This window comes from uncultured Sunxiuqinia sp. (genome assembly GCF_947495665.1).
Taxonomy (GTDB): domain Bacteria; phylum Bacteroidota; class Bacteroidia; order Bacteroidales; family Prolixibacteraceae; genus Sunxiuqinia; species Sunxiuqinia rutila.
Window position 1 is genome coordinate 288,358 of the sequence record NZ_CANLZV010000001.1, and the last position, 375,595, is coordinate 663,952.

Consider the following 375,595-nt stretch of genomic DNA (forward strand, 5'->3'; position numbering starts at 1 on the left):
TTGAATTGAGTCCCTCGGCTTCTTCGGTAAGCAGTCCAAATCCTAGGCTGAACGTTTTGCCGGGAATTGAGCTTCTTCCGGCTCCTTTTTTATTCAGGTCCAATAATTGGTCGGAAGTCATGACCTCAACTGTTTTGGGGCCTAGAATTCGTTGACCATTCAGTTCTCCGCCGTTAAGCAACGCCTGCATAAATCGGGCATAATCCAAGGCGGTTGACGAGAGTCCGCCACCTCCGGCATAGTGTCCCCGGTCTTTGTTTTTCGGATAATTGATTCCGAGCGAATGGCCAACTTCCTGTTTCATGATGGTGCCCTGATCTGTTTGAGCATATACAGGGACCAGGCGTTCGTGTTTTTCCTGAGGTAGGTAAAAATGGGTATCGACCATTTCCAGAGGTTCAAAAATATGCTGTTGAAAATAGTCTCGCAACGAAAGGCCGGAGACCACTTCAATTACCCGCCCAAGTACGTCCATATTTAAGCCATAACAATATCGTTCGCCCGGATGAAATGCCAAAGGGGCGCGTGCCAGTTGATCGATGAACTGTTTGGTTGTCCATGACTGGTGCGACAGACCTACGTTTTGTAACCCCAGTTTCTGGTAAGCCGCACGGATGTCTCCTTGCTCAAAATCCCCATAGACCAAGCCAGATGTGTGTGTTAGCAAGTGTCGGATGGTGATGGGCCGTTGAGGCGGGGTGGTGGTAAAGCTTGAGTCGGCCGGATTCAGTTGCTGCAGCACGCCTGTTTCAGCAAAGGCCGGCAGGTAGTTTTTGAGGGGATCATCCAGCCCCAGTTTTCCTTGCTCATAAAGTTGCATGACGGCAACACTTGTTACGGCTTTGGTCATGGATGCAATCCGGAAAATATCGTCATTTTGATAAGGGGTCCAGAAGTTTAACGAATGATAACCAAAACTTTTGTAGTAGGCAATGGTTCCGCGGCGGGCAACCAGAAAAACGCCACCGGGTAGCCATTGGTTGGATTTGTATCGTTCAATTAAGCTGTCAGCTAAAGCCAGTCTTTCTTCGGAGAACCCGGCTTCCTTTGGATTAATCACCTTCGTGTCAAGGTCGATTTGGGCAGGTTGGGTGCAGGAAAAAAGAACCAGAATGCTGAACAGGAAAGTTATGAGCTTAAGCATAAAAATGTGTTTACTGTTTATTAGGCAGCACAATTTACACAATATTGATAAATTGAGCAGAACATTCTGAAAATAAAAACCACTTCTGAAAAATGAAGTGGTTTTTGCTTGCTTCAAAACCGTTCTCGTGGTATGTACTTGGTATGTAGCAAATGATGTGACTTTGGCCCCAACGGCTCACCCAGAAAGTCCTGATAGATTTTCAGCACTTCCGGGTTTTCATGCGATTTGCGTAGTGGCATAGCTCCGTCTTCGGCATAAATGGCTTCCATACGTTTTTGACGAATCTCCGGGCTTGTTGGAATCGGTTGACCTCCACCTCCCAGGCAGCCTCCGGGACAAGCCATAATTTCGATAAAATGGTAACTGCTTGTTCCATTTTTTACGGCATCCATTACGGTTTTGGCATTGACCAGCCCGTGAGCTACGGCACATTTCAGTTCAACGCCATCTAAAAAAGCCCATTCTTTTAGTGGTTTTTCAATTTTGATGGACGCTTCCCGTATGCCATCTACCCCGCGAACGGGAGTGATGTTGAGGTTGTCGAAAGGTACTTCGCGTCCGGTTACCAATTCGTAAGCCGTGCGCAGGGCAGCTTCCATAACGCCGCCTGTTGCACCAAAGATGACGCCTGCACCGGTTGATTCGCCCATCAGTCGGTCGAACTTATTATCCGGCAGCTTTTGAAATTCGATACCGGCTTGTCTTATCATGATGGCCAGCTCGCGGGTCGTCAACACATAGTCAACATCGCGGTAGCCGCTGTCGTGCATCTCCGGACGGTTGGCTTCAAACTTTTTAGCCGTGCACGGCATGATTGACACTGAAACGATTTTATCGGGATCAATTTTTCGGGCTTTGGCATAGTACGTTTTAGCCAGGGCTCCAAACATTTGTTGGGGAGACTTGCAGGTGGAAAGATTATCCAGCAGCTCCGGGTATTGGTGTTCGATGTATTTGATCCAGGCGGGCGAACATGACGTAGCCAGAGGAAGCCTCACATTGGTGTCCTTGTCCTGAAGCGTTTTCCGTAGCCGGTTGAGCAGTTCGGTCCCTTCCTCAATAATGGTCAGGTCGGCGGTAAAATCCGTGTCCAGAACCGAGCTAAATCCCAGTCGTTTCAGGGCCGTAACCATTTTTCCGGTTACACGGCTTCCTATGTCCATGCCCAAGGCTTCGCCCAGGCCTACACGCACGGCTGGAGCTGTTTGAACCACCACGTGTTTGTTCGGATCAGCAATGGCATCCCACACTTCTTCAATGTAGTTCCGTTCTACAAGGGCACCGGTAGGACAGTGGTTGATGCATTGTCCGCAGTTGGTACACACCACGTCATTCATGGCTTTTTCAAAGAAGGTGGCAATTTTCATTTCATCGCCTTTGTAGGCAACGGTCAGGGCGTTTACACCTTGCAGTTCGGCGCAGGTGCGCACACAGCGTTGGCAGCGGATGCATTTGCTGTCATCTTTAATGATGGATGGCGAGAACTGGTCGATGGTATAGTTTTTCATGGGGGCCAGGCGCAGAAAATCCTGGGTCATAATTTTATATTCGGAAGCTAGTTCCTGTAGCTCGCAATTGCCGTTTTTATAACATTTGGTGCAGTCAGCATTGTGTTCCGAAAGTAATAATTCGATGATGTGTTTGCGTGAATTCCGGACCTTCAGGCTGTTTGTTTGGATCTCCATTTCTTCTTCGCAGGGGGTGGCACAGGCAGCGGCCAGACGTTTTTGGCCCGACACTTCGACCATACAAACCCGGCAATTACCCGCAATGCATAAATCTTTGTGGTAGCATAAAGTTGGAATGTTGATACCGGCTTCGTTGGCGGCTTCGAGAATGGTTTTTCCATTTTCTACTTCAAGTTGAAATCCGTTGATCGTGACATTTATTTTCGTGTTCATCTTCCTGTTCTTTTGGAATTAGTAAATCATTTCTTCCCGGAAATTCTCAACAATGGAGCTAAATGAGTTGGCTACTGACTGTCCCAGTCCGCACTTGGCCGTTAGTTGCATTGTTTCGGTCAGCTTCAGAAGCTTGTCGAGGTATTGGGCCGGTTTTTCACCACGCTTAACAGCTTTTATTCCGCTATGCAACTGTTGGCAGCCAACCCGGCAAGGAGTGCATTGCCCACAACTCTCTTCGCGGAAGAATTCCAGGTAATTGTCCAGCACATTGTACATCGAACGGGAACTGTTGTAAAGCATCATAGAGCCCCCTGTGGGAAGCGATATTCCGGTTAGTTTTCCGCGGTAGCCAATGGTTGTTTTATCGAACCGCTTGCGGGGAACCAAAAAGCCGGAAGCTCCGCCAACCTGAACGGCCTTGGTGTCGCCATCGCCAAATTCATGCACAAAATCCTGCAGGCTCATTCCCAGTTCCAGCTCATAGATGCCGGGCTTGGGAGTATCTCCGGAAACCGAAAACAGTTTGGAGCCCCGGGAATACTGAACGCCGAGATCATAAAACTTTTTTGCTCCATACTTAAAAATGGTAAAGGTGTGCGCCAGGGTTTCCACATTGTTAACCACTGTTGCTTTTCCAAGGTACCCATTGGAAGTCGGGTAGGGAGGCTTGTTGCGGGGTTCGCCTCGCTTGCCTTCCATCGACTCAAAAAGAGCGGTTTCTTCGCCGCAGATGTAAGCGCCGCTTCCCAGAAAGATTTGGATTGAAAAGTCGTGCCCAACTTCTTTGCAGTAGTACTCAAATTCCTGAATGGCCTTGTTTAACTCGGGGACCAGAAATTTATATTCGCCGCGCAAGTAAATATAGCCTTTGGATGAACCAATGACGTAGCCACAAACAGCCATGGCCATCAGTACTTTGTAAGGAACTTTAGACAGAATCTCCCGGTCTTTAAAAGTGCCGGGCTCTCCTTCATCAGCATTGCAAATTACAAACTTTTCGTCCGATGGGTCTTCGGCGGTCAGCTTCCATTTTAATCCCGTTGGAAAACCGGCCCCGCCACGACCTTTTAACTCCGAACTCATCAATTCGTTAATCAGTTCCTGAGGCGGTCGCTTAAGTGTTTTATCCAGAATTCGTTCCCAGTCGTTATCATTTTTGAAGATAAAATCAGCACGTTTAAGTTGATAGGATGATGCAACCATGGTTCTTATTTTTTGAGGTATTGACTTAAAATCTCTCTTACCGACTCAGGCGTTAGCTCCGTATAAACTTCGTTATTGATCAGCATGGCCGGTGCTTTGTGGCACCATCCCAGGCAGTTGGTTTGCAATAAAGAGAACTTCCCATCGGAGGTCGTTTCACCCAGGCCAACTTTAAGCATGTCCTGAATGGTAAGCAGAATCTGGTTTTTCCCTTTCATGGAGCAGGTAATGGTTTTGCAAACCCGAATAATGTAGGTGCCCATTTTTTGGTGTTCCAGGAAAGAGTAAAAGGTAGCTGTGCCATAAACGTCGGCGGCAGAAAGATTGAGCTCCCGGGCAATTTCAATCATGGAATGCTCGGACAGATACTTTTCCTGCTCAACAACGCCCTGAAGAATAGGGAGCAGGTTGCGGCGGTTTCGGCCATGTTCATTGGCTAGTTTTTTTATTAAATCGTGTATTGGAGTCATACCGTGTAAAATTAGAAGTGATTTGTTTTGGCTGATGGTAACTTGTTGTTTCAGAACGCCTGATTGAAGGCCGGGTCTTGGGTTGATCAAATGAAAAAAGCTTACGTTAGAGAGATCATTTGTTCAATTCAGTATAAATTTACGGAAGCTGAATAAGATAATCAGAAGACTTTTATCAGGATGTTTGGTGCAAAAGGTGTTTTTCAGCATAATTTTACGTTTGCGATTAGAACGATTCTAAATAGGCAATAAGTTTACATTCAATTAAGAGTGGAGGTGGTTTTGCAAATCTTTTGTTTTCTATTCTTTTAATCTCGTCAGGTCTTTTACTTTTGTTTAAAAATTGAATGATTATGGCCCTGGAAATTGAACGGAAGTTTTTGGTGAATGAGCAGCTGCTTCCGCAAGCAAGTCAGAAGATTAATATGATGCAGGCCTATTTGCAAACCGATCCGGAGCGAACCATTCGGGTGCGTATTGCTGATGATCGGGCCTACCTGACTATCAAAGGCAAGATGGTTGGAATTGCCCGGAAGGAATTTGAGTACCCGATTCCGGTGAAAGATGCTCGCGAACTGGCCAAATTGGCGGTACATTCCCCAATTGAAAAGGTCAGGCATTATATTGTTGTTGATGGTCGTACATGGGAAGTGGATTTTTTTGAAGGGATTAACGGAGGATTAGTACTGGCTGAGATTGAGCTTTCAAGTGAAGATGAAGAGATTAGCTTGCCGGAATGGATCCGGGAAGAAGTGACCGGACAAGTTCAGTACCACAATTCGTACCTGGCCCAGCACCCCTATACTAAGTGGAAATAGTTATTCTGGCTCAGTTTTTGATGGCCCAGCACAAGATTTTGTATCAAGTTTCGTTTGATTGTAAAGCCAAATAAACCTTTTTATTCATGAAGAGCAGATTATTACTTCCAGTTATTTTTTTCCTGATAATTGGTTGTTTAAATGTTAGCGCCAATAATTGGCCTAGAAAAGCAAATAATTCGCAAGTCGATTCTGTTGAACTTAGCGTTGAATACCTCAATTATTTTCTGGAAAAACAAAATAACTGGCATCCGCGGAATGAAGAACTTTTTAGAAGCTTGAAGGGCTTGGTTCATTTTGCGGAAGATGAGAAAATAGACACAATTTTAAACCGGATACAAACTTACCGGGAGTGGCACGAAGGGGCCTTTTTCTATCGATCGCCAGCGCAGGTTTCAGACAGTTTGAATGTGGAGGGTTATGTGGCGCAGCCGGAACTGAACGAGAAGTTGCAACGGCTGGAGCGTTCCATCGAAAGCACCATTGTAAAAGATCAAATTGCTGTTCCGGAGGAGTTGATGGTGAACATGAATGAAAAAGTGAAGCTGCTCGAACCTGGAGATGTTCAGGTTTTGCTGCGGGATTCGCTCGTGGTCATTCCGGATAGCTTGAAAGGCTATGATGTGATTCCGGATTCGTTGATAAGCAGTCCGGCTGATTTTAAACGTTTGCAACGCCTGGACAGCGCTAAAAACAGTTTGCTGGAAACTGCCCGGATACAATACAACAGCAGGGCCTTGCAGCATTACGTTGACTCAATTTCCACGGCCTATCGCAATCAGTACGTTGAGGAATATACTCAGCGGGCTAAAGCGCAGTTGGTTGATTCAATTCAAATTCATAATTACCGGGTGTTGGAGCAGTACAACAACCAAGTGATGCAGACGGTGAACGATTCCATTGGGCATATGATTGATGTGCTTGTTCATTATGCCGAGAATGCGCCGATTGATGTGTGGGTGAAAAACAGCGAGGGAGACTCAACTCACGTGGTTTTGCGCAATGATGGATCGCGATACGCTCGGATGTTTTTGAAGAATGAGCAGAAAGACTCGCTGGGCATTCGGATTCATAACACCAGCAAGCACTCGATGCAGATTTTTATTGATGATGCGGTTACCTTGAAACGGTTTTCCGCCCAGCAAACCAAAGACTTTAATTTTGACCAGTTTGAGCCGGAAAGCAACCTGCGAAAAATCGATAAGCGCTATCAGATTACCACCCCTTGGGTGCTGGGAGGCGATGGAACCATTGGTTTTACGCAAACTGCGGTCAACAAATACTGGAAAAAAGGAGCGGGTTCCTTGTCCAGTTTGATGATTTTAAAAGGTTACGCCAACTATTCGCGAGGCAAGGTGAAGTGGGCTAACTCCATCGAGATTCGTAACGGGTGGCTGAAACCTTCCGAAGATAAAATCCAGAAGAATGATGATAAGTTTGAGTTCACCTCACGATTCGGTTTAAGTGCCTTCAAAAAATGGTACTACAGTTCGGAGCTCGATTTCCAGACTCAGCTTTTCAACGGGTATAAGTACCCGGACCGGGACAATAAAATATCGGGCTTCTTATCCCCTGCAAAAACCTTGATTAAGGTTGGTTTGGATTATAAGCCCAACAACAATTTCTCCTTGTTCCTTTCGCCTTTCACCTCTAAAACGGTTTATGTGCGCGATACGGCCAATATTGATGAAACGAAGTACGGCATTGAAGAAGGCAAAAGGCGCTATTGGGAGCCTGGTTTGAACGCTGATGTATTCTTCAAGGCGGATATTGCTCCTGACATTACTTACCAGATGAAGTATAAAATGTTCATCAATTACAATGCACCATTTTCCAATTTCGATGTGGATTGGGAAAACAACTTGCTCATGAAATTGAATGACTTTATGAACCTTCGGATGCAGATTCATTTTATCTTTGACGATAATGTCAAGTTTAATGTAGGAGAAGATGCTTCCGGCAATCCGATTTTAGAGCCAAGGTGGCAGATAAAAGAGTTTGTTACGATCGGGTTTACCTATAAATTGAATAAGCGGATTTTCCGCAGAGAAAAAGTAAATTAACGAATGAAGAATTATAAAAAATACTTTCGATTGACAGCTGATCCGGCTGATGTATACAATGCATTGACGAATCCGATCATGCTTGAAATCTGGACTGGTGAAGATGTGGTCATGGAAGAAAAAGCAGGAACTGAGTTTTCGCTTTGGGATGGCAGTATCTGCGGCAAAAATCTGGAGTTTGTCAAAGACCACAAGTTGGTACAGGAGTGGTATTTTGGAGAACAAGATGAACCTTCCATTGTCACCATCAAACTGCATAAAGACGGAGAAGGAACAAGCATGGAGGTTGTGCACACCAACATTCCGGATGATGCTTACGACAATATTGTGGAAGGCTGGAAAGAGGATTACTTTGATGCCTTGAATCAGCTTTTTGAAGAGTAGTCGTTTCAGAAGGCTGGACTAAAAAGGCAGGTTGTTTCAATAGTGAAACAACCTGCCTTTTTTATGTCCGGAGAATCATTGTTTTCCCGAATTGCTTACAAACGAGAGGTGTTTGCTGTCGGGCGACCACGATGGCACATTAATGGTTCCCTGTCCGCCATACAGATAGGCTATCACCCGTGGAGCGCCTCCCGAGGTGGGCATCAAGCGGAGCATTACCCGTTTGTACGAAGGGTGCGAATTAAATTCAATGTCGGGCGGAAAGGAGATGAATGCGATCCATTTTCCATCCGGTGAAATATGAGGGAACCAATCGTTGTATTCATCAAAGGTAATTTGTTCTTTATCGCTGCCATCCGGTTTCATTCGCCAAATTTGCATGGTGCCCGATTGACTGCCGTTGTAATAGATGTATTTCCCATCGGGTGAGTACTCGCAGCCATCCACATGCTCGCCTGGTTTATTGTCGGTAAGCGCAACTTCCTGCCCTCCGCTGATGGAGTTTTTGTAGATGTTGTAGGTGCTGCTTCCGTTGCGCTGAGCAACATACACAACTTCTTCATTGTTTGGGGCCCAGCCATGCCAGTAGGAGGGCGTTTCTTCAGTAATCAATTGCGGGGCTCCACCTTCAAGAGGCAATACATAAACAGTGGATCCACCTCCGGGCATTCCTTCGCGGTGGTGGCTGATGGCCAATAGTTTTCCGTCAAACGAAATCCCATGATCATTGTTGTTGCGGTTAGCAAAGCCGGTGTTCAGTTGTTGAGGGGTTCCTCCTTTCACCGGAATGGTATAGAGTAAGCCTTTGCTATTGAAAAGTAGCTTTTGGCCGTCGGGCATCCAGTTGGGGGCTTCAAAGCGATCACCGGATTCATAAACGATTTTGCGTTTGCCGCTGAAAACATCCAGCGTTTCAAGCCGGCAGCCAAGCCAGCCAGCTTCTCCCGGATTGTAATTATTGTCCACCGGATGGTCTATACGGACATTCCATATCCGGGCTTTCTCAATCACCTCCGGCTGGTGCGAGCAGATGAACAGGCCGCCCAAAACCTTATCGGGCAAATTTTCCAGGGATTGGCTGCCAATGTGCTGAAGTGGTTCTCCCGGATGGGCTGCCCGAAAAATCAAGGTTTTTCCTTTACGCTCCAGTTGCAGAATTTGGTAGTGGGGTTTGGGGGCATGAAGTTCGCTTGCTGTGTTTTGCATCGATGCTCCCTGCTGTTGGCGCCATTGCATGGCGGTTAAGCCATCGCCGTGTAAAGCGGCTGAGCAATGAACGTCGTCTTCTGCCTCGGAAGCACGCACCATCCAGCCCACTTTTCGGTGGGGATCAACGCCTTCTCCCTCAAAGTCAAAATTGGCTGTTAAAATGAAATCACCTTCCAGCTTGTTGTAAAGAAAGTGAAATTCATCGCGCTCGAACCAAATGTTATAGCCCGACCCGCTTAGCCTGTATTCTTGCTCCTCACTGTCGTAAATGGCATCCCCGGCAAGTTGCGGATTCCCAATGTCCTGATGAGAAGAGAAAATGCCGATGGCGTTTTGCGCCAAAGAGCTGCTTAGCGTTAAGCTGAAAAGAAAGATCAAGGTAAGTTTCATTGTGCTTAGGATTGAATGGTTTAGTTCTTTAAAGATAGAAAAGTATTCTCCTTTTTCCAGATGAATTTTTGATTACCAGTTAGTTTACGTCAATTGGTTGCTGAAACGATTTTATTTGGCGAGTTGGGGGAAGAAAAAGCCCTGTGAGGATTGACTCACAGGGCTTGCTATCAGGTAATGTTTGACTTCAATTACAATAAACTAAGCGTAACGGTTAATCCGGCCATGACAACTGAAACCATGGTCATCAGTTTGATCAGGATATTCAGAGAGGGACCGGAAGTATCCTTAAACGGATCGCCAACAGTGTCGCCAACGACGCCGGCTTTATGGGCTTCGCTTCCTTTTCCTCCGTAATTTCCTTTTTCAATGAATTTCTTGGCATTGTCCCATGCGCCACCGGCATTATTCATGAAAACGGCCAGCGTAAATCCGGAGGTTAATCCACCAGCCAGCAGGCCAATAACACCGGCCACACCCATTGTTGCACCAACAACCACAGGAACGATGATGGCAACCAGAGAGGGAAGCAGCATTTCTTTTTGAGCGCCAATGGTGGAAATTTCAACACACTTGGCGTATTCCGGAGTCGCTTTTCCTTCCAGAATTCCTTTGATCTCGCGGAACTGACGTCTGACTTCTTCTACCATCGCGCCAGCAGCACGTCCTACGGCTTTCATGGTCATGGCACTGAAAACAAAAGCCATCATGGAACCAAGGAATAAGCCACCTAGAAACAAGGGATTGAACAGGGTAATGTCGTAAGCCGAAGAGAAGTCTTTAACTGTAGCGCTGGAAATTTTAATGGCTTGAACACCTTCTTCTACGGCAGGAGCTACATCATTGTAAAAAACATATTGTCCTTTGGTGACAAATCCTTCACCGGCTTTGGCTATTTTATCAAACCACAAACGTACTTCTTCCATGTAGGCCGATATCAAAGCCATGGCAGTAAGCGCTGCGGAGCCAATGGCAAAACCTTTTCCGGTTGCTGCTGTGGTATTACCCAGCATATCGAGCGCATCGGTCCGTTCGCGAACCTGAGGGTCGAGTTCGGCCATTTCAGCGTTTCCACCCGCATTGTCAGCAATTGGGCCAAAGGCATCGGTTGCCAGGGTAATCCCCAGGGTTGAAAGCATTCCTACGGCAGCAAAGCCGATTCCGTAAACACCCATGGCAAAGTGGCTGGCACCGCCGGCAGCCCAAAAGGCACCCATGATACCAAGCACGATGGTAACCACCGGAATCCAGGTTGAATACATGCCCACGGCCAGGCCGTCAATAATGGTAGTGGCTGGACCTTGTTGTGCTTGTTTGGCAATTCCTTTGGTTGGTCCGTATTCGTCCGATGTGAAATACTCCGTAGCTTGTCCAATAATGACACCGGCAGCCAGACCAATGACCACGGCCCAGAAAACTCCCCAGGTGACCCAACCAAGCATGGTAAGCCCAACCATCGCCAGAAGAATCAGTACCGAGCTGCCACCTGTTCCCAGGAGCAGGGCATTCAACAGGTTCTTTTGGGTGGCCGATTCTTTGGTGCGTACCATGTAAATGCCGAGAATGGAGAGAATAATTCCGATGGCAGCAACAATCATTGGAGCCAGCACAGCCTGAAAAGGATCAAGCCCGGCATCGCGCAGAACCAAGGCCGGGAGTGAAGCTCCCAAGGCAGCTGTTGCCAGAATCGATCCGGCATACGACTCATAAAGGTCGGCTCCCATACCGGCAACATCGCCTACATTGTCACCCACATTGTCGGCAATGGTAGCTGGGTTACGTGGGTCATCCTCCGGAATTCCTGCCTCAACTTTACCAACCAAGTCAGCGCCAACATCGGCTGCTTTGGTGTAAATTCCACCACCCACACGGGCAAAAAGGGCTTGTGTGGAAGCTCCCATTCCGAAGGTAAGCATGGTAACGGTAATTTCAATCAGTTTGGTGCGTGTTCCGGCTTCGGTTAAAACGCCGTTCACCACGTATTCCGGGTGAGCATGAACAAAGTTCAGCCCCAGAAAATGGAGCCCGTTACTCATGTGTTCGGGAGTGTAAACCCATTCATTTAAGATCAGAAACCAGGCCGCAATGTCGAGCAGGGCAAAGCCAACAACCACCAGCCCCATAACGGCGCCACTGCGGAAAGCTACCTGAAGCCCTTTGTTGAGTGATTGTGAAGCCCCATGAGCGGTACGTGCGGATGCAAAAGTCGCTGTTTTCATTCCCAGGAAACCACATAAACCGGAGAAAAAACCACCAGTTAAAAAGGCCACTGGAACAAAGGGGTTTTGAACGTTAAAGTAGGCCATGATAGTAAGCAGAATAAACAGAATACCAAAAACAATAGCCACTACTTTGTACTGTCTTTTTAAATAGGCCATTGCACCCTCTCGCACATACTGTGCGATTTCTTTCATACGGTCGGTACCTTCCGAGTTTTTCATCATTGACTTGAAAAATATCCAGGCAAAGACCAAGGCAAGTATGGATGCAAGTGGAACAATAAAGAAAATATTACTCATAAGTTATCAATTTATTGCAACGGTGTTGCGGTTAGTATGCGTTAGTATACAAATGACAGCTTTGAAAGTAATAAATATTGATGTTCCTAAAGGATTTCAATAAATGTTTTAGGACAGGCTGTCTGTTCTTTTTCGTATGATTAAAGATAAGCTGATAAATTGAAATTTAAAGGAGTGGAGGTTGATTGCCTGTAATTTGAAAGCATTCTAAGGAAAATGCTGTTAATTTGATTGTGTCGTGCGGTGGCTTTAGACTGGATCATCGTCATGTGGCTTTTGCACCACGGCTTTGCCGCGCCATTTGCCACTCAGGTAATAAATGATCAGAATGACGGTCCCTGCTGTCCATCCGGCTGGTTCGGCCCACCAAATGCCATTGACCCCCAGGTGCTCGGAGAGGAAATAGGCCAGGGGAATCCGGAACACATACAAGGAGGTGAGCGTGGTTAGCATGGGAATAAAGGTTGCGCCTGCTCCGCGTAAAAAACCGGTAAAGGTGAACATCACCGCCAGTAAAAGGTAAAATGATGAGATAATGACCAGGTAGTCCTGTCCAATGGCAATAACGCCTTCGTCGGCTGTGAAAAGCTGGATGAGGTACTGGCCTGAAAAGATAATGACCAGCGAAATGAATATGGAATAGATCAGCGAAAAGACCAGCGTTATTTTCAAGCCCTTTTTAGCCCGGTCTTCGCGGAAGGCGCCCAGGTTTTGCCCCGTGAAACTCGACAATGCCGAAGAAAATGTAATGGCAGGCATCTTGGCAAAAGAGTCAATACGAATGGCTGCGGAATAGGCAGCTACCGCGTTCACGCCAAAGCCATTCACAATGCCCATGATGGCCATCATTCCAAAAGCGACAAAAGATTGTTGAAAGCCCGTTGGAAGTCCAATGCGTACACAGCTTTTAAAAATATCGCGATCGAAAAGATATTTGCGAAACCTCAATTTTATTACCGGATGCTTTTTGTTCAGGTACCAGGTGGCAGAAAAAAAGGCCATGGCCTGGGCAATAACTGTTGCGAAAGCGCCCCCCGCAATTCCCCATTTGAAAACGATAACAAACAGAAGATCCAGCGCAATATTCAGAAAAGTGGAAAGGATCATGAAGTTGAGGGGAGTTTTTGAATCGCCCATGCCCCGGAGAATGGAGGTAATTCCATTAAACCCGAAAAAGAAAAACATACCCAGCAGGTAAATACTCATGTAGGTTACAGCTTCGGGCATCAAGCTGGCGGGTAGTTGCAGCAATTTGAAAATGGCCTCGCTGAAATAAATGCCAAGGCTTGAAACAACGAGTGAAGACGCCAAAAAGAAGATGAATATGGTATCAATGGTTTTACGTACCTGGTCCATCTGTTTGGCGCCAAAGTATTGCGAAACCACTGTAGATGCGCCTGAGCCCACACCAATGACCAATGAAATTAAGGTGAATATTATTGGGAATGAAGCGCCAACCGCTCCAAGTGCTTCTTTGCCCAGATAGTTCCCCACAATAATACTATCGATGATGTTGTAGAGGTTTTGAAATAAATTTCCAATAACCAGGGGAACTGAAAAATTCAGGATAATTTTGGCTTCGCTGCCAACAGTAAAATCTCTCATGGGCTCAAAAACAGAATGCAAATCTCTGGATTTTAATTTTGAAATCAAAATGTCTAAATTTGGGAAAGTCGTTAATCTTATTGTTTTTCAGCTCTTTGTTTTCTTAAAGCGTGGCAATTGGTTTAACGGTTTAGCGAAAAGGCTTAGGCCGTTTGTTTTTGATGACTGCTTTTGTTTTTTTTGTTAAAATAAATTAGTCAAGCACATGCATCGTTCCTGCGCTTTGTGGCTAACAAACCGGACGATGTTACTCTAAAAATTGGTTGTATGGAGAAGAAGAAGAGGGTACTTTTTGTTTGTTTAGGAAATATCTGCCGGTCGCCCAGTGCGGAGGCTGTTTTTAATTACCTTCTGGAAGAAAATGGCCTGGAGCAGGAGATTGAATGCGATTCGGCAGGAACCACGGCTTATCATGAGGGAGAGCCTGCCGACAAACGGATGCAAGGACATGCCATTCGGAGAGGATACCGCCTGACTTCAATTTCAAGACCGGTCAATCCGAAAGCGGATTTCGATGCCTTTGATTATATCATCGGGATGGATGACAACAATGTGTGGGACTTGAAAAAAATGGCACGTAACCTCGATGATCTTCGAAAAATTCATAAGATGACTGATTTTGCGACGCTTAATGGCCATCATTCTGTTCCCGATCCTTATTACGGAGGTGCTGACGGCTTTGAGCTGGTGCTTGACATTTTGGAAGATACTTGTCGGGGGTTGCTAAACGAACTTCAGAAATGAGCTTTGTTTTAGCCTGTTGTTTTTCGCGATGCTGATATGTTGAAGCGTTTTGTGTTGATCCTCACCGGATTGTCTCAGATGTTGCTTTGAAATGAAACTTTTGTTCAAATCACTTGTTCTGTGAAGTGTATGCCAAAATGATGTTGGGCTGGCAGTTTCTAATTCATAAACGATCAAAATAAACCACATATATTATGAAAATTGACCAAGGAATTTTTTACTCTTCTATCGCTAACTATTACAACCAGATATTTCCCATAAACGAAAAACAGGTTGATTTTGTGCAAGCTGGGCTAAATAAGCTTGATGGAAAGAAGATTCTGGATATTGGCTGTTCGACCGGGCAATTGGCCAATCGCCTGGCAACTTTTGGTGCGCAGGTTACCGCTATTGATTTGAATGAAGAAATGATCGCCATTGCACAAAAGGAAAACCATTTTCCGACGCTGGATTTCAAAACGGCAAACATGTTGGAAGTGGATTCGTTTGCTGAAGAATCGACCCTGGATGCAGCCTTGTGTTTTGGGAATACCCTTGTTCATCTGGACTCCATTGAGGAAGTCAGCCAATTTTTGAAAGGAATGGCTAAAGTGTTGAAACCGGGCGCTAAATTAATGATTCAAATCCTCAATTACGATTATATTCTCGAACATGAGGTTGATGAACTTCCTTTGATTGACGGGCCAAAGATCAGCTTCATCCGTAAATATGATCTTCCGGAAACGGCCGGCGAAAAGATCATTTTCAATACGGAACTGGTTATCAAAAGTAGCCGCGAATCGCTGTTTCATGCCTCGCGCTTGTTGCCCTTGCGCAAGCACGACCTGCATACACTGCTTGAATACAATGGCTTTGAGCGAATGAAGTACTACGCTGATTTCAGTAAAAAGCCTTACGGAGGAAATCATCTGCCATTGGTTGTTTCTGCTGAACGATCGGCTTCTTAGCGATTCGTTTTTCGGTAGGCTTTCCACCAAATCAGGAAACCACTTAGCAGAACCATGAGCAGGCACAGACCCGATAGCGGGACGTAGAGAATGTAGAAGGGCCCAAGCAGGTGTTCAAAAATTCGTCCGGTATGAATTTCCAAGGCGGTATTCCAAAGCGACATGGGCGTTTGTTCAAGGACTTGGTCAGGCATGGTCGGTGGTTGGTGCCCTTCAAAACTTTGCATGCCACGATTGTAGTCAAACCAATAATGTTCCTGAGCATTTCGTTCAAAATACCCGGCAACCATATGGTTTGAAATGGGGCGTCCCGTACTTGCCCGCGGCTGCTTGAGGCTGAAGGCGTCCAATACCAGCTGATTTTTTAAATCCCAGATAAAGAGCCCGCTGAATGAACCTACCAGGTATTGAGTAGCGCTGATGGGTTCAAGAACATTGCAGCCCATGACACTAACCGGTGGTTGCACCGGAGCTTTTTGTAACGGTTGTTGCAGGCTTTCATCAGCCAGGTAAAACCCGTCTGAAGTAGAAAGCACATAGCTTTTTAATGATTCGTTCCATTGTGCCCGGCGTAGTTTATCGAACCAAGGGTTGGGGTTGTCCAGGTGGGTGCCCGGAATAAGCCCAACTTTGGTGCTGGCAATAGGGATTAAAAGCGGAGGTCGCAAAAACATGCCGGCTGTGGTGTTTAACAGCAAAAAGAAGATAAACAGATATCCTGCTACATTGTGCCAGCGCAGGTTTAGCCGCCGGGCAGCTGTTAGCCGGGTGTTGTCTTTTTGTTTGGCACGGCGTCGTTTGGCCAGTTTGGGAAAGAAAAAGTGGAGCAGTCCGCTAATGGCCAGCAGGATGGTAACTATGCCCAATAGGTCCACGAAAAGTTTGCCTCCAAAACCAAAAAGTTCACCGCTGTGCAGGTTCCAGAGCGTTTTGAACAGCCCCGTTTCCCGTTTGTAGCCTTCGGGCTTTGGCAGTTGAACAACTTCAAACGCCTGTCCATTAGCCGACTTGAGCAGGTGGTGTCGGCTTAAAACCATCAGACTGTCATCTTTGATAAATACATCGGTGAGCCGTTCTTCCTGGATGGGGAGCGGAATTTTTTGCCAATGCTCCTCTTTGAGGCTACGCTGATAAAGGCCAAAATGGGTGGCTGCAAAGAGCTGTTGATTCTGAAACGAAACCACTTGATAGGTTTTTCGCTGGTCAATTCCTCGGGGAAAACCTTGGTTAAAACTGCTGAAGATGGTGTCTTCCTGCAGCCAGATGCCCACATTCCCAAAGATCAGAAAACGGCTTGAATCAAGCGGCAAGCCACCTCGCACGGCAGCCTGGTTCCAGTTTTGGTAGTGGTAGCTTTCCGGCAGCCAACTGCGTTTAACATCTACCGAAGAGAACAGGGGGCGGTGATTCATGACAATGCCGGATGAAGCGAATAAAATGGCCAGAAGTGCTATAATGATCCCCGGCCATTTGTGGAGCTTTCGGAACAGTTTGAGTGACTTGTTTTTGTGTTTCATAAAAGGCCGTTTTGGAGGAGTTGGGGTGTTTGTTTTTTTATTAGTGGTGAAGATAAAAAATACTGCCCAGCCGTTCTGTAACGAATGTTACAAACCAGTTGGGCAGCATCTTTTTTTAACCCTTCGGCTTACTTGATAAAATTGGGCGTGACACTCAGCATTAGCCAGCCCCAGTAGTTTGAGGTGGAATGATCGCCACCTTTGATCAGCTCCATGCTTTTTCCGGCAAATAGCCACGACAGTCCGCCACTGATTTGTGCTTCCGGACTGATTTTCCACCCTGCGCCCAAATCAAGTTCAGTGCCCAGGTAGTTGGAGGCATCTGCAGAAATTTTGGCTGCCGCCGAAAAGTAGTGCAGGTGCGCGTTCAGGCTTAGCTTATCCTTGGCATAATTGTACTTGGCGTACACGTCGTTGAACCCGACACTGTTGGCATGGTTGCCCACGTAGAAATAATCCATAAAACCATTAAACTTGTGATTGGTCCCGTAAAGGGGAGTGAACGACTTGTTTTTGGTATCATCGTAAGCAGTGCCCGACAGTCGCTCGTAACCCCAGGTAATGCCGCGCGGACAGGTAGCTTCAAAAAGCAGGTTGTAAGCGCTAAGATCGTCCCCTGTGCCCGTTTTACCCGTTTGCAGGTAAGCATTGGCTGCCAGGTTGAAGTTGCCAAGTTGGTAAGTGGCGTGCCCTCCCAGGGTTTGGCTGTAGTTCACTTCTTGTCCGTCCTCGGTGTTTTCAGGAATGCCATTGTTCAGGCAAAGCAGGCTGAGGCTGGCTTCGTTCCATTTTTTGTTGAACCACACAAACTGAAGGTCTTTGTAGGCATCATTTCCGTCGAAAAGGTTGTTGGCCGGGTTCGAGTTTTCCTGATGTGCCAGCCCTAGATGCAGACGGATGTCACTTTCGTATTTGAAGATGACTAGGTCGTGTGAGCGGGCCTGGTGTGCCCAGCCCACGTTTCCAAAAATCCGGTGATCGTCATAAATCAGCTCCTGGCGTCCGGCTTTCATGGAGAATTCCGGGGTGAAAAAGACTTCAGCCCAGGCCTGATGAACCGATGTGGCATAATCTTCATTGCCCACCAGTTGGGCCTGGCTACCCCAGGTGCGTACATCCTGTAAAACCAGCGAGGTTACCAGCTTATCTGATTGGTAGCGTGCATTCAGACGGGTACGCTGGGCAGTAAAGAGGGAAGCATCCTGGTCGCTGTTGGCCAGGCTTTTGTAGCCGTGACTCAGCTCGGTTCGAGGGCGAAATTCACCACTTAACGAAAATTGGGCAAATGCAGGTGTTGACAAGCCAATGAAGCCAAGCAGAAGCCAGCTGGTCCAATATTTTTTCATTTTTCGGTGTTTTTAGTTTCTAACCACATCCCATGAATCTTCGCGCTGCTGAGCTGCTTCAAGCCAAACAGGAATAACGTTTTCCAGGAAATCAGCCTTTTCGGCATTCTCCTTCTCCATATCCAGGCCAATAAAAGCCTGCGCTTTGGCTTTGGTTGAAATATCAGGATAGGGGAGCTCTTCATCAAAACCTTTGGCGGCTAACAAGCGTGCCAGTTTGATCCGGGTTTCCTGGACAATAGTGATTCCGGTAGAAATAATCCGGCTGGTTTCCAGCGGGGCGTGAAACGATCCGCCATGTGAGGCCGCAGCATAATCCCAACGCCACTGGGCATGACGAATGCCCATTAAGATGGCCTCCATTTCTGCTTCGTTGGCTCCCAGTTCCCAGGCTTTCTGGGCTTCCAGGTGTGCCCTAACCAGCAGTTCCTCCAGCTTGTCTCGGTTTTTAATGGTTTTATCCTGACGGTCAAATACGTTTTTGATCAGGGTCGCGGTTTCTTCCCGGTGACATACCTGGCAGGAATTGGCGACATTGTTGAGGGGAGACTGAATGTGGTGGTCGGTAAACTTTTGGCCTCCTTCAGACTTATACGGCATGTGACAATCGGCACAGGAAACGCCGCGTTCGGCATGAATACCCTGTTGAAACAGTTCGTAGCCCGGATGTTGCGCCTTCAGCATGGGAGCTTTGCTAAGGGCATGTGTCCAGTCGCTAAAGCCCATTTCGTCGTAGTAGGCTTCGGCATCTTCAACGGTTAAGCCCTTTGCCCATGGGAAAGTAAGGTACTGGGCGCCTTCAACAGTCTCTTTGTTGAAATAATATTCCACATGGCACTGGGCGCAAACCAGCGTTCGCATTTCCTGGTGCGATGCTTTGTTGACGTCTTTGCCCATTTTTTCGAAGGCTTCAACCAGTGCCGGACGGGTAATGCGCAGGTTCATGGTTTTCGGATCGTGGCAATCGGCACAACCAATGGTGTTAACCACTTCGGCTCCCAGCCTGGCCCATTTCCCTTTGTAAAATTCGGCTACGCCATGTTCTTCCATCAAACGCGGAACATCCGGACTTTTACAGGTCCAGCAAGTGGATGGCATGGGGCCTTCATTGGCGTTTTTAGGAGCACCGGTACGCAGTGTTTTCTGAATGTCTTCTATGGCATAGTAATGTCCGCGCCCCTGGTTATAGTCTTTGGAGAAACCATAACCGGCCCACAAGACCACCAGTCGCGGGTCTTCTTCCAGCATATCGATCATGGTATTGCCGTTGTATTTGCTCCGGAAATTGGTGTCAGCCGTTTGATAGTAGGACTGATATTCGCGTGGGAAATTCTCGCCCCACAGCTCATTGCGCGGTTCAAATTCGGATAGTGTGACTTGAGGAACATTGACAAAGCTGGCTTCGGCGCGGCGTTCCATGATGGAGGAGGCCAGTAAGCCCAGCAGAAATACAACAAGTATGGTAATCAGGAAAAGTAGCCAACCAATAATTGGCTTTTGCTCGATCGTTGATTTTAATGATTTCATATGATTGGTTTTTTAGTTGAGATCTAATTTTTTTATCCATTCCGGCACCGGGCTTTCGGGTAGCGGCACCCGCGCATAAGGCGTACTCGACAGGCTGTTGACACGGCCGTGCGGCACTTCGCGGTGACATTCCCAGCATTTGCGATCGGTTCGGTGCGATTCATAGTTGGCTACAAGGCTGTTGTGCCGGGCATCCAACAGCTGATTTTCGTGGCAACGCACACAGTTTTGATGAACCACTTCGGCACCTTCTTCTTTAATGAAAATGACTTGGGGCTCTTTGCGAAGCGTGAAGATTGTGGCGTGACGCAGTCCGTCTTTGGCCTTAAAATAGTAGGTGTTAAAAACATTGTCGTGCGGCACGTGGCAGTCGTTGCAGTTGGTTACTTCGCGATGCGAACTGTGGTTCCAGGTGGCATACTGTGGGGCCATAAGGTGACAGTTGACACAGGTTTTCGGGTCGTTGGACAAATAGGAGTGGGCCTTGGAAAAGTAAAGGGAAAGAAAAAAAAGGCCCGTAAAAACGCCCAATGCAAGGATGACCGGAATTTTCCACTTGGCAGGAGGCTGTAGGTTTCGGATCATAGTTGATAGTGTTTTTTATATGATTAAAACTACGTAACCACATCCGCTAAGGTTGTAACCAATGTTACAAATAGCTAAAAAACAGTAAAAAAAGTTTTGGTTTTTAGCCGGAGCATCCGACAGCTGGCAGACCACTCGGTCTGCCAGCTGTCGGATCAAAAGTATGGTGGACTATATTTTTGATCAGTAACTTGGGCTGACAAGAGTTGTTGTTTCTGGGAAAAGCCAATCGATCACTGCCGTTCCTGTAGTTTTTTCCAGGCGTGCATTTCCAGAAAACTATCCTCCACATTGGCCTCCATTTCCTGAAACAATCGGAATGGAACCGTGAAGGTTAAGGTTTCCCGATCAACAATAGAGCGTTGCGAAATATCAAAAAAGCCAATTACCCCGCCGGGATTTTCCTTTTTGGCTTCGGCGTAGCCATAGAGTATGGATTGACAGGCTGCTCCAAAGGGCGCCGTTACGTGCTGATTGGTTCCACGATTATAATCAGCCATAACCACCAGGGCCGATAGCTGGTCGGCGTTGGCAAAGAAGATGAGCAGCTCAGGCTTGTCCTGCTCGGTGAGTTGTTCCCAGGGTTTAAACACCACATATTGGGTTGGAATATCGGTCATGGGGAGTGAATCAACCCATTTTCTGGCCAGTTCCGGATTTTTGTAAAAGCGTTCACCTTCCAGCATCAACGACCCAGCAGGGCCCATTTGGCTGGCCATTTCCTTGCTGCCGGTAGAAAGCAGACAGTCGATGGGGAAGTGCCCGTAGCAATTGCCAAAGCCCAGCCCGGTGCCTCCACCCGGACAACCATAGGATTTTCGGTCAAAATAGGCCAGGCGGTTTTTCTTGCTTGATGACACCAGCATGGCAGCCACACAGCCGCGTACGCTTCCTTCTTTAAAATGAAGTCCATCTTCCGGTTTATCGTCGGTATGGATTACTGCCACCGGTTGCATTTTTAGTCTCAAGGCTTCAATCAGTTTGCTATTCATCGTATACCTCCATGTTTTTAGGTTGTTCAACGGTAATTTGTCTCTTCCGGTTATTGATGGGGCGTTTGGCCTTTTCGTCTGGTATGTCGTAATCGATCAATTGTTTCCATGAACACATCTTTTGCTTTTACTTTTGTGGCTACCTCTAATTGCTTCTTGTTCTTGAAGGCGTAAATTAAAAATGCGGCAAGACCAAAATCAATGTATACATCTTTTAAATCGAAAACGAATAAGGGCTTTAGGTAGATATAATCAAGAGTTCCTCTTGCCCATGCTAAGTTTCCAAGTAAGGCACAAACTACGGCAGCCATTATAAATATAGTTGCCAGATCTACGAGTTTTTTGTCAGAAGAGATCTTGCTTCTGAAAAAGGAGAAATAGATCGGAATTGAAATTCCGATTGCCACGAATAAAATGATGTGTGGCACTAATCCAATATTTATCCCGATTTGGTTTAGTAGGGTATTGACCCAACTGTGCTTGACATTAAACGTTGGTTTAAATTCGAGCATGAAAGGGATAATCTCAAAATGAGTATCTCCGTAAAAGTTGAAGATTACAATTTTAATCGATTGGTCAATAACTATTAGTACCAGAATCCAGATTAGAATAGCTTGTGTTTTCATTTTAACTCATTGTTTGGATTCAACGGGTTGAGCAAGTTAGTAAAACAAAACGATGAAAGAAGTTATGTTTTTATGCTGTAAAACTTTTTGGCTTAGCCGGAGCGTAAAGCAGTACTTGGGGTTTCCTGGAAAACAGGGGGCAACCGGTTTTGATTTCTTCTATCCAGAATTAGCTTCGACCTCCCGGAATTGCAAGCAGACCAATCCGGATTGAGCTCCGACCGTCTGGAAATGAGAAAAACCAGCTGGAAAAGCCACAATACTGCACGGAAATGCAACCAAACCGTCCGGAAAAGTGATCAAACCGAACGGAATTGCCAAAAACCAGACAGAAATGGGACACAACCCGAATTTTTCCATTTCCGGCTGGTTTTTTGGTCATCCGCCACCGTTTGTTGCCTTTCTGCTTGGTATGCTTCAATTTTTTGCGCGGGACGAAAAAAAATGTTTGCGGCTGAGCCTCAGCTGACCTGTTTTTATTTGTTTTCTACTTAGCTGAGCCTCAGCCGGGCTGTTCTTATTTACTTTCTGCTCAGCTGAGGGTCAGCCAGCTTGTTTTTTTTTGTTTTCCGATTAGCAGAGCCTCAGCTAGCCTGTTTCTGTTTGTTTTCTACTTGGCTGAGGGGTAGCCGGGAGGTCATCTAATTACTGGCAGTAAAATGACTACCAATGACTTTTTCTGTTTCGGGTTTTATGTCCTGTTTCGGCCATTTGTTTACTTTTCTTAATTTTAATTGACTTAATGGCGCTGATTCTAGCAATAATTTAAATAATTTCCATTTAATGTCACAAAATTGCCTTGTATCCAGACTAACTAATAAACGAGTCGCTTGAAAGCATTTGATCAATTATACCAGAAGCATTATCCAACAGTTTTTCGCGTTGCCGTTAAAATGTTGGGGGATTCGGATGAAGCGGCTGATGTTGTTCAGGAAGTGTTTCTGACGCTTTTTCAAACAATGGAAAAAGGAATGGTGGTCGAATATCCCCTTAGTTGGTTGTATCGCACCACTTTGAATAAATGTATTGACAAGCAGAAATACAATGGCCGGTTTCAGAAATTGGAAACGGCACCAGAGGGGCAGGTCGAATTTCAGAGCATTGAAAAACAGGAAACCCGCATACGCGTGCAGCGGGCTTTGGGTAAATTGAAACCCGTAGAACGGGCTTTGGCGGTGATGTATAGTGAAAGTTTATCTTACAAAGAAATGGCAGAGGCAACGGGCATTCGCTTTTCTTCGGTGGGGAAAACACTTTCGCGAACGTTGAAGAAGCTGGAAGCAGAACTTAAAAATAAAAAGTATGAGCTGTATTGACGAAGATCTTATCCAACAATATATTGATGAGGAAGTTCAAGCAGAGGAAAGCGAAAGGATAACGCGCCACCTGGCTGTATGTCCGGGGTGTGCTAAGTTGGTAGCCGAAAGAAGACAATGGGCTTTGAGCATGAAAAGAATGATTCGGGAGGTGGCTGACGAGCCGGTTGTGGTGCCTCCTTTTGTTGCTCCGGCAAAGAGCGTGCCGCTAGGTAGCCTTCGAAAAAGACTGGTTTTGGCGTTGTCTGCTGCTTGTCTGCTGGCTTTCTTTGTTTTGCATTGGAATCATCCTTCTGCTGAAAAGTCTGCCATTGAAGATGAGTTGACAATACTTCAACATTCCGATTGGCCGGTGGATGCCAATCAGCCCTTCAGTCAACAGGGCTTGCAGATTAACCTGATTGATCCGGAAGGAAATGTTACCGGGTACGTGCTGGAATAATTAGAGACTGATTTACATTCATTTCTTAAAACGAAATACGATGAAACAATTTGCATTGACTTTACTTTTAGTGGTTTTCGCATGCTCGCTGTCTGGTCAAAACTTAAAAGACCTCTATCAAAAAACGAGCATTAAGCTGGTTCCCGACAAGCAGTATGCTGCGGAAAATAATTGGGATCAGGTTTTTGAAACCTATTACGACACATTGTATGGTAAGCCGATGGGAAACCGGAAATCCTTGTTGGTATTACCTGATGGTTCGGTTGTTGTCAACCATGCTTATCGTAATTATTACAGTAAATTTTCACCCGATGGGAAGTTTATCAAAGAATTTAAGGTGACCAAATCCGATGGAACTTCCTTCAAAAAGACCAATCATATTGACGGAATTATCGATGGGAATACTTTTTTTACCGGGCTCGATAACATGGGGAATATGCTTTGTTTCGATTTCGACGGGAACTATAAGAAAACCCTGAAGCTGGATTACATGACCAAGCAAATGATTGGTTTGCCTAACAACAAAATTGCGGTGGTTGGTTGGGTGATTTGGGCTGATAAATTTCGTGATTTTATTGCTTTAGTTGATTGTGAAACCAATGAGCAGAAGATCATTTGGGATCATTTTACTGATCGTTGTGCGCTTGACGAACACTGTAAGCTTTTTAATTATTCCTATGCATTTAAGGAGCGCGGTGCCATCGGATTTCAAACAATGCCTTATTCCAGTTCTCTTGGAGTGGCTGCTCCACCTAAAATAGCTTGTACGGGAAACAAACTGGTCATAGCCTATCCAACAACTGGTGAAATCCGTGTGCATGATTTAGATGGGAAGTTGGTAGCCAAAGACCAAATCACCTGGGCCGAAAATTATATCTCGGTAGAAGAGCAAAAGGAAATTCAGAAAAAAGCCATTGATAAATATAAAAGTTTGCAAAATCCGAGGTTTGCCTCTTGGGTTTCAGAAGAAGAAAACAAAAAGGCTATGGCAACCATCCTTTCAGAGATGGAAGCAGATTTGGCAAAAATTACCGATCCCATTCCTATTCCTTTGTTTTCTACAATGATGAAGGATTCAGACGATAACCTGTTGATTTTTGAATTCCCGAAAGAACAAAATACGAATCAGTTTCACGTTTGGATTTACGATAACCAAGGAACGTTCGTAGGTCAAAGTAGTTTTGTATGCGATAACTATGAGTTGGAAATTAACCCATCGAAAATGGTGTTTCATGATGGCTACATTTATGCGCTTCAGCGTTTGAAAAATGCCAATGGAGTGCCATTGCGCTTGGTTCGCTTTAAGCTGGAATAGCTGTTTTAAGCAGAATGTTTTTCTAATTTATAGGCATCAGGTCATTTGGAAATCAGGATTCTTTAGGGAAGAATTCTGATTTTTCATTTAAGAAGGGAATAGTTAGCTCCAAGAATCCGGTTATCCAGGTCTGTCAATGACACTTAAATGACAACCGATGACAATCAAATGACGAATAATGGCCACCAAATGACTTTTGCTGTTTCAAGTTCTAGGTTTCAAATTCTACAGCCAGTCAAGGGGTATCTATGAATGATTCTCATTGTTTCAATAGTCAAGGATCCGGCCTTTCTGATCTATCAATGACAACAAAAATGACCATCCAGCACCCGGTATTCAGTTCCCATCATTTGTGCTACCTTTGCATTTTCAATAAAAACCGGTAGCGGCTACTGGTTGAAAACACGAAAGAAAGACAAGCATGCAAAATAGAATTACCCAGTTATTTGGGATAAAATACCCTGTTATTCAGGGCGGAATGGTTTGGTGTAGTGGTTGGCGGTTGGTTTCAGCCGTTAGCAATCAGGGCGGATTGGGCCTGCTGGGCGCCGGTTCCATGCACCCCGAAACATTGCAGGAACACATCCGGAAAACCCGGCAAGCCACCGATAAACCTTTCGGGGTAAATGTCCCCATGCTGTATCCGCAGCTGGAGGATATTATGGAGGTGATTGTGGCCGAAAAGGTACCCATCGTGTTTACCTCGGCTGGTAGTCCGAAAAAGTGGACGAAGTGGTTGCAGGAACGGGGTATCATTGTGGCTCATGTGATTGCCAGCTCGTATTTTGCCCAAAAATGTGAAGAAGCCGGCGTTGATGCCATTGTTGCCGAAGGCTTTGAAGCCGGGGGACACAACGGACGCGAAGAAACCACGACCCTAAGCCTGATTCCTTCGGTTAGGAAAGCGACGAAGCTTCCGCTGCTGGCAGCCGGTGGCATTGGTAGCGGAAAAGCCATGTTGGCAGCCATGGCTCTGGGGGCCGATGGTGTACAGATTGGGTCGCGCTTTGCACTGACCCAGGAGTCGTCGGCACACGAAAACTTCAAGCAACTGGTGGCTGGGCTGGGAGAGGGTGGCACTAAGCTCGCACTCAAAAAGCTGGCACCGGTACGTCTGGTGAAAAATGAATTTTTCAAGCAGGTGAATGAGGCTGAGCTCCGTGGGGCTGATGCCGAAGAACTCAATCGTTTATTGGGAAAAGGACGTGCTAAACTGGGCATGTTTGAAGGAAACCTGGATGAAGGTGAGTTGGAAATCGGGCAGGTGGCTGCTCAGCTAAACGATATTCCTACGGTGGAGGAAGTGATGACGCGCTTAATTTCGGAGTATGAACAAGTGCGCCGCGATCTTGTTGATGGTGCTAATTTCTCATTTTAATTTATGATCAAATTTGAACGATATAAGCTCGACAACGGGCTTCAGCTGATAGTTTATCCCGACTATTCAACGCCCATGGTGGCTTTGGATGTGTGTTACCATGTTGGGGCAAAGAATGAAAGTCCGGAACGAACTGGCTTTGCCCACTTATTTGAACACCTCATGTTTGGCGGAACCAAAAACATCCCGGATTACGATGATGCACTTCAGCACGCCGGCGGTGAAAACAATGCTTATACCACCAATGATCTGACCAATTATTACCTGACCCTTCCGAAGGAAAACCTGGAAACAGGCTTTTGGTTGGAGTCGGACCGCATGTTGGAGCTGGATTTCTCGGAAGAAAAGTTGAATGTGCAAAAAAATGTGGTGATTGAAGAGTTTAAGCAGCGTAACCTGAATCAGCCCTATGGTGATGTATGGCCTTTGCTGCGAGAGTTGGCCTATAAGGTACACCCTTACCAGTGGCAAACCATTGGGAAGGAAATCAGTCACATTGCCGATGCCAGCCTGGAAGAGGTCAAAGCTTTCTTCTATCGGTTTTATGCGCCCGACAATGCGGTGCTGATTCTGAGTGGGCACGTTGATCCGGAGGAATGTCTGAAGCTGGCCAATAAGTGGTTTGGCGATATTCCGAACCGAAACGTGAACAAGGCACCTATTCCGCAGGAACCCAGGCAGCAGGAGTTTCGGGAGATGACGGTTGAACGCGATGTACCGGATACAGCGTTGTACCTGGCTTTTCATATGCCTGACCGCCGGCAGCGTGGCTACTATGTTTGCGATTTGATTTCGGATGTGTTGTCGAATGGAAATAGTTCGCGTTTGTATCAGCGCTTGGTGAAGGAAGAAAAGCTGTTTGTTGAGCTTGATGCTTACGTTTCGGGCGATCACGATCCGGGCTTGTTCATTGTTTCCGGCAAGTTGGCCGAGGGCGTTACAATACCCCGGGCCAAAGCTGCCATCTGGAAGGAGCTGCAGCACATGCAGCAGGAGTTGGTATCGGCTGTTGAACTGGAAAAGGTGAAGAATAAGCTGGAGGCCAACCTGGTCTATTCGCAAATGAACTACCTGAATATGACCCAGGAGCTGGCCAACTTTGAAAATATTGACCGGGCTGAACGAATCAACGAGCAGATGGTGATTTACCGTTCAATAAGCAGCGCTGATTTGATGTTGCAGGCGCAGGAGTTATTTCAGGAAACCAATTGTTCTCAATTAAATTATTTAGCAAAGAAATGATCGATCGCACCATACAACCTCCGGTGAGTGAAACCGGAAAACCGGATATGTTGGTTCCGGACACCAACCGGCTGAGCAACGGACTTCCGGTTCATATTTTAAATGCCGGCACGCAGGAAGTTACCCGGCTTGATTTTTGTTTCGACGCCGGCTTGTGGTATGAAAACAAGCCTCTGCAGGCGGCGCTGAGCAATGCGATGCTGCAGGAGGGCAGCCTGAATTATTCAGGGGCACAGTTGGCTGAAATTATGGATTTTCATGGGGCCTACATTCAGTTTGCAGTTGATCATCATCAAGGAGTGATCAGCCTGATTAGCTTGAACAAGCATTTGCCCAAGTTGCTGCCGGTTGTCGAAGATCTGGTCAAGCACTCGCTAATGGAAGCGCATGAAGTGGAAACTATGATCCGTCGTCGGAAGCAGCGCTTTTTGCTGGAAAATGAAAAAGTGAAAGTGCTGTGTCAAAAGAAGTTTTCCTCGGTTTTGTTCGGCGATGAGCACCCGTATGCACAAACCGTGCAGCTGAAGGATTTTGAAGCCATTACCCGTGGCGATTTGCTGGGCTTTTATGCTTGTCATTACCGATCGGAAAATTGCCGGATTCTGGCTTCCGGAAAAACAGACCCGAACCTGATCGACTTGTTGGATAAGCATTTTGGAGATAACGACTGGCAAGGGCTGGCGCTTGACTCTCGTCGGTTCTTTGTTCAGCCTTCAAGCCAAAAAGAGCAGCGGGTGGTGAAGCAGGAAGCCATTCAGTCTGCCATTCGCATCGGTCGTTTACTGGTGAAAAAGGATCATCCGGATTACCTGGGCTTGCAGGTGTTGAATACGCTTTTGGGAGGCTACTTTAGTTCGCGACTGATGGCCAATATTCGGGAAGAGAAAGGATACACTTACGGCATTGGCTCCTCAGTGGTGGGGCTGAAAGAAGCTGGTTACTGGGTGATTGCTACCGAAACAGATCAATCCTACGAAGAAGCTACCATTCGCGAGGTGTTTTTGGAAATGAAGAAACTGCGCGAAGAACTGGTTTCGGAGGCAGAGTTGTACCGCGTGCGTCAGTACTTGCTGGGTGAATTTGTACGTGACTTTGACGGGCCTTTTGCTCAGGCGCAGTCGTTTCAGGCGGTGGCCGATTTTGGGCTCGATCATCGTTTTTATGAGCAATACTATCAAACCTTGCTAACGATTCAGCCGGCCGATTTGCAGGCACTGGCTCAAAAATATCTTCAGCAAGAAGATTTTTATACGGTTGTTGCCGGTGCATAAGCGCTGCCAGCCTTTTTATGGATTAATTGAATTTACGTGAGAAACCTTTTTTCGAATACGATTTTTTTGGCGATCATAGCTTGCTTGCTATGGTCGTCTGCTTTTGTGGGGGTCAAAATCGGCTTGCAATACCACAGCCCGTTTCAGTTTGCCGGAGTGCGGTTTACACTTTCGGGGTTGATGCTTTTTCTGTATTTCAACAATTTCAAGGAATACCGCAGACAACTTTTTGAAAACAGCCGATTTATTTTACTCATTGCCTTGTTGCAAACGGTTGTGCAGTACATGTTCTTTTATGCGGGGATAAACCTGCTACCGGCTTCCATTTCTGCCTTAATTATTGGTGCCTCGCCTTTGTTTATTTCGGTGGTGTCGCATTTTAGCTTTCACAATGATAAAATGGACCTGGTGAAAACGCTGAGCATCTTAGTTGGGGTGATTGGAGTTGGGGTGATTACGTTTGGTCGCAGCGAACTGCCTTCAGGCGTTAAAATAAGCCTGTGGGGAATTGCTTTGCTGTTGATGAATAATTTTGTTTCCGGATTCTCAAATGTGATGGTGGCTAAAAAGCCGAAAGGATTGTCGCCGGTGGTACTTAGCTCCTCATCGCTTTTTATTGGTGGGATTGGACTCCTACTGATTTCTGTTCCGTTGGAAGGCTTTGGCCTGAGAGCTGTGGCTCCGGAATATTTTTATGCACTTGGTTGGCTGAGCTTTTTGTCGGCAGCTGCTTTTAGTATTTGGTTTACTCTTTTGGAACGCCCGGGCGTCAAAGTGTCGGAGCTAAATACCTGGAAGTTTTTGGTTCCGGTGGCCGGAGCTGTGTTGGGCTGGGTGTTTATGCCGGATGAATCGCCCGATTGGGTTTCCATTTCAGGGATGCTGATTATTGCCTGCTCTTTGTTGGTTTTGAACTATTCGAACCGCAGAGCGGCCCGTCAGATCAAAAGAAATGCGGCCCTTGTAAAACCGGAAGCCTCCCTTTAGTCGGGTTTTTCGGCTTCCAGTTTCAATTCATAAAGGTTTTGTGCCATCCCGTTGGTCAGGTTTTTTTGCATAAAGCGGGCCAGCCAGCCTTCCAGACTTTCTTGTACAATAACTTGGGTGGATTTTCCTTGCGGAATCAGAATCCAGTTGTGAATAGCCTTGAGCCAGAGCATCTGGCCCGTCCATCCGAACTCGTGGGGTGGATTGGCTGTGTGAATCCGTGACTTTATTTTAAATCCCCCGGCTTTCCATGCGAAAGATGTTTCCTCGGTGGCCCGTCCATGCAACATGGTCTCCGTTACCTCCGTCTGCCATTTGGGCCAGTTGTTGATGCCTGAAAGTACTTTGTAAACTTTTTCGGCCGGAGCATGGATTAAAATTGTTGTTTCATGAAAGGCTGGTGCCTTTTTATTGACTTCAATTTTCATAACGCAATTTTGTCTTAAAACATTCAAGATCTTCAGAAACTTGATTGTTGTGAATCGCGAAGAAGCAGGCCGCTGTCATTGAGTTTGCAAGCCCGGCAGCCAGTCCCAATGTCTGCCGGGTTTGTATGTAAAATCGGTGTGAAACTCAATGTTCAGTAACCACTTCTGCTATTCGTTAGCTTATTAGTGTTTTCATCGATTAAGCTTTGGATTAGTGGCAACAATCATCCCCTAAATTGAGCAGCTCCACCTTCCGGAAATCAACCGGGTGGCTTTCGGCCTGCAGGGAAATAGACCCTCCTTTTAGCAGTTTGTTGCCATCGGGGGGCAGCAATTTTTGGTAGCTGGGGTCACGCTCGTCCAGCTGTGGCTGTGTGTATTGCATAACCACTTCCCCGTCAACCAGGTGTTTGATGAGCGAGTCGCCGTAAACTTCAATTTCAGCAGTTACCCATTGGTCGCCATGGTAGGTTTTGGAGCTGGAGTTGATGCAGTGATCCAACACCAGCTTACCATCCATAACCACGTTGGTTCCGGGAGTACATAAATTCATGGTTGAGCGCTCATCAGTTCCGTTGCCTCCTAAAAGCTGCACTTCAATTGATGTTGGGAAATCCTGGTCCTTTTCCATGGTTTCTGCAGGCTGTCCGTGAATCATGATTCCGCTGTTGCGGAACGCCCATCCCGGCCCGTTTGGTGCCTGTTCGCCTACAAAGCGGTACTCAATACGCATTTTGTAGTGCGAGTAATTGTGTTTGTAAAAAAGATGGCCAAATTCTCCGTTGAAGGAGTCATAGGCATCATATCGTACTTTTAGCAAGCCGTCTTCAACTCGAAAGGTATTGTTGTAGTTTACACCCAATTCCTGGCCGGTAATTTTAATTTGCCAGTCACTCAGATCTTTCCCGTTGAACAATTGAATCCACCCCTTTTCTTTTTGAGGTTGACACGAACAAAACAGAAAGATGGCCAGCGTTGCTGATAGTAAAAATGAAGGTTTGAATTTGATGCTTTTCATTAGATTTTATTTAGTTCAAGCGTGAAAATAACAATTTTTTAATTAGTAAACATCTTGAATTTGCTGTTGTCTCAAATTCAGCTCAAAACTAGCTTTAACCAAATAGTTAAATATTTTGGTTAAAAAGCTTGGATCTTAATTTTTAAGCCTTTACTTTTGACTGCATGATTTAACCAATTGGTTAAATTTGCTGATTAATTAAGTCAACTTCAAAAACAGAATAGCGATGAATGCTGCAAAAGACACTACCGAAGACAAAATTTTAGAGGCGGCGACCCAGGTTTTCGTTCAAAAGGGAATGGAGGGAGCACGCATGCAGGAAATTGCCGATGCTGCCGGAATCAATAAGGCCTTGTTGCATTATTATTTTCGGAGTAAGGATAAATTATTTGATGCCATTTTTTCGAAGATTGTAAGCTTTGCTTTTCCAAAAATTGGGCAGATTTTACAGGCTGAACTTCCCTTTGTCGATAAAGTGGAACAAGCCATTGACACTTACCTGGATTTGCTGCTTAAGCATCCGTATTTACCGGGCTTTATCCTGAAGGAAGTCAATCGCGATCCGTCTGTATTTTTCAAACTTGTCATGAAACACGGCTTTAAGCTGGAGCCAATTTTTCAAGTGATGCAGGAGGCCATGGACCGGGGAGAACTGATTCGCATGAAACCGGAGCACTTGGTTGTGAATGTCGTTGGTTTGTGTGTGTTTCCCTTTGCTGCCAAGCCCGTGATCAGCTTTGTGGCATTTAACGAAGACCCAGAAGCTACTCAGGCCTTTTTTGAGGAGCGTAGAGAGGAAGTGAAGCAATTTGTAATTCGAGCCATTCAACCCATCAATTAAAAGAGCAGAAAAATGAAACGAGTGATTGAACTGATATTCATTGGGATGCTGACAGTGCAGGTGGCGTGGGGGCAGCAGCCTGTTTCGCTGGAAGATTGTCAGCAATGGGCCCGCGAATACCATCCGCTGCTGCAACAAAAGGAACTGTACGAACAAATGGGTACGCTGAAGCTGGAAAACAACGAAACCAATAAGTTGCCCCAAGTGGATTTAAACGCGCAGGCGACTTACCAGACAGATGTAACCGAAGTGGGTATTGCACTTCCCAATGTGGCGATTCCCGGGCAGGCGAAAGATCAGTACAAAATGTACCTGGATGTGAAGCAAAGTATTTGGGATGGTGGACTGACCAAGGCCAATGCCATATTGGAACAGGCCAGAACTGCAACGAACCTGCAGGCGGTGGAAGTTGAGCTATACCAGTTAAGAGAGCAGGTGAACAGCTTGTTTTTTTCCAGTTTTCTGATTCAGCAGAACCTGGCTCTTCTGGAGCGGAAACTGGAAACCCTGACAGCGCGTGAAACCCAGATGTTCTCTGCGGTTGAGAATGGCATGCGCCTGGAGTCGGATTTGGATCAAATTCGGGCTGAACAGGTAAAGGTAAAGCAACAACAGCTGGAACTGCAATCGCAGCGAGAAACGGTTGTGGCAGCCTTGGCCATTTTAACCGGAAAGCACCCGGATGACCTGCAGCAACTGGAAATAGAATCGCAGCAACCAGACTTAAATCAGTTGCCTGGCCGACCAGAACTGGCTTTGTTCGAAACACAAACCAGCCTGCTGGCAGCTTCTTCTGATTTGCTTCAGAAAAAGCGTAATCCTAAACTGTTTGGGTTTGGACAGGCAGGCTATGGGCGTCCCGGACTGAACATGCTTAGCAGCGATTTCGATACTTATGCTTTAGTCGGACTCGGAGTGAGCTGGTCGGCATTTGACTGGAAGAATACCCGCCGGGAAAAGGAGATTATTCAAATTCAGCAGGATCTGGTGACAACCCGTGAGCGGCAGTTTGAGCGAAACATCCGGATTGCGCTGGATGGCGAGTACCGGAAAATGGAGCAACTGAAAGCCTTGCTGCTCAGCGATCAGGAGCTCATTGACCTGCAGGCCCGCATTACAGCCAGTGCTGCATCGAAGCTTGAAAACGGAACCATTACCACTTCGGATTACCTGCAGGATTTGAATGCGGAGCTGGCAGCGCGGATTGCCTTGGAAACCCACAAGGCGCAACTGGAAGCGGCCAAAGTAAATTATCAGACAATCAAAGGAAATAACCCTTAAAACAAAGAGTAATGAAACGACAATACCTATGGATTTTGGCTTTGCTTAGCCTGGTGGCATGCACAGGAAACGATGATCGCTCGGATGCTTATGGCAACTTCGAGACGGAGGAGGTGATTGTTTCTTCGGAAATTGCCGGAAAACTGATTCGTTTCGATATCGAATTGGGGGATCAGGTCACTCGGGGGCAGGTGCTGGGCCTGGTTGATACCACCCAGTTGAGTTTGCAGATTAAACAGTTGAATGCTCAGAAAAAGGCGGTTGCCAGCCAGAAGGTGAATTTACGCGCACAGGTTGAGGTACAGCAGGAGCAGATCAAAAACCTGAAGATTCAGCAAGATCGTGTTCACAAACTGTTTGCCGACCGGGCCGCCACCCAGCAGCAGGTTGATGATGTGGATGGACAGATGCAGGTTCTGGAAAAGCAACTGCAAAGTACCAACACGCGTTTTATTTCCATCAACAGCGAGCTGGATGTGCTGGAGGCTCAGCTGGCCATTGCCGAAGATAAGTTGGCGAAGTGTGCGATTACCAGTTTGATGGACGGTGTGGTGCTTGAAAAGTATATGGAACTGGGCGAGTTGGCTGCTCCCGGCAAGGCGGTGGTTAAACTTGGCGACCTGACAGAGCTGGACTTGCGCGTGTATGTGAGCGGGGCCCAATTGGCTGCGATACAGCTAGAGCAGCAGGTAGAGGTGCTGATCGATAAAAACAAAACTGAAAATGAGTCGCTATCCGGCAAGGTGAGTTGGATTTCGTCGGAAGCGGAGTTTACGCCTAAAATCATTCAAACCAAGGAAGAACGGGTGAAGCTGGTTTATGCCGTAAAGATCCGGGTGAAAAATGATGGCCGCCTGAAAATTGGCATGCCCGGAGAAGTTAAATTTTAGGGACAGGCTGAAAAAAAACAATCAATACGAACCACTGAAAAGGGAACAGCGATGATTCGAGTAAATAACATTTCAAAGTCCTACAAAGATGTTCAGGCACTTCAGCGCATTTCGTTTGAGGTTCAGGAAGGCGAGCTTTTTGGTTTGATTGGACCGGATGGAGCGGGCAAAACGACCTTGATGCGAATCCTGATGACTTTGCTTTTGCCTGATGAAGGACAGGCTGCGATGCATGGACTGGATGTCGTTCGTGATTACAAGGAAATCCGGCAGCTGGTAGGTTATATGCCGGGGCGTTTCTCGCTTTACCAGGATTTGTCGGTGGAGGAAAATCTGGCATTTTTTGCTACGGTTTTCGGAACAAGCATTGAAGAAAATTACGCACTCATCAAAGATATTTATCAGCAGATTGAACCTTTCAAAAAACGACTGGCCGGGAAGCTTTCCGGAGGAATGAAGCAAAAGTTGGCTTTGTCATGCGCGTTGATTCATAAACCTAAGATTCTGGTGCTGGACGAACCAACGACGGGGGTGGATGCCGTGTCGCGTAAAGAGTTTTGGGATATGTTGAAAAAGCTGCAAACGCAAGGAATCACAATCCTGGTGTCAACACCATACATGGACGAAGCGGGCTTGTGCGATCGGGTGGCACTGATGCAGAAAGGGGAGATTTTGCGTATTGATCCACCGGAGCAAATTGTGGCAAACTATACACGTACTTTGTTGGCCGCACGTTCGACAGAAATGCACCGCCTGATTCTTGATTTGCGCGAATGGGATTCAATTGACACGGCTTATGCCTTTGGTCAGTTTGCGCATGTTACTCCTAAAAAGGAAGGGCTGACAGCCTATGAGTTGGAACGTTACCTAAAGACTAAAAATCATCAGCAGTTGCAGGTGCACCAGATTGCGCCTGGCATTGAGGATGTGTTCATGGCCCTGATAGTTGGGAATGAAGAGTAGTGAGTTTGCTTGAATGGTTTATTAAACAGAGCATTGATGAAAATTGAGTCTATAAATACAAAGGTAGGGGATGCAGTAACCAGCGCCAGGGAGAAGGTGATTGAGGTTCGGAACCTGGTCAAAAAGTTCGGCAGTTTTGTGGCAAATGACCATTTGAACTTCGAGGTTTACCGAGGCGAGATCTTTGGTTTTTTGGGAGCCAACGGAGCTGGAAAAACAACAGCCATGCGCATTTTATGCGGCTTGTCCAGTCCAACCTCCGGCGAGTTGTCGGTGGGTGGTTTTGACGTGTACAGGCAAGCCGAGCAAATCAAGCGTAACATTGGCTACATGAGCCAGAAGTTTTCTTTGTACGAGGACATGACTGTTGCCGAAAACATTCGGTTTTATGCGGGGATCTATGGAATTTCGGTCAAGCAGCGAAAAGAGAAAGAACGGGTATTGTTGCAAAAGCTACAGTTGGAGGATGCCCGGGATAAGCTTATTGCTTCGTTGCCATTGGGATGGAAGCAAAAGTTGGCCTTTTCGGTAGCTTTGCTTCACGATCCGAAGATTATTTTTCTGGATGAACCAACCGGAGGTGTCGACCCGATTACCCGACGCCAGTTTTGGGATTTTATTTACGAAGCGGCAGCTGAAGGGAAAACCATTTTTGTAACCACCCATTACATGGACGAAGCTGAATATTGCGACCGGGTTTCCATTATGGTGGATGGTCGGATTGCTGCGCTGGATACGCCTGAAAAATTGAAACAGCAATTCCTGTCGGAAGATATGAACGGTGTTTTCCTGAAGTTGGCGCGTGGCGCACAAAATGGGGAGTAAGGAAGAAATGAGCTATGAGTAGCGATTTGTGAGGCATTGATAACTCACGACTCAATACTCACAACTCGATACACTAGATTTGAAACAATAGTATGAAACGTTTTTGGGGATTTGTTAAAAAGGAGTTTTTCCACATTTTTCGGGATGTGCGAACCATGATTATTCTGTTTGGAATACCGATAGCCCAGCTGATGCTGTTTGGAACGGTCATCACCAACGAAATTAAGGATGCGCATCTGGCCATTTACGACCAGTCGAAAGATGAGGTTACGCAGGAAATTACCGCCAAGCTGCTTTCTTCGGGCTATTTCATTCTGGATCAATACCTGGAAAGTACCGAAGATGTGGAAGCTATTTTCAGAAAAGGTAAAGTGAAGGAAGTGCTGGTGTTTGAACCCAATTTCGCACAAACTCTGGAGAAGGAAGGAAAGGCCAATGTGCAGGTGATTGCCGACGCGTCCGACCCCAATATGGGGAAACTGTTGGCCAGTTATACTTCCGGAATCATCAATGATTATATCCTGAAGGAAATGGGGGAGTTGGCGCTTCCAATGCAATTGGAGCCGGAAGTACGCATGTTTTACAACGAAGGGTTGCGGTCGGTGTATATGTTTGTGCCGGGCATTATGGCCATGATTCTGATGCTGATTTCAGCCATGATGACTTCCATTTCCATCACCCGCGAAAAGGAGCTGGGAACCATGGAGATTTTGCTGGTTTCGCCTTTGCGTCCGGTGCAGATTATTTTGGGTAAAGTGGCGCCTTACCTGGCCTTATCCATCATCAATGCCCTGGTTATATTACTGATTGGTCACTGGGTGTTTGGGGTGCCCATTGCAGGTAGCTGGGTGTTGCTTATGGCCGAAAGCATTTTGTTTATTCTGATGGCGCTATGCCTGGGAATCCTTATTTCCACCGTTTCTAAAAACCAGATGGTAGCCATGTTTATTTCCATGATTGCACTGATGTTACCCACGATTTTGTTGTCGGGATTTATTTTTCCCATTGAGAATATGCCTGTGCCCCTGCAAATCATTTCGCACCTGATGCCTCCGCGCTGGTTTATTGTTATTTTGAAAAATGTGATGTTAAAAGGAACCGGCTTTCTGTATGTGTGGAAGGAGACCCTGATTTTACTGGGGATGGCCGTTGTATTTACCGCTATTGCGGTGAGGAAATTTAAAATGAGGTTGGAATAAGTGATGAAAATATGGAAAGAAAAGCAGTGCAATACCATGAAAAGCGCGGCGAGGCGATTGGCTTCAAGAACATTCAAATTTTTTCAACAGACTTCAAGAATTAAGTTATGAGAACTTTACGCTATATTCTTCAGAAAGAGTTCATTCAGGTTTTTCGCAATAAAACCATGCTGCCTATGATTTTTGTACTGCCGTTGGTGCAAATGCTGGTGCTTGTTTTTGCAGCTACGTACGACCTGGAAAATGTGGATTTGTACCTGGTTAATCAAGATCAGTCGGAAGCTTCGCGTGAGTTGGTGGCAAAGTTTGAAGCGTCGCCATTTTTTCGGATTTACGATGCTTCCTTTGATGTGACGGATGCTGAAAACAGCTTCAAGAAAGAAGCTGCCGATTTTGTGCTGATCATCCCGCAGGATTTTGAGCGGGCACTGGTTCGGGAGGATGAAGCCAAGGTTGAATTGCTGATCAATGCCATTGATGGCAACAAAGCGTCGCTGATTTATTCTTACGCTCGGGGGATTTTGACAGGTTTTAACCGCGAAATTATTGCTGAATGGAAAAGCCTGCCGGAGTTTAATCCGCCCATGCAAGTCCGGGTGAAAGATACGTATTGGTTCAATCCGGAGCTGGATTACAAATGGTATATGGCGCCCGGTATTTTGGCGATTCTGGTCACCATTATCGGCATGTTTTTGTCGGGCATGAATCTGGTGCGTGAAAAGGAAATGGGAACCATTGAGCAGTTGAATGTGACGCCAATCAAAAAGTATCAGTTTATTTTGGGTAAGCTGCTGCCTTTTCTGGTAATTGCTTTGTTCGACCTGGCTTTTGGTTTGTTGATTGCCCGGCTGGTTTTTAACCTGCCTATAGTCGGAAGTCTTCCCTTGTTGTTTGGTTTTGCTGCCCTTTACCTGGTAGGCGTGTTGGGGCTGGGGCTGTTTATTTCCACCGTAACGGAAACACAGCAGCAGGTCATGTTTGTGACTTTCTTTTTTATGATGATTTTTATTTTGATGGGCGGCATTTTTACGCCAGTTGAGAGCATGCCGGAGTGGGCGCAGTGGCTCGATCGCATTAACCCGATTTATTACTTCATGCGCATTATGCGAATGGTGGTTTTAAAGGGCTCCGGCTTTTTTGATTTGTGGCAGGAATTTGTTTCGCTGCTGATTATTGGAACTTCCTTTTTGGGCTTGTCCATCTGGCGTTATCGAAAAACAAGCTAAAGCGGGGTGAAGTTTTACGGTTCAGATTAAATCGCACACTTCAGCCTGGGCGGCAGTGATCAGATCGTTGGGATTCAGCTTCAGCTGAAGTCCGCGTTTCCCAGCGCTTACGAAAATAAAATCGTGTTGCTGGCAGCTTTCATGAATGAAGATGGGGTAGGGCTTTTTTAAGCCCAAAGGGGAGCAGCCTCCACGAATGTAGCCGGTGAGCGGAAGCAGCTCTTTTAACGCAATCATCTCTGTTTTTTTGTTGCCCGAAACCTGTGCGGCCTTTTTCAGGTTGACTTCGGCCTGCCCGGGAATAACAGCGATGAAGATGCCTGTCGCATTTCCGCGAAGGACCAGTGTTTTGAAAACCTGCTCGATGTTTTGTCCTAATTTTTGGGCTAGGGTTACCGCACTCAAATCATTTTCATCAACGGAGTAAGGCACCAGCTCATAGTCAATTTTATGGGAGTCGAGTATGCGGGCGGCATTTGTTTTCTTCATGGTATTGCGAGTCGGGATTGCCGAAGACAGTCTGTTCAATGGAAAAGAACGGAGGCTGACTTAGCTAAAAACTTTAGGGGTAATCAGGTTGACAAAGCGTTCCAATTTTTCCTCGTTGTAAAAGCCATCTTTCTCTAGACCGTACTGCACAATGCCGCAAAATGAAGCCAGAAACATTTCACTAATCCAGGGAATATCTTCCCGATGGGGAGTCAGGTATTCACCGGAGTCATACCCATCTTCCAAAATCCGCGTGATGTAGGCCTGTTCGTACTCCATCATGCTTAAAAAGTATTTTTTGGAAACTCCCAGCGACGAAAAATCCTGTTTCATCAACCGATACAGGTTGGCTCGTTTACATACCTCTTTGTGGAATTCGATGACGTAGGTTTGTATTTTATTAACCATACCTTTTTGCTCTTCAACTTTGCTTTTTACCAGCTGGCGAAGGTTCATACGTTCCATCTTAATGACAGCCTCAAATACTTCGTCTTTGCTTTTAAAGTAGTGGTAGAGAGTGCTTTTTGCTTTTCCGCAGGAAGCAGCAATTTCATCCATCGTTGTTTTTTTCATTCCAAACTGTTGAAACAACTTTTGAGCTTCAAGTAAGATTTCCTGTTTTACTATTTCGTCTTTTTCTGTCATCTAATTCGACTATTTTAGTTTTTCGGTAGCAAAAATACGAGAAAATCTAAAAAAACAGGCACTGTTTGGACGAATAAAAAACTTTTTGCACCAAAAATGTTTCCTCTCCAGGGAATAGCTGTACCAGGCGATTCATTGAACCGCCTGGCCAATCAGCTTAGTTTTTTACGCGGTTAAAGCGAAGTGTTTTTAGCATCCAGTCCGGCAGCGATTTTTTAGGGTCGCGACCTTTTAGGTTGATGAACAAACCCAATTTTTCGATAACAGGAAGTTTGTGGGTTTCTACAAATTCGATGGGCGTGCCATCCGGATCGGAAATGTAGGAGAAGTGTCCGGCAGCGGTTCCCATGTCAAAACTGTTGGCACTGTTGACTGTAAAGGGAAAGCCTTTTTGCTCGCATTCTTTTTGCAGAAGATCCATGCCCATGATATCGAAACAAAGGTGGATGTAGCCAAGCTCGCCCCAAATTCGATCCTGAAAGATTTTCCGGGGTGTTCGCTCCAGGGGCTGGATCAGTTCGATTTGAGTTGGTCCCAGCAGGCGGCTGAAAGGGCCGGTTCGGGGCTGGTGTTTTAGCAGGACACGACGATACTTTTCGGCTCCTCCGGGGAGCGATGCCAAGTCTTCAAACTGGCCGGTTTTATCGTAAACGAGCTGATCGTACTGAAGGATGTCGGAGTATACCTTTCGGGCTTCATCAATGTCGGAAACACCGATAACCACGCCGGCAACACCGCCTGTTACTGATTTCTGCTTCATGAAACAGTGCTGATCTTCCACCACTTCAAAAAGGTTATTGTACGGATCGCGCAGGTAATAGTGCTTGTTTCCCTGGGGATCATGGCTTAGGGAACCGACAAGGTCGAACCCTTCTTCCTGATGACGGGCATAAGCCTTTTGAATGTCGCGGCATTTCATTTTGCAAATAAATATTCCGCAATCACCCAGTTGCGCGTCAAACATGGGGGCTTTGGGCTCCATGCCGGTGTGTTGCCAGATTTCAAATCCACCACCACCTTCCATATTCATGGCCAGTGCTGCATAGCGGTCGCACTGTTTTCCATTGGTGTAATGGAGCATTAACTTAGCCGTGGCAGTATCTTCAAAAACGTTAATATCCATTCCAAACGCTCTACGATACCATTTCCAGGCTGCCCCGGCATCTTTAACTCCAATTCCAACTTGTTGAATACCGCAAATATTTTTCTTCATAATTCTATCTTTTTTAGCACGTTTGGTTGCTGCTAATTCTTAATTCTTGTTACTATTTTGTGGTATAGCGCAGGAGCAAAACGCCGGATGTAAACCATTAGAAGCTCCTTTTTTCCCACCAATACATCTTTCTTGTTCTTTTGGATGGCCTTCACAATTTGCGCTGCGCATTTTTCGGGCGGCATGCCGTTGGCCTGCCCGTCATCCATTTTGTTATAGGCCTGTCCATTTTGGGTTAAGGCATTTTTTGAGATATTGGTTTTTATCCGGCCTGGCGAAACGATGGTGACCTGAATATTGTCCTGGCTTAGTTCAGCGCGCAGCGATTCGAAATAGCCTTGTACGGCATGCTTGGAGGCTGCGTAGGCTGTTCGCCAAGGAAAACCAAATTTACCGGAGATGCTGCTGATGACCACTAGGTGCCCCGACTGATTTTTTAGCATGTGTGGCAACACTTTTTTGGTCAGGGCAACAACGCTGAAAAAGTTGAGTTCCATGATGTCCCGATCAATCTTTAGCGGGGTTTCTTTGGCCAGCGAGCGTTGGCTGCGGCCGGCGTTATTGATCAGCAAATCCACCCGGCCAACCTGGGACAAAACAGCGTCAGCTGCTTCTTCTGTTTGCTGGACGTTGGAGAGATCGACCGGAAAGACAAGGCAGGTGTCTGTGTCCTGCAGACAGTTGGTTCTTACCAGCTCCAGTTTTTCTTTATTTCGCGCCGATAGAACCAGTTTAGCTCCTTCGCGTGCCAGCGCATAAGCCAATGCTTCTCCAATGCCGGAGGAGGCTCCGGTTATCCAAACAACTTTTTCTTTCAGATTTTTCATTTGATCAGACTTGCTTCTAGCAAATGTATTAAATTTTACGTAAGCTCCCTGTTTCTGCTTGTCGGGCTTTGGTTTTCGGGTTTAAAAGCTCATTTCGGCCCGGAACCGGATGCCATTTTTATAAGTGAAATCACTGTCGGCATAGTTTGAACCAAGATGACGAATGTATTCAACACGTAAAACCTTGAATATATTGGTTAAGCCAAATCCAATTTCAGCATAGGGCTTGCTGGCATCACTGGCATAATAGGCAGGCAAATCGAAGACGCCTTTGTAAGAGTCGGTTAAGGTTCCGTGGTGTCCTTTTAGCGACACTACTTCACGTAACTTTAGTCTTCGGAAAAGCGGAATTCGGTTAAGAATAATGCCACCGCCATTGAAATGCAAGTGGGTATTGGTATACAGGTTGTGGGCAAAGGAGGCGTGGTGCAATAAGTTGAACCGGTATTTGGCATAGCCCAGCGACATGGAGCCAACGGGTTGGTCCAGTAAATCATAAGGAGCGTCGCCAATCAGGTAGCCTCCGTTGAACATGTAGCTCATAAAAACCTGGCCCATGTTGATCCGGCCCTGAATAGAGCCATGAAACTGGGTGTATAGTCCCAGGTTTTTGTCGGCTTGTCCGGGCAGCGAAGCCTGCCCAATGTCCAGGCTGAGATTGACCACCGGTGTGGTGGTGGAATAGTAAATCCGGTCAAAGTAAAACTTATCGTAATGCTGTCCAAAGGGAATGCGCATGTTTAGCAGAACGCCATAGTTATTGTAGTCCGTGTACTCAACCGAATTGCGGATGAAACGAACGTTGGGAGTGCTGGTGCTTTTCAGAAAATACGGGGCAGCTTCCAGATGAATGTCATTGGAGGCATTGTACTCCAGCCGCAGCTCAAAACTTTGCTCTTCTTTCAGGAAGGGGTTGGGTTCTTTGGAAGTTACTGCCGCAATGAAGTTCCCGTTTCCTTTGTTGTTGGGATTCTTTTTGATGAAGCGAAGGTATTTATCCTGCGTTATCAGCGAGTAATCGTTGAAATAAGCGAAGCGGAAAAGAAATTTGTCCGTTTCCTGTGGTTGGTAGATCAGGTTGGCTCCATACTTGAATGCCTTGTTTTTTGTGCCGTAACCCAAAAAGCCTCCAATGGAAAAACGCTCAAACATTTTTTCACTGGTTCGAAAGGGGAGGGTCAGTCTTTTCCCTTCGATGGTGTTGGTGCTGTAAATATCGAAAACCGGTCCTAAATCAAATTTACCCATATTCAGAAATCCTGTTAATGCCAGACCTCCAACCGCATCAATTCCTTTCACAATTTTCTGCCCTTTCAGTTGGTTGACCCGGGAGTAGGAATCATCTTTGAGCTGGTGAGCTTCAAATTCGGGTTGCTTGGTCCACTCGCTCGGAGCAATGTTATTCAGGCGCTGGGATGTGGAGTAGTGCATGGATTTGTTGATTAGCCAGTTTCCGCTTGAAATATTGTCGGCACGCTTGGAACTGTAAGTCGACAGCGAGTCTTTGTTTAACGAAAGAGCCAGGTTGATGCGAATATCCTGCAGGTCGTAGAACCAGCCTTCGCCGGGAGTGTATTTGTAACTGACATTGCTTTTAAAGCCATTTACAAAGTTCAGGTTGGCCTCGCGGGCAATGTAGGCATTGATTTCAGTTAAGGCAAAACTTTCATCTTCAATTACAAATTGCCCTGAAAAAAGCGGGTTGTACTTATTTTTTGGCGCGAATGAAAAATGAAAATATTTTTTGTCATCAACCATTGTGCTGTCATTCAGGTACAGGTTGTAATAAGACAAGGCCGAATTGCTGAGCGGAGAAATAAATCCACGCTCGAGGATGTTTACCTGGTCGTTGTAAAAATCTAAATCAACGGCAATGTTGAGCAGGATTAAGCTTTCGATGGCCTGGTTCAGGCGTGGAAAAATACCGTCCTTTTTTTTATACACGGTCTGAATGCTGTCCTCGGCAATGCTTAAGGCTTCTTCAGACAGGTAAATGGGCGAGAAGCGGATGTTCTCTTTCTCCGATTTGAAAGTAACTTCTTCCAGGTTCTCAATAAAACGTGTCATGTTGGAGCTGGTGTCAATGGCCACGTATACGGTGGTGTTCGACAAGGTTTTGTAGTTGGTAACTCCCCTGACTTGCTTTTGGTTTTCCTTTTTGTGCTTCTGAATCTGGTTAAAAATCACTCTGGCACGAGGAATCTCCGGACGCACATTCACCTCATTTAACTTCTGTACATTCTCCTCCATGTACACAATGAGGTGGTTATTCTTAATTTGTTTGATTGGAATTTCCTGTGGGAAATAACCAACTGATGAGATATAAAGTGTATCGTTGGCCGATACCGACAGTTTAAAAAAACCATTGCTATCTGCCATCGTGCCATTGGTGGTTCCTTTTACCAGCACATTGGTAAAAGGGATAGGCTCTTTATTTTTCTGATCTTGTATATAGCCCGAAATTTCAATTCCGTGGGTATACAAGCTGCTAATGATCATCAGGATGACCACTATTGTTTTCTGAAACATGGCTCTTGCTTATTGCTATTTTTCTTCTTTCAACAACCAGTAAAGTCCTTTTACACCAATTTTGATGTCGTCGAGCTTTAGTAAAACAAAAATCTTCTCAATATAGGCTACCACTCCCCAGCCTACAGCCAGGTAGTACATCCAGGGATAAAAGCCAAAGACAAACAGAATGAAAAAGAAAATGCTCTGAACGTATCCTGCAGATACGGCAGAGTAGAGGTGGAGTCCAGGTATTTTTTGAAACCGGAAAAAGGCCACGATGTAACTTAAAACAAATACGGCCAGGAACAGGTAAAGGATCCACGCATGTGGTTCAATTTCGGTCCATTTAAAAAGGAACAGGCCCAATAAGGCCATGGCGTACGTGCAAATATCGGCCAGGTTGTCCAGAGCTGCTCCAAAGTTGGTTTGTAAGTTGAAGTAGCGGGCAATGTTGCCATCAAGTACATCGCTGACCAGGCTTATGCACAGCAGAATGACAAACCAGTGCTCGACTCCGGCCAGTGCCATATAGAGGATAACTGGAAATGCCAGGAGGCGGTAAAGGCTGATGAAATTGGGAACATTTAGTACATTTTCCCCTTTAATTATAAGTTGTTTCATTTTCTGTTTTTTTAAATTGTGTTTGTATTCGCAGGTTTGGTTTAGGATTGGGCTTCATAGGTGCAGCCGTTTAGTTGCTGCGAAATCGTGTTTGTTGCTCCTTTTTTGCTGGACAGTTTTTGAATGAAATTCTCCAGCATTTTAAAGATGCTTTCTTCGGTTGCCTCGTTATCTACTGATAACCCCAATTGATCCAAATTTGTTGTATCAAATAAGATGTTGATGCCGGTGTAACTTCCTGTAAAAGACATGCCGATGGATATGATACGTTCCAGTGCATTCAGGTCCTGGGGATCCAAATCTTTTGCAGGAATGAGTTGGATGGGCAATAGCTTGTTGAGGCTGTTTATGATATGACTGTTTTTGGTCGATTGTTTGGCAATGAAATTCATGATGACTGGAGCATCGTAAACTTCAACGGTACGGATCAGGTAATCAACGACGGTATCGATCGGAATCAGGTTTTGGGTGGATTCCGGATCAACCCGAACCCGGACTTTTTGATTGGGATGACGGGCGGATAAGCTGTGTATGCGCTTGGCAAAGTCAAAAATTCCATAGTCGGTGTTGGTTGCTCCTGTTTCGTTGTGTCCAACCACCTGAGATAACCGAATGATGCGAGCGTTTAATCCCTGGTTCTCAATTCTGTCTTTCAGGATATTTTCAGCTAGTCGTTTCGATTGTTCGTAGTAGTTTCTGAAACTGGAGATCTCTTCATTGTCGTAAAACTTCTCCTTGAATAAACCGTCAAACTTTCCGCAGGAGTAGGCCGTGCTTATAAAGATGAAGCGTGACTTGGGAGAGGCATAGCCCGAGAAAATGTTGATGGAATTTGTAAGCCCGTCCAGGTTTGTTTTAAAGATTTCTTCTTTGGACTTGGTGTCGTATTTCAAGCTGGCTGCAAAATGAAAGTAATCAACTTCACCGCTGAAAATTTCTTTTACCTTTTCAGCGGGAAGTGCAAAGTTTTCTTGGTCTAAGGCGTAATCGTATACTTCCAGGTTTGGCGTATCGATTCTTTCGCCGTTATTGATTTCTGCAAGGGCAGCTTGCATGCGCTCCTGGGCCGAGTATTTTTTATTCGCCCTTACCAAGGCGATGATTTTATAGTTCTGTAAAAGTAACTTGTTAATAAAATTCGCGGCTACGTAGCCGTTTGCTCCATTGATTATTATTTTCTTCATGTGTTTGTTTTTAATGCTTCGTGCTCCTCTGTTTTATCTTATAAGTTGCAATAATTTCTTGGTTTTCTACATAAAAAGCACCAGTACCAGTAAAACGCTTAAAGGAATGGTCAGGTTATCTGAGCCTCTCCAGCTCACCAGCTCGGCCAGGGTACTGACAATGGCAATGGTCAGAGCCAGCCAAAATGTTTTCAAACTGAATAATTCCCAGTGAAAATACAGGGCAATTAAGCTAATGACAAGGCTGGTGACAAAGAATGCTCCTGAGCCCAACCAGGTTTTATCTAATTTATGGCCAAATAGTTTGATTCGGCCATTGTATGCTTTCAGGTTAATTCCGAGGATGGCAGCCATGGGGTCGCAAACGGCCAGAATCAGCATGGGGAGAATGTAGATGAACTTATTTTCCATTAGGCTGGCAATCAGAAATGTGGTGTATATGGAAAGAGGTAGCAGGTAGCTGCCTATCGACTTTCGCTGGATGTCATGAATGGATTTTAGCTGCTTGCTGTATTGAGTAATAAACAAAGCGGCAAAAAACAACAGGGCCAGCACCAGAATGTACCAGTGCGACGGGAAAATATAGGGAAATGGTACGGTGGCCAGCGTGGCCGTAAAATGGGCAAACTTTCGGGTAACTTCGCCTTTCAGTTTGAACCTTCGGTAATTTATTTCATTGAATGCCAGCAGTAAGATGATGCCGACTAAATAAATGAATGAGAGTACAATTATATTTCCCATAGGATTTCAGAATAGTTTAAAATTCAAGAAATAGATACACACAGCAATCCAGGCTCCTCCGGCAATAAGGCTGTCAAAGCGATCGAGAAAACCGCCATGCCCGGGAATCAGGTTGCTAAAATCTTTTTGTTGGTATTTTCTTTTGTACAGCGAAGCCGCCAGGTCGCCGGTAAATGCAAAAAAGATAATGCCAGCTGCCAGTAGCAGCGACTTGCCGATGTTGTTGGCATAGAGTGGATCGAGCCAGAAGCTGCTTGCCAGAGCAACAAGGGTTCCGCCAATCAATCCTCCGTAGGTCTTTTTCGGACTGATGTTAGGGGCTATTTTTTTTCGTCCCCACAGTTGCCCGGTTATCTGGCTAAAGCTGTCGAAGATGGAGAGCACCAAGAATGAGAAAAGAATTAAGCCTTGTGCAAACCCACTGAAAAAATAAAATCCGAATGAAAGGGAGGCAAAAACAGCTATGGACAACACAAAGAACCCTTTATGTTGAAACCCGTTTTTTTGAAACAGCTTCAGCAGCTCAAGAAGACCGGCTGCTATGATGACAACCGTTAAAACCCGAAAGATGGCCGTGTTGATGATTATGCTGAAAAATAAGGTGTTGATGATGAAAAAGTAGGTGATGAATTTGATGTAACTTTTTCGGGCAACCTGCGGATCTTTCTTCCGGTTGATGAAATAGAAGCCAATTCCTCCTAAGAGGAAATAGGTTAGAATTATAATATAGATTGTTTGAATCATGTTTTTGTTGTTTGATTTTCAGCTTAATATCATTAAAACTCCAATGGCAACCATTACAAGGGCATATAAATAGCGGACTTTATTTTCCGATTGGTCCGTTTTGGTTTTGGATAGAATCCTGGGGCCCAGTGCCGCGCCGATGCTTGACCCGGCAGTAAGAAAATAGACCAGCATCAGATCAATCTGTCCGACCAGCAAGTGGGCGCTAATGGCAAAAAGGGTGTTGGTGAGCACCACAACCAACGAGGTGCCAATGACCAGTTTTAGTGGAATGTGCATGGAGAAAAGTCCGGCTAAAACCGGAGCTGTTCCGCTCGTTCCAAAAGTGCCGGTAATCATTCCTGCCAGGAATCCGAAAAATGACCCCTTTGCTTTCCGGCTCAAACCTGTTTGTTCTTGAGTTGCCTCTTCGGTTTTTGGGCTTTTTGTTTTCTTCAGTGTTCCCCAGGCCATGTTGCCGGCAATCAGAATGGCATAAATACCAAAGCTGGCTTTCAGCGCTTCCGGACTGATCAACCCGGTTATGCCTGCGCCAAGGAAGGCTCCTAAAATACCGGTGAGCGAGAATAAAGCTCCAATCCGAAAGTTGATGTTTGTTTTTCGGTGATGCCCCAGTGTGCCCACCAGGCAAATGGGAAGTGTGGCTACCAGCGAGGTGATAACCGCCGTTTGGGCCGGAACCCCAACCAGCAGTGTGAGAATTGGCAGGAAGAAAAAACCTCCGCCACCTCCCAGCATGGTTCCAAACAGGCCGATAACAAAGCCGATGAAAGGAAGTAGTAAATAAACGGGTTCTATGGTTGAATGGAAAATCATAGTTTGTTCTTATCGGATAAAAGAGCGTTGAAAGCGCTTGTTTTTAGGGGTTTGTGTCTGTTGGGATTAGCCATTGATTTAGGATTGGGTTGGGGTGAGTATGAAGTCGTCACTGTTTACCTGGCTGAGGTGATTGACCTGCCGAACTTTCAAGTCTGAACTTTTACCGGATTTCAAATTTTTAACAAGAATCATTTGCGGGAAAAATTTAGCGTTTGAATTAGCAACCTCAATATAATTCGAAAATTCGGTTACTCCAACCAATTTGCCTTTTATATCGTATTGCTCAATGCTCATTAGCTGTTCTTTATCGATCGAAACGAAGGCGATTCGATAACCTTTTTCCTCCGGACTCTGGATTTTTATCTTTTGACAGTGGGTGTCGTTTAAGTCGGTTTTTTCAAGAAAAGTGAACTCAAAATCCTTGTCAATGGCCGATTTGAACTGCTCTATCGGAATTTCCGTTCCGATTATTTTGAGGTTGCGCTGGTTGGCTCTGATTTTTTGAACCCGCCCTGTTGCCGGCATGTAAATTTCAATGATGCCTTTTTTATCCGGATAGTCAGTGGTAACGATTTTTGTTCCCATAACATTTTCAGGTGCAAGTAATTCAATCAGCACTTTTCGTTCGTCGTCAAACTGAGCGTAAGAAACCGTCAGTTCTTTGGTTTTGCAGTTGCCTTTTCCGTCGAATGTTTCTAGGTCAAGAACCAGGCGAATGTTTTGCAAGGACAACTTTTGCGTTGAATGCTCAAACAATTTTTTGGCTTCCATGGTGTCGGTAGCTGAAGCGCTGAACAGGCTGAAGGTTAAGCAAAGCAGGATGATTATCTTTTTCATAACACATTAATTTACATTGGATTCTAAAAACTTAGGTTTTGTGATTGTGGTCAGAGCCGGAATCAGCAACAAAGCGCTGATCAGGCACGAAAAAATAGAAATAACAACCAGCAGCCCGAAAAAACGAAGGGGTGCAAAGCTGGAAAAAATTAAAGCTGAAAAGCCGACAAAAACAGAGAATGCGTTAAATACAATTCCTTTACCGGTGGTTTTTAAGGTTTGTGTTATGGCTATTTTGCTATTGTGTGAAACAGCGTATTCTGTCTTGTAGCGCCATAAAAAGTGAATGGTATAATCAATGCCAACGCCAATCATAATTGAAGATAACAGGGCCGTTACAATGTCGAGGTGGATGTTTACGAAGCCCATCATCCCAAATAGGTAAAGCGTGGAAACAACCAACGGAAGCGAGCCTTTTGCTCCGGCTGCAAATGACTTGAATATGATGGATAGCAAAACAAAAATGATGGCAAGTGCTAGCAATAGCGAGGCTACTTGCCCTTCGATAACCATGTCGGCTATTTGAATTTTCGACAGTCCGGGGCCCGCTATACAAACCAATTGTGGATCATTTTGAGTGATTTGGTGCAGCGATTTTAAGAGCGATTTTCCGGCTTGGTTACTGCCGTCATTTAGGCTGACCAGGATTCGCGTATGTTCATAGTTGTAATCAATAAATTGAGCGATTTGGTCTTCGTAGCCTCCCATGGTGAAAATCTCCAGGCTCTGTTCGGCTTCGGCTTTGGATGCAGGCAAGGCCAGGTAGCCAACTTCTTCAGGCGTGTACATGCCTTTGCTCAGCTCTTTGAAAAACGTACTTGGAGAAATTACATGCCCTGCTTCAGGCAGTTGTTCTATTTGCTTTGTATAGTTCTCCAATCGGGTTAGTGTTTCAGGGGACAGTACATCGCCCTCAAACAACAGGGAAATGTATTGCGAACCCCCAAATTTTTCATTCACCAGTTCAATGCCTTGCCTGATGTCAGATTTGCCAATGAAATAGCTTTCAACATTGGTGTCCACTTTTAGTAAGAACAGTCCGGCAATGCTGATGAGCGCAATTCCCAGAAATGAAGCGATGACGCTTTTGGGATAACTGGCGACCCAAAAAGCAAACCGATTGAGTATTTTATCGATAAGCAATGGTTTTTTGTTTTCTGCCGGTATTGTGTTTGGTTTCTGGTAGAATGTTAAAAGTACCGGAACTAAAAGCAGGCTCATTAAAAGCGCCAGCCCGATGCCTACCGATGCAAGTACTCCTAGTTGGGCTGCTGGTTTCATTTGGTGCGAAAGCAATCCCAGCATGCCGCCAATCGTAGTTAGTGCCGTAATGACAATGGGTTTGCGCAATTCCCTAGATATTTCTACGGCAATGGCTTTCATGCTTAGTTGGGGTGAAACAGCCAGTTTTTCCTGGTAGGCGTTGATGAGGTGAATGCTGTAGTCGTTGGCAATGGCAATCAACATAATGGGAAGCAGCACGGATATCAGCGAAATTCCCCAACCCATAAGTGCCATGAATCCAAATGAAAACAGGATGGATAAAATGACAATAGCAAAAGGGAGTAAAACGCCTTTCCATTCACGAAATGAAAAATAGAGCATGAAAACCATTAAAATTAGGGCGGCCGGGAGTAAGGTGAACAGGTCTTTTTTGATGTAGGACTTGATGGCGTGCCGAATATAGGATAAGCCACCAATATAGATTTTTTCTTGTCCGGGTGTCTGTTCAATGACTTCCTGGATGGCTGGAATAAGGACGCCATCCTCGCTTTCATTGGATTTGGTGATGATGATGGCTGTTGCTGAAAAGTCAGAGGCGACAAAGCGCTGGCCTATTTTGTTGGAGCGAATCTTTTGTTTCAGCTCTTTCAGTGCTTTCGGTTCTGTTGGAATTTTATCAATTATTGGGGCGAGCTCGGTAATACCATCTTCCAGTTTTATGTCGATCACGTCAATTAGTGACAGGCAGTTTTCAACGCCATCCAGTTTTTGCAGTTCTTCGGAAAGGCGAACCATGCGGTCGTACGTCTGCTGATTGATAATGTTGCTGTCTTTGGTCAGTATCAGCATAATCTTTTCGCTTCCCCCAAAAATACTGTCCAGTTGGTTGAGGTAAGCCCGGTTCCCGACGTTGGTTGGAATGTAGTCGTCAAAGCTTGGATTGATGGTAAGCTTGCTGAATTGTGAAACCGAAAGTAATGCAAGGGCGATAATGCCGATGATTAATGAAAATCTGTATTTTTTGACTAGCGTATTCACGGCTTTCTGATTCTTATTTTTTGTTACCCGGTATATTTATAAAGGCAGTCTCATGTCGCTTCAAAAACGATAATCGTTTAATGGTCTGTTTTTGTGCAAAAAATAACTTGCCTGTCAATCAAAGCATGGCATGGTGTGTCCGGCAGTACTTTGAGATACATCTACAGTGTGTTTACTTTTAGTAATTAACTGGTTTTAGTAAGCTGTATTTTTTGTATGTGTTTGGCAGTGGCTTGTTTGTCTCGGTTTGTCATTGGTATTGCTTATGGCGACACAAACAGTATTGGCTTGCCGGTCAGGAGCCAGGATGGATATGTTATGAATTGAATCTGTTTTCATGGTTTTCTGCTTATTCGACTAAATCCGTTTTTGAGTAGCAAATGTAGCTTTTTTTACCAATCCAAAAGAATATTTCAAAGGAAATTGAAATTGGGTAATAAAAGATTTGCATGGGACAGGGCCCTTTACAGCCCAACCAGACAGTTTCTTTTTGTAGGGAATGAAGCTAGAGACAGAGCAATGCCTGCAAAATGTGAATAGAAAAAGCAGCGGCTTTTCTCTCTGTTTTAACTTCTGAATTTTTAGTGGATTGTTTTTTGAAGAAAAAAGTCGGGATGACTGGATTCTCTACGCATCCCGAACAGTTTGATTTTGTTGTTCTTTTTCAGTGTCTACCTTGTCTACTTCAATGCAGGGAGACAGAGGTATTGTCTACTTTCTGGGTTGTTTTTCATTTTACTAGGCGAATGTCAATCTCTATAGGATTATCGACTTTTACTCCTGCCTCATTTAGCATCTCAATAACTTCGACTTCAGTTATTATTTTCGCATCACAACCGGCTTCAATATTTGCCTGCATCTTTTTTATTTTAGCAGGGCCAACACCATTGCCAGCACAAAGAATATTCGTTTTCTTCCCGATTGAAGAATCGATGTCTGCGCCCAAATCCTTAATTATTTTTGCAAGAACTTTGCGATCTGGCCAGTTTGAATAGGTGCCTGAAATCACGACCTTTTTATCGAAGAATGGATTATTGCAGTCTATGTTGTCGGAGATTTCTTGCTTTAGTAACTCTCCTGATATCCGTTGTGGCGATGGCCCTTTTCGTGGTGCCTTTATCCTTTTCTTCTCAACTTCATTAGCCCAGTCTTCAATTGATCTTTCGGTTAAGCTACAAGCCTCAGTAAAAACCAAGCCTGCAGCAATGGCATCCTCGCAGGCATCATGATGCTTAAACTCAATTCCTAAAAAGCTTGCAACATTTTTAAGTCCATAGCCTTTTTGTCGAAACTGTTCCCATGTCCTTCTAACAACAGCGGCATTGTCGAGCCAGTAAGAGTTTGGAAACTCCAGTGCATGCTTTTCGCAGGCCTGGCAAAAGGCAGTCCAGTCGAAAGGCTGATGATGAATTAATACCTGGTTATTTATTTGCTCAAAGAGTACAGGGTAGTATTCTTTAAAAGTAGGCGCATCGACAACATCTTCAGGGTGTATTTCATGAATGCCGATATTATATCCATCAAAATGAGTTTCAGGATTTATCAATTGGCTCACCTTGTTTGCTAATTCTCCATTTTTGAAAAAAGCCAGACCGATCTGACAGATGCTTGAGTAGTCAGAGTTGGCGGTTTCAAAGTCAATAGCGATAAAGTTCAGGTCTTTATTCATGATGATTAGTTTAGTTTCTCCACACTACCCGCATTTTCCCTGGTCTTTTTTCAAAGACCGGTACAGGTCTAGTAATTCCTCCTTAGCGGCAAGCGTTTCACGCAGCGCATCAATCTCGCGCTGCTTGGCAATGCAGTCCGGACAGTTGTAGATTTTTGCTTGCGTATCCGGTTTTTTCAGAGAATTAAGGGGCTCTACGGCGGTATTGTGTGGTTGTGATTTCTTATTTATATACTGATCTATGAATCTGTCGAGACTGATTTTAGCATTAAAGGAAAAGTTGAGTAGATAATCTGCTCTCAGATATTGGGTTTTCCCTTTCTTATAATTATTATAGACCGAAGGGCTTGACATGCCGCATAGTTCGGCAATCTTGTAGTCTTTTAGCCTGTGCTCATCTTTGTAGTTTTCTAGTGCCCTTCTAATGTCGTCTTCGTTTAGATTCATTCTAAATAATGCTGAAATCAGAATATTTGCATTCTGATCATTGGATTTAATATTCTGAATTAATAATATTGTACTAGAAAATTAAGTATAATATATGAATGCAACAACAGCCAATAGAATGAATTTTCTGCTCAAACGAAACACCGAGCGCATCAACTTAGTGGTTCCTTCGGAGCTAAAAAAGGAAATGGTAAAGGCCGAGAAAGAACTTGACATGAATGAATCGCAGTTTATTAAACTATGCATCATCGAGAAGCTCGACCGCCTGGAAGCCGAAAACCAATAATTAGACAGATATGAAAAACTTAATTTATTGCCTTAAGTTTTATTTATTCTTTAAGGTGACATGGAAAGACCTTGACTTCAGCGCAAGACGAAGCTTGATTCGTAAATACAGAAATGAACAGCGCGACCCGAAAACAGCAATTTTCTACCGCACATTTAATAATGCTGTGAATTTTGAAGGGTATAAGTATCGTTTCAGTTTTGCTGGATTCTTGCCTCTCTTCTTCTCTAAGGAAACACACTATTGTTTTTTCACCGATGGTAACGAAATTGATTAACAAGGAGGAGCTATGAAAAAGGAAGTCAAAAAATTTCTGGAGTTCAATGGCAAGGTCATTTACTTCGTAGCCGCCGACGGGCAGTACTGGATCGCATTAAAGCCAATTTGCGAAGCCTTGGGAGTAGATTTTGAAGCTCAAAGGAAGAATCTAAAAGAGGATGAAATATTGGCTCAACTACCGTCTGAGCAGACGGTGGTTGCCGCTGATGGAAAGCTGCGAAAAATGCTCTGCTTGCCTGAATTTTATATCTACGGGTGGATATTTCAAATTCAATCTCAATCCGAAGATTTATTGAAATACAAATGGGAGTGTTACCGCGTATTGTACGAGCATTTTCACGGGGCTATTGGTGGCCGCAAGGACTTGCTGAAAGAAAAAGCAAAGGCCCAGCTTCAGATTGACCAGATATACAACGGGCTGACTCCTGACGAGGCAATCACAATTAACAAGGCTCGCAAAAAGATTAATCAAATAAATTCGAAGTTGCGTCAGCTAGACACCCAAACACTGCAAGAAGAGCGCGACCTTTTTTCAACCTAAAAAAAACAAATCCCGGATCAATGGTGCACCAACACCTCCCCGGGATAAAATCAAAAAGATTATGACAAAAGTACATCAATTTTCGGTTGGGGCAAAGCTGCCGGCCGGTATTATTGAAGGCACCGAAGCCTTCTGGTTCGATAACGAGAAGTGGTTAATCCACAACGGGCAAACGCTCAGGTACAACGAAGCACCCACGGGGGTTAAGCAAATGATTCAGGAGGCATTTATGGCCGACAAGGTATCGCACAAAATTATGAAGCAAGCGGGCATTACCAGCCTGAACGAGACTTTCGATACCTGGTACCGCTGTGTAATTGGTGCGTTGGACGATGCGCCCGATTTTGTGAACGGCAACCTGAACGCCGATGCTTACAACCACTCGTGTACCAACCACGATTGCGAACTACGCGGCAAGCTGTGTAGCCTGGCCACCGGCCTGAAAAACTACGAGTGTCGCACCATTGAAGAGCTGAAAAAAGGCGAAACCATCGAGCAGGCCGCCAGTGAACTGTGCCTGTCGGTTGCTGGAATGAAATCGCGCATTGAGAAGCTCAAGGAAAAACTGGATGCAAAAAACATGGCCGAGCTGATAGCCAAGGCCACTGAAATAGGAATTTAATCAAACTGTCGAAACCAGCGGACGCCACGCCGCACAAACGAACAAGAAATGAAACCTACCATTTACATTACCGGCAACGACTCGCTTCCGGAGGAACAATACCGGGCACAACTGCAAAAGGCCGAAACCCAAATTCGCAAGGAATTACCACACGCGGCCATTATCAATCCTCTAAAGCTGGGAATACCATCGAGCTGGAGCCAGGAAGAACGCCTGCAGCTGCGGCTGAAAACCCTGAAAACAGCAACTGCTGTAGTTTTCCTCACCGGATGGATTAAAGGCCCATTGGCCAAGCAGGAGTACTGGCATGCACACGAAGCCAACAAGGATGTATTTCTGGATAACCAGATACCACAATTGCAACGAGAATACCGGGCAGCAGCTCACTAAACAAAAACCCCGGAAAGGTCAGCCACAACCGCCCCGGGGAAAAATAACCGAATCATGTGTACAACAAGTCTAACGAAAACCTACGAGAAAAGATGCGTCAACTGTGGTCAACTATTTGAAGCCAGTCAGCCACAAACACGCATTTGTTTCAGCTGTAAGAATCCTTTGAACAAGGTTTGTCCGGTGTGCAAAACCGAATTTCAGGCCAAACGGATAGATACGGTTTACTGTTCCACCAAGTGCCGAAACCGGGCACCTATTCCATCGCGGCAAGATCCGGGGCCGGTACCGCCGAAGTCGTGCGCAATATGCCAGACTGATTTTACACCCAACCATAGCTCAGAAAAGTATTGCAGCCAGGAGTGTAGGCGCGAGGCAAGCCGCCGGGCGAATGCGGTGTATCAGGAGAAACTGAAAACACGTAGCGGTTCAATCCGGCGAAGCTCAACCAACGACCGCCGTAAGGAAACCGTAAATGCGGAGGATATGCCCGTGCTGAACCGGGTGAACAACCGGAATGACCGCGACAAGCTGCGGAGAGCCAAGGTGAAAAGCCCCGATCACACCAAGATGCCTTTTAAGCACTACGATGAAAAACTGCGCATTATGCGCTACTTCCGGACGGAAGAAAAATACCACAACTTTTTAGAAACCAAGCAAAAGCAAAACGCATGAAAGTAACTCTAACATCAACTTCAAAGATTGTCATCCTCAAGCCAGGCTTGCTAAGCGATGGCCTTCCTGCCCGGATTTGGGTAGGCGAAACCGAATCTGGCGTAAAAGTACACGCCTTTATTACCCGCATAGCGGTTGCCAAAGACCAGGACACCGAACAGTTTGAACGCGAACTGCAGCAGTGCGAAACACCCAGCGTTGAAATACAAGCAATTCCAAGACGATTAATAATAGACTAGCCATGGTAGAAAAGTATGAATGCAACTACGGTTTTCACGATGCAGCTGCAGTGTTTTTGATTGACAGGGACAAATTCACTCCTGAGGTTGCCAAAGAAGTCCTGGAGTTTTGGAGCTGGGAATACGATGAAGAAGCCGACCCTATTGAAGAGGCAATCAAAAAAACAGCCATTGAAGTTATTCATGTTGCTTCACTTGAAGGCCTTAATACAGCTGGCGTTAAAAGTCAATTCGATTCAAAAGAAGGATGGTACAGGCTTGACGGCTCTGTAGGAATAACGCTACTTAAAGTTGAAAACTATGAGTTTGACGAAGATCATTTAACTATCAATAAACTACAATCATGAGCAATAAATCACCTCAAAAAGCAAATACCCGCATTTATTTCGAAGATCATGGCCAGGACTTTTTATGGTGGGATCTGAACGAGAACAAGGAGGTTGTTGACTGTGGTCCGTTTCAAGCCAGCGTATGGGTTGGCAGCAAGGTAACCTGCGAACTGGAGCCTGGAAAGCAAGTTGACTTCATCAGCAAGTTTGATGACATTCTGAAGCTTAATTATCCAATTCAAACCATTGAAAATACCAGTCATGCCTAAGATTCAGCAAGTATTTGAGATCGACATTACCCCGGAAAAGTTCCTGCGCAATTGCAGCAGGGTAGAGCTGATTGAACTTCAACTCCTCTTAAGCAGCCCGCACTACCAACACCAAATGGAGGAACCCGAAGCGGGCGATGTATCAATGATTTATTTACCCACTAAACAATAGTTCTTATGAAAGTTGAGCATATCAAAATTGGAACGCCAGTTACCTACTATACGGTAGTTAAAGCCAATGGCGAGAAATGGGATCCTAAGCCCACGTTTATAACCTCCAACCCCTGGACATTAGGTGATGGAGCAATTGTTTGCAAGGTTGATGGAGTAGCAGGCGGTGTGGCCATCAGCCACCTTGAAAAACGTGAGATTGTTGTCAACAAAAAGCCAAAATCATGAAGGAGTTAATTGATGATCTAAAAAAGGCACTTAGCGAAAAGGAAGTGGCCCTAAGAAAATACAATGAAACTGTTGAAGAGGTCGAATCCTGTAAGCAGTCAATAAAAAACACTCTGTATGGACTTGAAGATGCAAGTCCGGATAAATACATGCTTCCGGAGGGGCAGCACACCTATGACTTTGGCGGCGAGTTAATTTCAATTACTGTTGATGAAGGAGAAATAACGCACCTGGAGCCTTTTCGGGCAATAAAGATCAACATGTCAATCAAAAAGGAGAAATCATGAACTATCCAAAACTCTTTATTACTGCATTCATGCAGGTCTTTCTGGTTAGCGCAAACACCTATTTTATCAGCCGTACCGAATGGGCAGGAATAGCCATTTGTGGGTTTGGAATTTCGTACCTCTGGACGATTAACGTCCGGAAGGTTGTTGTCGGATCCTGGCCTTCAAAAGTAATCTATGCTGTTGGGGCCATGTCGGGAGGGCTGCTGGGCGTGGTCATCGCAAGACTAATAAAGCCATGAGCAATAAAGGTACTTACCAACGCAAGTATTACCTGCACCGGCGGGTAAAGAAAGCCGGCTTTAGCTTGCAGCTGGAGCAAACACACAAAACCATATCGGTGTATCCCGATGAAATGGATTCGGCCCGCGAAAATAAGTACGTAGCCGAATTGCAGGCCAAACACAACTACGGAGTTCAAATTTTAAACCCAATGATGAAATGATGGACAAACTCAAATACTCAACCAACTGGAACAACAAGCTGAATTGTAAGATCCACACCACCTTCAGGATGCACAACCCCAAGCGGTTTTATCCGGGCAAACAGTTTATTGAAGAATTGAACGGCAAACCTGTTAACCGGGTAAAGGTGCTGGCAGTATATCCCCGGCAGCTCGATCAGGTTACCAACCTCGAAGCCTACCACGACACCGGCTACAGCTTGCCGCAGTTCAAGAAAATTGTGACCACCATGTACAAAAACAAAGCGCATGTCCCCAGTCAGCTTTTCGACCTGGTGCTGCTCGAAGTTCAGGACAGCCAACAAACCTTAATGCAACAGTAAAAATTGAAGTAATGGCAAAAATTAAAAGCGAAAAATACCAAATAGGAGAGAAGGAGATTAATGTAAACTTCAATTGTAACTCACGTGGAGTTTTCAGCTGCAATCTTCATACTACCTTGCAAGAGGAGCTTGGCCTTAAGGGGCGATTAGAGTTTCCTTCATTGAAAGAGTTGGAAGAAACAATTGACAAGGCGGTTTTGGAATATAAAAACTCTAAGACTTCACATGAATTAATTATTGGCATTAAGTACGGTGCGTCAGGACAATTCTCGAGGAACGAAAAGGGCGAGACTTTTCCTGAATTCTTAGGTGCCTGGAGTAAATATTCAATTTCAGCGTCGTTTAGAGAAATCAATTCAATTATTGGATTTGACTTTCGTGTTTTGATCAAAGAAAATCGAGATGGAAGAATCAAATACTTTGAAGCAAACAGAGTGAGTGACTCACCCCAACGAGTAAGGATGAATCGAGTTGTTGGAGATTTTGTGTCAAATGCAGCCGCTTACCTTCAGGATAATGAAAAGCTGATTAAATATACTGAAGCGGCCTTCAATAACTTAATAGCAATCAACAAGCAGCTACAAAGAGCCAGTGAGTTTTTACTAAAGCTTGCTGCTTCAGAACAGCTGGAGCTAATTCTTAATTCAGAAAATCAAAATTTACTTCAGGCTCATGAAACTCCGGCCACGCACCCGTGAGGAAGCCTTTCGGGCCATACAAGCCTTGAAGGATCCGGGACAGGAAGCTTACCTGGTTGACTCATTTGGTGAACCGATAATCCGGATTACCAACACCCAGGGAGTAAGATGGCAGCCTGGAAACGTAATTACCTGCCCGGAGCAACTGGAAGTAAAACAATATCAAATAATCGCATAAGACATGATTAAAGAATGGAATAACATCTGTGGCCAAATCAACACCGCAGAAGGAAAGCTACAAGACTTTATCGAAAAGGCTGGTCTGTCGCAACTGCAGGCCAACAAGCTGCAAAAGTTTACGAAGGAGTGGAACCAAACGAAGAAAATGGCTGAGCAGTTCGACCAATTTATCTCTCCGGTAGATCCAATTAAGGTCGAGTCGCCATTTGATCAGGAAGACTTCCGCTACATCTGGAAAATGTGGAAGGAGTATTTGCAGGAGCAGCACGGGATCCTGATGCGCTCACGCATGGAGCAAGCCAGCCTCGACTACCTGGAAGAAATATCCGGTGGGGATGTTGATAAGGCCATTGCTTACATCCGGTTCGCCATGAAAGGTCCTTACCGTTCCTTTTTTAAAGTAGAAGAAAACGACAAATTAAAACCTCCAAAATCAAACAACGATGCAGGTGATTTCTAACAACATTCGCCAAATGCGAACAGCCAACGACCAGGAAAAATTGCAGCAGCAAATTAAAGAAAAGGCATACCAGCTGCGCACCTATAAAGCAAGCATCCCGATGAACTACGAGGTATTCAAACAGCTGATTACCTATTATGCGCAGGAGATCCTGGTTCAGCGATCAGTCAATGCCCAGTACACGATTGACCGGCACAACGGGCCAATCATTAAGCAGCTGTACCTGTATTTTACCAACAATCCGGAGTGTGCCTGGAACCTGAACGCCGGCTTAGTTTTTGGCGGGAAAATCGGCTGCGGCAAGTCGGTACTGATGATGGCTTACCTGAACCTATCGAACGAATACAGCCGCCGCCGGACAACCATGGTGCATAGTAAAACGCTGGCCGGGCTGATTAAGCAAAAAGGAATGGAGTTTTACGAAAAGCGACCTCTGTTTATCGACGAGCTGGGACGCGAGGAGTCGGAAGTGAAGGACTTCGGCAACGTCATTAAGCCGGTGATCGACCTGTTTGCACTTCGCTACGAAGCCGGATCGAGAACCTACGCCACGACCAATTTCAACTTCGACGGACTGGAGAAGTTCTATACCGCATTCATCCGAAGCCGCATGGAAGAAATGATGACGCTTGTTCACATGCCTGGCGAAAGCAGAAGACTGAAGAATCAAGTAAAAACCAAATAAGAATATAACAATGAGAAAAGTTGAAGATTTACAAGTTACAGTAACCTACCGGGTAGGTCTAGGCGACGTCAGCATGCCTGAGAAAGTTTATAAGCAGCTTTTTGATGCAGCAAAAAACGGCGATGAAATTGACGGCAGTAGCATGACGTATAGCGATGCCGCAGAGTGGCTAAGCGACAATATCCGTGAGCGGGATTGCATGGACTGGGAGTGTGAAATAGATGAACTTTCTTAAACAATACGACCAAATAAAAATCAGACGATTATGCAATATTTTGTGATAACAACCAACAAAGAAACAGCTCAGGCCATTGAGCAAGTCTTTCAGAGCCCGGTATTGTCAACAGGGAGAACAGTCGCTCTTGGCAAGATAAAACACGAACCCAACTATTCGACAGTCCAAATCATTGCTGATCCAGCAGAAGAGAAGATAAATCCAGAAGATATTTTTTGGATGGGATTTCATTCAGGTACATGTGCCCAAATGCCTAAATAATCAGCTATGACAAAGAAAACAACAGTAACCGCCATTTTTCCGGGCATTGGGAAAGTCGAGATCTCGAAAGAGCGTGCTGACCAAATCAGGAACTTGCAGCGGATCATCCGGGAACAGAAGGAAAAAGAATCAAAAACCAAATAAAATCAAACGGTTATGGAAAATATACCAATCAATAAAGTAAAACAGATCCGCGAAGAATTTGGCCTGACTCACATCGTCATTTTCGGAATGATTGAAGGTGAGAACAACTTTGTTGCAACTCATGGGAAGACAGCAATACAGGCTAAGGAAGCGGCTCAATACGGTAATAATTTGAAAGGGATACTTGGTTGGCCGCTGCAGTTATGCCGTGCGGAACCTTTAAAAAGAGTATGTAAAAATTGCTCATTCTGGCAACGAGAATACTGCATGTTTAAACCTGAACCAATAAGAAGAGGCGGGCTGTCAAGGGCTTGTGGAGAACATTTTGAACCCAATAAATAAAAACGATTATGGCACTAAGTTTTGAAAGCGTAAAGAAAGCATATGAAGTACTTAATGAGATCAAAAAAACAGTTCTTCCGGAACTAACAATAAATTCATGGCCCGAAGACCTATTAGAATGGTCGGAAGATAAACGTGAAAACCCAGAACCAAACACAGTCTATGGATTCGATAAAAAATCAGACGACGGCTGGGAGAACCTGATATTCTTTGTTGAAACTCCATCCAAAGAGCTTAAAGCCAAATTTGATGAACTTAAGGACCGAGTTCCAAACTCATCAATGCTCAAACGATATAGTCAAAATACCGATCTGTACGTTATCGGATGGTTTTAAACCCAATCAAAACAAACCTCTAAAACACCGGCTTTCAGGCCGGTTAAATTATTTATACCGCTATGGCCAAAAAATTCACCGAAACTAAAATCCCTTCCAACGGTTCGAACCGCGTCAGTCTGGTTAAGGAATTCCTTAACACCAACTACGACATCAAAATCAACATATTCGACAATACCAAGGTGATGATCGCTTCAAAGTCGCGTGAGTACGATCAGGAGATTAGCATTGAAGACATTTCGCTGCACATGCTGGAGGAGGGAATTACCGGAGCCGACTCGATCCTGAAGAAGATCCTGACCAGCCCGAACCAAACCGTTCCTTACAATCCGATCAAAGAGTACTTTCAATCGCTTGAAGGTACCTATGGCGGCGAATCGCACATCGACCTGTTATGCACCTTTTTGAAAGCCCGCGACTTTGGCGACAAAGAAGAAGAAAACTACTACCAGAAACGCCTGGTGTACACCTTTCGAAAGTGGTTGGTGGCTACCGTTGCCTGCGCCATGGGCGAAAAGGCTAACGATGCCATGTTTGTGGTGGTAAACTCCGATACCGGCATCGGTAAATCAGGGCTGTTGGAATACCTGGTTCCGGATCTGCTGAAGTCGTATTACACCAAGTCGGTTAAAGACATGAGCTACCCCGATATGTTTACAACCAACCTGTTGATTCAGTTCGACGAAATGGTTGGCCTCACCCGAAGCACAGCGGAGGAGTTTAAGAACATTTTATCCTCACTGTACATCAACGTATCCAAACGCTTCACTTCGACCAAACAGCGCTATGCCAGCGCCTGTGGAACCACCAATAAGGATGCCGAGCATGGTGGCTTCATTCATCCGGACATGAGCTTACGACGGTTTGCCGTGAATCACATTGACGAAATTGACTGGGAAGGCTATACCAAGGTCATTGATGTGGATCAGATTTGGGCCGAAGCTTATATGTTGCTTTCTCAGAATTTCGAATATACCTGGAATAAGAAGGATTTTACCGAATTTGAAGATTATAACAGCCGGTTCCTGATTCAAACCTCCAGCTTCCGCATCCTGAAAGAATGGTACCGCGCTCCGGAACCAGGCGAAGAAGACATGGCCGAGTTTAAACAACCAGTCGAGATCTTACGCGATTTGAAGAAAGCCCGCAAAGTAAATGCTTCCATGACCTCCATTACCGATGTGAATATTGGTATTGCCTTGCGGCAGCTTATGTTTGTTCGTTATGCAAAGAAAGTAAAAGGTCAAAGCCGGTATGGTTATGATGTGATCCCGTTATTCTGATCTTGACTTAGTATTATAAACTTAATAAAGTAGAATTCTTATTCTACTTATTAAAAACTTAAAAAGAAAATATAAAAATGGTTTTCGCTTACAACCTTACAACCGCCATTGTAACCCTAAAGATAATCAGACGCTTTGAGGTTGTAACCGACACCCAAAAAAGCACTTACAACCCACTTACAACCGCTTACAACCCCAAAAAGGTTACAACCGCTTTTTGTGAGTCAATGCGCTGTATTACTGAGCTGTATGAGATGGTTGTAGGTTGTAAGTGGGTTCCGAAATTTTTATTTAAAAGTTGAATTTTAAACCAAAAAACGATGAGCAAACAAATTGAAATCAAAATCGACCGGTCCACACTCCCAGCGGATGGGCAGGAAGTGGAGTGGCAAACCCAAAACGACATCGATGAACAGCAGTGGAAGCGGGGAGTGTTCCGCGAAGGCGATGACCTGTTCACCGTTGGCTTCGGCGAAACATCACGCCACTTCGACTGCATGTGGCAAGTGCATCACTGGCGCCCGTATGAGAAGAAACTAACAAGTTTGTGTTTATAGATTTAAGAAACACGATTGCCTTTTTTGTGGTAAATTGCATGAACTAAATTTTTAAGCACTAAAACATGACAGATTTTTTTAGAATCAACATGCCTTACGGGCTGCACCGAAATGACAACGGAGAGTGGATGGCTTTTAATAGGGAGAACATGCCAATTGGGATAAACAAAAAAACGATTGAGTATGATCAGCATTCGAACTATGGAGACCTTCCAGTCTTTACATCTTATCCCAGATTGTCTGAAGAAATCTTATTGAGGTTATCTGCCGATAAGGGATCGATTCAAAGAGATAAAGATGGAGAAATCAATAAGATCTTTTTATACAACGATTTTTCCAATCCCGTTAATAATCTTAAAGAAGTATCGGACCATTTCGAAAAATATTGGTGCAAACTTCGATTGTTGTCAACTGTTTGCTTTAGATATCCGGAACAGACCGAACATTTAGTAAAGTAAAAACAACAGATTAAGGCAAAAGAGAATGGCAACGAAATCAACTTCGTTGCCATTTTTTATTTTGGATGACTTGTTTAAGTCAGGTTTAATTATCAAAGAATAATAATTTTCCTAAAATCGGGCGGAATAAATGGAACAAGAATTGCATTTTAAGATCTGGAATAATTGAGATCAGTGCGTAGTGATTGAAAAGGTAGACAAAAAGGACCAAGTAGACTTGGCAAATCTCAGTTTGTAAATTATATTTATAAAAATAACCGAGATAGAGTTTGCTATGAAGTTGGACCTTTCAACCAAACCACAAGTCACCGTATCGTTAAATCCACTGCTGGAGGCCTATTGCCGCTTCATCTTCAATACGCCGGCCAAGCAAAAGGAAATTATCGTCAGCCGCACTCACGACATCGGTAAGCTGATCCACTCCAATGTCGTTACCAGCGACCTCCCCGTAAGGCGGCCTTTCATGGATCATCCGGTTACCTTTATTTTACCAGTGAATCCAATCAACCGGCATTCGGTTTACTCCCACTTTTTGAAAGTCAGCAACTGGGGGGAGCAGAAGATCCAGGACGGAATAGAGTATGAGTACCGCAAGTGGGTGGAGCGCCGGTTTGAGATTGGATACGAAGTAAAGTGGAGTCAGAAGGAAATTATCAACGCCGTTTTGCGTGGTCTGAACATCCGAAATAATGCAGCAAATTACGATGCGGTGAAGAAAATCGACTACCGCAACCGGCGAAAAACAGAAGAAAAACGATTTGAAATGCTGCTAAATTCTGATTATTAGGCAGATAGAAAATAATTTCATAGTTTTTGCAAGAAAAAGGTCGTTTTACTATAAATCAGTTTATTATGAACAGCGCAGTTATCACGAAAATAGAATACCAGCTGGATGGTCAGCAGGATTTTTCAGAAATAGAGATTATTCCTCATTCAGCGAAAATGAGCGAAGACCATGCCCGGACCCGTGCCGGTGATCTGCATAAAACCAATGCGCAGTTTAATATAGCAAAAGTCTGCCCGGAAACGGATTCAATCCTTTTGGCTGTAAAAAGCCGAAGAGCGCAGTTCCGGATTACGGACGCAAACGGAGTGATTCACCTGGTTGGCAGCACGAGCTACCCCGCGCGTCTTAGTTATGAAAAAGGACTGGATGGATCTCCTGGTTCTTTTAATGGCTATCGATGCCTGATTACCTGTAGTTCGCCTGTTGGCAGTTCTGCTTCTTAAAACTTACAGTCCTTTATTTCGCCTCATTTCTGTAGTAAAGTTGTAATGTACTTAAATGTATCATTACAATGCCAAAGCAATATTACAGTGTAGAGAATAAGAAATCCGATTCAGTTGACATTCTGATTTATGGTGTAATTGGCGATTCCTGGTTCGAAGAATCAGTTACTGCCCGCCAGTTTGTAGCAGACCTGAAAGCGCTTGAAAAAGACTACTCACGCATCAATATTAGAATTAATTCCCCCGGAGGTTCTGTCTTTGACGGCCTGCCAATTTTCAACGCGATAAGCAATTCTACAGCCGACATCCATACCTATAATGATGGGCTATGCGCATCGATGGCCGCAGTAATCTTGTTGGCAGGGAAGGTTGTGCATTCGGCTGACAATGCTCTCATGATGTTACATTCTCCTATTTCGGGGGTTTACGGAAATGCAGGAGATTTCGAGCAAGTACTGGAAATGCTTGGCAAGGTTCAAGACAGCCTGATTACTTGCATCACCAGCAGGAACACATCAAAAACAGCCGAAGAAATTGAAGCAGCTTATTTTGACCACAAGGACCACTGGCTGACAGCCGATGAGGCATTGGAGGAATTGTTTATTGACGAAATAGTTAAAGGCAGTAAGAAAATTTCAAATAGAGTGAAGAACATGAGCCACGAGCAGGTAATTGATCAGTTTGATAAGCTGGTCAAGGGTCGTTCGTTGTTTGACAGGTTCTTTTCTCAGGCACACGATTTTTTTAACCCTAATCAGGAAGTAGATATGAATTTAAAAACACTTACAAAAGCCTGCGGGTTGCCAGATGATGCAACTGAACAGGATGTTCTTGACTGGATCAATGAACATGGGGCTCCTGGAGCGGATGACTTATCCGAAGAAGAAGCCGAGGAGGAAGAAGCTGAGGAAGCAGAAGAGTCCGAAGAGGAAGCCGAGCAAGAAGAAACTGAGGAAGATGACTCCAAGGATCAGGAAATTGCTGATCTGAAAGCGCAACTGGAAGCTTTGAAGAAAGGTCCAGGAGCGAAAAATAAAAAGGTGCCTAAGAAAACCGATTCGGGTGCTAAGACCGAGGACACATTTAAAACCTACTCCAGTGCCAAAAGCACCTGGGATGCGGTAAACGATCTTTTTGAGTAATTCTTAAAAAAATAAAGATATGCCAACAATATCAAGTAATTCACTGAACACTGCAGCTCAGAAATACCGTAAAGAGTTGCTTATTATGGCCGTGTTAGGCTTAGCCAACACGCTGCAACACATGACACTCCGCACGGGAGTGCGTTACAAGGAAACCGTTGGGGAGTTAACCGGCCCTGTTGAATTGATGCCTTACACCGGCTTACTGGAAAACGAGGGGTACGAAGAGGACGGTATGACCGTCGATGGTCGTGACCTGGAGACGTTCCTTGGTCAGGCTGTCAAGCTTTTTGATCCGAACACGCTTGTTTCTTCCCTTTATGGGGCTGCTGTTACCAAGGGGTCAGGGCTTGAGAATATCGAGTTCAATAAAGCAGTGTTAACCCTGATGATGCGAAAAATTTCAGGTGGACTGAATAAGTCTATCTTCAACGCTACGCGTAATGCGGCTGGGAAAACCACAGGAACCTTATTTAATGGGTTGGACACCATCACTACTGCAGACATTACCGCTGCCAAAATTGCTGTTGCTAAAAACAACCTGTATGAATTTACAGAAGCAATTACGGCCAACAATGCGGTAGATAATCTGAAAGCGGTTTACCGCGCATGCTCTGATGAGCTGAAGAGTGAGATGACAAAAATGGTGCTCCCGCAAGCACTCTACGATGCTTACACCGACGACTACCAACAGACCGTTGGCGCAACTCCTTATAATCGCGAGTTCAAAAAAACCTTTCTTGAAGGATCGGACCGGCGATGTGAATTGGTGCCCCTTGTTGGAAAGAAGGCCGCACCTTACCTTCAGATTACCACGAAGGAGAATATGCTGGTTGGTGTAAACCAGGTTGGTGAAGAAGAGAAAATTGAAGTTCGCAGGGGTGACAACCCGTTCAAGCTTCAGTTTGTAACTACGATGTTCTTCGGAACTCAGTTTGAATCAATCAGTGCCGAGCGTCTGATGGTCGGTAAATTCTTTGCAGGATAGGAGGAGTAATTATGGCTGATAACTTTGGAAATTTAGACTGGGTAGACGGACAAGTGTCCGTCCCCGGCATTTACCCGGAATTATACTTTACAACCAAGAATTCAATTGTAGCATGGCCTCAATTGCCGGATGCGCCGGCAGATGCAGCCGCAGAGGTAACGCTTGCGGGCAATTTCACCTTAGGGCTGGAAGCAGATGAGGTGACTTCGAAGGTTTGGAAGCGTGTTAACTGCATCGATATTAAATCGCAGCCTACTTCAGAACAGCAAGGAGAAGTGCGTTGCAAAACGTATTTGAACAAGCTGAAGGTTGTAGTATCGCTAACTAATGAGGAGGCAACAGCGCTGGCTAAGTTAGCTGCGAACACTGACTTGGTGTGGGCTTTCAGGGAGCGGGATTCCGGTAAGTTTCGCGTATGTGGATCAGAGAAGTTCATGACCGTGACGAAAGTCACGCTTGATATTGGAGGAGCGCCAACTTCGGAAAAGGGCACAACGATAGAGATTGAGGCGGTGGATGTGTGCCCCTTCCCGTTTTACGACGGCTTAATTACCGATGATGCAGGGGAAGTTAACCCGGCAGCGGTATAGCCACGTTCAAAACTACTTTAAAGGCAGCTTAACGGCTGCCTTTTTTATTTGTCCTTCGCAGGTAATTACCACTCTTGTAATTTGTAAACAAAAAAAGGTTATGGCACTATCAATTAAAGATTGGCTGAACGCTGAAACAAAAGATTACGGAATTGGCTTAGCAATTCTGGGGATGCACAGTAAAAATCGTATTCTCCTGCAAAACCTGGGACGAAAGAAAAACCCGGGAAAACTGGAGTATGAAATCAGAAAGATTGCCAAGCATCAAGGTATAGACTTAGATGCTAAGGATCCGGATCGAGAAAAAGACTTAGGGCTTGATCAAGGGCAGGATGAAGCTGGAGCTGACCAGGGGCAAAAAGAGAATAATGCCGATGGCGAAAAAGAGAAGAATGAATCTCATAACGACCAGGTTGTTGAGCAGACGAATGCAACCGAGGGTGCTGAATCGGAGTCTGATAACAACGATGTGATCTCGGGTAAATTAAAGGTGGTTCGGGGAAACAAAGAGGTGAACTTCGAGGATCTTCCAGAGGAGCTGCAAGCCCGATGGAATCAAAACCGCGATGCCTACAAAGAGATCAGGGCTACTCATGAAAAGCTGAAGCTCATGGAGCAGGCTGCTCCTGAAGATCGGGCGCCACTAACTGGACGAATTGCAGAATTGGATAAACAAATCCGATTAAACTGGGAGGCTATTGATGCTTGGCAGCCTGAACAGAAAGCAGAGATGGAATCGGATGCGCAGGCGATAGATCACAAGCGCATCAACGCGAACCGGAAGTACATTTCAACCAATATCAAAAAGCTTCAGGCGGAGGGATTGGACGAAGTGAAAGCTGCTAAAATTCGGGATGGGATTCGAGAAAGGTATGCCGAATTAAAAGCAGCTGGAGAGAGTATTAGCCAGCAAAAGGAAGAAGAGCTTGCCAGGCTTGGTCTGAAATTCTAATTCCATTTAAAAACTAAAGGCCTGGCAACTATTGTCAGGCCTATTTTCTATTGATTTATGCCACGCCCAACCACATTAGAAGTATGTCGCAAGCATCTGTATTCCGATATTGACCAGGTGCCGGTAGCTTACCAGGAGCGAATTAAGCGTCTCCGGGTAGCCTATACCTTTTGGTATGAGTTCCCAACCAAAACGGAGACAGATATACGGAATCATCTGATGAGTGAGTTCGGAGTTGTGAAAAGCACGGCATATGAAGACATTCAGATTACCAAGGTGTTGCTGGGAGACATTAAGAATCCTGCTAAAGAGTGGGTTCGATTCCAGGTAAACGCCATGCTGGATGAAGCCTATAAAAAAGCAAAAGATCAGGATGATGCCAAGGCAATGGTAATGGCAGCCGATAAAAAGGGTAAGTATAACATGCTTGATAAACCGGATGCAGAGCCTTTGCCGTTTGGCGAAATTGTACCACAGCCCTTTGAGCCTACTGATGATCCGTCGCCGCTTGGCATTAAGAAAGATCCAAACATTCGGGCGAGAAAGAAGAAGATGCTGGAAAAATACATGAATGAGATTGAGATCATTGATGTGCCTTATGAAGAAATGATAAACGATGGAAACTCAGCAGAGGAAGAAAATATACTTTAATGATCCGCAGCTGGAGTTCATGTACACCGGTGCTCACACAACCGTTATTGCCGGAGGAAGACGCTTGGGTAAAAGCCATGGTTTCGCAGCTCCGTTTAGTCTGCGTAACACCCAGCAAATGCCTCGGTCCACTGGAGGGATCGTCGGCAGCACTTACCAGCAACTGTTATCCAGAACCTTACCAGGAACACTTCAGGCACTTGAAGAATTTGGCTACAAGCGTGATGTCCATTTCTACATTGGGCACAAACCGCCCAAAAACAGCAATTTTGCCAGACCTATCATTGATCCGCCCAGCTACGAGAATGCAATCATTTGGTACAATGGCACTATCTGGCGCCTGATCTCTCAGGATCGGGCGGGAACATCCAACTCATTAACGCTTGACTGGTTGCTGTTGGATGAGGCGAAGTTTTTGAAGTTTCAAAAGCTGAAAGAAGAAACCTTCCCTGCCAACGGTGGATTTAAGGGCAACTTTGGTAACTGCCCGTGGCATCATGGGATGTTGATTATTTCAGACATGCCAACGACCAAGGCCGGAAGTTGGTTTTTGACCTATAAAGACAAACAGGATCCAGAGCTAATTGAAATAATCCATAGTTTGATCTATGAAAGATGGGAAGTTAAACAGCGAATGCTAACCGACCCAAAGCCATACCATGCAGCTTACCTGCGCGAGCTGGATATTTCCCTGGCTAAGCTCCGGTCGGTTGCCGTGTATTATCGCGAATGGTCAAGTATTGAAAACTTGCTTCTTCTCGGTGATCGATACATCAAGCAGATGAAACGGGATCTACCTCCCTTGGTGTTTCAAACATCAATACTTTCCAGAAAAATAAATAACCAGCGGGATAATTTCTATTCAGCCATGCAGGAAGCCATTCATTACTATGATGCTTTCGACAACAGCTATCTGGATGGACTTGATTTTCGTTTTACGCAGAAGGATGACAATTGCCTCCAGGATGGAGATCTTGATCGAGATAAACCGATCTGCATTGCATTCGACTACAACGCCAATATCAACTGGTTGGTTTGCGGACAGCGCTCAGGCGTGAAGATGAAAACCCTGAAAAGCTTCTATGTGAAGTATGATCGTAAAGTCAGAGAATTGGTTCAGGATTTCTGCAGCTATTACCGCCACCACAATAAGAAGGAAGTTATCTACTACTATGACAATACAGCCCTTGGCACCAATTACGCCGTAGGGGATGATGACTTTGCATCCGTGATTTGCTCTGAATTCGAGCGACTGGGGTGGTCTGTTAATCGTGTGCACGTTGGAAATCCAATGCCACACAAGGATAAGCACATGATGATATTCCAGGCCATGAAGGGGCAGCGTTGGTTGTTTCCACTGTTCAATAAGCCCAACAATGAAGCACTGCTCTTAGCCATGGAGAATACCGGTGTTCGCATTGGTGCTGATGGATTCAAGAAGGACAAGTCTGGAGAGAAACTTTCCGAATCAGAAGAGGATTTATTAGAACACCGCACTGATGGAACTGATGCCTGGGATACCTTGTTCGTTGGCATGAATAAGTTCCCAATCAATGATGAACACGACGAATCAATCATTAGCATCTTCCGGTAATTACCTTTCTTTCTTAATTATACACATCTTACAAGCACGTCAGAATTTTGCCATACGGCATGGCATATAAGGGGTGCGAGGAGTCGGTAATTACCTATTTTGGCTCAGGGCGGTGCGGGATCTGTAGCGAGGTAGATCAAACTTTTTGCAATTTACTCTATGTTTAGGGGTTGGGAATCAGAAGGTTATTTTTTCAAACCCCGGACAAAGACCAAACTCGTGAGATTACCTCCTTGATTTGCTAGAAAATAACCGTAAATTGCTTGATATTGTTAAACCCAAAAAAACGAATAATGAAATCTATCCTTCTAGCTGTAATGGTGGTTTTGCCTTTTTTGGTCAAGGCTCAATCACCGATTGATAATATTCCATTCGTAGATGGTGAAGTAAAGTTTGAAACAATATTGAATGTAGAAGGCAGTTCTGCTGAGAGCTTATATGCCGATACTAAATTAATCATATCTGATATTTACAAGTCTGGGAAGGCAGCTATTGATGTGAGTGATGATGATGCGTTGTTTATCGTTGTCAAGGGAATTACATACTATCCTTTTAAAGATTGGCTTGGAACTGTCGCTCAAAAGCTAGACCACACCCTGAAATTTCAATTTAAAGATGGACGCATGAAAGTTACATTGTTCGACTTAGAGATTAATACAATCCCGATCGAGTGTGTTATTAGAGAATGCAAAGGGTATCGATTTAACAAGAGAATGAGAGAAACGCATGCCAGAGAAATATTGAAAACCTGGGAGAATATGCAATCTCAGTTAATATCTGGATTGGAGAAAGACCAAGACGATTGGTAGTCCGTGCTATCTGTTGAAAACTTTTGTTAGAATAGTTTTAAATAGTATTGACTTTTACGAAAAAAGTTACATGAAACTTTGAAATGATAAGTAAATAGTATAATCTTGTCAGAAATTTTCGCATCCTAACAATGCCTGAACTTCTAAAAAAATCTGAAGAAAACATTTATTCTGCCAATTTGTTAATTGACAATGAGAGGTATTCATCAAGTGTGCATTGCTCATATTATGCTTGTTATCAAAGATTAATGAATTTAATTTCGGTAGAGTATGGGTATGATTATGAGGATATTAACAAGGAAATGCGTGAGTATAACAAGGCATTACACCCAACAAAAAAGATCGGGTCTCATGATTTTTTAATAAAAAATAAACTGAACGATCTTGTTCGCAGGGAGAAAATTGATGATCATAGGCTTGTCAATGACTTAATGATATTAAAAACATTTAGACATAAATCTGATTATAAGAATGTCGAAATTTCACAGGAAGAATCCAGAAAAGCATTAGAATTATCAAAAGAGGTCATAGAAAGACTGATAAAAATATCATGAAAGAAAAAGAATTTATTATTAAGCGATTAACTGAAATCAATAATCAGGTTAAGGGCATCAATATCCGATATGAATATAGCGAAGCGGAGGATGCTCATTTGATTGAGATTACACCGCTGTCTGAGTATAATTCTAATGAATTATATATCAACCTTGAAAGACAGCTGATGTTTGATTTTAATGAAATGTTCTTTCCTGCTACAATTTTATTTTTGACGGAGGATTCATTAATCAAGATAAATCAAGCTCAGCTTGAATTGTCTTCACAGGGATTTAAACAATCAGAAGTAGAACCATTCAAGTCTTCAAGATCGAATTTTAGTTTTAATTGGAGCTCTACAGGATTGTTTGATGTAGAGCATGCTGGAGATGATAATAATTACGCACTAGCTGCTTAGCACTTATAAAATGGAAAAAGCAAAAAGTTCAAAACTGTCGTTTGATGGTTTTAAAATCAATCGCTCTTTGATTAACCTAAAAGGTGAAATTGGAACTGACATGAATATGGAGTTTGATGCTTCTGGAGAAATAAATAGATCAAACCAGTCGTTTAGATTAGATTTAAATATTCACATTAAGGACAATTCTGAAGCACTCAATATCGAAATCGACACCTCTGCTAATTACAAATTAGATGAAGGAGATATTGATGATCCTGCATTTAGTAATTATTTATACTTAAATGCCCCCGCGATATTGTTTCCATACATTAGAGCTTACATTACATCATTGACAGCTCTTTCGGGGATTGAGCCAATAACTATCCCAATTGTAAATCTTGCAGGGCTGAGAAAAAGCCTGGAAGAGCACACTCAGATAATATAAAGCCGGCTTTAAGCTGGCTTTTTTTGTGATATAACCTGTCCTTTCCCTCATCCAAAGCCGCCACTATCTTTCCTCAAAAAAAAGATAGTTATGCTGCACCTGGCACAAGCGAGAAAAATTATTGAGAGCAAAGAGCCGTTTAATATTTCATATTGGGAAAAGAACGGTGAAATTGTGCATGCCGAAAATGTGGTGTGCACCAGCTCCTATTTTCGTGGCAACACCTTCAACTTGAAGTTTCTCACCTCTGAGGAATTTAGAACGGTTAAAGCGCACCTGATCTGGAATATCAACGGAGAGGAGGTATTTGTATGAAAAACAGCACTCCGACAATGAAAAATCCGCCAGCTCCTCCAGCTTCGGTTGCTGATGATTTCATCTCTTTTGGGGTTCACGTGGTTCATGGAGGCAATGAAGCCTTTGCAGCTCTTATTACGGAAGACTCCAGAAGGATATTTGACTATGAGGATGTAAAGCCTAAGGACATAAAGAATGGCTATCGTGGGTACGTTCCATGGGGCGAAGACAATGAGCTACCGTACCAAATACTGGAAAAGGTTCGCAATGACGAAGTGATGTCGTCAAACATGTCTTTTAACATTACTACGGCCTATGGTCGGGGCTTTCATTCTACGATGGCTGATGGATCTCCAATTACCGATAAGGATATCAAGAAGTTTTTCCGGCGGAATAACATGGTCAAATTTTGGGCAGAACAGTTTACTGACATCAAGCATTTCCTTTTTTCAGTAATGGTTGTCATCCTCGATAATGAGGGGTCTAGAATTGTTCAGATTCGCCATAAGGAGGCCATTAATTGCCGCTTTGAGACTTGCGATCCGGAAACCGGAGACATTGAACATGTTTTTTACGCCAACTGGAAAGACAATCCGAGCGACGATCAGGTTGATGCCATTCCGCTCCTGGACATAGATGATCCGATAGGAGACCTGATGGTTCGATTGGGCAGGGAACCAAACCCGGACACCGGTAAAAATGAGGAAAAAACCAGTGACCGCATGTTTGCGATTGTGAACCGGATTCCTACAGCCGGCGAGAAGTATTATCCGTTTCCCTATTACTGCAGTACCTTCAATTCGAAATGGTACGATCTGAAAGCAGCCATCCCGATTGCCAAGCATGCTAAAATGAAGAATGGCATGGCCATTCGCTATATTGTGGAACTGCACAAAGATTACTTTGTAAAGCTGTTTGAAAGTGAAAAGATTACTGACCCGGCCAAGAAAAAGGAGCGGCGAACGCTAGAGATTAATAATATTAAGAACTTCCTGTCGAGCGAGGAAAATGCGGGTAAATCATGGACTTCGAGCTACTATTACGATCCGAACGGCAACGAGGTGAAGATGGTAAAGATTACCCGGGTGGATAAAGACAAAGAAGGTGGCGACTATATTGAAGATTCAGAGGAAGCCGCGAATATTGTTTCTTACGCCATGGGTGTGCATCCTAGCCTGATCGGTAGTTCGCCTGGTAAAAATAAGTCGATCAACGGAACTGAAGCCAGGGAGTTATTCACCATGAAGCAGGCCCTTGAACGAATGCCGCGTGACATTATGATTCAGCCGTTTTATCTGCTAAATGATGTCAATGATTGGGATCTCGAGTATGATATTCCGGACATGATGCTTACCACGCTTGACCAGAAAACAGACGCCAAAGAAGTTTCAACCAAAAAACCGACTCCAGATGATAGTCAAAACGATTGATCAGTTCCAGAAGGCCGTTCCAACGACGGTTAGCATTGAAAACTTTTCCGATGTAGAACCTTACATTGCCAGCGCCGAGCTGTGGACACGAAGCCAGGTGCTTGGGAATGATCTTTATGCTTATGTGGATGCACTTGTGGATCCGGCTGGTGATGACTTGACGCTGCAGAAGCTTTGTATCAATATCATCAGCAATCATGCCTATTGGGACGCAATACCATTTCTCGATCTGGTGCACACTGAAAGTGGCTTTGCGGTTATTTCGGCCAACAACAAGGTGCCGGCCAGTAAAGAACGGGTGGAGCGATTACGGGAACAATGCCTGATTCGTCGCGACAATGAGACAGAGTTGCTGATTACATTCCTGGAAGGGCGTATTATTTACCACGACGACTGGAAGGGATCGCCAGCCTATTCGGTAATGACCGACTGTTTGATTCGTACCGCTACCGAGCTGCAGCAGTATGGCAGCTGGGAGGGCAGCCGGCGCGATTTCTTGAAGCTTCGACCGAAACTGATTCAGGAGACGATGATGCGGCTGGAACCAGTGTTCTCGAAAGATTACATCGAAGAGTTAATCGAGAAGCAACGCGACAATGAAATTGTTGGCGATGATGTGAAGGTGATTGAATTGCTGAAATATGCCATTGGCAGCCTGGTGAACGGAAACCCCGAAGCGGCTGAAAAGATTGCTGCAGATGCCTTGCGTTATATGGATTCGCACCTGATTAGCTTCCCCACCTATACCGCTAGCAGTGAATACCTGGCCCGAACGATGGCTAATTACGAAAACGACGCTGACTCACCGATATTCTCAAGTTTGCACTAATGGAATTAAGACTAGACCTTCCAACAAAAACAACCGATCTGAGTGGGAAACAGCTTCAGCTTGTTTCATGGCTCTTTCTGCAGGGATATTCCGAGACTGAATTTCTGCTGAAAGCATTCATGCACTTATCCGGACTTCGGCTGATTACCGATCGAGATCCGGAGGCTGACGGAGCGCGCTGGTATAAACACCGATCGCTGAAAAGGCCATTTGTTTTGGATAGTGAATTGCTTGCTGAAATGTCGAAGCGATGCGGGTTCTTGTTGAAGCCCGATGAGTTTCATCCCTTGCCTTGGATCCGGAAGGCCCGGGCGCGTCATTTTCGTTTATACAATGCCTCGTTTGAGGAGTACCTGATGGCAGAGAATTTTTACCTTGCTTATGTAGAAACCAAGGCAGACGAACACCTGGATAACCTGATCGCATGTCTTTACAGGCCGATATGGCAACGCTGGAACGCATCGAAGATCCAGCAGCGGGCAAAACGTTTCCGGAGTGCAGACCCGGCTATTAAAAATACCGTATTTATGTGGTATGTCGGCTTTCGCACCTATGTGCCCAAGCGCTGCAAAACACTATTTACTCCAGGCAAAAAATCCAAACGCCCGTTTCATCCACGGGAGTATATCAACGGAATGATTCATCAGCTCAATAATGGAGATATCACAATTAAGGATAAGCTTATGAAGCAGCCCGCCTGGGATGCGCTGGACGAATTGGAACAGCGAGCCATTGATCACGAATTGGCAATGGAGAATAAGTAGTCATCCTGAACTTGGTTCAGGATCTTCATGGAGTTGAAACAGATCCCGCATCAAGTCCGGGATGATAAAATAAAGCAGCTATGTTTGATCCTATTAATTACATGCAAACGATTCATTCAAAGATGAAGCTCACGAAGGATAAGTACCGTTTTTGCAAAGTGAGTGGTGTTGGTTCCCTTGAAGAGGTGCTGGAAAACAGCAGGCGCGAAAAGCACTTCTTTGCGATTGACGATAGCCAGGATGGACAAACCTTCCGCAAAGGTGGTGGTTACTTTGAGCGCCGTCCCTACACGGTATTTATTCTGGGCAGGGCTGAATATGGCAAAATGGATCAGCGCGAGGCGGTACTAACAGAGGCCAAAAGCGTGTATCGGCATATCTTGTCAAAACTCATCCGGGATAAGCTCACCATTCCGGTTCTGAACATGGAGAATATTAACTTTTACGAGGTTCCGCCAGCTTTCGCCACTGGCTGCAGTGGTTTGTATTTTGTATTTTTTGTTGAAAACCCGGTAAACCTGGTCTACGATGCCGCAGCCTGGAACGATTGATATTAACGCCACCATTAGCGCCTGGGCTGATATTGTAATTAAGATCTGGCATGAAAAAATGGTCGAACTGAAGGTTTACGACACCGGAGAGTTGTACAATTCGCTCTTGAATGAATTGGTTAAAAATGCAGGGAATGATATTGACAGAATTGAATTCTCCTTCAAACTGTACGGCATTTTTGTGGATATGGGTGCTGGAAAATATGGGCCAGGGCGATTGTCCCAGCGCAATACAAACTGGTTTTCGCGCATATTCTTTGGGCAAGTACGCAAGTTGAAAGAAATATTAACCGAAAGGTACAGCTCGGTTGTTACCGAAACGGTGATTAATAGCCTGACCATTGGCTTTTATGCCGGGTATAACTCAGAAATAAGCAAGTTTACAGCGACTGAGCGGCAGCGGATCAGAAATAAAAAGAACTACGACAGGCGCCGGGCCCAGCCAGGCCGATGGGTGAACAACTCTAAAACCTGGAAGCCCTATTGATTTTATTTTGTACATTAGGGCAAACCAATAAAATTGACAGCACGAAAAAGTTTATCGATGCATGTCTAAATACTCGGAATTCCGAGTTTATTGGGGTTGAAAATCGTGATGATTTAGTATTTGGAAAACAAAAAAACCGGATTAATCATCCGGGTTTTCTTTTTTAAAACTACGCTATATGGATACTCAACTATTGAGACTCTTTAATGCTTCAATCTGTTTTTCAAGCTTTTCAATGTAATCTTTTACCGCTACTTCAAAGCATTCTAGTTTCTTTGGTTTAATTCCTGTCACCTCTTTGTATTTATCCAAAGCATTGTCAAATCGCTCAACTACATCACTGTCAAGCTTAAAACTTACCTGTTGTTTTTCTCCCATATCTTTAAAATTTACTTCAAAATTAAGTGATTTTTTTGAACTCCAAATAAGTTTATAAACTATTTTTTACTTTTGTTTGGATGTTTATGGAAGTTTTATTTAAATTTGTATCAAACAAAAATTGATAAACTATGAAAAACGAAATTGTAAAAATCCATGATGCTGAGTTTTTATGCCCGCGAGATGGCGACAATATTTTTGTTGCTATAAAACCAGCTTGTGAGTTATTGGGAATTGACCACTCTTCCCAAATGAGAAACTTGAAAAATGACCCTGAGTTTTTAGGTTCAGTTGTGGTCAATATGACCACAACTGGAGCTGATGGCAAACAGTATGAAATGACATGCTTGCCCCTTCAGTTTTTCTTTGGATGGTTAGCGCAAATTGATCACACAAAAGTGAAGGAAGAAGTCCGAGAAAGCGTAATTCGATACAAGGTTGAAGTCTGCAATGTATTGTACAATCATTTTATGGGCGCCCGTAAATTTCTTGAAGAAAAAGAAAAGATGATAGGGAAGTTAAATGATCATCTGAAATTGGTAAAAAAGAATTTCAGCAATGCAAAAACTGTTTTAAGCAATACAGAGGATGCAATGGACAAGGTAGCCCGTATGAGTTACGATGATTACAAAAAGACTGGTTTTCAAATGGATCTTGACTTTGATGTTTAAAACCGCAATTTTGCGGTTTATTCAGTTCAGTTGCCGTGCTCAACACGGCAACTGGAAAGGATGGAAATATGTAAAAACAACAATCCCCGGATCATAGGTGCTGGTAACACCTCCCCGGGGATTTAATTCAAAAATGAATCATGACAAAAGTAACCATTAATTACGTACCCTTTACAGAAATTGGCTACGAAAAAGAACTGGTCATAGCCCAGCAGGAAAAAGCCCTGGCAAAAGAACAGTTTGTTTATGCCGTAAAACTAAAGTTCCCCGACCTTGAGCTGCGCCGCAAAGCACTCATGCAAATTAGCCGCAAGGTGCAGGACATTAAAGCAATGATTTATTTTGGCCAGCGGTACCCCGGCAAGGATATGAATCAAATTGTGCAGTGTATAATGGCCGAGCAGAAAGGAGGGCGCCATGTGCGATAAAAGAGAGTCGAAAAAAGCCATTATTATTGATGGTGTGGTGCTTACCGACGAGGCAATTGATCAGCTAAAGTCGTTTCAGGAAAGCGATAACTACGCGATAACCTATTTTCGCGAATACCTGGCGGATGCCATTTGTTGCATAACCACCAATGTAGGCGTGAAAGATGAGCTAAAGGAGTTGATTGAAGAATTATCATACCTCCGTGGATTTTTAAAAAACTTACGTAAGCCATAAGCAGCCTTCGGGCTGCTTTTTTCGTATATTTGATTAAAACCGAGGGAAATGACATTTATACTTGCCTTTTTTATTGTACTTCTCATCGTATCCTTCCTGGGCGCTATCTTCCAGCGCCGATAACTTTATTGTCCTTTCCGGGGCCTGTTACTGATTGTACTTTTCGTGAAAAGAAAGCACAATGGCAAATCTGAATGAAGAAGCCCGGATTCCGGTTTACATTAACGACGAACAAGCGAAATCTGCTTTAAGAAACCTCCAGGGGGAGGCCGAGAAGTGGAAGAAGAAAATGTACGAGGCCATGGAGGGCGGCGATCCAAAGGGTGTGAAGGAAGCTGAACGCGAGCTAAAGAAGGTGAACAAGCAAGTTTCAGAACTGAAGCGCGAAGCTTTTGATGTGAATAAGGTTTTGAATAATCTTTCTTCGGCATCGGCAAAAGACATGCGTCGGGCGCTCCAGTCTCTCACACGCGAAATGGATGGACTGAACCGCAATTCCAAAGAATATCAGGACTTGTTTAATAAGAAAATGCTGATCAAGGACGAGTTTAAAAAAATAAACGGATCCTTGAGAACACAGACCGGACTACTTGGAGGACTTGAAAGCAAACTTGCTTTAATGCCCGGTGCTTTTGGCGGAATGGCTGCTGGAATTGTTTCCGTTGGAAGGGCAACATTAGCCTTCTTCCTTACTCCAATTGGGCTTATTGTTGGCTTAATTGGCGGCATCGTCCTTGGAACAAAGGCGCTTATTACCAATTCAATTGAATTCAGCAAAGCGGCAAGCTCCCTGTCAGCGATTACCGGAGCAGTTGGAAAAGACCTCGACTTTCTGAAAAAGCAAGCCCGTGAAATATCGAAAGAAAGCACCCAGAGCGCCACCGACATGCTGAACGCTTTCAAAACCATCGGTGGCGCCATGCCCGAGCTGCTTAAAAACGGCCCGCTATTGGCTGAAGTTACTAAGAATGCAGTCGCATTATCTGAATCGTCGGGAGGAGAGCTTTCGGTTACCGCCGCAGCCAAAGCAGCTGCTGCTGCACTTAATCAGTTCAATATTCCTTTAACCGAATCAGCAAGGGCAGTAAATGTACTGGCCGCAGGTTCTGAGGCAGGCGCGGCGGAAGTTGACAACATCACCGAATCACTAAAAAATCTGGGCCCAGTTGCCAGCAACGCAAACATGAGCCTCGAAAATACTGTTGCAGCCATTGAAGTTGTGGCAGAAAAAGGAATTGTAGGAGCCGAAGCCGGTACCAAATTGCGCGGTGTCATCCTGAAACTTCAGGCTGAATCATTGGGATATGCAAGCGGCCAGTTCAATCTGAGAGATGCGATGGACGAAGCGAACAAAGCTATTGAAGCCCAATCCACCGCCATTGAAAAAGATGCTTACCTCGCCAAGTTGTTTGGCATCGAGAATGTGACGGCTGGTAAGATCATGCTTGATAATGTTGAGAAGTACGAGTCGCTTACCAATGCGGTGACTGGCACCAGTACAGCATACGATCAGGCAAAAATTCAACAAAACAATTTATCGGCTTCCAATAAGAAATTCAGCGAAGCATGGAAAAACATGATGCTGTCAATAGAGGATGGCAACGGAATTTTAGCGGTTAGCTGGAAGGCGATTGTTGATACCGGAACCTGGTTGATTAATGGAATGACAACGCAGTTTGAAAACCTGGGGGCAAGCGTCCGTGCCGTTGGCATCGTGTTCAAGAACTTCTATGAACAGATGAAAACACCGGTTGCGGCACTTGGGCGGTTGCTAAAAGCCGTATTTACGATGGATTATTCGGACATGGGGCCTGCCCTGGCCGCATTCAAATCGTCGTTTTCAGAAATTGGGAAAGATGGATCGCTAAACCTTGGGAAAATTGCTTTGGAACAGTTGAAATTAGGGGCTGCTTCAAAGGCCGCTACTGCCGAAATAAAAAAGCAAAAAAAGGAGCTGGAAGAATTAAATGTAGACCCAAATACTGGCGGTGGATCAAGTGATGGAGGTAAAACCAAATATGAAACAGCCCTCGCCGCGCTTGACGCTGCCAACCAGGAGCGCATGGATCGGTTGGTTATTCAGTATGAAAAAGAAGCCTGGACAGATCAGGAATACAAAGCCCAGCTAATTGTTGCTGAACTGGCTTACCTGGAAACAAAAAAGGCGCTACAGATCCAGTTTGGTGAAAATACACTCAGTACCGAAGCTGCGATATCGAAAAAGCGCGTTGAAGCACAGAAAGAAATTAATGATCTGTTGGCCGAGGGTGAAAAAGAATTGTTTGACGAAATTGCTGCCGACAGCAAGGAGGTAGATGAAGCCGCAAAGGCAACAATGCAGACTGCAGATGCTGCACTTAAGTCACTCGAAGATTCCGCAACGAAGGAAAAGCAGATCATGGAACAGCGCCAGCAAACCTATCTCCAGTTTGCACAGATGATCGGTCAAAGCTTTGGCGACCTGATGGCCGATTCGGAAGCTACTTTTGGCGACTACTTAAAAAACACCTTGGTAATGGCGCTTGATGCCCTACACCAGTTTTATTTAATCGAACAGGCAAAGGTATGGATCAGGGCAGCTACCGAAGGTGCACCGCTCAACCCGCTCGCTATTGCTAAAGCAATTGCGAAGATTGCCTTCATGGAAATGGCCTTCCAGGGAGTAAAAGGGTTGCTTTCGGGCAAGGCCGAAGGAGGTTATACCGAACCTGGCGGCAAATACGAACCGGCCGGTATTGTCCACAAAGGCGAATATGTAATTCCGCAAGAAGGCGTTAACAACACAGCCCTGAGGCCGATGATCGACATCATGGAAATGGCCCGCCGTAACGGATCACTGGCGCGGCTCGACCTACGCCCTGTATTTGCCTCTGTTTCCGCAGCGTCAGGCAAGGGATACGCATCCGGTGGGTATGCCGGCGTGAATGACTTGTCCAACCCTCCCCAACCTTACACACCAGATCCCGCATTCAGCCGCCTGTTATCCGACAACCTGAAGGCCACCAAGCAGATGGCTGATGCTGCTGAAAAGTTGTGGAAGGATGGCACCTACACTCGTTTGTTGGGGCGTGATGGTTTGATTAACCAAGAAGCCGAGTATCAGAAAATGAAGTCGAATGTAACCTTATAAGCTATGCTGAGCGAAGTAATTGTAAATGATATCCATGTCGATTTGAGTGCTGATTTCAGCATCACAATCGAAAAAAATAGCCGGTTGTTGCAGTTCGAAGAAATTGTAGATGCCTGGGCGTACAACATCAGTTTTCCGCGCACCGAAACCAACGAGGCGGCTTTTGAGCATGCCGAACGCTTTCAGAAGCGCTGGGAGGGATGGCAGGAATACCCCTTTCAGTTTTATTACAATGGCCGGTTGATTTTGAATGGCCGAATAAAAGCCAAGTACACCGGTGGCAAGTACGAGGGCTACGCCTACGGAACCTTTGGCGCCATTGCCGCTGGCTATGCCGGTAAGATGGTGAAGGATGTACTGAACACCGGCAACCTCACCTACACCAACAAGGCCGAATACCAGCCCGGCGAACCCTATTGTTTATTCCCGGTTTACAATTTTGATTTCTACAAGGGTCGTGGCTTACCAGCAGAAGGGCAAGACAACAATGGCGATCCGGTACAGATTGAAACCCGAGCCAAGCAATTTGCTCTGAAGCAAATCGGAACACAGAACCGGTTCGACAGCAACACCAACCTGTTTATTGAGCAGTTTGGCGAAACAACTAACAAGCTGGCTGTAATCACCCCTTTTTTATTTTGCAACTGGTTCTATGTGCAGCTCATGGCTTCGCTTGACGTGAGAGTTGTTGAGAATGCATTGAACACCGACAGCCTGTTACAGCGAGCCTGTTTCTATACTTCTTATGATATTACCGAGGTGAATCTGACTGTGAAAACAACGATTGAAATCGACCAGATTGATTTTGGAGATATAACCTACAATGGAGGCAGCGTTAAGCTTGAAAACCAATATGAGCGCTCGGTTCCTTCCAGTTTTTCACCCAACCATCTGCTTCCGGATGAGTGGACGGTGAAAGATTACATCCTGGGTATTCAAAACCTGCTGAATGTCATATTTGATTTTTCGCCCTATAAAAACGAAGTACGGATCCGCGACCGCGAAGCCTTGCTTGTTGCCAAGGCGAATGATTTGAATGATAAGCTGGCCGAGCAGCCCAAGCTGGAACCGGTCGATGGCCGGAAAGTAACAATCGAGTACGCCAAGGATAGCAACGACGGTTTTTGGAATGACTACTACCAGGACATTTCAGCCGAGAAATGGAGCCGCTACCTGGGAGAAGTGGCCAGCAAGTCGGCGTTGGATGCCAAAACCGGCATGAAGGTGGGCGACTTTTATTATGTGTTGGGCGAAAACCAGTATCGGGAATACCGGATGGAAGAGATTGAGACTGGCCCCGACACTTTCGAGGAAGAACTGGAGTGGTATCCGCTCAGCATTTACGGGCATGCCTACAGCCTGGGCAGTGGCGGCGATGAGGTGAAAATTGAATCGAAGTTTGGCGTAGTTTCTGGGTGGCCCGACAAGAAAGGCCGGTTGATGCTTACCGGTAACTCGGACCTGTTTGCTGATGAGGTCAAGCCCTTCGTTCCGCGCATCATGTTTTACCAGGGCTTAGTGAATTCTGTTCCGCGTGGCGATGCCATGGGTGGCTTGGTTGACAACCGCTGGGAAGGCGACAATGGCCTCATTGCAAAACGATGGGGAAATACCCTGAACGCGATCAAGAACGGCGTGCCTGGCGTGGCTTATTTCAATTTTGACGAAGTGGATGTACAAACCTTGGATTTAAACGAAAAGCATCGCATTGATGAGGGTGAATTCATTATTGAAAAATGCACCACCACCTTCTTCGCGAACCACGTGGGCACCACCGAGGCGGATATTGTGAAGCTGGCCTAGTTGTCCTTTCACAGGCAGAGCGCGCAGGCCATATTTACATCAAAATAAAACAGCAATGGCAATTACAATCATCGATCAGCCCGATACCGTTAGCTTAACCGGATGCCCCATTCGGTTTGTCTTTCAATCCGACCTTACATACCCGCAGGTGTGGATTCGCGCCTACATTATGGTGTGGATCAATGGCGCCTATGTCAACCAGCTGGAAGATAAGATTGTGGTTGATGCCGATGGGGTGGCTGTGTTTCAGTTTCAAGCCCTGCTGAATAAGCACCTCGAGTCGAAATTCTCGTTTCCCGAACACGAAGCCAGCTTAATGATTGCGCACCCACAGATGAGTGTTAAGTACCAAATTGTTTATGGTGAAATATACAAGCCTGCCGATGGTCCGGAGCAACCCCTTGGCCTTACTTTTGGGGATACCTACTACGCCATTCGCGGAGGATTGCCCAACCATGTGATGGCGCGGATGAATGTGCAGCAGATTACCTGGTGGGAAGATGTGGTGGAGAACAAACGCTTTTTGACGAATCAGCCGCTCGAAAAAACCACCTACCCGGTCAGTGTGGAAAAGCTGTACTGGATCATGCGATCAACGGGTACCATTACCCTGAAATTTGACTGGACAGCCACCGACGACAGCACCGGAACTTATACCACCACGCACACCGCCGATGCGTACCAGGTAGTTGAGATCTGCCTGTCGCCGGGTTTGATTGAAGCACTGACCGGTAAGGAGCTGGCCGCTTATACCGTTTCCATTTCAGGATTGAGCGAAGAGCGCACGTTTACGGTCGACCGCCAGCACAAGGAACGCTACGACCGCTTGCTGTTCGATAACTCACTGGGCACCTTCGACACGCTAACGGCTACCGGCATGCGTACCCAAACGGGCGAAAACAGCCGCGAGTCGTACCGCAGGCAACTGCCAACTTACCCGGAATTGAACGACCGCACGATGGCCTACAACCGGGCCGAACGGGTAAACAAAAACGAATCGAGCCTGGGATTCCTGAACACGCAGGAATGGCTGGAATACACCGAAGAGCTCGACTTGTCGTGCAACGCCTACTGGCTGGACGGTAGCGTGGCGAAACCAATTAATATCGTGACTACTGAAAGCGTGACATTGGAAGATGAACGCGACTACTTTACCCAAAATATTGAGTGGGAACTGGCGCACAAAAGCAAGTGGTATGCCCGCCAGCGCGGAACCTTGCAGTTTGTTATTCCGCCCTACATCAATAAGCTCAGCGCCTTCTTTAACCGGGCACGGGGCATTAAGCTGCTCGACCTCCGGTTTAACCATATGGCCATCATTTCCGGCACCAATATCACCTTTCCCAACATCACCGGCAACGACCTGTTTGATTTTTCGGACGCTACCTATTGGGACCAAACACTGATAGCGGCAACAGGCTGGTACAATGCCGGAACGCCGCGCACCTGCCCGCTAAGCTGGTTGCAGGGTTGGGCATGGGCCGAAGCGGCTACCGATGCCACCCACGCCCGCCTGTTCCACCGCGACTACAACACCAAACTGCGCGATGTGCTGCCCGTGCTGGTGTACAGCAGCAACCTAAGCACCGCCGAACAGCAAACAGTTGTGGATTGGTTGGATTGGTATTACGCGATATTTGAGAGCACAAGTTTATTAGTTGAGAATAACGACATTATAATAGAATAATCATGGCAAAGAAAGAATTGGCATTGACGGATAAGATTGTCGAAATTGAAGGGTACAACAGGATTAATGCATTAAAGTATACTCAGATTATATCTGACAAATGCATCAGAAATTCAGACGGTGCAACTTTCGTAGAAGCAGGATCTGAGGTTACTGATTTTATCTATATTGAAGGTGAATCCGAATTTTACTACCGAGGGGCTTCGAATGGTTCAGTAGCTGTGTGTGTGTACGACGAAAACAAAGCGTTTATTGCCGTAATTGAAGGAACTGTCAATTCATTTTTCACGGAATTTACACGATTTGAAATCCCAGAAGGAGCTGTCTACATGCGGGTGCCAAACCGAAAGAATTATTACCAAATTGATTTGGGAATTCAGTTCGTTCATCGAAATGAAAAACAATCAGAGGAAATATGGGGTCTATCTACGAGTTCAAGTTACAATATCACACTCAACAAACCTCTTCCTTCTGGGCAGTTCTATAATTCGGAAACTGCAAAAGCGAATACTCCTCCCTATTTGAGGACCAAGGGAAAGGTAATCGAATACCAAATTGAAACGTACCAATGGAAGCGTGAACAGTTTGTGGGTGAAGGGGATTCACAATGGACAAATCCACAATATTGGATCTTGCAAAATATCGACCCGATAACGAAAACAGCATTAAGTGTTTTTAATGATTGGGCCGCGAGATTTGATGGAGTATCATCAGAATGTATTGTGGATGAAATAATGATTGACAGTGTTGGTGATTATATCGAATTTGAATTGAAATGCGAATCTCCTGACCCCATTAACGGCGGCTATTCATTTTGCGGACGCACACCAGGCGCAAGTACTTCAATACAGGTGAGCCTAAGTGAAATTACAGTTCGAGGGTCTGATTTGACGTGGTTAATCACCAATAATATTATTAAAAATATTCCAACAGGCAAATTCAGACTAAAAATTGAAAAGGTATCAGGCGGCATCGCTGTGTACATCGATGACACACTAAAGCACACCGGAACTGTTGCTGGAAACATTAGCATAAAATCTTTTGGGCATTCATACTATAATTATGGATATTGGAAGGGAGTAATTTACAGTGTCAAAACCTGCATTGATTCTGTCATCACGGAGCAGTCTTTGTTTAATTTTCCCGGCTTCCTGCCTCAGGGCATAAAAGCTGAAAGAGAGTCTAAGTTTCTCGACCAACTACAAGCGCAGTCTCTGCTAAACGGAGAAACCGCGCTGGCTGTCAGTAATGCCAACAAGAGCATATTAATTTCAGAATATGATTTCATCAGCAAATTTAATGGGGTAAGTTCCTACACAAGCCTTGATAAGACGTATAAAATTGATGATGAAGGCGATTTTGTGGAGATCGAAGTAAACATCACAGGATCACTTCATGACGGGGTTTACAAAGCACTAGGCATAATTGGAACAGAATTGGCTGGATACAACTTGTTCGGATATCACTACTCTAATGGCTGGTGTGTACGAGACAATGCCGGGAATTTCATTTATTTCAACTACTTTGATTATGGACGTGCAAAATATAGGCTTGAGGTTGTGGGTGGACAATGGCAATTCTCCATAAACGGACAAGTTTTGAGTACCAAATCAAAAGCAAGTTACCTTCTTATTAATAATATAGCTAATGCTTATTTTACTGCAAATTATGCAGGCATTGACGTTTATAAACTATCTATTAATTCTCAATCTGATGGCAGTCTGGAAAATATCGAACCGTACACCCTTGCCGGTTCAGTTGATGTTGATTTGGATTATGCAAAGAAAACTGTACCAGCCGATTTTAATCAACTAGCGAACATTTATATCTCCTATCAAAAAGCGGGTTCTGCATCCGGGAAAAAGCTTTTTTACGTTTATTGTAAATACCCAGGCTCTGAATTCTATGTGAGGTTTAAGTTGGCTCACACCACTGACCTTTCAGAAATTTACTACCGAGACATAATTGAAATTGAAGATGGGTTGCTTTATCAACGCTCCGGTGAATCATGGATTTCAACCGGTATTACAGTACTAGCACCCGGGGAAAGTGAGTCTGTATTTTTACCCCAAGGTGATTATGTCGATCATTGCGGAGGCGTCCACGGTGATGAACTAATGGAGTGGGTAAAATTCTACGTAAATGGGGTGGAACTAACAGCAGCTGAACTTAGTGCAGACTTTGAAATCGAATGCGACGAATTTAGCTATCTCCAAAAATCAACTCTTCACGAGACCGCCAAATTTACAGCTGTAGACACCGGGCTTGATGCCACAGGGGGGGCTGGAGTCCTGACAATATCCGGTGGAACCTATTGGATCGACGGAATTGATACGACTTTGCCTGCATGGGGACAAAATACACTCACTACTGTTGTCGACAGAACGCTTTCTGTTACCGGTGGAAATACGTGGCAAATAGACGACTACCGGCTCCCCAATCCAGCACATCCGGTTTGGGCTATTCATTACAAAAACACAACATTCGGAGAGGCAGGGTATGCGACCAAAAATAAACTGGAATGGCAGGCGGCTGTTGAAAATTACTGGTATGTTGGCATAGTCTGCATTGCAACAGCAAATGCTGATACTGTAAGAAACGAGGAGTATGAAATAGCAGAAGTCGATAGACTAGGTGGGCATAAATTGGACGCAACTTCATTGCGGGAGGTATATTTTTCGCACCCAACAAATGGGCTTTCCGCTTTTGTGACTTCCAAGTTTGTGGGCGACGATACGCAAGACAATAATTGCGCTGTTTTTATATGGGATACAGCTCAATATAATAAGTACTATCGGAAAACAGCAACGCAAACACCTCAAATAGGTGACAAGTGGAGAGGAGAATGTCAGGTGAAGTTTTCTAAGAAATAAAGGATTCATCCTTTCGACCGTTGCTCATTAATTATGAAAATTCTAACTTGCTAAACAAAAACCTATGAATAGCCTACGACTAATCATGACCTGCCTTGCCTTGTTCGTGAGTATTACTACTCACGCCCAGCTCAAACCCCTTGCCGGGGTGGAGTTGTTTGGCTCAAACGAGTTGGTTATGCGGCCCAATGGGAGGGAGTTTAAATACCAACCGGGCGATATGGCTTTGATTTACGGGCTGGCCTACGAAATTAAGAAAGTGGAATTCCGGGCACTAGCCCAAACCCTCATGTTTATGGATTCGCCAACCAGCTATCGCCCTACGCACTCAGAGTACACCGTGTCCGCAGCTTACCAGCTCAATAAGTTCCGCCTAAAAGTGGAGCACATGTGCCTCCACCCGATTGAAAATTACCAGGCATCGCGTGTGAAAATCTTTGCCGGGCACACCAAACTGGGGGTTTACTACAACCTGTAAAAAGGTTCAACAACGTACCCTGGCTGGTGCGGATTTGTAATCCGCACCCACTAACCGTAGGATTTTCAATACGGAACAACCAACCCACACCCAAGGCAGCCTAACCGCTGCCTTTTTTCTTTTGTCCACCTTGCAAAAAGGGGGACGAGGTTGATGGGGTAGTCCATCAACCGGAGGGGGTTATCTGTCCTTTCAAACGCATGCTCAGGGGCATAGCTTTGAAATAAAAAACGAGCATGAATTCAGAAACCTATCAATTTATACTTGCTGTTGTAGGGCCAATCATGGTTATTTTGCTCGGTATAATCGGGTTTTTCTTACGTCAGCAGGTTTCAGTCACTAAAACACTTACCGATACGGTTAACGTGTTGAACACTTCGGTTGAAGTACTACGAACAAACCACAACCACTTCTCAACTTCGGATATTGAACGGCACAAGATCATTGACCGGACACTTGAGGCGCATAGCGACAAGATTAGTGATCATGAGAAACGAATTATAAAACTGGAAAAATGAATGCCAACCAACTTAATCTGTTGATCATTGACACGCTTTCAAAATTCGAAAAGCTCTACCTTACCGAAGCTGTCAATTTACTAATGGGCACAGCGGCGCAAGAATCGCACTTGGGGCAGTACATTCAGCAACTTGGATCGGGGCCGGCACTTGGGATCTTCCAGATGGAACCGGCAACATTCCGGGATATTATTGAGAATTATCTGTATTATAAGCCAGCACTGCTGAGCCAAGTGCTTAAGGTTTGCAATGTGCAGCATTTGGAACCCGAGTGCCTCAAGTACAACCTTCGTGTTGCAATTGTTTTTTGTCGGTTGCACTACCTGCGAAATCCTGAAAAAATCCCCAACACCATTGAAGGGATGGCGAAATACTGGAAAAAGTATTACAACACTCACTTAGGGAAAGGTACCGAGCAGGAATTTATTTTGAATTATCGAAGATTGGTGGTATGAAAAACCTGTGGAAATACCTGACGATCCTGTTTGCCGGAATGATTGCCGGCATCGTAGCTGCGATTCGATTGCTCGATCCGCGAACGATCAACACCAGCTCCTATGTTGAGAAGCAAAGCCAGGAAACCAAGATTGGCAAGGTGAAGCAAAAAAACGGCACCGACAACCTGCAGAAAGTCACTCAGGATCCTGCACTCGACAATTCCGGATTAACCCGTGCTGACGTTCGCCGCCAACGCCGGGAAAAACGGAAAGCCAAACGCAAAAGAAACAGGTCCTAATCTGTCCTTTCCTACACGCCTAAAAAGCCGGAAGTTTGAACTATACATTCAAATCAAAAACTTAAATTTTCAACATCATGAAAAACTTGTTCTTTCTTTTATTCGGGTTTGCCTTGCTGCTGGCAGTGGCCTGCACTCCCGAACAACCGGCAACCGATCCGCCTTCGGATCAGGTGAGCTACATACAAACAACCGACCTGCAGCAAGCAGCTGCCACCATCGAGCTCGATGCTCCGGTTATCCTTGTTCAGGATTCGGGCGAAGATCCACCCACCGTGTCGGAAAAATCCTTTGTCGACCTACTGAAGGAAAACTGGCTAGGTGTGTTGCTCGGATTATTAGGATTTATTGAAATAATCGTGAGGCTCACTCCCACTAAGAAGGATGACTCACTTTTAAATAAGCTATACAAAATATTAGACTTCCTGATACCCAACTTTCGCCAAGGTGGTGGAAGATTTACACCCCCTCAGGAAGAGTGACGATAGTTCTTTTTTTTCATAGGTTTAGTTTTATTGGTTTAGTTAGTTTGATCCCCCGCTAAGGTTCTCCCAGGCGGGGGATTTCAAAAAAAGGCTCAAATCCCAAATCACAATACGAGCACTTAATTCACAACAAATCCCGGTACAGAGGTTCCGGGATTTTTTTGTGGTTGTAGGTTGTAACTACAATTCCGGGAAGTTGTCACGGATCTCTTCACTCACCCGCCCAATTTTATGCCTCATATAAATTTCAGTCGTCTGGATGGAAGTGTGCCCGTTCTGATCCTGCAATGCTTTCATCGATATACCGGCATCGGCAGCACGGCCATTGCCGGTGTGTTTCCAGGAGTAATACTTATAACCGTCTGGCATTTTCAGTTTTTTTCGGATATTCCGGAACCGGGTACGCATATTGTTTTTCCCGAGGAACTCAGGCCCAGGCTTTCCATGCTTGCCAAACACATAGTAATCGCGTGGATAGTCCTGCAGCTGATAAACTTCTCTGAGTTCCTTTAAAAAGACCAGTGGAATAGTAGGGAAGCGTTCCAGGTTGGTTTTTGCCCGGAGTTGCTCCACGTCAATCACGCCACGCACAAAGTCAATTTCACCGACCCTGAGCAACCGCAACTCTTTACCCGGCCTCAGAAAACAATAGTATTCAAACGAAATGGCCAGCCACAGCTGAGGATCTTCTTTCTTAATTGCATCTTTCAGATCCTGGATGTCGAATTCGGCGATAGGGCGGGGGGATTGGTCGTTTATTCGCTTGCAAACAGGAATGTCATAAACAGGATTTATCATGATGCTCCCTGCTTTACGCGCAAACTCAAACATGTCCTGAAGCAGTTGTCGGTACTTTTTAATTGAGTTGCCGGCCAGCTTCCGGTCGTTAATCAGGTAATCGAAAAACTGAAGCACGATGTCATTCCCAATGACTGTAATGTCGTAGTCGCCCATGCCATTCTTATCAAGCCACAAACTAAAAATCCGCAGCTTGCTGGTATAAGTGCTGATTGTTTCAGGCTCCAGGTCTGCATCCGCCTTCTTTTGCGCAATAAACTTACTGCAGTAAAAGCTGACAGTCTTGTTGGCCATCTTCAACTTACCGTAGATCCGGGCAACGTTTTGATACTGCAGCTGGTCTTCATAGATCGCCGATTCATCGGCAAGGAATGGACTCCAGCCGTTTTTCAATTTTGCAGCATACTCGGCCTTTAGCTTTTCCGCTGCTTCCGTTCTTCCCGCAAAGTCTTTGATTTTGTGCAAACCTTGATACGCCTTGAAACGCTTCATTTTTCCGTTTCGAGGATCCCGGTAAGAGTAGTATACAAACCACTTCTTCGAAAGATCGCCGCCGCAATTATTAACCTCCGGCAGGATTGCTATTTTATTTCTTCTCATTTCGTTTGACTTTGATGATTAACTCAAAATCAAACTGTCTACCATGTGTCTACCACTTTCAGTTTTTGTCTACTTTCGCCACAAAAGTAGCTGATTATCAGCGATAGATTGTTTTTTGTCGGGATGACTGGATTTGAACCAGCGACCCCCACGTCCCGAACGTGGTACGCTACCAGACTGCGCTACATCCCGTTTTTGAAGTGGGACAAATGTACAATTTTCGAATAAATGATGGAATTATTTTTCGAATTTTATTGGTGTCGGTACTTGATTTTTTTTCATGGTTGATTTCGGACAATTGACTCCTTTATTTTTATTTTGTAAATTGAATGGCAATAACTAAACGCTATTCTTATGCAAATCAAGAATCTAATCACCGAACTGCCTTGGCATGCCGAGCGAGTTTGGCGAAAGAGAGAGCAATGCTGCTGATGGCTTTGGGCGCCTCGGCTCAAAGCAGTAAACTCATTCCCGGGGCAAGTTTTACCAACCAAACAGCGGATACACTATATGTCATTCCGATGCAGCAGGTCAGGTCGCTATTAACGAGCGCGGTCAGCCACGAAATCAACACCCAGAAGCTGGAGTTGTACAAAAAACAAATCAGCTTATTTGAAGTGCGCTCGGCCATGGCTGATAGTGCGATAGCTGTTAAAAAACTAGAGGCTGAATTTTGGCACGGACAATTATTGCAGAACGATCAAGTATTGGAAAATCAGCGCATCGAAAACATCAAACTGATTGATGATAAAAACCGAATCCGACAATCTCGGGTCTATTACTTGGTTGCCGGCCTGGTTGCCGGAGCTGTATTGGTTTCTTTGTAATTATTCTTCCAGAAAGTTTTTGAGATAGCTGAATTTTGGGGTTAGCTTGCCATTTTTAAGAATGGTGGCTCGTTCAATAATTCCATCATCCTCGTTCCCGAATAAGGACGGAAAAACTTCGTAGTATAAATCTCGGGCAAAGGTTCGGGAAGCATCCATGGGCAATGCGGCAGGCAGGTTATCTACGGCAACCACTGTAATGTGTGATGAGGAGCTGAATGGTGCTTTTTCTTTACCGCTTAGAGGCTCCACGTCGTAAAAAGGGGCTTCAATCTCACTTGTTCGAAGCGTTGTTGGGATAGGGCCGGGAACGTCGCATGAAATATCTGAAATCAATGAAATGGAAAAATCAGGTGCTTTCAAATCTTCAGCACTGAAAAAGTGAGGAGATTCGTGATTCCAGTAGTGGCAGGCAATAAATGCATCAGCCACCTTGGTGTAGGGGAGAAAGGCCGACTCAAACGCTTCCGGATGATCATAGAAGTGCTGATCCTCTGGGGCTCCTTCTTTGCGTTTTACATAGTCTTCCGGGTCAAGGCGGGTGTATACCGGATGATCATAGTCGCGCTCTAAAAAGTCTTTGGGAAGCACTTCCGGAATTCCCAGGTGATTGATAATTTCCAGTGCTCCGGAAGCAACACGCCCTCCACCGGTAACCAAAATCTTTAACGCCGGAATTGGCAAAGCTTTTAGCTGGTGGTGTAAATCCTGTAAATCCCGGCAAGCCTCAGGGGCAGGAAGCTGGTAATTGCAAAAGCGCTGTCCAATGCCTACAAACGCATAGTAGGCACCCACTACGCCAGCCCAAAATCCAAAGGCTACCAGTCTGGCCCGGTGCTTGTCTACAAAATATTCATAGTCAATCAGGGTAATTTTCTTTTGTGCCATTAGTTTGAAGAAGTCGCGATTGTACGCTTGTTCCTTGGCTACATGGCTAAACATGATGTAGGTTTTTCCTTCCAGAAGAGCTTCATTGGCTACTTCTTTTACGCCAATCAGAACGTCGCAATGCGAAACGTCCTGCACAACCGGGAATCCTAGCTGGCGGTATTCTTCGTCTGGGTGCACCCGCAAATCGCTGGACTGCACATAGAGCTCCACCTCCGGATAGTTTTGTTGAATTAAAAGGGCTGTTTCAGGCGTAATTGCAACGCGGCGGTCTTTCCAGCGGCGCGTTTCTCTCAAAATACCAATCTTCATGTTTGTCTTTCTTTTCTGGAATTTTTAAAGATAAGAATTATCTTCTTAATCAGAAGTGAACCGGCCGTATTGCTTCCAGGAGCCAGTTCTTATTTGAATAGTCGAACATTTTTTAAGAAAGAGAAAGCTGAAGACAACTATGAATATGCCAAAAATTATTGTAATTTTGCATTTCCTCAATGACCGGGGCTGACTGGTTTTGACAGCGGGTAGAAGAGGTATGTAAGCATGTCGAGCTTGGGTTGTTGGCTCGTTAATCCTAATGATCAAACTTTTAATTGGCGAAAACAATTACGCTCTTGCTGCGTAACCGAATCACAGTAGGTTAACCGCTTAATCCCGGCACTAGGTGCTGGGACAAGACATCGCTCGGATGCTATTGCTTTGAGGCTATCCGATTCGGCGGTGCAAAAAATCGAGGCTAGTGGAATGTTTGCTTCGGACATGCCGCGAAACTTTAGAAGCTAAGGTAGTGGTCGGTGGCCTTGATCCTGCTACTACTCGAAAACCAAGTCGAGGCTAAACATGTAGAAAGCATATGGCTTCCTCGTTTGGACCCGGGTTCGATTCCCGGCAGCTCCACCTGCACTCATCAATGCACAGCGCATTGGTGAGTTTTTTTTGCCTGTTTTTCTAATGATAAGCATTGCCAAAAGCCCGAACAATCGCGGGAAACACTTGTTTATTAAATCGGATTTACAAACAAAGTAAGGGGCCCAAATAAACCGCTATTATGAAAACATTAACAATGGTAAATCCCAAGAAGTGGGTATGTTTTATAGCATAAACTTATCCTATTTTTGCGGCCCGAAGCAAACGGCTTGTTAATTTGAAAATTAGTAGGGACTCTCGTCCTCTGGTAATAATTGAGAAAAAGTAAAAAAATCAGCTATGAAATTTAAAGAAGGAATATGGACCAGTTCCATAGAGGTAAAGGATTTTGTTGCACGTAATATCACCCCTTATGCAGGCAATCATGACTTTTTGGTAGGCCCAACAGAGCGCACTTCCCATTTGTGGAACATCTGTAAAGCCGCCCTGAAAGAAGAGCGCGAAAGAAAAGGACTTCGCAGCGTTGATACAGAAAACGTATCAACCATGAATGCGTTTAAAGCCGGGTATATTGACAAGGAAAGTGAAGTCATTGTAGGTTTGCAGACTGATGAGTTGCTAAAACGTGCCATGAAACCTTATGGAGGATTCAAAGTGGTGCAAAAAGCTCTTTCTGAACATGGCTTTTCGCCAAGCGAGGTTATTACCGAAAGCTTCAGCAAATACACCAAAACGCATAACGATGGCGTATTTGATGCCTACACCGATGAAATCCGCAAGTTTCGTTCGCTGGGTTTCCTGACTGGTCTGCCTGACAACTATGCGCGTGGCCGGATTATTGGTGACTACCGACGCTTAGCACTATACGGGATCAACCGGCTGATTGAAGCCAAAAAAGCTGATTTGGATGCGATTCATGGGCCAATGACCGATGCTACCATTCGTTTGCGCGAAGAGGTGTCGGAGCAAATCAAAGCATTGTACGCTATGATTGAGATGGGGAAAATCTACGATCTTGATCTTAGCCGTCCGGCTGAAAATGCCCGAGAAGCTGTTCAGTGGACTTACATGGGCTACTTGGCTGCTGTGAAAGAGCAAGATGGTGCTGCCATGTCACTGGGAAGTGTATCCTCATTCCTGGATGTTTTTATTGAGAAAGACTTAACAGACGGTGTAATCACCGAAGAAGAAGCGCAAGAATACATTGACCAGTTTGTGATGAAACTGCGCATGGTGCGTCACCTGCGTATGGAAGCCTACGAACAGATTTTTGCCGGCGACCCCACTTGGGTAACAGAATCAATTGGCGGACTTTTAATTGACGGACGCAGCAAGGTTACTAAAACCTCTTTCCGCTTCCTGAATACGCTATACAACCTGGGACCATCACCAGAACCCAATATCACTATTTTGTGGTCTAAAAACCTGCCTCAGGGGTTCAAGGACTACTGTGCGAAAGTATCGATTGAAACGTCATCCATTCAGTATGAAAATGACGACTTGATGCGTACTAGCGCCAATTGTGACGATTACGGGATTGCTTGCTGCGTATCGATGCAGGAGCTTGGAAAGCACATCCAGTTTTTTGGGGCAAGAACCAACTTGGCCAAAACCCTGTTGCTGGCCATTAACCGTGGACAGTGTGAAAACACCGGAACTCAAATTGTGGATGGCATTCCAGCGCTGGAAAACGAATACCTGGATTACGACGAAGTGGTTGCCAACTTTAAAGTGGCGATGAAAGAAGTGGCCCGCGTGTACAACGAATCCATGAACATCATTCACTACATGCACGATAAGTACTACTACGAAAAGGCGCAGATGGCCCTGATCGATACTAATCCGAAAATTAACATCGCATATGGTATTGCAGGTCTTTCAATTGTTGCCGATTCATTGTCAGCCATTAAACATGCCAAGGTAAAACCCATTCGCGATGAAAACGGATTGACTGTTGATTTCGAGATTGAAGGCGATTTTCCAAAATACGGAAACGATGACGACCGGGTGGACCATATTGCCCGCGACGTGGTGAGTCACTTCAACAAAGAATTGTCGCAACACAAAGTGTACAAAGATGCCAATCCAACTTTGTCAGTTCTGACCATTACTTCAAACGTTGTTTATGGTTTGAAAACCGGAGCTACACCTGATGGACGTGGTAAAGGAGTGGCTTTTGCACCAGGTGCAAACCCAATGCACGGACGCGACACACACGGGGTAATTGCTTCGTTGAACTCGGTAGCCAAAATTGACTACAAAGATTCAAAAGATGGTATTTCGAATACCTTGTCAGTCGTGCCTAAATCACTGGGATCAACTCCGGAAGACCGGATTGCCAACTTGGTACGCACGCTGGATGGTTACTTCGGATCGAATGCACAGCACCTGAACGTGAACGTTCTTGACCGTGAAACGTTGATCCACGCCATGGAGCACCCTGAGGAGCATCCTCAGCTGACCATCCGTGTGTCGGGATACGCCGTTAACTTTGTTCGCCTTACCCGCGAGCAGCAGCAAGAGGTGTTGACTCGTTCATTCCATGAGTCGCTATAGAAACGATTATTTGCATATAATTTACATTGAAGACATTCTGCCCCTGAAAAACGGGGGAGGGTGTCTTCTATTTTAATAGGACTATGACCCAAGCTGAAAAAACACTCACTGTTCACTCCATCGAATCGTTTGGGACGCATGACGGCCCGGGCATCCGGCTCGTTGTTTTTTTACAGGGCTGCAACCTGCAGTGTTTGTATTGTCAAAATCCCGATACCATGGCCATGAAGGGCGGCACAACCACCGAGATTGAAGCCTTGGTGAAGCGGGCCCGCAACATGAAAACCTATTTTGGAGATGATGGTGGAGTCACTGTTTCGGGCGGCGAGCCCATGCTGCAGAGCAAAGCGCTCATTCCTTTTTTCGAGGCATTGAAAGCAGAAGGAATTCACACCAATATTGATACGAATGGTGTTGTTCGCACGCCGGAAGCGCTTCAGCTGATCTCCGGTCTTTCTGATCTGGTGATGTTCGATGTAAAATCGACCACCGACAAAGGGTTTAAAACACTTACAGGCGTTTCGCGCTTACAAGCCATGCTCAGTAACGTTAAGCTGCGTGAAGCGAGTCAGCTCCCGTTTTGGTTGCGCTATGTGCTGGTTCCGGGTTTTACCGATAAGGAACGAGATTTGGAATGGCTGATTGAGCAATTTTCCGGCATGAACTTCCTGGAGCGGTTCGAAATTTTACCCTATCACAAGCTGGGGCAATACAAATGGGAAGCCTTGGGCATGGATTACCAGTTAATGGATGTGGCTGAAAATACGCCCGAACAATTGGAGATTGTAGAACAAAAACTCACCCCTTATTTCAAAAAAGTAATTATAAAATAAAAACCGATGAGTTTATATTCACCCAAAGAAATCATCAAGGTTGCCGGGAAACTGGCTATAGATAAAGACGCTTATTCTGCAAAAAAAATACTGGTGCTTGCCTTTATGGCCGGTGCTTACATTTCCTTTGGCGGGCTGCTGGCTATTCTGATTGGCGGCGGTGTGCCCGGATTGGCTGCCGAAAACCCGGGAATTTCCAAATTTCTGATGGGGGCAGCTTTCCCCGTTGGGCTGATGATGGTGGTTATGGCCGGCGCCGAACTGTTTACCGGTAACAATGCTTACTTTATGCCCAATGTGCTCAGTAAAAAACAACAATGGACGGCTCCTTTGCGCAATTGGGCTTTGGTTTATCTGGGCAACCTGATCGGATCGCTGTTTGTTGCTTACTTTCTGGTTCACTTGACCGATTTAGTGAGTGCTGCTCCTTGGAGCGAGGCCGTGCAAAACATTGCTATGGGAAAGACGGGTAACCCTTTTTACAAAACCTTTCTGAAAGGTATTGGCGCCAACTGGCTGGTGTGTTTGTCCTTGTGGATGGGCATGTCGGCTCAGCACACTTCCGGAAAGATTCTGGGGATTTGGTGGCCGGTGATGGCTTTTGTAACTATGGGGTTTGAGCACTCCATTGCCAACATGTTTTTTATTCCGCTGGCCATTTTTGAAGGTGCCGACATCAGCTGGACGGCTTTTGTGGTTGAAAACCTGATTCCTGCAACCTTAGGGAATATTGTTGGGGGAGCCTTTTTCGTCGGAACCCTTTATTGGTACACCTACGCCCGCGACTGAGCGAAAAATGGATGGTGATGAACTGAAAAACGGTCGAAAACAAATGACACATCTGTTTTCGACCGTTTTTCTTTGCGTTCTACTTTGCAGCATGGGGGGGCTGAACGATTTTGTGTTGATTTTTCCTTGCCCTTGTTGGATGTGCTCTGCCACGTTGGGAATCGCGGATCGCCTACAGCTCGGTGTATTTCTTGGAAGTTCCCCGGGCTTTTTCTACCGGGTATTTGGCTGCATTTTTCCGGATTTTGTCTAATACGATTTCAAAGACATCCAGCTCATGTTTTTCGGCTAATAAAAAGGCATAAGCCAAAACATCGGCAAGCTCTTCCTTCAGCTTTTCCTGGTTTACATCGGTGAGCTCATGCTCTTTCTTCCACAGAAATAATTCATTCAACTCTGCAGCTTCAATGGATAGGGCCAAAGCTAAATTCTTTGAATCGTGAAACTGTTGCCAGTTTCGTTCATCCCTGAATTCAATCAGTTTTTCGATCACTTTTTGATAATCACTCATAATTTCAGTCAAAATTCTCTCGAAAATAAACATATCGGCTGAATTTTGGTTGATTTTTTTCTTTTTCCAATGCTTCCTGCTACTTTTTCATCCATCCTGCGCGATTGGCAGTCGTCCTGTATGCTTGCAACTCGTCCTGTTACCCCTGAGGCCTTCCAGTTAAAGAATTTTAACTTCCTGTTCAACAGGAAGCCTGTAAGACCATGCTGGGAGTTAATATTCCGTTACTGGGCGCCTTAAAAGCTTACAGGGGCCACAAAAAAGCAACTGGGACGCTAGATTCTTAACAGGGAGCCATCGAAAAGTGACAGGGCCAGTAAAAAGGGCCTGTGTCCAACTAATAATCTAAATGGCTTTTGGAGTGGGGGCTACTTTTAAACACTCATAAACCAGGTTCATCGATTCGCGGTCGTCGGCCAGTACAACCAGCCGGTCTCCGGACTCAATAATGGTTGATCCGTTAGGCGTGAGGTATTCCTTTCCGCGGTTAATCATGGCGATCAGTGCAGTGCGGGGAAAGTGCAGATCAACAATTTTTTCTCCAGCAACTGAGCCGTCTTCGGGAATAATAATTTCGGTGCGTACCTTTTTGATCTCTTCAGAAAGGAAAGTTTCCTGGGCCATTTGTGGAATGGCCAGCTCAGGAGCCGATACGCGCAGCCAGCGGGCAATGGTATTTAGTGTGGTACCTTGCACCAGCACCGAGGTGAGTGAAATAAAGAACACAATGTTGAAAATCATATTGGCCTTTTCAATGCCTGCCAGCAGCGGGTAGGTGGCAAACACGATGGGGACAGCGCCTCGCAGCCCAACCCACGAAATGTACAGGCGCTGCTTCATTTTCATTTTGAAAGGTGTGAGGGCTACCATCACGCTTAAAGGTCGGGCGATAAAGATTAAGAAAAGCGAGATGAGCAGTCCGATTCCAATGACGGGCAAAATGTGCGACGGAAAAACAAGCAAGCCCAGCGTGAGGAACAACACGATTTGCATGAGCCAGGCCAAGCTGTCGAACATTTTAACAATGGTTGCTTTGTGAATAAAGTCCTGGTTGGCCAGAAACACGGCACAAATATAGATGGCAAGGAACCCGTTTCCGCCAATAAAATCGGTGGCCGAGAAGGTGATAAACATCAGGGCAATGACCAGAACCGGGTAGAGGCCTTCGTAAGTCAGCTGAATTTTGTTGACGATGTATTTGGTGAGCTTGCCAAACAGCAGGCCGGCCAGTGCGCCAAGCAGCATTTGCTGCAGAAACAGCGGGATGATGGATAAAAGGCTTTGTTCGGGGGTAACGACCAGACTTAAAAAAGCAATGGTTAGCACATAAGCCATCGGGTCGTTACTTCCGCTCTCCAGCTCAAGAGTGGGTTTTAGCTGGCTTTTAAGGCCAATGTTTTTGGCCCTCAAAATGGAAAACACAGCCGCCGCATCGGTTGATGAAACAATGGCGCCCAATAGCAAGCCTTCGTAAAGGCTGAAATCCGTGAGCCACCACACAAAAAGGCCCAGGCTAACTGCCGTAAGCAAAACGCCCAGGGTTGAGAGCGATATTCCTTGCCAAAGCACAGGTTTAATCGACCGCCAGTTGGTGTCGAGTCCACCGGAAAACAAAATGAAGTTGAGGGAAACTACTCCTATAAACTGCGCGAGCTGCGGATTGTCGAAATGAATGCGGCCAATGCCTTCGGATCCGGCAAGCATTCCCACAAAAAGGAATAAAACCAAGGTCGGAATTCCAAAGCGGTGCGAGGTTTTACCAATAAGGATACTAATAAATAGCAGTAGTGAACCAACAAGTAAAATGTTTTCAATGGTTAGACTCATAAATTATAGGAAATGAAGTGTTTGATTTTTAAACACGAAAATGCTGTTTTGGTTGGACAAAATAGGATAAATGCGGGAATTAGCAAGTGCTTTGCCGCTTTTCACTGACAGAAGGGAGGTGTACTTGAGAAATTCGTGATGGAAGGCCAGGCCGGATGGAACTCAATTTTTTAATGGCTTACCGAATTTTCAGTTGTGGCAGATTGAGTATCTGCCGATAGAAGTTTAGACCAAAGTGGTGGGAAAAGGGTAAAAAATAGTCGGAAATCAGATTTCCGACTCAATATAATAATGCAGGTTTTCTTTGGTAATGATGTCCAGCGGCAGGTATTTGATCGGATTGATCTTTTTCTTGAAAACAAGATGCTCGATGAGCAGCTGAATGCCATAGTAGCCTTGGCCTTTCGGATTTTGATTGATCAGGAAGTTGATGGTTCCCTTGTTGAGGTGCGTTAGGTTTTTATCCAGCAAATCATAACCAATCAGTCGAAGCTTGTGTTGCGGGTTATTTTCCAGGTAGTCGGCCACGGCATAGGCGCGCGAAGTACTTACAAAAATTCCGCGTGCATCGGGGTTTTTAGCCAGCAGTTCATCCAGCTGTTGGGCAAAAATACGCTGATCCGAGCTTTTGTGCAGCTCCGTGCGAACGACTTTAACAAATGGGGTATCGGCAGTATCAAAATAATCCATGAAACCCTGTTCTTTTTTGATCAGGTGCGAGGAGTTGGCCACATCTTCGTCAATGTGCGCAATGATGAAGCTAATTGGCTCGCTTGACAGGTAGCCATAGTGAAGCAATTTGGCAGCCACTACGCCGCTCTGGTAAGAATCCTGACCAATGTACGACAGCGGTTCGTAATCCGGAATGTGCGTATTGAACAGGTTGAAGGGGATTTGGTCTCTTTTCCAGCGATTTAAAAATGTAAGTGATTCGCGGTAAAAAACAGGTGCCAGCAGGATACCATCGTAATTCAGTCCGGAGAGTTTTTCGGCTTCCTCTTTAAACGAGTTGACATCAAACTGGTTGAATATATGGTAGTAAACCACCAGCCCGTATTGACGCAATTCCGCCTCTGCTTTGCGAATTCCCTTGGCTGGTTCTGCCCAGTAGTCATCCAGCGACGCATCCGGAATTAAGGCTGCAATCCGGAATTCGCGTTTGGAAACCAAGGCGCGGGCCAGCATATTGGGCTCGTAGTTGAGTTCCCGGGCAATAGACAGTACGCGCTGCTTCACCTCTTCAGAAACCCGGCCGCGATTGTGGAGCACGCGGTCAACAGTTCCTGTGGAAACATTGGCCAGCTCGGCAATGTCTTTTATTCTAACTACATTTTTTGTGGGTTCTTTATTCTCCATAACTTCCAAATCAACGCCTCGGGCGCAAAGATACTGATAAAATTTTTTTAATTAGCTTATTGAGAACAGGCTGTAGGCTTGCCCGTCTCGGGGGATGTTGCTGTCCACTTTACTTTGCGAAAACACCTTGGTGTTGGACAGGGCTTAGGCACTGGCAGAACGGTTGTTCTTCTCAAGGCCTGATTTTAAAAGCAAGATAAAAGAGGAATCCTTCGATCCTCTTTTATCTTGGTCACCGACTTGTGCCGGCTTATAGGAATTCAATTTCTCCAAAGTATGGAGGTTGATGAAAATCAGGATTGCTGGTTCCAATATTGTTCCAACTGATGTAATGAGGTGTTGTAAGATCATCGCCACATTTGTAAAAGTTGGCCCGTGCTTTCAGTCCGGACAAGCTGCTGATTTTAGAGTTTGTCAAAACGGAAATGGGAAGTTGAATAACCAACTGCCAGTCGAAACGATGTGACTGACCTTGCACCCTGTTCAGGCTCGTTTGAGTCTGGATCAGCCCCAGTGTTTCCGGAGCAATGGATTGCCGTTGGTGGCGATCTGGTCCGTAAGCGGCCAGGCAGGTACCCAGGCTGTTAAACTCGAAGTTGTAGTAATTCTTGTCGCCTTCAAACGACACGAAAAACTCAACACAGCTGTCGGTATAAACCGGACTGTTGTGTTTGCTGAAACGAGCCAGCACTTCGTCTTCCTGTACCCGGTAGCTCAGAAAAATTGACTCATTGTTGTGAGCAACTTTAAAGTTAACTGCCGGTTTGTTGGCTGGTGTCTCCCAGGGGAAACAAGCCAGGGCATTTTCGTTCAGCCCGTCAAAGGCGGCATTTAAGTCGGCCAATGAATTGACAGGCCTACTGAGTTTGGGAATTTCTAATGTCATTTGCTTTTAGCTTTTGCGCTTGTTTGCTCAATGATATTTTTGATTTCCTCAAAGTTCTCCTCCAGTTTCCGCACAAGCTGAAACTGAGCACGCGCCCGTTGCAGGTTGTGGTGTGGAGAATGAATGCGGTAGTAGTTATCGCCGTCAATGTAGTCGGTCAGGAAGCGCACACCCATAATGAAAGGCAGCATCAAACAACCTTCTGAAAGTGATTTTACTTCATTGTCAGTCAATGTTGCACCTGTTTCTCCGATAAAACCTTCAGAAAAAGCCTTGAAGACATTCATGTTAAGCTGGATTTTTTCCAGGTCTTTTTCATCTTCATCAGCAGTGTTGATGGTTGTGCGAACGGCATCGCCAAAGTCATAGGCAATGTAGCCCGGCATGATGGTGTCCAGGTCAATTACGCAATGCGCTTCATCGTTTTCATTCAACAAAACATTGTTGAATTTAGTATCGTTGTGCGTAATGCGCAAAGGCAGTTCACCAGCATCGCCCATTCGTTTGATGGTAGTCATGCGCTCGGCTCTTTCTTTCACGAAGTTCACCTCTTCGGCTACTGTTTTTAACCGGTCTACCGGGTCTTTGGTAATCGCTGTATCCAGTTGGTTTAAGCGGTGCTGCATGTTGTGGAAATCAGGCAACACTTCAAAAATCTTGTTTGGATCAAGGTCAGCCAGCGCCGAGATGAAACGGCCATAGCCTTTACCACCTTCGCGGGCCTGCTTGTCGTTTTCAATCAGGTCGTAGCTGCGGGTGCCTTCCAGGAATACGTACACACGCCAGAAGCTGCCATCGGTGTGCTGATAGTATGCTTTTCCATCCAAGGCCGGAACCAGTTGTAAAACTTCACCTTTAACCGATCCGGTCGTGTCGTTTTGCTTTTGTTCCTGCAGGTGATTGATCACCGTTTGGATGTTGTTCATCAACTCCTCTACATTGGTAAAGATGCTGTTGTTGATTTTCTGAAGGATGTAGTCAGGTTTTTGCGCATCGGCATTTTTTAGCCGGTACGTCTCATGAATGTGACCTGAACCATAGGCTTTCAACTCGCCTACGGTTCCTTCAATTGCAAATTGCTCTGCAATTTTTTTGATTTCATTTTCAGTCATAAGATGATTTGTTTAGAATTTATAACGTTTGAAAGCCTCGATGGCTTCGTATTCCGTTAGTCCAAGTTTATCGTATATTTTAGCAGTACCTCTGTTTCGGTCTTCGGCACGTTGCCAGAATTCGCGTTTGTCTTTTCCAGGGAATACCGGAGAGTCTTTTTGAGACTGGTGTTTGAAGATGGCTTTCCGTTTTTTCATCAACTCTTCGGGGCTGATTGGAATGGCCATTTCGATGTCTTCAATTGCCCACTCGTGCCAAGCCCCGCGGTATAACCAAACATAGCAGTTCTGCATCCATGGCTGGTCTTTTAAGCGATCAATGGCTCTGAAAATAGCGTTCAGACATACAGCGTGTGTTCCGTGTGGATCGTGTAGGTCGCCTGCTGCAAAAATTTGCTCGGGTTTTACTTTTTCCAACAGTTCAACAATAATGTCAACGTCGGCTTCCGACAAGTCGTTTTTGGTAACGCTACCTGTTTCGTAGAATGGCAATTCCAGGAAGTGCGCATTTTCGGCTTTTACACCGCAGAAACGACATGCTGATGTGGCTTCTCCTTGTCTGATCAGGCCTTTGATTTTCAGTACGTCCGGATTGTTGTTCGGATCTTGGTTTGGATCGTAAATGGCATCCAGCAGTTGTTTGTGCACGGCTGCAATCTGATCTTCAGCAACATTGAATTTTTTGGCAAAACCTAAGGCGAAATCAGCGAAGCGGTGTGCATCATCGTTGAAAACAGCAATGTTTCCTGAAGTCTGATAAGCCACATGTACGTCATGTCCTTGTTCAACCAAGCGAAGCAAAGTTCCTCCCATTGAGATTACATCATCATCCGGGTGCGGGCTGAAAACAATTGATTTTTTAGGGAACGGGTTCGAACGCTCCGGACGGTTCGTGTCATCGGTGTCGGGTTTACCACCTGGCCATCCGGTAATGGTTTGTTGCAGTTGGTTGTGGATTTCAAGGTTTACAGCGTAAGCAGAGCCGGCTGTTTTTAACAACTCAGCTAATCCCCATTGTTTGTAGTCGTTGTCAGTTAATTTAAGAATGGGCTTGTCGGTTTGTTGTGACAACCAAACGACGGCTTTTTTCTTTAGGTGGCTGTCCCAGGTGCAGAAACCAGTTAACCAAGGCGTACGGAATTTGCTCAATCCGGAAGCTGCAGGCTGGTCGGCAATACAAAGTGTATTGGCGTGCTTTTGCAGGAAGGAAGCGGGCACTTCAGGAGTAACAGGTCCTTCGATGGCTTTGGCCAGGATGTCGGCTTTGCCTTCGCCCCAAGCGGCCATGAAAATTTTCTTCGCATTCAGAATCGGACGGATTCCCATGCTGATGGCACGAAGAGGCACGTGCTCTTCACCACCGAAAGCTTCAGCAGCATCTTCAATGGTTACTTTGTGCAACTTCACCAAGCGTGTACCGGTTGTGTCTGTTGATCCGGGCTCGTTAAATCCGATGTGTCCGGTGCGTCCTATACCTAACAACTGGACATCAAGGTTACCCAATTCCGCAATTTTGCGATCGTATTCAGCGCAAAAATCATCAATTTCAGAAGGGGCTAACATACCATTGGGAATGTGTACGTTTTCGGGTTTGATGTCAATATGATTGAAAAAGTTTTCGTACATGAAGTAGTGATAGCTCTCTTTATTGTCTGGTTCCAGCTGGTAGTACTCATCCAGGTTGAATGTGATAACATTGCTGAAACTCAATCCTTCTTCCTGGTGAAGACGAATCAATTCGCGGTAAATACGCAGCGGACTGCTTCCGGTTGCTAAACCCAGAACGGTTGGTTCTCCAAGTTCATCTTTGGCTTTAATTACGTTGGCAATTTCTCGTGCAATAAATGCAGAACCTTCTTCTTTGTCATTGAAAATCCGCAGAGGAACTTTTTCTGTGGTTGTAGGTAAGTCTTTCGTACTCATTTGATTATTTATTTTGTAGATGTTTTTTGGATTGACAGAGATGTCTAATTTTCGGGCTAAAATAGCATCTATTTTTTGATGGGAAAAGTTTTTTGCCATAAATGTGTGTACGTGCACACATCTTTTAATATATTTGTGCACGTTACCATTGTTTATGGAGATCAATTATCAATTAAATCATACTAAAATGAGAATTTTTCGAACATTCATTTTTTGTACATTAATCACTGCGTTTTTTAGCGCCTGTACCAATCAGGCTGGTAAAGAGCGGGAAATAGCGTTAGTGCCACAGCCCAATGGCTTGGTAAAAGGAGAGGGGAGTTTTACGGTTAATGCTAAAACGGCCTTTGTTGTGCCTGACAATGATAAGCTGCAATCGGCTGCTGGCCTGATCAACCAACGATTTAAGCAGGCGGCTGGTTTTGAGTTGGCCGTTGTGAACGAGTTGCCGGCTAAAAACTTTATTCATGTTGAATTGACGGGAGAGGCTGGTTCAAGCGACGAGTCTTACCAGTTGAGCGTAACTGCTGTGGGAGCTACGATCAAGGCAGCATCAGAGCGTGGAGCTTTCTATGGTTTGATGAGTATGTTGCAGTTGTTGCCGGCTGAGATTGAAAGCACGCAGGCGGTGGCTGACGTTAGCTGGACCATGCCTTGTGTAGAGATTGACGATGCACCTCGCTTTGTGTGGCGCGGAATGCACCTGGACGTTTGTCGTCACTTTGTTTCGGTTGATTTCATCAAGAAGCAATTGGACGTGATGGCCTTGTTTAAAATGAACACGTTTCACTGGCACCTGACAGAAGACCAAGGCTGGCGGATTGAAATTAAAAAGTACCCAAAGCTGACAGAGCTGGGGTCTAAACGTACTGAAGGTGACGGAAGCGTTTATGGCGGTTACTACACACAGGAAGAAATTAAAGAAGTGGTGGCTTATGCTGCTGAGCGTTTCATCAATGTGGTTCCTGAAATTGAATTGCCGGGACACTCACTGGCTGCTTTGGTTGGATATCCTGAACTTTCATGTACAGGTGGACCATTTGAGGTTCGTACGGTATGGGGTGTTGAACCCGATGTATATTGTGCGGGTAAAGAGGAAACCTTCCACTTTTTGGAAGACATCATTGACGAAGTGGTGCCATTGTTCCCTTACGAGTACTTTCACATTGGAGGTGATGAGTCGCCGAAAGATCGTTGGGAAGTTTGCCCCGATTGTCAACGTCGTATCCGCAAAGAGGGTCTGAAAGACGAGCACGAACTGCAAAGTTATTTTGTGCAACGTATTGAAAAAGTATTGTTGGCCCACGACCGGAAAATGATCGGATGGGATGAAATCCTGGAAGGTGGATTGGCTCCTTCAGCAACAGTAATGTCGTGGAGAGGTGAAGCCGGAGGTATTGAAGCGGCTAACCAGGGACACGATGTGGTGATGACTCCTGGAAACTGGGTTTACCTGGATCACTACCAGGGAGACAGTAAAGTGGAGCCGGTTGCTATTGGTGGTTACACAACCATGGAAGAATCGTATAGCTACGATCCGGTGCCTGCCGAGTTGAAAGGTGAGAAAGCAAAACATGTTTTGGGAACACAAGGAAATGTGTGGTCAGAGTATATGTACACTCCGGAACTGTTTGAGTACCGTATCTATCCTCGTATTATTGCCTTGGCAGAAGTGGGCTGGACACAAAAGGAAAATAAGGATTACGCGGATTTCGTTAAACGCATGGATCCTCAGTTTGTAAGACTTGATCTGCACAACATCAATTACCATATTCCTCTGCCCGAAGGACCAGTTAACCATGTTGCTTTTACCGATACAGCTTCGCTTGAGTTTACAACGACTCGCCCGATCAAAATGGTATACACATTGGATGGAAGCGAGCCTGATCAAAATGCTGCAGTTTATGAATCACCGTTGACCTTTACCGAGAACGCAACTGTGAAAATTCGTTCGGTACTCAATAGCGGTACCATGAGTAAGGTGCGGACCATTACGGTTGAAAAACAAGACCTGTTGCCAGCCGTTTCTGTAGAAACAAGCAAGACAGGATTGACCGTACAATATGCTGAAGGAATCTTCATTGAAGTGAAAGACCTGGAATCAGCAAAAAGCTGGAAGTCGATTGATGTTAATGCAAAGACTTTGCCGACGATCAACAACTACAAAAAACCAACAGGAGCAAAGCTTCAGGGGTATATTGAAGTTCCGGAAGATGGTATTTACGAATTCCAAACAAATTTTGACCAGTTCTTTATTGGAGACAAACTTTTGGTAAACAACGATGGCGAAGTGAAACGCTTTTCGCGTAGCAATGCGCAAATTGCGTTGGCAAAAGGAAAACATCCGGTTCAAATTATTTATTTGAATAATAATATCGGTGGATTCCCTCAATCATGGAATCACTTTATTGTTGACTATAAGAAAGTTGGTGATGAGAAGTTCTCTCAGCTGAAATTGGATAATTTTAGCTATTAACAAAATATAACTGCCTTCAGAGTAAAACACAAGATTTGTGTGTTATTTTTGAAGGCAGTTTTTTTTTACTGCTAGTACTATAAAATTACTCAAAAAGAAAAGTTCTAAATTCATGAGAAAATCTTTGCTACTACTCACAGCTTTTGCCCTGTCCGGATGGACGGCCCGGGGACAAGCAGCAGATTCTGGACTTAATGTCTGGAATTATGTGGAAAACATTGAAGTGATTCAGGAAAACAAAGAGCCGGCCCATGCCTCTTTTGTTTCGGTGCCTACGGTTGAAGAAGCCTTAACTCAAAAGGCCACCGAGGTGAATACCCGCCAATACCTGGATGGTATCTGGAAGTTTAAATGGGTTCGCAATCCTCAGGATCGTCCGGTGACCTTTATGGATCCTCAGGAAAATGTGGATGACTGGGATAATATTAAAGTACCTTCAAACTGGGAAGTGGAAGGTTACGGGGTTCCAATTTATGTGAACCATCAATACGAATTTGCTGATCACAAAGCTCCGGTTGCCGATGATATGGAACTGGATGGCATTTATCCGAAGTATCCGGGTAAGGTGCCTCATACCTACAACCCGGTGGGATCTTACCGCCGCAGTTTTGTCGTAGCTGATGATTGGGATGGCAAGGAAATTTTTCTGCACATTGGTGCCATGAAGTCAGGTGGTTTTGTGTGGATTAATGGAAAATATGTGGGCTACTCGCAAGGAAGTAAGTTGCCTGCCGAATTCAATATTACACCGCATGTTCAGAAAGGCGAAAACACGATTGCACTGCAAATTTTCCGATGGACCGATGGTTCCTACTTGGAGTGCCAGGATTTCTGGCGTATCAGTGGGATTGAGCGAAGTGTGTATTTGTATACTCAGCCAAAACTACGTATTCGTGACTTTGAGGCCGCAGCCACATTGGACGCTGCTTACCAAAACGGAGAGCTGGAACTAACCGTTGAATTGAAAAACCATCAGCCGAAAGCTCAAAAATTCAAACTGGCATATCAGTTGCTGGATGATCAAGGGCAATTGGTAACCAGCGAATCTAAAAAACTGGAAGTTGGCGCAAGTGCCGAGCTGACGGAAGCGATGGCTGCTACTGTTGAAAATGTGAAGCCATGGAGCGATGAACATCCTAATTTGTATACCTTATTGCTGGAAGTTCAGGATAAAAAAGGAAAAACACTGGAGGCTACTGCAATTAAAGTTGGTTTCCGTACGGTTGAAATCAAGCAAGGATTGTTGCTGGTTAACGGACAGCGCATTACCCTGAAAGGAGTGAATGCCCAGGAAACTGATCCGGAAACAGGTCATGTGATGAGTGAAGAGATGATCATGACTGACATCCGCCTTTGGAAAGAAAATAACATCAATGCTGTGCGCTTGAGTCACTATCCACGCGGAGCCCGTTTTTACGAGCTGTGCGATGAGCACGGAATTTACGTGGTTGACGAAGCCAATATCGAGTCGCATGGAATGTATTACGGCGATCATTCGCTGGCTAAAAAAGAAATTTGGGAAAACCAGCATGTCGACCGCATGGTCCGCCTGGTTGAACGCGATAAAAATCATCCTTCGGTTATTATCTGGAGTATGGGTAATGAGGCAGGAAATGGAATCAACTTTTATGCAGGTTACAAAGCCATGAAAGCCGCCGATTCGCAAAAACGTCCGGTGCAGTACGAGCGTTCGTATAAAGATTACGACGGCAATATTTTGGATATGGAATGGAACACCGACATTGTGGTGCCACAGTATCCATCGCCTGGTTTCTTCGAGTACGTCGGAAAGCACAAAACCAACCGTCCGTTTATTCCGAGTGAATACGCGCACGCAATGGGTAACAGTACGGGTAACTTCCAGGATTATTGGGATATTATTGAATTGTACGATAACCTGCAAGGTGGTTTTATCTGGGATTGGGTTGATCAATCGATCTGGAGAACCAATGAAAAAGGAGAGCGTTTTTATGCCTACGGTGGTGACTACGGTAAGGACATGCCTACCGACAATACTTTCCTGAACAACGGAATTGTATTCCCGGACCGCTCACCTCAGCCGGGCTTGTTTGAAGTGAAGAAAGCGCACGAATTTATCAATTTCAAAAATGCGGGACTTAATCGTCACAATGAGTTGCGTGTGTTTATTGAGAACCTGTATGATTTCACTAATTTAAATGTCTTTAACTTTACAGCTCAGGTGAAAGCTGACGGTAATGTGTTAAAGACGCTTAACTTTAACGATCTTGATGTGGAAACACATACCGGGCAGATGATTCGGGTGTCGTTGGATGGTGTTGAGCCGAAAAGCAATACACGCTACTTTGTGCATCTTTCTGCTACCTTGAAAGAGGCCTGGGGATTACTTCCCGCCGGATTTGAAGTGGCTCATGAGCAAATCGAATTGGCTAAATTTTCTAAAACAGAGCCGGTGGCTGTTGCCGATGGTGCTGACTTGACTGTTCAGGAAGATGCCAAGCAAGTGACGGTGTCAAATGCCAACTTTAAATTTGTTTTCAGTCAGGAAGAAGGACGTCCTGTTTCGTTTGAATACAAAGGCAAGGAATTGCTGAAAGATGGAAAAGGACCAAAGCCAAACTTCTGGCGTGCACCTACCGATAACGACTTTGGAAACCGCATGCAGTTTAACAATGGTGAGTGGAAAAAAGCCTCTTTGTTTTCTGAAGTTACGGCTATGAAAACTGAAAAGCTGGCTGATAACCGCGTAAAACTGGAAGTAACTTACCAACTGCCAGGAGTGAACACCACTTTTGTAAGTGTGTATGAAATTGCAGGAACTGGTGTGGTCAAAGTGTCAAACACCTTGGCTGAAACAGACTATCGTGCAGATATCCCACGTGTGGGTATGCGTATGCAGTTGCCCGCTAATTATGAGCAGTTGACTTATTTTGGTCGTGGTCCTTGGGAGAACTATGTTGACCGCAAAGCGTCTACTTTTGTTGACTTGTACCAAACCAACGTAAGCGAAATGTATGTGCCTTATGTGCGTCCGCAGGAAAATGGCTACCGTACGGATGTGAACTGGTTCGCGCTTCAGGATAAAGCAGGCAATGGTTTGTTGGTTGTGGCCAATACTCCGAAGGCTGGCTTGGGTATGAGCGCATTGCACATGCTGAATGAAGACTTTGATACTACAGAAGGTATTGACTACGAAGGAAACAGCGAGGTAGAGCCTGCTTTCCGCATCGATGGTATTCCGGAAGTGAATGGAAGCAAGCACATCAACGACATTAAAGAGCGTGATTTGGTGCAGTTGAACATTGATCTGGGACAACGTGGCGTAGCTGGTGATAACAGCTGGGGAGCCCGTCCACAGAAAGAATACATGATGAGTGGACAGCAAGTTCACCGGTATAGTTTCTTCCTGGTGCCTGTTAAAAATGGTTCCACTGAAAAATACCTGGAAATGAGTAAATCGCTTGCCAATAAAAAATAGCGGTTAACAGCGTTTCTTATTTAGAATAATTATTTGATCCGGTTTGGTTTTCATCTGTTGAGAGCCAAACCGGATTTCTTGGCTTATGTATGACCTAATTTTTATATATTTGCCTGCGAACTGCTTAAGGGATGACTACGCAAAATAAGAATTGGGATAATTCATTGTGGAATAAATTTCAGCAAGGGGACAATGATGCCCTTGGTGAATTGTTTCAGGAACGGTTTCGGGAATTGTATTTTTACGGTTTGAAGCTGGTTCCGGTGGCTGAATTGGTGAAAGACACCATTCAGGACTTATTTACTGATCTTTGGTCGCGTAAAGAAAAAGTCAAGGAAATAGCCAATATCAATGCCTATTTAATGGTCTCTCTGCGGCGAGAGCTACTTCGACGGGCTTCTAAAATTCGTACTCAGACAGATTTAGACGAAGCCTCCTCTCAATATTTTACCTTTTCAAGCGAAGATTTTATTATTGGAAGCGAAACCGAGTTGGAAACCAGAAATAAGCTGGTTGCCGGACTCCGTCATTTAACTTCCAGGCAGCGAGAGGTAATCGTATTAAGATTCAAGCACGAAATGGAATTTAAGGAAATTGCACAGGTTATGGATTTGAATGTGCAGTCCGTCCGCAACTTATTATTTCGGGCTCTTGAAAAATTAAGAGAAGAAATGAATGTTGGTGATTCTGTTGATAAACAGGATGTTGGTCTGGTGTTGTTTGCTTTTTTTAAAGAAAAGATAAAGTTTTCTTAAAATTAGTGAGTATAAAATCCAGGTTTCGACTCTTTATAGGCAAAGGCACACAATGAGACAGTTTAGTGAAAATACATTCGAAAGCCTGGTTGCCGACACACAGTTTATACGATGGGCAAAAGGTGAACAGGTCGCAGATTCTCAGAAATGGGAGGAATGGAAAAAGAACCATTCCGATAAAACCCGGGAATTTGATGAAGCCTGTAAGGCCGTTCGTATGTTTTCCTTTGCTACTCCTGCCATTAGTGATTTGGAAGTCGATTATCTGAAACAGAAAGCTTTTGATCGTTCCAAAAAACAAAGAAATACTTTAGGAACGGTTGTGTGGATGCGTCGCTTGACGCGTGTTGCGGCCGTATTGTTTATTCCCTTGTTACTTTTTACAACCTGGACATTGCTGGATAAAAAGCAACTGGAAACAACGTATTCCAGCTTGGTTGAAAATAGAATGGATGAGGAGATTTCTGTGGTGGCTCCCATTGGTACCCGCACAATTGTTGATTTGCCTGACGGCTCAAAAGTGTGGTTAAATGCCGGTTCGCAACTGACTTATCCTCCAATTTTTGCCAATAACGGGAGGACTGTCCACCTGGAAGGAGAAGCTTTTTTTGAGGTTAGCAAAGATGAAACTCCTTTTAATGTAGAAAACTTTGGGCCAACCATCAAAGTGTACGGTACAGAATTTAACGTAAATGCCTACGAAGAAGAAGAAGTGGTAACAGTCGCCTTGGTAGAAGGCAGTGTTTCTCTGGCTAAAAGTGGTGGCGAATTGTTTTTGGAGCCCGGCGAGGTTTCTTTTTTCGACAAGTCAAGCGAAACCATTCATGTAGAACGAAAGAATCTGGAGCACTTTCTCTGCTGGCGTGAGGGTAAGTTCATCTTCAGGGATGCCTCTTTAAATTCTATTCTTCGGGTTTTACAACGTCAGTACAATGTTGAATTTGAGCTATCCAATCCCCAATTGGGCAGCTATCCTTATAATGCCACTTTTCAAAATGAAAGTTTAGAACAAATCTTTCAACTTCTGGAACTGTCGGCACCCATTCAATTTGATTACACCAAAGGGTATTTGAATAAAGACGGAGCGTATGTGAAAGGAAAGGTGCGAATTAAATAAAAAACGAAAATTAAGTTTGCTTATGGAATAAAAAAGAAATGCAGATAATGCCCCAACATTATCCGCATCCCAATCTATAATTCAATTAATTGTAAGAATTAATCACTACAAAATTATGAAAAAAATTGATTGTTATGGCTTACCCGATAGGGTAGGTCTGAAGAAAGTATTGCGAATTATGAAATTAACAACTTTTTTAATGTTGTTCTGCCTGATGCAATCCTATGCGCTTTCAGGGTACTCCCAGCAAACTCAATTGACTCTTGATGTGAAAAACAGGTCGATTGAAGATGCTTTGTACGAAATTGAACAACAAAGTGAATACGTTTTTCTCTACAATAGAGGTATTGTTGATGTTGAACGTAAAACCAACATGCAAATCAAAAATGCATCGATCGACAAAGTGCTGGAGTTAATGTTTGAAAACAGCAATGTGGGCTATCAAGTTATTGATCGTCAGATTGTGCTTTCTGTTAAAAGCCAGACTGCACAACAGGAGCGTACCATTGCCGGAACCGTTTCAGACCAGGGTGGCGAGCCTCTTCCTGGGGTAACTGTAATGGTGAAAGGAACTTCGGATGGAACGATTACTGACTTTGATGGAAAATACACCTTGAAAAATGTTGCTCCGGGCGCTACCTTGGTTTACTCGTTTGTTGGGATGCGAAGCCAGGAAGTCGTTGTGGGTAATCAGTCCAGCTTTGATGTTGTATTGGAAGAAGAAACAATCGGTATCGAAGAAGTTGTGGCCATTGGTTATGGTTCACAGAAAAAAGTAAACCTGACAGGTTCTGTATCGAATGTGACTTCAGAAGTTCTGGAATCTCGTCCGGTGCAAAACGTAGGGCAGGCACTTCAGGGAATTATTCCCGGCTTAAACTTTCAAACTTCCGGATTGGGGGGGGGAGTTGAACCAAGGTTTAAGTTTTAACATTCGTGGTGCCGGAACCATCGGTTCGGGCTCTAACGCTTCTCCATTGGTATTGATTGATGGTATGGAAGGAGACATGAATGCCATTAACCCTCAGGATATCGAAAATATTTCGGTATTGAAAGATGCTGCTGCCGCTTCCATCTATGGATCGCGTGCTGCATTTGGTGTTATCCTTATTACAACAAAAACTGGGAAAGAAGGAAAAACAACCATTAACTACAACAACAACTTCCGTTTGACGGCTCCTCTGGGATTGCCTGAAATGTTGGATTCGTACACTTTTGCTTTGTACTGGAACGAAGCTGCTGCCAATGATGGTCAAGGAGCTAAATTCTCGGACGAAGTGATTGAGCGTATTTTACAATACCAGGCTGGAGAAATTGATTACGGTACTGTGCCTAATAATAATGGTGACCGCTGGCAATTTTATACTGGTTCAAATGCTAACACTGACTGGTTTAAAGAACATTACCGTAGTGCAGCTTTTGCGCAGGATCATGCGATCAGCATCAATGGAGGAAATGAAGATGTTCGTTACTATGTGTCAGGTAACTTCCTCGATCAGGAAGGTTTAGCGCGTCACTCTAATGACCAGTTTAGCCGCTATACCATTACGGCAAAAATTAACGCCAAGTTGTCGAAACATGTATCGTTCAACTACAACTCCAAGTTGGTTCGCGAAGATTACGAAAGAGCCACTCAGCAATCAGGCCTGTTCTTCCACAACATTGCTCGCCGCTGGCCCACTATACCCGTAAAAGATCCAAACGGACACTATACGGATTCAAGTGGCGAAATTGTTCAGCTTCGCGATGGTGGACGTACGAGTGATCGTTCAGACTGGGTGTATCAGCAAGCTCAGTTGGTAATTAATCCATTGGAAGGTTGGAACATTTATGTAGATGGTAACTACCGCGTAAAATATTCCACTTACCACCAGGATGTGCTTCCTGCTTATGCCTATGATGTAAATGAAAACCCATACCCTGTTGCTGTGCTTTGGAATGCAGCAGGTCACAGCTCTGTGTATGAATATGACCGGGCTGACAACTTCTTTACTTCGAACATTTATTCGGACTACGAGTTCAGAATCAACGAGGATCACTATTTCAAAGTGATGGGAGGTTTTAACTCAGAGCTGATGAAATACCGCACTCTGGCTGCATCACGCACAGGTTTGATTTCACCGTCATTGCCAACGATTAATACAGCCACTGACAACAGTAAAGCTGAGCAAGGTCAATACCAACACTGGGCTACAGCCGGTTTCTTTGGTCGTTTGAACTACAACTACAAAGAGCGTTACTTGGTAGAAGTGAATGCCCGTTACGATGGTACTTCACGTTATTTGGATGACAAGCGCTGGAACGTTTTCCCTTCTGTTTCACTGGGATGGAATATGGCAAAAGAAAACTTCTGGGGATTGGATCATATTTTCCAAACATTCAAGGTTAGAGGTTCTTATGGTGAGTTGGGTAACCAAAACACCTCAAACTGGTACCCGTTCTACTCGCAAATGCCTGTTAGCATCAACAATGGTGGCTGGTTACTGGGTGGTGAAAGACCAAATACTGCAAGTGCTCCTGGCTTGATCAGTTCGTTATTGACTTGGGAGCGTGTGACTAGCTACAACGTTGGTTTGGACTTGTCCATGTTTAACAACCGTTTGTTTGTAAACGCTGACTACTTCAACCGGAAAACTTTTGATATGGTTGGACCGGCTCCTGAACTTCCTGTTATTTTGGGAACCAGCGTTCCTCAGATTAACAACGCCGATATGAAATCGTATGGTTTCGAATTGGAAATGAGCTGGAAAGATAAAATCCGTGACTTTAACTACGGTGTAAGAGCTGTTGTGTCTGATGACCAGCAGGAAATTACCAACTACCCGAACCCAACCAACAATACCAATACTTGGTTCAATGGTCGAAAAATGGGTGAAATTTGGGGATATACTACAATCGGAATTGCTAAAACGCAAGAGGAAATGGATGCGCACTTAGCAAATGTTAGCCAAAGCAGCCTGTCAAGCAAATGGGGAGCTGGTGACATTATGTACGCCGATTTGAACAACGACGGTAAAATTGATGGTGGTTCAGGACTACTGGGAGATACTGGTGACCGTACGGTAATTGGTAACTCAACACCTCGTTACCGCTTCAGTCTTGACCTGACTGGTTCTTGGAAAGGATTTGATTTCAGAGCCTTATTCCAGGGAGTTGGTAAAAGAGATTGGATGCCAGGCGGACCTTATTTCTGGGGTGCCAGCGGTGGTATGTGGCAATCTGCCGGATTTACGACACACATGGACTATTTCCGTGATGAAAACTCGGTGATGGTACAAGCCGGTCATGCTGATGTGAATCTGGATTCATACTTTCCAAAACCTTATTTCAGCACAGGTAAAAACCAACAAACACAAACTCGTTATTTACAAAGTGGCGCTTACCTGCGTTTGAAAAACCTTCAGGTGGGGTATACACTACCTAAAGTGCTAACAAGCCGCGTAGGAATTAACAAAGCCCGTTTTTATATCTCAGGAGACAATCTGTTAACAATTACGAATATGATTGACACATTTGATCCGGAAACAGTTGGATTGAGTGGCTGGAGCGATGGAAAAACTTATCCATTGTCAAAAGTATTCTCTTGTGGTTTAAGTGTTAACTTTTAATGGATTGAAAAAATGAATAGAAAAATAACATATACAATTTATTCGGTCATTTTACTACTTGCAGTATCACTAACTTCCTGCAATGAATTTCTGGACCGGGAGCCATTGTCAAATGTGACTCCAAACGAATACTTGTGGAACGAAGCTGATTTAGCGGCTTATTCGATTGGGCAATACAATTTCCCAACTCACGGTGGATGGGGCGTTGGAACCTTTGCTAACGACAACCACACCGATAACCAGGTAACTTCGGGTTATTCCAACCGTTGGGTTCCGGGCGAATACCGCGTGCCACAATCAGGTGGTGCCTGGAACTTTGGTAGCATTCGTCAGTGCAACTATTTCTTCGAAACAGTTTTACCTCGCTGGGAAGCTGGAGAAATCAGTGGTAACGCGACCAATGTGGATCATTACATCGGTGAAATGTACTTCTTGAGAGCTTATGAGTATTTCAACAAAGTACAGGCCTTTGGTGATTTCCCAATCGTGAAGAAAACACTGAATGACCAAATGGAAGAATTGGTGCTGGCTTCAGAACGTCGTCCACGTAACGAAGTGGCTCACTTCATCATTTCTGATCTGGATTCAGCCATCATGCTGCTGAGCGAGAGTGCTCCTTATGGTAAAAACCGGATTTCGAAAGACGTGGCTAAATTATTCAAGTCGCGGGTAGCTTTACACGAAGCTACTTGGTTAAAGTATCATAAAGGGACTGCTCAGGTTCCTGGAGGACAAGGATGGCCAGGTGATCCTGCTACAGTTTCAGGATTCGATATCGACGTTGAAATCGATTATTTCCTGACTCAGGCGATGGAAGCTGCAGAGGAAGTTGCTGACGCTGTGGCGTTGGTTCCTAATACCAAAGATGATGGTTACGATTCTTCACAAAATCCCTATGCCCAAATGTATACCGATGTGGATATGAATGGCTACAGCGAAGTGTTGTTGTGGCGTGCTTATGATCCAAGCAAAGGAATCAACCACAACGTGAACCACTACTTGAATAAAAACGGTGGAAACACGGGTTATACAAGAGGTTTTGTTGATAATTTCCTGATGGCAAACGGATTGCCAATCTATGATGCCGCTTCTGGATATGCTGGCGATGATTCAACGCAACTGGTAAAAGTTGACCGTGATAACCGTCTGCAATTATTCCTGAAAACTCCTGGCGACTTACGTTTAATCGATAAAACAAATGTTGATGGAACACCTATCGTAGAAGCTTATCCTGACATTATCGGAATTAATGAAGTACGCTATGTTACGGGTTATGCCCTTAAAAAGGGAATGTCTTATATTGATGCACAAACAGAAGGAAGTAACGGATCAACCGGAAGTATTGTATTCCGTGCAACCGAGGCTTACCTGAACTACATCGAAGCATCTTACCTGAAAGAAGGATCGGTTAATGCGAAAGCGGACCAATACTGGCGTGCCATCCGTGAGCGTGCAGGTGTTAATCCTGATTACACGGTTACGGTAAATGCTACTGTGATGAGCGAAGAAGCGAAGAATGACTTTGCAGCTTACTCTGCCGGACAATTGTTGGCCGATAAAACCTTGTACAACATTCGTCGCGAGCGTCGCTGTGAGTTGATGTCTGAAGGTATGCGTTATTTTGACCTTAAGCGTTGGAGAGCATTGGATCAGTTGAAAACTAATCCATACATTGTGGAAGGTTTCAAACTGTGGGGACCGATGCAAAACTGGTTCGTTGATGAGGATGGTGAATCACGTTTGATTGAAGCCGGAACTCCTGATCAAACGCCAAACGTTTCAAGCTCATCAGAAAGTGAGTACTTGCGTCCGTACCGCATCAACCTGAGTAATACCAACCTGGTACGCGACGGTTACCGCTGGACGTCAGCACACTACCTGGATCCGATCGCTATTCAGCACTTTATCATTACTGCTGAAAATACGTCTGACCTGACCACTTCTGTGATTTATCAGAATCCGGGATGGCCACTGGAAGCAAATAGCGGTGCTATTGACTAAATTGGAAATTCCATACATAAAATAATTTAGTGCAACATTGAGGCCACATAAAGAATGATTCATCATGCTTTTGTGGCCTCTTTTTACGATGGTAGAAGAGCAGAAGGAGTGGGGGAATACTAACTCCTCTCGATGCATGTAGAACCAAACAACTATAAAAAAAGATGAATAAAATCGTGTTGTTATTTTGTGTCACTTTGCTGGTTACTGCTTGTTCGCAAAGCGATACAAAGGATTGGAAATTGATCTGGAGCGATGACTTTTCGGTGGATGGAGTTCCGGATGAAACAAAATGGAGTTTTAGCGGACGCCGGTCACCCAACTGGGCATGCTATTGTACAGATCAGCCGCAAAATGCCGAAGTGATTGATGGTGTTCTGCATTTGCGAGGTATCCGGACTGAGAATGATGCGGACACGGTTGAATACCAAACCGGCTGCATTCAAACCAAAGGAAAATTCTCTTTTCAGTACGGTAAGCTTGAGGTGCGTGCCAAGTTGGATCAAGGGCAGGGCTCATGGCCGGCTATTTGGCTAATGCCCGAGAAAAGCGTTTATGGTGGATGGCCTAAAAGTGGCGAAATTGATGTGATGGAGCAGCTCAACTTTGACACTATCTTTTATCAGACCATTCACACCGATTATGTGGACATTCAACAACAAAAAAATAATCCCAAACATCATGCAACTGCTTCGTTAAAAAAAGGAGAGTTTAATATCTTTGGGCTGGAATGGTATCCTGATCGGCTGGACTTCCTGATAAATGGGGTAAAGACGTTTACTTATCCCAAAGTGGAAGGGCTCGGATCAAGTCAATGGCCGTTTGATCAGGAATTCTATCTTATCCTAAACCAAGCTCTGGGCGGAAGCTGGCCCGGCCCCGTCAATCCGGAAGATTTGCCTGTGGAAATGCAGGTAGACTGGGTGAAAGTCTATCAACTCAACTAACCAACTGCTGAAAAAAAAAACGTGAATCTACACCATAGATTGCTGGTATTGAGTTTGAATATAGAAACACCATAATTTAAGAGAGAGAGAGAACAATCATGAAGAAACAATTATTGATTTTATTGATTTTGCTTTGCCCCTTTTTGCTAGTGGCCCGGCAAAATGTATCCATTATTCCGCAGCCCGTATCTTTGGAAGTGCATAGCGGAAGTTTTATCATCGATGAAAATACCTCTATTCAGTTCAATGCCACACAAGATGAATTGAAAGAAGCTGCCGATTTTTTTGCCGCAGCCGTAAGAACAATCTCAGCCTACGATCTGCCTTACCAGCTTAAAAAAGCCAAAACGATTGAGTTGAAATTGGAGGAGATTGAATCCATCGGTAAAGAAGGTTATTTGCTGGATGTGACTCCCCAAAACATTCGCTTGCGTGCCAATGATAAAGCTGGTATTATCTACGGAATGCAGTCGCTGCTGCAGTTGCTGCCCGCTATCCGCACCAATGCGGTACTCGAAATCCCATGCCTTTCGGTTACCGACTATCCGCGCTTCCAATGGCGCGGTATGCACCTCGATGTTAGCCGTCACTTTTTCGGCCCCGAGGTGGTGAAAGAATACATCGACCTGATGGCTTCTTACAAATTGAATACTTTTCACTGGCACTTGGTTGATGATCAGGGATGGCGCATTGAAATTAAAAAGTACCCCAAGCTAACTGATGTTGGTGCCTGGCGCGTGGATCAAAATCACCTGGAGTGGAGCGACCGCCCACAAGCTAAGCCCGGCGAAGAACCGACTTATGGTGGTTATTACACCCAGGAGCAAATCAAAGAAATTATTGACTATGCCGCCGAAAGGAATATCACCATTGTTCCGGAAATTGAAATGCCCGGCCACGTGGCGTCAGCTATTGCATCTTACCCCGAATTGAGCTGTACGCAAAAAACGCAGCTACCACTAACCGGAGGAGATTACTCGAACATGTCTTCCAACTACTGTGCAGGAAACGAAGAGGTTTACCATTTTCTGGAAGATGTTTTATCTGAAGTGATTGATTTATTCCCTTCTACCTACATTCATATCGGAGGTGATGAAGTGAATAAAGGGCCCTGGAAAGAATGCGAGCGCTGTCAGGCGCGCATGAAAGAAGAAAAGCTGAAGGATGAAAATGAGCTGCAAAGCTATTTCATCACCCGCATGGAGAAATTCATCATCAGCAAAGGCCGAAAAATGATTGGTTGGGATGAAATCCTGGAAGGTGGATTGGCACCAGAGGCCACAGTGATGAGTTGGCGTGGGGAAGCCGGTGGAATTGAAGCTGCAAAAATGAAGCATGATGTGGTGATGACTCCGGGTAATCCTTGCTATTTCGACCACTATCAGGCAGGCCCCGAAGGCGAGCCTGTAGCCATTGGCGGCTTCAATACCTTGAAGAAAGTTTATGCCTACGAACCGATTCCCGAAGAATTAACGGCCGAAGAAGCCCACTTCGTGTTGGGAGCACAGGCCAACGTTTGGACAGAATACATTACCACTGCCGAACACCTGGAGTACATGGTATTGCCGCGTATGGTGGCTTTGGCTGAAGTGGTTTGGACCCCGAAAGAAAATAAAGACTGGGATAGCTTCAATGTACGTTTGCAATCCCAGTTCCGGGCCTATGAGCAAAAAGGCTTGCACTACTGCCCCGGAAACTACACGGTGAACATTAAGCCCAAGTCAGAAAATGGAAAACTGAAGGTTGAACTTTCTACTGAAATATTGAATGGCGAAGTGTATTACACCTTGGATGGCAGCGAGCCAACGCTTCAAAGTGAAAAATATAACTCCCCAATCGAGATCAATTCCAGCGTTGTGTTAAAAGCATCAACGGTGCTATACGGAAAGGTGAAAGGCTATAAACCTGCCGAGCAAAATTTCGTGATGCATCAAGCCATCGGACGGGCTGTTGAATATACCAATCCGGTGAGTCCGTATTACCAGGCCGATGGCCCCAATACCCTGACTGACGGGGTACGTGGAACCGAGGCAGTGGGCAAGTTCTGGCATGGATTCAGCGATAAAAGTTTGATTGCAACCATTGATTTGGGCGAAACCAAAACCATTCAGTCAATTGCTTTGGGATGTTTGCAAAAATACCGCGACTGGATTTTCCTTCCCGAATCGGTCACTTTTGAAGTGTCGACAGATGGAAAGTCATTTACTGAAATTGAAAGCTTGAAAAATCCGGTTGACATTAATGCACCAGTGGCACTGCACGACTTCAAAGCCGAATTTGCAGCTCAAAAAGTACGCTATATCAGGGTAACAGCAAAAAACAACGTGTGTCCTCCGGGACATAATGGTGCTGGCAAAACAGCCTGGATCTTTGCCGATGAAATTGTTGTTAACTAAATCGAAAAGAAGACAGGTTCTGCTGGCAGAATACTGAAAACCATAACAGGAGTTGGCAATAATCAGCCTTGAAAAGCAAGCCGGGATTATTGCCAACTTTACGAAATCAAAATTCATGAAAAAAAATGTAAGATTATTTCTGGGACTGGCTTTATTGCTATTCGTCTCACTAGGGTGTAGCAAAGACAGCGAGTCTGCAGTAGTTCCGGAAGAAGAGAATAAGGATGCGGAATTGGAGTGGGAGTTAGTCTTTGAGGATAACTTTGAAGGTACGGCCTACAATGCTCAAAACTGGGCCAGTTACCAAACCCAGCCTTGGGCATCAGCCTGGAATAAATACGTTGTTCCCAATGATGCTTCGCTGGCTGAAGTAAAAGATGGTGCTTTGCACATGCGGGCCCGATGGAATGAGGAGACTGATCTTCCCGAAACCGGTGCCATCCAGTCGAAAGGAAAGTACAGCATGAAAAACGGAAAGCTTGAAGTAAGGGCTAAATTCACGCGCTCGGGCAAAGGAGCCTGGCCGGCTATTTGGCTGATGCCTGAAAATCCTGTCTACAATGGTTGGCCCGATTGTGGCGAGATTGATGTGATGGAGCATTTGAATACCGATGCTTTCGTTTACCAGGTTATTCATCAATCAGAAACTGAAGGAAAAGAGTTGAAACCAGCTCCAAGTGTCACCGCAAAAATCGACTTAAACGACTACAATACTTATGGAATCATTAAGTCGGAGAACTTAATTGAATTTCAGGTGAATGGCGAAACGACCCTGACTTATAAAAAAGATAACCGAAATGGAAATCGTTGGCCGTTTGAAACCGATTTTTATATCATCCTGAATTATGCTTGTGCCGATAAAGGAACTTCCGGCGTGTATTTCTGGCCCGGAAATGTTACCGATACCAGTGGTTTCCCTTACGAAATGGCCATTGACTATGTGAAAGTTTGGGAGGTAAAAGATGATGCCGGCGAAAACTAATTCAATCGGATGAAATCATTTAACAGAGCCATTGGAGCTTATGCCTGATATTTATTAGGTTTGTTGACCAAGGATGACAGTTGCAAATTATAAGAACTGAAAGAACCAATGGCCCTGGCCCGGTGAGAAAATTCAATAACAAAAACTAATATAAAATCCTATGAATCGTAATTTACTACTAGCATGTGGCTTAGCTTCTTTGGCTGCCGGATGTACTTCTTCGGCTCCTAAGGAGGAAAAGCCTGAAAAGCCGAATATTATCTTTATCATGACCGATGATCATTCGTTTCAAACGTTGAGCGCCTATGATAATCGTTTCATTCAAACACCTGGTCTGGATCGGATTGCCAACGAAGGGGTGACTTTCACCAACAGTTTCGTTGCCAACTCCATTTGTGCCCCCAGCCGGGCGGTCATGTTAACCGGAAAACATAGCCATGCCAATGGTCAGCGTGATAACTCGGACACTTTCGACGGGAATCAGCAAACATTTCCTAAGCTATTGCAGCAGGCCGGTTATGAAACGGCTTTGATTGGGAAATGGCACCTGAGAAGTCAGCCTACCGGCTTTGATCACTGGAATATTTTACCCGGACAGGGAAGCTATTACAATCCGGATTTCATTGATGAAAATGGCACTACCCGTTATGATGGTTATGTGACGGACGTGATTACCGACTTTAGCACCGACTGGTTGGATCAACGGGATAAAGACAAACCATTTTGTTTGCTGGTTCATCATAAAGCGGTGCACCGGGTGTGGATGCCACCAACAAAATACCTGAATGAATTCAAAGATCAGAAATTCCCGCTGCCTGCCAATTTTTACGATGATTACGAAGGAAGAACAGCAGCTGCCGGACAAGAAATGAGCATCATCAACGACATGGATGTGGTGTATGATTTAAAAATGCTGGATGAGGAAGGCGATATTAAATCACCCTACCGTTCCTACTACGAAAAAGGGGCTTATTCGCGCATGACCGATGAGCAGCGTGCAGCCTGGGATGCTGTGTACGATCCGATTATTGAAGATTTCAAAGCCCGTAACTTAAGCGGGAAAGAGCTGGCAGAGTGGAAATACAACCGCTACATGCAGGATTACCTGGCTTGTGTGAAGTCTCTGGATGATAATGTAGGTCGTTTGTTGAAATATTTGGATGATAACGGATTGGCAGAAAATACCTTGGTGGTTTATACCTCCGATCAAGGTTTCTACATGGGAGAGCATGGCTGGTTTGACAAGCGTTTCATGTACGAAGAATCCTTCCGTACACCTTTGCTAATGCGTTTCCCAAAAGGGTATGAAGCCAAGATTAAAGTTGATGAGCTGGTACAAAATATCGATTATGCGCCTACCTTCCTTGATCTGGCAGGGGTTGCCATTCCTGAAGATATCCAAGGCGAATCTTTGGTGTCTTTGGTTGACGGCGGGCAAACAGCCGAGTGGCGCGATGGCTTGTACTACCATTACTACGAATATCCGGGAGAGCATGCGGTAAAACGTCACTATGGTATCCGCACAGATCGGTATAAATTGATTCATTTTTACAACGACATTGATGAGTGGGAGTTGTACGATTTGGAAAATGACCCAAGCGAAATGAATAACCTCTACGGAAAAGCAGAATACCAGGAATTGGCTGATAAACTGAAAGTGGAACTTCAGAAATTGCAGGAGCAATACGAGGATCCCATTCTAACTCAGCAATAATATTGATACTCGACTACTCATGAAACTAAGATTAATACTACTAATGGCCCTGCTTGTTAACTGGCAGGCAGGTGCCATTGCTCAAAATAAATTGCCAAAGCCTACTGAACAACAGATGGAATGGCAAAAGTTTGAAACCATTGCTTTCATTCACTTTAGCATAAATACCTTCACCGATATGGAGTGGGGGTATGGTAACGAATCTCCGGAACTGTTTAATCCCAGCGATCTGGATTGCCGCCAGTGGGTGAAAATCTGTAAAGATGCCGGAATGGAAGGAGTCATTTTAACGGCCAAACACCATGATGGTTTTTGTTTGTGGCCTTCGGCATACACCGAGTACAGCGTGAAAAATTCGCCTTGGAAAAACGGGCAAGGTGATGTGGTCCGCGAATTTGCCGATGCTTGTCAGGAGTATGGATTGAAAATGGGGCTCTACCTTTCGCCCTGGGATTGTAACCATCCCGATTATGGAAAGCCCGGATACAACGAATACTTCAAAAATCAGCTGACAGAACTGCTGACCAACTACGGTGATATCTTTGAAATTTGGTTTGATGGGGCCAATGGTGGACGTGGCTATTACGGAACCGACTCACTGCATAACCGGAGCATCAGCAAAGATTATTACGACTGGCAAGGATTTATTGGCTTGGTGCGCGAATTGCAACCCAATTGCATTGTGCATGGTGGTGGTTTGCCCGACATCCGCTGGGTAGGCAATGAAGAGGGACACGCTGCAAAAACACACTGGAGCACCTTGCGTCCGAACGATCAGTTTAGTAAAGACAAGAGCTTTCCGGCTCAGTTGAATGAGGGACACGAAGACGGCTTACGTTGGCTGCCTTCAGAAACCGATGTCTCGGTGCGTCCGGGCTGGTACTACCATGCTGCGGAAGATCATCAGGTGAAGTCGCTGCCTAGTTTGATGGATATTTACTACGAAAGTGTTGGCCGCAATAGCCTGTTGTTACTCAATTTAAGCCCCGATAAGCGTGGATTGATCCATCCGATTGACTCCTTGCGTTTGTTGCAATGGAAGCGTCAACTGGATCTGGATTTTAAAGAAGATCTGGTTAACTCCAAATGTCAGTTTTCTTCAAACAACAAGAAGAAACTGAAAAAGGCGTTTGACAACAATTACGATTCTTACTGGCAGGCTGCCGGAGAGGAGAGTTATTTGGAAATTGATTTCAGAAAATCCCTAACTCTGAATCGCTTGTTGCTGCAGGAGTACATTCCTGAAGGACAGCGGGTGAAAGCTTTCCGTGTTGACTATTTGGAGGATGGAAGCTGGAAAGAACTGGCGCGCGAAACAACTATTGGCTACAAACGGATTTTGCGCTTCCTGCCCATTACCACGCAAAAGCTACGGATAACCTTTGAAGAATCGCTGGCTCCGGCAATGATTACCAAAGTATCGGCGTACAATGCACCCATACTCTTGGCCGAACCTACGATTCGTCGCGATCAGCAGGGGATGGTGAGTATTCACTCTCCCGAGAAATTTGGTGAAGTTTTTTATACCACAGACGGCTCCACACCTTCCCGTCAATCAGAGCCCTATACTGAACCGTTTTTGAATGACGGAAAAGTAACCGTAAAAGCCATTGTTTACAGTGGCGACAATCATGGTGAGGTGGGCGAACAAATGTTTGGCTTATCGAAAAAGCAATGGACTGTTGTTGGTACCGATGCGGCTAAACTGCCTTTGTTTGATGGTAAACCCTATACCAGCTGGGTTAGCGCGAACAATGTGAAGGAAGTGGTGGTTGATTTTGGCGAAGCAATTGCTTTTTCCGGCTTGACTTACTTGCCGGATCAGGCACGTTGGTCACGCGGAATCGCTCTAAACTACCAAATTTCGATCAGCGAGGATGGCGAGAACTGGACCGAATTAGCAAGCGGTGATTTTTCTAATATCCGGAATAATCCGATTACTCAAACTATTGATTTGGGCAAAAAGGTTACCAGCCGATTCTTGAAGTTTGCAACCACAGCTGCTGCCGATGGGCAACGTGTGCTGGGTATTGCCGAGCTGGATGTGATTTCCAAATAACAAAAATACAACATAAGCAATGCTGAAAAAGATTAGCATTTTCTCAGTTGGGGTGATGGCGTTAAGCTGCACCCCAACGCCGGAGAAAAGCACCCCCGAACGCCCCAATGTTTTGCTCATTATGGCAGATGACATGGGTTATTCTGATCTTGGTTTTATGGGCTCAGGTATCCAAACGCCCAACATTGATAAGCTGGCTAGTGATGGTGTCGTGTTTGCTCAGGCCTATAATACAGGTCGTTGCTGTCCAACGCGGGCTTCACTGATGACTGGTTTGTATGCGCACCAAACAGGCATGGGCTGGATGACTGCCTCAAACCTGGGAAGTCCGGGATATACCGGTGACTTAAATAAGCAATGCGTGACAATGGCTCAGGTGCTTAAGCAAGCGGATTACGCTTGTTACATGACTGGGAAATGGCACCTGACCTACGATCCTTTTATGGAAGCAGACGGGCCGAAGCATAACTGGCCGCTTCAGCGCGGATTTGACCGTTTTTACGGACATTTGACTGGCGGTGGAAGCTATTTCACCACCGAAACCATGACTTATGGAAATGATCGGGTAGCACTACCGGATGATTTCTACCTGACTCAGGCAGTGACCGACTCAACGGTGTCTTTTCTAAAACATCATTTCAATACCCAAAAGGAGAAACCCTTTTTCACCTATGTGGCATACTATGCGCCGCATCGCCCCTTGCACGCCTTGCAGGAGGATATTGCCAAATACCGGGGGCAGTTTATAAATGGTTGGGATAAAAACCGGGAGCAACGTTTTGAACGTTTGAAAGCTCTGGGAATTGTGGATGAAAACTGGACACTCACGGAGCGCGATGCGCATGTGCGGGAATGGGAAAGCTTGACAGAAGAGGAAAAGCAGATTTGGGACGCCCGCATGGCAGTATATGCTGCTCAGATAGATCGGATGGACCAGGGAATCGGACAGATCATTCAGACCTTGAAAGAGAATGGCGAACTGGACAATACGCTGATTATATTTTTGAGTGACAACGGTGGTTGTGCCGAATACCAGGGCGGCAAACTGACACTGGATGATCTGCCTCAGCTGGGGAATGAAGAACCGGCGCAGAGTTACCGGACTAACTGGGCTAATGTAAGCAATACGCCTTTCCGCGAATATAAAAGTTTTGTGCATCAGGGTGGCATTTCAACCCCTTTGGTGATGCACTGGCCCGAACAAATCAAAGCCAAAGGTACAGTTACCAAGCAAGTGGCTCATGTGATTGATTTGATGCCAACCCTGGCAGAATTGGCAGGAGCCGATTATCCAAAATCGTTTGAAGGAACAGCTATCCACCCGCTTCCGGGCAAAAGTTTAGTGCCAGCTATGAACGGCGATGTCTTTTCGCGCGAGCCACTTTTCTTTGAGCACGAAGCAAATTGCGCGGTCATTGAGGACAACTGGAAGCTGGTGCGCAAAAGAAACCCACAGCCTCCCTATGAGGGAAACTGGGAATTGTATGATTTGACCGTTGATCCGACAGAGATGCATGACCTGATTGAAGAACAAGCTGAAAAAGCCAATGAGTTGCAACAATTATGGGAGCAATGGGCCAGAGAAAATCAGGTTTATCCGTTGGATGGACGGGGCTGGGGAGTCCGGGTGAAAAGTGACCTGGGACCGCCGGCTATTAATTAAGTAGAACAAGCAAAATAGTTTTTGTTTAAACTAAGAGAAAAGATATGAGATTAATTCACTTGAACCGGATGGCAAAGCTGTGTGGTTTCGCTATTGTTTTGCAGTTTTTTGCCTGCAGTAGTGATAAACCGGCAACGGAAGAAACGGCAATTATACCCGCTCCGGTTTCACTGGAAAAGCAAGAAGGACATTTTCAGTTTTCAGCTAAAACCAGCTGCAGTGTTGAAAATGAAGACCAACAAAAGGTGGCCGGACAATTTTTTGATTTGGTGGAAGCAGCCGCCGGGTTCAAACCGGAAATTGAGCAAAATAATCCGGAAGCCGCTATTGTGTTTGCAACGGATTCAAGCCTGGAAGGCGAAGCTTATCGGTTGGAGGTAAATCCCCGGCAAATTCGGCTTGAAGCCAGCAGCAAGGAAGGCTTCTTTTATGGCACACAAACGCTTCGTTTGTTGCTGCCTGCCACTATTGAGGGCGCAAGTAGCAGCCAGTCGGGATGGACCATTCCGGCGGTCACCATTACCGATACGCCGCGTTTTGGCTATCGCGGGTTGATGCTGGATGTTTCCCGCTATTTCATTCCCAAGGAAACCGTTTTGAAGATGATTGATGGCATGGCCATGTTGAAGATGAATAAGCTGCATTTTCATTTGGTTGATGATAATGGGTGGCGGATTGAAATTAAAAAATACCCCAAGCTGACTGACGTTGGAGCTTGGCGGGTAGCCCGCAACGAGCCTTTTCCAGCGCGTCCCAATGCTAAGCCGGGAGAAGAAGCAACGGTGGGTGGTTTTTATACCCAGGATGATATCCGGGAAATTATTGCTTATGCGCAGGATCGTCAGGTGGAAGTGATTCCGGAAATTGAAATGCCGGCTCATACTAATTCCTCACTGGCAGCTTATCCCGAGTTGGCTTGTTCTGTAGTTGACCAAAATATTCATGTACTGCCGGGTGGAGGTGGAAAGAACACGCAAATTATTTATTGTGCCGGAAAAGAATCGGTTTTTCACTTTCTGGAAGACGTCATTGATGAGGTTGCTGAGTTGTTTCCTTCGCAATACATTCACCTTGGAGGAGATGAAGCAGTCAAAACATATTGGGAAAAGTGCCCCGATTGTCAGGCTCGCATGAAGGCTGAAAAAATTCCGAATGAAGAAGAACTGCAAAGTTACTTCATGAAACGGATGAGCCGTTACGTGCAAAGTAAAGGCAAAGAAGTAATGGGCTGGGATGAGTTGACGAATAGTGAAATTCCGGAAGATGCCATTATTTTTGGCTGGCGTGGGTATGGCTATGCCGCTTTGAAAGCTGCCCGGAAAGGACATCGTTTTGTGATGACCCCTGCCCGGAAACTTTACCTGATTCGTTATCAGGGACCGCAGTGGTTTGAACCATTAACCTATTTTGGTAACAACACCCTGAAAGATGTTTATGACTACGAACCGGTTCAGCCCGATTGGGAGGAAGGTATTGATAGCTTGCTAATGGGCGTTCAGGGTTCGCTGTGGACCGAGTTCTGCAGTACCCCCGAAGATGTTGAATATTTAGTTTTTCCACGTTTGGCTGCGCTGGCTGAAGTGGCTTGGTCGGCGAAAGGAACAAAAGACTGGGCAGGATTTTTGCCCGGCCTGGACAACTACCTGACTCACATGGATCAGAAAGGAATAACTTATGCCAGATCCATGTACAACCTCGATCATTTGGTACAGCCGGTTGACGGAAACTTGCAGGTTGCTTTAAGCTGCATTCGTCCTGATGTGGAGATTCGTTATACCACTGACGGTTCAGTACCAAATGCTACATCCATGCTGTATGCCGACACCATTCAGGTGGAAACGGCTACGATGATTCAGTCGGCTACCTTTTGTGCCGGCGAGCAAATGGGAAAAACCTTGACCTTGGATCTGCTGAAGAATAAAGCAACCGCTTGTCCGGTAATTACTGAAAATGCACGTGCTTATGTGCTGACTAACGGAGTTCGTGGCAGCGATCGGCACAGCGATTTTGAATGGGCTGGCTGGTACAATCAGGATGCCAGCTTTGTGGTTGACCTGCAAGAAAAACAAGCGATTTCAGCTGTTCAGCTGGGTACGGTATCCAACTTTGGAATGGGAGTGCACCGTCCGGCAGTTGTACGCTTGTCGGTTTCGGATGATCAGACAAATTTCCGGCAGGTAGCAGAAATTACCGAGTCGGAAACAAGCATTTTTGAGCGCGGAACCCAAATTAAAGACCTTGACTTTGGAGCGCTGAATGTGAGTGGTCGTTACCTGAAAGTGGAGGCTGAAAACCCGGGTCGCTGTCCTGTTGGGCATACACGGGAAGGGCAAGCGACCTGGATGTATTTTGATGAGTTGATCGTGAACTAAGCGGCTTCATCAAAACCATTGAATTTGTAATTATTAACCAGAGAATAAAGAATGAAGAAACTAAGCTTTTTATTATTGGGATGTTTGCTGGGAATGGCTTTGTTCCCGCTAGCAGCGCAGGAATTGCCGGAGTGGCAAAGTCAGTATGCTGTTGGACTCAACAAATTGGCACCACACAGTTACGTGTGGCCTTATCAAAACAAAGAGTCTGCTTTGTCGGGCGAGTATGAAACATCGCCTTACTACCAAAGCTTGAACGGAACCTGGAAATTCCATTGGGTGAAAAGTCCGGATAACCGGCCAAAAGATTTTTACCAACCTGATTTTTATACCGGAGGATGGGCTGACATTCAGGTGCCCGGAAACTGGGAGCGCCAGGGATATGGTACAGCCATTTATGTGAACGAGCGTTATGAATTTGATCACGAGCTGTTCAATTTTAAGAAGAATCCTCCCTTGGTGCCTTACGCGGAGAACGAAGTTGGTTCATACCGTCGGACGTTTACCGTGCCCGAAAACTGGGATGGACGCCGCGTGGTGCTGTGTTTGGAAGGGGTAATTTCCTTTTACTATGTATGGGTGAATGGCGAGCTGGTTGGCTACAACCAAGGTTCAAAAACGCCTTCAGAATGGGACATTACTGACTACCTGACGGAAGGTGACAATATTTTGGCTGTTGAAGTTTACCGCTGGAGTGCCGGATCGTACCTGGAGTGTCAGGACTTCTGGCGCCTGAGTGGCATTGAGCGGGATGTGTATTTGTACAGCACGCCGAAAGCACATATTGCAGACTATACCGTAACGGCTTCGTTGGAGAAGGAGAACTATCAGGATGGTATTTTCGGTCTGGATGTGTTGGTTGTAGGCGTTTCAGAAGACAAGCCGGTTCTGAAATATCAGTTGTTGGATCAGCAAAACAAAACGGTATTCTCCGGAAAAGTTGCCGGCGAGTTTTCCGAAGGAAAAGGAAATTACCAGTTGAAAGATCAAGTGATTTCGAAGGTGAATGCCTGGAGTGCCGAAAATCCTTACTTGTACCAATTGGTGTTGGAACTGGAAACTGCGAAAGGGGACGAGCACCTGACAGGACGCCAGATTGGTTTCCGTACATCGGAAATTAAGAACGGACAATTTTGTGTGAACGGGAAACCGATTTTGGTGAAAGGGGTGAACCGTCATGAGCACTCACAAAAAGGACGCACGGTGAGCAAGGAACTGATGTTGCAGGATGTGCTGTTGATGAAACAGCACAACATTAACACGGTACGTAACTCGCACTATCCAACGCATCCGTACTGGTACGAACTGTGTAACCAATACGGTCTTTACATGATTGATGAAGCCAATATTGAGTCGCACGGAATGGGCTACGGACCAGCTTCTTTGGCGAAGGATTCTACCTGGTTGCCTGCTCACATGGATCGTGTTCAGCGTATGTTTCATCGGTCTAAAAACCATCCGGCCATTGTCATTTGGTCGTTGGGTAATGAAGCTGGTAATGGAATCAATTTTGAGCGCACTTACGACTGGCTAAAAGCTGCTGATTCTTCGCGTTTGGTTCAATACGAACGTGCCGAGGAAAACTACAATACCGACATTTATTGCCGCATGTACCGCAGCGTGGATGACATTAAGAAATACGTTTCGCGTGATGATATCTACCGCCCGTTTATTTTATGCGAGTATGTACATGCCATGGGAAACAGCGTTGGTGGTTTGCAGGACTACTGGGATGTGTTCGAAAGCGAGCCAATGGCGCAAGGAGGTTGCATCTGGGATTGGGTGGATCAAACCTTCCGCGAAGTGGATGAAAACGGCAAATGGTACTGGTCTTATGGTGGCGACTATGGTCCCGAAAATGTTCCAAGTTTCGGAAGCTTCTGTGCCAATGGTTTGATCAATGCAGCCCGTGAGCCACATCCGCATTTGTATGAGGTAAAGAAGGTGTATCAGAATATCAAAAGTTCGTTGGTTGATCCGGATAACCTGACCATCTCGGTTAAAAACTGGTTTGATTTTACGAACCTGAATGCCTACACGCTGAACTGGAAAGTTACGGGTGATAATGGACAACTTATTGAAACGGGAAGCCAGGTGATTGAGGCTGCTCCTCAGGAACTGGTTACAGTTACTTTGGGAAAAGTGAAGCTTCCAAAACAGATTGGTGAGGCTTACCTGGACTTAAGCTGGACACCCAATGAGCAACCAAGCTGGAGCGACGAATTGCCAGAGGTGGCTTACGATCAATTTGTAATCGCTGAACAGTCATTCAAAAAGAAGAGCACTGTGAAAAGCGGAGCAAAAGTGGCTATTCAAATTGATGAGGAAACCGGTGCCTTAAAATCATACACGGTGAATGGCGACGAAATGCTGGCATCGCCCGTTGTTTTAAGCCTGTATCGTCCGATTACGGAGAATGACAACCGGGATTGGAAAAGTGCACGCTTATGGAAAGCGGCTGGCTTAAATCAGTTGAAGCAAACAGCCCGTTCGGTAAAAACGAACTCGAAAGGAGGAACAGCCGTTGTTGAATTGACCAATGCCAAAGAGCAAAAAGTGGGTGATGTAACGTTTGTTTATTCCTTGGATAAAGCTGGGAAACTGAGCATCGAAACACAACTGACTCCGGTGGATACCCTGGTGAAAACCTTTGCCCGCGTTGGACTGACTTTTGAAATGCAGGACAGCTACAACCAGGTGAATTACCTGGGGCGTGGCGACCATGAAACACAAGCTGACCGAAAGCAGTCGGGACGCATTGGTATTTACCAAACAACTGCCGAGCGTATGTTCCACTATTATGTGGTTCCGCAGGCTACTGGTAACCGGACCGATACGCGTTGGATGAACCTGACAAACAAAGCCGGAAAAGGTTTGGCTTTTGACTCGGAGAAACTGTTCCAGTTTAGTGTTCGTCCTTATGCCGATGAGGTCATTGAAAAGGCCAAACATGTAAACGAATTGTACCGCACCGGGAAGGTGACCATTCACTTGGATGCCGAACAAACCGGTGTTGGAACCGCAACCTGTGGCCCGGGTGTATTGCCCCAGTACGAGGTGGAGGTAAAAGATTATTCATTTAAATTTACGGTTCAGCCCGCTCTTTAAATGTAAATAACTAAAGATAGAAACAGGAGCTCATTTTTTGAATAGCTCCTGTTTCCGTTTTATATTAGCTGATTCAAAAAAAAGAAATATGAAACTGATAAATCATTTGATCCTTGGACTCGCCTGCTGGCTTGTGTTTTGTGCGGCTGACGATCCCGTCCGGCAAGTTAATTTGCTGGAGGATGACTGGCAATTTATTCGGGAAGATGTTTCCGGAGCTGAACGTCCGGGCTTGTCAACCGAGGGATGGCAAACCGTATCGGTTCCGCATGACTGGGCGATTTACGGCCCGTTTGATCCGGAGGTGGATAAGCAAACTGTTTTGATTACCCAAAACAATGAAAAGGTGGCTACCGAAAAGACCGGAAGAACTGGTGCGTTGCCACATATTGGTGTGGGCTGGTACCGAAAAACATTTACTGTGCCTGATTTAACTTCGGATAAAAAGGCTTTGTTGGTTTTTGATGGTGCCATGAGCGAAGCTCAGGTGTATGTCAATGGTCAGAAAGTAGGTGAGCGCCCATACGGGTACAGCTACTTCTATTTTGATATCACGAAATATTTGAAGAAGGAAGGAGAGAACCTGGTAGCTGTTCGGTTGGAAAACCGTCCGTTTGCTTCGCGCTGGTATCCCGGAGCCGGCTTATATCGGAAGGTCCAGTTGATTGTTAAGGATCAGGTGAGCTTTAAGCACTGGGGAACTTTTATTACTACTCCGTTTATTTCTGACGATCAGGCTAAGGTACGGATTCAATCGCGGGTGAATGGAAAGGACGTTCGGGTTGAAGCGCAGATTAAAGATGCAGCAGGTAAGGTAATTGCCTCCAATTCATCTTCGCAGCAGTTTGGCGATGAAATTGAATTGAACCTGGGGATTTCGTCTCCGCAATTATGGGGGCCGGAGCACCCGAATTTGTACCATGCCGAACTCAAGCTTTATAAAGGTGATGAACTAAAAGATGTAGAAACGATTCGCTTCGGCGTGCGTGAAATCAGCTATACGGCTGAACATGGCTTTTTGCTGAATGGAGAGTCAACCAAGTTTAAAGGCGTGTGTCTGCATCACGATCTGGGGCCATTGGGAGCTGCCGTGAATACGGCTGCCTTGCGTCGCCAGTTAACGATTTTGAAAGATATGGGCTGCAATGCCATCCGTTCTTCGCACAACATGCCATCAATGGAACAACTGGAGCTTTGTGATGAGATGGGCTTTTTGTTTTTGGCCGAGAGCTTTGACGAATGGGCTAAGCCCAAGGTACAGAATGGCTACAACCGCTTTTTTGACGAGTGGGCTGAAAAGGATGTGATCAATCTGGTACATGCGACCCGCAATCACCCAAGTATTGTGATGTGGAGTTCGGGTAACGAAGTGCCGGATCAACATGGCAGCGTGGGCGTGAAAAGAGCCCGGTGGTTGCAGGATATTTTTCACCGCGAAGACCCGACCCGACCGGTTACTGTGGGTATGGATCAGGTAAATGCCACGATGAAAAGTGGCTTTGGAGCGGTGATGGATATTCCGGGACTGAACTACCGGGTACACCTGTATGAAGAAGCTTATGAGCGTTTTCCGCAAGGATTAATTCTTGGATCGGAAACGGCATCAACCGTTAGCTCGCGGGGCATTTACAAATTTCCGGTAGTACAAGCCAAAAATAAAACCTACGATGATCTTCAGTGTTCTTCGTATGATTTGGAAGCCTGTAGCTGGTCCAATGTTCCGGATGATGATTTTGTACTGCAGGACGACAAGCCTTGGGTGATTGGCGAGTTTGTCTGGACCGGATTTGATTACCTGGGCGAGCCAACTCCTTATGACGAAATGTGGCCTTCACGCAGTTCCTATTTTGGAATTTGTGATTTGGCCGGACTTCCTAAAGATCGCTATTATTTATACCGTAGTCGGTGGAACACAAAGGATGAAACCCTGCATATTCTTCCTCATTGGAACTGGGAAGGCCGCGAAGGCGAAGTAACACCTGTGTTTGTTTACACCAACTACGACAGTGCAGAACTGTTTGTCAACGGGGTGAGCCAGGGCATTCAGCACAAAAGCCGGGAAAGTAACCAGCACCGTTACCGGCTGATGTGGATGGATGTTCGTTATGAACCCGGAACCGTGAAGGTAGTTGCTTTTGACAAGGCTGGTAATCCGGTTGCTGAAAAGGAGATTCATACGGCTGGAAAACCGCATCACCTGGAGCTGGAAGCTGACCGGACGGTGATTGACGCCGATGGAAAAGACCTGAGCTATGTGACGGTAACCGTTGTTGACCGAAACGGCAATCCTTGTCCGAATGCCACGAATCAGCTGAACTTTAGTGTGAGTGGAGCAGGGGAGTTCCGGGCAGTTTGCAACGGCGATGCCACTTCGCTGGAGCTATTTAATCTGCCAACCATGAAAACTTTTAGCGGAAAGCTGGTGGTAACGCTGCAGTCGTTGAAAGATCAAACCGGCGAAATTTCACTGAAAGTGAAAGGTAAAGGATTGAAACCTGCAACCTTCATGATCAAGGCTGAATAAAAACTTAATTCTTGCTGAACGGGAAAAGTAATGAGCCTGTTAAACTTGTTCGTTATTTTTTCCGTAGGAAGAATCTGATCGAATAAATTAAACGAGGGAGCAATTGATTGATAATAAGGAGGGATTAATGAGGTTGAGTTTGAGTAAGGGAGTTTGGATGCTGTTCGCACTTTTGTTTTTGAGTACGGGAGTGTTGAAGGCACAGTCCAATAAATTCAGAACCATAGAAATTAGAGGGCATAGTGGATCGCATTTGTATGGTGGTGAAACCTTGGATCAGTTCCTTGAAAACGGTTACGGTTCCGGCGAACTGCGTTTGGGATGGCAGTCGGAAAATGACACAATTTGGTCAGCTAAATATGGGCAGCCAAGTTATGGTGTTGGGTTTTACAGCGGAAATATTGGGAATGCAGATATTTTTGGAAACCCAAATGCCGTGTTTGGTTGGATGACCTTTCAAACCGGTAAACCGCATCGGCGTAATGTATTCGAAATAAGCCCTTCACTTGGATTAACCTATAACCTGAATCCTTACAACGAAGCAACCAACCCGCTCAACGACGCCATTGGATCGCGCATTGCGGTGTATTTCAATTTGCATGCTGGTTTTTCTTATCAACTTACCCGCGAACTTGATTTAACCTATGGGCTCGACCTCAGTCACTTTTCCAATGGAAGAACCTTTGTTCCGAATTGGGGGCTGAACATGCTGGGTCTGAATCTTGGGCTGCGTTATCATTACAATCGGTTGCAAAAGCAAGTTGATCCCGGGCTTTATCCGACAACGGTGGTTGATGCGCGCCGGAAAAGAACCAGCAAACAACCCAATGAGCGGATTGATGCGAATAACCTTTCATTTTATGCAGCCATGGGGACGGTACAAAACTATGCCGAAGATGGTATTGTGGGGGTTAATCGCTACCCGGCTTATTCTTTGGTGTTGGATTATGAATATCGGTACAACACCATGATTTCATTTTTAGCTGGGCTGGATTATTTTAGAGATGAAAGCCTGAAACCGAAATACCCGGAGTCAAAAGATCAGAATTTATGGGGAATTCATGCTGGTGCTGCTTTTCACTTCTGGCGGTTGGCTATTTTGCTGGAAGCAGGAACGTACCTTTCGGATGATAAAGGAAAAGATCCTTTGTTTTTGCGGCCTGCTTTGCGTTTTGACTGGACAAAGCATGTGAAACTTCAGTTGGGACTAAAAACCCGGCGGGGTGCCAGTGCCGACTGGATTGAAACCGGTGTTGTATTTACACCATTTAGTTGGTAAACGGAAGTATTTTTAGCGAAGTTGAGAATCGGAAGAAGTTGATTACGAATCCTTAAGCAATAAAAAAGTCCCGAAGGCAATAAGTCTTCGGGACTTTTTTTGTTAATTCTTAAAATACCTTGTTTGAAGTAGTAATTACTCCTTTTCAGCTCTGTGTTGTTCTTCCAGTTCCTGCTCGACTTTGAGAATGCGTTGAAAGTGGTTTTCCAGGTGTTCGCGCATGGCACTGCGAAATTCATCTGCAGTACCCTCTTTAAGAACTTTCACCAAGCCTTTGTGAGAAACATACTGAACATTATCAGTTGGTTTATCAATCAAGCCACTGTCATAGACATACCGAAAGACCGGATAAAGAATGGATTGAAAGGTGATTAGTGATTCGTTCCGGGTCATTTCATAAAGTTTACCATGAAAACGGATCTCATGGTCGACATCGAACATAATATCTCTACTTTGTTCGGGTTCCTGGTCTACAATCTCTTCTAACTCCTTAATATCATTCTCTGTTTTGCGTTGAAACACAAAGTCGGCAATGCCAACCTCCATAATCAAACGCATTTCAAAGGCGTTTTTAAGCGTACTGATATCCAGAATGTGTGGAATCATTGATTTTTGCAGAATCGTTGTAATGCTGGGGCTTTTAATAATCGTTCCTTTATGCTTTTTGGATTCGATCATGCCCATGGTCTTCAGTCGGTTAAGCGACTCCCGGATTACAGTTCGGCTGACTCCCATCGTTGAGGCCAACTCCATTTCTTTAGGGATGATATCGCCCGGTTGCAACTTCTTCTTGATGAAGAATTCAATCAAATTCATCTCCACTTTATCCACCAGACTTCGTGTATCTACAGTGCCTAGTAAGGTTTTATCATCAGTGCTCATAGCTAGCGTTTTAGTCAATGTATAACATAAGTCAACAAATTTCCAAAAATATTTGGAATAAAAAAAGTAATCTTTATATTTGTTTCGCATTATGTCCTACATAATGCGAAATATTCAAAACGAAAAACTAAAACTAATGGGAAAGATGAAAGAAAAAATGCTCTCAATTTGCTTGTTGATGGCATTGGTGCTGGCAAGTAGCTTTACTTTTGCCCAGCGTAGCATTTCCGGTACGATTACGGAGGAAGCCACAGGTGAACCATTACCTGGCGCAACTATCCTGGTTCCGGGAACGACAATTGGTACAGTGAGTGATTTTGATGGAAATTACTTGTTGGAAGTACCAGAGGAATCTGACAAACTTCAGTTTTCAATGATTGGTTTCGAAAGACAGATCATTAGCATTACTGGGTTAGACGTAATTAATGTGGTGATGGCAACAGAAACCACCGCCTTGAACGAAGTTGTTGTGACAGGGTATTCTACTCAGTCTCGTGCGGAAATGACAACTTCAATTGCAAAACTTGATACGAAAGTACTGGAAAGTGCACCTCGCTCAAATGCGGCAACAGCCCTGCAAGGTACCATTGCCGGTTTGAAGGTAACACAAACGACCGGTCAGCCGGGATCAACACCAAGCTTGGTGGTTCGTGGTGGAACCAGCTTTTCGGGATCTGGGACTCCCTTAGTGCTTGTCGATGGTGTACCGGGATCTTTTTATGCACTGAACTCGGATGATATTGAATCCATGGAGGTGTTGAAAGATGCGGCTTCTACTGCTATTTATGGGGCTCGTGCAGCCAATGGAGTAATTTTAATTACCACCAAAAAAGGAAAAGCCGGTAAATCAAGTATTAATTTCCGGGCAAAATTCACCAGCAACGAGCGTCGTGAAGATCCGATGAAATATTTGGGTGCTGCCGACTATGTGAAATTTAACCGTTTGGCTGTTCGTGCAGCTCAAGATGTAATGGGGTATAATTGGTTGGATGTATTCTTAACCGGCGCACATGCTGCCGCAACTGGAAACAACACCACCAATTCGATTTATACCACCATGGTATTGTCGGATGACAATCGTTATTTGCTGGATTATGAAGGATGGCAAACTATTGAAGATCCTGTGAATCCGGGAACGACTTTGATTTTCCAGGAAAACAAAATGAATGAGCTGTTTTACCAAAACAGCCATGCGCAGGATTACAGTTTGTCGTTTGACGGAGGTAATGATAAAGGAACTTATTACCTGGGACTTGGTTTCATGGATGACAAAGGATTGGTATTCGGATCAGCCTTTAAGCGTTATTCAGGTACCTTCAATGCGTCTTACAAGTTGAGCGAGGCCCTTAAAGTTTCTTCGAACTTTATTTATGCACACTCCAACCAGAACCTGCCGTTTGACAGCGAGTATAACCTCTTTCAACGGACAGCTGGTTTAGCGCCTACTTCACGTATTTACAACAACAATCCGGATGGAAGCTTGTCGGATGATTACCAGCCCGGAACGTATTTAGGTTTTGGTAACCCACTTTATTATCAGGACAAATTTATTCGTTACAACCTGGAGCAGCGTTTGACCGGTTCTGTTCAGTTGGATTACAAGTTTTTGAATGACTTTACTTTGACGGCACGCGGTAGCCACTTTGCCATCAACAATTCCAATGAGTCATTCAATAAGGCTTATTTAAGCTCAGGTAGTTTGAATACTGAGCGCGCGGCCTCTGCTTCTCATCGTAGAACATTGCGGAATCAGTTAACAGCTTTGCTAAATTATAAGAAAACCATTCAGGATAACCATAACATTAGTGCGTTGGTTGGAGCGGAATATTTCGAAGAGAAATATTTTGAGTTTAGTGCAGGAACTCGCCTTTCTCCTACTGATTTAATTTACACGATGAACGTAGGAGCTGAAGCCAATGGTATTCCCTCCTCGCGTCATACAGGGTATAAAATCGCTTCTTTGTTTGGACAGGTAAATTACGATTTTGATTACAAATACCTGTTCGGGTTCACCTTCCGTTACGATGGAACCTCTCGTTTGGGAAATAACAAATATGGTTTCTTCCCGGGGGTTTCTGTCGGATGGAACATTCATAATGAAGATTTCTTCAGTCGTTCTGAAGTAAAGCGTTTTGTCTCAAAAGTAAAGCCTCGCTTAAGTTATGGTGTAAACGGAAACATTGAAATCCTCAGTAACTTTGGCGTATTTGGAATTTATGATTTATCCTCGGTTTATGATACGCAAGCGGGTTATCGGAATACCCAGTTGCCATTACTTGATCTAAAATGGGAACGTTCAACAACCTTTAACATTGGTTTGGATTTAGGCTTGTTTGAAAATCGCGTAACCATCATTGGAGACTACTTTATTCGCGACGTGGAAGACAAATTGGCCAACCTGACTTTACCCTTGTGGACTGGTTTCTCGGGTATTACTACTAATAATGGAACACTTCGAAATAAAGGGCTTGAATTGCAGGTAAATGCAGATGTTGTTAAAACCAATGATTTCAACTGGAACCTAGGATTAACATACTATCGAGTACGTAATTTTGCACATCAGTTACCTGAAAACGGGGTGGATAAAAACCGTCAGGACGGAACTGAGATTTATGACCCGAAAACAGGGGAGTCAAAATACGTTGGTGGTTTGCAGGAAGGCGAACGTGTGGGCTATGATTTGATTACAGCTTTTGTTTTTGATGGTGTATACCAAACACAGGCAGATATTGACGAGCATGCCGGTCGAGTTGTTGAGTTTGCAACTCAAAAAGATACGCGTTTTCTGGGGGATACCCGTTGGAAAGACTTGAATGGTGACAACGTAATCAACAACCTGGACCGTGTTGTTATCGGTCGGAGAACGCCGAAGTTTACAGGTGGTTTAACCTCTGATTTTAGTTATAAAAACTTCAGCTTGTTTGTGAAAACTGACTTTGCTGTTGGACACTACATCATCAACGGACGTCGGGTAAAAGGGATTGCTCAAACACAGGGTAACCAAAACGGGCCACTGGAAATCCGTGATTCATGGACGACAGAAAATCCAACTTCCAACATTCCAATCTTTACTTTGGTTGACCGTCAGCGGAACCACTTGGCTGCTGGTGGAGACCAAGGATCAATGAGCAGCAGTAGCTCCAGAATGTGGGAAAAGGGAGATTACCTGGCTTTACGCGAAGTTACTCTAAGTTACGATTTCAACCAGGAGTTGCTGAGAAACGTTTTTCAAAACCTTCGCCTTTATGTAACCGGGTCTAACCTGGCTTATTTCAATGGATTCTCAGGAAGTTCTCCGGAAGAATCAGGAGATGGAATTGACTATGGTCGTTTCCCTTTACCACGGACAATAACTTTTGGATTAAACGCAACCTTTTAACCCGATTCTACAATGAAAATAAAATTATATACCATACTATTTCTAGTCACAGCGCTGTTTAGCGCCTGTGATCTGGAACTGAAGCCTGAGAGTGAATTAACCTACAATGGCTTCTGGGAGTCAGAAGAAGCCGTAAGGGCTGCACACACTGGTATTTATGCCAGTTACCGAAACTATACGTTTACACAATGGCAAATGGGCGAAGTTCGTTCTGATGTTTGGGGCGGAAATACCTTTGCCAACTCTCCGAATGATATTGACTTAATTGCCAATAATATCAGCTCTACGCTTGTGTTTTTCTCGAACTGGTCCAATTTTTATGGATTGTTGCACTATGTCAATGATTTTATTAAAAATGCACCCAGTGTTGAATTTGATGATGAAGCGGAGAAAAATCACATGTTGGGGCAGGTTTACGGTATTCGTGCGCAGATTTATTACACGATGCTGAAAGCCTGGGGTGATGTGCCAATCAACACTGAGCCGCTGTTGGAAGTGAACTTGGAAGAGCTTAAAAAGCCGCGTTCACCCAAAGAAGAAGTGATGCAACAAGTTAAAGCAGACATTGCCAAATCGTTGGAATATTTTGGCAACGACAACAGTCTTTGGAACGAACGCAGCGTCTACTGGTCAAAAGCAGCGACCTTGGCACTGAAAGGTGACGCTTACTTGTGGTCAGGAAATGTTTTAGGAGGCGGAACTGCTGACTTTACCGAAGCCAAGGAAGCGCTTTCTCAAATCGCTGGTTTCAATCTTGTAAAATATAGTGAGTTGTGGGGGCAAAATAATGAAGAGAATAATGAGTTTATTTTCAGTATTGATTATCAACAGGATCAGGCAGGTAACTTCTATGGAAACCTGTTTACTACTAGACAGAATGATGTAGCTGGTTTGTATGATGATAAGGCAAACCCAATGAGCGAATTTGTCGTGAACGGGTTGAGTCGTTATGGTGCGTCAGATAAAACTCTTCTCTTACTGGATGATACCTTGGATCAGCGACGCAATACGTTTATTCGATTCTACAGCGATAGTGCGCTGCACATTCCTTATCAGGCTAATGACCCCAATTACCAGGGAGCTGTATTGAACAAATTTCTGGGAATTATTGGTGAAGACGGATCTCGCTTGAGTTTCAACAATGTGCCTTTGTATCGCTATGCCGATGTGTTGCTTCTGCTTGCTGAAGCTAAAAACAACCTGAACGAGGATCCTTCTGCAGAAATTAATGCCGTGCGCGCAAGAGCTTACGGTGAAAATTTTGCTGGAAACGAGTTTACAAATGGTTCCAAAGAGCAAAATACAAAAGCCATTTTGGATGAGCGTTATAAAGAGTTTGTTGGTGAAGGTAAACGTTGGTGGGATTTGGTTCGCGCTGGTGGTAGCTATGTCTTTGATGAGGTAGAATCACTAGATGCATCAGAGGCCTATAAAATTTACTATTCGATTTCAGAAAGTATGTTAGCCAACGATTCTGAATTAACTCAAACGGAGGGCTATTAATCGAAACTTTTCATAGATGGTTTATTAGAGTTTTATAGTTTTACAAGTAGACAGGAGGGGGCAGTTTTGTCTTCTCCTGTTTCTACTCTTAATCCATCAGGAATACTTAAAATTTACGAAATGAAACAATTGATTTTTTTACTGGTTGCAGGCCTTTTTTTTACTTATTGTAAAACTTCAGCTTACGAAGTATCTGCTGAGGAATCCAATTCAATATCGGTTGAATTGATTCAAAAATCGGTTCCTCTGTTTGTCGGTCAGGATAATGCTCAGGCAGTTCAAGTGGTTGTCAAAAACAAACAGCAAGAGGCCTCGCTGGAGTTGACAGGACTTACGGTTTACTTTGATTCAAAAAAACAAGTTAAATCCTTGGCCGCTGTTGCTGTTGCGACTAAAACCGGCGAAGATAATCGTGTATTTGCCCGTACTGAAAAACCAGGCAAAAAGACGGAGTTAAAAGGATCAATTGTACTTAACCAGGAAGAACAAACATTCAACCTCAATTTAGAAGTGAAAGAAGAGGCTGATTTATTGGCCGAAATAGAAATTCAACGGGTTGAACTTCAGTTTGGCAATGGCCAAACAGTGGAAGTACAACCAACTGCATCACACACCTATCGTCTGGCAAAAGAACTGCGTGCAGCAGGACAAGACCAGGCAGATACTTACCGAATTCCGGGATTGGTGACCACCAACGAAGGAACATTAATTGCTGTTTATGACATCCGTTACAACAACAGCAAAGACTTACAGGAAAATATTGATGTTGGCATGAGCCGCAGCACGGATGGTGGCCAAAGCTGGGAACCCATGCGTGTAATCATGGACATGGGTGAGTGGGGCGGACGTTCAGAACGACTCAACGGAATTGGTGACCCCAGTGTTTTATATGATCATACTACCGGAACGCTTTGGGTTGCCGGACTATGGATGAGCGGAGCAACAGAGAAAGATATGCTTTGGTGGGCTTCAAAACCGGGCATGAGTCCGGAAGTGACCGGCCAGTTTGTTTTGACCAAAAGTACGGATGATGGTCTGACCTGGTCAGAGCCGATCAATGTTACCGAACAAATTAAAGACCCGGCTTGGCAATTGTTGTTGCAAGGACCCGGAAGAGGAATCACGCTGGAAGATGGTACGCTGGTATTCCCGGCTCAATTCAAGGCCGACATTGGCGAAAAAGCCCTTGATGGCGGTCAGTATTCCTGCCACTCGACCATTGTATACAGCCAGGATGGCGGCCAAAGCTGGCATATTGGAACCGGTGCCAAATCAAACACCACCGAGGCGCAGGTAGTGCAGCTAACGGATGGAAGCCTGATGCTGAACATGCGTGATGACCGTAACCGAAAAGACAAAAGCGATACCAACGGACGCGCAGTTGCGACAACGTCGGACTTGGGAAAAACATGGACAGCTCATGCCACTTCTAATTCTGCCTTGCCGGAATCGAATTGTATGGCCAGCATCATTTCAGCTGATCTGAACGTGAATGGGAAGAAACAACGGGTATTGTTCTTTTCAAACCCCAATAACAAGAATCAACGGACCAATATGACCATCAAAACCAGTTTGGATGAGGGCATGACCTGGCCTGAAAAATACCAGTTGGAACTGAACGAAGCGGGCGGTTATGGCTATTCGTGCATGACCATGATTGATGACAAAACCATTGGCATTTTATACGAAGGCGTAAAAAACCTTTATTTCCAGAAAATTCCGGTAGCTGAGTTACTGGGAGACCTGACCAAATAATAGCACGACAATGGCTTATCGAAATTGTCTGTTGAAAAGAATTAGAATGATTGGCCTGCTACTGTTGGTAGCAGGCCTGTGGAATTGCACCCGGCAGGGAGCAGATTCTGCTCGCCCTGCCTTAATTCCACAACCACAGGAGCTGAGTTGGAACGACGAGGTTTTCCAGGTAGAAAATGACGAGCCGCTGATTCAGCGCTTGGTGAATGAGTTGCCGGGCGTACCTCGAAATATCGAAGAAGCTTACCGTTTAAAAATTACAGCTGACTCAGCTGTTTTGGAAGCTGTAACCGAACAAGGACTTTACCGGGGGCTTCAAACAGTGCGTCAACTGACTTACTCCAACAAGGGCAAACAGCTTATTGCAGGTTGCAATATTGTTGATTGGCCGGCTTTTCGTATTCGTGGCTTCATGCAGGATGTGGGCCGAAACTTCCAGAGCATGGAAATGCTCAAAGAGCAAATTGATGTGCTGGCGGCGTATAAGTTTAACGTTTTTCATTTTCATGTTACCGAAAATCCGGGTTGGCGATTGGAAAGCAAAATTTATCCGCAATTGAACGCGGCAGAAAGCATGACCCGCCAAAAAGGCAACTACTATACCCAGGACGACTTTAAAGAATTGGAGGCTTACTGTCAGGAACGGCATATTACACTGATTCCTGAATTTGACATACCCGGGCACAGTGCCGCATTCCGCAAAGCCATGGGATTTGAAGCCATGAACGATCCGCGGGTGCAGCCGGTATTAATCGACCTGGTTGACGAATTGTGCAGCCTGGCTCCGGCAGAGGTGATGCCCTACATTCACCTGGGAACCGATGAGGTTTGGCACAGTTATGAAGAACCTTCGCCAACGTTGCTACCAGCGCTTCTTGAGCGGGTGACCCAACACCACGGGCGCGAATTGATTGTTTGGCGACCAGGACAAAAAATTGAGGGCGATTCCGTTTCCATCACCCAACTTTGGTCGTCAGGCGGCCATCCCAAACCGGGACATCGCTACATTGACTGCCGGTTAAATTACGTGAACCATCTGGATCCGTTGGCGGGTATTTCGCAACTCTATTTCGAGCGCATTAACGGAGCAGCCCATGGCGATTCGCTGCGAATGGGGGGTATTTTGTGTTGCTGGAACGACAACAATGTGAACGACGAATACGACATTTTAATACAAAATCCGGTTTATCCTTCAATACTGACTTACAGTGAAACGTCGTGGACCGGACAGAAAAAAGAAATTGGCGAAAAGTACCTGGCTAAGCTGCCGGAAAAAGGGAGCGAGCTGTTTAAGGAATTCAGTGCTTTTGAGGACCGGATGATTCAGCACCGCGATCAATATTTTGCCGGAAAACCGTTTCCTTATGTAAAACAAGCGAATATTGAATGGAAGGTTTTAGGACCGATAGCCAATCAAGGCGATGTGGATGCGAAGTTTCTGGTTGAAGAAAAACTGCAGGATACTTACCGGATTGATACGGTCAATTATTCCTGGCAAGGGCCCTTTATTGGTGGAACGATTCACCTGAGTCACTTCTTCGGTTACCCGTCTTATCTTCCCAAAGAAGAAGGAACCTATTATGCCTACACTCAAATTTGGTCACCCAAAGAGCAAACGGTTGGTGCCTGGATTGGTTTTCACGACTGGTCGCGCTCCGGTGGTCGCAGAGGAGGACCATTTCCAGAAGACGGGGAATGGCACAATACCCATCCGAAAGCATGGCTGAATGGAGAACTGATTGCCGCACCCAAATGGAATAAACCCGGACTGGCAAGCAACACGGAAGAAATTCCTTTCACCGATGAAAATTATTTTTTCAGAGACCCGCAATCCATCAATCTGAAAAAAGGATGGAATGAAGTGCTGCTGAAAATACCGGTGAAAAAGGATACCTGGAAAAGGATGTTCACTTTTGTTCCGGTACACCGGGATGCAGAAGGTGTTTGTGAAGTGGAAGGACTGAAATTTTCAACGGATACGAAGCTTCAGTAGCTTATAGAAGCAGTTATTTATGAAACTACAGAATAGCATAATGGCTTTGTTGGTGCTGATTATAGCACCTTTCTGGCTTGCAGCGCAACCAGCCAAAGTAGCTTGCATTGGCGACTCAGTTACTGAAGGGTATAAGTTGGAGAATCCGAAAGAAGAGTCTTATCCGGCTCAGTTACAAGGCTTGCTTGGCGATGATTATCAGGTTGGAAATTTTGGAGTGAGCGGTTCTACCTTATTAAGCAAAGGTCATCGGCCTTACGTTCAAACGGATGCTTATCAGAATGCCTTGGCCTATCAACCCGATGTTGTTATTATTCATTTGGGATTGAATGACACGGACCCGCGAAACTGGCCCAACTACCGCGATGAGTTTTTGAACGATTACCGGCAGCTGATTCAGGATTTTCGTGAATCGGGTTCGCCCAACGTACAAATTTGGATTTGCCGGATGACACCGATTTTTCATCCGCATCCACGATTTAAATCCGGAACCCACGAATGGTTTTGGCAAATTCAAGCTCAAATAGAACAGCTTGCCGAAACCATGGAGGTGGGGCTGATTGACTTGCACCAAGCGCTTTATCCGCATCCCGATTTGTTTCCTGATGCGCTTCATCCAAACGCCAAGGGGGCTGCAATTTTGGCCAAAACCGTTTATCAGCATCTAACCGGTGATTTTGGAGGCTTAAGGCTGGCTCCGGTTTTGATGGATCAAATGGTGTTTCAGCAGAAGCGGGAAATAGCGGTATGGGGAAAAGCCAATCGCCATGAAAAGGTTATGGCCCGGTTGGCCGGACAAGTGCGCGAAGCGGTGGTTGACAATGCCGGCAACTGGCAACTGGTTTTCGATCCGGTTCCAGCGGGTGGTCCTTACCGTTTGGCTGTTTATACAGAACGTGTTGATTCGATCGTGCTGGAGGATATTCTGGTTGGAGAGCTTTGGTTGTGTGCCGGACAATCGAATATGGAATTCAAACTGCAGGATTCGAAAAACGGAAAAGCAGCTCTTCAGCAGGCCGACCACGATCGTATCCGACTCTTTAATTTGGAGGGCATCGCGCGCCCCAATAATTCGGAATGGGATTTAGAAACACTGGAAAGAGTGAACGACCTTGATTACTTTGAGGGAAATTGGCAAACCTGCTCTGCCTCGACTGCTGCCGGATTTTCGGCCATCGCTTATTACTTTGGAAGACAGTTGCAGGAAGCGCTTGATGTTCCTGTTGGGCTTATCCAACTGAGTGTTGGAGGAGCACCTGTTGAATCTTTTATCGATCGGTTCACGCTGGAGTCCGATCCCTATTTGGTAGATGTTCTTTATAACTGGAAAAAGAATGACTTTTTGATGGACTGGTGCCGGATGCGGGGAGCAAAAAACCTGGCACTGGCGACGAATAATTTGCAACGGCACCCGTATGAACCCGCTTATATTTATGAAGCCGGCTTGCAACAACTCACCGGCTTGCCATTGGCAGGTACCTTGTGGTATCAGGGCGAATCGAATGCACATAATGTGGAGCATTATCAGCGTGCTTTTCCGGCCTTGGTTGAATCCTGGCGAACGAGTTTTCAACAAGCAAACATGCCTTTTTATTTTGCCCAGCTGTCCAGCCTTAGCCGTCCTTCATGGCCGCACTTCCGGGAGGCACAACGCCAGTTGGCCGATGAGATTCCTCATGCCGGAATGGTTGTAACCAGCGATCTTGGTGATTCGTTGGATGTACATCCTGTGCGAAAGCAGGAAGTGGGTGAGCGTTTTGCCCGGTTGGCGCTAAACCGGAATTACGGACAGGAAATGGTTTGCAACGGACCCAAACCAATCGGTTTTCAGCAAAAAGGCGATTGGCTGACCATACAGTTTGAATCAGCTACAACGCTTACAACAGCAGATGAAAAGCCTGTCCGTGAGCTTGAAGTTGCCGGAGCTGATGGAATCTTCATTTCAACCGAGGGCAAACTAAAGGGAAATACGATTCTTATTCGGGTAGATCATTTAAAGGTGCATCAGGTGCGTTATGCCTGGAAACCTTACTCCCGAGGAAACTTAATTAATGAAGAAGGCTTGCCTGCTTCAACATTTCAACTCGAATGTTCGGATTGGGATATTTAAAAGGAAGTAATATGGTAAACTTAAAGTTGATAGTTACTGCGCTGATACTCGTTTGCTGTTTGCCTGTGGTAAGGGCACAGGAGGGAAAAAAATCGTTTCAATCGACTTACTATGAACAGCGGAGAACCCTTTTTGAGAAACTACCCAATACGAAAAATGAAATTATATTTCTGGGGAACAGCATTACTGATGGGGGTGAGTGGAGCGAAATTTTTCAAAATAAGAGAATTAAAAACCGAGGCATTAGTGGCGATGTCACCGAAGGCGTTTTGTTCCGTTTATCGGAAGTGACAGAATCGAAGCCGGCAAAGGTGTTTGTTTTAATTGGTATAAATGATCTTGCCCGTGGACTATCGAAAGAAGCTGTTTTTAGCAATATTTGCAAAATTGCTGAGCAAATTCAATCCGATTCGCCTAAAACCCGGGTTTATATCCAAAGCCTTTTGCCTGTAAACCCTGAATTTGAAAAATTTTCAGGCCATTGTTCCAAAACAAACGAGATTCTCTGGATCAACCAGCAGCTTAAAGGTTGGTGTACGAAAACTTCATGCAGCTTTATCGATTTATTTTCAGAATTTAAGAGTGACAGCAATGACTATATGAATCCAATTTATACGAATGATGGTCTTCACCTGAAAGGGGAAGGATACCAACTTTGGTCTGAAATAATACGAGAATTTATTTAAATACAATCACCATTAATGGAATGAGGAATAATACTATGAATACAATGATTAATAAAATTGAAGGATTGATTGCGGCACCATTTACACCAATGCATGCCAATGGAGAGATTAAGCTGGAGCAGCTGCCTGCATATTACAATTTTTTGCAGAAAAATGGTGTGGTAGGAGCTTTTATCAATGGCTCAACAGGCGAAGGTGTTTCGCTTTCTCAAGACGAGAAGCTGAAGCTTACAGCTGCCTGGACCGCTTTAAATAAGGAACACAAAGCCTTGAAGGTGATTAACCTGGTAGGTGGAACTTCTTATAAGGAATGTATTGAAAGCGCAAAAGCTTCAGCCGAACTGGGTGTTGACGCCATTGCTATTTTGGCACCTTTCTACTTTAAACCAGCCACCGGAAAGCAATTGGCTGAGTTCTGTGCTAAAATTGCTGAGGCTGTACCTCAATTGCCGGTTTACTTCTATCACATTCCGGTGTTAACGGGATGCAACGTGTCGATGTATGAGTTTTTGCAGGAAGCCAGTACAATGATTCCTAATCTGGCTGGTATCAAATACACGCACGAAGATTTCATGGATTTCCTAAGCTGTTTGAGTTTCCAGGATGGAAAATACGACATGCTATGGGGACGCGATGAAAACCTGTTGTCGGCACTGGTATTGGGAGCACGTGGAGGCGTTGGAAGTACGTTTAACTATGCAGCACCGCTTTACCATCAACTGATTAAAGCTTACGATGAAGGCAATTTTGTGGAAGCACGTAAGCTGCAGCAGCAATCCATCGACATGATTCGCTTACTCGGTAAATACGGAGGTATTGCTACCGGAAAAGCCTACATGCGCTATGTTGGCGTGGAGTGTGGTGAATTCCGTTTACCGGTGAAAAACATGACAGCGGAAGCTTACCAAGCCTTCCAGGCAGATGTTCGTGCGCTGGATATGGAGGCATTATTTTCAAAAATTTAAGGTGTAAGCTTTTCGAGCATCCTTAAATCAACTGGTTACAGTTTCAAACTATAAAAGCAGGATTAAGCGATATGCAACTAGAGTGGGAAAAACTGGAAGAAATTCCGGTAACCAATAAAAATGCTTTTCAGCATGGATTGGCAGGGCTTGTCGCCGGTGTGCACCACAATCGATTGGTGCTGGCGGGAGGTTCAAATTTTGAAGGAGCGATGCCTTGGGAAGGAGGCCGAAAACTTTATCACGATACTGTTTTCATGATGAAGCAAAAGGCAAACGCTGCATTTAGTTGGGAGCAGGCCGACTGGCAATTGCCGGAGCCAATGGCTTACAGCGCTTGTGTTTCAACTGAAAAAGGAATTGTTAGTTTAGGAGGAGAAACTGGCGATGGCCCTACCGCTCGTGCTTTTTGCCTTTCATTTGAAGAGGATGAGCTGAAAATGACAGATTATCCGAAGTTGCCGGAGGCTTTGGCCAGCTCGGCAGCCGCGGCGCACGGAAAAACGCTTTACCTGGCTGGAGGTATGGGCGTAACAGGCGAAACGAGTCATTTCTTTTCGCTGAATTTGCAAGCTCCGGAGGCTGGTTGGCAGAAGTTGCCTGACTTACCGTTACGGTTGTCGCATGCGGTAGCTGCCTGTCAGCACGACGGGACAGAAACCTGCTTTTATATTTTGGGTGGCCGCCGAAGAGCGGGAGCAACCTCTAAGTTTTTGAGCGCTATCTGGAAATACGTACCTTCAAAAAATGAATGGCAAAAAGCCGGTGAACTTCAGTTAGAAGGCGAAGCGCTGTTTGGACTTTCAGCAGGTACGGGCCTGGCTTATGGTCGCGACTCCATCCTGTTGTTTGGTGGCGATACGGGAGAAGCCTTTAACCAAACCGAGCGTTTGATAAACGCAGTGGCTCTGGCTGATACTCCCGAAGAAAAGGACCATTTTCTGAAGCTGAAAGAAAACCATTTGACCAGCCATAAGGGCTTTTGCACAGCTGTTTTCTGTTTCAACACCCGAAGCGGGAAGTTGAGCCGGGCCGGAAATATGGCCGGAATGACGCCGGTAACAACCACTGCCTTTTGGTGGAACGAGTCGGTTATTATTCCCGGAGGCGAAATTCGTCCGGGCATGCGTTCAGCCGAGGTGATTCGTGGAATCATCCGTCAGGAATAAGCTTTAATTCGGATAAAAACAAAAAATCATGAGTTTGGATTTTAAACAATTAGCATTACAATATCAGAAGGAATTACTGGAAAAGGTGGTTCCTTTTTGGGAGAAAAATTCGAAAGACGAGGAGTTTGGTGGTTATTTTACTTGCCTGGATCGGACCGGGAAAGTTTTTGATACCGATAAATTTGTCTGGCTTCAGGCACGTGAGGTGTGGATGTTTTCGTCTTTGTACAACCGGGTTGAGAAAAAAGCGGAATGGCTGGAAATGGCCGAACATGGCGCTCGTTTCCTGTTGGAGCACGGACATGATGGAGAGCTGAACTGGTATTTTTCGCTGACACGCGAAGGAAAGCCGCTGGTGCAGCCTTACAATATTTTCTCCGACTGTTTTGCAACCATGGCTTTTGGCCAGTTGTACCAGGCTACCGGCAACGAGAAGTACGCCGAGGTTGCCAAACAAACCTTCGACAATATTCTGGCGCGCCAGAACAACCCCAAAGGACAATACAACAAGCTGGTTGATGGCACGCGTCCGCTGAAAGGCTTTTCATTGCCTATGATTTTGTGTAACCTGTCGCTGGAAATTGAGCATCTTCTTCCTGAAGAACTGGTGAATCAAACCATTGATGAGGCGATTCACGAGGTGATGGATGTTTTCTATCAGCCTGATTCCGGACTGATTCTGGAAAATGTGAAACCCGATGGCAGCTTTTCCGATTCGTTTGAAGGCCGGCTGTTAAACCCCGGACACACCATTGAAGCGATGTGGTTTATCATGGATTTGGCAGAACGCCGCAACGATGAGGCCCTGATGCAAAAGGCCGTGAAAATTATGCTTGACACCCTGAAGTTTGGCTGGGATAAGGAGTTTGGCGGCATTTTCTATTTCCTCGATTTTAAAGGCAATCCACCTCAGCAACTGGAGTGGGATCAGAAATTGTGGTGGGTGCATATTGAAACGCTCATCAGCCTGATTAAAGCCTATAAACACACAGGCAACGAAGAATGCCTGCAGTGGTTTGAAAAAGTACACGATTATACCTGGTCGCATTTTGCCGATCCGGAGCATGATGAATGGTTTGGGTACCTGAACCGTCGTGGCGAAGTATTGCTGCCGCTGAAAGGTGGCAAGTGGAAGGGATGCTTCCATGTACCGCGCGGACTTTATCAGGTATGGCAAACATTGGAAAAATTAAACTAATGAGACAAAATCAAAAACGAAATCAACAAATGGCCAGGTCAGCATTCAGCTTAACAAGAAAGGTGACGATGGCCTTTCTTGTTCTGTTGGGGCTGTGGAGCGGAGAGCTGCTGGCCGAAGAAGAAATTAATCACATTGAGCAAAGCACCCAAAACATATTGGGTGATGTCAAACAAATTGCCGGTCAGGAAGGGGTGGCAGGTGCTTTTGCAGGCGTGCATAACAACGCGCTGCTTGTGGCCGGCGGCTCTGCTTTTCCGGATGGCAAACCCTGGGAAGGCGGACAAAAGCATTTTTCTGATGCCGTTCTTGTGTTTGAGCGCGGGACGGATGGTGCCGTTGAGCTGGTGCAGAATGGGCAACTTCCGGAAGGCATTGCCGAAGGAGCTTCGGTTTCGCTGTCCGAGGGGCTTTTGTGCCTGGGCGGTCAAACGCCTGCAGGCTTAAGCAAACAAGTGGTTTTAATCAGCTGGGTAAATAATCAGCTTGAATTAAAGCAATTTCCAGAACTGCCGGTTGCTGTTAAAAATCCGGCGGCAACAGTTATCGGAAATGCAGTTTATGTTGTTGGAGGGCAAAGTGCGACAGGTGCTACCGACCAGTTTTTGAAACTGGATATCGCGAACTTGTCTGCCGGTTGGCAAACTTTAGCCGCTTTCCCAATGCCGGTGGCGGGCGCATCAGCTGTTGCCCAGATGGATGGGGAAGAGGTGAGCGTTTTTGTTTTTGGTGGCCGTGCCAAAGCAGCCGGGGCCAGCACAACAACTTTTTACTCCGGCGTATTCCGTTTCCGTCCTTCTGCAGGAGTTTGGAAACAACAAAGAGATATCCGGCTTTCCGATGGACAGGCGATGTCCTTGGCCGTAGCTGCAGCAAGCCCGGTTGGTGCTTCGCATGTGGTTGTGGTTGGAGGCGACTCCGGCGCTACATTCAACCAGGTAGAAGCAGCAATTAACCGGATGCAGAACGGCGATGCTCAGGCTCAGGCTGAACGGGATTCACTATGGATCAATCATCCCGGATTCAATACAAAAATATTGATTTATAATACGGTGACCGATGTGTGGTTTGACGCAGGAAGCTGGGAAGGAACGCCTGTGGCAGTTAGCGCTTCGGTTTGGTGGAACGGCTCGCTGGTTGTTCCCGGTGGCGAAATTAAACCCGCCACCCGCACGCCCATGTTGCAGGAATTCCGGATAACGGTGAAGCCGGTTTTTGGCTGGCTCAACTATTTGGTGTTGGGGGTATATTTTATTGGCATGCTGCTTTTGGGCTTCTTCTTCATGAAACGCGAAAGCAGTACCGATGATTTTTTCAAAGCCGGAGGACGTATTCCCTGGTGGGCTGCCGGTATCAGTATTTTCGCCACAACGCTAAGCGCGATTACCTTTATTGCCATTCCGGCTAAATCGTATGCTACCGACTGGCGGATGTTCATGTTTAACATGGCCATCATTGTTATTGCACCGGTTGTTATCCGTTACTTTTTGCCTTTTTTCCGAAGGTTTAATTTTGATACCGCTTACCAATACCTGGAAGCTCGGTTTAACCGGTCAGTGCGCTGGCTGGCTTCGGCTTTGTTTGTCTTTTTCATGGTGAGCCGGATTGCCATTGTGCTGTTTCTGCCTTCATTGGCCCTGAATGCTGTAACCGGATTTAATATCTACCTGGCCATCATTGTTATGGGCGTGGTAACCATCATTTACTGTACCAGTGGTGGTATCGAAGCCGTTGTTTGGGGCGATGTTATTCAAGGATTCATTTTGGTTGGTGGTGCCTTTATCGCGCTGTCCTTTATGTTGGCCGGGGTTGAAGGCGGTTTGGGCGGATTTTTAGACATTTCTGCCGCGCATCATAAGTTTCACACCTTCGATTTTCGGTTCGATTTTACACAGCCAGTGTTCTGGGTGGTGCTGATTGGCGGGTTGGCAAACACCTTAATTTCCTACACCAGCGACCAGAGTGTTGTGCAGCGATACATGACAACCAAAGATGAAAAAGCGACCGGACGAAGCATTTGGCTGAATGGTTTTTTGAGCATACCGGTAAGCATCATTTTCTTCCTTTTAGGAACCGGGTTGTATGCCTATTATACTTCAAATCCTGAACGGATGGCCGTGGTTAATCCCAACATCGATTCGGTGTTTCCGCAGTTCATTGTGGCCCAAATGCCGGCTGGTGTTGCCGGACTGCTGATTGCGGCCATCTTTGCCGCGGCAATGTCAACCTTGTCGTCCAACATCAACTCGGTGTCAGCGGTAATCACGTCAGATTTTTACAAGGTGCTTGCTAAAAAGGTTACCCTGGGGCGTAGTATGTCTGTTGCCCGCTGGTCCGGCATTATTGTGGGCGTGCTTGGAATAATGATGGCCTTGATGCTGGCCACCTGGAACATTGCTTCGCTTTGGGATCAGTTTAACACGTTCCTGGGCTTGCTGACCGGAGGCCTTGGCGCCTTGTTTGTGATGGGTGTTTTCTTTCCACGAATTTCGGGCCATGCCGCACTGGGAGGTGTTGTTGGTGGCCTGATTGTACTGACGCTGGTGAAAAATCACTCGGATCTTTCGTTTTTGCTTTACGGTCTGGTAGGCATGGCAGCCAGTGTATTATTGGCCTTGTTGCTGAGCTTGGCTCTACCCAACCGAAAAACGATAACCGGTTATACCTGGCAAAGCCGCGAACGAAACGCATAGCCTTCAATTTAGTATACTATTCAAAAAGTGTCTTCCATTAGTTGGGAGGCACTTTTTTGTTTCAAGGAATTGGCGACAAGATTCCGGATTGCATTGGTCAAGTAAACAAAACCGATTCTTTGGATGTTTTAACTCACTTTAATGGACATAACGCCCCGGAACTTTTGCTTGCTAGTTCAAAAGGCCTGAACTTTTAGGGGAACGTTAATAGTCGTTAATAGGAAGCTGAAACTAGTTAATAAATTGTTAAACAGTAGCGACTCTTGCTGGTCTTTTCTATTTTTGGCAGAATTAAAACAACGAATGATTTTAAATAGTTATTGAAGCGTGTTTTTTTGACAGATGGGTACAATTTCCAAATACAATATTTTTAGCAACAAGCTATGGGCGGTGGTGTTCATGGGGTTGTTTTTGGCATTGGCTCCTTGTTCGGTTCGCAATACGCTTCAACGTGCCATAGGGCAACAAACGACGGAAAACCTGGTGAAGTTTAAGGCTTCGGTGCAGTACGGATCCAGCTGTAGTTATGATTATTATGCAGCAGATGCCGTTCCGCATAAGGTGGTAAAAACAAGTGCCTCGTTTGGACCTTCGGTCGTTCTATCCAATAATACTTCAGATTTTGACCAGCCGGCAGCCACACTTGAATGCGCCCCGGGATCCCCTGTTCTAAGGGGCTCTGAAGTGCCTCTTTACCTCTTGTATAAAAGATTGAAGTATGCTGCCTGATTGCATGTGAGCGCAGTAAGTAAAATCATCTTTTAACAACTAATTCCTCGTCGTTAGCGAATGCTGTGTATGTGCAGCGTCTGCAGAATGGTTTGACGATGGGGAACTCAAAACAAAATAACATGCAACATAAAAATTTAGTCCAGTCTTATCAGTTGGCTGGTTTATTCACCTTATCTATTCGTCTGGTTGTAGGCTGGACTTATTTCTCTGCTTTTTGGCGCCGCTTGTTTTTAGCCAATAAACTTGATCCGGAAGCGGCCGGTTACATTGGCGAAAAATTCAACCATTTCCTGCCCAATGCGCTGGGTATTGGGCCCGTAATTGAGTACCTGGTTTCCAATCCGGAGGTGTTATGGTGGGCTATGGCAGCCTTTACCATTATTGAAGGAATTGTTGGGCTTTTCATTATGCTTGGACTTTTTACCAGGCTTATGAGTGCCGGAGTTTTTGGTTTGGCCATGGGAATTTTATTGGGCTCAGGCTGGATTGGTACAACCTGCCTGGACGAATGGCAAATTGGGATTCTTGGAATAGCTTCGGGTTTCACCTTGTTTTTGTCTGGCAGCGGACGCTATTCGCTCGACTATTATTTGCAGAAGAAAGATCATGCGATAACGAAACACAATTGGTTTAGCTGGCTTGGTTCGGGCGTTTTACCCATTCAGCTCACAAAACTGCACCGGCTTGTTTTTGCCGGGTCTTTCCTCATTTTATTCATCACCTTATTTACCAACCAGCATTTTCACGGTGGGGTGTGGGGAAACCTGCACAACAAATCAGTCAAGCCTAAAATTGAAATTGCTGAAGCAAAAATTGCTGTGGATGAGCTTTCATTTCAGGTGTTTCGCGTGGAAGGAGCCGATGTATATGGCTCATTCCTGATTGGGATTGAATTGATGGATGAAAAGGGAAAGGTGGTTATTGCGTTGAATGGTGATGATCTGGCTGCTTTCCCGGAGGAAAATATTAGTAATAACTATGTTGCCCGGGTAAAGCCCGGAAAGCACAGTCTGGTGATTCCATTGGGAGCAAAAGCGACTTTGAGCATTGAAAATGACCAGTTGCAACAGCTAACGGCCGGAAAATACGAGTTAAAGCTGCTCGACATTAGTGGGGCTAGCTGGAGTGCATTTGTGGAAGTAGAAAACTAGTCAAGGACTTGATCGTTCTGCTTGCCGAAGGCCTTTGTTTCACGACAAAGGCTTTCGGTTTGCCTGCTTTTTAAAGCAGCGCTTTGATAAATAAGTTTCATGTACTCATTCGTTTTAGTCATAAGAAAAGGGGAGCTGTACTTCTGAAAATTATAGCCACAAATAGAATATCACTAGTAATAGGGATTGTTAAGGTTTCGGCAGAAAACTATTTTTGTTTATTTGGAAAAGGATAGTAATGTCTGATTTATTAAAATGCTTGGAATTCAAGCTAACGAAAGAAAAAATTAAAGCATGATTGATTTAACAATTTCAACAATACAAGAGACCATTAACAGTCTGCGACCAGGTGAAAAGGGAATTATCGGAAATTTTGCAGTGGAAAAAATTCCGCTTAAGCTTCAGGAAATGGGATGCTTGCCGGGCAATGAGGTACAGTTAATTCAACTAGCGCCGTTTCGCGACCCTTTGTTTCTGAATATCAATGGGAATAATCTGGCAATCAGACGTGAAACAGCTGACTTGATTGAAATTACCAAAGTGCTTTAGAGTAAAATGGGCAAACAATTGAAGGTCTCACTTATTGGGAATCCGAATACGGGCAAGACGTCCTTGTTCAATTTATTGACTGGTTTGAACCAGCAAGTTGGGAACTACCCGGGAATTACGGTGGAGAAAAAGGAAGGAACCTGCCGCTTGCCGGGAGGAGGAAAGGCGCATATTCTTGATCTTCCCGGAACCTACAGCCTGAATGCATCTTCGGCGGACGAACAGCTGGTGGTTGAATCGCTGCTGAGAAAGGAGCAACCCGATTTTCCGGATCTGGCCGTGGTAGTAGCTGATGTGGAAAACCTCAAGCGCAACCTCATTCTTTTTACCCAAATTAAAGATTTGAAGATTCCGGCTATTTTGGTGATCAATATGGCCGACCAAATGGAACGGCGGGGCATAAGCCTGGATGTTGAGTTACTGGAGAAAAAACTGAACACCCGGGTTGTCTTGATGAGTGCTCGGAAGAAGACAGGAATTGATGAGCTAAAGAAACAGATTGAAGATTACCAGCAGTTGCCGGTTTCGCCCTGTCTATCTGTTTCGGAGTTGGATGCAACTTATTTCGAGCGATTGCAAAAGGCCTTTCCCGAAGAAGATTTATACCGCCTGTGGTTGTGTGTTTCACAGGATGTTGCGCTAAAAAAGATTGATGAGAGCTTGCTAAAAGCGAATGAGTACTCGGAACGAAACACGCCCGAAATTAAACGTTTGCAACAGAAAGAAACCATTGCCCGCTACCTGTATATCAATCGTTTTTTGAACAATGCCTACCAGGTTGATCGCACGAAAGCGACCGATTGGCGCAGTGTTTTAGATCGTATTTTGACGCATCGTATCGGGGGGTATGCCATTTTCTTTTTGATCATGTTACTGATGTTTCAGGCTATTTACAACTGGAGCAGCATCCCGATGGATTTCATCGATCAGTCTTTTGCGCACCTGAGCGAATGGACCAACAACCACTTGCCTGAAGGGCCTTTTACCAGCTTATTGGCCGAAGGAATTCTGCCCGGCATTGGAGGTGTCGTGATTTTTGTACCTCAAATCGCTTTCTTGTTTTTATTCATTTCCTTGCTGGAAGAAAGTGGCTATATGAGCCGGATTGTCTTTTTGATGGATCGTTTGATGCGTCGTTTCGGGCTCAGTGGAAAAAGCGTTGTGCCACTCATTTCAGGGACTGCCTGCGCCATTCCGGCGGTTATGGCTACCCGTAACATTGAAAACTGGAAAGAACGGATGATTACCATTTTGGTGACTCCTTTTATCACCTGTTCGGCCCGTTTACCGGTTTACCTGATCATTATAGCCTTAGTTATTCCCGATCAAACGTTTGTGGGCTTCAACCTGCAGGGGCTGACTTTGATGGGTTTGTATGTTTTGGGTTTTGGAATGGCTGTTCTGTCGGCCTTTGTGCTGGATAAGATCATCAAAAATAAGGCACATACTACTTTTGTTGTTGAAATGCCGGCCTATAAAGTTCCGATGGCAAAAAATGTGCTTTATACCGTGCTTGAGAAAACCAAAAGCTTTGTGCTGGTTGCCGGTAAAATTATTTTAGCCATTTCGATTGTCTTGTGGTTTCTGGCTTCGAATGGGTATTCCGATGATTTTTACCAGGCTGAAGAAATTGTTCGGGCACAACCTGAAAATACGATGCTGAGCGAGCAGGAAATGCAGACCGCTGTGGCTTCATACCAGTTGCAACACTCTTATATCGGTATCATTGGTCATGCGATTGAGCCGGTGATTCGGCCCTTGGGCTACGACTGGAAAATTGGGATTGCCCTGGTGACCTCGTTTGCGGCTCGCGAAGTCTTTGTGGGAACCTTAGCTACCATCTACAGTGTGGGTAGTGAAGAGGAAGAGACGATTAAGGAACGCATGTCGTCGGATGTGAATATTCGAACCGGGAAGAAGCTTTTTGATTTCCCGACAGGTATTTCGCTGCTGTTGTTTTATGCTTTTGCCTTGCAGTGTATGAGTACGCTGGCCATTGTCAAAAAGGAAACGAATAGTTGGAAGTGGCCATTCATTCAGCTGGTGCTTATGAGTGGATTTGCTTACCTGGTTGCTTTGGGAGCTTACCAGGTGCTTACTTAATTTTTAAACGATAAAGAAATTGACGATGTGGAGTTTGCAACATATTTTGGTTTATCTGGCTGTGGCCGCTGCGGTAGCTTATTTGGTGAAGAAATATTTTCTGAAACCTAAAAGTAAAAAAGAGCGGACTTGCGGCATGGACGACTGCGGATGTCACTGATTGGCTTACTTCGTTGCTCTAAAAGAAGAAGCCCCGACAAAACGTCAATGCGTTTTGCCGGGGCTTCTTTGTACGTTTACTTTATCCGGTTTTTCCGCTATTTTTTGAGCACGTTTACAATTTTCCGGTTGATGTCATGGACACGGTCTTCTTCAATTTTAATGACTTTTCGGTCGTAAGTCATCAAGCCGTTTACTTCACCTTCCACATCGGTGGTTTGCGTGTACACAGCGGCTGAGAATCCGGCTTTAGCAAGTTTTAGAAGCTGCTCGCCATACTTCACATATTCGTCAGTCACTTCCTTCGAATTCTTAAACTGAACATAGCCCCAGTTGCGATCGGTCGCCCAAAGGTGACCTTCCAAAGCCAATCCAATTCCGCCGTATTCACCTAATACCGTCGCCCGGTTCGCATCATACAAGTACAATTCCGGATGGGGGTAGTTGTGTAGGTCAAGCATGTCGCCTACAGGATAGTGGTTACCACCACTTGCGGGGTTCACCAATCGGCTGGGATCGTAAGCTTTGGTCCACTCCACAATTTCCTGTGTTTTGAACTGTCCCCAAGCTTCGTTGAAAGGAACCCAGCATACAATGGATGGATTGGAATACAGAAAATCCATGATGTCTTTCCATTCAGCGTGGTAGTTGGCTTCCGATTCAGCGCTTCGTTTCAACTCCGTTCCGTCAAAATATTTGCGGTTTTGCCAACGTGGCGAACGATCTCCGTTAGGCATATCCTGCCAAACCAGAATTCCAAGTTTGTCACAGTGAGTGTACCAGCGGGCAGGTTCTACTTTCACGTGTTTGCGGATCATGTTGAAGCCAAAATCCTTGGTTTTCACAATGTCGTATTTCAACGCTTCGTCGCTCGGGGCGGTGTATAAGCCATCCGGCCACCAGCCCTGATCCAGCGGGCCAAACTGAAACACATCCTTGTTATTGAGTTGCAGGCGTACAATCCCATGCTCGTCGCGCTTGGTGGAAACTTTGCGCATGGCAAAATAGCTGTCCACCTGGTCAACCACCTTGCCATTGCTTAGCAAGCTTACTTTCAGGTCGTATAAAAAGGGAGATTCAGTATCCCACAATTTGGCATTGGGGATTGCAATGTCGACAGCCTGTTTGGCCGATGCTTTGGCTGTGGCAATTTTTGTGCTGCCATCAAACACCTCAACTTGGTATAAATCGCTGTAGTTGGTTCCGTTTGAAATTAGCTCAACGGAAAGACGATTGTTGTCGATATCGGGAGTTGTGCGCACATAGGCAATGTGTTTCTGGGCTACGGGTTCCAGCCAAACCGTTTGCCAGATTCCGGTAACCGGGGTATACCAGATTCCTTCAGGACGGCTGGTTTGTTTGCCTCGCGGTTGGTAGCCTTTTTCCGAAGGGTCCCACACTTTGACCACCAGTTTTTGGTCACCCGATTTGTTCAGAAAAGGAGTTACATCGAATGAAAACGGCGCATAGCCCCCTTCGTGCGTACCTACCTTGATGTCATTGATCCAGATTTCAGACCGCCAGTCTACTGCCCCGAAATGAAGCAAAATCTGCTTGTTTTTCCAGTTTGATGGCACTGTGAAGTTGCGTTTATACCACAGCTCGTTTTTGTCGCCCACGCGTTTCTTAACGCCCGATAAGCTGGACTCAACCGCAAAAGGAACCAGGATGTTACCATCAAAGTTTGCTGGTTCTGGGGCTCCCACTTCCTGGATGGCATATTCCCAAAGTCCGTTGAGGTTTTTCCAGTCGGTCCGTTCCATCGATGGACGAGGGTATTCCGGCAAAACATGATTGACATCGATATTTTCTGCCCAAGATGTTTTGATTTTATCACCTGCAGGGCTCCACTGCGCATAGGCACTCGCTAACAAGAAATGAAGAAGAATTACTAAAATTGGTTTTCTCATGTTTAGAATGTTGGTTATGGTTTAAGTGTGTTTCTAATATTTAATACTGTTTAACGGTTGTTTTTACTCAACGAAAATTAAAAATAAGTTTTTTGGAGCTAATTGCTTGATGAGAGACGCTATTTCACTTGTCGTTTACGGGATAGTACTGATGTGTTTAAGAACAGGGACAGTCTCATGAGCTTGTTGGGTATTACCTGAAGGAGGATTGGAATGGGCTTAAACGCTTATTTTATGCGGAGTTCTAAACGCGGCCTTTTTTGCCTGTATTTGACGTTTTATTGAATAATGGCTCTGAAAGACAGGATGGTACCGGATAGTGGTTAATGAAAAACAGGCTAACTTTTGTACCTTGTGAAATGACTAGCTCGGAAGAAAGTTATTCGCAATACCTAAAATAACCTAATTCTAAACCATCATGAAAAGACGAATTCTTCTGTTATTTATTCTTTCAATCAGTGTTGTTCCTTTAGTGGCTCAAGTGCAGATTACCAATTTGTTGGTTGAAAACAGACAAGAACCTTTGGGCATTGATGATCCCATGCCCCGTTTGAGTTGGCAGCTACTTGCCGACAAACGAAATGTGATGCAAACAGCTTATGAAATTAGGGTCAGTCCGGATCTGAAAGCATTGAAGCAAGGGAGAAAATTGAGCTGGCACTCCGGGCTTGTTCAGTCCGACCAGTCCGTATTGGTTCCTTACAAAGGAAGTGAATTGGCGCCGGGCACTCCATATTACTGGCAGGTAAGGGTTCGTGACAACAAGGGAAAACTATCGAAATGGAGTGATCCTTCTTTTTTTGTTACTGGTCTTCAGCAAGCTGCTAATTGGCAGGCTCAGTGGATTCAGGTTGGTTTTAAAGAGCAAAAGAGTCGGCCTTCACCTTTGTTTCGCAAGGAATTTACCAGCGACAAAAAGCTTGTGCAGGCCTTGGCTTTTATCACCGCCAAAGGTGTTTACGAGGCAGAGATTAATGGGCAAAAGGTGGGAGACCTTTGTTTGGCACCGGGCTGGACTTCATACAATAAACGCTTGCAGTATCAAACGTATGATGTAACTGACTTGATAAACGAAGGCAATAATGCCGTGGGCGTAACCTTAGGCAATGGTTGGTATCGCGGAAATATTGGGTTTGAGGGGAAGGTGGATGCTTATGGCAACCAGCTGGCTTTGCTTTTTCAGCTGGAACTGACGTATGATGATGGCTCAACAGCAGTGGTTTTGTCCGATGGAAGCTGGAAATCATCGACTGGGCCTATCGTTTATTCCGAAATTTATCATGGCGAAACCTACGATGCGCGTCTGGAGCAGAAAGGCTGGTCTGAAGCCGGATTTAACGACAGTGGCTGGAGCGATGTAGAGGTGAAAAATTACTCCAAGACAATTTTGGTTACAACAGAGAATGAACCCATTCGAAAGCAGGAAATATTCCATCCGGTAGAAATACTAGAAACACCGGTGGGAGACCAGGTGATTGATTTTGGACAGAATGTTGTGGGCTGGGTACAAATGAAAGTGGCCGGAAAAGCAGGCGATAAAATTACCATTACCCACACCGAAGTACTGGATAAGGACGGTAATTTTTACACCGAAAGCCTGCGGTCGGCCAGGCAGCAAAATACCTTCATTTTAAAAGGGGAGGGCTTGGAAGAATTTGAACCGCACTTTACCTGGCAAGGTTTCCGGTACATTAAGGTTGAAGGTTATCCGGGAGAATTGAAGCCTGAAAATTTTACGGCAACAGCCCTTTATTCGGATATGGAGCTAACGGGTTCCTTTGAATGTTCGGATGACTTGGTTAACCAGCTGCAGCATAACATTCAGTGGGGGCAGCGAGGTAATTTTCTGGATGTGCCGACCGACTGTCCGCAACGCGACGAGCGTTTGGGATGGACAGGTGATGCGCAGGCCTTTGCCCGTACCGCAAGTTTCAATTTTAGGGTGCACAGTTTCTTTGATAAATGGCTGAAAGACGTTGCGGCCGACCAGTATGCAAATGGCGGAGTGCCTTATGTTGTTCCTGATGTTTTGAACAATAAGCAGGTTAGCCCGGGGTGGGCCGATGTAGCCACCATTGCTCCCTGGACCATGTATTTGGCCTATGGTGACAAGGATTTGCTGGAAACTCAGTATGCAAGTATGAAAGCTTGGGTGGACTATATTCAGCATGTGAGTCATAAGAATTTGTGGCGGCCGAAACATTCTTTTGGTGACTGGTTGTTTTACCGTCCGTTTGATGATAACTCGGGCATGTCGGCCGTTACCGACAAGAGTTTAATTGCTCAGGCTTTTTATGCTCATTCCACCCAGTTGCTTATTCAGGCAGCGCAAGTGCTGGGCAAGCAGGACGATGTAAAAGTGTATCAGGATTTGCTGGCGCAGATTAAGCATGCTTTTACTGAGGAATACATGACACCCAAAGGAAAATTGGTTTCCGGTACGCAAACAGCTTATGTGCTGGCACTTCATTTCGATTTATTGCCCGAAGAACTTCGGGATCAGGCGGCAAAACGCCTGGTGGATAACATTCGGCTTTACAACACTCACCTGACCACCGGTTTTTTAGGAACGCCTTACCTGTGTCATGTGCTTTCTCGTTTTGGTTATACCGATGTGGCTTACGAACTGTTGATGCAAAAGACCTATCCATCGTGGCTCTACCCGGTAACCATGGGCGCCACCACCATCTGGGAGCGTTGGGACGGCATTAAGCCGGATGGCACTTTTCAAACGCCGGGCATGAATTCGTTTAACCATTATGCGTATGGAGCTATTGGCGACTGGTTGTACCGCGTGGTTGCCGGTATCGATACAGAGGTTGATCAGCCGGGGTATAAAGCAATCCGGATTCAGCCGCAGCTTGGAGAACCATTAACCCATGCCAAAGCAGAACTGAAGACCTACTACGGTACCGTTGTGTCGGGATGGGAAAAAGGGGTTGATAAAGTGACCTTGCAGGTTTCGGTGCCGGTGAATACCAAGGCGATTGTTGCCATCCCGGCTTCTGATGCGGCCGCCATCACTGAAGGAGGTAAGCAACTCTCCGAATTCAAGGAAATAACACTATTGGGCCAGGAAAACGGTCGGGTTTTGGTTCAAATCGGTTCGGGGGATTACTTGTTTGAATGGGGCAACTAGCATAAATTCCAGCTTGGGAAAACTAAAAGCCGGCCTTGTTGCGATGGTGCCATTCAAGGCCTGCTCAAAAATGACCGGACTTTTCTGAAAAAAGTCCGGAGAGAAATTAAAAAAGTCCAGACTTTATTTAAAAATGTCTGGACTTTTTTCTGGAAATCTCCTGACCTTTTTTGAAAAACAACAGGACTTTTTCTGAAAAAGTCAGGATGTTTTTTTTCCAGATCAGGATATTTTTGGGCTTAACTTAATACTGGCTTAAAAATGGCGTTAGTTGGAGCCCCCTGAATCACGCTGAAAAGTCAGCTTGCCGGAAGCATTGGACAGGGTCAGGCTTTGCTTGGCTTGTTTTACCTTCCAGCTTTGTTCATTCAAGGTTTTCAGAAACTCCGTTTCGTACTGATCATCAAAGCAGGCCATTTTTGTCGCCATAATCATTCCAAATTGAATGGAATCTCCGCTTAGTTCGAAGTTGCCGCCAATCCGGTTGCAGCCACCAAAACCACTAAACCGGTTTGCGTCAAGCTGAAACTCGATATAAGGCGCATTCTCGCCTTCAACGGTGGTCGTATTCATTTGTGTCAGTATCCACTTTCCGCTCAGGTCAATCTGTTGGGCTGCCTTCTCCGATTTATTCAGAATATACCAGTCGGCATAGCCCGATTCAATGGGATTGCCATAAATATCAAGAATGACCAGTTGATTGTTTTTAATGACAAATTGTTTCAGTCCTTCGTGTTGGTCCTTGTCTTTCAGGTGAACGATGGTGTCGTTCACAATTTCAAAGGTCCCTGAATTACGAAAAGTTCCATCTTCCCGGTCCAGGTAAGTGGAGCTTTCCGAATAGGTACGGTCTTTATTCAACGAAAGCGAGTACATAATGCCCGGGCAATCGGCACAAGGTAACTCACCGGTATAATTGCCAACAGGCACAACCAGTTTTTTGCTGGCACAAGATTGCATGAGTGCGAAAACGAAGATTAACCAACTTAATTTTTTCATTATATTCTGTTCTTATATGTTATAGGCGTTTCGGACGGCCAAGTAGATCGAACGGCTGAAAGCCTAAAGCGTTTAACGGATAACGTAGATGCTAAATTAGTAAAGAGGTTGCGTTGGGGCTTCAATTTCGGAAAAATTAACGATTATTAACAGTGGGGTAACAGTAATGTCATTTAACAATCGCTAACTAATTGACTATATTTGGCGAACTTTTATAGAATTTATTTGATATTTACTTATGAATAATTTAAAGAAGCACTTGTTGCTGGCATTAACGGCCTTGTTAATTGTTGGCGGAGTGAGTGCACAGGAAGAGGAGACGAAAGGCTACCAGTTTACAACGATCAAAGACATACCGATTACTTCGGTTAAAGATCAGCACCGCTCCGGAACTTGTTGGTCTTTTTCAGGTTTAAGCTTTTTAGAGGCTGAAATGTTGCGCATCGGAAAACCCGAGGTGGACTTGTCTGAAATGTTTATAGTATGGCATACTTACGACGAAAAGAGCATGAAATATGTGCGCTTGCACGGAAACCTGAACTTTTCGGCAGGAGGTGCTTTTCATGATGTAACAAAGATCATTAAACGATATGGGATTGTTCCGGAAGAAGCATATACCGGCTTAAACTATGGCGAAAATCAGCACGTACATGGTGAAATGGATCGTATCCTGAAAAATCAGGTGGAAGCCGTTATTCAAAATCCGAATAAGAAACTGAGCCCGGCTTGGCGCGAGTCTGTTCGGGGAACCTTGAATTCTTACCTGGGCGAAATTCCGGCTAAGTTTGACTACCAAGGCGCAAGCTATACACCTATGAGCTTTGCTTCGGAATATACCGGTTTGGATATGGACGACTATGTGGAGGTAAGTTCGTATACGCACCATCCGTTTTACTCGAAATTTATTATTGAAGTTCCGGATAACTGGATGTGGGATGAAGTGTACAACGTGCCTTTGGATGAGTTGGAAGCAATCATTGACAACTCCATCGAAAACGGGTACACGGTTGCCTGGGCTGCCGATGTAAGTGAAAAAGGATTCAGCACCTCGAAAAAAGGAGTGGCTGTTGTTCCGGCAGTAGACAAGCAGGAAATGAACGATGCGGAAATTGCCCGTTGGGAAGAAATGTCGGAATCAGAAAGAAACAACCAACTGTATAGCCTCGAAAAACCGGGTTCGGAAAAGATAATTACACAGGAAATCCGCCAGGAAGCTTTTGATAATTATCAAACCACCGACGATCATGGAATGTTGATTGTGGGTACAGCAAAAGATCAGAATGGAACGGTTTATTACAAAGTAAAAAACTCTTGGGGTGAATACAATGTTTACGATGGATTCTTCTATGCCTCGAAACCTTATGTACGCTACAAAACAATGAGTATTATGGTACACAAAGATGCCATTCCGAAGAGTATCCGAAAGAAATTAAATCTGTAAAGAGAAAAAGCTCCCAACACCATGGGAGTTTTTTTTATGTCTTTTGTTCGGCGATTCTTATCTTTGGCTTTTCATTGGTACCGGTAATGCACAAGCTGTCCTAAATTAGATTTTAGGCATAGTCCGTGCAAACATAAACGTAACTAAAAACAAATCAGGGCCGTCAATTCATGAAGCGTTGCTTACTTTTTATATTAACTTGTTTTTTCGTGGGAAGTATTCATGCGCAGGAAGATTGGTCGTGGTGGAACGAAACGCACGGATGGGAGCCAGGGATGCCGGGCTGGCGAAGTTTTTTGATTATTAGTCCGGGCTATTTGGGACCCAATGCTTTGCCAGTGCCATCGTTGACCAAAGGTGTGCTGGAAACCGGCAAAAGCTTTACCCTGAGTGCTGATTTTCATTTTCGAAGTGGCGATCCGACTCAAAACATGGCCGGACGTTTTTATTATTCGTTTTCTGATCGGATTGCCATTGAGTTGTATGGCGTGCTTGTGGAGCACTATTCCATGTCGGACGAAGTGCGTGATGAGCGTGCTGCACGCGACCGTGATGGCAGAGGCCTGGCTACCGGCGATCTGTATTTCTCCACCTTGGTTCAGCTGGTGAAAGGAGAAGCTTTTCCAAACACGGTTTTGCGGATGACCGGTAAAACAGCATCAGGACGCCGCTACGATGCTGCACGCTATACCGATAGTCCAGGGTATTATTTTGACTTGAGCTTTTCAAAGGAAATCCCGTTTCAGGGCAATCAATGGCAAGGACTCCCGTTTGCGTCGGTGGGCTTTTACTCCTGGCAAACAAACGATATGGACAACTTGCAAAATGACGCCTTCCTGTATGGCGGGGGAATGGAGTTGAGCAATGAAAAGTGGACATTTACAAATTCGTTAAGCGGCTATTCCGGCTACAAGAATGAACGGGACAAACCCATGGTTTATACCCTAACGGTGAAGCGGGAATTGAAAAAAAACGCCATCCAGTTTCAGTACATGTATGGAATACGCGACTGGCAATATCAAACATTTAAATTGGCTTATTCATGGCAATGGGAATAAAACAGACTGTTACTAATTTATATCGCAGCAAAGGGTTTACGGGTTTTTTGTATGCCTATGGCGTATTTCTGGTTCTTGGGATCATCGTTTTTTTAACCACCCAACATGGAGATGTTGTTTTATTTCTGAATCGCTATTCCCGAATTGAATGGGATGGTTTTGTTGAGTTTCTGACTGACCTGGGGCTGGGAACTTATGTGGCCGGAGCCATGGTGCTTCTGCTGTTCTGGAAAATTCGCTATGGCCTAACCGGCCTGGTAACACTTGGGCTGGTGGGTATCTTTACCAACTTGCTGAAAAAGGGTGTGTTTGACGAGCGGATGCGCCCGTTCAATTATTTTTACTACGATGATTTTCACCGGTTTATTTATACGGCGGAGCTTAATTATCATTACAGCTTTCCTTCGGGGCACACCATGACTATTTTTGCAGCCATGAGTTTGATGGCTTATTTTGCCGGGAAAAGATGGATTGGCCTGCTGTTTTTTGTGCTTGCTTTAAGCATTGGATTTTCGCGTATTTATCTGTTGCAGCACTTCTTTCTGGATGTGTATGTTGGATCGTTTGTTGGCGTTATTTGCACCGTTTTGGCCCTAATGCTATTGAATGGTCTGCTTCGACTTGACCGTTACGCCTGGTTCGAAAAGCCGATCCACCGTATTCGATTTAAAAAATAAGATTGGAGCACGATATGGAGAGGTTTAGCAGAACTATTCGATTGTTCTGCTAAGCTGCTCAACTACCCGTTTCCCCAAGGCTGTTTTTCGGTCAATATGGTTGAGTGTTTCTTTCACAAAATCATTGCTCTCGAATTTGCCGCGTACATTTTCAAAATCCAGCTGTTTGGTTTTTTGATCTCCGTCTGTGCCAAATCCAGTCATCGATTCGAGCCGGAATTCTTTTTTGGCATCCAAGTAAAGCATCTTGTCAATCTCCACAACACTTTGCAGCCATTCGTTAATTAGCTGAATGATATCTTCAACCGAGAAATCAGCCAAAGGCTTGTCAAAGTAATGGGCGATAAACTCTACCGTCCAGTTCCATTCGTAATTGTAATAGTTGTCGTGTAAGGAATAGAAAATAGCTTCAATATCCCGCAGCTGGTTGATGCTTCCATCTTCTACGCCATTGAGCAACGCAGTTATTGAGTGTTTGGGGGCAATCAATCCGGCCAGGTCAATCCAACTTCCGGTGCCGGTTTTAGAATCCGGCTCTAAACATACTTTTACATCCTGACGTGTTTCCAATGTGCAGGAATTTAACCGGGTAATGATTGAGTTTCCGATGAACTTCAAAATAGCCATATGGTAGAGCTCCATTCCCCGGATAAGTGCATGACGCCTGATTTTGGTGTTATTGTAGGAATAGAAATCGCTTGTTTCTCCTGAAATACGTTGAATTTCCTTCAGCTTTCTTATGCCTTTGGCCATTTTATGAATGGTAAACGGACTTAATAAGTTGAAGTTGACATGATCCATTTTTACCGGGTCTGTTCGCTTGTCCCGTTTGGGCCATTTCAATACGTCGCGGATGGTGCCAACACTTTTCAGGTTTACTCCGGGAATCAGCCAGCTTTCATCTTCATGTTCGATGAGGTAGGAGAAAGGCATGTCGGAAGTGTCTGAGTTTTTATAGTGACGGCCCATAACCAAGGTGAAAGCCCCGATTTTTGCCGGCCAAAGCAGGTACGAGTCGCTGGTTGTTTTTGAGCCACGCTCCATTATTCCATGATGGATGGGGCCTAACTTGTACATGTGGTTGCTTTGGTTTGATCCACTGCCTGCATTACTGAATGAAAACATGCCGGCAATCAGCAGGGTCGACTTATGGTGGGTAACCGTATAGGGGCCGGCAAACAAAGAACAGGCTTCGCCATGAAAGCCCTGAGAATTGGCAAAAAACAGCGAATTCTCGGCCGAATACTGCGTGCCCAGCCGGCAGCCCTGACCAATAAAGCATTTGTTGACAACAGCACCATCGGTCACTTGCGAGCCCGAAGAAATGATAAAGTCCTTCATAAGCACTTCATGCCCAATTTCCACCGGAGCCTCAGGCGTACTGTTTATCGAACCGTTTTCCAGCTTGCTGGCGCCATCAATCAGCGTGTGCGGACCAATTTTTACATTTTTGATTTCGCGGCAGTTGCAAATACTGGAATGACGACCAATAAAACCGCGGTCTGATTGAATCGTACTGGTATATTCTTCAATCAGCTTTTCCAGTTGCTCATTAAAAATACGACGGTGTTTATAAAAAGCCAGCATATAAGCCAGGTGAGCCGAAAGCTGATCGTAAATCATAACTTTTCGCCCGCCGGTTTCGTCTAAAACCGATACCTGCAGTCCATTGCCAAAAGTTGAAACTCCGTCTACTGCCAGCAAATCAGTATTGTCAATCACAACATGGTCTTCAATGTTGTAGTTGGCAATGTAGTTTTTAATTTGATTGACAAACACATTATCGCCCAAGGTGCAGTTATGAAAGTGTGCGTGGTAAAGTCCACAGGGTTTTTCAACTTGTCCGAAAAAAGTCATGGATTCGTTGAAAATACCGAGTTGGTTTTTACCGGAAAAATGGCAGTTCCTGACTCGCATGGGGTCGAAGCCGTCCTTAACGGTAATGTTAGTCCACATGTCGGCACTGGTGTTGTTTTTTTCCAGTTGATGAATTTCTTCTGCGGTTAATGGGCGGTAGGTTATGTTTGTCATGCTGTGGTCGTTTAAAATGTGATTTGCGCCAGGTAATCAAAGTGGTCTCCTTTGAAAATCTGTTTTACCCGAAGATTATTCTGTCTCGCTTTTTCTTTCAGCAAATCGGGATCTACATAAAGCCATGGGAATTTATGGCCTTTTTGGTTTTTATATTCTGTTTGAAACGTTAATTCTCCGTAATATTTTTCTGCAGCCAAGTCAATCAGGGCTGAACCGTCTTCATCGGTATACAAAAAAATGAGGTCGGAAGAATCGATTAAAATCTGTCCTTGCGGGTGCAGCAAGCTTGCCAGTTTCTGGAAGAGTTCATCCAGGCGGCTTAAAGTTCCGGCAATACCGGTTCCATTCATTAGCAGAAGAATGGTGTCGAATTGTTGCTGTGGCAACTGAAAAAAGTCCTGGTGGATAACGTTCTTAATTCCCCGGTCATTCATAACCTTACAGCACAAAGCGGATTGCTCCAGGGCGGTTACTTCATGCCCTTTGTCTTGCAAATACAAGGCATGGCTTCCGCTGCAGGCACCCACATCTAAAATACGGCCATTGGCCAGTTGAAGGGCTTTTTGTTCCAAAGGCGGCATTTGCTTGAAACCACGAAAAAAGTAAGAGGGGAGCACCTCGTCGGGATCAAAATCTTCCGAATGAATAAGGATCGGTGAATTGTCACGATGGTAGTGATAATTGAAAACACCCAGTGATATGGGGTCTTCATCAGAATAATTTAATGGAGCCATTGCTTATTTTAAAAGAGATAATTCGGGCTCAAATTTAAAACAAGTTTCCTGTTTCTGCGAATAAATGTAGAAACCTTCAAATTGGCCTTCTCCAATAATAAAGATTTTTAAGTCGGGATAGGCTTTGGAAACTTCCTTGACTTCGTCGAGGTTGATGTTTTCTTTCTGGAGCCATTGCGACGTGCTGAATTCTCCTAGTCGAAGCCGGATGCCCAATGCATCAGCCTCTTTGAGACGTTCAAGCGATTCTTGATAGTTTATTTCTTTGAAATTGACCATCTTTTAGTTTTGGATGAGTTAATCAATTTACGACATTTTCCTTTTTCGGGGGTAACATGTCGTAAACTTTTTATAAACAGAATGGAAAAGCATACGAATAAACATGAAAAACGCCGGAGATTCCGGCGCTTTTCATATGCTGGTATATTAATTCTTTTTTAGAATCGGAAACCTACGGTCATAATTACCTGATCGTTGGTGATTTTAAATCGGCCTAAATCAGAGCCGCTGTAAATTTCCGCGTAATTTTTATCTAAGCCATGTTTGTAAGCCACATCCAGGAAGAAACCACCCTGACGGAAACCTAGACCTCCTGAAATTGTTGATGAGTTTGCATCAGAGGTATCCATGGTTGTCGACTGGTAATTGCTGCGGATTGGACTCGGATAGTACTCGTAACCTCCCCGTAAGCTAAATTCTTTGGATAAGCGGTATTCTGCACCAACGTGCAGGTTGCCCACTGCTTTGTAGGCTGCTTTGATTTCCTCATTCTCATCAAAGAAGTTGTAGCCATCACCACCATCGTCTAACTTGATGGTGGAAAAATCAACATATTCGTAGTCTACGCTGATGATAGCCGATTTTCCGATAACGTAAGCTGCACTGAAAATGGCTTTCATTGGGGTAGTTAAATCGTAGTCGTAATCACCCAAGGGGGAGAGGGCCGAATACTCGCCATCACCGAAGTTGACCGATGAATACATCGAATTATCGAAGCTGTCATGCATGCGGTAGAAGGTTGGCGTGTGGAAGGCCAGCCCTAAGCGCAAGGCATCAATCGGCTTGTAAATCGCACCAAGCTTAACATTGAATCCTGTTCCTGTAGTTCTCAGGAAGGTATTGAATGTATAGTCATTGAAGTCGATTCCGTTGTCCATAGATTCAAAAAGACTTGTATTTTCTTTGAATTCAACATTATGAATTCCGACAGTGGCTCCCAGGTAAAAACGGTGGTTGAAATTGGCTGCCATCGAAAGCAGGAATTCATCGATATGTCCTTTTTGGGAATAGGATTTACGCTGGTTTTGTCCGTAGCCTTCATTTTCAATAACATTGAAATACCCCAAATCATCTTCATGTAATAAATAGGTTTCCCAGGCCAGGTCTTCATAATAATCACTCCAGACATTGTTGTTGGCATTGGCCGTGAAATCATCAAGTAAGGACGAGTTGGCATTGCTGGCTTCCACCATGCGCTTCATATCGAAGTTATTCAGCCGGTTATAACCTACGCCAAAGCTAAATCCAACCACGGAGCCTCCCGCACTCTGATCATTTCCCCAATTGCTGATGTAGCCAACATTGGGCAGACCAATCGTGTATTTGGAGTCAGTCGTTGCTTGATTCAGGTAATTGGCTTCGACAGAAGTTTTTCCAAACGAAGGTGTGAAAACAAATTCGCTACTGCGGTAAACTCCCAAGCCCGCCGGGTTGATGCTGGCTGATGTAAAATCGCCCCCCAAGGCTCCAAAAGCATTTCCCATGGCAACTGAGCGAGCTGTTCCTTGAATGCGATAATCAGAATAACGTAAGCCATCAACCAGGTTTTGTCCTATTGCTGTTGTGCCGAATAAGAGCAATCCAGCAAGTATATATTGAATTTTTTTCATAACTGAATAAAATTAGATAAACACTTCTAGTTATAATTTAATAAGTTCTTACTGTTAGCGTCTTCCACTACCACTTGAGCGTGATGATGAGCTGGAAGAACTGCTTCGGCTGCTGCCACTGCTACTTGAGCGTGAAGGGCTGCTGTAACTACTGCTACTGCGCGAAGGGCTGCTGTAGCTGCTATTGCTTCTGCTGCTACTTCTGCTCGGACTTGTTGCCCGGTAGCTTGACGTACTTGTACGGCTCGATCCTTTGCTGTAGGATGAACTCGAGCGATACGATTTTTGGGTATTGCTTGAGCTACTCTTAGGAGCCGTGTACGTCCTTCTCGAACTACTACTTGTGCTTGGCTTGCTGTAAGTCGAAGTCCGGGGTTTTACGTAATTGGTGCTGTTGTAGCTCGAGCGGGTAACCGTACGCTGCTTACTGTAGCTCGGCGTGTATGTTCGCTGTTGCGTTGTTGTCGATCTTCTGACAGCATTGTTTGAAGAGCCTGTTGTTGAGACTCCTCTTCTACCAGAGGAACTTACCTCTCCTGATGTCGTTCTCCGTCTTTCAAGAACGGTTGCATTTTTTGTGCTACCTCCATCGGTGGTTCGTCTGCTAATGCTGTTTGCAGAAGATGAGGTTGATCTGCGAGTGACACCTACATCCTGTGTTGAGCTTCTTTTTAGACGCGAACTTCCATCGGATGAAAGCCGGGTTCCTGAAGAAGATCTGTCCGAACGGGCAACATTGCTGTAGGATGACCGACGATGACCGTACTGATAATTGCTTGAATCGTAGCTGGGGTAATACGGGTAGTGCGGGTCTCCCCAGTAGCCTCCATGACCGTGATGGTAGTGAGGCCATCCCCAGGAGTAATAAGGATCATACCAGCCGAATCCCCAAGAGAAATGAGGACCGTACCAGCCGCCACCCCATGGACTGTAGTAGCCATAGTATCCACCGTAATAAAACGGATCGTAGTACCAAGGATCATAGAAAAATGGATCATAGTACCAGCTGTGGGCATAATAAGAACCATAGAAAAATGGACGATGGAAACGGTAGATCCGGGATGTGAAATTCAGATCATCCGCATCGTAATAATTGTTGATGACATAGTCGATGTCTCCATCATTTTCATACCTAGTGGTATCGGAGCCCATCAATTCCATGTTTTCCATGTCGTAAACCAGTCCGTCTTCGTATTGTGCATCATCCTCGAAAATGTAATTTTTCAGGACTTTGGATCCGTCTTCATTTTCTTCCAGCTCGCTAACGATCTGTTGTCTTGAAACCACTTGGGCGTTGCGCTCATTGGTGGCCGGAGCTTCAACAATAGCGGGAGGCGGAACATCACCTGGTGTAAAGTAGATGTCATCGTACCTGTCGGTTACGTATGTCCCGGTGGTACATGCACCCAGTAAAAGTGCGAATGCCGAGAGAAGTGTAACTTTTGCTTTCATAACTTGACCTCCTGTATCTTTAAAAATAAATTATTTACTTTGTAGCTTCAAAATTCAATACAAAAGAAGCAAATACCATACCAAAACAAAAGATATGGCTAAAGAATTAACTTCAAGAAGTGAAAATTATTCTCAATGGTACAACGAATTGGTTGTAAAGGCCGATTTGGCTGAGAATTCTGCGGTTCGCGGATGTATGGTTATTAAGCCTTATGGCTATGCCATCTGGGAGAAAATGCAAGCTGAATTGGACCGGATGTTTAAAGAAACGGGCCATGTCAATGCGTATTTTCCGCTGTTCATTCCTAAATCGTTTTTTAGTAAGGAGGCTGATCATGTGGAAGGCTTCGCCAAAGAGTGTGCCGTAGTTACGCATTACCGCTTAAAAAATGACCCCAATGGCAAGGGTGTGGTGGTGGACCCGGATGCGAAGCTGGAAGAAGAATTGATTGTTCGACCTACTTCAGAAACCATTATTTGGAACACCTACAAAAACTGGATCCAGTCGTACCGCGATCTTCCAATTTTGTGTAACCAGTGGGCCAACGTGGTACGCTGGGAAATGCGCACCCGCTTGTTTTTGCGCACCGCTGAGTTTTTGTGGCAGGAAGGGCATACGGCTCATGCCACCAAAGAGGAAGCGTTGAAAGAAACAGAAACCATGGTGAATGTTTATGCTGACTTTGCCGAGAAATTCATGGCTGTTCCGGTCATCAAGGGAGCTAAGTCGGAGAATGAACGTTTTGCCGGAGCCCTGGAAACATACACCATCGAAGCATTGATGCAGGATGGAAAAGCGCTGCAGTCGGGAACTTCACACTTTTTAGGTCAGAATTTCGCGAAAGCATTCGATGTGAAATTTGCCAATCGCGATGGGAAAGAAGATTATGTGTGGGCAACAAGCTGGGGAGTATCCACTCGTTTGATGGGTGCTCTGGTGATGGCTCACTCCGATGATAACGGCTTGGTGTTGCCTCCGAAGCTGGCTCCTTTCCAGGTAGTTATTGTTCCTATTTACCGCAAGGAAGAGCAATTGGCCGAAATTAACGATAAAGTGGATGAGGTTATTGCCAAACTGAAAGCCAAAGGTATTTCGGTGAAGTATGACAACCTGGATACGAAAAAGCCCGGCTGGAAATTTGCCGAATATGAGTTGAAAGGGGTGCCTGTTCGCTTGGCTCTTGGGCCGCGCGACCTGGAAAATGGAACCGTTGAAGTAGCACGCCGCGATACGCTGACCAAAGAGGTTGTAAGCCTGGAAAACATCGATGAGTATGTAGCCAGTTTGTTAGAGGATATTCAACAAAATATTTTCCAGAAAGCCCTGGATTATCGGGCTGCTCATACAACTCCGGTTGACACCTATGATGAGTTTAAAGAAGTGTTGACCACCAAAGGAGGATTTGTGCTGGCACACTGGGACGGAACTCCGGAAACAGAGCAAAAAATCAAGGAAGAAACCAAGGCGACGATTCGTTGCATTCCGTTTGATGGCGAAAAAGAAGAAGGAAAATGTATTTATACCGGAAAACCTTCTTCGCAACGGGTGTTGTTTGCCTTAGCGTATTAGATTTTTCGTAAATCATGATAAAAGAAAGCAGTCAGTTTTGGCTGCTTTTCTTATTTTTAGAGAAAATCTAAAGCCATGGCAAAATCGGAAGCAAGACCCAAACCCAAGGAAAATGACCAGAACTACGAACTGATTGTAGCCAAGTCGAATATTAAACAACTGGCGTATACAAACACGTTTAGTTCGTTCAATCTGTTGAAGGAAGCTTTGAAAGAGCTGGTTGAAGAGTTTCGCAAAGGGCTTGAGGGTAAAGTGCCGGCTGAAGTGTTGCCTGTTTTTATTGAAAAAGGACCTTTTGAGGCCGAGTTTCAGTTGGCTGGCGACTTGCTGGTGTTTAGCATGCACTCCAATGTTTTTGTGTTTAACCGCGAGCACCCGATCTGGAAGATTGATTACGTGAAGGACAATCCGCTCAACTCCTATTGTGGAATCATTCACATCTATAATTTCTTGTCCGACTCGTTTAAATACAACCGGCTGCAGGATTTAGGCTACCTTATTGCGCGGATTTTCATTAACCAGGATAATCACTTTTTTGTTGAAGGGAAAAGACAATCTGGCGAGCTGGTGAAAGACTTTGGCAGCGATGTGGTGACCAAAGAGGTGTTGCGACAAATTTTGGAAACAGCCATTAAATATGCCGTTGATTTCGATTTGTTGGTTCCTCCCTATGATCAGGTGAAGATTGCTTCGGTGGAACAGATGAAAGATGAAATCAGCCATTCAAAAATAATAACCGGCAAACGTGTTGGTTTTAAGTTTAACTCAGATGATATTTAAGATATGGAAAAAGTAATTGATCGATTTATTCGGTATGCCAAAGAGTATACCACTTCAGATCCAAAAAGTAAAACCTTTCCCAGTACCGAGCGTCAGCATCATTTTGCCGACAAGCTGGTTGAGGAGCTGAAAGCTATCGGCATGCAAGAGGTGGAGAAAGACGCCAACGGTTATGTGATGGCCACCCTTCCGGCCAATACCGATCAGCCGTGTCCGGTGGTGGGCTTTGTGGCTCACATGGATACTAGCCCCGACTTTTCTGGCGAAAATGTCAATCCACAGGTGCGTAACTACGAAGGTGGCGACATTATTCTGAATGAGAAAGTGAAATTGTCTCCCGAACAGTTTCCGGACTTGCTGAACTATGTGGGACAGGAAATTATTACTACGGACGGAAGCACTTTGCTGGGAGCCGACGATAAAGCAGGCTTGGCCGAAATTATGACCGCCATGGATTATCTGATTCAAAATCCGGAGGTGAAGCATGGAAAAATCCGGGTATGTTTTACGCCAGACGAAGAAATTGGCAAAGGGGCCGATCATTTTAATGTGGAGCATTTTGGAGCGCAGTTTGCTTACACGCTGGATGGGGGTGAAATGGGCGAATTGGAATATGAAAATTTCAATGCGGCCATGGCCACAGTTGTTGTTAACGGACGAAGCGTTCATCCGGGTGCTGCCAAAAATAAAATGATTAATGCCATTGTGCTGGGGAATGAGTTTTTGAGCATGTTGCCTGCCCAGGAGCGCCCGGAGCATACCGAAAAGAAAGAAGGATTTTTTCACTGTGTTGACTTTCAGGGAGGGGTGGACCGAACCAGCTTGACCCTGATTATCCGCGATCATGACATGGCCTTGTTTGAGAAGCGGAAAACCTTGGTGACCAAAGCTTGCGAATACCTGAATGCGCAATATGGCGAAGGAACAGTCGCTTTGGAAATGGTGGATCAGTATTACAACATGCGCGAAAAAGTAGAACCCGTAAAATATGTGGTTGACCTGGCGGAAGAAGCCATGCGTGAATTGGGAATTACACCATTGATCAAACCCATTCGCGGAGGAACCGATGGTGCCCGCTTATCGTACATGGGACTGCCTTGCCCCAATATTTTTGCCGGAGGCCATAACTTCCACGGACCGTATGAATATGTGCCTACCAAATCGATGATTAAAGCCGTTGAGGTAATCATTCGGATTAGTGAAAAAGTGGTCAAGCTGGGCAATGCTTCCTGATTTGAAAAACTATATCGCCACGGAGCAGTTGTTGCTGCCAACCGACCGACTGGTGTTGGCCGTTAGCGGTGGGTGCGATTCCATGGTCATGCTTGATTTGTTTCGGCAAATGGAGCATGACTTTGTGGTGGCGCATTGCAATTTTAAGCTGCGCGGAGCGGAGTCGGATGGAGACGAAGTGTTTATGCGCGATTACTGCGGGGAGCACGGGATCGAATTGTATGTAAAAACCTTTGAAACTAGGGAGTTCGCCTTGCAGGAGGGCATTTCCATTGAGATGGCTGCGCGCGAGCTGCGTTACCAGTGGTTTTACGAATTGCTGGATACGCTGAAATACGATTATGTGCTGACAGCTCACCATCAGGATGATTTGGTGGAAACCTTGCTGATTAACCTGAGCCGGGGAACCGGGATACGGGGTTTATCGGGCATTCACCCCAAAAAAGAGCGACTGGTTCGTCCTCTGTTGTTTGCTTCGCGGGAACAAATCACCAGCTACGCGGCTGAACACCAATTGCCTTATCGTGAAGATTCGTCGAACCAAGAGTTTGTGCACCAGCGCAATTTGATCCGGCATAAAATTTTGCCTTTGTTTGAGGCAATCAACCCGGCATTTAAAGCCAATGCGGCCAAAACAGCGGCCATTTTGAAAGACACCGAACAGGTGTATCAGGCCAAAATTGAAGAAGAAAAGGCAGCCTTTATTTCCCGCGAGGGCAGCCAACAACTTTTTGATATTGCCTACCTGCAGCAATCGCCGTTTGCCGAAACACTGCTTTTTGAAACCTTGCATCCGTTGGGCTTCAATGCCGGGCAAGTGCATGAAATTTGCCAGGCGTTTACCGCTGATGCCGGAAAAGTATTTTATTCGGAAACACACCGGCTGGTAAAAGACCGGGAGGCGTTTATTCTGAGTCCGAAAACAACGGACGACTTATCGCGGTTCTACATTGAAGCCGATTGTCTGGAGATGGCCGAACCTTTTGCTTTGCAGTGTGAGAAGCTGGTGCGGGACGAGCATTTTCAGTTTTCGCGAAACCCGGCCGTAGCCGATCTGGATTTTGATCTGTTGGAGTTTCCACTGGTACTCAAGAAGTGGGAGCAGGGCGAGTATTTCCAGCCCTTGGGGATGAGCGGCTTTAAAAAGCTGAGTGACTTCTTTATTGATCAGAAGTTTTCCATTCCGGAGAAGGAGAACTGCTGGATTTTGTCCAGCGCCGGCAAGGTGGCTTGGATTATGGGGCACCGAATCGATAATCGCTTCAAGATTACCAAAGATACCCGGCATGTCTTTCGCATACGAATGACTTCAAAAGCATAAGCAACCAAGCGCAAAATCATCTGTTTTTGCGCTTTTTTCTTTTCTACAAGCCGATGTCAACCCCAAAATCCCAACATCTAGGGATTGTGACAGCCAGCCTCAGCAAGTACTTTCGCAGTGTTAATCTAAAACGATCAGGACGAGATGTTAACGGAGCTTGCCGGGAAGGAGTAATCCTGAGTGATTGGCGCAGCGTCGTTTTAGTTTTATCGCAAAGAATTCAAACACTTATCATGAAAAATTCGACTATGAAAATGAGATGGTTACTTGTGTTAATGCTGGCTGGGACTTCAGCATTTTACGCTAACGGCCAAAACACGGCTGACAAATTATTGGAATCGGAAGACCGGTTGAGTATTGGAGGGTATGCACAGATCGATTACAATCAGCCTTTGTCATCTGATGTACACCAAAACGGGAATATGGACATCCACCGGCTGGTGATGATGTTCGCGTATCGGTTCAACGAGCGTACCCAGTTTGTTACCGAAATTGAATACGAACACGTTTCGGAAGTTTATGTAGAGCAGGCATTTTTGAACTACCGGATCAACCCTTGGCTGAACTTTCGCGGTGGACTGCTTTTAATTCCGATGGGGATTATTAACGAATACCACGAACCGGCGACTTACAATGGGGTGGAGCGTCCGAATCTGGACAGTAAGATCGTTCCTTCAACCTGGCGCGAAATTGGGGCCGGATTTACCGGAAACATTCAGAACCTGAACCTGAAATACCAGTTGTATGTGGTGAATGGTTTCAAAAGTTACGACGATGGCGGCATTCTTCGCGGATCGGATGCCTTGCGCAAGGGACGCCAGAAAGGGGCTGAGTCAATCTTCACGCATCCCAACTTATCCGCCAAGTTCGATTACTATGGTGTTCCGGGCCTGAAGCTAGGACTGAGCGCTTATTTGGGAGAAACCCAAACCAGCCTGTATGATGGCATTGCCAAGGATGACGTGGCGATGGAAGCCATGGCCGACTCTTCGGTGATTGGCTTGAATATGGTAGGGTTTGATGCCCGCTACTCAACCAACGGCTGGGTGTTTAAAGGGCAGCTGAACTATGCTTCGCTGAACAATACCGATGAGTACAATGCCTTTACCGGCAAAGATTTGGGCAGTGGCTTGTTTGGCTACTACCTGGAAGCCGGATACGATTTGTTGAACCAGAAGGATACCGAGCAGAAACTGGTTCCATTTGTGCGCTACGAAAAATACAACACCCATCAGGATGTTGAGGGAATTGCGAAAAACCTGGCTTACGACCGGAGGGATATTACGGCTGGTATTGGCTGGTGGATGGCTCCCGGCGCAGTCTTAAAAGCCGACATGCAATGGTTCGGCAATGAAGCTACTGATGATTTTGATACCCAGTTAAACCTTGGAATTGGGATATGGTTTTAAGAAAACTTAGTATAGCAATGCTTGGCTTGTTGTTTGTCGCAACAAGCCAGGCCCCGCTTTTTGGAGCAGATGATGCCGGCTCTAAAAAGTTGCTGAAGCTTTTGAGTAAAGAGCTTCACCTGGAGCGTTCGGAACTGTCGGTTGAACCACTGGAAAACACCTGCCTGCAAAGTGAGTTTGTAGAAGATGTTTCGCGTGTTTTTCAGGGCGATAAAGCCATCGGTTTTGTGGTTTCGGCCGTGGGGAAGGGGCGTTACGATAGTTTTAACTACTTGGTTTATTACAACGAAGACCGGGAGGTTGAATTGGTGAGTGTAACGGCTTATTACTCCGACCATGGCAACGAAATAACCTCCAGGCGCTGGCTGCACCAGTTTAACGGTTACGATGGCGGCGACCTGGATTATGGCGACGAAGTGCAGGCCATTTCCGGTGCAACCCTGTCGGCAAGCTCCATTGCCAAAGGCATTCGCGAAATTACCATGCTGTTGCAGGATTGCAACTTTTAGTTCACTTCAATTAAAGGACGATTTAGCACTTCCTTACTTCGTGTGGCGCTTGGCCAAGCTTTAAGCTGCAAGCGCGTTTGTTCGTGCTGGATTTTGTCCGTTTCTGAAATTACTTTCGGTTTATATTGTTCGGGTTTATGGGCGTAATAGCTGCTGCCAGGTTGCGGATTATGGGCGAAATTGGCTGTTGGAACCCGGATCAATTCCCATTGTTTCGCTCTTGAACAGGCTTGATATGACCTCTTTATAATCGTTCCAAATAAGTTTTATTCGCAAAAATATACTGATAAATATTGTATTTTGCATACGCTAAAAACGAACCATAGTTTGAAAGCGTGGATTTAGGTCCAGAATTCAGTTATACCTACTCTTCTGAAAACATGATGTTAACGAGGATGGCTCCTGGAGGCTTTCAATAATAGTCGTTCAAAAATAGCGGGCAATCAGAATAGGCAATGTGCGGTTGAACAAGCCAGGCTAGTTTTGTAGCAATAGCATATCGGGGTATTTAAGTGAATAAACTATGAAAATATTAGAAGTTGCCTGGGAGAACATCTTAGTTGGAGTAATAACTGGTGGATTTATTGGAATCATGGCTTACCTGAAAAACTGGTATGCCAATTTTAGAATAGAAAGTAAGTTTCCTATTGCCGGAAGGTATTTGAGTAAGTTCGAGGATGAAATTGACGGGAATACGGTTGTTGTTTCTGCTCCTGCAGTTCTAAAGCAAAAGGGGCGGAAAATTTATGGTGAGACGTCCTTGCCTGACGATAACCGAAAATGGATCATAGATGCTGAAATCTCAGCAGGCGGTCATATTCATGGCGTATATTATGCCGAAGACCCGCATGACAAGGGGATTGGTAATTTTTTCTTATTCATCAATTATAAAAAACATATGGAAGGGCTTTGGTCTGGTTTCGATTCGATTAATCAAAAAATTACCTCAGGGCGGTATTCGTTTGTTCCTGCGCTGGAGGACTTGCAAATTAAGGATGTTACCCGGTTGGAGTTAGCGCGCGTAATTGAAATAGCAGATAGTGAGTTGGGAAAAGATTACCTGGATGAAGGAATTAAAGATCAGATTTCACGACCCAATACCTTGTTCCGGGTGGCTGTTTCCAAAAAGGAAGGTATTTTAGGATTCTGCTATTCTTATATCTTAACGCCCGAGGAACTGGATGAGCAATTTGAATTAGCCGATTTTCCAAAGTCATTAAAAGTGTCTTCAAAAATAGCCGTTCTGAAGACGATTGCAGTAAAGTCGATTCACCAAGGAAAAGGAGTGGGAAGCATTCTGATGGACGATGCGCTGGAATTGTATAAGCAAAATCAGATTGAGTCCGTTATTTGTGTGGCCTGGAAAAGTAAGAATGGTGTGAACATGGGCGGGCTCATGAATCTGTATGATTTTAACCTGCACCAGGAGATCAATAACTTTTGGAAAGAGGGAAGCATCGAGGAAGGGTATTCCTGTCCGGTATGCGGAAACCCCTGTCACTGTTCGGCTTTAATCTATACCAAGACCTTGTAAGTTTGTGCCGCCGCATACTTTCTTCGTTTGAATAAGGCTGATTCACCCATTTTCCCCATTGAAAAAACAAGGGTTCGGCCTGCCCAAATCTGGGGGATCCGGGCATTTGAATAGGTATGCCCGGGAATACGTTTTCGAATTTTTAGAGATGAAAACTGCTTTTAGGCTTTCTCACTCAATTCCAGCCAACGCATTTCCTTTTCGTCCAGCTCATCAGTCAGTTCCCCAAAACGTTTGGATTTTTCGGTGAGCTCATCGGGCGTAAGATCGCCGGAGTTGAGTGCTTCTTCCAGCTCGCTCTTTTCTGTTTCCAGCTGGGCAATCGCTTGCTCCAGTTGCTCAAACTCCCGTTTTTCGTTAAAGCTCATTTTGGTTGAGGCCTTTTTCTTAGGCTTTTCCTGAACCGGTTTGGGCTTGGCGGCGGTTTCCGTTTTCTTGCGGGCTTCCTCTTCTTCCTCCATCTGGTTGCGGTAGATGGTATAGTTGCCCGGAAAGTCGCGGATGTTGCCATTGCCATCAAACACAAACAGGTGATCCACAATTTTATCCATGAAATAGCGGTCGTGCGAAACAATGACCACGCAGCCGCCAAAAGCTGCCAGGTAATCCTCCAGCACGTTCAGCGTCATAATGTCGAGGTCGTTGGTGGGCTCATCCAGAATCAGGAAGTTTGGGTTTTCCATCAGGATGGTGCACAGGTAAAGGCGCCGGCGTTCGCCACCGCTGAGCTTTTCCACCAGGTTGTATTGCGTTTCAGGTGGAAACAAAAAGCGGGTCAGCAGCTGGCTGGCCGTCATTTTCTGTCCATCTTCAAACTGAATGACTTCCGCAATGTTTTTGATGACATCAATCACTTTCTCGTCGGGCCTAAAGTCAATGCCTTGCTGGCGGTAGTAGCCAATGCGGATGGTTTGTCCCCAGTCAATGGTTCCTGAATCGGGCGTAATTGCACCGGTAATCACGTTGAGGAAGGTGGATTTGCCGGTTCCGTTTTTCCCAACGATACCTACTTTTTCGAAGCGCGAAAATTTGTAGCTGAAATCGGTGATGAGTTGCAGATCGTCGTACCCCTTGGAGACGTGTTCCAGTTCCAGAATCTTTTTCCCCATGCGCGAGGAAGCCATGTTCAGTTCCAGGTTATCATCCTGGCGGCTTTTGCTGGCTTTTTCTTTCAATTCATGAAACTGATCGACCCGGTATTTGGCTTTGTGGCTTCGTGCTTTGGGCATTCGGCGCATCCATTCCTGTTCAGTACGCAGCAGGTTTTTGGCCTTCTCGGTCGAAGCTTGTTCCTGCTCAATGCGTTCCTGTCTTTTTTGCAGGTAATAACTGTAATTCCCCTGGTAGTCGTAAGTCTGGTTTTGGTCAATCTCGATAATCTCGTTACACACCCGGTCCAGAAAATAGCGGTCGTGCGTGACCATAAACAAGGTGCAGTTGGTCTTTTCGAGGTAAAGCTCCAGCCACTCAATCATGTCCAGATCCAGGTGGTTGGTTGGCTCATCGAGCAACAGCAGGTCGGGTTCGTTTACCAAAACGTTGGCCAGCGCCAGACGCTTTTTTTGTCCGCCGGAAAGTTCGCCAACCCGTTGATCAAAATCCGTGATTTTAAGTTGACTCAGAATTTGCTTCACCCGCACGTCAAAATCCCAGGCGTTCAGCTCCTCCATTTTAACCGTCAGGCGTTCAATGGCTTTTTGGTCCTGGTGCTTGATGGCCGCCTCAAATTCGGCAATCACATCCAGCGATGGGTTGTCCGATCGCAAGGCCTCTTGCAGCACCGTCAGGTTGTCGTCCAGGTCCGGATCCTGCCGGAGGTAACCGATTTTGATGTCGTTGGTGCGGGTAATTTGTCCGCTGTCCGGCGTATCAAATCCGGCAATAATTTCCATCAAGGTAGTTTTTCCGGCGCCATTTTTAGCAATCAAGGCTACCTTCTGGTCCTTGAAAATGGTGAAGGAAATGTCTTCGAACAGCATCTGTTCGCCATATCTTTTCGATATCGATTCGGCCTGCAAATAGGGGATCATACACAATTTTCTTTGGCGCAAAAATAGAAATTATAATTGGCAATTAGGACTAGCCCCGAAAGCCACAGACCGAATTCCGTATTTTTCCTGCAAATATGGCTTGGGAGGAGCGTATTGAACGGGTGACTCCCAGTCGCCTGCTCAATAAAATGGAGTAGGGTGCGAGTAAGGGCTTCACTCGAAGTGAAGCCCTTACTTCCACAGAGGCTTTTATCGGAAACGAAATGAAAAGTGTCGTTGGTATAAGTATCTAGCGTTCTGAAAGCTATATTTGACTAAGCAAAACTAAACAGGAGGACTTAAGATGATAGACCTAAGTGAAATTAAAGCAAAGCCCAAAACAGGTGAAGAATGGCTAACGGATAATGGACAAAAGACAAACTATAACTTGTTAGACTTTTGGAAATGGAGCGTTTCTGATATTCTAAGTAATGCAACTCGCGGCAGATTTGCAGAATTTATTGTAGGAACTGCTATTGGCCTTAATCCTGAAAACTTAAGAGATGAATGGGATGCATATGACCTGACAACTGAAGGTGGAATAAAGATAGAAGTCAAGTCTGCCGCATATATCCAAAGTTGGAGTCAAAAGAGGTTTTCACCTATTTCATTCTCAATAAAAGCATCTAGATCTTGGGAAGGGGATGTCCAGCGTGGACAGGCCTGTAGACATGCAGATATCTATGTTTTCTGTCATTTGAAACATAAAGATCAAGATACAATTGATCCGCTAAAAATGGAGCAATGGGACTTTTATGTATTGCCAACTTATATACTTGATAACTATGAAAGAAGTCAAAGTTCAATTACTATAGCTTCTTTGAAGAAACTGGCTGAGGCTGTAAAATATGGAGTTTTAAAAAATGAGATAATAGAAGCTTATGAAAAGCAAAAAAAATACAAGCCAGATCTGCGCCTTTTTTGAGAGAAGTGATTCGTGATTAGGGGCTGAGCTTATTGGGCAGGCGACTCCAAGTCAGCTGCTCAATAAATGGAAGGAAAAGCTACAGACGGGATCTCTCGAAATCATCTGATCGGTAAGATCCTCCAATCAGCTCTATTAGCATCGCTTAGTTATAGTTAAAAGCTTGCAAGGTCTTATGTGTTAGCGCATACGGAAATCAAGAAATTACAACAGCATACTTAACTATTTGCTCCATTTGTTGTTTTAATCGGGTATGGTTGTCTCTGCTGAAGTTGAAGAATATGCAGCCCAGAGGAAATAGAGACGCCAAAGCATAAACAAATAAAAATTTTAGAAGATGAATAAGAGAAATTTAGTATTGGTTTTTTTACTTGCATGGACAAGTCTAACATTTGCGCAAGAAGCAAAATATCAGTTGTCGAGCCATATTCTTGATATTACTCAAGGAAAACCGGCCTCAAATGTGAAGATTAGTCTTTCAAAGCAAGACAACACCGGGGTATGGACAACCATTGAAGAACGAATAACGGATGAGAATGGTCGGATCAATAATTTTTTGAAAGCCGAAAAAGGGATCAGTCACCAAGGAATTTATAAGCTGACTTACTACACCAAGCCGTATTTTAACGCCTTAGATCAAGAAAGTTTCTATCCATTTATTGAGGTTGTTTTTGAGTTGAAAGACAATAGTCATTACCATGTTCCCATAACATTAAGTCCGTTTGGATATTCGACGTACAGAGGGAATTAGAAATTCACCCAACAGCCCTAAAGCAAGAGGTGTCTATAGTTATTGTTTTAGGTAGATCTGCTACTAATCGGATGACTCGAATTCATCCGATTAGTAAGTACTCTTGTTGTTCGGATTAGTAAAACGGCTCATCTGTAATTTCTTAGGTCGACTATTTTTGATTTCTGTCCAAGTAGGTATATTTTTTTTTTCGGTGATTTTGTTGTAACTTTTTTTTCCGGTTTAAAAACTAACACATTCCTCTGCCATAGTACATGGCACGTTTAAAGCTTGAGGCTTAAACGATTCCCACACAAACTTCCGCGCTGAATACAACTTGCAATTTGATGAAAATGCAGTGTATGTTTTATTTTTTTAATCCATTATTTAGTTAAGTACGATGAGGAAATTGCGATTATTGAACAAACTGACCTTACTGATGGTGTTTGTTTTTACATTGTTTGTTGTTGGCTGTAACAAGGTTGACGACGGTATTATTCCCAATTCAATGGGGGATGAGAATTTAAAAAGTGGCAAAGCGATTAAAAAGGGTGACTTAACCATTGTTGAAATCGCGCTTGATTTTGCTGGTGATCCGGCAGATGCAGAGGGCGAATTCAATGAATTGGTTAAAGCGCTTCTCTTTGTCGATGCGGAGTTAGGAACCGGACTGGTAGGTGCCTTAAACGGAACCGATCAGTACACTGTTTTTGCTCCTACTGATGCGGCCTTTATGGCGCTTTACAGTGCCCTTGGGGTTGGCGGAATCGATGAACTCCCGGCAGAACTGGTTCGGGATGTGCTACTTTATCATGTTACGGATGGCCGACGGGCTTCCAACAGTGTTGTTCCCAAAATGAATGTTCGCACTATTGAAACCCTTTTGGGAGTAAGTTTTATGGTAGACACGACGCCAATGATTACCGCAGTTGGCAATACGGCTTATTTTGTTGAAATGGATGGGGCGCTTTTAATTAATGTTTCAGCCTCCAATGGAATTATTCACGTGATTGATACGGTAATTCTGCCTATTGTGCCGTAGCTCCCCTGCTCCTTGCTTGAGGATGGGAACGGAAATAGGCCTGATGCTCAGGTTTTCCCGCCTGCAGATTAAGCAGGGAGGCGAAAATACAACTACAGCCCGGATAGCTTGATGTTATCCGGGCTGTTAGCATCCCGCCGGTATGGCCAGAGAGTAGGTGAGCGTATTGATCGAAACTTGCCAGTGAGGGCTTCACTTCATTCAGTAGCTTGCCAGTTAGGGCTTCACTTCAAGTGAAGCCCTTACTATTCAAAACCTGCAAGACTTGCCGAATTTGCGTTAAAGTCGTAATTTGAAGCAACCAATTTCGAATCAAACCGTGGAATTTGAAACCGGTCATATTTACCATGTTTTCAATCGGGGAAACAACTCGCAACGCTTGTTTTTTACCCGCGACAACTACTTGTTTTTTATTGAAAAGATCAGAACTTATATTTTGCCGCATGCTGACCTTTTAGCCTGGTGTTTAATGCCAACCCATTTCCATTTGATGGTGCATGTGAATGAAATTAGGATGCCGGTTAAAAGTGAGGGCTATGCTCCATTCAATAGCTTGCCAGTGAGGGCTTCACTCGAAGTGAAACCCTCATTATCCAAAAAGTCAAGATCATTGAATGACTCGATTGGCATTATGCTTCGATCGTATAGCCGGGCGATTCAGAAACAGGAAAACCGAACAGGAAGCCTTTTTCAAAAAGCAACCAAAGCCCGCTGCCTCACCCAAACAGATGGCATTTCTCCTGCCTGGTTTCAATCCCGCTATGGAGCAATAATTAGCAGGGCTTTTGCAGAGGACGATTATCCCCAGGTCTGTTTTGATTACATCCATGCCAATCCGGTAAAGGATGGGCTGGTCGGTCATATCGAGGAGTGGGCGTTTTCTTCGGCCCGGGATTATGCCGGCTTACGAAATGGGAAGCTGACTAACAAGGAACGAGCCAATGAGTTTGGCTTGGTTTATCGGTAGTTTCGTTAGCCTTTGAGTAAGTTGAGTAAGGGTTTCACTTCATTTAGCAGCTTGCAAGTAAGGGCTTCACTTCAAGTGAAGCCCTTACTATCATACTATCATACTCACCTTTCACTTCAAGTGAAACCCTTACTATTCAACCCGCTTACCCTTCCGTTTCGCTGAGGGCCTCGTGGGCGTCTTTGGGTTTGCCGGTTGGGGTGTCGTAAATGATGTAGTCGTTGTATTTGGCTTCGTTGGTATCTTCCCATATTTTTTTGCCGGTATTGCAGTATTTCACCAGCAGGGCATAAATTTCGTTGGCTTTTTCCACGCGATCTTCGGTGGCAATGTCGCGGTCGGCAATGGCGTCTTCCTGTTTGCTCAGGGCCTGTTCGTAGGTATCGATCCGGGTGTTCAGTTCGGCCAGAATTTCCGGCGTCAGTCCTTCACTTTCCAGCTGGGGCAACATGGCTGTGGCCACCCGATGCACCCGCCGCGCCACGTAACTCAGTTTGCCGCCGTCCAGATCGCTGACGGCCGAAACGCCAAATTTCCGGTAGTTACCCGATTGTGCACCAAACTTGTTTTCCACGCGCTGCATAATTTCCGAAACCGCATCGCGCAGCTGGATGGCCGCCTCGTCTTTTTCCTGGGTGGCGCCTACCTGCACACCCACCAGCTCATCGTCGGTCGGGATGTTGGCATAGTCGGTTAGCAACCCTTTGAAAGCGTTCAGCTTCTCTTCGGTCACCCCGTATTTGATAAACTCGACCAAATCGCGCAGCATAAAACCGACTTTGGTCATGGCAAGCGTGTAAAGTGCAGAGAGTGCAATTTTGAATTTTACGGTAACAGTCTTTTTTCTCATTCTTCTTAATTTAAGGTTTATAATTCGCAGGTCCGGTCGGACCACTTTTTTCAGATAAGTTTCATCGGTGGGGTGGAGTTCGGTGTCGCAAATTCCGATTCGCAATTGACTATCCTGAATGTTGCGAGTAAGGGCTTCACTTCATTAGCCTGCCAGTTAGGGCTTCACTCCAGCCTGCTAGTAAGGGCTTCATTTAGCCTGCCAGTTAGGGCTTCACTTCAAGTGAAACCCTAACTAGAAAATGTCCAAGTCCGTCGTTTTTAGTTGAAACACCGGGCCGACAAGTAGAAACACAATTCCGAGCGGTTCAAACACTCAAGCGAGTACTTCAAACACCTGGCAGAGTGGTTCAAACACTCAACCGAGCAGTTCAAACACAAAACCGAGCAGTTCAAACGCGTAACCGACGAGTTCAAACACTCAACCGAGCACTTGAAACACAATTCCGAGCGGTTGAAACGCTACTTTTTTGGTCGGCTGAGTATCCGGAGCTGATTTTTTGGTGTCCGGACCACTTTTTTCGGTGTGCGGACTGCTTTTTTTAGTATCCGGACTGCTTTGGAGAGTCTTCCAAGGACTTTTTTCGGTGGACAAAGGGCTCGGCCCGATGCACCAGGCGCCCGGTTGGGTATTTTAAGCCAAAGGGAAACTGTTTGAAGGAACAGCTTGATTTGTCAAAGAACTTCCAGGGGTGAATCCAGCGATTTTGAGAGTCATTCAACCCCCGGAAGCGGTCTCCAAAGTCCGGGGTAGGGCCGTTGTACGAATCGGTACGATTTGGAAAATGCTCCGGCCAATAACCGGACGATCCGAAACGACTTACTAAAATTAATGATTATGAATATAAAAGGGAAGGAGAAAAGCCCACTGACATGCAAATAATTTATGTTCTTCAGCATGATTTTGTTTATTAATGGTTTTGAAATTCATTGAAAACAAAGGGTATAGCGAAGACTTAAAACCGCTTAGTGCACCTTTGTTCGCGAACAAACAGCCTCCAGGCCCTAAAGTTGCGAATACACGTACTGTTTAGTTTATGAAAATGAGTATCTTGGGGAGTTGGTGAGAATAAGCCTTAGGAGCGAGGAAGCTTAGTGAGTGGCGAAGGGGCTTGGACCATGGTCTTGTTATAAACGGATACCACACGATGTAATCGCGCGGTAGCTTGGGGAAGTGATAAGGAAGGGGCTATGAAATAACCTAAATAAAAAAAATAAAATGATTGAGTCAATAACAATTAAGAATGTCGCGACTTATGACGAAAAAGGGATTCAAATTGAAGATCTAAAAAAGATTAATTTCATTTATGGCGCTAATGGATGTGGGAAAACAACTTTGTCCAACTTCCTATATAATCCTTCAGACGAAAAATTTAATAGTTGTTCTCTATCCTGGAAAGGAGAACAAAAACTTAATACACTAGTATATAATAAGGAGTTTAGGCAAAGGAATTTTGGGAAAGGCAAATTAGGAGGAGTATTCACATTAGGTGAAGCCACTGCCGAAGAAATAGAAGTTATTGAAAGTAAGGTAAACACTTTAAAAGAACTAAAAGAAGTTGGTACTCAGAAAAGACTTACTGTTAAAAGTCAAGAAGAAAAAAAAGATAAACTGGATGCTGAGTTTAAAGAAGCAACATGGACAAAGGTTTATAAAAAGTATGAACCTAACTTTAAAGAAGCGTTTGCAGGGTACATAAGTAAAGAAAAATTCAAAACGAAACTTCTAAATGAATTCACTAACAATAAAGAAGAACTCCTTGAAATTGACGCTTTAAAGGAAAAAGCAAATACAATCTTTGGAGAAGTTCCGCAAATGATAACTGAAATCACTAATTTCTCATTCGAAAGGATTTTAGAAATAGAAGAAGTACCAATTTGGGAAAAAATAGTGGTTGGTAAAGGTGATGTTGATATTGCCAGTCTTATTCAGAAGCTAAATATTACAGATTGGGTTAATCAAGGTCGTAAATATCTAAACGAAGAAGATGAAGTTTGTCCCTTTTGTCAGCAAAAAACAATAACATCAGAATTTAAAAAACAAATAGATAGTTTCTTTGATGAAAGATATCTTAAAGATATTGAGCAGATAAAAGCATTGAAACAAGAGTATTCGACATTAATAGAAAACTTAGTTAATGAATTGAACCTTGTCGAAACAACTCAAAAAAACTTTTCAAAATCTAAATTAGATACTGACAAGTTTTCCGCTTACCTAAAAACACTGATTAGTCAACAAACTATTAATAATGAGCGATTAGCTCTGAAAGAAAAAGAACCAAGCAGAAAAATTGAATTAATATCACTAAGAGAACAATTATCGTTGCTTTCTGAGTTGGTTGAAAAGGCAAATGCAGAAATAAAAAAGCATAACGTAATTGTCAATAACTACAACACAGAAAGAACAAATCTTATTAAATCTATATGGAGATTTGTCACAAACGATTATTCTACAGAACTTGCATCGTATAATTCTACCCATGCAGGATTAACAAAAGGGATAAAAGCCTTAAATGAGCAGATTCGCCAAAAAATAGTTGAACACAATGCTCTTGATTCTGAGATTAAAGAATTAAGTAAAAATGTAACGAGCATTCAGCCAACTATCAATGAAATAAACCGACTATTAAAATCTTATGGCTTCACAAATTTTGAAATTGTTCCTGCTAATGAAGATGGGTTTTATCAGATTCAGCGTGAAGATGGATCGATTGCTGAAACAACTCTAAGTGAAGGCGAAATTACCTTTATAACTTTTCTTTATTTCCTGCAGTTGTCCAAAGGCGGTGTTAGTGAAGAAACTGTTAACGAAGAAAGAATTCTTGTTGTTGATGACCCAATTTCTAGCCTTGATAGTAATGTATTGTTTGTTGTCAGTACACTAATAAAAGAGATAATCAAGGAAATAAAGTCTGACACAGGCAATATAAAGCAATTGATACTACTCACTCACAATGTATACTTTCATAAAGAAGTTACTTTTATTGATGGAAGGACGAAATGCTGTGGGAAAACTAATTATTGGATTTTAAGAAAAAATGAGTCGAATACAAGTGTTCAGCATTTTGTTAAGTCAAATCCTATTCAATCTTCTTACGAGTTATTGTGGCAAGAATTGAAAAGTGAAGAAGTTAAATCAAGTATTACTGTCCAGAATGTTATGAGGAGGATTATTGAAAACTATTTTAAACTTCTGGGGAAATATGGTGACGATGATTTAATACAAAAGTTTGAAACAAAGGAGGAACAAGAAATATGCAGGTCATTGATAAGTTGGATAAACGATGGTTCGCATAGCATTAATGACGATTTGTATGTAGAATTGCAGGACAGAACAATTGAAAATTATCAAAAGGTGTTTAAGGACATTTTTAAGTTGACAAATCATCAAGGTCATTACGATATGATGATGGGCATTCATGAAACGGTAGAAGAGATAGAAGCCTAAAATGTCAAACGCGACATATTTAAACAGTTATATAATATTAATAAATGAATCAACTCTCAAGAAGACAGGTTGAGATTGTAGAGTTTGCTGAAAAAGTTTATCATTCAGGACTACGACATTCGGGTGTTAATGGAACTTTATATGAAAATAAACTGATACAGTTTCTGAGAGAAGATGTACCAAAACTTGATTTTTACAGGGGCCAAATAAGATATGGAAATAGAAGCTCTTCTCAATACGATATAATAATTTGTAAGAAAGGAATAAGGCAACATGAATTTCTCAAAGAGGTAGATCCATTTGTAAATATTATAGATGAATCAGATTGTCTTGGAGTAATTGAGCTTAAGAAATGGGGTAATCCGAAAATGATTTCTCCAAACGGTTCTATTGAGAATGCCTACAGGAAATTTAAAAGCGACTTCCCGGATCTAAGTTACTTGTTCGTTACAATAAGATTTAAAGACAGAAAAAGGCTTAAAGAAAAAAAATGGATAGAATTATCAGATGAACTTAGAACGGATGGGAATTTCTGCTTTTTCGGGAATGTTTATAATTCCGATAAGGAATGGGAATTTCCTTGGGTAAATAATAAATTACTGATTGAAAGGAATCGTTCTTACCTTGGAGAATACGAAAGATTAATAAGAAAAATAGAAGTTTTGTCATTAAAAGTGCCTCCTTCCGCTGGCGCGGATTTGTGATCTGCGCCCCTGGATTAAATGCCATGAATAAACACTAAAATAAAAGCTCAATGAATGAATTTTTAGACCAATGGGGTGAAGCAGCCTATACCAGTCTGGGATTTTTCTGGATGGCTATGTGGGCATTTGTTTTGGGGTATTTTATAAGCTCCATGATACAGATTTTCATTACTGAAAAACGCATGCAGGAGGTAATGGGAGACAAGAGTGGGAAAAGTGTCCTTTTAGGCACTTTCTTTGGGTTTATAAGCAGCTCCTGTAGTTTTTCAGCGTTGGCCACTTCGAAGTCTTTATTTCAAAAAGGCGCTAGCTTTGTTTCATCCATCGCCTTTTTATTGGCTTCCACGAATCTTGTAATCGAACTTGGAATAATCATTTCAATCTTTTTAGGCTGGCAGTTTGTGCTGGGCGAATATATTGGAGGTATATTACTGATACTCTTTAGCTGGTTGCTGATTCGAATTCTAAAACCGCATCGGCTAATCAAAAATGCCAGAAACAAGCTTAATCAATCTCCGGAGAACGAGCATCATGCCCAAAAATCGTTTGAGGAAAAAATAAAATCCACCGAAAACTGGGCAAAGGTTGGAAAGCAGTATGCCATGGAGTGGAAAATGGTTTGGAAAGATGTAACCGTAGGATTCACAATAGCAGGGATTGTCGCTGTTTTTGTTCCGGACTCCTTCTTTCAAACACTTTTTATTAATACGGGCAGTGGCCAGCAAACATTTGGTTTTTTTACATTACTTGAACATGTTATTGTTGGACCCATTGCCGCATTTCTAACCTTTATTGGCTCAATGGGCAATATTCCGCTTGCCGCACTGCTTTTCGGAAAAGGAGTGAGTTTTGCGGGGGTAATGGCTTTTATATTCAGCGACCTTGTTGTATTTCCTGTTTTACGCATCAATGCCAAATACTACGGCTGGAAAATGTCTCTCTTTATCTTGTTTTTGTTGTTCGCCTCACTTATAGCCACCTCCTTATTGCTGCATTATGGGTTTGAATTATTTGGTCTTATACCAGAAGCAACTGCCTCGGGTATAACTGAAAAAGAACATTTTAAAATCGATTACACTTTCTTCTTAAATCTTGCCTTTGTGGCGATATCCGGAATTCTAATCTATTTCGGTTTCTTTAAAGGGAAAAACGTAAAACATCATAAAGAGATGGCTCCAAAAAGTCCGTTGCTGGAAAAAGGATTGAAATGGATCGCTATTGTAAGCTATATCTGGTTGTCAATCGGAATAATTTTGAAGTACCTCTTTTAAATTGATAAAGTAAAATATAACAAGATACACCGCAAGCATCCGCTGGCACGGATTTATAATCCGATCCTGGCAGCAAGACCCGAAAAATAATAAGCGCTAATATCCTTGGCGGATCAGCACTTTAGAATTGCCATTTTTTGATAGAACAAACCAAATAACCACCAACAAACGGAACCATGGAAAAACTAAAACTAGCGAGTGCACAATTTGAGAACCGGAGTGGGGATAAAGATTACAACCTCGGTGTGATGGATCGTTTAGCCGGCGAGGCTGCCCGGCAAGGAGCTGATGCCATTGCGTTTCACGAATGCTCGGTGACGGGCTACACCTTTGCCCGGCACCTTTCGAAAGAGCAGTTGTTGGATTTGTCGGAGTTGATTCCGGAAGGGGAGAGTGTGCAACGTCTGACTCAAATTGCCCAAAAGCATGGGATTGTGGTGTTGGCCGGTTTGTTTGAGAAAGATGCTCAGGATGAGCTGTTCAAAGCGTACGTTTGTGTGGATCAAAACGGTTTGGTGGCTAAGTACCGCAAGCTGCATCCGTTTATCAATCCCCATTTGAATCCGGGAGATGCCTATTGTGTGTTTGAGCTGAAGGGCTGGAAGTGCGGCATTCTGATTTGCTACGACAACAACATTCTAGAGAATGTAAGGGCCACCAAATTGTTGGGTGCCGATATTCTGTTTATGCCGCATGTAACCATGTGTACGCCGTCTACGCGGCCCGGTGCGGGTTTTGTTGATCCGGCCTTATGGGAGAGCCGGGAAAATGATCCGACCTCGCTTCGCCTGGAGTTTCAGAGCATGAAGGGGCGGGGCTGGCTGATGAAATGGCTTCCGGCCCGGGCGTACGACAATGGTATTTATGCGGTGTTTTCCAACCCGATTGGGATGGATGACGATCAGCTGAAAAATGGCTGCTCGATGATTGTTGATCCGTTTGGGGATGTGCTGGCCGAGTGCCAGACTTTTGAGGACAGCTTTGCCCTGGCAACCCTTACGCCGGAAAAACTGCAGCAAGCGGGCGGTTACCGGTATCTGCAGGCACGCCGCCCCGAACTTTACCGCGACATTATTGGGCAGGAACACCAGTCGGAACAGAAAGTGGTTTGGCTGAATCCGGGAGAAGAATAGCGTGAATCTTCCTTTTGGCAAGGGATGAAACGAAGGCTGTTGTTAAAGAACCTTTAAAGTTGAAATCGTTTATGAATAATCAGGCCTGGAAGGAAAAAGATTATTTGGAGCTTGTTCGCGAAACCCAGGTGGACATTGCCCCCTTGGTGGATCGTGCCCGGCTTGATTGGGCGTTTCGCGACCTGGTGGTGCAGCAATTGGTATCGCACCAACACATTAATGTGTATTTTCATTCTTACCGAATTATGCAACAGCTAACGGCAGCCGATTCGGTTGGTTGCTTTCGCTATTGGGACGACTTTGTTGGCTTGCTTCAGCATGCGAACTCGTATCATCGGAATTATGGCATGGACCTGTTGGCTGACTTGCTGCCGGCGGATTTGCACAAGCGCTTTGATGCGGTTTTCCCGGATTATTACAAGCAGTTGCAGGATGAGAAAATCTCCACACGAAAGTATTGCATCCGCTATTCGGAGCGGATCATCCGGCATCGCCCGGATTTGACGAACCGCATTGTGGGGGAAATGATCGCTTCGCTTCGGATGAATGAAAACAACGAATCGCATCAGAACTTTTTGCTGGCTGCTTTTGGGGAACTTCTGGTGCAAAGCGGGCTTTCGCCCGTTACCAATCCGGAGCTTCACGACTTTCTGCAGGAGGTACTGGACACCAAAATTCCTCCCAAGCTGCGGCGGGAACTGGCCAGGCTGTTGGTTTAGCCGAACCGAAGTCATCGATTCAGCATAATTTCCCGGCTGGCAACAAGCCCTGAACGGTGCTATTTTGGATTTGTTAGCAAAATGTTTCGAAAGCGTATCCATGGGGTTTTGGTAGAAAGTCACTCAAAATATTTACTAACTTTGTGGCTCGAAAAATTAAAATCATGGAACTGAATTTATTGACCGCAATTACACCTATTGATGGTAGGTACCGATCGAAAGTAGAGAACCTGCAAAACTATTTTTCCGAGTATGCCCTGATTAAATACCGGGTACTGGTTGAAGTGGAGTATTTTATTGCCTTGTGCGAGTTGCCACTGCCTCAGTTGGCTGACTTTGACCACCAACTGTTTAGCCAGTTAAGGCAAATTGTAGCCGATTTTTCGGTTGCCGATGCCCAGCGGGTAAAGGACATTGAAAAGGTGACGAACCACGATGTAAAAGCGGTTGAATATTTTCTGAAAGAAGAGTTTGACAAACTGGGTATTCAGGCCTACAAAGAGTTCATTCACTTTGGACTGACTTCTCAGGATATCAATAACACGGCAGTTCCAAAGTCGATTCATGATGCGCTGGATAACGAATATTACCCGGCAATCAATGATTTGGTGGATACGCTGGATGAATTGGCCGGGGAGTGGAAAGACGTGTCGATGCTGGCCAAAACACACGGACAACCAGCTTCGCCAACCAACCTGGGAAAAGAGATTCGCGTATTTTCGGAGCGGATTAAAATTCAGTTGGAGCAGTTAAAAGCGATCAATTGCGATGCTAAATTTGGAGGCGCCACCGGTAACTTCAATGCGCACCAGATTGCTTATCCCGAAATTAGCTGGAAAGCTTTTGGAAACCATTTCCTGAAAAAATACCTCGGACTGGAGCGTGCTCAATTCACCACGCAAATTGCCAATTACGATAACCATGCTGCAATTTTTGATGCCTTGAAACGCATCAACTCCATTATTCTGGACCTGGATCGTGACTTGTGGACGTACATTTCCATGGAATATTTCAAGCAAAAAATTAAAGCCGGTGAAGTTGGTTCTTCGGCCATGCCGCATAAAGTGAACCCGATTGATTTTGAGAATTCAGAAGGAAACATCGGGATTGCCAACGCTTTGCTGGAACATTTGGCGGTGAAGTTGCCGGTTTCACGTTTGCAGCGCGACTTAACCGACTCAACGGTATTGCGTACCATTGGCATGCCATTGGGCCACACTTTAATTGCCGTTAGCTCTACCTTGAAAGGCTTGGGTAAATTGTTGCTGAACAAGGAGGCCATTGATGCTGATTTGGAGAAAAACTGGGCGGTTGTGGCCGAGGCTATTCAAACCATTTTGCGTCGCGAAGCTTATCCAAATCCGTATGAAGCGTTGCGTAACTTAACGCGCACCAACCGGAAAATGAGCCAGGAGGTGATCCATGAATTTATTGATACCCTGGAAATCAGCGATGAACTGAAAGCAGAACTCAAAACAATAACACCACATAATTATACCGGAATTTTTAGCTAATTCCGGTTCAATACAAACGACCTCATTATTATGAAAGACCTTTACGGCCTGCTCAAACGGTTTGTTCCGCCTTACAAAGGGAAGGTAATTCTGAATATCCTGTTTAACTTTTTAGGCGCTTTATTTGGCGCCTTCTCCTTTGCCATGCTTATTCCGGCACTGGGTATCCTGTTTCGCACACAGGAACTGGTGACCGAGAAACCGGTGCTGGACTCTTTTAGTTTGGATGGTGCACTGGAAATGTTCAATTACTTCATCAGCCAGGTGGTTATCGCTTCGGGTAACGAGCAGGCGTTGATTTACATTGGCCTTTTCATCATTATCATGGTGTTTTTGAAGGTGGGCTTTACCTATTTGGCCAGTTTTGTGATGGTCTACCTGCGCAATGGGGTTGTGCGCGACATTCGTTCGCAGATGTATCAGAAGATTTTGCAACTGCCTCTGGGCTTTTTCTCCGACGAGCGTAAAGGCGACATCATTGCCCGGATGACGGGTGATGTGCAGGAAGTGGAGAACTCGGTGATGAACTCGCTGGAGATGTTGTTCAAAAATCCGGCGATCATTATCATTTCCTTGGGAGCGATGGTGTACATGAGCTGGTCGTTGACCCTGTTTGTGTTTGTGCTGCTTCCGGTGGCCGGCTATATTATTGGCCGGGTGGGTAAAAGTCTGAAGAAAACCAGCATGAAAGGGCAGGATAAGATGGGGGATATCCTATCGATTACCGAAGAAGATATCTCGGGCCTGCGTGTGATTAAGGCTTTCAATGCCGAGGAAAAAGCCTATGAGCGCTTCGACCGGGAGAATGAGGCTTACCTGCACATTATGAATAAACTGATGTGGCGGCGGTTTTTGGCTCACCCCATGAGCGAGCTGCTGGGAACAACGGTGATCATTATTGTTTTGTGGTACGGTGGTGCTTTGGTATTGAACAACGAAAGTGCCTTGTCGGCTCAGGCATTTATTGGCTACCTGGTCTTCTTTTACAACATCATTAACCCGGCCAAGGCTTTTTCAACGGCGCTTTACAGTGTGGAGAAAGGCTTGGCTTCGATGAACCGGATTGACCGGATTCTGAGCCAGGAAAACACAATCAATGACAAAGCCGGTGCGCAGGAAAAAGCCTCGTTTGATGAAACGATTGAGTTCCGGAATGTGAGTTTCAAGTATGTCAATGAGAAGGTGCTGAAGAAAGTCAACTTGACAATTCATAAAGGGCAGACGGTAGCTTTTGTCGGCAAGTCGGGCTCGGGAAAAACAACCCTGGTTGATTTGCTGCCGCGCTTTTGGGATGTTTCTGAAGGCTCCATTCTGATTGACGGAAAGGATATTCGGGACATTAAATTGCATGACTTGCGCAACCTGATGGGAAATGTGAACCAGGAACCCATCCTGTTTAATGATACATTCTACAACAACATTGCTTTTGGGGTTGAAAATGCCACGGAAGAAGACGTGATTAACGCTGCGAAGATTGCCAATGCCCATGAGTTTATTGTTGCCACAGAGAAGGGCTATCACACCAACATTGGTGATCGGGGTGATAAGCTTTCCGGAGGCCAGAAACAACGGGTATCCATTGCTCGGGCTATTTTGAAGAACCCGCCAATTTTGATTTTGGATGAGGCTACTTCAGCTTTGGACACGGAGTCGGAAAGCCTGGTGCAGGAAGCCTTGCTTAACCTGATGAAAAACCGGACCTCACTGGTGATTGCTCACCGCTTGTCAACCATTAAAAATGCCGATGTCATTTGTGTGCTTCACAAAGGCGAAATTATTGAGATGGGGACTCATGAGCAGTTGCTGGAACAAAAGGGACGTTACCACAAGCTTCATCAAATGCAAGTGTTTTAGGGGTAGACAGAGGCTTTCTGAGTGGAAAAGCTTATCTTTGTAGCCCTGAACAATTAAATGAATTACCATGAGGCTATTAAGAATTTTTACAATCTCTTGCTGCTTGTTTATTGTCTTCAATCTATCAGCAGCTGCACAGAAAACAGCAACTTACAAAACTGTTGAATCCATTCAGTACCGTGAAACCGGTGAGCTGACTCCTTACATGGAAGAGCGCTGCAAGCTGGATGTATACTATCCGGAACATGTGGAGGGGTTTACAACCATTGTCTGGTTTCATGGCGGAGGCTTAACCGGTGGTGAAAAATTTATTCCAAAGGAATGGAAAAACCGGGGGCTGGCTGTTGTGGCCGTGAACTACCGCCTTGGACCCAAAGTGAAGAACCCTGCTTATATTGACGATGCTGCCGCGGCAGTGGCTTGGGTGTTTAACCACATCGAAGAATATGGTGGCTCGAAAGATGCCATCGTGGTTTCGGGCCATTCGGCCGGCGGCTATTTGGCCAGTATGATTGGTTTGGACAAAAGCTACCTGGAAAAGTATGGCCAGGATGCCAATCAGATTGCAGCTTTGGTGCCGTTTAGCGGACATACCATTACGCATTTTACCATTCGCTCCGAACAAGGCATTGCAGGCACACAGCCTACCATTGATGCCTATGCACCACTGTACCATGTTCGTAAAGACGCTTCACCCTTATTCCTGATTTCGGGTGACCGCGAAATGGAAATTCTGGGGCGCTACGAGGAAAACGCTTACATGTACCGGATGATGAAAGTGGCCGGCCACGAAAGTACTTTTCTGTATGAATTGGATGGTTTTGACCATGGAGCGATGGCCATTCCTGGATTCGAACTGACCCTGCGCATTTTGAAAGAAATAGGCTTGAACTAGTTTAAGCATCAGATGGCTTTTGACAGGCTGCTTACCTTAGCCCGAACCAGCTCTTCGTAGATGGCCCGGATTTTGGTGGCTGCCTGTTCCCATCGAATTTTTCCCACCTCTTGTTTGCCTGCCTGAATCATCATTTTGGGCAAAGCCGGGTAACTTAACAGCCCATGAATGGCGTCAGCCATGGCATGCACATCCCAAAAGTCAACTTTAATGGCATGTTGAACTATTTCGGAAACACCGGATTGTTTGGAAATAATGGTCGGTACACCGTTTTGCATGGCTTCCAACGGACAGATGCCAAAGGGTTCAGAAACGGAAGGCATGATGAAGATATCGGATAATCTTAGGATTCGGCACACCTCTTCGCCACGTAAAAATCCGGTAAAAAAGAATTGATCCGCCATATGGGAACGCGCTACTTTTCGAATCATTTCCTGCTGAAGATCGCCACTGCCAGCCATCACAAATTGAACATCTTTCATTTTGCTTAATACCAGTTCGGCCACGCGAATGAAATACTCAGGGCCTTTTTGTAAAGTAATTCGCCCCAGGAAGGTGACCAGTTTATTCTTGCCTTTAAGGCCGGATAAAGGCGGTTCAGCGGACTGCTGAAGTTCAACCCCGTTATGTACGGTTTGTGTCTTTTCAGGGGGGATTTGATACTTGTCGATCACCGTTTGCCGGGTGCGGTTGCTCACACAAATCACACAATCAGCCTGGCTCATGCCTTGCTGCTCAATTTGAAATACCTGGGGATTGACCTTGTTCCCGCTACGGTCAAACTCGGTGGCATGAACGTGCACTACCAAGGGCTTTCCCGATACCTTTTGGGCTGCAATACCCGCCGGAAAGGTCAGCCAGTCGTGTGCATGAATCACGCTAAATTCCGTGTGGCGGGCAATGTATTCGCTAATCACGGAGAAGTTATGAATCTCTTCCATTAGTCCGGTGCCATAAGCGCCGGAAAACCGAATGGCCGATGAAGGGGGAAAGGAGGAACCTGGGGTTTGCTTTTCGTGCAGTCTTAACTGTTGTATGGCGTACAGCCTGGGGTCAACATAGGGAAGCATTTGTGACTCGATACCCAGACAAGTTACCGGTACTTTTAGTCGCTCGGTGTGAATTTTACTTTTGATTAAGTCGATTTGATTGGCTCCAATTAGTGTGACATTGTCCTTAGCCTCGTTGCCATAAACTTTGGGAATGACAAAAGTTATTTTTGTGTCAAGAGCTGTCAAGCTTTTGGTTATTCCATAGCAGGCAGTTCCTAAACCACCCGAAATATTTGGAGGAAATTCCCAGCCAAACATCAATACATTCATGCTCCTTGCCTTACTGTGTCAACAAAGTCAGTGCTTGAACCCATTGAATTAACGATTTTCAATGAGCCGGAACCCAGACAGCTATAGATTCGAATGCTTGTTTTCGAAAATTAAAGAATAACCGATGGCATGAGGCGGGAAACCTGAAGTTACGGTTTTTTTAGATCTAAAGCCCAATAACAAAAGAGAGCTTCTTATTCCTTTTCAAACACTTCTTCGTGAATTTCCCACTCGACCACGTAGTCAAACTTATCTCCATCACACTGTAAGCCTTTTTCTCCGGGAAATGGCTTGTACTGACGACTGGTGTCTGTCTGCATGTTCTTGAGGCTACGGTGGCGTTCATGAATGATCAGGTTCTTATCTTTTTTGAATTCTTGCTTTTTCATTGGTTGATTGGATTTCATAAAATTGCAAAATATTTCCGTTTTGATGTACTGATAGTCATCGAATTGCGTCCATGCTGAGATCAAATTCGTAACTAGTAATGAGAGAATTAAGGGCTCAAATCGTGGCTTTTTTTACATACCACTCCATTTTAGACTACGGCAAAAAGTGGTAAATGTTTTTCTGAAAAAGAGTCAGGATTTATGTTCTTTAGAATTTATGTGTCTGAATGTCAATATGTACGAAGGTGTTGATCAGGTTTGAGGAAGAGTTGTTAAAGTTTCCTAATTTAACGGTTTGACTGATAGACACAACGAGTTCAACCACGATGTTCGTTCATCGTGGAGCAAGCGGAAATAAGGTGTGAGAATGACTATTCTGTCCAGCCACTGGCCAGGATGTCTGCAATATGGATGGGGGTGATTGGAAGTTTGTTTTTCTTGATGTAAGCTTCAATGTTCAGCAAGCAGGATGATTCGGTAGAAATAATGTATTCAGCACCTGTATTTAAAGCGTGCTGTACTTTTTGCTCGGTCATGGCCGATGAAATGGCTTTGAATTTGGTGACAAAAGTTCCACCAAAGCCGCAGCAGGTTTCTGTTTCTTCCATCTCAACCAGTTCCAGCCCTTTCACTTTGGAAAGCAGTAAGCGCGGCTCCTGTTTAACGCCATACTCGCGCAGGGCAGTGCAGGCATCGTGGTAACACACTTTGTGGGGAAAACTGGCTCCAAAGTCGGTAAAGTTGAGCTTATTTACCAGAAAGTCGGTTAGCTCAAACAAGCGCTTTTGCAAAGACAGGTGCTGTTCGTAATCCTCATCTTCTTTTTTGAACAGATTGGAATAATAATTCTTGATAAAGCCTGTGCAGGAGGCAGAAGGACTGACAATAAGCCGATCGCCCGGAAAGTCGGTTACAAACTTATGGGCTAATTTTCGTGTTTCATCCCAATAACCACTGTTGTATGCAGGCTGGCCACAGCATGTTTGCTCCGGGTTATAGTTGACATCAACTCCGGCTTTTTTCAGCAACTTAATTACGTTAAACGCGGTGTCCGGGTAAAGCTGGTCAATAAAGCAAGGGATAAATAAATCTACTGTCATTTTTGAGGAATAGGGTTTAGGCAAAGATAGTAGCTTTTCCATTTATACAAAAAGGGAGTGAACGGCACTTGCCAGTTTTTTTCGGAATTAAATTAACGCTTGCCTGGTTGTCCGGTAATGCCTGTCTGAACTCCATTCACGCATTCCTCTGGTTTCTGTTTATTTAGCGGTTTCCTTCTAACTGGCTTTTTGTTGTCGAATTCGCTGGTAAGATGGAACTTGCGTTTCGGCGTTGGTACCGGACTTCGTTTGTTTGGGGGCGCAAGAAGGAGTTGCCGTTTTCAAATCAACAACTGTAAACTTAAGCATCCGGCAAAAAATAGCTATTTTTAGCGCCCAAAGGCCTGTGGGCTTTACCAAATTTCAAGATTTTGACCTATGGATTATCAACGAATAGCATACCTCTCGGAGTGCCTTACCCCGGAACGAAAAGAATTGTTTGAACGTGTGTTGGAAGACCGTACCCGTTATCTGACCGTTGTTTTGGAGGATATTTTTCAACCGCAAAATGCCAGTGCTGTGTTGCGGTCTGTCGATTGTTTTGGAGTGCAGGATGTTCATGTAATCGAAAACCGGAATGAATTTACGGTGGACCGTGAGGTGGCGATGGGCGCTTCCAAATGGCTTTCGGTGCACAAATACACGGGGGAGGAACACAACAGCTTGAATGCTATTCGCCATTTGCGTGAGCAGGGCTACCGCATTGTGGCTACCACGCCACACGAAGGAGATACGAACCTGGAAGAGTTTGATTTGGAGAAGGGAAAATGTGCCTTGATTTTTGGAACCGAGCTGACAGGGATCTCGGAAGTGGTGCAGAATGAAGCCGATGAGTTTTTGAAGATTCCCATGCATGGGTTTACCGAAAGCTTTAACATATCGGTTTCTGCGGCGATCATCTTACACCACCTGACTTTTCTGATGCGTGGCAATCCGGCAATCGACTGGAAATTGTCCGAAGAAGAAAAGGCAGCGATTAAATTAAGCTGGATCAGACGAACTTTGAAACGCTCGGAGCTGTTAGAGCAACGTTATGAAGAATTGAAAAAGGAAGGAAAATTATGAAAGTTTTTGCAGAGAAATTTGCGGACATTAAAATATTACGCTACGAATTGACCGGTTTTGACAAGCTGAGTCTTCAACAAAAACAATACATCTACTACCTGGGGCAAGCCGCCCTTTGTGGGCGCGATATCTTATGGGATCAGAATAACCGTTATAACCTCCGCATACGCCGGTTGTTGGAAGCCGTTTATCGGACTTTTCCCGGAAACCGGGAAAGCGAGCTGTTTCAGAAATTTGAGGTTTACCTGAAACGGGTGTGGTTTTCCAATGGTATTCATCATCATTATTCCATGGATAAGATTCAGCCTGGCTTTTCGGCTCAGGATTTCCGGACGCTGCTTGAGCAGGCTGACTTAGGCGGATTTGCTTATTTGGCCGATTTGGAAGAGCTGGTAGAGGTAATCACCAACCCGGATCGGGAAGCCAAAAGAGTGAGCCTGGATGCTTCAGCTGACCTGCTACACGCGTCAGCGATGAACTATTACCAAGGCGTTTCGCAGGCCGAAGCCGAAGCCTTTTACAAAGCCAAAAATCAGGTTGCTGGTGAAAATGCGCCTTCGTTTGGCTTAAACACCCAGCTGGTGAAGGAAAATGGCGACCTGCAGGAAAAAGTATGGAAGGCTGATGGTTGTTACGGAGAAGCGATTCAGCAAATTATTTATTGGTTGAAAAAGGCCTTGCCTTTTGCGGAAAATGAACTTCAGCAAAAAACAATTAACGAACTGGTGGCTTATTACCAGACCGGTGATTTAAAAACCTTTGATGATTATAGCATTTCATGGGTAAAAGAGCTGGAAGGACAGGTGGATTTTGTGAATGGCTTTATTGAAGTGTACGGTGATCCGCTGGGAATAAAAGGAAGCTGGGAGGCGATTGTCAATTACAAAGACGAGGAAGGCACGAAGCGGGCGACCATTTTATCAGAGAATGCGCAGTGGTTTGAGCAGCATTCGCCGGTGGCCGGGGCGTTTAAAAAGAAAGAAGTAAAAGGCGTCAGCGCCAAAGTGATTCATGTGGCCATGCTTGGCGGTGATTGCTATCCGCATACGCCGATTGGGGTTAATCTCCCCAATTCTGAGTGGATTCGGGAAGAATATGGCTCCAAGTCGGTAACCATTGAGAATATTACCAAATCCTATTTCTTGGATTCGCTGGGCAATGGTATGCTGGAAGAGTTTGCCGGCTCCAAGGAAGAGATTGAACGGGCGCAAAATTATGGCTATCTGGCGGGTAACTTGCATACTGATTTGCACGAATGTCTGGGCCATGGTTCGGGAAAAATGATGCCCGGGGTGAAGCCCGAAGATTTGAAGAACTATTATTCGACCATTGAAGAAACCCGGGCCGATTTGTTTGCCCTCTACTATGTGATGGACGAAAAGTTGCTGGAACTGGGTTTGGTGCCTTCCATGGAGTCGGGCATGGCCGAGTATGATTCGTACTTGCGCAACGGGTTGATTACCCAGCTTACCCGCATTGAACCGGGGAAAGATTTGGAGGAATCGCACATGCGAAACCGTCAGTTGATTGCCCGGTGGGCGTTTGAGCACGGGCAGGCCGAAGCGGTGGTGGAATGGGTGAAGCGAGATGGTAAAACCTATGTCCAAATTAATGACTACCAAAAACTGCGCAAGCTGTTTGGTGAATTGTTGGCTGAAGTGCAGCGTATTAAGTCGGAAGGGGACTTGAAGGCCGCTGCTGAACTTGTTGAAAACTACGGGGTAAAGGTTGACCCGGATTTGCACAACGAAGTGCTGGAGCGTTTCAGCCGGCTAAACATTGCGCCTTACGCGGGCTTTTTAAATCCGGAGCTGAAACTGAAAACAGCCGACGGTGGAGAAGTCGTAGATGTTGAAGTGGCTTATGCCGAAGATTTTGCTGGGCAAATGCTTGCTTATGGCCAAAACTTCAGCTTTTTGTAGGTTTCAGCATTTGCCTGATTTCATGCATCACAGTTTGGAATTTCTTTTCACTTAAGGCCAGCGGGTCCAAGAGACCGGGATTGTCCTGCAGCTGTTGGCAGGTGACGATATTTTGATTCAGCAATTGTTGTTTATGACTTTTGGTCAGGCTGTTCAAGACTGTTAAGGGGTAAATCCTTTCGCGGTCAATCAGATCCTTCAAACTGTTTCCCAACGGGTAATCCCAGCTTAGTAAATGGAGCCCGCTGCATTGGCCATAATTAATGGCGTCGGAAGTAAAGCGGGTGTTGGTGACCACCCAGCCGTGAAATGAAAAGTCGCGGTATTCTGCTGATTCCTTTCGTTTTGAGATCAGATCATTCACGCGGGAGCGAATGTAAAGCGGAACTTTTACATTTTGAATCCGGTCGGGGCTTTGCCCGTACTTGCATTCCACAAAGTGTTGTTCTTTACCGCTTGTAGCTACCACATCGACTTCGTGAGTTACACATTGTCCGGGTAAAACCTGTCCAACTTCCACGGTAAATCCTAGTGTTTCCATAACCTGCCCGATGAAATGCTCAAAGGGATAACCGGTTGGCCCAAGTTCCATAATGCCTTTTTTTAGCCTGTAACGCGATGCCGCTTGTTTTTCCTTTTTGCGGAGCATGGAGAAAGCCCGCGCATAAATTCTATGGGTGCTGATGCCATCATAAATCCAGTTTTGTATGTCTTGGCCTATTTCCTGAATAATGGCTTCTTCAGCTCCTGCATTGCGCAGAGAGCGGATAAGTTTATCAAGCGCGAAGGGTTCGTGCTCGCCGGAGGCTTTTTTTATTAAAATCGGTTGAGTGTGGTTTGCTTGCATCGGTTGTTGCTTGTTTCAATCGGTTAAGGCCAAGTGCAGTTCTGAACTTGGGTTGGTTTTTTGTGATGCTAAATATAGCTAAAAAATAGTGTCGAAGTACCGGTTTACAAGCAGGGCATTTCAGATGTTGATAAAGAGACTGTATCTTCTTTTCCTTTTGTATTGAGCGGAATATGAAAGGTGAAAGTTGTGCCTTTACCAACTTCGGATTTCAAGCAGATGGAGCCTCCCATCAGGTCAATGATTTTTTTGGAAATGGGAAGGCCTAAGCCGGTTCCGCCATAGTTTCGGGTATACGAGTCATCGGCTTGCCGGAAGCGGTCAAAAATGCTGGTTTGTGTTTCCTTGTTGATTCCAATTCCAGTATCGGTAACAAAGAAACTGATCGTCTCGTTGGTTTGCTCCATAATTCCAAACTGAATTTTTCCTTCGAAGGTGAACTTAACGGCATTGCTTAGCAGGTTCATGAAAACCTGGTTAAACCGAACCTTGTCGGTGTATAGTTTTACCGAGCCTTCCGGAGCGATAAAGCTTATTTGAATGTGGGATTTGTCCTGCTCAGCCAGTCGTTGTTTAAATATGCTGTGAAGTTCTTTGAGTAGTGGAATAAGGTCAAATTGATCCTTGTAAATAGCCAGTTGCCCGGTTTCCAGTTTGGAAAGGTCAAGGATATCATTGATGATTTGAAGCAGGTTGGCCCCACTTTGCTTGAGGATGGAAGAAAACTCCTTTTTGGCTTCCTGGTCTAAGTCCTGTTCTTCAACTAACATATTGCTAAACCCAAGAATCGCATTCAGGGGAGTTCGAATTTCGTGGCTCATGTTGGCTAAAAAGGCGGTTTTTAGTCGGTCGCTTTCTTCTGCTTTTTCTTTGGCAAGCTGTAGATCAGCCAGTATTTTTTTCTTTTCCGTAATGTCCTCTTTGGCTTCAACAAAATGAGAAATCTCGCCTTTCGCGTCCAGAATGGACGAAATGGTCGCACTTTCCCAGTAAAGCTGGCCGTTCTTTTTCCGGTTTTTAATTTCGCCGCGCCATTCTTTTCCATCAAGGATTGTTTGCCAAAGTTGGGCATAAAACTCCTTGGAATGATAGCCTGATTTGAGAATTGCTGGTGTTTTGCCGATAACTTCCTTGCTTTGATAGCCCGTAATCTCAGTGAACTTGGGGTTGATGTATTCGATAATGCCCTGATGGTCGGTAATTACAATACCTGCCGGACTTTGCTCGGTTGATTTACTCAACAGTAGAAGCTGGTTTTCGGCTTCCTTTTTTCCGGTAATGTCGTGAACGATGGCGTGAAAGAAGATTCGTCCTTTGAACCTGATTTTACTGATGAAAACTTCCACTTCTCTGATGGTGCCATCAGCCAGTTTGTTTTGGTATTCACGTTGCCTGTTTTTCGACGCCCGGCTAAGCGCCATTTCTTGCTCAAATTCACCTTCTCCAAACTGGAAAATGTCCAGAACACTCATTTGCTTCAGTTGCTTGCGTGAGTAGCCGTAAAATTCGCGGGCCGCGCGATTTGCATCGGCAATGTTGCCGTTTTCGATATCAATCAGTAGCTTAATGGCCGCATCGTTTTTAAATAGGTTTTTATAGCCTTTCTCACTTTCCTTTAAGGCATCAAGGTTTCTTTTGGTTTCGGTAATGTCAATGATAATGCCTTGCAGCTTTACAAGTTTACTATCCTTGAACTCTGGAATGACGCGATTCATAAGCCACTTGATTTCGCCATTGGCTAGTTGAATCCGGAAGCGAATGTCAACCGTTTGCTTGCTTTCTATGATGCGTTTTTCGCCCGCTTCAAGTTCCGGGAGATCTTCCTTCAGAATATAGTTTCGGAAGAAATCATAGGTTGGAAGTACCTCAAATGGAGTCAGTCCAAACAGGCGATAGCAGTTTTCCGACCAATAAGTTTCATTTTTTACCAAATCATATTTCCAGTGGCCCATGCGGGCAATTTCCTGTGCCTCTTTTAGTGCTTGCTCGCTTTGAATTAAGGCGTCTTGGGCTTTCTTTTGTTCGGTAAAGTCTTGGTAGATGGTTAAAAATTCGGGTTGACCATCCCAAGTGATCAATTTTCGATAAACACGCAAGTTCCGCAGTTCACCATCTTTATGAAGGATCTCAATGTCGTACTCTGACTCGACGAAGAGGTTTTTCTTGCGTTTTTGTTTGCGCTCCTCGTGCTCAATGATGCTTTGCGTGGAATATCGTTTGCTTAGTGGCGTATCAAAATACTCCCGTATATTTTTAAATCCATAGATTGACAGCAAGGCCTGATTGACATAGCGCGTTTCGCCCGAGTTTGAAACAATGCGCATTCCAAAGGGAGATTCATCCATGGTTTGCTGGAAGTTTGCACGGGATTGCAGCAGGGCTTTCTCCGCCTCTTTTCGCTCGGTAATGTCGATAACAGTGCCAATATAGCCCAGTAGCTTGCCTTCGGGCGATAGTTCTGGTCCGGTTTCATCCAGCACCCAGGTCACGCGTCCATCAGGCAGTAAAAAACGGTATTCAAGCTTGCTGTGCATTTGCTTTACCGAGATGTTCTCCCATCGTCGAATAAGGAGCGAACGATCTTCGGGATGGATGGCTTCAAGCCAGCCTCGGCCAAGTGCTTTTTTGCAGTCCAGTCCACTTAGTTCGCAACATTTAGGGTTGATGTAATTGACATCCCCGTCAGGACGTGTTCGGAAGATTCCAACAGGCGACTGATCGGTAAGGGTATGGAATAAGTGTTCTCTTTTCTGAAGTTGTTGCTGAAGCTCATTGGCCTCTGTTTGGTCTCTGAAAACCAATACAACACCAGTAATGCTTCCTTTTTCATCCCGGATGGGAGCACTGTTATCTGCAACGGGTAGTGTTCGTCCTGATTTGGTCATCAGTATGGAATGGTTAGCTGTTTCAACCACTTTGCCTTGGTTGATCACTTTCTCCACAGGGCACTCGGTTTCAAGCCCGGTATCTTCATGGATGATTCGAAATACCAATTGGGCAGCTTGTCCAATGGCTTCCTTTTCACTCCAGCCGGTTAGTTGTGTGGCCTCCGGGTTGATAAAGGTGATTAGTCCTTGATTATCGGTGGTAATCACCGCATCGCCAATACTGCTCAAGGTAGTTCGGTAGCGTGCTTCGCTTTCGCGGATGTGATTTTCTGCCGCAATGCGCTTGTGCTCATTTCTGATTAGCAGGCCAATAAGCAGGGTCGAGCCCGGAAAAATAAGCAGAATGGGCCACCATATTTGCCCAACTACACGAATAGCCGTTTCCCATGGTAAAATGAATTGACAGAGGAGCATCGCCAAATGGGTCAGAAATCCCATGGCGAGCAGGTTCAGCGGGCTTATGTTTTCGGGTTTGCTGCTCAGATAGCGTCTAAATGCCAGACCAATTAAAGCCGACACAATAATGGTGGTGGTGCCGGCTAACACGCCAATGCCACCAAGAATGATCCTGTAAACAATGGCGAGAATCGCCGTGATAGCAGTAACAAGGGTTCCGCCAAAAAGGCCTACAAGCGACAGGATAATCGATCGTCCATCGAAAAAGATCCCCGGTTGAAAATTGACGGGCATGTTCATTCCGATGATGGTAATGGAGCCAAATAACAGGCCTGCAACTAGTTTTAAGCCATGGCTGTTTGCTTTTTTAGTACGAAAGAGAAAACTGTATGAAACAGTCAACGTTATGAGTAAAGTTGCATTTTGAAGCAGGTCCGTTATCATCGTTTTTCGTTTGCTCTCTTAGCTTCTGTTAGCATGGCTCCACCTTTGAAGACAAGCGCATTTCAAAGGCTCAAAGATAGTATTTTTACAATATAAATTGTGTGAGCCTACAACATTCATCAAGGGGAAATAGGCAATTCCGGATTAAGCTTGTGTTGCCCTGCCCACAAGTCAACCCGAGGTAAAGCTACCATTCCATTTGACAGAGTTCCTCCGTAATGGCAAACACTATCGGGCAAACTTCACAATTTTTATGGGTCAATTTCAGAATCTGGTAAAAACGCTTGCGATCGGTGTGCGGATATTCGCGGCAGGCGCGTGGACGGTTTTCATACACACAGCAGTAGTTGTCAGTTAGTAAAAAAGGACAGGGTGTCTGCTGAAAAACATAATCTTGATCCTCATCCATATACAAGTGTTGGCTGATAAAGTCAGCAGGTTTCATTTTTTGGTTTTTGGCCAACCGTTCCACATCCCTGTCCGTTACAATCGGGCTGATTCCTGAGCAGCAATTGGCGCAGTCGAGGCAGTCAAACTGATCAAAAGCCTCGTCGTGCAAGGCATGAACAACCGCATCCAGGTTTTTGGGCTTTTTCTTTTTCAATTTCTGAAACAAAAGACTGAATTCCTGCTTGCGGTTGGCAGTCATTTGTTTAAGCTCGTCTCTTTTGTAATACCGGATAGATTTCATGATTGCGTTTTCTACGTTTAAACTGGGCCAAAAATAAACCAGCAACTACTACGGTAATGCCCAGCAGTTTTTGACCATTGATTTCATCTCCTAAAATGAGAAAGGAGAAGACGGCTACGAACACTGGAATCAGGTTGATGAACATATTGGATTTGTTGATGCCAATGTGCCGGATGCTGTAAGTGAAAAAGATAAAGCCAAGGATAGAGGCAAAAACGGCCAGTTTTATAATAGCCATGAAGGCTTCCGGTGCGAAAGGGATGGCCAATGCCTCGCGTGCCTCAAAAATTCCCCAAAAGGGCAAAAACATGAATGTACCAATTAGGTTTTGATAGCTGATAATGGTGTAGCCATTGTAACGGCCTACCATTCTTTTGAGCACAACCGTATAGCCAATGGTGGAAAGTACCGCGATAAATTCGAGTCCAACACCAAGGGGAGAAGCCATCAAACCGGCCGATCGGTCGAAAACCACCAGGCTGACTCCGGCAAAGGAAAGCACCAGGCCAGCCAGGTTGGCGCTGTTTAGTTTCTCTTTAAAAAAATACCAGGCTGCAAACGGGGTAAACAAGGGAATGGTAGCAACAATAACGGCAGCAACTGTTGGCGACACATACTTCAACCCAAAACTTTCGCCCATGAAATAGAGGAAAGGTTCAAAGAAGGAAAGCAAAATCATCCAGGCCAAGTCGCCTTTCTGAAGGGCTTGAAGCTTTCCTGTAAGCCGGGAGAAAATAAACATAATGGCTGCTGCCAGGCTGAGCCTGATGAGTATTACTGTCATCGGCTCATAAGCCTGATAAGCGATTTTAAACCAAACAAACGAAAAGCTCCAGAAAAACATGGCCAGTAAGGCCGCCATGTAGTGCTTCAGTATGTTATTTTTCATGATATCCCTGGTGAATTGACCGCAAAAGTAGGGATAAATTTGATGATCTAAAACAGTTTTTAATGGCCGGTCATTTGCGCTGAGTTAAGGCCGCAAGTAGCAGAAAAACAACCAGCGAACTGGAAATTCCAAAGATAATTGGATCCAGCCCCAATGGAAGATCTGGGTTGAGAATGATCAGGCTGAGTGAGGTTCCGCCACCTGCAATCATGGACCAAAAAGCCGCCGTTGGATTGTTGTTGGGTTTGATCAGTGCCGCAACAACCGGAATAAACAGTCCGGAAACCATAAAAGAATAGGAGTGAAGCATGAGCTCGAGCACATTGGGCATTTTGAGTGCAATCAATAGCGCAGCGGCTCCCATCAGTAAGGTAAGGAATTGCGAAATCCGAAGGCTGGAAGGGTGATTGTGTCCCCGGAAAATATCAGTCAATACGTTGCCGGAAGCAGCCATCAGGCAGCTGTCGGCGGTGGACATGATGGCCGAAAAGTAGGCCGATAGCACAATGCCTGTAAGCCCGATGGGAAGCACGGTTTTGAGTAGTATGGGAAGCCCCATTTCCGAGTCGATTGCACTGCCAGCCGGAAAGCCGGCAACAGCAAGCATGCCGTTTTCAAAAGCCACTTTGGCAAGCAGGCCTAAGAGTACGCCGGTAAAAGCCATCAATGGGTACTCAAACAAGCCAGCAATGAACCAGGCACGTTGGGCCGACTTAGGTGTTCGTGAGGCATAAATTCGCTGGTAAAGGGTCATCCCGATGAACCAAATGGGAATGACTGTTGCCATCCAATTCAGAAATTGCTGCCAGCTGATGTTACGGAAGCTGAGAAACGAGGCAGGCAGTGTTTGTTGAATGGCCTCGAACCCGCCAACAGCATAGTAGCAAAGGGGAAGAGCTACAAAAATTAGTCCTCCCATCAAGATGATCCACTGAATGGTATCGGTGTAAATCACGGCTTTCATTCCGCCAATAACCGTGTAAATGACGGCAATGGCTCCCATGACCATCAAGGCAGTATTGAAGGTGAGTGCCGGAAAGGTAGCTGCTGCCAGTTTGGCGCCGGCCAGAATCTGGGAGCTGGTGAAACCGAGGTAGCCAATGGCCGATATGATTCCTGCAATAAGTGCCACTTTTTTGCTGTAGCTGTTCTGAAGGAACTGCGGGAATGTTAAGAGGTTTTGACGTTTGGAGAGGCGATGAACTTTGGGGACCAGCACGACGGCCGTGAGCCAGGCACCAATGAGCCCGGAGAACAGCAGCCAGCTGCCCGACAGCCCCATGACAAAGCCCAGGCCTCCCAGCCCGATTGAAAATCCTCCGCCAACATCAGTTGCCACAACCGATAAACCAATATGCAGGCTGCTCATCTGGCGTCCACCTACAAAATAGTCATCGGTATTTTTGTTTCGGCGCAGGAAGAAAAAACCTACGCCTAACATAAACATGAGGTAGACCACAAAAATGGTCAAGTCAATCCAATGCATTATTTAAGGTCAATATTTAGGGTGTAGTAGGGCGCTTTTTCTGTGTTGCTTACCCAGTTTTTATCTAAAAGTGAATTGAGATATTCATGGCCTTTCTGGTAACTTAACTTTAATCTCATCAAGATATCACCCATCATGAATTTCTCATTTTCACTCAGAAGTTTAATTATTGCTCTTTCCGTTTGATCTTCAATTTTGTTCAAGTCAATCTGTTCACGCATAGTTATTTTACTTTATAGGGGGTTGCTGTTGTCGGAATTGCCAGTCCTTCATCGGCCAGTTTAAAGCGTTCGCAATTTTTCCATCCTTTGTAGCCTCTGTTGCAGAAAACATTTTTAATCAAAAAAGAAGAGACACGCTCTATTTTTAATTCTTCCTGATAAACTGGGCAGTTTTTGGAGTAAGGACATAGTTTTCCCAAATGTCTTTGATTAATCATGGTTCAATGGTTTTATAGTACACATTCATGCTTTCGATTTGCCCTGAAATATTGGTGTTGTTTTTCAGGACGCCTGAAAAATGATACCCATGGTTGATGAAGGTCTTGTTCATTCCGGGCGAGTTTAATCGGGCAATCGTGTATAATGTTTTGTATTCTCTTTTCTTCAGGTTTTCTTCCATCATGCTGAGCAGGAAGTAAGCCAGCTTATGGCCTCGGTAATCGGGCAGGACAGCGAAATCCGTCATCTCCGCATTCCTGTTTGCCGGGTCTACCTCAGCTGAAGAAATACCCACTAGTTTGTTTTGATCCCATACTCCAAAGTAAAGTACCGATCCGTCTTGCATGGTTTGACGAATGTAATCGGGATTGGTGACCGGGAATGGGTAGGTGGCAAACACTTGCTCAAAAATTTTAGCCATCTCCGGCGCCTCATCCGGGCTAAGCTGATCGAGTTTAAAGCGATCTGCTGGCGAATCCCCATTTTGGCTGGGCGCCTCAGAAAGCAAATCGACCAGCGTTGAGAGTGCTTTGTTGGGGCTGGTCTGGCGATCCTCACTTAAAAACTTCGACATGAAGAAAACATCCTCTTTGCCTTGGTAAAAGGCAGGAATGAATGCTTCCTGGGTAAATCCGTCCTGCAGGAAAACGGGCTGTGCAGCCGCCGGAACTTTGGCGATAATCTTCGTGTATCCTTTGGCTTGTGCCAGTTCGTTGAGTCGTTTGGTTATGGTTGTGCGATCATTCGGGTGATATTTCAGCAGAAAAATCCGGTTGTTGAAAGTTCCGTGGTGTACAACCGAATGACCTATTTTTTCAATAATATCCATCTTAGTCTTCTCTTCTGTTATAGCGTTCATTGTTTTCAGGGATTAAGGAAATTGAATCGTTGGAGTCTGCCAGCAATCGTTCAATTCCGAGAGATTCCACTTCATCACTTTCCTGTAATTGCAGATCCAGGTTGCAGTTTTCGCAATCGCGGTCGCAAAAAATATTTTCATAATGATCCGGCTCCTTGTAGGTGGTAATAACGCCTTCGTAATTGCGCAGGACGACCTTGTGGGTGGACCATGAAATGATGTAGTTGGGCATAACCGGAATTTTGCCGCCACCACCAGGCGCATCAATAACATAGGTTGGCCGGGCAAATCCGCTGGTGTGCCCAATGAGGCTCTCCATAATTTCAATGCCTTTCCCAATGGGGGTCCGGAAATGCGACAGCCCTTCTGAAAGGTCGCACTGGTAAAGGTAATAGGGGCGTACCCGGTTTTGAACCAGCTTATGCACCAGGTTTTTCATGATTCGCGGACAGTCATTTACATTGGCCAGCAAAACACTTTGGTTGCCCAATGGAAAACCGCCATCGGCCAGTTTGCGCAAAGATTCTTTGGCAGAAGAGGTCATTTCGCGTGGATGATTGAAGTGCGTATTGATCCACAAGGGCTGATATTTTTTCAGAACAGCCACCAATTCATCGGTTATTCGGTAGGGAAGAACAACAGGCATTCTCGTTCCTATGCGAACAACCTCTACGTGTGGGATGCTGGTTAGCTCATTGAGCAGCCAGTCTATTTTGCTGTCCGGAAGCATCAGCGGATCTCCACCGCTCAATAGAACGTCTCGGATTTGAGGCGTCTTTTTAATGTATTCAATGCCTTTTTGAAGTTGCTCCTTGGAAGGAATAAAATCAATATCTCCTACTTTTCGTTTGCGGGTACAATGCCGGCAATACATGGCGCAGGTATTACTTACATGAAATAAGACCCGGTCGGGGTAGCGGTGAGTGATGCCCTCTTCCGGGCTGTCCCTGTCTTCGGATAGCGGATCAGCTAATTCGGTATCAAGTACATTTAGTTCGTTGATGTTGGCAAATGATTGTTTGAAGACCGGATCGTTTTGGTAATTTTCTTTTGAAATGAGGGAGGCGTAATATGGCGTAATGGAAAGCGGAAACTTTTCCATCGTCTTGTTGAGTTCTTCTTTCTCTTTTGCGCTGAATCGTATTCCTGTTAGTCTTTCAAATTGTTCAACAGTGCTGATTGAATTTTTTAACTGCCATTTCCAATCCCTCCAATTAGAAACGGTTGATGTTTTGTTGATTTTGTTTGCAATCTCTTGTTGAGCTCCATTAAAAATATCCATAGTACATTTATTAGTTTCTATAGGAACAAATGTACGTTTTTAGCCGTCAACAGCCAAATGTAGACGGAATTAATCACTCGCAGATAAAGGTAATTCGTGGGTGAAAATACTGAAAATAAGTTGATTGTATTTGTTGATTAAAATGACAATTAACTGTAACAGAAAAGGCCGAAGATTTCCGGGCACTTGGGGTTGATGTTGTGTATGTCGTTTCTAGTTAGCTGCTTATAGCTTATGTTCGTCGATTGGTTCATCGCTCGTCAGCATGGGAGAAGCCTCTATTTGTCCAATATTTAGCAGATTCACAAGTGTTTGAAGACTTTCTTGTATCTGTTGCAACTTCATATTGGGAAGGGCATCCAGCTTTTCAGTAAGTCGGTCGTGTAGAAGCGGTGGGATGCTGTTGAGCAATTCCGAGCCTTTGGAGGTTAAGGCGATATTAACAACACGCTTGTCTCCTTGTTTGGGCAAACGGGCCAAACAGCCTTTGTTTTCAAGCCGGTCAATGATTCCACTAGTGGTACTTGAATTCAAGTTTAGGAAGCGTCGGATTTCACCTTGTGTTGACTGAAAGTTTTTTGATGCATGCAAGTAACTTAAACACAAAATTTGAGGGATGCTCACGCCATGTTCCTTTTGAACCTTCTTAGATTCCAGGTTGATAGATCGGACAATTTTCCGAATAGTAATTAAGATTTCAGTCGTATCCATTTGAATTTGTTTCAACAGGACAAAAATAGATGAGATTTTGGATATAACAAAACCAAATTGCCTTTGCGATGGAAAGAAAGGCGGTGTTATTTTCTTTCAGCATTTGCCTGCTGAATGCTGTTGCGATTGGAGTAAGAGCTGCTCAGGAGCTGGAAAGCGGCGCTTAAGCATTTACTTCAAAAGGTACCCGAAAGTCGCAGCCATTTTTGAAGTTGGAGCACCCCCAGGCGGTTTTCCCTTTGAGTATTTTGCCGACCTCGCATTTGGGGCAGACAGAATCATCTTTGACCTGTGGTTGCAGTTGAATAGAAGATGTGTCTGTCAGAATCAGTTTACCATCCAGTTTTAAGCCTTCATAAGTTAAGCCTTTGATGAGTGGAGATTTCTTTTTGCTGACCAAGGTTTGAATTTGCTTGTCGGTTAGCTTTTTATCAAAACATTTGAATGGAACTTTGAAACGACATCCATTCTTCCACTCCGAGCAGCCCCAGGCTGACTTGCCTTTCAGTAGCTTGCCTTTTTCGCAGCGGGGGCAGGTTAAGTCCTTTGCCGCTTTGCTTGGTGCTTTCTTTTCGCCCTTTGCTTTGGCTTTTCCCTTAGCCGCGGTTTCTTCTTCTTCCAGAATCGTGATTTCTTTTTTACGCGAATTCTTCACCTGCCAGATGACTTCGGTTACCATGTTTTTAAGTTCGGCCATAAATTGAGCAATCTCCAGTTCGCCAGACTCAATTTCGCGTAATTTCTTTTCCCACATGCCCGTTAGTTCGGCTGACTTTAGCAGGTCATTCTCAATGGTGTTGATCAGATCCATGCCGGTAGGGGTGGCTACCAGGCGTTTGCGTTCCTTGCGGATGTATCGTCTGCGAAACAAGGTTTCAATAATGTTTGCGCGGGTTGAGGGGCGTCCAATGCCGTTTTCCTTCATCAGTTCCCGCAATTCATCGTCATCCATGTTTTTGCCGGCTGTTTCCATGGCGCGCAGCAAAGTGGCCTCGGTATAATAGTTGGGCGGCTGCGTTTGTTTTTCCTGCAGTTCGGGCCGATGCGGCCCGTGTTCGCCGGAGGTAAATGCCGGCAAAATGTTGTCGTCCGATTGGCTTGTCTTCTTCTCGTTTTTATATACCATGCGCCAGCCGGGTTTCAGGATTTGCTTCCCTGTGGCTTTAAACTGGTGTTTTTCAATGTTTGCCTCCACTGTGGTGTTGGCAATTTCGCAATCGGGGTAAAAAACAGCAATAAATCGTTTAACCACCATGTCGTAAACTTTCCGTTCGGCTTCGGTCAGGTCAATACGGGTCATTCCGGTCGGAATGATGGCATGGTGATCGGTAATCTTTTTATTATCGAATACTTTTTTCGATTTGCGGATTTTTCCGGCGCTTAAAACCGGCTGGGTGAGCTCCTCATAGCCTTTCAGATTTTTCAGGGTGGCAGGAACTTTTTTATAAATATCGTCCGACAGGAAAGTCGTATCAACCCTCGGATAGGTGGTCACTTTCTTTTCGTACAGCGATTGAATGGTGCGCAATGTTTCATCGGCACTGAGGTTGAATTTTTTGTTGCACTCCACCTGTAGCGAGGTCAGATCGAACAGGCGCGGTGGGTGTTCTTTGCTGTTCTTCTTGGTGATTTTGCCAATGAAAAGGTCCATGCCGGAAATTTCCTGCAGTACTTTTTCGGCCTTTTCTTTTTGCTGAAAACGTCCTGTGGTGTAGGAAAATACCGCTTCCCTGTACAGCGTTTTGATTTCCCAAAAGGGTTCAGGCTTAAAATTTTCAATCTCCTGTTGGCGATTCACGATCAAGGCCAGTGTTGGCGTTTGCACCCGCCCGATGGAAAGCACTTGCTTGTTTTGACCGTATTTTAGCGTGTACAGGCGTGTGGCGTTCATGCCCAGCAGCCAGTCGCCAATGGCGCGTGCGCTGCCTGCCTCGTAAAGCTTGTCAAATTCTTCGCTGGAGAGCAGCTTGTCAAATCCTTCGCGAATCGCTTCTTCTGTCAGGGAGGAAATCCATAACCGTTTGATGGGGGCTTTGTTTCCGGCTTTGGCCAGCACCCAACGTTGAATGAGCTCTCCTTCCTGACCGGCATCCCCGCAATTGATGATCTCATCGGCTTGTTTGATCAGGTTTTCCAGTATCGAAAATTGCTTTTTCACCCCTTGGTCATCAATAACTTTAATGCCAAACCGGGTCGGAATCATGGGCAGCTCGTTGATGTTCCAGTACTTCCAGCGAACGGTGTAGTCGTGGGGTTCTTTCAGCGTACACAAGTGCCCGAAAGTCCAGCTTACCTGGTAGCCATTTCCTTCAAAATAGCCATCGCGCCGGCTATTTGCTCCAATAATCTGGGCAATCTCTTTGGCAACACTTGGTTTTTCGGCAATGCAAACTTTCATGAAACGAGATCGGTTGTCTGTTGTCGGTTATGGAGTTTAATTGAACACTTAAAGCAGTTTAATTCCGTTGTCTTCCAGCGAAATTAAACGATGCTTGTACAAGGAGCCAATGGCTTTTTTGAAATTCTTTTTGCTGATATGGAAGGTGGCCTGAATCAATTCGGGCGAACTTTTATCGGTTAAAGGCAAGAAACCATCGTTGGCAGCCAGCTTGTTCAAAATGCCTTGCGAAATATCGTCAATTTTCTCGTAACCTTCTTTTTGAAGCGAAAGGTCAATCTTCTCATCTTCCCGGATGTTTTTGATAAAACCTTTGATTTTTTGTCCGACTTTCAGCGGCTGGAACACTTCGTTCTTATAGATCATTCCCCAGTGGCTGTTGTCAATAATAGCCTTGAAGCCTAAATCGGTTTGTCTGGCAACGATCAGGTCCACCTCTTCGCCCACTTCATAATCGATGGGAACGTTATCGACACATTTATCCAGCTTCGAGGTCGCAGCAATGCGCTGGCTTTCATCGTCGAGGTAAACGTAAACCAGGTAGGAGTGTCCGGCTTCCATGGTTTGTTGCTGCTCACGGAATGGAACCAGCAAATCTTTAGGAAGTCCCCAGTCCAGGAAGGCACCAACTCCGGTAACCGAAACAACCGGCAGAAAGGCAAATTCGCCAACCATCGCCTTGGGACGGTCACTGGTGGCGACCAAACGGTCTTCCGAGTCGAGGTAAATAAAAACACTAAGAATGTCGCCTGGTTTGCAACCTTCAGGCACATACCGCTTAGGCATTAAAATCTCACCATGCGGGCCACCGTCAAGGTAAACCCCAAAATCAACTTCTTTTACAACTTCCAATTCGTTCATCAAGCCTATTGCTGCCATTTCTTTGTGTTTTATTTGAACAGGCAAAGGTACGCTTTCGGCGGAAATTTTGGTAATAACTCTTCGATTTAATATGGAAAGTCAACTGGTTCAGGAGAAAAGGTTTATTTTTGACAGTCAAACTGAAAAAACTTACTTATGTCAACGGTTAAAATTGGATTTTTAGGTGCTGGAGGAATTGCCAAAGCTCACGCTTATTCATTGAATTCACTACGATATTATTACCCGGAAATGCCACCGGTTGTTTTTGAATCGGTATGCTCGCAGCGGGAAGAAAGTCGTCAGCAATTTGCCCGGGATTATGGGTTCCGGCAATCTCAGGATGAGGCTGATTTTTTGCAGAACGACGCCATTGATACGGTCTTGATTCTTGGTCCGAATAAGGTGCACGCCGAGCATTTGAAAGCTGTAGCCCAGATGCCCAATGTGAAACGTATTTACCTGGAAAAACCGGTTTGCTCAAACTTGCAGGAGGAGCAGGAACTGGCCGCTTTAGCCTTAGCGGGTAAAAAAGTACAGGTGGGATTTCAGTATCTGCAAACGGCTTCGGTGCGCGAAGCGATTGCTTTTTGGAAATCCGGAAAACTGGGCAGACCCATTCATTTCGACTTGAAATATTACCATGGCGATTATTTGCAGAAAAGTTATCGCGACAAGCGACAAACCCGCTTAACACCAGCGCCTGATGGTGGTGCTATGGCTGATTTGGGCTCTCATGGCATTAGCTTGTTGCTTTCTTTTTTAGGCGAACAGCTCGAAATTACCAGCGCATTGCAGGGCGGTGATTTTGCAGATGTGCCCGGGGATTCAGATTTGTTTTCTTCGCTTTCGCTGGTTGACCCGGTTACACGGGCAGTAGGAAATATGTCGGCCAGTCGCATTAGCTCTGGTTCCGGTGACTTGGTTTATCTTGAGATTTATGCAGAAAAGGGAACCCTGCGTTATACCTCGCAGCGTCCCGAGTCTTTCGATTATTTTCTGGAAGAAACCCAGCAGTGGATTAATCAGCCTGTTGGTAGCCACTATAAGCCAATCAGTAGTTTCCCATCGGGGCATGTGCCTCCGGGCTGGTTGCGCTCGATGGTGCATGCGCACTATTTGTTTTTAGGCGGAGCGGATGAGAAAGCATTTGTTCCGGATTTGCAGCATGGCTTGGCGGTTCAGCGTTTGGTGCGCGAAACGGCCACCCACTTGAGTTCATTCCGAAAACAGGTATCCGTACATGTCAAGAAGTAGTGGAATTTTGGTACATATTAGCTCGCTTCCTGGAAAGTACGGGATTGGTAGCATGGGGGCCGATGCCTTTGCCTTTGTTGATTTTCTGAAAGAAACGGGGCAGAAGTGGTGGCAGATTTTGCCTTTGGGGCCCACGGGCTATGGCAACTCACCTTACCAAAGTTATTCTGTTTTTGCTGGAAGCGAGCTGTTAATTAGTCTGGGTAAGTTGGTGGAAGAGGAGCTTTTAAGCGAATCAGACTTGGCCGATTTGACCCGGCTTCCAAGCGAGAAGGTTGATTACGACCGTCTGGCACCTCACAAAAGAAGGCTTTTGAAAAAGGCCTATGAATGTTTTGAGGGGCAGTTTGATTACTTTAAGGAGGCGTATTATCAGTTTTTGGGCGAGCATTCGTGGTGGTTGGATGACTATGCTTTGTTTCAAGCGTTGAAAGAGCAGAATACGGAGTTGTTGTGGAACGAATGGAAGCTTCCTTATAAGAAACGCGATGTGCATGCGTTGGATAAAGCCCATTTGACTTATGTTGAATCGATCAATTTTCACCGCTTTGTCCAGTTCATTTTTTTCAAGCAGTGGTTCGAGCTTAAGGATTATGCCAATGAGAGCGGTATTCAGTTGTTTGGCGACCTTCCGTTGTATGTTGCGCTGGATAGCTCGGATGTGTGGGCTAACCAAGACTTGTTTTTGCTGGACGAGGAAGGTCGGCCTACGCATGTGGGGGGAGTTCCTCCGGATTATTTTAGCGAAACAGGTCAGCTGTGGGGCTGTCCGGTTTTTGACTGGAGCCGCTTGGCTGAACGAAACTACGACTGGTGGATGGCGCGCATGCACTTTTGCTTGAAAATGTTTGACCGGGTGCGGATTGATCATTTCCGGGGACTGGAATCATTTTGGTCGGTGCCTGCGGGAGAGACGACGGCTATTCATGGGGAATGGTGCCCGGCCAAAGGCTATGAAATGCTGAAGCTGTTGAAGTCACAAATTGGCGATTTTCCGGTAGTGGCTGAGGATTTAGGAGTCATTACGCAGGAAGTGGAGGCGTTGCGGGACGAGTTTAAGCTGCCGGGAATGAAAGTGCTGCAGTTTGGTTTTGCTTCGGATGCGGCCAATGAGCACCTGCCGCATAATTATGGACGAAACTTTGTGGTTTACACTGGCACGCATGACAACGATACGACTTTGGGTTGGTTGAACTCAGCGACAAGTGTGGAGCGCAGAAACATCCGACGTTACTTTAAGCGTGGCAGGCGAAGGGCGCTTGACGCGATTCTTGAAGCTACTTGGGGTTCGGTTGCCGAATTGGCTATGATGCCCATGCAGGATTTGCTGCAGCTGGACACCAAAGGGCGGATGAATGTTCCGGGGGTGGCTGCCGGAAACTGGGAGTGGCGCTTTGAGTGGAAACAGATTCGCCCTGCTCGCCGTCGTTTTCTGAAGCAAATTACGGAAAAATACAACCGTTGTTAATCGCTTAGATAAACTGCTCCAGGGCTTCCATGAATAGCTGGGGCTGTTCGGCATGAAGCCAGTGTCCGGCATTGGGAATGGTTGTAAGTTGTGCTTCCGGATAAATTTCCTTGATTTTTTCCTCGTCCTCTTTCGAAATATAAGGAGACTGTTCGCCTTTGATAAACAGAACAGGGTAGTTTAAAATGGGCATACGGTCTTCAAGCCACCGGTAGTTAACCCCGCTGATTACTTCGTCCAAATGGTCGTAAAGCACATCGACATTGATCCGGCAGTCAAACTTTTTGGTTTCCTTGTTGCGGTATACATTTTTTAGCAGGAACAGAACCAGTCCTTTGTTGTCGAGCTGTAGTTCGAGGAAATCGCGGATTTCCTCGCGTGTCTCAAACTGGTGTTTGCGCACCTCTTTCAACGATTCCAGAATATATTGGTGCTGGTAGTATTGGCTTTTATCCTGTAGTTCAAAATAATCTTTCGGAGCAATATCGGCAACAATCAGTTTGTCAATTTTCTCAGGATATTCTGAAGCAAAAAACATGGCTGTTTTTCCACCCATGCTATGACCGATTACGGTGGCCTTGTCAATTTGGTGCTCGTCAAAAAAGTTGGCCAGGTCGTTGGTCATGTCTTGGTAATTGTGTGCATCCGCATTGGGTGAGCGTCCGTGGTTGCGCTGATCAATCAGATACACATGGTGCTTCTTGCCCAGTTTTTTTCCAACAGTCAACCAATTGTCCGACGAGCCGTAAAGCCCGTGGACGATGACAATGGTTTTGGGGTTTTCTTTGCCTTCTTCGCGGTAAAATAACTTCATGATAGATTCCAAAATGCAGGGTGCTGTTCTTTTTAACTAACCACAAAGGGAAACAGCCAGCCGTATGTTTTGTTCCCAATGATCAGGGGCGAATGCAGTCCAGGTACTCGTGAATGGTGTTTTTCAAGCCCAGGTAAAGTGCATCTGAAATCAAAGCGTGCCCAATGGAAACTTCGTCGATGTATGGAATTTTATCGATCAAAAACTTGAGGTTTTTCAAGCTTAGGTCGTGTCCGGCATTGATGCCCAGGTTTAATTGCCGGGCCAGCTCAGCTGCTTTTATGAACGGAGCAATGGCTTTATCCGGATCCTCCGGGTACATGGTCGCGTAGGGTTCGGTGTAAAGCTCAATCCGGTCGGCTCCGATTTTGGCTGCTGCTTCAATAATATGCACATCAGGATCGACAAAAATCGAGGTCCGAATGCCTTCGGCTTTTAGCCGGGCAATCACATCAACCAAAAAGTCGTGATGCTTGATGGTGTCCCATCCGTGGTCCGAAGTCAATTGTCCGGGTTGGTCGGGCACCAATGTGGCCTGGGTTGCCTTTACATCAGTTACCAGTTTGATAAAATCTTCACTGGGGTAGCCTTCAATGTTAAACTCGGTGGTAATGTGGGGCTTAATGTCGTAAACATCCTGACGGGTAATGTGCCGTTCGTCGGGACGTGGATGTACGGTAATTCCTTCAGCACCAAACTTCTCACAGTTGATTGCAGCATCTAGTACACTGGGGGTTTGGCCCCCGCGCGAATTTCTTAATGTTGCTATTTTGTTTATATTTACACTTAGTCTTGTCATATCGAATAAATAGAGGGCTGCAAGTTACAACATAGAATTGAAACAAGTAAAAAATTGATTGCAAAAGAACTCATATCGGACGTTATTCCTTCCTTACGCCTGACCGATGACGGGCAAAAAGCACTGAACTGGATGGAGATTTTCAGGCTCTCTCATCTTCCGGTTGTTGATAAAGGAGAGTACATTGGCTTGATCTCGGATAAAGCAATTTATGATTTGAATTTGATTGAGAAAAAGATGGACGATTGCCGCGAGCATCAGGTCCATCCGCATGTACATTCCAATCAACATATTTATGAAGTGGCTTCCATTATGTCTGAACTGAAGCTGAGCCTGGTACCTGTGCTTGATTTGAAACACAATTACCTTGGGTGTATTTCGGTGATGGATTTATCCCGGAAATTTGCCACGCTGGTTGCTGTGCATGAGCCGGGGGGGATAATTGTGTTGGAATTGACGCCAATAGACTATTCGCTTTCGCAAATTGCCCAAATTGTAGAAGGCAATGACGCTAAAATTTTGAGTTTATATACCTACAAGGAAGAAGATTCGAAAGAATTGTTGGTCACCTTGAAAATAAATCAGATTGATCTTTCACCAATTATTCAGACTTTTGTGCGATACGACTATTCAATCCGGGCGGTTTTTATGGATGAGGCAATCCTGAATAACCTGTATGACGACCGGTTTAATCAGTTGATCAAGTATATGAATATTTAGCACAGGCAAACCTATGATTATTGCAATTTTTGGAATTAGCACAGACCTAACTTACACCCCTGATCTGGCCAAATTATTTTCCTTGTTGAAAGAGCGAAATATTAGTACGTACATGTACCGGCCGTTTTTCGACTTTGTGCAAAAACACTGTCTGATCCGTCCGGAGGTGGCCGGTCTGTTTAATTCGGGCAAGGACTTACCCGATGACGTTAGTTTCCTGATTAGTATTGGTGGTGACGGGACTTTCTTGCAGTCGGTCTTAACCCTGAAAAACAAGTCTATTCCGGCAATTGGACTCAACCTGGGACGCCTTGGTTTTTTGTCGGATATTTCGCGAGAAGACATGCAGGAGGCGATCGATTCCATTTTGCAGGGAAACTATGAAATTGAAGAGCGCTCTTTGCTTCAGCTAAATGAACATGAGCACTTGTTTGGCGATTTCAATTATGCCTTAAATGAAATTGCAATAACCAAACTCGATACCTCTTCGATGATTAGTATTCATACCTATCTGAACGAAGAATACCTCAGTACTTATTGGGCCGATGGATTGATTATTGCCACACCAACCGGCTCAACAGCTTATTCGCTGAGTGTGGGTGGTCCCATCTTAACCCCGGATTCCAAAAGTTTAATCATAACACCTATTGCTCCCCACAACTTAACGGTTCGCCCGATTGTGGTGCCCGAAAATATCACCCTGCGCTTGCAGGTTGAGGGGCGGGGGCACCAGTTTCAGGCTTCACTTGATTCACGCTCCGAAGCCATTAATTTTCCGGGTGAACTGCGCATTCAAAAAGCCGATTTTCATGTGAAAACATTGAAACTTCCCGGGCATGGTTTCTTTAGCACCCTCCGCAACAAGTTGATGTGGGGCGCAGACAAGAGAAATTAATCAATTTAGCTTAACAATTTTTAACCTCTATTTCGGTTTTATAATAGGCAGTCGGTAAGATGTTTTCAGAATTATATTACTTTTGTAGCTCTTGAAAGGAGTTATGTTTTAATGTTGTTGTTAAATGCCAGAATATTTTACGATACTGTCTTTTTATTAGCAACCTTTCAATGAAAACGATAGTCGATGAAAAGATTTTTTTTAATCGTTTGTAGCATCCTGACTTTTAGTTCAATTTCTGCTCAGGAAACAGCAGATATTGGTATATGGGGTGGCGTTGGCAGTTACTTGGGAGACATGACTCAGATTGATCAGGCAAGTTCTTTGAATCCAAATGTGGGAGTATTCTTTCGTTATAACTTTAATTCACGGCTGAGTTTACGGACCAGTCTGATGGCGGGAACGATTGGGGCTACCGGGAAATATGAAGCAGATCCCTGGGAGTTTGACAAGTTTATGACGGATGTTTCTGTCATGGGCGAGTTCAATTTCTTTCGGTACATCATCGGAAGTAAGCGGCATTCAATGACCACTTATTTGATGAGTGGTTTAGGAACCAGTTTGTACAAGTATACTTACGACCCGGCACTCTTGTCACCCATGGTGTACTACCTGAACAATGAGCAGTTAGGTATTGTCCCTGCGGAAATTCATGATGAATTAATTCTTGAAAAAGAGGAATCAATCATTGGGTTGAATGTGCCGATTGGCTTTGGTTTCAAGTTCAATATTGGCGAACGCATGGGGATAGGAATAGAGGCGATTTTGAGGAAGTATTTCAACGACAAGGTGGATGATCTGGATGATCCTCGAAAATTCTATTCATTGACTGATGGTCCGAACGGGAGTTCGCAGGGAGCCTGGAAAAGCTATAACACCTTTCTGCACAATAACGATTTCACCTATCATTTGGGAATTCATTTGACCTATCGGTTTTATAGGGGCGACCAGGAATGCCCGGTGTATGAAAATATTAAATAGACTAAATGACCATTAAAGATAAAATACAACAAGCCAAGCTACCTAAGCACATCGCGATCATTATGGATGGCAATGGGAGATGGGCAACTCAACATGGCAATCAACGAGTTTTTGGACACGAACATGGCGTAGAGTCCGTGCGTTCAACCGTTGAAGGGGCAGTAGAAATTGGTCTTGAATATTTAACCCTGTATGCATTCTCAACTGAAAATTGGGGACGACCTCAGGCGGAAGTTAATGCCTTGATGGGACTGTTGGTTCAGGCGATAAATGAGGAGACGGCTAAGTTAAAAAAGCAAAATGTTCGTCTGACCATGATTGGAGATTTTAACAGCTTGCCCGAAGAAGTTCAGGTGAAACTGAAATGGTCCATCAACGAGCTGAAGGATTGTACCGGACTAACCTTGGTGCTGGCCTTAAGCTACAGTGCGAAATGGGAAATCACCGAAGCAATTAAAAAAATAGCCTATGAAGTGGTGGATGGCACCCTCCAAATTAACGAAATAGATAAAAACCTACTTGATAAATACCTTGCTACAGTTGGAATACCAGACCCCGAATTACTTATTCGGACAAGCGGTGAGAATCGGGTGAGTAACTTTTTACTTTGGCAAATTGCTTATGCCGAGTTCTATTTTACTCCTACACTTTGGCCCGACTTCCGTAAAGAAAACCTATTTGAAGCCATCTGCGACTTTCAAAACAGAGAAAGAAGGTTTGGTAAAACCAGCCAACAATTAGTTAGCTAATTAATCCCAGAAAATGCGTAAACTGAAATTTCTTCTAATTTTATTCCTGTTCAGTGTAAGTGTTCACGCCCAGGTAAATGAAAACACAAACTTTACAGTCCGGTATTCCAGTGCCCAAAACTACACGATTGCCGGCATTGATGTGGTCGGTATTCGTTATCTAGACTCGGATGTTTTAATCCAGATTTCGGGACTAGCTGTTGGCGATGAGATTACTGTTCCGGGCGACAAAATTACCGCAGCGATTAAAAAGTTGTGGGGACACCAGATGTTTTCGGATGTGAAAATTGATGCAAGTAGAGTTGAGGGTAATAAAATTTGGCTGGTGATCTCTCTACAGGAACGCCCCAAACTTGCCGATGTTAACTTCTATGGCGTTTCCAAAGGTGAAAAAGATGATATTACCGAAAAGGTGCTGTTGCTGAAAGGCAGTCAGGTGACGGATAATCAGTTGAACAACGCTGAGCGGGTTATCAAAAATATTTTCCTTGAAAAAGGCTTCTTAAATACAGAAGTCAACATCGTGCAACGTGACGATACCGCTTCGGTAAACAGTGTCGTGCTGGATATTCATGTTGACAAAAAGGAAAAAGTTAAAATTGATGAGATCGAATTTCATGGCGTAGATCAGGTGAAAACGAAAGTGTTGACCCGAGCCATGAAAAAGACCAATGCGAAAAAGCTGAGAAACTTCTTTTTGACCAAAAAGTTCAACGAAGAGAAGTACGAAGAGGATAAGCAAAATATCGTTAGCAAGTACAACGAAAAGGGATTCCGTGATGCGATTGTGGTCAAAGACAGCATTACCAAATTGGATGATGACCTGATCAAGCTGGACATCTGGGTTGAAGAAGGTAACAAGTATTACTTTGGCGATGTGAACTGGGTGGGAAATACCATTTACCCTGGAGAGTACCTGGATGCTTACCTTGGAATTAAAAGAGGAGATGTTTTTGATCAGAAGCTGTTGAACAAGCGTCTGACCGAAGATGATGACGCTGTTGGAAACCTTTACCTGGATAATGGTTATTTGTTTTTCAACCTTGATCCGGTGGAAGCACGGGTTGACAATGATTCGATTGATTTGGAAATGCGGATCTACGAAGGTGATCAAGCGACCATCAACAAAGTGCTGATTGAAGGAAACACCAAAACCCACGAACATGTGGCCCGTCGCGAGATTCGGACCATTCCGGGTGATTTGTTCAGCAAATCGAAAATTATCCGTTCAGTTCGTGAGTTGTCGCAATTGGGACATTTTGATCCGGAAGCGATCAATCCCAATGTAATTCCACATCCTGAAGACGGAACGGTAGATATTAAATACGAGTTGCAGGAAAAAGCCAACGACCAGATTGAACTTTCCGGAGGTTGGGGAGCCAACATGTTTGTTGGAACAGTCGGATTGCGATTTTCCAACTTCTCGGTTCGCAACATTCCTAATAAGGAAGCCTGGCGTCCGTTGCCAACGGGTGATGGTCAAACCTTAAGCTTGCGTGCTCAAACCAGTGGTAAGTTTTACCAGTCTTACAGTGTGTCATTTATTGAGCCTTGGTTAGGTGGTAAAAAACCCAATTCATTCTCCATCTCGTTTTCGCACTCTCGCGTAAACTATTCAGCTAATAATTATTACAATAGTTCTTATAGTCCTTACGGATCAGGTTACGGTGGTTATGGTGGCTACGGTGGTTACGGAGGCTATGGCGGTTATTCACCCTATGGTTATTCACCTTATGGCTATGGTGGTTACGGCTATGGTTATGATCCGGGTGACTATTACCAATATAACGATGATGAGACAACGGATGATGATCAGATTCAGGTGACTACTTCATTTGCCTTGGGATACGGTTACCGTTTGTCATGGCCCGATGACTTCTTTACGGTTTATCACGAAGTTTCATTGGAGCACTACAAACTTCAAAATATGTCAAACTACTACTACTTCCTGAGCGACGACGATGGATCGGGTGGTGGTGGTTTTAACAACCTGAGTTTCAAAACCGCTTTTGGTCGTAACTCGGTTGATAACCCGCTGTATTCAAGAAGCGGTGCCGATTTCTCGTTAACCGTTCAGTTGACTCCTCCATTCTCTTTGTTTAACGATGTGGATTACAGTAATCCGGATTTGACCAGCGAAGAGCGTTACAAATGGATTGAGTATCACAAATGGAATTTGAAAGGAGCTTGGTTTACACCGCTTTCACGCGACAGAGACCTGGTGTTGCACACCAAATTTGAATATGGATTTCTGGGGTATTACGACAAGAACCGACGTTCTCCATTCGAACGTTTCCGCGTTGGAGGTTCTGGAATGTCAGGATATAACTTTTACGGAGCCGATATCATTTCATTGCGTGGTTACAAAGACTACAGTTTGAGTCCAACAACCGGATCAAATATGTATAATAAGCTGACCATGGAAATGCGCTACCCGGTTACCTTGAAACCATCGGCTACTATTTATGTCCTCGGATTTATGGAAGCTGGTAATGCCTGGATGGATTTTGAAAATTACAACCCTTTTGATTTGAAACGTTCGGCTGGTGCCGGTGTGCGAATCTTCCTGCCTATGTTTGGTTTGATGGGAATCGACTGGGGATATGGATTTGATAGCGTGAACGGTGATAAATCAGTTGGAGGAAGCCAGTTTCACTTTGTTATCGGACAGCAGTTCTGATGATTACAAGCTTGGCTCGGTATTTGTTTTGTGTGGAAATAGTATGAATTTAAATTGAATTGCCATGAAGAAGAAAGTAGTATTATTTGTTTTTCTGATTGTTTTTGGAACAGTTGCAATGGCCCAGAAATATGCCTACATCGATACCGAATATGTTTTAGAAAATATTCCTGCCTACATTGCGGCTCAGGAACAATTGGACCAGATCTCCAAGCAATACCAGAAAGAACTGGAAACTATGCATGCTGAAATTGAGCAAATGTATCAGGATTTTCAGGCTGAAGCAGTCTTGCTTTCCGAAGACATGAAACGGAAACGCGAGGATGTAATTATCAGCAAAGAAAAAGAATATAAAGAATTGCAGCGCAAGTATTTTGGGCGCGAAGGCGACTTGTTTAAAAAGAGACAAGGGCTGATCAAACCCATCCAGGATGATGTTTTTAATGCCGTTCAGGAACTGGCAACCGATGGAGGTTATGCCGTGATTTTTGATAAGGCCGGAAGCCTCACCATGCTGTATACAAATCCCAAATATGACCTAAGTGACCAAGTCCTTGAAAAACTTGGTTATAAAAATTAATAAACTATATTTGTCACCAAAATTTTAAAATCCGAAAACGATCATGAAAAGTATTTTCAAAATTTGTTTAATAGCTGTCTTATTCCTTTCAGCTGGAATGGTAAACGCGCAAACTTTAAAATTTGCACACATTGATTCACAGGCGTTGATTCAAGCCATGCCTGAAACGAAAACAGCTCAGGCTTCAATTGAAAAAGAAGCGAAAGGTTTGGAAGATCAAATGGATGCTTTGCAACAAGAATATCAAACAAAATTGGCTGATTTGTCAGATAACCAAGATTCATTAACGGAGATTGTTTATCAATCAAAAGTAGAAGACCTGCAAGCTCTTCAGCAACGGATCCAAAACTTCAATTCTTCTGCACAACAACGCATACAGCAGAAACAAGGAGAGTTGATGCAACCTATTTTTGCAAAAGCGAACGAAACGATTGAAGCCGTAGCCAAAGAGCAAGGTGTGATTTATGTTTTTGACGCTAATGCTGTTTTGTACAAGTCGAATCAAAGTATTGACTTACTTCCTTTGGTTAAAGCCAAATTGGGTATTCAGTAAGCCATAAGAAATAAGATATCAAAAGCCATTCGGGAATCCCGGATGGCTTTTTTGTTTACTTTTGTTTTCAAAGCAACTTTATGACAACAAGCAATCATCCTATTGGTGTTTTCGATTCTGGCTACGGAGGCCTGACTGTTTTAAAAGAGTTTATCAGTCAAATGCCCGAGTATGATTTTGTGTATTTGGGCGACAATGCGCGTACTCCATACGGTACCCGCTCGTTTGATGTGGTGTATGAATATACCTTGGAAGCGGTAAAGCGTCTGTTTGATGAAGGCTGTCACCTGGTCATTCTGGCTTGCAACACAGCTTCAGCCAAAGCGCTTCGCAGCATTCAGCAGCGCGATTTGCCGCAGATTGCTCCGCACAAACGCGTGCTTGGGGTTATTCGCCCCAGTGTTGAAGAGGTGGCCCAAAGTACGCAAAACGGGCATGTGGGGGTCGTAGCCACTTCGGGCACGGTTGCTTCCGACTCGTACCCGATTGAGTTGGAAAAGTGGTCGGAGGGAAGGGTGAAGCAAACCAGCCAGGAAGCCTGCCCCATGTGGGTGCCGATTGTAGAGAACAACGTGATGAATACGCCCGGAGCTGATTATTTTATCCAGCAGAATTTGGAGGCTTTGTTTCAGAAAGATCCTTTAATTGACAGCCTGATTCTTGGTTGTACGCATTATCCTTTGCTGATCGAAAGCATTCGAAAATTTATTCCCCAGCAAGGGGTTCGCGTAATTGAACAAGGTAAAATTGTTGCTCAAAAGTTGCAGGATTACCTTTATCGCCATCCGGAAATAGAAGCCAATTGTACCAAAACTTCAGAACGGAAGTTCTTAACTACGGAAGAAGTTCACTTTTTTGAAGCCCGTGCTTCCCAGTTTTTGGGGTATCCGATTCGGGCAAGGAAAATCGAATTGTAATCCCTGCGATCGGTCATTCTAAAAGTTTTCCGGTTAAATCAAGTCCTGTTCTATTTTTTTTTCTTGAGCAGGAATTTTAGGTTTTGCTCCGGCCCTGAAATCAGATCAGCAATTAATCGGGTCTTGGGAAACTGTTCCAGAATAATTCGAAGGAATACCGTAATGGGGATAGACATGATTAAGCCCGGAATGCCCCAAATAAAGCCCCATAGCATAAGCATGACCAAAATAGTAATCACATTGATCGAAAAGGTTTTTCCCATGAATACGGGCTCTAAAACCCCTCCCATGAGTACCTGGACAAGGGTGATGCTGAGAATGAAAAACAGGAGCGTGCTGGTTGGATCAAGCTCTATGAAGGCAAAAACCGAGAGTAGAACCACTGAGATGACAGAGCCGATCATCTGAACAAAATTGATCAGGAAGGCCAGTAAGCCCCAGAAAATGGGGTAACTCACGTCAAAAAAGATACAGGCAAGACTAAAGCCGACTCCGGTGAAAAGACTGATCAAAAACTTCACTACGACAAACTTGATGATGTCTTTTTCAATTTTCATGAATATTTTGACCGAAGAATACTGTTGTTTGAAGATGGTGTCGTTCAGGACCTTTTGAAAGTTGATGGAGCCTGATAGTAGCAATACGGTAAAAAACAGGGTCATTAAAGTCATCGTAAGCGTATTGCTGATGAAATCGACCGTTGAGCCAAAGTTTTCCAGGTTGCCGGCATTTTTGAAGTAATGCGACAGGATGCTTTCGCCCTGAGTTCGCTGAAAACCAAAAAACTGCTCAATGGATACGATTAACGCGGTGAGTTTTGTTTCTGCTTTTTCCAGAAACTGGCTGTCGGTGGTCATGATTTCATTGCTCGATAATTGAATCAATTCGCCACTGGCTTTTAAGCCTCCAATGATTATCAGAATAACCAATAGAATGCTGATTGGATTAGGCACATGCTTTTTATTCAGCCACCGCATCAAAGGCAGAAACAGCAGGGCGATAAACATGGATGCAATGAGTGGGATAAAAATGAAAGCCAGGATTTTCAGTAAATAGAAAAACAGTGGAATGGCAATGGCCAATAACAGCTTATTAGTTGTTCGTATGTCTTTGAGGTTCATTTGATGAAGTCTTCATATTAAATGTAATCCTAAACAAGAATCCAGGCTTAAAGTTTCGCTTGGATGATGCAAAATTTCAAGCCTGAAAACCGGTTAGAATATGCTCTTTGCTATAAGGGCAATGTATTAGTTAATCATTTCATAATGAATGCCCGCATCGGGTCCCAATGGGAGACCAAACAGGAGCCAGCCAACCAGCAGGACGATCCAGAAAAGCAGGAAAACGATGGAATAAGGGAGCATGGTTGCAATGATGGTTCCAATGCCTGCCTTGGCATCGTATTTTTGAACAAAGGCGATAATGAGCGCGAAAAAGCTCATCATTGGCGAAATGATATTGGTCACACTGTCACCAATTCGGTAAACCACCTGCGATAGCTCCGGAGAATAGCCCATAATCATAAACATGGGGATGAAAATAGGAGCCAGAATAGCCCATTTGGCCGAGGCGCTACCCATTAGCATGTTAATTGAGGCTGACAACAGGATGAACAGGATCATGAGTGGAATGAGGCCAATATCTGCTGTCATAAGCAGCTCAGCACCTTTCACGGCCAAAATCATCCCCAGGTTGCTCCATTTGAAATAAGCGACAAATTGTGCGGCAAAAAACACAAGCACCAGGTAGGTGGCCAGGGTTTTCATGCTCTCAGCCATGCCGTTCATTACGTCGGCATCGTTGCTAAAGGCTTTGGTGGTAAATCCGTAAGCGAGTCCGGTGGCTCCTGCTGTGACAAAAAGCATGGCAACCACGCCTTCGATGAGGGGAGAGCTCAGGAAACCGCCATCAGTTCCGCGTAAGAACCCATCAGCCGGAATAAGGCCGGCAAGGGCGATGGCTGTGATGCCCAGGAAAACGATTAAAGCCCAAAGAAGGCCTTTTTTCTCCGCTTTGGAAAGTTTGTCAAACGAATGATCATCGTGCGGGTTGTTACTTTTGTAGGTTCCTAAACGCGGTTCCACAATTTTTTCAGTCACGAAAGTACCTGCCAACGCAATGATAAAGGTTGAAGCGACCATGAAATAATAATTGGCTGTTGCGTTGACCATGTAGCTGGGGTCAAGTATATGAGCGGCTTCCTGCGAAAGACCTGCCAGTAGTGGATCGATGGTTCCGAGTGCGAGATTGGCGCTAAAACCGCCGGAAACCCCGGAGAATGCCGCAGCCATTCCGGCAATTGGGTGGCGCCCCACTGCTGCAAAAATGACGCCGGCCATTGGGATCAGCAGCACATAACCAACATCAGAGGCAATGTTGGACAAGATGCCCGAAAACACCAGTACGAAGGTGAGCAGGTGCCGTGGCGAGTTGAGAACCAGCATGCGAATGACTGCAGAAACCAGGCCACTTTGCTCTGCAATCCCAATGCCGAGCATGGCAACCAAAACGATGCCCAGCGGAGCAAAACCGGTGAAATTCTCCACCATTTCAAGTAAAATCCGGTGAATACCTTCAGCAGACAACAGGTTTACAGGGCGGATGATTTCTTGTGTGCCGGGGTGAATGACTTCCCAGGCCATAAAATGACCAACGGCCGAAAAGACCAGGGCAAACAGGGCAAACAAGGCAAATAAGGTGGCCGGGTGGGGCAGGGCGTTTCCTGCGCGCTCGGTCCAGTTCAACATCTTCTGGAAAAATCCTACTTTGGTCTTTGCGTTACTCATGGGCGTTCTGCTTGAAAAAATTCGTAAACAATTCAGGACTGGTTTTTATTTAAACCAATCGATAACTTAAATAATGTGCGGCTTTATGGATATAAGGTTTGCCGCTTTGAGTTTGTTTTGTTTTTGGGATTGAAACGATAGATGAATATGGACTAACTCATACTCATCTATCGTTTGTAGGCATTACCAGAGCTTTTCAGGATAAGCTCCTTGCTGCGTCAGTTGTTGCACTTGTTCAACAACATAGGCTTTGTCTTCCGGATAAGTAACACCAAACCAGGGTGAGCTGGCGCGGAGCACTTCTGTTTTTACTTTGCCCGACTGAATGAGTTCAAATACGATGCTGGGGATGTAAAATTCCGATTTTGGAAGGTGCATTTTTTCATCCAGGAAAGCTTTAAACTGACTTTCGATATATTGAAATAAGCTGGGGTGAAATCCCCAGAAGTTCATCGAAGCTGGCGTGTCATCGTCTACCGGAACCGTGTTGCCATTGTCATCGGCAAAGGTTATTTGGTCACCAGTGCGGGCAATTTGGTGCCGCTCGGTGATTTCAACCAATTTATTGTCCGCGTCAACTTTACAAATTCCGCGGGAAACCGTACCGAATTCAGACAAGGTGTTTTTAAGCTGGTAACCTACCATGCTGTAGTTATCTTCAGCTACCTGGCTGGTCAGAAAATCAGCAGCTACCTGAAAGGCTTCCTGTCCGTAGAAATCATCTGCGTTGATGGCAGCAAAGGGCTCGTTGATAACATCTTTAGCCATCAAAATGGCGTGTCCGGTTCCCCAAGGCTTTTCGCGTCCTTCGGGTAGGGTATAGCCTTCAGGAAGTTTGTCCAGTTCCTGATAAACATACTCAATCGCTATTTTATCGCTTAACTTACTTTCAAAACGGGTTTTAAACTCTTCTGCAAAGCTATCGCGAATAACAAAAACAACTTTACCAAAACCCGCCCGGATGGCATCAAAAATGGAATACTCCAAGATGGTTTCTCCGTTGGGGCCAATGGGTTCAATTTGTTTTAATCCGCCATAGCGACTTCCCATGCCTGCGGCTAAAATTAATAGTGTAGGTTTTTTACTCATAATTATTTGTTGATCGTCTGTGTGTGGAAACTGGAAAATTCGCAGCTTCCGTTATTTTTTTTATCGTTGATTTCAGGTGAAGATGAATCTCATTAATCATCCTGCAGTCGGTTTGCTTCAAAGGTTTAACAGAAGGCAAGCCGATCGCACGGAACCGTCACTCAATTTTGAGCCTGAAAGATAGGAAGAATATCTCATTCTTATAAAATCTCTTCTGCTCTTTAACCGGAAAATGCATGGAGGACGTTATTCCTTGTACCAGCCGGCATACATGTGGTAGGCATTGGCAATCCGATGAATTTCACCTTCCAGTAAATCTTTTCCCAGTGCTTTCACCTTTTTGGCCGGAATTCCGGCATATACACTGCCCGATTCAACCCGGGTACCCTTGGTAACCACCGAACCGGCTGCAATGATGGAGTTACTTTCAACAATTGCATCATCCAAAATAACCGCATTCATACCGATCATGACGTGGTCTTTTATCGTACATCCGTGGACAATCGCTCCGTGAGCAATGATGACGTTATCGCCAATGTTGGTGGGCGATTTTTGATAGGTGGCGTGAATGACGGCACAATCTTGCACATTGGTATTGTTTCCGATTCGGATGGAATGAACATCGCCGCGAATGACTGCGCTGTACCATACACTGCTGTTGTCGCCAATTTCAACATCGCCAATGATGGTGGCATTTTCTGCCAAAAAGCAGTTTTCGCCAATTACTGGAGTTTTTCCTTTGAGGGGTTTTATTAGAGCCATTATCTATATCCATTTTAAATTGAGAACAAAGATATTAAAAGCTATAAATAATTATATGCTTCTGATTTTCCTTGTTAATTATTAATTATTTTTGCTCGATGACCATGGCTGCGAGCGCTATTCAAAATGGTTCCAAAGTTATAAATTGTTATTTTAGCGGTCGTTTTTTTAGAATTTATAAGGAAAAATCCAGCTATTTTAAAATAATTGTCAAATGAAAGACACAAAAGTTATTGAGTTAGAAGAAGTGAGCATTCGATTTTCCGGAGATTCTGGTGATGGAATGCAGCTTACGGGTACTTTGTTCTCTGACGCGACGGCGTTATTTGGGAACGATATTTCAACTTTTCCAGATTATCCATCTGAAATCAGGGCTCCTCAGGGAACTGTGGGTGGCGTTTCGGGTTTTCAGGTACAGTTTGGTCATAAAGAGGTGAACACTCCTGGAGATGATGCGCATGTTCTTATTGCGATGAATCCCGCTGCGGTAAAAGCCAATGCTCGCTTTATCCGCCCCGGAGGAACCATCATTTATGATGTGGATTCTTTCTCTCAGAAAAATTTAGACAAGGCAAAGTTCTCAACCCAAGATCCTTTTGCAGAGTTGAACCTGGAAGACTACGAGAAAATTCCGGTGCCAATTACCAGCTTGACACGCGAAAGCCTGAAGGATTTTGGAATGGATAATAAATCTGTTCTTCGAAGCAAAAATATGTTTGCCCTGGGATTCATTTGTTGGATGTTTGGCAGACCCATGGACTACATTGAAAATTTCATCAAAACCAAATTTGCTAAAAAACCGGTGGTGGTTGAGTCCAACCTGAAAGTTCTTCACAGTGGCTACAACTATGGCATGAACATGCAGCATATGACTCCCCGTTACCTGGTGGATGCAGCAGCCATTGAAAAAGGAACTTACCGCAACATTAACGGAAACCAGGCTACTGCCTGGGGATTTTTGGCAGCTGCTGAAAAAGCCGGGCGGAATCTTTTTCTGGGATCGTACCCAATTACTCCGGCCACTGATGTATTGACAGCCTTAGCTGCGCGTCGCGATTTAGGGGTTAAAACTTTTCAGGCTGAAGATGAGATTGCCGGAATTTGTACAGCAATCGGTGCGGCATTTGCCGGCGACCTGGCGGTAACCAGTACTTCTGGTCCTGGATTAGCGTTGAAATCAGAAGCCCTTGGCTTGTCTGTGATGGCCGAACTTCCTTTAGTGGTGGTGAACGTACAACGCGGAGGCCCGTCAACCGGACTACCTACGAAGACTGAACAATCGGATTTATTGCAAACCTTATACGGACGTAATGGTGAAAGCCCTGTCGTAGTTATTGCAGCAAGCACACCGTCCGACTGTTTCTACTATGCATACCTTGCTTGCAAAATCGCATTGGAACGAATGGTTCCTGTGGTGTTGCTGACGGATGGTTTCCTTGGAAACGGAAGCGAGCCCTGGCGTATTCCTGCCATGAGTGAGCTCCCTGAAATTAAGCCACGAATTGCCAAAGATAGCAGTTCATTTAAAGCGTACAAACGCGATGCTGAAACCTTGGCACGCGAGTGGGCATTCCCAGGAATGGCCGGATTCCAACACCGTATTGGCGGATTGGAAAAGAATGTTGAAGGAGCAGTAAGTCATGATCCGGAAAACCACCAGGAAAACTGTGCGATTCGTGAAGAAAAAGTGCAGAAAGTGGTTGGGATGCTTCCTGAGCTGGAAGTGTTTGGCGATGAAGATGGAGGTGATGTATTGGTTGTTAGTTGGGGTGGAACCTATGGACATACGGTTAGCGCAGTTCGCGAATTGCGCAAGGACGGTAAAAATGTGAGTCTGGCTCATTTCAATTTTATTAAACCGTTGCCGGCTAATACCCGTGAAGTATTTAGTAAATATAAGAAGATCGTTGTTTGTGAGTTGAATCTGGGACAGTTTGTGGCTTACCTGAGAGATCGGGTCCCCGGATTTGAGTATCATCAGGTAAACAAGTTGAAAGGATTGCCTTTTACGGTTACCGAATTGAAAGAAAACATCGAAAAACTACTGGAGGACTAAGACATGACAGAATTGAATTATACGATAAAAGACTTTAAAAGCGAGAACGAAGTACGTTGGTGTCCTGGTTGTGGTGATTATGCCATTATGAATGCTGTTCAGCGCACCATGGCTGATATGAATGTGCCACAGGAACAATTTGCGGTAATATCCGGAATTGGCTGTTCTTCGCGTTTCCCTTACTATATGAGTACCTTTGGCTTTCACTCCATTCACGGTCGGGCAACGGCTATTGCCTCGGGAGTGAAATGCGCCAACCCTGACCTGAACGTATGGGTAATTACGGGTGATGGTGACTCCATGGCCATCGGAGGAAACCACTTTATTCACTTGGTGCGTCGTAACATCGATTTGAACGTGATCCTGTTCAATAACAAGATTTACGGACTGACCAAAGGACAATATTCACCAACAACCGATCGCGGGTTTATCACCAAAACATCGCCATTCGGAACAGTTGAAGATCCATTTGTTCCCGGACAGTTGGTGCTAGGATCAGGCGGTAGCTTTTTTGCCCGCGCAGTTGATTCGAACGTGAAACACAACCAGCAGGTATTTGCTGAGGCTGCCAAGCATAAAGGAACCTCGATTGTTGAAGTGCTGCAAAACTGTGTGATTTTTAATGACGGAATTCATGAGCAAATTGCTGATCCGAAACACCGGGCCGAGCGCCAGTTGTTCTTGGAGCATGGTAAGCCCATGATTTTTGGCAAAGAAAATGAAAAAGGTCTGGTGCTGGAATGTGGTCGTCTGAAAGTGGTGACAATCGGCGAAAATGGGGTGACCCAGGACGATATTTTGGTGCATGATGCCAAACAGGTTGATTTATCCATTCATATGCAGCTGATTCAAATGAGCTTGCCGGAATTTCCAATTGCGATGGGCGTTATTCGTGCCGTTGAAGCACCGGTGTATGATGAAGAATTGGTGAAGCAGGTTGAAGAGGTCACTGCCAATCGGAAGGTTAACTCGATGGATGAGTTGCTGTGTTCCGGAAACACGTGGGAAGTGAATGAGCCCAACAGCAGCGAGCCTGTTCCTTTCTTCAAGAAGAAATGCCCGATCAGTTAGTGTCGAATTAACAAGGTCCGAAATGTCCCCGCAAGCCGGAGATTTTGTCGGGCTTAAAAATAATGCAGAGGCCGTTCCAAGTTTATTTGGAGCGGCCTCTTTGTTTTGTTATGGGGGCAGTGAACGAATTCTTCCAGTCGAAAATGAATGCTGATCGTGTGTTGTGAGAATAGGTCTGATGAGTGATATGTTTAAGAAAAGGGGCTGTTCATCCCCTTTTTTTGTTGCGGGCAACCGGATTTTACCTAATTTCAAACGTTCAATAATGTAGCGAATGGAACTTCTGGTTTTACTGGATGTTGGTATCCAGTGCTCTTGAAGTAATGATTACACAGGAGTTCAGAAAAATAGTCATATGGATAATTTAGATAGCATATCTCTTTCGTCGATTTATAAGCGCAAAAAGAGTGATCGGGATATTTTTGAAGAACTGATGCCTACCAAGGTGAAAGAGGTTTTGCTGGTGGCCACTTTGTACGATAGTTACTCCATTGTTCGGGAAGGACAGTTTACCGATAAGATTTTTGGTGAGTTCTTGCAACTGAACCTTTACACCTATCCCCGTTTTACCAGTGTTAATTCCGAAGAAGATGCGCTAAAAATGATGAAAGAGCGCGACTTCGACCTGGTAATCATTATGGTAGGGGTGGACAAGGATATTCCGGTAAAAATGGCTGATGTTATCCATGATGCGAACAGCCAGGTACCCATTCTTCTGTTGGTAAACAACAACGGCGATTTGCGCTATTTCCAGGAAGCAGCAAACCAGTTTGAGTCAATTGACCGGGTGTTTGTTTGGAATGGGAATTCCAACGTGTTTCTGGCAATGGTGAAGTACATTGAGGATAAGAAGAACATCGAAGCGGACATCAACAATGGAAATGTGCGTATGTTGCTGCTGGTGGAAGATTCAATCCAGTATTATTCGCGCTACCTGCCTATGCTGTATACCAACATTATGACCCAGACACAAAACCTGGTTCAGGATGAATCGACTGACGACCTGCACATGATTTTGAAAATGCGGGCTCGCCCCAAAGTTATTTTGGTGAGCACCTATGAGGAGGCCATTGAAATGCTGAATAAATACCGCGATTATCTTTTGAGCGTAATTTCCGACGTCCGGTTTACCCGCAATGGGGTGGACGATCCGGAGGCGGGCATTGAGCTGCTCAAGTATGTGAAACAGATTTTGCGTTTTCCGGTACCTTTTCTGCTGCAGAGTCACGATGTGAACAACGCCTCACGTGCCCGTGAAATAGGTGCTGAATTCATCAATAAAAATTCGGAAAGTTTGTCGATGGACATTCACAATTTCATCTACAAACGGTTGGGTTTTGGTAGCTTTGTGTTTAAAGACATGGCGGGAAATCCCATTATGGTGGCCCGCAACCTGCAGGAGTTTCAGGAAATGTTTAAGCTGATTCCAGATGAAGCCTTGTCGTATCACGGCAAACGCAATTCATTTTCAACCTGGCTAATGGCCCGGGGCGAAATTAATATTGCCGAGCAACTGTTGCCCTATCGCTTTGAAGATTTTAATAGTGCCGAAGAGTTGCGTAATTTCTGCTTGGACGTGTTTGAAAAAGTGCGGGTGAAGAAGATGCGCGGCCGTATCATTAATTTTGATTCGGCCATTGTTGACAGCGACCATTACATTGTACGCATGGGAAAAGGTTCGCTGGGAGGCAAGGGACGTGGTATGGCCTTTATGAGTAACTTCATTGAAAATATTGACTTTAAGAAGATTATTCCCAACATCAATATTCGCATTCCGGCAACGGCGGTTATCGGAGCCATCGAGTTCGATAAGTTTTTGGAACTCAACAATCTTTATGAGGAGATTTATTGCAACAATGATTACGAACATATCAAATCGATTTTTCTGGAGTCGCATTTGAGCGAGGGGTTGAAAGCCAAGTTGTTCCGGTATGTCGAAGTGATGCATGGACCTTTAGCTGTGCGCTCTTCCGGCTTGTTCGAAGATTCGCTGCTACAGCCTTTCTCGGGCGTTTATTCTACCTACTTGCTGCCCAATAATCACCCGGATAAGTACGTGCGCTACCAGCAGTTGATTAATGCCGTTAAGCTGGTGTATGCCAGTATCTTTACGGAGTCAGCCATTTCTTATTTTGATGCGGTAAACTATAAAATTGAAGAGGAAAAGATGGCCGTTATCATTCAGAAGGTGGTTGGCCATGAGCACAATAAGCGTTTTTATCCTTCCATTAGCGGAGTTGCTCAATCCTACAATTACTATCCGGTGGCTCATATGAAACCGGAAGATGGTTTTGCGGTGGCTGCTGTTGGTCTGGGGATGTATGTGGTTGGTGGCGAGCAGGCCTTTCGGTTTTGCCCTAAATATCCGATGATCAACCCGACACTGGTGCGCGACCAGGTGCGCGACTCGCAAAAGGAATTTTATGCGCTGGACATGTCGCAGCCCAATGTCAACATTGTGAGCAATGGGGAAGATGCAGCCATTAAGAAATTCAAAATTAAGGAAGCTGAAAATGATGGCTTGCTTCAACACTGTGCCTCGGTGTACGATTTTGAAAACGACGACCTGGTGCCTGGAATTAGTATGAAGGGGCCGCGTGTAATTGACTTTGCCAATATTTTGAAGTACAACTACATTCCATTGGCGGATACCTTGCGCTTTTTACTGCGTTTATTTCGCGAGGCTATGGGATCGCCGGTGGAAATGGAATATGCCGTTGATTTGGAAAAAGGGTCTGATGGTTTGCCAACATTTCACTTGCTTCAAATTAAGCCATTGATCCGTCGGGAAGAAACACTTAGTATTGATCTGGGGCAGGTAGAGCAGGATAAAGTGATGCTTTTTGCCAAGCAGGGCATGGGCAACGGTGAGATTTTGGGTATTCGCGATGTGATTTTTGTGAATCCTGAAACCTTTGATAAAATGAGCACCAAGGAGATTGCCCGAGAAATTCATCAAATGAATAAGAAACTGGATGCAGCAGACAAAGATTACATTTTGATAGGTCCCGGACGCTGGGGAACGAAGGATCCGTTTACCGGCATCCCTGTGGTGTGGTCACAAATATCGCGTGCCCGGATTATTGTTGAAATGGGCTTACCCGAATTTCCGCTTGATGGGTCGCTGGGGTCTCACTTTTTTCACAATGTAACCTCCATGAATGTTGGCTACTTCTCGGTAAAACATGCTTCGCAGGATGAGAAAATAAATATTGACATGCTGAACGAACAGCCGGTGATTGAGGTTCTGAAGTATGTTAAGCATGTTCGGTTTGACCAGGATTTGAGCATTTTGATGGATGGGCGAAACCGTCAGGCTTTAATTAGCTTGGGAGAACCCAGTGATGAAAAATAAGAAAGGCTGTCCAATAATGAAATGGACAGCCTTTCTTAAAGTCTTTTTAATCTCTTGGATTAAGCTTCAAAAGCGCTTACGCCGGCAGTTTGAGCTTGGCGGTCAACTTTCTTAATGAGGCCTTGCAATACTTTGCCCGGTCCAATTTCTGTAAATAAGCTTGCTCCGTCTTTGATCATATTTTGAGCTGTTTGGGTCCATTTTACAGGAGCTGTCAGCTGGTCGATCAGGTTTCCTTTGATTGTTTCAGGATCGCTAACCGGTTGCGCATTCACATTTTGGTAAACCGGACAGCTAGGGGTGTTGAAGCTTGTGGTTTTGATGGCTGCAGCCAGTTCTTCACGGGCAGGCTCCATCAGTGGTGAGTGGAATGCTCCGCCAACTGGGAGTTTTAAGGCGCGCTTGGCTCCTTTTTCGGTTAAAACTTCACAGGCTTTGTCAATACCAGCAATCGATCCGGATATTACTAACTGTCCGGGACAGTTGTAGTTGGCAGGTACAACAACTTCGTCAATAGAAGCGCAAACTTCTTCTACAATCGCGTCTTCCAGTCCAACAATAGCAGCCATGGTTGATGGCTCTAGTTCGCAGGCTTTTTGCATGGCTTGGGCGCGTTGTGACACTAAGCGTAAACCATCTTCAAAGTTTAATGTTCCATTGGCAACCAAGGCTGAAAATTCACCCAATGAGTGACCGGCAACCATTTCAGGTTTGAAATCAGGCAATGTTTTGGCCAAAATTACGGAATGCAGGAAAATAGCTGGTTGGGTAACTTTGGTCTGCTTCAGGTCTTCGGCAGTGCCGTTAAACATGATATCGGTAATGCTGAATCCAAGTATTTCATTGGCTTTATCAAATAATTCTTTGGCAACAGGCGAGTTTTCGTACAGGTCTTTCCCCATTCCCGGAAACTGAGCACCTTGCCCTGGAAATACATATGCTTTCATATTAAACTCTGTTTAAGTTAAAATCGCGGCAAAGTTAAAACGATTTTTTTTGCGCAAAAGGTTATTGAAGTAATTGAACAAAAATAGTTTGACTTTTTTAATACTTCTTATCGACTATTGAAATTGAATGTTCAATAGTTTTCTTCTTAGCGGTAAAAAGTGGCTTCATACTTGGTCGCGTTGCCTTTGTTGTCTGTAACCGTCAGGTTGAGTTGGTGTTGCTTGCCAAACTGAAAACGGTCTTTGTCAAAAGAATAGGTAATCAGACTGTTTTTGGCATCGTATTCAAACAGTACCCATTGGCCATCAATTTCTCCCCGATAGCTGTCAATGCCTGAAAAGTCATCGCTTATTTTAAACCGAATGCGGTTTTTCTCGGTCAGGCTTTTTCTGCCCTGAATGCTGAGAGGACGAATGGTTGGAGCCACTGTATCCACACTGATGGCAAAAGTACCCATCTGCCGAATACGGGCCGTTACCCAGCCATCTTTGTATGCACCGCCTAACGACCATTTCTTGCCGCTTTTTTCATCAATAACAGCAATCAGACTTTTGGGCTGAAGCGAGTCGGGTAGTTCATCCGCCTTTATTTTCAATAAGTACGAGTGGTGCACTGGCAGCCGGTCGTTGTGTAGTTTATGCAGTGGCGAGTAGTAAAGGTTATTGGCCGGTTTTTTTGCATATTCCAGGTTGAAGTCAGAATAAAAAGTTCCGGCAGTAAAGTGAGCTTCCACGCCAGGCTTTTCGAAAATGGTTTCTTCATCAAATGAAATCAAAGGCCCATTTTTTTCCGGTTTATCAAGAGCGCTTGCCCGCGATTTCACCCGGAAAGCAAGGGTGCTTTTATTACCATAAACATCTTTCACAACATAGTTGATTTGATGAGGTTGTCCATCCGACAAGTTTACGATGCCTTGGTTTTCGAGGGTGGGGTAGTTGCTTAGCTTGTTGCCTTGCTCCACCCAGTTTCTTTGGATTCGTCGTGCGTGCTGCCGGTAATGGGCATAATCGATATGGCTGTTTAAATAGCGGGTTTCGTCAAAGCTGAACTCATCAAGTCGAAAGGAGTAAATCGGCTGTTGATCGACGGAAAGGCTAATTTCATAAACCCCACACTTGCTCCAACTGCCATTGAGGTAGTCCATTGTTTGCAGGCCGAAGCCAACCTTGCCGTAAACAGGAATGGTCGGGTTACCTTTTAAGTGGTAAGCGCCATCATAATACACCGTTTCAATGAGGCGGCTGTCTGGCTTGCCGTAAACATGAGCATCTTCCGAAAGCGGATAAATGGCAACAGCCAGAATTTTAGGTTTCATGTCATCAATAACAGGAAATTTGTAAAGTAACGGATTTTGCGGTTTCTGACTTTCGGTATCCCGGATTTCGAAATGCAGGTGTGGCCCTCCCGAGCTTCCGCTGTTTCCACTGTGAGCAATCAATTCTCCCTTTTTTACCTGAAAGGTTCCTTGAGGAACCGCAAGATCTACGGCAAAGGATTCACGTTCGTATTGTATTTTTTTTGCGTAAGCCTGAATGTCATCCCGGAAACTTAACAAGTGTGCGTAAACCGTTGTTTTCCCATTGGGATGATCCAGGTACAAAGCCAAGCCAAATCCTGAAGGCGAGATTTTTATGCGTGAAACTTCTCCGTTAGCTGCCGCATAGATGGGGAGTCCGGTTTTCCCCTCAGTTTTTATGTCAATCCCGGAGTGGAAATGGTTGGAGCGCAGTTCGCCAAAATTGCCCGATAATTTGATGGGAATTGACACAGGAGTGTGAAAGTCTTCTGGCGCAGGCGCTTGTGCGTATATGAGGTTTGAAAGCAATAAAAACAAAATCAAAAAGCGAGTAGACATAAATTAAATCATTAGATGGTTTGTGATTAAAACCGAACAATGGAATTTTTGTTGTACGGCAGTTTGCAATAAGCAAAATAAAACTATCTTCGTATTAACTATCGGCCAAAAATATTAATTTTGTCCAAGAAAGTACGCAGGAATGACCGAGCAAGATCAATATTTGATTGATGAATTTAAAGTGCGACTCAGGCTGCTGATCAACAAGCAAAATAGCTTGAAAAACGAGAATAAACAACTTTTAGATCAGTTGGAAGGCCTTCAGGATGAATTGACGAGGATTCGCAAAGAAAATGAAATGCTGGTTAAACAATACGAAAGTCTTAAATTAGCTAAGACGTTTACTGCTTCGGATGATGAAAAGCAAAATGCGAAGCAGACGATAACAAAAATAGTGCGGGAAATTGACAGGTGTATTGCTCAATTAAATGTGTAGCAAATACTGAGATAAATGACAGATAAGCTTTCAATAAATATCAATATCGATGGACGAATTTATCCGTTGACCATTGTTAGGGACGAGGAGGAGAAGTACAGGAAAGCTGCGAAAATACTAAATGATATAATTCTTCAATACAAGAAAAAATATGCAGACCATGATTCGAAAGACTTTCTTGCTATGACTGCCTTTCAGTTTGTACTGAAGAACTTAGAGTTGGAAAATCGAGCAGATGAATCTCCGTTTATTGAAGAAATTAAGAAACTTAATGAAGTATTAGGTGATTATTTGTCGGTACACCAATAGAAGAGATAAAGATCGTTGAAGCCCGCTTTTGATTCAATCCCAAAAAAATGTTTGGGATCGAATCCATAGGCTGGCTTTTTTGTTTAATATATATATAAAGTAATACTTAATTGAACTATGGAAATTATATACATTATTTCCGGTTTTCTGCTTGGAGGAGCTGTTTCCTATTTCTTATGGGATAAGGCGCTGAAAAGTAAGAAAGGAAAAATTATAAAGGAAGCCGAAGTCGAAGGCGATGTGATCAAGAAGGATAAAATTCTTCAAGCGAAGGAAAAGTTTTTGCAGTTAAAAACCGAGCACGAGAAGTTTATCAACGAGAAGAATAACAAGGTTGCTTCGATTGAAAATAAGCTTAAGCAAAAGGAAAATGCATTTTTGCAACGTCGGGATGAACTGCAGCGAAAAGTCAAAGAGTTTGAACTGACTAAGAAAGATGTTGAAGCCATTCGTGAAAATCTCACCAACCAGTTAAACATGGTTCAGCAAAAAGAAGAGGAGCTGGATAAAATGCATCGGCAACAGGTTGAGCAGCTGGAAGCAATTTCTGGGTTGTCTGCTGAAGAAGCTAAAAATCAGCTTGTAGAGTCGTTGAAGGGTGAGGCCCAGACAGATGCCATGTCTTATATCAATGAGATTATGGAAGAGGCTAAGTTGACTGCCAACAAAGAAGCGAAAAAAGTGGTTGTAAAAACCATTCAGCGAGTGGCTACTGAAACAGCTATTGAGAATGCAGTTACCATTTTTCATATTGAAAGCGATGAAATTAAAGGACGGATTATTGGTCGCGAAGGACGAAATATTCGTGCTCTTGAAGCAGCTACCGGAGTTGAAATCATTGTGGACGATACGCCTGAAGCCATTGTACTGTCAGGCTTCGATCCGGTAAGAAGAGAGATTGCCCGCTTGGCCTTGCACCAGTTGGTTACGGATGGTCGAATTCATCCGGCTCGCATTGAAGAAGTTGTTTCAAAAGTGAAAAAGCAGGTTGAAGAAGAGATTATTGAAACCGGTAAACGGACAACAATTGACCTTGGCGTTCATGGTCTGCATCCTGAATTGATTCGCATGATTGGTAAGATGAAATACCGGTCATCTTATGGACAAAACCTGCTGCAACACTCGCGTGAAGTAGCTAACCTTTGTGCCATTATGGCTTCAGAGTTAGGTTTGAACCCAAAATGGGCGAAACGTGCCGGACTGCTGCATGATATTGGTAAAGTGCCTGACGATGAGCCGGAATTACCACACGCAGTACTGGGAATGAAACTGGCTGAGAAGTTCAAGGAAAAGCCAGACATCTGTAATGCGATTGGAGCACACCACGATGAGGTTGAAATGCAAACTTTATTGGCTCCTATTGTTCAGGTATGTGATGCCATCTCTGGTGCCCGACCAGGAGCTCGTCGCGAAGTGGTTGAATCGTATATCAAGCGATTGAAAGCACTGGAAGATTTGGCACTGTCTTATCCTGGAGTTCTGAAAACGTATGCTATTCAAGCCGGACGTGAGTTACGGGTAATTGTAGGTAGTGATAAGATTTCGGACAAAGAGTCAGAACAATTATCGTACGATATTGCTAAGCACATTCAGGATGAGATGACTTATCCGGGACAGATTAAGATTACAGTCATTCGCGAACTACGTGCTGTAAACTACGCCAAATAGAGAAAATTTCTGATACAGAATAAAAGCAAAGCGGGAAGTGATCATCACTTCCCGCTTTTTGCTTTATCGGATATTGTATACTGATACTTAGATTTCCACCAAATCATTTTTTAAGGCGTAGATAATGACCTCGACAATGTTTTTGGCTCCGGTTTTTTCCATCAGACTGGCCCGGTGTTTTTCAACAGTCCGGTCAGAAATGGAAAGTTGGTCGGCAATAATTTTAATCGGAAGACCTTTGCAAGACAAGTTCAGTACCTCTTGTTCTCTTTTGGAGAACACCGATTTGGCCACCATGGTTGAGGTGCTTTGTTGATGGGGACTGTGAGCTACGGAGGCATCAAAGGCCTGGTGAAGCTTATTAGCCAGGTTGCCGGAAATATAGATTTTCTCTTCTTCCAGTATATTAACCAGCTTTTTGTATTCGAGCTGAGCTGATTCCCCCTCTTGCTCTTTAGGGGCAAGCAAGCCGATCAAAAGGGTAAAACCATTGTATTTTTGACTTGGGGAAACATGCAAGACAAATTTTTCTTTTGTCCCTGATGCCGTTTTAAGTTCAATTTCTTCACGGAAGTTACCCAGCAGTCCGTTGGCGCATTTCATTATTTTGTTTTCAACTTTCTGATATTCTTTGTCTGAAATCAGTTGGTTGAAGGATATTTTCTTGACCTCGGCCTCCGATAAGCCCAATAGATTGAGAAAAGCTTGATTGGTTTCATAAATCGTTTCGCCATCAAAAACAAAAACACCATTAGGTGACAGGTTCAGAAGGGCTTTGTAGTCATTCTTCCCGATATTGACCAGCTTTTCGTACTTCTCAAGTCGCACCTTAATTGATTTTAGTAAGTCTTGATTGTCAAATGGCTTTACAATGTAGTCGTCAACTCCAAGTTCCAGTCCAAAGCGGATGTCATTCAGCTGCGATCTTCCGGTAATGAAGATAAACGGAATTCGGCTGGTTAATGCGCTATCTTTTAGTATGTTGTATACCTGGTAGCCATCAATGGGCTTCATGTTTATATCGCACAAAATTAAGTCGGGGCAATATTCATAGGCTTTTTGAATACCTTCGGCACCAGATTCGGCCAGGTCAACCTCGTAGTCATTAATCTTCAATACATTTCGGAGCGTCTTACCCAACGCTAAATCATCTTCAATAATCAGTATCTTCTTAGCGTTCATCTGAAAGAATTTTTAGTTTGGCTGTTGTACCTTTTGAAAGAGTACTATCAATTATTATTTCACCATTCAAACAGTTGGCTGCTTTTTGGGCAACAGATAATCCCAAGCCTGTTCCACTTAGCATTTTTACATTTTCGCACCGGTAAAAAGGCATGAAAATAAATTCAATTTGATCCGCCGGAATACCAACTCCCTGGTCCTGTATTTCAATATTTAACTGGTTTGCACCATTGCTAACTCGCAGTGCAATTTCTTTCGCCGAGAACTTATACGCGTTGCTAAGCAAATTGGTAATGACTTTGGTTAATAATGTTTCATCGGTCTTGAAGACCAATGCTTCCGACGGGCTGAAAACATGAATCCTGTTGGAATTGTAAAAGCAGGTGTTCTTGGATTCGAGAACCTTCGCAATTAGTTGATTGATGTCAACATCTTGTGGGGTTTGCTTCAGTTCATTTTTGTTTGAAAGGTTTATAAAGTGAATATCATCAAGAAATCTGGAGACAGCAGTCAGGGCTTCTTCGCATAGCTGAAAAGTTTCAGCACGCAGAATCGGATCCAAGTTCTGATTACTGCTCTTCAGTAATTGAAGGTTAGAGCTTAGGATTGTTAGCGGAGTCCTTAATTCATGCGATAAGGAACTTATAATTTGACCTATATTCTGATCTGAAGAATATTCCATATTGTCTCCTGTTCTTGTGCTAATTGCTTTCTTGTGTTATGGATAATCTTATTCTTTTAAAGAACTAGAATATCCCCTACAAGTTAAAACATATTCGCTTTTAATTGGTAATAATTAGTAACTTATTTCATGAACTGCGTGTTTCAGCCTCAAAAAGCCGTCTCTCAGCCTACGAACTGCAAAATTGGCCTTACAAGACATGCATTCTAAATAATTTTATAAATTATTTAAATAAACACAACAAGGCGAAATATGTTTTTATCAGGAGGAATTTAAGTGTGTTATTTAATGGTTAACAGATTGTTAATAGTTTAAAGACGGCGAAGTGATATACAGGTATTTTTCTATTTTATGAAAATCTGCAAAATAATGGAAGCTCTGTATCTGTCTAGCATTGTAGGTTAAAAATAGTTTTAGCAAGGATGGTCGCTATTTTGTGTCGTTATTGCGCAGTGAAGACTCTCTGACAACAAGTTCACTTGGCAGGGTTATCGTTTGATAGTCTTGTGTCGTTTTATTTTCTATTTCGTGAATAAGCATTTGTGCAGCTTTGGCCCCCATTTCCTGTGCGGGTTGTTTAAGGGTAGAAATGGAGGGGGTAACTACTTCCGAGAAAGGCTCATTGCTGAATCCCACAATTCCAAAATCTTCAGGAATGCGAATGCCTTGTGATTTTAAGTACACAATCATACTTAATGCAGAGGTGTCATTTCCGCAGAATACCGCATCCGGTGGGTTTTTTAGAGCCAATAATTGTTGAATGGCCTGCTGTCCATCCATTCGGGTTAACCGGTTGCAAATGATCAATTGATCTTCCACGGCTAAATTATTCTTACGGAGTGCTTCTTTGTAGCCTTCCATCCGGTCATGATAAGTATTGAGAACGGTTGGTCCGGCTAGGTGTGCAATACGCTTATAACCTTGATCAATTAAATGCTGGGTTGCTTTAAAACCGCAGGAAAAGTCATCAATGACAATCTTGTTTGCTTTCAAATCAGGGGCTACTCGGTCAAAAAAGACCAATGGAATATTCTTATTCGTAAATAGCTGGAAATGGTCAAATTCATTGGTTTGCATACTGAGCGAGGTAATTAAGCCATCGACCCGGTTTGAAAACAAGGAATGCACAATTTTTTTCTCTTTTTCCAAGAGGTCTTTCGACTGAGAGATAATAACATTATAACCTGCTTCAAAGGCTACATCTTCAACACCGCTGATAAATGCCGAGAAAAAATGCCGATTGATAAGGGGCACAACAATGCCGATTGTATGCGTTTTTTGGGTTCGCAGGTTGGAGGCAATGGTGTTGGGTTGGTAGCCAAGCTTCAGAGCCAAGGCTTTAATTTTGTCCTTGGTAGCTTGACTGATCCGTGGGTTGTCATTTAAGGCTCGGGATACGGTTGAAGCGGAAATCTTAAGTTCCCGGGCAATATCGTGAATGGTGACTGATGTTTTTTTATCCATTTTATTTGAATCGGATGAAATGCTGCTATTCATTTGCTTTTGGCTGCAATCAATGTACAAATATGATAATTATTTTTCAAAAAAATGAAAAGAAAATGCAATCGATTGCATAATTGCTTCCTTTATCTTAGATTTGTGCTTCTAACTAATTAATGAAATTTAAAATGAAACATAGAAATTTAATTCTAATCAGCCTGGTGTTTATTGCAATTCAGGCTTGCTCTCCCCAAAAGGCTAGCAATGAGGACTTGACACAACGGCTTTCCGATCAGTTGAACGTGTTGGTGCAGGCAACCGATGATTCGGAGAAACTGCCTCGTTCATGGACTGAAAAAGATGGGTACAAAATGATTGGCATTCGAGACTGGTGCAGTGGTTTTCCACCAGGAATGTGTTGGTATATGTATGAGTTGAGTAATGATGAGCAATGGAAAAATACTGCGATTAAAACGACGGAGAAATTGGACGGAGTGCAGTTTTACACTGGAACGCACGACTTGGGTTTCATGGTGTTTTGCAGCTATGGAAATGCTTACCGGCTAACCGGTGACGAAGCGTACAAAGAGGTAATTTTACAAGGCGCCGAAAGTTTGGCTTCGCGCTTTAACCCGGTTACTGGAGCTATTCGTTCGTGGGACTGGGGGAAATGGCAATTTCCGGTTATCATTGATAATATGATGAATTTGGAAATGTTGTTTTGGGCATCCAAAGTTTCCGGTGATAACCGTTTTCGGGATATTGCCGTAACTCATGCAAACACCACATTGGAACATCACTTTAGGGACGATATGAGTTCGTACCATGTGGTAAGCTATGATACGATTACCGGAGAAGTGGAGCGCAAACAGACTCACCAGGGATACAGCGACGATTCTGCTTGGGCACGTGGACAATCCTGGGGACTATATGGCTACATTGTTTGTTATCGGGAAACAGGTGATGCGAAATACCTGAAAGCCGCAGAAGATATTGCTGCTTTTATTATTCCGAACCTGCCGGAAGATTTGGTTCCTTACTGGGATTACAATGATCCTAAGATTCCAAATGTAAAAAGAGATGCTTCAGCAGGAGCCTTGTTGGCTTCGGCTTTTTATGAACTGGGAACAATGGTGGAAGACGGGCAGCGTTATTTCGATCTGGCAGATCAGCTTTTGGAAACGCTTTCTTCCCCTGAGTATTTAGCAGAAGGAGGAGCCAATGGCGGATTCTTGTTAAAACATTCAGTGGGGCATCTGCCTGGAAATTCAGAAATCGATGTTCCTTTGAATTATGCCGATTATTATTATTTAGAAGCAATTAAGCGAAAACGTGAATTAAAAAAATAAGAGAATTATGACTACAAATTTTGAAGAACGCTATGCGTATCATCCGGACGATTTTAAAACCTATGATACGGAGAAAATCAGAAAAGAATTTTTGGTAGAAAAAGTGATGGAAGAGGATACCATCAATTTAGTGTACTCACACATTGAGCGCTACATTGTAGGAGGAGCTGTTCCGGTAACTAAAGCATTGACACTGGGAACGGTTGATGCATTGAAAGCAAACTATTTCTGCGAGCGACGCGAAGTTGGAATCATCAATGTGGGTGGCACAGGAAGTGTGAGTGTTGATGGAAAAGAATATGTGCTTGAGTTTAAAGATGCCCTTTACATTGGAAAAGGAGCGAAGGAAGTGGTATTCAAATCGGCTGACAGCGAGAAACCCGCTCGTTTCTATTTCAACTCGGCACCGGCTCACAAAGAATTCCCAACCAAACACGTGACTTTAAAGGATGCCAATGTATTACACCTGGGCTCTCTGGAAACATCCAACGAGCGTAACATCAACCAGCTGTTGATTAACACCGTTGTTGAAACATGCCAGTTGCAGATGGGAATGACCGAGCTGAAACCCGGAAGCGTCTGGAATACCATGCCTGCGCATACTCACAGCCGCCGGAATGAAGTTTACTTTTACTTCAATGTACCCGAAGACCAGGCCGTGTGTCACTTCATGGGACAACCCCATGAAACTCGTCACTTGTGGATGAAAAACGAGCAAGCTGTAATCTCACCAAGCTGGTCGATTCACTCGGCGGCGGGTACAAGCAACTACATTTTTATCTGGGGGATGGCCGGCGAAAACCTGGATTACACCGATATGGACATTATTAAACCAACAGAATTAAAATAACCTTATTACAATACCCCTTCGAGGGGTATTGTTGTCTTTCTGACAAAATACCTAGAAGATGAGAAGAAGAGATGTTTTCAAATACTTGTCATTAGCGGGATTGTTGCCACTTAGTGGAAAAGCAACAGCTTCTGTTTTTGCTGCAGATGAACCAACCAATCATCGTGAATATTGGGTGCACGTACTAACCAGTATTTCTTCTCCATTATTGGAGGCATTAAGCAAAGGCGAATTAAAAAAGAATATGCCGGTAGAATGCAAGCCGGGAATGAAGGCGAACAGGGAAGAGGTTACCTACCTGGAAGCTTTTGGTCGACTTTTGGCAGGTTTGGCTCCTTGGCTTGAATTAGGGGCTGATAACAGTCGCGAGGGAAAGCAGCGCAAACACTTCATTGAGTTGGCCCAGAAGAGTCTGAAAATGGCGGTAGATCCGGATTCTCCGGATTTTATGAACTTCACCAAAGGCTATCAACCATTGGTTGATGCTGCTTTTTTAGCACATGCTATTTTAAGAGCACCCAATGTGCTTTGGAAACAGTTAGATAAAACGACTCAAAGGCAGTTGGTTGAGGCGATGAAAAGTTCAAGGGAAATTACCCCTTGGTATAACAATTGGCTCTTGTTTAGTGGCATGGTTGAGGCTTTTCTGGCTTTTGCAGGCGAAGACTGGGACCAAATGCGTATTGATTTGACCATTAAAAAACACATGGAATGGTACGTTGGTGACGGGATGTATGGCGATGGTCCTCAGTTTCACTGGGATTATTACAACAGCTATGTTATTCAACCCATGATGGTCGATATTTTAGCGGAAACAGTCAAGCATAGCAAGCGTTATGATTCCACCTATCAGACTGTTTTGAAGCGAGCTACCCGTTATGCGGCTATTCAGGAGAAATTGATTTCGCCGGAAGGAACTTTTCCCGCAATTGGCCGGTCATTACCTTACCGTTTTGGAGCATTTCAACACTTGTCACAAATGGCTCTTCAACATCACTTGCCCGAATCCATTAAGCCGGCTCAGGTGCGGTGTGCACTTACTGCCGTTATCAAACGAATGTATGAAGCCGATGGTGTTTTTGATGCCAATGGCTGGTTAACAATTGGTTTTGTTGGCCATCAACCGGATATTGCTGAAAGCTATATCTCAACCGGAAGCTTATACTTGTGTTCGGTAGGCTTACTGGCCCTTGGTTTACCTGAAGATGATCCGTTTTGGGCTGATCCGGATACAGACTGGACGGCGAAAACAATTTGGGGAGGCACGAATTTCCCGGCCGACCATGCATTGAAAGATTAATTATACAAGATATTTAAATACAACTCATAATGAACGAATTATTTGAATTAACAGGCAAAGTAGCCCTGATTACCGGGGGAACCCACGGAATTGGAATGGCTATTGGTAAAGTTCTGGGAAAAGCCGGAGCAAAAATCTGTGTTAACGATTTATCAGGCGATAAGCTGGAAAGCTGTCGGGCAGAATATAAAAAAGAAGGCATCGATGTGTTTGCCTTGAAATTTGATGTGACCAGTGAAGAAGATGTTGATCGCGGCATTTCCGAAATTGAAAAGGAAGTGGGGGAGATTGATATTCTGGTTAACAATGCCGGAATTATCAAGCGAATCCCAATTCTGGATATGCCCATTGCTGATTATAAGCAGGTGATTGATGTGGATTTGGTGGCTCCTTTGATTGTTTCCAAGCGTGTGGCGCCTAAAATGATTGCCAAGCGCAGCGGAAAAATTATCAATATGTGCTCGATGATGAGTGTGTATGGCCGCAATTCGGTTTCTGCCTACGCTTCAGCTAAAGGCGGATTAAAACTGTTAACCGCCAACATGTGCTGCGAGTGGGCTAAATACAATTTGCAGATTAATGGTATTGGACCTGGTTACATTGCTACGGCGCAAACAGCTCCTATTCGTGAGGGCGGACACCCTTTCAACGATTTGGTGATGACTCGTACTCCTGCAGGCCGTTGGGGTGAACCTGAAGATATTGGTAATGCCGCACTTTTCCTGGCTTCAGCAGCAAGTAACTTTGTCAATGGACAGGTGCTTTATGTTGATGGCGGAATCCTGGCCAACTTCGGCTATGTTAAAGGTGAAAACGATTTGGACTAAGGTTATGAAAAAGCTAATCTACCTATTATTTGTTGCCGGACTTTTTTCCTGTTCAACACCGAACAATCAACTTACGATGAAGAACCCGATGGATACAGACCGTCCGGATGAGACCATCCTGATTGAACGAGTTGACCTGGAACAAAAATTCGGCAAAATTGAAGCCGGGCTAGCTCCTGTTTTGAAACGCAACGGACAGTTGGTGCCGACTCAGGCTGACGATATGGATGGCGATGGTTATTGGGATGAACTGGTTGTTAATCTCGATTTCCTGGCCAATGAAACCATTACTCTGCAGCTTGAATTTATTGCGGTAGCCGATTATCCTGACTTTGAGAAACGCACCAATGTACGTTTGGGAATTGTTCAGGAAGATCACTCTTTTAAGGAAGTGGATCAGTACTTTGCTCCTCAGGGACTGGATGGATTTCCAACCATTGCTCAAGGAGAAAGTGTTAACTGGGAAAACGACAAAATGGGTTTCCGCAATTATTTTGATTGCCGGAATGTGAAAGACCTGTTTGGAAAACTTCAACCCGGTTTGATCATCGATAAAATTCATACGCCGGAAATGGGCGACTATCACAAGTTGGCCGACTGGGGAATGGATGTCCTGCACTGTGGAAGTAGCCTAGGATCCGGAGGTTTGGCCATGCTCGAAAATGATTCGCTTTTTCGACTGGGCTCCACCGATGTTTATGAGTATCAAAAAGTCGTTGAAGGTCCCATTCGTTCGGTGTTCGATTTGAAATACAAAGGATGGGATGTGGCCGGCCAAAAGCTGGATGCAGTTGAGCGGATCAGCATCTATCCAGGCAAATATTGGTTCCAGTCGGATGTTACGGTGACGGGGTATACCGGTCAAAAGCAACTGGCAACAGGCATTGTTACCAGCTTATTGAAAAACGAGCCCTATTCGTTTGATGCCGGTAAAAACTTTGCCGCCATAGCCACCCTTGATGTGCAATCGCTAAACCAGGATGAGCTTGGAATGGCCGTAATGGTTCCGAAAGATGAGCTGACAGCCATTGACCGGACAACCGATATCAACTTCTTTAAAGAAGGCTACCAAACGGTGCCGGCAAAAAACTTTAGCCACGTTATTTCTGAAACATATTATGTGGCACAGAAGCTTGCCAATGAGCAACCAGCGCGTCATTATTTCTTTGCGGTTTGGGGGCTTGAAAATCCCAAATGGAAAGAAATTGACCATTTTAAAAGCTACATTAACGAAGAGGCTGAAAAACTAAGTCATCCCATTGACGTTATTATTTAGGAAGGATCGTTTTTCGTTAAATGCAAAGGAGTCATGGCAACATGGCTCCTTTTTTTTGAATTGAAAATTACAGCTGGGCTGAACGGTTCAGTGTAAGCTTATGTTGTTTAACAGTTAAGTCAGGTAACGTTAGGTAGATCAGGAGGAATTGTGCTCTGTTTTGAAAATGAGACTGTTCTATAATAGCAAAATCCCTTCTTGTATTTCAACAAAACTTTCTATATTTCGTTAAAATAAAACTGCTTATGTTGCAGTTTTGTTTTTTTGTTGTCCGATATACTCCTAAACTAACGAAGATGAACTATGCCAAACATGGATCAAATCTTATTTTCACGGGTAAAGTTTCATAATGATCAAAAAGCTTTTGAGTATATTTTTGATGCCCACTATGCTGCGCTTTGTGCTTATGCTTCGGGAATATTAGGGAGTCATGAAGATGCCAAAGACATTGTCAATGATTGTTTCCTGGAATTCTGGAATAAACGGCAGTCGATTGAAATTACCAGTTCATTAAAGTCTTATTTGTACATTGCCGTCCGCAATTTGTCGATTAACCAGTTGCGCAAGCGGAAGCAGAAAGTGAGCCTCAGTTCGGAACTGACTTACCCATTTTATAAACAGGAAGAAGTCTCAGCCAAAATCGAACAGCTCCAACAAATGGAAACGCTTGAAGAACGGTTGAAAGAGGCTATTGACTCCCTTCCGAAGCAATGTCGCTACATTTTTTTCCTGAACCGGTTTGAGCAAATGCCTTACAAAGCCATTGCGAAGAAACTGAATTTGTCGGAAGGCACGGTGAAAACTCAAATTGGCCGTGCTTTGAAAAAAATACGCCTTGAATTTGAGGGTGTTAAGACAAAAGGTGAAATTTTCTTGTTTAATCTTGTATGCCATTTTTGAATTTCATTGTCATAGAGGTAAAAGTTAGTTTACACATCGGCTATGAGCATGAATTCAGAGATTGATGTCCTTATTCTGGACTATGTAAATGGAACGTTAAGCAAACAGCAGGAAGCTGAGCTTTTTGAATGGGTGGAGGCTTCGGAGCAAAATGCCACATATTTTAGCCAGTCCGTTGCTTACATCGAACTTTCCTCGGCGGCTTTAAAATCCGAACGATTCAATACCCAAAAGAATTGGAAGCAGCTTGCTTCTAAAATAAACCCCAGGGCCAAGCTTCTTCATATGAGCATTGAGCTGGCCAAAATCGCCGCTGTATTTGCCATCGCCTTTATTCTGGGGCATTATTATTTTCAGCTTAATCCATCCGAAGAAGTTAATGAGCTAAGGGCTGATTACATTGTAACAGAAGTCCCATTTGGAAGTAAATCGGTAGTGACTTTGCCCGATGGCTCGCGCGTTTGGATCAATGCGGGAAGTTCTGTGCGGTACCCCATAACTTTTGATGAGAGCCAACGGTTGGTTTGGCTGGACGGAGAAGCATTTTTTGATGTTGTAACCAATAAAGAACGCCCCTTTTATGTTGAAACCGCAGGGGTGAAAGTGAAGGCCACTGGTACGCGTTTCAATGTCAGGGCTTATAGCGATGAGGGATTTATTGAAACTCTTTTGGTAGAAGGTGAAGTGGCTGTAAATCGTGCGCTGGCTCCCCAGAAGGACGATGTGGTGCTAAAGCCCAACCAGGTACTTACCATTTATAAAAATAAGAATCAGCAAAAGTGTGATCAGCAATTGGCTGACCAAAAAACTCAAGAACATTCAGACTGCCAGGATAAAGCACCCCTAAAGATTGAAAAGGCGGTGCTGACTTCCGATGTTCGAACGGATATCTACACTTCTTGGAAAGAAAGGGAGTGGGTGATTTATAAAGAACAGTTTGGCTCACTCATGAAGAAGCTTGAAAAGCGGTATGATGTAAGCATCAACATAAAAGATTCTTCATTATTTGACCTGGCCTATAGCGGCACACTGATGGATGAAAACCTGAAGGAAGTATTGGATGTGCTTAGCATCACCTCTCCAATTAATTATACACTCGACAATAAAAATGTAAGCATATGGTATAACCCTAAATTCTAGTAAATTAACAAACGTTCTCAAAAAAAAGAGTAACAGGATGGTACCAGCATCCTGCTACTTTATTAAACAACAGCATACGTAAGTATGTATCGTCTAACTAATTATTTGTAAAACTATGAAAAAAAAACAGTTCTTTGAATCCCCCTGGGATCAATTGAAAAAACTTTTTCTATTTATGAAACTAACAGCCTTTTTTTTACTGCTGGGATTAGTTCAGGTAAGTGCGGAAGTTCATTCTCAAAACACCAAGCTTAACCTGGAAATAAAAAATCAATCCTTACGTTCTGTATTGAACGTTATTGAGCAATCAAGTAATTTCCGTTTCTTCTACTCGGAAGACGCTTTATCGCTGGATGAAACAGTCAATATTGATGTTCGGAATAAAGATGTCAATGAAGTTCTAAATGAACTGTTCGAAGGAAAGGACTTGGCTTACAGCTTTCAAAACAACAACTTGATTGTTTTGAAAGCCATGAATTCAGAGCAACAAGATGAACGTGTTATTACCGGTGGGGTAACTGGTAGTGATGGTACTCCAATTCCTGGGGTATCGATTGTTGTGGAAGGAACAACCAACGGAACAATTACCGATTTGGACGGACACTTTACCTTAGAGGTTCCTGAAGAAGCTACAGCCCTTACCGTATCGTATATCGGGATGAGAACCGAAACGATTACACTTGGCAATCAGGCCTCTTTTCAGATTGTATTGGAGCCCGACGTGATTGGAGTGGACGAAGTAGTGGTAGTTGGTTATGGTACCCAACAGAAGAAAACCTTAACCGGAGCTGTTGCTTCAGTTGATGAAACAGAATTGCGCTCGGTGCCGGCTGCAAGTGCTGCTGCCAAGTTACAAGGACGAGTGGCTGGTGTAACGATTACCAATGACAATACCCCCGGAGGAGAATCAATGGTGAGGATACGGGGAATTGGCTCGGTCAACAACAACGATCCGTTATACATTATTGACGGCGTGCCGACAACCGGAGGATTGAGTAAGATCAACCCCAATGACATAGAGTCCATGTCAGTACTAAAGGATGCCTCTTCTTCTGCGATCTATGGAGTGCGTGCTGCCAACGGGGTCATTCTGGTAACCACCAAACGTGGTAAAGCCGGAAAACCGGTTTTGCGGTTTGATGCCCGTTATGGAATTCAACGGACCATTAACAGCTTGGATCTATTGAACTCTCAGGAATATGGAGACCTGCTCTGGCTGGAAAGTAAAAACCTGGGATTGGAAGTTGGTGACGAAGGTTGGGGAAACTCACAATATGGCTACGGATCTGTTCCTGTGATTCCTGATTACATTATTCCTGAAGGAGCCATGGCAAGCGAAGTTAATGAAAGCGATTACAGCTATCCAAGTCCTTATAATGGAATTACCCGTGCCAATAAAGAAGGAACGGACTGGTACGATGAAATTTTAGATCCAGCTCCTATTCAAGAGTATAACCTATCGGTATCCGGTGGTACTGAAAAAGGGAAATATGCCTTTTCCGGTGGTTATATGAGCCAGGATGGTGTTGTTATTCATACTGGATTCGAGCGCTTTTCCTTGCGTTCAAATGCTGATACAAAAATTACGGATTGGCTTGAAATAGGTGAAAGTCTGGGCGTATCCTACACCGACAGAACCGGACAGGGAACCAATAATGATGAAGGAAACTCTATTTCGCAAGCTTATCGGATGCAGCCGCTTATTCCGGTATATGATATTGCCGGAAATTTTGCAGGAACACAAGCCAAAACCATGGGAAACGGAGCCAACCCCGTAGCTGTTCTTACAAGAGACAAAGATGATTATTACCGTGATTTACGCGTTTTGGCCAATGCCTATGCACAGGTTAATGTGCTTTCAGGCTTGAAGTTGAAAACCTTAATTGGGGCGGATTATACGACGACCCGTCGTCAGGATCGCACCTTGACGAACCCGGAATTCTCGGAAGCTATTCCAACTGAAATTCTATCACAGTACTATTACGGAACATTCCAGTATAACTGGATCAACACCTTGAATTACGAAACCAGCATCAACAATGAACACAACTTCAATTTCTTGCTGGGAACTGAGGCGGTTAAATGGAATTACGATTGGTTCCAGGGTGGACGTTCAACATTTGCCAGCACCGATTTGGATTACATGGTTTTAGATGCTGGAGAAAAGGATCAGGTGGCCAATGGCTCCTTTGACGAGTGGTCTACCTTCTCGTACTTTGGACGTATCAATTACGACTACATGGGCAAATACCTGGCGGAAGCTGTTGTGCGTCGCGATGCCTCTTCGCGTTTCTCGGAAGATAATCGCTGGGGAACTTTCCCGGCATTCTCTTTAGGATGGCGTCTTTCGGAAGAAGACTTCATGAGTAATACGGACTGGATTGATAACCTGAAACTTCGTTTTGGTTGGGGTAAAAACGGAAATGATAACGTTGGCGGCTACTACAATGCCTATACCACTTACCGCGTTTACAATGGCGAATCGTACTACAGCTTATCGGGTTCCAACTCGGCTACTGATGCAGGTATTCATAAATACAAATTGGGTAATCCGGATGGAAAATGGGAAGCCAGTGTAACAACCAACTTCGGGATTGATGCAACCATGTTTAATAAACTGGAGGTTAACCTGGATGTTTACAAACGGGTAACCACGGACATGCTTTACAATCAGAACCTGCCTTATACTTACGGACGTTTGGTACTGCCAGCAGTGAATATTGGTGAGATGGAAAACAAAGGATTTGACCTGATGCTTTCCTACCGGGAAAAGATAGGCCGGGATCTTAAACTGAATCTTCGGGCCAATATCTCGCATTACAAGAACGAAATTGTTAAGCTGAACGAAAACCCGAATGAGATTCTTTACGGACCTTCATTGCGTCAGAATACCTATACCGCTACAATGACCGGAGAGCCTATTTCTTCCTTCTACGGCTATGTTGTTGATGGTATCTTTAATTCTTGGGATGAAGTATATGATCATGTGCCTTATAACTCAGAATCTTTTGATGGGGATTCATACAGCCAGCCGGGTGTGTTTAAATACCGCGACATTAGCGGCGATGGAAAGATTGATGCGGCAGACAGAACTGTCATTGGAAATCCTCATCCTGACTTTACTTACGGTATCAATATTGATCTGGAATATAAGAATTGGGATATGACCATGTTCTTCCAGGGATCGCAAGGCAATGATCTGATTAACTATGTAAATCGCTGGATCATGTTTAACAACTTCTCCGGAAACCGTGGAAAAGCACGTTTGTATGAGTCCTGGACTCAGGAACGTTATAATTCAGGTGCTAAAATTACCCAACCCATTGCCTTACGCGATGATGCCGTTATGCAGAAGAACTCCAGTTTCTTTATTGAAGATGGGTCTTACTTCCGGATGAAAGATTTACAAATTGGTTATAGTTTACCCCGCTCTCTGATTAGTAAAGCAGGTATTGAAAGCTTAAGGCTGTATATTCAGGCTACCAATTTATTCACCATTACAGATTACAGCGGTTTAGATCCTGAACTTTCTAACCCGGATTCCAATCCTGATCGCTTGATTGGTGTTGATGAAGGTGTTTATCCAACTTCCCGAATCTTCATGTTTGGTGTTAATCTGAATTTGTAATCACTTAAAATGAAAAGACATATGAAAAAGATATTATTTCTATCCTTCATCTTTGTGGCAGGACTGATTTCTTCCTGCACCAATGACTGGTTTGAGATAAAACCTAAGGGACAAGGATCTCCAGCAACCTTAACCAGTAAAACGGGAATTGAATATTTGTTGACAGGAACTTATGCTGTTGTTGACGGAACACATTTGCCTACCGATGGTGCTGTTTGGGCCAGTGCTGTTTCAAACTGGGTATGGGGGAGTGTCGCTTCCGACGATGCCTATAAAGGATCAGATTATGGCGATCAGGCAACTATCAACCCTGTAGAAGCGTTTACCGCTGATGCAGACAATGGCTATGTGGCCAACCATTGGCAAGGATTGTTTGACGGTGTTATTCGTGCCAACGATGTACTTCGGTATTTGCCGGAAACTGAAGACATGAATGAAACCGAAAAATTGCAGGCTGAGGCTCAGGCCAAATTTCTACGTGCGCATTTTTATGTTGAGCTGACCATGGTTCATGGTAAGGTTCCTTACATTGATGAAAACACAGAAACGCCTAAAACAGTAGCAAACGATCATTTGCTTTGGCCGGAAATTGAAACTGACATGAAATTCGCGGTTAGCAATTTGCCCGAGTCCTGGAATGAGGTTGGTCGGGCTACCAAGTGGGCTGCCAAAACTTATCTGGCTCGCATTTATTTACTTCAAGGGAAATACAGCGAGGCTTTACCGCTTTTGGATGATGTTTACACCAATGGGCCTTTCGAGCTCATGGAGAGTTATGAGCAGAACTACCTGATTGAATTCAATAACAACAAGGAGTCTATTTTCGAAATTCAATATGCAACCAACGATGGAGCATCGGGGTCGCCTAACGGTGGCTGGGGCGATGCCTTAAATTTTCCTCATGGGGTTGCCGGCATGGGAACCTGCTGTGGCTTCTTTCAACCAACACATAGCTTGGTAAGTGCTTATCGCGTGGGCGATGATGGTTTACCACTGCTGGATGATACCTATTCGGCTGACGATATGCTTCCTTACGATACTGATATCACTAAAGGTGAGGATGTAATGTACGACGGGCTTGTTGATCCGCGCCTGGATCATACGGTTGGACGTCCGGGAATTCCATTTTTGGATTGGGGAATCCATGTTGGTTATGGATGGATTCGTGATCCCAGCAATGGCGGCCCCTATTTGTATAAGAAGAATATGTTCAAGCAATCTGAAAAAGGATTGGCTACCACAACCGGTTGGGCAACGGGTGTGAACCCCAATAATTTCCGGAAATTCCGTTTTGGTCATGTTATTCTTTGGTTAGCCGAATGCGAAGCCCAGGTTGGTTCGCTGGATCGTGCAACTGATTTGGTGAATGAAATTCGTAGCCGCGCTAAGGACTCTAACGTGGTAAGGTTTTCCGATGGAACTCCTGCAGCCAACTACATGGTTGAAACTTATGATGATACTTTCGAGTCAAAAGAGTTTGCCATGAAAGCCATTCAGCATGAAACCCGAATGGAGTTTGCTATGGAAGGATTACGCTTTTTTGACTTGGTACGTTGGGGCATTGCTGCTGATGTGATGAATAACTACCTGAGCGTGGAAGGAACTAAAATGACGCATTTGTCAGGTAAAAGCTTCACCGCAGGAAAGCATGAGCGTTGGCCAATTCCGCAGACACAGCGAGACTTGTCGGTTGACGAAACCGGAGCGACTGTGTTAGAACAAACACCTGGCTACTAATCGAATCAATGTTTAAGTATAACGAGTTGCTCAAGGGCAACTCGTTTATTTTTAGTTGGAATATATACATCTCTAAATCGGAATCCCTTTGAAAATGAACCATTATTTTGACATTAAAATAAACGGATTTAGAAATTACATGCTGATAACTGTACTTGCTGTTTTTATTTGGAATTGCCAGGGACAACAAGCCAGTAGGGGAGAAACCAAGATGATGGAATTAACAGACTCGGCCTATGAAGATGTGGTTTATGAGCTGGGGACCCTGGTTGTAGGGCAGGAGCAGGAAGTTGTCCTCACCCTGACAAACAAGACCCCAAAACCTGTTTTGATCAACAACGTCCGGGTATTTTGCGGATGTACCATGCCCGAATATCAAACAGAGCCGATTCTTCCCGAAGCTTCATCAGACCTTAAAATTCGCTTTGTTGCTGACAGTCCGGGGCTGTTCAACAAGGCCGTTAGGGTCTATCTAAGCAACCAGGATGATCCCTTTGATGTGCAATTTACAGGAGAGATTACCCAAACGCTTTAAGCCGTTTTTAGTCATCGGCTCATCTGCCCAAAAAAGAGTTGTCCATTCGGTCAACTCTTTTTTTTTGTTTGTTTGGTTGGGGCTAGCCAATAGGATATTCCGGATCGCCTGAAAAACTGAAGATGCAAATTGGGCAAGTTTGATGGATTATAAATCTAATCCGGCTTGGATTTTGCAGTGCTTCTAAAGTCAGTTGCAACTTTGCTTATTTTCTCCGTAAAAATCGGTCGCGTTTTTTTCAACCTCGATTACAGGAGAAACAATTCGCCTGCACAATTTTTTTTGTGAAAAAAATATTCAAGCTGTTCGCCCTCATTGTCAGCTATGTATGACGTGTTTGCATTTTCTTCGTAAGCAGATAATGTCCAAAAAATTATAAAAACTTAATTGTATTTCGTTATTTCGCGAACTATTTGGGAAATTGTTATTCATAACGAAAGACAAAATGTCTGTGGGAAGGTAAGTTCAATACAAATTCAGTCCATCTTTAGAAAGATGGTGTCTGTCTTCCCATTCTGAAGTAGCAAGTGGTTGAGAGTAAGGTTTGTGGTTTCCAGTGAAAGCTCGTTAATGAGTTCCGCCGCGCTTTAATACTTAACCGGCTCTGCTCCGAAACAATATTGTGAGAAATGAGAAATATGCAGGTTGAAAGTAGGGTTTCATTTTTAATTACATGTATATCCGCTCAAATTAATCCATTCTTGCCAGGACACTAATCTGATTATTCCTGTATTAAAACTTGTTCGTAGAATGTTTCCGCCAATTAAAAATTTTAAGTGTTTATTTTAACAATAGATTGTATGAATCAAACTGTCGCATGGGCCGTTCTTCAACCCAGCATAGTAAATGATATTACCGGAAGCAGTGTCGAAAGTAGTGAATTAGAGGTTCCCCCCTAGGAAAAACCACTCCAATTAATTCTTATTTCAAATTCTTAGTGCCAGACAAGGAAGAAAACTTATCAGGCAGCTACTTCCATTTTGGAGTACTCCACCTGGAGAAGGTTTCAGGTCAGGAAAATACATTTTAAATCAATAATGGAAGCTCTTAATTTCTTAAGCAATAGTAATGAATAATTTCAAAAACAAGTATTTTGATATCTCAAAGCCGGTTTTCATTCCGGCAGCATTAATCACCTTTTTATTTGTCAGTTTTACCATCATTTTTAACGAACAATCGGAAGCTGCATTTTCCGGTTTTCAGGCTTATATGTCGCGTAATTTTGGTTGGTTTATTTCTCTAAGCATTAACTACTTTCTAATATTTGTACTCTACCTGGCATTTAGCAAATTTGGCAAAATCAGAATTGGAGGGAAGGATGCAAAGCCCAGCTTCAGCAAGTTTTCCTGGGTAGCGATGTTGTTTTCAGCGGGAATGGGAATTGGCTTAGTCTATTTTAGTGTTGCAGAACCGATGCTGCATTTTAGCCACCCCATTGTTGATGGGGCTTCAGATATTTATAAATCTCGCTTAGCCATTCGCAACACCTATTTTCACTATGGTTTTCATGTTTGGGGAATTTACATGTTACTCGGAATTGCACTGGCCTATTTTACCTTTAATAAAAACAGTTCATTATCATTAAAATCGACCTTGGTTCCGCTATTTGGCGATCGGATGAATGGATGGCCTGGCTATCTAATTGATGTTATTGCGGTTTTAGCAACACTGTTTGGATTAGCGACCTCACTGGGCTTTGGTGCCTTGCAGTTCAGTACCGGCTTATCCGAGTATTTTGGATTAGAAAATGCTACTAGTCTACAAGTGAGTTCCATCATCGGAATTACTCTAATTGCAACGATCTCTGTTGTTACGGGTTTAAATAAAGGACTAAAATATTTAAGTAATGCCAATATTGTTATCGCACTAATTGTTTTTGCATTTGTGCTAATCTTAGGAAATACGGTTCGCTTAATCGATGGTTTTGTGCAAAGCTTAGGAATTTACCTTTCTGATTTGATTGAATTAAGCTTATTCCGAAATCAAAATAGTACGGCCGGAAGCTGGTTTAAAGGTTGGTCGATGTTTTACTGGGTATGGTGGATTTCCTGGTCGCCATTTGTTGGTACGTTTGTTGCCCGGATTTCCAAAGGGAGAACCATTCGGGAGATTGCGATTTTTGGCTTGGTTTTACCTTCTGTCTTTTCATTTTTATGGATGTCAGTTCTGGGTGGAACCGCTATCAATCTGCAATTGGATGGCAATTTGGATATGGCATCCATCGTAGCACAAGACAGCTCCATTGGACTTTTCAAAATGCTGGAGACCCTCCCTTTTTATGACATCACTGCATTTGTGTGCATTATTTTAGTGGGTACTTTTTTCATTACGTCTTCGGATAGTGGCTCTTTGGTGGTAGATATGATGACCGCAGGAGGGAAATTGAATGCCCCCAAAGGACAAAAAATATTTTGGGCTTTTATGGAGGGCGCTATTGCCATCGCCTTATTAGTAGGAGGTGGTTTAACGGCTCTTCAATCAGCTTCTATTTCAACCGGCTTTCCTTTTGCAATTATCCTGGTGCTGGTTAGTCTTTCGTTGGTTAAAAGCTTAAAACAAGATGAGCAGTTAAAGCACGTATAGTTTTCTATTGATGGCGTTTCCTGACAGAATGATGCGGTACGATATGATCGATTGAAAAAGCGGGATTACATCCCTTTACTGGATCGCTACAATCAAGTTAAACCAAGTACGGTTCTGTTTCCTATGATTTAACGAACCGCCGGGTATGTGCCTGATTTTTAAATGTCCGGTGGACATTTAAAACGACAGGGAGGAGCGTAGCTCGCGTACGCTGGGTGGTGTGAGGGGTTCCCCGCTAGGCTTTTAGCCTAGCGGCTTCCCACTCGATTAGCATTCGTATTTCTTAATCTATAATCTTTCAAATATTTTCCTGTATAACTTTCTTCACAATCGGTTATCTGGTCGGGAGTTCCTTCAAATATCAATTCTCCTCCTGCAATTCCTCCTTCACGCCCGATGTCAATAATCCAATCAGAATTATTTATTACGTCCAGATTGTGTTCAATTACGATTAATGAATTTCCATTATCAACCAGTTTGTTCATTAGGTCAATAATCTTCTTGATGTCGGACATGTGCAAACCAGTTGTTGGCTCGTCCATGATGTAAATGTTCCCTTGCTTGTGTAATTCGCTTGCAAGTTTTACTCTTTGACATTCACCTCCTGATAATGTTGAAAGCGGTTGTCCAAGTTTTAGATATCCTAATCCTACTTCAATGAGCAATTTAAGCTTTGATTGGATTTCTGCGCTTTCAAAGAAATCATATGCTTGATTAATTGTCAATTCTAAAACTTCAAAGATGTTCTTTCCTTTGTAGACATATTTTAAAACGTCTTTGCTGTATCTTTTCCCATCGCATTCTTCACATTTTGATTTTACTGAATCAAGAAATGCCATATCAATAGTTATATAACCTAATCCATTACATTTAGGACAAGCTCCTTTTGAATTGAAACTAAACAGAGAGCTATTTACTTTATTGGCTTTCGCAAATTCTTTTCGGATTAAGTCAAATACTCCTGTATAAGTTGCTGAATTAGAGCGTTCAGATTGACCAACAGGACTTTGGTCTATAACAATTGATTCAGGATTTTTCTTTACAAATTCTTTATGAATCAATGAACTTTTACCTGAACCTGCAACGCCAGTTATACAAACAAAAACTTTCTTAGGAATTCTTACAGAAATACACTTTAGGTTATTAGCTGTCGCATTGGTTATTTGATAATACTCGTCCGATTTTCTTAATCGGTTTTGACGCTCAATTGGATCGTTTAAAAACTTACCTGTTAAAGTATCAGATTTTTTTAGTCCTTTATAGCTTCCTTGATAAACTATTTCTCCGCCTTTTGCTCCTGCATTTGGTCCAATATCAATAATATGGTCTGCGATTTTAATAACATCGGGGTCGTGCTCCACTACCAAAACTGTGTTCCCTGCTTCTTTTAAGTCTTTGAACAACTCATTAACCAAATGCACATCTCTCGGATGCAAACCAACACTTGGCTCGTCTAATATATAGAGCATTTCGGTCAAGCTGCTTCCTAATTGTTTTGCCAATTTAACTCGTTGAGCTTCTCCTCCCGACAATGTACTTGTTTCTCGCGATAGGTTTAAATACCCAACTCCAATATTTACCAAATACTGTAAACGTATTTTAATTTGTTGAAGAACTGTTTCTACAAGTGGGTTTTCAATTTGTGAAATAAAACCATACAGTTCATTTAATTGCAACAGGCACAATTCATAAATATTTTTTCCATTTATTTTTATCGAAAGTGCTTTTTCGTTTAATCGTGCTCCACCGCATTTATCACAAGTCCCTTGATGAATGTAGTTATTTATAACATCCTGTTTCTTCTTTGATAAACTTGCAATGTCTTTATTTAGATACAAACGGTTAATTTTTGTGTATATACCTTCATAATTTCCTTTCAGGAATCCTTCTTCACTTCCCATGTTGTAACGAATGGCTTTCGCATACAAAAAGTCATTTATTTCTGATTCTGAAAAATCTTTAAAAGGTTTATCACAATCAAACAAATTAGACATTACAATCTGTTTCCAATAAATCGAATCAACTTTGAAATCACTAAATAAGATTCCTCCATTATTTATTGATTTATCCCAATCTATCAAAGAATTAATTTCGATTTTTGTCGCTTTACCAGTTCCACTACAATTCTCGCACATGCCCTCGGGAGAATTAAAAGAAAAATGATTTGAACCTCCAATAAATTCAGAACCGATTCGGGAATATAATAATCGCAGGTATGTGAAAATTTCGGTTACAGTACCAACTGTAGACCTTGAATTTCCAGAAAATCTCTTTTGCTCAATTAGGATAACAGGAGATAAGTTTTCAATCAAATCATAATCAGCCTGTTCATATTTAGGCATTCTGCTTCGCGCAAATGTGCTAAATGTATCATAAAGTTGTCTTTGTGCTTCGGAGTTTATCGTTTCAAAAACAAGCGATGATTTTCCTGAACCAGAGACACCAGTAAACAGTACAATCTGATTTCTTGGGATCTCTAAATCCAAGTTTTTCAGATTGTTTTGTCTTGCTCCTTTTATGACAATATTTCTCATTGCTTTGAATAATGAAGTTGAACAAGCCCTGTGTCAAAGCTTTTACTCGATAATGCTTTTAAGTTTATCGTATCTATCCCACCAATAAATAAACGTTTTCCGTCACCCAAGAATACAGGTATTACAGAAATGATATATTCGTCAATTAAGTTTTTCTGCATCAACAATTTTACAATCTGACCGCCGCCATCACAAACAATATTTTTTCCTTGCTCGGATTTCAATTTATGTATTAATTGCTCAATATCACCGTTGTAAAAAGTAATATTTTCCTTGTCTGCAATATTTTGTCTTGTAATAACATAACAATCCAAATTTTCAGCTTGAGGTAACTTTCCTCCTGTAAGCTTTAAAATTGTATCGTATGTTGTTTTGCCAACAATGTAAGCATCAACATCCTTATAAAAATCATGATAACCATAATCTTCACCTTCTTTTTCAACTATTGATAACCAAGACAATTCGTCATCTTTTGTTGCCAGATAACCATCAATACTCATACTAATGTACAATACTAACTTTCTCATAATATTCTCCTTACTTTATTTCGCAAAAATAAATAATGAGCTTTTGATAAAATTGTACAAAATTTACCCATTTAAAAATTGTTTTGGGGTTACTCCGCAGAATTTCTTAAAAACTCTTATAAAGTGCGATTGGTCGTAAAAACCTGAGTCTAATCCAATATTTATAAGCTTTTCCGAGTCTTTATTTTGTAGCAATTGAATAGCATAATTTACCTGCTTCAATTTTATATATTCACTTGGGGTAAGAAGAAAATGTTTTTTAAACTTCTGAATAAAACTTTTCTGTGATATTGAAATAGACATATTGAAGTCTTTTAAGCTTCCTTTTTCCAAAAGATTTTTAGATATATAACTTTCAAACTTTGCCAAATCATTATCAATGGGGGTAACTTCAAATATTTTTAATAGATGCTGTTCTACTCTTTCAAAGTCAGGGTTTGTTGGCACAAATAGTTGTTCGAATAAAATTGCAGAAATGTTATCCATTGCCTTTGAACCAAACTTTTTAGTAAGCATCCCATAGCAAAATGGTTTTAGAATAAGTCCCACATTGCCATAAGTTCCAAATATTTTAGTTTGAAAAGGTGATGTTTTTAAACCTGATAAAATTTGATGACCATTACTTGAAGCAAGGTTCTCAACATTCTGACCTTCAATCTCGAACTTGTCTCCATAATTAAAAATGAGTTCGGTAAATAAAGCAGCATGATGACTTGAACTCATTTCAAGTTCTGATGCTTTACCAATCCAGATTAAATCAACATATTGGTTTAGAGGAAAACTGGGATTATATGTTTTTTCAATAATCACTTTCTTATTTGCAGTGCTGTTTTTATATGAATGCTAACTTAAGGCTTTGTTGAACCCAAAAATTAATTTTAACCTTCCCGTCTTGGTTTTGATGATTAAAAGCTCATTCGCATTTAAGGTTCTTTGCGCATCGGTACTTGTTTTGACTTCCTGCTCTTCATGAATAATCAGTTCGCTAATCCGATCTTTAAAATAGTCGTTAATCAGCTCTAAATTGCCCGGGTAATTCGGCACAATCCAGCAAAACTGTTTCGGGTCCCACCGGCTGTAGCGCAATGAAACAATAAAGCGAGTGTCACGGTCATTCTTAGGCAGTTTCAAGATGATCTTCCTGCCGATGACCTGCACCGAAACACCTTTTCGTTGTTGCGAAGGCTTAGGGTGAACCGCTATGGAGGAAATGAGCTTCGATTCTTCCGGTTTTTCAACAAAAACGTTGGGGGGACAGTCCATCTTCGGGAAAAGTTTTTTCAACTGATTAAATGCACGTTCGGTATAGGGGATATGCCATGCACCCAGCGTTTTGCTCCATTTAGCATCCTGAATTTGCTTAATCAAGCCAGCAATCTCCTGGTTGTAAGGGAAATCAACTTGAATACGATGCTCTCCCCGGTGGATGATTTTTGTTGCCCGCATAAGATAGCGTTGAGTATATACACCAAAATTAAGAAATATCTACAGTCGAATACCTCATTTTTTGTAAGAAAAAACGAGTTCACTAGTCTTTAGTCGCTGAAAACCAATTCGACAGCAGGCCCCGCGCTGCCGCGCGATTGCACCTGGAATCCGCGGTAGCAGGGATTGAAATCGAAAATTGGCCAAGGGGAGGCTTTTGATAGCCAATTAAATCAAAGCAATAGCCAGTTGGAGCGGAAATTTCCCCGATTAAATTTGAAAAATAGCCTATGGAAGCACATTTTTTGCCAATGGAGTTAAAAAACAGGACCGATGGGCTGGTGCTTAGGGTAATTGTATTCGGAAAATGGCCGATTGGGATCAAAATAGTGCCAATTGAAATCAAAAAAGGCCCCAAGGGACTTGTGGAAGTGCCCTTGGGGCTAATAAAATCAAGGGTTTCAGGAATGGTTAGCGATAATATCGCTTTCTTTTATCCTCATCTTTCCAAAAGACATAACGACCATATTCGCGAACAGCACTATCCGTTTTATACAATAGGGTAAATGCCTTGTCGCGCAATTGTTTCGTGCCACTGCTTTCATCCAGCGAACCATTGGCTGCCGCCAGCAGTTCAGACATGGCGTGCGACAGCGCACGTGCTGTTTGTAATTGATCCAGATTGAAATTGATGGCCGTTAGTGGTTCGGGATGTTTTTCACCTAAAACGGCCAGTTCAATTAAATCCTGAACCATATCAGCGTGACTGGTTCCTTCGCGAATGCGCATCACCTTTTTCTGAATGTTATCATCCTTACGGTAAGCAAACGAAAAATGATGTAATAAGTCTTTTTTTAACCCATAGGCCATGGGTGATTTTTCCTGCCATTCCTTTTGAGCGTCAATACGGGCGCGGTATTCGCTCTTCCATTGGGCCTCGCAGTAGCGCAAAGCTCCACTAAGTGTTACTAAGTTATCAATAAGTGAAGGATCCATGCCTGCAGCGGTTAAAGCGTCCCGGTCTTCGTTCGCTTCAATAGCCAGGGTTTCGGTGCTTGCCACAAAATCATCTACGGGCTGGTTGGGTAATTTAATCGCATCGGGTGCGAGGCTCTCGATTTGCTCTTTCCAAAGTTCAAAATCATTAAAATAACTCATGGTAAGATTAAATTATGTGATATCTTGCGGAAGTTCCGTCGGCCTCCTCATCCGATCCGAGCTGCAAAACAGGAATGGTTGATGACCAGCCGACGGTTTACTTCTCACAATCTTATGTTTCAAGTTACAACACATCTTCGAATATTTCCTAATCACTTTCCTCAAATTACATAATATAGAATACTTCTTAATAAGTAAAATGGCTTAATAAGCTCGCATATAATCAGACAATTAGATCGCAGGGCATGAGCGTACGAAGGCACGAGGTCACGAACGTACGAACCGATTACCAGCAATATTTAATTCCACGTTTTGAGCAGCAGTGCTGCGAAATATTTGTAGCTATGGATGTAAGGGAAACAAAGGTGCAGCGCACCGGGACGGGTGGGTTAAGAGGAGCAAGGAAACAGGCAGAAGGGAGAAGGCACGAGGTTACGAGCTCAGGAACGCACGAACGTAGGAAGTCACGCACAATCTGAATAACTGATAACCAATAACTGACCTTTTAACCGCCAAGTCGCCAAGAGAATGCGAAGAAAGAAGGCACGAAGGCATGAACGTACGGAGTCACGCACAATCTGAGAATCTGAACATCCGAAAATTTATTTTTAATCCAATTCGAAAACGCTCCTTACGCTGGTGGTTGGACTTCCTTCTCTTCTCGAAGGGAAGGTGTCCCGAGAACCGGGACGGATGGGTTACCAAAAAGGGAGCAGATGAGACAGGCAGAAGGGAGAAGGCATTAGCGTACGAAGGCACGACCCCACGAACACATGAACGTACGAACCTTGGTACTATCTGAACATCTGACAATCAATTTTAACAGTCGAAGAGTAGCGAGTACAAAACCGAAAACTGATAACTGGAAACTGAACAGGGAAAAGGATAAAGCAGAAAAGAAGAAGGACGGCCTACGAGGGGGTGTAACTAACAATACGAGATAGTCCGAATTAAAGCCACGTAGGCATGCGTGGCTTTAATTTTTATACATGTAAAGTAGCAAAGGCTTCTATCTCAACTAATAATTCATCGCGGCAAACGTCGGCCTGAACGTAAATGATGGCTGCATCCGGATAATGTTCATGACAAATTTTCTGAACCTGGTCAAAGTCTTCTTCCCGCTTAATATAAACCCGCAGTTGTTGAATACCTGGTGAATCATTATCAAGCGAAGAGCAAAGCATTTCGATATGTTTCAGTGTGAGCAGTGTTTGCTGCCTGATATCAGTCAGGTCACTTCCTTCACCCTTTATAGCAGCCGTACCTGATATAAAAAGCATGCCGGAAGTGCCGGATACTACAGCTTTGGCTCGTTCAAATTTAGGACTTGTTTTGCCATTTGATTGGCCTATCAAAACATCGGCCGAGTAGTCATGTGCGTCAACTTGTTTATGGTTACTGATAGTCTGAGTAGTGTAGCCATCAACTGCCAGTATGTCTATTATCAGCTGTTGTCCATCAACGCCGATGCCCGTTGCTGCCGGATAGCCTGAGGGCCACGAGGTCGTGTTGTATTTACGGCTTCTTACATCATTAAATGCCTGGTAGTTTTGTATTCCTTTGTCGAAGGCAATAATGCCGGGAATATAATTCCACTGCCTGACGATTGAGTTTAATGGAAACCCATTTTTCTTAAGGATGAGACTTACTGATTCAAAAGCCGTTTTTGCCTGTTCTTCTAATGTCAGATCATGGCTGTTAGAGATGCCATTGAGGAGGAGCAGTCGTTTATCCTTTTCCTCAATGATTATATAATCAAGACCATTATCATGTTTGTGGCATATCGTGCCATCGCCTTCATAGGTTGCGTATTCCACAGAAAGGAAACAGCCGAGCGGGGGCTGTTCAATTACTGATATGCCTGTAGGGACGTCAGCAAGACTCTCTTGCGCATATTGGGCGATAATTGCTTTGGGGTGATCCGGATGGCAGTTGGAATAGGGTTCGGTGAAAAAGCTGATCTTTACCAGGTTATTAATTGTATGAAGTTGTTTGAAGATGGCACAGACAGCCTGTTCAAACTCAGGGATAGCACTGTGGATGGAACTAAATTTTAACATTAAAGTGAATTAAGGTATTCAACTAGCTGGTTTATTTCTTCTTCGCTTAGTTTGTGGAATTTCAAACCGTGCTTTTCTGTGATGAACACATCTTTGAGGGTGGCGCTTCTGCCGTCGTGCAGGTATGGTGCTGTTCTCCATATCTCAACCAATGTGGGAGTGTCCCAGGTGTTTTGATGGTCAAATTCACCCTGTTGTCCCATTTCATGACGTTTGAGATCGGAATAGTAGGCACCATGATGACAGAAGCTACAATTTGCTTTTTCAAATACGGCTTTTCCTTTTAAGGCTTTGGCCGATAATTCTCCGTCGTCATTCAAAAAAGGACTGGGAACAGCTTTCAGGCTTTTCAAATAGGCATTAACTTTACGTGCGTCATCCTCGGTAACTTCGGCAAATTGAATGTGTTTGAATCCGGCTCGCACAGCCACTTCAGCATTGGGACGTATGCCCGTTATCATAGAAGGAGGGGTATGGTGACTAATCAAAAGACTTTTGCAGTTTTTCGGATTGCCAATACCATCGTTCAGCAAATCCCAGTTTAAACCATCTGTCCTAGCGTCGTTAGGATGGCATCCGTTGCACGACTGCCAGCCCTGGAAACAATGCGAAGCATCATTGAATATCATTTCTCCCAGTCGTATGTCATCTGGCTGATAACCCTTGTTCAGTGCAATGACTTCGTTTGCGTTGTTGGACTTATCAAGATCGATTATTTCGATGTTGTCGCTGAAGTAATTGGCGACGAACAGCTGCTTTTCGGTCATCACAACACTTCTTGGACCATTACCTTTTACCGGATATCGATTACGAACATCCTGAATAAAGTTCAGATCGTAGGTGAGTTGATGCTTATTGGGATGACTCATTAGCTTGTCGATGAATGCCTGATAAGAAATGCGGCTATAGTCATGTGTCCCCGAATGAGCAACAACCAATTCTTTGCTGTTTATATCGATTCCCCACGAGCCTGCTGCTCCCTGTTCCGGTTGATCCAGAATAACGGTTGCAACATAGGTAAGTGCACGTGCATCAATCACAGATATGGCAGAGGTATTCATCCATCCCTGTACAAGCTGAGTGGTTGGCACCTGAAAACGGCCCAGGTTATGGCTGATGAAAACATATCGGCCGTCGGGAGATACTTGTATGTCGCGTAGGGCGTTACTGCCGTTTGCCAGCCGGATGTCTTTGATTTTTTCCGCTGTCTCCGTATCAATGATCGATACGGCCGAGGCAACTGTATCAATATCGGCTCGTGTTTCAGGTAGCAGATTAGCCACAAAAAGATATTTGCCATCCGGTGATATGGTTTGGGCCATAGGCTGGCGCAATACTTTGATCCGACTGGTTTCTTTCAGTTGATTGATATCTACTACCGATATGTCATTGGAGTACTGGTTGGCTACATAGATAATGTCTTTTGTAGGATGTACTATGGGAGAGCAGGCGCCATGTCCCACTTTTACGTTAATTATTTCATTATTCCTGAGATTCACTTTTTGAAGGTATCCCTTGGAATCGGTCTTACTTATCCAAAGTGCCTCATTCTTAAATATAACTCCAGTGGGTGACAGATCTGTATTAATCGTTTTAACGACTTTACCATCCTTTAGCCGTATCACCAGCACTGTATTGGCTGTCTTTCCTGCAACGGCAATGAATTTGCCATCGCTGTCAGTAGCCATGTCAGAGGGTGAAAAAGGTTGCTGACCTTTTTGCGCCTGTAGCAATATGGTGCTGAACAGGAAGATACAAACTGTTACTAAACGAATAATGCGCATTGCTTATATTCCTTAAGAATTTAATACTAGTCTTCTATTATTAATCTGAAACCAACATTGAACACTTTCTGATAGCTCAGATAACCTTCCTTGATTGCCGAAGTAGCGTACTTAGACCGGTCTCTCCATGAGCCACCTTTGGCCGTTTTCAGTTGTTCTTTATTCACTGAAAGGCCAAAGATAAAGTGTTTGTAATCGGATCGTGTCCATTCAGCCACGTTACCCAGCATATCATGCAAGCCCCATGCATTGGGATGGTATTGTCCTGTGTTTTGTGGTACCAGTATTCCATCGTTATAAAGGGTGTCGCGGGGTACAAAATCATAGTAGCGGCGGCGTGAATCCTTGTCATTCATTGGTTTTGGATCAACACCAATTACCGCCAGGTCCTTGAGGCTGATATCTGCCAGGTTTTCATACTTTGAGAAGTCATCATTTACGTTGCCAAAATACATGGGGGTGTTGCTTCCTGCCCGAGCAGCCCATTCCCATTGTTCTTCGGTTGGCAAGGTGATGTTTAAGCCTGTTTTATCGCTCAGGCGCTTGCTAAACTCCATGGCTTGCTCCCAGGAAACCCTGATGACCGGCATTTGATCCTCATTGGCCGGATACCCCGGAAAGATATGGTCTTTCCACTGTTGGTCTATTGCCCGGCTGTCGTGGTCTTGAAAGATGGTTCTGAAATGTTTGTTAGTCACCTCGGTCTTCATCATCCAGAAGGGTTTTTCGATGGTCACAATTTTTTCCTCCTGATCAGGTTGTCCGGCATTATCTCCCATAATATAGGTTCCCGCAGGGATGCGAATAAAGTCAAGCACGATGCCGTTGCCAATATCTACCTGTTTGGTAAGTGCGTTATTGACTGCTGACTCTTCCTGAAGCTTTTTAACATCATCGGCTGATATCGGCCAGCCATTTAGCTCTAACGGTGCCTTCTTTTGGGGGTTGTAGTCTGGCATGATAGGAGTGATTGGGCCAGTTTCTTTTCTCTTCCGGTTGGCTTTTTCCAACTCTTGTTTACTATTAATGCACACGTTAGCAAATTGTTTGGCTAGTTCTTTTCTTCTTTCGTACTGGTTGTAGCCATTAAACTCCGGCGCATTATACTCGCCATAATACGGAACGTTTAAGTCAATCCAGGTTAGCAAGCGATCCCACTCTTCCTCGTTCAGTTCAACCCCATAATGACCTTTACCCAGAATCTGAACCAGGTCGCTGGTATTGGCATAATAGTCCATAGGCTCAAGGGTATAAAAGTCTGATTCGCACCCGGGTCTTCTCACATAGGGATGAAGAGCCATATATGATTTTGAGAATCCATTGTATCCACTATTCTCGTCACTTGAAAAGTCAGGGATAGATGAGCTGTTTCCATTATGACAGGCAACGCATCGTTTCTCAATAATGGGTTTAACCTCGTTATTATAGGTGAATGGACGGATATCGCCATACCAATCAGTGATTTCAGAGGGTTGTTTCCTCGATGCAGCGGTAAATCTGGATTTGGGCATGGTGTTTTGCGACTCGTGACAACCGACGCAGCTGACTACCTCGCCGGGCATGCCTGTCATCCAGCTGCGCATTAGCTGAAGCGAAGCACCGTTTTCGTCTAAAGGCTGAAGGGAGACAGGGGTGTTGGCAGGTATCTTGAAGGTCGCCGAACCGTCTTCTTCAACCGGTACTGTACCTAATATGCGTTTCACATCCCAGCTGCTTTCCAGGCCAATTATATCGTGACCGCCCCGTTTATTATAGCTGTATTCGTAGGTGAAAATACGCAATTGTTTTACCGTTCCCCGTGGTACACCTTCCAGTCCTTGTCCCTGATAAATGTCCATTATATACACTGTTGAGGTGGAGTCGGTAAGGTTGACGCGCTCAGGTATAACTGGTGGAACAGGGCGTTTCTTAAGTAGGTTAGGCTCAACTAAAGCAGCTCCTTCCTCTTCGTGCACCAGTGTCATGTTATCAAATTTGTCAACCAGATAGATGCCCCATAACTCATCAGGACCCATTTTAGCTGAAACAAGAAAATAATTTTCACTTAAGGGGTAGGGGGTTAAAAACTGTGGCCAGACACCATCTACCAATCGGTCCTTAATTATTGGTTCTACTGTTTTGCCATGGCCAGGAATTTCCTGCACAACGCCATCTGCTTCTTTTCTCCCTTTAACCGGATCAAAGATTATCAGGCGGCCCGATCTGGCTATGCCATGATGACCGGATACAATACCAACGAATTGAGAAGGATGATTGGGAATGGGTTTAACATCAAACAACGAATTAGGGAAATATGAGCCACTGCCATAGTATTCCTTTTTAGTTGTTCCATCCGGATTCATGTTCATGAGAATACGGGTAAAGTAATGTGAGTTATCGGTGTATTCCCACCTGAGATAACAGACTTTTCCGTTATTGAGCACCACGGGATTCCATTCGCTCTCTTGTCCGAAATTCAGTTGTCTCAAGCCATTGTTCTCAGGATCGAGCAGGTGTAAGCTTGATGCTTTGTTATTACCTCCGACACAAGGCACAGCTACATACGCCGCTGTTGTTGATAGAACTATCTTACCGTTAGGAAGGTAGCAGGGATCGAAATAATCAATATCATCATATCCTTCAGGAGTTAATACTGTTTTGCTCTGATTGGTGAGATTATGCTCCACTATCTGCCAGCGTTTATTGGACCCAACGGTTGCATATATAAGTCGTTTGCTATCCCAGTGTAAGTCGATGTCCATGATGGGAGCACCCTTGTTCGATTTTATTAGAGAGTTGACCTTTATATCTCCCTGAAGGTTGCTTAACACACATATATCATTGTTCCATCCTTGGCGTCTAATTTCATCGGCTGTTGACCAGTTGTTTTGATTGCGACCAATCTGAGCAGCCATTGCTTTACGGGCATTTTTCACCTTATGTCGGAGTACAAGTAACTCTTTATTATTCAGGTACGGGTTTTTGAGTAAAATAGCACGATGATGGTCCAGAAACTGTTGAACCTCATTGATGGCTTTTTTATCAAGTTGATAAATGCTGCTTTTGATTTTATTTATTCTGGCTTCTTTTTTATCAAGTTCTTTCAGGTAATTTTTGAGTTCTTTACCAGCTTGAGGATGCTTGGATAGGATATCTACGAGAGCTAGTTTGGTGCCGCTGAAAGATATCCATTTTAAGCTATTCTGGAGGGTGATAATGGTATTGATATCAGCCAGGAGTTGTTTTTTTAATTGGTTATCTTCCGTGTTTTTGACTACAGTCGCGATATGATCAGGTTTGTCTAATTGACTTAAGGATAATTGAATAAGCGAGTCTGTTTTATGGTCTGTGTTTTTATAATTAGCTTGCGCTGTGCTGGAGATAAGCAAGCCAATACACACGGTAAAAAAAATGGAGAGTTTATTGATTTGTTTCATGAAGTTAATCATTTATGTAGCCTAATTGTTTTGAAATTTCCAGAGCATATTGAGTAATTATTTTTCCATTCTTATCAAAGTCTTCCTTTAATAAGCGCGATGAAGGACCGGTTGTCCATATGAGTGCGACAGGCTGACCATTGGATGAAAATATTGGGGCTGAAATACAGTGAACCCCTTCCATTTCTTCAGCACAGTCTATTGCGTATCCTTGTTCTTTTATGCCTTTAAGGTGTTTTCTCAGAATTGATTTATCGGTGATGGAGTTTTGATTATATCGTTTCATTTCCAGTCGGTCGATAATTGCCTCTCTTTCCTGCTTGTCGCAAAAGGCTAGATAAGCTTTACCCGGCGCTGATATGTGCATTTCAACTTTTTTCCCAGGTCTTAGGTAAAAGGTAAATGGATGGTTGCCAATGACCTGCTCCAGCATCACAATTTTATCATCAACCATGGTGCCAAGCAAAACCGTTTCGTTAATTTCATCCTTCAAGAGTCGCATTATGCTTAATGATTTTTCAATCAGGTTTTCGTTACCCATGCCAGCTAGACCAAGTGTCAGGAACTTTTTCGTTAACCGGAAACAGCTATTCGTTTCCTTGTACAGATAACCATGGTTAACAAAGGTGTTCAAAATACGAAAAACGGACGTCTTCGCTAATCCTGTCATATCGATAAGCGCTTGGAGCGTCATGCCATTCGGATGCCTGGAAAGTATCTCAATAATGGCTATTGCTTTATCAATATTCGGTACCGTGTTGGGTTGTTTATTCATAATCTTTTATCTGAATAGTTCTCCATGTTCCATTTTGCCTTCAATATCAAGTATCTGCATGGTGGATATCATGCCCAGTTTTTCCCAGTTGTTAAACTCCCAGACTACTTTCTTTTCCCGGGTTATCTCAAAAACCTGTGCTTGTCCGTTTTTGTGACCATGACCACCCCAATTGCAGATGACTGTATTGCCGTTGGGTAGGCGTTGAACATTGGCAACAAAACGCAAGGGATGGTCGGGTATCTCATTTTCTTCAACTGTCCACACTTCATTGCCCTCTTTGTCGATTTCAACCAGACGGTGTCCATCGCCACAGGCTATCAGCGTATTTCCATTGCTCAGGCGAATGGAGGAGAACGCATTCCCTTTGATTGGGATGGTTCTGATAATGTTTCCTTTTGTGTCAAATTCGCAAACTTTGTTTTCCCTGAAATAGCCTATCAAATAGGTTTTATCAGGTGTTTGCCTGATATTGCGAAACTGGGCGTGCGGATTTTTCATGGAAGTTGGGATGATCAACTCCCTTTTTACCTTGCCTTTTCGGTTAATTTCTTTCAATAATGCAGGGGTGCCGTTTTGTATGATCAATATGTTTCCGTTGCGTAGCATGGATGCCGATTGAACCTCCGTATTTGGTGCTCCTTTATATTCCCATAGGACTTCTTTCTGTAAAGACACCAGTTTGGCGCCTGTGCTGCAGCTAAACAGTACGGTACTATCCGATAATAAACTCACATCATTGCATTCTTTACCGGCAGGATAGCTCCATTCAATGTCACCTTGTTCATTAACAATAACGATGTTTTTCATACCACTTCCTGAAGCAATAAAACGGTGTTCTACTTCCTGTCCTGTTGCATGGAGGGAGAGGAGTATTATGGTCAATGTAAGAAATGATTTAATCTGTTTCATACTCGCTTAAAATTTAGAACTGATACCCAATGAAAACCAAAATTCATCTTCTATATCATTTCGCTGGTTAAAAGACCATTGCTTGTTGATGGCAGCAGAAAGTTTGACAGCTTTTACTTTAAGCGAAGAGGAGATGTGCGAAGTCGCATGGGTCCAGCCAGAACCTCCGTCAAATACGCCAGTATGATAGTTTACTGTACTTCCTATTTTAATGCGGCTCAAAACTGGAATAGTGTAAAAAAGGGAACACTCGTGAATGGTTCCATCGGTAAAGTCAATGCTTCCGAACGGACGAATGTAATACATGTTATAAGCGGGTATAACTGGACTATTGGCGATTTTGACAAGGTTGGTGAAAGTGATGCCTAGATTGTACTTCCATAGCATTTTTGTTTTGCTTGAACCATCCGTTGTGGCCATTTTTACATTGGGACAAACAACATAGTCAATAAAGCTATTGAGCTTTATGGCGAATCGTTTCTTTTTCAGAGCCTCTTTGTTATACTTCAGGAAAAACTCAATGTCGTCGTTGAAGCTCAGATTGCGGTCAGTAGGCAGAGATGCCCAGGCAGCCAGTGAAAAATCGGTTTTGGGGATGGCATACTCGAGATAAGGATGTATAACCGGACCGTTATTAATATTTATATCCCAACCGTGCCATATTGAGCTGCTGGCTGTTGTTAAGTCGGCATAAAACATTTTGTCTTTCTGTCCCTTTGCAAAGGTTGAGCAGAAAACAATACTGATAATTACAATTGTTATTTTTTTCATATGATAGTTCAAATAAGAAACACGGTTTCTGGATTCAAATATAGAATCTTTTTTTTTATTTCCATCCATGATTTTTGACAGACCTTTTTTTTTCTAAACATATTCATTCCAAAGTTTTAAACTTTTTGAAAAGTTTAGATTTTCATTCCTGTTGATGTCATGATATCGTTGAAGTCGCAGATTACTGTTTTAATGTGACAAAGTTATTAGCCTGAGGTCGGCAAGTATCTTCTGTTGATTCTGGGTAATCAGGTTGAGGCTGCAAAATCAACCATGGACATTACTCTCCTTGGCGACAAAAAATACGGGCCTACAGGCGACAGCATTGATATTATTTCAGTGATTGCTACCATTTTTGATTTGGCTAACATCATAGGTATTGGGGGCAACAGGTTAATGACGGACTTGATCAACCAGTCAATGTCGCAATCAGCACCAATACGCCAATTATACTAATCATACTTATTACTGCCGTTGCTAGCCTATCGTTAGTAAAGGTGTTAGACGATTAAGCGAGTGGAACATGCGATTAGCAGTGGGCTACCTTATTTTTATGATTGTTGTGGGGGCGACCATATTCGTGTTCATATCCTTTGTACAAATCGTAGGTTATTCTAATGGCGACTTTTTTGAAATCAGAAGCAGATTTTCCATGCTCTTTGCCGCCAAAGTATTTATGAACTGGAGTATTCAATAACTTTAAAAGTCCAATTCCCCAACTTCACCGGCAGGTGAAAAGCGCGCTGGCCGAAAATTTGGCCCGGGTCAGCGGGGCCCTTGCGGGCGGAAGGATGAAATTTTCAGGCTGTTTCTTTTTTCCCTGCCCGTTCGGCAGGCGGGTGTTTCTTTTCATCGGAAAAGAAATGAAAGAACTCATTTAGCTAAGGCCTGACCATCAACAAAACCACCTCGTCACCGGTAAACCGGTGCCACTCCAGCTTGAAAAAAGAGGAGAAAAGACCTCAAGAATTTACGCACAATCCGAATAGTTGACGATCTGAGCATCTGAGAATCAGGGAAACAGGTAGAAGACAGCAAGGAGAAGGCACGATCCCACGAACACATGAACTTACGAACCTTGGTACTATCTGAACATCTGAGAATCAATTTTAACAGTCGAAGAGTAGCGAGAACAAAATCGAAAACCGATAACTGGAAACTGACAATAGCCTACAGATGGCTTCGCTGCGCTCGCAATGACGGAATTGGAACTCAGGTACTCAGCATTTTAAATTATCGATTCGCCGTTCGTTGGCGATCAGAACAGGGAAGCACTTGAAGGCTGATGCCCGATTTCTCAGGCTTTTTTTGTAGTTTCGGTTTTAATTTTGAGATCGAGTGCCCGGCTCCCGGGCTTTGAATAAGCTTATTGGTATGGTATTAAATTACATATGGATCGGATTCTTTCTGGTGGCCTTTGTGGTTGCTCTTATTCGCGTGATGGGATATTTGTTTCGCGACTTTTTTGCCGATGCGCTGGGCATTATTTTCACCGAAGTTGACCTGCATGTTTTTAAGGACATGGTGGATGCCTCCTTTTCGATGGCTACCGCCAGTGTCGAATTGATTATTGCGTTAATCGGTGTAATGGTGCTGTGGCTGGGCATTATGAAAGTTGGCGAAGACGGGGGGGCGGTGAACATTATTGCCCGGATTTTCGGACCGTTTTTTAACAAGCTTTTCCCGGAGCTGCCTAAAAATCATAAATCGATTGGGGCCATGATGATGAACCTTTCGGCCAATATGCTGGGGCTGGACAATGCGGCAACACCGCTGGGCCTGAAAGCCATGGAGGACTTGCAGGAGCTGAACGTGGAAAAGGACAAAGCCTCGAACGCGCAGATTATGTTTTTGGTGCTGAATACCTCGGGGCTGACGGTGATTCCGGTGAGTATTCTGGCTTACCGGGTGGCTGCTGAGTCGCAAATGGTTTCGGTGGTTTTCCTGCCCATCTTGTTAGCCACCTATTTCTCCACCCTTGCCGGTCTCATTTCGGTATCAATCTACCAACGAATCAATCTTTTTAACAAAACCGTGCTGGCCTACCTTGGAACAGCAACCGCTTTGATTGCCGCCCTGTTGTGGTGGTTCTCCGGCATGACACAGGACCAAATCACCGAGGTATCGTCTTTTGGCGGTAACCTGATCATCTTTCTGATTATTATTGCCTTTATCTTTTTGGCATTTCGCAAGAAGATTGACGTTTACAATTCCTTCATTACCGGGGCGAAAGATGGGTTCAATGTCGCCATTAAAATCATTCCTTACCTGGTGGCCATGTTGGTCGGAATCGGCGTATTCCGGGCATCGGGAGCCATGGATTTGGTGATAAGTGGCATTAAAGGACTGGTTTCGCTGGTTGGGCTGAACACCGACTTTGTGGATGCCCTGCCCGTAGCTTTGATGAAACCGTTGAGTGGGAGCGGGGCACGCGGCGCCATGCTCGAAATTTATAATAACCCCGGTTTTGGGCCCGACTCTTTTGCCGGCTTGTTGTCCTCGGTTTTTCAAGGCTCAACCGAAACCACCTTTTATACCCTGGCGGTTTACTTTGGCGCGGTCGGAATATCAAGAACCCGCTATACGGTGGTGTGCGGCTTAATTGCTGACCTTACCGGGATTATTGCAGCGATTCTGATCGCTTACCTGTTCTTTCATTAAAGGGCATCGTAAACAATCACCTTTTCCCATAAATCGCCATACTCTTCAATAAATTTCAGATGAGTCGGATGGGTTTGGTAAGTTTCCTGGTCGGCCGGATTGTCGAAAACAGCCAGGTAGGAATAGCTGAACGAATCATCCACCACATCGCGGTGGGACGCAACAGCTTTGCCCCAGTGGTACATTTTAATTTCGGAGATGCTAACCAGCAGTTGCAGGCCTTCCTCAAAGCGTTTGCAATCGGCGGGCTTTTCCGGGTGTTTAAGCCAGAAATAAACCTGGTGCATGAAACTGCCTTTCAGCGCAATTTGCATTCCATTTGCCGGAGCCGAATGGATCAATTGCGGAGCCGCTAAAAGACTTGCTCCAGCCAGTGACTTCTTCAAGAATGAACGTCGATTTTTCATAATCAGTTATGGTTTTAGGTGAAGAAACAGCTGAAAACGTCCGCTTAAGTTGGTGGAATCGTGTTTAGCTGCCTCTTACTGGTTTTTACGGTTTTGTGCGTTGGCCTACAGCTGGTCAACAACCTGTTTAAGTTTAACCAGTTTGGTCAGCAGGTCTTCCAACAGATCAAGTTTCAGCATATTGGCTCCATCCGATTTGGCAACTGCCGGATTGGGGTGCGTTTCAATAAAAATTCCGTCGGCACCAACAGCCATCGCTGCCTTGGCAATGGTTTCAATCAGTTCGGGTTTTCCTCCGGTAACACCACTGGTTTGATTGGGCTGCTGCAACGAGTGAGTAATGTCCATAATCACCGGACAATTGTTCGCCTTCATCACCGGAATGCCCCGGTAGTCAACCACCAAGTCCTGGTAACCAAAGGTGGTTCCGCGCTCGGTAAGCATCACATGGTCGTTGCCGGCATCGCGCACTTTGCCAACAGCAAACTGCATGGATTCAGCCGACAAAAATTGGCCTTTCTTGATGTTTACCACTTTGCCGGTTTCGGCTGCCGCTACCAGCAAGTCGGTTTGGCGGCAAAGGAAAGCCGGAATCTGCAACACATCAACATATTTTGCTGCCAAGGCTGCCTCGCTGGCCGAGTGGATGTCTGTTACGGTAGGAATGTTGAACTTCTCGCCTACAGCTTTCAGAATGCTCAGGGCCTTTTCGTCGCCAATGCCTGTGAAGGAGTCAATCCGCGAGCGGTTGGCTTTGCGGTACGAACCTTTAAAAACGAATGGAATTTCCAGCCGGTCGCAAATGGTGGCTATTTTTTCTGCTATATCAAAGGCCATTGATTCTCCTTCAATGACACAAGGACCTGCCAGCAAAAGGAAATTTTTGCCGGCATGTTTAAGTTTTGGAATCATCTTCTCTTTTTTTAGGCGAAGATACAAATTGCAAGGAAACCTGAAGGAATTGCGGGCAGAATAATGACCGGCTGAGAGCAGGAGGACGGATGTAAGCGGAAAAACTAGCCCGTTGCCAGGCCGCCAGCTTATGAAAGCGATACTTACTGGTAGAAACGCATTTCTTCGATGTACTGCCAGGTAGCCGGTGGAATAAAGTGCCGGATGTCTTTGCCATTGGCAATGGCTTTTCGGATAAATGAAGCCGAAATTTCCATGACCGGAGCATCGATAAATTGGATGTTGGGATGGCTTTTCAGCTGATCTTTGTCAAAGCCCGGACGCGGATAAACAAGCAGCTTATAGTTGTCCAGCAGCATGTCCACATTCTTCCATTTATCAATCGATTCGAGGTTATCCGCCCCCATGATCAGGTAGAAATCATACGACGGGTATTGGTCCTTCAAATACGTCAGCGTATCGATGGTGTAGGAGGGGCGGGGAAGGTTGAACTCGATGGAAGAAGCCTGAAACCGATAATCTTTGCCAATGGCCCGATTGACCAATTCAAGCCGCTGGTAGTTGTCCAGCAGCTTTTGCTTGGTTTTAAATGGGCTTTGGGGGCTTACAACAAACCACAGCTGGTCAATTTCAGAAAATTCAACCAGGTAGTTGGCAATGGCTAAATGGCCAATATGAATGGGGTTAAATGTTCCGAAATAGAGTCCAACTTTCATAACCGATGTTTAGCGATGGATAAAATCAGTGACTAGTTTTTCGGCATTGGCCAAGGTAACCGACAACTCTTCGCTAACCAAAATCACATCGAAATTGGGGGCGAAGGTTAATTCGTAAGCGGCTTTTTCCACCCGCTTTTCAATTACCTCGGGCGCATCGGTTGAGCGTCCGACCAACCGGTTGCGCAACTCCTCAATGGAAGGGGGCTGAATGAAAATGGCCAGCGCTTCGTCGCCATAGTATTTTTTGATGTTGATTCCACCGACCACATCCACGTCAAACACCACGTGTTTTCCCTTGTTGCGAATGCGTTCCACTTCCTCTTTTAAGGAACCGTAGCTAGTTCCGGGGTAAACTTCTTCCCACTCCAGAAAGTCGCCATTGGCCACCTTTTGCTGAAACTCGTCCTGGCTCAGGAAATAATAGTCCTTGCCATGGGTTTCGGTGTGGCGGGGTGGGCGGCTGGTGGCTGAAATCGAAAACTCCAGTCCCAAATTCTGACTCAACAGATGTTTGACAACGGTTGTTTTGCCAGCTCCGGAAGGGGCCGAAAATATAATTAATTTACCTTTTTTCATGTTCAACTAAATTCTAAAAATGGCTGTGTGCCCGTTTACAGGATGTTTAGCATTTGTTCTTTGATACGCTCCAGGGCGTCTTTCATTTGCACCACAATACGCTGGATGTTGCTTTCATTGGCTTTACTTCCCAGGGTATTGATTTCGCGACCAATTTCCTGTGCAATAAAACCCAGTTTTTTTCCGGCTACTTCATGGCTTTCCATGGTTTCCAGGAAATAATTGCAATGGTTGAGCAAGCGCACCTTCTCTTCGTTGATGTCCAGTTTTTCCATATAATAGATCAACTCCTGCTCAAAACGATTCTGGTCGTAGTTGCCATTCAGGTTCAACTCATTCAAGCTGTCTGAAATACGTGTTTTAACATTTTCCAGCCGTTGCTTTTCGAAGGGTTCAACCTGTTCCATCAATTGCATGATCTCCTGTATGTTTGAGCGAATGTCCTTTTCCAGGGCAATGCCTTCCTGAGCCCGAAATTGATCAACCGATGCAATTACTTTTTGAACGTTGGCATAAATGGTTTCCCATTCTTTTTCATCCAGTTCTTCATAAACTGTTTTTACCGTGTCGGGCAACCGCATGATGGATTGCATGATCTGGTCGGTAATGGGCAGACCCAGTTTTTCGTGGATGCTACTCAGCTGGCGGTAATAGGCTGCTACAATGTTTTCGTTGATGGCTGAATTACTCTCGGTACCCAGGTTTTCCAGGTAAAGCGAGAAATCCATTTTTCCGCGCACCAGTTTTTCATTGATTTCTTTCCGTATTACAATATCCTTTTCACGGTAAAGGGCCGGTATCCGGGAGTTAATATCCAGTTGCTTGCTGTTCAGTGTTTTCAGCTCAATCGTAATTTTTTTGTTTCCGGTTTCAAATTCGGCTTTTCCGTAGCCAGTCATCGATTTGATCATGCGGTAATTTTTAGTTGCCTGCAAAGTTAATATTTTAATAGGAGTTCAAGGGCATGCTCAAGTAAGTTTTTAAGGTCATGCAGGGCTTGACGGAGAAAGTTGGAATCCTGGATTTTTATTGGTTGAGCGTGGCATTGTTTCATCGGAAACTTAAATTAGGTTTCGTCAGTTAAGCTTGAAAAGAAATATTTGCTGCGACGTTCCGGGATTAGTATTTCCAGCGCCTGAGGATTTATTTCCACGTTTATCTCCTTTAAGCGTCCAATAAGTTCCCCATCAATTTGGAGTTCCTTTTTACCGTAATTATGGATGGTCACCTTTTGGGCACTAAAGCTTTTAATATAGTCTAATTCGTGAATTTTGTGGGTGAAGAAGGGAATGATCATTTGAAATAAATGCCACATGGAGTAGGGACGGACAAAAATGATTTCAAACTGCCCGTCGCTGATGTTTCCCCGGGGATTGATGACGGCACCTGTTCCATATTTTGTTGCATTGGCTATGACCACCATATGTGCTTTTTGGGTGATTTTTTTTTGATCCAGCGTTACTGCAAATTTGAAGGGTTTAGCAGCAAAAAGCTCTTGGATGAAATGTTTGGCGTAACCTGTAAAACCCCGGATGCTGTCGCGTTCAAAACGTTTGATAACCTGAGCATTTATGCCAATGTCGGCCAGGTGAAGCGACAAGTGCGTGCCGTTGATTGTTATTGTGTCGATGGCTCTTGTTTTCCGGGCTGCAACAACTTCCAGAGCATCAGACAGGGTTTGCGGAATGTTCAGTTCTCTGGCCAGCCCATTGGCTGAGCCCATGGGGATTATTCCCATGATAATTTTTCCATTGATCAGAATTTTGGCGACCAGGTTGCTGGTCCCGTCACCACCAACAGCTACGACTTTGTCCGGGGCAAATCTCCGGATTGCTTCAGCAATGAGCTGGTTGTCCTTTTCGCCTTTAGTATACTGAATTTCAAAAGCAAAATTTCGTTTCTCCGAAAATGTTTCAATTTTTTCTTTAAGGTCATCTTTAACGATGTCACCCGCAATTGGGTTGACTATAAATAGGATTCTTTGCGGTTTGTTCAATGACTTGTTTGGCATATGTTATGCATCTTTTTTTGTTTGTAAGCTATAAAACTCATGCCAAAAAAGTAGACTTATGGTTAAGGCACCAAAAACATTTCGATACTTTAAGAAGATTACAAAAAGTGTTTATAAGCGCATCAAATTGTTTGTCAAGTACCGTTTGGGTTGGCTGAGGGTGCCTATTATTATCCCTTACCACGGGTATGGTGATGGTGAAACCTTGTTGGTGAGTGGTTATGTGACCGAAGACAAGGGAATGGCCAAGCCAGATGAGAAGCACACCCGATGGGAGAATCTGCTTGCGATGATTAAACGCTACTCAAGTGATGAAATTCCGGGGGCGCTTGTTACTATTGATGTTGACGGGCAACGGCAGGAGGCGACTACCGGCGACACGGGCCTGTTTAAAGTCAGGTTTGACACGGTTGCATTGTCGTCAAAGAAAAAGTCCGAATGGATTCCTTATGTTGCCACGCTTCACTCAGACATTACGGAAGATGACCGGCAGGTGAGGACCCGGGGTGAAATTCTGATTCCTGGAGCAGACTGCGAATTTGCCGTGGTGTCGGACGTAGATGATACCATTTTAGTTAGTCACGCAACACAAGCCCTGCGCAAGTTATGGTTGATGTTATGGCGGAATTCGCGTACGCGCAAACCTTTTCCGGGGGTGGCCGCTTTCTATCGGGCACTGCATGTTGGCCGGGATGGGAAGCAATTCAATCCTTTTTTCTACGTGTCGAGCAGCGAGTGGAATTTGTACGATTTGTTGGAAGATTTTTGCATTTACAACAGTTTCCCCAAAGGGGTGTTTTTGTTACGCGAGTTGAAGGTGAATATTTTGAAGTTCTGGAAATCGGGCGGTGGCGATCATCAGCATAAGTATCGAAAAATTAAAGCGCTGTTTGATACTTATCCCGGTATGTCCTTCATCCTGATTGGCGATAATGGACAGCACGATCCGGAAATTTACTCTCAAATTGCCAAAGAGTACCCGAGTCGTATTCGGGCGATTTACATTCGGGTGGTGAGAAAGAAAGGAAGATACAGACGACTGAGTGAAATTAAAGCACGGTTAGAGCTGCTCCATGTGCCTATGATTTTGGCTCACGATACCGTTGAGGCGGCTCGCCACGCGATAGAAAATAAATTAATAGCAGCAGATTCAGAAGCAGGTATCGTACTTGATGCTGAGGAAGATTCTTTACGATGAGGTCGCACATGATAGAAGCTCTTCTCATTTTTAAATCGACTTTCGGGATTTGAACGCTAAGCACAAAAAAGGATTGCCACCGGCAATCCTTTTTTCCTTTTAATAAGGTATTCATTTAGGCCTCATCATCGTTGTCCTCATCATCATCGTTGTCGCCCAGATTTTCGGCGATGTAGTCCAACTCGGCGTATTTGTCTTCATACTCCGAGCGCGATTCATCTTTCAGGGTGCCATCATCATCGTAATCATCATCATCGCTGATAATGTCCTCGGCTTGCTGAGTTGTCATTCGAACCAAATAGTATTTTTCATCCGTTTCGAATGGCAGGGCGCTTACCAGCAAGCCATCTTTATTGGTAAAGGTAATTAAGTGTTGGCTGAACCCTTCCGGGTACACTAATTTGATCTGCTCCTGGATTTTGTTTTCCAGCTTTTCAAAGTCTTTTATTACTCTTGGTTTATTGACAGCCATTGTTTTATCCTCCATATATTTTACGCCAAAGAAGGCAGTTTTTACCTTATTTTTTAAGTTTTAATCTTGTCGAAAAATACGAAAATGACTCAATAAAAAAATAGGTTTGATAGCATGCTCACTATTTTTTTTGTTTCGAACGGTATAAAATTGCGAAACAAAAAAGAGGCTCTTTGTTATTTGATTGACTATTAGCGGGTAGGTGCTTTTTTGATTTGGGAGGTTTCGAGCACAGGCATGTTATACAAGTTGTAAAAAACATTGATCAGACCCATTTTTGGGTATTCAAACAGCTCATTATCGGTGATGATGGCTTCGTGAATTTGCCCTTCATCGAGTAATTTTTGACGTTGGGTACCATGCAATAATGGATGAGCAGGAGTAACCCATTTTTCCCCATCAAAAAACACCAAGTTGGCAATAAAACTGTCGGTAACCAATCCTTGCTTAACGATGATGATTTCGTCGGCAGTTCCGCGCTGGTCATAGAGGCTTTGTAAGCGGGAACGGTCGGCAAACTTGTGGCTGTAGCTGATCTGGTCGTCATAAACCAGTTGCAGCGATTGGATCGACCGGGCTTGCCAGGGGATGAACTCCACTTTTTCAATGTTTTCACTATAAAGCACCCGGCAACGAAAGATTCCGTTCCGACAGTTTTCGGGTATCGTAATACGTTCGCTTAAGTCTTGTCCGGGCAATGAAAAGAGTTCCTGCCGGGCTTTGTTGTACCGCTGGTTGTGGTAAGGCAAATTTTGGAGTTTGCCGTTTTCCAGTTTGAGGGTTTCAAGCAAGAGGGACATAGACTTTTTTTACCAGTTCTTCGTATTCCGATTGACAGTCGCTTTGGAAGGTAATTCCACCGCCACTTTTAAAAATCAGCTTTTCGTTTTGCTGCTCAAGGTAGCGAATTAACACGCAGCTATCGAGATTTTTTCCGTCAAAAACACCAAACACGCCTGAATAATAACCGCGGTCGTAGTTTTCGGCTGCTTTAATAATCTCCACGGTTTTCTTCTTGGGGGCGCCACAAATTGAACCGGCAGGCAAAAGTTTGGCTATCAAGTCGCCTAGGTTTTTGCGGTAATGGGGCTGAAGCTTCCCGATGATTTTTGAGCTCATCTGCAGCAGTTCGTTCCGGTTGGACTTGATGTGGTCGAGGTAGCGAAATCTTTCCACCTGCACCTGGTCGGCTACCATGCTGATGTCGTTTCGAATCAGATCAACAATGGTGCTGTGCTCGGCCAGTTCTTTGGTGTCGTTCATCAGAATGGATGCGGCATTTTCCAGGGTTGCATCAATGGTGCCTTTCATGGGGTATGAGGAAATTTCATCGTTTTCAATCCGGACAAAAATTTCCGGGGAAAAGCATACAAATTTCTTGTTCAGCATGACTTTGTAGGGCGCATGGCTTTGATGAAAAATATCCTCCAGACTCAGGTTGGTTTCAATGCCACTGGGCATGGTCAGGTTAAGCAAATAACTGTCGCCGTTATGGATGTGGCGCTGAACCAAATCAAAGGCTTTCTGATAGCGTCCGTAATAAACCGGAAGCACTTTCCAGCGAAAGGGCTGGTTAATGGGTTTCTGCTCTTTAAAATTGGTATGTTTGGGGGTTTGCCACAGCAGTTGGCTCTGGCTTTCTTCCCATTCCAATACAATTGGTTTTTTAAAGTCGAAATCAATCAGAAAAGCAAAGGGACGCCTGGCTTGCCCCAACGCGTTCATCTTTAAAATAGTATCTTGTTTGCCGGTGTTCATGGAGGGCTCAAAGATAGGAAAATGCCGTGAAAACAGAGAGCGCCGTATTTTGATTCAGCCTTAAAATTAGCGAATTTTACCGGTGCAATTGAACCTGCTTTAGTAAATTTGTGCTACACATTATTAGATATGGAAATTACGGAGAATATTGAACGCATTAAAAAGGAAATTACCAGCGATGTTTGCCTGGTAGCGGTGTCGAAAACCAAACCCAAAGAAGCCATTCTGGAAGCTTACCAGGGCGGACAGCGGGTTTTCGGAGAGAATAAGGTGCAGGAATTGGTGCAAAAGTATGAGGATTTGCCCAAGGATATCGAATGGCACTTTATCGGGCACCTGCAAACCAATAAGGTGAAGTACCTGGCTCCTTTTGTGAGCTTGATTCATGGTGTTGATTCGTTGAAGCTGCTGAAAACCATCAATAAGGAAGGACAAAAAAACAAGCGGGTAATCCCTTGCTTGCTTCAGTTTCATATTGCTGAGGAAGAAACAAAATTTGGCTTGAACCTGGCTGAAGCCAAAGAACTTTTGGAAAGCGAAACTTTTGCTTCGCTCGACAATGTTGAGGTGCGGGGGGTGATGGGAATGGCTACCTATACCGATGATGAAAACCAGATTTGCAGAGAGTTTCGTTTGCTTAAGAAGCTCTTTGATGAGTTGAAAACCAGCTATTTTAAGGATCAACCTTCTTTTTGTGAAATCTCAATGGGGATGTCGGGTGATTATCAACTGGCTGTTAGAGAGGGGAGTACCATTGTTCGGGTGGGGAGTAAAATCTTTGGCGAACGGGACTACCATTGAATAACATGAAATTAGAGCGGTTTTTTTAATATATTCGGATAATTAAAAAAGAGAAAGATATGGCAAACTTAGAAACCACATATATGGGGTTAAAATTGAAAAACCCTATTGTTGTAGCCAGTTCTGGCTTAACCAATACTGTTGAAAAGATTAAAGCACTGGAAGAGGCGGGGGCTGCAGCGGTGGTACTAAAATCTATTTTTGAAGAGCAAATTAACAGCGAGGTTAGTCATTTGATTAACAAAGACCCACAAAATTTATATCCGGAAGCCGAAGATTACATCTGGAATTATACGCGCAACAATTCCATTACGGCTCACCTGGAATTGGTCAAAGAAGCAAAAAGTGCGGTTTCGATTCCAATTATTGCCAGCATCAACTGCGTGACAGCCAAGGAGTGGACCAGCTTTGCCCATGATTTTGAAAAAGCGGGTGCCGATGCGCTGGAGTTGAACCTTTTTGTTGTACCAACTGATCGTCATCAGTCAGGCGAAGAGATTGAGCAGTTGTATGTTGATGTACTTACTAAAGTCAAGAAAGAGGTTAGCATTCCGGTTTCCGTAAAAATCGGGTTTTACTTTTCAAACCTGGTTTCTATGGCCGAAAAACTGAAAGCCAATGGAGCGGCTGCCGTAACCATGTTTAACCGTTTTTACGAGCCGGACATCAACCTGGATAAGCTTGAGCTTTCGGCTTCCGAAGTTTTTAGCGAACCGTCTGATATCCGTCGTTCACTGCGTTGGGTTGGTTTGGTTAGCGCTGCGCTTCCTAAGCTTGAAATAGCGGCTTCAACCGGAATTCATGATGGCGCTGCTGTGGCCAAACAATTGTTAGCTGGCGCTCAGGTGGCTCAACTGTGTTCGGTAGTTTACATTGAAGGCGCTCAGGTGATTAATGGAATCTTGAAAGATCTGGAGGCTTTTATGGATAAGTGGAATTTTGAAACCATCGATGCTTTCAGAGGCCGCTTGTCGTATGCCCGGATTAAAGATCCGATGATGTATGAGCGTTCGCAGTTTATGAAATATTTCTCTTCCAGAAACTAGAGGCCGGAGCCTGAATGCTCCACTTCGGTTTTGTATAACGAACAACTAACTTATCTCTGATGACCAGGACATCATTATAACATCTGTTTTATGAAAAGGAATGTGCTGGTCATCGGATTTGTTTTTTGCAGCCAATTGTTATTGGCTCAGCCTGAAATCAGTTCCATTGCTTTGCCACCGGTTGATTATTGCAGCGAACCTGTCGAATTTGGGGAGCGCATCAGCATTGAAGGCGATGCCGTGGAGGATGGACTGAAAGTTTCAATTTCAAACTACATTCAGGGAGAAGATCAGCTGAGTCTGGTTGAAACCACCAACATTTCCGGGCGATGGGATTCTGAGCTTGGGACACTTTTCTTGACCGGAGCAGCCACGGCTGCAGCGTACGAGGAGGCCATCCAACGCATTGCTTATACTAATCTTGCAGATTCGCCCACCAATGGCACACGATCCATTGCCATTACCTTACAGGATGCCGATTACTTACCTGCCACAGGGCATTTTTATCAATACATAAGCAGTCCCGGGATCTCCTGGACCGATGCCAAGCTTGCGGCAGAAGCGAAAAGATACCACAACTTAAAGGGCTATTTGGGCACAATCAAGTCGAAGTCGGAAAATGATTTTATCTGGACCAAAGTGCAGGGAGTGGGGTGGATTGGTGCCAGTGATGCACAAAAAGAGGGAGACTGGCGTTGGGTGACCGGGCCTGCTGCCGACCGAACCTTGTTTTGGCGAGGCAATTATAATGGGGCTCCTGTTAATGGTGAGTATTCGTTTTGGAGTTCAGGCGAGCCTAATAATTTGGGGGATGAGGACTATGCCCACATCAATCAGAATCCGGCTTACAAAGATAAATCATGGAATGACCTGCCCGATGGAGGGGGTGATGGATATTATTTTCCGCAAGGCTATATTGTTGAGTTTGGAGGAATGGAAGGGGATCCGGAAATTAGCTTGTCAGCTACTTTGGAGATCAATGTTTGGAATATTCAATTTGATACGGATACGGTAAAAACTATTTGTAAAAATGAAGAAGTTCGCTTGAATCAGGAATTTATCGGTTCTTATGAATGGTTTCCAAAAACAGGCTTGGACGATCCAAACAGTTCCAATCCGATTGCCCGGCCGATGGAAACAACGGTTTACAAGGTGGTGTCGAGAAACGGAGTTTGCGCGGATTCCGCTTACTTTAGGGTGATTGTGAATCCTGTTCCGGTTGTGGATTTTGAAGGAGACCGGCATATTTGCATGGAAGACAGCACCGAATTAGATGCTGGCAGTCATGCACTTTATGAGTGGAATACCGGCTTTGACCAGCAAGCGTTTTTTACTTCAGAGGCCGGAGTTTACCAGGTACGGGTTGAGAATGAGTTTGCCTGCTCAACCACGGAAGAGGTGAGGGTGACGGTACATGCCTATCCTGAAATTGACCTGACGGATACCGATACTTTATTCTGCGATTCGAAAACTGCTGAAATAACAGTTGATTTGGATAAGGGACAGTTGGCTTGGCAGCCACTAACTTCAGCCTTGGATTTTTCAGTTAACAACACCCCTGCACAAGCCAATGTTACGGATTGGGGAACTTATAAAACCTACCTGACGGTAACAGACCAATACGGATGTGTGACCAAGGATTCGTTGGATCTGAGTTTTTACAAAACGCCAACGACCGATTTCAGCATTGATGAATCGGAATGTTATGGTTACAACCTGGATGTTGTTTACACAGGTGATGGAACATTGGATGCAAACTACTCCTGGTTTTTCTTGGATTCCATTTACGCCAAAGGTATTGGACTAACCGAGGTTGCCGTTGCGTTGGGCTTTGACCGGGGCGATAACCGGAAGCTGGGCCTGATGGTGAATGATGGGGGCTGCCTGAGTGATACTTTATGGGAACACATTAAAGTCATTCCAAATATTGAAATCAGTGTGGTGGATGATGAAGGGTGTGAGCCTTTTCTGGCTGAATTTTTAGCTGAAACGAGTGAGCCGGTTTCAGAGTTTATCTGGTCCTTTGGCGACGGTGGGGTAAGCCAGGTGCAAGCCCCGGATTATACTTATACCGGGGATGGTTTTTATGATGTGGGCTTGCGAATTGTTTCGGAGGAAGGCTGCGAAAATTTTGGCTTAATAGAAGACTTCATTAAAGTAAGGCCGGTACCTACGGTACAGACGAATCTTGATCCGGATTCCTGTTTTTCGCACCAGTTCGAGGTTCGGTATACCGGAACTGCCAACTCACAGGATACTTATCATTGGGATTTATCGGCTCTGGGGGCGGAAGAGGTTTTACAGGATCCGGGGAAGGGGCAGGGGCCTTTTCTGCTAAAATTGATTCAGCCGCAGGCCAGCCTCGGACTTCAGATAACCACTGAGTTTGGCTGTGAAAGTGAGCTTCGGAATTTTACGTTTAGGCGAAAGCCCTGGGTTGAATTGTCGGCTGATGTGCTGGAGGGATGTTCGCCTTTGGAGGTAAATTTTCAGGCAATGCCGGTGGATGCTGTAGATGAGTTGAATTACTCCTGGAATTTTGATCAGGGAGAGGGAGCTGTTTCTGGTTCGGCTGAATTGGCAAATACGTTTCAAACCGCTGATCAGCAGTTTTCCGTGTTTGCTATAGCCCGGTCATCGTTAACCGGATGTGAGGACACCACTTGGCTACAGGCTCCAATCCGGGTTTACCCCAAGCCGTTTGCCGCTTTTAGTGCGAATCCCAATGAAGTCAGTATTGTGGAGCCGCTTGTTCATTTTAAAAATGAAAGTGAAGCTGCACAGCGATACGCTTGGTATTTTGGCGACAATGCAGGAACCTCCGCTGAATTTGAGCCGGCATACAGTTACTCCGGCCTGGGATGGTTTGAGGTGGAGCTGATTGCTGAAAATGAATTTCTATGTACCGACACAGCCACTCAGAAGTTAGTAGTAGCGCCCGATCGGATTTTTGCGCCCAACGCTTTTAGTCCGAATAGTCCAAGTGTTGAAAATCAGGTGTTCTTGCTCAAGCACGTTGGCGTTGAGGAAGCCGGTTACCATATGCAAATTTTTAATCGGTGGGGAGAACGCATCTTTGAGGCCAAGGATGAGTTTGTGGGTTGGGATGGCACCATGAAAAATGGTCAGGCAGCACCAACCGGTGTTTACACCTGGGTGTTGGCTTATCAGGATTTCGTGGGGAAAAGCCATCGTCAAACCGGGACGGTCACTTTAGTTTATTAGGAGGAGTTTGGCCGCGATAGGCTTTTCAGGTGCATTTAGCAGGGTTTTACTAAAGCGATGGAATCAGCAAGGCATCACGACTGCTGTGTTTTTCTCCAATAAAAAATGTGAGCGAAAACTCATGCGACCCATTCGAATAATTGGATAACCCCGATAAGGTGTAATCGTAGCTGTAACCTATTTTGAACCGCTCTTTCATAATGCCAATCATCAGGATTAAGGCATCGGGTTGTGCGCCCAGGTTTTGCCGGTACCAGACTCCTCCGGCCAACGACTGTTCCAGCATATAAAGGCCCAGGTTGATTTGTTTGAATGCCCCCTGTTGCTGATAAATCAGGTTGGGTGAAAGCGTAAACTCACGCGATAAGAGTCCGCGATGGAATTGGTGTGTTCTTGCACCGGTGTGAAGCGTGATTTTTAGAGGCAACTTCCCTTTTTGATCTCCCGTGAAAACAGATTCGTCGGGTTGGGTTAAATGCATCAGGCTGAATCCAAAGAAGAAAGCATCGTATTGGCCCAGAGCACCAAAGCCGAAATCAGGATAGAGTTTGCTGGCATTTTCCGGTTGGTCCATTGTTCCCGGAAGGCTGATTCCGGTTAGTTGGTCAATCATATCCGGGAAGATGAGCCGCCCATAATCCAGCTTTTTATAGCTCATTCCAAGCTGAAGTCCGGCATCAACGAACAGACGATCATTCACTTTAATGTGGTGCGAGTAAAACAGGTATCCCGAAGAAGTTTCAATCAGTCCGTTCAGTTCGTTGCTGTTTTGAAGCTGGATGCCCAGACCGCCTTTCATTTTGGGGATATATTGATCGTAGGATAAGCTGTAATTAACGTAGGTCGTTCCCTTTTGAGGCCATTGGTTGCGGTAGTTTACAACCAGCCTTGGAGCAGCAGAAGTTCCTGTCAGCCCCGGATTTAAATATAGCGGGTTGGCGTAGAATTGCGAATATTCTGCATCTTGCCCGTTGGCCAGCATAATCCGGCATAGGAAAAGCACGAGAAAAAAAGCCTTTTTCACGAAGTTTATCGATTAGTAGTCCCCATTGATCACAAATAGTAAAAGTAACATTTAAGTTTGAAAATATTCGGAGCGTGAGCTGAAGCTGTTGAATAACAGTAAATCCGGCTTATAACGATCGAATGAGGGCAGGAACCGGAACATCGAAGCGTTTTAGTTCAGGCAAAATAACCTGCAGGCTGATGTTGTGCATTGGATCCTGAATTCCCTGGGGCGTTTTCAGAAGCGAACCCAGGTAGCTTACTTTTAAAACCTTAAAGTCATAGCCGAGGTGGAGGGAAAAACGACTTTGCGACGTGTCGAAATTTGGCAAAAACCCAATGCCGGATTCCAATTGCTTGCGTTGGACGGTGACCTCCGCAAACAGTTGCGTGAATTCATTTCCGTAGTGTAAAACTGCCCTGGGGCGAATCAGGTAACGACGGCTGAGCAGACCTCGCTGGTACCAAGTGAAAATTTTTTCGGCATGAAACAGGATATGCCAATCGAGTTCATTGTACGAGTCGGTGCTTGGGTTTTTCTTATACGATCGTCTGATTTTGCTCGCCACGCCTACAGAACCATGGTAGTTGGAAAGTAAGAGACCTGCACCGGCACCCAGCTCGGTGGTGCGAAAAAAACTACTTCCGTGCAGCGAACCATCTTCAGGTGAAGGATTCGAATTGGTCATGTGATCGGCCAAATATTGCTCCGGATCTCTAAAAGCCTGATGAACCCCTAAGGTTAAAGAAGGAGTAAAATACCGGCGACGATTTAGAGTGATAAACTTTGCTGCAGAAAGCTCCAGAAATGGAATATAGTCTTGCTTTTGATGATTGCGCCGGATACCGGTGATAAAACCCAGTCCCAGACTTTTCTTCTTCAGGAAAAAATCGTGACTGATAAATTTCTGATAGGACTTGGCATTTTGCCGAAGCGAAGTGTACACCGAAGCCAAAAGCCGGTCTCCTCCGGTTTGTCCGGCATAGGAGGGATTGAGCAGAATGGGGGTTGAGTAATATTGAACCGCACTAAAATCCTGCGCCAATGTAGGTCGTTTGAAGGTGATAAAAACCAGGCAGACCAGTAGGAATCGGATTGTCGTCATGGTTCTTTGTGTTAGAAATGACCGATTAAAGATGCTGTATAAATTAAGAAAAAGTGGAAGGCCTTGCAACCTTCCTTATCCGGAGAATTGTGTGTTGACTTGTTTTGCTCATTCTTTGACGAGCATAAAAGGCGTGGCGGAAAGGAAAGCCAAATTCAAAAAGGCTTCCTTTTTTGGAGAACGATCTAATAAGCTTGGGGCTCAATTCCTCGCTCAAAGTCAGGGAGAAAGTGGAGCAAATCGTGGATCAATTCTTTCTTTTGGTCATCTGCCTGAAAGAAGGCATCTTTTAATCGGGCACTTTCTTTTTCAAGGATTTCTTTCGAGATTTTCCCCGACATATTGGTTATCACCGTGTAGGCTTCAAATGCGACCATCAGCTCGTGTTCAATCACCAGGTTGATAAACAGCGACAAGTGCATGCTAAAGTCCAAGCCGTTTTCCCAGCAGGCCGAAACTAACGGTTGCAGTTCGTTGTTGTACTTTTTGTTTTCAATGGCTTCGATCAGAAATGGAACTGCTTCTGTTTGTTTGATTTCTGAAAAAAGCACACGCAACTGTGCCTTTACTTCCGGATGTTGGGTGGTATGGAGCAATTCCACCAAAGCCGGAATGTAGTTGACATTGCCGTTCTCCTTTAAGTTTGAGATTGCCTGGATGGAGGTATTTACATTGGTTGAGTTTAGCTGTTCAATGATTTGAGCACTAATCTTTTTGGATGTTTCTGTTTTCATGACGGTTAACTTTAAGCTGCAAATTTAATATTTCCGCAGCAATAATGAGAATTGGAGGGTGTCTGATTTGTTGATTTGAATGAGTACCTTTGCACCAATTTTTTTGAAATGGACAAAACAAGCGAGTTGGGTGAGGGAAGTATACCTCGCTTGATGGTGAAATACTTTATTCCTGCGTTTATCGGGGTGTTTGTAAATGCTCTGTACAACATTGTTGACCGGGTTTTTATTGGTCAGGGGGTGAGTGCTGTGGCTTTAAGTGCAGTCTCTGTCATCTTCCCGGTTATGTTGATTGTCATGGCTTTTGGAATGCTAATTGGTATTGGTGCCGGGGTATTGGTGTCAATCAATATGGGGCGCCGGGATATGGATCGGGCCGAACGGGTTTTGGGCAACAGCTTTACCATGATGATCCTCGTTTCCGGATTGATCATGCTTATTGGCTTTGCAATTAAGATTCCGATGTTGAAACTTTTTGGAGCTACACCGGAAACGATTGAGTATGCGAATGATTATCTCAATATTATTCTGCTGGGAGTCGTTTTTCAGGTTGTGGGCTTCTCGCTGAATAATGTTATCCGAAGCGAAGGAAATGCGAAAATTGCCATGTACTCCATGCTTTTAAGTGCAGGCATTAATTTGATTCTGGACCCGATTTTTATTTTCTGGTTTGACATGGGGGTGAAAGGAGCGGCTTATGCAACGGTTATTTCCATGATCGTTTTGAGCGCTTGGGTGCTTGCTCATTTTAAGAGTGGTCGATCAATTGTCAAGTTACGACCACAGTACTTCCGCCTGGAGCTCCCTATTATTAAAGAAATTTTATCCATAGGAATGGCGCCCTTCTTTATGCAGACGGCCAATTCTGCTGTGCAGGCGCTGATTAATACGAAACTGATTCGGTTTGGAGGTGATTTGGCTGTTGGTGCCATGGGTATTATCAACTCGGTGGTGACCCTGATTGTGATGTCTATTGTAGCTATTAATATGGCTACGCAACCAATCATTGGGTTTAACTATGGTGCGAATTCCGGAAGCCGGGTAAAAGAAACCTTGCGATTGGCCATGATTGCCTCGACCCTTATTTCCATTGCTGCTTTTATGTTGGTGCAAGCGATACCGGAGCTTATCGTGGGCTTGTTTAACTCGTCTGATCCGCAATTGCTGGAGTTGGGGAAGCAAGGATTGCGATTGTCGCTGATTGCGCTTCCAATTGTGGGTTTCCAAGTGGTGGCCGGTAACTTCTTTCAATCGATTGGAAAAGCCAATATCGCCACCTTGTTAACTTTGTTGAGGCAAGTTATTGTGTTGATTCCCCTGTTGTTTGTGCTTCCTAATTTTCTGCAGTTGAATGGTATCTGGATTTCAATGCCAATTTCGGATACCTGCTCGGCATTGATTGTAGCTTACTTTATTTCACGGGAGTGGAAAAAGCTTGATTAAGGTTTTTATACTTCTGGTTCTAGCTGACAGGTAAGTTGACTGACTCCTTTTATTTGGGGATAAACAAGTCGGTAGAGATAAAAAAATCCGGGTATCTGAAGCTGACTTCAACATACCCGGATTTCATTAAGTTAACTCAGATAGTTTAAATACTTATCTGATCCAGTTTTTTAGTGAAGGCTTCCAGTTCGCTGAAAACATCTTTCTTCATTTCCTGAAGTTTAGCTTCATACTTTTTGAAAAACTGCTGGTAATAGCTGATTCCGTCTTTCAGGTTCGACTGAAATTTTCGCAGGTAAACCAATTGTTTGTCATCCTGTTCTTCACGAGCCTCTTTCAAATTGTTTTCAAGATACTCGACATACATTTTGAGTTCTTTTACAAACAGGTTGGGACGCTTGATGTCTTTGAGCAGGTTGATGCGGCCATAGATGTGATCAACCATTTCCTTTAGTGAAACAACTTGTTTGAAATATGCAATGTTTGGTCCGGGGCAAATACTTACGCCGTTGCGTTTGCTGTCGGTAGGAAGACCATTGGCCAAGTAGGTTGAATTGGTCAGTCCCTCGCAAAGGCATTCTTTTTCCGTAAGTTTTGCTTTTTGAGCTTGTTTTCGCTCAGCTGTCAGATCGGACTCGTCCACTTCCTTGAGCTTTTTGCGCAGGTATTGCTTCGATGCCGTACAAATTGGTTTATCGGTATATTCCGTGTTGAAGACCAAGTATTTTTTGGTGCATGGAAAACCGGGTTTTCCTTCTTTCAGGTAGTTCTGAATGGCTTCCTGCTGGCTGGCTCCCCGAACGTTGTTGAAATGCACTCCCAGTGGGGAGGCGTTGCTCAGATACATGTCTTCTTCGCCGGCATTTTTTAAGAGCTCGAGGCTTTTCTCATCAATATTACAGGCCTCAGGAACCAGCATGAAAGGGCTTCCCCAGCCAACGCTGTCCAGTTGGTATTCATCCAGCAACAGTTGATGTTCTTCATGGGTTCCAACACCACCTTGCGCTGTAATTTTTACTTCGGGAGCCTGATCCAGCTCTTTAAGTCCTTTGTCTTTCAAGCCGGATTGGTAAACACTGAACGTTGAGTCGATCAGTTCCTGGCGTTTGTCTTTAAATTCCTGCATGATTGGCCCAAGCAAATAGCCTTGGGTAGCAAAGGCGTGTCCTCCGCAGTTCAAACCTGACTCGATACGGTATTCTGAAATCCAGATTCCTTTTTTAGCAAGGAAGCGGCCTTGAACCATGGCTGAACGAAAATCGCTGACTTTCAGTGTGATTTTTTTGCGAAGCTGTCCTTGTTCGTCCGGATAGAAATCGCTGAAGTTTTCCAGGTAGCTGTATAGCCTTGGGTTCATTCCGGCCGAAAGTACGATGGATGAACTCAGGTTACTGGTGGCAAAGCCACGCAAAGCTGCGTGAGCATCATTGTATTCGATGGGCAGCTGCTCGTTGTCTTTGTAGTTTGCCTTATCCAGCTTGGTCATGATGTTCACATCAATGCTCCCGGGCTTTAAGTTGTTACGCAACCAGTTTTTCACATCCTGTAGACTTGTGTTTTCAAGCAAGTGGTTAAACTTTTCGCGAATTTGTGTGGAGTTTGGAAGTAATTCGAAGTATTTCTCAATTTCATTTTCCTTCTTATGAAAGTTCTCCACAAGATCGTCGATTTTTTCGTTTACCAACTTGTCAACCAGGTTCAGGTAAGCGGCAATGCGTTTAGCCCGAAAGTCTTCTACCTTGGAGGTGATGGTTTGGTATGGAAGGTCGAACTTCTTGCTATAGAGTTCGCGCATCTTTTCAATCAGAATATCATCAACGATGGAAATAACGGATGATATTCCCAAGTGTGCCACCCGAACGGGGGTGTCTATGGTGTATCCCAGCCCCATGACCGGAATACTAAAAGTATGCCTATTCAAATTCATTGGATTTTTTTTGGGGAGTTTGCAATTTAAGGGGTGATCTTCTGATCTTTAAATCCCTTGGCAAGTTCCCGTATTTCACTCTTTTGTCGCCTGTAAAGATACGGATTTTTATCTGGCTTGAAAGAAAAACCCCAGAATAGAAAGACTTCGTACTAGCTCATTTTTTCAGCCAGAGCCTTGGCGGTATATGAGTCTGAGTTTTTTATCAAATCTTCCGGTGTTCCTTCAAATAAAATATGACCACCATTTTTACCTCCTTCAGGCCCTAAATCAATGATCCAATCGGCTGATTTAATAATCTCCAGATTGTGTTCAATGATGATGATACTGTGTCCTCGCGAAATAAGCGCGTTAAAGGAGTCCATCAGCTTTTTGATGTCGTGAAAGTGAAGGCCGGTGGTTGGCTCATCGAAAATAAACAGGGCAGGGGAGTCCTTCTCTTTTGATAGAAAGGCGGCCAGTTTTACCCGCTGGCTTTCTCCGCCCGACAAGGTTGAGGAGCTTTGTCCAAGCTTCACATAACCCAAGCCAACATCCTGTAAAGGTTGAAGCTTTTTGGCAATCTTTTTCTCAAAACTTCCTTTGAAACTGCTGAAAAACTCAATGGATTGGTTGACGGTCATTTCCAGGATGTCGTGGATGTTTTTGCCGTGAAGTTGCACTTCCAGTATCTCGTCTTTGAAACGCTTGCCATGACAGCTCTCGCATTGCAAGTGAATGTCGGCCATGAATTGCATTTCAACTTTGATTTCTCCCTCGCCCTGGCATTCTTCGCAGCGACCGCCATCAACATTGAATGAAAAATGGGAGGGTTTGAATCCCTGGTATTTCGAGGCTTGTTGTTCGGCAAACAGTTTTCGTATTTCATCATAGGCCTTCAGGTAGGTGACCGGATTAGACCGTGATGATTTCCCAATGGGATTTTGATCGACAAACTCAACCGACGTTAAACGGTTGAAATCCCCTTTGACCGTGTCGTGTTGCCCGGTTTTTTCGCCATAGCCTCCAAAAATTTTGGCCACTGCCGGGTACAGGATGCGGCTGACTAAGGTGGATTTGCCGGAACCGCTGACACCGGTAACCACCGTCATGGTGTTGAGTGGGAACTTAACGGAGACGTTTTTCAGGTTGTTTTCGCGTGCTCCTTTTATTTCGATGAAATTGTTCCATTTCCGACGTCGCTCGGGAATTTCAATCTTTTTAGTGCCATTCAGGTAGTCGGCGGTCAGGCTGTTTTGGGCTTGCAGCAGCTGTTTATGATTGCCCTGAAACACCAACTGGCCACCATGTATACCGGCTTTGGGGCCGATGTCGATAATTTCATCGGCAGCACGAATGATTTCCTCATCGTGCTCAACCACCAAAACGGTATTGCCAATTTTCTGCAGTTTTCGTAAAACGTTGATTAAGCGCTCGGTGTCTTTCGGATGAAGCCCGATACTGGGTTCATCTAAAATATAAAGCGAGCCGACCAAGCTTGATCCCAGCGAAGTGGCCAGGTTGATCCGCTGCGATTCGCCGCCGGAAAGCGTGCTTGACAGGCGGTTGAGGGTAAGATAACCCAAACCGACATCATCCAGAAAATTCAGACGATTACTGATTTCGATCAGAATGCGTTTGGCAACTTGCGTCTCGTGCTCGTTAATGTCCAATTCTTTGAAGAATATTTTCAATTCATTAACAGGCAACAAAACCAAATCCTGAATAGAATACCCTCCGACTTTGACATAGCCGGCTTCCTTTTTTAATCGCGTTCCGCGGCAGTCGGTGCAGTTCGTCTTTCCACGGTAGCGCGAAAGCATAACGCGATACTGAATTTTGTAGCTTTTCGATTCCAGCATTTTAAAGAAGGCGTTTAACCCTTCAAAGTAACTGTTGCCGGTCCAAAGTAATTCCCGCTGTTCCTCGTTCAGTTCGTAATAAGGTTTGTGTATCGGAAAATTGAATGAGGCTGCATGCTGAATGAGTTCATATTTCCATTTTTGCATACTTTCGCCTTTCCAGCAGGCCACGGCATCCTGATAGATGGAAAGCGATTTGTCCGGAATGACCAGATCTTCGTCAATTCCGATAACCTTGCCATAGCCCTCACAGGTGGGACAAGCGCCTACGGGATTGTTAAAGCTGAACAGGTGCTCGGAGGGTTCTTCAAATTCAAGACCATCGGCTTCAAACAAATTGGAAAACACGTGTTCCGTTGGTTGGTCTCCCTCATAGGTTTTAACAATTGCGGTTCCACGGCCTTCAAAAAAGGCCGTCTCCACTGAATCAGCCATGCGGCTTACATTGTCTTCGTCCTGGGAGGCTTGTAACCTGTCTATAACAATGTTGCACTGCCCCGAGCAGAAATCTGCTTTCTGGTCGGCTATTAATTGATCGATTCGCTTAATTCCTTCGGGAGTTTCAATTCTTGAAAACCCTTGTTGCAGTAAAAGTTCAGCTTCTTCTTGCACTGTACGTCCGTTTTTGGTTGTCAGTGGTGAGCATATCAGTACGCGGGTGTCGGTTGGGTGAGTACAAATATAGTTGACCACATCGGTTACCCGGTGACGCTTAACTTCCTGGCCGGAAATGGGGGAATAGGTCTTGCCAATGCGGGCAAATAACAGCTTTAGGTAATCATAAATTTCGGTTGATGTTCCTACTGTAGAACGTGGATTTCGGGTGTTTACCTTTTGTTCGATGGCGATGGCCGGAGGAATTCCTTTGATGAAGTCAACCTCTGGTTTGTTGATTCGGCCAAGAAACTGCCGGGCATATGAAGACAGGCTTTCTACATACCGTCGTTGCCCTTCCGCATAAAGCGTGTCGAATGCCAGCGATGATTTTCCGGAGCCTGAGAGTCCGGTAATAACCATAAGTTTGTTTCTGGGTATTTTGATTTCAACGTTTTGAAGGTTGTGAACCCGAGCCCCTTTGATATGTATTTCCTGAGTTGTTATTTTATTCTTTGCCATCGACGTATCTCTATTTAGGCGGTAATAAATTTGTTTTTTTAGCAAAAAACCAGCATTTTTACCTCGTGCAAAATTAAGAAATTGTTTTACTCACACCTAAAATAGATCGCCTATAGAAGAATTTTACTTTTGTTTATCAGTATAATATAAATTGAAAGTAATGTTCGATACAGATACATTGAACGAAAATCAACTCGTTCAGAATTTTATAAATGGTGATCAGTTGGCTCTTGAAGAGCTCGTCAAAAGACATAAAAACAGGGTTTTTACCTACATTGTTTTAATTGTCAAAAATCATCAACTCGCAGAAGACATTTTTCAGGATACCTTTATCAAGGTAATCCGTTCGTTAAAAACAGGGAAATATACCGAGAATGGGAAGTTTGTTTCTTGGGTTCTCCGGATTGCCCATAACCTCATCATTGACCATTTCAGGAAGGAAAAGTTGCTGAATACAACGTCGAATGATGATACCGAAATTGACCTCTTCAATTCGCAAAGGTACTCCGACGAAAATATTGAAGATAAGCTGGTGTATGAGCAAATAACTGAAGATGTGCGGAAGTTGGTTGAACTGCTTCCGGAAGATCAACGGCAGGTTATTGTGATGCGACATTACATGGGCTTGAGCTTTAAGGAAATTTCAAAACAAACAGATGTGAGTATTAATACTGCCTTGGGGCGCATGCGCTATGCGCTGATCAACCTGCGAAAATTGATTGAGAAGAATAAGCTGAGTTTGACAAAAATTTAGGGATAGGGTAGACAATAATTGTTAAGGGTTGGCGTTTTCTATTTGAATCTTAAAATGAAACGAAAATGCCTATGAAGAAGAATTTTACCTTAGTTTATTTTATTCATGATTTTGCGATTGATCGGTGTGGACCTCAGGAAATTGAAACAAATGACTTGATGGGAGAAAATGAACATCAACAGGGAAAGGAGCGTTCGTTTACGCCATCAGAAAAGTCAGTTGAGGCAATTTTGAATTTTTCCCGGTCATACGATGTTTTGAATTCGCGTTTAACCGCAAGCATCGAGCTTATTAAGAACTAATCAAAGTGAAAAAGTGGTTGTAAAGCATCTTGACAAAGATGCTTTTTTTTGGTAGCTTAGTGATATCATATTAATATCAATCTAATCTTCAAGCTATGGAAAGAAATCATCATGCGCTATCTGGTTATGTTTTTGTTCTTGTTGAATTTGTACTAATTGTGCTCATTGTTCTTGGTTTTACTCTGGGAATGGCTCTTCCTGCCGTTGCTTTAATCGTGGTTTTTATTTTTCTGGCCGTTGGCTTTACAGTTGTTAATCCGAACGAGAGTGTTGTTTTGGTGTTGTTTGGCGATTACCGAGGGACTGTGAAAAAGAATGGTTTTTGCTGGGTCAATCCTTTTTTTACGAAGAAGAAGATTTCACTGCGGGCTCGTAACCTGGATAGTGAGCCAATTAAGGTCAATGATAAAATTGGAAATCCCATTCGGATTGGTGTGGTGCTGGTTTGGCGGGTAAAAAACACATTTAAGGCGGCTTTCGATGTGAACGATTTTGAACATTTTGTAACGATTCAAACGGAAGCAGCGATCCGTAAGCTGGCCGGTCTTTATCCATATGATAATTTTGAAGATCATGAGGCTGAAATTACGCTTCGAAGCGGAGGCGAAGAAGTGAATGAGGAATTAGAAAAAGAAGTAACAGAACGACTGGCAATTGCTGGAATTGAAGTGATGGAGGCCCGGATTAATTACCTGGCTTATGCGCAGGAGATTGCCCAGGCCATGTTGAAGCGCCAACAGGCAACCGCTATTGTTGCTGCACGATTTAAAATCGTGGAAGGAGCCGTTGGTATGGTCGAAATGGCTTTGGACGAATTAGGCGAGAAAGGAATTGTAGAGCTTGATGAAGACAAAAAGGCGACCATGGTCAGTAACTTGATGGTTGTTCTTTGTGGAGACAAAGAGGCTACTCCCGTGGTTAATACAGGCTCTATTTATTAAATGAAAATTTTGTGACGAAAAAGAACCTGAAGTCAGTAAGCACTCTTTATTCTAATGCATTTCAGTTGTATGCAATGCATGTTTACCTGGACCATGCTGTTGGTTGGAGCCGTCCCCAGCTGATAGCTTGGCCTAAAAATTGGTCGATTTTTAATTATACAGAAGGATAGGATGAGCAAGGGAAAGAAGAAATCATTTGTATTGCGTTTAGATCCGAAAGATTATGCTGCGCTGGAACGCTGGGCAGCGGATGATTTTCGGAGTATTAATGGTCAGCTGGAATGGTTGATAAATAAAGCTTTGAAAGAGGCAGGCCGAAAGCCTGGAAAGGAATCAAAAGACGAGTAGCAGCATCTGGTCAGTTCCGGATGGCTGCTTTTTATAGAATTTGTTTAACATGAAACAGGGATAAGAATATCTGTATGAGAAAAGTTTATGTTTGCCCCAAATGCGGAGGGAAAAAGCCCGAAGTTGATGAAATTCGAACAACCGGATCCGGGTTTACCAAGTATTTTAATATCCAAAACAGACGATTCACCGCAGTTTCTTGCACTGCCTGCGGATATACTGAGTTGTATAAGGGAGCTAAACTGCCGGGAGGGAGCAGCGTATTGGATTTTGTAACCAACTAAAAGGTTTTTGGCTAGTTGCCCGGATGTGTTTTGTGAATTGAAGAGATCACGATGGCTCCATCCGGGGTTTCAGGGCGCATTCCTATGTTCCAGAGCATGTTCTGTGGTTAAATGCTGCTTAAAAGGAATATTGTACAACATTTTTTGGGAAAATCCGGTTTCTTAATTCGCGTATTATCAGTATATTAAAATATTGAAAAAAAACAGCGTTTATCCTAGCCCTAAAATAGGATATGATTTATTGAAGCATGCGAATATTAATATATATATTTATACCAGCATGTGATTTAACTCTAACTACAGACTTAAAACCGGATGTTTAAAGAAGCGGAAATAAATGATTGTGTAAATTGTGGATTAACCTGCTGCTTGAATTGTTTGCCTGAGGCAGAGTCCAGTATCTTCGAATGCCTGTCAAAGGAGGATATGGATTACCTGATGACAAGTCGGCGAAATGTAGTCTTTAATCCAGGTGAAACCATTATTAAGCAAAATACATCGACCACACACTTCGTATGCATGAAAAAAGGTTTAGCTAAGGTGGTTGCTGAAGGAAGTACGGGAAAAAATGTCATCATGCGCCTGATTTCTACCCATAATCTGGTGACAGCCGGAGGAGTAATTAGTGATGATATCCGGCACTTTACGGTTACCGCGTTAACAACGGTTGAATGTTGTTTTATTGACTCCAGTCGGTTAAATACGCTGCTTGCCCGCAATAGTCGCTTTGCTTATGAGCTTCTGAAATATAATAATAAGCAAAGTATTCAGATGTTGAATACTTTGATTGGTTTAACTCAGAAATACATGCCCGGTCGCGTGGCAGACACCCTCCTTTACCTGAAGAATGAAATTTATAAAGCAAATCCTTTTCAGTATAAGCTGAGTAAGCAGGAATTTGCTGAAATGTCGGGGATGACAAAAGAGAGCTTTATTCGGAACATGAAAGAATTAGAGGTCTCAGGAATCATCTTGCAGCGACGTAATGAAATTGAGATTCTGAATGAGCCGGAGCTGATAAAAATCAGCAAAAACGGCTAATTGACATATGTCAACTTTTCCCTCGAAATATATCACTGCTTAGGCTTTAGAACTTAGTGCTTTCGGTTATACTTTTATAATCAAACTAAAGAGTTGGAAGGAATTCCAAATTACATGAATGTACTAAATTTTAAGCGTATGAAACTTAGAGAAATAACCAAGTTATTGTTTGTTGCCTCGCTCGTATTATTACTTATTCCAGCGTGTGTTAAAGAAGGACCTCAGGGACTTCCTGGGGTAGATGGTGAAGACGGTCTTGATGGTGCTGATGGTGCTGATGGACATGTAACCTGCCTGGTTTGCCACGGCGGAGAGAATATTGAAGCAATTCAAGGGCAATTTGCAATGTCAGTCCACAAAAGTGGAGTAAATGCAGTTGCTTATGCAGGTGCCAGAGCCGATTGTGCTCAATGTCATTCGCATGAAGGTTTTGTTCAGTTTGCTGAGTTCGGTGAGGTTTTTGGAGCCATTACCAGTCCTAATGCATGGGAATGTGGGACTTGTCATGGTTTGCATAATTCATTCGAGTCCGGAGATTATGCCCTTCGTTTGAGTGATCCTGTTAATCCGATCTTCGATGAAACTGTAACAATGGATTTGATGGGCAATAGTAATTTATGTGCAAACTGTCACCAGTCTCGTCGTGCAGAACCTGCGATTGATAAACCAGGTGATACCTACAGAATTACAAATACTCATTATGGACCGCACCACGGAGCTCAGGCCAATGTTGTTGCTGGTGTTGGTTTTGCCGAAATTGAAGGGTCAACAGAATACCCAACAGCAGGTTCTAACTTACACTTAGCTCAGGCTTCTTGTGTTGGATGTCATATGGGTGATTTTGTGGACGGACAGGGAGGTCACTCCTGGAATCCGAGTGTGAATGCTTGTAATGAATGTCATGATGCAGATGCGACTGATTTCAATTACGGTGGTATTCAAACAGATATTCAAGATAAATTGGTTGAATTAAGAGACTTGTTAATTGCCGCTGGCGTTGTGGCAGGTGATGATGCAACAGGTTATCATCCGGTAGTTGGAGAACACTCAATGGTGAGAGCCCGTGCATTCTTTAACTGGGCTGGCTTGGACGAAGATCGTAGTTTAGGCGTGCACAACCCTAAATATGTGAGAGCTTTGTTGAATAACTCCATCGAAGCATTAGAAGCAGAAGCTGTTAATTAAAAAATACTCCATTTAAAGAAAAAAGCTTCTTCTCCAAACAGAAGCTTTTTTCTTATCGAGATAAGCTAAACACCACGCAAAATGAAAAAAATTAAATTATTCCTGATTATTGCAGTTCTTGGCTTAGCAATTAGCGCATGTGAGTATGATTTTATTGCTCAGGAAGAGCTTCCCGATATTCCCGTCGATGAAGATGTAAGTTTTTCTGAAGTCATTCTCCCCATTTTTACTTCACGTTGTGCTGAATGTCATCAAGCCGGAGGGCAAGCTCCTGATTTAACTGCAGACAAAGCCTATCAGAGCATTAATACGGCTAAATACATTGATACCGCTAACCCCGAATCAAGCTTGATTTATTCCTATGTGGCTCCCGGAGCATCAACGCACGGGCACCGGCAATATACAGCAGCCCAGGCCCAGTTCGTTTTGGTTTGGATTCAGCAGGGAGCGATGAATAATTAGTGAAAATCAAAAGAAATCATACTATGAAGAGTAAAATATTATATATCCTTTTAGGTCTGTTTGTTTGCACTAATTTGTTTGCTCAGGAAGAAACGACTGAAGTTAAAGAGAAGGATAAACCGGTACGGTTTGCCTGGGAAAGCGGAATGTTAATTGACCAGCAAACTTCGATGGTGCCAACCGTGAAAACCCTGGAAATGGTCATTCAGCATAAATTTGGTAGCATCGACAATGGCAGCTCCGATTTATGGGGGATTTATGCGCCTGCTGGTAACATCCGGTTAGGATTGAACTACGTTGTTGCAAACAATGTGCAAATCGGTTGGGGAATCTCGCGCAGGAACATGTATAACGACTTCAACATTAAGTGGACCATTCTGGAGCAAACGCGTAAAAATAAAGTGCCCGTTTTTGTCACAGTCTTTGCCAATACCGCTATTGACGGGATGGATCGTGACGATCTTGAGCTTTATAATTACGACATGCCTTATGCCAGGTCCCGCTTTAATTTGAAGTCTCGCATGTCTTACTTTGCTGAGTTAATTATTGGACGTAAAGTGACCAATGCTTTGTCGGTGCAAGGTGCAGTAAGCTTTTCGCATGCAAACTTTGTTCCCCAGTGGCAGGATCACGACCGGGTTGGACTACACTTTAACGGTCGTTTGAAAGTAAGTCCCCAGGGAGCTATCATCTTTAACTTTGATGCTCCTCTGCAAATTGATGATCTCTCAGAACAAAATCCGGGCTGGAATGCGGAGAACACGCCGGGGTGGGATGGACCTTATCATCCGGAGCCAAACCTGTCATTCGGTTATGAAGTGTCAACAAGTACGCATGCTTTCCAAATTTATATGGGTAATTCTCAGGCCATGTTGTTGCAAGACATGATGATTAACAATTATAATGGCATTGATTTTGATAACTTTGCTATAGGGTTTACAATTACCCGGTTATGGAGTTTTTAATTGACATTTTAAAATTGAGAGATATGAAAAAGTACAGAAACCTATTGACATTTTTTGTCATCGTATTTGTCGGCGGAATTTTACTGTCGTTTGTAACCGTTCAAGATAAAGTAAAACCTGCTCCCTGGGATATTCCAGAAAAATATCAGAAAATGGAAAATCCTTATGTCGGAGATGAATCACTGGAGCGCGTAGGAAAGATTCTCTACATCAAGCACTGTCGTTCCTGCCATGGAAACAATGGCGAAGGTGACGGACCAAAGGCTGCTAGCATGAAAACAGAGATCTTGTCATTCACTTCAGAGAAGTTCAAAGAAGAGGCCGATGGCGTTGTTTATTTCCAGTCTATCATTGGACGGGACGAAATGCCTAATTACGAAAGCAAAATCCCGGAAGAGGAAGATCGCTGGGCATTGGTTAACTACATTAAAGCAATGAAGAAGTAAGAACCAGATAAGCCGGAGGTAGCGACTTCCGGCTTTTAAACTTCACTAAAATGTCAATTTTAATCAGGAGTATTTTACTCACCGCATTTCTTTCAGTTGGGATCGTATCCAGTGGGCAGGGTAAGGAAATGCCCGCCGAAAATAGTCATTGTTTAAGTTGTCATGCCAAGCAAACCTACTCTTTTTATAACGATTGGTTAGAGGTAGAAACTAAAAGGATGATGAATCCTTTCTATATTTTAGACTCTACACTGATGGTGGCAGGTGTTCATGGCGGATTTAGCTGCACGGATTGCCATTCGCCCGATTACGAAACTTATCCACACAACGCCGAACTCAAACTGGAACCGCTGGCCACATGCCTCGACTGTCATGGTGGCGATGAGACCTATGCCGATTATCAGTTTGATAAAATTGAAGAAGAGTTTCACAAAAGTGTACACTTCCAGCAAAGCGGCGAGAGCTTTACCTGTTCCAAATGTCATAATCAGCATTACTACCGTGCTACCGCACGAACAAGCAATCAGGTGTCTGAAATTGTTTCTTATAATAACAACATGTGTTTGTCGTGCCATGATGATGTGTTGAAATACCAGACCGTATCATCAGGCGAAAATCCACAGCTGAGCCAGGTACACGATTGGTTGCCAAACCAAAAGCTGCATTTCGAAAATGTTCGATGCATCGAATGTCATACCGTGGTTGTTGACTCATTCTTGGTGTCGCATAATATTTTACCCAAAGAAGAAGCTTTGAGAAACTGCAATGACTGTCATTCATCGAACTCTATGTTGAAAGCATCGTTGTATAAATATGAAAATCTGCAGGCGCGTTCCGAAGAAGGAAAAATTGGTGCCATTCTTACCAATGAAGCCTATGTGATTGGTGCCAACCAGAATCCGTTGCTGAAACTGTTAAGCTTCATTATCTTTGGATTGGCTGTACTCGGAATCGCTATTCACTGGATTTTCAGAATCGTTAAAAAAAGTAAGTAATTATGACTGCTGAGAATAACAAAATATACCTTTACCCGCTTTGGCTTAGAATCTGGCATGGCGTTAATGCTTTGGGGATTATTCTATTGATTTTAACCGGAATTCGCTTGCAGTATTCCGAACTAAGCATGCTTCCGATGGACTTTGGATTGGCCGTTCAAATGCACAATATCGTAGGGGTAATTGTAACGCTAAGCTACTTCGTATTTTTTATTGGGAACTTGGTTACCCCGAACAAAAAATACTATAAAATAAAGCCCAAAGGCTTGGTTAAGCGATTGACCAAACAAATGAATTATTACATTTCAGGCTTGTTTAAAGGCGAAGAAAGTCCGTTTCCGATTTCTGAAAAAAGAAAGTTTAATCCCTTGCAAAAGTATGCCTACATCTTTGTGATGTATTGCTTTGTTCCCTTGGCAATTGTTACCGGAATTGCTTTGCTTTTTCCTGAATTAATAATTGAACAGGTGTACTCGGTTAGTGGGATTTTTCTGACCGCTGTTTTGCACGGTTCTGTTGGGTTTTTAATTTCTATATTTCTGATCATTCACTTGTATGTGGCTTCCATTGGAAAAAATCCGCTGGATAACTTCCGAAGCATCATCAATGGATATCATGATGTTCATCCAACAGAAAAGGACAAAAAGAAGGAGAAGTAGCCTGCCGGAAACGCGTTTTTTGATAATGGGATTTTGATTTGGTATAAGGTCGCTCAGGGTTATAACAGATCCTAAGGCGTCTGGATATTTGTAAAAGGATTTGCATTCACTTTTAAAACAATCTCCATGAAATTACCACAGTCCGTCAGGAATTTAACTTCGGTTATTGGAGCGTCAATTGCACTGATAAGCTTACTCATCATTCTGTTCTTATTTATAATCTCAGCCATCTTTGACATTGGCAGTTCCTACCTGGGCATTTTTATCTACATCGCTTTGCCCATGGTGCTGGTTGTGGGCTTAATTTTAATTCCAATTGGGGTTCTCAAAGAGAAAAATCGCTTAAAAAAGCACCCGGACGAAGCTCATGTAAAGGATTGGCCGATTATTGATTTCAACCAGACTTCGGTGCGTAATGCTTCCATCATCTTCGTGGCTGGTACAATCTGTTTTCTGATCTTGTCAGCTATCGGAAGTTATGAAGCCTTTCACCTAACCGAGTCGGATGAATTCTGTGGAAAATTGTGTCACCAGGTTATGGAGCCAGAGTATACTGCTTATCAGGAATCGGCTCACGAACGGGTAGGTTGTGTGGAGTGCCATGTCGGTTCGGGGGCCGGTTGGTATGTGAAAAGTAAAATGTCGGGTTTGTACCAGGTGTATTCGGTGCTGTTTAACAAATACCCCAGACCAATCGAAACTCCGATTCATAGTCTGCGGCCGGCGCGCGAAACTTGCGAAGAATGTCACTGGACAGAGAAATTTTATGCCCGCAAGATCAACACCAAAAAGTCGTACCTGGCCGATGGAAGCACCACGGAGTGGGACATTCACCTGATGATGAAAACCAGTGCTACTTACAGCGCACAAGGCCTTCAGGAAGGCATTCACTGGCACATCAATCCCGATATTAAAATTGAATATCGGGCGGTGGACGAAGGACGTGATACCATTCCCTGGGTTCGCTATACCAACCTGAAAACTGGTGAAGTTAAAGTTTACCGGGATGAAACGGTGGCAATGTCAGACTCGGAGTTGGAAACAGTGGAATTACGGACCATGGATTGTATCGATTGTCATAACCGTCCTTCGCACAACTATTTGTCTCCTGCCAACTTTATCGATGATTACATTACTGCCGGTGAAATTTCCAGGGAGCTGCCAGACATTAAGCTTGTGGCGATGGATGCTCTGAGTTCGGAATATCCAACGGTGGACAGTGCCATGAATGCGATTGACGCTTATGCCAAGGAGTATTACGAAATTATGTATCCGGAAGTCATGACTGATCAGAAAGCGCTATACGATCAGGCAATTCAGGCAATTAAAACAGGTTATCAGAAGAATATATTTCCGGTGATGAAGGTAAACTGGACGGTGTATCCAAACCATCTGGGGCACCTTGAAACAACGGGGTGTTATCGTTGTCACAACGATCGTCATGAAACAACGCAGGGCGATGTTATTTCGCGCGATTGTAACCTGTGTCATGATATTCTGGCCCAGGGAACTGCCGACCAACTTGTTTATGGAACATCTGCCAGTCCGTTGGAATTTGAACATCCGGTTGATATCAATGAAAAGTGGCGTACAACATTCTGTTCCGATTGTCATTTTAGTTTGTATTGATCAGAATATTTGATTATTTTGGAGCTGGATCGTTGAAGTAAAATAGAATTTGAAAAAGATCGTAATTACTTCAGCCTTACATGAGGTTGGAGTAATTTTTTGTTAAGAGGAAAGATGAACTAGTAAGTTACTACTTAAGCTTGTGAAGAATGAAAAAACTAAAGTCTGCGTTGTTTTCCATGTTAACCAGCTCTTGCCTGGTCGTTATATTTGGGGTAGCCATTGCATATGCTACATTTATCGAAAATGATTATGGCACCCAAACTGCAAAAATCTTAGTTTACAATGCTTGGTGGTTCAATATTTTGTTGGCATTTACAGCATTCAACCTGGTAGGCGGCTTGTTCTACTACAAGGCTTTTCAGCTGAAACGTTGGAGCATGGTGCTTTTTCACCTGGCTTTTCTTGTTATTCTGGTTGGAGCGGGTATTACCCGTTTTTACAGTTACGAAGGCATGATGCATATTCGGGAAGGACAGGCTTCGAATCAACTGATATCCACCAATACTTTTATACAACTTGAAGCTTCCACAGCTGAAGCAAACAGCCAGGAAGACTGGTCGGTGATGTTTTCACCTTACACCCGAAACAATTTTGATAAATCGCTGGAAATTGGAAGCCAGGAATTGGAAATTGAGGTACTTGACTATGTTTCTTCAGCGGTTGAAAACATTGTTGCAGATGAAGGAGGACGGCCTATGCTCTCTTTTATCCTGGTTAATCGGAATACCTCGCGCGATGATGTTGTGTTGGAGCTAAACGAGGAAATTACTCGAAATAACTTTCGGGTTAGTTTTGAAGGCGAAAACACAAATGCGTCCATTTATTTGAAGCGCTCGGCTGATGGTCTTCTGCTGAAAGCAAAAGATAGCATTCATGTGGTTGCCATGACTGGCAACGTGGAGCAAACCGTTGCTCCGGGAGAAGAAATCCCGCTGAAAGGGCAGGGCATGTACCAATTAGGCAGCTATATTTTTGCCATGAAAGGGTATTACCCATTTGCCCGCAAAGTGTTGTCGCGTGTTACCGGAGCGGCAGCCAAGCAAGCCAGCGATGCCATTATGGTAAACTTGAAACTGGCTGATCAGCAAAAACAAGTAGCAGTATTTAAAAACTCGGGAGAGCAGGCAAAAACCACGCAAACTCGCCTGGGAGATGTGCATGTAAACGTGGGGTTCGGACCCAAATTAATTGAGCTTCCCTTTAAAATCCACCTGCGCGATTTTCAGCTTGAACGCTATCCGGGAAGCATGAGTCCTTCTTCGTATGCCAGCGAAGTAACGCTTATTGATAGCCGCAACCAGCTTGAAATGCCTTATCGGATTTTCATGAACAACATTCTGGACTACGATGGTTATCGTTTTTTCCAATCTTCCTATGATACGGACGAAAAGGGAACGGTTCTTTCGGTGAGCTACGATTATTTAGGAACGATGGTCACTTACATTGGTTATTTTCTGATGACCTTGGGAATGGTTGCGACCTTTTTTAATAAGAAAAGTCGTTTCCAGTCGCTTTTGCGTTCCAGCTCCCGTTTAAAAGCGTTGAAGAAGAAAAGCTTTGCCGGCCTGTTTGCTGCAGCCTTATTCATCTTGCCCACGGTGGTTAATGCTCAAAATGATAACCTGGTTAAAATTGACAAGGATCATTTGAAGCGGTTTGAAACCTTGCTGGTGCAGGATACCAAGGGACGCGTAGAGCCGGTGAATACACTGGCTTCCGAAGTTATGCGTAAGTTGAATAAGAAAAATACCTTTAAAGGCTTGAGCGCTTCAGAAGTGTTTTTAGGCATGAGCGCCCGTCCTGCGGCCTGGAGAAATGTACCCATTATTCGGATCAATAACAGCGAACTGCGCAAGCAGCTGGGATTTCGGGACGAATATGTTACTTTCAACCAAATGCTGGACCCGAACACCGGCGTTTACAAGCTGCAGCAACTGGTGGATGCCACCTATCAAAAGCAACCTACTCAACGCAATAAGTACGATAAGGAAATCATCAATGTGGATGAGCGTATGAATATTTGTTACCAGATTTTTCAGGGAGATTTTCTCAAGGTATTTCCCCTGGAGAATGATGCGAATAACAAATGGGTGGGAGAGAAGGAATATTATAAAAACCCGGCTAATGAAGGGCGTGATGAACGTTTGTTGACCGGTTATTTTCAGGCGGTAAACGAAGCCATCAGCCGAGGCAACTTCGGGTTGGCCGATCAAAAGCTCGCAGCCCTGAAAGAATTTCAGCAGACCCATGGCAACGAAATTATGCCAAGCCAGACGAAAATAAAGTGGGAAATCCGCTATAACAACTGGAATATTTTTGGATGGCTGTCCAAAATCTGTGGCGTGGTGGGCTTCCTGCTGCTAATTATTCACCTGCTCGGTATTTTCAACGAAAAACTAAAGCTGAAAAAAATATTGAGGGCAGGAACCTGGCTGGTTGCTGTTGTGTTTGCAGCCTATACTGCAGGATTGGCCTTGCTTTGGTACATTGCCGGGCATGCTCCCTGGAGTAATGGCTACGAAACCATGCTTTACATTGGTTGGGCTTCGTTGCTGACGGGTTTTGTCTTTCTGAAACGATCGCAGATTACCCTGGCCGTTACCACCATTTTGGCTTCGCTGATTTTAATGGTGGCGGGCATGAGCTGGATGAATCCGGAAATTACGAACCTGGTGCCAGTGTTGAAATCGTATTGGCTGATTGTGCATGTGGCTGTTATTACGGCAAGCTATGGCTTCTTAGGGGTGGCTGCGCTGGTTGGCTTTCTGAACCTGATTATTATGACCTTGCGTAAGCCCGGGAACCTGAAAAATACCTCATTTACCATTGTGGAGTTGGCCATCATTATTGAATTAAGCATGATTGTCGGGTTGATCCTTCTAACCGTAGGAGCATTTATTGGTGGCGTATGGGCCAATGAATCCTGGGGGCGCTACTGGGGCTGGGATCCAAAAGAAACTTGGGCTTTGGTTACCATCCTGGTATATTCTTTCATCATTCACCTTCGGAAAGTACCGGGTATGTACAATCACTTTGTGCTGAGTGCACTGGCTTTGGCCGGCTTTAGCTCGGTGCTGATGACTTTCTTTGGAGTGAACTATTATTTGTCGGGAATGCACTCCTATGCTCAGGGCGATGCACCTGCCGTTCCGGGCTTTGTATATGTTGCTGTTGCGGTGGTGTTTGTATCGATCTTTTTGGCAGCTCGGTCAGAAAATAAATATGGCGATGCTGAAAAAGTGGTGAAGTTGGAGGCTAAAGACTAAAAGGAGATTGCAAAACTGGGCAGGAATAGTCCTGGTTGGTTCTGTTGAAAAATCAAAATATATTAAAAGCCAGTAGCTGTTTTAGTTGCTGGCTTTTAATATGTTTCGGGCCATGCCCCTGAAAATGAAAAGATGGAAGGGCCAGGACAAACCCCAGTAAAAGCGGCCCCAGACTCCAATGGGACGATAAGTAGCGGTTTGTATCAGGCGGTTTTCATTGCCCGATTGCACAATCTTAAATTCAAGCCAGGCTTCTCCCGGAAGCTTCATTTCGGCATAAAGCAGCAAGCGCTTTTTTTGCTTGTCGGCCAGCAACACGCGCCAAAAGTCCAGCGCATCGCCATTCATAATTTCATCGGGGTTGGTACGTCCGCGCCGTAAACCAATGCCACCGGTTAGTTTATCCAGGTAACCTCTTATTTGCCAAAGCCAGGTGCCATAATACCAGCCATTGTCACCTCCGATTGACCAGATGGTTTGCAACACCTTTTCGGGATCCTGCGTGAAGGGCACCGACTGTTTGTTCCAGTAGCACCCATAGTTCGGAACATCAATATGATCGGCATAATTGGGATTGAATTCGGTGGAACTCAAGGCATCTTTCCAACTGGAGAATACCTGGTTTTGACGAATTTTTGTAAAGGCAGCTTCAACGGCTTCCCGGTAGGTCAGCGGTTCAATCTGAAGCATTTCGGCCAGTGAATTGTCTTTGGCAATCACCTCCACTTTTAAGCTGTTTACCAGGTTAACAGCCAGTTTGTAAGAGGTGGAAGTGATAAAGAACAGCCAATAGGAGGAAAGTCGCGGCGTCATGATGGGCAGGGTAACGATGCGACGTTTTAGCTTGCGGATTTCGGCATACTGGAGCAGCATGTCTTTGTAGGAAAGAATATCTTTTCCGCCAATATCAAAGGATTGGTTGAAGCAGCTTTCGTTGTTCATGACCCCAATCAGAAACTTAAGTACATCCCGAATGCTGATGGGGTGGGACAGGGTGAGTACCCATTGGGGGGTAATCATTATGGGTAGTTTTTCCACCATGTCACGAATAATTTCAAAGGAAGCACTTCCGGAACCAATGATGATGCCGGCATGCAAGGATGTCAATGCGTAGTTCCCTTTGCCAAGTTCTTTCTCCACATTTAAGCGCGAACGTAAGTGTTTGGAAAGGTACTTGTCGTTGGATATTCCCCCTAGATAGATCACTTGCCTCGCTTGCGATTGGCTAATCAAATTTCTGAAATTGCGCGCTGCTGTCAGTTCCAATTCTTCAAAATCTCCGGAAGTAGAAGCCATCGAATGAATTAAGTAATAGGCAACATCAATTTCCTTTGGGAAATCCTGCTGATTGTGTGGCTTAAGAAAATCGATTTCAACCAGTTGAACTTGGGCGTGGTTGAGCCATTTTTCTTCCACGCGATCCAGGTTTCGGACACAACAAAAGACGTCATGTTTTTGCTCCAGCAAGAGGGGCAAGATTCGCTTCCCAACATAACCTGTAATGCCTGTAAGTAATATTCTCATGGTTTGTCTTTGAAAATTAAACAATCAAAAACATAAAAGGATGAATCATTGATCCTCGGATAAGAACGCGGCTACCCATTAGGAGACGTATAGCTTGTAATTAAACGAAAAACCTGTTCGGCTGTGTCGGCAATCAGTCCAGGAGCTTGTGCCAGACTCTCTTCAAATGAAAGTGGCCCGTTGGGGAGTGCAAACAATGAGCTGAAACCTTCGTGGTAGAGCTCGTGGTAACGATCGCCCAGTAAGCCGGCGATGCCGATGCATGGTTTGTTGTGTTTGCGGGCAAGCTGAGCCACACCCCATGGGGTTTTTCCCTGTTTGGTCTGATGATCGATTCTTCCTTCTCCGGTAAAGACCCAATCAGCTTCTTGGATGGCTTGTTCCAGTCCGGTTTGCTCGCTGATGATGGAAAAACCAGTACGTAAGGTTGCTCCGGCAAAAGCCACTAAGCCGGCTCCTAAACCTCCGGCAGCACCGCCGCCCGGTAGCTCAGCAACGGTTAGCTGCAATTCTTGTTGAATGATTTTCGCCAAATGCTCCAGGTTCTGGTCAAGTTGGGAAACCATGGCTGGCGTGGCTCCTTTCTGGGGACCATAAACTGCCGAGGCGCCACGGGGGCCGGTTAGCGGGCTGTTCACATCGCAGGCCGCCACAATCTCGGTTTTTTTCAGAAGTGGAAAGACGGATGACTGGTCAATGTGGTGCAGTTGACCCAAGTACCCGCCTCCTTCGGGGATTTCCTGCTTGTGTTGATTGAGATACCGATAACCCAGTGCCCGCGCCATGCCGGTTCCTCCGTCGTTAGTGGCACTGCCTCCAATGCCGATAATCAGTTTCCGACAGCCCCGCTGCATGGCATCTTTCATCAGCTGCCCTGTGCCTCGCGTTGAAGTGATTAGCGGGTTCCGATCTTCAGGCTTCAGGAGCTCAATACCGGAAGCTGCAGCCATTTCAATAACGGCAGTTTGCCCGTTGTCCACCATGCCGTAGCGGGAATCAATTTCTCTTCCCAAAGGGTCAGTAACTCGACAGCTTATTGGGGTACCTTCTTTTATCGAAAGCATGGTTTCCACAAAGCCTTCACCACCATCTGCTAGCGGAATGCTTCGGATTGTTATGTGGGGATTCACTCGTTTGATTCCTTCCGCCAAATAATTCGCTACTTCAGCGGCAGAGAGACAGTCTTTGAACGAGTCGGGAGCCAGGAGTATTTTCATTTCAGCTTGATTTTGAAGTTAAATTTAGCAGAATGAATTGAATTCTTCGTAACCTGCAGGATAATGCCGGAAAATTAACGGATTTCAAAGCCGGTTAAAGACTCTGTCGGGTGTTTTCTTATCGATAATGATTCGCTTATTTTTTCTGAAAGGGTGGAGATTGTTTTCAACTTGTTATTTTTGTCTGAGTAAATTATAGTTACATTTAATTTGACCAACTAATGAAACGTTACCTTCTGTTTTTTCTATTTGTATTTTTTATTTCTACTACGTTTGCAGCCCGGGTTGATACCCTGAAAGTAGAAAGTGCTGCAATGATCAAGACGATTTCAAACGTCGTGATTCTTCCTGAGGGATACAGTGCTGAAAGCGAAAAGCTACCGGTTATTTACCTGTTGCATGGCGCAGGAGGCAATCATACGGACTGGGTAAGCAAAGTTCCGGCCATTAAAAACTATGTCGATCAATACAATTTGATTATTGTTTGTCCGGATGGCGGTGTTACGAGCTGGTATTTTGATAGTCCGGTTGATCCGGCCATGCAATACGAAACGTATGTCTCCAGTGAATTGGTGCGTGCAGTAGATCAAAAATACCAAACAATTGCCAATCCTGCTGGCCGTGCCATTACGGGGCTTAGCATGGGAGGTCATGGTGCTTTTTACCTGTCTTTTCGTCACCAGGATATATGGGGGGCTGCCGGAAGTATGAGTGGGGGATTGGATATTCGACCTTTCCCAAACAATTGGGATATCCCCAAGCGCTTGGGAAGCTATGCTGAAAACAAAGCCATGTGGGAAGAAAACTCGGTAATCAACCTGGTTTACTTGCTGGACGGACGAAAATTGAAGCTGATTTTTGATTGTGGTGTGGATGATTTCTTCTACGGAGTTAATCAACGGATGCACCAGAAACTGCTGGAGCGAAATATTCCACACGAATACACCGAAAGACCCGGAGTACACAATTGGGAGTACTGGGCCAATTCAGTAAAATACCACTTGTTGTTCTTTCACGACTATTTTGAAAAGAACCCCTAGAGCCGATCAAGTTCCTTATTATAAAGTGGATTGGGATCCAACTCAATTTTAATCGAAATGTTTATGGGGTGTTAAGTCAGTAAGGCTTAAACGAGAATTGTTCGGGCCTCGGGTTTAAATTTACTTTAAATCAGAAGGACTCTCTGTGCCAACTGGTCCTTTACTCCGATTTTAGGTTATTTTTGCAGCAGATGATCCTAAATATTAAATAGTAATACGATCCTAAAAAATTAATAACATGACCATTAGTGCATTACAAAAAGCCAGGGCTCAATATCAGCCTAAACTTCCTAAATCATTGAAAGGTGCCGTTAAACTTGTTGATGGTGCTGCAACTGAATCGGTTGCTGATCAGGAAGCGATCAAGAACTTATTCCCCAATACTTATGGAATGCCAATTATTACCTTTGAAGAAGGTACTGATGCGGAGAATTTTGCTCCTGTGAATGTTGGTGTTATCCTTTCAGGTGGCCAGGCTCCCGGCGGACACAACGTGATCTCTGGTATTTTTGATGGAATCAAAAAACTGAATGCAGATAGCAAACTATACGGCTTCCTGGGTGGTCCGGGAGGATTGGTAGACCATGAATACATTGAAATTACTGCCGAATACCTGGAAGCATACCGCAACACAGGTGGTTTCGACATCATTGGATCAGGTCGTACGAAATTGGAAGAAGAAGCTCAGTTTGACAAAGGACTTGAGATTTTGAAAAAACTGGACATCAAAGCACTGGTTATTATCGGTGGTGATGACAGTAATACCAACGCTTGTGTGTTGGCTGAGTACTATGCCGCTAAAAAAGCAGGTGTTCAGGTAATTGGTTGTCCTAAAACAATTGACGGTGACTTGAAAAACGAAATGATTGAAACATCATTTGGTTTTGACACCGCTGTAAAAGTATATGCTGAATTGATTGGTAACATCCAACGTGATGCAAACTCAGCTAAAAAATACTGGCACTTCATTAAACTGATGGGACGTTCTGCGTCGCACATTGGGTTGGAAGCTGCCTTGCAAACACAGCCAAACATCACTTTGATTTCAGAAGAAGTAGCTGAGAAAAAGCAAACACTGGATCAAATTGTAGAATACATGGCTAACATCGTTATCAAACGTTCTGAGAACGGTGATAACTTCGGTGTAGCTTTAATTCCTGAAGGACTGATTGAGTTTATTCCAGAAATGAAAGTTCTGATTGGTGAATTGAATGATTTGCTGGCAGAAGGAACTAAAACAGCTGAAATCTTCCAGGGAGTTAAAAGAAGCTACCGTCGTGAGTGGGTGGCTGAGAAAATTTCAGAAGAATCAGCGGCTGTGTACCGTTCATTACCATCCGGAATTGCCAACCAATTGACATTGGACCGTGACCCACACGGAAACGTTCAGGTTTCTTTGATTGAGACTGAAAAACTGTTGGGTGAAATGGTAAAAGCCAAATTGGCCGAGATGGCAGAAAAAGGTGAGTTTAAAGGTAAATTCGGAACTCAGTACCACTTCTTCGGCTATGAAGGTCGCTGTGCTGCTCCTTCTAATTTCGATGCTGACTACTGCTACTCGTTAGGAACAACTGCTTCTGTATTGATTGGTGCAGGAAAAACAGGATACATGTCAAGTGTGCGCAATACCACTGCGCCTGCTGAAGAGTGGATCGCTGGTGGAGTGCCAATTACGCAAATGATGAACATGGAAAGACGCCATGGACACATGAAGCCCGTAATTCAGAAAGCTTTGGTTGAGCTGGATGGCGCACCATACAAATACTTGGTAGCTAACCGCGATAAGTGGGCTGTTGAAACCAGCTACTTGTACCCGGGACCAATTCAATACTGGGGACCAAGCGAAGTTTGTGACCGTACAACAGTTACCTTGAAACTGGAACAAGAAGCAAAGTAATTTGCTGATTAAGCAATATAAAGAAACCCTCCCGAATGAATTCGTGGAGGGTTTTTTCGTTTGTTGAAGGGCTTTGTTATCTTAAAATAAGCTCAGGATTGCCTTTGAATTTGGTAAGCTCCCAAATAATTGCCGTGTCGCAGGTAAAGTAAGCCACCGTGAATAACCGGGTGAGCAAAATGCTCCTTGCTGCCCTTTGTTAGTTTGAACGAGCTTCGTGTTCTTAAGCCCTCAGCACTGGCTTCAAGGAGTGAAATGGTTCCTTTATCGCCATAGAAGAAGAGTTTTCCATCAGCCTGAATGGTGCTTCCCCGCCCAATTTTTAGGCTGTCGGTTTGCATGCCGGTCTCGCAGTCAATGGCAATAAACAGATTTTGACGATGGCTGCTGGCATAAAGGTGGTTGTTGGCCAAAACAAAGCCTCCCATGTAATTGTCCAGGTTAGGTGTTTGCCAAAGTTGTTCGATGCCCGTTGCGTCTTCATTGAGCTGCAATTTCACTCCACAGTTGCCATCGCCGGCCGAATAATAAATGGTGCCTTCATTAAACAGGATGGTGTTGGCATGGGTGTCGCCTTTCCCGGGAGCGCGCTCTTCTGGTTTCGTATTTGTTTGCTCCTGCGACCAAAGTAGTTGGCCGGTTTCTGCATCAATGCCTAAAAGGTGATAGGCCGAAAAAGTTGCAAGAATCTTTTTTTCACCCCATTCAAACAGCAGGGGAGAGTTGTATCCGGGGCGTTCTCCAAAGCCAGCACTGGACCAAACCAGTTCGCCCGTAAAACGGTTGAGGGCAACGACATTGTGCTGTTCGCCTCCCGGCTGACAGTAAACCCATTCATTGTTTACCACCAGTGCCTGTGAAAATCCAAAGCGGGGACAGGTTCCCTGAAGATCAGTAACCATATTTAAGGACCACAGTTGCTCTCCGGTTTCGGTATTCATGCAGGAAATATCGCCCAGACCAGAGCACACATAAATCAGGTTATCAGCGAGGGTAGGGGCACCGCGTGAACCCTTAAAATTGGTGGTCCATTCTTTCCCATAAACCGAGCGCCATACTTCACGGCCGGTATGGTCAAGCTTAAACAGATAACCAAGACTATCAATTTCTCCGGTGGCGTAAACAAATTCGTCGCTAACAATTGGGCTGCTGTAGCCGTTGCCAAGCGATTCAGTTTCCCAAACGACAAGCGGTCCTTCATCGGGCCAGCTTGCCAACAAATTAGTAGCAGGGTAGTTTCCTGAGCGGTTTTCGCCACGCCACTGCGTGATTTCGGGGCCTGACTTGCAGCTAACCAGACAGGCCAATAAAAAGAGAACAGCGAGTTTTTTCATACGGTAGTGAAAATTGGTTGAGTTTTTTCTTTACAAGTATGAAAAAAGGGGCAGGCATTACAGCTGATCGTATGAAAAACTTAATCTGTCAGTGAGTTATCAATCCAGTTCCGGAAAGTTTGAATTTCCAAAAGAACGCTTGCCCGGTCCAGCTTATGATTGGGGTTTATAGGTACTCCATCCGCATGGTTTTGTGTGTAAACAAAGGCTTGCTTACGGCCGGTTTTGCATTCAACAGTTTGAAGTTCCCGCCTGTACATTGGCACTTCTTCCCAAAGGTCCAGAATAGCAAGTTCCTGTTCGGTTACAGCAACTAATTTTCCGGAGACTTGCTTGCCGTTTGACGGTTTTACAAAAAGATAACCCGTGTCTGGGTTGAGCAGGCATTGGTAGCCGTGTAATTGCGCAGTTTGATATTCTGCTTTCCGTTTTAGCAGGTCTTCAAAAAATTCCGGATCGCCAATGGTTCCATAAGTAAAAAGCAGAAATTCTCTCATTGTATCCAATTTCGTTCAAATTCCAAAAGTAGCAGCTGGTTTTCAACCGATTTAATTAACCAGGCTGCTTTTCGATCATCCGGATTATTTGTTAAATTTAATGGCATTGAAATGAGGTATCAATACTAACCACTAAAATTAAACAATTATGACTAGTCGTCGCGATTTTCTTCGAAGCTCTGCAGCCTTTGCAGCTGGAAGCATGTTTGTTCCTATGCTTGCCTGCGGTGGTTCAAAAAAAATAATTGGACTTCAACTCTATACGGTTCGCGATAAACTGAAAGCTGATCAAGAAGGAACGCTCGCAAAACTGGCTGAGATCGGTTACAATTCTCTTGAAGCTGCCGGCTACAACATGAATGATCGCACTTTTTACGGCATGGTTCCTCAGGCTTTTGCAGATCATGTGCATAAGCTGGGAATGCCTTTGCATAGCTCACATACGGTTTTTGAGTTGGATCAGGCTGAGGTGGTTTGCGAAGATGCAGCCAAAGCGGGGTGTAAATACATTATTTATCCTTACTTGCCGGATAACCTGAGGCCAAACCTGGATGGCTATAAAGCGACTGCTGAAAAATTCAATCAAATGGGAGCAATCGCACAAAAGCATGGGTTGCAGTTTGGGTATCATAATCATGCCTTTGAGTTTGAAGAAATGGAAGGGCAGATTCCGATGGATGTGCTGATTAGCCAGACCGATCCCGATTTGGTGACTTTTGAGCTGGATTTGTACTGGACAACACGTGGCGGTTTTGATCCGGTTGATTATTTCAAGAAATTCCCCGGACGTTTTGGCCTTTGGCACGTGAAAGACATGGTTACTACTGATGATCAGTTTTTTGCGCCCGTGGGGAGTGGACGCATTGATTTTGAGAGAATTTTTGCTGAAAAGGAAACAGCCGGAATGAAGTATTTCTTTGTGGAGCAGGACAGTTTCCGCGATCTTGATCCTTTTGAAAGTGTGGAAATTAGCTTGAACTATCTGAAACAAGCAAAATTTGTTTAAATTCGTTCATTCATTATAATTTAAACCCCCGCCATAAATCCTTTCTCTCACCTTACCGGCGGGGGATTTTTTTGTCCTTATTTTTTTTGCTGATTTTAGGAAGATAATCGTTTGATCCCGCTGAGAACTAGTTGTTTTTGTTCTCTAATTTGGCGAAATAGGCCAATTGCATATCCAGTTCTTCCGTGCTCGGGACATCGTTGAAGTGCCATTTTTCCATAATCGTTCCATTTTTAATCAGCATCAGCCCCGGGTTTGAACGAATCATGGTTTTTAGCGTGATTTCATCGGCATTGAATAATTCGAACCGAATGTTATTGTCTGCCCGAAACGCTTCCATATTATCGGTTAATGAAGAGGTCAGCCCAATGAAGTTCATGTTATTGGCTTCGGCATGGTCGGCCAATTGGTTGATGGCTTCCATTTGAGACAAGTCCGTTTCTTCGAGGTTGTAGGCGATGAAGAAAAAGGTATAGTTGTCATCGTACAGGAAGAAATCTTTGATGTCTTCGCCTTCCGGCGTTTCAATGAAAAAGTTATGAATCGGTGGTTCATAGCCTTTCTGAACCAGCACCGGATCATCCATCGATACAAATTCCCAGTTGACGGTATCCTGCCAGGGGTAATTGTCCTGATTGAATTTTTCAACGACTCCGGTGTTTTTGTTTTTGTAATGAAAGGTATTCTCATAAACATCTTTGGGAGCTCCTTCCGGAACCTGCATGCTTTCAGGAATATTCACGCCGATTTTGTAAGGGCGAAAGTCCATAATAGGCAGGTGGTTGTAGGAGTAATCAACCAGGTAGGCAAAAACAAAAATGGTTGCCCCTGCCATAATGGTTGCAATCAGCGGGAAATAGGCTGGTTTGTATTTCTTCCGATAAGCAAAAACCACGATGGCAAAAGCCATGAGAACAATGTTTTTCCCGAATGTTTCCCAATTGGTCAGAGTCAGGGCATCGCCAAAACAACCGCAATCGGTGACCGGATTGTTGATTGCAATAACGAGCGTCAGGATGGTGAAAAAGCCCATCATGACCAAGCTCAGCAACGAAAAAAGAGCGATAAAAACGTTTAGCACAAGCGCTACACCAATGATGAATTCAGAGGCTGAAAGCAGGATTCCGAGCGGAAAAGCAAGGTGGGTGAGCGATTCCATGCCCCAGGCATTGAAATAGTCGGTAAACTTGTAGGCCATTCCATAAGGGTCAATCCCTTTTACGAAGCCCGAAAAAATGAACAGTAAGCCTAATACGATGCGTGCGATGTGCCAAAAAGTTTTCATTTAGTTATTCTTTAAATTCAAGCTTTATTAACGCAAAAACAGCATAATTGATCATATCAAGATAATTGGCATCGATCCCTTCCGAGATGATGGTTTGTCCGGCATTGTCTTCAATTTGCTTGGTGCGCTTGATTTTCATTAAGATAAGGTCGGTGATGGAGCTGACTCGCATTTGTCGCCATGCCTCATCATAATCATGATTTTTATTAAGCATGAGGTTTTTGGCCTGGTTAAAATAATTCAGGTACAACTCATGGGTTTCTTCGTAGCTCAGGTCATCCTGGTCGGCAATGCCTTTTTCCAGCTGAATCAAAGCCATGATGCAGTAGTTGATGATGCCGATGTATTCGGAGCGGCTGTCTTCGGCTACCTTCATGGTTCCTTTCATTTCAATGCTTCGAATTCGCTGTCCTTTAATGAAAATTTGGTCGGTCATGGAGCTGGGGCGCAGAATTCGCCAGGCAACACCATAATCTTTCATTTTCTTAAGAAAGATATCTTCACAAATTTTGATGACGTGGTTGTATTGTTGAATGGTTTTTTCCATGTTTTGCTTTTTAATATTGGGCCATAAAAATAGAAATTAAATGCGTATTTTGTTGGCTTTATCTTACTTTTGTAGTTGGTATTGTCTAACTCCTCAAATTATTATGTTTTATGTTGGTCACAAGTTCGACGAGTAAGTTTTTTAAACGAAAGCATTCAATTAACCTCAATGGTCAGTTGATTGATCTGAGTAACCCAATTGTGATGGGAATTTTAAACGTAAGTTCCGACTCGTTTTTTGATGGAGGCAAGTATGAAACCGAAGATGCGATTCTACGCCGGGCTGAGCAGATGATCGAAGAAGGCTTGACGATTATTGATATTGGAGCAGTTTCTACACGTCCGGGCTCAGGTGCTACATCAACCAAGGAAGAACTATTGCGTTTGTTGCCTGCGGTGGCAGCCATACGGAAACGGTTTCCTGAAATTCCGGTTTCCATTGATACCTTTCGCTCGTGGGTGGCTCTACGGGTGGTGGATGAATGTGGCGAATGCATTGTTAATGACATCTCTGGTGGCGATTTTGATGAGCATATGTTTGACACGGTAGGTAAAATGGGGTTACCTTATATTTTAATGCATATTCGTGGCAATCCGCAAACCATGCAAGAGAACCCGCAATATGACGATATTATAAAGGATATTTCCAAATATTTTTCAGAGCGCGTGCGGCGTTTAACAAAGGCGGGTGTGAAAGATGTCATTCTTGATCCGGGCTTTGGCTTTGGAAAAACCGTTGACCATAATTACGATTTGCTTAACAGGCTGGATGCCTTTAAAGTTTTCCAATTGCCGGTTTTGGTAGGAGTTAGCCGGAAATCCATGATTCAAAAGTTACTGGATGTAGATGCAGCCAATAGTTTGGGTGGAACAATTACAGCAAACACCATGGCGCTGCTGGGCGGGGCTGATATTTTACGGGTGCATGATGTGAAAGAAGCTGTTGAATCCGTTCGAATTTTTACCAAGCTGAAAGAAGTAGCTAGCGTATGAACCTATTTATAACCTTACGATTTCTTGATGTTTTAGACATTTTGCTGGTGGCCTTTCTGCTCTATCAGCTATACTTGCTCATTAAAGGAACCGTAGCGTTCAATATTTTCATTGGCCTGTTCTTAGTGTACCTTTTTTGGTTGTTGGTACGCGCTTTAAACATGGAGCTTCTGGGATCAATTATGGGGCAGTTTATCGGTGTGGGTATTTTGGCACTCATCGTTGTTTTTCAGCCCGAAATCCGTCGCTTTTTGCTGCTTATTGGTAGTAATCCGCAAGTGAAAAGATTCTTGAGTGTTGAAAAACTCTTTAGCTTCGACAAGACTCGAGTCGCTTCAGGGCAGCATTTACGCATGCTTTCCAGAGCCTGCGAAAATATGGCAAAGACGAAAACAGGGGCTTTAATTGTTATTGCGCAGGACTCGGAACTGAAAGATTATGTGCGGACCGGAGAAAAAATTAATGCCCGGATTTCGGATGCACTGCTTGAAACCATCTTTTTTAAAAATACCCCTTTGCATGACGGCGCGGTAATCATTAACCGAAACAAAATTGCTGCAGCCCGCTGTATTATGCCATTAACCAATAAAGAGGATCTGAACCCTTTGCTGGGGCTGAGACACCGCGCAGCGGTTGGAATTACAGAAAACACCGATGCTGTTGCCATTGTTGTTTCAGAGGAAAATGGTCATATCTCTGTTGCCCGACAGGGTAAACTAACACAGAATATATCTGTTATTGAACTGAGTAATATTTTGGAGGACATTATTATTGAGATAGACGATGTTGACTAGCCTGAGACATATTCGAATCCTACAATCCGGTAGTTTTGAAGTAGACCTGCTGGATTTGATTTTTATTGTTTCCCTTTTAATTTTCAGTTTTTTTCTGCTCCAATTTCTTCATCGCCTCATCAGTAGGTTAAGTGATTCGAAGAAACTTTCTTCCCGCTTTAAACGCTTTTTGCATCAGGGGGCCCGTCTTTTTGTTAGTGGTACCTTTTTGCTTTTATTCCTGAAGGTGCTTGATGTGCAGGTTTCTACGGTGTTTAATTATGAATTGTATGCCGATGAAAAGTTCCAGTTTCGGATCTACAATATTTTTATCATACTCATCTTACTCTATTTCATAAACGGGCTTTCGTTTGCGGTTGAATACTGGTTTGATGCCCGCATTGAAAGCAAGAAACTGGATATTGGCCGAGGCAAGTCTTTTCTCCAAATTGTAAAATACCTCATTTGGCTGGTTGGAATTATTATCCTCATTGGCAGTATGGGGTTTAAGGTGACCCTTCTGATTGCGAGTATTTCAGCCTTGTTGATTGGCGTTGGATTTGGGTTGCAGCATATTTTCAACGATTTCTTTTCTGGAATTATAATTCTGTTTGATGGCTCGGTAAAAGTCAATGATGTGGTGGAGTTGGAAGGTGTTGTTGGGCGTATTTTGGACATTGGCCTGCGTGTATCCAAAATTCTTACCCGTGATAATGTCGTTATCATTGTCCCGAATTCCCGTTTCACAGGACAGGAAGTCATCAACTGGAGTCACAATGCTGATGTCACGCGTTTCTTTGTGTCAGTGGGAGTGGCTTATGGGTCTGATGTCAGACTGGTTGAGCGCATTTTGCTGCAAGTAGCCAAGGAACATTCGCAAGTTGTTAAAACCCCGGCACCCTTTGTTCGGTTCAAGGATTTTGGGGAATCTTCGCTTGATTTTGAGCTTTATTTCTGGACCGCGAATGATTTTCTGGTTGAGAATATTAAGAGTGATATTCGTTTTGAAATTGACAAGCAATTCCGGGAGAATACGGTTGAAATACCATTCCCGCAACATGATCTTCATCTGAAAAGTAAAAGCTTCGATTAGTTCGTCAGTGAATGTGGTGCTGGCTTAATCATTAAAAACGTCCGGGGTGGATTCCTCCAACCCGAACGAATAATTGCAAATCTTAAAACTGGTAGCTTAAGCTAAAGTTGAAACTCCGTCCTGGTGAATAGATCGGGCGGCTTTCAGCACTTCTCACCGAGCGAGCCAAGTGTTCATAGTAGGCTTTATCAAACAAATTCTGAACAGCAGCTGTTGCCTGCAGACGATTAAACAGGAGATAAGAAATTTTCAAATCGATTAAATCGAAAGCTGGGGTTTTGGTTTCTCCATAAGTCGTAGCAATGCGGTTTTGCTCAAAAGCATGTCGATAGCTAATCTCGGTTCGTAGCTTTTCATCAACAAACTTTCCAAGCAAGCGATAGCGAAATTCCATCGGAGGAATTTCGGGTAGTGCTTCATCAGTTGTCGTGTTTTCTCCGTGCGTGTAAGCCAGCGTCGCCACTTGTTGCCAATGCCGAGTAAGCAGTTGTCGCCAACTGAACTCGAATCCGGTAAGTCGAGCCTTATCTCGGTTTACAAATTGACGAACGCCTGGTGACGAACTCATACGGGGTTGCAAGTCTTCTCGTATTTCAGAGCTGATATAGTTGTTTACAAAAGAGGCAAACAAGTTCAGGTCGATAGCTGTTTGGTCCGTTTTGTAGTTGAAAACCAAGTCGGCTTGGTTATTGGTTTCAGCTTTCAATTCCGGATTTCCAAGCATTTCATAGGGATCAACTCCAATGGGGAGAAAATTGATGTAGCGTTCGGCCAGCCCCCCGCTTCGTTGGGCACTTCCGAGCCAGAGTCCCATCGAAAAGTGCTCACTGATTGTTTTTGTCCCTCCCAAACTGAATGAAGGATTTAGCAGGTCTGAGCTCATGTCAGAATAATTCTCTGCAAACTTTTCGTCAGGATTGCCGGCTTCTGCATGGTTTAGCTCCAGGCGTCCGGAGAAAACCAAATGATAGCCTTGCCCTTGATGATGATATTCTGCAAACAAACCATTTTTCCGGATCGAGGCATCTTGCCAAACATTGTCAAGCATGGTCTGTCCTTTCATAGGTCCCATGAGTAGGTTTCGTTCGCGTGTTCCTTCTGCTTTTTCATAGCGCATGTCTGTTCCTATAAAGAACCAGTCATTGTTAAGGTCAAACCTTAATTCGGTGCGTCCTCCGGCATTGTTTGTTTTTGCTGCTGTGCTGGCGTCAACCATTCTGGGGGTGATTTCCTTATCGAAATTATCCATCAGGTGATCGACCCATGTCGCATAAAGAGTCGTATTCCATGAGGAAAGCTTGCCATTGTAAAACAAGGCTTCGTGCCCTAAATTCAACAGCCAGGTATCATCTTTTCGCAAGTCCATCGGTAGAGCGGGGAAATCCACATCTTTGGCATAGTTATTTGAAACCAATAGATTTAGTTGTTGTGTTTGACTGAGCTTAAATCCGAACTTTCCTCCAAAATTGGTTCGATAAAAACGAGCAGGAACGCTAAGTCCATCGCCATCGGTATAATCATCTCCGGTGGATAAAGCACCAAATAAACGAAGGTCAACAGCTTTATTGCTTAAGCCAACAAGGGCTTCCGACCGGCTGATGGATCCATTGGTTTCAAAGCTGCTTCCCAATCGTCCGCCCAGTTTCGCTTGCTCGGAAAAATGAGATGGTGCACTCTTAAAGTTGATGGTTCCACCAAAGGCACTTCCATAGCGAAGGCTGTGTGGTCCTTTTAGCACTTCTGCCTGAACGATCATATTTAGTGGAATTTGACTGGATGCGGGGTCCATGCGATTAGGGCAACCCGCAGTTGCACTCTGCGTTCCATCAATGACCAGGTTGAGCTGATCATATTTAAAACCACGGAGTACGGGGTCGAAACCATAAGCTCCACTCTTGCGGATGCTCGAAATGGCACTGAATTGCTCCAATACCTGACCGGCATCATGAGCGAGTTTATCCTGGATTCGAAAAGTCATTTTTTCCTGTTCACCGGCTTCTGGATGAATACTTAAAAAAGTAACAGGTTGTAAATTGTGGCTTTTGGGACTTAGTTCCAACACCTGTTTTTTGATGGCTTCAGCAACTTCTTCAGGCGTGAAACTCAGCTTCCCATATTGAATGTGTGAAATGATTAATGGAACATCTTCTTGATAAACGAATGAGATTTCACCATCGATGGATGAAATGCCTTGTTTTGAGCCGTAGGCATAATTGGCATTTTCAATTGGTTGACGGGTATCTTCATCAACCAGTTTTAAGTAGGGCGTTTGCGCTTGCAGTGTAAAACTGAGAATTAACAAGCTAAGTGCCACCCCAATTCGTTTGTAAAAACGATCAAATAATTGATTCATTATGAATTGAATTAAGAGTTTGTATTGATTTTAGTGCTGATTAGCGACTAAAAAGCGTATTCGATAAAAAATCAGGCTTGATCTTTCGGAGGGTGAAAAAGCGAATAGGCTAATAAAACTCCTTTTGTGTAGACGATTTGATAGCCAATGATTTCAGAACTTGGGAATTGTCCTTGTGTTATTCCGGAGTCATCGGCAAATAATTGGATTTCGTATTTTTTGTTCTCTGATTGGGGAGCTTCCTGTTTTTGCTTTTCGTGTTCTTCCAGCTTGTTTTTTAGCTGGCAACATCCTTGGCAGTTTGAGTCGGGGATATCTTTTTCGATACACAGAAATTCTGCAATATAATCCTGGTTAATTTTAAACGAAAGATAAATGGCAGCCTCCGCCATAAAATGCAGGCTAAATGCAAAAATGAGAAGGTATGAGAAAATCGGCCTAATTATCATCGTGAAGAATAACTTTCTTTAAAGCAAAGGATTGCTTGATTATTTAACCCCAAAGACAAAGATTTCTGTAAATTGTTCAGAACGAATGTCAAATTATGATTTAGACTATTTGTGAAAAGACATTGAATGTTGATGGAATAAGTAGTTTTTTTGAGTAGGCTCTTCGAATTTGAATTATCGATTGTATTTTTAGCCCTTCAATAATAGCCAATGTACACACAAGAGGAAGCAAAACAACTGCGGAAAGATTTCTGGATTCTTTTTGGAAAACGATGTAAGATTGTTCCCGAATTGCAAGAGAAAGGGAAAAAATGGATGTTGTATGACACCAAAATAACAGGGCTGGACTTGAAGTTTGAGGTTGACCGCAGAGCTGCCCGTGTAATGATTGAGCTGAACCATCGGAATGAAGGCAAGCGACTCGATCTGTTTGAAAAGTTACAATCGTACAAGGCAATTTTGGAAGATGGCTTTGAGAATGGATTGATTTGGGATTTCTTGTTTATACGCGAAACCGGAAAAGAAGTGTGCCGGATCTATGTGGAGCAGGAAGGTTTCGATATTCATCGCCAAAACCAATGGCCTGATATTTATAACTTTTTCATTGAAAACATGCTCCGGTTAGAGACCAACTTCCTGGATATTCGCGATATTTTGAAGGAACAGGAATGAGGAAAAAACTGTTAGCATGCCTGATGCCTGAATGCTATGAAAACGTTTTCGTTATAAGCTTCTGAGGGGACTGTTTGTTGGGGATTTGAGGAAAACTTGATCGTTAAAATGGGAGAAGTAAAATCTCATTGTCGATACAAATTAGTATCATTGCAGTAAGATTAGCAATACCTAACAATGAATACATACCTAAACGATAATGTTGCTATGGTCGAGGTTGCCAAAGGAGACCTTAAAGCTTATCGTTATCTTTTTGACCATCATTTTGCAGACCTCTGCAATTTCCTGTTGATTTATTTACACGATAAAAACCTTGCGGAAGAGCTTGCGCTGGATATTTTCGCTTATGTGTGGGAAAAGCGGGAAGACATCGAAATAAAATCATCGTTTCGAAATTACTTATTTACAGCTGCTAAAAACCAGGCAGTATCCTATTTCCGAAAACAACAAAAAAACTTCTTTACAGACCTTGGGCTTGAAGCTCCAGATGCTGTTGATCCCATTTCAGCTGAATATATTTTAGAGAATGAGGAATTACAGCAAATGATCAATAATGCAATCGATAGCTTACCCAAACAAAGCAAGCGGATTTACCAAATGGCTTGGGAGCAAAATCTTTCGTACAAAGAAATCGCGGATGAACTGGGTTTAAGTGTAAAGACGGTGGAGAATCATGTTGGAATAGCCCTGCGGAAACTTCGCGAAAAACTACGGCCCTATTACAAGCAAATCTTCGCTTTCTGGATCATCTCTAATTTTTTTTAAAAAAAAGCATTTTTTGCTTGAGGGATTCATGAGGTATCTGCGACTATAAGAATAAACAGCCTGGTTAAAGCAGGTTGGAAAAATAATTTGTCAATGAAACCGATGAATCAAGAAAAAATACCTTGGGAGATTATTTCAGCCCAACTCAAAGGCAATGCTTCTTCTCAGCAAAAAGAGTTGCTGAAAGATTGGTTGAGTGAGTCTGATGAAAATGCGAAGACTTATCAGCAGATTTTATGTGATTGGCAAATCTCAAATCAGAAGGTCAATTTTTACTCACCCGATACTGAAAAACTATGGGGTAAGCTACTTACCCGAATTGAAAAGCAACCTCAAAAACGTTTCATTCCACTTCGAGTTTATCGTTGGGTCGCTGCAGCTGCGGTTCTTGTCTTGGTTTTCCTCAGTGGAATGTGGATGGGGAACTTTTCCAGCTTTTTTGCAAACGAACAGGTTTACACAACCGTGATCTCTCCAAAGGGGAGTCGCACGCAGGTTATTCTGCCAGACAGCACATGCGTATGGCTTAACTCAGGAGCTGAGATTCGCTACCCAACTTCTTTTAAGCAGAAAACCCGTGATGTTTATATTGTTGGCGAGTGCTTTTTTGATGTGACAAAAGACAAGCAAAGGCAATTTGTTGTACATGCCGAGAAGGTTGATGTTAGGGTGTTTGGAACCCAATTTAATGTTCGGGAAAACGAGAGAAGCAAACAAGTTGATGTGGCACTGCTCGAAGGGAAGGTAAAGGTATTTGGCAAGCAAAACCAACCGCTAACCGAGCTTAAGCCAGGTGAACAGTTTACTTTAGCCAATGGGAAGGGGACAGTTCAACAAGTTTCAAATATTGAACGCTTGGTGGCCTGGAAAGATAACATGCTCATCTTTGTGGATGATCCATTGGAAGAAGTCATTCAGATATTGGAAAGCTGGTATGGGGTCAAAATTACGGTTGATTCACAAATGCTAACAAAGCACAATTATACTTTTAAGGTAAAGACCGAAAGTTTGAGAGATGTGCTGGATCTGATTTCAGTAATTACACCAATTGAATACAAAATTGATGGAGACGAAGTAATGATAAACTATAAGAATAAGTGAAAATAAAACAGGGAAGCGATTAACTCCCCTGCCTTTTTAATGTCGAATCTGAATTTGACAGGTATCCAGCCGTCTACCAAACAAATTGGAACCTTTAAAATTCAAAAACTAATCATTCAAAATTATGAAAAAAAAATGGTTTGAACCTGCATTGGGACTCCCCCGATGTAAAAAACTCTTTCTAATCATGAGACTGACTCTTTTTCTTGTGCTCGGTATCGTCATCAATTCCATGGCTTCCGGATTTGCACAAAACACAAAATTGAACCTAAATCTCGAAAACAAGCAGATTCGTGAAATTCTGAACGAAATTGAAAATCAATCGGAGTACACCTTCATGTACGATAATCAAAAGGTTGATGTGGAAAGACGGGTAACAATTCGCGTCAATACAACTTCTATTGAAAAAACCTTGGCTCAAATTTTTAGAGATGAGCAAATTGATTTTCGCATTATCGATCGCCATGTGATGATTTATCCTAAGGAAGGGAATGGAGTTGTTCAACAACAGGTGAAAATATCAGGACAAATTGTTGATATGGCTGGACAGCCTTTGCCCGGAGTAACTGTTTTGATCAAAGGAACCAACCAGGGAACAGTTAGTGACTTTAATGGAGAATACACCATTGCTGATGTTCCGGTGGAAGGCGTATTGGTATTTTCCTTTGTGGGGATGAAGACGCAGGAAGTTCAGGTTGGAAGACAATCCGTGATCAATATTTCGATGAGCGAAGATGCCATTGGCCTGGATGAAGTTGTGGCGATTGGTTATGGAACACAGAAGAAGATTAACTTGACCGGAGCTATTGCGACAATGACTAGCGAAGACTTAAACAAACGCGTAATCACCAGCCCTGAGTCAATGCTGCAAGGGAAACTTCCGGGATTGCAGGTGATTCAAAATTCAGGAGAGCCTGGAAATAACTCCAATTCGTTGCAAATTAGAGGACTTGGAACTTTTGATGGAGCAGGTAAAAATCCATTGGTATTGATTGACGGAATTCCAGGAGATATGTCATCCATCAACCCAAACAATATCGAAGCAATCACCCTGCTGAAAGATGCTGCTTCAGCTTCAATTTATGGATCGCGGGCTGCCAATGGTGTGATTTTGATAACCACCAAACAAGGAACTAAAGGACAATTGTCGGTTGAATATGGTTTTAACCTGGGGAATTATTCACCAACTGTATTGCCAGACTTAGTTACGAACTCGGCTGATTATATGGAATTGTATAATGAAGCGATGGAGCATACCGGAGGACGTCCGGTACCCTATACGGAAGAGGAAATTAATACGTATCGAAATGCCACCGACAGGGATAAATACCCCAATACCGACTGGCTTGATTTGATGGTTAATCCAGCCTGGGTGCAAAATCATTTTTTGCGCATGTCCGGTGGTACTGAGAAGACGACTTACAGTGTAAGTTTTGGTCTCAATGATGAGCCAGGGGTTATGAAACCTTTCTACTACAAGAAGTATAACACGCAGTTCAATATTACGTCATCTTTGGATGACCGTATTACTTTTGGAGCAAATGTTGGCTTGAACTACGACATTACGGACCGGACACCTGGTGGCGGTACTGACCAGTATGCAGTTATTCTTTCGCAAGGGCCAACTTACAAGCCTAAACTTCCCAACGGCGACTATGTGAAGAATGCTTTTCTCGATGAGTACGAAAATAAGTTTCAACCCAATCCTTATGCGATAATTGAGACAACCTCAAGCAATACCAAAGGATTTGGCATGCAAAGTAGTGCTTTTGTTGATGTTAAGCTGGCTAGCTTCCTTCGTTGGACAGTTAAGGGTGGAATCAACATTAACAATACCAAAAACAAAACCTGGTACTCTGACGGCGTTAAAACCTATCATTACAATACGGGAGAATACGCCGAGCTTCTGGCATATGGAAAAGCTGGGTTGTCAATCTCTCAGTTTAACGACATTCAGCCCGTTTTGTATTCTCATTTAACCTTTGATAAAGATTTTGGGAGTCATAACCTGAAAGCACTTGTTGGATACCAGCAGGAAAGTTACAAGTATGAAACGCTCGGTGGTTTCAGAGAAGGCTTTTTTAACAGTTCAGCACAGGAATTGGATGCTGGATCAAGTAATGGACAAACCGTAAACGGAACGTCAGAGGAATGGGCGATCTTGTCTTATTTTGGACGTTTGAATTACAATTTCAAGGAAAAGTACCTGTTTGAAGTGAATGGAAGATACGATGGCTCTTCCCGTTTTAGCCAAGACAACCGTTGGGGGTTCTTTCCATCGATGTCTGCGGCCTGGCGAGTATCTGAAGAATCATTCTTAGAAGATGTTCAGTCCTTATCAAACTTAAAAGTTCGTGCTTCATACGGCGTGTTAGGTAACCAAGATATTGGCTATTACCCTTACCAGGATATTCTTTCAATTATTAAAGGGTATCCTTTTGATGGAGCTTTGGTGTCAGGTGCGAAGCCAACTTCAATTGTGGATCAGAACATGAAGTGGGAAACCACGCAGATTTATGATATTGGGTTTGACTTGTCGCTGTTTGACAGCCGCTTCAACTTTACATTCGACTGGTTCAACAAGTTTACCTATGATATTCTGAGAAGAAAACAGGTTGGTGGCTTCTATGGCCTTCAAGGACCGGTAATTAACGGTGGTGAGATGAGAAATACCGGATATGAATTTGACGTAAGTTATACGGATAATATCGATGAGTTTAGATATGGTTTGTCGTTTAACTTGCAAAGTTATAAGAATGAGGTAGAGAAATTTGGAGAAAAAGAGATTTCAGGAAATACCATCATTGAAGAAGGAAGACCTTGGAGAACATGGTACATGTATGAATGGGTTGGTATCTTTCAATCACCGGAAGATGTAGAGAATTCAGCAACTCATCCAAATCAGCCTAAGCCTGGAGATATTAAGTTCAGAGATGTGGATGATAACGGAGTTATTGATCAGAATGACCGGGTTTATATGGATGGTGCTTTCCCGAAATTCTCCTATTCGTTTAACCTTAATGCATCATGGAAAAACTTCGATTTTAATGCTCAGTTCTTTGGCGTTGAAGGACGGAAGTTGTATCTGAATGAACAAGGAATGGACCCATTTTATAAAGGAACACCTCCTTCTAAAAAATGGTTGACAGACCGTTGGACTCCCGAAAACCCAACCAATGAGATGCCTGCTATTTATGCTGGTTTCTATCATCGGGCTATTGAAGGATCTTACTCAAGCTACTATTTGCATAATGCTGACTTTTTGAGATTGAAGAACCTTCAAGTTGGTTACACCTTACCTCAACGACTTGTGTCTAAGCTAAAGCTTAAAAATGTACGAGTTTACTATTCAGGAGATAACATTCTGACGTTTAGTAAATTGGATGGGGTTGATCCGGAGCGGGTTTCTAATAGTGGAAAATATGCCGCTTATCCACAAAACAAAGTACACTCTCTTGGAGTGAATGTCAAATTCTAATGTTTTAAAAAGCAGTTGATATGAAAAAGATAATATACCATATTGGAGTACTAGCAATCGTACTTGCTTTGTCGTCTTGTCAAGATAATTTTCTGGATCGAAGTCCCTTGTCAGCTATTTCATCCGAAACTTTTTGGAAAAGTGAACAGGATGTGATGGGGGCACTTTCAGCCTGTTATGACCCACTAAGTCCTGTCGGCTGGGAAGCCGGATTTGGAGGACTTACTGCTCAATGGGAAGCACTTTCGGATGATGGATATACTAATGCCGGCTGGCCAAGTAACTTTCCGGCACCTTCTCGTGGACTAATTGAGTCAACTACCGGAGGAATTGTACGGGATTGGTACTTCTTAAATTATAAAGCCATTGCAACTTGTGATTTCTTCCTTCGCAATATTGATTCGGTTGAAAAACTGGATGAGACCGTCCGCAAACAGTATATTGGCGAAGTGCGTTTTTTAAGAGCGCTGTACTATTCTCGCTTGGTTAAGGTGTATGGCGGCGTTATTATTACAGGCGAAGTTGATATTGATAATATGGACTTGCCTAAAAACACGCGTGAGGAAGTTGTTAAAGAAGTGTTGGATGATTTGGAATATGCCATAGCTAACCTCCCGAATACAGCCTACTCAGGAAGAGCTGTAAAAGGATCAGCACTTGCCCTAAAAGCTCGTGTGTTGATGACTGAAAGTCGTTGGGCTGAAGCTGCTCAGGCGGCGAAGCAAGTGATCGATGATAAGAAATTTTCACTGTCGGATGATTTTGCCGGAATGTTCAATGGCCAAAGTCAGGATGGAAATCCGGAAATCATTTTTTCTTCCGTTTATACAGCTCCTGATAAAGTAAGCCATTTAGATATCATGTATGGTAGTTGGCGTTCTTGTTCTCCTTTGCAAGGATTGGTTGATGCCTATGAATGTAAAGATGGTAAATCAATCTCCGAGTCTCCTTTATTTGATCCGGAAAACCCATATGAAAACAGAGACCCGCGCCTTGACTTAACTATATTTCTCCCTGGTGAACCATGGGAATATGGAAATGGTGTTGTCGATGAGGTGTTTCTAACAACAGGCTTTGCCTGGGAAAAGTATATCGATCGCACACAGGCTCCTGTTACCGGCACTATTAAAAGTGCACAGGATGTAATCATTTTACGATATGCTGATGTGTTATTGATGTATGCCGAAGCTAAAAATGAAGCAGATGGCCCTGACCAGTCAGTTTATGACGCCTTGAATGAGGTAAGGGCAAGAGCTGGAGTTGATATGCCTGCAGTCTCAGGTTTGAGCAAAGAAGAACTTCGAGAAAAAATAAGGAATGAACGAAGAGTTGAGTTAGCCATGGAGGGGATCAGGTACTTTGATCTTAAACGATGGGGAATAGCACATACTGTGATCCCTCAAATTGAAGATCCAGGTGTTACACGGATTTTTGAACAAAAACACTATCTGTGGCCTTTTCCACAATCCGAGATTGACATTAATGATAACTTGGTACAGAATGACGGTTACTAATTGGCTATGCGTATCTGCTTAGTTCTCGATAAAGTAATGTCTGTTTTAAAGAGATTACCTTATTGACGAAAATTTCTCGGATACTTATTTAAGATTACAGAAATAATAACTCCATGGTGTGGTTAAAAGCGATTGTTTTTATCTTACGCCATGGAGTTAATAACTATATACACATAATGAGCCTCCTGTATGTTTTTGCTTAGCAAACAACGTTATAGGCTTGAGATCTCTTTGTTCTTATAGAGTTGCATTAAATTGCACTGAATGGGAATATGTGTTGGCTTGTTAAAAATGATTTGAACCCTTAAAATACGATTTACTCATGAAACGTTTACTACTACTTCTTTCAATTGCATTGTTGACAATAAACTCAGGCTTTTCTCAATCGCCGAAAGAGCAACTAAAAGTGATTAGCTACAACATTTGGAATGGTTTTGACTGGGGAAAAGATGATGCCCGCCGGGCAGAACTGCAGCAATGGGTCGCCGGGCAACAGCCCGATGTGGTGGCCTTGCAGGAACTCTGTAAATACACGCCTGAAAAGTTGAAGGAAGATGCCAAATCGTGGGGACATGCTTATTCGGTATTGCTTAAAACCACTGGATATTCGGTGGGGCTCACCTCTCGATTTCCCATTGAATTGAAGGAAAAGCTTTTGGAGGGACTGCATCACGGAGCCTTGCATTGCCAATCAAATGGCGTTGACTTTTTGGTGGTTCATCTGCATCCCGGTAGCATTCAAAGGAGAAGGGATGAAGCGAAATTATTGGTCCACAAAATTGAAGAGATTCGCGAGCAGAATCCCCGCTATATGGTGATGGGCGATTTCAATGCACATTCGCCTTTTGATGCTGATTTGTATGATCCGAACGGTCCTTTGTTGACTCGAATGAAAAAGGGCAATCAAGGAAAAGGACTGGAAGGCAACTTGGTCAATGGCGATTTTGATTATGCGGTTATTTCTTCTTTTCTGTCATTGCCTTTAGGGGATGTCGTTCGTAAGCACACACAGGGAATGGCTCAGCGCGGAAGTTTCCCGGCAAGGGCGCTGGCTGCCGTCAATAAGGAAGAGCCAGAGTCATTGGACAGGCGTAAAGAGCGAATTGATTATATCCTGGTGTCTCCGGAGCTGGAGCAGCAATGTGTGAAAGCCAGGGTTGGCAATGGCGAAGCTAACTGGTTATTGTCCGATCATTATCCGGTGATTGCCGTGTTTAGTGCCGAATAGTTCCGATTAACTTGCCGGTTCTTTTTTCTTGCTTTAATACTCTTCTTTCGCTTTGCTGCTGTTTTAGGGAGGCTGGGGGTGAGGTGGTTTCAGAATACTAAAATCCGTAGGAATAAACGATGGGTTGAAAGACCTAAAAACAGCAGACGAATTTAAACTTCGGAGCTGTCGATTTTCTTTTATCTTTGTTTTTCATGACTAAAAAAGGAACGCTTTGGACTTAACGATAAAGGAAGAAATTATTCGACTCTACGAAGGCCATTTCAAGGAAGAAATGACTGCTTTTGAAGTATTGCCGCCATCAGGCTCGTACCGCGAATATTGTCGCATAAAAAGTGCCAATCATCAGGCCATTGGCGCCTGGAATCAGGATGTGAAAGAGAACACCGCTTTCCTGGAGTTCTCTGATCACTTTTTTAGGCAAGGCGTTGCTGTGCCTGAAATTTACACGGTGAACCCGGAGAAAACCTGCTACATTCAGGAAGACCTGGGAGACCTGACCTTGTTTGAATACCTCAGTCGGACACGGGAGTTGGAAGGTTTTTCGGAGAAGATTGTCAATGTCTATAAAAAGGTGTTGATGGAGCTTCCCAAATTGCAAATCACGGCAGGGAAGGGAATCAATTATGATTTCTGTTATCCGCGTGCAGCTTTTGATAAGCAGTCGATGATGTGGGATTTGAACTACTTCAAATATTACTTCCTGAAGCTGGCTAAAATTCCTTTCGATGAGCAGGCCCTGGAAGATGATTTCCAGCATTTCAGTGATTACCTGCTGGCTGCAGACAATGATTTTTTCCTGTTCCGTGATTTTCAGTCGCGCAACATCATGCTTCACGATAACAAGGTTGCTTTTATCGATTACCAAGGGGGCCGGAAAGGTGCTTTGCAGTATGATATTGCTTCCTTGCTTTATGATGCAAAAGCCGATATTCCGCAAGCGATTCGCAACGAGCTGTTGGAGTTTTACCTGGATGAACTGGAAAAGCACATCACGGTTGATCGGGATGAGTTTAAGGCCTATTTTACAGGTTATGCCTTGATCCGGATTATGCAGGCCATGGGAGCCTATGGGTTCCGTGGTTTTTATGAGAAGAAGGAACATTTCCTGAAAAGTATTCCGTTTGCCCTGGAGAACTTGAGCTATTTGCTGAAAAACAATACGATTACGATTGCTTTGCCAGAACTTTTCAAGGTGTTGGAAGCCGTAAGTGAATCGGAATTTCTGAAAAAAATTGGGGTACAACAAGGAAAGTTAACGGTTCGCGTGGGAAGCTTTTCGTATAAGAAAGGATTACCGGCTGACCCGTCGGGCAATGGTGGCGGTTTTATTTTTGACTGCCGTGCAATTCACAATCCCGGGCGCTACGAGCAATACAAGCAGCTTACCGGGAAAGACCAGCCTGTGATTGATTTTCTGGAGGCTAACTCCGAGATTGCTGAGTTTTTAAGTCATGTGTATGCACTGGTCGATCAATCGGTACAAATGTACCTTTCGCGCGGCTTTACGCACTTAAGCGTGAACTTTGGCTGTACAGGAGGCCAGCATCGGTCGGTTTATTCGGCGGAACAGGTGGCTGCACACCTCCAGGCAAAATACGATTTGAATGTTATTCTGACCCATCGGGAGCAAGATTTCTAGCAGTTCAGTCTGAGCGGTCTGCATCTTCAAGCAAGCGATTGATAAGGGCAATCTTAAACCGGTTAAATTTCCGGCTGGACTGGTTGGCGCTGAAAAGCACCAACAGAAAGCCAGCGGCACTCATTTTCCAATCGTGATAAGTTTGCCCACTTTCAACAGCGGTGACAAAAAGTGGTTTGATGTAATGGTGGGGATTGAGCCCCGAGCGGAACAAGCTTTGGTTGGCATGTCGAATTGCCGAAAGCAGTTCTGTTTCATCCTCAACGCCGGCTTTATATAGGTCGGTACACCGGTATTTTAACTCCCGGTCGTGCACCAGCTCATCCAAGGTATTAAGCCATTCAACTTCGTTAGGTGGATAATGAATTAGATCTTTCATGATGTCCTTGTTTTTTCGTCTGCTGAATATTGGTTAAACGGAATTTTCAAATCACTACTTCAGTTGAAACTTAGCCGAAGCTTTTCAAACAGTTCTTTCTGGGCAGGGGTTAGCTTATCCGGAATTGAAACCTGAAGTTGAACCAGTAGGTCCCCCTTTTGTCCGGGCTTGCCATAAACCGGCATTCCCTTGCCCTTTACCCGCAGCACTTTGTCATTTTTTGTTCCGGCCGGAATTTTGATTTTAATTTTGCCGTCCATGGTATTAACCTGAACTTCGCCGCCGAGCACAGCATCAAACAGGTTGATTTGCTGACGCGTTTTTAAGTCATTGCCTACCCGCTCAAAGCTGGGATGTGGCAATAGCTGCACGGTTACCATCAAGTCGCCCTGATTGCTTTTGTCGCTTCCTTTTCCGCCTTTCCCTTTTATGCGCAGTACTTGCCCATCGTAGGCTCCGGGTTTAATTTTTAACCTGATTTTTTCATCCTGTAGCTGAATGAGTTTGCTGGTGCCATGAAAGGCTTCTTCCAGACTAAGTGACAGCTGTGCATTCAGGTTTTGCCCTCTGAAATTAAAATTACTTTTTGATCTGCCTGATGGTCTGCCTTGACCAAAAAAAGCTTCGAAAAAATCAGAAAAGCCAGATGAGCCAAAACCTCCGAAAACATCATTCAAATCCTCTTCCGAATAAAACGATTGGCCTTGCTGTCGGTAACCAGCAAATGGATTTTCGCTGCCATATGGTCCTGCTTGTCCATAGCGGTTCCAGTTTTCGCCCAGCTCATCGTATTTTTTGCGCTTGTCGGGTTTGCTGAGGACTTCGTGGGCTTCATTGATTTCCTTAAAGCGGTTCTCGGTTTCCTTATCCCCGGGATTTTTATCCGGATGATACTTGACAGCCAGCTTACGGTAGGCTTTTTTGATTTCAGCCTGTGAAGCATTCTTGTCAACCCCCAGTATTTTATAGTAATCTTTGTATTGCATTGTTTTTTGTTTGCGAATCAATAAAAAAAAGGGTGTTCCCTGACGGAGCACCCCTTTAAACTGAAGACAGGTTCCGCCTTCCATTACTTAATTTCAATGTTTCTGGCTGGTTTCGGTTTCGCTTCTTCTTTCTTCGGAATAGAAATTTTTAGAATACCATTGGCATAGCTGGCCGTAATTTTATCACTTTCAGCTGACTGTGGAAGCGTAAATGAACGGCTAAACGATTGGTAGCTGAATTCACGCTGGGTAAACTGCTGGCCTTTTTTGGTTTCGCTGTCCACTTTTTTTTCTGAAGAAATGGTGAGCATGCTATTGTCCAGATCGATTTTGAAATCGTTCTTTTCAAAGCCCGGTGCAGCCATCTCAACTTCAAACCCATTGTCGTCCTCCTTGATATTTACGGAAGGAAGCGTCGTATTGGTATTTGAAAAGTTGCGGGTTGAGAAATTCATCCAGTCCCGGTCAAAAAAATCATTGAACAATTTTGGCCAGAGTGGTAAGTTTTCATGTTTTCTAATTCCATTCATAACAACCTCCGTTTTTAATCGTTAAACTTTATTTTTTAGTAATCCCCACAGGGAAAAGTTTATTTGTTCTGCGGAAACTGGTCCATGAAAAAGCGATTCTTCATGGAATCCATTTCCTGAAAAAGAGAGTCCATTCGCTTCATGTTGTTTTGAAACCGTTCGTAGAAAAAGTTTTTCTTGTAGAAATCGTATTGCAACAAGGAGTCCTGAAAAAAGAAATCGTTGAAATACGACCTGTCAGAGAACGGATACTGCAAATTGAAGCGATTTTTGAATTCACTCAAAATGCTGTCAGCCAGAAGGCTGTCTTGTTCAATACTGTTGTAAAACTGTGTATACGTTGAGTCGTACCGGATAAGGTTCCCGTTTTCATCGAATTGTCGGTTAACAACAATGTCGGTTTTGGGTGCTATCGAATCCAGTGATTTCGTTTGTTCCGAACGGGGTTGACCGGAACAACTGCTAAGCAAAAAGAGTAAAAGCGTTGTTGATAAGCCAATGTACTTCATAGTCTTCCTTGTTTTGTGGTTAGACAATTAAGTTGGCAACTGCAAGCTGTCTTTTTATGCGTTCCGTCGATCGTTCTTGGCCTAATTAAGACCAGTGAATGAGCTGTTTATTCAGGAGCGTCCAAACGTGCGGACGCTCCGTTAACAGAGATGAATCAATTTCTATTTAATTTCAATTTGCTTTGGTGGCTTGGGTTTTACTTCTTCCTTTTTCGGAATTTCGACACGCAAGATGCCGTTTTCATATTTAGCTACAATGCTGTCTGTTTTTACGGTGTTGGGCAAGGTAAATGTCCGGCAGAATGATTGGTAGCTAAATTCTCTGCGAGTAAATTGCTGGCCTTCCTTGGTTTCGTCTTCCACTTTCTTTTCCGAAGAGATGGTCAGCAAATTGTTGTTCAGATCAATTTTGAAATCTTTTTTATCAAAGCCCGGAACAGCTACTTCAACCTCAAACCCATCAAGGTCTTCTTTGATGTTGACTGCGGGTAGGGTTGTGTTGGTGTTTGAATAATTCCGGTTTGACCAATCGAATAAATTGTTGTCAAAAAAGCGGTCAAATAAATCCGGGTACTGATTCGAAAATGTTGGTAGTGCCATAATTTTATCCTCCATACTTTTTAGTTAGACATTTAATTTCAACTCGAAAAAATCAAAATAAGTGCCAGTGCATTTGGATGGACAATTTTTCAAGTTCAAGCTGTCATTTGTTCAGTGTCTTCACGCTTTTAATTACGATCGCACTGGAAGAAAGATTCATGCATTAAATGTCAATATGGCAGTTTGTTAGCCGAAAAGTGGACATGATTTACGGGCAAGGAGAGGCCTGTGGAATGGGAAGGAGAACCTGTTTGCCTGAGCTTGCTTGTAGTAGGCGTAAATCCCTGCAAACAAGCTCAGGATTGCTTTTTATGGGCTAGGCTGATTGTGCCTCGGAAGGACATCCTTCCTGGTACTCCGCAATAATTTTTCCAACCTGCTGTGGAGAAACCCGTCCATAGACTTTTTCGCCTACGGTAACTACGGGGGCTAGCCCGCAGGCGCCTACGCAACGCAGGCTGCTTAGTGAAAATTTACCGTCGGGGGAGGTTTCGCCAACTTCAATATTGAGCTGGCGTTTGAATTCGCTCAGCACCTGCTCAGCGCCACGCACGTAGCAGGCTGTTCCCATGCAAATAGAAATGGGGTGCTCGCCTTGGGGCAGCATGGTAAAAAACGAATAGAAAGTCACCACACCATATACTTTGGCGACTGACATGTTCAGTTCTTTGGCAATTACTTCCTGTACCTCAGCGGGCAAATAGCCCAGCTTGCTTTGCACCTGATGCAGAACATTAATTAGTTCTCCTTCCTGGTTGTCAAACTGAGCACAGATTTCCTTAATCTGGCTAATGGTCTTTTCGGAAAGTTTTATTTTTGGCATTGTCTTCTTTTTAATTCAGTTCTTTTTTGAATACTCGTAACACGAAACGCGATACTCAAGACTCGTTTCAACTTCTGTCAAAATACTCGGTGTGCAGCAGGTGATGTGCTTTTTCACTGAGCGGTTCACCCAGAAACTCATCGTACAGTTTTTTGATGTACGGATTTTCGTGCGATTTGCGAATGGTTTTGCTTTTATCTTCAGCGTAAATTGCTTTCTGGCGCTTTTTCAAAACCTCCACATCGCCATGATGATAAGGCTGGCCACCGCCGCCAATACAACCCCCGGGGCAAGACATGATTTCAATGGCATGAAACTCGCTTTTGCCAGCTTTTATTTCTTCCAGCAACTTTCGGGCATTTCCCAGGCCGTGGGCAATCCCAATATTGATGGGTAAGCCGTCAAAGTCGATGGTTGCTTTCCGCAGCCCTTCCATGCCGCGCAATTCTTCAAAATCGAGGCGCTCCAATGTTTTGCCGGTTTGTACTTCGTAGGCCGTGCGCACGGCGGCTTCAATTACACCTCCGGTAGTTCCGAAAATAACACTGGCCCCGGTTGATTCACCCATTGGTTGGTCAAACTCTTCATTGGGCAGAGCTTTAAAATCGATGTTGGCCAGGTTGATCAGCTGAGCCAGTTCACGTGTTGTTAGTGCATGATCGACATCCGGATTGCCATTTACGGCAAATTCATCGCGACTACTTTCGTATTTTTTGGCCACGCAAGGCATGATGGAAACAACCACCAGGTCTTCGCGTTTTACCTTCATCTTATCGGCAAAATACGTTTTGGCAATGGCGCCAAACATTTGCTGGGGGGAGCGTGCTGTTGACGGAATGTCTTTCAGATCGGGAAACTGATGCTCGAAAAACTTCACCCAGGCCGGGCAGCACGAAGTCAGGATTGGCAACTTCACTTCCTGGTCACCGGCCAGGTATTTGTTGAGTCGTCCAAGCAATTCGGTTCCTTCTTCCATGATGGTCAGGTCGGCTGCAAAATCGGTGTCAAACACATAATCGAAGCCAAGTCGGCGCAAGGCTGCAGCCATTTTTCCGGTTACCAGGGTTCCGGCTTCCATGCCAAATTCTTCGCCCAAGGCAGCACGTACCGCCGGAGCAGTTTGTACAATCACCGTTTTGGTCGGGTCAGAGAGGGCACGAATCACGGCACCGGTTTCATCCACTTCGGTTAAGGCGCCTGTTGGGCAAACGGCCACACACTGTCCGCAATAGGTACAGGAAGAATGGTCGAGATTCATTTCAAAAGCAGGGGATACTACACAGTGAAAACCACGGTTGATGGTGGAAAGTACACCAACGGTTTGCACCTGGTTGCACATGGTTTCGCAGCGTCGGCAAAGGATGCACTTGTCCATCTCACGGATGATGGCCGGGCTGGTATCTTCGCGATAGTGTGATTGTTCGCCTTGGTAGTGAATTTCGCGAATGCCAAGATGATGAGCCAGATCCTGCAGGTCGCAGTTGCCTGATTTGGCGCATACCAGGCAATCGGCCGGGTGATCAGATAAAATCAGTTCAACAACGGTCCGGCGGGCGTTGATTGCCCGAATGGAGTGTGAGCTGATCTCCATGCCTTCTGCTACTTCGGTGCAGCAAGCAGGAGCCAGGTTTCGACGGCCCTTTACTTCGACCACGCACACCCGGCATCCACCGGGATTGTTTTCAATGTTCATGTCGTGCAGGTTCATGTGGCAGAGCGTTGGAATGTCGATGCCAATACTTGAAGCTGCTTCTAAAATGGTAGTTCCTTTTTTGACGACCAAGGGTTTTTTATCGATGGTTAAATTGATCATTTCCAGCGTAGTTTTGAGGGTTAGGCAATTTTGATGGCATTAAACTTACATTTTTCGAAACAGGCTCCACATTTGATACACAGCGACTGATCAATGTAATGCGGACTGCGTTTTTCTCCGGAAATTGCGCCAACCGGACAAATTCGGAAGCATAACGTACAGCCGGTACATTTTTCATCGTCAATCTGGTATTGCAGCAATGCCTTACATTGCCCCGCCGGACAATGGCTATCATTGACATGTGCTTCATATTCATTCATGAAATTATCGAGGGTAGAAAGTACCGGGTTGGGAGAGGTTTGCCCCAGGCCACAAAGCGAAGTGTCTTTGATAACATGACTAAGCATGCGCAATTTGGTCAAATCTTCAGCAGTTCCTTTTCCTTCGGTAATTTTGTCCAGAATTTCGTGTAGCCGTTTGTTGCCAATACGGCAAGGGGTGCATTTTCCGCAGGATTCATCAAGGGTGAACTCCAGGTAAAATTTGGCGATGGATACCATGCAGTCGTCCTCGTCCATTACAATCATACCCCCGGAGCCCATCATTGAGCCGGCAGCCAGTAAGTTGTCATAGTCGATAGGGGTATCCAGAAAATCTTTGGTCAGGCAGCCGCCCGATGGTCCCCCAGTTTGTACTGACTTAAATTCTTTGCCATTCTTAATGCCCCCGCCAATGTCGTAAATAACTTCGCGTAAAGTGGTTCCCATAGGCACTTCAATCAAGCCGACATTGTTGATTTTTCCAGCCAGGGCAAATACTTTGGTTCCTTTTGATTTCTCCGTACCAATGCTGCTAAACCAAGCAGCACCTTTATTGATGATGGGCGGAATATTGGCAAAGGTTTCAACATTGTTTACGTTTGTGGGTTTGCCCAGGTAGCCTTCCTGCGATGGAAATGGCGGCTTAAAGGTTGGCTCGCCACGTTTCCCTTCCATGGAGTGGATCAGGGCTGTTTCTTCGCCGCAAACAAAGGCTCCGGCCCCGTAGCGGATTTCAATGTCAAAACTGAACTCGGATCCCAGGATATTTTTGCCCAACAAGCCGTACTCGCGGGCTTGTTTAAGTGCTGTTTTCAGGCGTTCAATGGCCAGCGGATATTCCGCACGAATATACACCAGGCCTTTATCGGCCCCAATGCAATAGCCGCAAATGGCCATGGCTTCAATAACCGTGTGCGGGTCGCCTTCCAGGATGGAGCGATCCATAAAGGCACCCGGATCCCCTTCGTCGGCATTGCAAACCACATACTTTTGGTTGTTTTCCACTTTTCGGGTAATGTCCCATTTCAGCCCGGTAGGAAAACCTCCGCCACCCCGACCGCGCAGGCCTGAGTCCATGATGGTTTGTATGGCTTGTTCGGGAGTCAGCTCTTCCAGGCATTTGCCCAAGGCTGCATAGCCTTCGTTGGCAATATATTCTTCAACGTTTTCAGGATTAATGAATCCACAGTTTCGTAAAGCAATGCGGACTTGTTTTTTGTAAAAGTCCATGTTTTTGCTTTCGGTAATGGGCATTTGAGTGTTGGGATCGGTGTAAAGCAATCGCTCCACTTTTCGCCCTTTGATTAGATGTTCTTCAATAATTTCCTTGGTGTCTCCAGGGCTTACTGAAACGTAAAAGGTGTTATCGGGTTGTATTTTTACAATTGGGCCTTGTTCGCAAAAACCAAAACATCCGGTATGAATTACCTGAACATCCTGTTCCAGCCCCATTTCTTCCAGTTGGGTTTGAAAATTTCGTCTGATTGGTCCGCTTTGAGAAGCTTTACAGCCTGTTCCTCCGCAAACCAGCAAATGCATTTTATAGTTAGCCATTCCTTGCGTGGTTTTTATTCGTCAATGGTTTTATAACTTACCGGGATGATGCCATCAACCAGTTCATTTCGTTTGATGTGCTTATCAATGATTTCCTGTGCCTTTTCTTTATCTACATACCCATAAATTACAGGTTCCCGGCCAGGCATGGTCAGTTCAATGGTCGGTTCGGCATAGCAAAATCCCATACAACCGGTTTGGGTAACCAGGGCATCAATGCCTTGGTGGTCGAGCTCTTCAATGAAATGGTTCATGGTGTCTTTAGCTCCGGAAGCAATTCCACAGGTGGCCATCGAAACTTTAATTTGGATCAGATTCTCCGGATGGTCCCCTTTTTCTCTAAGTTTGATTTTAGATTGAACCTCCTCTTTTAATTTCTTGAGGTCGGCAAGTGACTTTACTTTTGACATTAGGTATCGTTTTTTTGTTTTAAATCAGTAGGTTAATCGTCTCCTTTCTCAAATGTCCGACGATAAAGACAGATAAAATCTAATTTTTATCATTATTCGCTAATTTGAATTTGTTCTAAATTCTCTCGAATCATTTCCAGCAGGAATTTTCGAATTGATGGTGTAGAAATGGGCATCCCATCCAATTCCTTTTTGATTTCCCGGCTATCAAATTCAAACTGCCCTTTGGGCGTTTGGTGGCTATAGTGTATTTCAGTGTTGTTTTCGTTGCTAAGCAAAATCAGTAAGCTTCCGGCAATATCGCCCAAGATGGGCCGGTCGATGTGTTTAAAGCCAAAACTTACTTTTAGCTGCGTGCCTATATTTTCATCCGAACGGAGTTGGAAATGCCCTCCGGTTTGTTCGGCATTGTGTTTGAGCAAGGGGAGCCCAAGACCAACTTTTCGGGTGGTTTGCGTAGTGAAAAAGGGGTTTGTGGCCTGTTCGAGCTGAGCGGGGCTCATGCCATGTCCGTCATCGTTGATGGTAATGGAATATTGGTCTTTGTCGGGTTGTTCTTTAACTTGAATTTCGATCAGGCTGGCATTGGCCCGAATGGAGTTTTGTGCGATATCGAGAATGTGTAAGGCAAGTTGGTTCATGATTCAATTTTTACAAATCGACCGTGTTTTTGATTTAAGGCCCAGCGGATCTCCTGAAAAGTAGGCTCGAACAAATAGAAGGAAGTGCATGCAGCACCGATATCTTCCGGATAATGGGCATCAGAGGCGGTTATCAGGCTGGTGTCCGAGTGAATATCGTATTGTTTGCGTATTGTTTGTTCATCGGCAAACCGGGTAATTTGCAAGCCGTCAACATGGAGGTCGGAGGGCAGGTAGCCCAGCTGGCTGTAAAGGCTATTTATGGGCCGGTCGATGTGGGCCGGAATAAATAGGCCGTTGAGTTGGTGGGTGTATTGTTCAATGCTTTCCAGGTCAATCTGAAGTGGGCTTCCCAGGTAGTGTGGAAAGTACTGGGTGATTTGGTTTTTCCGGTTAAGCAAAACCTGGTGCCCATGGTACTCCGGACGGTTCGGGATTTCCGGCAGGTATTGATCCAGAAACCGTTGAAACTTGTCGCGGGTATAATCATCTTCAAACAGGCAGATGGCATGAATTTCTTCGCGGCTGTTGACTTCACATCCATTGATAACCATCAACCCAGTGCCTTCGGCATGTTTTTTTACCATGGCGCATTGGCGTGTTGAGTTGTGGTCGGTAATGGCCAAAATGTCGACCCCTTGTTCGATGGCCCGTTCAACAATTTTGTCCGGGCTCATCTCCAGGTCGGCACAAGGTGATAAAATGGTGTGGATATGTAAGTCGGCCCGAAACTTTTTCATCCTTTCTCTTTCAGCAACTCATATAATTTCCCGCTTAAGTCAAAGGTTGAATCGGAAGAGGACAGCAAGGGGATTTGCTCCTCTTTGCTATGGGCAATCGTGCTTTGGTGGGGCTGCAGTCCTTTCACCAGGATGACTGCGGCCAGATCTTTTAGTGAGGCAATGGCCATCACGTTTTGATGTACCTGCAGGGTAATCCACACTTGATCTTCAAGGGCATTTCCCATAACATCACTAAGTAAGTCAGAGACATATGCTCCACTGATTTCGCGGTCGAGTCCTTTCTCGCCTGAAATCACTTGTAAATCCAATAGTTCTACTAATTCAGAAACCTTCATTTCTTCGTCCTCGTTTATTGCAGTCGGCTTGAAACCGTTTTTCTCCCCATTTCTTTTCAACGTTGCGCAAAGCCTTTTTGGTGTCAATTTTGCCTTCGTTTTCCCACATTTGCTGGAGGAAAATGCAGTCAGACATCTTGGCTTTGCCATTGACCATATCTTCGGCTAAGGCCTGACAGTTGGGTGCTCCGCATGCGCCACAGTCAATACCCGGCAAAAAGCAGATGATGCGCTGGGCACGGGCCATTTTTTCCAGGGCTCGTTTGCGGTCCTTGTCCAGGCTAAAGGCGGGTTTGGGGATAATGGTATCAGCGACTAACTTTTGTTTTAGTTGTTTCGATTCTTTAATAGCCGGTGAGTTTTGAAGTTTCCAGGTGGGCGGATAGCGCTTGGCGCGTCGTTCCAGCCGTTCAACCGTCAAAAACCGGTTCCCGGTCATCATAATGCCCCCGGCGCAACTTTGGTCGCAGGCCCGGAGTTCCAGAAAATCAATATCCGGCACTTCTTCGTTTTCCAGGCGTTCCAGAAAGCGGATCACATTGTGAATACCATCAATGGCCATGCTACGTTCGCCAAAGTTTCTGGCTTCGCCACGTGTTAAGCTCCATAAAATGCCGTCCCGCGTCAGGTTTTGCCGCCGCGCACTGGTATCTGCTGCTTCGCTGTCATCAATGGCTTTCATCACCCGGTTGTAGATTGCATCCATGTTGATGATGCCGTCCACGATGGATTCGGTTTCACCAACCGGGCTTTTCACCGAACTGATTTTGGCATTGCAGGGAGTCACATAAAATAAGCCGATCTCTTCTTCTTTGGCTCCTTGCTTTTTCAGTTCGCTGATGGCAAAATGCGCAACCAGGTCGTGGGGCGCTTTTCGCTTAATCAGGTTCTCCGTCAGCGATGGATAGCGAATCTGAATCAGCCGGACAATAGCCGGGCAAAAAGTTGATATGTGTGGCCGGTTGTCGGGCGATTTCCGGCAGTATTCCTTAATCGAGGTTTTTAAAATCCCGATGGGCTGCTCGACCTCAAACACATGGGTGAATCCGATTTTGAGCAGTGCCGCGTAAATCTGGTCTTCGGTATATTTCTCCGGAAATTGTCCAATCATAACCGCAGGAAATAATACAACGCGGTATTTAAAAGACTGGATATTTTGCAAGTCATCCTGCTCAACATAGATTGCCTTGACGGGGCATGCCCGCATGCAATGACCACAATCCACACAGCGGTCAGCTCTGATTTCAGCCAGACCACCAGCCACCCGAATTGCTTCGGTGGGACAAACTTTCATGCAGTGCGTACAGCCCATGCACTTTTGTTCATCGATGGTTAATGCGTGATATCGTTTTGCCGGTGACATTAAAAGTAATTAATCATTTTAAGTGTTGTTCCACTGTTTACTGTTGACTCAATATAAAATTCGTCTGTGTTTTTCTTGATGTTTGGAAGCCCCATGCCGGCACCAAAGCCCATTTCTCTGACTTTTTTGCTGGCCGTAGAGTAACCTTCCTGCATGGCTAACTCAATATCCGGTATTCCTGGACCTTTATCAATGATTTCTGTCGTTATTTTGTCGGTTTCAATATCCACCAAAATCTGACCCTCAAAGGCATGAGCTACCACATTAACTTCGGCTTCATACATGGCAATGACAATATTTCGAATGCATCGGGCCTCTATCCCCAGTTGTTTAAGCATCTTTTTTATTTCGCTGGCAGCATGCCCGGCGTTTGAAAAATTGCCTCCTTCTATGGTAAATTGAAGTTTCATTAATAAACCGGTTTTAAGCCTGCCTGGTATAAAATGCCACTGGCCTTGAACAAGGTGAAAGGCGACTCCAAAATGCAAAGGTTGTTTTCTTTGGCAAGAGCCAGCATGTCATCGTTTACCTTTTTATTGCGGACAAAGACGATGAATCGGATATCAGCCATTTCCGAAGTCCGGATTGTTTGCAGGTTACACATCCCGGTTATCAGAAGCAGGTTGTCTGTATCAAGGGTCAGAACATCACTCATCAAATCGGAACTATAACCTCTTTCAATTTGGGCTGTTGAGAGTTCTTCGCCGCAAATAATTCGGGCGGACAATAGTTGGCAAATTTTACTGATCTGCATGGTGCTTAAATGGGTTTGTACAAATATGATTGAAAACTGTGAGATGGGAGTCAATTTTGAATGGAATATGCGCCCGGGGATTAAAATTTAGATTGAATTGAAATAAGGGCTGAAATTTGTAATTTCGTAGAACCAGTACCCAAAACCAAGTACCCAAAATCATGATTTACGACGACAATTCCTTACACACGGAAATGATTCAGCATCCTGACTTGCATCAGAAGATTATTGATGCCTTGCCGATTCCTATTTTTTACCGGAATATTCATGGCGTTTACATTGCCACCAACCGGGCACATGAGAATTTTATAGGCTTGAAAAAGGAGGAAGTGATTGGAAAGACGGTGTTTGACGTACAACCCCCTGATATTGCGGAGATGTATGCTCGTCGTGATCAGGAGTTGTTTGAAAATCAGCAGGGACAAAGCTATGAAACCAAGTTTCGTTTGTCTGATGGTTCCATACACGATGTAATTTTTAATAAGGCGGTCATTCGGAATGGCAACGATGAAATTATTGGTGTTGTGGGTTCCATTATGGATATTACTGACCGCAAAAAAGCCGAACGTAAGCTGGCAAAGGCCAAGGAAGCTTCCGTGATTGCCTCGGCCATGATTCACAAAATCCGGGCGGGAATTGTGATTGTTGACAGCGACTTTAAGGTCATCGATTCCAATGAAGGTTTTGCCCGCTTGTTTGGCGAAGAACTGGAGGAACTGTATGAAACCATTCCCGGCTTGCAAGGAGCGGATTTGAAAGAGTTAATTCCGGAAGTGATTTTTAAAATGTTTGCAACCCTGATGGCCTCAGGTGAAAACATGGTTGAGCGCGATTTAAAGGTGCAGAATCGCCTGTTGCATATTTCGGTCATCACCATCTATAAAAACCGGGTTGTTGGGGCACTCATTCGCGATATGTCGGCTCCTTCACTGGTGCGTGAAGAAATTATCAGCCGGGCCCGGCAGGTGAATAAGCAAAACCTGGAAACGGTTCGTCAAATTGCTTTTCTGTTGGGCGAAAATGCCTCCCAAACCGAAATCATGCTGAATTCAATCATTGAGTCCTATAAATACGAGGAGGATAACTGATGGCTGATTACCACTTTGATGTGCACATGCAACAAAAGCTCCCGAAAGGTGAAGTGGTGTGTGGCGATGTATTTCTAACGCGCCGGATCAAGGAAGAAGGCCGCGTAATCCTGGTGTTGTCCGATGGAATTGGGCATGGTGTAAAAGCCAACGTACTGGGAACTTTAACAGCCTCCATGGCACTGAATTACTCCTCGCTACACACACAACCCGATGTGGCCGCCAAAGTATTTATGCGTGCTTTGCCCCGCAGCAGCGACGGACAGGAAAGTTATGCTACGTTCACCATCATTGAAATTGAAGTGGACGGCATGGTTCGTATTGTTAATTACGACAACCCGCAAACAATCATTCTTCGGCATGGGAAGCCTTATGTTCCCAACGAAATTGAGGTGAATATTCGCGGAGAAGAAAATGTGGGTAAAATTCTTCGCATCCGGGAATTTAAGCCGATCCAGGGAGACCGGATTGTTTTTATGACTGATGGCGTGGAGCAAAGTGGTTTGGGGGGAAAGCGTTATCCGATGGGCTGGGGGCTTGAACAGGTGTGTAGCTTTGCTGAAAAACAGCTGGCTCGGGAACCGGAAATTTCCGCCACCCGACTGGCGCGCAAAATCCTGAACCAGGCAGCCATGAATGATGGCTTTGAACTGAAGGACGACACGAGTTGCGGCATTGTTCATTTCAGGCAACCGAGGGAGTTTATGCTGATTACCGGTCCGCCTTTCTATAAAATAAAGGACACGGATTTTGTCAAGCGGGTTATTGAGTTTCCCGGTAAAAAGATCATTTGTGGAGGAACAACGGCTGAGATTATTGCCCGTGAACTCGACCTGGAAGTCAACATTCAGCATCGGTATGGCTACGAGGAAGCTGGGATTCCGCCTGCAGCAGAAATGAAGGGCTTTGAAATGGTTACCGAAGGAATTTTAACCATGGGGAAGGTGGAAGAGATTCTGGAGGCCTACTCGCGCGAAGACCGTCTGGGAACAAGTCCGCCGGAGGAAGTCGCCAAACTACTGCTGGAGCATGATAACATTCACATCATTGTTGGCACACGCATCAACTGGGCACATCAGGACCCGGATCAGCCCGTGGAGCTGGAAATACGTAAATTTGTGGTTAAACGAATTGCCCGTTTGCTGGAAGAGCGTTTCCTGAAGAACGTGACTGTTGAGCTGGTTTAATTCTGTTATTTTTTAGATAAAAACATATTGTATTGCCGTTACCGGAACTTCGTGGGCTTTTGCCCGGAGTGGAACGGCATTTCATTTTTGAATAAGAACTGAATGACTTTCAATACAGAACTCAAAGAACAATTGCTGAAGCAGCTGAATGACTTGTTGGATGAACGTATCGGCGCGAGCTTAAAAGCCATAGAATCGGCTAAGGAAGCGCGGGATAATGATACGAAAAGCAGTGCCGGCGACAAATACGAAACCGGCCGGGCCATGATGCAAATGGAACTGGACAAACACCAGGCGCAGTTGAGTAAAAACCGGGCTCTGAAAAATGAGCTGTCAAAAATTAATCCGTCAGTTGCTATGCAGGAAGCTGCGTTTGGAAGCCTGCTTGTTTGTAATCAGGGCCATTATTTGCTGTCGGTAGCCATGGGGAAAATCCGGATTGGGCAAACCGATGTTTATTGCTTATCCATGCTGTCGCCTTTGGGGCAGGCACTGCGCGGTAAAAAGGCTGGCGATGAACTTGATTTTAATGGCCAGCTCATTCAGGTTAAATCAATTGTTTAATTGCGCACACTTTATTGTCGGTATGCCGGTGATCAAAGGAAATGAATTACCTTTGCCGGATGTTAAAAAATCAGGAAAATATTCTGGAAAAGTTAGGCATTGAGCAACTGAATGCCATGCAGCAGGAGGCCCAGGAGGCTATTCAGTCAAGCGCTGAAGTGGTATTGCTGTCACCTACCGGAACCGGAAAAACGCTGGCCTTTTTGTTGCCGGTGCTTGCCGAATTGGATCGTGATTGTCAGGAAGTGCAATGTGTGATTATTGCGCCATCGCGCGAACTGGCTATTCAAATTGAACAGGTGGCCCGCGAAATGGGGGCAGGCTTTAAGACCAATGCGGTTTATGGCGGTACGTCATTTTCGAAAGACAGGCTGGAGTTGAAACACCGTCCGGCTTTATTGATTGGGACGCCCGGCAGAATCGCGGATCATTTTCGGCGCGAAACCTTTCCAACGCACACCATAAAAACCTTGGTGCTCGATGAATTTGACAAGTCGCTGGAGATTGGATTTGAAGGGGAGATGAAACAGATTCTGGCTGCTTTGCCTGATCTTCAGAAGAAAATATTAACCTCGGCAACCCAAAAAAGAGAGGTTCCTTCGTTTGTGAGACTGAAGAAGCCCCGAATAATCAATAACCTGAAGGAGCAAGGTTCGCAGTTGAAGATCAAGCGGATTCTTTCGCCTGAAAAAGACAAGCTGGAAACCTTGGTTGAGGCGCTTTGCCATATTGGCAACCAGCCCGGAATTATTTTCTGCAACTTTAAAGATACCATTCAGCGGGTGAGTGCTTTTCTGACAGAAAAGCAAATTAGTCACGGTTGCTTTTATGGAGGGATGGAACAGGTGGATCGCGAACGGGCCTTGATTCAGTTTCGGAATGGCTCGCACCAGCTTCTGATTGCTACCGACCTGGCGGCGCGTGGACTCGATATTCCGGAGATCAAATTTATTATTCATTACCAGCTTCCGGGGCGGAAGGATGAATTTACGCATCGTAACGGGCGTACTGCGCGCATGTTTAACGATGGAACGGCCTACGTGTTGCAGTGGGAAGAAGAAAATTTGCCCGACTACATGGGGGCTTTAGGGATTGAACGGCTTCAGGAAGCACCACTTCCGGAGAGTTCTGCCTGGACCACCTTATTTATTTCCGGCGGACGAAAAGATAAAATATCGAAAGCTGATATTGCCGGTTTTTTCTTTAAACAAGGGAAGCTGAACAAAGATGAATTGGGCGTGATTGAGCTGAAGCAGGACTGCGCTTTTGTAGGCGTACATGCTGCAAAGGCAGACCAATTGGTAGAAATGCTTGACAAACTTCGCTTAAAAAACAAAAAGGTACGGGTGAGTTTGGCAAACTAAGGCAATCACCTTTGCCTGGAAGAATTCGGGGGTGTAGTATCCCCAAAACATACATGAATACCAGGAATCAGTAAGAGGAATGAAGTTACCTGAAAGGAAAGAATGTTAATTAGCATTGAGATAAACAGATTGGCCTATTTTTATCAAGGCCGGAATTAAACTGAAAGCCTAGTGCAAACGAGAAGTTCCGACGAAGGAGGAAATCACTCGTTGAACTTGGCTTTTAGGAAGATGGAGGGGGAAGATAAAAATCAGCCTTGAATTTTCTGTTTACTCTTTGTTTCAAGACAAAGAGTAAAATCCGTCTGATAAGACTTTATGGATTGATAATGATTAAGTAATTATCGAATTATGGAGTCCTATTGAAAGAAAAGATCACCAGAAAAACCAAAAGGCTTTAAACAATTGTTTAAAGCCTTTTGGTTTTATGCGTTTATTCCGATTTAAACCATCGGGTATTTCTTAAAAACTTCTTCTGATTTCATTAAGATCTCAACATACTGAGCCCGTTGGTAAGCAAAGGGATCTTTCAGGTTTTTGCGCGATAATTTTCCACGAAAATCATCCAGCGATTTGTAGCCTTTGTGATCCATCCAGTCGGCCAATTCGCGGAGTACCTTAGCTACAAACGGAGGTTGGTTACGATAGATGGCAGAAACAACCTGAACGACATCGGCCCCGGCAAGCAACATTTTAATGACATCCTTGGTGTCTGAAATTCCACGGCTGGCACATACGCTGGCGTCAATGTTGCCATACAGCAACCCGGCATACCGCAGCGCAAGCTGGTGATCTTTTTCATGACTCAATTCCCAGGGATAGTAGAAAAGCTCTTGTTCAATATCGATTTCCGGCTGGAAAAAGCGGTTGAAAAGCACATAGCCGTCAACACCCACTTCGTCCAGTTTTTTGATGAAGTTTAAGGTATTGGTATAAAATGGACTGAGTTTTACGCTAACCGGAATCTGAACGGCTTTTTTGATGCTTTTAACAATCTGAATTTGTTTGTCTTCAATGCTGTTGCCGCTGGTTTCAAAATAGCCCGGAGTAGCATACAGGTTCACTTCCAGGGCATCAATGCCTGTTTGTTCCAATTCTTTGGCATACTCAACCCACGAAACTTCATAGATGGCATTCAAACTTCCGATTACAGGAACCGAAGTATTCTTTTTCAAGGTTTTCAGATTGAAAAGATGCTCTTTCGGGCCGGCATGTTCCAGGTCCGGAAAAATGCTGGTCATTTCAGCATGACGCTCTTCGTATTCGTGCAGTTCATCTTCAAGTTGAAGCGATTCCAGTTGGATTTGTTCTTCGAAGAGCGACTTGTACACAATGGCCCCGATGCCTGCTTCTTCGAGCTGTTTAATCACTGCTGGTTTATTCACCAGGTTACTGGCACCTAAGATTATCGGGTTCTTTAGCTTTAGCCCCATGTAGGTGGTTGATAGATCTGCCATAATATTGATTTTACAGGTTATTTTCTGTTAGTTAAACTATGGAAGTTCTGCTTTTGTTCAAAGCCAAAAGCACAAAGATGAACAAGTGTTTGAAAATCTTTACGACAGAGTCTGAGCGGAAGTTACTGGCTTCCCGAAGTATCTGATTTAAGGTTTCGACGTATTTTAGCCGCCAGGCTGGTGGCATCAGGCTATGACACCCGAACCAAGCAACTCTTTGCCATCATACCAGGCAGCAAATTGCCCGGCTGTAATGCCACGCTGTTCGTCATCGAACAACAGGTACAAGCCTTCTTCACGCTGATAGAGCGTTGCTTTTTCAAGCGGTTGGCGGTAGCGGATACGCACATCGTAGCGTCGGCTTTCTCCAACAGCCATTTTCAAGTCTTCCCGAATCCAGTGGGTTTCCGCTTCTGAAATGAACAGTCCCGGACGGTAAAGTCCCGGGTGGTCAGTTCCTTCACCTACATAAATAATGTTGCGGTTGACATCGGTTCCCAGCACAAACAGGGGTTGTTCGTGGCCGCCAATGTTCAGCCCCTTGCGCTGACCAACAGTATAGAAATGCGCGCCACGGTGTTCGCCAATTACTTTACCATTCCAGGGTTTGTAAGGGTAGGCAAAACACAGTTTTTTGAAATTATCGGGAGTCTTTTCTACCGCCTTTTTCTTCGCCATGAATTCGGCTGGCACTTCAATCACATTACCGGTTTTGGGTTCCAGTTGTTGTTGCAGGAAGGTAGGCAAGTCCACTTTCCCCACAAAGCAAATGCCCTGCGAGTCCTTACGGGTTGCTGTTGGCAGTTCCTGCTCGGCGGCAATTTTACGAACCTCGGGCTTGTCCAGATGTCCAATGGGAAACAGCGCTCTGCTGAGTTGTTTCTGGCTGAGCTGACACAGGAAATAACTTTGGTCCTTGTTGTTGTCTTCGCCCGCCAGCAACTGGTAAATGGGCTGGCCGTCTTTTTCCACTTCCCCTTTCTGACAATAATGCCCGGTAGCCACATAGTCGGCATCAAATTTCAGGCATTCATCCATGAAAATATCAAACTTGATTTCGCGGTTGCAAAGCACATCGGGGTTGGGGGTGCGGCCTTTGCTGTATTCGTCAAACATGTAGTCGACAACCCGTTTCTTATAATCCTTGCTGAGGTCGACAATATGAAAGGGCATGTCCAGTTTTTTGGCTACCATTTCGGCAATCATGGCATCGTCTTCCCAGGAGCAACTGCCCGTTAAGGTGCCTGTACGGTCGTGCCAGTTCACCATAAATAAAGCGATCACCTCGTATCCTTGTTGTTTCAGCAAATAGGCTGCAACACTTGAATCTACTCCTCCTGAAAGTCCAATAACTACCCTTTTCATCTTTTGAATCAATTGAGCGACAAAAGTAGAACGAAATTTGGAAATAGGCAATTCGGTGGAAAGAAGACCGTGATATTTAAGATGCGGGGTGATCTTTTGTTAAGATAGGGCAGTTTCGCGGTAGTGTTCATTCGTTTGGGTGAGACACACTTTGGTTTAACGCGAGTTGCTATTCCTTAGGTTGAAGCTGTTATTCGTTAACATGCATTCGTGTTTCGTTGAGGTGAAGTGGTTATTCGTTTGAACCGATCGGCCCCTGGTTTGAGCGAAGCGGTAAGGAGTGACTAGTTATTTTGATTGAAAGGTATTTATTATTGCTTTTCAATGCAATTGGTCTGTGTATGGTCGTTGCAAACGAGAGCCCACGTAGCTCTCGACACCACCAGACTTAGGCGAGGGGAGAGCAGGTTTATTGCTTTCGACGTAATTTGTTGGTTCCAAAACAGGTGTAATCTTTTCCGAATGAAACGTCGAAAATCGTTTCAATTTCATTTTCGTTTATCCGTTTTATTGTCCATTTTGCTTTTCCGTTTGGCACAAAGTTTTCAATAAATTCCGTTTCAAAGATCAATATGTTTTCGTTTGAAATAGAATCATTTAAGACATATTGGTTGTAGTATCCTTCATTGTTGAACTGCCTTAGAATTATTGAATTCCTGCTTTTGTCAAAACTGATAAAGCCCTTATCGATATGGTGTTCTCCTTCGGGATTTTTATCGGTCGGTTCAAATTGAGATTCATTTTTTATTTCAATGTACTGCCCATTCATTGTAAGATGGAAACTGGATTCAATTTTCGATTTATTATTGCCAAAACCAGATCCTGTTCCTACCCAATCACCAATAATAAAGTCAATTTTTTCAAACTTGTTTGTTTGAGCAAAGGATATCCCCAATGACAGGATTAATCCCAACGTTAGAAATGCTTTCCTTTTCATATCAATATTTTTTCCGGGCTTTCCCTGTTTTGAGCGAAGCGGTAAGGAGGGGTTAGTTACCCAACCTTATTCAAATTTGTATTCACTATCATTGGTAGGAATAAAAAATTCAACTTTCCCACATTTGGGACATGCATAAATATCAAATGCCTCCCGATTAACCAGTGCTTCAAATAAATTTCCAAGTATTCCAATCTTTGGCCCTTCATGAAATTTATACTCTCCGGAATAGATGTATGGCGTATTGCATCTGAGACAATTAATGTCTTTTTTGTTGTGGTTTAAGTCTTTAATGTCAATTATCTTATTCTCAGTCAGGCTGAAGTTGCAATTCCAGCACAATTCAAAACTCTCTTCAATCTCTGCGTTGCAATTTGGACACTTTTTCATGATAAATTCAGTTAAGGGTTGTTGTCGATTTTTTATTGGAGGTAAGTTGGTTACCTGTTATCCAAAGATATTTTAAAAAAAATCATTTTAAGCATTGTGCGTATTTTTTCTTTTATGCGGTGAGTGTTGCCCTGCTTTTGCCTGCCCCAGGTTTGAGCGAAGCGGTAAGGAGTGACTAATTATTTTGAATAAAAGATATTCCTTATTGTTTTTCAAAGCAATAGGTCTGGAGTATCGTCGTTGGCAGTTTATTGTTCTGAACGTGAAGGGTTGGTGCATGGTCGTTACAAACGACAAGCAGTTTACCCCTCGGCATTGCAAAAGAAATGATTCATTAATTTCTCTATCTTTATGAAAACCAAAAAAAAATCAATCATGAAGAGACTTTTAGTTTTGTTTGTCTGTTTATTTTTTGCAGCTATGATTAACGCCCAGACCGTAAAAAAAGGGGATGAGGTTGCCAATCTTAAAGATATTACGGGCCATTACTGTACTGTTCATTTTGTCTACTCCAAGATGGGGAACATCGTAACTGTGCAAGGTGAGGAAGCAACTTACAATTTCTCTGATCAGGATGGTAGTAAGATGAAGTTCAAGACAGAAACCCATTTATTGAACTTCATGGATAGAGCGGGCTGGGCTATCAAGCTAGCCTATGTAGCCTATGCGAGCGAGACCGAAGTTTTTATATTTGAGCGCAAAGAAGAATCAAAAGATGCCAGCTAGTCTGCCTGCCCTTTGTTTGAGCGAAGCAATGATGAGGGAGGAGTTATTTTGATTGAAAGATATTCCTTATTGTTTTTCAAAGCAATAGGTCTGGTTTATCGTCGTTGGCAGTTTATTGTTCCGAACGTGAAGGGTTGGTGTATGGTCGTTACAAACGACAAGTAGTTTACCCCTCGGCACCGCTTCGCTAAGACGAGGGGGAGTTAGGGGCGGAATCGTCAAAGACGAATTGGCGGTGTTGCAACAACGAACCGCAGTCCGAAAGAACCGCTGAAACCCGCATTGCATATACATTTTATTAGCGGGCGTTATTGTCAACGTCCTTAATATTTCTAATTAATAACGAGTCATTTCTAACTTGATTCTTACTATTAAAGTCCCGTAAAGTCAGTGTGCCGTAATTATTTGTATTGAAAACCTTTTCTTCTGAATTATCCAATGAAATAAACATAAAATGGTTTCCAGCCTTACCTAAAAACTTATAATATTCAGTATTGATTTTCGTGTATTTGAATTTACTATTAGACAATATTTCCATTGAATCAATCTTCCCCATGGAGAAAGAGGATGATAGAATAAATACTACAATTGCAATTATGGCACTATTAAAATTATTCGGTAATACGATTTTATAATTCACTAAGAAATTAGTGACAAAGACGGAAAACGGAGCAAGTACAATTGGCAACATTTGGTAAAATAGTCCCTTGTCTATGAAAAATGACGCAATTAGAGTTGATGGAAGTATGGTGAAAATTGAGATTCCAATAATCCTTTTCGTGATAATATCTCCTTTTGACAATTCTCCGTTTTCTTTCATTTTTTCATATCCACCAAAGGGGAAAATGTTACTTAATAAAAGTAACGAAATCAGAGCAGAGAATATATAAGGAAGTGCTTTATCAATTATTGGGGCAAGAGCATATAGAATTAATTGATTTAAATCAAGAAAAGGAAATATATTGATTCCAATATTACCCCAGTATGTGCTGATATAAATTCCAGAGGCAACAAAGAAAATTCCTATAAAAAATGTTGTTTTTAGTAATTTACTTTCCATTATCGTATTTCAATTGCTTTATGAATTTCATGTACTCATTCAAATTTTGGTTCTTCTAATGCCCGCTAACGGTCACTTGCAAGTTGTCGGGGCGGATTTCGAAGAGCGTTCCTGTCCGAAGGACACGGAACTGCGATGCGAGAATCCGCAGTTGGCGTACCACCGAACCCCGCCCTGCAATATGTACCGTGTTATGCATAGAATTTTTATTTTCAATTGTCTTGCCATTGAAACTGCATTCTTAAAAATACTAGTAAATTCATTAATCCATGTGCAATTATCAATGGCCAAAGCTTTTTGTATTTAAAGTAATAATATCCAAAAATTAATCCTGTTGGGATAATGTAAAATATTCCTATCCAACCTTGGTAAGTATGAAAAGAAAGCCTTATTAATGTACTCAGTCCAATTAAAATGGCTGGATGATATTTTTCAAGTCTCTTGAAGAAATATCCAACCAATATGAATTCTTCATAAATTGAATTTATGACAACAAATAATAAAATTACTATCCAATTAGCTTCCAGTCCGTAATGAACATGTTTTGTCCCCGTATCGCCAATGACTGTTGCAAATTCAAAAATTTTGCTCAAAATACCTCCAGTTATATTCCTTAAAACCAACAAAAGTAAAGCAACCCATATTAGTCGAAATTTAAAACTGAGATTAAAATCGGTCAATCTCCACGCTCTAACTTTCAAAATGTATAGAATAATTGAGAATGCAATCACTTCATAAATCAAAATAGTCGAGTGGCTAAAATTGGTAATTTTATAACCCCATGAATGAGTATAGTCTGAATTGACAGCAAAGAATGAGATTGTCGAAGAATAGATAAAAAGTCCGAACCCTAATATTAATATAATAAGAAGTTCTATTGTCGGTGAAAATTTGCGTATTAGTTTGTTCATTAGTTCAAGGTTATTTCAATTTTATGCATAACGGCTCGGCTATGCGCAGTGTGCCTGTGTTGCGCCTGCGGCAGGCATATTGCGTATGAGCCATTGTGTGTGCCCAGCATGAGCATGTGCACACACTACTGAAAGCTCTTAAAAAATGTTTAAAATACAAATTTTTGGAGT

Annotated in this window: 331 protein-coding genes, 1 tRNA gene and 1 other RNA gene (1 of these 333 cut by a window edge); 204 read left to right on the top strand and 129 right to left on the bottom strand. The window is 44.3% G+C overall.

The genetic code is table 11. The features are described from left to right. The 4 genes from Q1A18_RS01255 to Q1A18_RS01270 all read right to left on the bottom strand — a co-directional run. On the bottom strand, window positions 1-1,144 hold the 5' portion of the coding sequence (locus tag Q1A18_RS01255) for a serine hydrolase domain-containing protein (RefSeq protein ID WP_299576505.1). Its footprint begins 164 nt before the window's first position; 1,144 of the gene's 1,308 nt are visible here — the first part of the coding sequence; it begins with the start codon at window positions 1,142-1,144; its stop codon lies beyond the left edge, outside the window. Between the two features lie 113 nt (window positions 1,145-1,257). Then, window positions 1,258-3,048, bottom strand: coding sequence for an NADH-dependent [FeFe] hydrogenase, group A6 (locus Q1A18_RS01260; protein ID WP_299576507.1), 1,791 nt, complete (start codon window positions 3,046-3,048; stop codon window positions 1,258-1,260). Between the two features lie 18 nt (window positions 3,049-3,066). Further along, complete coding sequence (locus Q1A18_RS01265; protein WP_299576509.1) at window positions 3,067-4,254, bottom strand: NADH-ubiquinone oxidoreductase-F iron-sulfur binding region domain-containing protein; 1,188 nt, start codon at window positions 4,252-4,254, stop codon at window positions 3,067-3,069. Between the two features lie 5 nt (window positions 4,255-4,259). Continuing rightward, window positions 4,260-4,724: an NAD(P)H-dependent oxidoreductase subunit E gene (locus Q1A18_RS01270; protein ID WP_299576511.1), complete on the bottom strand. Its 465-nt coding sequence runs from the start codon at window positions 4,722-4,724 to the stop codon at window positions 4,260-4,262. Between the two features lie 353 nt (window positions 4,725-5,077). On the opposite strand from Q1A18_RS01270, the gene Q1A18_RS01275 reads away from it, so the two are divergent. The 3 genes from Q1A18_RS01275 to Q1A18_RS01285 all read left to right on the top strand — a co-directional run bounded on the left by Q1A18_RS01275 (window position 5,078) and on the right by Q1A18_RS01285 (window position 7,989). Next, window positions 5,078-5,542, top strand: coding sequence for a CYTH domain-containing protein (locus Q1A18_RS01275; RefSeq protein WP_299576513.1), 465 nt, complete (start codon window positions 5,078-5,080; stop codon window positions 5,540-5,542). Window positions 5,543-5,628: 86 nt separating this feature from the next. Further along, window positions 5,629-7,605 carry a DUF3078 domain-containing protein gene (locus Q1A18_RS01280; RefSeq protein WP_299576515.1) on the top strand — a complete coding sequence of 659 codons (1,977 nt, stop codon included), beginning with the start codon at window positions 5,629-5,631 and terminating at the stop codon, window positions 7,603-7,605. A gap of 3 nt (window positions 7,606-7,608) precedes the next feature. Further along, window positions 7,609-7,989 (top strand): SRPBCC domain-containing protein, encoded by a 381-nt coding sequence (locus Q1A18_RS01285; protein WP_299576517.1) that lies wholly within the window; start codon window positions 7,609-7,611, stop codon window positions 7,987-7,989. Window positions 7,990-8,064: 75 nt separating this feature from the next. Here the strand turns inward: Q1A18_RS01285 and Q1A18_RS01290 are convergent, their stop codons facing one another. The 3 genes from Q1A18_RS01290 to Q1A18_RS01300 form a co-directional block, all read right to left on the bottom strand. Further along, entirely contained in the window at window positions 8,065-9,588 is a 1,524-nt protein-coding gene (locus Q1A18_RS01290) for a DUF5050 domain-containing protein (protein ID WP_299576519.1), read from the bottom strand. 191 nt (window positions 9,589-9,779) lie between these two features. Next, window positions 9,780-12,107, bottom strand: a complete 2,328-nt coding sequence (locus Q1A18_RS01295) for a sodium-translocating pyrophosphatase (RefSeq protein WP_299576521.1) — start codon at window positions 12,105-12,107, stop codon at window positions 9,780-9,782. A gap of 249 nt (window positions 12,108-12,356) precedes the next feature. Then, window positions 12,357-13,760 carry an MATE family efflux transporter gene (locus Q1A18_RS01300; RefSeq protein WP_299576523.1) on the bottom strand — a complete coding sequence of 468 codons (1,404 nt, stop codon included), beginning with the start codon at window positions 13,758-13,760 and terminating at the stop codon, window positions 12,357-12,359. A gap of 219 nt (window positions 13,761-13,979) precedes the next feature. Between Q1A18_RS01300 and Q1A18_RS01305 the strand changes: the two genes are divergently transcribed. Continuing rightward, on the top strand, window positions 13,980-14,456 hold the full coding sequence (locus tag Q1A18_RS01305; RefSeq protein WP_299576525.1) for a low molecular weight protein-tyrosine-phosphatase: 477 nt from the start codon (window positions 13,980-13,982) through the stop codon (window positions 14,454-14,456). Window positions 14,457-14,650: 194 nt separating this feature from the next. Further along, window positions 14,651-15,403, top strand: a complete 753-nt coding sequence (locus Q1A18_RS01310; RefSeq protein WP_299576527.1) for a class I SAM-dependent methyltransferase — start codon at window positions 14,651-14,653, stop codon at window positions 15,401-15,403. Here the strand turns inward: Q1A18_RS01310 and Q1A18_RS01315 are convergent. From Q1A18_RS01315 to Q1A18_RS01340, 6 genes are all read right to left on the bottom strand, one after another. Continuing rightward, on the bottom strand, window positions 15,400-16,974 hold the full coding sequence (locus Q1A18_RS01315) for a PepSY-associated TM helix domain-containing protein (protein WP_363322862.1): 1,575 nt from the start codon (window positions 16,972-16,974) through the stop codon (window positions 15,400-15,402). The genes Q1A18_RS01310 and Q1A18_RS01315 overlap by 4 nt on opposite strands. A 74-nt stretch (window positions 16,975-17,048) precedes the next feature. Continuing rightward, the gene (locus Q1A18_RS01320; protein WP_299576531.1) at window positions 17,049-18,266 is read right to left on the bottom strand and encodes a hypothetical protein; all 1,218 of its coding nucleotides are present in this window, start codon (window positions 18,264-18,266) and stop codon (window positions 17,049-17,051) included. A 12-nt stretch (window positions 18,267-18,278) separates the two neighbouring features. Continuing rightward, the gene (gene nrfA, locus Q1A18_RS01325) at window positions 18,279-19,793 is read right to left on the bottom strand and encodes an ammonia-forming cytochrome c nitrite reductase (protein ID WP_299576533.1); all 1,515 of its coding nucleotides are present in this window, start codon (window positions 19,791-19,793) and stop codon (window positions 18,279-18,281) included. A 12-nt stretch (window positions 19,794-19,805) separates the two neighbouring features. After that, window positions 19,806-20,378 carry a cytochrome c nitrite reductase small subunit gene (gene nrfH / locus Q1A18_RS01330; protein WP_299576535.1) on the bottom strand — a complete coding sequence of 191 codons (573 nt, stop codon included), beginning with the start codon at window positions 20,376-20,378 and terminating at the stop codon, window positions 19,806-19,808. Between the two features lie 233 nt (window positions 20,379-20,611). Continuing rightward, window positions 20,612-21,370, bottom strand: a complete 759-nt coding sequence (locus Q1A18_RS01335; protein ID WP_299576537.1) for a DUF169 domain-containing protein — start codon at window positions 21,368-21,370, stop codon at window positions 20,612-20,614. A 50-nt stretch (window positions 21,371-21,420) separates the two neighbouring features. Next, window positions 21,421-21,996, bottom strand: coding sequence for a signal peptidase II (locus tag Q1A18_RS01340; RefSeq protein ID WP_299576539.1), 576 nt, complete (start codon window positions 21,994-21,996; stop codon window positions 21,421-21,423). Window positions 21,997-22,826: 830 nt separating this feature from the next. On the opposite strand from Q1A18_RS01340, the gene Q1A18_RS01345 reads away from it, so the two are divergent. The 7 genes from Q1A18_RS01345 to Q1A18_RS01375 all read left to right on the top strand — a co-directional run bounded on the left by Q1A18_RS01345 (window position 22,827) and on the right by Q1A18_RS01375 (window position 29,947). Continuing rightward, a complete protein-coding gene (locus tag Q1A18_RS01345; RefSeq protein ID WP_299576541.1) occupies window positions 22,827-23,312 on the top strand; it encodes a sigma-70 family RNA polymerase sigma factor in 486 nt (161 codons plus the stop codon). Continuing rightward, a complete protein-coding gene (locus Q1A18_RS01350; RefSeq protein WP_299576543.1) occupies window positions 23,299-23,754 on the top strand; it encodes a zf-HC2 domain-containing protein in 456 nt (151 codons plus the stop codon). Before Q1A18_RS01345 ends, Q1A18_RS01350 begins: the two co-directional genes overlap by 14 nt. 40 nt (window positions 23,755-23,794) lie before the next feature. Then, window positions 23,795-25,069: a hypothetical protein gene (locus Q1A18_RS01355; protein ID WP_299576545.1), complete on the top strand. Its 1,275-nt coding sequence runs from the start codon at window positions 23,795-23,797 to the stop codon at window positions 25,067-25,069. Window positions 25,070-25,490: 421 nt separating this feature from the next. After that, a complete protein-coding gene (locus tag Q1A18_RS01360) occupies window positions 25,491-26,447 on the top strand; it encodes a nitronate monooxygenase (RefSeq protein ID WP_299576547.1) in 957 nt (318 codons plus the stop codon). 3 nt (window positions 26,448-26,450) lie between these two features. After that, window positions 26,451-27,689: a pitrilysin family protein gene (locus tag Q1A18_RS01365; protein ID WP_299576550.1), complete on the top strand. Its 1,239-nt coding sequence runs from the start codon at window positions 26,451-26,453 to the stop codon at window positions 27,687-27,689. Next, complete coding sequence (locus Q1A18_RS01370) at window positions 27,686-28,960, top strand: pitrilysin family protein (RefSeq protein ID WP_299576552.1); 1,275 nt, start codon at window positions 27,686-27,688, stop codon at window positions 28,958-28,960. Before Q1A18_RS01365 ends, Q1A18_RS01370 begins: the two co-directional genes overlap by 4 nt. Before the next feature lie 36 nt (window positions 28,961-28,996). Continuing rightward, the gene (locus tag Q1A18_RS01375) at window positions 28,997-29,947 is read left to right on the top strand and encodes a DMT family transporter (protein WP_299576554.1); all 951 of its coding nucleotides are present in this window, start codon (window positions 28,997-28,999) and stop codon (window positions 29,945-29,947) included. Here Q1A18_RS01375 and Q1A18_RS01380 read toward each other — a convergent pair. Continuing rightward, window positions 29,944-30,375: an SRPBCC family protein gene (locus Q1A18_RS01380; protein WP_299576556.1), complete on the bottom strand. Its 432-nt coding sequence runs from the start codon at window positions 30,373-30,375 to the stop codon at window positions 29,944-29,946. The genes Q1A18_RS01375 and Q1A18_RS01380 overlap by 4 nt on opposite strands. A gap of 211 nt (window positions 30,376-30,586) precedes the next feature. Further along, window positions 30,587-31,393 carry a DUF1080 domain-containing protein gene (locus tag Q1A18_RS01385; protein ID WP_299576558.1) on the bottom strand — a complete coding sequence of 269 codons (807 nt, stop codon included), beginning with the start codon at window positions 31,391-31,393 and terminating at the stop codon, window positions 30,587-30,589. A gap of 226 nt (window positions 31,394-31,619) precedes the next feature. Here Q1A18_RS01385 and Q1A18_RS01390 point away from each other — a divergent pair, with 226 nt between their 5' ends. From Q1A18_RS01390 to Q1A18_RS01420, 7 genes are all read left to right on the top strand, one after another. Continuing rightward, a complete protein-coding gene (locus Q1A18_RS01390) occupies window positions 31,620-32,234 on the top strand; it encodes a TetR/AcrR family transcriptional regulator (protein WP_299576560.1) in 615 nt (204 codons plus the stop codon). 12 nt (window positions 32,235-32,246) lie between these two features. Then, entirely contained in the window at window positions 32,247-33,515 is a 1,269-nt protein-coding gene (locus Q1A18_RS01395; protein WP_299576562.1) for a TolC family protein, read from the top strand. 11 nt (window positions 33,516-33,526) lie between these two features. Further along, entirely contained in the window at window positions 33,527-34,405 is an 879-nt protein-coding gene (locus Q1A18_RS01400) for an HlyD family efflux transporter periplasmic adaptor subunit (RefSeq protein ID WP_299576564.1), read from the top strand. 51 nt (window positions 34,406-34,456) lie between these two features. Further along, entirely contained in the window at window positions 34,457-35,368 is a 912-nt protein-coding gene (locus Q1A18_RS01405) for an ABC transporter ATP-binding protein (RefSeq protein ID WP_299576566.1), read from the top strand. Between the two features lie 36 nt (window positions 35,369-35,404). Continuing rightward, window positions 35,405-36,193: an ABC transporter ATP-binding protein gene (locus tag Q1A18_RS01410; RefSeq protein ID WP_299576569.1), complete on the top strand. Its 789-nt coding sequence runs from the start codon at window positions 35,405-35,407 to the stop codon at window positions 36,191-36,193. Window positions 36,194-36,285: 92 nt separating this feature from the next. Next, entirely contained in the window at window positions 36,286-37,392 is a 1,107-nt protein-coding gene (locus Q1A18_RS01415) for an ABC transporter permease (RefSeq protein ID WP_299576571.1), read from the top strand. A 107-nt stretch (window positions 37,393-37,499) separates the two neighbouring features. Continuing rightward, window positions 37,500-38,618: an ABC transporter permease gene (locus tag Q1A18_RS01420; protein ID WP_299576573.1), complete on the top strand. Its 1,119-nt coding sequence runs from the start codon at window positions 37,500-37,502 to the stop codon at window positions 38,616-38,618. A 21-nt stretch (window positions 38,619-38,639) separates the two neighbouring features. Here the strand turns inward: Q1A18_RS01420 and ybaK are convergent, their stop codons facing one another. From ybaK to Q1A18_RS01490, 14 genes are all read right to left on the bottom strand, one after another. Beyond that, window positions 38,640-39,107 carry a Cys-tRNA(Pro) deacylase gene (gene ybaK, locus Q1A18_RS01425; protein ID WP_299576575.1) on the bottom strand — a complete coding sequence of 156 codons (468 nt, stop codon included), beginning with the start codon at window positions 39,105-39,107 and terminating at the stop codon, window positions 38,640-38,642. Window positions 39,108-39,167: 60 nt separating this feature from the next. Further along, window positions 39,168-39,752 (bottom strand): TetR/AcrR family transcriptional regulator, encoded by a 585-nt coding sequence (locus tag Q1A18_RS01430; protein WP_299576577.1) that lies wholly within the window; start codon window positions 39,750-39,752, stop codon window positions 39,168-39,170. 157 nt (window positions 39,753-39,909) lie between these two features. After that, window positions 39,910-40,965 (bottom strand): VOC family protein, encoded by a 1,056-nt coding sequence (locus Q1A18_RS01435; RefSeq protein WP_299576578.1) that lies wholly within the window; start codon window positions 40,963-40,965, stop codon window positions 39,910-39,912. A gap of 32 nt (window positions 40,966-40,997) precedes the next feature. Further along, on the bottom strand, window positions 40,998-41,792 hold the full coding sequence (locus Q1A18_RS01440; RefSeq protein ID WP_299576579.1) for an SDR family oxidoreductase: 795 nt from the start codon (window positions 41,790-41,792) through the stop codon (window positions 40,998-41,000). Window positions 41,793-41,873: 81 nt separating this feature from the next. Then, a complete protein-coding gene (locus Q1A18_RS01445) occupies window positions 41,874-44,321 on the bottom strand; it encodes a DUF5686 family protein (RefSeq protein ID WP_299576580.1) in 2,448 nt (815 codons plus the stop codon). Window positions 44,322-44,336: 15 nt separating this feature from the next. Beyond that, window positions 44,337-44,924, bottom strand: coding sequence for a CDP-alcohol phosphatidyltransferase family protein (locus Q1A18_RS01450; protein ID WP_299576582.1), 588 nt, complete (start codon window positions 44,922-44,924; stop codon window positions 44,337-44,339). Between the two features lie 41 nt (window positions 44,925-44,965). Continuing rightward, the gene (locus tag Q1A18_RS01455; protein ID WP_299576584.1) at window positions 44,966-46,108 is read right to left on the bottom strand and encodes an SDR family oxidoreductase; all 1,143 of its coding nucleotides are present in this window, start codon (window positions 46,106-46,108) and stop codon (window positions 44,966-44,968) included. 66 nt (window positions 46,109-46,174) lie between these two features. Continuing rightward, window positions 46,175-46,849, bottom strand: coding sequence for a phosphatidate cytidylyltransferase (locus Q1A18_RS01460; RefSeq protein WP_299576586.1), 675 nt, complete (start codon window positions 46,847-46,849; stop codon window positions 46,175-46,177). A gap of 6 nt (window positions 46,850-46,855) precedes the next feature. Then, window positions 46,856-47,593 (bottom strand): phosphatidate cytidylyltransferase, encoded by a 738-nt coding sequence (locus Q1A18_RS01465; RefSeq protein ID WP_299576588.1) that lies wholly within the window; start codon window positions 47,591-47,593, stop codon window positions 46,856-46,858. A gap of 18 nt (window positions 47,594-47,611) precedes the next feature. After that, window positions 47,612-48,409, bottom strand: a complete 798-nt coding sequence (locus Q1A18_RS01470) for a sulfite exporter TauE/SafE family protein (protein WP_299576590.1) — start codon at window positions 48,407-48,409, stop codon at window positions 47,612-47,614. 78 nt (window positions 48,410-48,487) lie between these two features. Continuing rightward, the gene (locus tag Q1A18_RS01475) at window positions 48,488-49,249 is read right to left on the bottom strand and encodes an outer membrane lipoprotein-sorting protein (RefSeq protein ID WP_299576592.1); all 762 of its coding nucleotides are present in this window, start codon (window positions 49,247-49,249) and stop codon (window positions 48,488-48,490) included. Between the two features lie 6 nt (window positions 49,250-49,255). Further along, window positions 49,256-51,511, bottom strand: coding sequence for an MMPL family transporter (locus Q1A18_RS01480; protein WP_299576594.1), 2,256 nt, complete (start codon window positions 51,509-51,511; stop codon window positions 49,256-49,258). Between the two features lie 730 nt (window positions 51,512-52,241). After that, on the bottom strand, window positions 52,242-53,180 hold the full coding sequence (locus Q1A18_RS01485) for an exonuclease domain-containing protein (RefSeq protein WP_299576596.1): 939 nt from the start codon (window positions 53,178-53,180) through the stop codon (window positions 52,242-52,244). Between the two features lie 24 nt (window positions 53,181-53,204). Continuing rightward, window positions 53,205-53,627 (bottom strand): hypothetical protein, encoded by a 423-nt coding sequence (locus Q1A18_RS01490; protein WP_299576598.1) that lies wholly within the window; start codon window positions 53,625-53,627, stop codon window positions 53,205-53,207. Window positions 53,628-53,721: 94 nt separating this feature from the next. Between Q1A18_RS01490 and Q1A18_RS01495 the strand changes: the two genes are divergently transcribed. From Q1A18_RS01495 to Q1A18_RS01715, 45 genes are all read left to right on the top strand, one after another. Next, window positions 53,722-53,913, top strand: a complete 192-nt coding sequence (locus Q1A18_RS01495; RefSeq protein WP_299576600.1) for a hypothetical protein — start codon at window positions 53,722-53,724, stop codon at window positions 53,911-53,913. 10 nt (window positions 53,914-53,923) lie between these two features. Further along, complete coding sequence (locus Q1A18_RS01500) at window positions 53,924-54,190, top strand: hypothetical protein (RefSeq protein ID WP_299576602.1); 267 nt, start codon at window positions 53,924-53,926, stop codon at window positions 54,188-54,190. Window positions 54,191-54,202: 12 nt separating this feature from the next. Then, window positions 54,203-54,733 carry a phage antirepressor N-terminal domain-containing protein gene (locus Q1A18_RS01505; protein ID WP_299576604.1) on the top strand — a complete coding sequence of 177 codons (531 nt, stop codon included), beginning with the start codon at window positions 54,203-54,205 and terminating at the stop codon, window positions 54,731-54,733. 61 nt (window positions 54,734-54,794) lie between these two features. Next, window positions 54,795-55,355 (top strand): hypothetical protein, encoded by a 561-nt coding sequence (locus Q1A18_RS01510; RefSeq protein WP_299576606.1) that lies wholly within the window; start codon window positions 54,795-54,797, stop codon window positions 55,353-55,355. Between the two features lie 48 nt (window positions 55,356-55,403). Continuing rightward, the gene (locus Q1A18_RS01515; protein ID WP_299576608.1) at window positions 55,404-55,745 is read left to right on the top strand and encodes a DUF4406 domain-containing protein; all 342 of its coding nucleotides are present in this window, start codon (window positions 55,404-55,406) and stop codon (window positions 55,743-55,745) included. A 54-nt stretch (window positions 55,746-55,799) separates the two neighbouring features. Beyond that, window positions 55,800-56,420 (top strand): hypothetical protein, encoded by a 621-nt coding sequence (locus tag Q1A18_RS01520; RefSeq protein WP_299576610.1) that lies wholly within the window; start codon window positions 55,800-55,802, stop codon window positions 56,418-56,420. Then, window positions 56,417-56,659, top strand: coding sequence for a hypothetical protein (locus Q1A18_RS01525; protein ID WP_299576612.1), 243 nt, complete (start codon window positions 56,417-56,419; stop codon window positions 56,657-56,659). The genes Q1A18_RS01520 and Q1A18_RS01525 overlap by 4 nt, the downstream gene beginning before the upstream one ends. Before the next feature lie 2 nt (window positions 56,660-56,661). Then, a complete protein-coding gene (locus Q1A18_RS01530) occupies window positions 56,662-57,006 on the top strand; it encodes a DUF2528 family protein (RefSeq protein WP_299576614.1) in 345 nt (114 codons plus the stop codon). Further along, window positions 57,003-57,257: a hypothetical protein gene (locus tag Q1A18_RS01535; protein WP_299576616.1), complete on the top strand. Its 255-nt coding sequence runs from the start codon at window positions 57,003-57,005 to the stop codon at window positions 57,255-57,257. The genes Q1A18_RS01530 and Q1A18_RS01535 overlap by 4 nt, the downstream gene beginning before the upstream one ends. Continuing rightward, window positions 57,250-57,429 (top strand): hypothetical protein, encoded by a 180-nt coding sequence (locus Q1A18_RS01540; protein ID WP_299576618.1) that lies wholly within the window; start codon window positions 57,250-57,252, stop codon window positions 57,427-57,429. The genes Q1A18_RS01535 and Q1A18_RS01540 overlap by 8 nt, the downstream gene beginning before the upstream one ends. A gap of 5 nt (window positions 57,430-57,434) precedes the next feature. Next, entirely contained in the window at window positions 57,435-57,656 is a 222-nt protein-coding gene (locus Q1A18_RS01545) for a hypothetical protein (protein WP_299576620.1), read from the top strand. Next, the gene (locus Q1A18_RS01550; RefSeq protein WP_299576622.1) at window positions 57,653-57,943 is read left to right on the top strand and encodes a hypothetical protein; all 291 of its coding nucleotides are present in this window, start codon (window positions 57,653-57,655) and stop codon (window positions 57,941-57,943) included. The genes Q1A18_RS01545 and Q1A18_RS01550 overlap by 4 nt, the downstream gene beginning before the upstream one ends. Beyond that, window positions 57,940-58,185, top strand: coding sequence for a hypothetical protein (locus Q1A18_RS01555; protein WP_299576624.1), 246 nt, complete (start codon window positions 57,940-57,942; stop codon window positions 58,183-58,185). Before Q1A18_RS01550 ends, Q1A18_RS01555 begins: the two co-directional genes overlap by 4 nt. Next, on the top strand, window positions 58,182-58,388 hold the full coding sequence (locus Q1A18_RS01560) for a hypothetical protein (RefSeq protein WP_299576626.1): 207 nt from the start codon (window positions 58,182-58,184) through the stop codon (window positions 58,386-58,388). The genes Q1A18_RS01555 and Q1A18_RS01560 overlap by 4 nt, the downstream gene beginning before the upstream one ends. Next, a complete protein-coding gene (locus Q1A18_RS01565; RefSeq protein ID WP_299576628.1) occupies window positions 58,385-58,729 on the top strand; it encodes an ASCH domain-containing protein in 345 nt (114 codons plus the stop codon). Before Q1A18_RS01560 ends, Q1A18_RS01565 begins: the two co-directional genes overlap by 4 nt. Before the next feature lie 11 nt (window positions 58,730-58,740). Beyond that, window positions 58,741-59,427: a hypothetical protein gene (locus Q1A18_RS01570; protein ID WP_299576630.1), complete on the top strand. Its 687-nt coding sequence runs from the start codon at window positions 58,741-58,743 to the stop codon at window positions 59,425-59,427. Continuing rightward, window positions 59,402-59,605, top strand: coding sequence for a hypothetical protein (locus Q1A18_RS01575; protein WP_299576632.1), 204 nt, complete (start codon window positions 59,402-59,404; stop codon window positions 59,603-59,605). Before Q1A18_RS01570 ends, Q1A18_RS01575 begins: the two co-directional genes overlap by 26 nt. 3 nt (window positions 59,606-59,608) lie before the next feature. After that, window positions 59,609-60,067 (top strand): hypothetical protein, encoded by a 459-nt coding sequence (locus Q1A18_RS01580; RefSeq protein WP_299576634.1) that lies wholly within the window; start codon window positions 59,609-59,611, stop codon window positions 60,065-60,067. Next, window positions 60,051-60,752, top strand: coding sequence for a hypothetical protein (locus Q1A18_RS01585; RefSeq protein WP_299576636.1), 702 nt, complete (start codon window positions 60,051-60,053; stop codon window positions 60,750-60,752). The genes Q1A18_RS01580 and Q1A18_RS01585 overlap by 17 nt, the downstream gene beginning before the upstream one ends. A gap of 10 nt (window positions 60,753-60,762) precedes the next feature. Then, entirely contained in the window at window positions 60,763-60,987 is a 225-nt protein-coding gene (locus Q1A18_RS01590) for a hypothetical protein (protein WP_299576638.1), read from the top strand. A 30-nt stretch (window positions 60,988-61,017) separates the two neighbouring features. Then, the gene (locus Q1A18_RS01595) at window positions 61,018-61,248 is read left to right on the top strand and encodes a hypothetical protein (protein WP_299576640.1); all 231 of its coding nucleotides are present in this window, start codon (window positions 61,018-61,020) and stop codon (window positions 61,246-61,248) included. Between the two features lie 6 nt (window positions 61,249-61,254). Further along, window positions 61,255-61,392, top strand: coding sequence for a hypothetical protein (locus Q1A18_RS01600; protein ID WP_299576642.1), 138 nt, complete (start codon window positions 61,255-61,257; stop codon window positions 61,390-61,392). Between the two features lie 12 nt (window positions 61,393-61,404). Then, the gene (locus Q1A18_RS01605) at window positions 61,405-61,734 is read left to right on the top strand and encodes a hypothetical protein (RefSeq protein WP_299576644.1); all 330 of its coding nucleotides are present in this window, start codon (window positions 61,405-61,407) and stop codon (window positions 61,732-61,734) included. An 8-nt stretch (window positions 61,735-61,742) separates the two neighbouring features. After that, entirely contained in the window at window positions 61,743-62,069 is a 327-nt protein-coding gene (locus Q1A18_RS01610; RefSeq protein ID WP_299576646.1) for a hypothetical protein, read from the top strand. 62 nt (window positions 62,070-62,131) lie between these two features. Further along, window positions 62,132-63,352 (top strand): VapE domain-containing protein, encoded by a 1,221-nt coding sequence (locus tag Q1A18_RS01615; protein ID WP_299576648.1) that lies wholly within the window; start codon window positions 62,132-62,134, stop codon window positions 63,350-63,352. 320 nt (window positions 63,353-63,672) lie between these two features. Beyond that, complete coding sequence (locus Q1A18_RS01620; RefSeq protein WP_299576650.1) at window positions 63,673-63,909, top strand: hypothetical protein; 237 nt, start codon at window positions 63,673-63,675, stop codon at window positions 63,907-63,909. A 65-nt stretch (window positions 63,910-63,974) separates the two neighbouring features. Beyond that, the gene (locus tag Q1A18_RS01625) at window positions 63,975-64,367 is read left to right on the top strand and encodes a hypothetical protein (RefSeq protein WP_299576652.1); all 393 of its coding nucleotides are present in this window, start codon (window positions 63,975-63,977) and stop codon (window positions 64,365-64,367) included. Window positions 64,368-64,641: 274 nt separating this feature from the next. Next, window positions 64,642-65,154, top strand: coding sequence for a hypothetical protein (locus Q1A18_RS01630; RefSeq protein WP_299576654.1), 513 nt, complete (start codon window positions 64,642-64,644; stop codon window positions 65,152-65,154). Between the two features lie 65 nt (window positions 65,155-65,219). After that, window positions 65,220-65,597: a hypothetical protein gene (locus Q1A18_RS01635; protein ID WP_299576656.1), complete on the top strand. Its 378-nt coding sequence runs from the start codon at window positions 65,220-65,222 to the stop codon at window positions 65,595-65,597. A 68-nt stretch (window positions 65,598-65,665) separates the two neighbouring features. Continuing rightward, window positions 65,666-66,739, top strand: coding sequence for a head maturation protease, ClpP-related (locus Q1A18_RS01640; RefSeq protein WP_299576658.1), 1,074 nt, complete (start codon window positions 65,666-65,668; stop codon window positions 66,737-66,739). 19 nt (window positions 66,740-66,758) lie between these two features. Continuing rightward, on the top strand, window positions 66,759-67,727 hold the full coding sequence (locus Q1A18_RS01645) for a hypothetical protein (RefSeq protein ID WP_299576660.1): 969 nt from the start codon (window positions 66,759-66,761) through the stop codon (window positions 67,725-67,727). 11 nt (window positions 67,728-67,738) lie between these two features. Further along, the gene (locus Q1A18_RS01650; protein WP_299576662.1) at window positions 67,739-68,317 is read left to right on the top strand and encodes a hypothetical protein; all 579 of its coding nucleotides are present in this window, start codon (window positions 67,739-67,741) and stop codon (window positions 68,315-68,317) included. Window positions 68,318-68,417: 100 nt separating this feature from the next. Further along, entirely contained in the window at window positions 68,418-69,269 is an 852-nt protein-coding gene (locus Q1A18_RS01655) for a hypothetical protein (RefSeq protein WP_299576664.1), read from the top strand. A gap of 57 nt (window positions 69,270-69,326) precedes the next feature. Continuing rightward, on the top strand, window positions 69,327-69,920 hold the full coding sequence (locus Q1A18_RS01660; protein WP_299576666.1) for a hypothetical protein: 594 nt from the start codon (window positions 69,327-69,329) through the stop codon (window positions 69,918-69,920). Continuing rightward, window positions 69,886-71,514 (top strand): hypothetical protein, encoded by a 1,629-nt coding sequence (locus Q1A18_RS01665; protein ID WP_299576668.1) that lies wholly within the window; start codon window positions 69,886-69,888, stop codon window positions 71,512-71,514. The genes Q1A18_RS01660 and Q1A18_RS01665 overlap by 35 nt, the downstream gene beginning before the upstream one ends. 293 nt (window positions 71,515-71,807) lie before the next feature. Continuing rightward, window positions 71,808-72,323, top strand: coding sequence for a DUF4468 domain-containing protein (locus Q1A18_RS01670; RefSeq protein ID WP_299576671.1), 516 nt, complete (start codon window positions 71,808-71,810; stop codon window positions 72,321-72,323). A gap of 131 nt (window positions 72,324-72,454) precedes the next feature. Next, the gene (locus tag Q1A18_RS01675) at window positions 72,455-72,877 is read left to right on the top strand and encodes a hypothetical protein (protein WP_299576673.1); all 423 of its coding nucleotides are present in this window, start codon (window positions 72,455-72,457) and stop codon (window positions 72,875-72,877) included. Continuing rightward, window positions 72,874-73,275, top strand: coding sequence for a hypothetical protein (locus Q1A18_RS01680; RefSeq protein ID WP_299576675.1), 402 nt, complete (start codon window positions 72,874-72,876; stop codon window positions 73,273-73,275). The genes Q1A18_RS01675 and Q1A18_RS01680 overlap by 4 nt, the downstream gene beginning before the upstream one ends. Before the next feature lie 10 nt (window positions 73,276-73,285). After that, window positions 73,286-73,702, top strand: a complete 417-nt coding sequence (locus tag Q1A18_RS01685; protein ID WP_299576677.1) for a protein-export chaperone SecB — start codon at window positions 73,286-73,288, stop codon at window positions 73,700-73,702. 90 nt (window positions 73,703-73,792) lie between these two features. Continuing rightward, the gene (locus Q1A18_RS01690; protein ID WP_299576679.1) at window positions 73,793-74,017 is read left to right on the top strand and encodes a hypothetical protein; all 225 of its coding nucleotides are present in this window, start codon (window positions 73,793-73,795) and stop codon (window positions 74,015-74,017) included. A 17-nt stretch (window positions 74,018-74,034) separates the two neighbouring features. Further along, a complete protein-coding gene (locus tag Q1A18_RS01695) occupies window positions 74,035-75,429 on the top strand; it encodes a hypothetical protein (protein ID WP_299576681.1) in 1,395 nt (464 codons plus the stop codon). Then, complete coding sequence (locus tag Q1A18_RS01700; protein ID WP_299576683.1) at window positions 75,410-76,258, top strand: DUF6712 family protein; 849 nt, start codon at window positions 75,410-75,412, stop codon at window positions 76,256-76,258. Before Q1A18_RS01695 ends, Q1A18_RS01700 begins: the two co-directional genes overlap by 20 nt. Further along, window positions 76,258-77,022 carry a hypothetical protein gene (locus Q1A18_RS01705; RefSeq protein WP_299576685.1) on the top strand — a complete coding sequence of 255 codons (765 nt, stop codon included), beginning with the start codon at window positions 76,258-76,260 and terminating at the stop codon, window positions 77,020-77,022. Before Q1A18_RS01700 ends, Q1A18_RS01705 begins: the two co-directional genes overlap by 1 nt. A gap of 80 nt (window positions 77,023-77,102) precedes the next feature. After that, a complete protein-coding gene (locus Q1A18_RS01710; protein ID WP_299576687.1) occupies window positions 77,103-77,573 on the top strand; it encodes a hypothetical protein in 471 nt (156 codons plus the stop codon). After that, window positions 77,551-78,060 carry a hypothetical protein gene (locus tag Q1A18_RS01715; protein WP_299576689.1) on the top strand — a complete coding sequence of 170 codons (510 nt, stop codon included), beginning with the start codon at window positions 77,551-77,553 and terminating at the stop codon, window positions 78,058-78,060. The genes Q1A18_RS01710 and Q1A18_RS01715 overlap by 23 nt, the downstream gene beginning before the upstream one ends. 186 nt (window positions 78,061-78,246) lie before the next feature. Here the strand turns inward: Q1A18_RS01715 and Q1A18_RS01720 are convergent, their stop codons facing one another. Continuing rightward, complete coding sequence (locus tag Q1A18_RS01720) at window positions 78,247-78,438, bottom strand: hypothetical protein (protein WP_299576691.1); 192 nt, start codon at window positions 78,436-78,438, stop codon at window positions 78,247-78,249. A 131-nt stretch (window positions 78,439-78,569) separates the two neighbouring features. Here Q1A18_RS01720 and Q1A18_RS01725 point away from each other — a divergent pair, with 131 nt between their 5' ends. The 12 genes from Q1A18_RS01725 to Q1A18_RS01780 all read left to right on the top strand — a co-directional run bounded on the left by Q1A18_RS01725 (window position 78,570) and on the right by Q1A18_RS01780 (window position 91,479). Then, a complete protein-coding gene (locus Q1A18_RS01725) occupies window positions 78,570-79,109 on the top strand; it encodes a phage antirepressor N-terminal domain-containing protein (RefSeq protein ID WP_299576693.1) in 540 nt (179 codons plus the stop codon). 140 nt (window positions 79,110-79,249) lie between these two features. Further along, window positions 79,250-79,537: a hypothetical protein gene (locus tag Q1A18_RS01730; RefSeq protein WP_299576695.1), complete on the top strand. Its 288-nt coding sequence runs from the start codon at window positions 79,250-79,252 to the stop codon at window positions 79,535-79,537. After that, entirely contained in the window at window positions 79,527-79,772 is a 246-nt protein-coding gene (locus Q1A18_RS01735; protein ID WP_299576697.1) for a hypothetical protein, read from the top strand. The genes Q1A18_RS01730 and Q1A18_RS01735 overlap by 11 nt, the downstream gene beginning before the upstream one ends. A gap of 181 nt (window positions 79,773-79,953) precedes the next feature. Continuing rightward, complete coding sequence (locus tag Q1A18_RS01740; protein ID WP_299576699.1) at window positions 79,954-82,902, top strand: phage tail tape measure protein; 2,949 nt, start codon at window positions 79,954-79,956, stop codon at window positions 82,900-82,902. A gap of 3 nt (window positions 82,903-82,905) precedes the next feature. Beyond that, window positions 82,906-84,705 carry a hypothetical protein gene (locus Q1A18_RS01745; RefSeq protein ID WP_299576701.1) on the top strand — a complete coding sequence of 600 codons (1,800 nt, stop codon included), beginning with the start codon at window positions 82,906-82,908 and terminating at the stop codon, window positions 84,703-84,705. A 55-nt stretch (window positions 84,706-84,760) separates the two neighbouring features. After that, window positions 84,761-86,392, top strand: a complete 1,632-nt coding sequence (locus Q1A18_RS01750) for a hypothetical protein (protein WP_299576703.1) — start codon at window positions 84,761-84,763, stop codon at window positions 86,390-86,392. A gap of 2 nt (window positions 86,393-86,394) precedes the next feature. After that, window positions 86,395-89,265 (top strand): hypothetical protein, encoded by a 2,871-nt coding sequence (locus tag Q1A18_RS01755; RefSeq protein WP_299576705.1) that lies wholly within the window; start codon window positions 86,395-86,397, stop codon window positions 89,263-89,265. Between the two features lie 64 nt (window positions 89,266-89,329). Beyond that, window positions 89,330-89,743 (top strand): hypothetical protein, encoded by a 414-nt coding sequence (locus tag Q1A18_RS01760; protein WP_299576707.1) that lies wholly within the window; start codon window positions 89,330-89,332, stop codon window positions 89,741-89,743. 236 nt (window positions 89,744-89,979) lie between these two features. After that, entirely contained in the window at window positions 89,980-90,261 is a 282-nt protein-coding gene (locus Q1A18_RS01765) for a hypothetical protein (protein WP_299576709.1), read from the top strand. After that, window positions 90,258-90,716, top strand: a complete 459-nt coding sequence (locus Q1A18_RS01770; RefSeq protein ID WP_299576711.1) for a hypothetical protein — start codon at window positions 90,258-90,260, stop codon at window positions 90,714-90,716. The genes Q1A18_RS01765 and Q1A18_RS01770 overlap by 4 nt, the downstream gene beginning before the upstream one ends. Next, window positions 90,713-90,997 (top strand): hypothetical protein, encoded by a 285-nt coding sequence (locus Q1A18_RS01775; protein ID WP_299576713.1) that lies wholly within the window; start codon window positions 90,713-90,715, stop codon window positions 90,995-90,997. The genes Q1A18_RS01770 and Q1A18_RS01775 overlap by 4 nt, the downstream gene beginning before the upstream one ends. 77 nt (window positions 90,998-91,074) lie before the next feature. After that, window positions 91,075-91,479: a hypothetical protein gene (locus tag Q1A18_RS01780; protein ID WP_299576715.1), complete on the top strand. Its 405-nt coding sequence runs from the start codon at window positions 91,075-91,077 to the stop codon at window positions 91,477-91,479. A 183-nt stretch (window positions 91,480-91,662) separates the two neighbouring features. On the opposite strand, the gene Q1A18_RS01785 is transcribed toward Q1A18_RS01780, so the two are convergent. Both Q1A18_RS01785 and Q1A18_RS01790 read right to left on the bottom strand, forming a co-directional pair. Further along, entirely contained in the window at window positions 91,663-92,880 is a 1,218-nt protein-coding gene (locus tag Q1A18_RS01785) for a site-specific integrase (protein WP_299576717.1), read from the bottom strand. Window positions 92,881-92,998: 118 nt separating this feature from the next. Beyond that, a tRNA-Pro gene (locus Q1A18_RS01790) sits at window positions 92,999-93,072 on the bottom strand. 137 nt (window positions 93,073-93,209) lie between these two features. On the opposite strand from Q1A18_RS01790, the gene Q1A18_RS01795 reads away from it, so the two are divergent. Then, complete coding sequence (locus tag Q1A18_RS01795) at window positions 93,210-93,707, top strand: hypothetical protein (protein WP_299576719.1); 498 nt, start codon at window positions 93,210-93,212, stop codon at window positions 93,705-93,707. On the opposite strand, the gene Q1A18_RS01800 is transcribed toward Q1A18_RS01795, so the two are convergent. Then, window positions 93,708-94,907, bottom strand: coding sequence for an NAD(P)-dependent oxidoreductase (locus tag Q1A18_RS01800; protein ID WP_299576721.1), 1,200 nt, complete (start codon window positions 94,905-94,907; stop codon window positions 93,708-93,710). A gap of 185 nt (window positions 94,908-95,092) precedes the next feature. On the opposite strand from Q1A18_RS01800, the gene ssrA reads away from it, so the two are divergent. The 4 genes from ssrA to Q1A18_RS01820 all read left to right on the top strand — a co-directional run bounded on the left by ssrA (window position 95,093) and on the right by Q1A18_RS01820 (window position 99,637). Continuing rightward, window positions 95,093-95,492: a transfer-messenger RNA gene (gene ssrA, locus Q1A18_RS01805) on the top strand. A gap of 306 nt (window positions 95,493-95,798) precedes the next feature. After that, window positions 95,799-98,015 (top strand): formate C-acetyltransferase, encoded by a 2,217-nt coding sequence (pflB, locus tag Q1A18_RS01810; RefSeq protein ID WP_299576723.1) that lies wholly within the window; start codon window positions 95,799-95,801, stop codon window positions 98,013-98,015. An 83-nt stretch (window positions 98,016-98,098) separates the two neighbouring features. After that, complete coding sequence (gene pflA, locus Q1A18_RS01815) at window positions 98,099-98,848, top strand: pyruvate formate-lyase-activating protein (RefSeq protein ID WP_299576725.1); 750 nt, start codon at window positions 98,099-98,101, stop codon at window positions 98,846-98,848. A 6-nt stretch (window positions 98,849-98,854) separates the two neighbouring features. Continuing rightward, a complete protein-coding gene (locus tag Q1A18_RS01820; RefSeq protein WP_299576728.1) occupies window positions 98,855-99,637 on the top strand; it encodes a formate/nitrite transporter family protein in 783 nt (260 codons plus the stop codon). Window positions 99,638-99,809: 172 nt separating this feature from the next. Here the strand turns inward: Q1A18_RS01820 and Q1A18_RS01825 are convergent, their stop codons facing one another. From Q1A18_RS01825 to nagB, 6 genes are all read right to left on the bottom strand, one after another. Beyond that, complete coding sequence (locus Q1A18_RS01825) at window positions 99,810-100,148, bottom strand: nucleotide pyrophosphohydrolase (protein WP_299576730.1); 339 nt, start codon at window positions 100,146-100,148, stop codon at window positions 99,810-99,812. Between the two features lie 345 nt (window positions 100,149-100,493). Further along, window positions 100,494-101,975 (bottom strand): potassium/proton antiporter, encoded by a 1,482-nt coding sequence (locus Q1A18_RS01830; protein WP_299576732.1) that lies wholly within the window; start codon window positions 101,973-101,975, stop codon window positions 100,494-100,496. A 267-nt stretch (window positions 101,976-102,242) separates the two neighbouring features. Further along, window positions 102,243-103,331 carry a substrate-binding domain-containing protein gene (locus Q1A18_RS01835; RefSeq protein WP_299576734.1) on the bottom strand — a complete coding sequence of 363 codons (1,089 nt, stop codon included), beginning with the start codon at window positions 103,329-103,331 and terminating at the stop codon, window positions 102,243-102,245. Between the two features lie 250 nt (window positions 103,332-103,581). Next, window positions 103,582-104,217 (bottom strand): carbohydrate-binding family 9-like protein, encoded by a 636-nt coding sequence (locus Q1A18_RS01840; RefSeq protein ID WP_299576736.1) that lies wholly within the window; start codon window positions 104,215-104,217, stop codon window positions 103,582-103,584. Beyond that, the gene (locus tag Q1A18_RS01845; RefSeq protein WP_299576737.1) at window positions 104,214-105,329 is read right to left on the bottom strand and encodes an aminoglycoside phosphotransferase family protein; all 1,116 of its coding nucleotides are present in this window, start codon (window positions 105,327-105,329) and stop codon (window positions 104,214-104,216) included. The genes Q1A18_RS01840 and Q1A18_RS01845 overlap by 4 nt, the downstream gene beginning before the upstream one ends. Before the next feature lie 12 nt (window positions 105,330-105,341). Beyond that, the gene (gene nagB / locus Q1A18_RS01850; RefSeq protein ID WP_363322863.1) at window positions 105,342-107,324 is read right to left on the bottom strand and encodes a glucosamine-6-phosphate deaminase; all 1,983 of its coding nucleotides are present in this window, start codon (window positions 107,322-107,324) and stop codon (window positions 105,342-105,344) included. A 115-nt stretch (window positions 107,325-107,439) separates the two neighbouring features. Between nagB and Q1A18_RS01855 the strand changes: the two genes are divergently transcribed. The 17 genes from Q1A18_RS01855 (at window position 107,440) to Q1A18_RS01935 (ending at window position 139,710) form a co-directional block, all read left to right on the top strand. Continuing rightward, complete coding sequence (locus Q1A18_RS01855) at window positions 107,440-109,728, top strand: family 20 glycosylhydrolase (RefSeq protein WP_299576739.1); 2,289 nt, start codon at window positions 107,440-107,442, stop codon at window positions 109,726-109,728. A gap of 112 nt (window positions 109,729-109,840) precedes the next feature. After that, on the top strand, window positions 109,841-113,185 hold the full coding sequence (locus Q1A18_RS01860) for a glycoside hydrolase family 2 TIM barrel-domain containing protein (protein WP_299576741.1): 3,345 nt from the start codon (window positions 109,841-109,843) through the stop codon (window positions 113,183-113,185). Window positions 113,186-113,316: 131 nt separating this feature from the next. Then, window positions 113,317-113,940: a sigma-70 family RNA polymerase sigma factor gene (locus tag Q1A18_RS01865; protein ID WP_299576743.1), complete on the top strand. Its 624-nt coding sequence runs from the start codon at window positions 113,317-113,319 to the stop codon at window positions 113,938-113,940. A 52-nt stretch (window positions 113,941-113,992) separates the two neighbouring features. Further along, entirely contained in the window at window positions 113,993-115,057 is a 1,065-nt protein-coding gene (locus Q1A18_RS01870; RefSeq protein WP_299576745.1) for a FecR domain-containing protein, read from the top strand. Window positions 115,058-115,172: 115 nt separating this feature from the next. Beyond that, on the top strand, window positions 115,173-115,988 hold the full coding sequence (locus Q1A18_RS01875) for a carboxypeptidase-like regulatory domain-containing protein (RefSeq protein WP_299576747.1): 816 nt from the start codon (window positions 115,173-115,175) through the stop codon (window positions 115,986-115,988). Next, window positions 115,966-118,665, top strand: a complete 2,700-nt coding sequence (locus Q1A18_RS01880; protein WP_299576749.1) for a SusC/RagA family TonB-linked outer membrane protein — start codon at window positions 115,966-115,968, stop codon at window positions 118,663-118,665. Before Q1A18_RS01875 ends, Q1A18_RS01880 begins: the two co-directional genes overlap by 23 nt. A gap of 12 nt (window positions 118,666-118,677) precedes the next feature. Further along, entirely contained in the window at window positions 118,678-120,666 is a 1,989-nt protein-coding gene (locus tag Q1A18_RS01885; protein WP_299576751.1) for a RagB/SusD family nutrient uptake outer membrane protein, read from the top strand. A gap of 164 nt (window positions 120,667-120,830) precedes the next feature. After that, the gene (locus Q1A18_RS01890) at window positions 120,831-121,613 is read left to right on the top strand and encodes a glycoside hydrolase family 16 protein (RefSeq protein ID WP_299576753.1); all 783 of its coding nucleotides are present in this window, start codon (window positions 120,831-120,833) and stop codon (window positions 121,611-121,613) included. Window positions 121,614-121,711: 98 nt separating this feature from the next. Further along, window positions 121,712-124,009, top strand: a complete 2,298-nt coding sequence (locus Q1A18_RS01895) for a family 20 glycosylhydrolase (RefSeq protein WP_299576755.1) — start codon at window positions 121,712-121,714, stop codon at window positions 124,007-124,009. A gap of 115 nt (window positions 124,010-124,124) precedes the next feature. Further along, the gene (locus Q1A18_RS01900; RefSeq protein WP_299576757.1) at window positions 124,125-124,991 is read left to right on the top strand and encodes a glycoside hydrolase family 16 protein; all 867 of its coding nucleotides are present in this window, start codon (window positions 124,125-124,127) and stop codon (window positions 124,989-124,991) included. A gap of 160 nt (window positions 124,992-125,151) precedes the next feature. Beyond that, on the top strand, window positions 125,152-126,705 hold the full coding sequence (locus tag Q1A18_RS01905) for a sulfatase (RefSeq protein WP_299576759.1): 1,554 nt from the start codon (window positions 125,152-125,154) through the stop codon (window positions 126,703-126,705). Window positions 126,706-126,724: 19 nt separating this feature from the next. Then, window positions 126,725-128,764 (top strand): alpha-L-fucosidase, encoded by a 2,040-nt coding sequence (locus Q1A18_RS01910; protein WP_299576761.1) that lies wholly within the window; start codon window positions 126,725-126,727, stop codon window positions 128,762-128,764. Window positions 128,765-128,783: 19 nt separating this feature from the next. Continuing rightward, complete coding sequence (locus Q1A18_RS01915) at window positions 128,784-130,427, top strand: arylsulfatase (protein ID WP_299576763.1); 1,644 nt, start codon at window positions 128,784-128,786, stop codon at window positions 130,425-130,427. Window positions 130,428-130,471: 44 nt separating this feature from the next. Continuing rightward, complete coding sequence (locus Q1A18_RS01920) at window positions 130,472-132,799, top strand: glycoside hydrolase family 20 protein (RefSeq protein WP_299576765.1); 2,328 nt, start codon at window positions 130,472-130,474, stop codon at window positions 132,797-132,799. A 51-nt stretch (window positions 132,800-132,850) separates the two neighbouring features. Next, complete coding sequence (locus Q1A18_RS01925) at window positions 132,851-135,907, top strand: glycoside hydrolase family 2 TIM barrel-domain containing protein (protein ID WP_299576767.1); 3,057 nt, start codon at window positions 132,851-132,853, stop codon at window positions 135,905-135,907. Between the two features lie 88 nt (window positions 135,908-135,995). After that, window positions 135,996-138,431 carry a beta-galactosidase GalB gene (gene galB, locus Q1A18_RS01930; RefSeq protein ID WP_299576769.1) on the top strand — a complete coding sequence of 812 codons (2,436 nt, stop codon included), beginning with the start codon at window positions 135,996-135,998 and terminating at the stop codon, window positions 138,429-138,431. Between the two features lie 103 nt (window positions 138,432-138,534). Beyond that, window positions 138,535-139,710: an acyloxyacyl hydrolase gene (locus Q1A18_RS01935; RefSeq protein ID WP_299576771.1), complete on the top strand. Its 1,176-nt coding sequence runs from the start codon at window positions 138,535-138,537 to the stop codon at window positions 139,708-139,710. 135 nt (window positions 139,711-139,845) lie between these two features. Here Q1A18_RS01935 and Q1A18_RS01940 read toward each other — a convergent pair whose 3' ends face one another. Then, the gene (locus Q1A18_RS01940; protein WP_299576773.1) at window positions 139,846-140,592 is read right to left on the bottom strand and encodes a GntR family transcriptional regulator; all 747 of its coding nucleotides are present in this window, start codon (window positions 140,590-140,592) and stop codon (window positions 139,846-139,848) included. Window positions 140,593-140,728: 136 nt separating this feature from the next. On the opposite strand from Q1A18_RS01940, the gene Q1A18_RS01945 reads away from it, so the two are divergent. The 14 genes from Q1A18_RS01945 (at window position 140,729) to feoB (ending at window position 162,575) form a co-directional block, all read left to right on the top strand. Next, window positions 140,729-143,971 (top strand): TonB-dependent receptor, encoded by a 3,243-nt coding sequence (locus tag Q1A18_RS01945; protein WP_299576775.1) that lies wholly within the window; start codon window positions 140,729-140,731, stop codon window positions 143,969-143,971. 12 nt (window positions 143,972-143,983) lie between these two features. Beyond that, on the top strand, window positions 143,984-145,474 hold the full coding sequence (locus tag Q1A18_RS01950) for a RagB/SusD family nutrient uptake outer membrane protein (RefSeq protein WP_299576777.1): 1,491 nt from the start codon (window positions 143,984-143,986) through the stop codon (window positions 145,472-145,474). Window positions 145,475-145,594: 120 nt separating this feature from the next. After that, a complete protein-coding gene (locus Q1A18_RS01955; protein WP_299576779.1) occupies window positions 145,595-147,229 on the top strand; it encodes a sialidase family protein in 1,635 nt (544 codons plus the stop codon). A gap of 46 nt (window positions 147,230-147,275) precedes the next feature. Next, a complete protein-coding gene (locus Q1A18_RS01960) occupies window positions 147,276-149,222 on the top strand; it encodes a family 20 glycosylhydrolase (RefSeq protein WP_299576781.1) in 1,947 nt (648 codons plus the stop codon). 19 nt (window positions 149,223-149,241) lie between these two features. After that, window positions 149,242-151,332 carry a GDSL-type esterase/lipase family protein gene (locus Q1A18_RS01965; protein WP_299576783.1) on the top strand — a complete coding sequence of 697 codons (2,091 nt, stop codon included), beginning with the start codon at window positions 149,242-149,244 and terminating at the stop codon, window positions 151,330-151,332. An 11-nt stretch (window positions 151,333-151,343) separates the two neighbouring features. Beyond that, window positions 151,344-152,018: a GDSL-type esterase/lipase family protein gene (locus Q1A18_RS01970; RefSeq protein WP_299576785.1), complete on the top strand. Its 675-nt coding sequence runs from the start codon at window positions 151,344-151,346 to the stop codon at window positions 152,016-152,018. 44 nt (window positions 152,019-152,062) lie between these two features. Then, complete coding sequence (locus Q1A18_RS01975; protein WP_299576787.1) at window positions 152,063-152,983, top strand: dihydrodipicolinate synthase family protein; 921 nt, start codon at window positions 152,063-152,065, stop codon at window positions 152,981-152,983. 71 nt (window positions 152,984-153,054) lie between these two features. Further along, complete coding sequence (locus tag Q1A18_RS01980) at window positions 153,055-154,149, top strand: hypothetical protein (protein WP_299576789.1); 1,095 nt, start codon at window positions 153,055-153,057, stop codon at window positions 154,147-154,149. Between the two features lie 28 nt (window positions 154,150-154,177). Next, window positions 154,178-155,347: an AGE family epimerase/isomerase gene (locus Q1A18_RS01985; RefSeq protein ID WP_299576791.1), complete on the top strand. Its 1,170-nt coding sequence runs from the start codon at window positions 154,178-154,180 to the stop codon at window positions 155,345-155,347. After that, window positions 155,347-158,040, top strand: a complete 2,694-nt coding sequence (locus Q1A18_RS01990) for a sodium/solute symporter (RefSeq protein ID WP_299576793.1) — start codon at window positions 155,347-155,349, stop codon at window positions 158,038-158,040. The genes Q1A18_RS01985 and Q1A18_RS01990 overlap by 1 nt, the downstream gene beginning before the upstream one ends. 342 nt (window positions 158,041-158,382) lie before the next feature. Next, a complete protein-coding gene (locus Q1A18_RS01995; protein WP_299576795.1) occupies window positions 158,383-158,769 on the top strand; it encodes a hypothetical protein in 387 nt (128 codons plus the stop codon). Window positions 158,770-158,891: 122 nt separating this feature from the next. Next, on the top strand, window positions 158,892-159,923 hold the full coding sequence (locus tag Q1A18_RS02000; protein ID WP_299576797.1) for a TQO small subunit DoxD: 1,032 nt from the start codon (window positions 158,892-158,894) through the stop codon (window positions 159,921-159,923). 294 nt (window positions 159,924-160,217) lie between these two features. Beyond that, window positions 160,218-160,472 carry a FeoA family protein gene (locus Q1A18_RS02005; RefSeq protein WP_299576799.1) on the top strand — a complete coding sequence of 85 codons (255 nt, stop codon included), beginning with the start codon at window positions 160,218-160,220 and terminating at the stop codon, window positions 160,470-160,472. 6 nt (window positions 160,473-160,478) lie between these two features. Further along, window positions 160,479-162,575, top strand: coding sequence for a ferrous iron transport protein B (feoB, locus tag Q1A18_RS02010; RefSeq protein ID WP_299576801.1), 2,097 nt, complete (start codon window positions 160,479-160,481; stop codon window positions 162,573-162,575). A gap of 257 nt (window positions 162,576-162,832) precedes the next feature. Here feoB and Q1A18_RS02015 read toward each other — a convergent pair whose 3' ends face one another. After that, window positions 162,833-164,644: a sugar-binding domain-containing protein gene (locus Q1A18_RS02015; RefSeq protein ID WP_299576804.1), complete on the bottom strand. Its 1,812-nt coding sequence runs from the start codon at window positions 164,642-164,644 to the stop codon at window positions 162,833-162,835. Window positions 164,645-165,062: 418 nt separating this feature from the next. On the opposite strand from Q1A18_RS02015, the gene Q1A18_RS02020 reads away from it, so the two are divergent. Then, window positions 165,063-167,783: an alpha-L-rhamnosidase gene (locus Q1A18_RS02020; RefSeq protein ID WP_299576806.1), complete on the top strand. Its 2,721-nt coding sequence runs from the start codon at window positions 165,063-165,065 to the stop codon at window positions 167,781-167,783. Between the two features lie 267 nt (window positions 167,784-168,050). Here Q1A18_RS02020 and Q1A18_RS02025 read toward each other — a convergent pair whose 3' ends face one another. After that, on the bottom strand, window positions 168,051-168,782 hold the full coding sequence (locus Q1A18_RS02025) for a copper resistance protein NlpE N-terminal domain-containing protein (protein WP_299576808.1): 732 nt from the start codon (window positions 168,780-168,782) through the stop codon (window positions 168,051-168,053). 238 nt (window positions 168,783-169,020) lie between these two features. On the opposite strand from Q1A18_RS02025, the gene Q1A18_RS02030 reads away from it, so the two are divergent. From Q1A18_RS02030 to Q1A18_RS02040, 3 genes are all read left to right on the top strand, one after another. Continuing rightward, a complete protein-coding gene (locus Q1A18_RS02030) occupies window positions 169,021-170,223 on the top strand; it encodes a C1 family peptidase (protein WP_299576810.1) in 1,203 nt (400 codons plus the stop codon). A 209-nt stretch (window positions 170,224-170,432) separates the two neighbouring features. After that, a complete protein-coding gene (locus Q1A18_RS02035; RefSeq protein ID WP_299576812.1) occupies window positions 170,433-171,281 on the top strand; it encodes a hypothetical protein in 849 nt (282 codons plus the stop codon). Beyond that, entirely contained in the window at window positions 171,266-171,958 is a 693-nt protein-coding gene (locus tag Q1A18_RS02040; protein ID WP_299576814.1) for a phosphatase PAP2 family protein, read from the top strand. Before Q1A18_RS02035 ends, Q1A18_RS02040 begins: the two co-directional genes overlap by 16 nt. Window positions 171,959-171,991: 33 nt before the next feature. Here Q1A18_RS02040 and Q1A18_RS02045 read toward each other — a convergent pair whose 3' ends face one another. From Q1A18_RS02045 to Q1A18_RS02065, 5 genes are all read right to left on the bottom strand, one after another. Continuing rightward, a complete protein-coding gene (locus Q1A18_RS02045) occupies window positions 171,992-173,989 on the bottom strand; it encodes a DUF4954 family protein (RefSeq protein WP_299576816.1) in 1,998 nt (665 codons plus the stop codon). An 11-nt stretch (window positions 173,990-174,000) separates the two neighbouring features. Next, entirely contained in the window at window positions 174,001-174,726 is a 726-nt protein-coding gene (locus Q1A18_RS02050) for a class I SAM-dependent methyltransferase (RefSeq protein WP_299576818.1), read from the bottom strand. A gap of 3 nt (window positions 174,727-174,729) precedes the next feature. Next, window positions 174,730-175,005 carry a hypothetical protein gene (locus Q1A18_RS02055; protein WP_299576820.1) on the bottom strand — a complete coding sequence of 92 codons (276 nt, stop codon included), beginning with the start codon at window positions 175,003-175,005 and terminating at the stop codon, window positions 174,730-174,732. A gap of 158 nt (window positions 175,006-175,163) precedes the next feature. Continuing rightward, window positions 175,164-176,615 (bottom strand): outer membrane protein transport protein, encoded by a 1,452-nt coding sequence (locus Q1A18_RS02060; protein ID WP_299576822.1) that lies wholly within the window; start codon window positions 176,613-176,615, stop codon window positions 175,164-175,166. 54 nt (window positions 176,616-176,669) lie between these two features. Further along, window positions 176,670-178,067 carry a hypothetical protein gene (locus Q1A18_RS02065; RefSeq protein WP_299576824.1) on the bottom strand — a complete coding sequence of 466 codons (1,398 nt, stop codon included), beginning with the start codon at window positions 178,065-178,067 and terminating at the stop codon, window positions 176,670-176,672. Window positions 178,068-178,161: 94 nt separating this feature from the next. Here Q1A18_RS02065 and proS point away from each other — a divergent pair, with 94 nt between their 5' ends. The 7 genes from proS to Q1A18_RS02100 all read left to right on the top strand — a co-directional run bounded on the left by proS (window position 178,162) and on the right by Q1A18_RS02100 (window position 186,423). Continuing rightward, the gene (proS, locus tag Q1A18_RS02070) at window positions 178,162-179,637 is read left to right on the top strand and encodes a proline--tRNA ligase (RefSeq protein ID WP_299576826.1); all 1,476 of its coding nucleotides are present in this window, start codon (window positions 178,162-178,164) and stop codon (window positions 179,635-179,637) included. A gap of 75 nt (window positions 179,638-179,712) precedes the next feature. Then, window positions 179,713-180,417, top strand: a complete 705-nt coding sequence (locus tag Q1A18_RS02075; protein WP_299576828.1) for a hypothetical protein — start codon at window positions 179,713-179,715, stop codon at window positions 180,415-180,417. 3 nt (window positions 180,418-180,420) lie between these two features. Continuing rightward, on the top strand, window positions 180,421-181,650 hold the full coding sequence (pepT, locus tag Q1A18_RS02080) for a peptidase T (RefSeq protein WP_299576830.1): 1,230 nt from the start codon (window positions 180,421-180,423) through the stop codon (window positions 181,648-181,650). Further along, the gene (tilS, locus tag Q1A18_RS02085) at window positions 181,616-182,971 is read left to right on the top strand and encodes a tRNA lysidine(34) synthetase TilS (RefSeq protein ID WP_299576832.1); all 1,356 of its coding nucleotides are present in this window, start codon (window positions 181,616-181,618) and stop codon (window positions 182,969-182,971) included. Before pepT ends, tilS begins: the two co-directional genes overlap by 35 nt. Before the next feature lie 254 nt (window positions 182,972-183,225). Then, window positions 183,226-184,380: a hypothetical protein gene (locus tag Q1A18_RS02090; RefSeq protein WP_299576834.1), complete on the top strand. Its 1,155-nt coding sequence runs from the start codon at window positions 183,226-183,228 to the stop codon at window positions 184,378-184,380. Further along, window positions 184,371-184,889, top strand: a complete 519-nt coding sequence (locus Q1A18_RS02095) for a hypothetical protein (RefSeq protein WP_299576836.1) — start codon at window positions 184,371-184,373, stop codon at window positions 184,887-184,889. The genes Q1A18_RS02090 and Q1A18_RS02095 overlap by 10 nt, the downstream gene beginning before the upstream one ends. 523 nt (window positions 184,890-185,412) lie before the next feature. Further along, a complete protein-coding gene (locus Q1A18_RS02100) occupies window positions 185,413-186,423 on the top strand; it encodes a GNAT family N-acetyltransferase (protein WP_299576838.1) in 1,011 nt (336 codons plus the stop codon). A gap of 161 nt (window positions 186,424-186,584) precedes the next feature. Here Q1A18_RS02100 and Q1A18_RS02105 read toward each other — a convergent pair whose 3' ends face one another. Next, window positions 186,585-188,453 (bottom strand): ABC-F family ATP-binding cassette domain-containing protein, encoded by a 1,869-nt coding sequence (locus tag Q1A18_RS02105; protein ID WP_299576840.1) that lies wholly within the window; start codon window positions 188,451-188,453, stop codon window positions 186,585-186,587. Window positions 188,454-188,757: 304 nt separating this feature from the next. Here Q1A18_RS02105 and Q1A18_RS02110 point away from each other — a divergent pair, with 304 nt between their 5' ends. From Q1A18_RS02110 to Q1A18_RS02125, 4 genes are all read left to right on the top strand, one after another. Continuing rightward, a complete protein-coding gene (locus Q1A18_RS02110) occupies window positions 188,758-189,378 on the top strand; it encodes a hypothetical protein (protein ID WP_299576842.1) in 621 nt (206 codons plus the stop codon). A gap of 337 nt (window positions 189,379-189,715) precedes the next feature. Continuing rightward, the gene (gene uraH / locus Q1A18_RS02115; protein ID WP_299576844.1) at window positions 189,716-190,129 is read left to right on the top strand and encodes a hydroxyisourate hydrolase; all 414 of its coding nucleotides are present in this window, start codon (window positions 189,716-189,718) and stop codon (window positions 190,127-190,129) included. Window positions 190,130-190,508: 379 nt separating this feature from the next. Then, window positions 190,509-191,150 carry a fasciclin domain-containing protein gene (locus Q1A18_RS02120; protein ID WP_299576846.1) on the top strand — a complete coding sequence of 214 codons (642 nt, stop codon included), beginning with the start codon at window positions 190,509-190,511 and terminating at the stop codon, window positions 191,148-191,150. 292 nt (window positions 191,151-191,442) lie between these two features. Beyond that, the gene (locus Q1A18_RS02125; protein ID WP_299576848.1) at window positions 191,443-192,117 is read left to right on the top strand and encodes a hypothetical protein; all 675 of its coding nucleotides are present in this window, start codon (window positions 191,443-191,445) and stop codon (window positions 192,115-192,117) included. 145 nt (window positions 192,118-192,262) lie between these two features. On the opposite strand, the gene Q1A18_RS02130 is transcribed toward Q1A18_RS02125, so the two are convergent. Then, the gene (locus Q1A18_RS02130; RefSeq protein ID WP_299576850.1) at window positions 192,263-192,967 is read right to left on the bottom strand and encodes a hypothetical protein; all 705 of its coding nucleotides are present in this window, start codon (window positions 192,965-192,967) and stop codon (window positions 192,263-192,265) included. A 1,218-nt stretch (window positions 192,968-194,185) separates the two neighbouring features. Between Q1A18_RS02130 and Q1A18_RS02135 the strand changes: the two genes are divergently transcribed. From Q1A18_RS02135 to Q1A18_RS02170, 8 genes are all read left to right on the top strand, one after another. After that, the gene (locus Q1A18_RS02135; RefSeq protein ID WP_299576852.1) at window positions 194,186-196,414 is read left to right on the top strand and encodes an AAA family ATPase; all 2,229 of its coding nucleotides are present in this window, start codon (window positions 194,186-194,188) and stop codon (window positions 196,412-196,414) included. 44 nt (window positions 196,415-196,458) lie between these two features. Beyond that, window positions 196,459-197,118, top strand: coding sequence for a hypothetical protein (locus Q1A18_RS02140; RefSeq protein ID WP_299576854.1), 660 nt, complete (start codon window positions 196,459-196,461; stop codon window positions 197,116-197,118). A gap of 50 nt (window positions 197,119-197,168) precedes the next feature. Further along, complete coding sequence (locus Q1A18_RS02145; protein WP_299576856.1) at window positions 197,169-198,389, top strand: permease; 1,221 nt, start codon at window positions 197,169-197,171, stop codon at window positions 198,387-198,389. 176 nt (window positions 198,390-198,565) lie between these two features. After that, window positions 198,566-199,522 carry a nitrilase family protein gene (locus Q1A18_RS02150; RefSeq protein WP_299576858.1) on the top strand — a complete coding sequence of 319 codons (957 nt, stop codon included), beginning with the start codon at window positions 198,566-198,568 and terminating at the stop codon, window positions 199,520-199,522. 71 nt (window positions 199,523-199,593) lie between these two features. Beyond that, window positions 199,594-200,241 (top strand): hypothetical protein, encoded by a 648-nt coding sequence (locus Q1A18_RS02155; RefSeq protein WP_299576860.1) that lies wholly within the window; start codon window positions 199,594-199,596, stop codon window positions 200,239-200,241. A 164-nt stretch (window positions 200,242-200,405) separates the two neighbouring features. Continuing rightward, window positions 200,406-201,755, top strand: a complete 1,350-nt coding sequence (gene purB / locus Q1A18_RS02160; RefSeq protein WP_299576863.1) for an adenylosuccinate lyase — start codon at window positions 200,406-200,408, stop codon at window positions 201,753-201,755. A gap of 30 nt (window positions 201,756-201,785) precedes the next feature. After that, on the top strand, window positions 201,786-203,609 hold the full coding sequence (locus Q1A18_RS02165; protein ID WP_299576865.1) for an ABC transporter ATP-binding protein: 1,824 nt from the start codon (window positions 201,786-201,788) through the stop codon (window positions 203,607-203,609). A 67-nt stretch (window positions 203,610-203,676) separates the two neighbouring features. Beyond that, window positions 203,677-204,504 (top strand): alpha/beta hydrolase, encoded by an 828-nt coding sequence (locus Q1A18_RS02170; protein WP_299576867.1) that lies wholly within the window; start codon window positions 203,677-203,679, stop codon window positions 204,502-204,504. Between the two features lie 8 nt (window positions 204,505-204,512). On the opposite strand, the gene Q1A18_RS02175 is transcribed toward Q1A18_RS02170, so the two are convergent. From Q1A18_RS02175 to Q1A18_RS02185, 3 genes are all read right to left on the bottom strand, one after another. Then, complete coding sequence (locus Q1A18_RS02175) at window positions 204,513-205,826, bottom strand: glycosyltransferase (RefSeq protein ID WP_299576869.1); 1,314 nt, start codon at window positions 205,824-205,826, stop codon at window positions 204,513-204,515. 194 nt (window positions 205,827-206,020) lie between these two features. Beyond that, complete coding sequence (locus tag Q1A18_RS02180; RefSeq protein ID WP_299576871.1) at window positions 206,021-206,215, bottom strand: hypothetical protein; 195 nt, start codon at window positions 206,213-206,215, stop codon at window positions 206,021-206,023. A gap of 371 nt (window positions 206,216-206,586) precedes the next feature. Next, the gene (locus tag Q1A18_RS02185; protein WP_299576874.1) at window positions 206,587-207,315 is read right to left on the bottom strand and encodes a (Fe-S)-binding protein; all 729 of its coding nucleotides are present in this window, start codon (window positions 207,313-207,315) and stop codon (window positions 206,587-206,589) included. A gap of 378 nt (window positions 207,316-207,693) precedes the next feature. Here Q1A18_RS02185 and Q1A18_RS02190 point away from each other — a divergent pair, with 378 nt between their 5' ends. Beyond that, a complete protein-coding gene (locus Q1A18_RS02190; RefSeq protein ID WP_299576876.1) occupies window positions 207,694-208,380 on the top strand; it encodes an RNA methyltransferase in 687 nt (228 codons plus the stop codon). Beyond that, a complete protein-coding gene (locus Q1A18_RS02195; RefSeq protein ID WP_299576878.1) occupies window positions 208,377-210,302 on the top strand; it encodes a dihydrofolate reductase in 1,926 nt (641 codons plus the stop codon). The genes Q1A18_RS02190 and Q1A18_RS02195 overlap by 4 nt, the downstream gene beginning before the upstream one ends. Here Q1A18_RS02195 and Q1A18_RS02200 read toward each other — a convergent pair. The 12 genes from Q1A18_RS02200 to Q1A18_RS02255 all read right to left on the bottom strand — a co-directional run bounded on the left by Q1A18_RS02200 (window position 210,289) and on the right by Q1A18_RS02255 (window position 224,512). Next, window positions 210,289-211,149, bottom strand: coding sequence for a restriction endonuclease (locus tag Q1A18_RS02200; protein ID WP_299576880.1), 861 nt, complete (start codon window positions 211,147-211,149; stop codon window positions 210,289-210,291). The two genes, Q1A18_RS02195 and Q1A18_RS02200, sit on opposite strands and share 14 nt — an antisense overlap. 104 nt (window positions 211,150-211,253) lie before the next feature. Then, complete coding sequence (locus tag Q1A18_RS02205) at window positions 211,254-214,877, bottom strand: PAS domain S-box protein (protein WP_299576882.1); 3,624 nt, start codon at window positions 214,875-214,877, stop codon at window positions 211,254-211,256. Between the two features lie 187 nt (window positions 214,878-215,064). After that, the gene (locus Q1A18_RS02210; protein ID WP_299576884.1) at window positions 215,065-215,568 is read right to left on the bottom strand and encodes a YkgJ family cysteine cluster protein; all 504 of its coding nucleotides are present in this window, start codon (window positions 215,566-215,568) and stop codon (window positions 215,065-215,067) included. Continuing rightward, entirely contained in the window at window positions 215,531-216,457 is a 927-nt protein-coding gene (locus tag Q1A18_RS02215) for a DMT family transporter (RefSeq protein WP_299576886.1), read from the bottom strand. Before Q1A18_RS02215 ends, Q1A18_RS02210 begins: the two co-directional genes overlap by 38 nt. 70 nt (window positions 216,458-216,527) lie before the next feature. Beyond that, on the bottom strand, window positions 216,528-217,943 hold the full coding sequence (locus tag Q1A18_RS02220) for a sodium:solute symporter family protein (protein WP_299576888.1): 1,416 nt from the start codon (window positions 217,941-217,943) through the stop codon (window positions 216,528-216,530). After that, window positions 217,943-218,164, bottom strand: a complete 222-nt coding sequence (locus Q1A18_RS02225) for a hypothetical protein (protein WP_299576890.1) — start codon at window positions 218,162-218,164, stop codon at window positions 217,943-217,945. The genes Q1A18_RS02220 and Q1A18_RS02225 overlap by 1 nt, the downstream gene beginning before the upstream one ends. A 2-nt stretch (window positions 218,165-218,166) precedes the next feature. Further along, window positions 218,167-218,382, bottom strand: coding sequence for a hypothetical protein (locus tag Q1A18_RS02230; protein WP_299576892.1), 216 nt, complete (start codon window positions 218,380-218,382; stop codon window positions 218,167-218,169). After that, complete coding sequence (gene ablB, locus Q1A18_RS02235) at window positions 218,379-219,242, bottom strand: putative beta-lysine N-acetyltransferase (protein WP_299576894.1); 864 nt, start codon at window positions 219,240-219,242, stop codon at window positions 218,379-218,381. The genes Q1A18_RS02230 and ablB overlap by 4 nt, the downstream gene beginning before the upstream one ends. Beyond that, window positions 219,214-220,524 (bottom strand): lysine 2,3-aminomutase, encoded by a 1,311-nt coding sequence (gene ablA / locus Q1A18_RS02240; RefSeq protein WP_299576896.1) that lies wholly within the window; start codon window positions 220,522-220,524, stop codon window positions 219,214-219,216. The genes ablB and ablA overlap by 29 nt, the downstream gene beginning before the upstream one ends. Window positions 220,525-220,749: 225 nt before the next feature. Next, window positions 220,750-221,235, bottom strand: a complete 486-nt coding sequence (locus Q1A18_RS02245; RefSeq protein ID WP_299576898.1) for a MarR family transcriptional regulator — start codon at window positions 221,233-221,235, stop codon at window positions 220,750-220,752. Window positions 221,236-221,398: 163 nt separating this feature from the next. After that, window positions 221,399-223,633, bottom strand: a complete 2,235-nt coding sequence (locus tag Q1A18_RS02250) for a type IA DNA topoisomerase (RefSeq protein WP_299576900.1) — start codon at window positions 223,631-223,633, stop codon at window positions 221,399-221,401. 48 nt (window positions 223,634-223,681) lie between these two features. Next, window positions 223,682-224,512, bottom strand: coding sequence for a S1-like domain-containing RNA-binding protein (locus Q1A18_RS02255; protein WP_299576902.1), 831 nt, complete (start codon window positions 224,510-224,512; stop codon window positions 223,682-223,684). 138 nt (window positions 224,513-224,650) lie between these two features. Here Q1A18_RS02255 and Q1A18_RS02260 point away from each other — a divergent pair, with 138 nt between their 5' ends. Continuing rightward, the gene (locus Q1A18_RS02260) at window positions 224,651-225,748 is read left to right on the top strand and encodes a Gfo/Idh/MocA family oxidoreductase (RefSeq protein ID WP_299576904.1); all 1,098 of its coding nucleotides are present in this window, start codon (window positions 224,651-224,653) and stop codon (window positions 225,746-225,748) included. Further along, window positions 225,735-227,216 (top strand): 4-alpha-glucanotransferase, encoded by a 1,482-nt coding sequence (gene malQ / locus Q1A18_RS02265; protein WP_299576906.1) that lies wholly within the window; start codon window positions 225,735-225,737, stop codon window positions 227,214-227,216. Before Q1A18_RS02260 ends, malQ begins: the two co-directional genes overlap by 14 nt. Window positions 227,217-227,220: 4 nt before the next feature. Here the strand turns inward: malQ and Q1A18_RS02270 are convergent, their stop codons facing one another. Then, window positions 227,221-228,030: an alpha/beta fold hydrolase gene (locus tag Q1A18_RS02270; protein WP_299576908.1), complete on the bottom strand. Its 810-nt coding sequence runs from the start codon at window positions 228,028-228,030 to the stop codon at window positions 227,221-227,223. Window positions 228,031-228,112: 82 nt separating this feature from the next. Next, window positions 228,113-228,829: a pyridoxine 5'-phosphate synthase gene (locus tag Q1A18_RS02275; RefSeq protein ID WP_299576910.1), complete on the bottom strand. Its 717-nt coding sequence runs from the start codon at window positions 228,827-228,829 to the stop codon at window positions 228,113-228,115. A gap of 54 nt (window positions 228,830-228,883) precedes the next feature. Here Q1A18_RS02275 and Q1A18_RS02280 point away from each other — a divergent pair, with 54 nt between their 5' ends. The 8 genes from Q1A18_RS02280 (at window position 228,884) to murI (ending at window position 236,904) form a co-directional block, all read left to right on the top strand. Then, the gene (locus tag Q1A18_RS02280; RefSeq protein ID WP_299576912.1) at window positions 228,884-229,549 is read left to right on the top strand and encodes a CBS domain-containing protein; all 666 of its coding nucleotides are present in this window, start codon (window positions 228,884-228,886) and stop codon (window positions 229,547-229,549) included. 13 nt (window positions 229,550-229,562) lie between these two features. Further along, window positions 229,563-230,444: an NAD kinase gene (locus Q1A18_RS02285; RefSeq protein ID WP_299576914.1), complete on the top strand. Its 882-nt coding sequence runs from the start codon at window positions 229,563-229,565 to the stop codon at window positions 230,442-230,444. Window positions 230,445-230,630: 186 nt separating this feature from the next. Continuing rightward, window positions 230,631-231,425, top strand: coding sequence for a DUF6089 family protein (locus tag Q1A18_RS02290; RefSeq protein ID WP_299576916.1), 795 nt, complete (start codon window positions 230,631-230,633; stop codon window positions 231,423-231,425). A 5-nt stretch (window positions 231,426-231,430) separates the two neighbouring features. Then, window positions 231,431-232,174 (top strand): isoprenyl transferase, encoded by a 744-nt coding sequence (locus tag Q1A18_RS02295; RefSeq protein WP_299576918.1) that lies wholly within the window; start codon window positions 231,431-231,433, stop codon window positions 232,172-232,174. A 13-nt stretch (window positions 232,175-232,187) separates the two neighbouring features. Continuing rightward, window positions 232,188-234,854, top strand: a complete 2,667-nt coding sequence (gene bamA, locus Q1A18_RS02300; RefSeq protein WP_299576920.1) for an outer membrane protein assembly factor BamA — start codon at window positions 232,188-232,190, stop codon at window positions 234,852-234,854. Window positions 234,855-234,918: 64 nt separating this feature from the next. Then, the gene (locus tag Q1A18_RS02305) at window positions 234,919-235,434 is read left to right on the top strand and encodes an OmpH family outer membrane protein (protein WP_299576923.1); all 516 of its coding nucleotides are present in this window, start codon (window positions 234,919-234,921) and stop codon (window positions 235,432-235,434) included. Between the two features lie 43 nt (window positions 235,435-235,477). Then, window positions 235,478-235,987 (top strand): OmpH family outer membrane protein, encoded by a 510-nt coding sequence (locus Q1A18_RS02310; RefSeq protein ID WP_299576925.1) that lies wholly within the window; start codon window positions 235,478-235,480, stop codon window positions 235,985-235,987. Between the two features lie 80 nt (window positions 235,988-236,067). Continuing rightward, complete coding sequence (gene murI / locus Q1A18_RS02315) at window positions 236,068-236,904, top strand: glutamate racemase (protein WP_299576927.1); 837 nt, start codon at window positions 236,068-236,070, stop codon at window positions 236,902-236,904. 50 nt (window positions 236,905-236,954) lie between these two features. On the opposite strand, the gene Q1A18_RS02320 is transcribed toward murI, so the two are convergent. From Q1A18_RS02320 to Q1A18_RS02335, 4 genes are all read right to left on the bottom strand, one after another. Next, entirely contained in the window at window positions 236,955-238,025 is a 1,071-nt protein-coding gene (locus Q1A18_RS02320; protein WP_299576929.1) for an AI-2E family transporter, read from the bottom strand. Between the two features lie 126 nt (window positions 238,026-238,151). Next, complete coding sequence (locus tag Q1A18_RS02325; protein WP_299576931.1) at window positions 238,152-239,690, bottom strand: AbgT family transporter; 1,539 nt, start codon at window positions 239,688-239,690, stop codon at window positions 238,152-238,154. 183 nt (window positions 239,691-239,873) lie between these two features. Next, window positions 239,874-240,779, bottom strand: coding sequence for a sugar phosphate nucleotidyltransferase (locus Q1A18_RS02330; protein WP_299576933.1), 906 nt, complete (start codon window positions 240,777-240,779; stop codon window positions 239,874-239,876). 246 nt (window positions 240,780-241,025) lie between these two features. Further along, a complete protein-coding gene (locus Q1A18_RS02335) occupies window positions 241,026-241,541 on the bottom strand; it encodes a gamma carbonic anhydrase family protein (protein ID WP_299576935.1) in 516 nt (171 codons plus the stop codon). 214 nt (window positions 241,542-241,755) lie between these two features. Here Q1A18_RS02335 and Q1A18_RS02340 point away from each other — a divergent pair, with 214 nt between their 5' ends. From Q1A18_RS02340 to Q1A18_RS02350, 3 genes are all read left to right on the top strand, one after another. Next, on the top strand, window positions 241,756-243,597 hold the full coding sequence (locus tag Q1A18_RS02340; RefSeq protein ID WP_299576937.1) for a 2-oxoacid:acceptor oxidoreductase subunit alpha: 1,842 nt from the start codon (window positions 241,756-241,758) through the stop codon (window positions 243,595-243,597). A gap of 3 nt (window positions 243,598-243,600) precedes the next feature. Then, window positions 243,601-244,668: a 2-oxoacid:ferredoxin oxidoreductase subunit beta gene (locus tag Q1A18_RS02345; protein ID WP_299576939.1), complete on the top strand. Its 1,068-nt coding sequence runs from the start codon at window positions 243,601-243,603 to the stop codon at window positions 244,666-244,668. A 355-nt stretch (window positions 244,669-245,023) separates the two neighbouring features. Next, window positions 245,024-248,023: a PEP/pyruvate-binding domain-containing protein gene (locus Q1A18_RS02350; protein WP_299576941.1), complete on the top strand. Its 3,000-nt coding sequence runs from the start codon at window positions 245,024-245,026 to the stop codon at window positions 248,021-248,023. 59 nt (window positions 248,024-248,082) lie between these two features. Here the strand turns inward: Q1A18_RS02350 and fabD are convergent, their stop codons facing one another. Then, on the bottom strand, window positions 248,083-248,970 hold the full coding sequence (gene fabD, locus Q1A18_RS02355) for an ACP S-malonyltransferase (protein ID WP_299576943.1): 888 nt from the start codon (window positions 248,968-248,970) through the stop codon (window positions 248,083-248,085). 146 nt (window positions 248,971-249,116) lie between these two features. Next, on the bottom strand, window positions 249,117-250,826 hold the full coding sequence (locus tag Q1A18_RS02360; protein WP_299576945.1) for a M23 family metallopeptidase: 1,710 nt from the start codon (window positions 250,824-250,826) through the stop codon (window positions 249,117-249,119). Between the two features lie 142 nt (window positions 250,827-250,968). On the opposite strand from Q1A18_RS02360, the gene Q1A18_RS02365 reads away from it, so the two are divergent. The 3 genes from Q1A18_RS02365 to rny all read left to right on the top strand — a co-directional run bounded on the left by Q1A18_RS02365 (window position 250,969) and on the right by rny (window position 253,239). Beyond that, complete coding sequence (locus Q1A18_RS02365) at window positions 250,969-251,262, top strand: hypothetical protein (RefSeq protein WP_299576947.1); 294 nt, start codon at window positions 250,969-250,971, stop codon at window positions 251,260-251,262. Between the two features lie 15 nt (window positions 251,263-251,277). Next, entirely contained in the window at window positions 251,278-251,571 is a 294-nt protein-coding gene (locus Q1A18_RS02370) for a cell division protein ZapA (protein ID WP_299576949.1), read from the top strand. Between the two features lie 117 nt (window positions 251,572-251,688). Then, window positions 251,689-253,239 (top strand): ribonuclease Y, encoded by a 1,551-nt coding sequence (gene rny, locus Q1A18_RS02375; protein ID WP_299576951.1) that lies wholly within the window; start codon window positions 251,689-251,691, stop codon window positions 253,237-253,239. 87 nt (window positions 253,240-253,326) lie between these two features. Here rny and Q1A18_RS02380 read toward each other — a convergent pair whose 3' ends face one another. The 3 genes from Q1A18_RS02380 to Q1A18_RS02390 form a co-directional block, all read right to left on the bottom strand. Beyond that, on the bottom strand, window positions 253,327-254,421 hold the full coding sequence (locus tag Q1A18_RS02380) for a response regulator (RefSeq protein WP_299576953.1): 1,095 nt from the start codon (window positions 254,419-254,421) through the stop codon (window positions 253,327-253,329). Then, window positions 254,411-255,103: a HAMP domain-containing sensor histidine kinase gene (locus Q1A18_RS02385; RefSeq protein ID WP_299576955.1), complete on the bottom strand. Its 693-nt coding sequence runs from the start codon at window positions 255,101-255,103 to the stop codon at window positions 254,411-254,413. Before Q1A18_RS02385 ends, Q1A18_RS02380 begins: the two co-directional genes overlap by 11 nt. Before the next feature lie 429 nt (window positions 255,104-255,532). After that, window positions 255,533-256,567 (bottom strand): LacI family DNA-binding transcriptional regulator, encoded by a 1,035-nt coding sequence (locus Q1A18_RS02390; RefSeq protein ID WP_299576957.1) that lies wholly within the window; start codon window positions 256,565-256,567, stop codon window positions 255,533-255,535. Between the two features lie 164 nt (window positions 256,568-256,731). On the opposite strand from Q1A18_RS02390, the gene Q1A18_RS02395 reads away from it, so the two are divergent. The 11 genes from Q1A18_RS02395 to Q1A18_RS02445 all read left to right on the top strand — a co-directional run bounded on the left by Q1A18_RS02395 (window position 256,732) and on the right by Q1A18_RS02445 (window position 272,668). Beyond that, the gene (locus tag Q1A18_RS02395) at window positions 256,732-257,892 is read left to right on the top strand and encodes a glycoside hydrolase family 88 protein (protein ID WP_299576959.1); all 1,161 of its coding nucleotides are present in this window, start codon (window positions 256,732-256,734) and stop codon (window positions 257,890-257,892) included. Between the two features lie 7 nt (window positions 257,893-257,899). Beyond that, window positions 257,900-258,742: a 5-dehydro-4-deoxy-D-glucuronate isomerase gene (gene kduI / locus Q1A18_RS02400; RefSeq protein WP_299576961.1), complete on the top strand. Its 843-nt coding sequence runs from the start codon at window positions 257,900-257,902 to the stop codon at window positions 258,740-258,742. Window positions 258,743-258,800: 58 nt separating this feature from the next. Further along, window positions 258,801-260,042 carry a DUF2264 domain-containing protein gene (locus tag Q1A18_RS02405; protein WP_299576963.1) on the top strand — a complete coding sequence of 414 codons (1,242 nt, stop codon included), beginning with the start codon at window positions 258,801-258,803 and terminating at the stop codon, window positions 260,040-260,042. 29 nt (window positions 260,043-260,071) lie between these two features. Further along, complete coding sequence (locus Q1A18_RS02410; protein ID WP_299576965.1) at window positions 260,072-260,869, top strand: gluconate 5-dehydrogenase; 798 nt, start codon at window positions 260,072-260,074, stop codon at window positions 260,867-260,869. Between the two features lie 4 nt (window positions 260,870-260,873). Continuing rightward, window positions 260,874-262,145, top strand: coding sequence for a DUF4861 domain-containing protein (locus Q1A18_RS02415; RefSeq protein ID WP_299576967.1), 1,272 nt, complete (start codon window positions 260,874-260,876; stop codon window positions 262,143-262,145). Window positions 262,146-262,457: 312 nt separating this feature from the next. Further along, window positions 262,458-263,045, top strand: coding sequence for an RNA polymerase sigma-70 factor (locus Q1A18_RS02420; RefSeq protein ID WP_299576969.1), 588 nt, complete (start codon window positions 262,458-262,460; stop codon window positions 263,043-263,045). A gap of 48 nt (window positions 263,046-263,093) precedes the next feature. Continuing rightward, on the top strand, window positions 263,094-264,185 hold the full coding sequence (locus Q1A18_RS02425; protein WP_299576971.1) for a FecR family protein: 1,092 nt from the start codon (window positions 263,094-263,096) through the stop codon (window positions 264,183-264,185). A gap of 175 nt (window positions 264,186-264,360) precedes the next feature. Then, window positions 264,361-267,813, top strand: a complete 3,453-nt coding sequence (locus Q1A18_RS02430) for a TonB-dependent receptor (protein WP_299576973.1) — start codon at window positions 264,361-264,363, stop codon at window positions 267,811-267,813. A 21-nt stretch (window positions 267,814-267,834) separates the two neighbouring features. After that, on the top strand, window positions 267,835-269,550 hold the full coding sequence (locus tag Q1A18_RS02435; RefSeq protein ID WP_299576975.1) for a RagB/SusD family nutrient uptake outer membrane protein: 1,716 nt from the start codon (window positions 267,835-267,837) through the stop codon (window positions 269,548-269,550). 94 nt (window positions 269,551-269,644) lie between these two features. Continuing rightward, a complete protein-coding gene (locus Q1A18_RS02440; protein WP_299576977.1) occupies window positions 269,645-270,085 on the top strand; it encodes a DUF1573 domain-containing protein in 441 nt (146 codons plus the stop codon). Between the two features lie 1,068 nt (window positions 270,086-271,153). Further along, on the top strand, window positions 271,154-272,668 hold the full coding sequence (locus Q1A18_RS02445) for a BCCT family transporter (protein WP_299576979.1): 1,515 nt from the start codon (window positions 271,154-271,156) through the stop codon (window positions 272,666-272,668). 248 nt (window positions 272,669-272,916) lie between these two features. Here the strand turns inward: Q1A18_RS02445 and Q1A18_RS02450 are convergent, their stop codons facing one another. From Q1A18_RS02450 to Q1A18_RS02500, 11 genes are all read right to left on the bottom strand, one after another. Further along, window positions 272,917-275,202, bottom strand: a complete 2,286-nt coding sequence (locus tag Q1A18_RS02450; RefSeq protein WP_299576981.1) for an excinuclease ABC subunit UvrA — start codon at window positions 275,200-275,202, stop codon at window positions 272,917-272,919. Continuing rightward, complete coding sequence (locus tag Q1A18_RS02455; RefSeq protein ID WP_299576983.1) at window positions 275,199-275,729, bottom strand: dihydrofolate reductase family protein; 531 nt, start codon at window positions 275,727-275,729, stop codon at window positions 275,199-275,201. Before Q1A18_RS02455 ends, Q1A18_RS02450 begins: the two co-directional genes overlap by 4 nt. Before the next feature lie 63 nt (window positions 275,730-275,792). Then, the gene (locus Q1A18_RS02460) at window positions 275,793-276,539 is read right to left on the bottom strand and encodes an AraC family transcriptional regulator (protein WP_299576984.1); all 747 of its coding nucleotides are present in this window, start codon (window positions 276,537-276,539) and stop codon (window positions 275,793-275,795) included. A gap of 33 nt (window positions 276,540-276,572) precedes the next feature. Continuing rightward, window positions 276,573-277,175 carry a hypothetical protein gene (locus Q1A18_RS02465; protein ID WP_299576986.1) on the bottom strand — a complete coding sequence of 201 codons (603 nt, stop codon included), beginning with the start codon at window positions 277,173-277,175 and terminating at the stop codon, window positions 276,573-276,575. A 450-nt stretch (window positions 277,176-277,625) separates the two neighbouring features. Then, the gene (locus tag Q1A18_RS02470) at window positions 277,626-278,312 is read right to left on the bottom strand and encodes a hypothetical protein (protein WP_299576988.1); all 687 of its coding nucleotides are present in this window, start codon (window positions 278,310-278,312) and stop codon (window positions 277,626-277,628) included. 983 nt (window positions 278,313-279,295) lie between these two features. After that, the gene (locus Q1A18_RS02475) at window positions 279,296-280,372 is read right to left on the bottom strand and encodes a Rid family hydrolase (RefSeq protein WP_299576991.1); all 1,077 of its coding nucleotides are present in this window, start codon (window positions 280,370-280,372) and stop codon (window positions 279,296-279,298) included. Further along, window positions 280,372-282,156, bottom strand: coding sequence for a beta-propeller fold lactonase family protein (locus Q1A18_RS02480; RefSeq protein WP_299576993.1), 1,785 nt, complete (start codon window positions 282,154-282,156; stop codon window positions 280,372-280,374). The genes Q1A18_RS02475 and Q1A18_RS02480 overlap by 1 nt, the downstream gene beginning before the upstream one ends. Before the next feature lie 26 nt (window positions 282,157-282,182). Beyond that, a complete protein-coding gene (locus Q1A18_RS02485) occupies window positions 282,183-285,572 on the bottom strand; it encodes an SUMF1/EgtB/PvdO family nonheme iron enzyme (RefSeq protein WP_299576995.1) in 3,390 nt (1,129 codons plus the stop codon). A 4-nt stretch (window positions 285,573-285,576) separates the two neighbouring features. After that, complete coding sequence (locus Q1A18_RS02490) at window positions 285,577-286,347, bottom strand: IclR family transcriptional regulator (RefSeq protein ID WP_299576997.1); 771 nt, start codon at window positions 286,345-286,347, stop codon at window positions 285,577-285,579. A gap of 6 nt (window positions 286,348-286,353) precedes the next feature. Then, window positions 286,354-287,259 (bottom strand): hypothetical protein, encoded by a 906-nt coding sequence (locus Q1A18_RS02495; protein ID WP_299576999.1) that lies wholly within the window; start codon window positions 287,257-287,259, stop codon window positions 286,354-286,356. A gap of 6 nt (window positions 287,260-287,265) precedes the next feature. Further along, a complete protein-coding gene (locus Q1A18_RS02500) occupies window positions 287,266-288,030 on the bottom strand; it encodes a hypothetical protein (protein WP_299577001.1) in 765 nt (254 codons plus the stop codon). A 273-nt stretch (window positions 288,031-288,303) separates the two neighbouring features. Here Q1A18_RS02500 and Q1A18_RS02505 point away from each other — a divergent pair, with 273 nt between their 5' ends. The 3 genes from Q1A18_RS02505 to Q1A18_RS02510 all read left to right on the top strand — a co-directional run bounded on the left by Q1A18_RS02505 (window position 288,304) and on the right by Q1A18_RS02510 (window position 290,691). Further along, complete coding sequence (locus Q1A18_RS02505) at window positions 288,304-288,486, top strand: BCCT family transporter (RefSeq protein ID WP_299577003.1); 183 nt, start codon at window positions 288,304-288,306, stop codon at window positions 288,484-288,486. A gap of 28 nt (window positions 288,487-288,514) precedes the next feature. Further along, window positions 288,515-288,727, top strand: coding sequence for a BCCT family transporter (locus Q1A18_RS19085; protein ID WP_363322864.1), 213 nt, complete (start codon window positions 288,515-288,517; stop codon window positions 288,725-288,727). A 677-nt stretch (window positions 288,728-289,404) separates the two neighbouring features. Continuing rightward, the gene (locus tag Q1A18_RS02510) at window positions 289,405-290,691 is read left to right on the top strand and encodes a nucleoside recognition domain-containing protein (protein ID WP_299577005.1); all 1,287 of its coding nucleotides are present in this window, start codon (window positions 289,405-289,407) and stop codon (window positions 290,689-290,691) included. On the opposite strand, the gene Q1A18_RS02515 is transcribed toward Q1A18_RS02510, so the two are convergent. The 6 genes from Q1A18_RS02515 to Q1A18_RS02540 all read right to left on the bottom strand — a co-directional run bounded on the left by Q1A18_RS02515 (window position 290,688) and on the right by Q1A18_RS02540 (window position 295,316). Then, entirely contained in the window at window positions 290,688-291,098 is a 411-nt protein-coding gene (locus Q1A18_RS02515) for a Dabb family protein (protein ID WP_299577007.1), read from the bottom strand. The two genes, Q1A18_RS02510 and Q1A18_RS02515, sit on opposite strands and share 4 nt — an antisense overlap. 105 nt (window positions 291,099-291,203) lie before the next feature. Continuing rightward, window positions 291,204-292,010, bottom strand: a complete 807-nt coding sequence (gene kdsA, locus Q1A18_RS02520) for a 3-deoxy-8-phosphooctulonate synthase (RefSeq protein ID WP_299577009.1) — start codon at window positions 292,008-292,010, stop codon at window positions 291,204-291,206. 143 nt (window positions 292,011-292,153) lie between these two features. Continuing rightward, on the bottom strand, window positions 292,154-292,726 hold the full coding sequence (gene nadD / locus Q1A18_RS02525) for a nicotinate (nicotinamide) nucleotide adenylyltransferase (RefSeq protein WP_299577011.1): 573 nt from the start codon (window positions 292,724-292,726) through the stop codon (window positions 292,154-292,156). 9 nt (window positions 292,727-292,735) lie between these two features. Next, window positions 292,736-293,305 carry a guanylate kinase gene (gmk, locus tag Q1A18_RS02530; protein WP_299577013.1) on the bottom strand — a complete coding sequence of 190 codons (570 nt, stop codon included), beginning with the start codon at window positions 293,303-293,305 and terminating at the stop codon, window positions 292,736-292,738. A 35-nt stretch (window positions 293,306-293,340) separates the two neighbouring features. After that, entirely contained in the window at window positions 293,341-294,216 is an 876-nt protein-coding gene (locus Q1A18_RS02535; RefSeq protein WP_299577015.1) for a DUF1732 domain-containing protein, read from the bottom strand. Between the two features lie 155 nt (window positions 294,217-294,371). Beyond that, window positions 294,372-295,316, bottom strand: coding sequence for a diacylglycerol kinase family protein (locus tag Q1A18_RS02540; RefSeq protein ID WP_299577017.1), 945 nt, complete (start codon window positions 295,314-295,316; stop codon window positions 294,372-294,374). Window positions 295,317-295,374: 58 nt separating this feature from the next. Between Q1A18_RS02540 and Q1A18_RS02545 the strand changes: the two genes are divergently transcribed. After that, the gene (locus Q1A18_RS02545; RefSeq protein ID WP_299577019.1) at window positions 295,375-296,514 is read left to right on the top strand and encodes a phosphatase domain-containing protein; all 1,140 of its coding nucleotides are present in this window, start codon (window positions 295,375-295,377) and stop codon (window positions 296,512-296,514) included. Between the two features lie 115 nt (window positions 296,515-296,629). Here Q1A18_RS02545 and Q1A18_RS02550 read toward each other — a convergent pair whose 3' ends face one another. The 3 genes from Q1A18_RS02550 to Q1A18_RS02560 all read right to left on the bottom strand — a co-directional run bounded on the left by Q1A18_RS02550 (window position 296,630) and on the right by Q1A18_RS02560 (window position 298,744). Further along, window positions 296,630-297,001 carry a hypothetical protein gene (locus Q1A18_RS02550; RefSeq protein WP_299577021.1) on the bottom strand — a complete coding sequence of 124 codons (372 nt, stop codon included), beginning with the start codon at window positions 296,999-297,001 and terminating at the stop codon, window positions 296,630-296,632. Between the two features lie 176 nt (window positions 297,002-297,177). Next, the gene (locus Q1A18_RS02555) at window positions 297,178-297,786 is read right to left on the bottom strand and encodes an aminotransferase class IV family protein (protein ID WP_299577023.1); all 609 of its coding nucleotides are present in this window, start codon (window positions 297,784-297,786) and stop codon (window positions 297,178-297,180) included. Beyond that, window positions 297,770-298,744: an aminodeoxychorismate synthase component I gene (locus tag Q1A18_RS02560; RefSeq protein WP_299577025.1), complete on the bottom strand. Its 975-nt coding sequence runs from the start codon at window positions 298,742-298,744 to the stop codon at window positions 297,770-297,772. The genes Q1A18_RS02555 and Q1A18_RS02560 overlap by 17 nt, the downstream gene beginning before the upstream one ends. A 129-nt stretch (window positions 298,745-298,873) precedes the next feature. On the opposite strand from Q1A18_RS02560, the gene Q1A18_RS02565 reads away from it, so the two are divergent. The 3 genes from Q1A18_RS02565 to Q1A18_RS02575 all read left to right on the top strand — a co-directional run bounded on the left by Q1A18_RS02565 (window position 298,874) and on the right by Q1A18_RS02575 (window position 303,816). After that, window positions 298,874-299,545 (top strand): YggS family pyridoxal phosphate-dependent enzyme, encoded by a 672-nt coding sequence (locus Q1A18_RS02565; RefSeq protein ID WP_299577027.1) that lies wholly within the window; start codon window positions 298,874-298,876, stop codon window positions 299,543-299,545. A gap of 59 nt (window positions 299,546-299,604) precedes the next feature. Further along, the gene (locus Q1A18_RS02570; protein WP_299577029.1) at window positions 299,605-300,591 is read left to right on the top strand and encodes a dihydroorotate dehydrogenase-like protein; all 987 of its coding nucleotides are present in this window, start codon (window positions 299,605-299,607) and stop codon (window positions 300,589-300,591) included. Window positions 300,592-300,681: 90 nt separating this feature from the next. Next, window positions 300,682-303,816, top strand: coding sequence for a PKD domain-containing protein (locus Q1A18_RS02575; protein ID WP_299577031.1), 3,135 nt, complete (start codon window positions 300,682-300,684; stop codon window positions 303,814-303,816). 49 nt (window positions 303,817-303,865) lie between these two features. Here the strand turns inward: Q1A18_RS02575 and Q1A18_RS02580 are convergent, their stop codons facing one another. From Q1A18_RS02580 to Q1A18_RS02590, 3 genes are all read right to left on the bottom strand, one after another. Next, complete coding sequence (locus Q1A18_RS02580; protein WP_299577033.1) at window positions 303,866-304,840, bottom strand: type IX secretion system membrane protein PorP/SprF; 975 nt, start codon at window positions 304,838-304,840, stop codon at window positions 303,866-303,868. Between the two features lie 109 nt (window positions 304,841-304,949). Then, entirely contained in the window at window positions 304,950-305,927 is a 978-nt protein-coding gene (locus Q1A18_RS02585) for a type IX secretion system membrane protein PorP/SprF (protein ID WP_299577035.1), read from the bottom strand. A 185-nt stretch (window positions 305,928-306,112) separates the two neighbouring features. Then, the gene (locus Q1A18_RS02590; protein WP_299577037.1) at window positions 306,113-306,661 is read right to left on the bottom strand and encodes a hypothetical protein; all 549 of its coding nucleotides are present in this window, start codon (window positions 306,659-306,661) and stop codon (window positions 306,113-306,115) included. A gap of 108 nt (window positions 306,662-306,769) precedes the next feature. On the opposite strand from Q1A18_RS02590, the gene Q1A18_RS02595 reads away from it, so the two are divergent. Further along, the gene (locus Q1A18_RS02595; RefSeq protein WP_299577039.1) at window positions 306,770-308,104 is read left to right on the top strand and encodes an MATE family efflux transporter; all 1,335 of its coding nucleotides are present in this window, start codon (window positions 306,770-306,772) and stop codon (window positions 308,102-308,104) included. 145 nt (window positions 308,105-308,249) lie between these two features. Here Q1A18_RS02595 and Q1A18_RS02600 read toward each other — a convergent pair whose 3' ends face one another. After that, complete coding sequence (locus Q1A18_RS02600; RefSeq protein WP_299577042.1) at window positions 308,250-310,031, bottom strand: hypothetical protein; 1,782 nt, start codon at window positions 310,029-310,031, stop codon at window positions 308,250-308,252. Window positions 310,032-310,183: 152 nt separating this feature from the next. Beyond that, window positions 310,184-312,988, bottom strand: coding sequence for an excinuclease ABC subunit UvrA (gene uvrA / locus Q1A18_RS02605; RefSeq protein ID WP_299577044.1), 2,805 nt, complete (start codon window positions 312,986-312,988; stop codon window positions 310,184-310,186). A 160-nt stretch (window positions 312,989-313,148) separates the two neighbouring features. Here uvrA and Q1A18_RS02610 point away from each other — a divergent pair, with 160 nt between their 5' ends. The 14 genes from Q1A18_RS02610 (at window position 313,149) to ccsA (ending at window position 326,268) form a co-directional block, all read left to right on the top strand. Then, window positions 313,149-313,742, top strand: coding sequence for a sigma-70 family RNA polymerase sigma factor (locus tag Q1A18_RS02610; RefSeq protein ID WP_299577046.1), 594 nt, complete (start codon window positions 313,149-313,151; stop codon window positions 313,740-313,742). Between the two features lie 71 nt (window positions 313,743-313,813). Then, on the top strand, window positions 313,814-314,044 hold the full coding sequence (locus Q1A18_RS02615; protein WP_299577048.1) for a hypothetical protein: 231 nt from the start codon (window positions 313,814-313,816) through the stop codon (window positions 314,042-314,044). Between the two features lie 95 nt (window positions 314,045-314,139). Further along, a complete protein-coding gene (locus Q1A18_RS02620; protein WP_299577050.1) occupies window positions 314,140-314,985 on the top strand; it encodes an SPFH domain-containing protein in 846 nt (281 codons plus the stop codon). 171 nt (window positions 314,986-315,156) lie between these two features. After that, window positions 315,157-315,333, top strand: a complete 177-nt coding sequence (locus Q1A18_RS02625; protein WP_299577052.1) for an Arc family DNA binding domain-containing protein — start codon at window positions 315,157-315,159, stop codon at window positions 315,331-315,333. A 74-nt stretch (window positions 315,334-315,407) separates the two neighbouring features. Beyond that, the gene (locus tag Q1A18_RS02630) at window positions 315,408-315,617 is read left to right on the top strand and encodes a zinc ribbon domain-containing protein (RefSeq protein WP_299577054.1); all 210 of its coding nucleotides are present in this window, start codon (window positions 315,408-315,410) and stop codon (window positions 315,615-315,617) included. A gap of 438 nt (window positions 315,618-316,055) precedes the next feature. After that, a complete protein-coding gene (locus tag Q1A18_RS02635) occupies window positions 316,056-316,658 on the top strand; it encodes a Crp/Fnr family transcriptional regulator (protein WP_299577167.1) in 603 nt (200 codons plus the stop codon). A 138-nt stretch (window positions 316,659-316,796) separates the two neighbouring features. After that, window positions 316,797-317,843, top strand: a complete 1,047-nt coding sequence (locus tag Q1A18_RS02640; RefSeq protein WP_299577056.1) for a hypothetical protein — start codon at window positions 316,797-316,799, stop codon at window positions 317,841-317,843. 81 nt (window positions 317,844-317,924) lie between these two features. After that, entirely contained in the window at window positions 317,925-318,305 is a 381-nt protein-coding gene (locus Q1A18_RS02645; protein ID WP_299577058.1) for a hypothetical protein, read from the top strand. A gap of 23 nt (window positions 318,306-318,328) precedes the next feature. After that, window positions 318,329-319,270 (top strand): DUF5777 family beta-barrel protein, encoded by a 942-nt coding sequence (locus Q1A18_RS02650; protein ID WP_299577060.1) that lies wholly within the window; start codon window positions 318,329-318,331, stop codon window positions 319,268-319,270. A gap of 23 nt (window positions 319,271-319,293) precedes the next feature. Continuing rightward, on the top strand, window positions 319,294-319,716 hold the full coding sequence (locus Q1A18_RS02655; protein ID WP_299577062.1) for a cytochrome c: 423 nt from the start codon (window positions 319,294-319,296) through the stop codon (window positions 319,714-319,716). 50 nt (window positions 319,717-319,766) lie between these two features. Continuing rightward, window positions 319,767-320,711, top strand: coding sequence for a cytochrome c3 family protein (locus tag Q1A18_RS02660; RefSeq protein ID WP_299577064.1), 945 nt, complete (start codon window positions 319,767-319,769; stop codon window positions 320,709-320,711). A 2-nt stretch (window positions 320,712-320,713) separates the two neighbouring features. Continuing rightward, entirely contained in the window at window positions 320,714-321,370 is a 657-nt protein-coding gene (locus tag Q1A18_RS02665; protein ID WP_299577066.1) for a cytochrome b/b6 domain-containing protein, read from the top strand. A 126-nt stretch (window positions 321,371-321,496) separates the two neighbouring features. Next, window positions 321,497-322,999 (top strand): NapC/NirT family cytochrome c, encoded by a 1,503-nt coding sequence (locus Q1A18_RS02670; RefSeq protein ID WP_299577068.1) that lies wholly within the window; start codon window positions 321,497-321,499, stop codon window positions 322,997-322,999. Window positions 323,000-323,148: 149 nt separating this feature from the next. Next, window positions 323,149-326,268 carry a cytochrome c biogenesis protein CcsA gene (ccsA, locus tag Q1A18_RS02675; protein WP_299577070.1) on the top strand — a complete coding sequence of 1,040 codons (3,120 nt, stop codon included), beginning with the start codon at window positions 323,149-323,151 and terminating at the stop codon, window positions 326,266-326,268. A gap of 81 nt (window positions 326,269-326,349) precedes the next feature. Here the strand turns inward: ccsA and Q1A18_RS02680 are convergent, their stop codons facing one another. Then, entirely contained in the window at window positions 326,350-327,792 is a 1,443-nt protein-coding gene (locus tag Q1A18_RS02680) for an SDR family oxidoreductase (RefSeq protein ID WP_299577071.1), read from the bottom strand. Between the two features lie 71 nt (window positions 327,793-327,863). Then, window positions 327,864-329,009, bottom strand: coding sequence for a glycerate kinase (locus Q1A18_RS02685; RefSeq protein ID WP_299577072.1), 1,146 nt, complete (start codon window positions 329,007-329,009; stop codon window positions 327,864-327,866). Between the two features lie 221 nt (window positions 329,010-329,230). Here Q1A18_RS02685 and Q1A18_RS02690 point away from each other — a divergent pair, with 221 nt between their 5' ends. Further along, window positions 329,231-330,049, top strand: a complete 819-nt coding sequence (locus Q1A18_RS02690; RefSeq protein WP_299577074.1) for an alpha/beta hydrolase family protein — start codon at window positions 329,231-329,233, stop codon at window positions 330,047-330,049. A 238-nt stretch (window positions 330,050-330,287) separates the two neighbouring features. Further along, a complete protein-coding gene (locus Q1A18_RS02695; protein ID WP_299577076.1) occupies window positions 330,288-331,946 on the top strand; it encodes a diphosphate--fructose-6-phosphate 1-phosphotransferase in 1,659 nt (552 codons plus the stop codon). 92 nt (window positions 331,947-332,038) lie between these two features. On the opposite strand, the gene Q1A18_RS02700 is transcribed toward Q1A18_RS02695, so the two are convergent. Both Q1A18_RS02700 and Q1A18_RS02705 read right to left on the bottom strand, forming a co-directional pair. Continuing rightward, window positions 332,039-333,280: a PQQ-binding-like beta-propeller repeat protein gene (locus tag Q1A18_RS02700; protein ID WP_299577078.1), complete on the bottom strand. Its 1,242-nt coding sequence runs from the start codon at window positions 333,278-333,280 to the stop codon at window positions 332,039-332,041. An 80-nt stretch (window positions 333,281-333,360) separates the two neighbouring features. After that, entirely contained in the window at window positions 333,361-333,777 is a 417-nt protein-coding gene (locus Q1A18_RS02705; protein ID WP_299577081.1) for a gamma-glutamylcyclotransferase family protein, read from the bottom strand. Between the two features lie 148 nt (window positions 333,778-333,925). Here Q1A18_RS02705 and Q1A18_RS02710 point away from each other — a divergent pair, with 148 nt between their 5' ends. After that, a complete protein-coding gene (locus Q1A18_RS02710) occupies window positions 333,926-334,783 on the top strand; it encodes a TIM barrel protein (RefSeq protein WP_299577083.1) in 858 nt (285 codons plus the stop codon). Window positions 334,784-334,910: 127 nt separating this feature from the next. Here Q1A18_RS02710 and Q1A18_RS02715 read toward each other — a convergent pair whose 3' ends face one another. Together Q1A18_RS02715 and Q1A18_RS02720 are read right to left on the bottom strand one after the other, a co-directional pair. After that, a complete protein-coding gene (locus Q1A18_RS02715) occupies window positions 334,911-336,068 on the bottom strand; it encodes a BT_3928 family protein (protein ID WP_299577085.1) in 1,158 nt (385 codons plus the stop codon). 4 nt (window positions 336,069-336,072) lie between these two features. Beyond that, the gene (locus Q1A18_RS02720; RefSeq protein ID WP_299577087.1) at window positions 336,073-336,615 is read right to left on the bottom strand and encodes a DUF1599 domain-containing protein; all 543 of its coding nucleotides are present in this window, start codon (window positions 336,613-336,615) and stop codon (window positions 336,073-336,075) included. Window positions 336,616-336,725: 110 nt separating this feature from the next. Between Q1A18_RS02720 and folP the strand changes: the two genes are divergently transcribed. From folP to Q1A18_RS02735, 3 genes are all read left to right on the top strand, one after another. Then, window positions 336,726-337,607, top strand: coding sequence for a dihydropteroate synthase (gene folP, locus Q1A18_RS02725; RefSeq protein WP_299577089.1), 882 nt, complete (start codon window positions 336,726-336,728; stop codon window positions 337,605-337,607). Then, on the top strand, window positions 337,604-338,401 hold the full coding sequence (cdaA, locus tag Q1A18_RS02730) for a diadenylate cyclase CdaA (RefSeq protein ID WP_299577091.1): 798 nt from the start codon (window positions 337,604-337,606) through the stop codon (window positions 338,399-338,401). The genes folP and cdaA overlap by 4 nt, the downstream gene beginning before the upstream one ends. 208 nt (window positions 338,402-338,609) lie before the next feature. Continuing rightward, window positions 338,610-339,473 carry a mechanosensitive ion channel domain-containing protein gene (locus Q1A18_RS02735; protein WP_299577093.1) on the top strand — a complete coding sequence of 288 codons (864 nt, stop codon included), beginning with the start codon at window positions 338,610-338,612 and terminating at the stop codon, window positions 339,471-339,473. Between the two features lie 82 nt (window positions 339,474-339,555). Here Q1A18_RS02735 and Q1A18_RS02740 read toward each other — a convergent pair whose 3' ends face one another. Both Q1A18_RS02740 and Q1A18_RS02745 read right to left on the bottom strand, forming a co-directional pair. Then, a complete protein-coding gene (locus Q1A18_RS02740; RefSeq protein ID WP_299577095.1) occupies window positions 339,556-341,826 on the bottom strand; it encodes a TonB-dependent receptor in 2,271 nt (756 codons plus the stop codon). A 71-nt stretch (window positions 341,827-341,897) separates the two neighbouring features. Next, window positions 341,898-342,275 carry a hypothetical protein gene (locus Q1A18_RS02745; RefSeq protein ID WP_299577097.1) on the bottom strand — a complete coding sequence of 126 codons (378 nt, stop codon included), beginning with the start codon at window positions 342,273-342,275 and terminating at the stop codon, window positions 341,898-341,900. Between the two features lie 210 nt (window positions 342,276-342,485). Between Q1A18_RS02745 and Q1A18_RS02750 the strand changes: the two genes are divergently transcribed. The 7 genes from Q1A18_RS02750 (at window position 342,486) to Q1A18_RS02780 (ending at window position 352,675) form a co-directional block, all read left to right on the top strand. Next, window positions 342,486-342,947, top strand: coding sequence for a DUF4268 domain-containing protein (locus Q1A18_RS02750; protein ID WP_299577099.1), 462 nt, complete (start codon window positions 342,486-342,488; stop codon window positions 342,945-342,947). Window positions 342,948-343,124: 177 nt separating this feature from the next. Then, complete coding sequence (locus Q1A18_RS02755) at window positions 343,125-343,712, top strand: RNA polymerase sigma-70 factor (protein ID WP_299577101.1); 588 nt, start codon at window positions 343,125-343,127, stop codon at window positions 343,710-343,712. A 93-nt stretch (window positions 343,713-343,805) separates the two neighbouring features. Beyond that, the gene (locus Q1A18_RS02760) at window positions 343,806-344,813 is read left to right on the top strand and encodes a FecR family protein (protein WP_299577103.1); all 1,008 of its coding nucleotides are present in this window, start codon (window positions 343,806-343,808) and stop codon (window positions 344,811-344,813) included. Between the two features lie 187 nt (window positions 344,814-345,000). Further along, window positions 345,001-348,291: a TonB-dependent receptor gene (locus Q1A18_RS02765; RefSeq protein WP_299577105.1), complete on the top strand. Its 3,291-nt coding sequence runs from the start codon at window positions 345,001-345,003 to the stop codon at window positions 348,289-348,291. 20 nt (window positions 348,292-348,311) lie between these two features. Further along, a complete protein-coding gene (locus Q1A18_RS02770) occupies window positions 348,312-349,805 on the top strand; it encodes a RagB/SusD family nutrient uptake outer membrane protein (protein WP_299577107.1) in 1,494 nt (497 codons plus the stop codon). A 322-nt stretch (window positions 349,806-350,127) separates the two neighbouring features. After that, window positions 350,128-351,033, top strand: a complete 906-nt coding sequence (locus Q1A18_RS02775) for an endonuclease/exonuclease/phosphatase family protein (protein ID WP_299577109.1) — start codon at window positions 350,128-350,130, stop codon at window positions 351,031-351,033. A gap of 214 nt (window positions 351,034-351,247) precedes the next feature. Next, window positions 351,248-352,675 carry an RNase adapter RapZ gene (locus tag Q1A18_RS02780; RefSeq protein WP_299577111.1) on the top strand — a complete coding sequence of 476 codons (1,428 nt, stop codon included), beginning with the start codon at window positions 351,248-351,250 and terminating at the stop codon, window positions 352,673-352,675. A 4-nt stretch (window positions 352,676-352,679) separates the two neighbouring features. Here the strand turns inward: Q1A18_RS02780 and Q1A18_RS02785 are convergent, their stop codons facing one another. From Q1A18_RS02785 to Q1A18_RS02855, 15 genes are all read right to left on the bottom strand, one after another. Further along, a complete protein-coding gene (locus Q1A18_RS02785; protein ID WP_299577113.1) occupies window positions 352,680-353,054 on the bottom strand; it encodes a hypothetical protein in 375 nt (124 codons plus the stop codon). A 59-nt stretch (window positions 353,055-353,113) separates the two neighbouring features. Further along, on the bottom strand, window positions 353,114-354,040 hold the full coding sequence (locus tag Q1A18_RS02790; protein ID WP_299577115.1) for a DnaJ C-terminal domain-containing protein: 927 nt from the start codon (window positions 354,038-354,040) through the stop codon (window positions 353,114-353,116). A gap of 83 nt (window positions 354,041-354,123) precedes the next feature. Next, window positions 354,124-354,570 carry an Hsp20/alpha crystallin family protein gene (locus Q1A18_RS02795; protein WP_299577117.1) on the bottom strand — a complete coding sequence of 149 codons (447 nt, stop codon included), beginning with the start codon at window positions 354,568-354,570 and terminating at the stop codon, window positions 354,124-354,126. 59 nt (window positions 354,571-354,629) lie between these two features. Next, window positions 354,630-355,079, bottom strand: a complete 450-nt coding sequence (locus tag Q1A18_RS02800; protein ID WP_299577119.1) for a hypothetical protein — start codon at window positions 355,077-355,079, stop codon at window positions 354,630-354,632. A gap of 162 nt (window positions 355,080-355,241) precedes the next feature. Next, a complete protein-coding gene (locus tag Q1A18_RS02805) occupies window positions 355,242-355,679 on the bottom strand; it encodes an Hsp20/alpha crystallin family protein (protein ID WP_299577121.1) in 438 nt (145 codons plus the stop codon). A gap of 316 nt (window positions 355,680-355,995) precedes the next feature. Further along, window positions 355,996-356,502 (bottom strand): NADH-quinone oxidoreductase subunit NuoE, encoded by a 507-nt coding sequence (nuoE, locus tag Q1A18_RS02810; protein WP_299577123.1) that lies wholly within the window; start codon window positions 356,500-356,502, stop codon window positions 355,996-355,998. Between the two features lie 67 nt (window positions 356,503-356,569). Continuing rightward, window positions 356,570-358,321, bottom strand: coding sequence for an NADH-dependent [FeFe] hydrogenase, group A6 (locus Q1A18_RS02815; RefSeq protein ID WP_363322865.1), 1,752 nt, complete (start codon window positions 358,319-358,321; stop codon window positions 356,570-356,572). 14 nt (window positions 358,322-358,335) lie between these two features. Continuing rightward, window positions 358,336-360,129 carry an NADH-quinone oxidoreductase subunit NuoF gene (locus tag Q1A18_RS02820; RefSeq protein ID WP_299577127.1) on the bottom strand — a complete coding sequence of 598 codons (1,794 nt, stop codon included), beginning with the start codon at window positions 360,127-360,129 and terminating at the stop codon, window positions 358,336-358,338. A 14-nt stretch (window positions 360,130-360,143) separates the two neighbouring features. Beyond that, window positions 360,144-360,539, bottom strand: coding sequence for a (2Fe-2S) ferredoxin domain-containing protein (locus Q1A18_RS02825; protein WP_299577129.1), 396 nt, complete (start codon window positions 360,537-360,539; stop codon window positions 360,144-360,146). A gap of 92 nt (window positions 360,540-360,631) precedes the next feature. Further along, window positions 360,632-361,180: an ATP-binding protein gene (locus Q1A18_RS02830; protein ID WP_299577131.1), complete on the bottom strand. Its 549-nt coding sequence runs from the start codon at window positions 361,178-361,180 to the stop codon at window positions 360,632-360,634. Continuing rightward, window positions 361,177-361,920, bottom strand: coding sequence for a PHP domain-containing protein (locus tag Q1A18_RS02835; RefSeq protein ID WP_299577134.1), 744 nt, complete (start codon window positions 361,918-361,920; stop codon window positions 361,177-361,179). The genes Q1A18_RS02830 and Q1A18_RS02835 overlap by 4 nt, the downstream gene beginning before the upstream one ends. Further along, window positions 361,917-362,258 carry a DRTGG domain-containing protein gene (locus Q1A18_RS02840; protein ID WP_299577136.1) on the bottom strand — a complete coding sequence of 114 codons (342 nt, stop codon included), beginning with the start codon at window positions 362,256-362,258 and terminating at the stop codon, window positions 361,917-361,919. Before Q1A18_RS02840 ends, Q1A18_RS02835 begins: the two co-directional genes overlap by 4 nt. Continuing rightward, window positions 362,245-363,621 carry a [Fe-Fe] hydrogenase large subunit C-terminal domain-containing protein gene (locus Q1A18_RS02845; RefSeq protein ID WP_299577138.1) on the bottom strand — a complete coding sequence of 459 codons (1,377 nt, stop codon included), beginning with the start codon at window positions 363,619-363,621 and terminating at the stop codon, window positions 362,245-362,247. Before Q1A18_RS02845 ends, Q1A18_RS02840 begins: the two co-directional genes overlap by 14 nt. Continuing rightward, window positions 363,621-364,031 (bottom strand): ATP-binding protein, encoded by a 411-nt coding sequence (locus Q1A18_RS02850; protein WP_299577140.1) that lies wholly within the window; start codon window positions 364,029-364,031, stop codon window positions 363,621-363,623. The genes Q1A18_RS02845 and Q1A18_RS02850 overlap by 1 nt, the downstream gene beginning before the upstream one ends. Then, window positions 364,031-364,375, bottom strand: a complete 345-nt coding sequence (locus Q1A18_RS02855; RefSeq protein ID WP_299577142.1) for a hypothetical protein — start codon at window positions 364,373-364,375, stop codon at window positions 364,031-364,033. The genes Q1A18_RS02850 and Q1A18_RS02855 overlap by 1 nt, the downstream gene beginning before the upstream one ends. A 161-nt stretch (window positions 364,376-364,536) precedes the next feature. On the opposite strand from Q1A18_RS02855, the gene Q1A18_RS02860 reads away from it, so the two are divergent. From Q1A18_RS02860 to Q1A18_RS02875, 4 genes are all read left to right on the top strand, one after another. Beyond that, window positions 364,537-365,463, top strand: a complete 927-nt coding sequence (locus Q1A18_RS02860) for a PAS domain S-box protein (protein ID WP_299577144.1) — start codon at window positions 364,537-364,539, stop codon at window positions 365,461-365,463. Then, complete coding sequence (locus Q1A18_RS02865) at window positions 365,463-366,650, top strand: SpoIIE family protein phosphatase (protein WP_299577146.1); 1,188 nt, start codon at window positions 365,463-365,465, stop codon at window positions 366,648-366,650. Before Q1A18_RS02860 ends, Q1A18_RS02865 begins: the two co-directional genes overlap by 1 nt. 102 nt (window positions 366,651-366,752) lie before the next feature. Further along, on the top strand, window positions 366,753-367,214 hold the full coding sequence (locus tag Q1A18_RS02870) for a hypothetical protein (RefSeq protein ID WP_299577148.1): 462 nt from the start codon (window positions 366,753-366,755) through the stop codon (window positions 367,212-367,214). Window positions 367,215-367,255: 41 nt separating this feature from the next. Then, a complete protein-coding gene (locus Q1A18_RS02875) occupies window positions 367,256-368,578 on the top strand; it encodes a DEAD/DEAH box helicase (protein ID WP_299577149.1) in 1,323 nt (440 codons plus the stop codon). 443 nt (window positions 368,579-369,021) lie between these two features. Here the strand turns inward: Q1A18_RS02875 and Q1A18_RS02880 are convergent, their stop codons facing one another. The 4 genes from Q1A18_RS02880 to Q1A18_RS02895 all read right to left on the bottom strand — a co-directional run bounded on the left by Q1A18_RS02880 (window position 369,022) and on the right by Q1A18_RS02895 (window position 372,727). Next, on the bottom strand, window positions 369,022-370,035 hold the full coding sequence (locus tag Q1A18_RS02880) for a dihydroorotate dehydrogenase-like protein (RefSeq protein ID WP_299577151.1): 1,014 nt from the start codon (window positions 370,033-370,035) through the stop codon (window positions 369,022-369,024). 186 nt (window positions 370,036-370,221) lie between these two features. Then, window positions 370,222-371,451, bottom strand: a complete 1,230-nt coding sequence (gene mnmA / locus Q1A18_RS02885) for a tRNA 2-thiouridine(34) synthase MnmA (RefSeq protein WP_299577153.1) — start codon at window positions 371,449-371,451, stop codon at window positions 370,222-370,224. Between the two features lie 358 nt (window positions 371,452-371,809). Beyond that, window positions 371,810-372,337 (bottom strand): hypothetical protein, encoded by a 528-nt coding sequence (locus tag Q1A18_RS02890; protein ID WP_299577155.1) that lies wholly within the window; start codon window positions 372,335-372,337, stop codon window positions 371,810-371,812. 66 nt (window positions 372,338-372,403) lie between these two features. Further along, a complete protein-coding gene (locus tag Q1A18_RS02895; RefSeq protein ID WP_299577157.1) occupies window positions 372,404-372,727 on the bottom strand; it encodes a hypothetical protein in 324 nt (107 codons plus the stop codon). Between the two features lie 375 nt (window positions 372,728-373,102). Between Q1A18_RS02895 and Q1A18_RS02900 the strand changes: the two genes are divergently transcribed. Next, window positions 373,103-373,453: a hypothetical protein gene (locus Q1A18_RS02900; protein ID WP_299577159.1), complete on the top strand. Its 351-nt coding sequence runs from the start codon at window positions 373,103-373,105 to the stop codon at window positions 373,451-373,453. A gap of 298 nt (window positions 373,454-373,751) precedes the next feature. Here the strand turns inward: Q1A18_RS02900 and Q1A18_RS02905 are convergent, their stop codons facing one another. Both Q1A18_RS02905 and Q1A18_RS02910 read right to left on the bottom strand, forming a co-directional pair. Next, on the bottom strand, window positions 373,752-374,513 hold the full coding sequence (locus Q1A18_RS02905; RefSeq protein ID WP_299577161.1) for a hypothetical protein: 762 nt from the start codon (window positions 374,511-374,513) through the stop codon (window positions 373,752-373,754). A 212-nt stretch (window positions 374,514-374,725) separates the two neighbouring features. Next, window positions 374,726-375,424 carry a CPBP family intramembrane glutamic endopeptidase gene (locus Q1A18_RS02910; protein WP_299577163.1) on the bottom strand — a complete coding sequence of 233 codons (699 nt, stop codon included), beginning with the start codon at window positions 375,422-375,424 and terminating at the stop codon, window positions 374,726-374,728. Window positions 375,425-375,595: the final 171 nt, after the last annotated feature.

Coding starts and splice junctions, on each gene's coding strand:
- Q1A18_RS01845 (WP_299576737.1), bottom strand. CDS start 105,329: ATGACTGAAAATGAAATCAAAAAAATTGCAGAGCAATTTGCAATTGAA.
- Q1A18_RS02185 (WP_299576874.1), bottom strand. CDS start 207,315: ATGACAGTAGATTTATTTATCCCTTGCTTTATTGACCAGCTTTACCCG.
- Q1A18_RS02625 (WP_299577052.1), top strand. CDS start 315,157: ATGAGCAAGGGAAAGAAGAAATCATTTGTATTGCGTTTAGATCCGAAA.
- Q1A18_RS01545 (WP_299576620.1), top strand. CDS start 57,435: ATGAAAGTTGAGCATATCAAAATTGGAACGCCAGTTACCTACTATACG.
- Q1A18_RS01735 (WP_299576697.1), top strand. CDS start 79,527: ATGTGCGATAAAAGAGAGTCGAAAAAAGCCATTATTATTGATGGTGTG.
- kduI (WP_299576961.1), top strand. CDS start 257,900: ATGACTACAAATTTTGAAGAACGCTATGCGTATCATCCGGACGATTTT.
- Q1A18_RS02475 (WP_299576991.1), bottom strand. CDS start 280,372: ATGTTAAAATTTAGTTCCATCCACAGTGCTATCCCTGAGTTTGAACAG.
- Q1A18_RS02305 (WP_299576923.1), top strand. CDS start 234,919: ATGAAGAAGAAAGTAGTATTATTTGTTTTTCTGATTGTTTTTGGAACA.
- Q1A18_RS02250 (WP_299576900.1), bottom strand. CDS start 223,633: ATGAAAGTTTGCATTGCCGAAAAACCAAGTGTTGCCAAAGAGATTGCC.
- Q1A18_RS01900 (WP_299576757.1), top strand. CDS start 124,125: ATGAAAAAAAATGTAAGATTATTTCTGGGACTGGCTTTATTGCTATTC.
- Q1A18_RS02905 (WP_299577161.1), bottom strand. CDS start 374,513: ATGGAAAGTAAATTACTAAAAACAACATTTTTTATAGGAATTTTCTTT.
- Q1A18_RS02380 (WP_299576953.1), bottom strand. CDS start 254,421: ATGAACGCTAAGAAGATACTGATTATTGAAGATGATTTAGCGTTGGGT.
- Q1A18_RS01445 (WP_299576580.1), bottom strand. CDS start 44,321: ATGTTTCAGAAAACAATAGTGGTCATCCTGATGATCATTAGCAGCTTG.
- nrfA (WP_299576533.1), bottom strand. CDS start 19,793: ATGAAATCATTAAAATCAACGATCGAGCAAAAGCCAATTATTGGTTGG.
- Q1A18_RS02205 (WP_299576882.1), bottom strand. CDS start 214,877: ATGATAACGGACCTGCTTCAAAATGCAACTTTACTCATAACGTTGACT.
- Q1A18_RS01620 (WP_299576650.1), top strand. CDS start 63,673: ATGAGCAAACAAATTGAAATCAAAATCGACCGGTCCACACTCCCAGCG.
- Q1A18_RS02190 (WP_299576876.1), top strand. CDS start 207,694: ATGGATTATCAACGAATAGCATACCTCTCGGAGTGCCTTACCCCGGAA.
- Q1A18_RS01660 (WP_299576666.1), top strand. CDS start 69,327: ATGCCACGCCCAACCACATTAGAAGTATGTCGCAAGCATCTGTATTCC.
- Q1A18_RS01475 (WP_299576592.1), bottom strand. CDS start 49,249: ATGAAAAAGATAATCATCCTGCTTTGCTTAACCTTCAGCCTGTTCAGC.
- Q1A18_RS01295 (WP_299576521.1), bottom strand. CDS start 12,107: ATGAGTAATATTTTCTTTATTGTTCCACTTGCATCCATACTTGCCTTG.
- Q1A18_RS01800 (WP_299576721.1), bottom strand. CDS start 94,907: ATGAAGATTGGTATTTTGAGAGAAACGCGCCGCTGGAAAGACCGCCGC.
- Q1A18_RS02100 (WP_299576838.1), top strand. CDS start 185,413: ATGAAAATATTAGAAGTTGCCTGGGAGAACATCTTAGTTGGAGTAATA.
- Q1A18_RS01290 (WP_299576519.1), bottom strand. CDS start 9,588: ATGAAACTTACCTTGATCTTTCTTTTCAGCTTAACGCTAAGCAGCTCT.
- Q1A18_RS01770 (WP_299576711.1), top strand. CDS start 90,258: ATGAATGCCAACCAACTTAATCTGTTGATCATTGACACGCTTTCAAAA.
- proS (WP_299576826.1), top strand. CDS start 178,162: ATGGCTAAAGAATTAACTTCAAGAAGTGAAAATTATTCTCAATGGTAC.
- Q1A18_RS01415 (WP_299576571.1), top strand. CDS start 36,286: ATGAAACGTTTTTGGGGATTTGTTAAAAAGGAGTTTTTCCACATTTTT.
- Q1A18_RS01785 (WP_299576717.1), bottom strand. CDS start 92,880: ATGAGAAGAAATAAAATAGCAATCCTGCCGGAGGTTAATAATTGCGGC.
- Q1A18_RS02220 (WP_299576888.1), bottom strand. CDS start 217,943: ATGCATTGGATTGACTTGACCATTTTTGTGGTCTACCTCATGTTTATG.
- Q1A18_RS01910 (WP_299576761.1), top strand. CDS start 126,725: ATGAAACTAAGATTAATACTACTAATGGCCCTGCTTGTTAACTGGCAG.
- Q1A18_RS02370 (WP_299576949.1), top strand. CDS start 251,278: ATGACAGATAAGCTTTCAATAAATATCAATATCGATGGACGAATTTAT.
- Q1A18_RS01915 (WP_299576763.1), top strand. CDS start 128,784: ATGCTGAAAAAGATTAGCATTTTCTCAGTTGGGGTGATGGCGTTAAGC.
- Q1A18_RS02360 (WP_299576945.1), bottom strand. CDS start 250,826: ATGTCTACTCGCTTTTTGATTTTGTTTTTATTGCTTTCAAACCTCATA.
- rny (WP_299576951.1), top strand. CDS start 251,689: ATGGAAATTATATACATTATTTCCGGTTTTCTGCTTGGAGGAGCTGTT.
- Q1A18_RS01370 (WP_299576552.1), top strand. CDS start 27,686: ATGATCGATCGCACCATACAACCTCCGGTGAGTGAAACCGGAAAACCG.
- Q1A18_RS02745 (WP_299577097.1), bottom strand. CDS start 342,275: ATGATAATTAGGCCGATTTTCTCATACCTTCTCATTTTTGCATTTAGC.
- Q1A18_RS02140 (WP_299576854.1), top strand. CDS start 196,459: ATGAATCAACTCTCAAGAAGACAGGTTGAGATTGTAGAGTTTGCTGAA.
- Q1A18_RS01755 (WP_299576705.1), top strand. CDS start 86,395: ATGGCAAAGAAAGAATTGGCATTGACGGATAAGATTGTCGAAATTGAA.
- Q1A18_RS02490 (WP_299576997.1), bottom strand. CDS start 286,347: ATGAATAAACAACCCAACACGGTACCGAATATTGATAAAGCAATAGCC.
- Q1A18_RS01665 (WP_299576668.1), top strand. CDS start 69,886: ATGGAAACTCAGCAGAGGAAGAAAATATACTTTAATGATCCGCAGCTG.
- Q1A18_RS02760 (WP_299577103.1), top strand. CDS start 343,806: ATGAAACCGATGAATCAAGAAAAAATACCTTGGGAGATTATTTCAGCC.
- Q1A18_RS01980 (WP_299576789.1), top strand. CDS start 153,055: ATGCAACTAGAGTGGGAAAAACTGGAAGAAATTCCGGTAACCAATAAA.
- Q1A18_RS02550 (WP_299577021.1), bottom strand. CDS start 297,001: ATGGAGGATAAAACAATGGCTGTCAATAAACCAAGAGTAATAAAAGAC.
- Q1A18_RS02200 (WP_299576880.1), bottom strand. CDS start 211,149: ATGCAAGCAAACCACACTCAACCGATTTTAATAAAAAAAGCCTCCGGC.
- Q1A18_RS02410 (WP_299576965.1), top strand. CDS start 260,072: ATGAACGAATTATTTGAATTAACAGGCAAAGTAGCCCTGATTACCGGG.
- Q1A18_RS01550 (WP_299576622.1), top strand. CDS start 57,653: ATGAAGGAGTTAATTGATGATCTAAAAAAGGCACTTAGCGAAAAGGAA.
- Q1A18_RS02135 (WP_299576852.1), top strand. CDS start 194,186: ATGATTGAGTCAATAACAATTAAGAATGTCGCGACTTATGACGAAAAA.
- Q1A18_RS02025 (WP_299576808.1), bottom strand. CDS start 168,782: ATGAAAAAATTAAGTTGGTTAATCTTCGTTTTCGCACTCATGCAATCT.
- Q1A18_RS02640 (WP_299577056.1), top strand. CDS start 316,797: ATGAAACTTAGAGAAATAACCAAGTTATTGTTTGTTGCCTCGCTCGTA.
- Q1A18_RS02015 (WP_299576804.1), bottom strand. CDS start 164,644: ATGAGAAAACCAATTTTAGTAATTCTTCTTCATTTCTTGTTAGCGAGT.
- Q1A18_RS01455 (WP_299576584.1), bottom strand. CDS start 46,108: ATGAAGAAAATAATAATCAATGGAGCAAACGGCTACGTAGCCGCGAAT.
- Q1A18_RS01615 (WP_299576648.1), top strand. CDS start 62,132: ATGGCCAAAAAATTCACCGAAACTAAAATCCCTTCCAACGGTTCGAAC.
- purB (WP_299576863.1), top strand. CDS start 200,406: ATGGAACTGAATTTATTGACCGCAATTACACCTATTGATGGTAGGTAC.
- Q1A18_RS01490 (WP_299576598.1), bottom strand. CDS start 53,627: ATGAATCTAAACGAAGACGACATTAGAAGGGCACTAGAAAACTACAAA.
- Q1A18_RS01690 (WP_299576679.1), top strand. CDS start 73,793: ATGCTGCACCTGGCACAAGCGAGAAAAATTATTGAGAGCAAAGAGCCG.
- Q1A18_RS02875 (WP_299577149.1), top strand. CDS start 367,256: ATGAATTACCTTTGCCGGATGTTAAAAAATCAGGAAAATATTCTGGAA.
- Q1A18_RS02055 (WP_299576820.1), bottom strand. CDS start 175,005: ATGGTCAATTTCAAAGAAATAAACTATCAAGAATCGCTTGAACGTCTC.
- Q1A18_RS02325 (WP_299576931.1), bottom strand. CDS start 239,690: ATGAGTAACGCAAAGACCAAAGTAGGATTTTTCCAGAAGATGTTGAAC.
- Q1A18_RS01495 (WP_299576600.1), top strand. CDS start 53,722: ATGAATGCAACAACAGCCAATAGAATGAATTTTCTGCTCAAACGAAAC.
- Q1A18_RS01320 (WP_299576531.1), bottom strand. CDS start 18,266: ATGAAAAAATATTGGACCAGCTGGCTTCTGCTTGGCTTCATTGGCTTG.
- Q1A18_RS02595 (WP_299577039.1), top strand. CDS start 306,770: ATGGACAAAACAAGCGAGTTGGGTGAGGGAAGTATACCTCGCTTGATG.
- Q1A18_RS01995 (WP_299576795.1), top strand. CDS start 158,383: ATGGGTACAATTTCCAAATACAATATTTTTAGCAACAAGCTATGGGCG.
- Q1A18_RS02535 (WP_299577015.1), bottom strand. CDS start 294,216: ATGATCAAATCGATGACTGGCTACGGAAAAGCCGAATTTGAAACCGGA.
- Q1A18_RS02270 (WP_299576908.1), bottom strand. CDS start 228,030: ATGAAGTTATTTTACCGCGAAGAAGGCAAAGAAAACCCCAAAACCATT.
- Q1A18_RS02900 (WP_299577159.1), top strand. CDS start 373,103: ATGAAGAGACTTTTAGTTTTGTTTGTCTGTTTATTTTTTGCAGCTATG.
- Q1A18_RS02230 (WP_299576892.1), bottom strand. CDS start 218,382: ATGATTAATCAAAGACATTTGGGAAAACTATGTCCTTACTCCAAAAAC.
- Q1A18_RS02065 (WP_299576824.1), bottom strand. CDS start 178,067: ATGAAAGCAAAAGTTACACTTCTCTCGGCATTCGCACTTTTACTGGGT.
- Q1A18_RS01560 (WP_299576626.1), top strand. CDS start 58,182: ATGAGCAATAAAGGTACTTACCAACGCAAGTATTACCTGCACCGGCGG.
- Q1A18_RS01725 (WP_299576693.1), top strand. CDS start 78,570: ATGAAAAACGAAATTGTAAAAATCCATGATGCTGAGTTTTTATGCCCG.
- Q1A18_RS01285 (WP_299576517.1), top strand. CDS start 7,609: ATGAAGAATTATAAAAAATACTTTCGATTGACAGCTGATCCGGCTGAT.
- Q1A18_RS02435 (WP_299576975.1), top strand. CDS start 267,835: ATGAAAAAGATATTATTTCTATCCTTCATCTTTGTGGCAGGACTGATT.
- Q1A18_RS02465 (WP_299576986.1), bottom strand. CDS start 277,175: ATGCGGGCAACAAAAATCATCCACCGGGGAGAGCATCGTATTCAAGTT.
- Q1A18_RS01350 (WP_299576543.1), top strand. CDS start 23,299: ATGAGCTGTATTGACGAAGATCTTATCCAACAATATATTGATGAGGAA.
- Q1A18_RS01705 (WP_299576685.1), top strand. CDS start 76,258: ATGGAATTAAGACTAGACCTTCCAACAAAAACAACCGATCTGAGTGGG.
- Q1A18_RS01715 (WP_299576689.1), top strand. CDS start 77,551: ATGCCGCAGCCTGGAACGATTGATATTAACGCCACCATTAGCGCCTGG.
- Q1A18_RS02850 (WP_299577140.1), bottom strand. CDS start 364,031: ATGAAACTTCAATTTACCATAGAAGGAGGCAATTTTTCAAACGCCGGG.
- Q1A18_RS02775 (WP_299577109.1), top strand. CDS start 350,128: ATGAAACGTTTACTACTACTTCTTTCAATTGCATTGTTGACAATAAAC.
- Q1A18_RS02695 (WP_299577076.1), top strand. CDS start 330,288: ATGACCATTAGTGCATTACAAAAAGCCAGGGCTCAATATCAGCCTAAA.
- kdsA (WP_299577009.1), bottom strand. CDS start 292,010: ATGATTCCAAAACTTAAACATGCCGGCAAAAATTTCCTTTTGCTGGCA.
- Q1A18_RS02700 (WP_299577078.1), bottom strand. CDS start 333,280: ATGAAAAAACTCGCTGTTCTCTTTTTATTGGCCTGTCTGGTTAGCTGC.
- Q1A18_RS02575 (WP_299577031.1), top strand. CDS start 300,682: ATGAAAAGGAATGTGCTGGTCATCGGATTTGTTTTTTGCAGCCAATTG.
- Q1A18_RS02020 (WP_299576806.1), top strand. CDS start 165,063: ATGAAAAGACGAATTCTTCTGTTATTTATTCTTTCAATCAGTGTTGTT.
- Q1A18_RS02180 (WP_299576871.1), bottom strand. CDS start 206,215: ATGAAAAAGCAAGAATTCAAAAAAGATAAGAACCTGATCATTCATGAA.
- Q1A18_RS01630 (WP_299576654.1), top strand. CDS start 64,642: ATGAAGTTGGACCTTTCAACCAAACCACAAGTCACCGTATCGTTAAAT.
- Q1A18_RS01685 (WP_299576677.1), top strand. CDS start 73,286: ATGGAAAAAGCAAAAAGTTCAAAACTGTCGTTTGATGGTTTTAAAATC.
- ybaK (WP_299576575.1), bottom strand. CDS start 39,107: ATGAAGAAAACAAATGCCGCCCGCATACTCGACTCCCATAAAATTGAC.
- ablB (WP_299576894.1), bottom strand. CDS start 219,242: ATGAACGCTATAACAGAAGAGAAGACTAAGATGGATATTATTGAAAAA.
- Q1A18_RS02630 (WP_299577054.1), top strand. CDS start 315,408: ATGAGAAAAGTTTATGTTTGCCCCAAATGCGGAGGGAAAAAGCCCGAA.
- Q1A18_RS02145 (WP_299576856.1), top strand. CDS start 197,169: ATGAATGAATTTTTAGACCAATGGGGTGAAGCAGCCTATACCAGTCTG.
- Q1A18_RS02715 (WP_299577085.1), bottom strand. CDS start 336,068: ATGAAAACTTTTTGGCACATCGCACGCATCGTATTAGGCTTACTGTTC.
- nadD (WP_299577011.1), bottom strand. CDS start 292,726: ATGAAAGTTGGACTCTATTTCGGAACATTTAACCCCATTCATATTGGC.
- Q1A18_RS01780 (WP_299576715.1), top strand. CDS start 91,075: ATGAAAAACTTGTTCTTTCTTTTATTCGGGTTTGCCTTGCTGCTGGCA.
- Q1A18_RS02755 (WP_299577101.1), top strand. CDS start 343,125: ATGAATACATACCTAAACGATAATGTTGCTATGGTCGAGGTTGCCAAA.
- Q1A18_RS02320 (WP_299576929.1), bottom strand. CDS start 238,025: ATGAACCTCAAAGACATACGAACAACTAATAAGCTGTTATTGGCCATT.
- Q1A18_RS02515 (WP_299577007.1), bottom strand. CDS start 291,098: ATGAAAAATCGACGTTCATTCTTGAAGAAGTCACTGGCTGGAGCAAGT.
- Q1A18_RS02805 (WP_299577121.1), bottom strand. CDS start 355,679: ATGGCACTACCAACATTTTCGAATCAGTACCCGGATTTATTTGACCGC.
- Q1A18_RS02855 (WP_299577142.1), bottom strand. CDS start 364,375: ATGCAGATCAGTAAAATTTGCCAACTATTGTCCGCCCGAATTATTTGC.
- Q1A18_RS01530 (WP_299576614.1), top strand. CDS start 56,662: ATGGTAGAAAAGTATGAATGCAACTACGGTTTTCACGATGCAGCTGCA.
- Q1A18_RS01520 (WP_299576610.1), top strand. CDS start 55,800: ATGTGTACAACAAGTCTAACGAAAACCTACGAGAAAAGATGCGTCAAC.
- Q1A18_RS01385 (WP_299576558.1), bottom strand. CDS start 31,393: ATGAAAAGCATCAAATTCAAACCTTCATTTTTACTATCAGCAACGCTG.
- Q1A18_RS02840 (WP_299577136.1), bottom strand. CDS start 362,258: ATGAAGGTTTCTGAATTAGTAGAACTATTGGATTTACAAGTGATTTCA.
- Q1A18_RS02845 (WP_299577138.1), bottom strand. CDS start 363,621: ATGTCACCGGCAAAACGATATCACGCATTAACCATCGATGAACAAAAG.
- Q1A18_RS02590 (WP_299577037.1), bottom strand. CDS start 306,661: ATGAAAACAGAAACATCCAAAAAGATTAGTGCTCAAATCATTGAACAG.
- Q1A18_RS02430 (WP_299576973.1), top strand. CDS start 264,361: ATGAAACTAACAGCCTTTTTTTTACTGCTGGGATTAGTTCAGGTAAGT.
- Q1A18_RS01700 (WP_299576683.1), top strand. CDS start 75,410: ATGATAGTCAAAACGATTGATCAGTTCCAGAAGGCCGTTCCAACGACG.
- Q1A18_RS01405 (WP_299576566.1), top strand. CDS start 34,457: ATGATTCGAGTAAATAACATTTCAAAGTCCTACAAAGATGTTCAGGCA.
- Q1A18_RS02705 (WP_299577081.1), bottom strand. CDS start 333,777: ATGAGAGAATTTCTGCTTTTTACTTATGGAACCATTGGCGATCCGGAA.
- Q1A18_RS02870 (WP_299577148.1), top strand. CDS start 366,753: ATGACTTTCAATACAGAACTCAAAGAACAATTGCTGAAGCAGCTGAAT.
- Q1A18_RS01485 (WP_299576596.1), bottom strand. CDS start 53,180: ATGAATAAAGACCTGAACTTTATCGCTATTGACTTTGAAACCGCCAAC.
- Q1A18_RS02585 (WP_299577035.1), bottom strand. CDS start 305,927: ATGACGACAATCCGATTCCTACTGGTCTGCCTGGTTTTTATCACCTTC.
- Q1A18_RS02480 (WP_299576993.1), bottom strand. CDS start 282,156: ATGCGCATTATTCGTTTAGTAACAGTTTGTATCTTCCTGTTCAGCACC.
- bamA (WP_299576920.1), top strand. CDS start 232,188: ATGCGTAAACTGAAATTTCTTCTAATTTTATTCCTGTTCAGTGTAAGT.
- Q1A18_RS02650 (WP_299577060.1), top strand. CDS start 318,329: ATGAAGAGTAAAATATTATATATCCTTTTAGGTCTGTTTGTTTGCACT.
- Q1A18_RS01340 (WP_299576539.1), bottom strand. CDS start 21,996: ATGAAAACACAAGCTATTCTAATCTGGATTCTGGTACTAATAGTTATT.
- Q1A18_RS02770 (WP_299577107.1), top strand. CDS start 348,312: ATGAAAAAGATAATATACCATATTGGAGTACTAGCAATCGTACTTGCT.
- Q1A18_RS02690 (WP_299577074.1), top strand. CDS start 329,231: ATGAAACGTTACCTTCTGTTTTTTCTATTTGTATTTTTTATTTCTACT.
- Q1A18_RS02660 (WP_299577064.1), top strand. CDS start 319,767: ATGTCAATTTTAATCAGGAGTATTTTACTCACCGCATTTCTTTCAGTT.
- Q1A18_RS02450 (WP_299576981.1), bottom strand. CDS start 275,202: ATGAGAAATATTGTCATAAAAGGAGCAAGACAAAACAATCTGAAAAAC.
- Q1A18_RS02260 (WP_299576904.1), top strand. CDS start 224,651: ATGTCAACGGTTAAAATTGGATTTTTAGGTGCTGGAGGAATTGCCAAA.
- Q1A18_RS01655 (WP_299576664.1), top strand. CDS start 68,418: ATGGCACTATCAATTAAAGATTGGCTGAACGCTGAAACAAAAGATTAC.
- Q1A18_RS02390 (WP_299576957.1), bottom strand. CDS start 256,567: ATGGATAAAAAAACATCAGTCACCATTCACGATATTGCCCGGGAACTT.
- Q1A18_RS02565 (WP_299577027.1), top strand. CDS start 298,874: ATGGAAATTACGGAGAATATTGAACGCATTAAAAAGGAAATTACCAGC.
- nrfH (WP_299576535.1), bottom strand. CDS start 20,378: ATGATCCGAAACCTACAGCCTCCTGCCAAGTGGAAAATTCCGGTCATC.
- Q1A18_RS02765 (WP_299577105.1), top strand. CDS start 345,001: ATGAGACTGACTCTTTTTCTTGTGCTCGGTATCGTCATCAATTCCATG.
- Q1A18_RS02440 (WP_299576977.1), top strand. CDS start 269,645: ATGAACCATTATTTTGACATTAAAATAAACGGATTTAGAAATTACATG.
- Q1A18_RS01280 (WP_299576515.1), top strand. CDS start 5,629: ATGAAGAGCAGATTATTACTTCCAGTTATTTTTTTCCTGATAATTGGT.
- Q1A18_RS01610 (WP_299576646.1), top strand. CDS start 61,743: ATGGCACTAAGTTTTGAAAGCGTAAAGAAAGCATATGAAGTACTTAAT.
- Q1A18_RS01555 (WP_299576624.1), top strand. CDS start 57,940: ATGAACTATCCAAAACTCTTTATTACTGCATTCATGCAGGTCTTTCTG.
- Q1A18_RS01470 (WP_299576590.1), bottom strand. CDS start 48,409: ATGATTTTCCATTCAACCATAGAACCCGTTTATTTACTACTTCCTTTC.
- Q1A18_RS01680 (WP_299576675.1), top strand. CDS start 72,874: ATGAAAGAAAAAGAATTTATTATTAAGCGATTAACTGAAATCAATAAT.
- Q1A18_RS01595 (WP_299576640.1), top strand. CDS start 61,018: ATGCAATATTTTGTGATAACAACCAACAAAGAAACAGCTCAGGCCATT.
- Q1A18_RS01730 (WP_299576695.1), top strand. CDS start 79,250: ATGACAAAAGTAACCATTAATTACGTACCCTTTACAGAAATTGGCTAC.
- fabD (WP_299576943.1), bottom strand. CDS start 248,970: ATGAAAGCATATGTATTTCCAGGGCAAGGTGCTCAGTTTCCGGGAATG.
- Q1A18_RS01380 (WP_299576556.1), bottom strand. CDS start 30,375: ATGAAAATTGAAGTCAATAAAAAGGCACCAGCCTTTCATGAAACAACA.
- Q1A18_RS02620 (WP_299577050.1), top strand. CDS start 314,140: ATGGAAAGAAATCATCATGCGCTATCTGGTTATGTTTTTGTTCTTGTT.
- Q1A18_RS01540 (WP_299576618.1), top strand. CDS start 57,250: ATGCCTAAGATTCAGCAAGTATTTGAGATCGACATTACCCCGGAAAAG.
- Q1A18_RS02165 (WP_299576865.1), top strand. CDS start 201,786: ATGAAAGACCTTTACGGCCTGCTCAAACGGTTTGTTCCGCCTTACAAA.
- Q1A18_RS01305 (WP_299576525.1), top strand. CDS start 13,980: ATGGAGAAGAAGAAGAGGGTACTTTTTGTTTGTTTAGGAAATATCTGC.
- Q1A18_RS02045 (WP_299576816.1), bottom strand. CDS start 173,989: ATGACAAACATAACCTACCGCCCATTAACCGCAGAAGAAATTCATCAA.
- Q1A18_RS02835 (WP_299577134.1), bottom strand. CDS start 361,920: ATGAAAAAGTTTCGGGCCGACTTACATATCCACACCATTTTATCACCT.
- pflB (WP_299576723.1), top strand. CDS start 95,799: ATGAAATTTAAAGAAGGAATATGGACCAGTTCCATAGAGGTAAAGGAT.
- Q1A18_RS01775 (WP_299576713.1), top strand. CDS start 90,713: ATGAAAAACCTGTGGAAATACCTGACGATCCTGTTTGCCGGAATGATT.
- Q1A18_RS01605 (WP_299576644.1), top strand. CDS start 61,405: ATGGAAAATATACCAATCAATAAAGTAAAACAGATCCGCGAAGAATTT.
- Q1A18_RS02090 (WP_299576834.1), top strand. CDS start 183,226: ATGAGATGGTTACTTGTGTTAATGCTGGCTGGGACTTCAGCATTTTAC.
- ccsA (WP_299577070.1), top strand. CDS start 323,149: ATGAAAAAACTAAAGTCTGCGTTGTTTTCCATGTTAACCAGCTCTTGC.
- Q1A18_RS02110 (WP_299576842.1), top strand. CDS start 188,758: ATGATAGACCTAAGTGAAATTAAAGCAAAGCCCAAAACAGGTGAAGAA.
- Q1A18_RS02050 (WP_299576818.1), bottom strand. CDS start 174,726: ATGGCTCCATTAAATTATTCTGATGAAGACCCCATATCACTGGGTGTT.
- Q1A18_RS02155 (WP_299576860.1), top strand. CDS start 199,594: ATGAATAATCAGGCCTGGAAGGAAAAAGATTATTTGGAGCTTGTTCGC.
- Q1A18_RS01590 (WP_299576638.1), top strand. CDS start 60,763: ATGAGAAAAGTTGAAGATTTACAAGTTACAGTAACCTACCGGGTAGGT.
- Q1A18_RS01360 (WP_299576547.1), top strand. CDS start 25,491: ATGCAAAATAGAATTACCCAGTTATTTGGGATAAAATACCCTGTTATT.
- Q1A18_RS02310 (WP_299576925.1), top strand. CDS start 235,478: ATGAAAAGTATTTTCAAAATTTGTTTAATAGCTGTCTTATTCCTTTCA.
- Q1A18_RS01830 (WP_299576732.1), bottom strand. CDS start 101,975: ATGAGTCTAACCATTGAAAACATTTTACTTGTTGGTTCACTACTGCTA.
- Q1A18_RS01400 (WP_299576564.1), top strand. CDS start 33,527: ATGAAACGACAATACCTATGGATTTTGGCTTTGCTTAGCCTGGTGGCA.
- Q1A18_RS01260 (WP_299576507.1), bottom strand. CDS start 3,048: ATGAACACGAAAATAAATGTCACGATCAACGGATTTCAACTTGAAGTA.
- Q1A18_RS02215 (WP_299576886.1), bottom strand. CDS start 216,457: ATGAAAAATAACATACTGAAGCACTACATGGCGGCCTTACTGGCCATG.
- Q1A18_RS01710 (WP_299576687.1), top strand. CDS start 77,103: ATGTTTGATCCTATTAATTACATGCAAACGATTCATTCAAAGATGAAG.
- Q1A18_RS02685 (WP_299577072.1), bottom strand. CDS start 329,009: ATGAAAATACTCCTGGCTCCCGACTCGTTCAAAGACTGTCTCTCTGCC.
- Q1A18_RS02420 (WP_299576969.1), top strand. CDS start 262,458: ATGGATCAAATCTTATTTTCACGGGTAAAGTTTCATAATGATCAAAAA.
- galB (WP_299576769.1), top strand. CDS start 135,996: ATGAAACTGATAAATCATTTGATCCTTGGACTCGCCTGCTGGCTTGTG.
- Q1A18_RS01960 (WP_299576781.1), top strand. CDS start 147,276: ATGATTGGCCTGCTACTGTTGGTAGCAGGCCTGTGGAATTGCACCCGG.
- Q1A18_RS02335 (WP_299576935.1), bottom strand. CDS start 241,541: ATGGCTCTAATAAAACCCCTCAAAGGAAAAACTCCAGTAATTGGCGAA.
- Q1A18_RS02150 (WP_299576858.1), top strand. CDS start 198,566: ATGGAAAAACTAAAACTAGCGAGTGCACAATTTGAGAACCGGAGTGGG.
- Q1A18_RS01875 (WP_299576747.1), top strand. CDS start 115,173: ATGAAAAAAATTGATTGTTATGGCTTACCCGATAGGGTAGGTCTGAAG.
- Q1A18_RS02105 (WP_299576840.1), bottom strand. CDS start 188,453: ATGATCCCCTATTTGCAGGCCGAATCGATATCGAAAAGATATGGCGAA.
- Q1A18_RS01505 (WP_299576604.1), top strand. CDS start 54,203: ATGAAAAAGGAAGTCAAAAAATTTCTGGAGTTCAATGGCAAGGTCATT.
- Q1A18_RS02600 (WP_299577042.1), bottom strand. CDS start 310,031: ATGAATTTGAATAGGCATACTTTTAGTATTCCGGTCATGGGGCTGGGA.
- Q1A18_RS02415 (WP_299576967.1), top strand. CDS start 260,874: ATGAAAAAGCTAATCTACCTATTATTTGTTGCCGGACTTTTTTCCTGT.
- uraH (WP_299576844.1), top strand. CDS start 189,716: ATGAATAAGAGAAATTTAGTATTGGTTTTTTTACTTGCATGGACAAGT.
- Q1A18_RS01625 (WP_299576652.1), top strand. CDS start 63,975: ATGACAGATTTTTTTAGAATCAACATGCCTTACGGGCTGCACCGAAAT.
- Q1A18_RS02500 (WP_299577001.1), bottom strand. CDS start 288,030: ATGAAAAAAATAACAATTGTAATTATCAGTATTGTTTTCTGCTCAACC.
- Q1A18_RS01600 (WP_299576642.1), top strand. CDS start 61,255: ATGACAAAGAAAACAACAGTAACCGCCATTTTTCCGGGCATTGGGAAA.
- murI (WP_299576927.1), top strand. CDS start 236,068: ATGACAACAAGCAATCATCCTATTGGTGTTTTCGATTCTGGCTACGGA.
- Q1A18_RS01925 (WP_299576767.1), top strand. CDS start 132,851: ATGAAGAAACTAAGCTTTTTATTATTGGGATGTTTGCTGGGAATGGCT.
- Q1A18_RS02560 (WP_299577025.1), bottom strand. CDS start 298,744: ATGAACACCGGCAAACAAGATACTATTTTAAAGATGAACGCGTTGGGG.
- Q1A18_RS01585 (WP_299576636.1), top strand. CDS start 60,051: ATGCAGGTGATTTCTAACAACATTCGCCAAATGCGAACAGCCAACGAC.
- Q1A18_RS01515 (WP_299576608.1), top strand. CDS start 55,404: ATGAAACCTACCATTTACATTACCGGCAACGACTCGCTTCCGGAGGAA.
- Q1A18_RS02385 (WP_299576955.1), bottom strand. CDS start 255,103: ATGGAATATTCTTCAGATCAGAATATAGGTCAAATTATAAGTTCCTTA.
- Q1A18_RS02610 (WP_299577046.1), top strand. CDS start 313,149: ATGTTCGATACAGATACATTGAACGAAAATCAACTCGTTCAGAATTTT.
- Q1A18_RS01450 (WP_299576582.1), bottom strand. CDS start 44,924: ATGAAACAACTTATAATTAAAGGGGAAAATGTACTAAATGTTCCCAAT.
- Q1A18_RS02670 (WP_299577068.1), top strand. CDS start 321,497: ATGAAATTACCACAGTCCGTCAGGAATTTAACTTCGGTTATTGGAGCG.
- Q1A18_RS02075 (WP_299576828.1), top strand. CDS start 179,713: ATGGCAAAATCGGAAGCAAGACCCAAACCCAAGGAAAATGACCAGAAC.
- Q1A18_RS01465 (WP_299576588.1), bottom strand. CDS start 47,593: ATGATTCAAACAATCTATATTATAATTCTAACCTATTTCCTCTTAGGA.
- Q1A18_RS02170 (WP_299576867.1), top strand. CDS start 203,677: ATGAGGCTATTAAGAATTTTTACAATCTCTTGCTGCTTGTTTATTGTC.
- Q1A18_RS02785 (WP_299577113.1), bottom strand. CDS start 353,054: ATGAAAGATCTAATTCATTATCCACCTAACGAAGTTGAATGGCTTAAT.
- Q1A18_RS01675 (WP_299576673.1), top strand. CDS start 72,455: ATGCCTGAACTTCTAAAAAAATCTGAAGAAAACATTTATTCTGCCAAT.
- Q1A18_RS01905 (WP_299576759.1), top strand. CDS start 125,152: ATGAATCGTAATTTACTACTAGCATGTGGCTTAGCTTCTTTGGCTGCC.
- pepT (WP_299576830.1), top strand. CDS start 180,421: ATGGAAAAAGTAATTGATCGATTTATTCGGTATGCCAAAGAGTATACC.
- pflA (WP_299576725.1), top strand. CDS start 98,099: ATGACCCAAGCTGAAAAAACACTCACTGTTCACTCCATCGAATCGTTT.
- Q1A18_RS02175 (WP_299576869.1), bottom strand. CDS start 205,826: ATGAATGTATTGATGTTTGGCTGGGAATTTCCTCCAAATATTTCGGGT.
- Q1A18_RS02255 (WP_299576902.1), bottom strand. CDS start 224,512: ATGGCAGCAATAGGCTTGATGAACGAATTGGAAGTTGTAAAAGAAGTT.
- Q1A18_RS02455 (WP_299576983.1), bottom strand. CDS start 275,729: ATGAGAAAGTTAGTATTGTACATTAGTATGAGTATTGATGGTTATCTG.
- Q1A18_RS01420 (WP_299576573.1), top strand. CDS start 37,500: ATGAGAACTTTACGCTATATTCTTCAGAAAGAGTTCATTCAGGTTTTT.
- Q1A18_RS02225 (WP_299576890.1), bottom strand. CDS start 218,164: ATGCGTGAACAGATTGACTTGAACAAAATTGAAGATCAAACGGAAAGA.
- Q1A18_RS02645 (WP_299577058.1), top strand. CDS start 317,925: ATGAAAAAAATTAAATTATTCCTGATTATTGCAGTTCTTGGCTTAGCA.
- Q1A18_RS02830 (WP_299577131.1), bottom strand. CDS start 361,180: ATGAACCAACTTGCCTTACACATTCTCGATATCGCACAAAACTCCATT.
- Q1A18_RS01410 (WP_299576569.1), top strand. CDS start 35,405: ATGAAAATTGAGTCTATAAATACAAAGGTAGGGGATGCAGTAACCAGC.
- Q1A18_RS02510 (WP_299577005.1), top strand. CDS start 289,405: ATGGTATTAAATTACATATGGATCGGATTCTTTCTGGTGGCCTTTGTG.
- Q1A18_RS02710 (WP_299577083.1), top strand. CDS start 333,926: ATGACTAGTCGTCGCGATTTTCTTCGAAGCTCTGCAGCCTTTGCAGCT.
- feoB (WP_299576801.1), top strand. CDS start 160,479: ATGGGCAAACAATTGAAGGTCTCACTTATTGGGAATCCGAATACGGGC.
- nuoE (WP_299577123.1), bottom strand. CDS start 356,502: ATGCCAAAAATAAAACTTTCCGAAAAGACCATTAGCCAGATTAAGGAA.
- Q1A18_RS01435 (WP_299576578.1), bottom strand. CDS start 40,965: ATGAAGAAAAATATTTGCGGTATTCAACAAGTTGGAATTGGAGTTAAA.
- Q1A18_RS02340 (WP_299576937.1), top strand. CDS start 241,756: ATGAAAGACACAAAAGTTATTGAGTTAGAAGAAGTGAGCATTCGATTT.
- Q1A18_RS02865 (WP_299577146.1), top strand. CDS start 365,463: ATGGCTGATTACCACTTTGATGTGCACATGCAACAAAAGCTCCCGAAA.
- gmk (WP_299577013.1), bottom strand. CDS start 293,305: ATGAAAAAAGGTAAATTAATTATATTTTCGGCCCCTTCCGGAGCTGGC.
- Q1A18_RS01270 (WP_299576511.1), bottom strand. CDS start 4,724: ATGACTCCAATACACGATTTAATAAAAAAACTAGCCAATGAACATGGC.
- Q1A18_RS01645 (WP_299576660.1), top strand. CDS start 66,759: ATGCCAACAATATCAAGTAATTCACTGAACACTGCAGCTCAGAAATAC.
- Q1A18_RS02635 (WP_299577167.1), top strand. CDS start 316,056: ATGACAAGTCGGCGAAATGTAGTCTTTAATCCAGGTGAAACCATTATT.
- Q1A18_RS02095 (WP_299576836.1), top strand. CDS start 184,371: ATGGTTTTAAGAAAACTTAGTATAGCAATGCTTGGCTTGTTGTTTGTC.
- Q1A18_RS01820 (WP_299576728.1), top strand. CDS start 98,855: ATGAGTTTATATTCACCCAAAGAAATCATCAAGGTTGCCGGGAAACTG.
- Q1A18_RS01440 (WP_299576579.1), bottom strand. CDS start 41,792: ATGAAAAATCTGAAAGAAAAAGTTGTTTGGATAACCGGAGCCTCCTCC.
- Q1A18_RS02505 (WP_299577003.1), top strand. CDS start 288,304: ATGGACATTACTCTCCTTGGCGACAAAAAATACGGGCCTACAGGCGAC.
- Q1A18_RS02825 (WP_299577129.1), bottom strand. CDS start 360,539: ATGTCAAAAGTAAAGTCACTTGCCGACCTCAAGAAATTAAAAGAGGAG.
- Q1A18_RS02295 (WP_299576918.1), top strand. CDS start 231,431: ATGACCATTAAAGATAAAATACAACAAGCCAAGCTACCTAAGCACATC.
- Q1A18_RS01430 (WP_299576577.1), bottom strand. CDS start 39,752: ATGACAGAAAAAGACGAAATAGTAAAACAGGAAATCTTACTTGAAGCT.
- Q1A18_RS02405 (WP_299576963.1), top strand. CDS start 258,801: ATGAGAAGAAGAGATGTTTTCAAATACTTGTCATTAGCGGGATTGTTG.
- Q1A18_RS02880 (WP_299577151.1), bottom strand. CDS start 370,035: ATGGCAGATCTATCAACCACCTACATGGGGCTAAAGCTAAAGAACCCG.
- Q1A18_RS02555 (WP_299577023.1), bottom strand. CDS start 297,786: ATGTCCCTCTTGCTTGAAACCCTCAAACTGGAAAACGGCAAACTCCAA.
- ablA (WP_299576896.1), bottom strand. CDS start 220,524: ATGGATATTTTTAATGGAGCTCAACAAGAGATTGCAAACAAAATCAAC.
- Q1A18_RS01965 (WP_299576783.1), top strand. CDS start 149,242: ATGAAACTACAGAATAGCATAATGGCTTTGTTGGTGCTGATTATAGCA.
- Q1A18_RS01835 (WP_299576734.1), bottom strand. CDS start 103,331: ATGGAGAATAAAGAACCCACAAAAAATGTAGTTAGAATAAAAGACATT.
- Q1A18_RS01335 (WP_299576537.1), bottom strand. CDS start 21,370: ATGAATAGCAAACTGATTGAAGCCTTGAGACTAAAAATGCAACCGGTG.
- Q1A18_RS01740 (WP_299576699.1), top strand. CDS start 79,954: ATGGCAAATCTGAATGAAGAAGCCCGGATTCCGGTTTACATTAACGAC.
- Q1A18_RS01390 (WP_299576560.1), top strand. CDS start 31,620: ATGAATGCTGCAAAAGACACTACCGAAGACAAAATTTTAGAGGCGGCG.
- Q1A18_RS02895 (WP_299577157.1), bottom strand. CDS start 372,727: ATGAAAAAGTGTCCAAATTGCAACGCAGAGATTGAAGAGAGTTTTGAA.
- Q1A18_RS02800 (WP_299577119.1), bottom strand. CDS start 355,079: ATGAAGTACATTGGCTTATCAACAACGCTTTTACTCTTTTTGCTTAGC.
- Q1A18_RS02245 (WP_299576898.1), bottom strand. CDS start 221,235: ATGGATACGACTGAAATCTTAATTACTATTCGGAAAATTGTCCGATCT.
- Q1A18_RS01265 (WP_299576509.1), bottom strand. CDS start 4,254: ATGGTTGCATCATCCTATCAACTTAAACGTGCTGATTTTATCTTCAAA.
- Q1A18_RS02395 (WP_299576959.1), top strand. CDS start 256,732: ATGAAACATAGAAATTTAATTCTAATCAGCCTGGTGTTTATTGCAATT.
- Q1A18_RS02445 (WP_299576979.1), top strand. CDS start 271,154: ATGAATAATTTCAAAAACAAGTATTTTGATATCTCAAAGCCGGTTTTC.
- Q1A18_RS01565 (WP_299576628.1), top strand. CDS start 58,385: ATGATGGACAAACTCAAATACTCAACCAACTGGAACAACAAGCTGAAT.
- Q1A18_RS01795 (WP_299576719.1), top strand. CDS start 93,210: ATGGCAATAACTAAACGCTATTCTTATGCAAATCAAGAATCTAATCAC.
- Q1A18_RS01765 (WP_299576709.1), top strand. CDS start 89,980: ATGAATTCAGAAACCTATCAATTTATACTTGCTGTTGTAGGGCCAATC.
- Q1A18_RS01955 (WP_299576779.1), top strand. CDS start 145,595: ATGAAACAATTGATTTTTTTACTGGTTGCAGGCCTTTTTTTTACTTAT.
- Q1A18_RS01990 (WP_299576793.1), top strand. CDS start 155,347: ATGAGACAAAATCAAAAACGAAATCAACAAATGGCCAGGTCAGCATTC.
- Q1A18_RS01760 (WP_299576707.1), top strand. CDS start 89,330: ATGAATAGCCTACGACTAATCATGACCTGCCTTGCCTTGTTCGTGAGT.
- Q1A18_RS01355 (WP_299576545.1), top strand. CDS start 23,795: ATGAAACAATTTGCATTGACTTTACTTTTAGTGGTTTTCGCATGCTCG.
- Q1A18_RS02485 (WP_299576995.1), bottom strand. CDS start 285,572: ATGAAACAAATCAATAAACTCTCCATTTTTTTTACCGTGTGTATTGGC.
- Q1A18_RS01865 (WP_299576743.1), top strand. CDS start 113,317: ATGACTACGCAAAATAAGAATTGGGATAATTCATTGTGGAATAAATTT.
- Q1A18_RS01570 (WP_299576630.1), top strand. CDS start 58,741: ATGGCAAAAATTAAAAGCGAAAAATACCAAATAGGAGAGAAGGAGATT.
- Q1A18_RS01885 (WP_299576751.1), top strand. CDS start 118,678: ATGAATAGAAAAATAACATATACAATTTATTCGGTCATTTTACTACTT.
- Q1A18_RS01635 (WP_299576656.1), top strand. CDS start 65,220: ATGAACAGCGCAGTTATCACGAAAATAGAATACCAGCTGGATGGTCAG.
- Q1A18_RS02470 (WP_299576988.1), bottom strand. CDS start 278,312: ATGAGTTATTTTAATGATTTTGAACTTTGGAAAGAGCAAATCGAGAGC.
- Q1A18_RS02680 (WP_299577071.1), bottom strand. CDS start 327,792: ATGAGAATATTACTTACAGGCATTACAGGTTATGTTGGGAAGCGAATC.
- Q1A18_RS01275 (WP_299576513.1), top strand. CDS start 5,078: ATGGCCCTGGAAATTGAACGGAAGTTTTTGGTGAATGAGCAGCTGCTT.
- Q1A18_RS01985 (WP_299576791.1), top strand. CDS start 154,178: ATGAGTTTGGATTTTAAACAATTAGCATTACAATATCAGAAGGAATTA.
- uvrA (WP_299577044.1), bottom strand. CDS start 312,988: ATGGCAAAGAATAAAATAACAACTCAGGAAATACATATCAAAGGGGCT.
- Q1A18_RS02130 (WP_299576850.1), bottom strand. CDS start 192,967: ATGAGAAAAAAGACTGTTACCGTAAAATTCAAAATTGCACTCTCTGCA.
- Q1A18_RS02790 (WP_299577115.1), bottom strand. CDS start 354,040: ATGCAATACAAAGATTACTATAAAATACTGGGGGTTGACAAGAATGCT.
- Q1A18_RS02860 (WP_299577144.1), top strand. CDS start 364,537: ATGATTTACGACGACAATTCCTTACACACGGAAATGATTCAGCATCCT.
- Q1A18_RS02060 (WP_299576822.1), bottom strand. CDS start 176,615: ATGAAAAAAATTCAATATATACTTGCTGGATTGCTCTTATTCGGCACA.
- Q1A18_RS02285 (WP_299576914.1), top strand. CDS start 229,563: ATGATTATTGCAATTTTTGGAATTAGCACAGACCTAACTTACACCCCT.
- Q1A18_RS02330 (WP_299576933.1), bottom strand. CDS start 240,779: ATGAGTAAAAAACCTACACTATTAATTTTAGCCGCAGGCATGGGAAGT.
- Q1A18_RS02275 (WP_299576910.1), bottom strand. CDS start 228,829: ATGACAAGACTAAGTGTAAATATAAACAAAATAGCAACATTAAGAAAT.
- Q1A18_RS01670 (WP_299576671.1), top strand. CDS start 71,808: ATGAAATCTATCCTTCTAGCTGTAATGGTGGTTTTGCCTTTTTTGGTC.
- Q1A18_RS02345 (WP_299576939.1), top strand. CDS start 243,601: ATGACAGAATTGAATTATACGATAAAAGACTTTAAAAGCGAGAACGAA.
- Q1A18_RS02425 (WP_299576971.1), top strand. CDS start 263,094: ATGAATTCAGAGATTGATGTCCTTATTCTGGACTATGTAAATGGAACG.
- Q1A18_RS01745 (WP_299576701.1), top strand. CDS start 82,906: ATGCTGAGCGAAGTAATTGTAAATGATATCCATGTCGATTTGAGTGCT.
- Q1A18_RS01855 (WP_299576739.1), top strand. CDS start 107,440: ATGAGAATTTTTCGAACATTCATTTTTTGTACATTAATCACTGCGTTT.
- Q1A18_RS01500 (WP_299576602.1), top strand. CDS start 53,924: ATGAAAAACTTAATTTATTGCCTTAAGTTTTATTTATTCTTTAAGGTG.
- Q1A18_RS01895 (WP_299576755.1), top strand. CDS start 121,712: ATGAAGAAACAATTATTGATTTTATTGATTTTGCTTTGCCCCTTTTTG.
- Q1A18_RS01870 (WP_299576745.1), top strand. CDS start 113,993: ATGAGACAGTTTAGTGAAAATACATTCGAAAGCCTGGTTGCCGACACA.
- Q1A18_RS02740 (WP_299577095.1), bottom strand. CDS start 341,826: ATGAATCAATTATTTGATCGTTTTTACAAACGAATTGGGGTGGCACTT.
- Q1A18_RS01535 (WP_299576616.1), top strand. CDS start 57,003: ATGAGCAATAAATCACCTCAAAAAGCAAATACCCGCATTTATTTCGAA.
- Q1A18_RS01695 (WP_299576681.1), top strand. CDS start 74,035: ATGAAAAATCCGCCAGCTCCTCCAGCTTCGGTTGCTGATGATTTCATC.
- Q1A18_RS01510 (WP_299576606.1), top strand. CDS start 54,795: ATGACAAAAGTACATCAATTTTCGGTTGGGGCAAAGCTGCCGGCCGGT.
- Q1A18_RS02890 (WP_299577155.1), bottom strand. CDS start 372,337: ATGAAAAGGAAAGCATTTCTAACGTTGGGATTAATCCTGTCATTGGGG.
- Q1A18_RS01750 (WP_299576703.1), top strand. CDS start 84,761: ATGGCAATTACAATCATCGATCAGCCCGATACCGTTAGCTTAACCGGA.
- Q1A18_RS01650 (WP_299576662.1), top strand. CDS start 67,739: ATGGCTGATAACTTTGGAAATTTAGACTGGGTAGACGGACAAGTGTCC.
- Q1A18_RS02540 (WP_299577017.1), bottom strand. CDS start 295,316: ATGCCAAACAAGTCATTGAACAAACCGCAAAGAATCCTATTTATAGTC.
- Q1A18_RS02210 (WP_299576884.1), bottom strand. CDS start 215,568: ATGAAATCTATCCGGTATTACAAAAGAGACGAGCTTAAACAAATGACT.
- Q1A18_RS01365 (WP_299576550.1), top strand. CDS start 26,451: ATGATCAAATTTGAACGATATAAGCTCGACAACGGGCTTCAGCTGATA.
- Q1A18_RS02005 (WP_299576799.1), top strand. CDS start 160,218: ATGATTGATTTAACAATTTCAACAATACAAGAGACCATTAACAGTCTG.
- Q1A18_RS01975 (WP_299576787.1), top strand. CDS start 152,063: ATGATTAATAAAATTGAAGGATTGATTGCGGCACCATTTACACCAATG.
- Q1A18_RS02350 (WP_299576941.1), top strand. CDS start 245,024: ATGGATAATTTAGATAGCATATCTCTTTCGTCGATTTATAAGCGCAAA.
- Q1A18_RS01720 (WP_299576691.1), bottom strand. CDS start 78,438: ATGGGAGAAAAACAACAGGTAAGTTTTAAGCTTGACAGTGATGTAGTT.
- Q1A18_RS01825 (WP_299576730.1), bottom strand. CDS start 100,148: ATGAGTGATTATCAAAAAGTGATCGAAAAACTGATTGAATTCAGGGAT.
- Q1A18_RS01945 (WP_299576775.1), top strand. CDS start 140,729: ATGGGAAAGATGAAAGAAAAAATGCTCTCAATTTGCTTGTTGATGGCA.
- Q1A18_RS02570 (WP_299577029.1), top strand. CDS start 299,605: ATGGCAAACTTAGAAACCACATATATGGGGTTAAAATTGAAAAACCCT.
- Q1A18_RS01580 (WP_299576634.1), top strand. CDS start 59,609: ATGATTAAAGAATGGAATAACATCTGTGGCCAAATCAACACCGCAGAA.
- cdaA (WP_299577091.1), top strand. CDS start 337,604: ATGAACCTATTTATAACCTTACGATTTCTTGATGTTTTAGACATTTTG.
- Q1A18_RS01940 (WP_299576773.1), bottom strand. CDS start 140,592: ATGAGCACTGATGATAAAACCTTACTAGGCACTGTAGATACACGAAGT.
- Q1A18_RS02795 (WP_299577117.1), bottom strand. CDS start 354,570: ATGAATGGAATTAGAAAACATGAAAACTTACCACTCTGGCCAAAATTG.
- Q1A18_RS02195 (WP_299576878.1), top strand. CDS start 208,377: ATGAAAGTTTTTGCAGAGAAATTTGCGGACATTAAAATATTACGCTAC.
- Q1A18_RS02495 (WP_299576999.1), bottom strand. CDS start 287,259: ATGAAACAGATTAAATCATTTCTTACATTGACCATAATACTCCTCTCC.
- Q1A18_RS01950 (WP_299576777.1), top strand. CDS start 143,984: ATGAAAATAAAATTATATACCATACTATTTCTAGTCACAGCGCTGTTT.
- Q1A18_RS01460 (WP_299576586.1), bottom strand. CDS start 46,849: ATGGGAAATATAATTGTACTCTCATTCATTTATTTAGTCGGCATCATC.
- Q1A18_RS01920 (WP_299576765.1), top strand. CDS start 130,472: ATGAGATTAATTCACTTGAACCGGATGGCAAAGCTGTGTGGTTTCGCT.
- Q1A18_RS02040 (WP_299576814.1), top strand. CDS start 171,266: ATGGCAATGGGAATAAAACAGACTGTTACTAATTTATATCGCAGCAAA.
- folP (WP_299577089.1), top strand. CDS start 336,726: ATGTTGGTCACAAGTTCGACGAGTAAGTTTTTTAAACGAAAGCATTCA.
- Q1A18_RS02910 (WP_299577163.1), bottom strand. CDS start 375,424: ATGAACAAACTAATACGCAAATTTTCACCGACAATAGAACTTCTTATT.
- Q1A18_RS01525 (WP_299576612.1), top strand. CDS start 56,417: ATGAAAGTAACTCTAACATCAACTTCAAAGATTGTCATCCTCAAGCCA.
- Q1A18_RS01970 (WP_299576785.1), top strand. CDS start 151,344: ATGGTAAACTTAAAGTTGATAGTTACTGCGCTGATACTCGTTTGCTGT.
- Q1A18_RS01575 (WP_299576632.1), top strand. CDS start 59,402: ATGAAACTCCGGCCACGCACCCGTGAGGAAGCCTTTCGGGCCATACAA.
- Q1A18_RS02750 (WP_299577099.1), top strand. CDS start 342,486: ATGTACACACAAGAGGAAGCAAAACAACTGCGGAAAGATTTCTGGATT.
- Q1A18_RS01840 (WP_299576736.1), bottom strand. CDS start 104,217: ATGACATTAGAAATTCCCAAACTCAGTAGGCCTGTCAATTCATTGGCC.
- Q1A18_RS01640 (WP_299576658.1), top strand. CDS start 65,666: ATGCCAAAGCAATATTACAGTGTAGAGAATAAGAAATCCGATTCAGTT.
- Q1A18_RS01860 (WP_299576741.1), top strand. CDS start 109,841: ATGAGAAAATCTTTGCTACTACTCACAGCTTTTGCCCTGTCCGGATGG.
- Q1A18_RS01395 (WP_299576562.1), top strand. CDS start 32,247: ATGAAACGAGTGATTGAACTGATATTCATTGGGATGCTGACAGTGCAG.
- Q1A18_RS02000 (WP_299576797.1), top strand. CDS start 158,892: ATGCAACATAAAAATTTAGTCCAGTCTTATCAGTTGGCTGGTTTATTC.
- Q1A18_RS02365 (WP_299576947.1), top strand. CDS start 250,969: ATGACCGAGCAAGATCAATATTTGATTGATGAATTTAAAGTGCGACTC.
- Q1A18_RS02030 (WP_299576810.1), top strand. CDS start 169,021: ATGAATAATTTAAAGAAGCACTTGTTGCTGGCATTAACGGCCTTGTTA.
- Q1A18_RS01890 (WP_299576753.1), top strand. CDS start 120,831: ATGAATAAAATCGTGTTGTTATTTTGTGTCACTTTGCTGGTTACTGCT.
- Q1A18_RS02665 (WP_299577066.1), top strand. CDS start 320,714: ATGACTGCTGAGAATAACAAAATATACCTTTACCCGCTTTGGCTTAGA.
- Q1A18_RS02820 (WP_299577127.1), bottom strand. CDS start 360,129: ATGGCTAACTATAAAATGCATTTGCTGGTTTGCGGAGGAACAGGCTGT.
- Q1A18_RS02720 (WP_299577087.1), bottom strand. CDS start 336,615: ATGGAAAAAACCATTCAACAATACAACCACGTCATCAAAATTTGTGAA.
- malQ (WP_299576906.1), top strand. CDS start 225,735: ATGTCAAGAAGTAGTGGAATTTTGGTACATATTAGCTCGCTTCCTGGA.
- Q1A18_RS02120 (WP_299576846.1), top strand. CDS start 190,509: ATGAGGAAATTGCGATTATTGAACAAACTGACCTTACTGATGGTGTTT.
- Q1A18_RS02655 (WP_299577062.1), top strand. CDS start 319,294: ATGAAAAAGTACAGAAACCTATTGACATTTTTTGTCATCGTATTTGTC.
- Q1A18_RS02290 (WP_299576916.1), top strand. CDS start 230,631: ATGAAAAGATTTTTTTTAATCGTTTGTAGCATCCTGACTTTTAGTTCA.
- Q1A18_RS02545 (WP_299577019.1), top strand. CDS start 295,375: ATGGTTAAGGCACCAAAAACATTTCGATACTTTAAGAAGATTACAAAA.
- Q1A18_RS02615 (WP_299577048.1), top strand. CDS start 313,814: ATGAAGAAGAATTTTACCTTAGTTTATTTTATTCATGATTTTGCGATT.
- Q1A18_RS01310 (WP_299576527.1), top strand. CDS start 14,651: ATGAAAATTGACCAAGGAATTTTTTACTCTTCTATCGCTAACTATTAC.